Source organism: Actinoplanes sp. SE50/110, from assembly GCF_900119315.1.
Classification (GTDB): Bacteria; Actinomycetota; Actinomycetes; order Mycobacteriales; family Micromonosporaceae; genus Actinoplanes.
Genome location: NZ_LT827010.1, coordinates 160,001 through 567,500, shown reverse-complemented (window position 1 = coordinate 567,500; position 407,500 = coordinate 160,001). Strand labels below are relative to the sequence as shown.

Below are 407,500 nucleotides of genomic sequence, written 5' to 3'. Positions count from 1 at the left end.
AGGTCTGGTCCATGCGGCCGTTGCCGGTGACGACGGCTACCGTGTAGCCGATGCCACCTTCAGCCGAGCTTCCCGGGTTCCTCCACAGCGTCGCGCCAATTCTGGACCGCTGGGGATATCTGGCCCTCGCCGGCGTCATCGGGGTGGAGAGCTTCGGCGTGCCGGCCCCCGGTCAGACGATCATGGTGGCCGCCGCGATCTATGCCGGCGCCGGCCGGATGAACATCTACGTGGTCGCCCTGATCTGTTTCGTGGCCGCGGTGCTCGGCGACAACATCGGTTACTGGATCGGGTTGCGCGGCGGCCGTGCGGTGGTCAACCGGTTCGGGCGCTACATCTTCGTCACCCCGGAGCGGCTGGAGAAGGCGGAGCAGTTCTTCGCCCGGCGGGGCAACCGGATCATCGTGGTGGCCCGGTTCATCGACGGGCTGCGGCAGCTCAACGGCGTGATCGCCGGGATCACCCGGATGCCGTGGCGGACGTTCCTGCTGTACAACGCGATCGGCGCGGCGCTCTGGGTCGGCTGGTGGACCACGGTGTCGTACCTGCTGGGCCAGAACCTGGTGACCATCATCGACCAGGCGCACCGGTACAAGTGGCCGGCGATCGCGCTGGTGGTGCTGGCCGTGGCGACCTATGTGGCGCTGCACGTGCGGCACATCCGGCGCCGGCGCGCCCGGGCCGCGGCAGCGCAGCCGCCCGGCGAGAAACCCGTGTGAGGAAGGCGGAGGCGGGTGCGAAGGTTCAGCTTCGCGGGACGTACCTGCGTGATCACCGGCGCGGCCGGCGGCATCGGCGCGGCGCTCGCGCTCGAACTGGCCCGCCGCCGGTCGGTGCTGGTCCTGGTCGACAAGGATGCGGAGGGCCTGGAGCGGGTCGCCGGGCTGGCGCGTGACCTCGGCGTTTCGGGCGTCACGACGTACACCGTCGATCTGGGTGACGGCGAGGACCGCCTGGACCTCGCGGCCGAAGTCTCGTCGCGCCTCGGCGGCGCGGATCTTCTGATCAACAACGCCGGCGTCACCCTTTCCGGCACTTTCGAGCAGAACCGGCTGGCCGACGTCGAGTGGCTGCTGGAGATCAACCTGCACGCGGTGATCCGGATGACCAAGGCCTTCCTGCCGCAGCTGCTGGCCCGGCCGGGTTCGCACCTGGTCAACATCTCCAGCCTCTTCGGCCTGATCGCTCCGCCGGGCCAGGTGGCCTACGCGACGAGCAAATTCGCGGTACGCGGTTTCACCGAGTCGTTGCGCCACGAGCTCACGCCGCGCGGGGTCGGGGTGACCGTGGTGCACCCGGGCGGGGTGCGCACCGGCATCGCCCTGAACGCGCGGCTCAGTGGCCCCGACCCGGATGGTGAGCAGGCCGCGCAGAACAGGAACTTCCACGAACGGGCGCTGACCCTGCCCCCGGAGGAGGCGGCCCGGCAGATCGTCGCCGCGGTGCAGTCCCGCCGCCCGCGTCTGGTGATCACCCGGGAGGCGCGCGCCGCTGACCTGCTGGTCCGGCTGTTACCGGCCTCGTACTGGTCGCTCAGCCAGCGGGTCGCGCGTCGTTTCGACTGAGATGCCGGAGAGCGCCGGGGTGACCTGTTCGCGGAGCCCGAGCATGACCAGCCACTCGATGAGCTGACGGTGCACCGCGTCCGGCCCGTGCAGGTCCGCGGTGATCGGCCAGGCGGCCGGGTGGACCAGCATCGCGTCGGTCTGCCAGCCGCCGAGTCCACCGTGCGAGCCGACGAGCTCCTCGAACGCGGCCACCTCGTCGGTCTCCGGGTCGACCGAGCTGATCACCACGAGGTCGCCCAGGTGCGCCGACTCCTGGTGCCGCAGCAGGTCGGCGCGCGCGTGACGACCGTACGGCAATAATGGATCTTTGCCGTCGATCTTGCCGTCGCGCAGCCGGTGGCTGCCACCGGGACCGAAAGCGATCGGCCCGTGCTCGTCGCCCACGATCACCAGACCGACCCCGGGGTGTGCGGCCAGGCCGGCGATCAGCCGCGGATACCGCTGTTCGATCTCGGCCCGGAGCACCCGGTGCGGGAGCCGGGCCAGATAGACCAGCGACAGGTTCCCGGAGGAGAGCACCAGCAGCGGGGCGGCGATCGGCGCCGGATCGGACTCCCGGGGTGCGGCGGCCGGCTCGCTGGTGAGCCGTTCCACCACCTCGTCGAGGGTTTCGCCGTGCCGCTGCCGGAAGGTGGCGCCCTGGCTCTGCCCGTGGTCGGAGAGCACCACGAGGTGGTATCGCCGGGCCGCCTCGGGCGAGAGTCGTTCCAGCACGCCGAGCATCCGGTCCAGGCTCTCCAGCTGGCGCATCGACTCCGGCCGGGCCGGGCCGGCGTGGTGCGCCACCTCGTCGTAGTCGACCAGGTCGCAGTAGACGACCGGGACGCCGCGGGCCATCTGCTCGGCGACCAGCGAGATGTTCACGTCGCGCAGCAGCATGGCGGCCGGGCGCAGCGCGAGGTAGGCGCCGGAGCGGCTGACCCGCGGCTGCACGTTCCGGCGGCGCTGCAGGCGGGCCTGGTGCAGCTCGGTGAAGACCTCGGCGACGCCGAGGACCAGGGCCCGGGTGAAGCCGTACGGCGAGGCCATGAACGCCGCCCAGCCCCGTGCCGACCGCCCGGGCAGCGCCGCGTGACTGATCGTCAGCAGGTTGGTGACGGCGTCCCCGCCGAACGCGTTGCTGATGCTGACCCCGCCGTCGCGGAGCAGCCCGTGCCCGTCGCTGAGCCGGCGTTCGATCACCGCGGCATCCCGCGGCCGGTTGGAGACCATCACCTTGCCGGTCTCCTTCTCGAACCAGCGGAACGCCGGGATCTGCCGGGACGCGCCGTGCAGGATGCCGGCCTGCGACGCCGGGGTGGTCGACGGCAGCCCGGTGTGCCACGGCCGCAGGCTGTGGCTGCCACTGCGCAGCCAGTTCCCGAGCACCGGCAGGTTGCCGGCCCGGATCGCCCAGCGCAGCACCGGCTCGGCCACCCCGTCGAGCTGGACGACGAGCAGGCCGGGCTCGGTGCCGGGGCGGGGGCGGCGGGCGCTGAGGAGCGGGCCGCCGGCGCGGCGGGCCGCGCGGCGCCGGACCCCGCGCATCAGCCGGCGGGCCTCCCGGACGAAGGTGTCGTCGCTGCCGGCGTCGGCCATCCAGTCCAGCAGGGCCGCGAAGATGACCGCGAGGATGGCCGCGGTGACCAGGCTGGGCAGGCCGTTGATCCGGCTCGCCGGGTCCAGTTCGAGGGCGACCACCATCACCATGACCTGGGCGATCACGCCGGACAGCATGGCGCCCCAGCCGCCCAGCGCGGTGATCCCGAGCAGCAGCAGCGGGCGCAGCACCGCGCCCACCACGGCGACCAGCACCACCAGGCCGAGCGTGTCGACGATGTCGGCGCCGGCCACGCCGGGCATCAGCCACAGCGTCACGGTCACCACGACGAAGGTGGTGACCGCGCTGCGCAGCACGCCGCGGGCCCGGCCCAGCACTCGGCGCCAGGTGAACAGGGCACGCACCTCGGGGCTCAGTGGCACGCCCTCGACGATTTCACAGCCGGACACGGACCGCGTGTCCGCACCCTTTCGGAGGAGTTCGGCTAGCTTCGGGACGGTGCGTGTGCGCTCAGTACTGATGATCCCGTTCGTCCTGATCATGGCGGCTTGTCAAGCCCCCGAGAAGGCGGACCCCGCCCCGCCCGTGTCCCGGGTGGTGGCCGGCTATTTCACCGAATGGGGCGCCTACGGGCGCGGCTACCGGGTGAAGAATCTGGTGAGCAGTGGAGCCGCCGGGCGGCTCACCCATCTGCTGTACGCCTTCGGCAAGGTGGACGGTGGCCGGTGCGGGGTGGGCGACCCGTACGCGGCCTACGAGAAGCCGATCGCCGCGACGGACAGCGTCGACGGCGCAGCCGACGCGCCCACCGCCCCGTTGCGCGGCAACTTCGGGCAGCTCAAGAAGCTGAAGGCGACCCACCCGGGGCTGAAGATCCTGTGGTCGTTCGGCGGGTGGACGTGGTCGGCCGGGTTCACCCAGGCGGCCCGCGACCCGGCCGCGTTCGCCAAGTCCTGCCACGACCTGGTCACCGACCCGCGCTGGGCCGGCGTGTTCGACGGCATCGACATCGACTGGGAGTACCCGAACGCCTGCGGTCTGCAGTGCGACACCAGCGGGCGCGAGGCCCTGGCCAAGGTGCTGGCCGCGCTCCGCACGGCATTCGGCGCGGGTACGCCGGTGACCGCCGCCGTCCCCGGCGACCTGAAGAAGTTGCAGGCGGTCGACTACTCGGCGGCGGCCGCGCAGGCCACCTGGCTCAGTGCGATGACGTACGACTATTTCGGCGCCGGAACCGCCGACAAGCAGACCGCGCCGCATTCGCCGCTGACCGGCTACCCGGGCATCCCGCGCCCCGGCGCGACCACCGACGCGACCGTGACCCAGCTCCTCAACCAGGGGGTGCCGCCGGCGAAGCTGCTGTTCGGGGTCGGCTTCTACGGGCGGGGCTGGACCGGGGTGCGCAGTCCCGCGCCGGGTGGGCGGGCGACCGGCCCGGCGCCCGGCACCTACGAGAAGGGCATGGAGGACTACCGGGTGCTGGCCGGGCGATGCCCGCCGACCGGAACGGTGGGCGGCACCGCGTACGCCCGATGCGGGGTGCAGTGGTGGTCCTACGACACTCCGGACACCATTCGCGGGAAGGTCAACTATGCGCGCGAGCGGGGACTGGCCGGCGTCTTCGCCTGGGAGCTGTCCGGTGACACCCCGGACGGCCGGCTGCTCACCGCCCTGGCCGGCTGACGGTCGCTAGCCGATCCGGACCCAGACATTGTCGAGTACGCCGTTGAACTGGTCGTTGTCCCGGAAGGCACCCTTACCGCCGATGCTCAGCGGCCGGTCGTTGGCCACCTCCAGATCGGCCGGGATCCGGGTCCGGCCGCGCAGCACATCGTCCACATAGATCTCGAAGCGGCTGCCGGCCCGCTCACACCGGACGGCATGCCAGCGGCCGTCGGCGGCGGTCACCGAGCTGCGCACCATCCGGATCAGGCCGGGGCGCCGGACGTCGACCAGCACACAGCTGGGCGCCCCGGCCATGCCGTCCACCTGCAGTTTGTACTGGCTGCTGGTTTTCGAGTAGCCCTTCTGCACGACGTTCTCACCCTTGCTGGTCTGTCCGGGTGCGAGCAGGACGTCCGCGCCGTACGCCAGATTCCGCAATCCCGGGTTGAGATCCGCGGTGCCGGGGCTCTGCAGTGCCACGTGCGGGCAGGGGCCGGTGTCGCAGCGGGCCGGGAAGGCCAGGGCGGTGCCGGTGCCGTGGACCACGGTGCGGATCCGGCCGCCGCGGGCGGTGACGATCCGCAGCGTGTGGCCGAAGCCGGAGGTGTCCCGAGTGAGGCCCGGTGCGTCGAAGTCGTACCGGACGATCATGACCGGAACCGGCGGCGGAAGCATACCGTCAGCCCCGGTCAGCCGAAGAAGTTCTGTACCTGGGTGAGCGTCAGGTACCCCTCGTGCTCCAGTTCGCGGGGCACCGAGGTGAGCGGTCGTTCGGTCACCGGCAGGTCGCCGGAGCCGCTCGGCGGGTCCGCCGGCTCCGGGTCCGGGGGCAGCGCGGGCAGCGCCATGGCGGCCCGGATCACCTCGAACATGGTGCGCACCTCGGACACCGCGCGGCGCATCAGCTCCTGGTCGGTGCAGGTCGACGGGAGCGCGCAGGTGAAGTTGGCCCGCAGCTGGTCGTCGACGTGCCGGATGTCGGCGCTGGGCCGCAGGTGGTCGTGACCCTCGGTGACGATGCCGAGCTGGCATCCCCGGATCCCGCTCCGGTTCCACCACTGCCGCCAGCGCGGATCCGCGTCCAGGGTGTGCATGGCTTGCTGGAGAGCGAGCAGGTAGTGCCGTGGCGCCCGGCCGTCCCGAGTTGCCGTCCCCAGCCGTGGGTGGAGCCAGAACTCGTCCATGTCTCGCATGGTCCCAGGCTTCCCGGGCGCCTCGTGGGAATTCCGCCGTCGCGCGTCGGAGTGGAACTCGCCTGTTCCATAATAGGATGATATAAATTGACGGTGCGCATCCCGGACGAGGACGCGGCCATCGCGACCGCTTTCGAACATCTCTACGCGGGTCTCCGCCGGATCACCCCCCGGGAGGAGCTCAGCCTCACCGCCGCCTCCACCCTGGCCCGGCTGGAACGCTCCGGCCCGCACCGGCTCTGCGAGCTGCACGCGCCGGAGGGCGTCAGCCAACCGGCGATGACCCAGCTGGTCACCCGTCTGGAGCGGGAGGGCCTGGCCACCCGGCGCAGCGACCCGGCGGACGGCCGGGCGGTGGTGGTGACCATCACCGACGACGGCCGGGCGGCCGTCACCCGGCGCCGGGCCGGGCGCGCGGAGGCACTCTCCGACCTGCTGCGCCAGCTGACGGCCGAGGACCGGGCGGCGATCACCGCCGCGCTACCGGCCCTCGGCCGGCTGAATGACCTGCTCACGAAGGACTGAACGCATGCTCCCCGTCGACCATCCGCGCTACAAGTGGGTCGCGCTCTCCAACACCACCCTCGGCAACCTGCTCGCGACGATCAACTCGTCGATCGTGCTGATCTCGCTGCCCGCCATCTTCAAGGGCATCAAGATCAACCCGCTGGCTCCGGGCAACGTCAGCTACCTGCTGTGGATGCTGATGGGCTACATGCTGGTCACCGCGGTCCTGGTGGTCACCCTCGGCCGGCTCGGCGACATGTACGGCCGGGTGAAGATCTACAACGCCGGCTTCGCGATCTTCGCGGTCGTCTCGATCATCCTGTCGATCGACCCGTTCACCGGCAGCGGCGGCGCAATCTGGCTGATCGGCTGGCGGGTGCTGCAGGCGATCGGCGGCGCGATGCTGATGGCCAACTCGGCGGCGATCATCACCGACGCCTTCCCGCCCCGGCAGCGCGGCATGGCGCTCGGCGTCAACATCGTCTCGGCGCTGGCCGGCTCGTTCATCGGCCTGGTCGCCGGCGGCGTGCTCGCCGAATGGGACTGGCGCTCGGTCTTCTGGGTGAACATCCCGCTCGGCGTGATCGGCGCGATCTGGGCGTACCGGTCGCTGCACGACACCGGGGTCCGCCGGCACGCCACCATCGACTGGTGGGGCAACGCCACCTTCGCGATCGGCCTCACCGCGGTCCTGGTCGGCATCACCTACGGCATCCAGCCCTACGGCGGGCACACCCAGGGCTGGACCAACCCGTGGGTGCTCACCGGCCTGATCGGCGGCGCCGTCGTGCTGATCATCTTCGGGATCATCGAGACCCGGGTCGCCGAACCGATGTTCCCCCTCAAGCTGTTCCGCAACGCCGCCTTCACCGGCGGCAACGTCGCCAACCTGCTGGCCAGCGTCGCCCGCGGCGGCCTGCAGTTCATGCTGATCATCTGGCTGCAGGGCATCTGGCTGCCGCTGCACGGCTACGACTACGAGCGCACCCCGCTCTGGGCCGGCATCTTCCTGGTCCCGATGACCATCGGCTTCCTGGCCGCCGGCCCGCTCTCCGGTTTCCTCTCCGACCGGTACGGCGCCCGCCCGTTCGCCGCGGGCGGCCTGCTCGTGATGGCCGCGTCCTTCGCCGGTCTGCTGCTCATCCCCGGCGACTTCAGCTACCCGGTCTTCGCCCTGCTGATCTTCATCAACGGCCTGGGCGGCGGCCTGTTCTCCGCACCCAACACGTCGCTGCTGATGTCCACGGTCCCGGCCAACATGCGCGGCGCCGCCTCCGGGATGCGGGCCACCTTCATGAACGCCGGGCAGGTGCTCTCCATCGGCGTGTTCTTCTCGCTGATGGTGGCCGGGCTCGCCGACTCCCTGCCGGCCAGCCTGCACGCCGGGCTGACCGCCCAGGGCGTTCCGGCCGACGTCGCGACCCGGGCCGCCGGCCTGCCCCCGGTCGGCACCCTGTTCGCGGCGTTCCTCGGCTACAACCCGATCGCCGAACTCCTCGGCCCGCAGACCCTGGCCGCGCTCCCGGCCGGCAACGCGCAGAACCTGACCGGCCTGGAATTCTTCCCCCGGCTGATCGCCGACCCCTTCCACGACGGCCTGGTCGTCGTCTTCTGGATGGCGATCGGCATGGCCGTGCTCGGCGCGCTGGCCTCGCTGATCCGCCCTCAGCCCGAATCGAGCCTGCCCACCGACGGCGCCGCCGACGGCCCCGACCTGGTGGCGCACGAGGCCGAACTCAGCGCTGAACTCGCCGAAGCCCAGCCGCTCCAGCCGGCGACCCGGATGCCGGAACCGCGGGAAGACCCCGCGACCCGGGACTGACCTCCCCACGACGACGGCACCTCCCACCGGGAGGTGCCGTCGTCGCATGCCGGGTCAGGTGCGTTCCTCCGGGCGGATCGGCACGGAGTCGCCCTTGCGGCCGAAGAGTTTCCAGCCACGCTTCTTCTTCTCCACCACCGGGGCCGCGTCGCCGTTCAGGATGTCCAGGCGCTGGCGGGCCACCGGATTGTTCGGTTCCAGCCGCAGCGAGGTGGTCAACGCCTGCCGGGCCTGGTCCACGTGCCCCAACGCGGCCAGCGCCACCCCGTGCGTGAAGTAGTAGTGGGCTTCGTTCGGGTCCAGCCCGATCGCCGTACGCGCCGCCTGTTCCGCGTCGGCCAGCTGCCGGTCCGCGGCGAGCAGCGCCCACGCCACCCGGTCGTGCCAGAGGGGGTTCTTGGGTTCGACGATGACCGCGCGGTACGCCATCGACATCGCCTCGTCGTGCTTGCCCTGCAGGGTCAGGGCGCGGCTGGCGATGGCCAGCGGACGCGGATCCTCGGGCGCCTGCTCGATCGCCCGGTGCGCGGCGGCGAACGCCGGTTCCACCTGGTCGAGGGCCAGCCGGATGCGGGCCATCAGGATCCATCCGGCGGGTGACTCCGGATTGGCCGCGAGCACCGGTTCCAGCGCCGCGGCGGCCTCGGCCGGCTGCATGTTCTCGAACAGTGCGGCGGCCCGGGCGATCGCCGGGTCGGCCGGGTCGGCGAACGGACGCTCGGCGGCCCCGGGATACGGGGGTGGTGCGGTTGGTGCCAGGTCGGTCATCGGGCCGCTCCGGGTAGCCAGGGGACGGGGCTCACAAGGCTCACTTCGGCGGGCGGCGACGATTTCTTAAGTTAACGGTCAGGCTCAACAGCCGGACGATGAAACCGGCGAGGCAGGCGAGGCCGAGCAGGGCCGGCAGCCAGGCGGCCGGCGCGACGGTCGCGGTGAGCAGCAGGGCGAGGGTCACGGCCGCGGCGACGCTCGCGGCCCGATGCCGATTGACGACCTCCCGGAGGTACGTTTTCAGCACCCGGTCCAGCCGGGCGACGAAATAGCTCGCGTACGCCGCGGGCACCAGGAAAGCCGCGCCGGCGAGCACCCGGGCCCACGGGGCGGACTCCCCCGCCACGCGCCACCCGAGGTAGGCGAACACCCCCATCATGACCGCCGCGTACGTCAGGAACTGTCGCAGCGCGGCGTCCAGCAGATGCCGGCTCGCCTCCTGACGCGGATCCGCCCGCAGTGCCGCCACCAGCCCGGTCACCCCGCGGGCCAGCCGGCGCAGCGCGAACGGGTTGCGGTGCACCACGTCGAAAGCGGCCAGTTCGTGCCGGGCGATCGCATTGTCCGGCGCGATCCGCAACGCGTCCCGCAACGCCTCCCGCGCGCGCTCCGGCAGATTCAACTGCTTCATGACCATGGCGTACGTGATCCGGAAGTCCGCCTCGTCCGGGTCGAGCCGCACCGCCTCGCGGGCGGCGTGTTCCGCCTCGACCGGCCGCAGACCCTGTTCGAGCAGCGCCCAGGCGAGCCGGTTGTGCCGGTACGGGTTCTCCGGCTGCCGAGCCGTCGCCGCCTGCGCCGTCGCGATCGCCTCGTCGTGCCGCCCCAGCGCGGTCAGGGTGCGGCTGAGCGCGGTCAGCGCCTCCGCCGAACCGGGCGCGTACCGCACCGCCCGGGCCGCGACCTCGTGCGCCAGGTCCGGTTTCTCCAGCGCGAGCTGCGCGTGGGTCATCAGGACCAGCGCGGTCACGTGGTCGGGTTCGGCGGCCAGCACCGGCCCCAGCAGTTCGGCGGCCGCTTGCGCCTCGCCCCGCTGCAACTGCAGGCGGGCCATCGCGATCGGCTGGGCGGTGGTCACCCCTGCTCCCGCGGCCCGGGCACGATCGGGACGGTGGCGAACGCGCGGACCGGGAACGTGCCGAAGCCGGCCAGCCGGGGCGGCACCGCGGTGAACTGGGCGCCGTGCACCGGCAGGGCCGCCAGGTTGGTCAGGTGTTCGACGATCGGGATCCCGGCGGCCAGCAGCAGGCTGTGCGCCGGGCGTTCGCCGCGGGCCTCGGCGGAGATGTCGTCGATGTTGACCGCGTCGATGCCGACCAGCACCGCGCCGCCGTCGACCAGGGCCCGCGCGGCCTCCCCGGTCAGATAGGGCGCGTCGACCGCGTAGTCCCGGGTGGCCCAGTGCCGGTCGCCGCCGGTGTGCAGCAGCACCGCGTGACCGGCCACCGGCAGGCCGGCCACCTGGGCGGCGGTGATCCCGCGCGCCGGGCCGCCGGCCGCGCGCACCACGACCGTGGGCAGGCCGGCCAGCCGCTCCAGGGGCAGGCCGGCCAGGTCGGTGCCGTCGGCGTACCGGTGGAAGGGGCTGTCCAGATACGTCCCGGTGTTGCCGACCATGGTGATCCGGTCGATGGCGAACTCGGTGCCCGGCGCGTACCGGTCCCGGGACTCGACGCGACTCAGGTGCTCGGCGTACCGCGGGGCGGGCAGGCCCGGATAGGTGACCATGCCGTCCCGGATCACGTGGCTGAGCTCGACGAACCGAACCATCGGCCGCTCCCTCCCCTATGAAAGGCCGACGACACCCTCGACGATCAGCCAGATGCCGAAGATAGCGAACAGTGCCGCGGCGCCCCACTTGATGATGTGCTCCGGCAGGTGCCGGCCGAGCAGCCGGCCCACCAGGATCGCGAGCGCGTCCGCGGCCACCATGCCGATCGTCGAACCGACCCAGGTGCCGAACCAGCCGTGCTGGGTGGCCAGCGTGATCGTCGCCAGCATCGTCTTGTCGCCGAGCTCGGCGAGGAAGAACGCGCCACCGACGGCGAGGATCGCGGAACCGGTCGAGCGTTCCGCCTTCGACTTCTCCTCGTCGGTGAGCTTGTCGCCGCGCAGTGTCCAGGCGCCGAACGCGAGGAACGCGATACCCGCCACCAGCGAGATCCAGTGGGTGGGCAGGGCCGCGCCGAGACCGTAGCCGATGCCGACCGAGACCAGGTGGACCAGGGCGGTGGCCACGGTGATCCCGATCAGCACCGGCAACGGCCGGAAACGGGTGGCGAAGGTCATCGCCATGAGCTGTGACTTGTCGCCGAGCTCGGCGACGAAGATGACCGCGAAACTGAGACCCAGCGCGGCGGCGAAACCTGACATGAGAACTCCCGGTGAGCACACGACCGGGTGTTGGGCGCAGGACGACCTCGACCCGGCCGCCTGGTGATGGACAGCCTGGTCGAAGGTCTCGCTCGCCTCAGTGTCGCAAGGCCGCGCGGCCGGACGCCGGAACGTCAGTATGTCGACCGCGACATTGGGAGCTACTCCCCTTCGCGTGGCCCAGCATAGCTGACGCCCCGGCGGCGCCCTACCGCCTGTTGATCAGCTGCTGGAGCCGGAGGCGGTCCGACAGCTGCCCGGAGCGCTGCAACGGCGGCTTGCCCGGCGTCGGCGGCTGCAGCGGCTTGCACTGCTTGTCCGAGTGGTTGCCGGACACCCGGGCCGGCAGCGCCCCGGTGCCCAGATAGGCGGCGACCGTGTCGTCGACACACGAGTCACCGAACAGCGACCCGGCGTGCGTCGTCCCGTTCACGCCCTCGACCAGCACGGACCGGGGGAAGATCCGTCGAACCTCCAGACTTCCCGTGTACGGGGTGGCCGCGTCCAGCGTCTCGCTGAGCAGCAGAATCGGCGGGGCCTTGCTGCCGTCCACCCGCACCGGCCGGTCCGGTTTCGCCGCCCAGTGCCGGCACGGCGCGTTGTACCAGGCGTTGCCCCAGGTCTCGAACGGCGCCTGGTGGTACACCTTCCAGTTGTCCTGGGACCAGTCCGCCCACTTCGCCGGCCACGGCGCGTCGGTGCACTGCACGGCCAGGTAGACCGCGTAGTTGTTGTCGGCGCCCGCCGTCTGGGGGTTGTTGTCGTCGTAGAGCTTCTTCAGTCCGGCCGGATCCTTCTTGACGACCCAGTTGGAGAAGGCGCGTCCCACCGACTCCCAGCCGAAGATGTAGTAGCCCGGCTGCAGGAAGATGTCGGTCAGTTCGGCCGGCCCGATCACCCCGCCGGCCGGTTTCCTGGTCAGCTCGGCGAGCTGCCGGTAATACAGCGCCTCGACGTCCTTGGCGGTCCGCCCCAGGTGGTAGGACTTGTCGTTCTTCGCCAGCCACCCGAAGTAGATCTTGATGTTCCGGTCGAAGGCGATGTCCTGGTCGATGTTCGACTGGTACCAGACTCGGGTCGGGTTGACGTTCCCGTCCAGGACCATCCGGCGCACCCGGTCCGGGAACTGGGTGGCGTAAACCTGGCCCAGATAGGTCCCGTACGAGAAGCCGTAGAAGTTGATTTTGTCGGCGCCGAGCGCTTTACGGATGCTGTCCATGTCCCGCACCGAGTCCTCGGTGCGCATGTGATCCAGCAGCGGCCCGCCCGCCTTGGCGCAGTCCGCGGCATACTTCGTGGCCCGCCGATGCCAGGAGTCCTCCAGCGCCGCGGTCACCGGCACGTAGGCCGGCCGGCGATAGCCGGCATAGGCACTGTCACAGGTCAGCTTCGGCTTGCTGGCCCCCACGCCGCGCGGATCGAACCCGATCCAGTCGTAGGCGTCCCCGACGTCGTTGGGCACCTTCGCGCCGAGCGTCGCCATGCCCCGCCCCGCACCCCCCGGGCCGCCCGGGTTGACCAGCATCACCCCTTGATACTGAGCGGCCGGAACGGTGTGCTTGACCCGGGCCACCGCCAGCTCGATCTTGGTCCCGCCCGGATTGTCGTAATCCATCGGCACGCTGACCATGCCGCATTCGGCTCCTTGAGCCTTCAGCGACAACTCCGTACAGGCATTCCAGACAATCGCGGTCGGTGTGTAGTTCGGCGTCCCCCGCCGCAGACCCGCCACCCCACCACCCGCAGCGCCGCCTGGCTGCGCCGCAGTTCCATCGCCTACAGCGCCGCCCAGCGAAGCAGCCGACCCGCCGCTCGCAGCACCACCCGGCGAAGCAGCCGACCCGCCGCTCGCAGCACCACCCGGCGAAGCAGCCGACCCGCCGCTCGCAGCGCCGCCCGACGAAGCAGCCGACCCGCCGCTCGCAGCGCCGCCCGACGAGGTCACCTGCTTGTTTCCCGCCACGCCATCAGGCGAAGCCGCCTGCCCGCCATTCGGCGCGCCGTGCGGCAGAGCGGCCTGCGCAGAGGTGGTCGCGGTGCCGGCCGCACCGAGCGCGACCACAATGGCGGCCGCCCAGATTCTCTTCATTCCCTCGCCCCTCGATGTCCGTTTCGCCCCATATGCTGAGCCGTCGTAGGGGCACCCACACCCGTCCACGCCGAGACGGACACGAAAGGGTTGATCAGCCGACGCGGTCGGCAGCACCGGTCAGCAACCGGCCGCCCAACCCCGGAACCACCGAAACAGCGCAGACCCGGCCGCCCCCTGCGCGCCACCCGGGCAGCTCACAGCACCGGCTGAGCTGCCCGGTCAGCCCGGCGCCCACCCGGAACCCACCGCGACCGCAGAATCGACGGCAAACACACAGACCCATCGCGAGCACAGGTTCTTCCCGACGAGCCGCAGGACTGGACCGAGGCGCGAGCCCGAGCCGAGCCCACGCCGAACCGAGCCGATGCCCGTGGCCGAACCGACGCCCGGAGCCGAACCGACGCCCGGAGCCGAACCGACGCCCGGAGCCGAACCGACGCCCGGAGCCGAACCGACGCCCGGAGCCGAACCGACGCCCGGAGCCGAACCGACGCCCGGAGCCGAACCGACGCCCGGAGCCGAATCAGGGCCTGGGCCGAACCAAGGCCGGGGCCGCCGGACCCAGGCCGCACCAGACAGAAGCGAGGCCTGGGGCGCGGTGGGTCAGGCGCGACACTGGGCCGCGGGTGTGTCAGGGCGCAGCACCGGGCTGCTGGTGTGTCAAGGCGCAGCACCGGGCCGCGGTGTGTCAAGGCGCAGCACCGGGCCGCGGGTGTGTCAGGCGCGGGAGCGGGAGCGCAGGCGCTGGGCGACGAGGGCGAGTAGGGCCAGGGCGGCGACGATGGCGGCGTACCACAGGGCGGTGATGTGCAGGCCGATGTGGGTGGCGGTCTGGCCGGCGATGACCGCGGGGATGCTGAGGGCGGCGTAGGAGATCGTCAACGCCACGGCCAGGAGCTCGCCGCGCTCGTGGGGCTCGGCGATGCGGGCGAGCGTGCTGAACGAAGCCAGCGCGGCGGCGCCGAAGCCGGCGCCGGAGATGATCGAGCCGATCACGGCCAGGGGCAGGCTGCCGGTTTCGAGGCCGGCGAACCCCAGCGCGCCGCCGAGGAGCAAGCCGGACCCGGCGATCGTCAGGACTCGCGGTGTGGCCACCTGACGCAGCAGGAATGATGTGACCGCTCCGGTGCCGCAGACCAGTGCCACCACAAGGCCCCCGGCCAGGTGGTCGTGGATGCCGAACGAGTCGGACGCGACCGACGGACCGAGCGAGAGATAGAGCCCACCGAGCGCCCAGCTGGCCACGATGATCGGGATCAGCGCGAACAGGTCACCGCGCAGCCGGGCCGGGACGCCGAGCCGCGGGATCAGGGACGCGGCCGCGCCGGGGCGCCGGCCGGACGTCTCCGGCATCCAGGCCACCGCGAGGGCGGCGACGACCATGCCGGCCAGCAGCAACGCATAGACCAGGTGAGTGGGGAACGGCGCGAATTTCACCAGCACTCCGCAGCCGAACGCGCCGATGCCCAGCCCGGCGACCGGCGCGATGCCGCTGATCAGACCGGCCCGGCCGGGAGCGTGCGCCGGGTTGAGGTCGATCAGGGTGGCGCCCAGCGTGCTGAGCGCCGCGCCGGTGGCAACCCCCTGCACCACCCGGGCGGCCAGCAGGGTGCCGACGTCGCCGGCAGTCAGGAACAGGGTGAGCGCGACCGCCTCCAGCAGGATCGCGCCGGCCAGCACCGGGCGGCGGCCGATGTAGTCGGACAGCGCGCCGAGGGTGAGCAGGGTGGCGATCAGGGCGACCACGTAGACGGCGAAGACCACCGTGAGCATCGCCGGGGAGAAGCCCCAGAGATGCTGATAGACGACGTAGAGCGGGGACGGGACGGCGGACGCCGCCGCGAATGTCACCAGGATGGCGGCGATCGCGGTGAACGCGGCGGGCCGGCTCAGGCGGGCCGGGACGACCGTCGGGGCGGGCTGTCGTGCGGTTGCGGTGGTCATGGGTTTCCCCCAGTGATTGAACAGACAGGTCTGTCTGCTTGCTGGACCTGACACTAGACAGGTCTGTCTGTTACCGTCAATCGCATGTCAGTTGGGTCACCTCGCCGGTCACCGCGCCAGTCGGTGCGGGAGCGCCTGCTCGCCGCCGCTGACGAGCTGTTCTATGCCGAGGGCGTGCACACCGTCGGCATCGATCGGGTGATCGAGCAGGCCGGCGTCGCCAAGGCTTCGCTCTACACCGTGTTCGGGAACAAGGACGGCCTGGTCCGGGCCTATCTGCACGGCCGGCACGAGCAGCGCCGCGACCGGATCATGCGGCATGTCGATCAGCACACCGACACTCGCGGCCGCCTGCTCGCCGTCTTCGACTCGCTGGCCGAGGCGGCGGAGGTTCCCGGCTTCCGCGGCTGCGCCTTCTACAACGCCGGCGCCGAGGCCGATCCGAACGGGGTCGTCCGCGAGGAGGCCACCGCCAACCGCGCCTGGACCCGCCAGCTCCTCACCAGGCTCGCCGCCGAGGCGGACGCCCCCGATCCGGACGCTCTCGCCGCCCAGTTGGTCGTCCTCTACGACGGCGCCACCGTCGGCGCCCGCCAGGACGGTCCCGCCGCCGCCAAGACCGCTCGCACGCTCGCCGAAACCCTCCTGGAGGCAACCCTCCCCCATTGACTTCTTTCCGCGGTACGCGTGAGCCCACCCCGCCGCGAGCAGCATCCCGCCGAGCGTGGGCGCATTGGGGCGCACGAGCGCACGGATGCCCAGGTGCACGAGCGCGCGGGTGCGCGGGGCGCGCGGGGTGCATGAGCGCGCGGGGCGCGCGGGGCGCGCGGGGCGCGCGGGGCGCGCGGGGCGCGCGGGGCGAGGGGGGCGCGGGGGCTCGCGGGGCGCATGAGCGCACTGGGTGCGCGGGTGCGCAACAGGAGCGCTCAGATGCGCGGGGCACGGATCACTGAGTGAGCGCGGCCCCACGATGCGCGCTGCGCGACTCCGGGCGCGGCGAAGCGGCTATTCGGCCCTGGCCCGGCGCCGGAGCAGGAGCCAGACGAGCCATCCGGCGCCGATGATGAAGACGAAGCTGATGGCCCGGTAAAGGACCACCGCGGCGATGGCGCTCGCGCTGGTCAGCCCACCGGCCACGAGTCCCAGGATCAGGGCCGCGTCGACGACACCGAGCCCGCCGGGGATCACCGGCACGCTGGCCGCCGCCATCCCCGCGCAGTAGGCGATCAGCAGGTGCACCGGCGTGATCCGGTCCGCCCCGACCGCGATGCAGCAGACCCACAGGCAGAGCGCGTCGAAGAGCCAGTTGGCGCAGGCCAGCAGTACCGCGACGAGGAAGTGGACCGGGTGGACCCGGATCGCCCGCAGCTGGGTGACGAAGCCGAACAGCCGGTCCGCCCCGTGTTCCGGCGGCCGGCGCCGGACCTTGTTGACGCTGCCGAGCAGCGCGCGCACCGGCCGGTCGAGCCACAGCGGGTGTTTGGCGAGCAGCCGGACGGCGGCGGTGACCGCGATCGCGCCGAGGGCATATCCGGCGAGGCTGCGCCAGCTTCCGGTGTTCCGGGCGAGGAGGCCGCCGACCGAGCCGACCAGGATCAGCGCGCCGGTGGACAGGACACCGCTGAGGGCGATGCACCAGGACGCTTCGGCGGGGGTCACGCCGTACCGCCGCATTTGCCGGAAGTTAAAGCTTGTGGAGAAAACCGGGCCACCGGGGAGTGTCACGCTCAGTGAGTGGGCCGCATAGGCCATCGCGACGTGCCGACGGACGCTGACCTTCTTGCCGGCGCCGCGCAGCAGCGCCCGTTGCATCCGGGCGTAGGTGCCCATCGACACGATCTCGGCGGCCAGGGCCGCGCCGACCCACCCCCAGTGTGGTGCGCGGAGCTGGCCGATCGCGCCGCTCAGCGCGGGCCAGCCGATGATCAGCTCGGTGCCGAGAATGATCACCATCACGGCGGCCACCACCGGCCCCCGGCGCCAACGGCGTGGCGGGCCGGCAGCCGACGTGGCAGCCGCCGGGGCGCCGGTCGCGGTCATCTCTCCGATCGTCGCACCGGCGTGAGCACTTCGCGCATCTTTCCCGCAGACGGTTGGTGCCGGTGGCAGGCTGTTCGGCATGCCCCGCCCCCGGATTCTCATCGTCGGCGCCGGCTTCGCCGGTCACGCCGCGGCCCGCCGGCTGGCCCGGATCGCCGGCGGTCGCGCCGAGATCGTACTGCTCAATCCGACCGACTACTTCCTCTATCTGCCGCTGTTGCCGGAGGTCGCGACCGGCCTGCTGGAGCCGCGCCGGGTGTCGGTGCCGCTGGCCCGGGACGGGGTCCGGGTGGTCCTCGGGCATGCCGGCTCGTTCGATCTGGATGCCCGGACCGTGGAGTGGGCCGATCCGGAGGGCCGCCGTGGGGTGCTCGGCTACCACCGGCTGGTGCTGGCGCTGGGCAGTGTGAACAGGCTGTTGCCAATCCCGGGCGTGACCGAATACGCCCACGGCTTCCGGGGTCTGGCCGAGGCGCTCTACCTGCGCGACCACCTGATCCGGCAGATCGAGCTGGCCGCCCAGTCCAGCGATCCGGTGGAGCGGCGTGCCCGGTGCACGTTCGTGGTGGCCGGCGCCGGCTACACCGGGACCGAGGTGACGGCGCAGGGCGCGCTGTTCACGGCCGCGCTGGCGGCGTCCCGGCCCCTGATCCGCGACCTGCCGCGCTGGCTGATTCTGGACACCGCCGACCGGGTGTTGCCGACGCTGGATCCGCGGCTGTCGCACACCGCCGCGGACGTGCTGCGGCGGCGCGGGGTGCGGGTGCTGACCGGGGCCTCGGTCCAGGAGGCCGGCGCGGACGGCGTTCGGCTCAGCACCGGCGAGAAGATCCTCACCAGGACCCTGGTCTGGTGTGTCGGGGTGCGCCCGGAACCGCTGGTCACCGGCCTGGGCCTGGCCACCCGGGAGGGCCGGCTGGTCGTCGACGAGTTCCTCAACGTGCCGGGCCGCCCGGACGTGTTCGCCTGCGGGGACGCGGCCGCGGTGCCGGATGTGCTGCGGCCCGGCTCGCTGACCGGGATGACCGCGCAGCACGCGGTACGGCAGGGCCGGCTGGTGGCGGGCAACATCGCGGCGTCGTACGGGCAGGGGCGGCGACGCCCGTACCGCCATCGGGATCTCGGTTTCACCGTGGATCTCGGCGGCTGGGCGGCGGCCGCCAACCCGTTCGGAGTGCCGCTGAGCGGGGTGGTGGCCAAGGCGATGACCAGGGGTTATCACCTGGCGGCGATGCCCGGGAACCGGGTCCGGGTGACGGCCGACTGGGCGCTGGACGCGGCCCTGTCCCGCCAGCCGGTGCAGTTGGGCATGGTCCGCGGCAGCGCGGTTCCGCTCCGCGGTTGACGCCACCCGCGCTGGGGACGGCCTCAACGGTTGACGCGTTCCGGCCGGTGCGCGCCGGGGTCCCGCTGCTTCGGGATCTGCACGGCGGTCTGCGGGGTCACCACCAGTGCGGCGCCGCCCAGCCCGATGCCGGCGTACACCACCGGCCGCACCGACCGAAGCACCAGCGCATGACCGATGCCGATCGCGAGGCACACCGCCAGCCCGCCGAGCACCCACCCGGCCGCCGGCCCTCCCCCGACCAGCGCCGGCAGGTCGAGCACCGCGAGATGGACCAGCACCCCGAGGAACACGGTGGACAGAAGGGGCGCGAGGAAGCGGGCCCAGATCCCCTCGGTAGCCGGCTCCCGGTTCAGGTGCAGCAGCGCCGCCAGCGCGGTGAGCAGCAACAACACCAGGATGGCGAGCCCGCCGCCGACCGTCAGCCAGCGTGCGGTGCGGGCCGAGGTTTCCGCGCCGGCCAGGTAGGCGCCGGTCGAGGCCGCCCCCGCGACGAGGGTCTGGGTCAGCGAGGCGGCGCGCGGCGCGCCGGTCCGTGGCGAGAGATCGGCGAGTACGCCGGGCAGCACCCCCTCCCGGCCCAGGGCGAACAGGTATCGGGCGATCGCGTGGTGCACCGCCATGATCGCGGCAAGCAGGCCGGCCACCAGCGCCAGCCGGCCGAGCGTCACCGCCCACGGCGCCACCCGCTCGTCGGCCAGCGCGAACAGCAGCTCCGGGCCGCGCGCGGCGGCCCGGCCGGCGACCCCGCGCGGCCCGGCCGTAACGATCATGCTCCAGGTCACGCCGGCCAGCAGCACGGTGAGCAGCCCGATCGCCAGCCGGGCGGCGCGGCCGGCGGTGCGGTGCCGGTTGCGGGCCTCCTCGGCGTATCCGGCGGTGGATTCGAAGCCGGCGAAGGCGAGCACCGCGACGACGAGCAGCACGCCGAGCAGCGGCCGACCGACCCGGGACAGCTCGCCGGGCAGGTAGGTGCCGGTCTCGATCCGGCCGCCGGCCGGACGCAGCAGGTTGGCGGCGGCCAGCCCGGTCAGCACCGCGGCCTCGGTGACGGTGAGGACGGCGAGCACCGCGGCGGCGAACTCGATGCGCAGCATGCCGCACCACCCGACCAGCGCCCAGCCCGCGGCGGTCACCGCCCACCAGGGGGCGGTCAGTCCGAACCAGCTGTGCAGCACCGGGGCTGCGGCCTGCCCGAGCATCGCGTAGAGACCGAATTGGATCGCGTGGTACCCGGCCAGGGCCAGCCAGCCGCCGGTGACCGCGACGGGGCGGCCGAGACCGCGGGCGAGCTGCGGATACACCGCTCCGGCGCTGGGTCGGCGGCGAATCATGGTGGCGTACGGCGTACCCAAAATCAACAGGACGATCGCGACGGCGACGACGGCGAGTGCGGCGAGCGGACCGGCGCCGACGGCCAGGACCGGCGGGATCACCGTGACCACCGTGACGATCGGCGCGGCGGCGGCGACGCCGAAGAAGGCGGCGGAGCCGGCACCCAGGCGGCCGGCCGCCAGGTGCGCTGGTGCGGGATCGTCGGGGTCCGAGGGTTCGTCAGGGGTGCCCACGGACTCTATTCAGGCGCACCGAAGCGGACTTTGACAACCATACGTGACCAGACAATGACCGCTCGTGACCAGATTGGCACACCGCCTTGACCGGGTGGCAAATCCTCAACTGGGCGGGTTGCCGGCCGACAGCAATCATGTGCTCGCCACCCAGCAGCTGACGGAGTTTCTCGCCGTCGTCGCCGACCGGCCCGACGAGGCCGCCGCCCAGCATGCCGCCGTCGAATGCGCGATGCGTGCGCTCGACGCCGACCTCGCCGTGCTGATGGTCGACGGCGGCGTCGCGGCCGCGGTCGGCTTGCCCGTCGTCCCGGCGTACGCCTTGGCCGAGGCCGCCGCGGGCCGCCGGGCCAGCCTCGACATCGACGGCCGGGTGTACGCGGTAACCCTCGCCCACCTGGGCGGACTCGCCCCGGGCGTCCTGGTGCTCGGCCGTGAGACGCCGTTCAGCATCGAAGAGGTGTGCCTGCTCCGCGGCATGGCCCGGGTTCTGGAGCTGAGCCTGCAGGCGCTGCACCTCATCGAGGCGGAACGCCGGCAGGCGGCCGAGAACGATCGGCTGATCAACTCCTTGCAGCGGCGCCAGCGCCTGTTCGAGGAGCTCAGCTCGGTACAGCGGGCGATCGCCCGGCGCGAGCCGCTGCGCCGGATCCTCGACCAGATCGTGGCGAGCGCGGCCGACCTGCTCGACGTGGAAATGGCCGGGCTGACCGTGCTCGACCTCGACGATCCGAGCCGGACCAGCCTGATCGCCAGCCAGGGCGTGCCCGAGGAGGGCGTCCAGCGGATGCAGTCGGTGCCGGTCGCCGCGCTCGGCGCCGCCGGCCTCGCGATCATGGGTGATGAGCTGGTCGCGATCGACGACTACGCGAACTCACCGATCGCGGTGCCGGAGATCGTCCGGGCCCGGCTCAAGAGTGTGGCGGCTGTGCCGGTGCACGAGGACGGGGTGGTCGTCGGCGCGATGTTCGTCGGCTCGTTCACCGCCGTACGTCACTGGGATCGTGCTTCCCAGGAAATCTTGCAGGCCTTCGCCGAGCACATCAGCCTGGCCATCACCGACGCGCGCACGCTGCGCGAGATGAGCCACGCCTTCCACGATTCACTGACCGGGCTCGCCAACCGGACCCTGTTCACCACCCGGATGGAGAACGCGCTGGCCACCGTCGGCGCCGGCGGGGTGACCGCGCTGCTGGTCGATCTGGATCGGTTCAAGGTGGTCAACGACTCGCTCGGGCACGCGGCCGGCGACCGGCTGCTCGCCGGCGTCGCCGACCGGCTGCGCGACTGCCTGCGCACCGGCGACACCGCGGCCCGGCTCGGCGGTGACGAGTTCGCCGTGCTCATCCCCGGCGTGGTCGGCTCGGAAGCCGCGGTGCCGGTCGCCCGGCGGATCGTGGCCGCCCTGCGTGAACCGTTCGACCTCGACGGGCGCGAAGTCTTCGCCAGCTGCAGCGTCGGCGTGGCCTGGGCCGAGGTCGGTGAAACCGATGCCGACGACCTGCTGGTCCGCGCCGACCTGGCGATGTTCGAGGCGAAGAAGCTCGGCAAGGACCAGTACGCGATCTTCGAGCCGGCGATGCGCGAATCGTTCCAGAAGCACCTGCAGATGGAGGCGGACCTGCGCCGGGCGGTGCTGCGGCACGAGTTCGAGCTGCGGTTCCAGCCGATCGTGCGGCTGCGCACCGAGGAGATCTCCGGGCTGGAGGCGCTGGTCCGCTGGCAGCATCCGGACCGGGGCATGATTCCGCCGCTGGAGTTCATCCCGCTCGCCGAGGAGACCGGGCTGATCGTGCCGATCGGCGAATGGGTGCTGCGGGAGGCCTGCCGGCAGGCGGCCCGGTGGAATACGCAGCGCTCCGGGCAGGCGCCGCTGACGGTCAGCGTCAACCTGTCCGCAGTCCAGCTGGAACGCGCGGACCTGCCGCAACTGGTGGCGGCCGCGCTGGCCGACAGCGGGCTGCCGGCGAAATGCCTGATCATCGAGTTGACCGAATCCCTACTGGTGGACCACCGGCCGGAGACGCTGCGGCGGCTCGAGGAGATCAAGGAATTGGGGGTACGCCTGGCCATCGACGATTTCGGTACCGGCTACTCGTCTCTCGCCTACCTGCGTAAATTCCCGGTGGACATCATCAAGATCGACAAGTCGTTCGTGGACGACATCGGCGACATGCCGGCCGCGGCGGCCCTCACGCTGGGGATCATCCAGTTGGGGCAGGCGTTGCAGCTGTCCACGGTCGCCGAGGGGATCGAACACGTGGGTCAGCTCAGCGAGTTGGCCGGCGGGAACTGCGAGCTCGGCCAGGGTTACTACTTCGCCGAACCGCTGACCGCCGCGGCGATGGACGACCTCCTCTTCCCGGCGGAGGCACCGCCGGCGAGTGAGCAGACCACTGCTCACGGTGAGTAAGCATCCCGGGTTTCCACGCCGCAAGATCGTCGCCTACAGTGGACGCTGAAACCGCTGAGGCAGAGGTCAACGGGCATTTACATCGCCTGTTCCAGGACGTTTCACACGATCTGAGGATCTGCCCCAAGCGCCCGGATCCGGCCGGGGAGGACGCCGCCACGTCCCCCCGGCCGCCCGCGCTCCGCACCGCGACGCGATAGCGTTCCCGCTGTGGATCTCGACATCGACCGCCGAGCCGTCGCCGTCGTCTCCGCCGGCGGCATCATCGGCGCCCTGACCCGCTACGCGATCGGCACCGCCTGGCCGCACACCCCCAGCGACTTCCCCTGGTCCACCTGGGTGATCAACACCTCCGGCTGTTTCCTGATCGGCGTGCTCTTCACCCTGCTGGCCCGCTTCCGTCCAGGTCACCGCCTCACCCGCCTTTTCCTGGGCACGGGCGTCCTCGGCGGCTACACGACGTTCTCCACCGCCGAGGTGGACGTCCTGCGGACCACGCCGGCCATCGCCGTGCTCTACCTCGGCGCCACGATCACCGCGGCCCTGCTCGCTGTCTGGATCGGCAGTGCCCTCGCCTCCGTGCCCAAGGGCGCCGGCCGGTGACCGTGCTGCTGGTGGCGATCGGCGCGGCGATCGGTGCCCCCCTCCGCTACGTCACCGACCGCTACCTCCAGGTCCGCTACGGCACCGCTTTCCCGTGGGGCACCCTCACGGTCAACGTCACCGGCTCGCTGATCCTCGGCTTCGTGCTCGGCATGCCGCTGTCCCCCACCGCGACCGCCCTGCTCGGCACCGGTTTCTGCGGCGCACTCACCACCTATTCCACATTCTCGTGGGAGACCCTCACCCTCACCCGCCGCGGCGAACAGGCATCCGCCCTCGGCTACGTCCTGCTGAGCCTGCTGTCCGGCATGGGCGCCGCCACCCTCGGCACCCTCCTCGCCCGAGCACTCTGAACGAACCTCAGCACTTCCTGAACGAACCTCAGCACTTCCTCGCCTGAGCACTCTGAACGAACCCCAGCACTTCCTCTCCCGAGCACTCGGCAAGGAACGACGCAGCGGTCCGGACCCACCGCGGGCCCGGACCGCCTCATCGGAACCTCAGCCCACCGGCGCCAGCGCCCGCGGCTCGTCCTCCGTCTCCGCCACCGGCGGCACATCGTGCGCGATCTCCGGCAGCCACCCCAGCCACCGCGGCAGCCACCAGTTGGCCCGCCCCAGCAGCGCCATCACCGCCGGCAACAGCACCGCCCGGACGATCGTCGCGTCCAGCAGGACGGCCGCCGCCAGGCCCACCCCGAGCTCCTTGGTCGAGGTCAGCGGCAGGGTCGCGAAGAGCGCGAACACCGCCATCATCACCACCGCCGCGCTGGTGATCACCCCGGCCGTGCGCCCGACGCCCTCGCGGATCGCCTCCCGGGTCGGCAGCCCCCGATCGTGGCCCTCGCGGATCCGGCTGAGCACGAACACGTGGTAGTCCATCGAGAGCCCGAACAGGATCACGAACAGGAACAGCGGGATCCAGTTGATGATCCCGTCCGAGGGCAGGAAGCCGAGCTGCTTGTCGAAGTGCCCGTACTGGAAGACGAAGACCAGCATCCCGTACGCCGCGGCCACCGACAGCAGGTTCAGCACCACCCCGGTGATCGCCACGACGACCGAGCGGAACGACACCAGCAGGAGCACGAAGGCCAGTCCGAGCACGAACCCGAAGACCCACGGCAGGCTCTTCTGCATCTGGTGGTTGAAGTCGGCGTTGCCCGCCGCATCACCGCTGACCAGGACGGTCGCGCCGGTGAGCCCACCGAAGGCGGCCGGCACGACCTGGCCGCGGAGCAGTTTCAGCGCGTCGGTCGAGGCTTTGTTCTCCCCGTTGCCGACCAGTCCGACGGAGACGACCGCCACCGTGCCGGCCGGGTTGACCCGCACGTCGATCGGCTCGACGAGCCGGCCGCCGCTGCGGCCGACGGCCGTCTTGAAGTCGGCCACCGCCCTGTCGAACCGCTCCCCGCGAACGGTCGAGGCCTGCACCACCACCTGTGCCGGGCTGGTCTTGCTGGGGAACGCCTCGTTGATCGCCTGGAACGCCTGGACCACCGGCGCCTTGGGAGAGATGTCCAGAATGTTCTGTCCCCGGGTCCGCATGTCGACGACCGGCGCGGCCAGTGCGCCCAGCAGTCCCACCGCGACCAGCGTGGAGATCAGCGGGCGGGCGAGCACGACCCGCAGCATCGCGTTCCACATCCGGCCGTCGCTGCGCCGCCGGTACAGGCCGGGGATCTTGATGGCGTCGACCCGGTCGCCGAGCGCCGAGAGCAGCGCCGGCAGCACGGTGAGCGAGCCGAGCACCGCGGTCGCGACCACCAGGATGGTGCCGAGGCCGAAGCTGATGAACGTGGTGTCCCGGGTGAGGAACATGCCGGCCATCGCCACGATCACGGTGAGACCGGAGATCCAGATAGACCGGCCGGAGGTCTGCGCGGCGATCATCAGGGCCCGCTCGGGATCGGCTCCGGCACGGCGCTCGTCACGCTCGCGGCGGATGTAGAACAGGCAGTAGTCGACCCCGACCGCGAGCCCGACCAGCAGCATCACGTGCGTCGTCGCGTCGACCGTGTGGGCGAACCGGCTGCCGGCGGCCATCAGCCCGATCGCCGCGATCACCGCGGTCACGGCGAGCCCGACCGGCAGCAGCGCCGCCACCACCGCGCCGAAGGCGACCAGCAGGATGCCCAGGGTGACCGGGATCGACATCATCGAGAGCCGGGACAGCCCCGCGTCCAGCTCGTCGCCGATCAGCTTGTCGCCGCTGGCGTCACCGGCCTCGGCGACGTAGAGGTCGGGGTGCGCGGTCTGCACCTGGGCGACCGCGTCGAGCGCCGGCCCGACCCGCTCCTTGGCGGTCTCCGGGTCCCCGGTGATGCTGAAGCTGACCAGCGTCGACCGGCCGTCCGGCGACTGGATGGCCGGCTGCACGTCGGTCACGTCGTGCAACGACTTCAGCGTGCGGGTCACCTCGGCGGCGGCGGCCGCCCGGTCGCTGCCGGACCGGTTCTGGATCAGCACCATCTCGCCCGCCGGCTGGACCGGGAAGCCGGCCGCCTCGACGATCTTGTCGGCCCGGCCGGAATCGCCGCTGCCCTGCTCGGCGCCGGTGGCCTGGCGGGTGCCGAGCTGTCCGCTCAGGACGACCGTGGCGGCCACGAAGGCGATCCACCCGAGAATGGCGAGCACCCGGTGCCGGGCACTCCAGATCGCGGCGCGTGCCGCGATTCCCTTGACTTTCCCCCTGTGCTCCATGACGAGAACGCTATGGATCACGGAGATCGATCTCGACCAGGCTGGCCCCCGACCTGAGGGTAGGGCTAGCCCTACGTCTGCAGGTAGGCCAGCACCGCCAGGACCCGGCGGTGCTGCTCCTCGTCCTGGTGCAGATCGAGCTTGGTGAAGATGTTGCGCACGTGCTTCTCGACCGCGCCCTCGGTGACCACCATCTTGCGGGCGACCGCGGTGTTCGACATGCCCTCGGCCATCAGGCCCAGCACCTCACGCTCGCGCGGGGTGAGGCTGCGCAGCGGATCGTCACGCCGGCGCCGGACCAGCAGCTGGCCGACCACCTCGGGGTCGAGCACGGTGCCGCCCTCGGCGACCCGGCGCAGGCCGTCCAGGAAGTCGGCGACCAGCGACACCCGGTCCTTCAACAGATAGCCGACCGCGCCACGGCGGTCGGCCAGGAGGTCATCGGCGTAGGAGACCTCGACGTACTGCGAAAGCACCAGGATCGGCGTGCCCGGAACCCGGCTGCGGGCCTCGACCGCCGCCCGCAGGCCCTCGTCGGTGTGCGACGGCGGCATCCGGACGTCCACGATGGAGACGTCCGGACGGTGTTCCACCACGGCTTCGACGAGGGACGGCCCGTCGCCGACGGCCGCCACCACCGTGTGGCCGTTCTCCTCGACGAGCCGGATCAGTCCCTCGCGCAACAGCACCGCATCGTCGGCAATCACCACCCGCATGCGGTCACTCTGTCAGAGCGGCAGGGCGGCTGTCAGGCGGGTTCCCTCCCCGTCGGCGCTGTCGACGGCGAGCACGCCGCCGGCCGCGGTCACCCGGTCGTCGAGGCCGGCCAGGCCGTGACCCTTGGCCAGACTCGCGCCGCCCACCCCGTCGTCGGAAACGGTCACCAGCAGACCGGTGGCGATCCGCTGCACACTCACCTGCACCTCGGTGGCGTCGCTGTGCTTGGCCACGTTGGTCAGCGCCTCGGCGACCACGAAGTACGCCGTCGACTCGACCGCCGGGTCCAGCCGCTCGAAGACCGGCGCGTCCAGGTCCACCGGGACGGTGCAGCGACCGGCCAGCGCGGTCAGCGCGGCCTGCAGACCCCGGTCGACCAGGATCGGCGGGGCGATGCCGCGGGACAGCGCGCGCAGCTCGTCGAGGGTTTCCCGGGTCTGGCTGAGCGCCTCGGCGACGGTCGCCCGGGCGGCTTCCGGGTCGGTGGCGAACTGCTGCTCGGCCCGGCCCAGGTCCATGGCGAGCCGGACCAGCCGCTGCTGCGGGCCGTCGTGGATGTCCCGCTCCAGCCGGCGCAGCGCGGTCGCCTCGGCCGAGACGGCCGCGGCTTTCTGGTGCTGGGCGACGTCGCGGGCGGCGTTCGCATCGGCCACCTGCTGGCGCAGCTCGTCGACCCCGCTGAGCAGGCCCCGGGCGAACAGGGCCTCGAGCAGCGCCGCGCCGCGCACCACCGGGTACAGGGTGAGCGTGAAGAACGCGCCGAGGATCAGGTAGAAGATGATCCGGGTGGGCGCGTTGTCGGCGAAGCCCAGCAGCTCGGGCAGTTCGGTGTTGTCCGCGGTGTGCGGCACCGCCCAGTCGTACGCCGGGTAGGTGATGCTGGTCAGCGCCGCGCACCACCAGACCAGCACGAAGCTGAACGCGATCGTGCTCGGAATGAACCGGAACGCGCCGTGCACCAGATCGAGCCAGGACTGCCCGTCGGCCAGCGGGGCGAACATCCGCCGCACCCAGCCCCGCTCCCGGGACGACCGGTAATGCGGGTGCGGGATCCTGCGGCCCAGCACCGATCCGATCCGCAGCCGCTCCAGGTGGGCGAAGCCGCGGGACATGGCGAGCGACCCGGCCATGATCGGCAGACCGATCCAGATGATCGCGGTGCCGAGGCCGAGGAAGAAGCCGGTCAGGCACAGCACGAGAGTGATCAGGCCGAGGGGGAAACCGAGCAGTACGTACTGCGTGTCGATGCCCAGCTGGCGCAGGTGACGCCGGGTGCTTGTCATGTCCTTGACACTATGCACCGCAGCCCCCCGATCCGATCCTGCGGACCGCCCGACCGACAGTAGGGTTAACCCGACCGTCAGGGCTGCGTCACGTCGATCACCACCTTGCCGACCGCATGATTCTCGACGGCCTCGTGCGCCGCCGCCACCCCGTCCAGCGGAAAACGGATGATCGGCAGGCCGTGCTCCTCGCCGACCCGGAAGACGCCCGCGTTCGCCGCCTCGGCGACCGCCGCCACCGCGTTCGCCTTCTCCTCCGGCAGGGTGGTGTAGGTGAGCACGAAATCGAGGCTGGCATTCTTCAGGTTCGCCGTGAAGAACGGCACCCGCACCTCACCGGCGACATAGATCGCGATGTTCCCGCCCGGCGCGATCACATCCAGGTCGAGGGTCAGGTTGGCGGTGTCCACCTCGACGATCAGGTGCGGACCGGTCCCGCTCAGCTCGCGAATCCGGGCGGCCACGTCCTCCTCGCGGTAGTCGATCACCGCGTCGGCACCGGCGGCGGCCGCCAGCGCACCCTTCTCCTTGCTGCTCACCGTGGTCAGCACGGTCGCGCCGGACCACTTCGCCAGCTGGATCGCGGCGTTGCCCACCGCGCCCGCCCCGCCGGCCACCAGCACCGTGCGACCCTCCAGAGCGCCCGGTCCGAGGCGGGCCGGTCCGTCGCTGGCCACGGTCAGGCAGCGATGCGCGGTCAGCGCCGGAATGCCCAGGTCCGCGCCGACCTCGAACGGAATGTCATCGTTCATCCGGACCACCTGGCGGCGGGGCAGCACCACGTACTCCTGGGCGGTGCCGTCGGCCCGGCCGTAGCCCGCGTCCCAGACCCAGACGCGATCGCCGGGCTCCAGGTCGGTGACGCCCTCGCCGAGCGCGTCGACGACGCCGGCGCCGTCCTGGTTGGGCACCCGGGGCGGTCGCACACCGTCGGGCACACCGCGGCCGGCCCGGGTACCGACGTCGGTCGGGTTGACCGCCGACAGCACGATCCGGACCCGCACCTCATCGGCCCCGGCCAGCGGCAACTCCCGCTCGACCAGGTGCAGCACGGCGGAGGCGGGACCGGGCTCGGCGAAAACGGCAGCACGCATGTTCTCACCCTATGTCGCCGCGAAGCCCTCAGCCGATCGCGTGCTCCGCCGAAACAACAGCGAAAGCTCCGATTTTTGTACGCCGTCAGCATGACCTTTTCGATCAGCGCAGTACGCCTCAGTGGCCTCAGCGCCGTGCCGAACATGAGTAGGCACGTCGCTGCCCGACCTCTGGAGGTCCGCGTGTACACCGTTCTCATCGCCGACGACGAGATCGACCATCGGGACCTGCTGGCCCTCGCCCTGCGCCGGTTCGGCTACCACGTGGTGGCCGCCTCGGACGCGGCCGAAGCCCTGGAGGCCCTGACCCGGGGCGGCATCGACGCCGCCCTGATCGACGTCCGGATGCCCGGCCTGTCCGGCATCGACCTGTGCCGCCGGATCCGCTGCGATCCCGCGCTGGACGCGTTACCGATCATGGTGATCAGCGCGGACGTGCACCACCGCCAGGTCACCGCGGCCCTGCACGCCGGGGCGGACGACTACCTGACGAAACCCTTCGCCCGGGACGAGCTGGTGGCCCGGCTGGGCGACCTGCTGCGCCGGCCGGGCACCGGGACGTCCCGCTCGACGGCCGCGTCCCGGGTCGCGCTGGCCGCCGCCCGGCACGCGGTCCCGGTGGCGCCGGTCATCCGTCATCAGGAGGTCCACGTTCGACACAGCGCTTGACACCCGGCTGACACCCGGCTGACGCCCGCGGCGGCGTAGGGTCGGCGCCATGGAACCGGCCCCGCACGGCACCTCCGCCCAGCTCAGCAGTCCTGTCCGGTACGGGACGGCCGCCGCGCGCCGGGTGCTGCTGGCCACCGTGCTCGGCTCCAGCCTGGCGTTCATCGACGCCACCGTGGTCAACCTGGCCCTGCCCGAGCTCGGCCGCGGCCTGCACGCCTCGGCCGCCGGTCTGCAGTGGACGGTGAACGGCTACGCCCTCTCCCTGGCCTCGCTGATCCTGGTCGGTGGCTCGCTCGGGGACCGCTTCGGCCGCAAGCGGGTCTTCCTGGCCGGTGTCGCGTGGTTCGCGCTCGCCTCGCTGCTCTGCGGCCTCGCCCCGAGCATCGAGCTGCTGATCACCGCCCGGGTCCTGCAGGGCATCGGCGGCGCCCTGCTCACCCCGGGCGCGCTGGCCATCCTGGAGGCGTCGTTCGCGCCCGATGACCGCGCCCGGGCGATCGGCGCCTGGTCCGGGCTGGGCGGCATCGGCGGCGCGCTCGGCCCGTTCCTCGGCGGCTGGCTGCTCCAGATCGGCAGCTGGCGCCTCCTGTTCCTGATCAACGTGCCGGTCGCCGCGCTGGTCCTCTGGGTCGCGCACCGCCACGTGCCGGAGTCCCGGGATCCGGCCGCGGCCCGTGGCTTCGACATCGCCGGCCTGCTCACCGGTATCGTCGGCCTGGGTGGCCTGACCTACGGCTTCACCGCCTGGCCGGCGCACGGCGCGGGCTCCCCGGTCGTGCTGATCCCGCTGGCGCTCGGCGTGCTCGGGATGGCCGCGTTCGTCCTGGCCGAGCTTCGCGCACCGCACCCGATGGTCCCCCCGGAGATCTTCCGGCACCGCGCCTTCACCGGCGCCAACCTGGTCACCTTCCTGGTCTACGCGGCGAACGGCGGCGTCTTCTTCCTGGTCGTGGTCAACCTGCAGGTCGTCGCCGGCTATCCCGCACTCGCCGCCGGCCTGTCCATGCTCCCGATCACCGTGATCATGCTCCTGCTCTCGGCGCGCGGTGGCGCACTGGGCCAACGGATCGGCCCGCGCATCCCGATGACCGCCGGCCCCCTGGTCTGCGCCGCCGCCCTGCTGTTGATGTCCACCATCGGCCCGCACGCGCCCTACGCCACCCGCGTCCTGCCCGCGGTCATCCTGTTCGGCCTCGGCCTGGCCCTGCTGGTCGCCCCGCTCACCGCCACCGCTCTCGGCGCCCTCGACGACGCCCACGCCGGCATCGCCTCCGGCGTCAACAACGCCGTCGCCCGCGCCGCCGGTCTCCTCGCCGTCGCCGTCCTACCCCTGGCCGCCGGCCTGGGCTCCGGCTCCCTGACCGACGCCGCCGCACTCCACCCCGTGTACCACCACGCCATGCTGCTCTGCGCCGCCCTGATGCTGGCCGGCTCCCTGACCGCCTTCCTCACCGTCCCCACCCGGCCACCCACCACGTCCTCCACCCCCAGCCCGCACTCCCCCGACAGCGCCGACTCCACCCCGACCCCGGCCATCACCGCCGGCCGCACCCCCGCCATCCCGCACCGCTCCTTCTGCGACCCCGCCTCTCCCCCCATCCCTCCCCGCGACAGCCACCCCATCCCCTCATCACCCCGCTGACCTCTCCCGGCCAGCCGCACACCCGCGATCGCGCCCATGGCCCGGGCACCCATCACCTTCCGGCCGAACCCCAGCCAGCCGCCGTCCCACCCGCCAACACCCGCCGCGCTCCAGGCCGGACACGAGGGGCGGTGCGCTGGGACTGAACGCCTTCTCGACCACCTTCGGCGACCGGTTCCCGGCCTGCTCCGGCGACGGCTGCCGCCCGTCGTCAGCGTTCTTCTCCAGCGGACTCACAACGCCCGATGTCACTACTCACAGTGCCCATCCCGCCAGACCTAAGCCCGGCGCGCCGGGCCGGAAACACCGCTCCCGGCGCAGTCCCTACGGACCCGGCGGGACGGCCCGGGTCAGTAGTGGGCGGTGATGGTCCGGGCGGGGCCGTTGACGGTGAGGCGGCCGCCGTAGGGGAGGACCCACTGGGGGCTGGTGTGTCCGAAGTCCACGCCGAAGGTGAGCATCGCTGTGGGGTGATAGGTCGCGAAGGCTCGCAGGACGGCCTCGCGCTGGTCGTCTCGGTACTTCTGGCGCTCCGGGTGGGGGCGGGGGCTGGTGAAGACTGTCGCCTTCGCGGTGGCGAACAGGGCGGCGGGGAACTGGTGCAGAAGGCCTCGTTCGCCGAAGTTGCGGAGGATTCGGAAGACCTCCTCGGCGGGGGGCATCTCCTCCGAGGTCTCCAGCAGCAGGATGTGACCGGCGTAGTCGGCGACCGGGCGGATCCAGCGGTCGGCGGCCAGGTTCCAGTGGAGGATCTCCAGGTTGCCGCCCCAGGTCGGGGCGGTGAGCACCCGGGTCGGCTGGTGCCAGATCCAGCCGGGGCCGGGGGCGGTGGGCAGGGGGTCCGTCAGCGACCGGGGATCCGACCAGTCGATCTCCTCCTCGCTGAAGGTGTCGATCGGTGTGATCGGCAGGTCGCCGCCGGTGAACAGGGCGGCTCGCAGGGATGCCAGGTGGATCGGCGGGATGCCGTCGCCCTGGGCCAGGTGCATCATCGTGGAACCGCCGTGGTAGGCCGGGATGCCGTGCGACCACAGCCAGTTCAGCAGGTTGGTGTTGTCGGAGAAGCCGAAGAACGGTTTCGGGTCGGCCTGGAACACCGCCGGATCCAGGTGTGGCAGCACGGTGATCTGGTCGTCGCCCCCGATCGTGGCGAACACGGCCCGGATCGACGGGTCCGCGAAGGCGGCGGTCAGGTCCGCGGCGCGGTCGGCGGCTGAGGCGCCGAGGCGACGGGTGGTGGGGAACTCGACCGGCTCCAGACCGAGGTCGTCGCGGATGCGGCGGATCGCCTGCTCGTGGCGTTCCGGGAAGAGGCCTGGCGAGGCGAATGACGGCGACAACACCGCCACCCGATCGCCGGCGCGAAGCTTCGGCAGCTCCCGCGCCACCGACGATCCCACCGCCACCGCGGGCGCCGACCCGCCGGCCGAAGGCGCAAGTCCGGGCCCGGGCACCGGAGCGGGCCCGGAAGATGGCGCCGACGCGGGCTCGGCGGGGTGGGAGAACGGATCATCGGTGGCGGACGGGGGCATACCGGTCGATGGCATGCCCCCGATTCTGACTAGGTGACCGGCGCCGTGCCCAGCACTTTTCCGTCGCTGTCGGTGATGACGATCGCCCGGACGTCGGTGGCGGTCACCGAGCTGGCGCCATCGACCTTGGCGGTGTGTTCGGGGGTTTCACCCCAGGCGGCGGCCTGTTCCATGGTGCCGTCGGCTCGTTTGACCATGCAGAAGAACGGGGCTTTGCCCTGCATTCCGGTCATGTTCAGCGATACCGAAACGCCCCAGGCCTTCTTGACCAGGGTGGCCTGGCCGTGCAGGGCGCCGCCGGCGGTCGGTTCGAAGTTCGCCGTTATCGTGGCGGCCGCGAGCGGCGGGGACTGCTGGGTGGTGGCGTCGTTGTCGTGGACCAGCACGCCGTAGCCGATGGCGCCGGCGGCCAGGACGGCGACCGAGGCGGCGACCAGCCACCGCGTACGCACCATCCGGGTCTTGTGGGTTCTCTCGGCCCGCATCCGGCTGAGCAGATTCTCGATGTTCTGCGGACTCGGCCGCGCGGCCGGAGCGACCGTGAGCGGCGGGAGATCACCGCCCAGCTGCCGGACGTCCGGCAGGTGTTGCAGCATTTCCGGGACCGGTGCGAGCCGGTCCAGTTCGGCCCGGCATTCGGCGCAGTCGTGCAGGTGCGCGTCGAGCCGGTCGGTGTCGGCCTCGTCGAGACCGCCCAGCAGATAGCCACCGAGCAGACGATGCAGGCTGTCGTGCTCGTCAAGGTCACTCATGCCGCACCCCCGTCCCGGCGCCGGAATCGCGGCGGAGACGGCCGGTCCACGGGTTTCATGCCGCACCCCCGCTCCGCAGCATGCCCATCTCCTCGAAGACGGCGCGGAGTGCGCGCACCGCGTAGTAGGCGCGCGATTTCACCGTGCCTTCCGGCACCGACAGCCGGCGTGCCGCGTCGGCCACGCTCTGTCCCTCGTAATACATGGCCTGTATCACCGCCCGGTGTTCCGGGGAGAGCCGTTCCATCGCTTCCGCGACCAGCCAGCCCTCCACCATTTGATCCACATTGTCCGCCGACGGCACGGAGTTGACCGCGGTCTCGTCGGAGACCAACCGGGGCCGGCGTTGTTCCGCCCGCCATGCGTTGGTCACCACGTTACGGGCGATGGTCAGCAGGTATGACCTGGTTCGTCCCGGTTCGGGGTCGAGGTGGTCGATGTGCTTCCACGCCCGCAGCAACGTCTCCTGGACCAGGTCCTCGGCTTTGTGCCGGTCCGAGACGTATCGCGAGACGAAGTTGATCAGAATTGCGTAGTGCTCCGTGTAGAGCGCGGTCATCAGTTGCTCGTCGGGGCTGCTCACCCGTCGCTTCATCGGCGCCAGCTCCCCTCGGGTTCCGCCCGGCCACCCGGATGTACATCGTGGCACGCGGACAGGTTCACCGTGAGCCCGAAAAACATCGGCGCCCGATCCCTCGACGGGGACCGGGCGCCGAAAGCGGATAGATGAAGATCAACAGCTGCCGGGGCCGCCGTAGCGGAAGGTGCGGTTGCTCAACTGGTTGACCGTGTAAAAGTCGCTGGTGCTGCGGACCACCAGGTCGGCGGTCGGCCCGTTGACGTAGGCGATGCTGCCGATCCGGGCCGACGTGGTGTCGTCGGACTTCTTGCCGTTGCCCATCTCGGTGCACGGCTTGTCGGACGCGGCGGCCACCTCGCCGAAGACCTGGACCAGACCGCTCTTGGTGAACGAGACGTCGCCCCAGAGCTTGGCCGGGAAATAGCCGACCCACTCGGTGTCGTACGCCACCCACCAGCCGCCGTTGTAGAACTGGATGCCGAATTTCTTCTGCTGGTCGACGGCGAGCGTGTCGCCGGGCACCACGGCCTTGCTGTACTGCACGAAGCCGCAGCCGTTGTAGCAGGACGTCTGCCGGTTGACCCAGTGGTAGACGAACAGGTGCGGGTCGTCGTCGCCGTTGACCACCCGGTCGACGTTCCACCCGATCTCGACGATCTGGTTGCCGTCCGCGGACTGCACGGCCAGCTCGGCCAGGGTGTGGTAATCCTGCTTGGCCAGTTTCGGCTTGTTGATCGTCAGGTTGATGTAGGCGCCGTCCGAGACCGCGGCCTGTGCGCCGACGTTGTAGAGGAAGTTCACCGTCGGGCCGGTGCTCCCGGGGGTCGTCGACGGGTCGGCCGAGGCCGGTGCGGAGGCGGACGCGGACGCCGAGGCGGACGCCGGTGCGGACGGATCGGCGGACGGTTCGGGAGGCGGCACCACCGACGTCTTGGCGGTGCGCAGGAAGCTGGACCTGGAGCTGCGGCCCTTGGGCGCGTACTCCGGATCGGGGGTGCCGTTGTCACCCTCGGACGGGCCGGCGACGCTGAGCCCGGCGGCCTGCAGCGATCGGCTGTTCGCCCCGTCGCGGCCGCGCTTGACCCGGGTCGGGCGCTGCCCCCACGGCAGGTTGGCCGGCGGGATGAGGTCGGCGGGCGCGGCGGCGACACTCGCCGTGGGCGCCGCGTCCGGGATCTGCTCGGCCCCCGCGTTGAGTGTGGAGGCGACTCCGATCGCGCCGATCACCGCGACGCTGAGGCCGGCGGCGAGCAGACCGCGGCGTGACTTCAACACGTGTCCGTCCTCGTTCATCGGGGGGTCGCGCCGGCTCCCGGCGGCGCAGCTCACCATATAGCTTTCTCAATTGCCCAGGGACGTCCTGACCAGGAACTCTGCCGTAACGGCTGAAGCGGTCGGCCGATCCGGTGACAGCACGACCACTTTGTTCAACCGAGCGTGTCCACGCCATTGCGGATCGCAGTTTCACGCACATGGTCAAGAAAGAGGCAAATTCGGTGGAGCCTCTTTCGGGGTCACGCCGGATCCGGGAACCGGCCCCATCGCCCCGAGTTCTGTGGTAAAACATACCTTGCCGATAGGTAATAAAGGAACCGCGAGGAGATTCCGCATGCCCGCCACCGCCGTCCGCCTCGACCACCTCGCCATCGCCCGGCAATTCGCCAACGCGCCCGAGGGGTGGGTGGTGCCGCCCCGCTTCGACCCGGTCGAGCGGTGGTACCACCGGCTGGAGGTGGCCGACGACCACGAGGTGTGGCTGCTCACCTGGCTGCCCGGACAGCAGACCGAACTGCACGACCACGGCGGCTCGGCCGGAGCGTTCCAGGTGTTCAGCGGCGTGCTCACCGAGGACACGGTCAGCGGCCCGGCGGACGCGCCCCGGGTCACCACCCGCGACCTCGGCGAGGGCGCCGGCCGCCGGTTCGGCAGCCACCACGTGCACCGGATCGTGAACCGCGGGCCCGACCCGGCGATCAGCATCCACGTGTACGGCCCCGCCCTGACCAGCATGACGAAGTACCGGCTGAGCCCGGCCGGCCTGGAGACCCGCACCGTCGAACGGGCCGGTGCCCAGTGGTGACCGCGGCCCCGCCCGGCTCCCGCGGCATCGCCGAGATCCTCGACGAGGCCCGCACCCGGCTGACCCGGCTGGACCCGCTGGAGACCGCCGCCGCGGTCCGGGACGGCGCGGTGCTGATCGACATCCGGCCGGCCGCGCAGCGCGCCGAGCACGGTGAGATCCCCGGTGCCCTGATCATCGAGCGCAACGTGCTGGAGTGGCGGCTCGACCCGCGCAGCGACGCCCGCCTGCCGTTCGCCGACAGCTACGACCTTCCGGTGATCATCACCTGCCAGGAGGGTTACACCAGCAGCCTGGCCGCGGCCGCCTTGCAGGATCTCGGCCTGCATCGCGCCACCGACCTGGCCGGCGGTTTCCGGGCCTGGCAGGAGGCCGGCCTGCCGACGATCTGACCGGAGGGCTCGTCACCCCTTCCCGACCGATCGCGTCAGTCCGTCGATCAGCAGGTCGAGGCCGAACTCGAAGCGCTCCTGCGAGGTGCCCGAGGTCATCGCCGCCGCGTGCGTCCGCAGATACGGGAAGCGGTCGGCCGGCAGGTCCTCGAAGTGCTTCGCCATCTCGCCCTTGACCTGCTTCTCCACCTCGTCCTGCGGCAGCTCCAGGTGACGCAGCTGGGTGACCCAGATGGAGATCTCGTAAGCGTCCGTGGTGACGTAGAGGAAGATCCGGTCGAGTGCCCAGGCCGCGGTCCGCGGCGACACCCCGCCCTCGATCAGCAGCCCGATCATCCACTCCGAGCAGCGCAGCGCGTTGGGCCCGTTGGGGATCGAGGCCAGCGCGACCCGCGCCAGGTCGTTGTGCCCCAGCAGGACCTCGTGTACCTGGCACATCATCTGCCGGATCTGCTCCGCCCAGCGGGCCGGATCCGGCGTGGGCAGGTCGATCTCGCCGCACACCCGGTCGAACATCAGCCGCAACAGCTCGTCCTTGTTGGACACGTGCGCGTAGAGGCTGGACGGGCCGGTGCCGAACTCGGCGGCGACCCGGCGGGTGCTCACCGCCTCGACGCCCTCGGCATCCACGATCCGCAGGGCGGCGTCGATGATCTGCTCGCGGTCGAGTTGCACGCGAGCCGGGCGCTTGTCGGGAAGCGGACTCCAGGGCGAGGTCTTCATCGGCACCTAATTTACTTGACACCGAGCACCGTTCACAACTAGAACGGTGTCCGTGACAACGAACAGTGTTCAAACAGAAATCCAGGCGACCGACACGCCGTATCGATATCGTTGGATCGTCCTCTTCGTGATCCTCGCGGTCGAGGTGATGGACCTGCTGGACTCGCTGGTCACCACGATCGCCGGCCCGGTCATCCGATCCGAGCTCGGCGGGTCGTACAGCCTGATCCAGTGGCTCGGCGCCGCGTACACCCTGTCCATGGCCATCGGCCTGCTCACCGGCGGCCGGCTCGGCGACATCTACGGCCGCCGCCGGATGTTCCTGATCGGCGCGGCCGGCTTCACCCTCGCCTCGCTCGCCTGCGCGCTCGCCCCGATGCCCGGCTTCCTGCTCGGCGCCCGCGCGGTGCAGGGCCTGTTCGGCGCGCTGATGTTGCCGCAGGGCCTGGGCATGCTGCGCGAGATGTTCGCCCCGGCCGAGCGCGCCAAGGCGTTCGGCGCGTTCGGCCCGGTGATGGGCCTGTCCTCGGTCGGCGGTCCGATCCTGGCCGGCTGGCTGGTCGACGCCGACTACTTCGACTCCGGCTGGCGGATGATCTTCTTCATCAACCTGCCGCTCGGCATCTTCGCCGTTTTCGGCGCGCTGCGGTTCCTGCCCGAGTCGCGGCTCGACCGGGCGCCGCGGCTCGACTGGCTCGGCGTGCTGTTCGCCGCCGGTGGCGCGTTCCTGCTGCTCTACCCCCTGGTGCAGGGCCGCGAGCTGGGCTGGCCGGCGTGGACCTTCGCGATGCTGGCGGTCGGCGTGCTGGCCTTCGGCCTGTTCGCGGTCTACGAGGCGCGGCGCGACAAGCGCGGCCTCGACCCGCTGGTCACCCCGAGCCTGTTCCGCAAGCGCGCCTTCACCGGCGGTCTGGCCCTGGGCCTGATGTTCTTCGCCTCGCTGATCGGCACCAGCCTGGTCTTCACCTTCTACCTGCAGATCGGGCTGGGCTACACCCCGCTCAAGGCCGGCCTGACCACGCTGCCGCAGGCACTGGGCATGGTGGCCGGTTTCATCGTGGCCGGCGCCGGGCTGGCCGAGAAGCTCGGCCGCAAACTGCTGCAGCTCGGCACCATCGTGATGGTGATCGGCACGGGGGTCTTCGCCGCCACCATCCACTGGGCCGGCTCCGGCATCACGCCGTGGCACCTGATCCCGGCCCTGCTGCTGCTCGGCATCGGCATGGGCCTGGCGATGGCGCCGTTCTTCGGCATCGTGCTGGCCGGCGTCGACGACGAGGAGAGCGGCTCGGCCTCCGGGGCGATCACCTCGGTGCAGCAGCTCGGTGGGGCGTTCGGCATCGCGGTGCTCGGCACGATCTTCTTCGCCCTGTTGCCCGGCGCGGTCGGGCACCACGTGGACACCTCGGCGGACCGGCTGCGGGCCACGCTGAGCACCGCCGGCGTGCCGGCCGACGCTCAGCCGGCGGTGATCGCCGGGCTGCGGACCTGCCTCACCGACCGGGTGGCCGAGACCAATCCGGACGTGGTGCCGCCCTCCTGCCACTCGGACGCGGCCGGGCCGGATCTGTCGCAGTACGTCGGCGAGCAGGTGCGCGCCGGCTTCGAGGACACCACCGTACGTACCTCCGCCGTGACCTTGATCTTGTTGTTGGCGGCTTTCGGGCTCACCTTCCTGATGCCGTTGCAGGGCAGGCCGGAGGGCGAGGGCCACTAGATCACCGGGGGTAGACGACACCCGAGCGCCCGCTGTACAGGTGCCGGGTGCCGTCCCGCTCGTAGCCGGTGTTGGGCGCGTCCAGCCAGACGATGTAGGCCGCGCCCGGGACCAGCCCGGTGATCGTCGTGCTGACCGTGCAACCGGTGCCGGGCGGCACGTTCTTCCAGGAGGGCTCCGGCTGCGCACCGAGGACCAGTTTCTGCGGTACGGCGGTGACCCGGTAGTTGGAGCCGTACTGCCGGGGCCACTCCACCTTGAAGCCTCCGGCGATCGGCGTCACGTCCACCGGGATCAGCACCGCCTCGGTCGCGGTGAACGTCTTCGTGCAGCTGGGGAACGGTGACACCGACGCGCCCAGCCCGGGCGCCGACGGCCGCGCGGTCAGCCGCGACGGCGTGGGACTCGGTGTCGGGCTGCCCGTGGTCAGCAGATGCCAGGTCGCGCCCGGGCTCGGCGACGCCGCGGTCCGCACCGTCTCGCGGCCGCACCCACCGGCCGTGAGAGCGAGCGCCGCCAGGGCGAGCATGGCCTTGACGTGCCGCATCCCGACCTCCCCTCCCCCTACCCTTCGGCGGCCTGCCCGGCCGGGCTTAGCGGCGGTGCGAACCGCCAGCCGGCGGCCAGCAGCCGGTCCACCGCCCGGATCGCGGTCGTCAGCCGCTCCCGGTAGCCGCCGGTCAGCTCGATCCACGGCACGTCCCGCGCGGCCAGCTCGGCGCGGAACCGCCCGGTCATCCACCGCCGCAGATGCTCCCCGTCGCGCAGCCCGTCATCCTCGAACGGCACCCCGGCGTCATCGGTGAGCAGATAGAGGTCGGGATCGCGGACCAGCTCGCCGACCTTCGCCGAGGTGCTGCCGAGATAGCGCTCCTCCCAGATCGTGGTGGCGAACGCGTCGGTGTCGCCGAACACCACCGGCGAGCCCGCGGCGGCCACCGCGTCCTCGGCGGCGGCCTGCTCCACGGCCACGGTGATGAAGTCGTCGCGGTCCCAGGTGACGTCGAAGACGGTCGCCTCGGGCCGGACCCGGCGCAGGGCGGCGAGCTTGCGCCCGGTCAGTTCCCGGCCGAACTCCGGCACCCAGCCGGTCGACGCCCAGACCCCGCCCCGGGTCCGGTAGTGCCGGGCCAGGGCCCGGGCCGTCGTGGTGGTCCCGGTCGACTCGGCGCCGACCACGATCACCCGGCGGGCCAGCCAGGCCCGCGGACCCGGCCCGAGGTGCGCCCAGTGCGCGATCGGGTCGGCGCGGATCGCGCTGCCGGAGATCGGCACCCGGCGGCGGTCCGGGTCGACCGGCACGGCGACGGCACCGAACCGGCGGGCCAGCTCCGCTCCGTACGCCTCGGAGGAGAACACCGCGTCCACCGGCTCGGCGCCGACCGCGTCCCGGAAGACCACCATGTGCAGGTCCCAGACGGCCGGGTCGGCATAGTCGATCGGGTGATCGTCGTAGACCCCGGCGAACCGGACGTCCGGCCCGTGCGCCGCGCGCAGCCACTCCAGGCGCACCGCCAGCGGGATGCTCTCCCGCGACGACGGCGCGACCACCACGGTCACCCGGTCGCAGGCCGCGGCGGCCGCCTCGATCAGGGCGTGGTGCCCGGCGTGCGGCGGATAGAACTTGCCGACGATCAGTCCGTGCCGGAACCTCACGCGGTCACCGCCCGCCGCCAGGACCGCAGCCCGGCCACACAGAGGGCGAGGAACGCCACATAGAGGATCGCGGTCAGCCAGAGCTCCTTGTAGCAGTAGAGCGGGATGTAGATCAGATCCGCCGCGATCCACAGCCACCAGCTCTCCACCAGCTTGCGGGTCTGCCCATACGTCGCCAGCAGTGACAACGCGGTGGTCACCGCATCCGCCAGCGGCACCGTGGACCCGGTCAGCCGGTCCAGGAAGAGCCACAACCCACCGGTCAGCAGCACCCCGGCGACGGCCAGCGCCAGCCACTCCGCCCGGGTGGTGGGCCGCACCACCAGTGCGGTGTGGTCCGCACCGCCGCGAAGCCACGCCCACCAGCCGTACAGGCCGAGGATCACGTACACCACCTGCAGGCCCATGTCGGCGTACAACCCGGCCGTGCCGAAGACCAGCATCAGCAGCAGCACGTTGAGGATGCCGAGCGGCCAGTTCAGGACGTGCTGCCGGACCAGCAGCCAGACGTTCAGCAGGCCGGTGAGGAAACCGAGCACCTCGGCCCAGGTGGTGCCGACGCCGAAGGCGGTCAGCGCGACACTGTTCAACCCATCGATCACCGCGACAGCATGGCGGACCGGATCACTCCGGGAGAAGGCGGTGGCCGGCCATCTCCAGTTCGCCCTCGTGCCGGACGTGGACCGCGGTGTTCAGACCGGACGTGTCGTCGTGCAGGACGAGCGCGGCGCCCTCGACGCGGTAGGTGCCGCTCGGACGGTTGCGGCGGCCGGCGACCTCACCGTGGTACGTCCCGTCGGTCCGCAGCTGCAGTTTGACCGTGCCGTCCGGGCTGCGCCAGGCGCCGGCGACCGCGGCGCCGGTGACCACCCGGGGCGGGTGGGACCGGACGCCGAGACCGGTCTCGGAGGCGCGGCCCATGGCGATCGCGAGCAGCGCCGCGGCGTCCAGCACGGTGGTGTCGACTCGGGGGGCGGGGTGCATGGCCCCCACAGTCGGCGGGAACACCGCCGGCTTTAGGTTGCCGAACCACCGCGCAGGGAACCGAGGACCGCGGCCGCCAGCTTCTCCAGGTAGGCGTCGTCGATCGGCTGCCGGGAGACGGCGAGCCGCCAGTACAGCGGGCCGAGGATGAGGTCGACGGCGACGTCGGCGTCGGTGCCCTCGGGCAGTTCGCCGCGCGCGACGGCCTGGCCGACCAGCTTGTCCCCGACCGACTGCTGGTGCAGCCGGAGCACCCGTTGCAGGGTTTCGGCGATCTGCGGGTTCCGCGCCGCCTCGGCCATCAGGTCGGGGATGATCTGCGAAGCGACCCGATGCTGCAACGCCCGGCTGACGATCATCATCAGCAGGTCGAGATCGCTGGCGAAGCTGCCGGTGTCGGGCACCGGCACCTTCCGACCGGCGACATCGGTGATGATCTCAAGTACCATCTCCAGCTTGTTGGACCAGCGCCGGTAGATCGCCGTCTTACCCACGCCGGCCCGCCGGGCCACCGCCTCAATGGAGAGCCGGCCGTAACCGACCTCGGCCAGCTCACTCATGACCGCGTTTCGGATCGCCACGGTGATGTCATTCCGGAGCACCGCCGCTCCGGCCGGTGCGCGCTTCACTGTCGCCACGCGGTAACTATAGCGCTACGACGTAACGGTTGCGTTCCGCCGTTCGGTGAGTTACCGTTCCTCCCACGTCGATACGAACCCGTTCTATCGACGTCGGCGGGCGCCTGTCATGCTGCTACCTGTGTCTGAAGGCAAGTCACCGGAGTCCGCCGCCTCGTACCGGCCGACGAGATCGGAGCACCACTCCATGCCAGAGACAGCGGTTGCCGATGCCGCTACCGGGATTCCCCTCAAGGAACTCGCCCGGCGGCACGGCCTGAGCTCGTCCGGGCGCCTGCTCGGACCGCTGGAGTACGCCCGCCAGGTGTGGGGTTATCGGTACTTCATCACCGCGCACGCCAAGGCGAAGACGGTGTCCACGCTGGGCACCACGAACCTCGGCACGTTGTGGCAGGTGCTCACCCCCGCCATCAACGCCCTGGTGTACTACGTCATCTTCGGTGTCATCATCGGCACCGGCGCGAACAATCCGAACTTCATCCCGTACCTGTGCATCGGGGTGTTCGTCTTCGGTTTCACCCAGTCGACGGTGTCGCAGGGCGTCAACTCGATCACCGGCAACCTGGGCCTGATCCGGGCGCTGCACTTCCCGCGGGCCAGCCTGCCGCTGTCCGCCGCGCTCGTGGAGATCCGGAACTTCATCACCGCCACCGGCGTGCTGTTGATCATCGTGCTGCTCTGCCACGAGCCGATCACCGTCCAGTGGCTGCTGATCTTCCCGGTCATGCTGCTGCAGTCGCTGTTCAACTTCGGCCTGGCCATGGGCGGCGCCCGGCTCGGCTCCACGTTCCGCGACATCAAGCAGCTGGTCCCGTTCATCATGCGGTTCTGGATGTACGGCTCGGCCGTGCTCTACCCGGTCACCCGCTTCACCCATGCCCATGCCCTGCAGGGGTGGAAGCTGCACCTGATCGAGGCGAACCCGATGCTGGTCTTCGTCGAGCTGTACCGGCACTCGCTGATGGAGGGCCAGGAGCTCGTCGGCACCCCCAAGATGCTGTGGATCGAGGGCGTGATCTGGGCCGTGGTCGTGGGCACCGCCGGCTTCCTGTACTTCTGGCGTGGAGAGAAGGGTTACGGCCGTGGCTGACGAGCGGATCCCCACCGTCATCGCCGATGACGCCCACATCGTCTACAAGATCGTCGGGGCGATCGGCGCCAACCAGGTCAGCCCGGTCTCCGCGCTCAAGCGCCTGGTCACCAAGACCAACTCGGCGAACGTGCGCGAGGTGCACGCGGTCAAGGGCGTCAGCTTCGTCGCCTACAAGGGTGAAGCGGTCGGCCTGATCGGCAGCAACGGCTCGGGCAAGTCGACCCTGCTGCGTGCCGTCGCCGGTCTGCTGCCGGTGCACCGGGGCGCGATCTACGCGGCCGGCCAACCGTCGCTGCTGGGCGTCAACGCGGCCCTGATGAACGACCTGTCCGGCGAGCGCAACGTCGAGCTGGGCTGCCTGGCCATGGGCATGACCCCGGCCGAGGTCAAGGAGCGCAAGAAGGAGATCATCGACTTCTCCGGGATCAACGAGCGCGGCGACTTCGCCTCGCTGCCGATGCGGACGTACTCGTCCGGCATGGGCGCCCGGCTGCGCTTCTCGATCGCCGCCGCCAAGCAGCACGACGTGCTGCTCATCGACGAGGCGCTGGCCACCGGTGACGCCAAGTTCCGCCGCCGCAGCGAGGCCCGGGTCCGCGAGCTGCGCGCCCAGGCCGGCACGGTGTTCCTGGTCAGCCACAGCGAGCAGTCGATCCGGGACACCTGCGAGCGGGTCATCTGGCTGGAGTCGGGGCTGATCCGGGCGGACGGCCCGACCGAGGACGTACTCAAGGAGTACGAGACCTACATGAAGAAGTAGGTTCGCTCGTCCCCAGCAAGAAGCCCGGGCCATCGGCCCGGGCTTCTTGCGGTTTCTAGATGACCGACAGGTGTACGTGGTTGGTGTGGTCCGTCGAGGGCGTCCCCCCGACCCCGCTGTACGCCTTCCATCCGCTGCTCGGCAACCAGATCCGTTTGAACCAGATCACGTAGAGGACGCCGAGGGTGTCCGAGTTGTGGATGAAGTAGTTCGCCAGGTCGGTGCCGTAGGTCTTGCTGCTCCCGGTCGCCACCCCGCCGAAGCCGCCCTTGTCGGCGGCGAAGTCGCAGGCCCGCCCCTTCGGATGCTCCCCACTGTTCTGATGCCGGAAGCACGCGACGTAGTGGGTGAAGCCGGCCTTCTGCGCCTGCTTCATCGCGAACAGCAGGCGCGGCGTGATGCAGCCGGTGGTGGTCGGGTCGTCGACCGTGCAGCCGCCGGCCAGGCTGCCGCCGGGCTTGTCCGCGTTCGAGCTGCTGCCGCCGCCGGAGTTGTCACCACCGGAGTCGCCGCCCTGGTTGGCGTTCTTCAGCGCCTGCTCGGCCTGGGTCTTGCGGGCGGCCATCACCTTGGTCAGTTTCGCCTGGTCGGTGACCGCCTGGTCGATCGCGGCCTTGGCCTGCTGCCGACCGGCCCGGGTGGCCTTCAGCTCGTCGAGCGCCAGGGTCTGCTTGGCGGCCACGGTGCCGAGCATCTGGGCCCGGTCCAGGAACCCGGCCGAGGTGTTCGCGGTGAGCAGCGCGCTCAGCGGGCCCAACCGGCCCATCGTGTACGCCTGCGCGGCGTACCTGTTCAGCGCGGCCTGCCGCGGGCCCATGTCGGCGTCGAGCTGCTTGAGCTCGGCGGCCAGTTTCGTCTGCTCGGCCCGGGACTGCTTGAGCTTGGCACTGGCCGTGACGTAACCCTTGGAGGCCTCGTCGAGTTTGTCGAGCAGGGACTTGGAGCCGCCCTCACCGTCGTCACCGGACTCCCCCGGGGCGGCCAGGGGCCGGGGAGCGGCGGCGGCCGGCGTGGTCACGCCGGCGATCCCGCATGCGGCGACCAGCAGCGCGAGAACGGCTGCCCATCGTCGCCGTGCCGTCACATCCTGCACAGGGTCCATTTCCTTCCGTCGGCCGCCGGCCGGGTTAGCTGACGGGTTCGGGACGAAGGAAACCCCTACCGCTGGCGCGGATTCACCCCGGAAGAATGTGGATCCCCGGCTCGCTCAGAATTCTCAGGATCTGCGATTAGGCGGCGGTCCCCGGGTGGGAACCGCATCAGACCATACCCACTCGATCGAGGAATCGACAGTTCTCGCACCGATTGCTACGAGGCGGTCACCAATGGTGGTGGCGATTACGGAAAGTCGTTGGGCGGTAACAGCTTTGCCATTTCCCGGACCCTGATGTCCGGAGATATCTCAGGTAAACTGGCCGCCGGTCCTGCCAGGACGGCACCGCCCCCGAGTTGCCGGCAGGCCGCCGCCCAATCACCGAAAGGTGAGCCGGGGAACCAGGTAGTTGGGGTGAATCCGCGATAAGCGGTAGGGATAGCTTCCGTCCCGAACCCGTCAGCTAACTCGGTCGGCGGTGACTAGGAAGGATAGTTGATGACCGCACGTCCCCGCCGGTGGCTGATGCTTGCCCTGGCGCCGCTCGTGGCCACCACGATATTCGTGGCGCCCGTCACGCCGGCACACGCCGCGCCGAGCGGCAGTTCGTCGACGACACCCTCGGAGGGTGACGACGGCGACGACCTCTCCGATCAGATCGAGGCGACCAACCGGCGGTACGTGAACGCCAAGCTCGCGGTCGAGGCCTCGCAGAAGAAGCAGAAGGACCTCGCCACCCAGATCTCCGCCGCGGAGAAGCGCCGCGACGCGCTGATCCCGGAGGTCAACGCGATCGCCCGGCAGCAGTACCAGATCGGCCAGCTCACCACGGTCGGCTTCCTGCTGCGGGCCGACTCGTCGAGCGACTTCCTGCACAAGGCCATCGGTCTTGAGGAGATCAACAAGCTCAACGACGACAAGCTGAAGGATCTGAACACCACGCTCGCCACGATCACCAACAGCAAGTCGGCGCTCGACGCCGAGCTGAAGAACGAGCAGCAGCAGCTCTCCATCCAGCAGAAGCAGCACGACACTGCGGAGAGCCAGCTCGACCTGCTCGGTGGTGGCACCGGCATCAACAAGACCATCACCGCCGGTTTCGTCGACGCGACGTCCAAGGTCGCGGCCCCCGCGCCGCGCAACTCCAGCGGCGGATTCTCGCCCGAGTCCTGCACCGTGGACGACCCGACCACCAGCGGTTGCATCACCAAGCGCACCCTGCACCTCTACCAGGAGGTGAAGAAAGCCGGCTTCAACCGCTTCGTCGGGTGCCACCGCGACGGCGGCCCGTTCGAGCATCCGAAGGGTCGGGCCTGCGACTGGTCCCTGCAGAAGAGCGGCTTCTCGGTCGCGCACAACAGCGACATGATGCGGTACGGCAACGACCTCACCGCGTTCCTGGTACGCAACGCCGACCGGCTCGGGATCTACTACGTGATCTGGTACAAGCAGATCTGGTTCCCGGCGACCAACAACTGGCACGCGTACCACGGCCCGAGCGACCACACGGACCACGTCCACGTATCGCTGCTCTGACCGGTCGCAAAAAGGGCCTCCCGCCGTGCGGGAGGCCCTTTTTCCGCTCTACGTCAGTTCGGCGTGGCGCGCCGCACCGGCGCGCGGCCGGCCGGCTGGGTCGGCGCCGGGCCGGCCGGGCCGGGCGCCGGGATCGCCATGGTCACCGGGCGGACCTGGGTCACCTCGATCTCCTTGCCGTGGTGCAGCAGAGTGAGCCGGGCCGAGCCGCCGCCGTTGCGCAGCGAGTAGGTGACCTCGCTCGCGGTCACGTTGACCCGCAGCCGCAGACCCCGCCAGAGCAGCGAGAACTCCAGGTTGTTGATCCGGCTGGGCAGTCGCGGCGCGAACGACAGCTGCCCGTTGAAATCGCGCATCCCGCCGAGCCCGGCGACCAGCGCGATCCAGGAACCGGCCAGCGACGCCACGTGCACGCCGTCCCGCGCGTTCTGGTGCAGGTCGTGCAGGTCCATCAGGGCGGCCTCGCCCAGATAGTCGTGCGCCAGCTCCAGATGCCCGGTCTCGGCCGCCATCACCGCCTGGATGCAGGCGGACAGCGAGGAGTCCCGCACGGTGCGGGCGTCGTAGTACGCGAAGTTGCGCGCCTTCTCCTCCGGCGTGAAGGCGTCACCCCGGATGTACATCGCCATCACCAGGTCGGCCTGCTTCACCACCTGCTTGCGGTACAGGTCGAAATACGGGTAGTTGAGCAGCAGCGGGTAGCCCTCCGGCGGAGTGTTCTCGAAGTCCCACTCCTGCAGCCGGGTGAAGCCCTCGCACTGCTGATGCACACCCAGTTCGCGGTCGTACGGGATGTGCACCGCCGCCGCGGCATCCCGCCACGAGGCAGCCTCCTCGTCGTCCACCCCGAACCGGCGCGCCAGGTCCGGGTGCCGCTTGCAGGCGTCCACCGCGGCCATCAGGTTCTGCTGGGCCATCAGGTTGGTGTAGATGTTGTCGTTCACCACCGCGGTGTACTCGTCCGGACCGGTGACGCCGTCGATGTGGAACCGCCCGTGCCGGTCGTGGTGCCCCAACGACCGCCACAGCCGGGCCGTCTCGACCAGCAGCTCCAGGCCGACCTCCCGCTCGAAGTCGTAGTCGCCGGTGGCCTGCACGTACCGCCGGACCGCGTCGGCGATGTCCGCGCCGATGTGGAAGCCCGCGGTGCCGGCCGGCCAGTACCCCGAGCACTCCTGCCCGCGGATGGTCCGCCATGGGAAGGCCGCGCCCTGCAGCCCCAGCGTCTGCGCCCGCTCCCGGGCCAGGTCCAGCGTCGAATGCCGCCAGCGCAGCACGTCTGCCGCGGCGGACGGCTGGGTGTAGGTCAGCGCGGGCAGCACGAACGTCTCGGCGTCCCAGAACGTGTGGCCGTCGTAGCCGGGGCCGGTCAGGCCCTTCGACCCGATCGGGCGCTGCTCCGCCCGGGCGCCGGCCTGCAGCGTGTGGAACAGGCCGAACCGGACCGCCTGCTGCACCTCCGGGTCGCCCTCGACCCGTACGTCCGAATGGTCCCAGAAGCCGTCGAGGAACTCGCGCTGCTGCTGGACCAGCCCCTCCCAGCCGTCCAGGCGGGCGCTGGCCAGGGCGGCGCCGACCTGATCGCGCAGGGCGGGCAGCGAGCGCATCGAGGACCAGCCGTACGCGGCGAGCTTGACCACCCGCAGCTTCTGCCCCGGCTCCAGACGGCAGGCGACCGTGGTGCGCAGCCAGTCGTCGTGTCCCTCGGTGGTGATCGCGTGCCGGCCCGGCGTCTCCACCAGGTGCTCCATGGCGGCCGCCATGCGCAGGTCGCTGACCTTGGTGTGGTGCACCAGCAGGCCACCGGAGCGCTGCTCCAGCATCTCCTCGGCCTGCAACGGCTGCTCCAGCACCGCGGCCACCCGCGGGTCCTTGCTCTGCGGCGGCAGCTGCTCGTTGGCCACCAGCTCGGACTGCAGGATCAGCCGGGCGGCGCCGTCCAACGGCTCGACCTCGTAGAGGAAGGCGACGACCGCGCGCTGGGTGAACGAGACCAGCCGCACGGTGCGCACCCGCACGCCCTGGCCGGACGGGGAGACCCACTCCACCACCCGCTCCAGGGTGCCGGCGCGCATGTCCAGGACACGCTCGTGGGACCGCAGCTCGCCGTAGCGCACGTCGAACGGCTCGTCGTCGACCAGCAGCCGCATCAGCTTGGCGTTGGTGACGTTGACCATGGTCTGGCCGGACTCGGGGAAGCCGTACCCCGCCTCGGCGTGCGGCATCGGCCGCAGCTCGAAGAACGAATTCAGATACGTCCCGGGCAGGCCGTGCGGCTCACCCTCATCCAGATTCCCGCGTATCCCGATATGGCCGTTCGAGAGAGCGAAAACCGACTCGGACTGGGCCAGCAGGTCCAGGTCCAGCCGGGTCTCCCGGATGTGCCAGGGGTCGACGGGGTAGGCCCGTTCACGGATCACGGTCGTGCCTCTTCTTTATCGATCTTGGTTATCGATCTTCGTTTAATTACTGGTCGAGCAGGTCGGCCAGGTCATCGACCACGACGTCGGCGCCGTTCTCCCGCAGCGCTTCGGCCTGGCCCACCCGGTCGACGCCGATCACCAGACCGAACCGGCCGGCCCGGCCCGCGGCGACACCGGCCTGGGCGTCCTCGAAGACCGCGCAGGCGGCCGGATCGAGGCCGAGCAGTTTCGCGCCGTGCAGGAACGTGTCCGGCGCGGGCTTGCCCGGCAGGCCCAGTTCCCGGGCGACGACGCCGTCCACCCGGGCCTCCAGGAGGTCGGCGATACCGGCCGCCTCCAGGACGTCCTTGCAGTTGGCGCTGGCCGAGACGACGGCACGGCGCAGGCCGGCTGCCTTGGCCGCCTTCAGGTACTCCACCGATCCGGGGTAGACCTGAACGGCGCCCTCCTTGATCTTCTGCAGCACCAGGATGTTCTTCCGGTTGCCGACGCCGTTGACGGTCTCCTGGTCGGGATCGTCGTCCGGGGTGCCCTCGGGCAGGGTGATGCCACGGGAGGCGAGGAAGGTGCGGACGCCGTCAGCGCGCTGACGGCCGTCGACATATCGGTGATAGTCGGCGCCTGAATCGAACGGCACAAACTCTTGATCATGCTGCCGGGCCCACGATTCGAGGAACGTGTCGAACGTTTGTTTCCACGCGGCACTGTGCACAAGGGCGGTCTGCGTGAGCACCCCGTCAAGATCGAAAAGGCAGGCGGTCACCTGGGAAGGAAGTCCGAGCACGCGCCCAATGTAGTCGCACCCGCCGCACAACGAGAGGCGAAGGGCGCCTTCACATTTCCGCGGTGTTTCATAAGCCGGTCAAGCTGCTGTTTCAGCTTTCAGCTCGCCGTAACAAGATCCATTCGGAGGCCGATCGAGGTGCCGATCGGGCCCGTGGCCGTCGTCACCTCGTCACACAACTGGTGCGCCAGCCACAGCCCACGACCACCGATCTCATCCGTACCGGGGAGAAGATCGCCGTCCAGACAGCCCTCCGGGATGCCCGGCCCCGAATCGGTGACCACACACCAGACCGACCCCGCCTCCAGCCGCAGCACGATCCGGCCGTGCCCGCCGGCGTGCAGCACCACATTCGTGATCACCTCGTTGATGGCGAGCACGTAACCGGAGAGGCGGTCACCGGAGACCCCGACCGCGGGCAGCAGCCGGGTCACCTCGTGCCGCAGAAGGGTGATGTCGGCGTGGCCGAACGCCCGGTCCAGCAGCACCGGGGAAACGGGCCGTGGCCGGGCGGCATCGACCCTCGGCTCCCCACCCGGAGCCGAACGCACGGTCTGGCCGATCCTGTCCTCCACCGTGCTGCAGCCTACGCGCTGTGGCCGTTCGGTGGCAGGAGGCATCCGCGATCCCGCCCGGAAGTGGCGCTCCCCCTCGGTACCCGGCACCTCATCCCCCCGGGTCAGCGCCAGCCCACGTCGATGCGGTCGCCGCGCTCGTCAAAGAAGTGCACGGCGTCCATCTGCACCGCCACGGTCAATGGGTGGCCCGGAGTGACCGCCGGATACGGCGCCAGCCGCACCGACAGCTCGGCCGGCTTACGGTGATGCCGGCCCGGATCGTTCAGCACACTGACCGGCGCGACCGGGCTCTCCGACGCCTCCTCCGGCGCCGACCGGGTGAGCCGCTGCAGGGCTCCGCCGAGCCGCTTCAACGCGCCACCCCCGGTCGCCGGGCCGCGCACCGGCCCGCCGACCTCGTCGACCACGATCGCGGTCGCCCCGACATCCAGGTAGGCCAGCGATTCGTGCCCGTGGTGCTCCAGATACCGGATCCGGCCGTGCAACACCGTGCCGGGTGTGTCGGGGGTCACCGGGGTGAGCGCCTCGGCCCGCACCCCCACCACGATCCGCTCACCGTGGTAGCGGGCCACCGCCCGCGACCGCGGATCCGTCCAGCCGAGATAGAGCGTCTGCTCCCCGAAGTTCAACGCGACGAACCGGTCCAGGTGCACGTAGACCTGGGCCTCCAGCAGGTTCATCCGCGGCGACCCCAGGAAAGCCGCGACGTAGAGCGTCGCCGGCCGCCGGTACACCTCGGTCGGCGTGCCCAGGTCCTGCAGCACCCCGCGCCGCATGATCGCCACCCGGTCCGCCATGGTGAGCGCCTCGGCCTGATCATGCGTCACGTACATGGTGGTGACCCCGAGCTCCCGGGTCATGCTGGTGATCTCGGCCCGCAGTTCGGCGCGCAGACCGCTGTCCAGGTTGGAGAGTGGCTCGTCCATCAGGAAGATGCCCGGCCGCCGCACCATGGCCCGGCCCATCGCCACCCGCTGCCGCTGCCCGCCGGACAACTGACTCGGCCGCCGCCCCAGCACCTCGCCGATCCCGAGCGCGCCGGCCACCGTGCCCACCCGGTCGGACCGCGACCCCGGCTCGACGCCGGAAAGCTTCAACGGGAATCCGATGTTGTCGGCCACCGTCATGTGCGGATAGAGCGCGAAATCCTGAAACACCATGGCGATGCTGCGGTCGCGCGGAGGCACGTCGAGGACCGGCTCCCCGTTCAGCAGGATGTCGCCCTCGGTGGGATCCTCCAGGCCGGCGATCATGCGGAGCACGGTCGACTTGCCGCAGCCCGAAGGCCCCAGCAGCACCATGAACTCGCCGTCGCGCACATCGAGGGACACCCGATCCACAGCGAGCGTGCCATCCGGCCAAACCTTGCTGACATCCTTGAGCGCGACGGTGGACACCGCCAACCTCCCCGATCGACTGTGATCCCGATCCCACGACGGTCGGCGATCGGTTAATGACTTTGCGAGTGGCGTCGATGCTTTGCCATCGGGCGAACGTGCCATTCGCGGATAGTGATCAATCGATTACGGAGATCCGAACTCTCGGCCCCATTCTGTGCACGTTCCCAGCAAGAACCGACATTTCTCCCGGTCAGCAAAGCGACCAGCCCCGCCCGCTAAAACCGCGGCGCGTACCCCGGACGAACACCGCGAGCAGACGACCGCCGACGCCGACACCTGGAGCGGCGGACGGCGGAGGCGGCGCCGCGAGGACCGCGCCGAGGAAGGACCGCGCCGAGGAAGGACCCCGTGGAGCGAGAACCCCGTGGAGCGAGAACCCCGTGGAGCGAGAACCCCGTGGAGCGAGAACCCCGTGGAGCGAGGACCGCGTGGAGCAAGGGCGGCATGGCGCGTGGACCGCGTGGACCGCGGGAAGCGGCGGCGGCATGGAGCGAGGCCGGCATGGAGCGGGAAAAGTTAACGAAGGGCGACATTCGGGTACGGGTTTCCCCTACGGGAAGCGGGCCGGAACTCTCCATCTTCGGGATGAGGGACGGCCGTGGCCCGGTACCTAACGTCGAAGTGGTCCAGGGCAAAACCGCCCCGGCCACCACTGAAGGAGTGGATGACAGTGACCCGCCCCCTCGCGTCACACAGCCTGACCCGCCCGCGCGACAACCGCATGATCGGCGGCGTCTGCGCCGGCCTGGCCCGCCGCTTCGGCCTCTCCACCGGCGTCGTCCGCCTGGCCTTCGTCCTGTCCTGCCTGCTTCCGGGCCCGCAGTTCATCGCCTACCTGGTCCTCTGGGCCTTGATGCCCAGCGAGTGACCACCCACTGAAGCCACCGCCCAGCGCACCTGCCGACCGATAGCTGACCGCCGCTGACAGCGAGCACACCGTCGCCGGCAGCGAGCACACCGTCGCCGGCAGCGAGCACACCGTCGCCGGCAGATCGGCGGGGCGCCGTGGAAAGGCTCCCGGCCGGGTGGAAGCCGGGCTGGCATACCCGGCCGGGACCGAATCGCACCAACGCGGCATTCGCCGCTCACCTACAGAATCGCGGGCCCGGTCTCCACCTTCCCCCGATTCGGACGCCGTCGCCCTTGCCCCCAGGGCGGCGGCGTCACTCTTCGCGCTGGTCGTCCTCGACCCGTGCCCCGAGGAGAACAACCGGCGAAGCCCATCGCCACGGCGGCACGATCCCCAGCCCGCCGGCGAGAAGACAGCCGCTGACAGACGGAAGACCGCGACCACGCAGCCACAGGCCGCAGATGGAAGACCGCGACCACGCAGCCACCGGCCGCAGATGGAAGACCGCGAGCGGGAGGCCGCGACGCACCGGGCAAGAGACCGCAGGCGGAAGACCGCAGCGCGGCCAGGCGGAAGACCGCAGCGCGGCCAGGCGGAAGACCGCAGCCCACGCGGACAGACGACCACAGCCCGCCCAGAACACGGGCGAGGCACCCGGCTGAAGGGGGCCGCCGGGCGGACGACGCGAGGCCGCCCGCCCGCCGGTCAAGCCCGTCAGGGGTTGGTGAACGTGACCTTGACCGAGGTGTAGCCCAACCGTGTGAACAGACTCTCCAGCATGGCCTGCGTGTTCTGCTGGGCGCGCTGGTCCAGGCCGCTCGACTTGGCCGCCTCGGTGATCTTCTGTTGGGCCGCCGCGTACACCCGCTGCTGTTTGTCGGTGTCGCTGTGGAAGGCGTCGCCGATGCTGGTCAGCAGACCGCGATCCTCCTCGACGACGTAGCTCTTCTGCATGTCGAGCGCGGCCTGGGACTGCTGCGGCGGGGGCAGGGTGAGCTCGATCGTCTTCTTCTCGTTGTCGACCTTGAGGGCGTCACCGGAGAGGGCGCTGAAGTCGACATAGGTTTCGACGGTGCCGGAGCCGACGAACAGGATGCGCCGATTGACCAGGAAGTCGGGAATGTTGTCCTTGTTCTGCTGGAGGTCGACGATGACCTGGAAGGTGCCGTCGGCCGCGACGTAGCGGTGCAGGTCGCGCATGGACTGCAGCAGCACGGGCTGGCTGCGGTCGGTGGTCTTGTCGGCGAACGGGTTGTCGAACGAGGGCAGCACGTGCAGCGCGCGCAGGCCGAAGCAGGACGCGACGATCAGGGCGAAGACGACGCCGATGAAGATCAGCAGCCGTGCGAAGAAGCTCGGCCTGTGCTCCTGCGGGACGGCCGGAGCACCCGGCTCCGCCTCCTCGGGCACGGCCGGGTACTCCGTCGTCGGCTCTTCGACATCCGGTGAGTTGGCCATGTCCTAACGGTACGGAGTGGGTACGACATTTCGCGACCGGAGCGCGCCCCTTGACCCCCCTAATGTGAAAAAGCGTTCAGACCGGTCAATTTCTGGCCGATCGACAGTTGGTGGATCTCCGAGGTCCCCTCGTAGGTCAGCACGCTCTCCAGGTTCCCGGCGTGCCGCATGACCGGCATCTCTCCGCGGATCCCGTTGCCGCCCAGGATCGTCCGGCACTCCCGGGCGATCTTCAACGCCTCCCGCACGTTGTTGAGCTTCCCGATGCTCACCTGTTCCGGCCGCAGCGGTGCGCCCCCGGCGTCGCGCATCCGGCCCAGGTGCACCGCGAGCAGGAACCCCTTCTGCAGTTCCAGTGCCATGTCGGCGAGTTTCGCCTGGGTCAGCTGGAAGGCGCTGATCGGCCGGCCGAACTGTTCCCGCCCGGCGGCGTAGTCGAGGGTCACGTCGAGGCAGTCCCGGGCCGCGCCGAGCACCCCGAAGATGATGCTGAGCCGGGCCTCGGTGAGGCAGGACAGCGGCGCCATCAGGCTGCGGGCGGCGGGCAGCCGGGCGCTGTCCGGCAGCCGCACCCCGTCGAGGGCGAGTTCGCCGACGCTGGCCGCACGCAGCGACATGGTGTGCCGGAACGCCCGGGTGGTGAGCCCGGGCGTGTCGGTGGGCACCACGAACCCGGCGACGCCTTTCTCGGCGCGGGCCCAGATCACCGCCACATCGGCGATCGGCGCGTTGAGGATCCAGGTTTTCACCCCGTCGAGGATCCAGTCGTCGCCGTCGCGGCGGGCCCGGGTGGACATCCCGGTGGGGTCGGAGCCGTGGTCGGGCTCGGCGAGGCCGAAGCAGCCGATGGTCCGGCCGGCGGCGAGCGCGGGCAGCCACCGGTCCTTCTGGTCGTCGGAGCCGTACCGCCAGATCGCGTACATCACGAGCGAGCCCTGGACCGAGACCAGGGAGCGGATCCCGGAGTCGGCGGCTTCCAATTCCATGCAGGCCACGCCGTACGAGATGGTGGTGGCCCCGGGCAGGCCGTAACCGGTCAGATGCATGCCGAACAATCCGGCCTTGCCGAATTCCACGGCAAGATCGCGAATGGGTGGATCACCGTTCTCGTACCACTGCGCCACGCCGGGACGAATATGATCGTTCGCCACCTGGCGGGCCAGGGCGCGGGCCGCGCGGTCGTCGTCGGTGAGCAGGTCGTCAAGATCCAGCAGGTCAAGCGGTCGAGCAACCATGCACTTCAAAGTAACGGAGGCGTCAGCCTTCCACGACCAATACACGAGCGTGAATCTGATTGCGCTGTTGGAGCGCGGCGCGTAATGCGCGGTGCAGACCGTCCTCCAGATACAGCGCGCCCTGATACTCCACGACGTGCGGGAAAAGATCTCCGTAGAACGTCGAATCCTCGGCGAGCAGCTTGTCCAGCGCCAGCTCGCGTTTCGTGGTGATCAGATCGGCGAGCCGGATCGGCCGCGGCGGGATCTCCGCCCACGCTTTCAGCGTGGTGTGGTGATCAGGGTACGGGGCCCCGTCCCGGACCGCTTTGAAGATCACGGCGGCTGCCCCTCCCTGCTGAAAAAACGAGAAACACACGAATTGCTGGTACGAGCCTAGCCGCGTCCCGAACCGCCGCCCGCTGCCCACCGGCCATGATGCACTACCTCGTCCACCGGACGGTGACCGCGCCGGAGTGACGGTGACCTCTTGTCGTCCCCCGGATAGCCGACGGTGAGCGCCCCCACCGGGGTGAACTCGTCCGGCACCCCGAACGCCGCCCGGAAGTCGGCGACCTTCGCCGCCGGCAGCCCGATGAAGCAGGAGGCGAGTTCCTCGTTCACCGCGGTCAGGTGCATCAGCAGCGCGGCGAATCCGGTGTCGATGTCCCAGTACGGCACCGACCACCGGGACTCGTCCCGGTCGGCCCAGCCCTTGTCGCTTTCCGCATACCGGTCGAGATAAACGGACTTGTTCGACAGGGCGATGATGATCAGCGGGGCGGTCCGCATCCGGGCGAGCCAGGCGTCGGTGTGCTGCTCGACAGTGGTCGCCGACCAGAAGCGGTCACAGTCGTCCGGCGAGGACAGGACCAGGAAGCTCCACCCCTGGGCGAAGCCGGCCGACGGCGCCCGCAGCCCGTGCCGGACGATCTTGTCGATCAGTTCGGGCGGCACGGGGCGCGACACGTCGTACCCCCGGATCATCCGCCGCCGGCGGATCACCTCGTCGAACTCCATCAGGCGCGGATCCCCCACGCGGTGGTCCAGGTCTCCCCCGGCGCCAGCGTGACCAGGTCGCGGCCGGAGCGGAACGCGTCCGGCGGGCAGGTCATCGGCTCCACCGCGACGGACCGGCGGTGCCGCTCGCCGTGCAGCGTGTCACCGGAGAAGACCTGCCAGTACTTGAACTTCTCGTCGGCCCAGACCACGATCTTCGCGTCCGACGACGGGTCGGCCAGGACCACCTCGGTCAGCCCGTCCGGGCCGAAGTCGATGTCGCCGAACGTGGTGTCCAGGATCGCGGTGCCGATCCGGCGCGGCTCGGCGTAGTCGAACTCGGTGCCGGCCACCTTGACCGCGCCGAGCGGCAGCAGCCGGTTGTCGGCCAGGATCCTGGTCCGGGCCGGCACGGTGAGCACGGTGTCCTCGACGCTGACGCCGGGCAGGCGCAGGTACGGGTGCACGGAGTAGCCCCACGGCGCGGCGGCGTCGCCGGTGTTCACCACCTCCTGCGCGCAGCGCAGCCCCTCGGCCGACACCGACCAGCGGGTCCGCAGGGTGAGCGGCCACGGGTAGCCGACCTGGGCGGGCAGGTCGTATTCCAGGGTGACGGCCGAGGCGGTGTGCTCGGTGGCCCGCCAGCGCGCCCAGTTGACCAGGCCATGGATGGCGTTGTGCCGGGCCGGCTCGGTGAGCGCCAGCTGGTAGGTCTGCTCGCCGAAGGTGTAGCGCCCGTCCCGGATCCGGTTCGGCCAGGGCGCGAGGATCTGGCCGGCGGAACCCGGGGAGATCTCGTCGACGGAGAAGCCGTCCAGCAGCTCCACCCCGCCCGACGAGAAACTGCGCAGCGTGCCTCCGACCTCGGCCAGGACGGCGCGCCGGCCATCCGCCTCGATCGACCACTGGACCCCGGATTTCGCGGCTGTCTCTGTCATACCCGCGACACTATCGTTCGGGGTCGGCCACGGGATCCGGGACGGGCCGGTATCGCAGCAGCGCCGGGAAGGCCAGCGCCAGGCCCACGGCCAGCACCGCGGCGAGCACCCCGCCGGCCACCCAGGAGGTGGTCACCGAGGTGAACTGGGCGGTGGCACCGGCCCGCAGGTCACCCAGCCGGGGACCGCCGGCCACCACCACGGTGAACACGCCCTGCAGCCGGCCGCGCAGCCGGTCCGGCGCGAAGGTCTGCATGATCGTCTGCCGGTAGACCGCGCTGACCAGGTCGGCCGCGCCGGCCACGGCGAGCAGCAGAACCGCCAGCCAGAGCTGGTGGGCCAGGCCGGACAGGGCGATCGCGATGCCCCAGCCGACCACCGCGGCGGTCAGCGCGACACCCTGGCGGCGGACCCGGCTGATCCAGCCGGAGGTGAACCCGGCCAGCACCGAGCCGATCGCGATCGCGCTGAACAGCCAGCCGACCGCCGAGCTGTCGCCGAACCGGGTCTCGGCCACCGCCGGGAACAGCGCCCGCGGCATCGCGAAGACCATCGCGATCAGGTCGATGCCGAAGGACAGCAGCAGCACCGGCTGGGTGACCAGGAAGCGCAGGCCGGCCACGATGCCGCGGAGGCCGGCCGTGGGCTTCTCCCCGGCGTCGTCCGGCTCGATCGGCGGGATGGCCGGCAGCCGCCAGGTGGCCCAGAAGGTGACGGTGAAGAGCAGGGCGTCGACCGCGTACGCCACGGCCACCCCGGTGCCGGTCGACCAGATCCCCATGATCAGGCCCGCGGCCAGCGGGCCGAGCACCCCACCGGCCGTCGTGGTGGTGTAGTTCAGCGTGTTCGCCGCGGGCACCATCTCGGCGGGGACGATGCGCGGGATGATCGACTGCCGGGCCGGCGAGCTGATCGCGAACCCGATCGACTGCACCGCGGTGAGCGCCAGGAGCAGGTGCTCACTTCGTACCCCCGCGATCGCCTGCGCCAGCAGGCCCAGAGTGACCACCCAGGTGAGCGCGGAGCTGGTCAGCAGCAGGCGCCGCCGGTCGACCACGTCGGCGATGGCGCCGCCCCAGAGGCCGAAGATCAGCAGCGGGACCAGGCCGGCGACGCCGAGCAGGCCGACCCAGAACGACGAGTGCGTGATCGCGAACATCTGCACCGGCACGGCCACCGCGGTGAACTGGAAACCGAAGAACGACGCGCCGTTGCCGACCCACATCCGGCGGAACGACGTCACCCGCAGCGGTGTGGTGTCGATCATCCAGGAGCGTTTCGACTTCTCCTCGACCACGCTCACGGGGCCAGCCTCTCCACGATCCAGTCCCGCTCGACGGCGCTCCGGTTCTCGCCGACTGCGCGATACCGCAGCCGGTCGTGCAGGCGACTGCTGCGTCCCTGCCAGAACTCCACGGTCTCGGGCAGCACCCGCAGACCACCCCAGTGCGGCGGGGGCGGCACCGGACCGTCGCCGAACCGCTCGATCACCTCGGCCAGGCGCGCGTCGATCGCCTCCGGGCCGGGCAGCACCCGCGACTGCGGGCTGGCCCACGCGCCGAGCTGGGAGCCGCGCGGACGGGAGGCGAAATACTCCTCGGTCTCGGCGCGGGAGACGCGTTCCACCGCCCCGGTCACGATCACCTGGCGTTGCATCGCAAACCAGGGAAAAACGACGCTTGTGTACGGGTTGTGCCGCACGTCCGAGCCCTTGCGCGACTCATAGTTCGTGAAAAACACAAAACCGGTCGAGTCGTACCCCTTGAGCAGCACTGTCCGGGCCGACGGGCGCCCCTGGGCATCCGCCGTGGCCACGATCATCGCGTTCGGCTCGGGCAGCCCGGCCGCGGTCGCGTCGGCGAACCAGGCGGCGAACTGGTCGCTCCAGTGCCCGGCCAGGGAGCCCTCCAGCAGCGGCGGGTGCTCGGTGTAGTCACGGCGCATCCCCGCGGGGGACGGCGGATCGGCAGACATCGGGGGTACTTCCTTTCGGCTGCAACGACGGTAAGACGGCGACCGTCCGGTGTCAGGTGAACCAGGATGGGTGTCACCGAGAGCACAATCGCCACGGGTCGACCGGGCCGTTACCCGGGAGGCAGGATGAATCACTCACCGCAGCCACGTCTCCCAGGGAGCGCCGTGTCCGACTTCAAGCCGGGACTCGAGGGCGTCATCGCGTTCGAGACCGAGATCGCCGAGCCCGACCGGGACGGTGGCGCACTGCGGTATCGCGGCGTCGACATCGAGGATCTGATCGGCCAGGTCTCCTTCGGCAACGTCTGGGGTCTGCTGGTGGACGGCCGGTTCGGACCCGGGCTGCCGCCGGCCGAGCCGTTCCCGGTGCCGGTGCACTCCGGCGACATCCGGGTCGACGTGCAGTCCGCGGTCGCCATGCTGGCCCCGTACTGGGGGCTCGACCAGCTGCTCGACATCACCGACGAGCGGGCCCGCCGGGACCTGGCCCGGGTCTCGGTGACCGCGCTCTCGTTCGTCGCCCAGGCGGCCCGCGGGCTGGGGCTGCCGGCCGTCCCGCAGAAGGACATCGACAAGGCCGAGACCATCGTGGAGCGGTTCATGCGCCGGTGGCGCGGCGAGCCCGACCCGCGGCACGTCAAAGCCGTCGACGCGTACTTCATCTCGGCCGCCGAGCACGGGCTCAACGCCTCCACCTTCACCACCCGGATCGTCGCCTCCACCGGCGCCGACGTGGCCGCCTGCATCTCCTCCGGGATCGGCGCGCTCTCCGGCCCGCTGCACGGCGGGGCGCCCACCCGGGTGCTGCACATGCTGGAGGCGGTCGAGCGCAGCGGCGACGCCGAGGGCTATGTGAAGGATGTGCTGGACCGCGGCGACCGGCTGATGGGTTTCGGTCACCGGGTCTACCGCGCCGAGGACCCGCGGGCCCGGGTGCTGCGCCGGATCGCCAAGGAGCTCGGCGCGCCGCGCTTCGAGGTGGCCGCCGCGCTGGAGGCGGCCGCGCTGACCGAGCTGCGGGAACGCAAGCCGAAGTGCGAGCTGTGGACGAACGTGGACTTCTGGTCCGCCGTGGTGCTCGACTTCGCCGAGGTGCCGGTGCACATGTTCACCTCGATGTTCACCTGCGCCCGGGTGGCCGGCTGGAGCGCGCACATCCTGGAGCAGAAGAAGCTCGGCCGGATCCTGCGCCCCGGCCTGCGCTACGTCGGCCCGGAGCCGCGCCGGCCTTCCGAGGTCGAGGGCTGGTCCCAACTCACGCATAATGTGTGATCGTGGCTGACATCCGGATCCCCGACACGATCAAACCCGTCGACGGCCGCTTCGGCTCCGGGCCGAGCAAGGTCCGGCCGGAGGGTGTCGAGGCGCTCTCCGCGGTGTCCCGCACCTTCATGGGCACCTCCCACCGGCAGCGGACGGTCAAGGACCAGGTCGCCCGGCTGCGCCGCGGGCTCGCCGAGTTCTTCTCGATGCCCGAGGGGTACGAGGTGGTCCTGGCCAACGGCGGCACCAGCGCGTTCTGGGAGATCGCCACCTTCGGCCTGGTCCGGGACCGGGCGCAGTTCGCCGAGTTCGGCGAGTTCGGCGCCAAGTTCGTGCAGGCGGTCACCGACGCACCGTTCCTGGCTCAGCCCACCGTGCACCGGGCCCCGGGCGGGCAGGCCGCGTTCCTGACCGCCGAGGCCGGCGTCGACGTCTACGCCACCGTGCAGAACGAGACCTCCACCGGGGTTTCCGTGCCGGTCCGCCGGGTCGCGGGCGCCGACCCGGGCGCGCTGCTGCTCACCGACGCCACGTCCGGCGGCGGCAGCCTCGACGTCGACCTGCGCGAGACCGACGTCTACTACCTGGCCCCGCAGAAGGCGCTCGGCTCGGACGGCGGGCTCTGGCTGGCCCTGATGTCCCCGGCCGCGATCGAGCGGGCCTTCGAGATCAAGGCCTCGAAGCGGTACATCCCGCAGTTCCTCGACCTGGTCACCGCGATCGAGCAGTCCCGCCTGGACCAGACGTACAACACGCCCGCGCTGGCCACCGTCTTCCTGGCGGCCGAGCAGCTGGACTGGATGAACGCACAGGGCGGCCTGTCCTGGGCGGTCAAACGCAGCGCGGAGAGCGCCGCGGCGATCTACGGCTGGGCCGACCGGTCGTCGTACGCCGAGCCGTTCGTGACCGATCCGGCACTGCGCTCCGCGGCGGTCGCCACGATCGACTTCACCGACGGGGTGGACGCCGCCACGATCGCCAAGGTGCTGCGCGCCAACGACATCGTGGACACCGAGCCGTACCGCAAGCTGGGCCGCAACCAGCTGCGGATCGCCCTCTACCCGACCGTCGACCCGACCGACGTCACCGCCCTGACCAGCTGCATCGACTACGTGGTGGAACGGCTCTGACAGATACCCGCCCGGTGACTTGGCTCATTGCGATCAGCGAGGCATAGTCCGTACCAATGGGGGTAGCGAAGAATTTGAAGATCATCTTCGCTGGTCAGCCAGTTTGACGGCGTGGCTTACCCCCAAGGAGTGACCGGGGCGCGTACCGTGTTCCGAAACGCGCCCGGGTGACTGACTCTCGGGAGCACAGGCCAACGCGACGAGACGGAGGCAACGCATGCGGCCGGTACGCTTCGTCGCCCTCTCCGAGGATGGACAGGCCCTCGTGCTCGCCGACGAGGTGGGCCGCCTGCTGGCGCTGCCCCTCGACGACCGGGTTGCCGGGGTCCTCACCGACAGCCCCGCACCGCCGAGCACGGCGGTCGCGGTGCTCGCCCCGGACGTCCAGGCCTCACTGTCCCCGCGGGACATCCAGGCCCGGATCCGCTCCGGCGAGTCCGCCGAGGACGTCGCCCGGGTGGCCGGCGTCCCCGTCGACCGGGTCCTCCGCTACGCCGGCCCGGTGCTGCAGGAGCGCGCCATGCTGGCCCAGCACGCCCGGCGCACCCGGCTGAAGACGTCCGACTCCGGCCAGCCCCTGGCCGAGGTCGTCGACAGCCGGCTCGCCCAGCACGGCATCGACACCGAGAAGATCTCCTGGGACGCGTTCCGGCGCGAGGACGGCACCTGGCGGATCGTCGCCACCTGGCCGTCCGGCAAAGCCACCGCCCAGGCCATCTGGGACCTCGACAAGGGCCGCCAGGTCGTCTCCCCGCACGACGACATGGCGCAGTACCTGTGCGCCGAGCGCCCCACCCAGATCCTCGGCCAGGACCCGGTCCCCGAGCGCGGTGGCCACGGCCTGCCCGGCCCGGCCCGCAGCGCCGAGCCCACCCGCGGCGGCCACGGCCTGCCCGCCGCCGACGCACCGGCCCGCCCCGGCCGGGACACCACCCGCCCCACCCGCGACCCGATCCGCGCCGGCCGCGACGCGCTGCTCGCCTCCCTCGACCGCCCGCTGGAGGGCTCCTCCGGCCGCGGCCTGGAGCCGGTCTCCCCGGCCGCCCGCCGCCCGGTCGCCGGCGGCGCCGCCGCACTGCTCGGCGGCGGTTCCGGCTCCGCCTTCGACGACGACTCCGACCTCCCCAAAGAGGTCCCGGCGGTCCCGTCCCTGGCTGTCCTGCGCCCCCGGCGCACCGTCGGCCAGACCACCCAGCCCGGCACCGAAACCGAGGAGAACAAGCCCCGCAAGCGCCTCCCGAGCTGGGACGATGTCCTGTTCGGCGGCGGCCCCGCGGCCCGCGAGTCCTCCTGACCCCGTGGCCCGGCCGCGCCCCTCGGCGCGGCCGCCCGCACCCTCCCGCATCACTCCCCGCGGCCGCCCCGCAGCTTCCCGCATCACTCCGGCGGCCGCCCCGCACCTCCCGCATCACCTTCCCGCGGCCGCGTCGCCGAGCCTTCCGCTCTCCCCGGCCCCACATCGACCCACCCCCTGGCGCCGCCGGTCCACCGACTCGCCGGGGCGGCATCGCTCCATCGCGTTCCCGAACGCCGTCGCTCTGCTGTTCCTCCCCGCCGCCCTGCCGCTCCCCCTTGTCAGCGTTGCCCTGCTGTTCCTCCCCGCCGCTCCCCCTGTCACCGTCGCCCTGCTGTTCCTCCCGCCGCTCTGCCACGTTTCCCTGTGGCCGACGCCGCGTCGTCCTGATGTCACACGCCGCTCCGCTACCCGTTCGAGGTTCGCCCTGACCCGCCTTTTCGTAGCCGTCTTCCCGCCGCCGCCGGCCCGGGACGACCTGCTCCGCCGACTGCCGCCGGACGCCCGTTACACGCGGCCGTCAAAATGGCATGTGACGCTGGCCTTCCTCGGCGACGTCGAGGACCACCGGGTCCCGGACGTCGCCGCCGCCCTGACCACCGTGCCCCCACGCCCGGCGTTCTCGCTGCACGCTGCCGGGGGCGGCCGCTTCGGCCCGGTGATCTGGGCCGGCCTCGCCGGCGACGTGCGGCCGCTGGCTGACCTCCGCGAGTCGGTCCGGGACGCGCTCGCCGCCGCCGGTTTCGCCATCGACCCGCGGCCGTTCCGGCCGCACCTGACGATCTCCTACCGCTCAGCACCCGGCCTGCTCGCGGCGCTTACCGGGTACGCGGGTCCGGCCTGGCAGGTGAGCGAACTGGCCCTGGTGGAGAGCCGCCTCGGCAACTACCACTGCCTTCAGTGGTTCCCCGTCAGCGGCGACCAGCACGGCCCCGCCCCGACATGACGCCCGCCCAGGCGCCGTCGCTGCCACCGATGCCGGCGGCCGGCAACGGCTGAGCGCCGCAAGGACGGAAGCGTCGGCCGCCCGGGCAGGCCGGCAGGACCCGGCTGGTCAACCCATCCCGGCCCGGGCAAGCCTGCAAGACCGGCTGATCACCCCACAGGACCCGGCTGGTCAACCAGTCCCGACCCGGGCAGGCCCGCAGGACCGGCTGGTCACCCGCCCCGGCCGGCAGCACCGGCTGGTCACGTGCCCCGGCCATTCCGGACGACCTGCCAGGCCGCGCCCGGGGTGGTCCCGGAGGCTGGTCAGTTGTCCTGATGGTCGCGGAGGACCAGACCGGCGGCTTCGAGCCGGTCTTCGACCCGGAGGCGTTCGCACTCGCGGTCGACGCCCTGCAAGGGTTGCAGGTGTTCGGCGACGCCGAGGGCGCGGCAGGCCAGCAGGAGGCGGGCGTCGTAGGCGCGCAGGATGGCGGCCAGGCAGGCCTCCGAGGAGCGCAGGACGCCGCTGCGACGTTGCCGGTCCAGGCGGCGCAGGTCGTAGGCCAGCTGCTCGATCGGCACCGGGGGCAGTGACTCCAACCGGCCGGTCAGGTCGATGCCCGGCAGTTCGCGGTCGAGGCGGCGCAGGTCACGGGTCTGCGGGCCGGGGCGGCGGGCCCAGTAGGCCGGGGCGCCCTTGCGAGGGACCCGGCCCGGGGCGGGGACCCGGCGGAACGACGAGCGCCGCCGGGGCAGGTGGCCCGAGGTCTCGGGCCGGCGCTTTGCGGGGCGCCGGAGCAGGATCCGGGCACACGGCACGATCAGCAGCGTCATCCACGCCGCCGAGATCACGACCAGTTGCGCCATCGCCACACTCTGACGCTAGGCCGGGATCGGCCCGGCCGGAACACCCGTTCGGCGGAACTGATCTGCCAACTACCTAAATGCCAGCTTCCATACCGACATCGGGCATCCTTTCCGGCGTACGAGACGGGCAAAACCCCCGATCGGGTGACGCGGACGGTCAGACGTGACCGGCGGGTTCGGGGGCGCGACCGGGGCGGTGCCCGCGACGTACCGCCATCGGTGGCACCTCCGGAAGGTCCGCCTCCGCAAGCGGCGCGGCCTCCGCGGGCACCGCAGGGGGCGTAGCGGGAGCCGGGATCAGCCGCAACCGGGGCCGCGGCCGCAACCGCACCTCGATCCGCTCCCCACCGGCCCGCAACTGCCAGGCCAGCGCCACCCCGGAGGCCAGGAACGAGACGAGACCACCCACCCAGATGCTGGACGGCACCCCGAAGTGCGACCCCCACCATCCGGCCAGGGACGCCCCGATCGGTGTGGTGCCGAGGAAGACCAGCACGTACAGCGACATCACCCGGCCGCGGTATTCGGCGTCGACGCCCATTTGGACCCGGTGGTTGGCGGCCTGCGCCAGGTAGATGGAGAAGAAGCCGGTGGGGACCAGCAGCACCATCGCGACGAGGAAGGTGGGGGCGAACCCGACCGCGAACTCGAACACCCCGAAGGCGAGGGCGGCGCCGATCACCCGGTACATCCCGGGCCGGGTGCGGCGGCCGCTGCCGGCCAGTGCGCCGCCGAGCGCACCGACCGCCAGAGCGGTGGTGAGCAGCCCGAACGACGACGCCCCGGCATGGAAGTTGATCTTTGCGAGGGCGGCCAGGGTGACCGGGAAGTTGAAGCCGATCATGCCGATCACCGCCATCAGGCAGATGGTGAGCAGCAGGTCGGGGCGCTTGCCGACGTAGGTCAGGCCGTCCAGCACCCGGGCGCCGCCGCGTGCCTTGCGTTCGATGCCGAGCAGTTCGGCGCGGTTCATCCGGGTGTACGTGAAGATCGGGGCGATCACCAGGACGGTGGCGATCAGGAACACCACCCGGATGGACAACACCGACAGCAGCACGCCGGCCATCGCCGGGCCGCCGATCCGGGCCGAGTTGAAGGTGGCCGCGGAGAGGGCCAGCGCGTTCGGCAGCAGCGGCAGCTCGACGAGCTCGGAGACGAACGCCTGGCGCACCGGTGTCTCGACCGAGTTCGCGATGCCGAACAGCAGGGCGAACAGGAAGACATGCCAGAGCTGCACGATGCCGGAGGCGACGATGACCGCGAAGCTGACCGCGGTGACCGCGAACGCGGTGTTCGCCACGATCAGCAGCTTGCGTTTGTCGTACCGGTCGGCGAGCCGCCCGCTGTACAGGGTCAGCAGCATCACCGGGACGAACTGCAGGGCGGTGACCACCCCGAGCGCGCTCGGCGAGTTGTGGGAGAGGTCCAGGACCAGCCAGTCCTGGGCGGTGAACATGGTCCACACGCCGATCAGCTTGATCAGCTGACCGACGGCGAAGAGGCGATAGTTCCGGACTCGCAGGGATCGGAATGTCGTGTCCAGCACTGCCCGCATGCGGTCGCGCCCCTCACTTCGTCGTACGCGTCATCGTCGTGTGACGAAACGGACGACGGCGAGAGCCGGTCAGCCGCGGGCGACGCGCAGCATGATCTCCGCGGCGCGTGCCAGGGTGTCCCGTTCCTCGGGGGTCAGCCGGTCCAACTGGCCGGCCAGCCACTCGTTGCGGATGTCCTCGTTCTGCGTATAGACCGCGCGACCCTCGTCGGTGGCGGCCAGGATCACCTGGCGCCCGTCGGTGGGGTGCGGCGTGCGCGCCACGAGCCCGCGGTCCTCCAGCTTGCCGACGATCTTCGTCATCGTCGGCGGTTGGACCCGCTCGACGTCGGCGAGCTCACGGGGGGTGAGCGCGCCGTGCAGCTGGAGGCTGGTCAGCGCGGAGAGCTGACTGAAGGTCAGATCCCCGACCGGGCGGGCCTGACGGACCCGCCTGCTGAACCGGATGATCGCTTCCCGCAGCGTCTTGGCCAGCGATGCCGCTGTGCGCTCCGTCGTCATCACCCGCTCCGTCACGATACTTAGCCTAGCTAATGAGCTTGGCTAACGACATGGATTTACCCGTATGACCGCCGTCACCGGGCACGCTAGGGGACCCGGTGACGGCCCTGACAGCTCAGAGGATCCAGTTCTCCAGCGGACCCCGGGCGAAGTACAGCACGAAGAGCACGGCCACCCCGTACAGGATGGGGTGCACCTCCCTCGCCCTCCCGGTGGCGGCCTTGAGCACCACGTACGACAGGATGCCGGCGCCGATGCCGTTCGAGATCGAATACGTGAACGGCATGATGGTGATGGTCAGGAACGCCGGGACCGCGATGCTCCAGTCGGTCCAGTCGATCTGCCGCACCGCGGTCATCATCAGGAAGCCGACCACCACCAGCGCGGTCGACGCGGCCTCGAACGGGACCACCTGCACCAGCGGCGCGAAGAACATCGCCAGCAGGAACAGCCCACCGGTGACCAGGTTCGCCACACCGGTGCGGGCACCCTCGCCGACGCCGGACGCGCTCTCCACGAACGAGGTGTTGCTGGAGACGCTCGCCGCGCCACCGGCGGCCGCGGCGAGCGAGTCGACCAGCAGGATCTCCCGCGTCCTCGGCGGCATCCCTTCGTCGTCGAGCAGTTCACCCTCCTGGCCGACCGCGACCATCGTGCCCATCGTGTCGAAGAAGTCCGCCACCAGCAGCGTGAAGACGAACATCAGCGCGACCAGCCAGCCGCCGTGCCGCCACGAACCCAGCACGTTGAAGTGACCCAGCAGCGACAGGTCCGGCGTGCTGACCACCTGGGCCGGCATCTTCGGCACGTTCAGTGACCAGCCGTGCGGATTCTGCACCACCGAGCCGACGTGGGCGAGCGCCTCCACCACGATGGCCAGCACCGTGCTGCCCAGGATGCCGATCAGGATCGCGCCGCGGACCTTGCGGACGAACAGGATCAGCGTGAAGATCAGGCCGATCGCGAAGACGAGGGTCGGCCAGGTCAGCAGTTTGCCACCGAGACCCATCTCGACCGGCACGGTGGTGTTCGCGACGTCCGGCACGCGGTGCACGAAACCCGAGTCGACCAGTCCGATGATCATCAGGAACAGGCCGATGCCGACCCCGATCGCGGTCTTCAGCTGGGTCGGGACCGCGCGGAACACCATCGTCCGCAGGCCGGTGAGCACCAGCAGGCCGATCAGCAGACCCTCGATCACCACCAGGCCCATCGCGTCGGCCCAGGTCATCTGCGGGGCGATCTCGTAGGCGACCAGCGCGTTCACACCCAGACCCGCGGCCAGCGCCAGCGGGAAGCGGGCCACGACGCCCATCAGGATGGTCATCACACCGGCGACCAGGGCGGTGCCCGCGGCGAGCGCGGCCAGCGGCAGGTGCGCGCCGGCCTTGTCCGTGCCACCCGCCAGGATCAGCGGATTCAGAACGACGATGTACGCCATGGTGAAGAACGTGACGAATCCGCCACGGATCTCACGGCTCAGCGTCGAGCCGCGCTTGGTTATCTCGAAGAAGCGGTCGAACCCGCTCCGCGCAGTAGTTTCTGCGGTTGTGGACATGCTGGCCCTTCCGGGTGGCACAGTGACGTCGCGCGCATGCTTTCAGACAGCATGACCTCGGCAAAAGCCGAACGATGTTACAACTCTCACGTCCTGCGCCGAGAGGGTCGAAAATAGCCTTACCCTGACGGGGTGAGTGACCTGTCTCCCGGTCTGAGCGTCGTCACCGGCTCGAAACCACGACCCGAGCCGCTGGACCCGCCGATGGTCCCGTTCGCGCTCGCCGGCCTGGCCGCGTTCGCCGTCGCCGCGCTCATCTGCCTGCTGGCCGGCGCGCCCGACCGCTGGCTGCACACCAGCGTGGCCGGGTTCCTGGTCGGCATCCCGGGCCTGATCACGATGATCGTCCACGACCGGAACCGGAAGCGCCGCCGGGCGCTCTCCCACGCGGAGTTCCGCGAGATCTCCTAGACCGGCCGCCGCATCCCTACAACGTCGCGGCGAGGTCGTCGCCGAGCGGTGTGCGCTCGTAGTAGACGGCACGGCCGCTGCGCCGGCCCACCACCACCCCGGCGTCGCGCAGCGCCGCGAGATGCCCGGAGACCGTGCCGAGGGACACCCCGAGCAGCGCCGCCAGCTGCGACGGCGTGCTCGCGTCGGCCAACGCGCCGAGGACCCGGGCGCGGCCCCCACCGATCAGCCGGGCGACCCCGCCGGTCGCGGCCCGCACCTCCGCCAGGGCGCCCCGGGCCGGATACACCAGCGCCAGGCGCGGCGGCGCCTCGCACATCCACTGTCCGACGGTCCCGGTGTGCGGCACCAGCACCAGGCCGTGTTCGCCGACATTCAGATCGGCGTAGGTCTGCAGGGAGAAGAAGATCGCATCGGGCGCCGCCCAGCGGATCTTGCCCATCCCGCTGAGCGCGTCCCGCCAGCCGCGGGTCGCGAGCACCCCGGCCCGGTGCCGGATGTCGCGCTCCATCACGGCCCGCCGGCGCGGCCAGTCCGGCTCGACGAACCATTCCCAGATCCGGGCGAACACCGCTGCGGCCCGGGTGGTGACACCGTCGACGTCGGCCCACTGCAGATCGTTGGTCTTCCAGGCGTACCGGCCGGACTCGGCGATCGTCGCCCGGGCCGCCGCGTCCGGCAGCAGCGCGCGCATCTCCGCCAGCTCGTCCTCGATCCGGGTGGTCATCGACGTGGGTGGGATCGCCACGAAGTCCGGCAGGTACTTCGTCGCCGAGATCAGCCGGACCAGGCCCGCGGCGAACGGGTCGTCGGCGAGCCACCCGGCCAGCGCCCGCGCCTGGGCGCCCGGCCGCCCGCCGTCCTGCTCCCGCCGCAGGACGACCAGCCGGCTGAACGTCTCGGCGAGCGGCGAGAGCGCGAACCGGCTGGCCCGCAGCGCCTCCGGTCCGAGACGGATCTGCGTCATGGCACGACCTTGCGGCAATCGCCGCAGGAATGCAAACCCGCGGCCGTACGGGATGACGATGCTCGCCGTGACCAGCGACCTTTCCGCCGCCCCGGTGCGGCGACTGCTGAGCGGCCGGTTCGGATGGTTCCTCGCGGGTCGGGCCGTCGACATCTTCGGCACCTCGATGACGACGGTCGCGCTGTCCCTGGGCGTGCTCCAGGCCTCCGGCCGGGCCACCGACCTGGGCGTCGTGCTCGCCACCAGCATGGTCCCCACGCTGGTGCTGCTGCTCGCCGGCGGTGTCCTGGCCGACCGCACCAGCCGCCGTGGGCTGCTCATCGCCGCCAACGCGGTCAGCGCGGCGGCCGTCGGCGGGATCGCCGTCGTGCTGATCACCGGCCGCTACCACCTCGGGACGGTCGCCGGGCTGTCCCTGGTCAGCGGGGCTGCCACCGCGTTCGCGTCACCGGCCCTGCGCGGGATCGTCCCCGAGCTCGTCGACGACGCTGACCTGCAGCGGGCCAACGCGCTGCTGTCCGGCACCAGGAACGGCACCCGGATCATCGCCCCGGCCGTGGCCGGCCTGCTCACCGTCACCGCCGGCGGGGGTTGGGCGCTGGCCGCCGACGCGGCCAGCTGTCTCGTGGCGGCGGCGCTGTTCCTGCGCTTGCCGCCCGGGAGCCGGACCGCCGCCACCGCACCCGGGCTGGGCGCCGACTTCGCGACCGGCTGGCGGGTCTTCCGCTCGATGCGCTGGGTGATGCTGACCAGCTTCTCGTACGCACTGGTCAACGCGTTCGCCGTCGGCCCGTGGAACGTGCTCGGCCCGACGATCGTCGCCGCGCACGGGGGCGCGTTCGGCTGGGGCGCGGTGCTGTCGGTACGCGCGGCCGGGCTGTTGGCGACCAGCCTGGTCGCGGTCAAGCTGGTGTTCCGGCGACCGCTGCGGACCGGACTGCTGCTCGGCGTCACGTCCGCGTCCCCGTTGCTGGCCCTCGGGCTGTCCGGCGAGGCGTGGACCGTGGCCGGGGCGGCCTTCGTGGGTGGCATCGGGTTCACGATCGCGGGCGTCACCTGGGACACCGCGCTGCAGACCCGGGTACCGCGGGAGGCGCTGTCCCGGGTTTCGTCGTTCGACGACCTGTTCTCGTTCATCGCGATCCCGTTGTCACAGGTCGCGATGGGACCGCTCGCCGCGGCGGCGGGCGCGGGCCGGGTGGTCGTGGTGTGCGGCGTGGCCTACGTCGGCGCGTGCCTGCTCCCGTTCCTGAGCCCGGAGATCCGCCGCGGCTAGCGCGTCGGGCCACCAGCACGCCACGCCCCAGCCGTGGCCGGCACGCCACGCCCTAGCTGTGGCCGAAGTCCTCGGCGGGCTCGCCCGACTCGACCGAGCCGTGGCCGCGGCTGACCGCCACCGCCTCCACCTCGCTGTCGTCATAGATCGTCGGCAGCTCGTCGACCGGCTGCTCGGTGCCGGCCAGCAGCGCTTCCGAATGCGCGCCGCAACCGTGGTCGGCGCTGACCGCACGGCCGTCGTCCGGCGCGTACAGGTTGCCGCAGACACCGAACATCTGCCGCAGCGTGCCGGCCAGCGGCAGGTAGAAACCGCAGGTGCCGCAGCGCGCGTTCCGCGGGGCGGCGGTGGAGATCGGCGCCTCCGGACCGGCGTCGCCGTCATACCACCGCTGGGCGGTCTCCATCCGGCCGTCCTTGGACATCACCCGGGACCGGCCCAGGCCGAGCTCCCAGGAGACCTCCTCGACCGCGGCGTCGTCGCTGAGCACGTAGCCGGGGGTGAGCCGGTCGTCGTCCGGCGCGGTCGGCATCAGGTCGCCGACACCCAGGTCGCCGGGCTGGACCCGCTCGTTCCACGGGACCCAGCCGGGGGCCATCAACGCGTCCGGCCCGGGCAGCAGCACCGTCTCGCAGATCGTCACGTGCCGGCTGCGGGGCACCCGGGTCACCGTGACCGCCCAGCGCCAGCCGCGGTAACCGGCCAGGTGGGACTCGAAGAAGTGAGTCACGACACGATCGCCCTCGGCGATCGCCTCCAGGTGCTCACCGATGTCGGTCGGGTCCACATCGGTGATCGCGCCACGGGCCACCCCCACGGCATCGGCACAGACCTGGTCGAGTCGGGCGGCGCGGGCGACAGTCCTGGAGGTCACCCGCCCATTGTTGCCTACTCGGAGGGATAGCTCGCAACGAGTCCCCAGATGCGGGGTCGCCCGGATCAGTCAGGATGGTTGCCATGCCGTTGCTTCCCACTCTCGGACGCACCGTCGGCACCGGTGTGAAGGCGGTCCGCGTCGTCGTGCGCGGCTGCGTGCGCGGCACGGCCTGGGCCACCCGGCGGGTCGGCACGATCCGGGCCCGCGGCGCGGCCGGCGAGATCGGCATGATCCGACTCTTCGACCTGCACGCGGTCTCCTGCGCCGGCGACGCGCTGATCGCGATCGGGCTGGCCGGCACCATCTTCAGCGTTCCGCTCGGCGAGGCCCGCGGCAAGGTGGCGCTCTACCTGCTGATCACCATGGTGCCGTTCGCGCTGCTGGCGCCGGTCGTCGGCCCGCTGCTCGACCATTTCCGGCACGGCCGGCGGTACGCGCTGGCGGTCACCATGCTCGGCCGGGCGTTCCTGGCCTACGTGATGTCCGATCACCTGGCCGGCTGGGCGCTCTATCCGGCGGCGTTCGGGGTGCTCGCGCTGTCCCGGGCGTACGGGGTGGCCCGATCGGCGGCCGTGCCGCGCCTGCTGCCCGACGGGGTCGGACTGTCCCAGGTGGGCGCGCGGGCCAGCGTCTACGGCACGTTCGCCGGGGCGGTGGTCGCCCCGATCGGCCTGCTCGCCTTCCGGTTCGGCCCACAGTGGCCGATGCGGGTCGCCACCCTGATCTTCATCGTCGGCATGGTGATCGCGCTGCGGCTGCCGCCGCGCGCCGACTCCGACCCGCCGGAAGCCATGCCGCGCGCCTGGCGCACCCTGCTCGGCCTGGGCCGCGGCCCGGACCGCCCGCTCTCCGGCCGGCTCATCCTGGCCACCCTGGTCGGCAGCGCCGGCCTGCGCCTGCTCTACGGCTACCTGCTGCTCTTCCTGACCTTCGCGATCATGGCCGGGGACGTCGGCACCGGCATCCTCGGCCTGACCGTCGGCAACGGCACCGCGGTCGGCATCGTCGGCGGCGCCCTGGCCCTCGGCACGTTCCTGTCCACCGCGGCCGGCACCGGCCTGCACATCCGCCGCCCGCTCGCCCTGCAAGCCGGCGGCCTGATGGTCACCGCCGGCGCCGCGGTCCTCGCCGCCGTCGTCGCCAACCTGGCCACCATCACCCTGCTGGCGCTGCTCGCCGCCACCTTCAGCGGCATCGCGAAACTCGCCGTCGACGCCACCATCCAGGAACGCGTCCCGGAACGCCTGCGCGCCACCGCCTTCGCCCACTCGGAAACCGTCCTGATGCTCGCCTGGGTCACCGGCGGCGGCCTCGGCCTGATCCCGCTCACCGGCCGCCTCGGTATCGCCCTCGCCGCGCTGCTGGCGAGCCTGGCCGCGGCCCGCGCCGGCTGGTCCGCGGCCCGGCTCCGCGGCGAACGGTTGTCCGGCCGGTCCGGGTTCGCCGAGGACAACCCCGGCGATCCGGTCGCGGTCTCCGGAGACGGCCGATTCGCCGGTACGCCGGAAGCCCCCACCACCGCGCCCATCCCGCCCGCCCCGCGGCCGTCCGCCACCCACCCGGACCGGCCCGCCGGGCGGCTCGACGACGAGGCGGTGTTCGACGAGGCGGCCGACCCCTGGCCGGACGCCCCGACGGTGCCCGACCAGGCCGGCCACAACCCGCCGGTCCAGCGCCGCACCACCCGGCCCGGCCCGCCCGACGTCGATACCCGGCCGAGCGCCACGGGCCCCGGCACCCGCGACCACGACACCCGGCAGAGCACCACGGGGCCGGGCGCCCGTGACCACGACGTCCCCGCCGGCCCACGCGCGGAGCATCCGCTGGACACGACGCTCGTGGACGAGCCGGGCCACCGTCGCTGGTGGTCCCGCCGCAGGCCCGCGAAGAAGCCGACCACCCCGCCGCCCGCCTCCCCGGGCGTTCCGGAGCCGACGCAGCAGTTCCCGACCGAGGCCCCGCCCGGCCCGTCCCCGGCACCGCCCGGCTATCACGTCTACCGGCCCTCCTCGGCCGGCCCGTCCACCGGGAACGGCGACTCCGAAAGCAGCGACAACGCGTGAACCCGCTCCTGCTCGTCACCGCGGTGCCCGCCGAGGCCGACGCCCTCCGCGCCGCCCTCGGCCCGGCCGCCACCGCCGCGGGCCACACCACCACCGCCGCCGGCCCCGGGTCCACCGCCGCGGGCCACACCACCACCGCCGACCCCGGGTCCACCGACGCGGCCCACTCCACCGCGGATCCCCACGCGATGCCCGATCCGGCTGCCGTGCCGGGCCGGGGCGGGGGCGCGGATCCCCATTCGCTTGCGGTCGTCGTCGAGGCGGTCGGCGTCGGGCCCGCGGCGGCCGCGGCCGGTACCGCCCGGCTGCTCGCCCGGCGCCCCTACCGCGCGGTGATCAGCGTCGGCATCGCCGGTGGCTTCCCGGGCCGCGCCGCGGTCGGCGACACCGTCCTGGCCGCCCGCACGATCGCCGCCGACCTGGGCGCCGAATCGCCGAGCGGTTTCCTGCCGATCGAGGAGTTGGGCTTCGGCAGCAGCACCCTGACGATCGATGCTGAGCTGCTGCAATCGTTGCGGGCCGCACTTCCGCACGCGATCACCGGCGACATCCTCACGCTGAGCACGGTCACCGGCACCGCGGCGACCACCGCCCGGCTGGCGACCCGTTTCCCGCAGGCGGTCGCCGAAGCCATGGAGGGCTACGGCGTGGCGATCGCCGCCGCCGCGGCCGCCGTCCCGTTCGCCGAACTCCGCACGATCTCCAACCCGATCGGCCCCCGCGACCGCGCCGCCTGGCGCCTGGCCGACGCGTTCGCCGCCCTGCGAGCCGCCGCCCCCGCCCTGCTCACCCTCCCCTGACCGCCGCCCACCGGCAGCGTCGAACCGACGCGGAAACGGCACCGGCCTGCGGCGCGGACCGGCCTGAACCCGCCGCGCGAGGCCGCCGGTGCCGAGCCGAAGAACCCGGCAGCGCGGAACCGGCGGGCACCTGCGGCATAGAGCCGGCGAGACCGGGGACGCGGGACCCGCGGGACCACCTTGAGCCGGGAAAGGGGCGGACCACCTCGACCCGTCGACCCGTCCCGGATGCCGCCCAGCGATCTCGCGGCGGGCTCACCTCGCCGAATGAGAACGGGGCTCGCACCTTGCGGTTGTCGTGGGCAGGACACCGTACAAAGGCATCTGATATTTCGCGGCAGGAAACCGCGCCGCGCCCAGCGACCGCCCCCAGAATTTTCCCGCGATGACAACCGGTAATCAACGATCGGCCAGAAGTAACCGCACACCGTCCGCCTTGCCGCAAATGTCGGCCAACCGGGCACGAAAAGGTGAATTCTTTTACAGGAATCTGTTGCTGTTGATGATCGGGCCCGGCATGCTGCGCTGAACGGCCATGTGACCCACGTCGCTGTCATCACCGAGCGCTCCGGGTCGATCGGAAACGGGATGCTGAGCGAGGCACGATGGACGAGATGAGCGCCGCGGCGCGGGCCCGTTTGATCGGTGCCGGCTACGCCGCCCAGGGGCTGGGTTATGCGGCGATCGTCACCGCCCTGCCCGCGTTCAAGGACCGGCAGCACCTGACCGACGGCAAGGTTTCCGCGATCCTGCTGTTCGTCTGTGTGACCGCGGCGCTCGGCTCGGTGGTCGCCGATCAGTTGGCGGCCCGCTGGGGCAGCCGGCATGCGCTGGCCGGCGGTCTGTTCCTGGTCGGCGCCGGGTTGGCCGCGACCCTGGTCGGCACGCCGACCGTGCTCTTCGTGACGATCCTTCTGCTGTACGGGGTGGGTCTCGGCATCGTCGACGCCTCGCTGAGCATGCAGGGGGTGCTGGTTCAGGCCCGCCTGGGGCGCAGTGTGATGAGCCGGCTGTTCGCCGCGTACACCGCCGCCGCGATCGTCGCCGCCCTGCTCATGTCGTGGTCGCTGGACAGGCATCACGGGGCGACGGTGCCGCTGGGCGCCGCGGCCGGCTACGCCGTGCTGGTCGGCCTGGCCGGCTGGCGCGCTTTCGAACCCGGCCGCACCGAACGCTCCAGTGCCGTCCACGACACCGGCAGCCGCGCCGTCCGCCGGGTCGTGGTGGTCTGCGGCATGCTGATCTTCACGGCGTTCCTGGTGGATTCGGCGGTCAGCACGTGGAGTTCGGTCTACCTGAAGGACAGCCTGCATTCGCGGGCCGCCATGGTGCCGATCGGCTACGCCGCGTACCAGGCGACGGTCCTGGTCAGCCGGCTGGTCGCCGATCACCTGGTGCCCCGGGCCGGCCGGCTGACGATGGCGGTCGGTGCGCTGGCGGTCTCCGGGGTCGGCTGCGCCCTGGTCGTCCTGCTGCCGTCGACGGCCGCCGCGATCGCCGGGTTCACGGTCGCCGGGATCGGGGTGGGGGTGCTGGTCCCGCTGGCCTTCTCGGCGGCGGGTGAGGCGGCCGCGGAGAGCAGCGACGAGGTGATCGCGCGGGTCAACCTGTTCAACTACGGGGGCGCCCTGGTGGGGGCGGTCCTGCTGGGGGCGCTGTCGGAGCCGATCGGGCTGCGGATCGCGTTCCTCATCCCGGTCGCCGGGGTGATCTTCACGGTGCCGCTGGCCCGGCAGCTGCTGCACCTGACGCCGGCGCCGGCACCGCGCCCGGCTCCCTGAACGAGCGCCAGGCCCGCGGCTGGCACCGCACCGGCCGCCTCTCGCGGCCGGCTCGGCTTCCCCTGTTCGGCGCGTACGCCGTGAGCGGCCCCGCCCCGGGCGGTGGATAGGCTGGACGGGTGCCGAGGCTGGTCGACCATGAGGTGCGCAGGGCAGAGTTGTTCGCGGCGACCTGGCGGGTGGTGCGGGCGCGCGGGGTCGACGGGACGACGACCCGGGCGATCGCCGACGAGGCCGGGTGTTCGCTGAGCGTGCTGGCGCATTTCCTCGGCGGCAAGGACGACATTCTGGTGGCGGCTCAGCGGGCGGTCTACGACCGGATCGTGGAGCGGGCCTTCCGCATCGGCGGGGATCTCCTCGGGTTGGCGGCGTTGCGCACGGCGCTGGACGCGGTGCTGCCGATCGACGAGGAGCGGGCGGCCGACGCGCACGTGAATGTGGCTTTCGCCGGGGCGGCGTTGTCGCATCCGCTGCTGGCCGAGTCGCGGCGGGGGTCACACCGGGTGATCCGGATGCATCTGCGGACCTGCCTGCGGGAGGCCCGCGAGCTGCGGGAGCTGAGGGCCGGCGTCGAGGATGAGGCGGTCATCGACGACTTCATCATCCTGGTGGAGGGCAGCACGCTGCTCAGCCTGGTGGACGGCTGGGCCGAGGAGGGCCGGGCGGAACGCCTGACCCGCCTCGCCGACGCCTTCGTCAACCAGCTGCGGTCACCCGGCCGCGGCTGACCTGATCAGGTCGCGATACCAGTACCAGGAGTCCTTGCGGGTCCGGGCCTGCGTCTCCCGGTCGACGTAGACGAGCCCGAACCGCTCGTCGTAGCCGGCCGCCCATTCGAAATTGTCGAACGCCGACCACACGTAGTAGCCCTGCACCGGCGCCCCGGCCTCGATCGCCGCCGCCACCGCCTCCAGATGCGCCTGCAGGTAGGCGATCCGCCGCGGATCCCCCACCCGCCCGTCCTCGCCGGGCGGCCCGTCGTGGAACGACGCCCCGTTCTCGGTGACGATGACCGGGGGCAGCAATGGATACCGCTCTTTCAGCGTCACCAGGATTTCGGTCAACGCCGCCGGCACGATCGCCCAGCCGAAGTCGGTGCGCTCGTCGCTTTTCACCGGCACCGGCGAGAACGGCATTCCTTCCGGGATGTCGACTTCGAGAATGCCGGAATAGTCCTTGCCCTCCCGCGGCGCTTCGATCGCCGTCGGTTCGTAGAAGTTCACGCCGTAGAAGTCGAGCGGCGCCCCGATCAGCGCCAGGTCCCGGTCGAGTTGCGTCTCCTCGACGCCCACCCCGGCGCGGATCATCTCGTCCGGGTAGTCGCCGAGCAGGATCGGGTCGGAGAAGGTCCAGTTGGTCAGGTCGCGGAACATGTCGGCGGCGACGGCGTCGGCCGGATCGTCGGACGCCGCGTACACCGGGAAGTGCTGGTTGGCGATGCCGACCGCGCCGGCGTCGTGGGCGCGCAGCACCTGTACCGCGAGCCCGTGGGCGAGCAGCTGGTGATGCGCGACGGGCAGCGCTTCGAGCCCGAGTCCGCGGCCCGGGGCGTGCGAGGTCAACCCGTACCCGTAAAGGGTCTGGACGCTCATCTCGTTCATCGTGATCCAGTGCCGGACCCGGTCGCCGAGGCGCAGCGCGACCGTGCCGGCGTAGTCGGCGAGCCGATGGGCGGTGTCCCGGGTCAGCCAGCCGCCCCGGTCCTCGAGGTCCTGCGGCAGGTCCCAGTGGTACAGCGTGGGGACCGGCCGCACCCCGGCGGCGAGCAGTTCGTCGACCAGCCGGTCGTAGAAGCCGGGGTCGGCCAGCGCCCGCGTCCAGGAGATCGAGAAGCGGTAGTCGTGCACACCGGCGTCCGCGATGTGGCCGACGTCTTCGGCATACCGGTGATAGTGGTCGATGGCGACCCGGCCGTCCTCGCCGTGTCGCACCCGCCCCGGTTGCGCGGTGAACGTGTCCCAGATCGAGGGGGCTTTGCCGCCGGCGTCGGCAGCGCCCTCGATCTGGTAGGCCGAGGTGGCCATGCCGAACCGGAAGCCGGGTGGGAAACGCATGCTGGTTCCTTTCAGGACAGTGCTTCGAGCCGGGGCAGGCAGGCCAGTGCGAGCAGCGCGACGGCCGCGGTGAACAGGTACAGGGTGGGATATCCGCCGAGCCGGGTGACGATCGGCGCGGCGATCACCGGGGCGAGCAGCTGCGGCAGGGTGCCGGCGATGTTGGCGACGCCGAGCATGGTGGCCCGGGTCTCGGCGTCCGGCAACACGTGCGTGATCACCGCCATGTCGACCGCGACGTACGCCCCCCAGCCGGCCCCGACCAGCACCGACGCCAGGATCGCCACGGCGACCACGGGGATCAGGGCGAGCAGTACGGTGCCGGCGGCCAGGATCACCGCGGCCGCCGCGACGAAGATCCGGCGGCGTTCCCACCGGTCGGAGAGCACCCCGCCGGCGAAGCCGAAGATCCCGGCGAAGACCACGTTGACCACGGTGAGGATGAGCACCCAGGTGGCCGCGTCGCCGACCCCGACCCGGTCGGAGAGGTAGTAGAAGAGATAGACCAGCACCAGCGCGTTGACCAGGTTGAGCAGGAAGCGGATCAACCAGGCCCAGGCGAACGGGGCGCCCGGCCGCAGCAGCGCCGACCAGCGCACCGCGGTCCGGTCCGGGACCAGCACCGGCTCCCGGTGGATGAGCAGCAGGGCGGCGCCGAGGGCGGGCACCGCGACGGCCACCGCCAGGTATCCGCCGCTCGCGACGGCCAGGGCGGTGCCCAGCACGACCCCGACGATCTGGGCGACGCCGAACAGCGCGCCGACCGTGCCGCGCTGGCGTTCCGGCACGCGGTCGCCGATCATCGCGGCCAGCGCGGCGAGCGGTCCGTTCAGTCCCACCTGGACCAGCACCCAACCCACGATCATGGTGGTACGGGTGTCCGCCGCGGCCAGGACGAGAAGCCCCGCCACGCCGATCACCGTGCCGGCCACGAAGATCGGCCGGCGCGAGCCCATCCGGTCGGAGACCGCGCCCCAGATCGGGTTGGCGACCAGCGAGGCGGCCGCCCCGACCGCGGTGACCAGGGCGAGCAGCGCCTCCTTGCCGCCGCCGGTGGCCTCCGCGAGCCGAGCGGCCTGCTCGGGCAGCAGGATCTGGATCGGCCCGAACCAACCGGCCGCCACCCCGATCATGGCCAGCGCGTACGCGACCATCCAGCGCGTACGCACCGGCACTTCAGTGATCGTCATGGACGGGCTTTCTCCCACATCTCGACGTACGCCTCGGCGCCCTGCATCAGTTGCGCCCGCAGCTTGGCCCGATCCGGGCCGGCCTGCTGGACCAGGTCGGTGATCCAGTCGGCGTACAGCCCGTACTGCGCCACGCCGTCGGTGTTCAGGTCGAACGTGCGGGTCCCCCACACCTGGCGGTTGATGGTGGTGCCATTCAGCCCGGCGAACGGGTAGGTGAGCGGGCCGGCGCCGGCGGTCAGCCGCGGGGCGGCCTGGGTGCCGAGGCCGTTCACGTCGGTGCCCACCCCGTACCCGACGATCCGGTTGCCGTTGGGGAGTGCGTTGTTGGCCCGCCACTCGTCGAGGAACGTGCCGGTGCCCTGGCCGTCGTCGGTGGCCGCGAAGGCGTAACCGGCCACGAAGCCGCCGGCCTGCAGCACCCGGTCGACCAGGGCCCGGTCGGCCCAGCTGTGCACCGAGGTGACCCCCGGGTAACCGGCCTGCACGGCCATGTCGAGCACGTCGTTCGCGGTCTTCACGCTCATGTGGTCGATGTGGATGATCAGGCCGCGGTCGATCATCTTCTGGATCAGGTAACGGCCGATGGTGGTCAGCCCGCGGGTGTTGCAGATCTTGCCGCTGGGGTAGACGGGCAGGATCGTGCCGGCCGGCAGCCCGACGCCGAGGCTGAGCAGCTTGGCCAGGTCGTCACTGACCAGCGGCTGATCATTGTCGGACGGGCCGGTGCAGCTGGTCGCCTGCCACCAGTGCCCGCTGGAGAGCAACTGGCCGACGTTGATCGCGGCGCCGGTGAGCCCGGAGTCGAACCGGGTGCCGCCGAACGCGTTGTCGAACTTGTGCACCGGGTAGAAGCCGCTGACCCCCATGCCCTGCAGCTCGTCGAGACCCCGGTCGATGTCCGCGGTGGTGCACTGCGGCACGTCCCGGATCTCCCGGCAGCCGAAGATCTCCGAGTTCTCCACCCCGATGGTGACCGCGAGTCTGCCCTGCGCGGCGATCGCGCGGACCTCGGCCGGCGTGGTGGCCAGCCGGAACCAGCCCTTGCCCGGCCCGCCGCTGCGCGCGTCGATGTAGTCCTGCATCCGGCGCAGATAGGTGGACTGGGCCCGGATCTGGTCCATCTCGTCGCAGGAGGTGTGCACCGGGGTCAGCTCACAGATCACCCGGTTCGCCACCAGCAGCACGTTGAGCACCCGCTGGCCGGACTGCCAGGCACGTTCCAGGCTGCGGAAGTAGGACGCCTCGTGCAGCTCGGTGTCGTGCTGCGGCCAGTCGGTGAACGACGGCCAGCCCTGTTCGGAGGAGTTGATCGGATCGGTGCCCGCGATGATCGCCTCGAGCAGCGCGCCCCAGCCGAGGGTGGCGTGCGACGGGCAGCCGGCCAGCGCGACCGGGGCGCCGCCGGCCGCATAGGCGTCACCGCAGTGCAGGGATCCGCCGAACGCCTCGCCGGCGGTGATGTGCGCGTGCGCGTCGATCCAGCCGACGAGTTTGCCGTCGGCGCCGACGGAGGGTCCCGGGGTGCCGCCCACCCCGGTGGCGATGTCCGGGATCGCGGCGCAACCGGTGGCCGGGGTGAGCGCCATGGTGGCACTGCCGGCGCCGAGTCCGCCCAGGTAGCGGCCCATCTGCTGACCGGTCGCGGTGCTGACCAGCCGGTAGCGCCCGGTGGCGGAGCTGACCGTCCAGTCGGCCCGGTCGCCGTACGAGTCGCCGGCCCACACCCAGCCGAGCATGCTCTGGTACGGCGGCGCGCCGGTGTGGTCGCGCAGCACGTACCGGCCGAGCTGGGTGGCCTCGAACCGGAACGGCTCGGCCTTGGCGGCGGTGCCGGTGAAGCCGTAGCCGACCGAGTCCTTGAAGACGTAGCCGAGCGGAGTCGATCCGTTGAACGCCTGGAGGGTGACGCACGCGCCCTCCAGGTCGTTGGCGGGCGTCCAGGTCACCGCGGCTTCGGCGGGCGCGGACAGCCCACCGGTGAGGCCGAGCACCAGGACGCCCGCGAGCAGTCTGCGACGCACGGGGCACCCCCTTGGTAGATCAAATGATCCGACAAGGCGGAGTGTAGAAATTCACACCGTGTTAAAGCCAGAGGTGAATGTGAATATTTTTCCGGGGAGCCATATGCGGCGTCTCCGAGGCAGGGGCTAGCGTGAATGCCGTGGCGCTCTCGCTCGCGGTCTCCCCGTGCCCCAACGACACCTTCGTCTTCCACGCGCTGATCCACGGCCTGGTCCCCGGCGCGCCTGCGGTCGACCTGACCTTCGCCGACGTCGACGTCACCAACACGGCCGCCGAGCAGGGCGCATTCGACCTGGTCAAGGTGAGTTACGCGGCGCTGCCGTGGCTGCTCGGCGACTATGAGCTGCTGCCCTGCGGAGGCGCCCTGGGCCGGGGCTGCGGCCCGCTGGTGCTGACCCGCGACGGGCGCACCGACCTGACCGGCGCCACCGTGGCCGTGCCCGGCGACCGCACCACGGCCTACCTGTTGATGCGCCTCTGGTCCGCCGAGCACCCGCCGGCCCGGATCGAGGTCGTCCCGTTCCACCAGATCATGCCCGGGGTGGCCGCCGGCACGTGGGACGCCGGCCTGGTCATCCACGAGGCCCGGTTCACCTACCAGCGGTACGGGTTGACCGCGCTGGCCGATCTCGGCGAGTGGTGGGAATCGGACACCGGCCTGCCCATTCCGCTCGGTGCGATCCTCGCCAAGCGGGGCGTCGTCGACCCCGCCGCGGCCACCGGGTGGATCCGGGACTCACTGCGCCAGGGCTGGCTCGACCCGGCCGCCAGCCAGGACTTCATCCTGGCCAACGCGCAGGAGATGGAGCCGGCCGTGGTCCGCCAGCACATCGAGCTCTACGTCAACGAGTTCACCCTGGATCTGGGCAAGGACGGACTCGCCGCCGCCGACGCCCTGCTCGGACGCGCGGCGGCGGCGGGTCTCACGCCAGCGGTGCCGTCGTTTCTCTAGAGCTCGAACTCGCGGGCGACCGCGTGCATCAGCTGCGCGATCTTGGCCGCGGTCTTCTTGTCCGGGTAACGGCCACGCTGCAGCACGGGCTGCACGGTGTTCTCCAGGACCTTGATCATGTCCTCGATCATGCTGGCCGTCTCCTCGGCCGGGCGGCGGCGCGCCTCGGCGTCGCGCAGCGCCAGCGACGGCGGCGCGTCCAGCAGTTTCACGCCGAGCGCCTGGGCGCCCTTGCGGCTGTCCACGACGCCGAACTCGATCCGCTGTCCCGTTTTCAGGTCGGCGACCCCCGCCGGCAGCGCACCCTTGGGCAGGAACACGTCGCCGCCCTCATCACTGGTGACGAATCCGAATCCCTTCGTCGCGTCGTACCACTTCACTCGACCCGTGGGCACCGCTGACCTCAACTTCACTCAATGGACACAACTGCTCACGGGGAGCCTATCCAGCCGCGGCCCCGGACCCAACTGCAATCTCCTCCAGCCGGGCCGGGAAGCCGGGCAAGCCGGACAGAAAGTACGTGTTCGCCGCCTCGTGCCCAGGTCGGAGCCGACCGGGCCGGATCAGTGCGTCTGCGACTCCGGCAGGCTGCGCAGGCGCTCCAGCGGCAGCGGGAAGCTCTGGTCGTCGCCGAACGGCGACGGGGCGGCGGCCCGGTCCGAGACCAGCTCGGAAACCTGGAGGTGCCCCTTCAGAGCCGGGCTCTCCTGCTTCTTGGCCTTCGACGCCACGTTCCGTCCTCCTCCTGAAAGAGGTCCGGCCACGCCCGGACCCGTCACCATCGTCCCATGAACGTTAGCGTTGAAGACGATGGCCACCACATTTGCGGATCAACTCCGGTCGCTGCCCGACGAGGCGCTGGGCGCGCTCCTTCAGCTGCGCCCTGACCTGGTCGTTCCGGTGCCCGCCGACATCTCGGCGCTGGCCGTGCGCGCGCAGTCGCGCGGCTCGGTCGCCCGCTGCCTGGACGGGCTGGACGAGTTCACCCTGACCATCCTCGACGCCGCGCGGGTCACCCGATCCGCGGACACCGCCCTCACCTCGGTCGACGCCATCGTGGAGCTGGCCTCCGGGGTGGCCGCCGACGACGTGCGGGTGGCGGTCGACCGGCTGCGGGTCCGGTTCCTGCTGCACGGCCCGCCGGAGGCGCTGCAGGTGGTCGCCGCGGTCGACGAGGTCACCTCGCCGTATCCGGCCGGCCTGGGACGCCCGGCCGACTATCTGGACGCGCACGCCGCCGCGCTGGTCGCCGACCGGGCGAGAATGCGCCGCACCGTCCTCGCCGCGCCGCCCGGCGCCCGCGCGGTGCTGGACCGGCTGGCCGCCGGCCCGCCGGTCGGTTCGCTGGCCCGGGACGCCGTCGCCGAGCCGATCCGATGGCTGGTCGACCAGCACATCCTGGTGCCCATCTCGGAGGCCGGCCGCGCTCCCCGCCCGGATGGCGACCTGGTCGAGCTGCCCCGCGAGGTGGGCCTGCTGCTGCGCCGCGAGTCGGGCCCGCTGGGTCCGCTGCGGCCGTTCCCGCCGCTGCCGCAGGCACCGGTGCGCGACGCGAAGGCGGTCGACTCGGCCGGCGCCGGGCAGACCATGGAGGCGGTGCGCGCGGTCGAGGCGGTCCTGGAGGCGCTCGCCGCCGAGCCGGCCCCGGTGCTCAAGACCGGCGGGCTCGGCGTGCGCGACCTGAAACGGCTGGCCCGGGTGGCCGGGGTGGACGAGGCCGGCGCGGCGCTGCTCGTCGAGGTGGCCTACGCGGCCGGGCTGCTCGGCGAGTCGGAGACGTCGGCGCACCGGGTGCCCGGCGCGGTGCAGGACATCTTCCTGCCGACCGGGGCGTACGACCTGTGGCGCGCGGCCGGCATGGCGCACCGCTGGGCCACGCTGGCCCGCGCCTGGCTGCTGATGACCCGGCAGCCCGGCCTGGTCGGCCGGCGCGACGAGCGGGACCGGCCGATCAACGCGCTCGCCCCGGACGCCGAACGGGCCGGCGCCCCGCAGGCCCGGCGGGAGGCGCTGGACGCGCTGGCCGACCTGGAACCGGGCGCGGCGCCGGCGGTGGACGATCTGCTGGCGCTGCTGGCGTGGCAGGCGCCCCGCCGGGCCCGGGGACGCGAGCTGGGGCACCGCGACGGGTGTGCCGGGGCGGCTCTGCTCGGGGTGACCGGCCTGGGGGCGCTCACGTCGTACGGCCGGTTGCTGATCAGCGCCCCCGAGCTGACCGAGAGTGACCCGCTGGGTCTGCACCCCGAGGAGACGCCCGCGGACGCCGTCCGCGCCCTCGACGTGCTGCTGCCCGCACCGGTCGACCACGTGCTGGTGCAGGCGGACCTGACGGTGGTGGTGCCCGGCCCGCCGGAACCGGAGCTCGCCGCCGAGCTCGACGTGATCGCCGAGCCCGAGTCGGTCGGTGGGGCCAGCGTCTTCCGGGTCACCCCGGCCAGCGTGCGCCGGGCCCTGGACGTCGGTTACACCGCCGCCGATTTGCACGCGGTGTTCCGCCGCCGATCGCGCACCCCGGTCCCGCAGACCCTGGAGTATCTGATCGACGATGCCGCCCGCAGGCACGGCGGGCTGCGCAGCGGCTCCGCCGGATCCTATCTGCGCAGCGACGACGAGGCGCTGATCGCCGAGGTGCTCGCCGATCGCCGGGTGACCGGTCTGGACCTGCGCCGGATCGCGCCGACCGTGCTGGTCAGCCCTCGCCCGGTGGCCCGGCTGCTGGGTGCCCTGCGCGAGGCCGGGTTCGCCCCGGTCGCCGAGGACGCCGGCGGCGCGGCCGTGCTGACCCGGCCCAAAGCGCGGCGCGCGCCGAGCCGGACGCCGCGGATCGCCGAGCCGGCCGGCCCGCCGTCGCTGGCCGGCCCCCGGCTGGCCGGGGTGGTCGAGCAACTGCGGCGCGGGGACATCGCGACCCGGGCGGCCCGGCGGGCGCCGGTGACCGTGCGGGCCGCGCAGGGCCAGGCGGTGCCCGGGCTGACCGCGGTGCAGCAGCACAGCCAGGCGATGGCGGTGCTGCAGCAGGCGGTCCGGGACCGGGCGAAGGTCTGGGTGGGGTACGTCGACTCCCACGGCGCCACGCTGTCCCGCCTGGTCCGGCCGGTGTCGCTGAGCGCCGGCTACCTGCGCGCCGAGGACGAACGCGGCGAGAACACCCACACGTTCGCGCTGCACCGGATCACCGCGGCGGTCACCGAGGAGTAGGCGGGCGGTCGTGATCGCCCCCGTGGCAACACGACCTGCCCCCCATACACACGGCTGAACCCGCCGGAACGTTGCAGCCGGAATTCCGTGGCAGACTGGAGGGTCGCCTTTTTACCGGAGGTTGTGCGTGAACGGCGGACCGCTGATCGTTCAGTCGGACAAGACCCTGCTCCTTGAAGTCGATCACCCGGATGCCCAGGCCTGCCGGATGGCGATCGCGCCGTTCGCCGAGCTGGAGCGCTCCCCGGAGCACGTGCACACGTACCGGCTGACCCCGCTCGGCCTGTGGAACTCGCGGGCCGCCGGGCACGACGCCGAGAGCGTCGTCGACGCCCTGATCACATATTCGCGATACCCGGTGCCCCACGCCCTGCTCGTCGACGTCGCCGAGACGATGGACCGCTACGGCCGGCTGCAACTGCTCAACGACCCGGTGCACGGCCTGGTCCTGCGGGGGCTCGACAGGATCGTGCTGCTCGAGGTGTCGAAATCGAAGAAGCTGGCCGGCATGCTCGGCGCCCGGCTCGACGACGAGACCATCGCGGTGCACGCCTCCGAGCGTGGCCGGCTCAAGCAGGCGCTGCTCAAGCTCGGCTGGCCGGCCGAGGACCTGGCCGGTTACGTCGACGGCGAGGCGCACCCGATCGAGCTGAGACAGGACGGCTGGACCCTCCGGTCGTACCAGCAGGAGGCGGTCGACGGGTTCTGGGCCGGCGGCTCCGGCGTCGTGGTGCTGCCCTGCGGCGCGGGCAAGACCCTGGTCGGCGCGGCGGCGATGGCCACCGCCAAGGCGACCACGCTGATCCTGGTCACCAACACGGTGGCCGGCCGGCAGTGGAAACGCGAACTGATCGCCCGCACCACGCTCACCGAGGAGGAGATCGGCGAGTACAGCGGCGAACGCAAGGAGATCCGCCCGGTCACCATCGCCACCTACCAGGTGCTGACCGCCCGCCGGGGCGGCAACTTCACCCACCTCGACCTGTTCGGCGCCCGCGACTGGGGCCTGGTCGTCTACGACGAGGTGCACCTGCTGCCCGCGCCGATCTTCCGGTTCACCGCCGACCTGCAGGCCCGCCGCCGGCTGGGGCTGACCGCCACCCTGGTCCGCGAGGACGGCCGGGAGGGCGACGTGTTCTCGCTGATCGGCCCGAAACGCTACGACGCCCCGTGGAAGGACATCGAGGCGCAGGGCTGGATCGCCCCCGCCGAGTGCGTCGAGGTCCGCGTCACGCTCACCGAGCAGGAGCGGATGGCGTACGCGGTGACCGACGCCGAGGAGCGCTACAAGGCGGCCGCCACCGCCCGCACCAAGCTGCCCGTGGTCAAGGCCCTGGTCGCCCGGCACCCGCAGGAGCAGGTGCTGGTCATCGGCGGCTTCCTGGACCAGCTGCACACCCTCGGCGAGTACCTGGACGCCCCGATCGTCGAGGGCTCCACCAGCAACAAGGAGCGGGAGCGGCTGTTCGACGCGTTCCGCTCCGGTGAGCTGCGCACCCTGGTGCTGTCCAAGGTCGGCAACTTCTCCATCGACCTGCCCGAGGCGGCGGTGGCGATCCAGGTCTCCGGCACCTTCGGCTCCCGGCAGGAGGAGGCGCAGCGCCTCGGGCGGGTGCTGCGGCCCAAGGGCGACGGGCGGCAGGCGCACTTCTACTCGGTGGTGTCCCGCGACACCATCGACACCGAGTACGCCGCGCACCGGCAGCGCTTCCTGGCCGAGCAGGGCTACGCCTACACCATCGTCGACGCCGACGACGTTCTCCAGGTGGACTAGGCCGCCGTCACGGTGGCGGGCGCCGGCGTCCTCCCGACCGACGACTGGGGCGTCGGTCGGGGTCGCCGGTGCCGGCGTCGGCCGGACCAACGACTGGGGCGTCGGTCGGGGTCGCCGGCGCCGGCGTCGGCCGGACCGACGGCTAAGGCGTCGACGGGGTGGTCGGCGTCGCCGGGGTGGCCTGGACCGGGGTGGTCACCGCCGGCGGGCTGTCCTGCGTGCTCCGGCTCACCATCAGGGCGCCGGCCAGGCAGAGGACCAGCATCACGCCGACCGCGGCCAGCGCTCCGAAGAGCCACAGGAGCCGCGGCGGTCGAGCCGTCCGGGGCGCCGGCGGTGGGGCGGCGAACGACGGAGCGGCGAACGGCGGCGGCGCGACGAACGGCGGCGGGACGGATGCGGTGCGCGGCGTCCCCGCGCCGGCCTCCTCGTAGGCGGCGGCCGCCACCACCTCGGGGCTGCCCAGCCGCTCGAGGATCTCGATCAGCTCGGCCTCCGACCGCACGTCCCGGTCGGTCCGCTCGGTGGCGATGTGCGCGGCCAGATCGGCCAGCAACTCGCGGCGCTGCAGCAGGGGCAGGCCGCTCAACCGCAGGTCCACCTCGTGCAGGTATTCACCGACCAGGTCGGTCTGGTTGGGTTTCATGCGACTCCACCGGTCCCCACGAGACGGTCGACGGTCTGACGGAACGGCACCCACTCGGTGCGGAAATTCTCGAGCGCGGACTTCCCGGACGGGGTGAGGCTGTAGTAGCGCCGGGGCGGGCCGCTGGGCGACTCCGCCCACTTGCTGTCCAGCATGCCGCCGCGGCGAAGCCGGGACAGCAGCGGATAGATCGTCCCCTCGGTCGCGGCGAGGGACTGCTCCTCGGCGAGCCGCCGGACGATCTCGGTGCCGTACCGATCCTCGAACTCCACCATCGCGAGCACGCAAAATTCGAGCGTTCCGCGCTTGAGCCCGGACGCCAGCTGCGCTGCCTCTCCCATGCACGACAGAGTACCTTGCGCCGCAAGGTATCGAAATCCGCGCGCCGGCGATGTTCTCGATCACCGTGCTGGGGCGGGGGCGGCCCACCGGCCGCATCCGCGTCGTCGCAGGTCAAACGGCAGCGGGTCGACCTGCGGCCGATGGTCAGCCAGCCGCAGCCGGTCAGTCGGTCAGTCGGTCACAGTCAGCCAGACAGCCAGACAGTCGGTCAGCCGGCCGCAGTCAGTCAGCCGGCCGCGGTCAGTCAGCCGGTCACCGTCGGTCAGCCGGCCGCGGCCGCCGCGCGGCCTTCGGCGCCGGCCGCCCACTCCGCGTCGGCCGCCTCCTTGAGTGCCACCCCGTGCTCCCCGTCGTACCGGACGAACCTGGGCAGCGCCGCGGCCAGCGCCAGGCTGCCGGCCACGCAGAGCGCGCCGCCCACCCAGATCGACCCGCCCACCCCGAGCGAGGTGCGCGCCATCAGCCCGGAGCGGAGCTGGCCCAGCAGCGGCCCGGTGGTGTACGACAGCATCTCGATCCCGCCGAGCCGTCCGCGCAGGTGGTCGGGGATGGTCTGATTCCAGATGATCATCCGGAAGAGGCCGGAGACCATGTCCGCCGCCCCGGCGAAGGCCAGGCAGAACAGGGTCAGCCAGAGCATGTGGGACAGGCCCACGCCGACGATCCCGACGCCCCAGAGCGCGGCCGCGATGATCACCATGAGGCCGTGCCGGTGCACCCGGGCGGTCCAGCCGGAGCCGACCGTGGCGATCAGCGAGCCGACCGCCGGCGCGGCGTAGAGCAGGCCGAGCACCTGCGGGCCGCCGAGCCGTTCGGCCAGGAACGGGTAGAGCGCGGACGGCATGCCGAAGAACATCGCGTTGATGTCGACCAGGTAGGTGCCGAGCAGTTCGGGCCGCGACCCGGCGTAGCGCAGCCCGTCGGCCACGCTGCGCAGCGACGGGCGGTCCGCCTCGGCGGGCGGCGGGACGGCCTTGACCATGGTCAGACAGACCAGTGAGACGGCGAAGGTGAACAGGTCGAACAGGTAGACCCAGTGCAGGTCGAGGGCGGCGATCAGCAGCCCGGCCAGGGACGGACCGATCAGCTGGGCGAACTGCATGCTCAGTGACTGCAGGGCCATCGCGGCCGGCAGTTCGTCGGAGCGCACCAGCCGGGGCAGCATGGCGCTCATCGCCGGCCGTTGCAGCCCGGCCACCGCGGCGGTGAGGAACGCGCAGACGTAGAGCGGCCACAGCCGCGGCGTGTCGGACAGCGAGTTGACCAGCAGCAGGCCGCAGATCAGCGCGAGCGCGGCCTCACTGCCCCGGACCAGCAGCCGCCGGTCGAGGTAGTCGGCGAGCGCCCCGCCGACGAACGCCATGATCAGGATGGGGGCCAGCTCGCAGACCCCGATCAGGCCGACCATCAGCGGGTCGTTCGTCAGCTTCGCCACCTGGTACGGGATGGTGACGTAGCTGATGAACGAGCCGAAGCTGGTCACCGCGCCGCTGACGAAGACGAGCCGGAAGTCCCGGGAGGTGCGCAGCGGGGTCAGGTCCACGCTCAGCCGGCGTTTGCGGTCGGTCACAACCGGCCATCCTGCCCGCCGCGGCTATTTCATGACCAGCCGATTAGTGGTGGTGAAGGTCTCCAGGTCGGCCAGCGCCTCGTCGAGCACGAACGATTTGGGGCCGGGCAGCTCGTCCAGCGCGAACCATCCGGCGTCCACGCTCTCGTCGGTCTGCCGCAGCAGCTCGCCCTCCCAGCTGTGCACCACGAAGCTCATCAGCACCTGCTGGTAGGTGTGCCCGTAGTCGTTGGTGTACGTGTACGCCGTGTAGAACGCGTACGGCGTGAGCGAGGTGGCCCGCAGCCCGGTCTCCTCCCACAGCTCACGCACCGCGCAGTCCTCCATGCTCTCGCCGAGCTCCATCGCGCCGGCCGGAATGGCCCAGCGGTGGTTGTCCGAGCGCTGGATCAGCAGCAGCCGGCCCTGCTCGTCGAAGACCACGGTGCGCGCGCCGACGAAGAAGATCGTGTCGGTGTCGCCGATGCTCGCGCGCACCTTGCCCAGATAGGACTCTGCCCACGTCAATCCCACTGAGCCACCCCGCAGGGGAAAACCCGAACGAAAAACATGGGAGGAAGAATATCTAGGCGGACTTCTTGGCGGCTCTTCCCGAAGCCGCCGATTTTCGGGGAGCCGCCTTCTTGGCCGGAGCCGCCTTCTTGGCCGGAGCCGCCTTCTTGGCCGGAGCCGCCTTCTTCCCCGGTTTCTCCTCGGCGGCCTCACCCCGGGCCTTCTTGGCCCGCTCCACCGACGCCTTCAGCGCCGCCATCAGGTCGACCGCCGCCGGCGCCGCCTCCTCGGCCTCCTCCGGCTGGACCACCTCCCGGCCCTCCACCTTGGCGTCGATCACCTCCTGAAGCGCTGCCCGGTAGTTGTCGGTGAACTCGTCCGGCTGGAAGTCGGCGGCCATCGAGTCGATCAGCGAGCTGGCCATCGCCAGCTCGGCCGGCCGCGCCTTGACCTCGTCGTCGAGGAAGCCGAACTCCGGCACCCGCACCTCGTCCGGCCAGAGCATGGTGTTGAGCACCAGCACGCCCTCGCGGACCCGCAGGGTGGCGAGCTGTTCCCGCTGCCGGATCGCGATCTTGACGATGGCCACCCGGTCGGCATCCCGCAGCGCGTCGCGCAGCAGCACGTACGGCTTGGCCGCCTGACCTTCGGGCTCGAGGTAATACGACTTGGCGAACAGGATCGGGTCGATCTGCTCGGCCGGCACGAATTCCAGCACGTCAATGGCGCGGGACGTGCTCAACGGGAGGTCCGCGAAGTCCTCATCCGTCAAGATCACCATTTCTCCGCCGCCGATGTCGTACCCCTTGGCGATGTCGTCGTAACTGACCGCCTCGCCGTCCACGGAACACGTCCGCTGATACTTGATCCGTCCCCCGTCGGTGCGGTGTACCTGGTGGAAGCGGATGTCCTTCTCCTCGGTCGCCGAGTACAGCTTGACGGCGATCGACACCAGACCGAACGAGACCGCACCTTTCCAGATCGCGCGCATGAGGAATCTCCCAACGGTGTCACGGCACCTGATCAGAATGGCATCAGTGAGACGCCTGCGTAAGGTGAACGCTTTTGCCTATGGTGATCGGGTGCCGGAATCTCCGCTGTCCCCGATGCTCGCCACGGCGGGCGACCTGCCCGTGGGCACGGAGTGGAGCTACGAGTTCAAGTGGGACGGGGTGCGCGTTCTCGCACTGTTCAGCGGCGGCCCGCCGGAGCTGTACGCCCGGTCCGGGGCGGTGGTGACCGCGGCGTACCCGGAGATCGCCGATCTGCACCTGCCCGAGGGCACCCTGCTGGACGGGGAGATGGTCTGTTTCGACGCGGCCGGCCGCCCGTCGTTCACCGCGCTGGCCGAGCGGATGCACGTCCGGGACCGGCAGCGCGCCGCCCGCCTCGCGGTCACCCTGCCGGCCACCTACCTGATCTTCGACCTGCTCTACCTGGACGGCATGGACTACACCGGCCTGCCCTACCTGGCCCGCCGGGAGCGTCTGGAGGAGCTGGATCTGGCCGGGCAGCGCTGGATGGTGCCGCCGTCGTTCGGCGACGGCGCGGCCACCGCGGCGGCCGCCCGGGAGAACCAGCTGGAGGGGGTGATGGCCAAGCGTTCCGACTCGGTGTACCTGCCCGGCCAGCGATCCGCGGACTGGGTCAAGGTGAAGTTCGACCGCACCGGCGACTATGTGATCGGCGGCTGGCGCCCGGGCGCGCGCAAGCTCGGCGGCCTGCTGATCGGCGTGCCGACTCCGGCGGGCCTGGCGTTCCGGGGCCGGGTCGGCGGCGGTATCGGCGCCGTCGCCGAGCGGGATCTGCTCGACCGGCTGGCGCCGCTCGCCGCACCGGATTCGCCGTTCGCTCCCGGCGCGGTGCCGCGCGCGGATGCCAAAGGCGCCCACTGGGTACGCCCGGAGCTGGTCGCCGAGATCAAGTACGGCAACCAGACCCCCGACCGCCGGCTGCGGTTCCCCCGCTTCCTGCGGTTGCGCTCGGACAAGTCGCCCGCGGAGTGCACCGACGATGCCTGACCGGATCCCGATCCGCCTGGACGGCCATGACCTGGAGCTGTCCAACCTCGACAAGGTGCTGTTCCCGGCGACCGGCGTGACCAAGGCCGAGGTGATCGACTACTACACCCGGATCGCCCCGGTTCTGCTGCCGCATCTGCGCGACCGCCCGGTCACCCGGATCCGCTATCCGAACGGTGTCGAGGGCGCGCACTTCTTCGAGAAGAACAAGCCGGCCGGCACCCCGGACTGGGTGCGCCTGGTGACGCTGCCCGTCCCGGGGTCCACCAAGAGCCGGGAGACCGTCGAGTTCGTGGTCGTCGACGAACTGGCCACCCTGGTCTGGCTGGCCAATCTGGCCGCGATCGAGCTGCACACCCCGCAGTGGCGGGTCGGTGCCCACCCGGACATGCTGGTCGTCGATCTGGACCCGGGGGCGCCGGCCGGGCTGCGCGAGTGTTCCGCGGTGGCGGTGCTGATGCGCGACCGGCTGGCCGAGGACGGGATCGCCGCGTTCCCGAAGACGTCCGGCAAGAAGGGGATGCAGCTGTGCTGCCCGATCTCGGGTGCCCAGGACGCCGGGGTGGTCTCCGGGTACGCCAAACGGGTGGCCGAGGAGCTGGCGCGGCTGGTGCCGGGGTCGATCACCGCGAAGATGGCCAAGCAGCTGCGGCCGGGAAAGATCTTCATCGACTGGAGCCAGAACAACGCGGCCAAGACCACGGTCACCCCGTACTCCCTGCGGGCCGGCCCGGCGCCGACCGCGTCGACGCCGCTGACCTGGCCGGAAACCGAGGCGATGGCCATCGGGGACGCGGAGGCCCGCCAGTTCACCGCGGCGGAGGCGCTGGACCGCGCACAAACCCACGGTGACCTGCTGACCGGCCTGCTCGAGTCGGGTCCCGCCGTGCCGGTTTGAAATGGTCTGCAGTAGTGTGGACTCTTCGTCCCACTCGCCGGAAATCGAACTGCTGGCAGGCAGCCTGCATCATGGCACTCTGTCTGCTGGCGAACAGCCGGATGGCGTGCTTGACTGGATTTCCGGAGCTACGCGGGCGGATGCGTAGCGGGGAGCAGTTCGGCACCCGGCGGCAACCGGGTGCCGGTTCCTTTTCCGGGCCATTTGTCCGGCACGTCCGCACTGCACGTGCGGTTGTCACTACCGTGCGCTTGCGGCCGCTGTTCTGATAGGACAGTAATAGGGGGACGACCCTTGGCGGGCGCCCGTTCGCCGAGAACCGACGACCAGACATGAAGGACCTATGCCCGAGGGCGATTCACCCACCGTCGCACGCCGGCGCGTCCGGCTCGCGCTGCGCGAGGCGCGGGAAAAGGCCGATCTGACCCAGCTCCAGGTCGCCGACGAGATGGAATGGTCGCTCAGCAAGGTGATCCGGATCGAGAACGGTGACGTCTCGATCTCCCCCAACGATCTGCGCCCGCTGCTCGCCTTCCTCGGCATCCGGGACAGGCCGACGGTCGCCGCGCTGATCGGCGATGCCCGGATCGCCCGCACCCGGCAGCGGCAGGCCTGGTTCCAACTGCCCGAGTTCCGGGAGAATCTGACCGACGCCACCCGCAAACTCATCGAATACGAGCACGAGGCCGCCCAGATGCGGTCCTATTCGGTCTATTACATTCCCGGTCCGCTGCAGACCCCGGATTACGCGAGAGCGTTGATGACCCGGTTCGAGGACGAGCTCAGTGATGCTCAGATGAGCCGCCGGATCGAGGCGCGCAAACTGCGCCGGGAATCGCTGCTCACCCGCGCCCAGTCCGGCCAGGTGCGGATCGCGGTGATGCTCGACGAGTCGGTGCTGCGGCGCACCATCGGCGGCGCCACGGTCTTCGCCGCCCAGTTGCGCGAGCTGCGCCGGCTGATCGACGCCGGGACGATCACCATGCGGATGGTGCCGTTCTCGCTGGACGCCGCGGTCACCAACAACGCCAGCTTCGACCTGCTGGTGCTGGGTGAGGGCGAGGTGCTCTACCGGGAGACCGGGCTGAGCGACGAGATGATCGAGGATCGGGACGTGACGGCGAAACACCGCGCCCGCTGGAACAAGGTGTGGGACGAGGTGGCCGACGAGGCCGCCACGCTCGCCTTCATCGATCGACAGATCAAGATCCTGGAGAACCCGATCGAGGCGTACGGTCGTCAGCCCCCGTTGCCGGACTGATCACAACGGGGGGCGCCGGCTCCCGGCTCAGAAGTCGCGGGCGCCGGCCGCCGCGCGGGCGAACGCCGGGGTCCGCCCGTTGGCGAGCTCGCTGGTGAACCAGGCGCCGAAACCGGCCAGCCCGAGCGCGAGCAGCTCGATCATGAACAGTCCGCCGCCGGCCACCCGCTCCGGAGCGCGGACGCGGACCATCAGCACGACCGCGAAGACCACCAGCACCCCGATGTTGATCAGGGTGCGCAGCGCGCCCAGCCGGCGCGCCTGCGGGCGGCGCAGGAACATCACGTCGATCGCCCCGGCCAGCGCGGCCAGTACGCCGACGACCAGTCCGGCGGCGACGTTCCAGTACGCCAGTGCGCCAAGGATGTTAGGCCCCCCGAGCAAATCGGCGAGATCGAACAAAACGGCCATGGCGAACAGGCCCAGTGGGAACATCACCAGGACGGGCTGTACCGCCTGCCCGGCGATCCTCAATCGGCTCTCCATCCGGTTTCGCCCTCCTTTACCTGCGCAAATACAGGCTCGTCGCGGCATCCTCGGTTGGCCTACCCGGTGGTGGGAGCGATGAAACGCCGTCACGCGTGCCGGAAACCACACGCCGGGTCCGTCGCGGGGTTCTCCGTAATCTGCAACATGGCATTCTGACCGGTGGCGGTGCGATACGTGGCGTGCTTCACTGAGCGTAGAGCAACAAGGGCGGAGTCAGAGGGAGAGACACAACAACGGCACCCGGCGGCAAACGGGTGCCGTTGTCCACCTCTCCCTCGCTTCGTACTTGCGCGACGTTCCCATCGCGACCGTTCCGATTGCTGCACAGGCGAGGCGGGTCTGGTCCCTGAAAGCCCATCGTGGCCCCGGCCTTCTCCACCTCGCAAGGTTCCGCGAGAAGGAGTGCGCCATGAGCACACGCACCTACTACAGTGGGTCGGACGCCGAAGTCACCGACGCTCTCTTCACCTGGCACACCGCGCCGGAGTCATTGATCTTCGCCATTGCGGATCTGCGGCATGTCGGGTTGGTCCAGTCGCCCGCGCGCACCCGTCCGTACGCTCCGCATCTCGCCGCCGGCGCCCTGCTGGCCGTCGCCGCCGGGTGGACCCTGCTCGCCGACCCGACACTCTACGTAATCGGCTTCCTCGCGATCATCGGCCCGGTCCTCGCCTTCTCCTGGCGGGAGCGTCGCCGATGGGAGCTCCACGCGCAGTATCACGGCAGCGCCGTGGTCCTTTACTCCTCCGGCGACGTGCGGGTGTTCAATCAGGTCGGCCGGGCCCTGCGCCGAGCCATGGAAGATGGTCGCCGCACCCCCTGGGGCTACGGCCTGGCTGCCGCCTGACCAGCTTTTTCCTAACGGGTGACCCGGCGATCTGAACCAAAACCCCACCTGGCACGTCTCGTTCTGATAGGACAGTACTAGGATGTCCGCGACCTCGCTGATTGCCACTAATCAGTCAGCGAGGTAGCAACTTGGCGAGGGCAGACGCCAGGGCACCAAACAGGCTCAGTTCGACTACTTCAACGATGAAGGTCTCATGGCTGAGGGTGACTCACCCACTGTCGCGCGCCGGCGCGTACGGCTCGCCATCCGCGAAGCGCGGGAGCGAGCCGACCTCACCCAGTTGCATGTGGCTGAGGCGATGGAGTGGTCACTCAGTAAGGTAATCCGGATCGAGAACGGTGACGTCTCGATCTCCCCGAACGATCTCCGCCCGCTGCTGAGCCTGCTCGGCATCCGGGATCGGGCCGAGGTGACCGCGTTGCTCGCGGACACCCGGATCGCGCGAGCCAAGCAGCGCGCGGCGTGGTATCAGACCCCCGATTTCCGGGACGGCCTCACCGACGCGACCCGCAAGCTCGTGGAGTACGAGAACGAGTCCACCGAGATCCGTTCGTACTCCATCTATTACGTGCCCGGGCATCTGCAGACGCCCGGTTACGCCAGCGCCCTGATGACCCGCTTCGAGGACGAGTTGAGCGCCGAGCAGATCGGCCGCCGCATCGAGGCGCGCCGGCTGCGGCGGGACTCACTGCTTCCCCGGGCGGCGTCCGGGCAGCTGGAGATCCTGGTGATGGTGGACGAGTCGGTGCTGCGGCGCACCATCGGCGGCCCGGTCGTCTTCGCCGAGCAACTCGGTGAGCTGGCCGGTCTCGCCACCAACGGCGCGATCCGGATGCGGATGGTGCCGTTCCGGCTGGACGCCGCGGTCACCAACAACGCCAGTTTCGACCTTCTCGCCTTCGGCGAGGGGGAGGTGCTGTACCGGGAAACCGGTCTCGGTGACGAGATGATCGAGGATCGCGAGGCCACCGCGAAACATCGCGCACGCTTCGACAAGGTGTGGCACGAGGCCGCTGACGAAGACGACACGATCACCTTCATCCGGCAACAGATAACTGCCCTGGAAAATCGCGACCACAACCGCGGCGCCCGGGCGCACACATAACCACAACCCGATGGCCGCGTCCGGCATCGGGCGCGGGACGAATTCCTGTTGGAGAGTTCCCGAGATGGAAAACATGAACGCGCCCGCATGGCGTAAGAGCAGCCGCTGCGGCACGTCGACCTGCGTCGAGGTCGCCAAGGTCGACGACAACTACATGATCCGCGATTCGAAGAATCCCGACGCCGCCGCCCTGACCTTCACGAAGGCCGAATGGGACGCGTTCGTCGAGGGCGTCAACGCGGGCGAGTTCCATTTCTGAAGGCTTGCGAGCGGCCCGCTCCGGCATCGGGGCGGGCCGCCCCAAAATACTCGCAAAAAACATATTTCCGCCGTTACCAGCGCCGCATAACTCACAATTCGTGAGATAAGCGGCGTCTTTGTGTTTTCACTCATGTCGGTGACCGTCCATCTCCGCCGCCATCACTTACCGTGGGATTCGAACCACCACGGAGGTGCACAGAAATGATCAAAACGACCAGGGAGCCGCGCTGGCGGCGGAGCAAACGCTGCGCCCACGGATCGTGCGTCGAGGTCGCGAGAGTGGGCGAGCTGGTCCTCATCCGGGACTCGAAGGATCCCGGCGGCGCACCACTGGCCTTCGACCGGCAGGCCTGGGACGCCTTCCTCGCCGGAGTCAAGGACGACGAATTCGGCAGAGCGTGAAACCCCGCCCACCGGAGTTGCTGGGAGCCGCGGGCCGAGCGCGGCATACTGCACTGGTGGAGGGCAACCAGCGCGCCACCGATCCGGACCGCTTCACCGATCTCCACGAGGCGGCCGAGACCCTGCTGGACGAGCTCACCGAGCGCTATCAGGTGGAGCGCCGGGAGACGAAGGAGCCGCTCGGGCTCGACGAGGCGCTCGCGCGGACCGTCCGGCTCATCCCCCGCACCCCGTCCGCCGCGCCGCTGGCCATCCAGTTCACCGGCGCCGGCCTGCACCTGCGCTTCGGCCGGTGGTGGCGGGAGTCGCTACCGATCTGCGACTGTGACACCTGCGCCGACCGGCCCGGGCCGCTCACCGACCAGCTGCGTCGCCACGCCGCCGCGCTGGTCGAGGGCGGCCTCTGGGAGCGGGTCCGCCGCGGGCTGAGCGGCTCCTGGTTCGAGGCCCGCCTGATCGGCGCCGGCGTCAAGGCCGACCGCGAGGGCCCGCTCTCCGCCGCCGGCGCCCGCGAGGCCCGCCGCGACGGGTTCGCCGCCGCCGTCCAGTGGGGGCCCTGGCAGGTCCGTTCCTGAACTATCCACCGACCGGCTGCGGCCGGGGTGGGCGGCTGCCGAGCAGGCGCAGGGCGGTCTTCACGGTGGGGCGGCCGAGGGCGCCGGCCATCGAGAAGTCGCCGCGGCAGAAACCGCTGAAGGCGCGCCAGCCGAGGCCGGTGGACATCGCCGTGTGCACGATCGACGGGTGCCGGCTGAAGACGCCGAGCAGGCGACGCCCGGCCACGATCTCCGGCTGGAGCTCGGCGGCGATGATCCGGTCGTACGCGGCGAGATCGCGACTTCCGGCGGCGATCTCGCCGGCCCAGATCCCGGACCGGATGGCGTAGCTGATCCCCTCCCGGGTCCACGGTTCGAGCAGCCCGGCGGCGTCCCCGGCGACCAGCACCCGCCCGCGGCGCACCGGCGAGCTCACCGCCCGGCAGCGGGTCAGATGCCCGGAGTCGCGCAGCACCGGGCGACCCGACAGGCCGACCTGCTCGACGAACTCCCGCAGGTAGCGCTTGGTGTCCGCGCCGCGGCCCTTCTCCATGATCACACCGACGGTGAGCTCGTCGCCCTTCGGGAAGACCCAGCCGTACGACCCGGGCAGCGGACCCCAGTCGAGCAGCACCCGGCCGCGCCAGCGCTCCTGATCCTGCGGCGTGGCCGCGAGTTCCACCTCGAGACCGAGGTCCTGCTGCTCCAGCAGCACGCCGACGTGCCGGCCGGTGATCCCGGCCGAACCGTCCGCCCCCACGGCCACCCGCGCGGTGAGCGTTTCGCCGCCGGCCAGGGTCACGATGACGCCGTCGTCGTGCTGATCCAGCGTACGGACGATCGTGTGGGGAAAGATTTCTGCGCCGGCCTGCTCGGCGGCCCGACACCACGCCTGGTCGAACTCGTCGCGGCGGACCAGGGAGATCAGCGGCTCGGCCGAGACGCGGGTGAACTCACGGCGCCCGGCCAGCGTGAACGTGATGCTGGAGATCGTGTCCCGGACCGGCACCGAGGCCAGGCGTGCCGCGCTCAGCCGCAGCGAACTGCCGAGCAGGCCGCCGCCGCAGGTCTTGTACCGCGGATGCTCGGCGCGTTCCAGCACCGCCACCCGTGCACCTCGCGACGCGGCGGCATGCGCGGCCGCCAGCCCGGCGGGGCCCGCCCCGATGACCGCGACGTCCCACTCCGGTTCCCCCAGCACGGACAGAAGTCTAGACACGTGACCGGTAGCCTCCTGTCGGTGATCACCAGCACCGGCAGCGCGCTCCGCGGCACCACGAGAAGCGTCTATATCGCGTTCATCGCCCTGGGTTTCGTGGTGGCGACGTTCGCCGCCCGGATCCCGCAGATCCGGGACTCGCTGCGGCTCAGCCCGTCCGGGCTCGGTCTGGTGCTGCTGGCCACCGCGGTCGGTTCGATCACCTCGCTGCCGCTGGCCGGGCACCTGGTCGGCCGGTTCGGTTCGCGCCGGACGGTGACCGTGATGGCGGTGACGCTGGGCCTGGCGATGAGCGTGGTCGGCGTCGGCTACCGGTTCGGCGTGCTTCCGGTCGTCATCGGGCTCTACGTCTACGGGTTCGCCACCGGTGCCTGGGATGTGGCGATGAACGTGCAGGCCGCGGTCGTCGAGCGCCGCCTGGGCCGGGCGATCATGCCGCGTTTCCACGCCGGCTACAGCGTCGGCACGGTGGCCGGCGCGATCGCCGGCGCCGGCGCGGTGGCGGCCGGGATCTCGGTGACCGTGCACATGGTGGTTCTGATCATGATTGCCACACTGACGGTGGCCGTCGCCGTGCGCCGGTTCGGCCCGGACACGTCCTCGCCGGAGGCCGCGGAGACCGCCGGGTTCCGCGAGTCGCTGGCCTTCTGGCGGGAGCCGCGCACCCTGCTGATCGGCGTCGTCGTGCTGGCGTTCGCGTTCACCGAGGGCGCCGGCATCGACTGGATCAACGTCGCGATGATCGACGACTACGGCACCTCGGCCGAGATCGGCACGCTCACCTTCGCGGTCTTCCTCGCCGCGATGACCGTTGCCCGGTGGTACGGGCCGGGGCTGCTCGACCGGTACGGCCGGGTCCCGGTCCTGCGCGTCCTGGCCGTGATCGGCCTGGGCGGGCTGCTGCTGTTCGCGTTCGGCCCGCACCCGGCGTTCGCCTTCGCCGGCGCCCTGCTCTGGGGTGTCGGCGCGTCCCTCGGCTTCCCGGTCGGGATGAGCGCGGCCGCCGACGACCCGGCGAAGGCCGCGCCGCGGGTCGGGGTGGTCGCCTCGATCGGCTACGTCGCCTTTCTCGGCGGACCGCCGCTGATCGGCTTCCTCGGCGACCACCTGACCGTGGTGCACGGCCTGCTGGCCGTGGCGGCGCTGCTCGGGGTGGCGTTCGCGGTGTCCCGGGCCCTGCGGCCGATCGGCTGAGGAACACGCCGATCGGCCGCCGGGGTCGACTCAGTCGACCGGCTGCCCGTGCTGCATCCGGGTGAGAATCCGGGTCAGCTCCGGCCCCAGCTCGCCGACCAGGTCATGTCCGGGGTCGCCGCGGTTCGGCAGGTTCCACAGGAAGTGGAAGCCGACCGCCTTCCTCTCGTCCTGGCTGCCGGACCGGACGGCACTTTCCATGAAGTCGAGGGTGCTGCGCCAATCCGGCTCGTCCTGGTCACCCAGGTAGGACCGGACCGTCGCCTGGACCACCTCCCAGAAGAACAAACCCGGCGAGAACCGATCATAGGCTTCAATGTTGTTGGAATACACGTAGTCGAAGTCCGGGAGAGCGGCCAACAGCGCGTCGGCAACCCTTTCCACAGCCGGCCGGCCATCCATCAGCACCCCAGCAACGCCTTGTAATCACTGAAGTCGACGTAGCTGTTGGCCAGCGAGTCGTTGACGGCCTTGAGAAGGTCCGTGGCGACCGCGATGTCCTTCGACGTACGGGTGGTGAAGTCGATCCACACTTTCTTCTCGCCCTTTTTCGGCTTCTTCCAGTATCCCTCCGTGTTGAGGAACTTGGTGAGTCCGTTCTGCACGTCCCGGATCTTCGTCAAATGCTCGCTGCCGTTGGTCGCTTCGCCCGTCTTCCACTCGTTCATGAGCGCCGCCATGGTCGTGCCGTCACCGTAGATGGTGATGTTCAGCTCGGGCGCCAGATCGAGCGACTTGTACAGATAACGGACCATGGTCTTAAGGTAATCGTGGTCCACATCGGGCTTCGGCGCACGTGCCGTCTGTTCGTTGTGAACCAGGACCGCCGAGCGACCCGCCACCACCATGAACGAGTGGATGGCGGCGACCGTCAGGTCGTACATCGGTTGACTGCCGCCGAAGGTCTGGACGTCGACGACCGTCACCCGCTGGGCGTCCGCCGAGGCGAGCAGCGTGCCGGACGCCAACCGCGCAGCCTCGACCCAGCGCAGGTTCGACTGATCCCAGAACACGTGACCCGGCGTGGTGTGGATGACGCTGATCCGACCGGCCCGGTCCCGCACCTTCACGTCGGCCAGCGTGGTGTCGATGTCGCGGTGCAGTGCCGTGACCGGTTCGGCCCGGCGGACGTACGTGATCGGATCGACGGCGAGGACCCGGTCGCCGACCGCGATGTCCGCGATCCGCCTGGTGGAGCCGTCCGCGAGCACGACCCGGGTGTCGGCGGTGAAGCTGTGCGGGGTGAAGCACCGCTCGACGAGGTCCTTCAGACCCTGCAGGACGGGTGTGCTGCCCAGCTTCCGCAGGGTGTCCTCGATCGCGTCCATGCCCTTGGTGACCGCGGCCTTGGACAGCGCGGCCAGCTCCTCCGGAGAGAAGGTGAGCTTGGCGCCGATCTTCCCGGACAGTTCGAGCAGACGGGCGACGTCGACCGTGCCGAGCGCCTTGATCGCGTTGCTCAGGTTGTCGACCGTGAACTTGGCGGCGCCGGCGAGCAGATCCTTGGCGGACATCTTGGCGATGTCCTTGATCGCCGCTTTCGCGGTCTGGATCGCGCCGGACTCACCCAGCTTCGCGAAGATGCCGAGGCCGTCGGTGCCGCCGATGGTGACAACGTCGAAGATGACCTCACCGAGGGTGTACTGCCAGCCCTTCTCCTTCCAATCGCTCCAGTGCAGCAGTTCCCAGGGGTGGAGGATGAGATCCTTGATCCCCTTGACCAGGGCGTTGCAGGCCTTGTCCGATTTCGGCAGGTAGCTGACGTCCGGGACGCTCCACTCGTCACCGGCCGCGTTGTCGCTGCCCAGGAACGTGCCACCGACGCAACTACTGGTCACCAGCAGGCCCTTGGCCATCCCGGCCGCGCTGTCGGTGATGCCCTTGCCGATCTGGGAACCACCGAAGACGTGGTCGTTGAGCCAATTGGCCTTGTCGTCGATCCAGTCGTTGACCTTGGCCTCGGCGGCCGCCTGCTCCGCGTTGTACTTCGCCCAGGCGGCGTTCTTCAGATCCTTGGCGATCCCCGACATCGCCTGCGCGATGCCCCAGATGCTGTTCGACAGGTTGGTGATGTTCGTGCTGACGTCCGAGATCTTCCCGGACAACACGTTCGCGTTGGTCGCCGCCTGCTGCGCCTTGCTCGCGTAACCGCTGGCGTTGTTCGCCGCCTGCTGCGCCGTCCCCGAGTCGCTGCCGGCCTGCGCCGCCGCGATCGCGGCGTCCTGGGCCGAATTACCCGCGTCCCTGGCCGCCTCCGCTGCGTCCTTGGCCGCGTCGACGGCGCCCTGTGCCTCCTTGGCTGCGCTCTTCGCGGCCTGGATCGCGGTGTTGGCGGCCTGGACCGCGCGGTTGGCCGCCTCGGCCGCCTTCTGCGCCGCCACATACGCCGGCTTGACCTGTGCCACGGCCAGGTCCGCCATCTGCTGCGCGTGCGCGGCCGCCGCGGCGGCGTCGTCGGCGTGCTGCTGCGCGGCGGTGGCCTGCGAGTCGGCGATCTGCAGCGCATTGTTCGCGATGTCGACCGCCATCGCGGCGTCGCTGTCGGTCGCCGCGTAGCCCGAAGCCACATCGATCGCCGAAGCGGCCGGGTCGGCGATCCCGGCCGCGGTGATCCGCGCATCGATCGCCGCCCGGCCGGAGATCCGCGACCAGAACGACGCGACCGCCGACTGCCGGACCGCGTCCTGCGCCGCCTGCGCGGTCATGTCCGCGTCGGCGCGCGCGGCGGTCGCCTTGTTGATCGAGGTGCGGGCGGCCTGCACCGCCGCGCGGGCGTCGGCGTTGGCCGCGTTCGCGTCCTTGATCGCCTTGACCGCCGCGGTCTTGGCGTCCGCGGCGTCCTGCCGGGCCAGCGCGGCCTGGTGCTCGGCGGCACGCGCATCCGCGGCCGCGGCAGCGGCAGCCGCGGCGGCCTGGCGGGCGTCAGCGGCAGCGGCCGAGGACGCGTCCGACGCCGCGTTCGCGTCCCTCTTCGACTGGTCGGAGGCGTTCTTGGCGGCGTTGGCGATCGCCCTCAGGGACGCGGCGTCATTGCGCAGCCGCTGCATCTCCGCGGTGCCCGGGCAACCGTTCCCGGACGGGTTGTCCGGATACTTGCAGGCCATCTCCGCGGACAGCAGGTGTGCCTCGGCGGCCTGCGCCGCGAACTCCTTGGAGCTGGTGTTCTGATCGTCGGCCTTGGCCTTCTCGATCAGCGTCTTGGCCCGCTGCGCCTTGCCGGCGAACGCGGCGCCCGCGGCCAGCGCGTCCTCCTGCTTGGTCTTGGCCTCACCGGCCTTGCCGATCACGATGTTCTGCTGATCGATCGCCCGGCCGGCCGCCTGGTACGCGGTGATCGACTGGCTGATCGCCGCACTCGCCGCCGCCCGCGCCTTGGCCTGCTGCTGCTTGGCGGCCTGGTAGTCGGCGGCGGCGTTGTCGGCGTGCCCCTGCGCGCTGTCCGCGTCGTTCTCGGCCCGGACCCGCTGGTTGTGCGCGTCGGTGGCGGCGGCCTGCGCGGCCGCGGCCAGCTTCTCCGCCCGGTCGGCCAGCTTCTCCGCCGACGCCTGCTCCCGCTCCGCGGCCTGCCGATACTTGACCGCGTTGTTGGCATCCACGGTCGCGGCGTGATCCGCGTCCAGCGTGCGACTCGCGCCCTCGGTCGCGGTCGCCGCCTGGCAGGCGGTCATCGCGGCCCCCGCGGCCGAGGTGCCCGCATCGGCCTGCGCCTGGATCACGTCGGCCCACGCGATGTTGTGCGACAGACCGGTCTTGTCCAGTGTCTGCGCCGCGGTCGCCGCGACCCCGGACTGCCCGGTCACCTGGTCGGCGTATCCCTGGGCGGTGACGGCGTCCTGACACGCCTGCATCCGCAGGTTCATCACGTCCGTGGTGTGCGTCGCCTTGCCGGCGTTGCGCAGCGGGATGTCCGCGGCGTAGATCGAGTCGGCCTGCTTGGCCTCCTTGTTCGCCAGACCCATCGCGTTCGACGCCGAGGTCAATGCCTGCGTCGCGGCGACACTCGCCTGGATGATCTTCTTCTGCGCGTCCGCGGCCTGGGCGGCCCGCTGGGCCAGATCGGTCAGGTCGGCGACCGCCTTGGACCGGGCCGCGAGCGCGTCGGTGATCTGCTGCTGCGCGTCCGCGTCCTGCTTGCTGGCCGCCGCGTACCCGGTGTTGTAGAACTCGGCGATGACCACCGGGTCCTCACTGTCCAGCGCGGCCTGGCCGAGCTTCTGCACCTCGTAGCCACCGTTGGCGACCATTTGCTCGACCCGGCCCTGGATCAGCTTGGCCTGCTGCGCCGCGTTCAGCGCATCCTGCTTGTCCGCCAGATCGGCGGCGTCATGCCCGGTCGCCACGAACGCGGCGATCTTCGCGTTGTCGTTGGAGTCCAGAGCGGCCTGCGCCCGCTGCCGCACGGTCGGGCTGCCGGAGACGGCCCACTCCTGGACCTGGACCCGGTTGTGGTCCGCCTGGTCCTTCTGGCGCTGCTGATCGGCCTTGCGGTAGACCGGCAGCCCGTTGTCCAGAAAGTCCTTGATCTGCGCCGGATCGTTGGTGGCCAGCACCGCCGTGGCAGCGGCCCGCACCGCCGGATCCGCGTCGTAGTCGGCCAGATCCTGGGTCAGCATCCGATCCAGGTCGGCGTCGTCGATCGGTGTGTCGGCCGGCGCCTTGGTGTCCGCGCCGAGGAGTTGCTGCAGCGCCTCCTGGACGGTCAGCGCGTGCGGCTGCACCACCGGCGCCTGCACCCGCGGCGCCGCCACCGCGGCGCCACCCGGCACCGCCACGGCGACGGCCAAGCCGGCCGCCAGACCTACGATCCACCGCAGGCGGCGTCGTTGCATGGAAGATTTCACGAGACTCATTTCCCGATCGAGCCGAAGAGCAGGACAAAGAGCGCCGCCCGTCGGCGACGCGACGATGGTGGGATGGCGCCGGCTACCGGCCGTTCACGCCATGGGGACGGGCGATCGGCGAAAGCGCACGACGAAGCGTCCAGAAAGCCACGATGGAACCCCCGTACCATCATCACGACGACCTGACCGGCCGCCGCATATCGGTTGACCCGCCGTCCGCTGAGGGATGGCGGTGAGATCAATCGATGCAGTCTTACAGCAAGCCGCCGGTCGCCGACACCTCGGATAGGCGCTTACCGGTCATTTGCCGGGAAGGTCGAGTATGTCCCTATGCCATAGATCACCGTAACTGCCGACGAACCCGAGAGAAGTTCTTCAGGTTGCGGCCCGGTTGCCGATGGTCACCGGCGGGAAGGCCCGACCGGCCTTCGCGACGAGGAGGAAATGTGGTTGGGGCATTGAGGTCGCTGCGACGTGGTCTGGCGATCGGGCCGGTGGTTCTCGCCGCCGGAGCCGGCTGCCTGACCGGTGCCGCACCGGCCGCGGCGGCGACAACCCCCGCCGTCGCCGCGGAGCAGGTCATCGTCTCGCTCCAGGACGCCTCGCGCGTCGCCGGCGTCGAAGCACTGGTACGGCGATCCGGCGGAACGGTGCAACGGGAACTGCCGATCGTCGACGGGTTCACCGCGCAGGTCTCGCCGGCACTGGTGACGACCCTGCGGGCGACGGCCGGCGTACGGTCGGTGACCGCGAACAGCACCGGCCACCTGAAGGCGGTCGATCCGGCGCTCGGCTACGACGCGACCAAAGACGAGGGATCGCTGTCCTTCGTCCGGAACACCATGCACGTCAACGACGCCTGGAAGGCCGGCTACACCGGCAAGGGCGTGGACGTCGCGCTGATCGACTCCGGGGTGGCCACGGTTCCCGGCCTGACCTCCGGCAACGTGGTGAACGGACCGGACCTGTCGTTCGAGTCGCAGTACGCCGATGTCCGCTACCGTGACACCTTCGGGCACGGCACCCACATGGCCTCGATCATCGCCGGCCGGGACTCGGCCGGCACCCCGGCCCAGTACTCGGCGAGCACCGGGTTCACCGGCATGGCCCCCGACGCCCGGATCGTGAGCCTCAAGGTCGCCGCCTCGGACGGCTCGGCGGACGTGTCCCAGGTGATCGCGGCGATCGGCTGGGTCGCCCAGCACGCTCACGACAGCGGCCTGAACATCCGGGTCCTCAACCTCTCCTACGGGACCGACAGCACCCAGTCGTCCGTGCTGGACCCGCTGTCGTACGCGGTCGAGCAGGCGTGGCGGCGCGGCATCGTGGTGGTGGTGTCGGCCGGCAACGACGGAACCACCCGGGAGGAACTCGCCGACCCGGCGTCCAACCCCTATGTAATCGCCGTCGGTGCCGAGGACCCGAAGAACACCGCCGGCGCCGCCGACGATCTGATCCCGGCGTTCGCGCAGCGCGGTACCGGCACCCGGCACGTCGACGTCGTCGCGCCCGGCGTCCACATCCTCGGTCTCCGCGTGCCCAACAGCTACGTCGACCAGAACAACCCCGCGGGACGGGTCGGCACGCGGTTCATCCGCGGCAGCGGCACCTCCCAGGCCACCGCCGTCGTCTCCGGCGTCGCGGCCCTGCTCGCCCAGAAATACCCGGCGGCCACCCCCGACCAGATCAAGTGGCTGATCACCGCGAAGGCCAACCCGTTCCCGCTGGCCAAGAGCATCTGGCAGGGCACCGGCCTGGTCGACGTGCACATGTCCCTCGGTCTCAACCCGGCCAGCGCCCCGGTGCAGAACTTCACCGCCACGACCGGGCTGGGCACCCTCGAAGGCGCCCGCGGCAGCGGACACGTACTGATCGACGGCATCCCGCTCACCGGCGAGAAGGACATCTTCGGCCAGTCCTGGAACGTCGCCAGGACAGCCTGGTCCGGCGGCACCTTCAACGGCACCACCTGGACCGGCACCGGATGGGACCCGTCCACCGCCGGCTGGACCGCGCCGTCCTGGACCGGCTCCGACTGGACCGGGCGGAGCTGGGCCGGCCGGAGCTGGGCCGGACGCAGCTGGGCCGACAACGGATGGGACGGCCGCAGCTGGGCGAGCAACTGCTGGTACGGCCGGAGCTGGGCCTCGGACGGCTGGGCCGACGCTTCCTGGAGCTGATCGGACCGGGTCACGCCCAGAACAGAGAAGAAGAACGCGCCGGCCAACAGGACTGTTGGCCGGCGCGTCATCTGAGCCGCCTGACGGAATCGAACCGTCGACCTACGCATTACGAGTGCGTCGCTCTAGCCGACTGAGCTAAGGCGGCAACGGTTCCCAAGTGTACGACATCGCCGGCTCGGCTCGGCGGGAGGGCGGGAAGTCGGCGGGCAGCCGATGTCGTACCCCGGGGCTAATGTGCCTTCTGTGACGGACGATAAGTCGATGCCTGTCGTTCCCCCGCCGGCCGGTTGGTCCGGGGCCGAGCACACCGTGCCCACCCGGCCGACCAGCATGGATCCGCAGGAGCTGGGCTTCACGCCGAAGCAGCCGATCGGCTGGCTGGCGCCGCTGCTGCTGCTCAGCACCGGTCTGCGCGCGCTGCTGGCGATCCTCTTCGGGGCGTACATGGACAAGCGCGAGCTGCAGAACGCGCTGGACGCCGACTTCTTCGACCACTCCGCCACCGCTGACGGCGAGATCTGGCTGGATTACGTCGCCGACCTCGGTGACGGCTTCGACGCGACGTATTCGATCGCCTGGTTGCTGGCCCAGCCGCGGCTGACCGTGGACGGGGCCGCGCTGCCCCGGGGCCGGCTGCTGCTGATGGGCGGCGACCAGGTCTATCCGCTGGCCAGCGGCGACGGCTACGAGAGCCGGATGAAGGGGCCCTATCGGGCGGCGCTGCCGGAGGCGCCGGCCGGCGAGCCGCGGCCCACGCTGTTCGCCCTGCCCGGCAACCACGACTGGTATGACGGGCTGACCGCGTTCCTGCGCCTGTTCGCCCGCCGCAAAGACGGATTCATCGGCGGCTGGCGCACCGAGCAGCGCCGGTCCTATTTCGCGGTCAAGCTGCCGAACAACTGGTGGTTGTTCGCGGTCGACGAGCAGTTCGGGGCGTACATCGACGATCCACAGCTGCTCTATTTCGAGAAGGCCGCCCGTGAGGTCACCCCGGATGACCGGATCATCCTGATGACCCCGTCTCCCACCTGGGTGAAAGCGAGAAACGACCCGGAGGCGTACGACGCGGTCGACTACTTCCTGCGGACCATTCTCGCGCCGACCCGGGCGCAGGTCCGGGTGCTGGTCTCCGGCGATCTGCACCACTACGCGCGGTACACCGGCGAGCAACGCGAGCTGATCACCTGCGGTGGTGGCGGAGCCTATCTGCTGGGCACCCACAACCTGCCGGAGCAATTGGTCGTGCCGCCGCGCGAGACGCTGACCCGCAGCCGCAGCCTCAGCCGGGTCTACGACCTCGCGGCCCGCTTCCCGGCCCCGGCGGCCTCCCGCCGGCTGGGCTGGGGCGCTTTCCGCCGGGTGCCGCGGCGCAACGCCGGCTTCGCCACCATGCTGGGCATCATCCACACGCTGACCATGCTGGCGATGGCCGGCGCGGCCAGCCAGGGCGGCATCATCCAGCGGCTGTTCAGCATCCCGCTGCTGCTCATGCTGGTGCTGATCATGCTGGGCACGGTGTTGTTCGCGAAACCGCCGGGCGCCGCGTCGGCGAAACACGCCCGCCACTGGATCCTCGGCGTGCTGCACGGCCTGGCCCAGATCGGCCTGGCCGCCGCCGGTGCCTGGGTCTGGCTGCGGCTGCCCTTCCAGGAGTGGGCGTGGCCCGGCCCGTTCGCGGTGGCGGCGGTCCTCTACGGTCCGGTGATCGGCCTGGTGGCCACCCAGGTGCTCGCGCTCTACCTGGTGATTGCCAGCATGTTCGACGTCAATTTCAACGAGTTGTACGCGGGCCAGGGCATCGAGGACGCGAAGAGTTTCCTGCGGCTGCACATCGACGCGGCCGGCACGCTGACCATCCACCCGCTGGGCGTCGACCGGATCTGCCACCGGTGGTCCGCCGACCCGGACGGCGAGCCGCACGCGCCGTGGCTGCGCCCCGAGCAGCCGCTCGACGTCCAGCACATCGAGCCGCCGATCATCATCAGCTGAGGCCCGTCTCCGGGGAAAGGGGAGGTGTTGCGGAACAGGCCGCGCCGAGGCAGCGGACACCGCCGCCGACGACCGTCACCGGCGGTCGTCGCCGTCCGCGGGCCGCCTGCCGCCCGGCTTCGGGTCGGCCTGTGCGCGGGAGTCGCGTTCCAGATCTCCGGTCAGGGCGCCCGACCGGGTGAGCGCGTCCAGTCGTACGCCCAATTCCTTGATGTCCATCTTCTCGCCTCGCACCAGGGCGTCGCGGACGAACTCCCGGTAGGCCGAGCTCCGCAGCACTTCGCGCGGCTCGATCGCGCCGGTGAAGAGCTGCTCGCCGACCTCGCGGGTCATCGCGTCCTCGCTCTGCGCCAGGGCTTCGAAGACGAGCCGCCGGCGGCGCAGGTCATCGCCGAGCACGACGCCGTACGGGCTGGCGTCGAACGCCGCCAGCAGCTCGCGGGGATCTGCCGCGTCATCGTCGGGCATGTCGCTCCCCTAGCGCATCGGAAGGTCGGGCACGGTGGCCGTCGGCGGAAGATCGGCGATCGGGCCCAGACTCCCGATGAAGCCGAGATCTCCGGCCGCCGAGGCGACCGCGCTGCTGGCCGCATCCGCGCGCCCCATGAGATCCATGATCTCCTTGGTGATGTCCCACATCCTGTAGGCCTCGTAGAGGGACGCACCGCCCAGGACCAGGGGGCCGATACCGGCCTCCGGGGTCCCTCCGGCGCCGGTCATCGCGGCCGCGAAAACCATCGCGGCATCGCTGAGGTCCATGATCAGGGACCCTACTACCTTGCCGATCTCGAACATCGCTTCCGCGGAGGTCTGATATCGGTCCGCGGTCTCCTGCAACAAAGGCGTCCATTCGATCATCTTCTTGCCGTTGGTCCAGCAATTGACGATCAATGCGTCGGCCCCGTTGCCACCCCATACCGCGTCGACGCCGAGCGCGTGCCATCGCGAGTTCTCACCCATGTCCCGGACGGCCAGCGCGACATTGTTGAAGACGTCGGCGCATTGACGCACGCCAGTCCAGTCACCGGCGAGTGGCTTCGTCCACTCCTCGAAGACGTCGTACGGCCGGTCGAACACGCCGATCTTCGCGGCAAGCCAGGTCGCTCCCCAGATCGTGTCGCGGATCCCCGAGGTGGGACTCGCGGCGTCCCCTACGGCCGGCGCGTACCGATACTCGTCGGTGTTGTCGTAGTCGGGCAGCGCGGTCAGCCGGGCCTGCGGCTCGAACCGGTCGGTGAAGGCCTGCGCGCCGCCCGGGGTGTCGTAGGAGTACGGGCCGAGCTCGGTGCGATCGACGGTGGCGCCCGGCCAGGAGTCGTCGAGCTTTCCGGCGTTCTCCCGGTCGGTGTTGTCGTACCAGTTCAACGCCGAGGTGATCATGGCCGCGCCGCAGAAGGCGACGTCGTATTCGATCCGATGCAGATAGGTGTGCAGATGATCGACGATCGCCTGGTGACTGCCCCGAGCCTGAGCAAGGAGCCCATGGCCGTAATTCAACGCGGTGTTGGCCTTCACGTAGTCCTGGGCCGCCTTCGCGTCCTGCTCCATCCGCCGGAACGCGGACGGCAGGCCACGCGCCGCGGGGATGTCGACCCAGAACCTCACGCGTGCCCCCGATCACTGGTTACCGGCTTCGCTGATGGGTATAGCCCATGACCAATGCGTATGGCGTAGATCCGGATCGTACTGTCGCATATACGACCCAACCGCGGCTCGGATGCGTACAGTAACTTTCGTGCGGATGACCTTCGAAGTCGGCGTGACCGAACGGCACGTTGTCGAGTTCTATTTCAGCAAGTTCTGGGGCGGCGTCAAGATCACCGTCGACGGAGTCGTCGCCTTGCGCACCGTTCAGCTTCTGTCGTTCAGCGTGGTCAAGAGGTACAACCTCACGGTGGGCACCAGCGAACAGCATGCCGTCACCATCGAGAAACGCCGGGCTCTGCTCTTCTCCGCATTCCGGCAACAGCCGGTCCGCGCCTACGTCGACGGGACGTTGGTCGCTGAAGGCGCCGCATGACCTTCTACTGATTTCCGCCCGACTCATAGGCGCGGCGTGAACCACAGACGTCGGCGACCGGGCAGCGGCGCAGCTGGCCGTCCTCGATCCCGCGGACGGTGACCGACTCCGACGGCGGGTGGCGGGCCACGACACGCCCCTCGGCGCCGTCGGCCGTCTTCACCCGTTCGCCCGGGCGCGGATACGTGTCGCTGCTTCCCGAATACAGCGGGTGCTCATATTTCAGGCAGCACATCAGACGGCCGCACGCGCCCGAGATGCGCAGCGGATTCAGCGGCAGATCCTGATCCTTCGCCATCCGGATGGTGACCGGCTCGAAGTCGGTGAGGAACGTGGCGCAGCACAGATCCCGCCCGCACGAACCGATGCCGCCCTGCACCCGGGCCGAATCCCGCGCGGAGAGCTGGCGCAGCTCCACCCGGCAGTGCAGGGTGGCACCCAGGTCACGGACCAGCGACCGGAAATCCACGCGGTGCGGGGCGGTGAAATAGATCGTCGTCCGGTCCCCGTTCGCCCCGGCCGGATCCAGGACATGATCGACGGCGACCACCTTCATCGGCAGCTCGTGCGCCTTGATCAACTTTTTGGCGGCGACCTTGGCCTCCGCCTTGCGCTTGCGGAGCAGCTCGTCGCGGCGCAGATCGTCGTCCACCGCCAGGCCGAGGATCTTGGGAAAACCGTCGGTCTCCTCGCTGACCCATTGCGGCGGCCAGACGCACTCCGCCACCTCGGGACCGTCATCGGTCGGGACCAAGACCCGGTCGCCGACCGACGGGCTGAACTCACCCGGGTCGAGGTAGTAGAGGCGGCCATACCGGTTGAAGCTGACCGCGCACAGCATGCCCATGGGATCAACCCTACGACCCCGGGACCGGTGCCGACGACACTGCGGCTGCCGCGTACCAAATGCCGGTTTTGAACTACCCGGGCGGGTTGTCGCATAGATGCTGCGCAACCGCCCCAATCGACCCTCGTTGGCCAGTCCCGTAGACGCCGCACCGCCAGCACCATCCCGGCTTCACCCGCCCGCCTCCGCCCTGCCCTGACACCGCCCCGCCGCCGCCTTGCCCTGCCACGAGGCTTCGCCCCGTCTCGTCCCGCCCCGTCTCGTCCCGCCCCGTCTCGTCCCGCCCCGTCTCGTCCCGCCTTGCCTGCCCCGCCTTGCCTGCCCCCGCCTCGAAAGGACTTGCCATGACACCCGCCAGGTCGCTGGCCGCCAGCGTCGCTGCGCTCGGGTTCGCGAGCACGCTCACCGCGCCCCTGCCCGCGCATGCCGCATCGACACTCGCCCCCGCCCCGGCACCGTGCCAGCAAGCCCACCGCTATGCCGCCCAGTCCGAGGCCGAACTGCTCCGCATCGAACGACTCGACCTGCGCCCCACGCCGAACCGGGATCACGGCGCCGGCCTGCCACGCCACGACAGCGGCGAACGCCCGTCGATCGCCCCCACGGAAAGCGCCGGCGAGGTCCTGCAGCAGCTCACCCCCGACGATCCGGCCGCCACCGCCGGCAGCGGCAGCCCGGACAGCCCCGCCGCCGGAGAGGACGCGGACAGCGCGGACACATCCGACGCCACGGCCATGCCCGCACCGGGCGTCGTCCCCGCGGCCTACCACCCCGGCCACCGCGCCCGGTCCGGCCTTGACGCCGCCGGCAACCGCGACGTCCGCTGGAAGCGTGACGCCGCCGGCAACCGCGACGTCCGCTGGCAGCGTGACGCTGCCTACAACCGCGAGGTCCGCTGGAGGCTTGACGCCCTCGACAGCAGCCACGCCGACCGCGACGCCCGCATCGAGCTCGGCAAACCCGGCGCCACGGGCGGCGGCGACGCCAACGGCGACACGAGGCCGGCGACCGCCGGTGCCGGCGACACGACACAGGTGATCGGCGGCGTCGGGGTCGGCGACGCCCGAAGCGTCATGATCGCCGACGGTCCGGTGAAGTCCGCCGCCGCTGCCCAGACCCTGGACGGCCGGGTCGCCGGCGCTCCCGCCGCCGAGCAGGTGTTGCAGCAGACGCCGCCGACCCACTCCGGACCGGTCGAGCAGCACACCGCCGCCGAACGTCTCGGCCCGATCCAGACCGGCACGACGACGTTGTCCGCCCACGCCCGCTGGACCGACGCGATGGCCTGCGCCGCAACCGCCGGCGAAACCTCCCGCGCGGCGACCGCCCTCGACCGGGTCACGCTGACCGGGGCCACCGGCGAGCTGATCCGCGTCCCGGCGAAGTCCTCTACCATCAGCAACACCGCCCTGACCGGCCACGGCACCACCGCGAAGGCGGTCGCTTCGGCAACCGTCAGGGCCGCCGAGTTCACCCTGGCCGGCGGCGAGATCCACGTCCGGGTCCTCCGCGCCCCCTCGCTGCAGGTATCCATGTCAGCCGCCACCGGCGGCGAGGTCCGCTATCAACCCGCGGCCGTCGAGATCTCCGGCCCGCATTTCCCGCGTACGCGGTTGAGCACGGCCACCGACCACGCAGACATCACGGTCAGCGACGCAGCCCGGCCCACGGAGTCCGCCACCGTCCCGGTCCTCCCGTCCCGGGGTCCGGCACTGCCGTCGATCCCGAATCTCCCCGTTCCCTCCCCCACCACCGGCCCCGGTTCCAGTACCGGAACCTCGGCCCGGTCCTCCGACAAGACCTCCACCCGAGCCGGCAACGGACCTGACGCCGGCGGAACGGTTGCCCGCGGCCCGGTGTTGGAGAGCGCTCCGGCCGGACAAGCCCTCGTCCGTATCTCCCTGGGTGACGTCCGGCAGGCATCGAAGGGCCACGCCTTGGCCGCCCGAGCCACTGCCATCAAGATCGCCGTCCTGCGCTCCCAACACTCCTCGAAGGACCGCGGCAACCCCGGCTACGAATCATCCGCGGTGATCGCCAACCTGGGAGTCGGCATCCTGGAAGCCGCCGCCGTAGCCCCCGAACAAGGCAAACGCACCCTGGAATCCGGAGTCCAGGGCGGCACCCTTCCGGTAACCGGCCCCCGCTCGGCCCCACTGTTCATCACCGGCGCCGGCCTGCTCATCGGCGGCCTCTGCGCCTTTCTCCTCGGCACCCGTCGCCGCCGCCCGACCCCGTAACACCCACCACCGCCACCCACACCCGGGCACCCGCTGCACCACGACCCCGGGGTCGTGGTGCAGCGCCACAACCCCGGATCCCAAGCTGCACCACGACACCGAATCCCAAGCTGCACCACGACACCGGATTTCAAGCTGCACCACGACACCGGATCCCAAGCTGCACCACGACACCGGATTTCAAGCTGCACCACGACACCGGATCCCAAGCTGCACCACGACACCGGATTTCAAGCTGCGCCACGACCCCGGGGGTCGCAACCCTGCGCCGCGACCCCCGGGTCGCGAGCCGGTCAAGACCCGGGTCGCACCGGCTTTCCGGGGTCGGCGCGGCGCCAGATCTGGCGCGGGGCGTAGCCGTCACGGCGCAGCCAGTGTTCGGTGTAGACGATCCGGTCCGGGTCGAGGACGACGAGCGTCTCAGCCGGCGGTTCGCTGAGGAGACGCCCGCGTTCGGCGTGCTCGTTCTCCCAGCGGAAGGCCTCCCAGTAGGGCACCTGCCCGGGGTCGCCCGGCCCGAGCACCCGGGCTCGGCCGAAGAGCTGCGCCCCTCGGCTGCTGGCCAAGCCGACCAGCGGCGCGAAGATCCCGAAGGACACCCTTGGGTCATCAGCGATGTTCCGCATCTTCGGCGACCGGGGCGACGCCGTGAACATCACCGCCAGATCCAACGAGTAGTACCGCACCGGCGTGGCCACCGGCCCCTGCCCACCGGCAGTGGCGAGCACACCCATGTTCTGACTGGAGAACAGGTTGCGGATCCGCTCCTCAAGCCGGTCCTTCGGCAACCGCCGGTCCGGCACGTCCCCGGCCAGCCACGGATTGTTCAACGGCATCGACGAACCATAGCGACCCTTGGACTCCCGGCGGCGACGGGCAAGCATCTCAGCGCGGCGAATCCGGGAGTGTCAGCGGCCCCTGAGACCACATCGGGACGGCAACCATCCGTCCTGCAAGACGACCCCGGGATGGGGCGCCGGCGTGCGGACGGACGACTTCAGGTCGACTGTGGAGTTGTCAAAGATGAGGAGTCGTCGAGGAGATTCTCGGCGCGGTCGTAGCTGTCGGCGATGGTGCGGAGCACGTGGGTGGCAATGGCAGCGGCGGCGCGGGTTTCCGCGGGCTGCGGGAAACCGCTGCTCACGGTGACCGTCAAAGCCTCGGCGGAGTTCAGGCTGTCGGCCAGGGCGTAGGCCAGCGCGGCGCGGGTGTGCGTCATCCAGTCGTGCAGGGCGCCGGCCAGGTCGGCCGTGGCGGTCATCCGGCGGGACAGGCTGTCGGGGCCGACGTTGAGCTGCTCGGCGGTGCGGCGGCGGGTGGCCTCGTAAGCTTCGGCGGCGTGGCCCGTCCAGGTGGTGGCCAGCGGCAGGGCGTCAGCGGTGTCCGCGCAGACCCGGGCCTGTGCGCGGAGCTCGGGGACGGCGTCGGCCAGCGCGGCCGGATGCAGGGCGGCGACCGCGCGGACCGCGTCGCCGGGTAGCAACCGGACCCGGCGCAGCTCGGGCCAGACATCGTGGCCGGCCGGCGCACCGACCGACGTGAGCAGTTGATCGACCCGGCTGAGCAGCGGATCCGCAACGGTCAGAAGTTGATCGAGCCGGTCCATCAGAAACCTCGCCGCACAGGGTCGCGCCACCCCGTCGACGCCACCGCGGAGGCCCACCGAGCCGATCGCCGCACACGTGGCAGCGAACGCCGGGGAGGCAAAGCGCACGAAAGCGGGCGCGAACGAGGCAAAAGGCGCGGAAGCAAACACGGACCAGGCAAGACGCCCGGGCGCGGACGTGAGCCAGACAGGACGCCCAGGAGCGGGCGAGGCAAGACGCGCGGAAGCGAGCGTGGGCCGCGCATCAGAGACCTCGCAGCAGGCGGTGACGAACGGACTCGTCAGTCTGGCTGTAGTCCCGGGAGGTGCTGCGGACGGACTGGGCCAGATCGGTCAGGCGCCCGGACAGACCGGCCGCCTCGTCGGCGCGGGCCTGGAGCACCGCGGCCCACCTCTCGTGCAGGCGGTGGCCGAGCCGGCCGGGCCGGCCGACATCGTCGGCGCCGAACGCCCCGGGTCCGGGCAGCAGGTGGGGCGCCCGTCGGTCGATGGTGCTCAGTTCGGCGGCCGCCTGGTCGATCCGGTCGGCGATGCGGTCCATGTCAGTGGTCCTCCAGGGAGCGGAACGCGCCGAAGACCTCGGCGTGCAGCTTGTCACGAGCCCAGCGGGCGGCCTCGGTGGCGCTGGCGATGACGGCCCGCAGCTCACGGGAGAACTCGGCGGCGGTGCGCTTGACGAACTCGCCCTGCACCCGGACATCCACGATCTCGCCGGTCGCGGTGACCACCACCTCGATGGTCTGGTCGGGTGAGTGCACCGAGACCTGGTGCGTCGCCACGGCCTTGTCGAACTCGGCACGCAGGCCCTCGACGCGCCGGTAGCGATCGATCGCCTCATCGATCCACGTCTCGTCGATCTCTCGGGCCATGCACCTGGCTCCTCACCGCGCGTCACGTTGCCGTCGCGTTCCGGCCATGAATCTACCGGCCTTTCGCAGCTCGCGGAGTCCTCTGTGGATAACTTCCGGTGCGGCACCCGGCGTCACCCTGACACCGGTTGCTGAGCACGGTGCGTCAGTGCTGGCCGGACGCCTGGTGGAGGACCCGGGCCGAGGACCGGCCGGCGGAGGTGGGGCGGCACAGACACCCGGCGACGGCGTGGTGTCACCCGGCGGGGACGACCGGTCCGAGGAATGTCGGAGGGTGGCCATACCATCGGCGGGTGAGTTCGCATGACGTGTTCTCCGACCTGGTGGGCCAGGCGGAGCCGGTGGAGACGCTGCGCCGGGCAGCCGGGGCGGCGGCCCGGGTGGTCGCCGGGGAGCAGGTGGCCAGCGGCGCGATGACGCACGCGTGGATCTTCACCGGGCCGGCGGGCGCGGGGCGGTCGGTGGCGGCGCGGGCGTTCGCGGCGGCGCTGCAGTGTGAGCGCGGCGGCAGCGGGTGCGGGGAGTGTCACGGGTGCCACACCGTGCTGGGTCGGACTCATGCCGACGTGCGGTTCGTGGCGCCGGAGGGGTTGTCGATCGGGGTCAACGAGATGCGCGCCCTGGTGCTGCGCGCGGCGACCGCGCCGTCCGGTGGCCGATGGCAGGTGGTGGTGATCGAGGATGCCGACCGGCTCACCGAGGCGGCCGGCAACGCGCTGCTGAAGGCGATCGAGGAGCCGCCACCGCGGACGGTGTTCCTGCTGTGCACGCCGTCGACGCATCCGGACGACATCTCGGTGACGATCCGGTCCCGGTGCCGACTGGTGGCGCTGCGCCAGCCGCCGGCCGACACGGTGGCCGCGGCGCTGGTCGAGCGGGACGGGATGGCACCGGACACGGCGGCCTGGGCGGCCGCGGCGGCACAGGGGGACATCGTCCGGGCGCGGCTGCTGGCGGCCGATCCGGAGGCGCGGGCCCGGCGGGAGGCGGTGCTGGCGGTGCCGAAAAGGCTGACCGGGGTGGGCGCCGCGTTCGAGATCGCGGCGGGCCTGGTGGCCGCGGCCAAGGCGGAGGCCGCCGGGAGTGTGGCCGAGTCCGACGCGAGTGAGCGGTCGGCGCTGGAGCAGGCGCTCGGCGCGGGCGGCACCGGCCGCGGGGCGGCGGGCGCGATGCGGGGCGCGGCCGGTCAGATCAAGGACCTGGAGAAGAGGCAGAAGTCGCGGGCCACCCGGGCGCAGCGGGACGCGCTGGACCGGGCGCTGGTCGACCTGGCCGGGTTCTATCGGGATGTGCTGGTCACGGCGATGCGGGCGCCGGTTGCGGTGGTGCACGGCGATGTCGCGCAGCAGTCCGGGGCGGCCGCCCGGAAGTGGACCGCGGAGAGCACGCTGCGGCGGCTGGAGGCGGTCCTGGCCTGTCGCGATGCGATCAACGCGAACGTGAAGCCGGAAATCGCCGTCGAGGCCATGATGCTGACCCTCTGGAAAGGCTGACCACGCGAAAGGCCGGCAGCGGGCAGCAGCGGGATGCGGCCGGTAAAGGCAGGAGCGGGAAAAGGAGGCTGCGCCGGCGGACGGGGCCGGCGCAGCCTGGCACAGGGATGAGGGGACGGCAGTCAGCGCCGAGCGATCAGGAACGTCTCCCGCAGGGTGCGATAGGCCGGCTTCGGCTCGAAGGTCTCGGTCATCGGCGTCGCCGACCCCTGACCGTCGAAGACGCCCGGCACCCAGGAGTACTTGTCGCTGAAGCCCCACACCGTGTACGAGATGCAGTGTTCGGCCAGCAGGCAGGCCCGCAGCAGCAGCCCGAAGCCCTCGCTCTGCCCCGCCACCTCCGCGGTGTCCGCCGGCAGCTGCATCCGCACGTCGACCTCAGTGAACGCGGTTTTCACGCCGAGCCGGTCGAAGCGTCGTACGTTGTCCGCCGCGGTGATCGGCAGGTCGTACTGCAGGGCCAGATGTCCCTGGATGCCGAAGCCCTGCACCGGGACGCCCTGCCCGCGCAGCTTCTTGATCAGTGCGTAGTAGGCGTCGCTCTTGGCGTTGAGCCCTTCGACGTTGTAGTCGTTGAGGAACAGGATTGCTTTCGGGTCGGCTTGATGCGCCCACCGGAACGCGTCGGCGATGTAGTCGGGTCCGAGTGCCCGCAGCCACAGGGTGTCACGGAGGGTGCCGTCCTCGTTGAACACCTCGTTCGCGACGTCCCAGGCCCAGATCTTGCCTTTGAAGTGCCCGACCTCGGCGAAGATGTGCTGCCGCAGCAGCGTGCGCAGCTGCGCGGGGGTGTACGCACTTTCGGTCAGCCAGGACGGGTTCTGGTTGTGCCAGACGAGGGTGTGCCCGCGGACGAGCTGGCCGTGGTGACGGGCGAAGTCGACGAGCTGGTCGGCGGCCGCCCAGTCGTGGACGCCGGGTTGCGGTTCGACGGCCTCCCACTTCATCACGTTCTCCGGGGTGACCGTGTCGAATTCGCGCGCGACCGTCGCCTGGTAGGGCGCGTCGGCGGCGAGCGCCGTCATGTCGACGGCGGTGCCGATGCGCACTCCGGTGCCCCGGGCAGCGGCCCGCAACGAGCCGGGGTCAAGGGCGGAAAGGACGGATCGGGCGGACGTGGCGGAGGGTCGCGGGGAGGCCACCGCCCGCAGGGGTGCGGAGCCGGCCACCACCAGGCCCACCGCGAGGAGCACGGCGATACGAGTGGATCTCATCTGAAGTGCCTCCGAAACTTACGGTGACATGCCGAAACGTTATGCACGATGCATGTCCCGCGTCAACGATGTCCATTGATGAACATCGGAGCATTCGGATGGCGCGGCAGCCGATATTCCGCCCTTGACGCCATAGATCGACAGCTCTAGGTTACAGAGACCTGTCGCAACAGTTTCCGAAACTTTCGGACGACGGTAAAAGGCGACGGTAAAGAAACGATACGAGACGCGGCGACTAAGCGGAGGAGGAGGACGGGCTGGCGGCGGGCCGGCTCGCGAGCAGCCCCGACATCCGATCCACCACCATCTCCGCCAGATCTCCGGCCGGCCGCGCCGCATCCAGCACCAGATACCGCTTCGGGTCCGCCGCCGCCAGGTCGAGGAACGCATACCGCACCCGGTCGTGGAACGCCTGCGATTCGCTCTCCAGCCGGTCCACGCCCGCACCCCGCGCACTGGCCCGCTTCAGCCCGATCGCCGGGTCCACGTCGAGCAGCACCACCAGGTCCGGTTTCAGCCCGCCGGTCGCCCAGGAGGACAGCCAGGAGATCTCCTGCACCGGCAGCGTCCGCCCGGCCCCCTGATAGGCCAGTGACGAGTCCACGTACCGGTCGCTGATCACCACGGCGCCCCGGGCCAGCGCCGGCCGCACCACGGTCGCCACATGATGGGCCCGGTCCGCCGCGTAGAGCAGCGCTTCGGCCCGCGGCGACGGCCCGTCCTCGGAGTGGTCGAGCACCAGCCCGCGGATCCGGCCGCCGAGGTCGGTGGCTCCCGGTTCCCGGGTCACCACCACGTCGCGCCCTTCGGCGCGCAGCACGTCGGCCAGCCGGTCCACCTGGGTGGATTTCCCGGCCCCCTCGCCGCCCTCGAAGACCACGAACAGCCCGCTGCGCAGGAACTCCTCGGCCGGCGTGAGCGGCCGGCCGCGGACCGACCCGATCAGGTCGGCCAGGATCGGCACGCCCTTCTTGTCGTCCATCTGCCGGAACGACCCGATCCCGACCCAGATCCCGATCGCGCCGGCGACCAGCAGCAGCACCCGGGTGGACGAGATGTCGAAGTGCACCGGGCCCAGGTTGACCCGGCGGGAGCTGCCCAGGCCGACGAGCAGGCCGGCCAGGGTGATGGCGAGCAGCAGCACCATCCGGACGCCGATCTGCACGACGGCGAAGACCCGGCCGCGGACCGTGTCGTCGACCTCGCCGTAGAGCAGCGTGGTGCCCGCCAGGAACGCCATGCCGGCGCCGGCGCCGACGAGCAGCGCACCGACCAGGGCCATGGACAGGTGGAAGGCCAGGCCGAGGAACATCACCGAGCCGCTGGCCAGGACGATGTTCATGCCGAACCAGCGGCGCCGGGAGAGCTCCTTGACGATCATCGGACCGAGCCCGATACCGACCGCCAGGCCCAGGAAGATGGTGCCGAAGAGCAGGTAGAAGGCGGCTTCGCCGGCGCCCAGCGAGGTGGCGTAGGTGCGGGCCGCGCCGATCACCACGCCGCCGGCCGCAAACGCGCCGAAGATGCCCAGTACCAGGCCGCGGACCAGCGGGGTGCGACCGATGTATTTCCAGCCGTCCAGGAACTGGTGGAACATGCTCTGCTCGGCGGCCTGCTGGCGTTCGGCGCTCTTGCCGCCGATCTCCCGGATGCCGAAGAACACGGTGAGCGCGGTGGCCAGCCGGGACAGCGCGTTCATGTACAGCGCGAGCTGGACCGGCTGCGCCCAGGCGGGCAGCGAGACGCCGGAGTGCTGCACCCCGGCGGTCAACGCGGACAGGGTCAGGGCGCCCAGGATCGGCGTGATGCCGTACGTCGTGACCAGGGTCAGCTGGTTCGACACCTCGATCTGGGACTTGTGGTGGAGCAGGTTGGGGACCGCCGCCTCCTTGGCCGGGATCCAGATCAGGGTGATCGTCTCGCCGATGAAGGTGGCGATGGTGGCCCACGTGACGGTCAGCGCGGGTGAGCCGCCGAGCAGCGGCACCAGCGGGATCGACCCGTAGAACACGAACCGGATCAGGTCGGTGATCACCATCGTGTAGCGCCGGTCGAACCGGTCGGCGAACACCCCGGCGATCGGGCCGAGCAGCAGCGCCGGCAGCAGGCGGACGGCGATCGTGCCGCCGAACGCCGCGCCCTGCGCCGCCGAGTTGCTGAACTGGGCGGAGGCGAACAGGCCGGTGGCGAGCAGGCCGATCCAGTCGCCGAACGAGGCGGCGCCGAGCACCAGCCAGAGGCGGCGGAACGGCCGGATCCGGAGGACGGAGCGCAGCGCGGCCGCACCCGTGAGGTCGACCGGTGCGGTCTCCTGGCGGCTTTCCGTGTTGATGGCCCCTACCTCCCCGTGGTCACTGCTCGGGGAGCACTGTATCCGCCCGCCCTGGTCATCGGGGGTTCCCACCATCGGGTAAGCCAGAGATGAATGTCTTTCGCGTTGGTCGGGATCGAGATAGCGTGCCGGTGTGCTCACTGACCGCGATGCCCTGCGCCAGCGCCTGGAGCGCGCCACCGACCACCTGGAGACCCCGGTCGCCGCGGTGGACCTGGCTGCCTTCGACGACAACGCGGACCGGCTGACCGCCCGGGCGGCGGGCAAGCCGATCCGGGTGGCGAGCAAGTCGGTGCGCTGCCGGGCGCTGCTGGAGCGGGTGCTGGCCCGCCCCGGCTGGCACGGTGTGATGGCTTACACACTGCCGGAGGCGATCTGGCTGGTCCGGTCCGGAGTGACCGACGACGTGCTGGTCGCCTACCCGACCGCGCACCGGGCCGCGCTGCGCGAGCTGGCCGGCGACGAAAGCCTGGCCGCCGCCATCTCGATCATGGTGGATCACCCGGCCCAGCTGGACCTCGTCGACCAGGTGACCGGTCCCGGCGACCGCGCCACCGTCCGGCTCTGCATGGATCTGGACGCCTCCTGGAAACCGGCCGCGGCGCTGCACGTCGGCGTCCGCCGTTCCCCGGTGCACTCCGCGGTCCAGGCCGGCGAGCTGGCCCGCACGATCGCCGCCCGGCCCGGGTTCCGGCTGGTCGGGCTGATGTCCTACGAGGCGCACATCGCCGGGGTCGGTGACGATCCGCCGGGGCAGGCGCTCCGCGCCCGCGCCATCCGGCTGATGCAGAGCCGGGCCTTCCCCGAGCTGCTGCGGCGCCGGGCCGCGGCGGTGCGGGCCGTCCGGGAACATGCCGATCTGCGGTACGTCAACGGCGGCGGGACCGGCAGTGTCGCAGCGACCAGCGCCGACCCGTCGGTCACCGAGGTCACCGCCGGTTCGGGGCTGTACGGCCCGACCCTGTTCGACGCCTATCGCAACTGGCGGCCCACCCCGGCGGCGTTCTTCGCCCTGTCGGTGGTGCGCCGTCCAGCTCCGCGGATCGCCACCGTGCTGGGCGGTGGCTGGATCGCCTCCGGCCCGGCCGAAACCTCCCGGCTGCCCCAGCCGTACCTGCCGGCCGGCCTGGCGTTCAAGGCCGACGAGGGTCCGGGCGAGGTGCAGACCCCGCTGCTCGGCGAGGCCGCCGAGGTTCTGCGCCCGGGCGACCGGGTGTGGTTCCGGCACGCCAAGGCCGGCGAGATGTGCGAGCACGTCAACGAGGTGCACCTGATCGACGGCGACCGCAGCACGCCGGCCCCGACGTACCGGGGCGAGGGTCATGCTTTCCTGGGCTGACTCAGGCCTGCACGTGCCGGTGCAGGTACTCCCGGATCAGTGCCTTCACCTCGGTGAGCACCGCCTCGTCGCCGGACGGGTCGCGCCGGAAGGCCAGCTTGATCAGCGCGTCGGCCGCCTCCACCGAGATCTGCAGCGCGAACCGCACCCGGTTCCGGTCGACCAGGCGGAACTGGTCGGTCAGCAGCTCGGCCAGGCGCTCGGCGATCACCGCGTTGTTGTCCCGGTCGGAGTCGAGCAGGTGCAGGTCGACGACGTCGCCGAAGTGCAGCGTGCGGAAACCGGGAACGCTACGGTGCATGTGGATGTAACCGTCTATGGCCGCGTCCACCGCGTCCCACCAGTGGGCGAACGTCTCCGACGCGAACCGGTCGGAGAGGCTCTGCAGATACGCGTCCATGTTGCGCAGTGCCAGGGCCTGCACGATGGCCCGCTTGTCCGGGAAGAACTGGTAGACCGAGCCGATGGCGACCTCGGCCCGCTCGGCCAGCAGCGTCGTGGTCAGGCCCTCATAGCCCACCTCGTCCACCAGCTCGGCGCAGGCATCGAGCATGCGTTGAACTCGGGCAACGCTTCTGCCCTGCACCGGAACCCGCCGCAGCGGTCCGGTGCTGACGGTTGGTGTCGACACGCGTCGCCACTCCCTCTCAGCAGTGAGATTCGTTCACGACGACGGAATTCATACCTGGTCATGAATAAATCTCAGTGATAAATCGAACGTTACTCGGATCAACGAGCGAGGCGCATCGACGGGACGCCAGGTGCTGGTGTCCGCTCGGACGGAGGACAAGAGCCGGAATGACTACACCCGTGAACGCCCGCCGGTGGACGAACTGGGGACAGAATCAGGAGTCGGTCGCGGAGGTGCTCGCGCCGGCGGGTATCGACGAGGTGGCCGCCATGGTGACCGCCGCGGCGCAGGCCGGGCGCCGGATCAAGACGGTCGGCACCGGGCACTCGTTCACCGCGATCGCGGTCGCCGAGGACCAGCGGATGCTGCTGCACCGGATGACCGATCTGGTCGCGGTCGACGGGCCGCTGGTGACCGTGCAGGCCGGGATGCCGCTGTCGGTGCTCAACGCGGTGCTCGCCCAGCACGGGCTGGCCATGCCGAACCTGGGTGACATCGACGTGCAGACGGTGGCCGGGGCCATCTCCACGGCGACCCACGGGACCGGCATCGGGCACGGGACGCTCGCCTCCTGCGTGGAGGCGGTCACCCTGGTCACCGCGGCCGGCAAGGTCGAGCGGTACGACCCGGGCTCTCCGGAGTTCCCCGCGGTCCGCGCCGGGCTGGGCGCGCTCGGCGTGCTGGTCGAGGTGACACTGCGCTGCGTGCCGGCGTTCACCCTGCTGGCCGACGAGAAGCCGATGGCGCTTGCCGACGTGCTGGCCGGGGTCGAGGAGTGGGTGGACGGCAACGACCACGTGGAGTTCTTCTGGTATCCGTACACCGACCGGGCCAGCGTGAAGATCAACAATCGGGTGCCGGAGCACGATCGGCCGCTGTCGCGGTTCCGCGGCTGGCTCGACGACGACTTCCTGTCCAACACGGTGTTCCAGGGCGTCTGCAAGGTCGGGCAGCGGTTCCCAGGATCGGTGCGGACGATCAGCTCGCTGACCGCGCGCGCGTTGAGCGCCCGGAGTTACACCGACCGCTCGGATCGGGTGTTCTGCTCGCCGCGCCGGGTCACATTCACCGAGATGGAGTACGAGATCCCGCGCGCCGCCCTGCCCGAGGTGATCGACGCGCTGCCCCGGCTGATCGACGCGTTGCCGTTCAAGGTGCTGTTCCCGGTCGAGGTGCGGTTCACCGGGCCGGACGACGTCTGGCTGTCGCACGGCTACGGGCGGGAATCCGCCTACATCGCGGTGCACCAGTTCCGGGGCAGCCCGTACGAGCCGTATTTCAAGGCGCTAGAGGCGCTCTGCGAGCCGCTGGGCGGGCGGCCGCACTGGGGCAAGATGCATTATCGGTCCGCGGCGGATCTGCGACCCGCGTACCCCCGATTCGACGATTTCCTGGCCGTGCGGGACCGCCTCGACCCGGCCCGGGTCTTCACCAACGCGTACCTGGACCGGGTGCTCGGCGCCTGACTCACTCGGAGGAGGCCGCGGCCTTGCGGGGTGCGGCCTTCTTCGCCGGCGCGGCCTTCTTGGCCGTCGCCTTCTTGGCCGGCGTGGCGGCCTTGGCCGCGGCCTTCTTCGCGGGTGCGGCCTTCTTGGCGGGTGCCTTCTTCGGTGCCGGCCCCTTGGCCCGCTTCTCGGCGATCATCTCGATCGCCTCCTGCAGGGTCAGCTCCTCCGGCGTCTGCCCGCGCCGCAGCGTCACGTTCGTCTCGCCGTCGGTCACGTACGGCCCGAACCGGCCGTCCTTGACCAGCAACGGCTTCTCCGACACCGGGTCGACGCCCTCCAGGTCGCGCAGCGGCGGTTTGGGCGCCCCGCGCTGCCCGCGGACCTTCGGCGCGGCCAGCATCGCCAACGCCTCGTCCAGGGTGACGGTGAACAGCCGCTCCTCGCTCTCCAGCGAGCGGGAGTCCTTGAGCCGCTGGATGAACGGGCCGAACTTGCCGTTACGGGCGATGATCTCGTTGCCCTCGGGGTCCTTGCCGACCACCCGGGGCAGCGACAGCAGCTGCAGCGCCTGCTCCAGGGTGAGGGTCTGCGGCGACTGGCTCTGGAACAGCGACGACTTGCTCTCGCCGGACTGCACGTAGGGGCCGAAGCGGCCGGATTTGACCAGCACCGGCTCGCCGGTCGCCGGGTTGTCGCCGAGCGTCCGGTCGCCGTTGCCGGCCAGGAACAGCTCTTCGACCTTCTCCCGGGTCAGCTCGTCGGGGGCGACGCCCTCCGGGATCGAGGCGCGGTCCTCCGACGCCTCCTCCGCCCCGTCGGCCACCTGGGTGTTACTGCGCTGCAGGTACGGCCCGAACTTGCCGACCCGGACCACGACCTGCCGGTTCTGGTCGTCGGTGAAGAGCGGGATCGAGTTGACCTCGCGCGCGTCGATGGCGCTCAGATCCTCGGTCACCATCTTCTTCAGACCGCCGGCCTTGGCGATCTCCTCGTCCGCCCCGCCGGCCTGGCTGCCGAAGTAGAAAGAGGTGAGGAAGTCGACGGCGGTGTGGTCACCGGACGCGATGTCGTCGAGCTGCCCCTCCATGGCGGCGGTGAAGTTGTAGTCGACCAGCCGGCCGTAGTGGTTCTCCAGCAGGCCGACCACGGCGAAGGCCGGGAAGGTCGGGATCATCGCCTGGCCGCGCTTCTCCACATAGCCGCGGTCCTGGATGGTCTGCATGATCGAGGTGTACGTGGAGGGGCGGCCGATGCCGAGCTCCTCCAGCATCTTGACCAGCGAGGCCTCGGTATACCGCGGCGGCGGTGAGGTGTGGTGGCCCAGCGCGTTCAGCTCGTCGGCGGTCAGCGGCTGGTCCTTCACCAGGTTCGGCAGGCGGCGCTCGGCGTCCTCGGCCTCGGCGTTCTCGTCGTCGGACGACTCGACGTAGGCGCGCAGGAAGCCCGGGTCGGTGATCGTCTTGCCGGAGGCGGCGAAGTCGGCCTCCTCGTTCGCGGTGGAGACGGCGCGGATCCGGACGCTGATCGAGTTACCGATCGCGTCGGTCATCTGCGAGGCGATGGTCCGCCGCCAGATCAGCTCGTAGAGCTTGAACTCGGCGGTGTTCAGCTCCTTGGCCACCTCGCCCGGGGTGCGGAAGTTGTCCCCGGCGGGACGGATCGCCTCGTGCGCCTCCTGCGCGTTCTTCGACTTGGTGGTGTAGCGCCGGGGCTGCGGCGGCACGTTGTTCGCCCCGTACAGCTCGGCGATCTGCCGGCGGGCGGCGGCGATGGCGGTCTCGGAGAGGTTCACCGAGTCCGTCCGCATATAGGTGATGTAGCCCTTCTCGTACAGGCTCTGCGCGGTGCTCATCGTCTGTTTCGAGGAGGACCGCAGCTTGCGGGACGCCTCCTGCTGCAGCGTCGAGGTGGTGAACGGCGCGTACGGCCGGCGGCGGTACGGCTTCTCCTCGACCCGGCTGACCGTGAACGGGCGGTCCGCCAGCCGGGCGGCCAGCCCGCGGGCGCCGTCACCGTCCAGCTGGACCACGGCCGCGCCCGGCTTGAGCTGTCCGGTGGTCGGCTCGAAGTCCTTGCCGCTGGCGATCCGGTCGCCGTCCAGCGCGATCAGCGTGGCGGAGAAGTTGCGCGGGCCGTCGACCGGACCCTGCACGGCCAGCAGCGCCTGGATGTCCCAGTACTCCGCGGAGCGGAACGCCATCCGCTGCCGCTCACGCTCGACCACGATCCGGGTGGCGACCGACTGCACGCGACCCGCGGACAGGCCGCGCATCACCTTTTTCCACAGGACCGGGCTGACCTCGTAGCCGTACAGCCGGTCCAGGATGCGGCGGGCCTCCTGCGCGTCGACCAGCGAACGGTCGATGTCGCGCGGGTTGGCCACGGCCGCCTGGATGGCCGGCTTGGTGATCTCGTGGAAGACCATCCGCTTGACCGGCACCTTGGGTTTGATCGTTTCGATCAGGTGCCAGGCGATCGCCTCGCCCTCGCGGTCCTCATCGGTGGCGAGGAAGATCTCGTCGACCTCCTTGGCCAGCCGCTGCAGCTTGGCGACCTGCTCCCGACGGCCGGCGGAGACCACGTACAGCGCGTGGAAGCCGTTGTCGACGTCGACGCCGAGCCGGGCCCACGGCTGGCCCTTGTACTTGGCCGGGACCTCGTCGGCGTTCTTCGGCAGATCGCGGATGTGCCCGACGGAGGCCTCGACCAGATAGTCGGGCCCCAGATAACCGGCGATCGTCTTGGCCTTCGACGGAGACTCGACGATGACCAGACGGGTCGTCCTGGCGTCACTCGGCACGGCGCTCCCTGCTTTTCGTTCCTGTCGGGCCCTCGGTGTTCCCCGCCCGGCTTCAAGCACAGACGTTCAACGTAACGCGCCGGACGAGTCCTCATTCCCCGGGAACCCCGCAGTCGGATGGTAACGGTCCGGCCACCGCTTGCGTCCGACCGCGACACCGTACACCGGAAGGACACTGTTATGTCGGACACAATCCGGGAAGATCATGCACCCGCGCCGCCGGGCCACAATTCGGACGGGGCCGCCTCCGGCCGGATCCCGACCAGCTCGGTGAGCCGGGTCAGGCGGCGCCGGCCGGCGATCACGTAGGCCCGGCGGTCCTCGGTGACCCGGCCGGCCAGACCGGCCCGGACCAGCGCGGCGTCCACCTCGACGGGGTCCTTGCCCGGGTCCAGGCCCAAGCGGTAGCCGCCCGGGTGGGGGTGGCCCGCGGCGGCCACCCAGAGCCGCAGGCGCGGGCCGGACAGGAACAGCTGGGCGGCGGCCGCGGGCCAGGCCGTCGCGAGGGCGTTCAACCTTCGGGAGTACGCGGTGCGGACCTCGAAACGGGGCGGCGGCTCCTCCGGCGTGTCGGAAGTCTCCCCCTCGGCGGAGCGCTCGTCGCGTACCGCGTCAATCGGGTCTTGATCTTGATCTTCCACCGGGGCCCAGGTGGTCGCCAGACCGCGCGCGACCAGCTCGGCGACCAGCACGTGGACCCGCCAGGCGGCGTCCACGACCACCGACACCCGGGCGGTGCCGCCCATCCGCCCCAACTGCCCCGGACCGGCCAGCAGACCGGCCAGGTCGGCCGGCGACGCCTCGGTGGTCTCCGCGCCGAACATCGACAGCTGCCGCCCGGCCGGCCGCCCGGGCGCGCCACGCTGCGCGGACCGCCGCCCGGCCACCGGAATCGGCGGGGGCAGGGTCTCGCGCGGAATGAGCGGCCAGCCGGTCTCGGGCAGCGACGTCATTGGCACTCGGGCAGCGACTCGAAGGCCCGTCTCAGCTCGACCGAGTCGAGTTTCGAGGTGTCCAGGCCGCTCTGCTCGTACTCACTGTTGAGCCTGTCGACGACCTTGCCGACCTCGGTGTAGAAGCTGGCCGACGGCGCGGTGGCCAGCGCCTGGATGCCGTCGTGGGCCGAACCGTAGGCGTCGCGCATGCCGGCCAGCGAGCCGACGAACGCGTCAGCGATCTTCTTGCCGTCGGTGACATCGGGCACACCGGCGCGCTCCACCCCGGCCCGCGCCGTCTCGCTCGCCGACCGCGCGCCGTCGAAGAGCCGGGCCAGATTCTCCTTCGCCTGACCGGGCGTGGTGCGGGTGGTCATCTGCTGCTGGGTGCGGCTGGTCAGGCTGCTGATCTCGCTGCGCCACGGGCGCAGTGTGCCGCACACGGCAGCCGCCCAGGCCTCGGCGCCGTGCCCGGAGGAGCAGGCGGCCAGCGGCGGGCCCAGCACGAGGACGAGAGCGAGAGAGATCGTTCGGACCGCGCGCATGGGAGCAGCGTACGGCCTCGGTAGGACACTCCACACACCTCGATCAGGTCAATGCGAACGGGCACCCGGCGCGTGCCGGGTGCCCGTCGGGGTGCAGCGTGGACTCAGCCCACGTTGTCCTTGATCCGCGACTGCGCGGCCGCGTCGCTGTGCTGCGCGTCCTGCACCGCCTTGGCGGTGTCCGCGGCGCCGACCGCGGTCGCCCCGGCCGGCTCGTCGCCCATCGCGATCGACTTCCGCTTGCTCCACACCACCGCACCGGTGACCAGGGCCACCGCGATCAGCGCCACGATCACGCGCAGCGGGGTGTTCGCGTCGGCGCCGACGCTCCAGGTCACCACGGCCGGCGCGATCAGCAGCGAGACCAAGTTCATCACCTTGATCAGCGGGTTGATCGCCGGGCCGGCGGTGTCCTTGAACGGGTCACCGACCGTGTCACCGATCACCGTGGCGGCGTGCGCCTCGGAGCCCTTGCCGCCGTGCGCGCCGTCCTCGACCAGCTTCTTCGCGTTGTCCCAGGCGCCACCGGAGTTGGCCAGGAAGACCGCCATCAGCGTGCCGGTGCCGATCGCACCGGCCAGATAGGCGGCCAGCGCGCCGGCGCCCAGCCCGAAGCCCACCGCGATCGGCGCGGTGATCGCCAGCAGACCGGGGGTGAGCAGCTCGCGCTGCGCGTCCCGGGTGCAGATGTCCACCACCCGGCCGTACTCGGGCCGCTGGGTGCGGTCCATGATCCCGGGGAACTCGCGGAACTGCCGCCGCACTTCCATGACCACCGCGCCCGCCGAGCGGGACACCGCGTTGATCGCCAGGCCGGAGAAGAGGAACACCACCGCCGCGCCGATCAGCAGGCCGACCAGGCTGCGCGGGTTCGCGATGTTCAGCAGCTGGTAGATCTGCCCCTGCACGTCGGCGACCTTGGCATCGGTCAGCGAGCTGACCAGGCTGTTGGTGTACGAGCCGAACAGCGCCGTGGCGGCCAGCACCGCGGTCGCGATCGCGATGCCCTTGGTGATCGCCTTGGTGGTGTTGCCCACCGCGTCGAGCTCGGTCAGGATCTGCGCTCCGGTCTCGTCGACGTCACCGGACATCTCGGCGATCCCCTGCGCGTTGTCCGAGATCGGACCGAACGTGTCCATCGCCACGATCACGCCGACCGTGGTGAGCAGGCCGGTGCCGGCCAGCGCCACGGCGAACAGCGACAGGGTCAGCGACGAGCCGCCGAGCAGGAAGGCGCCGTACACGGCGGCGCCGATCAGCAGCGCCGAGTAGACCGCCGACTCCAGGCCGACGCTGATCCCGGCCAGCACCACGGTGGCCGCGCCGGTCTGCGACGACTTGCCGATGTCCTGCACCGGACGCTTGTTGGTCTCGGTGAAGTAGCCGGTCAGCGCCTGGATGGCGGCGGCCAGCACGATGCCGATCACGACCGCGCCGATCGCCACCCACTGCGGGTTGCGGCCGCTGTCCACGATGTCCTTCGCGATCCCGGCATCCCCGAACCCGGCGAACGAATCCGGCAGGTACAGGAAGGTGACCACCGCCACGGCGACCGCCGACACCACCGCGGACAGGTAGAACGCCCGGTTGATCGCGGTCAGGCCGTTGCGGTCGGACGGGCGCAGCCGGGTGATGAACACCCCCAGGATGGCGATCACCACACCGATCGTGGACACGATCAGCGGGAAGATCAGGCCGTCCTGACCGAACGCGGCCTGGCCCAGGATCAGCGCGGCGACCAGGGTCACCGCGTACGACTCGAACAGGTCGGCGGCCATGCCGGCGCAGTCACCGACGTTGTCGCCGACGTTGTCGGCGATCGTCGCGGCGTTGCGCGGGTCGTCCTCCGGAATGTTCTTCTCCACCTTGCCGACCAGGTCGGCGCCGACGTCCGCGGCCTTGGTGAAGATGCCGCCACCGACCCGCATGAACATCGCGAGCAGGGCGGCGCCGAAGCCGAAGCCCTCCAGCACGGTCGGGGCGTCGCTGCGGAAGATCAGCACCACCAGCGCGCCGCCGAACAGGCCCAGGCCCACGGTCAGGAAGCCGACCACACCACCGGTGCGGAAGGCGATGCCCATCGCCGTCTCCCGGCCGCCCGGCTCCCCGGCGGCCGCGGCCACCCGCAGGTTGGCCCGGGTCGCCAGAGCCATCCCGGCGCCGCCGATGAACGAGCTGAAGACCGCGCCCACCACGAAGAAGAGCGACCTGCCGATCTTCACCCAGGTCTCGTTGTCGGTGTCGTGCACCGGCAACAGGAACAGCAGCACGACCGCGATCACCACGAACACGGCGAGCGTCTTGAACTGCCGGAAGAGATAGGCCGAGGCGCCTTCCTGCACGGCGCCGGCGATCTCCTGCATGTTCTTGGTGCCCCGGCCGGTGCGCAGCACCGACTGGACGAACATCGCGGCGAAGCCCAGCGCGATCAGGGCGAACACCAGAGCGACGATGACGAATACGACGTTGGATCCGCTGAGGGACACTCCGCCGCCCCCGGCGGCGAGGTCTATCGAGGTCCCGGACATCAATGTCCTCCTACACACACCGACCGCACCCGGTGGTGGACGAGACCATCGGGTGCATTCCCCTTCAGAGAACGGGGGAACGAAACGACCGGCCCCGCGGGCGCGGGACCAGCGAGTAGCTGATGACTCGCGTACTGTATAGGTCACACGTGGCGATCGTCACACGGCGACCCGGCCGTGTCGCGGTGATGTTCACCGCTGTGTTAGGCCTCTGGTTCGCGGGTATCCGCTTCGGTTGATCTTTTGCCTGGCCAGCGGTCTGCGCTCGCCAGCAGTCAGATATAACCGAAATGTCAGAATTTAAGATAGCGAGAGGCCTGGAGATCGTTTAGCTCCCACGCCGAAGCTCGGTCAAAGATCGAATCGGCGGGCCGGACGGGTGGCAATCAAAGATCAACAGCGAGTTCAGATCTTGATGTCGTGCGCTGCGGCCGATAATTGATCGCCGCTCCCGCCGAGGCCGGGTCACGGCGATCAGGCCGCTGGCGCGGCCCGAACAATCGCCGCCACCCTTCATTGCCCGTGGGTGGTCACCGAGAAACCCGGCGTGCCGCCGCTTCCCTCACGTTGCCGCCTCGCTCGGCGACTTCGTTCAGCCGCCTCGCTCAGCGATCTCGTTCAACCGCCTCGCTCAGGGTTGTTCAGCCGCCTTGTTCAGCGTTCTTGTTCAACCGCCTCGCTCAGCGTTGTTCAGCCGCCTTGTCAGCCGCCTCGCCCAGCGGCTTCGTTCGGCGGCTTGTTCAGCGGCGGGTGACCGGCCAGACCATGCGGACCTCGGTGCCGGCGCCGTCCTCGACCGGGCGCACCTGCAGGTCGTCGACAAAACCGGCGAGCAGGGCGAAGCCCACCCCGGTCGTCAGGTCGTCCTCGGTGAGCGACTCGGCGGCCAGTTCGTCCGGCGGCAGTTTGGTGAGACCGATGCTGGCCTCGATCGGGGCGTGGTCGATGACCCGCACCGTGTACGACCCGGAGTCGGACATCTCCACCGTGACCAGGTCAGCCAGCCCGTATTGCCGGTGCAGCGCGACCGCACGGGTGCAGGCTTCGCCGATCGCCAGGCGCACCTCGTCGAGCAGTGCCTCGTCGACACCCGCCCGGCGGGCGACCGCCACGCCGACGAGCCGGGCGGTGCGAACGTGCACCGGCGCCGGCGAGAAGGACAGCCGAACCGTAGCCATCACGAAGCGGGACCGCTGCCGTTGCGTTCGGTCGCGGCCTCGACCGTCGAATAGATCGGGAAGACCTGGTCCAGCGCGGTGATCCGGAAAATCTTGAGAAGTGGCTCCTTGGCGCAGACCAGGCCGAAGGTGCCCTGCGCGGTCCGCAGCCTCTTCAACGCACCGACCAGCACGCCGAGTCCGGTGGAATCGAGGAACTCGACCCGTTCCAGATCGACCACCACGTCCCGGGCGCCGGCGTCGACCAGCTCGATCAGGCGCTCGCGCAGCCGTGGAGCGGTGTAAACGTCGACCTCACCACCGACCTCGAGCACCGTGTGCCCGGCAACGGTCCGGGTCGCCAGCGACAGCTCCATCGGTCCTCCTCCCTGATCTCCCCCGCGAATCTAACCACCGACCGGCATCGGGCGACGCGTGGCACCCACCGTCCTACCCGTTTGGGGCCGGGCGCATACCGACGTCCGCCACTCCCTTCGCAGCACCGGAACGGTTTGGGAACGGCGGGTCGATGGTGTCAGAGTGCTTGGCGTGACTGCCACCGCCTCCGGTCCCGCCGAGCTCCTGCACCGCCTCCGGGCCCGGGCCGGCAACGCCGGGCAGTCCCCGATCACCCACGTCGAGCGGGTCCCGGCCCGCACCGGCAGGCCCGCGCCGTGGCCGTCCTGGACCCACCCCGAGGTGCGTGAAGCCTTCGCGCGCCAGGGCATCACCGCGCCGTGGCAGCACCAGGCGGACGCCGCCGGCCTCGCCTTCGAGGGCACCCATGTGGTGCTGGCCACCGGCACCGCCTCCGGCAAGTCGCTGGCCTACCAGCTGCCGGCACTGACCGCTCTCACCACCGATCCGAAGGCGACCGTCCTCTACCTGGCCCCCACCAAGGCGCTCGCGGCCGACCAGCTCCGCAAACTGACCCGCCTCGGCCTGGCCGACATCCGCCCGGCCGCCCTGGACGGCGACGTGCCCCGCGAGGAGCGCGAGTGGATCCGCCAGCACGCCCGTTTCCTGCTCACCAACCCGGACATGCTGCACCACTCGCTGCTCCCCGGCCACTCCCGGTGGGCCACGTTCTTCCGCCGCCTGACCTACGTCGTCATCGACGAATGCCACGCCTACCGGGGCGTCTTCGGTTCGCATGTGGCCCACGTCCTGCGCCGCCTGCGCCGCACCACCGCCCGTTACGGCGGCTCCCCCACGTTCATCCTGGCCTCCGCCACGTCCGGCGACCCGGCCGGCAGCACCTCCCGCCTGCTCGGCACCCCGGTGACCGCGGTAACCGAAGACGCCTCCCCCCGCGGCGCGGTCACCTTCGCCCTGTGGGAGCCGCCGCTGCTCCCCCCGGAGCCCGCCACTCCCACCTTCGTGCCCCCGCCGACGATTCCCGTCCCGGCCCAGCCCACCGCCCCGGCCGTTGCCCCGGCCCGGCCCACCGCCGCGGCCCGGCACACCGACTCCTCCCGGCCCACCGCCGCGGCCCGGCCCACCGACTCCTCCCGGCTCGCCGCCGCGGCCCGGCCCACCGAGCCGCTCACCCCCGCGGCGCTGTCTCCGCTGGCCGTTCCGCCTCCCGAGGCCGATTTCGACGAACTGGATCTGCCGCCGGTGCGACGGTCGGCGCTGCGGGAGACCGCGGATCTGCTCACCGACGCCGTCATCGCCGGCACCCGGACGCTGGCTTTCGTCCGGTCCCGGCGCGGCGCCGAGGTGGTCGCCGCGGTGGCCCGTCGTTCCCTGGACGAGGTGGTTCCCGGCCTGGGTTCCCGGGTCGCCGCCTACCGCGGTGGCTACCTGCGGGAGGACCGCCGTGCCATCGAACGCGCCCTACTCGCCGGCGACCTGCTCGGTCTCGCCTCCACCAACGCCTTGGAGCTCGGCGTCGACCTGGCCGGCCTGGACGCGGTCCTGATCTGCGGCTGGCCCGGCACCCGGGCTTCGCTGTGGCAGCAGGCCGGGCGCGCGGGCCGGGCCGGCGGTGCGGCCCTGGCCGTCCTGATCGCCCGCGACGATCCGCTGGACACCTACCTGGTGCACCATCCGGAGGCCCTGTTCGGCCATCCGGTCGAAGCGACCGTCCTGGACCCGGCCAACCCGTACGTCCTGGGCCCGCAACTCTGCTGCGCCGCCTCCGAAGCCCCGCTGACCGAGAAGGACCTGCCCCTTTTCGGCCCCGCCACCCGCCCGGTGATCGATCAGCTGGTCGCCGAGGGCGCCCTCCGCCGCCGCCCGTCCGGCTGGTACTGGACCGAACGCGGCCGCCCCGACGTGGACCTGCGCGGCTCGGGCGGCGCCCCGGTCCAGGTGGTCGAAGCCGCCACCGGCCGCCTGCTCGGCACCGTCGACCAGGGCTCCTCCCACGTGATGCTCCACGAGGGCGCGGTCCACCTGCACCAGGGCACCACCTACGTGGTCGACGAGCTGGACCTGGAGGACGCGACCGCCCTGGTCCACCAGGAGGACCCGGACTGGAGCACGCACGCCCGCGACGTCACCGACGTGTCGGTGGTCCGGGTGTTCTCCTACGCCGACGCCGGCCCGGTCGGCCTGTTCCTCGGCGAGGTCGACGTGACCAGCCAGGTCGTCTCCTACCAGCGCCGCCGCCTGGGCAGTGGCGAGGTGATCGACATCCGCCCGCTGGATCTGCCGGTCCGCGAGCTGCGCACCGTCGCCGTCTGGTTCACCGTTTCCCCGCAGGCCCTGGCCGCCGCCGGCATCGAGCCGAACGACGTCCCCGGCGCGCTGCACGCCGCCGAGCACGCGGCTATCGGCCTGCTCCCGCTGATGGCCACCTGCGATCGCTGGGACATCGGTGGCCTGTCCACCGCCAACCACCCGGACACCGAGGCCCCCACCGTCTTCGTCTACGACGGCCACCCGGGCGGTGCCGGTTTCGCCGAACGCGCCCACGCCACCGCCGCCGCCTGGCTCACCGCCACCCGCGAAGCCATCGCCGCCTGTGCCTGTGACTCCGGCTGCCCGTCCTGCGTCCAGTCCCCGAAGTGCGGAAACGGCAACAACCCCCTTTCCAAGCCCGGCGCGCTCAAAGTCCTCGACACCGTCCTCGCCGCCCTCCCCGAAACCCCCTGACCGCCCCGCCCTCTCTCCGGGCCGGCCAGGATCCGTCGCTGTCACCGGCCCGTCAACCGGGCCGGCACGGGCCACGGCTGTGGCGGCCGCGCGCACCGAGGGAACCGGCACTTCCGTCCGGACCACCACCTCAAGCCCGGTCACCTCGCACGAGGTCAGCCGCGCACCGTTCGCCCCCGCGTATCGCGCCGCGGCCGCACAAGCCGCCCCCGCCCCCTCGACGGCATGACCGGCTCCGGCGAGCGCCGCGAAGTCCGCCGCATTGCGCGCGGCGTGCCGGGCCACCCTGGCCTCCGCCACTGCGGCGCCCGCCATCCCGGCCGCCACCAGAAACAGCCCCACCGCCAGCACGAAGATCGAAGCCGACCCCCGATCACGGCCACCGGCCGCCACCGGCCTCACCCGCCGAGCCATCGGCCTCATCCCCTTTCCCAGGCCCGCCGCGCTCCCCCTGCCTCGCGGTCACCTCAACGTCGACCTTCGATGGGCTGCGGGCCGGGTTCCCGGGCGGCGACCGCGGAGCCCACCACCCGGATCCCGGGCAGCCGGGCGCCGAGCACACGAACCCGCACGGTCACCGTCGCCGTGACGCTGTCCCGATCTCCGACCACCCGGATGTCAGCCCCGTCCGGAGCCGTCCGGGCCGCCGAAACCGAATGCTCGCCCCGCGCCTCGGCCAGAGCGGCCTCCCGGGCGGCATCCAGGCATTGCGCCTTGGTGACCACCGCGGTCACCGCCGTGATCCCGGCGAACATCAGCACCACCAGCGCCGGCAGCCCGGCCGCGAGCTCCACCGTGAACGCACCCCGATCCCGGCCGGGCCCGCGTCCTGCGCGCCGATGCCCGTCCCGTCCCCGGCCGGCCCGCCGGCGCCCGATCACTTCAGCGCCCGAAGAATCATGGTGTTCAGTGCGCTCTGGATCGACGTGCTGGTCAGCACCTTGCACAGGAGCAGTGCGAGGCCGGCCGCCCCGAGAACCCCCACCGCGTACTCCACGGTGCTGTATCCGGCGTCGACCGCCTCCATGCGCAGCCGCCGGAACGTCATGACGAATCGATGCAAAAGAATCCTCCTGAGTCGGGAGAAGCGGCCGGATGCCGCGCCTCGGGTCACGCTTCAACGCCTTCACAGCAACCGGCCGAGCACGGCGATCAGCACCGGCACCAGGCCGGCCAGCAGGAAGGCGGGCAGAAAACACAGTCCGAGCGGCAGGACGATGAACACCGCCGCGCGTTCCGCCGCCGCCTGCGTCGCCACCGCACGGTCGGCCCGCAGATCACCGGCGAGCCGTTCGAGCGCTGCGGCGAGCGCCCCGCCGCTGGCGCTGGACCGGATCGCCGTCGCGGTCAGCCGGTCCGCGCCGGGCAGGCCGGCCAGGTGCGCCCACGCTTCGGCCGGCCCGGCACCGAGTCGCAGCGACCGGGCGGTCCGTTGCATGCGCGCACCGAGCGGCCCGCCCACCGCGTCGGCGACCGCGGCTGCGGCCCGGTCCACCGGCGCGCCGGCCCGCAACGCCGCGGCCAACAGGTCCACGCCGAGTGGCAGGTCCGCACCCGCCTGGTGACGTTCCCGCCGGACGTCGGCCGGTTCCTGGTTCCGCAGCGCGCGTTCCACGCCGATCGCGGTCACCAACCCGACCGGCAGGCCCCACCAGCCGCCGACCAGACCGGCGGCCGAGGCACCGGCGAGCAACCCGAGCAAGGCATGCCGTCGCCGCGCCGGCACCGGGTCGGCAGCCACATCCGGCGACCTCGACCGGGCCGCATCGGAAAGCCCTGCCGATCGCAATCGCCCCAGCCGGCGTCCGGCCCGCCCCCACCGGCTCATGTGCCCACCTCCATCGGATGGCCCGCTGCCGACGGCGAAGCTCTCCACCGGACCATCCGAACCACCCGGAGAGTCCGGCCGGCCCGAACCGACCGGGCCCGCTGATCGCGCCGAGCGGCTCGGGTCCGCCGCGGAGCGGGCACGACCCGGCTCCCCCGGCGCACCGGGACAGCCGCTCGACAGGCGCTGCCTGAACCGCCCGCCCCGAGCAGCGCCGCGACGCAACACTCGCGCAGCGGCACCCGAACCGGCCCACCCGGCCGCAGCACCGCCGACGCCCCGCACACCGCCGGCTCTCCACATCCGGCCGCCGCTCCCGGCGACGCGGGCACCCCGCACGGCTCGGTCATCGGCGCGGCCCGTTCGCGATCCGCCGCGCCCACTGCAGTCCGGCGAGCTGCAACGCCAGCGCTCCGATCGCGCAGACCGCCCCCAACCGCGTACGCAGCAGGATGTGCAGCGAGTCGGCACCGATCGCGTACCCGAGGCCGAGGCCACCCACCGGAAGCACCGCCAGCAGCAGGGATGTCGCCTGCACCCCCGCCGCCTGGGCGGCGGCCGACGCGCGTGCCCGGTCCGCGGCCCGCGCGTCCGCCTCGATCCGCTCCAGCAGATCGGCCGCGGGCGCCCCGGTGCGCTCGGCGAGACGCCACACCGTGGCGCTGAGCCGCGCGATCCGCTCGTCGCCGTCCAGCCCGGTCGACGGCACGCCGAACCCCGGCGGCAACCCGGCCCGCAGATCCGCCACCAGGGACGACAGCGCGTCCAGCGCCGCCAGACGGCCGGCCGCGGCCCGCTTCTGCCGAGTCCGGCGCACCCATGCGGCCCCGCCGATCCCCGCGTAGACCGCCCCGCCGACGGCCGCGACCGGCCCGCCGGCCACCAGCGCGACCAGTGCCGTCGCTCCGGCGAGAGCGGCCGCCCCGCGCCGGTCGGGTTCCGGCAGCCGCGGCCGAGGCAGCCGGAGTCCGGGTGACCGCCCGGAGAGCCGGGCCAGCGTCCCGGCTCGTGGCCAGGCGATCACCACCGCGCAGCCGAGCAGGCAGGCCACCAGCACCGCGATCATGACGCCGCCGGCACCGGTGGAGCGGTGATCCCGCGGGCCCGCAGCATCCGCGCGAACGGACCGGGCCCGGGGCCGGTGGTCCGGTCCCAGGCGGTCACCACGGAGGTGAGCCGTTCGGTCCCGGCGGGCACCAGGATGCCGATCGATTCCAGCAGCCGTGCGCCACCGACCCGCCGGAGGTGCAACACCACCTGCAGGGCGGCCAGCACCTGCGCGTGCAGCGCGGCCCGGGGCAGCCCGCCGAGCAGCCCAAGCGCTTCCAGCCGGGCCGGTACGTCGCCCGGGGCGTTGGCGTGCAGTGTTCCCGCGCCGCCGTCGTGCCCGGTGTTCAGCGCCCCGAGCAGGTCGACGATCTCGGGGCCACGGCACTCCCCGATGACCAGCCGGTCGGGGCGCATCCGCAGCGCCTGCCGCACCAGGTCGGTCAGCCCGATCGCGCCGGCGCCCTCCACATTCGCCGTGCGGGCCTGCAACGCCACCACGTGCGGGTGCACCGGGCGCAGCTCGGCCGCGTCCTCGACCAGCACGATCCGCTCGGTCGGCGGGACCAGCCCGAGCAGGGTGGCGAGCAGAGTGGTCTTGCCGCTGCCGGTGCCGCCGGTGACCAGGTAGGCCAGCCCGGCGGCGACGACAGCTTCGAGCAGTGGCGCGGCCGCGGCCGGCACCGTCGCGTGGGTGACCAGGTCGCCGAGGCTGAACGGGCGCTGCCGGAAGGTCCGCAGCGAAAGGTACGGCCCGTGGGTGGCGACCGGGGGCAGCACGGCGTGCAGGCGGGTGCCGTCGGGCAGCCGCGCGTCCGCGTACGGCTGGCCGTCGTCGAGCCGCCGCCCGCAGGCCGCGACCAGCCGCTGGGCAAGCCGCCGCACGTCCTCCGGATCGCCGAGCCGCACCGCGGCCCGCTGCAACCCGGCGCCCCGGTCGACCCAGACCTGCACGCCGTTCACCAGCACGTCGGTGACCAGCGGGTCGCTGAGCAGCGGCGCGAGCGGACCGGCCCCGATCATCTGGTCGCGCACCCGGTCGGCGAGGCGCAGCACGGCGTGGTCACCGAGGACCTCACCGTCCCGGCGCACCGCGCTCACCACGGCCGCCGGGGTGGCTTCCACCCCGTCGTAGGCGAGCTGCCGCCGCACCCGGTCGACCACGCTCATGCCGCCACCGCCGGCGGCCGCATCAGTTCGTCGACCAGCCGCCGGCAGAGCTCGGCGAGCGGCCCTTTCCCGCTCGTGGCCGGCGCTGTCCCGCGTTCGAGGTCCTGGCACATCGCCGGGTCGGGCCGCAGCGCCCCGGCCAGGGGCAGACCGAGCGTCTGCGCGATGTCGCGGGGCCGCAGTCGCCCGGGGGCGGGCCCGCGCACCACGACCGAGACCTGCTCGCAGTGCGGCCGGATCTGGGCCAGGGTCCGTGCCGCGGCCGCTGTGGCCCGCAGCTCGGCGGGGACCACCAGCAGGGTCCGGTCGGCGGCCTGCAGGGCCAGCGCCGCGGCGTCGTCGAGTTGCCGGGGTAGGTCGGCGACGATCACGTCGCGACCGCGCCGGGCGGCGTCCAGGGTGGCGGCCATCGCCTCGGCCGGCACCCCGGTCATCTGGTCCCGGTCGAAGGAGAGCAGCACCAGGTCGCCGCGGTGTGGCAGTGCGTTGAGCAGGGCCGGCGGGTCGACCCGGCCGCCGGCCCCGGCGAGCCCGGGCCAGCGCAGGCCGCTGACCTGCTCCCAGCCGAGCACCAGGTCGAGGCCGCCGCCGAGTGGGTCGGCGTCGATCAGCAGGGTGCGGCGGCCCGCGGCGACCGCGGTCCCGGCGAGTCCGGCGGCGAGGATGCTGGCCCCGGCGCCGCCGCGGCCGCCGATCACGGCGAGGGTGCGGGAGACGGCGGGCGGCCGGGGCCGGGTGGCGAGTTGCTCGATCAGCCACGGCTCGGCCTCGGGCAGCGCCGCGACGTGCTCGGCGCCGAGGGATTCCGCTGTGGGCCACAGTCCCTCGGGTGGGCTGCCGCGCAGCACGACGATCACCCGGGATCGGCGGGGCAGCCGGGCCCGCGCGCAGGCCACGGCCAGGTCGGCGCCGATCAGCACGATCGGGGCGGACGGGAAGCGGAGTCGGGCGGCGGCCGGGTCGGCGGCCACGTCCGCCTCGCTGTCCGCGGCCGCGGCCAGCCGCAGCAGGTCGTCGAGGAGGTCGCCGTCGGCGGTGACCAGGAGTGGGCGGAGCGGCTGGGGCATCGCGGCCTCCGGTGGTGAGCGCGGGTTCGGGCCCGCCCAACCTCCCGGGCGGCGCCGGTCCCGGGCAATCACGATCTGCCGGCCTGTGGATAACTCGGAGCGCTGTGGACAACTCCCGCGGGTCGGTGGGATCTGCTATGCGGGCGGGCTCTCCACCTTCGGCGAATGGACCGGCCCGAGTTGGGTATGTTGTGCCGACACGGACCGATGGAGTGGGGTATGGAGAGCTCGATCCGGACCACGCTCGCGGACGACGGCACGGTCACGATCACAGTGTTCGGAGAGATCGACTTCTCCAATGCCGACGAGGTTGCCGACGGCATCCGGCACGCGGTCGCCGACTGGTCACCGCCGCTGGTCCAGATCGACCTGCGGGATGCGTCGTTCATCGACTCGACCGGCCTCGGCGCACTGATCGACGGCTACCGAACCGCCACGGAGAGCAACGTTCGATACCTGGTGATCAACGCCAGCCCCACTTTCCGGCGCGTTCTCACCGTGACCGGGCTCAGCGGTTTCTTCGGGGTCACGGACAGCTTCGAGGAGAGCGCCGGCCAGGCGCACGCGACCGGCGCCTGAGCCCCCATGAAGGGAACGACCCCCGCCGGGGGAGACGGGGGTCGTCCTGGGATTCGGCTCCGGGGGGGTCGAGCCGAATCAACTCGGCCACCGCGGGGGCGCGGCCGCCGAGAGCCATATCGGTGAGGCATACGGGACGCGACGGTAACAACACTCTTCCCCATCGCAAACACAAGTCTGCCTCAGACTGAGGCAGCCGTCGAGTACCGAATGTGACTCAATGAAGCGTCCCTGCCTGTCTGCCCGATTTCACTGCGCGTCACGGGAAACGGGTGCTCGCGGATCGACGGGTTGCGGCTACACTTTCGGCCCGTGGGCCCCAGCGCCGCGTTTTTCGACCTCGACAAGACCGTCATCGCCAAGTCCAGCGCACTGGCCTTCGGACGGCCGTTCTATCGGGATGGCCTGATCACCCGCCGTGACGTGGTGAAATCCGCCTATGCCCAGCTGATGTTCCGGCTCGGCGGCGGCACCGACGAGCAGGCGATGGCCCGCACCCGTGACTATCTGGCCACGCTCTGCAAGGGCTGGCGGATCGAGCAGGTGCAACAGATTGTCGCGGAGACCCTCAACGAGCTGATCAATCCGTACGTCTACGCCGAGGCCGCCGCGCTCATCGCCGAGCACCAGGCGGCCGGCCGTGACGTGGTGCTCGTCTCGGCGTCCGGCGACGAGATGGTCCGTCCGATCGGCGAGCTGCTCGGCATCTCCGACGTGATCGCCACCCGGATGGCCATCGTCGACGGGCGATACAGCGGCGACGTCGAGTTCTACGCGGCCGGCCCGGCCAAGGTCGTCGGCATCCGTGCGCTGGCCGCCACCCGCGGCTACGACCTCGGCCAGTGCTTCGCCTATTCGGATTCCAGCAGTGACCTGCCGATGCTCGAAGCGGTCGGCCACCCCAGCGTCGTGAACCCGGACCGCGCCCTGCGCCGCGTCGCCGCCGAACGCTCCTGGCCGGTGCTGGAGTTCCGCCACCCGATCGCCCTCGGCAAACGCCTCCGCGACCGCCCGGCCGTCCCGGTCGCCGCCGCCCTCGGCGTCGGCGTCGGCGTCGCCATCGGCTTCGCCCTCTACGGCCGCCACCGCCGCGCCCGAGCCGCCGCGGCCTGAGACGCCCCACCCGCCTGCGGCCGCGGCCCGAGACCGCTCCCCTTCAAAACCCGATTGCGGCGGTACGCCGTCAAGCTCCCCACCGCACCGAACCCACCGCCCCGCACAGTGGACGCCAACCCACCGCCCCGCGGTTCGGGCGCAGCGGCAGGCACAAAGCGCTCGCGATGCAGGCGCAGCGGGGCTGCAACGGGCGGTGGTTTTCGGTTCAGTGGGCACACGCGGATGTAGGACCGGAGGGCTGAGCGTTCTGGACGCGTAGCGGCCAGCTCGGCCCGCAGGGACCCTCGGCGGGAGCGGCGGTCGGTGATCAGCGCGGACATACGACATCATGAATTTGATCTTGAATGGGATCGTGTACCGGCACCGCCCCGGCGTCCCCCGGAAGCTGCTGCAATGCGATGACCAGCGCGGATGTCTTCGGTCTGAGTAATCGATGATCACCAGATTTGCTGGCCCGATACCTGGCGATCATGCCGGGAGCGGCGTAGAAAGGAGTCGCGGGGCCAACGAGAAATCGGCACCACCGGCAGTCGGAGTCACCGGCTTTCCGGGCGTCCAGGATCACTGGATGGCCGATCTGCTGGACGGTCGATGATCGGGTCTCGTGCACGGCCACCGGGAACCCACGCGCGATCAGCCACGGCAGGCACGTTGCGACGGGACCTCCGCCACAGGTGGTGCTTCCGCCTTCATGGGGATCATCGCCACCAGGCTGCTGGACCGTCGACAACGACCCAGGTGCACGCTTGATAACCCGGTCCGGACGCGCGAAGCCGGCGCCCCCGACAGGGACGCCGGCTCTTCACTTCCCGAGGATGAATCCGATCCCGGCGACGTCGGAAGCTTGCCGGTGAATCCGATCCCGGCGACTTCGGAAGCCTGCCGGGGACGGATCATAGGATCCGAGACCCGGGGACGGATCAGGGGATCCGAGACGTATGCAGTGCTGCCACGACCTGCGACCGACGCCCGGCCCGCAGCCATCGCGGCCTATCGCGCCGCCTGGTGACGGTGGCGGATCTCCTGGTAGACGGCGCGGAAGACCTTGGGCCGCGAGTGGAAGTCGACCCCCCGCTCCCACAACTCGGTGTTGATCGTCGCCCCGTCCAGCCGCTCCAGCAGGACCGTGTTGCCGCCCTCGATCTCCCACGGCCCGAGCCGATGGGTCGCGCGGTGCAACCGGACCCCGGCGATGTCCCGCCAGCGCAGCATCCGGGAGCGCAGCAGGCCGCGGACGAGCACGCCGTCCGGGCTGACGTAGACGCCGAGTTGCAGGATCCGCCAGGCGCCGATCACCCAGACCGCGGCGAGCAGGCAGGCGACCACCCGCACGCCGTGGCCCATCAGGTCGAACTGCCGGACGCTGGCCCAGGTCAGCATCGTCAGGGCGAACGCCTCCCAGGCGATGACCAGCCACCGGCCGGTGCCGGGGTCGTAGGGACGCACCCAGTTGTCAGCCACCCGGAAATTATGCGACGCCGATTCGATCTCAGGTCAGACGGATGCCAATACCGAGTCGCCGATGGCGGTGATCTCCTCGGCGCCGGCGGTGATCGCCGCGGCGTAGTGGCGCAGCCAGGAGCGGACGCCGTCCGGGGTGCCGGTGGCGTAGGCGCCGGCCGAGCCGACGTATTCGGGTTCGCGGGCGAGGTGGCCGGTTTCGACGCCGACCAGGCCGCGCGGGTCGAAGCCGCGGCCGATCAGGGTGAGCCGGGCGGCGGCGCGGGCGACGACGCCGGCCGGGCCGGCGAACGGGCGCAGGGTGATCAGCTCGGCGTGCACGATCGCGGCGAGCAGCAGCGGCGGGGTCTCCTCGTTGCCGGCGACCAGGCCGGCGAGGGCGTCGATGCGTTCGGCGCCGCCGGTGAGCCGGCCCAGCTCGTCGGCCGGGACGACGCCGCGGGCGGCGAGCACGTGAAGCTTGGCAAGGACCTGGCGGGGAGCACGGGGCCAGAGGTCGACCAGGCCGCCGAGGCCCTCGGCGACCCGCAGGGCGCCCTGCACGACCGGGTCGGTGATCGTGCCGGCCCGCACGTCGTCGAGGTCGTGGACGTTGCCTTCCAGGGCGGCGCTGGCGACCGCGGCGCGCAGGCTGGCCTCGGCGGCGACCTGGCCGCCGTGCCGCCGCAGGGCCCGGTGCCGCATGGCGGTGTCGACGCTGTCCCGGGCCGCGGCCAGGGCCGGAGCGACGTCAGCGAGATCGAGCAGGGGAGCTAGTGGATCCACCTGCACACGGTAACCGGTAAAACCGCGGAAACGCGGGGTGCACAAATACGAGTGGAACTGGCAAGATTCGCGCAGTACCAATCACCTACGCGTCATCCGGCGCGCACCCACTAGTGTGCAACGTAGAGACCCCGGTCATGGCAGAGGAGCCGCCCTCATGAGCGAGACACTGGAGAATTTGTACTCGGAGACGCGGCAGTTCCCGCCGCCCGCCGACCTCGCGGCCGGCGCCAACGTCAAGGCCGAGGCGTACGAGGAGGCGGCTGCCGACCGGCTCGCCTACTGGGAGCGCCAGGCCGAGCGTCTGACCTGGGCGAAGCCGTGGGATCAGGTGCTGGACTGGTCCCACCCGCCGTTCGCCAAGTGGTTCGTCGGCGGCGAGCTGAACGTGGCGTACAACTGCGTCGACCGGCACGTCGAGGCCGGCCACGGCGACAAGGTCGCCATCCACTGGGAGGGCGAGCCGGGCGATACCCGCACGGTGACGTACGCCGAGCTGCTGAAGCTGGTCTCGCAGGCGGCCAACACGCTGACCGAGCTGGGCGTGCGCGCCGGCGACCGGGTCGCCATCTACCTGCCGATGATCCCCGAGGCCGCGGTGGCGATGCTCGCCTGCGCCCGGATCGGCGCCACGCACAGCGTGGTCTTCGGCGGCTTCTCGGTGGAGGCGCTCGCCACCCGGATCCAGGACGCCGACGCCAAGGTCGTGATCACCGCCGACGGTGGCTACCGGCGCGGCAAGCCGTCCGCGCTGAAGCCGACCGTCGACGAGGCGGTGGCCCGCTGCGCGAGCATCGAGCACGTGCTGGTGGTCCGCCGCACCGGGCAGGAGGTCGCCTGGACGGCCAAGGACAAGTGGTGGCACGAAACGGTCGAGAATGCCGGCTCGGAGCACGTGGCGCAGCCGTTCGACGCCGAGCACCCGCTCTTCATCCTTTACACCTCGGGCACGACCGGTAAGCCGAAGGGCATCCTGCACACCACGGGCGGATACCTGACGCAGACGTCGTACACCCATGATGCGGTCTTCGACCTGAAGCCGGAGTCGGACGTCTACTGGTGCACCGCCGACATCGGCTGGGTCACCGGGCACTCCTACATCGTGTACGGGCCGCTCTCCAACGGTGCCACCCAGGTGATGTACGAGGGCACCCCGGACACCCCGGACCGCGGCCGGTTCTGGCAGATCGTCGACAAGTACAAGGTGTCCATCCTGTACACCGCGCCCACGCTGATCCGCACCATGATGAAGTGGGGCGACGACATCCCGGCGAAGTACGACCTGTCCTCGCTGCGCGTGCTGGGCAGCGTCGGCGAGCCGATCAACCCCGAGGCCTGGATGTGGTACCGGGAGCACGTCGGCCACGAGCGCACCCCGGTGGTCGACACCTGGTGGCAGACCGAGACCGGCGCCGTGATGATCTCCCCGCTGCCGGGGGTGACCGCGGCCAAGCCCGGTTCGGCGATGACCGCCCTGCCCGGGATCAGCGCCGACGTGGTCGACGACACCGCGACCCCGGTGCCGAACGGCGGCGGTGGCTTCCTGGTGCTGACCGAGCCGTGGCCGTCGATGCTGCGCACCATCTGGGGCGACGACCAGCGGTTCATCGACACGTACTGGTCCCGGTTCGGCGCGGGCGCCGGCAACGGCGACAAGTGGATCTACTTCGCCGGTGACGGGGCGAAGAAGGACGAGGACGGCGCGCTCTGGCTGCTCGGCCGGGTCGACGACGTGATGCTGGTGTCCGGGCACAACATCTCCACCACCGAGGTGGAGTCGGCGCTGGTCTCGCACCCGTCGGTGGCCGAGGCCGCGGTGGTCGGCGCCACCGACCCGACGACCGGCCAGGCGATCGTGGCGTTCGCCATCCCGCGCGGTCACGTGGCGACCGAGGGCGCCGCCGGCCAGGAGCTCATCCAGGAGCTGCGCAACCACGTGGCCAAGACGCTCGGGCCGATCGCCAAGCCCCGCCAGATCATGCTGGTCGCGGAGCTGCCGAAGACCCGGTCCGGCAAGATCATGCGCCGCCTGCTGCGCGACGTGGCGGAGAACCGCTCGCTCGGCGACGTCACCACCCTGCAGGACTCGACGGTGATGGACCTGATCAGCTCCGGCATGAAGTCGTCCACATCGGAGGACTGAAGCCCGCTGCGGGAGGGCCGGTGACGCCGCACGCGTCGCCGGCCTTCCGGCTTCCCGACGCCGATGTTATGGCGCCGGCATACCACGTAACCATCATCTATCAATCGCGATCTCCCACCCCGTACATCGACTGATTTACCTACGTTCAGAGGCAGTCCCGAACCACGGGATCGTTTACGCCTGGCCGTCGCTGCACCCAGCGTCCGGCCGCATAACGGAGGTAATCAGTGCGCAAGGTGGTCGCAGGACTGCTCGGCGCCGCGATGGTCACCAGTGTCGGGGCGTCTTTCCCGGCCACGGCCTTCGCGGCGCCCCCGGTTGACACCGCCCCGTCGACCTCGGCCGACACCGTGAACGTCGACGACCTGCCGCAGCCGCTCGAGGCCAAGCGCCGCGAGCTGCGCCAGCAGGCGGTCGCCGACGTGATCAGCGGCAAGGCCAAGATCGAGAACCGGCACGGCAGCCAGGTGGTCAACCTGGGCCGAGCGCCGAGTGGCCGGGGCCCGCTGGGCCACATCGGGCAGAACCAGTACGTCGAGCTGGGCAACGAGCGCACCGACCGGATCTTCGTGATCCTCGCCGAGTTCGGTGACCAGCGGGATCCGGCCTACCCGGACAAGGACACCGACCCGACCACGGCCGGCCCGACGACGTTCAGCGGCCCGCTGCACAACCAGATCCCACAGCCGGACCGCAAGGTCGACAACTCGACGATCTGGCAGTCGGACTACTCGGCGGACCACTTCCGCCAGATGTACTTCGGCACCGGCGCCGGCGCCGAGTCGCTCAAGACCTACTTCGAGACCCAGTCGTCCGGCCGGTACAGCGTCGGCGGCGAGGTCACCGACTGGGTGAAGGTGCCCTACAACGAGGCGCGGTACGGCCGCTCCAACGACCCGGTCAAGGACGAGGACACCACCAACCCGGCCAACGACCCGGCCGTCTGCCACTCCAGCACCTGCAACAACACCTGGGCACTCGTCCGGGACGCCGCGAACGCGTGGGTCGCCGACCAGAAGAAGGCCGGCCGCACGGACGCGCAGATCGCCGAGGACATGAAGTCGTTCGACCAGTACGACCGGTACGACTACGACGGTGACGGCAACTTCAACGAGCCGGACGGCTACATCGACCACTTCCAGATCGTGCACGCCGGCGGTGACCAGGCCGACGGTGACCCGCAGCAGGGTGAGGACGCGATCTGGAGCCACCGGTGGTACGCCTACGGCACCGACGTCGGCTCCACCGGCCCGGCCACCAACCGGCTCGGCGGCACCGAGATCGGCAACACCGGCATCTGGATCGGTGACTACACCATCCAGCCGGAGAACGGTGGCCTCAGCGTCTTCACGCACGAGTACACCCACGACCTCGGTCTGCCGGACGACTACAACACCGACGGCGACCACCCGGGCGACAACCCGAACGAGTACTGGACGCTGATGGCGCAGAGCCGCCTCAACGGCCGGCACGACCAGGGCATCGGCAACCGGCCGGGCGACCTCGGCGCCTGGAACAAGCTGCAGCTGGGCTGGCTGAACTACGAGAAGGTGGACGCCGGGCAGAAGAAGGTCGTCAACCTCGGCCCGGAGGAGTACAACACCAAGAAGAAGCAGGCTGTGGTGGTCAACCTGCCGGAGAAACCGGTCTCCTACGACATGGGTGCGCCGGCCGCCGGCACCAAGCAGTTCTACTCCGGCAACGCCGACAACCTGAACACCTCGATGACCACGACGGTGGACCTCACCGGGAAGACCACCGCCGCGCTCAGCCTCAAGGGCCGGTACAACATCGAGACCGGATACGACTACCAGTTCTTCGAGGCGTCCGCGGACGGCGGCACCACCTGGACCAAACTCGACGGCACCGTGGGTGACAAGCCGTTCCCCCGGGACGCCGGCGGCAACCCGGGCCTGACCGGCAACGGTGGAAAGAGCTGGTCGGACATCACGGTGCCGCTCACCGCGTACGCCGGGAAGAAGATCTCGCTGCGGCTGCGGTACGTCAGCGACAGCGGGACCAACAAGGGTGGTTTCTTCGGTGACGAGATCACCGTGTCGGCCGACGGCGCGACGCTGAGCACGGACGGCGCTGAGGGCAACGGCGTGTGGACCCTGGCCGGGTTCACCGTCATCGGGTCCACCGTCGTGCAGAACTACCCGAACTACTACATCGCCGGTTACCGCAGCTACACCTCGTACGACAAGTACCTGGCCACCGGCCCGTACAACTTCGGGTTCGCCGACAAGCCGGACTGGGTGGAGCACTACAACTACCAGACCGGCCTGCTCATCTCGTATTGGGACACCTCGCAGGCCGACAACAACACGCCGGCCCACCCGGGGTCGGGCCGCAACCTCTACATCGACGCGCACCCGAAGCCGTTCCTGGCTCCGGACGGCAAGCCGTGGCGCGTCCGCGTGCAGATCTACGACGCGCCGTTCGGGCTGTACCCGACCGACGGCATGCTGCTGCACCAGGCCGGCAAGCCCTCGCTGATCACGCCGCAGTGGGGCCGGACGGTCTTCAACGACAAGGACAAGTACTACTACGACGAGCTGCCCAACCAGGGCGTCAAGCTCCCCGCGGTCGGCGTCAAGATCAAGGTCTTGAGCCAGCTCGGTACGTCGATGACCGTGGCCGTCTCCTGACCCACCGCACCACCAGCGACGCCCGGGGCCCCTACGCTCCGGGCGTCGTCCCCTTTTCCACGGGAACCCGTGCGCGCCGGGACGCGTCCCACCGATGCGCTCGTCGCGCGGGAAGGATGGGCGGAATGCGCAGTCACCTGGTCCGGGCCGGGCTCGCCGTGATCACGGGGGCGCTGGTCGCCGGGTGCGGAGCCGCCCCGGCCGCCGTGCCAACGGCCGATCCGGCGCCGCTGCCCACCCTCACCCGCCCGGTCAAGCCGCCCCGGGACCCCACCGACACCAAGCCGAACACCGGCTGGCTGACCGGTGTGGTCAGCCGGGGCGGCAGCGGTCCCTGTTACGGCTTCACCTCCGACGACGGCGCCGCGTTCGCGCTGTACAACGGCGACGGCCTCACCCTCACCGAGGGCGCCCGGGTCCAGGTCAAACTGGAGTCGACGCTGCTGAAGATCTACTGCGGGCCCGGTGACCTGATGGCGGTGACCGCGGCCGCGCCGGTCGGATGATCACGCTCCGGTTCCTGAGTGCCGCGCGCCGGTCGTGACAGGGCAGCATAGGCTGGCCGCATGGACGAATCGGTGGTGATGGCGGAAGGGCCGTGGACCCACCGCTTCGTCGGCGCCAACGGCAGCCGGTTCCACGTCGCCGAGATGGGCTCCGGGCCGCTCGTCCTGTTCCTGCACGGCTTCCCGGAGTTCTGGTGGGCCTGGCACGACATCATGACCCGGGTCGCCGACGCCGGCTACCGGGCCGCGGCCATCGATCTGCGCGGATACGGTCACAGCGACAAGCCCCCGCGGGGATACGACGGGTACACGATGGCCGCCGACGTGACCGGCCTGATCCGGGCCCTGGGTGAGCGCTCCGCCACGATCGTCGGCGCCGGCGCCGGCGGGATGATCGGCTGGGCCGCCGCGGCCTTCCACCCCAAACTCGTCAACCGGCTGGTGGTGCTCGGCGCGGCCCACCCGCTGCGGTTGCGGGCCGCGCTGTTCGCCGACCCGCGCGGACAGTTCGCGGCTTCCGCCACGATTCTCAAATTCCAGGTTCCGCGGTACGAGCATGTCCTGACCCGTGACGACGCGGCGCTCATCGGCGAACTCATGCAGCACTGGAGCAGCCCGGAGTGGGCGGCCACCCCGGAGTTCGCCGACTACTCGTACCGCTGCCGGCAGGCCATGCAGATCCCGCAGGCGTCGTTCTGCGCCCTGGAGGCGTACCGGTGGGTGGCGCGCAGTGCCCTCCGGCTGCAGGGCTACCGCTTCGTGAAGCTGATGCAGCAGCCGCTCGGGATGCCCACCCTGCAGCTGCACGGTTCCCTGGACACGGCCATCCTGCCGCGCACGGCGCAGGGCTCCGGGCGGTATGTGACCGCGCCGTACGAGTGGCGGCTGCTGCCCGGTGCCGGGCACTTCATCCACCAGGAGGCGCCGGACTTCGTCACCGGCGAGATCCTCCGCTGGCTGAAGACGCCCTAGCCGCGCCCACCCGTCCGCCGGCCGCTCGTGGCTTTCCGGCGGCCGGTTCCGGTTCGCTCAGACCCGGTGCTCGTACCGGTCGCGAATCTCGTTCGCCGGGGCCCAGCCCTGGTAGACGCCGTAGTCGAACTCCTCCAGCCCGAGCCGGCGGGCCACCGGCGCACGCCCGCCGGTGTACTCCAGCCGCAGCCAGGTGTCCGCCTCGGCGAGCACGATGAACGGCTCTCCCCGCCAGGTGCACATGGTCCGGACGTACGCCACCTCGTCGTACTCGTCCGGCTCCAGCACCCGCACGTACCGCCCGGGCTTGACCTCGGCGAAACCCTCCGTCGCCTGGGCCGTGTAGATCCGCACCCTGTCGCCGTCGGGCACCGCGTCGTACTCCTGACCCTGCCAGGACACCACGTAACCGTCACGCATCACTGCTCACCCACCCGGCGCCAGAGCGGTCCGTCCGCGTCGAAGATCGCCACCATGCGTTCGTTGCCGTCCGCGTCCAGACGCCACAACTGGGCGCCGTGCGGCAGCCGCACACTGTCCACCTTGAACTCGGCGATCACGTCGCGGCCCTCACCCGGGGCGAAGCCGTTGCCCCGGAACGGCGGCCGCTCGATCACCCAGCCGTCCATGGCACGCAGCGCCTGCTCGTTCTGTCCGCCGTAGGGAATCCGGTACAGGCTGGGCCGGAATGCCGGCCAGCGCAGCACGAACGCCTCCTTGGCATCCGCCTGGAACGGCGAACCGTCGTAGCTGAGGCCCAGCGCACCGAACAGCTCCGCCGGGGTGCGCAGATGCTCGACCTCGGACGCGCGGTGCACGAAACCGGCCACCCGGTCGTAGCCCCGGTCCAGGTAGTAGTCGACCTGGCCGGCGGCGATCGTCTTCTGCATGACCGTGGCGTGCTGCGCCTCGTCGCTGGCCGGCTCCGGGGCCGGCACGACAGCGGCCGGCTCCTCGGCGGACGGCGACTCGATCGGCTCGGCGCCGAGACCGGCCTCGGTCGCCCAGTTCGCGAGCGCGATGATCTGGGTGCCCGGATACTTCGCGCCGACCGGGGTGCCCGGGTTGACGGCGAACGACCAGTTCGGGTCGGGCCAGTTGCGGATCAGCTCGTAGAACCGGACGCCCACCGTGCGGGTCGGCTCGCCGAAATGCTCGGACAGCCGGTCCTTGCTGGTGAAGACGACCAGGAACTTCTCGCCCTCGACCTCCTCCGGCTGGAACGCGAAGCCGGACTCGCCGGGCGCGCTGCCCGGGCGGGAGTGGTGGGCCACCGGGACCAGGACGTGCGCCAGCAGCAGCGTGGAGAGGAAGACGTCGGTGTTCCCGGCGTCCGCGGCGTCCTGCAGCTCCCGCTCGGTCTCGTTGGCCGGGACGAAGTCCTCCCGCGCCCGGCCGCCCTGCCCGGAGCTGCCACCGGTCGACGACCCCGCGATGCCCAGACCGGAGGCGCCGGAGGTCGGCGCGGCCGTGGTCTGCGGGGTCAGCGAGATGATCTGTGTGGCGTGGGCCTGACTGGCATACGCCGAGGCCGGGCTGCCCTGCGGCGGCATCCCGAAGGCCGGGCCGGGCGCCGTCGGAGCGCTGTAGGCGGCTGGCGCCGGCGCTGAGGTCCCGCCGTGACCGCCCGGACCGGACACCGGCGAAGCACCGTAGCCATCCGAGGCCGGAGCGCCGTAACCTCCCGGAGCGGGCACCGCGGGGGCGCTGTAACCGCCGGGAACGGGTGTGGAAGGACCGGTGTAGCCGGCTGGCGGGGAGCTGTAGCCGGCGGGGATGGACGGCGCGTAAGCCGGAGCAGGACCGGTCGGAATGGCATACGCCGAGGCAGGACTGCCGGGAGCGGCATACGCCGAGGCAGGACTGCCGGTGGCTGCGGGCAAGCCGTTGGCCACGCCCGGAGTGCCGGCACCCGAAAGGGGGACGCCGGGAGCAGCCGCACCGGAGATCGGCGCGCCGAGAGCAGCCGAAACCGGGACACCGGGAGCAGCCGGCCCCGAAACGGGGGCATCGGGAGCGGGCGGGGGTGAAACCGGAGCACCCGGAGCAGGCGGAGCCGAGATCGGGATGCCGGGAACAGCCGGAGCCGAAACCGGAGCAGCGGCAGCAGCCGGAGCCGGAGCGCCGGCAGCGGCCGGAGCGGGTCGCCCCTCGGGGAAGCCGGACGGACCGGAGCCGGACACGGGCGCCCCGGACGGGCCGAGGCCGGACCCCGGCGTGCCGGGACCGGAAGCGCCGCCGTAGCCACCGGGAATGCCGCCACGGTCCGCACCGGGAGCGCCGGGGATCACCGGCGGCAGCAGGCCGGGACGCCCGCCGGGCGCCGGTCGGTCACCGCCGCCCTGCCCGAGATCAGAACGCTGCGGCAGCGCCGGCGCGGGCCCGGACGGCCCGAATCGGTCCGCCGGTGGAACATCCCGCTGCGCGAGGCCGGGATCCGGAGCGGGCGTGTGCCCACCGGTGAGCGCCTGCGCGGCGGCCGCCATCGACGCCGGCCGCTCCGAAGGCGGAGTGACCTGACGGCGGGGCAGCCCACCGTTCGATCCACCGGGCGAAGCCGCACCGGGGGACGGCGCGCCCGAACCCGGGGCACCGAGAGCCGGCGAGCCCAGGCCTGGACCACCCGGGGCCGGTGCGCTCTGCGCGGCCGCGGCCTGCGGAGAGGCGGGCCCCTGCGGGAAGCCGGGCGGCGGGGCGGAGGCGGAGCCGGGCATCGTCCGTGCATTGGTGAACCCGGAGAACGACGTCGTCTGGCTGGGCCCGGCCGCCTGACCGGGCTGGCGCCGGGGCAGATCCGAACCGCCACGCGACGGCAGCGGAGCGGCAGCCGGCGCGCCGAGCCCGGACGATGCGCCGGGACCCGCCGGAGCACCGAGGCCGGACGGGGCTGGAGCCCCCGGGCTCGCCGGGTCACCGGCCCGGCCGCCGCCGATCGCCGCCCAGTTCGGGTCGACCTGGGCCTCGGCCGGGTCGTACGGCTTGACGTGCTCGGGGATCGGCGGGGTGTTGGCCATCGGAGTCCGCACCGGGAGCGGCGCGTTCAGGTCCTGCAACGGCCCGCGCGGATCGTTCTCCGGCCCGAACGGCATGGAGTCCGAATTCCACCCGGGCGTGGCCGAACCGCTGCCGGCCGGAGTACGGCCGGGCAGCCCGCCGGGCACACCGGGCACGCCCGGCGCCTGGTAGGCGGCCGGCGGCTGGTCAGCCGCGGGAGCGGCCGGCGACTCACCCGCGGCCGGAGTGCGCACCGGCAGCCCGGAGGGAGTGGTCGAACGGGTGGGCAGGCTCGGCGCACGCACCGGAAGCCCGCTCGGCGTGTTCATCGGCGCACCACCCGGCTGCCCGCCCGGAGCACCACCGAGTTCCCCGCCGGAACCGCCGGGGGCAGCGGCGAATTGCCCGCCGGAACCACCGGGACCGGCACCGAGCTGCCCGCCGGGACCGAACTGCGCGGCGCCGGCCGGAACAGGCGCGCCACGCTGGGGCAGAGAAGAGGGGACCGCCCCGGGCTGCGGCGGCCGAGAACCTACGCCGGACGCGCCGCCGGGACCGGCCGGATGACCCGGCCCCCCGGACGCGGCTGCTGCCGACGTCTCATGGGTCGGCCCGCCGGGGCCCTCACCGGCCCGCTTGGCCGCGAGCGCGGCCGCACCGAGCTCCTGGATCTTGGAGGTGCCGTGGACCTCCCGCCCCGGGCCGCGGGTGGGCAGCCGCAGGTCACCGCGGGCTAGCTGGGCGACGAACCAGGCGGGGAGGTAACCCTCGATCGGTAGACCGGGGTTGACCGCCAGCCACCACTCCAGGTTGGGCCAGGTGTTGGCGAGCTCCGCGTACGCCACCCGGCGGGACGCGCCGGTGTAGTCGGACAGGCAGGCACGCAACGCCTCCTGTGAGGTGAACGCCAGCACGTGCGTGCGTCCGCCGGTGCTCCAGGTGCCCCAGCCGAGCGGTGCCAGACCCGCGAGCGCGTCGGCCGAGACCGGCAGCAGGAGTTCGACACCAGCGAGGATGCGGAAATAGGACTCCTGGTCGTCGGTACGCAACGCGTCGCGCATCGCGACCTCAGCGTCGGTAACCGGCTCCCACTCGGACACGTCCACCTCTCCCCACGCGTACGACTGAGCCATCTCAACGCGTATAACCTACAAGGCCAGACCGCTATGACAATGGGCGGCAGTGCGCTGATGGCCGAGTTGTGTCCGGACATGTCCGGTTCCCGGCCGCACCGAGCAGGTACGCGCGCTCCAATCGCCCGGCGCAATGATCCAACAACCGATGGTAGCCGTGTCAACCGCCCGGACCAGTACGCGAACGGGCGACCTCAACCCACCCGGAACGGACCTTTGGGACCGCCCGAACGGGTACGCCACGGCGTCACTGGAACCGTTGGGTAGCCGCCCGTTCGGTGGTCAGGTAGTCGGTGGCCGACTCGTCCACCGCCAGCCTGATCCGGCTGAGGATGGCCTCCAGGTCAGCGGACGCGGCGCGCCAGGTGGCCTGCCGCTGCGCATAGGCATGCTGCGCCTCGCCGGCCCAGTTCGACACCAGCGGCGCGGCATCCTGCTCCAGTTGCGCGAGCTGATCGCGCAGGGTGCCGAGCGCCTTGTCGATGTTGGCGCCGGCCTGCTGCAGGGCGCCGAAGTTGACGAGCAGAAGTCCGTCGTTCACGAGAATCCTCCTGGAGTGAATCGGAGAGCGGGCCGGAGCGGGGTGGTGCTGAAAAGTCAGAGCGGCAGCGTGAAGGTGCCACCGGTGCGGGCGACCCGGCTGGCGGCCTCGGAGTCGGCGGCGTGATAGCCGGCCCCGGACGCCCGAATCGACTCGGCCGTCTCGGCGAGTGCGTTGTTGAGGCGCTGCAGATCCTCCGCGTACTGCCTCTTGACCTGCTCGAAGGCTGCCGCACCGAGGCCCTTCCACGTGCCGTTCAGGTCGGCGAGCTCGGTCATCAGCGTGCCCAGCATCACCTGCAGGACACCGTTGACCTGGTCGAATTTCCCGGCGGTGCGGGCCATCACCGTGGTCTCCGCTTGGGTGTAAGCCATTTCTGAGGTCACCCCCCGTTCTCTGCTGTGGACATCGGAATGACGGGCGAGACCAGGCATGGATCCTGAGCGTGATCACCTGGTCACCGCCCGGGCTTCGACGCTAGGCGATCGGCGGACGGCAGCGAAACCCCCGAATCCAGACCTGTGGATAACTCTCGCCTGTGGACAACGGACACGGGTGATCCGGATTTCGCTCTACCATGAGCCGCGCAAGTCGATCGATGCCTGCACGATCGGAAGGAGGCCCGCGTGACGACCGGCCCGGCCACCGCACCACGCTTCTCCGCTGTGCGCCTCCACCAGGTGATCGCCACCCAGGCGGCCGTGGTCCTGCTCCTGATCGGCGCCGCGGCGGGTGGCCTCGTCCTGATCTCGGCCGCTGCCGGCGCCGCCGCCCTGCTCACGATGACCTGGCTGCGCGTCCGCGGACGCTGGGCGTTCCAGTGGCTCGCCGCCGACTGGCGTTTCCGCGCCCGTCGCCGTGCCGGCGCCACGATGCTCGAGCTCGCCGCCCCCGGCGCCCAGGTCACCTCGATCGCCCTGCCGCGAGGCCCCGCCGCGGTGCTCGCCGACGAGTTCGGCCTGACCATGCTTCTCGAGCTCGGCGATCCGGCCGGCCCGCTGGCCGAGCCCCGCTCCGGCCTGGCCGCCCCCTGGGAGCTGCTGCGCGACGCCCAGCAGCGACCGCCGAGCCGGATTCAGCTGTTGCTCACCGCAGCGCCGGTGACCGCCGGGCCCGGGCCGGTCGCCAGCTCGTACCGGATGCTCACCGGCGGCGCCACCCTCGGATACACCCGGACGGTGCTCGCGGTCCGCGTGCTGCGCACCGACGGCTGGACCGAGGGCGAGCTGCGCCAGGCCCTGCGGGGCCAGGCACGCAAGCTCGCCAGCCGGCTCAGGGCCCGGCCGTTGCCCCAGGCCGCGGCGGTCCGGGCGCTTGCCGATCTGACGTACGCCGATCCCGCGGCCGAGGTCCAGGAGCAGTGGCCGGTGCTGCGGGCCGGCCCACTGTCCCAGGTGACCTTCCAGGCTCGCCCCCGGGCCGACGTGGCACCGTCCGCCGGGTTGCTCACCCGGCTGCTCCAGCTCCCGGTCACCGCCACCACCGTCACGGTCACCGCCGACCTGCCGGAGCCCGAGTCCTCCGAGCCGCCACGGATCTCCCTGTCGGTCCGCCTGACCGCACCCGACCGGGCCGCCCTGGAGTCCGCGGCGCAGACCCTGACCCGGCTGGCGCGCGCCGAGCGCATCGAGCTCCGCCGCCGCGACGGCGAGCACCTGCACGGCCTCACCGCCACCCTGCCCCTGGCCCTGCCCGGCGACTCCGCCGTCCTCACCGGCGATCCCCTCGATCTGGCCCTGCTCCCGGTCCGGCACAGCGACTCTCTCCACCCGGCGCCTGCCGCCCCGGGCACGACCCACCACGCCCCGGATCCGACATCAGCCGCCGCCCCGGGCACGACCCACCACGCCCCGGATACGGCATCGGCTGCACCGGGCACGACCCGTAGCGCCCTCGCCCCCGCACCGGTCTCACCGAGCACGACCGGCTTCCGCCGGGATCCCGGCCTCCGCGGCGAGAAACCGGCGCCTTCCGCCGACACGGTGCAGCCGGAGCCCTTCCGGTCCAGGTCGCCGAGACGACGGCGCGGCCTGGTCGATCCCCGCCTGAAACCGACCATGCGGCGAGGCGCGGTCACCCACCCCCGGCCCTCCGCGCCGCTCCACCCGCCCGCGCCCGAGCCATCCGACGGCGAATCCGAACCGCGGCCCTCGATCACCAGCGAGCAGTTCGGCAGGCTGACGCTGCCCACCGGAAGCTCCGGTGTCGCCGTCGGCCAGGATCGGCACGGCAAACCCGTGCTGATCCCGCTGTTCCGGCCGGCGCCGACCCGGGTGCTGGTCGTCGGCGGTTTCCGCTGTGCTCAGCTGCTGGCCTTCCGCGCGATGGCGGTCGGCGCCCAGGTACTGGTGCGCACCCTGCGGCCCGGCGACTGGACCGCGTTCGCTCGTGCCACCGCCTCGCCGGGCGTCGCAATCGGCATCGTGCCACCGGACAGGCCGGTCGACCTGCCGCTCGCTTCCCCGCTGCGCCCGATACTGACCATCCTGGACGTGGACCCGCTTCCCGCGCCCGGGCCACATCCCGGCGGCCACAGCCCCGGCCCCGGCCGCCCGTCTCCGAGTCCCAGTCCACGCCCTAGCCCTCGCCCGAGACCCCAGCCGGCCGTCACCCACCCCGTCGTCGCCACTTCCTCGGTCACCACCCCAGCCCCCACCACCCCAGCGACCCCGGGCACAGCAACCCCAGCCACAGCCGCCTCCGCCACAGCCACCTCGGTCACAGCCGGCGTATACGCGCTCGGCACAGGCGCCCCCGGCGACGGCGGCCACATCGCGACGACCGGTGACGACCCGCCGGGGCGCGACACCGCGGACCAGACCGACGACGACACCGACCGATGGCTCGAATGCATGCAGGACAGTGGCCCCTGGGAGGCCACCCTGATGCTCCGGCGGGAGTTCGCCGCCTCGGACGGCCGCACCGCGACCGACGCCGATCTGGTCCTGTTGCAGCCGTTGCGGGCCGACGAGGCCGAACGGGCCGGTGACGCGTTGCCGCTCGGGGACGCCGCGCGACTGCTCAGCCGGATGCGCTCCGGGATGATCGGGATCGCCGGTCCGCACGGCATCCGCTGGGCGATGCTGGCTCCCACGGCCATCGAAAAGGTGCTGATCGGAGACCTGACCCGGAGGAACATTTGAGCGATAGAGCTCAATATGTCGGAATATCCGGCGGCGGACGGATGAAGATCGCGGAGTGTCGTACCCACCGGTGGCACGGCCGTGGCACCATCCCGTGCCATGGGCATCATCATCCGGCTCGTGATCACGGCCGTCTCGCTGTGGATCTCGACCCTGGTCATCGACGGGATCGACCTCACCGCGAACACCGCGACGAGTAAGGCAGGCACCCTCCTCGCCGTCGCGGTGATCTTCGGCGTGGTGAACGCGATCCTCCGGCCGATCATCAAGACGATCGGCTGCGGGCTCTACGTCTTCACGCTCGGGCTGATCGCGGTGGTCGTCAACGGCCTGCTGTTCATGCTGACGAGCTGGATCGCCGGCCAGTTCGACCTGGGCTTCCACGTCGACCACTTCTGGCCCTCGGCGGTCCTCGGCGCGCTGCTCGTCGGCATCGTGAGCTGGGTTCTCAACATGCTCGTCCCCGACGGCGGCGACGACAACTGACCGCCGGCGGCCCCACCCCCCGGCGGCCGCGCACAGCAGGACCTCACGAGCGCGGGATGCCACACGGCGTCCCGCGCTCGCGCGCACCCACCCCGTTCCGCGAGCGCGGGCCAAAGCCCCCGGATTGGCCCTGTGAGGTGGAATATATGCAAGGAGCGCGGCACCGTTGCGGCCTTACGGTAAGGGCATGAGCGACGAGCGGCGCGGCTATCTGTACGGCATCACGGCGTACGTGCTGTGGGGCTTCTTCCCGATCTACTTCAAGCTGCTCAAGCCGTCCCCGCCCCTGGAGATCCTGGCGCACCGGATCATCTGGTCGGTCGTGTTCGTCGCGCTGCTGCTCACCGCGATGCGCAACTGGTCCTTCCTCGGTCGGATCCTGCGCACCCCACGCCTGCTCGGGGGCGTCACCGCCGCGGCTTTGCTGATCGGCGTGAACTGGGCGACCTACATCTACGGCGTCAACTCGTCCCGGGTCGTCGAGGCCGCGCTCGGCTACTTCATCACGCCGCTGGTCGTGGTCCTGCTCGGCGTCACCGTCCAGCGCGAACGCCTGCACCCCTGGCAGTGGATCGCGGTCGGCATCGGCGGCCTGGCGGTCGCCATCCTCACCGTCGACTACGGCCGCCTGCCGTACATCGCGCTGATCCTGGCCGCGTCGTTCGGCTCGTACAGCCTGATCAAGAAGCGCATGTCACTCCCGCCCGCCGAGGGCCTGTTCGTCGAGTCAGCCGTCCTCGCGCTGCCCGCGCTCGCCTACCTGACCTGGCTCAACCTCGGTCACGGCGCGAAGTTCGGCCACGTCTCCGGCGTACACACCGCCCTGATGCTCTTCTCCGGCATCGCCACCGCCGTCCCGCTGCTGCTCTTCGCCGGCGCCGCCAACCGCGTTCCCCTCGTCGGCCTCGGCATCCTGCAGTACATCGCCCCGATCCTCCAGCTGGCCTGCGGCATCCTGATCTACCACGAGCCGATGCCGCCCGCCCGCCTCGCCGGGTTCGCCCTGGTCTGGTTGGCCCTGATCATCTTCACCGCCCACGGCATCCACTCAGCCCGCACCACCGCCCGCCAGCGAGCCACCACCCGCGTCTGAAGCCCACCTATTTGGTACGCCGGAACCTCACCCCGCCGGGCACACTGCCCTGCCTTGCAGAACCGCCCCGTTCAGCACATCCCCGCGCGCTGCGCTGCCCCACCGCACCGCCTACGTCCGACCCGCCGCTCCGGAGACCTGGCAGTCAGCCATGGCCGCGGCCGCCGGTCAGCCGAGACTGCGGAGCCCGTAGTCAGGCGGGACTCGGCTGCGCCGGGATCAGCGGGGACGGTAGGTGAGCATGATCTTGCCGTCGAAGCGGACCAGGTCGATGCGGTCGAGACCTTCAATGGTGAAGTGGGTGTTGGCCAGCATCCGGAATTCCGCGCCCGGGTGGGCCGTCCACGAGCCGACCTGTTCGCTCTGGTCGTCGGGGCCGTAGGCGATCAGGCCGAACGTGTAAGGCTTCTCCGACTCCGCGTACCGGCACACCATCTCGATTTTGGTGCCGCCGGCCGTCCCGGTCAGACGGATGTTGGCGGAGATCGGCGAGGAATTGTTCACGGCGGCCATCGCGACCGCCGGCCCGGAGGCGGCGCTGCCCGGCTCGGCCCGGTTCATCAGCCACAGTGTCACGCCGACCCCGAGGATCATGACCAGGAGGACGGCCGCGGCGGTGCTCAGCAGGCGTACCGGAAAGGTTCTGGCCCTGGGCGGCGGAGTCGCCCGGTGTGACCGTTCGGCGGCCGGAGCGGCGAACGGCCGGGCGGGCGGCGATTGGTCGAGCAGTGACGGGTCGAGCAGCCGCGCGAACTCGTCCGCGTCGAGACGGTCCAGCATGTCCGGCACACGGGATAAATCGGCCACGGCCTCCCGGCAGAACGAGCACGTCGCCAGATGCTGCTCGTAGGCCGCCCGCTCTGCCGGCGACAGCGCGCCGAGGACGTACGCGGCGTCGTCGTGCCCGTCCTCACACCGCATCTGTCCCGCCTCCAGCCGGCTTTCAAGTCATCCGCACTCTGGTACGCGACAGGCGCCGGGGAGGTTCAAATATCTCTTAAACCCGCACCTCAAGCTGTAGCGATCCGGTCACCCGAAACTTCCTGGTGCAGGGAAAACGCGTGAAATAGCCACCTCGAAAATCCCACCGCAAAGATCGAAACCAACATACCGCCCGGCGGAAATTCACAAACCCGAACGACCCCCGAATCCGGCCCGGCACCGGCTGCCGAGGCGCCGGGACGTGACGGGCGTCAGGCGGTGGCGGATTCGCCTCCGGAGAGGGCTTCGGCGACGTTGCGGGCGGCGGCGGTGAGTTTGGCGCGGACCACGCGGGCCGAGGTGAGCATTTCGGCGGCGGGCATGGAGCAGGCGAGGACCAGACGGCGTTCCATGTCCCGGTCGGCGACCACGACCACGGCGGCGGAGGCGAGGCCCTGGCGGAACTGGCCCATCTCGATCTGCATGCCGCGGCGTTCGCCGGCCGCCAGGTCGGCCTCCAACGCCTCCGGGGTGGTCAGCGTGGTGGGGGTGAACGCCCGCATCCCGTAGTCGCGCAGGTATCGCCCGCGCTGATCGGGGGTGAGCGTGGCGAGCAGCGCCTTGCCCAGGGCGGTGGCGTGGCCGCCCTCGTCGAAGCCGGGGGCGACGTCGTCGAGGAACGGGGAGCGGGCGCCCTCGGCGGAGGCGGTGACCGCGATCCGCCCGCCGACGAAACGGCCCAGGTAGTGGCTGTAGCCGGTGTCGAGAGCGGCACGGCGCAGGGCGTCACCGACGGCCGGCGGGCCGCGGAAGGCCGACACGAGCTCCCGGTAGCGGTCGGCGATCTCCAAACCGACGATGTACGTGCCGTCCTCGCGGCGGATCACGTAGCCCTCGTAGGCGAGGGTGCGCACGAGGTGATACGTGGTGGCGACGGTCAGCTCGCAGCGACGGGCGATCTGTTTCACCGTGAGCCCGCGCGGAGCCCGGCCGACCGACTCCAGGACGCGCAGGGCACGCGACACGCTCCGGATGAGATCTGACGGCTCCGCTAGCGGGTCACGCACAGCTACCTCCGAGGCCAGGGACTTACACCATATGAAGAAACATCCGGCGACGGAATGCCAAAAGCATGTGGATCACGATCGATTTGCACAGCGGGTGTGATCAATAGAACGCGGCGTGTCCGAACGTGCCCGAATTGATCCGATAGCTTCTGCCCCAAATCGCCCACTAAAACCGGCATCCACCAGGCAAAACGCCTCCCCTCCCCACCGGCCGCCCATATCATGCACATTTCTGTTTCGACACCCGTCTTCCTGGCTGTCGGGTTGCCCGATCAGCCCGCCCCCAACCCTCCACCCAGGCCCCGCACCCCGCCGGGCCGTCTACCCGGCCTCCACACCTCAGCAGGCCGTCATCCCCATCCCAACCCGTCGCCGGGCCGGCGGTGGCCCTGGTGCCGCACGGCGGCGTGCAGGAGATGGCCCGGCCGCGAACAGGCGGCCGAGAGCCCTGTGGAGAGTCCGCCCCACCGCGGGAAGCATTGGCCCGCGCGGTTGAGCGTGTCAGGCAGCCGGTGTCCTGGACGGCGGCAGAGCGCCTTGACCGCAAGCGTCCCAGGCGACGGACGTCCTGGGCGGCAGGGCGCCTTGGGCAGCACCGTGGCCAGCCGCATCTCGGGCGGCAGGGCCTCGGAGCGGGATGCACGCCACTGATCGTTATCGGCCTAACCGCCGAACCCGAAAGCTGCCCGTCGAACCCTGCGAATGATCACCATCCCGAAATATGGACCAGACCGTCGGCCGACGTGCTAGACGCCACCCAGGACAGGAAGACCCACGGCATGGTTTCCGCGACCAACAGCGGATGTGGAAGGGCGCGGCGCTTGTCCTGGACGGGCCAGCGGCCCTGATCTCGCGTCAAACGGTGATTCAGTTGGTGCGGTCGGCCATGTAGTCGCAGAGCAGCTCCATCGCCCGCTTCGCCTCCCCCTCGGGCAGCGGCGCCAGCCGCTCGCGAGCCGCCTCCGCATACCCCCGCACCGTCTCCCGCGCCTGCTTCATCGCCGCCGACTCCCGCAGCAGCCCCAACGCCTCAGCGTGCAGCGCATCATCGGTGATCGGCCCCGCGGAGAGCAGCTCCCGCAGCCGCACCGCAGCCGGATCCGCGTCGTCCCCCGCCAGCGCGTAGAGCACCGGCAGGGTCGGCACCCCTTCCCGCAGATCGGTCCCCGGCGTTTTCCCGGACTGCACCGACTCGGAGGCGATGTCCAGCAGGTCATCGGAGAGCTGGAAGACCAGCCCGATCAGCTCCCCGTACCCGGCGAGCGCCTCGACCAGCTCGGGCCGCGCCCCGGAGAACAGCCCGCCGAAGCGCGCCGCAGTGGCGATCAGCGACCCGGTCTTGTCGGCGATGACCTGCAGATAGTGCTGAATCGGGTCGGTGCCCCGCGGGCCCACGGTTTCGGCGATCTGCCCGTGCACCAGCCGGGAGAAGGTCTGCGCCTGCAGGTGGACGGCCTCGGTGCCGAGTTTGGCGGCCAGCTCGGCGGCCTGGGCGAACAGGTAGTCGCCGACCAGGATGGCGACCGAGTTGCCCCAGCGCGCGTTGGCGCTGGGGGTGCCGCGGCGGACCGGGGCCTCGTCCATCACGTCGTCGTGGTACAGCGTGGCCAGGTGGGTCAGCTCGACCACGTTGGCCGCGTCGATCAGCTCGGGGCGGGCCGGGTCGCCGAATTGGGCGCCGAGCGCGACGAGGATCGGGCGGAGTCGTTTGCCGCCGGCGTCGGCGAGGTGGCGGGCCGCCTCGGTCACCAGGGGGTCGGCGCTGGCGACGCGGACCCGCAGCGCTTCCTCGACGGCGGTCAGCATCGCCGACACCGACGCGTCCATCGCGGGATCGACGTCGAGGCCCAGCGACGACAGCGTCAGCTCACCGGTGCTCACCACGGTCCCACGATGCCATACCGGCCCACCGGTTTCCGTCCCAGGGGTGCGTGCCACAAGATCAGGAATGAGTGCGGTTGAGATTTGCCCGGATCGCCCGGTAGGCGTCCCACGAAATGGATGGGCGGGCCAGGTTCCGGCGTTCCGGATGGTGGCGGGTGATGACCTGACATTCTCGGCCGCTCCGGATCCGCCGCGGGTGCGGCCGACGTCGATCACCGCGCCGGAATACTCACGGCGGCGATCCTGAAAGGACCGCATCGCCGAACGACCGCGGCCCCGGTGCTGGTGCACCGGGGCCGCGGGGCGGGAACGGTCAGCGAACAAACTGGGCGGCATCCCGCGTCAGGTCGATCAGCGCCCCCGGCACCACGCCGAGCGCCACGGTGACCAGCACCCCGAGGCCCAGTGCGGCCGAGGTGAGGAAGCCCGGGATGGAGACCGACGGGGTGTTCTCGCTCGGCTCGGACTGCCACATCAGCACGATCACCCGGACGTACGGGAAGGCGATCAGCATGCTGCTGATCACGCCGAAGATGACCAGCCAGGTCTGCCCGCCCGCGGTGGCCGCCGCGAAGACCGCGAACTTGGCGGTGAAGCCACTGGTCAGCGGGATGCCGGCGAAGGCGAGCAGGACCAGGGTGAAGACGCCGGCCAGCAGCGGACTCTTGCGGCCGATGCCGGCCCACCGGGACAGGTGGGTGGCCTCGCCGTCGGCGTCCCGGACCAGGCTGACGATCGCGAACGCGGCGATCACCGAGAAGCCGTAGGCCACCAGGTAGAACATCGTGCTGCTCAGCCCGTCCTCGTTGAGCGCCAGGACGCCGACCATCAGGTAGCCGGCGTTGGCGATCGACGAGTAGGCCAGCAGCCGCTTCATGTCGGTCTGGGTGACCGCCAGGATCGCGCCGATGAACATGGTGAGCACCGCGACCGCCCCGAGGACCGGCTGGAAGTCCCAGCGGACGCCCTCGAAGGCCACGTAGAACACCCGGAGCAGGGCCCCGAACGCGGCCACCTTGGTGCAGGCCGCCATGAACGCGGTGACCGGGGTCGGAGCGCCCTGGTAGACGTCCGGGGTCCAGACGTGGAACGGGGCCAGCGCGCTCTTGAAGAGCAGGCCGATCGCGACCAGTCCGAGACCGCCGTAGAGGAGCAGCTGGTCCCGCTGCGGGCTGACCACCGCCTGGTGGATGACGCTGAGCTGGACGCCGCCGGCGAAGCCGTACAGTAGCGCGACACCGAACAGGAAGAACGCCGAGGCGTACGACCCGAGCAGGAAGTACTTGAGGGCGGCCTCCTGGCTGAGCAGGCGCCGGCGGCGGGCCAGCGCGCACAGCAGGTACAGCGGCAGCGAGAAGACCTCCAGTGCCACGAACATGGTGAGCAGGTCGTTCGCGGCGACGAACAGCAGCATGCCGCCGAGCGCGAAGGTGGCCAGCGGGTACACCTCGGTGAGCCCGGGCTGCCCGGCCGACTGCCGGCTGTCCTTATCGGAGCCGACCACGACCGCCGCCTGGGCCACGAACGCACCGCCGGCCTCGACCGACCGCTCGCCGATCAGGAACAGCGAGACCGCGCCGAGCAACAGGATCGCGCCCTGCAGGAAGACGGTCGGCCCGTCGATCGCGACCGCGCCGCCGATCGTGACGAGCCGGTCGTTGCGGTGGATGACCAGGACGGTCAGCGCCGCCGCGACACCCAGCAGGGCCAGCGACAGCTGCACGACGTTGCGGGACCGCCGCGGCACCAGCACTTCGAGGAGCACCCCGAGGCAGGCGACCCCGAAGAGGATCAGCATGGGGGCCAGTGCGCCGTAGTCGATCGGTGGGAGTTTCATCGGCCAGCCTTTCCGTCCGCGACCACCGGGGCCGGGTCCTGCGTGCCGACGTCGTGCTGCAGTGTCATCTGCACCGCCGGGTTGATCACGTCGGTGACCGGCTTCGGGTAGAAGCCGAGCACCAGCAGGAGCACGATCAGCGGGGCGACCACGACCTTCTCCCGCAGGGTGAGGTCGATCCGCATGCCCGGCTTCTCCTCGAGGGCCGGGTTGAGCGTGCCCTGGGTGGTCCGCTGGATCATCCAGAGCACGTACGCCGCGGCCAGCACGATGCCGGCGGTGGCGACCACCGCGTACGCCTTGTGCGTGCTGAACGTGCCGAGCAGCACCAGGAATTCGCTGACGAACGGCGCCGTGCCGGGCAGGGCCAGTGAGGCCAGACCGGCGAAGAACAGCACCCCGGCCAGCACCGGGACCAGCTTGCCGGCCCCGCCGAAGTCGCTGACCAGCGACGATTCGCGGCGGGCCACGAACATGCCGACCACGATGAACAGCAGGCCGGTGGCCAGACCGTGGTTGACCATGTACAGCACCGAGCCGGTGCCACCCTGGGTGGTGAAGGCGAAGATGCCGATGCCGATGAATCCGAAGTGCGCGATCGAGGTGTATGACACGAGCCGCTTCAGGTCGTTCTGACCGACCGCGAGCAGGGCCGCGTAGATGATCCCGATCACCGCGATGACCAGGGCGGCCGGCGCGAACCAGCGGGACGCCTCGGGGAACAGCGGGAGGCAGTACCGCAGGATGCCGAACGTGCCGACCTTGTCCATCACGCCGACCAGCAGGGCGGCCGCACCGGCCGGGGCGGCCGCACCGGAGTCCGGCAGCCAGGTGTGGAACGGGAAGAACGGCGCCTTGATCGCGAACGCCACGAAGAAGCCGAGGAACAGCCAGCGGGCGGTGTCCGTGTTGATCGACTGCGCGGCCTTGACGAGCGCCTCGAAGTCGAAGGTGTGTCCGCCGTTGACCCACAGCCCGATCACCGCGGCCAGCATGAACAGACCGCCGACCAGGCTGTAGAGGAAGAACTTCACCGCGGCGTACTGCTTCTGGCCGGCGCCGAACGAGCCGATGATGAAGTACATCGGGACCAGCATGATCTCGAAGAACACGTAGAACAGGAAGATGTCCGCCGCGGCGAACACCCCGATCATGGTGAACTCGAAGGCCAGCAGCAGGGCGAAGTAGGTCGGCGCGGACCGCTTGCTCTGGTCCACGTCGTTCCAGGACGCCAGGATGACGATCGGGAACAGCACGGTCACCAGCATCAGCATCACCAGGGCGATGCCGTCCGCGGCGAAGGTGAAGCTGGCGTGCCAGGACGGGATCCAGGCGTACGACTCGTGGAACTGGAACCGGTCCTTGCTGTCGACCGTGTAACCCACCCACATGAAGATGCTGAGTGCGAGCACCACCAGCGAGGAGATCAGCGCGACCAGCTTGGCCAGCTCAGCCCTGGCCCGCGGAATGCAGGCCACCCCGATCGCCCCGACCAGCGGCAGCAACGTGAGGATTGACAGGAACGGGAAATCTTTCACGCCAGCCACCCCAACTGGATCGCGAGGAAGGCGCCCACCAGGAGCATGGCGCCGGTGAGCATGGACAGGGCGTACGAGCGGACGAAGCCGGTCTGCAGCCGCCGGAGCCGGCCGGAGCCGCCGCCCACCGCCGCCGCCAGCCCGTTGACCAGGCCGTCGATGCCCCTGCCGTCCAGGTAGACCAGCGCCCGGGTGAGGTAGATGCCGGGCCGTTCGAACACCGCCTCGTTGAACGCGTCGGTGTACAGGTTGCGTCGGGCCGCGGTGACCACCACCCCCGCCGGTTCCGGTGCCGGCTCGGTGCCGCGGCGGAACCGGGCCCAGGCCAGGCCGGCGCCGATCAGCGTCAGCAGGATGCTGAGCAGCGTGATCCACAGCTTCTCGGTGTGCTCGGGCTGCTCGCCGAAGACCGGGTTGAGCCAGTCGACCACGGTCGTCGACATCACCCAGCCGGCCACCACCGAACCGAGCGCCAGCAGGATCAGCGGGATCGTCATGATCGCCGGCGACTCGTGCGGGTGCGTGTTCTCCTCGGTGTAGCGCTGCGGTCCGTGGAAGGTGAGCACGAACAGCCGGGTCATGTAGAAGGCGGTCAGGCCCGCGCCGAGCATCGCCGCGCCACCGAACAGCCAGCCGGTCCAGCCGGGGCGGTCGAACGCCGCCGCGATGATCGGCTCCTTGGTGAAGAAGCCGGACAGCGGCGGGATGCCGATGATCGCCAGCCAGCCCATCATGAAGGTGAGCCAGGTGGTCTTCATGTATTTGCTGAGGCCGCCGAACCGCCGGATGTCGACCTGGTCGTGCATGCCGTGCATGACCGACCCGGCCCCGAGGAACATGTTCGCCTTGAAGAAGCCGTGCGCCAGCAGGTGGATGATGGCCAGCGCGTACGCCGCCCCGCCGAGCCCGACGCCGAGGAACATGTAGCCGATCTGGCTGACCGTCGACCAGGCCAGCACCCGCTTGATGTCGTCCTTGGCGGTGCCGATGATGCAGCCGATCAGCAGCGTCAGCGCACCCACGCTGACCACCACCAGCTGCAGCGTGTCGTTGGCCGAGAAGATCGGATTGGACCGGGCGATCAGGTAGACGCCCGCGGTGACCATGGTGGCCGCGTGGATCAGGGCCGACACCGGGGTCGGGCCCTCCATCGCGTCCGGCAGCCAGGCCTGCAGCGGGAACTGGCCGGACTTGCCGCAGGCGCCGAGGAGCAGGAGCAGACCCATGATGAGTACGGTCGTCGACCCCAGCGAGCCGATTCTGCCGAACACCGTGGAGTACTGCGTGCCGCCCACCGTGGTGAACATCAGGAACACGCCGATCGCCAGGCCGGCGTCACCGACCCGGTTCATCAGGAACGCCTTCTTGCCGGCGGTGGCCGCCGACGGGCGCGTGTACCAGAAGGAGATCAGCAGGTAGGACGCCACACCGACACCCTCCCAGCCGAAGTAGAGCATCACGTAGTTGTTGCCGAGGACGAGCAGCAGCATCGCCGCGACGAACAGGTTGAAGTAGCCGAAGAAGCGGCGCCGACCCGGGTCGTGCTCCATGTAGCCGACCGCGTACAGGTGGATCAGCGATCCGACCCCGGTGATCAGCAGCACGAACACGCCGGCCAGCGGGTCGAAGAGCAGACCGAAGTCGACCTTCAGGCTCCCGACGTCGATGAAGTCGAAGAGGCTGAGCTCCGCGGACCGCTGCTCGGCGGCGAGTCCGCCGAGCTTGATGAAGAAGATCAGGCCGAGTACGAAGGACGCGGCGACCGCGAGTACGCCGAGCCAGTGTCCCCACCGGTCGGCGCGTCGACCGAGCAGCAGCAGGATCGCCGAGCTGACCAGCGGGATGGCCACGAGCAGCCAGATCCCGCTCAGCACGCCCGTCGCGGGGGCGTAGGTGTGTTCCACGACAGACCCCTTCAGTACTTCAGGAGGTTCGCGTCGTCGACACTCGCCGAGCGTCGCGTACGGAAGATCGACATGATGATGGCGAGGCCGACCACGACCTCGGCGGCGGCGACGACCATCACGAAGAACGAGATGATCTGACCGTCCAGCCCGCCGTTGATCCGGCTGAAGGTGACCAGCGCCAGGTTCGCCGCGTTCAGCATCAGCTCGATGCACATGAACAGGACGATCGCGTTGCGCCGCACCAGCACGCCGGCGGCCCCGACGGTGAACAGGATGACCGCCAGGATCAGGTAGTAGTCGGGCGTCATTTCTCGGTTCCCTTCGGGGCGACCTCGGAAGCCGTCAGCTCCCGGACCGGCAGGATCGGCGAGATGCTGTTCTCCGTGCCGTTGCCGTCCGGCAGGCGGGCCGGCGCGGCCACCGACATGGTGTTCGCGTAGACGCCGGGGCCCGGCTTGGGCCCGGGGTAGTTGCCCGGCCGGAAGCGCTCCTTCATCCGGGTCACCTGGTCGGCCTTGTCGCCCTTGGCCACCTCGACGTGGGCCAGGATCATCGCCCCGACCGCCGCCGTGATCAGCAGCGCCGAGGTGACCTCGAAGGCGAACACGTACCTGGTGAACAGCAGCGCGGCCAGGCCCTGCACGTTCCCCTTCTGGTTGGCCTGGTCCAGACCCACGGTCGGGGTGTGGTTCAGCGCCCGGCCCAGCCCGGTGCCGACCAGCAGGGCGAAGCCCAGGCCGAGCAGGATGGCGGCGACGCGCTGCCCGCGCAGGGTCTCGATCAGCGAGTCCGAGGCGTCCCGGCCGACCAGCATCAGCACGAACAGGAACAGCATCATGATCGCGCCGGTGTAGACGATGATCTGCACGAAGCCCAGGAACGGGGCCTGGTTGACCACGTACAGGATGCCGAGGTTCAGCATCGTGACGACCAGGCACAGCGCCGAGTGGACCGCGTTGCGGGCCAGCACCATGCCGAGCGCCCCGAGCACGGCCAGCGGGCCGAGGATCCAGAAGGCGATCTGTTCCCCGGTGGAGACGTGTGTCATTGCTCGTCCCCCCGGTGGAGCGGGGCCTTCTCGGCACCGGCCGAGGTGCCCGGGTTGGTCAGCGCACCGACGTAGTAGTCCTTGTCGGTCTCGCCCAGGCGCATCGGGTGCGGCGGCTGCTCCATCCCGGGCAGCAGCGGGGCCAGGAGTTGTTCCTTGGTGAAGATCAGGTCCTGGCGGCTGTCCCGGGCCAGCTCGTACTCGTTGCTCATGGTCAGCGAACGGGTCGGACAGGCCTCGATGCAGAGCCCGCAGAAGATGCACCGGGTGTAGTTGATCTGGTAGATCTTCGCGAACCGCTCACCCGGCGAGAACCGCTGCTCGTCGGTGTTGTCGCCACCCTCGACGTAGATCGCGTCGGCCGGGCAGGCCCAGGCGCACAGCTCGCAGCCGATGCACTTCTCCAGCCCGTCCGGATGCCGGTTGAGGATGTGCCGGCCGTGGTACCGCGGAGCCGGCTTCGGTGGGGTGAACGGGTAGTCGGTGGTGACCACCTTGCGGAACATGTGCGCGAACGTGACACCGAAGCCCTTGAAGGAGCCGGTAAACGTGTTCACCTCACACCTCCTTCGACTCGGAGTCGCCGCCCACGGCTGCGGGGGCGCGTTCGGCGACCGCGCGGCGGGCACGCGGGCTCGGGGGAACCTGCAGGTCGATCGGCGGAACCGGGAAGCTGCCCGGTGGGCGGCGGGCCAGTTCCTCCTCCAGGGAGAGCTGCCGGGGTTTCTCCGCCGACGGCCAGGCGTAGGCGGCCACCAGGATGATCACGACCAGCACGCCGACGGTGCTGAACTTGACCGTGTCGGAGATCAGGCCGTGCCGGATGACCTTCCAGAACGCCAGCGCGAGGATCCACACCAGGTTGACCGGGATCAGGACCTTCCAGCCGAACCGCATGAACTGGTCGTAGCGCATCCGGGGCAGCGTGGCCCGCAGCCAGATGAAGCCGAACAGCAGCGTGAACACCTTCAGGAAGAACCAGAGCAGCGCCCAGTAGCCGGAGTTCGCCCCGTGCCAGACCGCGGTGATCGGCCACGGCGCCCGCCAGCCGCCCAGGAACAGCGTGGTGCAGAACGCCGAGACGGTGATCATGTTGATGTACTCGGCCAGGAAGAACAGCGCGAACTTGAACGACGAGTATTCCGTGTGGAACCCGCCGACCAGCTCGGACTCGGCCTCGGGCAGGTCGAACGGCGCCCGGTTGGTCTCGCCGACCGCCGAGATCATGTAGACCAGGAAGCTCGGCAGCAGCAGCACGCAGTACCAGCCGGGCGCGGTGACGTGCCAGCCGAACAGGACGACCGGCTGACCCGAGGCCTGCGCCGCGACGATCTGTGAGGTGCTCATCGTGCCCGCGGTCATGAACACCGCGACGATGGACAGACCCATCGCGACCTCGTACGAGATCATCTGCGCGCTTGATCGCAGACCACCCAGCAGGGGGTACGTCGATCCGGAGGCCCAGCCGGCCAGCACCACGCCGTACACGCTCATCGACGAGCAGGCCAGCAGCACCAGCACCGAGACCGGCACGTCGGTGAGCTGCAGCGCGGTCCGGTGCCCGAACATGGTCACCACGCCGCCGAACGGGATCACCGAGAACGCGGTGAACGCCGTGGTCGCCGAGATCACCGGGGCGATGAAGTAGACCACCTTGTCGGCGGTCCTGGGGATGATCTCCTCCTTGAACGGCAGCTTCAGGCCGTCGCTCAGGGAGGTCAGATAGCCGCGGAAACCGACCTGGTTGGGGCCGGGCCGGACAGCCATCCGGGCCACGACCTTGCGCTCGTAGTTGATCGTGAACAGGGTCAGGATCAGCAGCAGGGCGAACAGGCCGACCAGTTTGATCAGCGCGATCCACCAGACGTCCTGCCCGAACGACTCGGGGGCCGGGTCCGTCGCGTGGGCCGCGAGGAGCTCGATCATCGGTCAACTCCCTCGGCGAGAATCGGGCCGGGCAGGCCGGCCGACAGCCGGACCACCGCGCCGGCGGTGACACCCAGACTGCGGCGCACCGTGGAACCCGGCGAGTTGGTCGGCAGCCAGACCACCTGCCGGGGCAGGTCGGCGATCGCGGCGGGCAGGGTCACCGAGCCGCGGTCGGTGCGTACCGTGAGCAGGTCGCCGTCCGCGACACGCAGCTGCTCGGCCAGCTCCTTGCCGAGCCGCACGACCGGCGGCCGGGCGGTGCCGGCCAGCACGTCGTCGCCGTCCAGCAGCGTGCCCAGGTCGATCAGCTGGTGCCAGGTGGCCAGCACCGCGGACCGCTCACCGGGGTCGGCGACCGCCTCGGCGGCCACCGACGGCAGCGCGGGACGGGCCTGACCGGCCGGCATCGCGCCCAGCTCGCGGCGGACCGCCTGCACGTCCCCGGTGTTCAGGGTGACGTCGAGCAGGGCGGCGATGGCCTCCAGCACCCGGCCGTCGGTCATCGCCGTGCTGCCGCGCAGGACCGTGCCGAAGGACCGTAGCCGGCCCTCCCAGTCCATGTAGGTGCCGGACTTCTCCACCGCCGGCGCGACCGGCAGCACCACGTCGGCCCGCGCGGTCACCGCGCTGTGCCGCAGCTCCAGGCTGACCAGGAACGGCACCGCGTCCAGCGCCCGCTCGGCGAGGGCCGGGTCGGTCAGGTCGCCCGGGTCCACCGCGCCGACCAGCAGGCCGCCGAGCGTCCCGTCGGCCGCCGCCGCGATGATCGCGTCGACGTCCCGGCCGGGCCGGGACGGCAGCACACCGGCGTCCACCGACCAGGAGAGGGAGAGCTCGGCCCGGGACGACGTGTCCCCGACCGGGCGGCCGCCGGGCAGCAGGTTCGGCAGGCAGCCGGCGTCCACCGCACCCCGGTCACCGGCCCGGCGCGGCACCCACGCGAGGCGGGCGCCGGTTCGGGCGGCCAGCGCAGCGGCCGCCGAGAGCCCGCCCGGCACGGTGGCCAGACGCTCACCGACCAGCAGCAGGCTGCCCGGCGCGCTGAGCGCCGCGGCCACCGTGGGATCGGTGTTCAGCAGCCGGGCCTCGTCACCCGGGACCGCCGCGACGAGCGTGGCGCCGAGCTTCTCGAAACCCCGGGTCAGGTGCGGGGCCACCGCGGTCACCCGCAACTGCCTGCGGGACGCCTTGCGCAGGCGCAGGAAGAGGATCGGGCACTCCTCCTCCGGCTCCAGCCCGACGATCAGGATGCTCGGGGCGGCTTCGACATCGGCGTACGACAGATCGGAAACCCCGGCGACCGCGGCCGCGAGGAAGTCCGCCTCCTCGGTGATCTCGGCCGGCGAGCCGGAGGCTCGCACCGGCCGGGCCCGGAAGTCGATGTCGTTGGTACCCAGGACGATCCGGGCGAATTTCGCGTACGCGTACGCGTCCTCCACCGTGAGCCGGCCCCCGGTCAGCACCCCGACACCCCGCTCACGGGCCGCCTTGAGCCCCTCGGCGGCGGTGACCAGCGCCTCGCTCCAGGACGCCTCGCGCAGCTGCCCGGTGCGCGCGTCCCGGATCAGCGGCGTGGTGATCCGGTCGGTGGCCGTGGCGTAACGGAATCCCCACCGACCCTTGTCGCAGTTCCACTCCTCGTTGACCGCCGGGTCGTCACCGGCCAGCCGGCGCAGCACCTTCCCGCGCCGGTGGTCGGCCCGCATCGAGCAGCCGGCCGCGCAGTGCTCGCACGCGGTGGGCGAGGAGACCAGGTCGAACGGCCGGGCACGGAACCGGTACTGCTCGCCGGTCAGCGCGCCCACCGGGCAGATCTGGATGGTGTTGCCGGAGAAGTAGGAGTTGAACGCGACGTCCCCCGCCCCCTCGCCGACCTGGCCGTCACCGGTACCCGCGCCACCGAAGAAGTCGTCGCGGTACACGTTGATCTGCTCGCCGGAGGAGCGGTCCATCAGGTCGATGAACTTGTCGCCGGCGATCTCCTCGGAGAACCGGGTGCAGCGCTGGCAGAGCACGCAGCGTTCCCGGTCCAGCAGGACCTGGCTGGAGATGTGGATCGGCTTCTCGTACTCCCGCTTGTGCTCGTGGAACCGGGAGTCGGCGCGGCCGGTGCTCATCGCCTGGTTCTGCAGCGGGCACTCGCCACCCTTGTCGCAGGTGGGGCAGTCGAGCGGGTGGTTGATCAGCAGCAGCTCCATCACGCCGGCCTGGGCCTTGGCCGCGACCGGCGAGCTGAGCTGGGTCTTGACCACCATGCCGTCGGCCACCGTCTGGGTGCACGAGGCGATCGGCTTGCGCTGGCCCTCCACCTCGACCAGGCACTGGCGGCAGGCGCCGGCCGGGGCCAGCAGCGGGTGATCGCAGAACCGCGGGATCGCGATGCCCATCCGCTCGGCGACCCGGATCAGCAGCTCGCCCTTCTCGGCGACCACCTCGACGCCGTCGATGGTCAGCTTGACGGTGTCGGCTCTCTTGGCTACGTCGGTCATCAGTGCGCTCCTACGAGGGACTTCTCGGAGAGCCGCGGCGCGGTGCGGCCCTCGATGTAGCCGAGGTAGTCGTCCCGGAACCACTTCAGCGTCGAGACGACCGGCGTCGCGGCGCCGTCGCCGAGGCCGCAGAAGGACCGGCCGAAGATGTTGTCCGCGGTGTCCTGCAGCGTGTCCAGGTCGGCATAGGTGCCCTGACCGGCCAGGATCCGCCGGTAGGTGCGCACCATCCAGTAGTTGCCCTCCCGGCACGGGGTGCACTTGCCGCACGACTCGTGGTGGTAGAACTCCAGCCACCGCCACGTGTTGTAGACCGGGCAGTCCTGGTCGGAGAAGATCTGCATCGCCGTGGTGCCCAGGATCGAGCCGGCCGCCGCGACCCCCTCGAAGTCCATCGGGGTGTCGATGTGCTCGGCGGTCAGGATCGGCGTGGACGAGCCGCCCGGGGTCCAGAACTTCAGCTCGTGCCCCGGCTGCATGCCCCCGGCCAGCTCGATCAGCTCGCGCAGGGTGATGCCGAGGCCGCACTCGTACTGTCCGGGATTGACCACCCGGCCGGAGAGCGAGTAGATCATCGGGCCGGCCGACTTCTCGGTGCCCATGCTCTTCCACCAGTCGGCGCCGCCCAGCACGATGTACGGCACGCTCGCGATCGTCCCGACGTTGTTGACCACCGTGGGGCTGGCGTACAGGCCGGCGATCGCCGGGAACGGCGGGCGCAGCCGAGGCTGACCGCGGAAGCCCTCCAGCGAGTCGAGCAGCGCGGTCTCCTCGCCGCAGATGTACGCGCCGGCCCCGCTGTGCACCACCAGGTCCAGGTCGTACCCGGAACCGAGGATGTCGGTGCCCAGGTAGCCGGCGGCGTACGCCTCCCGGACCGCGTTGCGCAGCCGCCGCGCGGCGTGCACCGCCTCACCGCGGATGTAGATGAACGCCCGGTTCGCCCGGATGGCGTAGGACGCGATGATCGCGCCCTCCACCAGCGAGTGCGGGTCGTAGGTCATCAGTGGCAGGTCCTTGCAGGTGCCCGGCTCGCCCTCGTCCGCGTTGATCACGAGGTAGTGCGGCTTGCCGTCGCCCTGTGGGATGAAGCCCCACTTGAGGCCGGTGGGGAAGCCGGCCCCGCCGCGGCCGCGCAGGCCGGAGTCCTTGATCAGCTGGATCACGTCGTCCGGGTGCACGTCGAGCGCCTTGCGCACCGCCTGGTAGCCGTCGAGCCGCTCGTAGACGCCGATCTGCCAGGCGTCCGGCGAGAGCCAGCGCTTGGTGAGCACCGGGGTGAGCTTCTGGAGCACCTCCGGCCGGGGTTGCGTCACTTCTCCTCCTCGGTGCCACGGGTCGGGTCGGGCGTACGCGGGCTGTCCCCCGCCGGTTTGCCGTCACCGGCCGGCGCGTTGGCCGCGGCGCCGGCCGTCTCGGCGGCGTTCTCCGGCGGCGGGCCGCCGGCCGAGGCCGCGGCACCGGCCGGTTCGCTCGCGGTGGGATTGCGCAGTGCCGCGGTACGGACCTGTGGATCCTCGGTCGTGTGACCGGCGTGCCGGCGCTCCTCGACCTTTCCGGCGACCGCTTTCACCGCGGTCGTCGCCGCGTGCACCACCGAGGCGACCCGGCCGGGTTTTTCCGCCTTTCCGTCCGGCGCCGGCTTCGGCTGCGCGTCGCCCTCCCGGGCCGGTTTGGTCCGGGTGATCGGGGTCTCCGGGTCGAACCCGGCCACCGCGATCCCGTGCTCCTGCGCCAAGCGCACCCCGCGCAGCGTGGGCGCGCCGGCCACCCCGTCGCCGACCGCGCCGTCCCGGGGGTCGGCGAAGCCGGCGAGCTGGTACTGCATCTCGCGCAGCGAGCAGATCCGCGCGCCGCGGGACGGCGTGGGCCGCTCGCCGTTGCGCAGGCTGTCGACCAACTCCACCGCGGAGTCCGGGGTGGCCTGGTCGACGGTGAAGTCGTAGTTGACCGTCACCACCGGGGCGTAGTCGCAGGCCGCCAGGCATTCGGCGTGCTCCAGCGTGATCCGGCCGTCAGCGGTGGTCTCGTCGTGGCCGACCCCGAGGTGCTCGGTCAGCCGGTCGTAGACCGCCTGGCCGCCCAGCACGTTGCACAGGGTGTTGGTGCAGACGCTGACCAGGTATTCGCCGGTGGGGCGGCGCTTGTACATGGTGTAGAAGGTGGCGACCGCGCCGACCTGGGCCTTGTTGATGCCCAGCACCTCGGCGCAGAAGGCCACCCCGGCCGGGCTGACGTGGCCCTCCTCGGTCTGCACCAGGTGCAGCAGCGGCAGCAGCGCCGAGCGCTCCCGGCCGGCCGGATACCGCGCCAGGATCTCCTGCGCGGACCCGAGCAGCTTCTCCGCGAGCGGAGCCGCAGCCGGGGTGAATTCAACCTGCTTCTCACTTGCTTCTGTGTTGCGGCGAAGCCGCCCGGCAAGCTCGGTCATCAGCGATCACACCCACCCATCACGGGGTCCAGCGACGCGCCGCCGGCGATCACGTCGGCGAGCAGCGCGCCCTCGGCCATCGCCGGGATGGCCTGGAGGTTGACGAAGCTCGGCTCGCGGTAGTGCACCCGGTAGGGATGGGTGCCACCGTCGGAAACCGCGTGAACGCCGAGTTCGCCACGCGGATGCTCGACCGCCACGTAGACTTGGCCGGGCGGGACCCGGAAGCCTTCGGTCACGAGCTTGAAGTGGTGGATCAGCGACTCCATCGACTGGCCCATGATCTTGGCGACGTGTTCCAGGGAGTTGCCGAGACCGTCCACCCCCAGCGCGAGCTGGGACGGCCAGGCGATCTTCTTGTCCGCGACCCAGATGGGCCCGGGCTTGAGCCGGTCGAGCGCCTGCTCGACGATCTTGAGCGACTCCTTGATCTCGGCGAGTCGCACGAGGTATCGGCCCCAGACGTCGCCGGTGGTCGCGGTCGGCACGTCGAACTCGTACGTTTCGTAACCGCAGTAGGGCATCGTCTTGCGCAGGTCCCAGGGCAGGCCCGCGGAGCGCAGCACCGGCCCGGTGATGCCCAGCGCCAGGCAGCCGGTCACGTCCAGGACGGCGACCCCCTGCGTGCGCTTCTGCCAGATCACCTGGCCGGAGAGCATCGCCTCGTACTCCTTGAGCTTCTTCGGCAGGTACACGAGGAAGTCACGGATCTTCTTGACCGCCGAGTCGGGCAGGTCCTGGCTCAGGCCGCCGGGGCGGATGTAGCCGTTGTTCATCCGCAGGCCGGAGGTCTCCTCGAAGATGTCGAGGATGTACTCCCGCTCGCGGAAGCCGTACAGCATCATCGAGATCGCGCCCAGTTCCATGCCGGTGGTGGCCAGCCAGACCAGGTGCGAGGCGATCCGCTGCAGCTCCATGAAGAGCACCCGGATCGTGGTGGCCCGCTCGGTGATCTGGTCGGTGATGCCGAGCAGCTTCTCCACCGCGAGGCAGTACGCCGCCTCGTTCGACATGTTGGACAGGTAGTCCATCCGCGTGACGAACGTGACGCCCTGGGTCCAGGTCCGGTACTCCAGGTTCTTCTCGATCCCGGTGTGCAGGTAGCCGATCACCGGGCGGGCCTCGGTCACCGTCTCGCCCTCAAGCTCCAGCACCAGCCGGAGCACCCCGTGCGTGGACGGGTGCTGGGGGCCCATGTTGACGACGATCTTCTCGTTGCTGAGCGGGTCGATGCCGCTGGTCACGCTGTCCCAGTCGCCGCCGGTGACCGTGAAGACCCGGCCCTCGGTGGTCTCGCGCGCGCTCGCGTATTCCGACGTTGTCACTGGTAGACCCTCCGCTGGTCGGGCGGCGGGATCTCGGCGCCCTTGTATTCCACGGGCACCCCGCCGAGCGGGTAGTCCTTGCGCTGGGGGTGGCCCTCCCAGTCGTCCGGCATCAGGATCCGGGTGAGGTTGGGGTGGCCGGCGAAGACGACGCCGAACATGTCGTAGACCTCCCGCTCCTGCCAGTCCGCGGTCGGGTAGATGCCGGTGACGCTCGGGACCGGCACGCCGTCGGCGACGGACACCTCGAGACGGACCCTCCGGCGGTACGTCATCGAGGTCAGTTGATAGGCGATGTGGAATCGCCGCTCGTCGCTGCCCAGGTAGTCGACCGCATCGACCGAGGAGCACAGCTCGAACCGCAGGGAGTCGTCGTCCCGCATTACCTGACAGACATCCGTGATTCTCTCGGCCCTGATGTGAAGTGTGAGCTCCGCCCTATCCACGACCACTTTCTCGATGGCTTCGGAGAAGGCCGGATAAGCTTCCTCCAACGCGTCATAGACGTCGTCGAAATACCCGCCGTATGGCCGTGGGCTGTCAAAAACAGCAGGCCGGGGGCGGACCAGGCGGCCGAAACCGGAGACGTCGCCGGTGCCTTTGACGCCGAACATGCCCTTATCCGGGCTGGGCGGTGTCTGGGCGGGTGCGTCGAGATTCGCGCCGGTCGTTGCGGTGACGGGAACGTTACCGTCAGTTCCTGGTTGAATACTCATTTGCCCTCCCGCAAATGCGGCTGGAGTTTCATCCAGTTCTCGATCCGCAATTGCTCCTCGCGGCCTTCCTTGACGGCCTGCGTCCATTCCGCGCGACGCGCCTTGTCGACGCGGTACGACGACGGCATGGCGCCGGGCGCGACGAGCGGCAGCTTGCCCTCGGCACGACGTTGCTCCAGCATCTTCCGGCCGTTCGGGCCGAGAGGCTGGGCCATCACCTTCTCGCGCATCTTGAGGATCGCGTCGATCAGCATCTCCGGCCGCGGCGGGCAGCCCGGCAGGTAGATGTCGACCGGGACGATGTGGTCCACGCCCTGGACGATCGCGTAGTTGTTGAACATGCCGCCGGACGAGGCGCAGACGCCCATCGAGATCACCGAACGGGGTTCCGGCATCTGGTCGTAGATCTGGCGGACCACCGGGGCCATCTTCTGACTGACCCGACCCGCGACGATCATCAGGTCGGCCTGGCGAGGCGAGGCGCGGAACACCTCCATGCCCCAGCGACCCAGGTCGTAGTGCGGGCCGCCGGCCGCCATCATCTCGATGGCGCAACAGGCGAGTCCGAAGGTCGCGCCCCAGAACGACGACTTGCGGGCCCAGTTCGACAGCTTCTCGACCGAGGTGAGGAGGATGCCACTGGGCAGCTTCTCTTCGATTCCCATGGTTATCAGTCCCAGTTGAGGCCGCCGCGTCGCCACACGTACGTGTAGGCGATGAACACGGTGACGATGAACAGGACCATTTCCACGAATCCGAACAGGCCCAGCGCCTCGAACGAGACGGCCCACGGGTACAGGAAGATGGTCTCGATGTCGAAGACGATGAAGAGCATCGCCGTCAGATAGAACTTCACCGGGAATCGGCCGCCGCCGACCGGTTGTGGGGCCGGCTCGATGCCGCACTCGTAGGCGTCCATTTTTGCCCGGTTGTAGCGCTTCGGCCCGACGATCGGTGCCACAGACACCGAGAACAACGCGAAGAGCGCGCCGAGGATCAGCAACCCGACGATCGGGACGTATGGGTTGATCGTCATCTTCACTCCCGTACGACTGTTAGCCGCTTCACACTAGTTTTTCGCTTTTGTATCCCTCTGGTCGGGGTGCCCGATTCCGTCGTCAGACGGCGGGCGCCACCTTCGTCAAGCCGTTGATGATGCGGTCCATGGCGTCGCCACCGCGCGGATCGGTCAGATTCGCCAGGAGCTTGAGAACGAACCTCATCAACGTCGGGTGCGGCATGCCGTGCTTCGTGGCCAGCCGCATGACCTGCGGATTCCCGATGAGCTTCACGAACACACCGCCGAGCCGGTAGTAACCGCCGAAGCGCAGGCTCAACTCGGTCGGGTAGGCGCGCAGGGCGCGCTCGCGCTCCGGACCGGCCGGACGGGCCAACGCCTGCGCGGCCACCTCGGCGGCCAGCTCGCCGGACTCCATCGCGTACGCGATGCCCTCGCCGTTCATCGGGTTGACCATGCCACCCGAATCGCCGACGAGCAGTACCCCGCGGGTGTAATGCGGCACCCGGTTGAAGCCCATCGGGAGCGCGGCGCCCAGCGTCGGGCCCTCTGCGTTCTCCTCGCCGCGCAGCCCCCACTCCTGGGGAGTGGAGCCGAGCCAGTCGGTGAGCATGTTCTTGTAGTTGGTCCTGCCGAAGGCGCTCGACGAGTTGAGGATGCCCAGGCCGGCGTTGACCCGGCCGTCACCCAGGCCGAAGATCCAGCCGTAACCGGGGAGCAGCCGGCTCGGATCCTGCGCGCTGCGCAGCTCCAGCCAGGACTCCAGGTAGTTGTCGTCGGCCTTGACCGCGGAGCGGTAGTAGCGCCGGACAGCCACCCCCAGCGGGCGGTCGTCGCGCTTGGCCAGGCCCATGGCCAGCGGAAACTTGCCGGAGACGCCGTCCGCGGCGATCACCAGGGGAGCGCGGAACTGCACCGGCTCTTTCTCCGGACCGACCTTGGCCTGGACGCCGATCACGTAACCTTCGTCATTGAGGACCGGACCACCGACGTTCACGTTCGTGCGCAGCAGCGCGCCGGCTTCCACCGCGCGCTCGGCCAGCATGTCGTCGAAGTCCAGACGGGTGCGGACCAGGCCGTAACTGGGGAAACTGGCCAGCTCGGGCCAGTCCAGCTCCAGCCGGACCCCGCCGCCGATCACCCGCAGGCCGCGATTCTGCAGCCAGCCCGCCTTCTCCGAGGTGTCGATGCCCATCCGGACCAGCTGGCGGACGGCGCGCGGGGTCAGCCCGTCGCCACACACCTTCTCGCGCGGGAACTCGGTCTTCTCCAGCAGCAGCACCCGGTGCCCGTGCCGGGCCAGGTGGTAAGCCGCCGCGCTGCCACCGGGACCCGCACCGACCACGATCACGTCGGCTTCGCCGGCGACGGGCAGGGGTTCGTTCACGGTGCAGCCTCCGATCCGCAGTGCTCGTGAATTAGTTCACAAGCATGCCTCGGTCGGAGTCTAGGCCGACTATCGACGATCTTTACACCCAGGTCGACCTGATTGTTGTGGCGAGCTCACTGGATCGGGTCAGAATCACCCAAAACGCGCTCCGCGATCCCACGTGCCGGACCCTCGAGATGATCTCGAATGGTGCCGTCCATCGCCCGGTCCAGAGCGACGATCAATTCCTCTACCAGGTCTTGCGCCAACAGCGGATCCTGGGCGGCGACCATCCGGATGCGGTTCGCGAGCTCGCTGGCCCGGCGCTCGCCGGCCTCGCCCTCGTCGATCGCGATGTCGATGTCGGTGTCCTCTAGCTGCCCTAGTTTCGTCATGACATCGAGCTAAACAGTGGATACGGACCGTGTACGCGAAACGCCCGATTTGTCACCGACACGCGCGGGATGATCATTTCCGCCGCAGCGCGCGCTGCGTTCGCACCACGCGGCTGCCACCATCCCGCGGCCGCGACCCACCTCCGGGTCCCACTTCGCCCCGCGGCGCGCCCCACCTTGCGGCCCGTTCGGCGCGTCACGCGCCGCTTTCCCCCGGTCCGGCGAATCGGCGGTACGGCGTGGGTCAGCGCCGAATCGCCCGGTGCAGCGCCACGACCCCGCCGGTGAGATTCCGCCAGCCCACGCGATCCCACGGTCCCGCCTCGGCGATCCGCGTCGCCAACCCCGCCTGGTCGGGCCAGGCCCGGATCGACTCGGCCAGATAGACATAGGCGTCGGGGTTGCTGGACACCCCGCGCGCGACGACCGGCAGCGACCGCATCAGATACTGCATGTAAACCGTCCGGAATGCCGGATTCGTCGGGGTGCTGAACTCGCACACCACCAGCCGCCCGCCCGGCCGCGTCACCCGGCCGAACTCACGCAACGCAGCACCGGTGTCCACCACGTTGCGTAACGCGAAGGAGATCGTCACCGCGTCGAAGGTGGCATCGGCGAACGGCAGCTTCAGCGCATCCCCGGCCAGCAGCGGCACCACCGGCCGCACCGCCCGCCCGGCCTGCAGCATCCCCACCGACAGGTCGGCACCCACCGCGAACGCCCCGGACCGCCCCAGCTCGTCGGTGGAGATCCCGGTGCCGGCGCCCACGTCCAGCACCCGCTCACCCGGCCGCAGCCCGAGGGCCGCCCGGGTGGCCCGGCGCCAGCCCCGGTCCTGCCCGAAGGAGAGCACGGTGTTGGTGAGGTCATACCGTTTGGCCACGCCGTCGAACATCTCGGCGACCTCGTGCGGCTGCTTGTCCAGGTCTGCGCGCGTCACCCGGCCCACTCTGCCACTCTCTCCGCCACCCACCCCACGCGGGCCGACAGCCTGCCCCCGCCGCCCACAGCGCCCGAGCCCATCCACCGCCGCTTTCATCGCCGCATGCGTGCCCACCGCCGCTTTCATCGCCGCATGCGTGCCCACCGCCGCTTAAGCGGCTGCTTGCGTGCCCACCGCCGTTTTCACCGCCGGATGCGTGCCCACCGCCGTGATCCCGGGCGGACGCGCTCACCGCCCTCGCCGCGACCTGGGGGCTCTCGCCATGATCGCGAGCATGCAGGCCCACCGCTTCTGCCACGGCTTGGCGGCTCATCGCGTACGCCCGAGTCGGCTTTGACGGTCGGGACCGGCTGACCGCGCCGCGCTCAGCCGGCCGCCCGGACCCGCCGCGGGCCGGAAACAGAACAGGCGGGATGGTTTCCCATCCCGCCCGCACCTTGTGCGTTATATATACGACCGCCATCGGTCGGGTCCGACTGCTCGTCACCGACGCTTTCCGCCTGGCGACGCATGAGGTTTTGCCAATGCCTTACGCAGGCAACGTAACCAGCGGGAACGGCGCGGTACAGCCAACAGGCGGGCTCGTTACGAAGGAGCAATCCAGCCCTCACCGGTCCGACGACCCCCACCCTGGCCGAACGGTCAGGCGCGACCCACCGAAGGGGCCGGTCCGCGCTCGTCGGACAAGATCTTTCCGCAGGCCGGACGGTGTTTCCCGATAACGATCCGGTAGCGGTCGGCGGGCTAGTTGACCTCGACAAGCGGCAACGGGGTGCGCCCGGCGCCCCCGCCCGGCATCGCGATCGACGAGAAGTGCGACACCACCCGGTCGTCGGTCGGATCCTCGGCCGCCGTGTGGTGGACCGCGAGGTGCCGATACCACGTGTCGCGCCAGGCCGGAATGCGGTCGGCGGTGCGGATCATCGAGATCAGCTCCTGCAGGTTCGACCGATGCCGGGCGCCGGCCGAGGAGATCACGTTCTCCTCCAGCATGATCGAGCCCAGGTCGTCGACGCCCATGTGTAGCGACAGCTGGCCGATGTCCTTGCCGGTGGTCAGCCAGGAGGCCTGCAGGTGCGCCACGTTGTCGAAGAACAGCCGGGAGACCGCGATGAACCGCAGGTATTCCATCGTGGTGGCCTGGGTGCGGCCCTTGAGATGGTTGTTCTCCGGCTGGTAGGTCCACGGGATGAAGGCCCGGAAGCCACCGACGTCGTGCGACTCCTCGACCGGCACGTCCCGGTACCCGTTGGCCACGGCCAGATCCTGCACGTCGCGGATCATCCGGATGTGCTCGATCCGCTCGGCGTTGGTCTCGCCGGTGCCCATCATCATGGTCGCGGTGGAGGACAGCCCGTTACGGTGCGCCACCGCCATCACCTCGAGCCAGCGCGCTCCGCTCTCCTTCAGCGGGGCGATCGCCTGGCGCGGCCGGTCGGGCAGCATCTCGGCGCCGGCGCCGGCGATCGAGTCCAGCCCGGCCGCCTTGATCCGGACGATCGCGTCCTCGATCGAGACCTGCGAGACCTTGGCCATGTGCAGGATCTCACTCGGGCCGATCGAGTGGATCGCCAGCTGCGGGAACGCCTGCTTGACCGAGGAGAACAGCTCCTCGTAGTACTCCACGCCGTAGTCCGGGTGGTGGCCGCCCTGCAGCATCACCTGGGTGGCGCCGAGCTCCACCGCCTCACCGCACCGGCGCAGGATCTCCTCGGTCGGGTGCGACCAGCCCTCTTTGTGCTTGGGCGCCCGGAAGAACGCGCAGAACTTGCACGCCGTGACACAGACGTTGGTGTAGTTGATGTTGCGATCGATCAGGTACGTGACGATGCCGTCCGGGTAGCGCCGGCGGCGGACCGTGTCGGCCGCCTCGCCCAGCGCGTGGAACGGGGCCTCCGTGTAGAGCAGCAGGGCCTCCTCGGGGCTGATCCGCCCACCGTCGGCGCCGCGCTGCAGGATGCTGTCGATCTCCCGATTCGCCGTCACGAGAGGAAGCGTACGTCCCCCCTCCGACAATCGTCAGCGGCCCGGGTCACCGGCGGGCTCGCCGTCGATCAGCGCGGCCAGGCCGTCGAGGACCCGGCGCAGACCGAACTCGTACGCGTGATCCGGGTCGTAGGCCGCGCCCAGAGCCGCGCCGGCCGCGGCGCCCACCCGGGCCGCGGTGGGGTAGGTGTGCTCGTCGAGGACCACCTGCAGGGCCGGCCCGCGCTCCTGCCACCACTCCCAGTCGGTCTGGTGGGCGCGCTCGGCGGTGGCCCGCACCTCGGCGGCGGCCCTCGCCGCGGCCTGCACGAAGCCCAGCAGGAAGGTGAGCGCCGAGTCGACCGTCACGTCGTCCAGCCCACAGCCGTCGAAGGCGCGCAGCTCATGCTCGTACTTGGCCATCAGGCCGGGGCCCAGCGGCGGCCGGCTGGCCGGCATCGCGGCCACCCAGGGATGCGCGGCGACCAGCGCCCGGTTCTCCTCGGCGATCGCGGCCGCCCGGTCGCGCCACGACCGGCCGGGCAGCTCGGCGCGGGGCATCGCGAGATAGACCCGGTCCAGCATCAGCTCCAGCAGGGTCGCCTTGTCCGGGACGTAGGTGTACAGCGTCATCGGCACCACACCCAGCTCGGTGGCGACGCGGCGCATCGACACGCCCTCCAGGCCCTCGGCGTCGGCCAGCGCGATGCCGGTCTCGACCACCCGGGCCACGCTCAGCCCGGGGCGGCGGCCTCGCTTGCGCTCGACCGCCTCCGGAAACCAGAGCAGGTCCATGGTGCGGCGCGCTTCAGCCATCGGGGTGGCACTCCATTCTTGTACGGCGTATTGTGTACGGCGTACAGCTAAACGCCCTGGGGAGGCAGCCATGCGAGTCAGGTCCACCGCCATTGCGCTCACCGTCGACGATGTCCCCACCTCGACCAAGTTTCTCGCGGATCACTTCGGCTACACCGAACGGATGGCCGCCGACGGATTCGCCTCCCTCGGGCGCGACCACACCGGGCCCGACCTGATCTTCATGCGCCGCGGCCTGGAGGTGCTGCCGCCCACCCTGCGCGATGTGCACACGGCCGGCACGATCGTCGCGTTCGTGGTCGACGACCTGGACGCCGAGCAGGACAGGTTGCGCGCTGAGGGGGTGGAGCCTTTCCTGCCGATCCGGGAGGAGCCGTGGGGCGAGCGGCTGCTGTTGGTCAGCGACCCGAACGGGGTCGTTTACGAGCTGGTGGAGTGGGCCGATCCCGGGTCCGGCCGATAATCTCGACGGACTGCTCAGGGGGTTGATGTGCTCGTCGTTCACGGCGGCTGGGCGCCCGGGTCCGGGCGGCCCGGTCGGTTGCTGCTCTGGGCTGAGGAGCCGTCCCGTACGGAGTCCTCCTCAGCGTCCCGTGCCAAGGTGCGGCCCCACCCGTTCGCCGCCACGGCCACCGTCCTGACCACGGCCCTGGGCGACCTGCCGTCCGAGCCCACCGCCGGGATCGCCACGATCCAGCTGCCCGGCACGGCCCGCGGTCCGCTGCCCTCGCCGGACACCGGGGTGGAGACGACCTCGCCGCGGGGTGTCCGGCTGGCCGGGTGGACCGTGCCGGTGCTCGCCGTGCCCGGTGAGGCCGCCCTGGCCGTGCTGGCCACGATCGCCGAGCCGGACCCGGCCGCGCCGTGGGTTCCCGGCCCCTCCCTGCGCTATCTCGGCCTCCTCGCCGGCTGGGCCTGCGACCTGGCCCGGCACGGCCGGATGCTCCCGCAGCTCGTCCTGGAGGAGGGCGTGCCGGCCGCCCGGTGGCGCTCCGTGATCACCGGTGCCGACCTCGCGACGTACCGTGACTTCGCCGCCGGGATGCCGCCGGTGGCCCGCGCCGTGACGCCGGCCGGTCAGGCCGTGACGCCGGCCGGCCAGCAGGCCGGGCGGACGCTGCGGGACGCGCTGGAGACGATGCTCGACGCCGCCGCGCGGTCCGTCCTGCCGGAAAAGATCCTGGGCGGCCACCGGGCCGGGCTCCGGGCTCCGCTGGCCGACCGGTGGGTGACCGCGCTCACCGCGCCCGACCCCACACTCCCCGGTGCGGCCGCGGCCGAGCTGCGTGAGCTGCGCCGGGCGCTGGACGACTGGATGCGCGCGGCCCAGGCGGCGAATGAGCCGGTCCGGGTCAGTTTCCGACTGATCGAGCCCGAGCCGGGCGAGGACGACTGGGAGCTGGAATTCGCCCTGCAGTCCGCCGAGGACTCCGCGCTCTACCTGCCCGCCGAGGCGGTCTGGGCCGGCGAGCGGTTTCCCGGGCTGCCTCGCCGGCCGGATGAGACACTGCTGGCCGGGCTGGGTCGGGCGGTCCGGTTGTTCCCGGCGCTGCACGAGGCGCTGCGCACCCAGCAGCCGGCCGCCATGACGCTCGACACCGCCGAGGCATATGACTTCCTCCGCCAGGCCGCGCCGCTGCTGCAGGCCGCCGGCTTCGGGGTGCAGCTGCCGTCCTGGGCCGGCCGCAAGGGTGTCGGCCTCAAGCTGACCACCCGGTCGAAATCCAGAGCCGGTACCTCCCGGGCGGTGGCCGACTCCGGCTTCGGGCTCAGCGAGATCGTCGCCTTCCGGCTCGACCTGGTGATCGGGGACGGCGTGGTGAGCGCCGCGGAGCTGGCCGAGCTGGCCCGGCTCAAGGTGCCCCTGGTCCGGGTCCGCGGACAGTGGGTGGAGCTGGACGACCGGCAGCTCAAGGCGGCGCTCAAGGCGGTCGGCCGGCGACGCGAGGGCGAGCTGACCGCCGCCGAGATCCTGCAGCAGGTGGTTGAGGGCGGCGAGGAGGATCTGCCGCTCGTCGAGGTCGACGCCGACGGCACGCTCGGCGACCTGCTGTCCGGCCAGGCCTCGGAGCGGCTCGACCCGATGCCGACCCCGCCGGGTTTCCAGGGCGCGCTCCGACCGTATCAGGAGCGTGGCCTCTCCTGGCTGCACTTCCTGAGCCGGCTCGGGCTGGGCGGGATCCTCGCCGACGACATGGGCCTGGGCAAGACCGCGCAGACACTGTCGCTGCTGCTCACCGGCCAGGCGGACGAGACGCGCCCGGCAGAGAGGACGTTGCTGATCTGCCCCATGTCGCTGATCACCAACTGGCGCAAGGAGGCCGCTCGGTTCGCCCCGAGCCTGCGCGTCTACGTGCACCACGGCGCCACCCGGCAGCGCGGCGAGGACTTCCGGGCCGCGGTGGACGCGGCCGACCTGGTGCTCACCACCTACGGCACCGCGGCGCGCGACCTGGAGGCGCTCCGCGAGGTCGAGTGGAGCCGGGTGGCCTGCGACGAGGCTCAGGCGATCAAAAACCACGGCACCCGCCAGTCGCAGGCGGTCCGCGCCATCCCGGCGCGCACGCGGCTCGCCCTGACCGGCACCCCGGTGGAAAACCACCTGGCCGAGCTCTGGTCCATCATGGACTTCTGCAATCCGGGGCTGCTCGGTCCGGCGAAACGGTTCCGCCGCCGGTTCCAGGAGCCGATCGAAATCAACCAGAGCGAGGACGCGACCGCCGCACTGAAACGGGCCACCGGGCCGTTCGTGCTGCGCCGCCTCAAAACCGACAAGACGATCATCTCCGACCTCCCGGAGAAGAACGAGATGAAGGTCTGGTGCTCGCTCACCGCCGAGCAGGCCACCCTCTACCAGGCCGTGGTCGAGGACATGATGTCCGAGATCGAGGGCAGCGAGGGCATCCAGCGGCGGGGCAACGTGCTGGCCGCGATGATGAAGCTCAAGCAGGTCTGCAACCATCCGGCGCACCTGCTCAAGGACGGCTCCCGGTTGCCCGACCGGTCCGGCAAGCTGGCCCGACTGGAGGAGCTGGCCGAGGAGATCGTCGAGGACGGCGACAAGGCCCTGGTCTTCACGCAGTATGCGGAGTGGGGCTCGCTGCTGCAGCCCTACCTGGCGGCGCACCTGGACCGCCCGGTGCTGTGGCTGCACGGCGGGCTCAGCAAGTCCCGCCGGGACGAGCTGGTCGAGCGGTTCCAGACGTCGCCGGAGCCGATGCTCTTCCTGCTCTCGCTCAAGGCGGCCGGCACCGGTCTCAACCTGACCGCCGCCAACCACGTCGTCCACTTCGACCGGTGGTGGAACCCGGCCGTCGAGGATCAGGCCACCGACCGGGCGTTCCGCATCGGACAGTCGCGCGACGTGCAGGTGCGCAAGTTCATCTGCACCGGCACCCTGGAGGAGAAGATCGACGCGATGATCGAGCGGAAGAAGGCGCTGGCCTCGGCGGTCGTGGGCACCGGCGAGGAGTGGATCACCGACCTGAGCACCGACCAGTTGCGCGAGCTGTTCGCCCTCGACCCCGGGGTGGTGGGCTGAGGTGCGGCGGGTGGACGCGACCGGGTGCGATCGGCCGGGGTTCGACCGAGAGGCGGTGGGCTGACGTGCCGTTCGACAGATCCGGCAAGTTCTACGAGGCGGCGCGGCCGATCGAGGTCGACGGCGGGCTCGCGGTCCGGTCGAAACGCGGCGCGATCGGCGAGCAGTGGTGGTCGCGGCGGTTCGTCGACGTGCTGGAGGGGATCTGCGATCCGGGTCGGCTCGCCCGCGGTCGGGCGTACGCACGCAAGGGGCAGGTGATCGACTTCGCGCTGCAGCCGGGACAGCTGGTCGCGCGGGTGCAGGGATCCCGGCCCACGCCCTACCAGGTGACGATCCGGATCAGCGCGTTCGACGACGCCCAGTGGGCGGAGATCACCGAGGCGCTCGGCGCGCAGGCGCTGTACCGTGCCGCGCTGCTGGCCGGCGAGATGCCGCGGGAGATCGTCGAGCTCTTCACCGACCTGGGTTTCCCGCTCTTCCCGGAGTCGTTGGACATCGACTGCTCCTGCCCCGACTGGGGCGTTCCGTGCAAGCACGGCTCGGCCGCGCTGTACGTGCTGGCCGAGGCCTTCGACGACGATCCGTTCCTGGTCCTGGCCTGGCGCGGGCGGGCCCGGGAGCCGCTGCTCGACGCACTGCGCGGCACCGCCGACCCGGGTGAGGCGATCGACCCGCTGCAGGTCACCGAAACCCCGCTGGACGACCGGCTCGCCGACTTCTACTCCCCCGGGATCAGCCTGGGCCGGCTCCGGGAGCGGCCGGCCCGCGGTGGCGCCCCGCCGGAGCTGCTGCTTCGCGCCCTCGATCCGCCGCCGATCCGGGTCCGACACATTCCGCTGATCGACCTGCTGCGCCCGCTCTACCGCGAGTTGGGCACGCCGCATGAGGAGGAGGATTAGCCATCCTCGGCCGTCTCCGGCCGCGGAAGGGGCCTCGCCGCCTCCGGCCGCGGAAGGGGCCTCACCGCCTCCGGCCGCGGAAGGAGCGGACCGGTAGCGTCCGCGGACGCGGCATTGCCGGGCGGCGTCCGGTGTGAACCGGCCGCGGTCGGGGCTTCGAGGGCCGCGTCCAGCGTGGACCGATCGTGGGCGAGTCCACGATGGACGCGGCGGCTCGGAGACTACCCGATTGCCTGTCGGACAGTGCCCATAAGCATGCGAGGCGTGACAACCCGTGTCAATAGACAATGACCGATATATGGGTCTTCCTGGGACGTCACCACGCCGCGGGCTAGGGTCGGATCATGACTGAGATGAGCTACCGCCGCCTCGGCGAATCCGGCCTCGTCGTCTCCGTTGTCGGGATCGGCTGCAACAATTTCGGCCGCAAACTCGACGCGGACGGCACCCGGGAGGTCGTCGACGCGGCCTTCGACGCCGGCATCACGCTCTTCGACACGGCGGACATCTACGGCACCCCGCACGGTAGCTCGGAGGAACTGCTCGGCGCCGCCCTCAAGGGCCGCCGGGACGAAGTCGTGCTGGCCACCAAGTTCGGCATGGACATGGCGGGGCTGAACGGGCGGGACTTCGGCGCTCGCGGCTCCCGGCGCTACATCGTCCGCGCGGTCGAGGCGTCACTGCGCCGGCTGGAAACCGACTACATCGACCTCTACCAGCTGCACGAGCCCGACCCGGCCACCCCGATCGAGGAGACCCTGTCCGCTCTCGACGACCTGGTCCGCGCCGGCAAGGTGCGATACCTGGGCAATTCCAACTTCTCCGGCTGGCAGATCGCGGACGCCGACTGGACCGCCCGGGCCGCGGACCTGACCCCGTTCATCAGCGCACAGAACCGCTACAGCCTGCTGCACCGGGACGTGGAGATCGAGGTGGTCCCGGCGTGTGAGCGTTTCGGCCTGGGCCTGCTGCCGTTCTTCCCGCTCGACTCCGGCCTGCTCTCCGGCAAGTATCGGCGGGGCGAGAAGCCGGCCGCCGGCACCCGGCTCGCCCAGGACCGTTACGCGCCCTGGCTGGAGCACGCCGACTGGAACCGGATCGACGCGCTCACCGCCTTCGGCGCCGAGCGGGGCCACAGTCTGCTGGAGGTGGCGATCGCCGGCCTGGCCGCCCGCCCCGCGGTGACCAGCGTGATCGCCGGCGCGACCACCCCCGACCAGGTGCACGCGAACGCCGCGGCCGCCGCCTGGGACCTGACCGCGGCCGACGTGGCCACCCTCGACGAGATCCTCACCGACTGAGCCGCCGCCGAAGGACAACACAACGACGCGAAGCAGCGCCGGGCCGTCCTGGTCCGACACGGTCCGGCGCAGGCGGGCGGGTGTCCGGTCAGACGTCGGCGAAACGACGCGAAGCAGCGCCGGGCCGTCCTGGTCCGACACGGTCCGGCGCAGGCGGGCGGGTGTCCGGTCAGACGTCGGCGAAAAGCGGGCCCTCGGCCGGCAGCGCCGGCACGTCGCCGCGGTCGGCGGCGCGGCGGGCGAACTCGCGGACGCCCTGAATCTGCCGGTCACCCAGGGAGAAGTCGAGGGCCCGGAAGTAGTTGGCCAGGGTCGCCGCGTCGAACGGCTCCCAGCGCGCGGCCGCCTCGGCCACCGCGTCCAGCTCGCCGAGGCACAGCTCCTTGGACCGCTGGAACGCCTCGTGCACGCCCTTGACCTGGCCGGGGTGTGCGGCCGCGAAATCCTTCCGGACCGCCCACACGGCGAAGACCATCGGCAGCCCGGTCCATTCCTTCCACGCCTCGGCCAGGTCGATCACCTGCAGGCCCATGGCCGGCGCTTCGTACAGCGCGCGCAGGGCGGGGTCGCCGATCAGGGCCGCGGCGTCCGCTTCCCGCAACATCAGAGGCAGGTCGGGCGGGCAGCGGAAGTACGTGGGCTCCACCCCGTACCGCTCGGAAAGCAGCAATTGCGCCAGCAGGACGCCGGTCCGCGAGGTGGAACCGAGAGCGACCGGCCGTTTGTCGAGCTCGGCCGGAGGCCGGGTCGAGACCAGGTTGACCGAGAGCACCGGGCCGTCGCTGCCGACCGCGAGGTCGGGCAGCAGCAGCAGCTGATCGGCGTGCTTCAGGTATTCGACCAGCGTGATCGGGCCGATGTCGAGGTCGCCGGCGATCAGGGCGGCGCTGAGCCGGTCCGGCGTGTCCTTGTGCAGGTCGACGTCGAGCAGCGCGCCGGAGCGCATCAGACCCCAGTAGATCGGGAGGCAGTTGAGGAACTGGATGTGCCCGACCCGGGGCCGACGGACGCTGTCGCTCATGAGGTGACGGTATCCCCGACCACGACGGGTTCGCCCAGCGACGGGGCCTCTCGTGGCTGAAGTCGCACCAGCGGCCAGCAGCAGAGCGCGGCGAGCAGCCCGGCCCCGCCGGCCGCCCCGACCAGCAGCCGCGGGTCGAAGGCCTCCACCAGCGGCCCGGCGACCAGGAAGCCGAGCAGTCCGGCGCCCTGCACGACCGCGGCGACCCCGGCGAACGCGCGACCGTGCGCCGCGGCCGGCACCCGGTCCGCGATGATCACCGTCATACAGACGTTGAGCGCGCCGTTGCACACCCCGCCGACGATCCAGAGCGGCACCAGCCAGGCCCAGCTGCCGACGGCCGCCGCGGCGAGGATCGGCAGGCAGGAGCCGGCCAGTACGGCGAGCACCGTCCGGACGGTGAGCCGGTGTCGCGGCAGTCGGGCGCAGAGCGGGCCGCCGAGCAGCATCCCGACCGTCCAGGAGGCCGTGACCAGGCCGAAGACGGTGGTCGAGGCGTGCAGGGTGTCCCGGATGAAGAAGACTTCGAAGACGTTGATCGCACCGACGCCACCGACCACCGCGGCGATCGCCACGGTCATCACGGCCAGTGACCGGTCGGCCCGCAGCCGGAACTCGACCGGCCCGCCGGCCTCCTGCCGGGTGACCGCGCCGCGCCGGCGGGTGTGGATCAGCATCGCCATCACCACCAGAGCCAGGTAGCTCGCCGCGTCGATCAGCAACGGCACCCGCGGCCCGGTCGTCCCGACCAGGAATCCGGCCAGCGCCGGGGCGATCAGCGTCCCGACCTGGCCGGCGCTCATTACCAGGCCGCCGGCCTTGGCCAGGTCGTCGTCCCGCACCATCTGCGGCAGCAGCGCCTGCAGGGTCGGCTGGGTCACCGCGAGCCCGGCGGCGAGCAGGGCGACCAGCGCGATGACCAGCCGGGAGTCCGTGGTGAAGGCGAGCAGCCCGCAGATCAGCGCCTGCGCCAGCCCGACCGTGACCAGCAGTGTGCGGCTGTCCGCCCGGTCGACCAGCCGGCCGGTGAGCGGGGTGAGCACGGCCATCGGGACGGCGGAGGCGAGCAGCAGCCCGGCGACGGCGAGGCCGCCGTGCCCGGTCTGCTGCAGGACCAGGGCGAGGGTGGTCGCGGCGAGAAAGTCGCCGCAGAGGGAGATCGCCTTCCCGCCGGCCACGAGATGGACGTCCGACCAGCGCGACTCAGCAGATGTGAAGGACATACTTCGAAAGTAATCCTTCACATCTGCCGGACGCAACCCCGGATCGAGGTCAGTCCATCGGGAATGCCAGATACTGCACCGCCACCCGGCGCGCGCCGTCCGTCGGGTTCTCCTGCCGATCACGCACCCGGTACGGCTCGATCAGGGTCCTGACCTGCTCGTTCAGCTTGGCCAGCTCGGCCGCGCTGACCAGCAGCTGCTGGCCCATGATGACGCTGGCCTCCCGCCACTCGGTGGTCTCGGTGCCCTGCCGGTCCAGCCACTCGTAGATGCGCTCCCGGTCCCGGCTCAGATACATGTCGATCAGCGCGCGCTCGGCGGCCAGCGCTTCCGGCTGCTCCACCTCGGCCTCCAGCCACAGGTTCTTCCCGGTCGCCCGCCACCGGCGTTCCCGGCCGTCGCCCTGGCTCGGCGCCTGCTCCACCAGCCCGTACTTGGCCAGTTCACGCAGGTGGTAGCTGGTCGCGCTGGGCGACAGTCCGACGAGGCCGGCCATCTCGGTCGCGGTGACCGTCGCCCCGGAGACGTTCAGGTGATCCACGATCTCGATCCGCGCCGGATGCGCCAGCGCCCGCAGCGTCCGCGCATCCGACACCCGCACGTTCTCCCGCTCAGCCATGCCCCCATTGTCGTACCGCCGGAAATTCGGTGGACAGCGCTGCGGGGAGGCGTAGCGTGGAGGACCGCTTGACGGCCGTGGTGAGCATGCACCGCAGCGGGCGTCCCCGCGCCGGCGGCGGCCCATCCGCACGACCGGATACGCGAGCGCAGCCGCAGCAACGACCTGCCGAGGATGCCCGTGCCCGCGCCTGATCTCGATGTTCAACTCGACGCCGAACGCACCCACCTGACCGAGTCACGGGCCGCGCTGAAACGGATGCGGGGACGGGCCGAGGCCCTGTTCGCCACCGGCAATCAGGTGGCCGGCGACGCCTACACCGCCGAGCAGCTGGGCCGGCACATGGCCCGCCGGGTCAAGGAGCTCGCCGACGACCCGGACACCCCGCTCTTCTTCGGCCGCCTCGACATCGAGGAGAGCGCGTACCACGTGGGGCGCCGGCATGTCACCGACGACGCGGGCGAGCCGATGGTGCTGGACTGGCGGGCCCCACTGTCCCGCTCGTTCTACCGGGCGAGTGTCCGCGACCCGCAGGGTGTCTCGACCCGCCGCCGGTTCGGTTTCGTCAAGGGCGAGCTGACCAGCTTCGAGGACGAGCACCTGGATCGCGGCGAGGAGCTGGGCACCAGCAGCCGGATCCTGACCGCGGAGATCGAGCGCCCGCGGGTCGGCCCGATGCGGGACATTGTCGCCACCATCCAGCCGGAGCAGGACGAGCTGGTCCGGGCGGAGCTGTCCGAGTCGATCTGTGTGCAGGGCGCGCCGGGTACCGGGAAGACCGCGGTCGGGCTGCACCGCGCGGCGTTCCTGCTCTACCTGCACCGGGAGCGGCTGCGCCGGTCCGGGGTGCTGATCGTCGGGCCGAACACCGCTTTCCTCTCCTACATCTCGGCGGTGCTGCCCACCCTCGGTGAGGTCGAGGTGCAGCAGTCCACCGTGGACGAGCTGATCGGGCGGGCACCGGTCAGGACCGCCGATTCCGCCGCTGCGACGCTGGTCAAGAACGACGTGCGGATGGCCGAGGTGCTGAGCCGTACGCTGTGGGGCCGGGTCGCCAAGCCCACCGAGCCGATCATGGTGTCCGACGGGTCGTACCGTTGGCGGATCGACGTCGAGCCGCTGCGCCGGATCGTCGACGAGGCCCGCCGCGAGGGCTTGCCGTATGCGGTCGGCCGGGAGCGGGTCCGCGCCCGGGTGGTCGGCCTGCTGCAACGGCAGTCGGAATATCGCACCGGGAATTCGCCGGGCGAGACCTGGCTCCGCAAGATGGGCAGGATCGCCCCGGTCACCGGTTTCCTGGAGGCGTGCTGGCCGGCGGTCACCCCGGAGTCCCTGGTCGCGGACGTGCTGACCGATCCGTCGGTGGCCGGTGACCTGCTCACCGACGACGAGCAGGCGGCGATCCGCTGGGTGAAGCCACCGAAGACGCCGAAGTCGGCCCGCTGGACCGCCGGCGACCTGCTGCTGCTCGACGAGGCCGCCGGACTGCTGGAGCGGGAGAACAGCTTCGGTCACGTGGTGGTCGACGAGGCGCAGGATCTGTCGCCCATGCAGGCCCGCGCGATCGCCCGGCGCAGCGAGCACGGCTCAATCACGCTGCTCGGCGACCTGGCGCAGGGCACCGCGCCGTGGGCCGCCACGGACTGGCAGGACATCCTCGGCCACCTGGGCAAATCCGGCGCGCCGGTGGTGCCGCTGACCGTCGGTTTCCGGGTGCCGGAGGTCGTCGTGGCACTGGCCAACCGCCTGCTGCCGGCGTTGGGCGTGAACGTGCCGGAGGCGGTCTCGCTGCGCCGCGACGGCGATCTCGCCGTCCTCCCGGTCGCCGACCCGGCCGATCTGGACGCGCGCACGCTGGCCGAGGTGACCGCGGCGCTGACGCACGAGGGCTCGATCGCGATCATCGCGGCCGACGCCGCGGTGGACCGGCTCCGCGGCCACCTCACCGCGGCCGGCATCGAGCACGCGACGCCCGACGACCCGGAGGCCGAGGCGCGCGTCATGGTCGTGCCGGCCACGCTGGTCAAAGGATTGGAGTACGACCATGTCATCGTGCACGAGCCGGCCGACATCGTGGCCGCCGAGCCGCGCGGGCTGAACCGTCTCTACGTGGTCCTCACCCGGGCCGTCACGCGTCTGTCGGTCGTGCACGCCACACCGCTCCCTGAACCGCTTAACATCACCTGATGCCCCGCCTCGGAGTGATGTTCGACCGCGATCTGTCCCCCGAAGACCTGCCGGCCTTCGCCACCGCCGTGGAGGAGGCCGGCGCCGACGACCTCTGGGTGGTGGAGGACCTCGGCTGGGCCGGTTCGATCAGTGCGGCCGCACTGGCCCTGGCCGCCACCTCCCGGATCCGGGTCGGGATCGGCATCGCCCCGGCCCCGCTGCGCAGCCCGGCGCTGCTCGCGATGGAGCTGGCCATGCTGGCCCGGGTCCAGCCGGGCCGCCTGGTGGCCGGAATCGGTCACGGGGTGTCCGAGTGGATGCGTCAGGTCGGCGTCGAGCCGACGTCGAAACTGGCCATGCTGGAGGAGACGGTCCGGGCCGTCCGGGGTCTGCTGCGCGGCGAGACGGTGACGCTCGACGGGCGGGAGGTGCACATCGACGGCGTACGCCTGGTGCACCCGCCCGCGGTCGTCCCGCCGATCGTCACCGGTGTGGTCCGGCCACGTTCGCTGGAGCTGTCCGGCCGGGTCGCGGACGGCACGATCATCGCCGAGGGCAACGGCCCGGCGCAGTTGCGGGACGCGCTCACGCACATCCGGCGGGGTGGCGCCGACGACGGTCACGAGCTGATCGTCTTTACGTATCTGCACGTCAACGACGATCCGGCGGACGCCGCGAGGGTGACCGGGCAGATGGTCGAGGGCCAGGCCGGCTGGCTCGGCGTACCGCCGGAAGAGGTTTTCTCGCTGATCGGCCCGGTCACCGAGGTGCCCGGCAAGGTCGCCGCGCTGACCGGGGCGGGCGCCGCGACGATCGTCCTGCGACCGCTGGGTCCCGATCCGGTTCCGCAGGTCAGGGCCGCGCTGGCCGCTCTCGGTCGCTGACCAGCCGGATCATGGCGGCGACCGGCAGCGACGGGTTGCCGGCCGCCGATTCGGCCACCCGCGGGTCCGGGTCGGCGAGCAGTGCGGCGATCCGCCCGGGTGGCAGTGCCGGGTGCCCGGCCGCGATCGCCCGCGCCCGATAGTCCGACGGCTCCACTGTGGCGAGACAGAGCTCCAGGGTCGCGGCGTCCGCGTTCGGGTGGCGCGCGATCTCGCGCAGTGCCTTCGGCACGCGCGGAATCCCCCGGGCGAGCTGCCGCAACAGGTCCGCGGGCGCGTCCGGATTTCCGGCCACCTGACAATTGACGCGTACGCCGTGAACCGCCACCATCCTCCCGAGCACCGCCCCGGCCAACCCCGGATGTCCGGCCACCGCCGCGACCACCTTCGCGTCCGGATCCTCGGCGAGCGCGTCCCGCACGTCGTCCGGCAGGTCCCGCCGGACCGCCACCAGCATCCGCAGCTCCGGGTCGGCGCTCGCCGCGAGATCGCGCACCTCGGCCTCGGTCGCGGCCGCGACCCGGGGCAGCAGGACCGGCCCGATCCGGGTCGTGCCGGTCAGCCGGGCCAGCACCGCCAGCGGCAGCGCCGGATTCCTGGCCAGCCGCTGCCGGACCGGTGCCAGCGGGTCCCCGGCCAGGCGCTCGATCAGGTCGGGCGCCAGGCCCGGGTTCTCGGCCAGGGTGTGCCGGACGCCCGGTGCCGGGTCGGTGACCAGCCGCTCGGCCGCCCAGTGCGGCAGGTCGGGCCGTGCGGCCAGGGCATACCGCAGGGCGAGCGGCGGATCCACGGCCAGCCGCGCGACCGTCCCGGCCGGCGTGGACGGGTTGTCCACAGCCCGGTGCCGCAGGTTGTGGACAGCGGATTCGTGGCTGCCGGTGCAGCGGGCGCCGGGCGGCAGGGTGCAGTCGCCCCGCAGGCAGTCCGGGTCGTGCCGGAACGGGATCGGCTCCTGCTCGCAGACCCGGCACACCGCGGCCGGCGGGTCGTTCGCGACCAGGACGACGAGCGTCTCCGGCGGGGTGGCCGGGTTGCCCGCGACCATCGCGCGGACGTCGGCGTTCTTGCCGGCGGTCGCGGCGGCGGTCGCGGCGGCGTTCTCGGCGGCCAGCCCGATCAGGCGGTCGACCAGGGCGGGCGGCAGCGCGGGGTTGCCGCAGAGCGCCACCAGAAGGTCATCCACGAACGAGCATCCTGACCCCTGCGGCACCCGGGCGGAAGGCTCGCTCCATTGCGGATTCGTCTCACTGCGTGGAATCGCCGAGCGATTTCACCCAACGCGACCACTCGCGTTGACTCCGGTAGCCGTACGCGGCCCAGATGCCGTGCGCCCCGGTGTTGGCGTCCAACACCATCGCGTCCGCACGGGTACCGCCCAGCGCACGGAACCGCTGCTCGGCGGCGGCGATCAGGCGACCACCGAGCCCGGCGCGGCGGCGGTCCGGGGCGACCGCCAGCCGGTAGAGGTGGCACCGCCAGCCGTCCCAGCCCGCGATGATCGTGCCGACGATCTTGTCGCCGTCCACGGCCAGGATCAACGCCTCCGGATCCCGACCCACCAGCGCCTCGACCGCCGCCGGGGTATCCGCCGGCCGGCTGTCGTTCTCCGCCGCCGACGCCCAGAAATCCAGGATCCGGCTCCACTCGGAAGCCTGCGCCGCTCGCAAGATCACATCTCCCACGCAACCACCTTAGGACCCCGCGCCGCGCGTCCGGCTTGGCGGCGGGAAGTGACCGATTCCGTACGCGCCCATTCCCCGCTCGCGTCCGGCGACCGATCGTCGTCCTCATGCCGCCCGGCACTCGGCTGGTGGATGGGCGACAGTTTCGCCCGGGCGGCCGTGTCCGGATGCGACCATGCGGCTATGACCGCTCCATCGCCCAGCGGGCCCAACTGGGTGGATCTGGCCACGTCCGACCTCGACGCCGCGATCCGGTTCTACACGAGCCTGTTCGGCTGGACCGCCGACGTTTCCGGCGACGACTTCGGCGGATACACGACGTTCCTGCTCAACGGCCTGCCGGTGGCCGGTGCCGGCCCGCTCTACGGCGAGGGGCAGCCCACCGCCTGGAGCACCTACCTGGCCACCGCCGACGCCGATCGGAGCGCCGCCCTGGTCGAGGCCGCCGCCGGGAAAGTCCTGGTCGCCCCGTTCGACGTGATGGATCAGGGCCGGATGGCCGCGTTCCTGGACCCGTCCGGCGCTCCGTTCAGCGTCTGGGAGCCCCGCTCGATGCGCGGCGCCGAGGTCTTCGACGTCCCCGGCGCCCTCACCTGGAACGAGCTGAACACCCGCGACCTGGACACCGCGCGCACCTTCTACGGCGCGGTCTTCGGCTGGACGTTCCGCACGGCCGAGGTCGGCGGCCTGCCCTACCTGCTGTGCGACAACGGCCGCCGGCCGGTCGCCGGCATCCACCCGATGACCGGGGACGGCTGGTCCGACGACATCTCACCGTACTGGCTGACCTATTTCGCCACCGGCGACTGCGACGCCGCCGCCGAACACGCCTTCGCCCTGGGCGGCCGCATCATCAGCCCGCCGACGACGATCCCGATCGGCCGCTACGCCGTGCTCACCGACCCCCAGGGCGCCACCTTCGCGCTGCTCACCACCGCCCGCCGATAGCCCCCACCCGCGCGCCGCCGCACAATGAGAAGGCCGCCCCGGGGAGCGGCCTCTTGCGGTGTCCCGCGCTCAGTGCAGCAGGTCGGGGATCTTGTCAAAGAGCTGACCGGTGTACGTGATCATCTCGTGCAGCATCCAGTTGCCGGAGAACAGCAGCATCGCACCGATCGCCACCGCCTTCGGGACGAACGCCAACGTCGCCTCCTGGATCTGCGTCACCGACTGGAAGAGCGACACCGCGAAGCCGACCGCCAGCGCGGTCAGCAGCACCGGCGCCGCCACCTTCGCCGCGATCGTCATGGCCTGCAGTCCCAGCTCAACCACCATCGTGTCGGTCATGCCCGCACATTCGGGCGCTTCGGGCCACCTCGGAGTGCAGACCGGTCGCGCCCCGGTTGCGGTTCGGTTCGCACCCCGCACTTTCCTCAAGTCGGCCGCACCACTGCCGCGCGACCGGCAACGAGCCCGGCCGGCTCAGGAGCGGACCGCCACCACCAGCGGGCCGTGATCGCCGGCGATCACCCGGACCCTGACCCGGTAGTGCTCGGCCAGGTTGCTCTCGGTGAGCACCTCCGTCGGCGTCCCGGCCGCCACCACCCGGCCACCGGCGAGCATCACCATCCGGTCCGCGTACTCCCCGGCGGTGGACAGATCGTGCATGGTGGCCAGCACGGTCAGGGCACGCTCCGCCCGCAGCCGGTCCACCAGCTCCAGGACCTCCTGCTGGTGGCCGATGTCGAGGGCACTGGTCGGCTCGTCGAGCAGCAGGATCCGGGCGCCCTGGGCGAGGGCCCGGGCCAGGAAGACGCGCTGGCGTTCGCCGCCGGAAAGGGTGTCCAGCCGGCGGCCGGCGAACGGGACCAGGTCGAGCGCGGCCAGCTCCTCGTCGACGGCGGCCAGGTCGGCGGCGGATTCCCGGCCGAGCGCCGGGATGTACGGGGTGCGGCCCAGCAGTACGTAGTCGAAAACGGTCATCGCGGGTGGGACGACGGGGTTCTGCATGACCACCGCGATCGCCTTGGCCCGGTCCCGGCGGTGCAACCGGTCGACCGGGCTGCCGTACAACCGGACCGACCCGGTGAACGGGAGCAGGCCGGCCACCGCTCGCAGCGCCGTGGACTTGCCGGCGCCGTTCGGGCCGATCACCGTCACCCACTCGCCCTCGCCGACACTCAGGGTGATGTTGTCGACGATCAGCGCCCCGTCCCGGCGTACCGCCAGATCGGCGACCGCAATCGCCGCGGTCTCGCGACCGGGGCTGCTCATGTGGCGGCCGATCGTGTCGTGCGCAGCACGACGACGAAGAACGGCGCTCCCAGGAACGCGGTGACCACCCCGATCGGGATCTCCGCGGCGCCGCCGGCGACCCGGGCCAGCAGGTCGGTAAGGGTCAGGAAGGCGGCCCCGAACAGCACCGACAGTGGCAGCAGCGAGCGATAGCTGGGGCCGGCCAGCAGGCGCAGCGTGTGCGGGACGATGATGCCGACGAATCCGATCAGGCCGGAGACGGAGACCGCCGCGGCGGTGCCCAGCGACGCCGCGACGATCAGCAGGTAGCGACTACGCTGCGGATGCAGGCCGAGGCTGGTCGCCTCCTCGTCACCGACGGTCAGCACATCCAGTTCGCGGCCCTGGGTCAGCATGATCGCCGCGGTCAGCACCGTGTACGGCAGGACCACGAGCACGTCGTGCCAACCGGCGGTGGCGAGCCGGCCGAGCAGCCAGGAATACACCTCGCGCAGCGACTCGACGTGCCGCTGCAGCAGGTAGGTCTGCATCGCGGCGAGGAACGCGGAGACCGCCACCCCGGCCAGAATCAGCGCGGCCGGCGATCGGTCGCGGCCACCGACGGCGCCCAGCACCCAGGTGAGAGCGACCGCGATCAGCGCGCCGGCGAACGCGGCGGCCGGCACGCCGATCGGCAGACCGGCCTCGGCCGCACCGGCCGGGCGCAGCACCAGCACCGCGGTCACCCCCAGGCCGGCGCCGGCCGCGACCCCGAGCAGGTGCGGGTCGGCCAGCGGATTGCGGAACGCACCCTGGTAGGCGGCGCCGGCCAGCGACAGCATCGCCCCGACCAGCAGGCCGAGGACGACCCGGGGCAGCCGCAGCTCCATCAGGATCGCGACGTCGCGTTCGCTGAGCCCGCTGTGCAGGCGGACCCCCGGGATCAGGTTGAGCAGTTCGGCCGCGACGCCGCCGGGCGGCAGTGAGACCGAGCCGAACGCGAGGCCGGCGGTGACCGCGACCAGCACGGACAGCACGCCGGCCAGCAGCCAGGCCGGGCGGAGCCCGGCCGGTCTCATGACGCCGGAACCTTGCTCACCGCGTCGGCGGCGGCCGAACTCATGACGCGGGGACCTTGCTCACCGCGTCGGCGACGGCCTTGACCAGGTCGACGGTGCGGGGGCCCCAGCGGGACGCGATGTCGTCGTCGAGCGGGTAGATCCGGCCCTTCTGCACCGCGGTGATCGACGCCCAGCCCTTGCGCGCCTTGACGCTGTCCGCGGACTGCCGGCAGCACTTGGTGTCGGCCAGGAAGACGGTGTCCGGGTTCGCCTTGACCAGCGTCTCCGCGGACAGTTGCGGATAGCCGCCCTTACTGCCGTCGGCATCGGCGGAATCGGCCACGTTGGTCATCCCGAACAGGTGGAACACCCCGCCGATGAACGTCTTCGACGTCGCCGAGTACAGCTCCGGCCCCAGCTCGTAGAAGTAGGAGAGCGGCTTGGTGCGCGCCGGCACGCCCTTGACGATCTGATCGATCTCAGTCTTCATCGTCTGGCTGAGCTGGGTGGCCTCGCCGCTGTGCCCGGTCAACGAACCAAGTTCGTCGATTTCCCGGTACGTGTCGTCAAGCGACGCCGCGGCCGGCGACACGAACGTCGGGATCTTGAGCTTGCCCAGCTGAGCGACGATCTGGTCGGCGTCGCCGGAGAGCACGACCAGGTCCGGGTTCTTCGCCGCGATCGCCTCGGCGTTCGGTTTGAAGCCGGACAGGTCGGTCTTGGGCGCCTCGGCTGGATGGTTCGACTGGTCGTCGACCGCGGTGACCTGCGGCCCGGCGCCGATCGCGAAGAGCATCTCGGTGGCGGTCGGGCTCAGCGAGACGATCTTCTCCGGGCGGGCGCCGAGGGTGAGTGGGCCGACCGTGACCGGGAAGCCGGTGCCGGCCGAACTCGCCGCGGCGGCCGGCTCCTTCGTCGAGTCCGCCTTGTCACCACAACCGGTGAGCAGCAGCGCAGCCGCGGTAGCGGCGATGATCGCGCGTTTCATCAAGTCCTCCTGTCGGCCGGGCATGGTGCTTCGCCGACAGGGGCTTGTGGCCGCCGCCCGCGAGGCGCCCCTCCCCGGGAGCGCTGGTTCGCGACCGCGGCCAGAGGCGACCTGGCTAGACCTCGTGGTGAGGGATCACAGTTGCGGGACAGCTCCGGTTTCCCACCGGCTTCGCTGTGGCGCGGTCAGCTCAGACGCTATCTCACCTGCCGCCCGCCGGTGATCAGGCCTCACACATCCCCCCAGCCGCGCGCTCACCGGCCGCGCCGGGCTGCCCGCCCACACGCCCGGCCCTGCCAGGGATGCCGCGCCGCCTACTCGCCGGGCGTCACTAGCGCGCCCTCCGGCTGCCGACGCCGCTCTGCTCTTCCGGGACGGCTACTTGCCGGCTTCCGTTCTGCCCTCCGCCTTGGCGCCCTCGGTTTTGATCTCGCCGGCGGCGGCAGCCGTCTCGGTGTCCGCACTGCCGGCCGCAGCGGCGTCGGCGATCCGGTCGCCACCGCTGGTGGCGTCGGCGGCCGCTACCCGGTCGCCGGCCGCGGCGGCCTCGTCGTCGCCGGCCAGGGCGGAGCGCAGCCGCGCCTTCTCCGTGGCGCGGCGCTGGGCGGACGCGCCGAGCTGCTCGGCCATCTCGTCCCGCCACTTACGGAGCACGAAGAACGAGAACCCGGCCGAGGCGACGAACGCGATCATCGCCTTGACCAGGATGTTCAGCGGCAAGGGGAAGAGCGCGGCGAACACCACCAGGAACAGGCCGATGCGGCCCAGCGTGTATTTGACGGCGGGACTCATGATCTCTCTCCCTCAGCCGGAGCGCTGGCGCAGCCAGCGGAGGCCGTAGAACCAGACGAAGCAGTGGACGACCGCGGCGGTCACCGCACCGGCGCCGCCGCTCACCAGGGGAGGAGCATACGGTGCGACGACACCGGCGATCGTCATGCCGGCGGCCGCACCGAACCCGATGCCCAGCACCGCCGCCAGCACCCGGTCGGCACCGAAGCCGGCCGCCCGGAACTGCTCGACGAAGAGCCACACCGGCAGGATCAGGATCAGCCAGCCGTTGGTTTGACCGAACCGGGACACCCCGGTCAGCACCAGGATCCCCTCCAGCACCAGCACCACGGCGATGCCGACGACCAGCCCGGCGAAGGCCGCACCGAGCAGATCGCCCACCGTCGCCATCGGGCCGGAATCCCGCCGCAGGCCACCTGCGCTCCGCTGCTGAGTCATCAGAAAACCTTAGGCCCAGACCTTCTGCGGTTCGCTGCGCCGCTCGGCCAGGCCGACCGGCTTCTCATACTCCCGGACGACCTCGTACCGCGTGTTGCGCTCGACCGGCTGGAAGCCGGCGTCCCAGATCAGGTGCAGCAGGTCGTCGCGGTGCATGGTGCTGGGCGTGCCGTACGAGTCGGCATCGTGAGTGATCTTGTACTCGACCACCGAGCCGTCCAGGTCGTCGGCGCCGAAGTTGAGCGAGAGCTGGGCGACCGAGAGCCCGTGCATGACCCAGAAGCACTTCACGTGCGGCACGTTGTCGAACAGCAGCCGGGAGACCGCGAACGTCTTGAGCGACTCGGCCGGGGCGGCCATCGTGGTGCGCGCCTGGATCCGGTTGCGGACGATGCCGTCCGCCGAGTCGTGGAAGTCGTGCTGATAGCGCAGCGGGATGAAGACGGCGAAGCCGCCGGTCTCGTCCTGCAGCTCGCGCAGGCGCAGCACGTGGTCGACCCGGTGCCGGGGCTCCTCGATGTGGCCGTAGAGCATGGTGGCCGGGGTCCGCATCCCCTTCTGGTGGGCCAGCCGGTGGATCCGCGACCAGTCCTCCCAGTGGCAGGCGTGGTCGACGATGTGCTGCCGGACCTCCCAGTCGAAGATCTCGGCGCCGCCCCCGGTCAGCGACTCCAGCCCGGCGTCCATCAGCTCGTCGAGGATCTCACTGGCGGATAGGCCGCTGATCTTCTCGAACCACTGGACCTCGGTGGCGGTGAAGCACTTGAGCTTGACGTTCGGCAGCGCGGCTTTCAGCTCGCGCAGCACCTTGGGGTAATACCGCCAGGGCAGGGTGGGGTGCAGGCCGTTGACGATGTGCAGCTCGGTGAGCTGCTCGTCCTCCATCTCCTTGGCCTTGCGGACCGCCTCGTCGATGCGCATCGTGTACGCGTCCTTCTCCCCCGGCTTGCGCTGGAAAGAGCAGTACGCGCAGCTGGCGGAGCAGACGTTCGTCAGGTTCAGGTGGCGGTTGACGTTGAACATCACCCGGTCGCCGTTGAGCTCGGTGCGCCGGTGGTGCGCCAGCCGGCCGAGCCAGGCCAGATCGTCGCTGTCGTAGAGCGCGATGCCGTCCTCGCGGGTGAGCCGCTCACCGGCGTAGACCTTCGCCTCGAGGTCACGCTTCAAACCGGCGTCCATGCTCGCCCCTCCCATGTCCGCGCCTTTGCCGAATCTCGGGTCGAGAGTACGTGCCGGGTCTGACAACGAGCACGGGGCCGGGCCGCCCGGTGGCCGGCCACACTCCGGATTCGGCGCGTTGACCAGCCGCTTCAGAGCTCCACAGCGGCAAGTCGAGAAATTCTCAGGGTCCTTTCACCTTCTTTCGATCGACAGCGGTGCGCGGAGTGGGGTAAGAACCTTAAGGAACCAATTGCGGCGGCCGGCGGTCGCCCCGGACGGGGAGCTCATGTCGAAGGCACTGCGGTACGGACAGGATTCATCACGCTCCGTGCATGCGCGACTCCGACCCGTCACTCTGTCGGCGGCTGTCGCGGCAGCACTGGCTGCGCTGTTCCAGCCGATCCCGGCGATGGCCGCGCCCGGCGACGGCCAGCCGATCTCGGCCGGTGTGCCGGATTCCGGCTCTCGCCCCACCCAGGTCGGTTCCCTCGTGCTGCCCAACACGCCGATCAGCACCACGCCGGTCAGCACCATCCCCGGCTCGGCGACCAACAAGGTGCTCCACCAGATCGAGCAGGGCCGCATCCAGGTCGACCAGCTCGGTGACCAGCTGCTCCAGCTGAAAGCCGACCGCGACCTCGCCCAGGGCCAGGTGAGCACCGCCCAACTGAAGGTGAGCGAGGCGCAGACCGGCCTGCAGAGCGCCCAGACCGACGCGGTCACCGCGGCCGGTCAGGCGATGCAGCAGGCCGCCGCGGTCCCGCCCGGCGCGCTCGACTCCGGCCTGCTCGGCCTGGACCAGCTGGCCCGCCTGCAGCGCGGCGAGAAACCGACCGACGCCACGACCGCCCAGCACCTGGAGTCCGCCGAGATCGCCGCGCAGATCGCGATCGACGAGCAGACCCTCGCCACCGAGAAATACGACGGCGTCCTCAAGCAGTACGAGAAGCTGAACGCCACGCTCACCAAGAAGCAGGCCGCCCAGCAGAAACTGGAAGCCGCACACAAGGACGAGCTGGCCGCCGCCGAGAGCGTCGCGAACGCCGCCGACCAGGCCCTCGGCGCGCAGTATCTCGGCGGCGCCTCGGCCGGTCGCGGAGCCGACCCGCGGGCGATCCAGGCGCTGCAGTTCGCGCTCGCCCAGCGCGGCGATCCGTACGTGTGGTCCGAGGAGGGCCCCGACGCGTACGACTGCTCCGGTCTGATCTTCGCCTCGTACCACTCGGTGGGCTATCCCATGGTCCGCGTCTCCCGCGACCAGTACTGGCAGACCCGCAACAAGGTCGTCGACCGGTATTCGCTGGTCCCCGGCGACCTGCTGTTCTTCAGCTACACCAACAGCTGGACCGGCATCCACCACGTCGCGATGTACGCGGGCAACGGCATGATGGTCGAGGCCCCGCGCACCGGGCTGAACGTGCGGCTCGTGCCGGTCCGGTGGAGCCAGCTCTTCCAGGCCACCCGGGTCTTCGGCTCGGTCGAGGGCGGCACGACCGGCATCCCGCTGGGCACCGCCGATCCGGAGGAGCCGGCCACCGGCGGTGGCACCAACGGTGGTGGCCACACCGGCGGTGGCGGCGCGACCCCGAGCACCAAACCGACCACCAAGCCGAGCACCGGCGGCTCCAGCACGCCGACCAAGAAGCCGCGGCCGCCGGCGAGCTCCGCCCCGGCCAAGCCGTCCCCCACGCCGGGCCCGTCGAGCAGCAGCCCGAGCACCGGCACCTCGACGCCGGCCGGCGGTTCCAGCTCCGGCGGGACCAGCTCCGGCGGCACGAGCTCCGGTGGCACCAGCTCCGGTGGCACCAGCTCCGGTGGCACCAGCTCCGGCGGGACCAGCTCCGGCGGGACCAGCTCCGGCGGGACCAGCTCCGGCGGGACCAGCTCCGGCGGGACCAGCTCCGGCGGGACCAGCTCCGGCGGGACCAGCTCCGGCGGGACCAGCTCCGGCGGGACCAGCTCCGGCGGGACCAGCTCCGGCGGGACCAGCTCGAGCAGCGGCGGCACGTCCAGCGGGTCGACCTCCTCGACCGCCGCGACCGAGTCGACCAAGCAGCCCGAGTCGACCAAGTCGGCCACCGCCACCAGCTCCAAGTCGGCCACCGCCACCAGCTCCGGCTCGGCCGGCTAGGTGCGGCCGGCCGCGGACCGGCCGGCGACCGCCCGCGGTCGCCGATTCCCGGCTGCCGGTGACCGATCACGGTCACCGGGGCAGCGCCGCTGCGTCCGCCCGCGTATCGTCCGGGAAACGGGTGATAATCCGACCCGGTCATCGGGCAATCAAGCCTTCCGTCGTAGGACTGGTCGGCTCGACGCCGGGTGCGCTCACACCGACTGATGTGGCACGGTTAAGGTCAGCGACCGACGTCCTAAACCCGTCGGCAGCGGCGGTCGGGAGGACCCATGGACGAGCAGCAGGCGACCAGGGACGGCGCTGGCAGCACGCCGCCACCGGCCCGGCCTGTCGACGAGCCCGAGGGTTACGCGCCGCCGCCCCCGCCGGGGCCGGGAGCGCTCTGGGCGCCGTCCGCCGCCTCGTCCCGGCCGATCTCGGCGGTTCCCGGCTCGGGCGCGGGGCGCGTCAGTGTGCCCGGGGCCTCGCCGAACGGTGGTCGGCAGTCCGCGGTCTACGGTGTCGCCACCTCCGAGCCGACCCTCGTCGACTCCCCACCGGTGCCACCCGCCGACCGGCCGTCGCCGACGGTCCTCGACCCTTCCGCGAAGCCGGCCCCCGAGCCCGCCGACGTCAACCTGTCCGACCGGCAGCCGACGCCGAGCGAGACTGACCCCGCACGGTCTAAGCCGGCCGATCGCCAGCCAACGCCGAGCGAGCCAGACCCCGCACGGTCTGAGCAGGCCGACCGGCAGCCGACGCCGAGCGAGACTGACCCCGCCCAGCCCGAGCCGGCCGATCGCCAGCCAACGCCGAGCGAGCCAGACCCCGCACGGTCTGAGCAGGCCGACCGGCAGCCGACGCCGAGCGAGACTGACCCCGCCCAGCCCGAGCCGGCCGACCGCCAGCCGACGCCGAGCAAGCCTGATACCGCACGGTCTGAGCCGGCCGACCGGCAGCCGAGGGCGAATGAGCCGAAGCCCGCCGAACCCGAGCCGGCTGACCCCAAGCCGACAGAACCCGAGCCCGCCGAACCTGAGCCGGCTGACCCCAAGCCGACAGAGCCCGAGCCGGCCGATCCGAAGCCCGCGGATCCGGAGCCGGATGAGGCCGTGCCCGCCGATCCGGAGCCGGGTGAGCCCGCGCCCGCGGAGCCTGAGCCGGCCGAGCCGCGCCCGGGTGAGCCGCGCCCGATTCCGGTCCCGCCGAAACCCGCGGCTCCGAAGCCGGGCGAGCCCGAGCCGATCAAGCCGCAGCCCGGGCCGTTCCCCACGCCGGTCCCTCAGCCGGCTCCGGCGCCCACCCGGCCCGGCCCGCTGCTGCCGGATCCCTATCCCCCGAGCCCCGTTCCGCCCGGTCCCGGCCCCTCGCCGGTGCCGCCGGTGCCGGCTCCCGGCCCGGTGCCGCCGGGTCCCGGCCCCTCCCCGATCCCACCCGGACCGGGGCCGAGCCCGGTTCCCGGCCCGCCCGGGCCGAGTCCGGTGCCCGCGCCGCCCGGCCCGGCGCCGGTGTTCCCGCCGCCCCCGGTGATCGGGAACGGCCTGCCTTCCTACACGATGCCGCCGGAGGGCGGCGGCCCGACGGGAGTCCTTCCGCCCATGTCCCACGGCACCCCCGGTAATTCCGACATGACCATGCCGATCAACCTGGCCACGGCCGGCAGCGACATGACCATGCCGGTGAACCTCGCCGCCTCCGGCACCAGTGACATGACCATGCCGATCAACCTGGCCGCGGCGAACGCCGACCTCACCATGCCGGTCAACCTGGCCGGGGCGAACGCCGACCTCACCATGCCGGTCAACCTGGCCGGGGCGAACGCCGACCTGACGATGCCGGTGCACCTTGCCGGAGCGAACGGCGATCTGACCATGCCGGTGAATCTGGCGATGGCCACCAACATCGACTCCACCATGCCGGTGAATTACGTGCCGACCCAGCCGGGTCCGGCGCAGCGCGGCAGCGGTCAGATCTACAGCACCGGCGGCTACCCGTCGATCGACATGACGATGCCGGTCAGCGACCCGTCGGAGAATTCCGGTTCGCTGACCGGGCACATTCTCGCCCAGGGTTGGCACGACGCCCAGGTCGACCAGCGGCGCGGCAATTTCAAGGTCATCGTGGCCATGCTGATCGTGCTGGGGCTGCTGGTCACGGTCAGCCTGGTGTTCGTGCTGACCGTCGGCAGCAGCCTGAGCGGCATGTTCAAGAGCTTCGGCGGCTGACCCCTGCACCTACGGGTATTTGCCGTCCGGAGGCAGCTGCCCTAAGCTGGCGAGGTTGTGCTCTGAGGTGAGCCTGCCCACTACCCGACGGGAATGCGGTCGGGGCCGGGAGCGTTCACCCGTACACTTATGGCAGTTATTGACGCGGCGTGCCCACCCGGTGCGCGCCACGGGCGTTCTTGCGGGCAATTCAGCGGGCGGTTTCCACAGGCCACCGCGGCGGGCCATTCGCGAGCATGCGCCCCCGTAGAGAGGTTCTCTTGACCACTTTCGCTGATCCCAGCACGTTCCCGTCCGTTTTCGAGAGCAACAGCACCGAGACCACCGAAGCCGTCGACACCGCCACGGCCCCCGCCGCGGAGCAGGAGCAGTCCGCAGCCGCCGCGGAGCAGGAGCAGGCCGCAGCCGCCACGGAGCAGGAGCAGGCCACCGAGCCGGCCACTGCCGAGCAGGCCGCCGCCGAACCGGCCGCCATCGCCGAGGAGCAGGCAGCCGAGCAGGCCGAGGAGCCCGCCGCCGAGCAGGCGCCCGTCCTCACCTTCGCCGACCTGGGCCTTCCGGCCGAGATCGTGCGGGTGCTCACCCGTGAGGGCATCACCACCCCGTTCGAGATCCAGGCCGCCACCGTGCCGGACGCGCTCGCCGGCCGTGACGTGCTGGGCCGTGGCCAGACCGGCTCCGGCAAGACGCTGGCCTTCGGCCTTCCGGTGCTGGCCCGCACCGCGCAGGGTGGCAAGGCCCGCCCGCACCACCCGAAGGCGCTGATCCTGGTCCCGACCCGCGAGCTGGCGATGCAGGTCGCCGACTCGCTGATGCCGGTCGGCCGCGCGGTCGGTGTCTTCCTGAAGACCGCGGTCGGCGGCGTGCCGTACGACCGGCAGATGGACGCCCTGCGCCGCGGCGTCGAGGTGATCGTCGCCACCCCGGGCCGGCTCGCCGACCTGATCGAGCGCGGCGCCTGCAAGCTCGACGACGTCGAGATCACCGTTCTGGACGAGGCCGACCAGATGGCCGACATGGGCTTCCTGCCCGAGGTCACCGACCTGCTGTCGAAGACGCCGGAGAACGCGCAGCGCCTGCTCTTCTCGGCCACTCTGGACGGTGACGTGGACGCGCTGGTGCAGCGGTTCATGCACGACCCGGTGACCCACTCGACCGCGCCGGCCGAGGCCAGCGTGTCCACCATGGATCACCACCTGCTGCTGATCCCGCCGGCCGAGAAGTTCCCGATCACCTCGTGGATCGCGAACCGGGCCGGCAAGACCATCGTCTTCGCCCGCACCCAGATGGGCGTGGACCGGCTGGTCGAGCAGCTGCACGCGGTCGGCGTGCGGGCCGGCGCCCTGCACGGCGGCAAGACGCAGCGGGTGCGCACCCGGACCCTGGCCGAGTTCAAGGAGGGCCGGACGAACGTGCTGGTCGCCACGGACGTCGCGGCCCGGGGCATCCACGTCGACGGGGTTTCCCTGGTCGTGCACGTGGACCCGCCGAAGGACCCGAAGGACTACCTGCACCGGGCCGGTCGCACGGCGCGGGCCGGCGAGTCCGGCGCGGTGGTCACCCTGGTGCTGCCCAAGCAGCGCCGGACCACCCAGCAGATGATGGCCAAGGCAGGCGTGTCCCCGGCCGAGGTGCGGGTGCGGATCGGCGACGAGAAGCTGGCCGCCATCACCGGCGCTCAGGAGCCGAGTGGTGTCCCGGTGGTGGAGGAGCCGGAGCCGCGGCGTGAGCGGTCCGGTGGCGGCCGTCGCTTCGGCGGTGGCGACCGGGGTGACCGTCCGCGCTACGGCGACCGTCCGCAGCGGTCCTACGGCGACCGGAACGACCGCTTCGGCGACCGGCCGGCCGGCGGCGGCTACCGCGGCGACCGCCCGACCGGCGGCGGCTACCGGGGCGACCGTCCGGCTGACGGCGGCTACCGCGGCGACCGCCCGGCCGAGGGTGGCTACCGCGGCGACCGTCCGGCTGACGGCGGCTACCGCGGCGACCGTCCGAACCGTGAGCGTGGCGGTTTCGGCGACCGGACCGACCGGCCCGCCGCCGACCGCGGTGGCTTCAACGACCGGGACCGGCCGCGCGCCGACCGCCCGTTCGGGGAGCGCACCGACCGGCACTTCGCCGACCGTCCGGCCCGCACCGGTGACCGTCCGTCCGGCCAGCGCCGCGACGGGCAGCGCATCGACCGGCGCGAGGGTGGCCCGGGACGTTTCAACTCGTCCCGCCCGGCCCGCAGCCACTGATCGAATCCAGGTGAAGCCCCGGCGCGAGCCGGGGCTTTTCCACAGGGTCATCCACAGGGCTGGCTCACGCGTACCACCGCAATCGTTTCGAATGCCGGGTAACTTGCCGGTATGGGCGTTCTTTCCACAGGGTTGTTCTGGGAACGCCGGGATGTCCCCGGTAGCGAGCATGTGCGCCTCGACGCCCGGAACGGGTTGTATGCGCAGGGCACCGCGCTGGCCGCGGCGCCGATCGGTTACGCGTGCCACTACGAGATCCAGACCGATCCGGGCTGGGCGACCGCGCGGCTGGATGTGCGCGCCGAGGGTGCCGGCTGGGCCCGCGGGGTGCGTCTGGAGCTGGCCGCCGGGCGGTGGCGGGTGACCACCTCCGAGCAGGGCGATCTGGATGCGGCGCTGCTGGCCGCCGGGCACGCCCGGGCCGGTCTGCCCGGGATCGAGGACCCGGATCTGCTGTACGGCGCGTTCGACGCCGACCTGGGTGGTTCCCCGCTGACCAACACGCTGCCGATCCGCCGGCTGGGCCTGCTCAGCGGGGAAAGCGTCTCCCACCGGCTGAGTGTCGCGTGGGTGCTCGTGCCCAGCCTGGAAGTGGTGCAGGCGGACCAGATCTACACGCCGCTGGGCGAGGGCCGGATCCGGTTCGCGAGCGAGACGTTCAGCGCCGACCTGACCGTCGACGACGACGGTTTCGTCACCGACTATCCGGGACTGGCCCGGCGGGTCGTCACACCCGCTCGCGGATCCAGCTGAGGCAGGCCTTGTCCACCGCCGCGAACGGTTTGCCGTAGGTGGCCTGTGCAGCCTCGTCCGGCGCCTTCCCGTCGCGCAGCACCTGGCTGGTGAACTGCAGCAGCTTCGGCTCGCCGTACTGGGCGGCCATGCACGCGGTGGCATAGTGGCCCATCGCGTACAGGGTGTCGACGGTCAGGTCGTCGGCGTTGCGGGCCAGCGCCGGGTAGGCGATGCTCTTCGGCACCCCGCGCCGGGCGAACGAGTCCTTCAACACCAGGTGATTGATCGTGTCCTGGGGCTTCTTCGGCAGCGCGCCGATGTACTCGGCGATCCCCTCGACCAGCCACTGCTCGTCATGATCGCCGTGGTAGCCCTCCGCGACGGTCACCACGTGGGTGAGCTCGTGCTGGATGGTGACCGCGAGCGCGCTGAAGTCGCCGGAGACCTTGGCTCGCAGGATGACGTCGCCGCCGGTGGCGTTCAGCGGAATCTCGTAGCCCACCACCCACTTCTGGTTGCCGCCCCCGTACCAGGTCTTCCAGCCCTGCTCATCGGCGATGTAGATGCGGTAGCGCCGCTGCTCGGTGTGGATGTAGCCGGCGTACCTGTCGACGACCTTGGCGGCCTTCTCCGCCATCGGCAGCACCTGGCTGATCAGCTTGGCTTGATTGGCGGGGCCGGCCACGATCACCCGCGAGCCCTTCACCACGGTCAGCTCCCGTCCGTCCCACGGCGCCGGCTGCAGGTCGTTGTCCTCGGAGGCGATCTTCTCGGTCATCGCGACGATCTGGAACACCCCGGCGACCCTGGTGAAGGTCACCCGGTACGCGGCCTCGGGCGGCCCCTCGGTGAAGGAGAATTTGCGCCAGCTGGGGCAGGCGACGCCACTGAGACAATAGGCGAGCTGCACCTCGGCGACGATCGTCGAGTCGTTGCCCTGGTCCGGGACCCGGGTGGCGTGGAACTCCGCGTGGCTGAGCTCCAGAGCCCGCAGGTTGGTGAAGATGGTCCGGTAACGATCGACCATCCTGGTGTTCGCCGGGTTGAGCGGGGCGAGCCAGCCTTCCTGGTCGCCCCTCTCCAGGGCTGTCGCCTGCCCCTGCAGCAGCGCCAGCGCCTCCTCGAACGGCGTCGGGGGGCGGCTCGGTCTCGTGGTGGCGGTGGCTTTCGCCGGCTTGTCGGAGGACGGCCAGAGGAGCACGGCGCCCGCAGCGGCGACCGCGAGGACGACGGCGGTCACCGCGGCCAGAAAAGCCGTCCGGCGCTGCCTCGTGGGCGCGAGCGCCGGGCCCTCCCACGGCCCGAGCACGGGGCCGTCCAGCGACCCGAACGGCGCCACCGCCGGGCTTTCCAGCGGTGGCGCCACCGGATGCGAAGCTTCTTCCACGCGCGGATTCAATCACGGCGCGTCAATATTCACCGAACTGCGAGACTCAGCCTACGCCGGGCTGCGGCCGGTTCTCCCATTTCGTGGAAAGTGCGATGGCCGTACGGGTCGAGGCCACCCCTGGCGTCCGGTTGATCCGGACGATCAGCTGCTCCAGCTCGGCGATCGTGCCGACCCGGACGATCAGTTGATACGACTCCACACCGGCCATGAAATAGCAGCTCTCCACCTCGGGCATGGCGCGCACCGCGGCGAGCACGTCGTCGGTGTCGGCGCCGGAGTCCTCGACGATGCCGATCAGCGCGGTGACGCCGAGCCCGACCGCCTCGTGGTCGACGTCGGCGCGGTAGCCGCGGATGGTGCCGGCCGCCTCGAGCTTACCGACCCGCTCGTGCACCGCGGGGGCGGAGAGCCCGACCTTGCGGGCCAGCTCGGCGTACGACGAGCGAGCGTTCTCCCGTAGCAGGTCGATCAGCCGGAGGTCGATGGAGTCCATGCCTGAAACCCTAATCGGGTGGCCCGGCGGCACTCACGCCCGGTAGCGGCGAATGGGGGGCAGGATAATGATCGTTGTCGCAATCGGGGCTTTTTCCGCATTTCACGGACTTGGTTCAGGGGCGGTGCTCTAATGGCTTTACGTCCCGATCGAGCATGCCGACACTCAGTGTGACCACCGGCCGCTCCAGAAAACAGAACCGAGGAGGGGGTTGTGGACACTGGAGACCGTCTGCTGACACCGGGCGAGGTGGCCGCATTGTTTCGCGTCGATCCGAAAACGGTCACGCGCTGGGCCGCAGCCGGCCGTATCGGCAGCATCCGTACTCCGGGTGGACACCGCCGATTCCGCGAATCCGAAGTCAAGGCCCTTCTTGAGGGCGACGGCGTGATCGAGGAGATGCGCGAGGACGACGCGGCCAACAAGCCGCGGAACAGCGGCCCGGCCAACCCGGGTGCGGGTTACGGCCCGCCGAACGGCCTGCGCTGAGATCAGCGCTCGCCGAGTCGCCCGTTCCATCGCCGCATCAGGGTGTGTTCCACACCCAGCGAGTCCAGCACCTTACCCGCAATGAAGTCGATGAGTTGCTGTGCGGTGGCGTCTGCACCGGACCCGTAGAAACCGGGGCTGGCCGGCAGCACCACCGCACCGGCATCGTGCAGAGCGATCAGGTGCTCCAGGTGACTGCGCGTCACCGGGGTCTCCCGCGGCACGATGACTGTCCGTCGCCGTTCCTTGAGATTGACCTCGGCGGCGCGCTGCAACAGATCCTTGGAGAGACCGACGGCGATGCCGGCGCACGCTGCCGTGCTGGCCGGCACCACGGCCATCCCGCGCGCCGGATACGACCCGCTGCTCGGGCCGGCCGCCAGGTCACCGGCCGGCCAGTAGGTCAGGTCACCCAGGTCCCGGCCGAGCCACGCGGCGACGTCGTCCTTCCAGTGCGCATCCCGGATCGTCGCCCCGGTCTCGTCGAGCAGGGTGAGCCGGGCCGCCCGGGAGACGACCAGGTCGACCGCCTCGCCGGCGTCGAGCAGCGCGGTGAGCACCGCCCGCGCGTACGGGGTGCCTGAGGCTCCGGAGACACCGACGATCCAGGGTTGTCGCATCTTCCCAGTGTTACAGGACGGCCAGGTCGAGCACCGCGAAGACGAACAGTGCGATGCCGATGAACCCGTTCGCGGTGAAGAACGCCCGGTTGACCTTGGACAGGTCGGTCGGGGTCACCACCACGTGCTGGTAGATCAGGCCACCCGCGGTCAGCGCCAGCCCGATCCACCACAGCCAGCCCAGTCCGACGAGCTGGCCGAAGAGCACGAACAGCGCGAACGTGACCACGTGCGTGACCGTGGAGATGTGCAGCGCGACCGGCACCCCGAACCGGGCCGGCGTGGAGTGCACCCCGATCCGCCGGTCCACCTCGACGTCCTGGCAGGCGTAGATGATGTCGAAGCCGCCGATCCACAGGCCGACCGCGACCCCGAGCACCCAGGCCGGGCCGGAACCGTGGAAGGTGCCGGTGATCGCCAGCCAGGCACCGACCGGGGCCACCGCCTGGGCCAGCGCCAGCACGTAGTGCGGGAAGTCGGTGAACCGCTTGGCGTACGGGTAGATCACCAGAGGGATCACCGCGAGCGGCGACAGGACCAGGCACAGCGGGTTGAGCAGGCCCGCGGCCAGGATCAGGACGACCAGCGAGACGATCGCGCCGGTCCAGGCGGTCCGGACGCTCACCGCGCCGGTCACCAGCTCCCGATTCTGCGTACGCGGATTCAGCGCGTCGATCCTGCGGTCCAGGATCCGGTTGGCGGCCATCGCGAACGTCCGCCCGGACACCATGGCGACGGTGACCAGCACCAGGTCGAGCCAGTGCCGCCCGGTCCCGTCCCGGTCGATCGCGACCAGCGCCGACAGGTAGGCGAACGGCAGCGCGAACACCGAGTGCTCGATCATCACCAACCGCAGAAACGCCTTGACCTTGCCGGGTTTCTCCGGTGCGACGGCCGTCATATCCCGTATTCCTTCCAGCGCTTGTCCACCAGGCTGGTCACCTCGGGACTCATCACCATCTCCTCCGGCCAGCCGCGGCCGTAGCCCTCGGCCGGCAGCTTACGGGTGGCGTCAACGCCTGCCTTGCCACCCCAGAACTGCTGGTAGGACGCGTGGTCCAGGTGATCCACCGGCCCCTCGGTGAGCAGCAGGTCGCGCGCGTAGTCGACGTTGCCGAACGCCCGGAACGCCACCTCGGCGTAATCGTGCACGTCGCAGTCCTCGTCGACCACCACGATCAGCTTGGTCAGCGACATCAGGTGGGCGCCCCAGACGGCGTTCATCACCTTCTGTGCGTGCTTCGGGTAGCGCTTGCGGATCGACACGATCAGACAGTTGTGGAAGACGCCGGCGGCCGGCATGTCGTAGTCGACGATGTCCGGGATCAGCAGCTTGGTCAGCGGCAGGAAGATCCGCTCGGTGGCCTTGCCCAGCCCGTGGTCCTCCTGCGGCGGCTGGGAGGTGACGATCGAGTGGTAGATCGGCTTCCTGCGCATCGTCATGCACTCGATGTGCAGCACCGGGAACGGCTCGACCGGGGTGTAGTAGCCGGTGTGGTCGCCGAACGGGCCCTCCGGCAGCCGCTCCCCCGGCTCCAGGTACCCCTCCAGGATCACCTGCGCGTTCGCCGGGACCTGCAGCGGCACGGTGACGCAGTCGACCATCTCGACCCGCTCGCCGCGCAGGAAACCGGCGAACATGTACTCGTCGATGTCGCCGGGCAGCGGGGCGCTGGCCGCGTAGCAGACCACCGGGTCGGCGCCGATCGCCACGGCCACCGGCAGGCGCTGCCCGAGCCGCTCGGCGACCGCGTGGTGCGCGGTCGAATCCTTGTGGATCTGCCAGTGCATGCCGAGCGTGTTCTTCGAGTGCTGCTGCAGCCGGTACAGCCCCAGGTTGCGCTTGCCGGTCTCCGGGTGCTTGGTGTGGGTCAGCCCGAAGTTGTGGAAGATCCCGCCATCGCCGGGCCAGACCTGCAGGCCGGGCAGTTTCCCGAGGTCGACCTCGTCGCCCTTGAGCACCACCTCCTGGCACGGAGCGGTCTTGACCTTGCGCGGCGGCAGCGACTTGAGCTGCAGCACCTTGCCCATGCCCTCGCGGATCCCGGACCAGCCGACCGGCAGCTCCGGCTTGATCAGCGCGCCGATCCGGTCGCCGATCTCGTCGAGCGATTCGACGCCCAGCGCCATCGCCATCCGCTTCTCGGTGCCGAACAGGTTGATCGCGATCGGCATCTCGCCCCGGGTCGGCCGTTCGAACACAAGTGCCGGACCGTTCGACCGGACGGTGCGGGTCACCACCTCGCTGATCTCCAGTGTCGGGTCCACCGGGACGGTGACCCGCCGCAGCTCACCGGCCTTTTCCAGGGCGGCCAGGAAACTCTGCAGATCGGCATAGGGAAACCCACGAGACGCCATGCGCACCAGTCTGGCACCGCTTCGCGCCGCCGGCTCCCGGGGGCCGTCACTCGTGATCTGCGATTCGCGTTGAGGGGTCGTGACGCTCCGCAGGGTGGCGCGCTGGTGCGCGCTGGCCGGGCTGGTGGCCGCGCTCGCGGTGGCCAGCCCGGCGAATTCCGCGCGTCCGGGCCGGCTGCCGGTCTGCGGCGTGGCCGGTCCGCCCTCGACCCGGCCGCCTTCGGCGCCGGCCTCCCGCTCGGCACCGGGCGCCTGCCGGGCCAACGTTCTCGAATCGGCCGTACGCGTGAGCAAGCCGCCCGGGTTCACCCCGAGCGGCTACCACCACCTCGGTGCGGCGACCAGTGCCGAGTGGAGCGGCGTGTCCGGCCGCTTCGGTGTGGTGGACACGACGATCCGGCCCGGCACCTACGACTTCATCGCCTCCCGCTTCATGGTGAAACGGGACCTGGGCAAGGGGAACATCGCCTGGCTGGAGGCCGGGTGGTCGGAGACCGGGTGGGCGTCGGCGGGACGCCCGCACATCTACACCTACAACACCAACACCAAGGCGTGGCAGTTCTACGACCAGTATCCGGTGAAGCCCGGCGACACGGTCTGGCTGGACCTGCACACCGACTCGGACGGGGTCTGGCAGGCCTGGCTGTGGTGGAGCAACCGGTGGAACCTGCTGACCGCGCAGAAGCTGCCGATCGGCGGCAGTGCCTTCGTCGAGCAGTACGTCGAGGTCCACGTCGACGACACCAAGCCGGGCCGGGTCGACGTCCCCCCGGTGAAGGTGGACAACGTGCAGTTGCGCCCGGCCGGCGGCGGTCCGCCGCGGTTCTGGCGCGAGGACGTCGGCACCCTCACCGGTGTCGCCCCCGGCCTGCAGCAGACCAGCGGCGGTTACTGCCTGAACTGGGTGACCCGCTTCGACACCTGGGACGCCGGCGACTGCTAGCGCGCGTTGGCGTAGCTGTGCAGGCCCTCGAAGAACAGGTTGACGCCGAACAGGTTCATCAGCATCGTCACGAAGCCGAGGATCGCGATCCAGGTCGCCCAGGTCCGCTTGACGCTCGGGGTGGCCCGGGCGTGCAGGTAGGCCGCGTAGACCACCCAGGAGATGAACGCCCAGACCTCCTTCGGGTCCCACCCCCAGTACCGTCCCCAGGACGCCTCGGCCCACAGCGGGCCGGCGATCAGCGCGCCGAAGGTGAACAGCGGGAAGGCGAACGCGTGCAGCCGGAAGGTGAGCCGCTCCAGGGCGACCGCCGAGGTGGGGACGCGCTTGCCGAGCGTGTACGGGAAGCGCCGGCTGCCCTCGTCGTAACCGTTCTTGACCAGGAACATGGCGGCCGGGACGGCACCGATCAGGAAGATTCCCGAGGAGATGATGATCGTCGTGACGTGCACGAAGAACCAGTACGAGTGCAGGGCCGGGACCAGCGGCGCGGGCGGGGTGTAGGCCACCATGTCGGCCGCGCCGAGCAGCACCACCAGGGCCAGCGAGGCGAACAGGCCGAGGTGCCGCAGGGCCGGGCGGCGCAGCAGCACGCCGACCCAGACCGTCGACCCGACGAAGGTCGCGGAGAGGATGTACTCGTACATGTTGCCCCACGGCATGCGGTCGGCCGCGATGCCGCGGGCGACCAGCGTGGCCGCGTGCAGGACCAGGGCGAGCACGTTGACGGCCGCGCCGATCCGCCCGGAGAGCTCGCCGCGGTCACGCCGCACCGGCGTCGCGACGACCGGCGGCACATCGGCGGCGACCGGGGCCGCGGCGCCCGCGCCGACCAGCTGCCGGGCCGGTCGCGCGGCCGCCTTGCCGATCAGGCTGCGCCTGCCGAACGCGTACTCCCCGGCGTAGCAGACCATGGCGGTCAGGTAGGCCAGCACGGTCAGCGCCATCAGCTGGTTGGACAGCTGTCCCATCAGGGCGTTCCTTCCTCGGCGGGCCGGGTCAGCGCGGCGAATTCGGCCTCGAACCCCGGATAGTCGGTGCGCGGCAGGCCACCGGCTTCGACCACGCTACCGCCGGCTTCCTGATCGATAGCTGGGAGCACGCGGAACCAGACGCGGCGCCGGTGCACGAAGAGCGAGAGCATCAGTCCGATCAGCCCGAGCACCGCGCCGACCAGCAGCAGCGACTGGGTCGGGTCGTATCGGATGGCGAGCGTGGCGAACTGCCGGGTGCCGAGGAACTCCAGCCTGGTGCCGTCGTCCAGGGTCCAGGTCTCGCCCGGGTGCAGGGTGTGCGGGCGGTCGCCGCTGACCTTCTTCAGTTCGCCGTTGGTGATCTGGCCGCGGTCCAGGGCGTAGACCGAGCCGGGTTTGCCGACGTCGAGCCCCAGGTTGCCGCGGTAGGCCGCGAGGAACAGCACCGGGCTGTTCTCCGCCGGGTACTTCGAGACGGCGCTGCCGTCGGTGCCGCCGGTCGGCAGGTAGACGCCCTCGAACCCGACCTGCAGCTGCTCGTCGCGCTGGTTGGTCTTCGGGTCGATGTTGACGTCCGGGAACTGGGCGACGCCCTCGCTGGTCTGCATCGCGTCGGTCGGCAGGAACGGCACGACCTTGGTCTGGCTGACGCCGTACCGGTCGGTGTAGCGCAGCACCGGCGCGTACCCCTGACCGATCAGGTGCACGTTGGCGTGGTGCAGCCGGAGCGGGTCGTTGACCGTGAAGGTGGCCGGCCGGTACGCCCCCGAGCCCTCCTTGACCTCGACCGTGGCCAGGAACGACTTCGGCTGCCCGGTGCTCTGGTAGGTGGCGTTGAACCGGGTCATCCGCAGGCAGAACTGCGGCAGGTCGGCCGCGGTGACCCGGGGGCCGAGCGCCGAGTCGTCGTACTGCGTGATCGAGTCGCAGAAGCCCTGGTCCTCGCCGGCCACCAGCAGCCGGTTGCCGTGCCAGCCGTACCAGTGGCCGAAACCGACCCCGATCAGCACGGACAGCAGGGCGAAGTGGAACAGCAGGTTGCCGGTCTCCTTGAGGTAACCCTTCTCGCCGGAGACCGCGAACCCGCCGTCCGGCAGCTCGCGCACCCGGGTGCGGTACAGCTTGCGGCGCAGCGTCCGGGACAGCTCGGCGGCGGCCTCGGCCGGCGCCGCGGCGTGCGGCCGGGCCGGGGTGTGCTGCGGGAGCCGCTCCAGCCGGCGCGGGGCCTCCGGCGGCACGGTCCGCAGGGCGCGCGCGTGGTCGCGCAGCCGGGGCAGCACGCACCCGATCAGCGAGGTGAACAGCAGCAGGTAGATCGCCGCGAACCAGGCCGACGCGAACACGTCGAACCCGCCGAACCGGTCGATCCAGGGTGCCAGCTGCGGGTGCGCGGTGTAATACTGCGACACCCGCTCCCGGTTGACCGAGGTCTGCGGGAAGTACGACCCCGGGATCGCCGCGACGGCCAGCAGGAACAGCAGGACCAGCGCGGTACGCATGCTGGTCAGCTGCCGCCAGGAGTTGCGCAGCAGCGCCCACACCGGGTTCACCCGGCGCGGCGGCGGCACCTCACCGGCCTCCGGGCGTTCCTCCAGGACCGTCACAGCAGCGTCCCTCCGCCGAAGTCGAAGGTGGTCAGCAGCCAGATCAGGAAGTGGTTCCACTGACCGCTGACCAGGGTCACGCCGACCGCGATGAGCAGCACGCCGCCGATCCTGGTGACCCACCGGCTGTTCCGGCGGATCGCCTGGAAAACGCCGAGCAGTTTGCGGAAGAAGAGCCCGAACAGCACGAACGGCAGACCCAGCCCGAGGCTGTACGCGAGTGCCAGGATCACCGCGCGGTCGGTCTGCCCGCTCGTGGTGGCCAGCGCCAGCACCGCGCCCAGGGTCGGGCCGACGCAGGGCAGCCAGGAGAGGGCGAAGATGGCGCCGAAGATCGGGGCGCCGATCAGCCCGGCGGCCGGGAGCTTGCTGACCCGAGCCTCGCGCTGCAGGCCGGGGATCACCCCGAGATAGCCCAGCCCGAGCAGGATCACCAGCACGCCGAGCACGAGGTTGAGCGTCTGCTCGTGGGTCTTCAGGGCGATGCCGATGTTCGCCACCAGCGAGGCGAGCAGCGTGAAGACGGTGGCGAAACCGAGCACGAACAGACCGCTGCCGGCCAGCACCCGGCCCTTGAGCGCCACGGTCCGGGTCTTGGTGGCGGTGGCCGCGCCGGTGGCCACCTCGAGGTCCGAACCGGCCAGGCCGGTCACGTAGGAGAGATAACCCGGAACCAGCGGCAGCACGCACGGCGAGAGGATGCTGACCAGGCCGGCGACCGCGGCCGCACCGATCGCCAGCACCAGCGGGCCGCTGGCCGCCGCATCACTGAAGGCCGAGCCCATCAGCCGTTCCCCTCCGCCGCCACCCGCTCCACCAGCGGCTGCAGCTCGCCGGCGGTGGTGGAGCGCCGGATGGCCGCCGCGATCCGGCCCTGCCGGTCCAGAATCAGGGTGGCCGGGGTGCTGGTCTGGGTCACGTCGAACTTCAGCGCGACCGAGCCCTCGTAGTCGTAGATGCTCGGGTAGGTAACCCGGCCCTTCTCGAACGCCTTGGCCGAATCCCGGTCGTCCCGCGAGTTGATCCCGAGGAACGTGACGTTCCTGGCCTTCGTCGCCTGGTACGTTTTTTCCAGGTCAGCGGCCTCGGCCCGGCACGGCGCGCACCAGGAGCCCCAGAAGTTGACCACGACGACCTTGCCGCGGTCGTCGGCCACGTTGTAGGCACCGCCGTCGAGCAACTCGCCGGAGACATCACCGACCTGCGGCCGGTGCGCGGTGTCGCACTCCACCACACCGTTCGTGGTGGTGCAGTCCTGTGCCCAGTTCTTCCCGCTGCCGCAGCCGGCCAGGGCGCCGGCAGCGGCGGTGGCGGCCAGGGCGGCGGCGAGAAGGCGGCGCATCTCAGGCTCCCTTGGCGGTCTTGGCCGTGGCGGAGAGGGCGACCAGGTGCGCGGCCGGCTCGGTGTAGTCGATGCCGACCACCTTGGCCCCCTCGAAGCGGAACGAGGTCAGGCTCGCCAGGCCGCACTGCCGCTTGCGCGGGTCGTGCCACAGGCGCTTGCCCTCGACGTACCGCCGGAGGGTCCAGATCGGCAGCTGGTGGGAGACGCAGACGGCCTCGTGGCCCTCGGCGGCGACCCGGGCCGCCTGCAGCGCCTCGAACATCCGCTTGGCGATCTCCAGATACGGCTCGCCCCAGGACGGGGTGATCGGGTCGCGCAGCACCCACCAGTGGCGCGGGTTGCTGAACGCGCCGTCGCCGACCGAGACCCGCTTGCCCTCGAAGAAGTTGGCGCTCTCGATCAGCCGTACGTCGCTCGCCGTCTCCAGCTTGAACTCGGCGGAGATCGGCGCGGCGGTCTCCTGCGCGCGCTCCAGCGGGCTGGCCACCACGTGCGTCACATCGCGGCCGGAGAGTGCCTGGGCGGCCGCCTTCGCCATCTGATGGCCCAGCTCGGAGAGATGGAAGTCGGGCAGCCGGCCGTACAAGATCTTGGTGGGGTTGAAGACCTCGCCGTGCCGGAACACGTGCACGGTCGTCCTGGTCGACTCGCTCAACTCGGGCTCCCCGCTGCGGCGCGCGCGGCGTGCGGCAGCGCGGTCGCGATCTGCTCCAGTGCCGCGTCGTCGATCGCGGTCGAGACGAACCACGACTCGAAGGCGCTCGGCGGCAGGTAGACCCCGCGCGCCAGCATGGTGTGGAAGAACGCCTTGAACGCCGCGGCGTCCTGCGTCCGCGCCGTGTCGTAGTCGACGACCTCGGTCTCGGTGAAGAAGATCGAGAACATGTTTCCCGCGTACGACAACCGGTGCGCCACCCCGGCCGCGCTCAGCGCCGTGGACGCGAGCTGCCCGATCGTCGTGGCCAGCTCGTCGAGCCGCTTGTAGACGTCGGCGTCGGCCAGTCGCAGCGAGGCCAGGCCGGCCGCGCAGGCCAACGGGTTCCCGGAGAGCGTGCCGGCCTGGTAGACCGGGCCGGCCGGGGCGAGCCGGGACATGATCTCGCGCCGCCCGCCGAACGCCGCCGCGGGCAGCCCGCCACCCATCACCTTGCCGAAGGTGAACAGGTCGGCGTCGACCGGGTGCAGCCCGGTCCAGCCACCGGCGGAGACCCGGAAACCGGTCATCACCTCGTCGACGATCAGCAGCGCGCCGTTCGCGTGGGCGATCTCGGCCAGTTTCTGGTTGAAGCCGTCCCGCGGGACCACCACACCCATGTTGCCCGGGGCGGCCTCGGTGATGATCGCCGCGATCTCGCCGCCGTCCTGGGCGAAGGCCGCGGTGACCGCGTCGATGTCGTTGTACGGCAGGACGATGGTCTCGGCCGCGGCCGCGCCGGTCACCCCGGGCGAGTCGGGCAGGCCGAGCGTGGCCACCCCGGACCCGGCGGCGGCCAGCAGCGCGTCCACGTGGCCGTGGTAGCAACCGGCGAACTTCACCACTTTCGACCGGCCGGTGTAGCCGCGGGCCAGCCGGATCGCCGTCATGGTGGCCTCGGTGCCGGAGTTGACCAGCCGCACCTCGTCGATCGCGGTGCGCCGGACGATCTCCTCGGCCAGGTCGACCTCGCCCCCGGTGGGGGTGCCGAAGCTGGTGCCGAGCGCGGCCGCCCGCTGGACCGCCGCGACGATCTCGGGGTGGGCGTGGCCGTGGATCAGCGGGCCCCACGAGCAGACCAGGTCGACGTAGCGCCGGCCGTCGACGTCGGTCAGCCAGGGGCCGCTGCCCGAGGCCATGAATCGGGGCGTGCCGCCGACGGCGCGGAACGCACGCACAGGTGAATTGACCCCGCCGGGAATGATGGTCCGGGCGCGGTCGAACAGGGCCTGGGAGACCGGGGCGTCCTCCGGATACGGAAGATCCGCGGTGGGATATGTCGTGGTCACAGCGGTTCCCATTCTGTCAGCGGGCACGGACGCCGATGGTGAGAGGGTTGTTCACATCACCGGAGGATGTCCGGAAGAGCCCGGTTCGCCCGCGCCGGACGGGCCGATTCGCGTCTAAGAGGATAGGCTGACCGGCGTGGAGCGTCCCGAGCTGTCCATCACGGTTCATCGGGCCCCCGACGAGGTCTCGATCCAGCTCGCGGGGGAAATCGACGTGCTCACGGTCACCGAGCTGGCCGCTCTCGTCAACGAGGTGCTGGCCGCCGAGCCGCCCGGGCGCATCGTGCTGGACATGGCGGGCGTCACGTTCTGCGACTCACAGGGCCTCGGCACGCTGGTCGTGCTCAGCCGCAAGGCGCAGCACAACCAGACCGTGCTGGCGCTGGCCAACGTGGGCGATTTCCTGATGCGGGTGCTGGACATCACCGGCCTGCGGTCCGCCCTCATGATCAGCACCTCCTGACAGCCGGCCCGCCGGCGGCGGAGGGCCCATCAGCGATGCTGTCACACCCGGGAGATGCCCGGCGCGCCGATGGCGTCGCCTGTGGACAACCGTCAGCCGAAGGTGCCGCTGACCCTCACCGAGGTCCCTGATCCGCCGGTCGCGTCCGCGGAATAGGTGTCGGCGCCGGCGTCACGGCCACCCGCCGGAAAGGTGTACCGGGCGAAGAAGGTATAGGTCCCCGGCCCCAGCGTGTCCTTGGACGAGAGCGTGAAGTGGTAGACCACCGCACCCGCCTCCTCGGTGACGTCGCTGGTCACGCTCGCACCCGGCACCTGCTGGCTGCCGTCCCGGGCGACCAGGCCCGGGGTCTTCGCCACCCGGATGGTCACCCGCAGCGCGGTCAGCCGCCCGGTCGCCCGGATCGTCACCACACCGCTGGCCCGGGTCCTGCCGCCCACCTCGACGGTGCCGGCGGCCCGCAGGACCGGGGTCGCGGCCGGAGCCGCGGAGGCGGGCCGGCCGGGCTGGTGGGACGGTCGCGGCGGCGGGCTGCTCGGCGGCACCGTCGGGAAGCTGGAGGGCGGCGGTGGAGCGGGCCGGTCGGGTCCCGTTCCACCGGCCAGTGCCCACTGGGCGAATCCGCCGCCCCCGATGACGGCCGCCACCGCGGCGGTCGCCCCCGCGATCCGGACCCGGGGCGCCCGCCGCCGGGCCGCCCGGTCCCGCGTGGCCGTCCCGGTGACCCGGTCCAGGATCGCGGCCCGGTCCGGCCGATGGGCCCTCACCTGGGCGCGCAGGACCGCGCGCAGCTCATCCTCGGTGAGTGTCACCGCGCCGCCTCCCATCCGCCGATCCGGGCCAGACTTCCGCCGAGCATCTCGGCCAGTTGTTTCGCGCCCCGCGAGGTGGCGCTCTTCACCGTGCCCTCGGAGATCCCGAGGGTCGCGGCGACCTCACGCTCGGACATGTCGAACGCGTACCGCAGCACCACGCAGGCCCGCCGCCGGTGCGGGAGCCGGGCCAGCGCGCGGCGCACGTCGAGCACCGCCGGCACGTCCGACTCCGGCGCCCGCTTGAGCACCTCCAGCGAGAAGAGGCGCTCCCGGCTGCGTCGACGGATCCAGTTACGGGCCAGGTTCATCAGGATCCCGTGGGCGTACGCTGCCGGGTCGTCCGCCGCCTGCACGCGTTCCCAGTGCCGCCACACCTCGGTCAGCGTGTCCGCCGCCAGGTCGTCGGCGGCCGACGCGTCCCCGATCATCAGGTACGCCAGCCGGGACAACGAGTCGTAGTGGCGCTCGAAGAACGCGTGGTAGGCGGCGTCGCGCATCACTTGAAGGTGATGTCGGAATCCGAGAACTTGCAGTTGAGGCCGTCCGCGCCGGACCCGGCCTCGGTCGGCTCGGCGCCGGTGCTGTTGCCCTTGAACTTGTCGCAGACCTTCAGGCCGGGAAAGCCCACCACGGTGATGTTCGACAGCGTCGCGGTGTCACCGAAGTTCGAGTTGATGCCGACCAGCGCCTTGGCCTTGCCGGTGGCGATCACGTTCTGCACGATCACCGAGCGCTTGACCTGAGTCTTGCAGTTGCCGCACGAGCGGTACAGCTTGCCGTAGTCGCTGACCTGGAAGTTCTTGATGGTCAGCGTGCCGCCGCCGTTGTGCTGGAAGACCTTGTCGTCGGCGCCCCTGGCCCCGCCGCCGTTGACCGTGTAGACCGCCGAGGTGCCGCCCTTGAAGGTGGCCGCGTCCTCGCCGACGTTCTCCCACCAGACGTTGGTCAGCGTGCAGGAGCCGAGGCAGTGCACGCCGTCGGCGGCCGGGTCACCGAGGATCACGTTCGACAGGCTCGCGCCGTCGGCGAGCTCGAACAGCGGGCCCTGGTCCTCGGACTGCGAGTCGGTGCCCAGCGCGCCGCTGCCGAAGAAGCGGACGTTGCCGCCGTCGAGACTGCTGGTCACCTTGATGGTGCTGGTCACGGCCTTCTGCCCGGTCGGGGTCGGCCAGGTGGTCGACGCGGCCGGAGCGGTGGTCGCGCTCTTCGTCGGCGTCGCGCTCTTCGTCGGCGCCGCGGTCGCGGTCTTGGTGGGTGTCCCGGTCGCGGTCCTGGTGGGGGTGGCGCTGGTCGCCGGGGAACCGGTCGCGGCGCCGGCCGGGCCCACCGCCACGTCGTCGAAGTCCGCCGATCCCCTGCTGGTGACCAGGCCGATCCGCCCCTTGGCGGACAGCGTCCCGGTCCCGCCGCCGATCGCGGCGCCGTCCACGAAGCCCTTCACCGCGCTGCCCGAGGCGTCGATCCGCAGGGTGTGCCAGGTCGTCACGCCGCTGACCGCGGCCGACGCGAGCACCGACACCACGCTGCCCTTGGCGGCCTGCAGCTCGGCCCTGCCGGCACCGGTCAGCACCAGCCGGTACATCGTCGAGGAGCTGCTGACCCGGGCCGCGACTCCGGCGAGGCCGCCGCTGCCCAGGCTGATGCCCTTGACCTTGGCCGAGACCGAATAGTCGGTCCAGGTGGTCTCCCCGGCGAGGACCCGCGCCAACTGACTGTCCGCTTTGGATTGCCGGTACGCCTTGGATCCGTCCGTCACGACCGACCAGTCGCCGCCGGATTTGGACCAGGCGCTCACGCCGTTCTCGAAGTCGTCGCTGAACATCGTGCTGGCCGAGGCGTTGGGGACGAGGACCGCCACGAGCGCGGTGACCGCACCGGCGGCGCCGGCCGCGCCGACTCCGGTGATGATCCGGCGACGACGACGGCGCGCGGCCTGGGCGTCGTCGGGGTGTGCGTGCCGCATGTTGCTCCTAAGCTTCTGGGGGACGAGGCTTCGACCGCTTGTGGTGCGGGCGATCAACTTCGTTGCTCCCAGTGACCCAGGTCACATGAACATCAGCTTCCCCAGCGCGCCTTCTCCAGCAGAGCCAGCGCCTCGGTCGCGGCGTCGTCGCCGCCGGCCCGGAGCACGCGCGCCGCCTCGTCGACCGTCTCGGTCAGCCGCAGCCACTGCGCGTCCCGCTCCTTGGTCGCCTCGGCCTGCGCCTTGAGCTGCTGATTTTTCGTCCAGAGCTCGACGAAGACGGACACCTTGGCACGAAGCACCCACGGGTCGAACGGCTTGGTCAGGTAATCCACCGCACCCACCGCGTAACCACGCAGGGCGAGCTGGGCGTCCCGGTCGGCCGCGGTCAGGAAGAGGATCGGCACGTGCCGGGTCCGTTCCCGCCGCTTGATGTGGCTGGCCGTCTCGAAGCCGTCCATGTTGGGCATGTGCGCGTCCAGCAGGATCACCGCGAAGTCGTCGGTGAGCAGCTGCTTGAGGGCCGCCTCACCGCTCTCCACGGCGACAGCGGTCACCGGGAGGCCCTGCAGGATGGCCTCCAGGGCCAGCAGGTTGTCCTTCCGGTCGTCGACCAGCAGTGCTTTGGCGCGCTCACCCACGCGTGCTCACCTCGTCCCTCCCCACCGTCAGCCGTTCTCCGGCTCGGCGGACTCCTCGGCGTTCACCCAGCGAGCCATCAGGGCGATCAGCTCGTCCAGGTCGACCGGCTTGGTGATGTAGTCGCTGGCTCCCGCGGCGAGAGCCGACTCCCGGTCACCGGGCATCGCCTTCGCCGTCAGGAACACTACCGGTAGATCCCGGAAACGCTGATTGCGCCGGATTCCCCGAGTGGTCTCATACCCGTCCTGGTCGGGCATCATCGCGTCCATCAGCACGATGTCCACCTCCGGATGCTCGTTCAGGATCCGCACCCCGTCCACCCCGTTGTCCGAGTACAGGACGTGCAGCCCGTGCATCTCCAGGGCGCTGGTCAGGGCGAACACGTTGCGCACGTCGTCGTCGACGATCAGCACGGTGGCGCCGTCCAGCTGCCGGCCGGCCGGGTGCACCGCGGCCGGCTCCTCCTGCCGCGGCGCGCCCAGCGGCGCCATCTCCAGCGGCAGGTCGAGCGACGTGGCCGGCCGTGCCGCGACCGCCTTGGTCGTGGCCGCGGGCAGGGCCGGCATCGGGATCGTGTCCGGGGTCAGCGCCTCCGGCATGTAGAGCGTGAAGGTCGACCCCTCGCCCGGCACCGAACGGACCGCGATGGTGCCGCCGAGCAGCGCCGCGAACTCCCGGCTGATCGACAGGCCCAGGCCGGTGCCGCCGTACTTGCGGGTGGTGGTGCCGTCGGCCTGCTGGAACGGCTCGAAGATGATCGCCAGTTTCTCGTCCGAGATGCCGATCCCGGTGTCCCGCACCGCGAACGCGACCACCTGTCGCGCCGAGACCAGCGCCGGCACGTCGTCGCTCTCCGGGGACGGGGCGAAGATGCGCAGCGTCACCGAGCCGTTGTCGGTGAACTTCACCGCGTTGGAGAGCAGGTTGCGCAGGATCTGCTGGAGTCGCTGCGGGTCGGTGACGATCGAGTCGGGCAGGTCCGGTGCCAGCTCCACCTCCAGCCGCAGGCCCTTCTCCTCGGCCTGGGGCACGAACGCCTGCTCGACGTAGCTGCGGATGCCGTCGAAGTCGACCACGTCCGGTTCGACGTCCATCCGGCCGGCCTCGATCTTCGACAGGTCGAGGATGTCGTCGATCAGCGAGAGCAGGTCGGAGCCGGCGCTGTGGATGGTCCGGGCGAACTCGATCTGCTTGCCGGTCAGGTTCCGCTCGGTGTTGTCGGCCAGCAGGCGGGCCAGCAACAACAGCGAGTTCAGCGGCGTACGCAGCTCGTGGCTCATGTTGGCGAGGAACTCGGACTTGTACGTGTTGGCCCGGGACAGCTGCTGCGCCTTCTCCTCCAGGCCGAGCCGGGCCAGCTCGATCTCCCGGTTCTTCAGCTCGATGTTGGCCTTCTGGTCGCTCAGCAGCTTGGCCTTGTCCTCCAGCTCGGCGTTGGTGCGCTGCAGCTCGGCCGACTGGTCCTGCATCTCCCGGGCCAGACGCTGCGACTGGCTGAGCAACTCCTCGGTACGCCGGTTGGCCTGGATCGTGTTGAGCGCCACCCCGATCGTGGCGACCAGCCGCTCCAGGAAGGTCAGGTGGAGTCCGGAGAAGGCGGCCACCGAGGCGAACTCGATCACCCCGAGCATCTCGCCCTCGAACAGCACCGGCAGCACCACCAGGTCGTTCGGCGGCATGGCGAGCAGCCCGGAGCGCATGGTCAGGATGCCGTCGTGGGTGGCCCGGACCCGGATCGTGCGGCGCGAGACCGCGGCCTGCCCGACCAGGCCCTCACCGGGGCCGAAGGTCACTTCATGATCACGAGCGACATAGCCGTACGACGCGGCCAGCCGCAGCCGGATCACCGCCTCCTCGTTGTCGACCAGGAAGAATGCGCCGAGCTGCGCGTCCACCAGCGGCGTCACCTCGGTCATGATCATGCGACAGACCTCGCCGACGTCCCGCTGGCCCTGCAACAGGCCACCGATGCGGGCCAGGTTCGAGTCGAGCCAGCCCTGCTCCGCGTTCGTCTTCGTGGTGTCGCGGAGCGTCACGATCATCTGGTTGATGTTGTCCTTGAGCTCGGCGACCTCGCCCTGCGCCTCGACCGCCACGCTCTGCGTCAGGTCGCCCCGGGTCACCGCGGTGGACACCTCGGCGATCGCGCGCAGCTGGATGGTCAGGGTCGAGGCGAGCTGGTTGACGTTGTCGGTGAGGTCCCGCCACGTCCCGGAAACGCCCTTGACCTGGGCCTGTCCGCCGAGCTTGCCCTCCGAGCCGACCTCCCGGGCGACACGCGTGACCTCGTCGGCGAACGACGACAGCTGGTCGACCATGGTGTTGACGGTGTTCTTCAGCTCCAGGATCTCGCCGCGGGCGTCGACCGTGATCTTCTGCCCGAGGTCGCCCTTGGCCACGGCCGTGGTGACCGAGGCGATGTTGCGCACCTGGGCGGTCAGGTTCGACGCCATGTAGTTGACGTTGTCGGTCAGGTCGCGCCACGTGCCGGCCACCCCGCGCACCTGCGCCTGCCCACCCAGCTTGCCCTCCGAGCCGACCTCCCGGGCCACCCGGGTGACCTCGTCGGCGAACGACGACAGCTGGTCGACCATGGTGTTCACGGTGTTCTTCAGCTCCAGGATCTCGCCCTGGGCGTCGACCGTGATCTTCTGCGAGAGGTCGCCCTTGGCGACCGCGGTGGAGACCTGCGCGATGTTGCGGACCTGACTCGTCAGGTTCGACGCCATCGAGTTGACGTTGTCGGTCAGGTCGCGCCACGTGCCGGCCACCCCGCGCACCTGCGCCTGCCCACCCAGCTTGCCCTCGGTGCCCACCTCGCGGGCCACCCGGGTCACCTCGTCGGCGAACGACGACAGCTGGTCGACCATCGTGTTGACAGTGGACTTGAGCTCCAGGATCTCGCCGCGGGCGTCGACCGTGATCTTCTGCCCGAGGTCGCCCTTGGCCACGGCCGTGGTGACCGAGGCGATGTTGCGCACCTGGCTGGTCAGGTTCGACGCCATGTAGTTGACGTTGTCGGTGAGGTCCCGCCACGTCCCGGAAACGCCCTTGACCTGGGCCTGTCCGCCGAGCTTGCCCTCGGAACCGACCTCGCGGGCCACCCGGGTCACCTCGTCGGCGAACGACGACAGCTGGTCGACCATCGTGTTCACGGTGTTCTTCAGCTCCGCGATCTCGCCCCGGGCGTCGACCGTGATCTTCTGCGACAGGTCGCCCTTGGCGACCGCGGTGGAGACCTGGGAGATGTTGCGGACCTGGGCGGTCAGGTTCGCGGCGAGCTGGTTGACGTTCTCGGTGAGGTCCCGCCACGTCCCGGAAACGCCTCTGACCTGTGCCTGTCCGCCGAGACGACCCTCGGTACCGACCTCGCGGGCGACGCGCGTCACCTCGTCGGCGAACGACGAGAGCTGGTCGACCATGGTGTTGACGGTGTCCTTGAGCTCCAGGATCTCACCCTGAGCGGCCACCGTGATCTTCTGCGACAGGTCGCCCTTGGCGACCGCGGTGGAGACCTGCGCGATGTTGCGCACCTGACTCGTCAGGTTCGACGCCATCGAGTTCACCGAGTCGGTGAGGTCCTTCCAGGTGCCGGCCACGTTCGGCACCTCGGCCTGGCCGCCCAGCTTGCCCTCGGTGCCCACCTCGCGGGCCACCCGGGTGACCTGCTCGGCGAACAGCCGCAGCGTGTCGGTCAGCCCGTTCATCGTGTCGGCGAGTTCGGCGACCTCGCCGCGGGCCGACACGGTGATCTTCTGCGACAGGTCGCCGCGGGCCATCGCGGTGGCCACCTGGGAGATCGAGCGCACCTGGTGGGTCAGGTTGGAGGCCATCAGGTTCACCGAGTCGGTGAGGTCCTTCCAGGTGCCGGCCACCCCGCGGACGTCGGCCTGACCGCCCAGCTCACCCTCGGTGCCCACCTCGCGGGCCACCCGGGTCACCTCGTCGGCGAACGACGACAGCTGGTCGACCATCGTGTTCACCGTCCGGCCGATCCGCAGGAATTCACCGCGCAGCGGCCGGCCGTCCATTTCCAGCGCCATGTGCTGGGAGAGGTCACCCTCGGCCACCGCGCCGACCACCCGGGAGATCTCGGTGGTGGGCCGGCCCAGATCGTCGATCAGCGAGTTCACCGAGCGCACGCTGTCGGCCCAGGAGCCGTCCAGCCCCTCCTCGTCCAGGCGCTCGGTCAGCCGGCCGTCGCGGCCGACGATCCGGCTGATCCGCCGGAGGTCCAGATTCTGCCGTTCCTGCAGCGAGACGACCTCGTTGAAGGCCTCCGCCACGGCCCCGGCGGCACCACCGCGGCGGGGCAGGCGGACCTTGAGATCACCGCGCCGGACCCGTCGCAGGGCGTCCGCGAGCTCACCGAACAGAACGGTCTCGTCGGGCCCGCCGACGCTGGCTTCTTTGGCCGCAGTCATGCTGTCCTCACTCGCTGTCCACCTGCCGGGCTACCTATCCTCTCTCGCCCGACCGGGTCAATGCGAGAGACGACTTTGTGCATACACCCACCCTCGGGAGAGGATGCATGCTGTGCCAGCCGAGGTCGGAACCAGGACGAGCGTCCCGTCGGGAGCGCCGACCGGCACCCTCGTGCGCAAAGCCCGCCTGCCCAACGACCGGCGCACCCCCGCGGCGGCGCGCGCGCTGGTCCGCTCGGTGCTCGAGGAGGCCGGGCTGGACGGCCTGCTCAACGAGGCTCTGCTGCTGACCACCGAACTGTCCACCAACGCGGTCGTGCACGCCAACACCGACCTGGACATCGAGGTCACCGCCGATCCGGCCGGGCTGACCGTGACGGTCACCGACTTCGCCCCCGGCCCGGTCGAGCAGCTCGCCGTCGGCCCCAGGAACGAGAGCCCGGACATCGGCGAGGTCGCCGAGCGCGGCCGCGGCCTGCTGCTGGTCGACCACTTCGCCAGCCGCTGGGGCACCGTGCACGAGGGCGACGGCAAAGGCGTCTGGTTCCACCTCGACCATCACGCGCCGGACGGTGGCGACGGGTCCCGGATCCCGCCCCCGTCCGACGCGCCCAGCCTCGGCGCGCTCACCGCCCTGCTGCGCAGCGGCTCCGACCGGCAGACCGACGAGGGCCTCACCGAGCTCGCCGCCGACCTGCTCTCCCGGCTGGCCCGGCTGACCGGCGCGGCCGGCGGGGTGCTCCGGGTCGACCGCGGCGACGGGATGGGCCGGCAGCTGCTCGCCCGGTACGGCCGGGCCCCGCGGGACAACGCCGACACCATCCGCGTCCCGCTGACCGTCCACCGGCCCTACTCCGGCGAGCTGGAGCTCGACGCCGCCCCGGTCGGCTACGCGCAGACCCTCGCCGTGATGGTCGCCGAACGCTTCTCCCTGCACCTGGAGAACGACCGGCTGCGCCGCGCCGACGTCCGCCGGGCCACCTGGATCACCTTCCTCGCCGAGGCCAGCGAGCTGCTCGCCCAATCCCTCGACGTCAACCTCACGATGGCGCTGATCCCGCAGCTCGTGGTGCCCCGGCTCGGCCAGTGGTGCGCGGTGCACACCACGGACGCCTGGGGCCGGCTGCAACTGGCCGCGGCCACCCACGCCGAGGAGGCCACGCTGGCCCACCTGCACGCCTCGCTCGCCGAGTCCGGCCCGGAGTCGATCCTGGCCCGGCTGGAGGAGGCGTCCCGGCTCGGCACCCAGGTGATGTTCGGCGCCCCGCTGGAAGGCTTCGCGGTCCCGCTGGTCGCCCGCGGCTCGCGGCTCGGCACTCTCGCCGTCGGCCGGCACGTCAAGCACCGGCACGACGCCGACGAGGTGGCGGTGCTCGAGGACGTCGCCCGGCGGGCCGCCCTGGCCATCGACAACGCCCGGATCCACGACGAACGCCGCAAGGTCGCCCGCACCCTGCAGGCCTCCCTGCTGCCGCCGGCGCTGCCGCACGTCGAGGGCATCGGCTTCGCCGCCGAATACGTGCCGACCGGCTCCGAGGTCGGCGGCGACTTCTACGACGTGATGCCGTTCGGCACCGACCAGTGGCTGGTCGTCGTCGGCGACGTCTCCGGCAAGGGCGTCCAGGCGGCCACCGTGACCGGCCTGGTCCGCGACGTGATCCGGATCCTGGTCGACGACGGCAAGTCGCTCACCGAGATCCTCGACCGGGTCAATCGCACGCTGGTGCAGCGTGGCGGCGGCCGCTACTGCACCCTCGCGATGGCCTCGGTCACCCGCCGGCCCGACGGCGGCCTCGGCGTCTGCCTGCACCTGGCCGGGCACGACCGGGCGGTGCTGGTCCGATCCGAGGGCAAGGCGTCCTTCGTCGGTGCGGGCGGCACGGCCCTGGGCCTGCTGGAATCGATCACCTCGCCGAACGTGGAGGTCACCCTCGGGCCGGCCGACTCGCTGATCTTCTACACCGACGGCGTCACCGAACGCCGCCGCGGTCGCGAGCTCTTCGGCTCCGCCCGGCTCCGCGAGGCCGCCGCACCCCTGGCCGGCTATCCCGCGGATGCGATGGCAGCCCGCCTGCGCTCCACGACGATCAACTTCTCGGTCGAGGAGCCGCGCGACGACATCGCCATCCTGGTCCTCCGCAACGACGCCTGATTTCTGTCGTACCCCGGTGGCAGGGTCTCGGGCATGACGACGCAGTACTACACCGCGACCACGATCGACGGCTACATCGCCGACGAGCACCACTCCCTGGACTGGCTGTTCGAGGTCGACGACGGCGGCGACGCGAATCCGTTCGGCGCGTTCTTCGCCGATGTCGGCGCCTTCGCCATGGGCGCGACCACGTACGAGTGGGTCCTGGCCCACGAGAACGTCGTCGCCGAGCCGGAGAAATGGCTGTCGCCCTACGGCGACACCCCGGCATGGATCTTCACGCACCGCGATCTGCCCCGCGTCCCCGGCGCGAACCTTACTTTCGTACGCGGTGACGTCACCGCCGTGCACCGACAGATGGCCGCCGCCGCCGGCGACAAGAACATCTGGCTCGTCGGCGGTGGCGAGCTGGTCGCCTGCTTCGCCGACGCGGGCCTGCTCGACGAACTGATCCTCGGCGTCGCCCCGGCCACCCTCGGCGCCGGCGCCCCGCTGCTCCCCCGCCGCCTCACCGCGAAACGGCTGACCCTGACGTCGGTGAGCCGGCTCGGGCAGTTCGCCAATCTGCGCTACTCGGTCGGCCCACCGGCCTCCTGATCGATTCGCCGGTCACCGCGCGGCAGTGTGATCGATCCGCCGGTGGGCCCACCGATCTCCTGATCGATCTGCCCTTTTTGTCGCCGTCGGCGTGGCATGGTGTTGGCATGGCGAAGACGCAGTACTACACCGCCACCAGCATCGACGGCTACATCGCCGACGAGTCGAACTCGCTGGACTGGCTCTTCGAGGTGGACGAGGGCACCGAGAACCCGTTCGGCGAGTTCTTCGCCGGCGTCGGCGCGTTCGCCATGGGTGCGACCACCTACGAGTGGGTGCTGAAGAACGACAATCTGCTGGAGGAGCCGCAGAACTGGCACGACATGTACGGTGACGTGCCCTGCTGGGTCTTCACCCACCGTGACCTACCGCCGGTCCCGGACGCCAACGTCTTCATGATCAGCGGCGATGTCCGCCGGGTCCACGAGGCCATGCTGGTCGCCGCCCAGGGCAAGAACGTCTGGCTCGCCGGCGGCGGCAACCTGGTCGCCCAGTTCGCCCAGCAGCACCTGCTCGACGAGATCATCCTCGGCATCGCGCCGGCCGTCCTCGGCACCGGCACCCCGATGCTCCGCCACAAGATCGGCGTCGACGAGCTGATCCTCACCGGTGTCCGCGAGGTCGGCCAGTTCGCCTACCTCACCTACGCCGTCGGCGACGTCGCCCGCATGGGCCGCCATCTCGCCGCCGAAGCGGCCACCCTGCTCCCCGCCCGTTTCTGACCACCGTTTACGCCGCTGTCGGGTGGGAGCTGATCAGAACAGGTCGCGCGGTGTAGCCATCGGCAGAGCGACGGCGAGAGCCGGCGGGGCCGAAACCACCACGATCTTGCCACTGCGGGCCATCAGCACCTGGTCCACCCCGTCGACGATCTCGGCCAGCCGCCGCGCCGGCAGGCCCGCCGGGAGCACCGCGTGCACCGTGCCGAGGCCGGCCGAACCGCGCAGCGGCACCGGCACGCCGCAGGCGTCCCGCAACGCATACGTCACCGCCTGCAGGCCCTCCGGCGGCACCGAGATCCGCACCGCGACGTCGCCGGCCCCGAACGGATACCGCCCCCACCAGGGCGGCCCGTGCTCGACCACGGCCGCCTCGGGGCCCCAGACCTGGCCGAGTTTCGCCGCCCGCCCGGCCACCGACCCGGTGTCGCCCTCGATCAGCACGGCGACCGTGCCCTCGGCGGCGCCCGGCAGGTCCACCTCGATCGCGCTGGGCTCCAGGTCCTGCTCGACCGCCTGCTCGACCAGCTCCGCGACGCCGGCCGGGGTGGTGACCGAGCGGCCGACCCAGCGGCGCGTCTCGGGCAGCGGGTGCAGCCGCAGCACCGCCGCGGTGATCACCCCGCGGATGTTGGCGATGCCGGGCCGCCCGTTCTCCCCGTCGGTTTCGAGCTCGGCGCCGTCGGCCTCGGCGTACATCACGCTCAGGGTCTGATCCGCCGGGCTGCCGTAGCGGTGGGCGAGGGGACCGGCCTCGTTGACGGCGAGCATCCCGCCGACCGTGGCGCCGGGTGAGGGCGGGTCGACGGCCAGGCGCTTGCCCTGCAGGGCGAGGGCGACCCGGACCGCGGCCAGCGACGTGCCCGCCGCCACGGTGGCGGTGGCGCCGTGGTGGTCCCACATCCCGTTCAGCCGCCCGGTGTCGATGATCAGATCGAGTCCGGCCGGTGGCGTACCCCAGTCGATCTTGCTGCCGGAACCGCGCGCGCGGACGCTGAGCCCGCGTTCGGCGGCGAGGCGCAGAGCCGCGCCGGCGGCGCGGCCGGTGGCCGGGACCGCGACGTGGCCGGCGCGCTGCCCGCCCACCCGGTCCACCGAGCGCGCCGGGCGCGCGAACCCGGGGCCGCAGATGTCCACGAGCGCATCGAGAAGGGAATCAGTCACGTCCGAAGCCTCCCCAGACCGGAGCGTAGAGCTGAAGGAAGATCGTGGAGCTGAAGATCGTCCACTCTGGCACATCGTACACATGTTCGAATGACCGAGGTCCAGGTGTGTAACGAACTCATCCCGGACCGATCCACCGGTAACGTGGTGCGGGTGACGACCGAATCGCCCGCCGGCCCACCGACGGCCCGCCTGGCCCCCTCCGAGCGCACCCATCACGGCGACACGGTCACCGATGAGTACGCCTGGCTCATGGACAAAGAGGACCCGGCGACGATCGCCTATCTGGAGGCGGAGAACGCGTGGACCGAGACGGCCACCGCGCACCTCGCCGACCTGCGCGAAAAGGTATTCCAGGAGATCAAGGGCCGCACCCAGGAGACCGACCTGTCGGTGCCGAGCCGCAAGGGCGGGTTCTGGTATTACACCCGCACCGAGGAGGGCAAGCAGTACGGCATCCAGTGCCGTGTGCCGGTCCGCCCGGGCGAGACCGACCCGCCGATGGGCGACGACCGTCCCGGCGAGGAGGTGCTGCTCGACGGCAACCTGCTGGCCGAGGGGAAGGATTTCTTCGCGCTCGGCACGTTCGATGTCAGCCCGGACGGCAACTGGCTGGCCTTCTCGACCGATTTCGACGGCGCCGAGCGGTTCACCCTGCGGGTCAAGGACCTGCGCACCGGTGAGGTGCTGGCCGACGAGATCCCGGACACCTTCTACGGCAGCGCCTGGTCGGCCGACGGCAGCGTGCTCTTCTACATCACGGTCGACGAGGCGTGGCGCCCCGACCGGGTGCACCGGCACTTCGTCGGGCAGCCCGCCGACCGGGACGCGGTGGTCTATCACGAGACCGACGAGCGGTTCTGGGTCGGCGTCGACCTGACCCGCAGCGAGAAGTTCATCGTGATCGACGCCCAAAGCAAGATCACTTCAGAGGTACGCGTGATTCCGGCCGACACCCCGGACGCCGAACCCGTGGTGATCGCCGAGCGCCGGCAGGGTGTCGAGTATCAGATCGAGCACCACGGCCACCGGTTCCTGATCCTGCACAACCGGGACGCCGAGGACTTCGCGGTCGCCTACACCTCGGTCGACGCCCCCGGGGACTGGGTCGAGCTGATCCCGCACCAGCCGGGCACCCGCCTGGAGTCGGTCGACGCGTTCGCCCGGCACATCGTGATCTCGCTGCGCCGGGACGGGCTGACCGGCCTGCGGGTGATGGGCGACGGCAGCACCGACGCGTACGACATGGATTTCCCGGAGCCGCTCTACAGCGTCGGCCTCAGCGGCAACCCGGAGTACGACACCTCCGCGATCCGGATCACCTACACCTCGCTGGTGACCCCGGATTCGGTGTACGACGTCGACCTGGTCACCCGCTCGATGACGCTGCGCAAGCAGAAGCCGGTGCTCGGCGGTTACGACCCGGCCGGCTACGAGCAGTTCCGCGAGTGGGCCACCGCACCGGACGGCACCCGGGTCCCGATCTCGATCGTGGCCCGCCGGGGTGTCCCCCGGAACGGTTCCGCCCCGGCGGTCCTCTACGGCTACGGGTCGTACGAGCACAGCATCGACCCGTACTTCTCGATCGCCCGGCTCAGCATGCTCGACCGCGGTGTCGTCTTCGCGATCGCGCACGTCCGCGGCGGCGGTGAGATGGGCCGCCGGTGGTACGAGGACGGCAAGATGCTGGCCAAGCGGAACACCTTCACCGACTTCGTCGCCTGCGCCGAGGCCCTGATCCGCAACCGCTGGACCAGCGCCGACCGCCTGGTTGCGCGCGGCGGCTCGGCCGGCGGCCTGCTGATGGGCGCGGTCGCCAATCTGGCCCCGGAGTCGTTCGCCGGGATCGTCGCCGAGGTCCCGTTCGTCGACCCGCTGACCTCGATCCTCGACCCGTCCCTGCCACTCACCGTCACCGAGTGGGAGGAGTGGGGCAACCCGCTGGAGTCGGCCGAGGTCTATGCGTACATGAAGTCGTACAGCCCGTACGAGAACGTCGCGAAGCTGCCGTACTCGAAGATCCTCGCGGTGACCAGCCTGAACGACACCCGGGTGCTCTATCACGAGCCGGCCAAGTGGATCGCCCGGCTGCGCGCGGTGGTCCCGGACGGCGAGTTCCTGCTGAAGACCGAGATGGGCGCCGGTCACGCCGGCCCGAGCGGCCGCTACGACTCGTGGAAGGAAGAGGCCTTCGTCCTCGCCTGGATCCTCGACACCGTCGGCGCCTGAGGACGGTTCAGGATTCGGCGCTCAGGTCGGTGAGCATCGGCTCGGTTGAGGTCGGCCGCTCGGGAGCGGCCGGCCTCAGCAGGCCGAGGAGCAGGAACAGCGCGACCACGTCGGTGCCGAGGACGACGGCGATGCAGAGCATCGGGACGCTCGGCGCATGGTGCGCCTGGAGGGCGGCCAGTCCGGCGGCGAGCACCGCGACCACGGTGGCGGCGGTGAGGACCGAAACGGACATCCGGCCACGCGGATCGGGGCTGGTCACCTCCGGGACCGTAGTCGGCCGCGCCGAGTCGTAGGGGGTACCCGGACGGGGTAACCGGGTCGTGCGAAACCCGGCGGCGAACTGGCCAATGTCGCCACTAGGGTGTGTATTCGCTGGTCAGAGCGCCTGCGGCGTGCAAGTGTCGGTGAGGCGGAATGGGGCCGCCCGGGGATCGGAGTATTCACGTGACGGGGTGGGACGAGGGGCAGCTGGCGGCCGGGTTCCGGTCGATGGTCATGTTGTCCGCGCTGGTGGAGCGGGGTGGCCGGCCGGCTCCGGTGGCGCCGACCGTGCGGCTGCGGCCCGCCGAGCGGCAGTACGGCTGGTTCCCGGCCGACGTCGACGGGGACGGCCGCCGGGTCGTGGTGATCACCAGCCAGCGGCTCATCGTCGGTGACCGGGAGTGGTCCCTGCGGTCGATCACCGGGGTGGACAGCGAGCCGCGCGACTGCACCGTGTCGTTGCGGCTGCGCGGCCGGCCGGCGCCGCTGGTGCTCAGCGGGCCGTGGGTGCCCTGGCTGGGCGTCGTGATCTGCGCCGAGCTCTACCAGCCGGTGGCGCAGCACGGTGCGCAGGTGCCCCGGCAGCGCGGCCTAGTACACCCAGACCTTGGTCTTCAGCGGCAGCGCGTCGTTGTTCCACATCCAGTTCATCGCGGCGATCGACACCCGGGCGCAACCGTGTGACGCGGCGTAGGGCGGGACACTGTTCGCCCCGTGCACGGCGATCCCGCCGTTGAAGTATTTGGGCCGCCACAGCAGCCCGAGCGGCGCGTTCCGCCACCCGTCGATCTCCCGGCCCACGGTGAACCTCCCACGGGGGGTGTCGGCCAGGAACCGCCCACCCTTCTGCTCGTAGTACCGGTTCGATCCGGTCGAGGTGTTGAAGATCTGCGTGATCCGGCCGCCGTCGACGAGCAGGAGCAGTTGCCGGTTCAGGTCGATCTCGACGACCCGCCCCTTGGTCGACCGCGCCGCCGGGCGCACCCCGGCGTCCAGCGCCTTGAGCGTTTTCGGTCCGACGGTGCCGTCGCGGCCGATGCCCGCCGCTTTCTGCAGCGCATAGACGGCCTGCTGAGTGCTGTCGCCGAAGGTGCCGTCCGCCCCGCCGTTCCAATAGCCCAACTCGGTCAGCCGCCGCTGTACCGCCAGGACGTCACCGCCCTTGGCGCCGACCTTGAGTTTCCGCGGCGCCGCCGGCGCCGACACCGACGGGCCGGGCACGACCGAGGCGGACGGCTCGGCGGAGGCGCTGGGCGCGGTCGATTGCCGCGGGGGTACGCCGGTGGCAGTGCCCGGCACACCGGCGGTGCCCTGCGCGCCCGTCGGGCCGGTGCCGCGGCCGGAGTCGCAGCCGGCGATCAGGGTCAGCGCGGCCACCGTCCCCAGCGTGGCCGCCAACAGTCTGCGCACGCCGCGCCTCCCATCGATCGCCTTCCACCATTGTCCACCCGCCCAGGTGGGTGATCTCCAAGCCGGCGGGCCGAGCCGTGAAAAAGAGTCAAGTACTCTTCGGCTATGTCGTGGAAGGCGAGCGCCCGGCACGGCGTGCGGGAGGCGCCCGGAGGCTTCGCGCTCATCCAGGAGCTGCTGAACACTCGCGCGGCGATGTCGTACGGCCCTGACCTGCTCGGAGTCGTCGAGGACGCCCAGTGGTGGGTGACCGACGCGCTGGGCACCTGGTCCCGGACGTCCGGCCTGCCCGCCCCCACCCTGCTGCTGTCCGCCACCGACCTGCGGTCGCTGCGCCGGCTGCGGTCGGCCTTCGAGCAGGTGGTGCTCGCCGGGGCGAACCAGGAGCCGCCCGGCGCCCTGCCCCCCGCCGACGTCCCGGTCAGCCTGGCGCCGGACGCGGCCGGCTGGGTGCGGGTGGTGCCGACCGGCCGGGGCACCCGCTGGCTGGCGTCCGCGCTCTGGGCCGAGGCGCTGCTCGCCCAGCAGGCCGGCCTCTGGCCGCGGCTCAAGCTCTGCCACAACACGGTCTGCCGGGCCGCGTTCTTCGACACCTCGCGCAACAACAGCGGCGTCTGGCACGACGTCAGCACCTGCGGCAACACGGCGAACCTGCGCGCTTTCCGGGAGCGGCGCCGCCTGCTCGGGCACAGCGAGGAGCTGCAGGTCGACGACCACCACCACCGCTGACCCCGGACATCGCCGGGAACCATTCGCCGGTCCCGCGCGACTATGGATGCATGGCGTGTGAACGGTGGCGCGAGATGCTGTCCGCGCAGTTGGACGGCGAGGACGATCCGGCCCTGCGCCCGCTGGTCGACGAGCACGTGTCCGGCTGCGCGGGCTGCCGGGCGTGGCTGGATGCGGCCGCGGCGGTCAACCGGATGACGAGCACCGGGCGGATGCCCGACGTGCCGGATCTCAGCGCGTCGATCCTGGCCGCCCTGCCGCCCTCGGCCCCGGCCCGACCGGCCCCGGCCCGGTGGTGGCGGCGACTCCCGGTGGCGGCGCTGCTCTACGTGTCGCTCGCGCTGGTCGGCGCGGTCCAGATCATCCTGGGGCTGGCGCAGATCGGCGGTGACTCGGCCGCCGGGCACGTGCACCTGGGCCTGTCCGCGACCCCGGGCCACCTGTGGAACGAGTCGGCCGCCTGGAACGCCGCGATCGGCGCCGGATATCTCTTCATCGCGCTGCGGCGGACCCGCCCGGTCGGCCTGGTGCCGATGCTCACCGCGTTCGTCGCGATGCTGCTGCTGCTCTCGCTCAACGATCTGACCGGCGGCCGGGTGGACGTCGCCCGGCTGGTCGGGCACGGCTTCGTGATCGTCGGCTATCTGCTGGTGGTGGTGCTCTCCCGGGGTGCCGGCGACACCGCGCGGCCGCCCGGCGCACGGGCCGGTGCGGGCTGGCGCCTGACCGGCGCGGCCGAGGACGAGCCCGGGATCGCGGCGCCGCACCGCCCCGGCCTGCGGCTGGTCCCGCCGACCGGCCCGCTCACCGCCCACCACGACGATCAGCAGGCCGCGTGACAGGACCTCGCCGGAAACCGGAACGCCGACTTCGGTGGCCGGCCTCGCCCGACGGGTACACGGGCCGTCGCGCCGGCCTCACCGGGGCGGTCGCACGGACAGCTCCCGCCACTCGTCGGGCCCGTTGAGCAGGGCGCGCACCATGTCGAGGGCGGCGTCCTCCGAGTCGTACTCGAAGAAGTGGGACGTGCCGTCGGAGCCCCCGGCACGCTGCTCGACATACCACTGGTCCCCATTGGTACGGAGGTAGACGTCCTTCCGGGCGAGACGTCCCCATTTACCGTTCCACCAGTGCTTACGCTGCTCCATCCCGGCACTGTATCGAACATTTGTTCGAACCGTGCCGGGAGGGCCGATCTTTTCACCGACAGCGCAGTGGGGCGACCCCCGGCACCGACGCGGCGATCATCGAAGTCAGCGCGGCGGGTCCTGGCGACGCTGCAGCACCTCGTCCACCGCGCTTCCGTACACCTGTCCCTGGGTGTTGCCGCGCCCGGCGGCCGCCTGCGCCACCAGCGCGTCACGGATCTCGGTGAGCAGCTTGACCTCTTCGCTGGGGCTCTTCGGCGGCGGCTCCTCGCCCCGCCGGCGCCGCTCGGCGAGCACGTTGAGCGGGTAGACGACGAGGAAGTAGAGGACCGCGGCGGTCAGCAGGAACGTGATGGCCGAGTTGATGAAGGTCGCGTAGTCGAACTTGACGCCGCGGATCTTGAACGAACCCGCATCCATCCCGTTACCGCCACTGATCACCTGGATGAGCGGCTTCAGGAAGCCGTTCGTCAGGCTGGTCACCACGGCGGTGAAAGCGGAACCGATGACCACACCGACGGCAAGGTCGACGACGTTGCCGCGCATGATGAAGTCTTTGAAGCCTTGGAACATCTTCTTCACGGGCACTCCTGGGGGCCGAAGCTAATCCCGGCCACAGTTTCCCGTCACCGGTCGGCGACAAACTACGCCGACCGGCCCCGCGAAGGCGACGAGACTCGCGTCAGTCGAGCGCGGGTTCCTCAGCGGTGACCGCCTCGTCGACCGTCGGATAGGTGTGCAGCACCTCGACCAGCCCGCTGACCTCGAGGATGCGCAGCACCCCCCGCTGCGGCGCGGCCAGCCGCACCGTCCCGCCGGCGTCGTCGGTGCTGTTCTTCGCCCGGACGAAAACGGACAGCCCGGTGGAGTCACAGAACGAGACCTCGGCCAGGTCGAAGACCAGCCTGGTCCGGCCCTTCTCCAGCAGATCACTGATCTGGTCCTGCAACTGCGGCGCGGTGGCCATGTCGAGCTCACCGGCCACCGACACGACGACCATGTCACCGCGTTGTTCGGTCTGCACCGTCAAGGACATTCGGGACCCTCCTGTTATTGCTGAACGGTACTCCACGTACCGGGACGTCGCGCGCCGTGGGAGGCAGGCCTTGACCTTGTCCATTAGTTGGTCTACAGCAATTAACGGACACCCTGATGGTAAAGTCCGGCCGTTGCGCACGGATCGTGTGGTGGGGGAGGCAGCGGTGGCGCTGAGTCCGGATGAGTCGGGTCGCTTCGCTGACCTGCTCAAAGAGCACGCCGACGGGCTGGTCGCCCGCTGGGCGGTGCTGGTCGGGGTCAGCTTGCAGGGCCGCATGAGCCGGCCCGAGTTGGAGCGGCAGACCAGGGACTTGCATAAGGGTTTCCAGCAGGCGCTGGCCGCCGGCGCGCAGGACCTCGGCGACGAGGCGGCCGGCGAGCTGCGGGCCCAGCTGAGCGAGCTGTCCAGCAGCCGGGCCCGGCAGGGGTTCTCGGCGACCGAGACGGCGGTCAGCGTGTTCGCGCTCAAGGACGCGGTCCTCGAGGTGCTCGGTGATGCCGGTGACGACGCGCACACCCTGCGCGGCTACGTGGCGTTCTCGGCGTTCGTGGACCGGGCCGCCCTGTTCACCTTCGACGCCTATGTGCGGGTCCGCGAGTCGCTGATCGCCGATCAGGCCGAGCAGCTGCTGGAGCTGTCCACCCCGGTGGTCAAGCTGTGGGAGGGTGTGGTCGCCGTCCCGCTGGTCGGCACGCTGGACTCGGCCCGCGCCCAGGTGGTGATGGAGCGGCTGCTGCAGACTCTGGTCGACACCGGCTCGCCGTACGCGATCATCGACATCACCGGTGTCCCGGCGGTCGACACCCAGGTGGCCCAGCACATCCTGAAGACGGTGGTGGCCGCCCGGCTGATGGGCGCCGACTGCATCATCTCCGGCATCCGCCCGCAGATCGCGCAGACCATCGTGGCGCTCGGCATCGAGTTCGGTGACATCGCCACCAAGTCCTCGCTGGCCGACGCGCTGCGTTACGTGCTGGGCCGCAACAGCTACAAGGTCGTGACGGCCAAGCGGACGGAGCGCTGACGTGGAACGCGTCCCGGTCCTGAAGATCGGCGACATCCTCCTGGTCTCCATCCAGATCGACATGGAGGACCAGACCGCCCTGCAGCTGCAGGAGGATCTGGCCGAGAGGATCGTGGCCACCGGCTGCCACGGTGTGATCATCGACATCAGCGCGCTGGACATCGTCGACTCGTTCGTCGGCCGCACCCTGGCCACCATCGCCTCGGTCTCCCGGGTGCTGGACGCCGAGACGGTCGTGGTCGGCATGCGTCCGGCGGTCGCGATCACCCTGGTCGAGCTGGGCCTGTCACTGCCGGGGATCCGGACGGCGCTCAACGTCGAGCTGGCCATCGAGATGCTGGCCCAGAGCCGGGCCGTGACCATGGGCGAATTCGACGACGACGAGGACGAGGACGAAGCCGACCAGACGGCGGTAACCGCGCCGTGAACGAGGAGAGCCGGCGGATCCCGGTCACCACCGACCAGGACGTGGTGCGTGTCCGGCAGCTCGTGCGCACCGTCTCCGTCGAGGCCAAGCTCTCCCTGGTCGACCAGACCAAGCTGGTCACCGCGGCCAGCGAGCTGGCCCGCAACACCCTGGTCTACGGCGGTGGCGGCGAGGTCGAGGTGAGCCGGGTGCGCAACGATCTGCGGGCCGGCATCCGGATCGTTTTCTCCGACCAGGGGCCGGGTATCGCCGATCTCGACCTGGCCCTGACCGACGGCTACACCACCGGCGGCGGGCTCGGCCTCGGGCTGAGCGGCGCCCGCCGGCTGGTCGACGAGTTCAGCATCGAAACCGCAGTGGGCGAGGGTACGACCATCACCGTGACCAAGTGGTGCCGATGACTGGAGGAACGGTGGCTCTCGTACCCGAAGGACTTCTCGACGAGGGAGTCTGGTTCCGGGTGGAGGCCGCCGGGACTGCCGCCGCCGTCCGCCGCGCCGCGGAACGTCTCGCCGCCGAGCTGGCCATGCCGGAGCGCCGGATCGCGGATCTGTCGATCGTCGCCGCCGAGATGGCCGGAAATCTGGTCAAGCACGCCCACCAGGGCACCATTCTGGTCCGCACGGTCCGCACCGCGGAGCAGGCCGGCGTGGAGCTGATCGCGATCGACAGCGGCCCGGGGATGTCCGACGTGCCGCACGCGTTCGGCGACGGCCATTCCACCGCCGGCACGCTGGGCATCGGGCTGGGAGCGATCCAGCGGCAGGCCGGCCGCTGGGATCTGCATTCGGTCCCGGGCCGGGGCACGGTGCTGGCCGTGCAGGTCTGGCCGGGAGTGACGCCACCGCCGGCCTGGGCGTCCGGGCTGACCCGGCCGATCACCGGGGAGACGGTGTCCGGCGACGCGGTGGCGATCCGCGAGATGGACGGCCGCCGGCAGATGCTGGTCTGCGACGGACTGGGGCACGGCGGGCTGGCCGCGGCCGCCTCCCGCGAGGCGGTCCGGGTGTTCCGGGAGACGCCGGCGACGTCACCGGCCGCGATCGTCGAGGCCTTGCACCGGGCGATGGGACACACCCGCGGCGCGGCGCTGGCCGTCGCCGACCTGGATCCGGCGACCCGTCAGGCGCGGTATGCGGGGCTCGGCAACATCGCCGGCACCATCTTCAGCTTCGAGGGCACCCGGCGCGGCATGATCTCGATGCCCGGCATCGCCGGTCACCAGCGCCGGCAGATCCGGGAATACGAGTATCCGCTCCCGCCCGACGGGTTCGTGCTGATGCATTCGGACGGCGTGGTCGACCGCTGGAACCCGACGGACTATCCCGGTCTGCTCACCCGGTCGCCGGAGTTGATCGCGGCGACCGTGCTGCGTGACGCCGGAACCCGCCGCGACGACGCCGGCGTTCTCGTGGCCCGGCTGCCATGACCGCGAGCGAGCCGCTGATGCGCATGCGCCTGCGGGTCGAGCAGGACATCTTCGCGGTCCGGCAGTTCGGTCGGGAGGTGGCTCGCGCGGTCGGGATGGAGTCGCAGGACCAGACCCGGCTGGCGACGGCACTCAGCGAGGTGGGCCGGGTGTTGCTGGCCGCCGGCACCCACGCGGACGTGACGTTCACCGTGGAGCCGTACGGGGTACCAAGTCTCCAGGTGACAATGGCACATTCGGCTCCGGACTCGGTGTCCTGGCTGACTGGACAGTTGCAGCAGGTCGGCCGCCTGGTCGACACGATGGAGGTCGACGATGGCGGTCCCGGTACGACGATTCGGATGGCGCGGCGCCTGCCGGTCGGCGCGCCGTTCCTGACCCCCGACCGGATGGACGAGATCCGCGCCCGCCTGGCCCAGCATGTGCCGGGCACCCCGCTGGACGAGCTGGGTGTGCAGAACCAGCAGCTGATCACCGCCCTCAACGAGGTGCGGGCGCAGCGTGACGAGCTGGCCCGGCTGAACGCCGAGCTGGAGGAGACGAACCGCGGCGTGATGGCGCTCTACCACCAGCTCTCCGACGAGCTGGAGGAGACGAACCGCGGCGTGGTCGCGCTCTACGCCGAGCTGGACGAGAAATCCGTGCAGCTGCGGGCGGCGAGCGAGGCGAAGAGCCGGTTCCTGGCGAATGTCAGCCATGAGCTGCGCGCCCCGGTGACCGCGATCATCGGGCTGGGCCGGCTGATCACCGACTCCTCCTCGGACGACCTCACCGAGGAGCAGAGCCGTCAGATCGAGCTGATCCGCACCTCCGCCAGTGACCTGCTCACCCTGGTCAACGGCCTGCTCGACCTGGCCAAGGCGGAGGCCGGCCGGATCGAGCCTAACTGGTCCGCGGTCGATCTGAAGGCGGTGTTCGGTCAGCTCCGGGGCACCCTGCGACCGCTGGCCACCCGGCCCGAGGTGCGGTTCGTGGTGGACGAGCCGGCTGTGCCGACCATCCACTCCGACGAGGTGCTGCTCGCCCAGGTGCTGCGCAACCTGCTGACCAACGCGCTGAAGTTCACCGAGACCGGCACAGTGCGGCTGAGCGTGCGGCGCACCGGCGACGACGCGGAGTTCACCGTCTCGGACACCGGCACCGGTATCCCCCACGAGCTGCAGGAACGCATCTTCGAGGAGTTCTATCAGGTGCCCGGGAGCAAGCCGGTCAGCGGCCGCGGCACCGGTCTGGGCCTGCCGTACGCCCGGCGTCTGGCCGGGATCCTGGGTGGTGGCCTGCGGGTCGACTCCACCCCCGGCGAGGGCAGCGTCTTCACCCTGCAGCTGCCGATCGGGCCGGCATGACCGAGCTCGCCCGCGTCGAGAGACTCGTCCAGGGCCATGTGAAAGCCACCGTTCTCGTCGTCGACGACAGCGCCACCAAGCGTTACCTGCTGGTCAGCTGGCTGACCCGGGCCGGTTTCACGGTGATCGAGGCGGAGACCGGCGGCGAGGCGCTGCGCAAGCTCGGCGAGGACCTGGTCGAGGCCGACCTGGTGGTGCTGGACGTGAAGCTGCCCGACATGAGCGGTTTCGAGGTCTGCGAGCGGATCAAGACCGATCAGCGGTACGGCGTTCTCCCGGTCATCCACGTGTCCGCGCACGCCGTGGACGTCAACGACCGTACCCAGGGCCTGAACCGGGGCGCGGACGCCTACCTGGTCGAGCCGATCGAGCCGGACGAGCTGATCGCGACCGTGCAGGCGGTGCTCCGCTACTACCGGGCCCGGCAGCGGGCCGAGCTGCTCGCCGCGCGCCTGGTCCGGCTGGCCGAGACCACCCTCGCGATCAACTCGGCGTCGACCCTGCCGGCGCTGCTGGAGGCGGCCGCGGTGGGTGCGGCGGACATCTTCGGCGGGCCGGTGGTGGTGGTCGCCGAGACGTCGGAGGGGGAGAGCCTGGCCGCGGCGGGGCCGCCCCTGGGCGTACGAAAGTGGGCTGTTCCGCATCATCGGGTGGCGGTCGGTTCGCTGGTCCGCACCGATGAACCGGCCGACTGGGACGTCGTCGACTGGCCGGCGGGCGAATCCGTCGCGGTGGCCGCGGCCCGGCTGCGGATCGACCGCCCGCCGGTGTACCTGGCCGTCTCGGGCAGCACGCAGACGCCCGGTTTCCCGGTGTTGCGGCAGCTCTCCCAGGCGGTCGCGGCCGCCGTCGAGGCGCAGCGCTCGTTCGACGAGGAGCACCGGATCGCGGTCACCCTGCAGCGCAGCCTGCTGCAGTCGACGCTGCCCCGGGTGCCCGGCGTCGAGATGGCCGTGCGGTACGAGCCGGCCGGCGCGCAGACCGAGGTCGGCGGCGACTTCTACGAGCTCACCGTGCTGGACGGCAAGCTGCTGGTGGCGATCGGCGACGTGGCCGGCCACTCGTTGCACGCCGCCACGGTGATGGCCGAGGTCCGGCACGCGGTCCGGGCGTACGCGGTGGAGGGTCACTCCCCGGGCGCGGTGCTCGGCCTGACGAACCGTTTCATGCGCACCGTGCTGCCGGCCGACTCGGCCACGCTGTGCCTGTTCACCCTGGACCCGGCGACCGGCCGGATCCGGATGGCCTCGGCCGGTCACCTGCCCCCGTTGCTGCACGTCGACGGCGAGGTCCGCTTCCTGTCCCCGCGCGGCGCGCTGCTCGGTCTGGACGCCCCGGAACGCACCGAGCTGGAGCTGGAGCTACCCCCGGGCGGCACGCTGGTGCTCTACACCGACGGTCTGATCGAACGCCGCGACGCCGACATCGACGAGGGCCTGCGGGCCCTGGCCGCCTGCGCCGCCGATGTCGAGCCGGATCTGGACGCGTTCTGCAGCCGTCTCCTGACCCGCCTGGGCGGGTCAGGAGACCAGGCCGACGACATCGCGGTCGTCGCGCTGCGCCGCGCTTGATACCGGCTAGAACAGACCGGCGTACGTCTGGTAGCCGCTGCCGATCCGCTCCGCCGCCCCGAACGTGCCGGCGTCGGTCCCGAGGAAGCGGTACAACTTACCGCTCGCATCCCGGGCCAGCAGATCGTTGAGACCGTCCAGATTGAGGTCGCCGATGCCGAGCACGACGTTGTACGCCTTGAATCCCGACCCGATTCGGGTGCTCGCCCCGAAGGTGCCCGTGCCGGTCCCGTACTGCGCGTACAGCCCGCCCCTGCCGTCGATCAGCAGCAGGTCGGCGTGGCCGTCCCCGTCGACGTCTCCCGGGCCGATTAGACGGAAGCCCTGGTAGGAGCCGCTGAGCGGGACGCCGTTGGTGAAGCCGCCCGTGCCGTTGCCGGCATACCGCAGGACCTTGCCGGTCCTCGCGTCCCGGGCCAGCAGGTCGGTGATCCCGTCCCCGGTCACGTCGCCCGTGGTGATCAGCGTGTCGAACCGGTTCCAACCGGTGCCGATCTTGACCACCCTGTTCCGGTCGGAGCCGAAGTAGTCCTCGCCGAAGCCCAGGTGGGCCCAGAGCACCCCGTTGCCGGTGCGGGCCAGCACGTCGTTGTTCCGGTCGCCGTTGATGTCGCCGTACGGGACGAGCGCGGAGATCTGGCTGTTCCCGGTGCCGAGGTCCCAGAATTCGGAGATGTACTGGTAGACCAGCGAGCGGCGATCGGCGTACGCGTGCCACCACGCGCCGTTGCCCTGCGGGTCCACCGACAGCATGGAGGGCATGCCGTCCAGGCCGTAACTGTGGAGTCTCGGGCGCTCCCCGTCGAGGTAGACCGGCGATCCCGCGATGTCATGGCCGACGCCGTCGGGGGTGGTCACCACCAGGTTGACGCGGTACCGCCCGGCGGGCGCCGGCGTCTTGTCGGCCAGGTATCCGTCCCAGGCGAGCCGGACCTCGCCGGTGCTCGCCCCGCCGTTGAGCGTCATGACGACCTTGCCGGAGTGCAGTTCGGCGATCTCCGCGCGCCACGAGGCGACCGGGCGGCTCAACGTGTACTGCCGGACCCACGGGCGGTCGTGGTCGTGGTAGACGACGTCGGCCGAGGTGGTGCTCCGGATCACCGTCGGCGGCCGCTCGACCACCGCCGGGTCGATCACGTGGGCGGCACCGGCCGCGTCCACGTAGGCGACGTTCCCGCTGTACTTGTCGACGGCCCAGGTGATGTTCCGGTCGTCGGCCGGGGTGCCCCGGTCCAGGGTGCCGAGGATCGCGGTCTTCGGCGCGCCGCGCAGGGTCACGTCGTACGAGATGAGCCGGCCGGTCGCCGCGTCGTGCCGGACCGCGTAGCCGTCGCCGAGCAGATACCGTCCGGCCGGCAGCGGATGGTTGATCCGCTGCGGCACGTCGTAGACGCCGGCCGGGCCGGCGACGCCGCACGACCAGAAGACGAACCGGCCCGCGGCCTGCAGCTCGGACGGGGTGCAGGCGGCGCCGATCGAGATCGGGGCCGCGGTCTTCCCGGTGGTCAGGTCCTTGGACCGGATCTGGCCGGCGCCGGCGGTCCACAGCGTGGCGTAGTCGAGGGCCGCCGCGGTCACCGCCCGTTCGGTCCTGGCATCCGGGTTGGCGGTCGGAATCACGTACTGCTTCGCCGGCGAGGTGGTGTTCACGATCGCGTAGTCGTCGGAGACGTCGACCAGGCTGCCGCCGCCTCCGGCCAGTACGAGGCTGAACCCGCCGCTGGCGCCGTCGGCGAACCGGACCGTGGTGGTGGTCTCGGTGGAGCTGGTCCAGCCGGTGCCGTATCGGTTGCCGTCCATGGTGCGCACACAGGTCACGTCGGCCGCGCACGAGGTCACACCGGTCATCGTCGGGCCGGTCACCGGCAGCCCGGTGAGACCGGGGATGAGCTCATGGTTGCTGAAGTCGTAGACCGGGCTCTCGAACGGCCGGGCGCCGGCCCGGACGTGCCGCAGCTGCCCCCGGCTGATCGTGATCCCGGCGCTGAAGTTCGTCCGCACCTCGGACATGACCGGCTGCACCCCGTCCGCGGTGATCCGCTGCACCGCCCAGTCGGCAGCGCCGGAGCCGCCCACCAGGAGGGCGCCGCCCGGAGCCGTGGCCATCGCGTACGGGTTGCTCTGGCTCATCGGCAGAACGGTCCGCTCACTGCCGTCCGCGGAGATGAGCCGAGCCGGCGCCCGGTTGTCCGCGGCCGAAGCCCGGACCAGCATGTCGCCGCCGACCAGGGTCAGGTACGGCACGGAGGGCACCGTGATGACCGCCGGGTCGGTGGCCGTGCCGGCCGTGATCGCCGCGCGGGAGAACACCCGGACGGTGTTCCCGCCGCGGAAACCGAGGTGGGTGGCGGAGAGCAGGATCTGGTTGACCGTCCCGAAGGTGAACTGCGGGAGCAGCGAAACCTTGCCGCTGGTGAAGTCCAGCAGCCCGAGCCGCTGCCATTTCACGCCGTCGGTGGTACCGGAGAAGCTCACCAGGAAGGTGGTCGAGTCGAAGACCGTGCCCGACCCGCCGGAAACGGCGGTACCGTCCGGCACACCGGTGATCGGAATCGTCGTGTACGTACCGTCGGCGGCGAACTTCCGCAGCTCCAGTGGGCCTGCCGTGCCGAGCCGGACCAGCATCGTCCCGGCCGAGTAGGCGAGCTTGGTGCCGTCGGTCGGCAGGGTCGGGTTCGACCAGGTGCCGGCGGCCGCGTCGAAGATGGTCAGCGACCTGTCGTCGCTGTGCCCGGCGACGTCGGTCTTCACCCAGATCCTGTCGCCACCGGCCCAGGCCAGCGCTGGTGCCGTGAGGCCGGCCAGCTCGGTGACGACTCGGGTCGAGCCGTCCGCGTAACGGGTCCACAGCCAGGTCGACGTGGCCCAGGACGAGCCGCCGTACTGGTGCAGGAAGCCGGTCTCCCCGGCCAGGACGAGCGAGTCGACCGGGAAGTCGGTGCGCGTCGGGTAGGCCGGGACGACCGACACCTCGGACGGTTGCGGCAGCGCCACGGTGGCGTGCGCCGGGGTGACCGGGAGTGCCGTGAGGCCGGCGGCGGAAAGGGCGATGCAGCCGGCGGCAGCGAGGCCGCGTCGAGCCGCAGTGGACATGGGTTCATCCCCCGATATTGATCTTGAGACAAGCATGTGGACGAGGCCTCCGCCCGCGCGACTCACCTCGACGCGGCCGCGGAGACGTTCACCGTCGCGGTCGAGGGGGTACCGGACACACCGCCCGCGACGGCCGCGAAGGTGAGCTGGTACCTGCCGGCGGCCGCCGGCCTCCCGTCCGCCCGCAGGCCGTCCCAGGTGACCTGGGCGGTCCGGTCGGCCGGCCCGCCGGTGAGGGTGCGCACGACAACGCCGTTCTGGGTGATCGTCGCCGTCCAGACGTCGACCGGCCGGTTCAGCGTGAACGACCACGACGAGCTCTGACCGGCGGCCGGGTTCAGGTTGCCGGCGGGCCGGCCGACGACGGCCGGGGCGGACCGGGCGACGCCGGTGTCGATCACGTGGATGGTGTTCGCGGCGTCGACGTAGGCGACGTCGCCGCTGTACTTGTCGACGGCCCAGGTGATGTTCCGGTCGTCGGCGAGGGTGCCGCGGGGGATGGTGCCGAGGGTGGCGCTGCGGCCCAGGGTGCCGCGCAGACGCAGATCGATCCGGATCAGCTTTCCGGTCGCCGCGTCGTGCCGGACCAGATAACCGTCGCCGAGCAGGTACTGCGCGGGCGGGACCTGCCGGCTGGTCTTGGTGACCCCGTCGTAGACGCCGGCCGGGCCGGCGGTGCCGCAGCTCCAGTACACGTACCGGTCGGTGGCCTGCAGCTCGGACGGGGTGCAGGCGGCACCGATGGGGATCGCCGGCGAGCTGACCCGGGTGGTCACGTTCGTTGGCTGGATCTTGCCGGGGAGCCCGGTCCACAGGGTGTTGAACCAGAGTGCGGCGCCCGTGATCGGCCGCTGGACGACATCCGTGTCGCCGGCACCGGCGCGCAGGATCACCTGAACGTTCGCCCGCGGGAAATCGGAGACCACATATTCCAGCCCGGCGTCGACGACCGCGGCATCGTTGACGGTCAGTCCCGAGATGTCGGTGTCGACAGAGGGGCGAGCCACCGAATCCATCGTCAACACTGAATAACCGGCCGCGAACGACGTGCCGTACCGGTTGCCGTCCACGGTCCGGATGCAGAAGGCGGCCGGTTGGCACAGGAACGCGCCGACCCGGCCCCCGTCCACCGGCACCTGCCGGTCGATTCCCTCGCTCAGATGGTGATTGATCAGATGAAGGAAGGTGTATTGGTCGCCGGCCCAGGTCACCGTCTGCACCCGGCGCACCATCCCCTGCGAGATGGTCACCCCGGTGGTGCCGGCCTTGGCGCTGAGGTCCGCGAGCCGGGTGTCCCCGGCGGCGGTGATCCGGTGGATTCCCCAGTCACCGCTGTCGGCCCCGCCCACGACCACGGCCCCGTCCTCGGCCTGCGTCAGGCTGCCGCTGCCGGGCTGGGACTGCGCGAACAGCGTGCGGTGCGATCCGTCGGCGGAGTAGCGATAGACGGCCGGCGCCACGCCGCCGCCCCGGGGCTCGGGGCTGGCGAGCACGTCGTTGCCGGCCAGCGCCAGGCGGTACTGCTGGGTGAGGGGCAGGTGGATCGGCTCGGGGCTCGCGGGTGCGGTGCCGTTCAGCACCGCGGCACGGTCGAAGATCTCGGCAGTCCCGGTGTCCGCCCCTTCGTCGAGCAGCGCGACGCGGCCGGCCGAGAGCAGGACGGACGAGGCGACGGTGGCCCGGTTTCCGCCGAACGGCGAGACCTTCCCGGACGCCAGGTCCAGCAGGCCGAACTGCCAGCCGAAGGTGTTCGGCTTGCCCCCGAAGCGGATCACCATGCCGGTGCTGTCGCCGCGGACCGCAAGGATCGACGCGGTGCCGGCCGGTATTCCGGTCATCGGGACGTCGATCGACGAGCCGTCGACGGCGAAATGGCGCAGCGCCGGGGTGGCCGACGACGAGCGCACATACCAGGTGTCACCGTAGACGGCTCTGAAGTCGGCCGTCCTGGGCCGGTGCTGCCAGGTCATGGTGCCGAGGTCGAGGGTGCTCACCGTGTCGGCTTCGGAGTGCCCGTCGACATCCGCGTCCACGTACACCGTGTCACCACCGGCGGACACGAAGTCGCCGGGATACAGCCGGCCGAGGGTGGTCACCGTCGTGGTGGTGTGGTCGGCGTACGTCGTCCACTGCCACGTGCCGCCCCCGTTCGCGCGGGAGTGCAGATAGCCGGTGCGGCCGGCGAACGCCACGTGGTCTTCCCGGTACTCGAACGGCGGGTCGGCGGGAATCGTCGCGACCTCGTGCGGATTCGACAGCGGCACCGTCGCGGACGCCGGGGCGGCGACGGAGATTCCGGTGAGGGCGAGAAGAGAACAGCAGGTGGCAGCAAGGCCACGCCGCGTCATGGGCATGGTTCAGTCCCCCGTAGTAGTGCGCGCAGCTTAAAGATCGATGTCTGTCCGGCGCAAGAACGACTTGACCACAGCTATTCGCTCAGTGAATAGTTGCGTCATGTCCACCGCTCACGTGCTCCTGGGTCTGCTCGCCGACGGGCCACGGCACGGCTATGAGCTGAAGCGTGCGCACGACGACCGCCTCCCCCTGGCGAAACCGCTCGCCTTCGGCCAGGTCTACGCCACCCTGGGCCGCCTGGAGCGGGACGGCCTGGTCGTCCGCTCCGGGCAGGATCAGGAGTCCGGCCCGGAGCGCACCTCCTTCGAGCTGACCAGCCTCGGGCGGGACCGTCTCGCCGCCTGGCTCACCGAGGTCGAGCCGCCCGCGCCCCATGTGACCAGCACCCTCTTCAGCAAGGTGGTCGTCGCCCTACTGGCGGCCGGCGCCGACCGGGCGCGCGACTACCTGGTCGCCCAGCGCGCCGCCCACATGGCCCGGATGCGCGAGCTGACCAGCACGAAGACCATGCCCGGCGCCTCCGTCGGCGACATCGTCGCCGCCGATTACGCCATCGGGCATCTCGATGCCGACCTGCGCTGGCTGCAGACCACCCTGGCCCGGGTCGCCGACCTGCACAAGGAAGTGACAGCGTGAGCACACCACTGTTGACCGGCACCGGGATCGTCAAGAGTTACGGCGCCACACCGGCGCTGCGCGGCGTGGACGTCACCGTCGGCGCCGGGGAGATCGTCGCGATCACCGGGCCGAGCGGCTGCGGCAAGTCGACGCTGCTGCACTGCCTGGCCGGCATCATCCGGCCGGACGCGGGCTCGGTCGTCTACCGCGATCAGGATCTGACCCTCTGGTCGGAGGCGTCCCGGTCCCGGCTGCGGCGCACCGAGTTCGGCGTGCTGTTCCAGTTCGGCCAACTGGTACCGGAGCTGACCGCGGCCGAGAACGTCGCGCTCCCGCTGCTTCTCGCCGGTTCGGGGCGGCGAGAGGCGCGGGGCGCGGCGCTCGGCTGGCTGGACCGGTTCGGGGTGGCGGAGGTGGCCGACAAGCGGCCCGGCGCGATGTCCGGCGGCCAGCAGCAACGGTGCGCTGCGGCCCGGGCGCTGGTCACCGAGCCGGCGGTGATCTTCGCGGACGAGCCGACCGGTGCGCTCGACCAGCTCAGCGGGGAGCAGGTGATGGCGGCGATGGTGCAGGTGGTGCGGGAGCAGGGCAGCGCGGTCGTGCTGGTCACCCACGAGGCGCCGATCGCGGCGTACGCCGATCGGGAGATCGTCCTGCGCGACGGCGCCGTGGACGCCAGCGGCATCGGGATCTTCGGATGAGGGCCGGCACGCTGGTCCGGCTGAGTCTCGCCGGCAACCGCACCGACCGGCTGCGCACCGCGCTCACCGCGGGCAGTGGGGCGCTGGCCGCGCTGGCCCTGCTGGCCGCCGCCACGGTCGCCGCGATCCACGGCGGCGAGTGGGTATACGACCCGGCCGATCCGGCCCGCCGGTCCAACCTGTCGCCGGGCTCCAGCCAGTACTCGAGTGCCCTACTCGCCGAGCACGGCCTGCGTCCGGGCGTGATCTTCGCGCTGGTCATGCTGGCCCTGCCGGTGTTGGCCCTGGCCGGGCAGTGCATCCGGCTGGGCGCCCCGGCCCGGGATCGGCGGCTCGCCGCGCTCCGGCTGGCCGGCGCCACCCCGGGGGAGACGGCGCTGGTCGCCGGCGCCGAGACCGCGGCCGCCGGGCTGCTCGGCTCGCTCGCCGGCTACGGCCTCTTCCTGCTGCTGCGCGTCCTGCTGAACCGGCGCACCGCGGACGGCAAGCTGCTCCTGCCCACCGATGTGCTGCCCGGCCCGGTCGCGACCGTCCTGGTGCTGCTGCTGGTCCCGGTGCTGTCCGGGCTGATCGGCACGCTGCTGATGCGCCGCGTGGTGGTCACCCCGCTCGGCGTGGTCCGGCAGATCCGCGACGACGGCCCGCGGCCCTGGCCGGGCGTGCTGATCGCGGTGGGTCTCGTGCTGTTCGCGCCGCGCACCCTGCACCTGATCCCGCCGGGCTGGCATGTGCCGGACTGGACGCCGCTGGTGATGATGGGCGCCAGCGTGCTGCTGGTGGTGATCGGCGTGGTGCTCGGCACCGGCTGGATCTCGTACACCACCGGTCGCCTGCTCCGCCGGTTCGGTCGCGGCCCGGTGACCCTGCTGGCCGGAGCCCGCCTGATGGCCGACCCGTGGAACGGCAGCCGCACCCTCGGCGCCCTGCTCGCCGCGGTCGTCTTCGGCGCCGGCACGCTGGGTTACCGTGCCGACCTGGCCGCCGACTTCGCCGCGCGGGAGCGGTTCGACCAGCTCACCGATCCGCAGTACGGCCGGTACGGCCCGGCTTTCGACACCGGCTTCTACTTCGGGGCCATCCGCCTGATCCTGGTCGCGGTGGTGCTGGCCCTGGTGGTCGCCTCGGCCGGCATCCTGGTCACCTTCGCCGAGGGCATCACCGCCCGGCGCCGCACGTTCGCCGCGATGACCGCCGGCGGGGTGCCCCGCGGCAAGCTCGGCGCGATGCTGTTCTGGCACACGTTCGCTCCGCTGCTGCCGGCGCTGCTACTGGCCCTGACCGCGGGGGTGTCGCTGATCCGCACGATGCGCACCGAGGTCGACGTGTCGGAGCCCGGCCCGGCCGGCGATCTCGCGGTGGTGCACATGCCGATCCCGCTCCCCCTGGCCCAGCTGACCCTCCTGGGTGCCGCCACCCTGGCCACCATGCTCCTGGTGACCGGCGCCGGTCTGCTGGTGCTGCGCGCCGGCACCGATCTGGAGGAGTTGCGCGCGGGATGACGCCCCCGGATCCGGGTAGTCCACCGGTCATGAGACTGCTGACCGCCGCCGTCGTGATCGGACTCGGTGTCCGCGTCGTGCGCTCGCGCCACCGGCGATTCCTGCACCCCGCGGGTCGTTCGTTCGCCGGCACGCTGGAGATCTGGGGTGGCGCCGAGCCGCTCGGTGCCACCCTGCTCGACACCCCGGCCGTGCACGACGTGACGGTCCGCGTCTCCAAGGGCGCCGGCACGAGGGGCGCCCGCGTCGACATCCGTGGCGTCGCGGTCCGGGTCGGCCCGGCTGACCTGCTGCTCTCCTCGACCGGCCGGACCGCCCTGACGAAGCGGCTTCCGGTTCCCCGACTGAGTTTCGACACGGTGTACGGCGCGATCACCCCGTACCGGACTGGCACCCGCAAGCTCTATCTGGAGGCGGTCCCGGATCCGGACGCCCGCCCGCTGGGCCGGGCGCTCTCCTCGATCCCGGCGGGCGCCGCGCTGCTGCTGCGCGCCGACGACCGGACGGTCGGCCGGGTGGCGCTGCGGCACGCCCTGCCCGAAGCGACCGATGCGGCGCTGGCCTTCGATCCGATCCGCAACGCCACACCCGACCTGCACCCCACCGGCCTCATCCACGGTTCCCGGGCGCTGGCCTACCGCCTCAGCCAGCGCTGGCGCGGGGCCACCCCGCCGGCCACGGATCCCGCGGCGCTGGCCCGCACCGTCACCCACCACTGATCGGCGTCACTGCGGCAGGAACTCCCGGAGCTCGGATCAGCACCGGTCGCCGGGCTGGGGCACCGGCGCCGGCGCCGGCGCCGGCTGAGATCGTGTGTCTCTGCGATCGCCGTTCCGGTGCGCGGATAGCATGCGAAGCACACCGTTCGTACTTGATGAAGGAGATCCGCCGTGTCTGCACCCCTTACTCCCGTCGTGGCCGACCCCGTCGTCGTCCCGGCCGGGACGACGGCGGCCGACGCGGTGTCCGCGGCCGGCCTGCCGAGCAGCGGCCCGAAAGCGATCGTGGTGGTCCGCGAGGCTGACGGCCGGTTGCGGGACCTCGCCTGGATTCCGGAGGCCGACGCCGAGGTGACGCCGGTGGCGATGGATGAGCCGGACGGGTTGAACGTGTTGCGGCATTCGGCGGCGCATGTGCTGGCGCAGGCGGTGCAGGAGGTGTTCCCGGAGGCGAAGCTGGGGATCGGGCCGCCGATCCGGGACGGTTTCTACTACGACTTCGATGTCGAGAAGCCGTTCCAGCCCGATGATCTGGCGAAGCTCGAGAAGCGGATGCAGGAGATCGTCAAGGCCGGTCAGACGTTCCACCGGCGGGAGTACGCGTCGCTGGACGAGGCGAAGGCGGAGCTGGCCGCGGAGCCGTTCAAGCTGGAGCTGGTCGACATCAAGGGTGAGGTGGACCCGGAGGCCGCGGCGGTCGGGGCGGGTGAGTTGACCCATTACGACAACCTCGACCGGGACGGCAAGCGGGTCTGGGGCGACCTGTGCCGGGGGCCGCACCTGCCGTCGACCCGGTTGATCCCGGCGTTCAAGCTGATGCGCTCGGCCGCCGCCTACTGGCGCGGCTCGGAGAAGAACCCGCAGCTGCAGCGCATCTACGGTACGGCGTGGCCGTCCCGCGATGAGCTGAAGGCGTACCTCCACCGTCTTGCCGAAGCCGAGCGCCGGGATCACCGCAAGCTCGGCACGGAGCTGGACCTGTTCTCCTTCCCCGATGAGATCGGGTCGGGTCTGCCGGTCTTCCACCCGAAGGGTGGGGTGATCAAGCGGGAGATGGAGGACTACGTCCGGGCCCGGCACATCGAGGAGGGCTTCCAGTATGTGGGGACCCCGCACATCACCAAAGAGGGACTGTTCCACACCTCGGGACATCTGCCGTACTACAAGGACACGATGTTCCCGCCGCTGCAGATGGAGGGCGCGGACTACTACCTCAAGGCGATGAACTGCCCGATGCACAACCTGATCTTCAAGTCGCGCGGGCGGTCGTATCGTGAGCTGCCGCTGCGGCTGTTCGAGTTCGGCTCGGTCTACCGCTACGAGAAGTCCGGCGTGGTGCACGGCCTGACCCGGGTGCGCGGGTTCGCCCAGGACGACTCCCACTCCTATGTCACCGCCGAGGGCGCCGCCGACGAGGTCCGGCACCTGCTGAACTTCGTGCTGTCGCTGCTGCGCGACTTCGGGATGGACGACTTCTACCTGGAGCTGTCGACCCGCGACCCGAAGAGCGACAAGTTCATCGGCTCGGACGAGCAGTGGGCGGTGGCCACCAAGGTCCTGGAGGACGTCTGCATCGAGTCCGGGCTCGACCTGGTGCCCGACCCGGGCGGCGCGGCGTTCTACGGTCCGAAGGTGTCGGTGCAGGTCAAGGACGCGATCGGCCGGACCTGGCAGATGTCGACCATTCAGTACGACTTCAGCCAGCCGGCCGGCTTCGGCCTGGAGTACCAGGCGGCGGACGGCTCGCGTCAGGAGCCGGTGATGATCCACTCGGCGAAGTTCGGCTCGATCGAGCGGTTCTTCGGCGTGCTCACCGAGCACTACGCGGGTGCGTTCCCGGCCTGGCTGGCGCCGGTGCAGGTGGTCGGCATCCCGATCCGCGACGACCACGCCGACTACCTGTCGTCGTTCGTGGAGCGCCTGCGCCGGGAGGGCATCCGGGCCGAGGTCGACTACTCGTCGGACCGGATGCAGAAGAAGATCCGCACCGCCCAGCAGCAGAAGATCCCGTTCATGGCGATCGCCGGCGACGACGACGTGAACGGCGGCACCGTGTCGTTCCGCTACCGGGACGGCTCACAGCGCAACGGCGTGACGCTCGACGAGGCCGTGGCGCACGTGGCCGAGGTCGTCCGCTCCCGCGTGAACACCGGTCCGTCAGCAGCCTGACCTGCAATTTCCCACTAAGGGCGGCCGCTTCGGCGGGCGCCCTTTTCGGTATCCCCTAACGCCTGTCCGGAACCCCTTCGTCGGCCCCGCGGTCGATCATCGGCTGGTTTTCTTGTCACATCGAGTTAAACCGATTGCTACGAAAGGGGACTCCCATGATCCGCGAAGAGAGCCGTGACCTCGCCGACCTGACCTTCATGGTCTGCTGAGCGATCCCTCAGGTGTGGGGTGGGCCGGCCCGCGCGGCCGGTCCACCCACCGGACCCACGGAGTGGACGAACTGTGAACCTGCCCTACGCACGCGTGCCGGGGAACCCGCCGTTCGCCGCGGCCCGTGTCCTCGACGTCGCCGCCCTGCGGGACATGTGGCTCCCGTGGATCTCCATGGAGGCGGCCCCCACGACCCACGTCGTCGCCCGCAACTCGTACCTGACCTGGACGTACGTCTGCCGCACCGATTCCGCTGACATCTTCGCCCGGCCGTGGCTGTCGATGTACGCCTCCGGTGGCCTGCGCGCCTTCGTCCTGGACCAGGCCCGCGCCGTGGACCACCTCCAGCAGGAGGAATCCTGCCCGGCCGAGATGAAGGAACTGCGCGACACCTGGCTCGGCTGGTTGCACGGCGACGACGTGCTGCGCCGGCTGCAGGCCACCGCGCTGCTCGGCACGCTCACCACGACTCTGCCGCTGATCGGCACCGACGACCCGGATCCGGCCGTCGCCGACCCGGTGCACCAGCACTGGTGCTACGAGCGGGCCAAGGCGATCCGGGCACGCGACCTCGGGCACGCCCCGAGCGCCGCCACCATGGAGTACCTGGCCGAATCCGCGATCGAGCCGGCCATCCGGATGCTCGCGCTGGTCCACCTGATCACCTACGGGATCCGCTTCGGCATGGAGTCCGACCGGGTCGGCGGATGGGTCGAGCAGGCCGGCGCCGTCGTGCCGGCCCTGGCCGAGCACCCGCACTGGCTGGGCCTGACGGTGGAGAACCGCCTCCAGCGGGTGCTGGCCCTGCGGTACGCCCGGCAGAACGACGACGCGGCGGTCCGGCGGACCCTGGCGCGGGCCGTCGAGCTGGACCGAGCGCTGGCCGCCTACGCGGACGACTCGATCCTGCTCCGCAGCCTGTCCACCGAGATACACCGGCTCCTGCTGGACGTGCAGGTGCGCTACGAGACCAAGTGCGGCACCCTGGCCACCGCCGCGCCGATGATCGCCGAACTGGACCGTATCGAACCACACTATCCGGACAGCCGGTCCGCGATCGGCGCGCTGTACGCGGCCAACGACCTGCCGGACCGGGCCGCGGCACAGTTCGAGCAGGCCGCCGCGGGCGGCTCGGTCCTCGGTGCGATCGCCGCCTTCCGGGCCTTCGAGTGCCACCGGCTGGCCGGCGACCGGGACGGCGCCGAACGGTCACTGCTGCTGCTGGCCGACCTGGACCCCGCGGCCGACATCGGGCGGTACACATGATGACCGTCCTGACGAGTTGGTGGCGGGCCAACCTGCCCGCCGACCCGGCCGGGCGGCGCTTCGTCGCCGGCTCCCTGGTCGACAACCTGGGCAGCGGCGTCCGCGACGTCATCCTGCCGCTGTTCCTGGTGCAGATCGCCGGGCTGCCGGTCGCCGAGGTCGGCACCGGCCTGCTGGTCTCCGGACTGATCGGGCTGCTGGGCGCGCCGTTCGCCGGCCGCGCCGCCGATCGGGCCGGCGCCAAGACCGCCCTGACCCTCGGCTGCACGCTGAACGCGGTGGTCTCCTGCCTGCTGATCTCGATCCACTCGCTGGCGGCGATGTGCCTGCTCCTCGCGGTGTCGCGGGTGGCCACCCAGTTCTCCCGCGTCGGCCGGCTGACCATCCTGGCGCACGTGGCCGGCGAGCGGCGCAACACGCTGCGCGCCCAGATCAACATCTTCAACAACGTGGGTGTCGCGGTCGGCATGGGCGTCAGCGCGACCGCGCTCACCCTCGGCACCCGCTCGGCCTACCTGGCCGGCTTCCTGCTCGACGCGGTGACGTTCCTGATCGCGGTGGCGATCCAGCTGCCGATCCGGGTGGACGCGATCGCCGGCCCGGCCGTGACACCGCCGCGGGCGCCGGCGCCGTGGCGACATCTGTTCACCGATCACCGGTACGCCGTGGCGACCGCGTTGAACGGGCTGCTCTGCCTGCACCAGGCGATCCTGTTCCTGGGCATTCCCCTGTGGATCGCCGCCACCCACCTGGTGCCGCGGCCGGTCACCGCGGTGCTGTTCCTGCTCAACCTGACCCTGGTCATCGCCCTGCAGGTCCGGTTCTCCGCCCCGGTCCGCGGTCTCGCGCCGGCCGCGCGGTCGTGGCGCCGGTCGGCGACCGGTGTCGCCGGGGCCTGCGCGCTCATGGTGGCCGCCACCCGGGTGGACTCGACCGCGGTCCGGGTCGCCCTGGTGGTCGGGGCGGGCGCCCTGCTCACGCTGGGCGAGCTGTGCTACTCAGCCGCCGAGACGGAGATCTCCACCGTCCTGGCGCCGGCCGAGCACCGCGGCCTCTACCAGGGAGTCTTCGTCCTGGGCCGGGACGCCGCGCAGACCGCCGGGCCGCTCGTGGCCGCGCTGTTCTGCGTGTCGTTGCACGCCTGGGGGTGGGGGCTGTTGCTGGCCGGCTTCGCGCTCTTCGCCGTGCTGGCGCCGGCCGCGGTCCGGCACCCCGAGCCGGTCAGCGTCTAGGAGGACCCGATGATCCAGCAGCTGGCCCCCGGCACCGTCTCGTTCGCGCGGTTCGACGAGGCCGAGTACCGCCGCGTCCTCGACGAGCACGGCTTCGTCCGAGCCGTCGACGTGCCGGACGGCTTCGACCACGCCGCGTTCCTGAGCCGGTTCGGCCGGTTCCGTCCCGGGCCGTCCGGCAAGGTGATCGACGACATCGTCGCCGAACCCGGCATGGACGACGTCTACTACGGCTCCAACCGTCGGGCGCTGCTGCCGCACACCGAGGGGTACGAGTTCGCCGGCCTGCCGCCGCGCTACCTCGCCCTCTGGTGCCGGACCCCGGCCGCCGGCGACGGCGGCCAGACCACAATCTTCGACAGCCGTCCGGTCCTGGCCGGGCTGTCCGCGGCCGAGCGGGACTTCCTGCGGCGGACCACCTTCGACTTCGTCTCCAGCGAGGGCCTGCGCCGGCACGGGCTGGGCCAGACCAACCGGCATCCCATGCTGGAGACCGTGGACGGCATCGAGCTGCTCCGCTTCTCCTGCAACAACGTCCGGCTGGGCGAGCGGGACGGGCCGGCCCGGTCGCTGATCCGGCGGGTGCTGGACGCCTGGGACGACGGGCACGTCGCCGTGACGTACGCCCGCAACGATCTTCTGCACTTCGACAACTGGCGGGTGCTGCACTCGCGCAACGCGTACACCGATCCGCGGCGCCATCTGCGCCGGATACAGCTCGACCAAGTCTGAGGAGGGATGACGTGCCGGATCTCGCTGAGGCACTCGACGACATCGGCGAACTCAAGCGCCGGTACCGGGCCGAGGGGGCCGTCTTCGTCGACGGTTCGCGGCTGGCTCCGGTGCTGCGCGGCCTCGGGGCGACCCGGGCCGACCTCGACCGGCTCCGCCGCGTCGGTGACCGCCTGCCCGAGGACCCGACCCTGCCGTTCCGCAGGTCACGCAACGGGCGGTTCTGCTACGACGCCGAGGCCGGCCGCGCATACCGGCTCGAATTCCAGCCGTTCGTGCTCTCCCAGGAGGAGGACTTCGTCCGGCACGACTCCGGCATGGTCCGCAAGTTCGCCGAGATCGGGCCGGACCTGCAGGACAACACGGCCGCACAGGCCCTGATGACGTTCCAGTTCCTGATGATCGGCGACGTCGACATCCGCCCACGGCCGCATCTGGACTACTCCACCGCCCGGTGGATCCTCACCCTGTTCCACCTGCGGACCATCACCACGCCGCAGATGCTCGGGCAGCCGGCGCTCGAGGGTGTGCACAGCGACGGCGTCGACCACACCATGACCACGCTGATCGACAGCCGCAACATGACCCCGGACAGCGCGATCACCTACCTGCACGACCGGCGCGAGCGCAACGGCACGCCGTGGTACGCGGTCGACCCCGCCCACGTCGTCGGTCATCACCAGCACCGCGGCTTCCTGGACACCATGCTGGTGGCCGACCACGAGCGCAAGCACAGCGTCACCCCGGTGCGGGCCGAGGATCCGACGGACAACGCCACCCGGGACATGCTGATCTTCTTCACCCGCCGGCCCGCCACCGAGAACCACATCTCCTTCCCGTACGACTCGCAACGCCCGCACGCCGCGACGCCGATGGAGATCGACATTCCGGCGTACGCCATGACCGGCGCGGTTCGACGATGACCACCGCCGTCACCCCACCGCGTGCCGGCCTGGACCGGTCGGTGCTGATCGCGCTGGCCGGTGTGGTGCAGCGCCGGGTGCTGCTCACCATGACCGCGATGGCCGCCCTCTACGCCGGCGCGCTGACCCTCGCACTGCGCCTGGACGAGCCGGTCGTCACGGTCGCCGCGACGCTGGCGCTGACCATGGTCATGTCCGGTTTCATCCAGGCCGCCCACGACTGCGTGCACGGCTCGCACCTGCGGTCCCGGCGCGCCAACCGGGTCATGGGCGCCGCCTGGTGCACCCCGATCCTGATCAACTTCACCAACTACCGCTACCAGCACCTGGTCCACCACCGGTTCACCGGTGTCCCGGGCGACACCGAGCCGGAGAAGACCTTCACCGGCCTCGGCGCATACCTCTACTCGATGAGCGGCATCACGCTCTGGCGCTACAACGTCATCACCGCCACCCGCACCTGGCAGCACCGATTCCCGGCCAGTGTCACCGGCCACCCGGACCGGCGCCGCGCGTCGCGGCAGGACAACCTGGTCATCTGTCTCTGGGTCGCGGTCGCGCTGACGCTCACCGCGATTTTCCCGTACGCCGTTCTGCTCGGCTACTGGCTGCCCCTGCTGGCGTCCACCGTGGTCGCGCGGTTCACCGGGCTCACCGAGCACTACGGGCTGTGGGGTGTGCCGGACATCGAGCGCAACACCCGCACCGTGCGGTCGAACCCGGTGATGCGCTTCTTCATGTGGAACGCCAACTACCACGCCGAGCACCACCGGTTCCCGGCCGTGCCGACGCTGAACCTGCACCGGCTGCACCGGGCGCTGCCCGAACCGCATCCGCTGCAGGCCGCCTCGTACACCGCATTCCATCTGCGGCTGATCCGGCATCTCACCCCAGGAGAGACGTCATGAGCGACGCCCAGGAGCGGACCTGGCACGACGGGCGATGCCACTGCGGCAACGTGCGTTTCTCGGTCTCGCTCACCAGCCACCTGACCGTGACCCTGTGCAACTGCGGGATCTGCCACATGTCCGGCCATCAGGAGCTGATGCTGCCCGAGGACTTCTTCCGGCTGCACCAGGGACAGGAGTTCCTCAAGCCGTACCGGTTCGGCACGATGGTCGCCGACCACACGTTCTGCGCGGTCTGCGGCATCATGCCGTTCTACCGTCCCCGGTCCCACCCGACCGGCTACTTCAGCGTCAACGCGCGCTGCCTCGACCTCAGCTTCGCCGAGCACGTCGAGTACGCCGAGTTCGACGGGCAGAACTGGGAGGCCAGCATCGCCGCCGGCCGGCACAAACTGACAGCCTAGGCGGGACGACCGGCATGCGCAGAGTCATCATCGTCAACATCCGGGCCGACTACGCGGCCGACATCGTGCACCGGCTGCCCTCGGTCACCTCCTGCCTGCGGCTGATCTGGATGGCCCGGCCCGGCGACGTGGTGGTGGTTCCGGCCGCGGTCGCCCCCGGGTTCCTCGCCCACATCGAGGCGACGCTGGGCTGGCCGACCGGGTCGGTGCGGGTGCTGTCCTGGCCGGGCATCCTCAGCGACGAGGTGCTGACCTCCGACGAGTTCACCGCGGCGCTGCGCCCCCTGCTGGACGCGACCGGCTGGACGGTGGCGCCGTGCTTCGTCACCGAGGGCACCGCCGCCCTGGCCGACCGGCTCGGGCTGCCGCCGGCGCCGGGTGACACGTTCGCCGCCCAGCGCGGGTTCGAGCTGTTCAACCGCAAGTCGCACTTCCGCCAGATCGCGGCCGGCGCCGGCCTGCCGCTGGCCGCCGGGTCGATCGCGCGCTCCCCCGGCGCGCTGTCCCGGGCGATCGGACGCCTGCTGCCGGAGACCGGGCGGGTGATCGTCAAGACTGACAACGCCGGTGGCGGCAGCGGCAACATCGTGCTGACCAGCGACGACAGCGGCCCGCTGCCCGGCGCCCGGGAGACCCGGCGGATACGTGGTGACCTCACCGGGGTCGGCCGGCGCATCTGGGACGAACTGACCGACGACGGCAGCCGGGTCGTCGTCGCCGAGGCGTACCACCCGGCGGTACGGATGTTCTACTTCGAGTACCTGATCGACGAGGCCGGCCGGGCGCGGTTCCTGAACTCGGGAAGCATCCGCCTGGAGCCGGCCGGCGACCCGGACGCGCCCGCACTGTCCTGGATCGGCCTGCGGATCCCGGCCGACCTGCCGCCGTTCAGCCTGACCGAGGCGGCCACCTGGGCCGCGGCGTACGCCGGTCACGCCGCCCGGCTCGGCTACCGCGGCCACCTCAACATCGACGCCATGCTCACCCCGGACCAGCGGCTGATCTTCAACGAGTGCAACGGGCGCTGGGGTGGCGGGCTGGTCCTGCACGAGGTGGCAGAACGCCTGCTCGGGCCGCGATACGCCGACCGCTGGCTGCTGACCAACCTGCGCGACGTCCCGGCCGTCCCGCCCGGGTCGCTGCCCGGCCTCACCGGGGACGGCGTCATCGTGCTGGCCGCCGACCCGGACGGCGGGGAGCCGACCGAGTGCCTGCTGTTCGCCGAGACCCCGGAGCGGCTGGCGGCGATCGAGGACACGGTCCGGGACGCGGCTTCGCGGCTGACCGGAACACCGGTCTGACCGTGGATCGCGGCGGCGGACCCACGGTCGCGGCACTGCGTGCCGCCGGCCATCTCAAGTGGACCGGCGACGGTCCCGGCCTGCTCGGCGCCTCGGTCGCGGAGATGGATTTCGGCACCGCCCCCGCGGTGGCGACGGCACTGACCCGGGCGATCGACGACGGGCTGCTCGGCTACCTGCCCCCGGCCCTGGCCCGGGCCGCGGCCCGGGCCTGCGCCGACTGGCAGCGCACGGCATACGGGTGGGCGGTCGCGGACGACGACGTGCGCCTGGTCCCGGACGTGGTCCGGGCCCTGCACCTGGCGATCGCGCACTTCTCCCGGCCCGGCTCGCCGGTGATCGTGCCGGTGCCGGCGTACATGCCGTTCCTGACGGTGCCCGCGATGCTGGACCGGGAGATCATCGCGGTGCCGATGGCGCAGCACCACGACGGCGCGCCCCGCTTCGACCTGGACCGCCTGGACCGGGCCTTCGGGGCGGGCGGCGACCTGCTGCTGCTCTCCTCGCCGCAGAACCCGCTCGGGCACGTCCCGGACAGCGGCGAGCTACTGGCGTTGTCCCGGGTCGTCGACGCCCACGGCGGCCGGGTGTTCGCCGACGAGATCCACGCGCCGCTGGTCTACACCGGGCGGCGGCACATCCCGTACGCGTCGATCTCACCGGTCACCGCGGGGCACACGCTGACCGCCACCTCGGCCTCGAAGGCGTGGAACGTGGCCGGGCTCAAATGCGCGCAGGTGATCCTGAGTAACGACGCCGACCGGAAACGCTGGGACCGGCTCGACCGGCTGGCCACCGACGGCACCTCCACGCTGGGCGCGGTCGCGACCGCCGCCGCCTTCCACGACGGCCGGGGCTGGCTCGACTCGGTGCTCACCCGGCTGGACCACAACCGGTGGCGGCTGGCCGACCTGGTCCGCGACCGGCTGCCCGGCGTCCGGTACGTTCCGCCGGCCGGCACCTACCTCGCCTGGCTGGATCTGCGCGGCCTGCGCCGGCGGCCGGACGACCTGGCCGGCGTCGTCGCCCGTCACGCGCGGGTCAGTGTCGTCGACGGGGCCGACTGCGGCGCCCCCGGCTTCCTCCGCCTGAACTTCGCCACCACCGAACCGATCCTCGTCCGGATCGTCGACCAGCTGGCCGGGCCGTTAGGAGAGTGGACATGACCACCGTCGTCGTGCTTGAACCCCAGTCGTCCGGGCTGTCCCTGCTGCGCTACGGCAAGGCGGCCGGCCACCGGATCGTGGTGCTGTCCCGCGACGCCGGCGACCGGCGCGTGCCGGACGACCACCGCCGCTACATCGACGAACTCATCGAGGTCGAGACCAACGACCAGGCCGCGGTCGATGCCGCCCTGGACCGGCTGCCCCGGATCGACGCCGTCGTACCGGGCCTGGAGTTCCACGTCGGCGTCGCCGCCCGGGCCGCCGCCCGCCTCGGGCTGCCCGGCCTGCCGGTCACGACGGTCGACCTGGTCCGCGACAAGCACCTGATGCGGGCCGCTCTCGACCGGGCCGGACTGCCGGCGCCCCGCTGGGCGGCGGTGACGTCACCCCGGGAAGCCGTCCGGGCGGCCACCGCCATCGGCTACCCGCTGGTGCTCAAACCGGCCGACTTCTGCGGCAGCTTCCACGTCACCAAAGTCACCGACGAGGTGGAGCTGACCGCCGCGTACCGGCGGATGGCCGCCGACGAGACCCGCGACTTCGGCCGCACCGCCGGCGCCCGCGCGCTGGTCGAGGAGTATCTGACCGGGCCGGAGCTGAGCGTCGAGGGATACGTGCACGACGGCAGGGTCACGGTGGCGGCGATCGTCGAGAAGAGACTGTCGCCGGAGCCGTCGTTCGTCGAGATCGGACACGTCGTGCCGGCCGAGCTCGACGCCGGCGTCGCGGACCGGATCCGGCGGCACACCGGGGCGGTCGCCAGGGCGCTCGGCGTCACCATGGGGCCGTTCCACCACGAGATCCGGCTCACCGCGGACGGCCCGGTCACCATCGAACTGGCGGCCCGGCTGGCCGGCGGCCAGATCTACGAGCTGATCGAACTCACCACCGGCGTCTGCCTGCCGCGCGCGATGCTCGCCGGCTATCTGGGGCGGGCGCCCCGGGAGACCCGCACGAAGGACGCGGCCGGCGCGGCGGCAACGGTGTTCTTCATCCCGGCCGGGCCGGTGTCCGGCACCCGTGCGCTCGGCGCGGATCGGGTGGAATCGCTGCCGGGGTACGTGCGGCACCGGTTCACCGTCGTCCCGGGTGCCGCGGTCCCGGCGGGCACCGACCATCGGTGCCGGCTCGGCTACGCGATCCTGCGGGCGGGCAGCACCGCGGAGGCCCGCCGGCTCAGCACGACCGCCGCCGGACTGGTCACCTTCGAGTGAGGCGTCTCGCCGCCGCGGCGCACTCCGCCACCGCGCACCGTGTCGAGGGCGCGGGGCGTTTCGGCGAAGCCGGGTGTTTCGGCGACGCGGGGCGGGGAACGCGTCCGCGTCATCGCACCATCGCCCAGGGCGGATCGGACGTCACTCATGGCCGCGGCAACCTTCACCACCCTCCTGACACCCGCCAACGCCTGCGCGGCGCTGCCCGTCGTGGTCGAGGAGGAGCTGCTGCTGGCCGACCGGGACACCGGAACGGCCGTCCCGGCCGATGAGGCGCTCGCCGCGGCCCTGGCGCCGCACGGACGGGTCATCGGTGGGACGGTGACGCTGGTGTCGTCGCCGTCGACCGCTCTCACCACCCTCCGCGCGGATCTGCTGCGCGGCCGACGAGCGGCCGCCGCGGCCGCCGCGGAACACGGCGCGCACCTGCTGGCGGTCGGCATGACGCCCGAAGACCCGGCGGCGGCCCTCTGCGGCCTGACGATTCACGTCGGTGTTCCCGACGGCCGGGCGGCGGTGCGGGTATGCCGCCGGTTGCCGGCCTGGTTGCCGGTCGTCGAGGCGCTCACCGCCAACTCGCCGTTCGCCCGCGGCGCCGACACCGGCCACGCGAGCTGGCGTTTCGTGCAGGCCCAACGGCGCGCGCTCGGCGCGTTCGGGCCGGCCCTGCGGTCAGCCGGCGCGATCGCCATGACCCCCTCGGGCGCCGGGGCCTCGCGGTCCGACGAAGCTTTGCCATCCGGCGAGGCTTCGCTATCCGGCGAACCTTTGCGATCCGGCGGACCTTTGCGATCCGGCGAAGCTTCGCTATCCGCCGCAGCTTCGCTATCCGCCGGAGCTTTGCGATCCGCCGGAGCTTTGCGATCCGGCGAAGCGGCCATCGAAGCGGCCGCCGCGGTGTCCGCGGCCGTCCAGGCGGCGGAGGCCGGCCTGCCGGAGTCGCTGCGCTACTGGCGGGTGCGGCCGAGCCCCACGCCGGCGGTCCAGATCCGGGTCGGCGACGTGGGCCTGAGCGCCGACGACACGGTCGTGGCGGTCGGTCTGCTGCGAGCCGCCGTGCTCGCCGCGGTCCAGGACACCGGGCCCGGGCACCGACCGGTCCCGGTGGGTCCGGCGGTGCTCCGCGCTGCCCACTGGCGTGCGTCCCGGCAGGGTCTGCAGGCCCGGCTGTTCGACCCGGCGAGCGGCCGCCCCGCGCCGTCCTGGCACGTCATCGATCAGATCGCGGCGGCCATGTTCCTCCCGTCGGGCGATTTCGAGACGGTACGCGACGGGTTGGCGCGTCTGCGCGACGAGGGCAACGGCGCCGACCGGCAGCGCCGGATCGTGGCTCGGGCCGACGACGGCCGGGCCGTCCGCTCGGCGCTCGCCCGACTGACCATCCAGGGATGAGCCGATCTGCCGTCATCGACGAATGGCTTCGCGGATCCCGGGCATCCCGGACTCGACGGCGCACGTTCGTTGATGAACGCTGGGGGTTCTCTCATGCCTACGACAACTGGGGTGACGATCGAGGACGACCTCGATCTGATCGCCGAGGAGTACGCGCGTCTGCTGGCCACGGCCGACCAGGCCACCGATCGGCGCCTGCGCGCGGAGATGATCGATCGGATGGTGCCGTTCGCCCGGCGCCTGGCCCAGCGTTACCGGCACAGCGGCGAGCCGTTCGAGGACCTCGTGCAGGTCGCCTCCCTCGGCCTGGTCAAGGCCGTGTCCCGCTACCTGCCGGAGCGGGGGTCGTTCACCGCGTACGCCGTCGCCACGATCAGTGGAGAGTTGAAGCGGCACTTCCGGGACCACACCTGGTCGGTCCGCGCGCCGCGCCGCCTGCAGCACCTGGCCGCGCAGACCAGGGTGGCCGAGGTCGAGCTGGCGCACGAGCTGGGCCGGGCGCCGACCGAGGGGGAGGTGGCGCAGCGCTGCCACATCGACTCGGAGACGCTGGACGAGGCCCGGACGGCGGCGAGCGGATACCGTGCCGTGTCGCTGAGTCTGCCGCTCGGCGAGGGCGACGGCGAGCTCGCCGATCTGCTGGGCAGCGCCGACCCCGCGTTCAACCAGGTCGCCGACTATCTCGCGGTGGCCAAACTCGCCCGCCGGCTCCCGCCGCGGGTCCGCCGGATCCTGATCCTGCGCTTCTACCAGGACCGTACCCAGGCCCAGATCGCCGCCGAGATCGGCATCTCGCAGATGCACGTGTCCCGGGTGCTCACCCGGGCCCTGACCTGGTTGCGCGAGGCGCTGCTGCAGGACACGGTGCCGCCCTGGCCGGGCAACGACGCCGACCCGATGGACGGCCGGGTGGTCAGCCGCCTGCGGCCGGACGGCGCGACCGAGGCCCGGATCTGCGGCGAGATCGACGCGGACAGCGCCGTCCTGCTGCAGGAGACACTCATGGACACGCTGCGCCGGCTGGGCGGCGGCGCGCTGGTCCTCGACCTGGCCGGGGTGTCGCTGCTGAGCGCCGCCGGAGCGCGCGTGCTGCGCGGGGTGGCGGACGCCGGACGCGCCCACGGCGTGACGGTCCGGCTGACCGGTGTGCGGCCCACCGTCCGCCGGGTCGTCGCGGTCGCCGGCCTGACCCGCCTGCTGGCGCCCGCCTGATCTTCTTTCGGTACGCGGATGAGGTTTGATGGACCTCAGACAGCGCAGAACGGGGAGGCTTCGGTGCCCGACGCTCCGGACGAGCTCGACGTGCAGGTGGGCCGGGCGCGGGCGGTCCGTGCCGTCTTCGACTCGATGCCCGTGGCGCTCGCCGGGCTGACCGGCCCGCAGCACCGGGTCGATGCGGTCAACCACGCCTTCCGCGAGGTGTTCGGCGGCTTCGCCGTGGTCGGCCTGCCGCTGTCCGTGCCCGCCCTGTTGGACATCTGTGACCAGGTTTTCGTCTCCGGTGTGCCGCAGACGTTGGACGGCTGGCCGGCCGGGGACCGGGAGATCGACCTGACGGTCGCGCCGCGCCGCGACGCCGCCGGCTCGGTCGCCGGTGTCGAGCTGATCGGTGTCCCCCGGCGGGAGTCCGCGGCGGCCGGCGACGAGGTCGCCGCGGTGCAGCGCGAGCTGCTGCCCACCGGTCTGCCGCTGCTGCCGTCCGTGCGCCTCGATGGCGGCTACCTGCCGGCCGGGGACGCCGACGCGGCCGGTGGTGACTGGCTCGACGCGGTCGCGCTGGGCGAGGGCCGGGTCGCGCTGATCGTCGGGGACGTGGTCGGGCACGGCGTGGCCGCGGCCGCCGCGATGGGTCAGCTGCGGGCGGTGCTGCACGACCGGCTCGGCGCGACCGGCGACCTGCTCGACGCGGTCGGTGCCGCCGACCGACTGGCCCGCCGCGTGCCCGAGGCCTACGCCGCCACCGTGTGCATCGTCCAGCTCGATCCGGCCGACGGCCGGCTCACCTACTGCTCCGCCGGCCACCCGCCGCCCCTGCTCGCCGGTCCGCGCGCGGCCCGCTTCCTGCCCGCGTCCGGGCACGGGCCGCTCGGCACCGGCGCCACCTACCTGGCCCGGACCGCACGGCTGGAGCCGGACGAGATCGTGCTGCTCTACAGCGACGGTCTGATCGAGCGGCCCGGCGGCACCCCGGCCGCCGGGAACGACGCGCTGTGCCGGGCGGTGGCGGGCGCGCTGTCCGGCCCCGGCCCGCGGGACGTCCTCACCGCGCTGGACCTGCTGATCCAGCGGACCGGCCACACCGACGACATCACCGTGCTCGTGGCGGCCCGGCGCGACCCGCCGCCATCGCTGCGGCTGACCGCGCCCCCCGGGTCGGTCTCCGTACGCGGCCTGCGGGCCGGCGTCGAGGACTGGGCCGATGCCCTCGCCACCGGCGACCAGGATCGGGTCGCGTTCGCTCACGTGGTCACCGAGCTGGTCACCAACGCGCTGGAGCACGGCGCCGGCACGGTCACCCTGACCGCCGGGGTGAGCCCGGACGGCGAGGCCCGGATCACCGTCGCGGACCAGGGTCGCTGGCGGGAGCGGCCGCGGCCCGGCGACGACGACTTCCGCCGCGACCACGGCTTCGGGCTGGCCATGGTCGCGTCGTTCGCCGACCGGCTGGACATCGACACCGGCGCGGTCGGCACGACGGTCACGGTCCACCGCCGCCTGTCGCGGCCGCTCCGGCCGCTGACCGCCGGACAGTCCGGCAGTGTGCGGCCCGGCGCGGATCCGGAGCTGATGATGATCGTCGACCAGCCAAACGCGCCGAGCAGTCGGGTGGCGATCCACGGCCCGCTGGACGCCGGCAACGTCGACGACCTGAGCGCCGAGCTCGATCGGCTCACCCTGGGCGGCAGTCACGACCTCGTCGTCGACCTCAGCGCGGTCACCCTGCTGGCCAGCGCCGCGGTCAGCCAGCTGTACCGCAGCGACCCGCGGGCCACCGGCCGGCGCTGCCCGCTGCGGCTGTACGCCCCCGCCGGCAGCACCGCCGATCAGGTTCTCACCCTGGTCGACCTGCCACATGCCACCGTCGATCCGCACGCTCTGGCACGCTGAGCGGCCCGGCGAGCGGCCGGGCCGCCTGGCAGGTGGTCGGTTGGCGTGGTTTATCACTATATGCCAGGGGTAGGCAGGCCGCCCGCGCCGGAACGGCCCGGCGCACCGCAAGCCGAAGGACGATGCCCCATGAGCTCGATGACCGCGACCGCCACCACCACGACCGGACCGGACACACCGCCGGCACTCACCCTCGGGGTCGAGGAGGAGTTCCTGCTGCTCGACCCGGCCACCGGCGGCAACGTACCGCTCGCCGACCGGGTCACCGCCGCCCTGCCGGAGCCGGTCCGCAGCCGCAGCCGGCGGGAGATGCGACGCAGCATGGTGGAGGTGGTCACCGGGGTCTGCACCGGACTGCCCGACATGCGGGCGCAACTGGCGGAGCAGCGCCGGGCGGCGGCCGACGCGGCCGACGCGGCCGGCGCCCACTTGGTCGCCATCGGGGCCACGCCGGTGACCGAGCAGGACGTCACCGTGCCGCCGGACCCGCGATATCAGGATCTCGTGACCCGGTACGGCCCGGTGGCCCTCGACCCCGCGGCCTGCGGCCTGCACGTGCACGTCGGCGTGCCGGACCGGGAGATCGCCGTGCAGGTGTGCAACCACCTGCAGGTGTGGTTGCCGGTGATCCGCTCGCTCACCGGCAACTCACCGTTCTTCCAGGGTGTCGACACCGGACATGCCAGCTGGCGGTCGGTGCAGCTGCTGCGCTGGCCCAGCATGGGTCCGACCCCCTACTTCGCGTCCGCCCGCGAGTACGACCGCACGGTGGCCCAGCTGGTCGCCTCCGGGATGGTGCTCGACGAGGCCGCCATCTACTGGTACGCCCGTCTCTCCCCGACCTATCCGACCGTCGAGATCCGGGTGGGTGACGTCTGCACCGACATCGACGACACCATCCTGGTGGCCGCGCTCGTGCGGGCCGCCGTCGCCACCGCGATCGCCGACATCCGCGCCGGCCGGCCCGCACCCCGCCCGCGGGACTGCCTGCTGAACGCGGCGAACTGGCAGTCCGCGCACGACGGGCTCAGCGGGGACCTCATCGACCTGCGCCTGGGCCGCGCCCGGCCGGCCTGGGAATTCATCGACGAGTTCGTCGCCACGGTCAGCCCCGCGCTGCGGGCGGCCGGTGACCTGGAGACGGTGCTCGACGGGCTCACCCGGCTGCGGGCCGGCGGCGACGGCGCCACCCGGCAACGCGCGATCCACCACGGAACCGGCGACCTGCGCGCGGTGCTGGCCACCCTGGCCGCCTGGACCCGTGCCGGCTGAGCGGCCGGTCGATCAGCTCGGCGGGCAGCACCGTACAGGGGGAATTCCTCGAGATCCTTTTCCGCCGCCGGCGGCCTGCCATGCGGGTGGGCACGACGCGGCGAGGGTCACCAGACCCTGATCCCGGAAGGGGACACAAACCTCCGGACTCGCCAGTGGCGCTCGCGCGTCCCTTCGCGCCCACCCGGGCGGGCCGGCGAAACGGCGCCCGAGGTGCCCGGTATGAACGGTCCCGGCGGGGGTAAGCGACCGGCCTCCCACCGAAAGGACCTGCCATGACCGGCTACGGCGACGACGTCGGTACGACATCGGACCGGTACACCATCAACGCCGGCCGCTACTGGGCCAGCGCCGTCGCGGCCGCCCTGGTCGCGGCCCTGGTCGCGATCGCCGGCGTACTCATCGCCCGCGGCCTGTTCGACGTGCCCGTGCTGGCCCGTCGCAGCCACGGCGCCTGGGGCGACGCACACACCGCCACCTACGCCACCGGCGCCGCGCTGGCCACCCTCCTCGCCGCCGGCCTGCTGCACCTGCTCACCCTGGCCGTCGCCGAGCCGCGCCGCTTCTTCCGCTGGATCATGGCCCTGATCACCCTGATCGGCGTCATCACCCCGCTGACCCTCGCCGACAAACCCGGCCCGAGAATCGCCACCGCGCTGATCACCCTGGCCATCGGCGTCACCATCACCGCCATCCTGGACAGCGTCGCCTCCGCCACCAGCCACCCCCGCCCTGCCGAGCAGCGCGACGCCCTGGCCGCCACCCGCCGGTGGACGGCCGAGCCCCCAACGTACCGGCAAAGTTGATCATTAACGGGGACCAGCCGCTCAGCCTGCCGGGCATGGTGTGGCGACGGCGTCCAGGTTGCGATTCTTGTGCAGGGAGCTGAGGCGCAGGCGATGAGACTCGGCGCAGTATTCAGCCGGCGCCAGATCGTACTCGGCGTGCAGCACCGCCTTCCCGGCCCGGATGAAAGGCGTCAGGCGCGAGCACTCGGCGAAGGCGGCGCACTCCTCGTTGACCGTGAAGTCGAAGTCGCCGACCAGCTCGGCCGCCTGCTCGACGTCGTTCTTGAGCGCCACGGACAGGCCGCGATCGTGGGCGAGCCGCGCGACGAACCGATTGAACCGCAGCTGGTCGGCCGCCGAGGCCGGGAAACCCGTGTCGTTGGCGTACCCGTCCATCAGGTCCGGTTCGATCGCGTCGAAACCTTTCGCCCGGCACATGTCGAATTGGGCGGCCAGCACCGGCCTCAATCTCGCCGGGTCGCGGATGTCCAGCCACCGCTCCCCCGGCCAGCCGTTGGGCCTGCCGAGCAGTTCCCTGGGCCAGTCCAGGTAATCGGGGCGAAACTCCTCGGCCGAGCCGACCTCGACGTAGCAGACCACCCTGCGCCCCCGACGATGCAGGTCGGACACCAGATCCGCACCGTTGAGGAAACCGTCGATGTCGTAGACCGTGGCGTTCACGGTCGGGTCGACCGGCACGGTGAGCTGCCACTGCCACGTGACGCCGGGTGCGGGCACCCAACGTTGCGCGTCCGGCTGTGACGTGACCTCGGTCGCGCCGGGGCGCACGGTGGCCGCGGGCACGCCCGGCCGGCAGGCGGTCAGCAGCAACAGCGTGGTCAGCAGCAGCGTGGTCCGGACGGCGGCAAGGCGCCGGCCGGTCATCGGCACCAGGCTTCGGCCTCCGCCGCCAGGTAGGCGGGCAAGCCGTCCCACGGGTTCGCTCCCGCCCGGTCGGTCACGTAGACGCCGCCCGCCCCGGCCGCCGCGGCCCGGTCCAGGGCCAGGGGCAGCAACTCCTCCGGGGTGTCGTACACCAGATGCCAGAGCCGGTCGGGCGGCAGCTGCCGGGCCCAGTCCGGCGCCACGAGATTTTCATACGCGGCGTACGGCCCTTCGAAGGTCACCAGCACATCGGCGAGTACGGCGTAGCCGGGGTGCGGGTGGGCGCCGTGGTTGAACACCACCGTGCCCCGCGTCCGGCGCCGGATGCCCTCCACCAACTCGGTGTACCACGGCAACAGTTCCGGCTGGCTGCAGACACGGTCGAGGAACAGACCGGCGGTCGGATACCAACGGTGCCACCGGTCCACGTCGGCGTGCACCGCGGTCGGGCTGCGCCGGCCGTAGTCGGTGTCGACGTAGCCGAGCAGCGGACGACCGGTCGCCACCGCGGCGGCGGTCAACTCCCGTTCGGGCGCCGGCCCCGGGCCGTCGGCCGAGTTCAGCACCACTGCGCGCACCGAGCTGCCGTGTGCGGCGAGCGCCCGCCAGTCGTCGCCGGCGACGGCGGGGTGAAAATAGGCGGGTACGACCAGCGCGCTCACCGGGCGGGGGGAGGATCGGCGACACCCATGTCCCGCAGGGACGTCAGCAGCGGGTACGCCGGCTGGAACCCCAGCGTCGACGCGGCTGCGGTGATGTCCGCCTGCTGCCAGGTGACCGCGGCGGACCGCGGCGATCCGCTGCGCTCCTCGGCCGGCATCGCCACCCCGGCCATCTCCGCCGCCATGGCCGCCAGATCGCGCAGGGGGGTGGCGCGGCCACTGCCGATGTTGAGAATTTCGGGCAGTGGACCGGCCGCGGTGACCGCCGCCGCTACCGCCTCGGCCACGTCCCGGACGTCGACAAAGTCGCGGTGCCCGTCCAACGGGCCCAGTTGGGCTCGGTCGCCGGTGACCGCGGAGGTTCGTACCGCTGACACCAGGCGACCGGGAAGGAGCGTCTCCGGGGTGCCCGGTCCGATCGGGTTGAAGATCCGCAGCACGGTGGCGGCCAGGCCGTCGCGGCGGGCGGCGAGCACCAGCTCGGTCCCGGCCAGCTTGCTCATTCCGTACGCGGACACCGGCCGCGGCGGGCAGCTCTCCGGCACCGCCAGGCCCTCCGGCACCGGCCCGTATTCCGCCGCCGAGCCGAGATGGATCAGCTTGCCGTGGTGGGCGGACGACCGCAGCGCGGCGAGGAGCCGGGCCACCGCGACCACGTTGCCGGCGGCCAGGCCGGCCGGATCGCCGTCCGTCGTCCCGGCGCAGTTGATCACCACGTCGGGTTCGGTCTCGCGCAGCCGGGCGACCAGTTCGTCGTGGCTCGCACCGGCCAGGTCCAGCCGCAACGGGCCGGACCGGCCGGCCGGGATCACGGTCACCGCCGGGTCGGCCCCGAGGCGCTCACGTACCCGGCCACCGATGAACCCGGAAGCACCGATCAGCAGACAACGCATCAGGCCGCCTCGGCCCGCAGCTGCGGCAACAACAGCGGAGCGAGCACCCCGAACTCGGTGTTGGCCCGGTCGTAGTCGTCCGGCCGGCCGATGTCCAGCCAGTTGCCGTCGAATTCGTACTCGGCCGGACCCCGTCCCTGGGCCAGCATGTCCAGCACCAGCTCGTCGAAACCCAGGGGCAGGCCCGGGGTGTACCGGCGCAGTGCGCTCGCCGACATGCCGTACACCCCCATGCTCACCCGATAGTCCATGGTGGGTTTCTCGGTGAAGTCGACGATGCGACCGCCCACGGAGGTCAGCACCCCGAAATCGATCTTCACCTGCCGGGCGAAGGTGGCGACCGTCAGCTCGGACCCGCTGTTGCGGTGCCGGTCCAGCAGATCGGCGTAGTTCAGGTCGGTCAGGACATCACCGTTCATCACCACGAAGTGCTCCGGTAGCTGGTCGCGCAGACCCAGCAACGGCCCGATGGTGCCCAGCGGCGACTCCTCGGTGGTGAAGTCCACCCGCTCCAGGCCCCACTGCCGGCCATCGCCGACGTAGGCCCGGATCAGGTGTCCGAGGTGGCCGATCGCCAGGGTCGCGGAGCGGAAGCCGAACTGCGACAGCTGCCGCATGATGATTTCCAGGATCGAGTATTGGTCACCGATCGGCACCAGCGGCTTCGGCAGCACCGTCGTGTACGGCCGCAGCCGCACGCCTTTCCCGCCGGCCAGGATCACTGCGTGCATGGTCGGTTCTCCTCAACGCGCGTAGGTGCCGGGGCGGTACTTGGCGAGGTTCGCCGGGTCCAGGAACCAGTCGATGGTCAGCTTGAGCCCGGAGGCGAGGTCATGGGCCGGGGCCCAGCCGGTGGCCGCCCGCAGCTTGCTGCTGTCGCAGACCAGCCGCATCACCTCGGAGTTGGTCGGGCGCAACCGTTCGTTCTCCAGCCGCACCGGCACCGGCCGGCCCATCAGCGCGCAGATCATCTCGGCCAGCTTGCCGATGGAGATCTCGTCGCCGGTGCCGGCGTTGAAGGACTGGCCGACCACCTTCTCGGCCGGTGCGGTGCCGACGGTGGCGAACGCCTCGGCGGTGTCGTGCACGAAGAGGAAGTCACGGGTCGGGTCGAGCGCGCCCAGCCGGATCTCGTCGGCGCCGGCGGCGAGCTGGCTGATCACCGTCGGGATGACCGCCCGGGCGGACTGCCGCGGCCCGAACGTGTTGAACGGTCGCATGATCACCGTGGGGGTGTCGAAGCTGGCGTGGTAGCTGTCCACCAGCTTGTCGGCGCCGGCCTTGCTGGCCGCGTACGGCGACTGCGCCTGCACCGGGTGCGTCTCACTGATCGGCACGGTCATCGCGGTGCCGTACGTCTCGCTGGTGGAGGTGTGCACCAGCCGGTCGCAGCCCTGCTCCCGGACCGCCTCCAGCACATTGAGCGTGCCGATCACGTTGGTGTTCACATAGGAACGGGGCGCCCGGTAGGAGTACGGGATCGCGATCAGGGCGGCGAGGTGGTAAACCGTGCCGGCGCCGGTGATCAGGTCGCGCACCGTGTCGCTGTCCGTGACGTCGCCGGTGAGCACTTCCACGTTGGCCATCACGTCGGGACTGAGCGCATCCAGCCAGCCCCAGGTGCCGAGCGAATTGTACTGAGCCATGGCGCGCACGCGGTGACCGCGCTCGACCAGGTTCTCGACCAGGTGGGAGCCGATGAAGCCGTCGGCACCGGTTACTGCGACCGTCGTCATGAGCAGTCTCCTTCGGGGATCAATACACAGGCGGAGCGATACACCGGGATCGATGCACCGCGGGGATCGACCGTGGTATCAGAGGTGGAGCTGGGCCCGTCGTAAGGTCACGTGGGCGTAGGCGTACAGGCCGATCAGCAAGCCGGCAGCGGTGACGGCTTGAATGGTCTCGGGTGGCGCGAAGGGGGCCAGGAGCAGACTGGCGGCCAGCGCGGCCAGGCAGGCCAGCACGGCCGGCCCACGGAGGTGGAAGGACATCAGCAGCAGTGCCAGGAACAACGCCACCCCGGTCAACACCGCCGCGGCGACGGGCCAGGCAGCCGGCAGCACGCCGGTGAGCAGCGCCGTCAGACCGATTCCGGCCAGGAAGATGGTGACCAGGACGGCCAGGTATGCGGTTGTCACCCCGGACAGGGCCGTGGACGCCCGGCGGCCGAACGCCTGCAGGGTGCGGGCCTCGGCCATCGCGCGGCGGGCGGCCGAGCGATAGCGGAAGAGCAGCCACTCGGCGACTCCCATGCTGACCGACAGCGGCAGCACCATGGCCAGGGCCGTCCCGACACCGATCCGCGGGTCAGGGGTCGCATCCAGCGCCCGGGCCACCGGGGTGAAGATCAGCAATGCCCCGACCACGGCACCGAATGCCGCATTCGGTGACGCGGCGGCCACATCCACCCGGCTGGGCAGCTGCGGGCGGACACCCCGTAGGTGCTGCCAGCCCGCCACCACGATGGCGGCGGCCACACTGAGCGCGGCGGCCGCCGCGAGCAGACCGGAAGGACCCGCGTCCGGCCCGGCGACGAGTCTGCCGATCCCGGCGCCGACGCCCGGAACCAGCGCGGCCAGCAGCCACCACTCCCGGCCGAGCACCAGAGCGACCGTGGCGGCCAGGACATATGCCACCTGACCGGCGGCGATCAGCGTGACGGTCAGCGAAACGCCGAGGGCGATCCCCAGCGCTGCCACGACCGTCACCGCGGGCAACCCGACGATCAGGGCGGCGCCACCGAGTACGGCGGCGGCTCGCTGATCGGCCCGGCCGAGCCGGGCGTACCCCAGGTGAGCCAGGCCCTGCCCGACGGTCCAGGACAGCAGCACCGAAACGACCAGCAGGGCGGTGGGACGCGGCCCGGCGATCCGGTCCGCGACAGCCAGGTACGCCAGTGCGGGAAGCGCGAACAGCACGCCCCGCAGGACATGCGTCACCGGTGTGGCCTGCCACGGATCGGGGGCCGGTCGATCGGCCTGACGCACTCGGGGGCGCAGCCGGAACAACCGGTCGGCGAGGTCGAAGACGTCCCGGGCCGAATAGCGCTCCTGAGCCGCCACATCGGTGATCCCGTCGGCCTCCAACACCGCGGCCACCTCGTACGAGTCGACCGCCACGGCACAGACCGGCGACATCTTCTCGATCAGATCGGCGTACGGGCTGTCGACGGTCATCGGATACCCGCCGCCTCGGGACCGGCCGGGTCGGGTACGACGATGTTCAGTACGACGGTGTCGGCGACGGCGGTGTTCTCCAGCCTTCGCGACTGCCGAAAAGCCAGGTCGTGGTAGATGGCGTCGTAGCTGTCGACCGCCTTGTCCACGGTGAAGTTGGCCAGCGCCCGCTCCCGGGCCTGCCGGCCCAGTTCCCGCCGCCGGGTGTCGTCGCGCAGCAGCGCCAGGCAGGCGGCAGCCATCGCCTCAGGGTCACGCGGCGGCACCACCAGGCCGGTGCTGCCCACCGCCTCGCTGACACCGCCGACGTCGGTGGAGACCGTCGCCCGGCCCGAGGTCATCGCCTCGATCAGGGTGTACGGGAAACCCTCGGAGATGCTCGACAGCGCCACCACATGCCCGGCCGCGTAGGCGTCGCGGATCTCCGCCACCCGGCCCTCGAAGGTCGCCGCTCCGGCCAGTCCCAGTTTGACGACCAGAGCCTCGCACCGCTGCCGATACCCCTCGGCCCCGGCCGGGGTGCCGCCGAAGATGCGCAGCCGGGCCTCGGGCATTTCCGCGTGCACCAGTGCGAAGCTGCGGATCAGGGTTTCCAGATCCTTGATCGGATCGACCCGGCCGGCCCACGTGACGGTGGGTGCCTCCGGCTCCGCGCCGGCCGTCGGGAAGTCGTCGGGTTCCACGCCGTTGTAGACGGTCTCGATGAGCTCCGGGTGCGCGCCGAACTTCGTCTCCCAGCGGCGGTTGTACTTGTTGCCGGGGGCGACCAGATCCGCGCTGCGGTACACCGTGGTGCAGAGCAGCCGGAGGAACGCGGCGAGAGTCGCCTTGATCGGCCAGTTGTACTCGGCGGCGCGCAGCCCGAGGTATCGCTCACGGAGGTAGACGCCGTGCTCGGTGAGCAGCATCGGCGTGCCGTACCGCCACTTGGCGGCGAGGCCGGGCAGGGCGGCCAGCCCGTTGGTCACCGCATGGGTGACGTCCGCCCGCGGCGTCGGGTGCAGCAGGGGCCGCAGTGAACGCTCGATGACGTCCACCGCGGTCAACGCGTCCAGTACCGACGGCACGGCGACCTGGCTCAGCGCGGCGTTCGCCGCCCACGCCTTCAACAGCCGGCTGACCGCCATTTCGCCGTACGGGGACAGGTCCGTCCCCACCGTCTCGGATGCGGCGTGTTCGACGATCCCGCGCAGCGCCGCCGCGAAGGCGTCGGCGGCCGACTCGGACGGCAGCAGCAGCGCTTCGATCAGGTCCCCGTACGCCGAGGCGAGCCGCTCGGCGGTCCGGGGCGTGCGGGACCGGGGCCGGCCGGCGACCGGCGGCCACAGCGCGATGCCGTGGGCCGTGACGTTCGCCGGCAGTTCCCACACGGCCGGCTCGACGCCGGAGGCCACGATCGCGTACACGTCGAACTCGTGGTGTTTCAAGCCACGCAACAGCTGGTCACACCACACGCTGACCCCACCCATCGAGTGCGGGTAGGTCCCCTCCGTGAGTAGTGCGACCTTCACGGAAGCACCAGGTCGACGGTGCCGTTGACGGCGGGAATCGTCCAGGCCGAGCGGTTCCCGGCGTACGCCTCACCGAAGGTGGTCGTGCCGCGCCGGGTGCCGGTGATGGCGGTGATCGGCGCCGCGAGCGAGGCCGGCGCGTCGATGTGCACGGTCTTGTCCTGGAGGTAACCGCTGACCTTGCCGCCGGCGACGGCGGCGCGCCAGGCGTTCTGCCGCTGCAGTTCCAGACCGGCCGCGCTCATCCGCGGGTTGACGAACGGCGCGTTGTCGGCGATCAGCGACCGGTACCGGGTCAGGATGCTGTCCATCATGGTCAGCAGGATCCGGTCCTCGGCGAGGTTGGCCTGGTGCACGTAGTACGGGCGCGGGTCGTTGCCGAGGGTCCGGTTCAGCGCCAGCCGGGTCTCCAGCGGCACGATGTAGTCCTGGTAGCCGGTGGTGGTGTTCAGCGGCGTGATGCAGGTGGTGGTGGCCGGGTTGTCCTCGCAGATGCCACTGCCGCCGTCGGCCCGGGACGTGTAGATCCAGTTGTACTCGTCGACCATCTCGGCGCGCTTGCCGACGTTGTAGTACGCGGTCATCGGGTACCGCGGCACGGTCAGCGCCGAGCCGACCTGGATCTGCTCGGGCATCCGGGAGTTGTCCGCGGCCAGCCACTTGATGCCCTGGCTGGTCAGCGCCGGCGCCAGGTTCGGGTTGGTCTGCGGCTGTTGCGGCAGGTAGAAGAGACCGGAGTGCTCACCGGTGACCAGCTCGGTCCGGTCGATCGGCAGCTGACGCAGGAAGCTCGTCGCCCAGGTGACGTTCTTGCTGATCTCGGAGTTGATGAGGGACCGGGAGGCCCAGTCGGTGGTGCCCGCCGTGGTGGTCGAACATTTCCACGGGATGACCGTGACGTCCCGGACACAGCCCAGGTACTCGTGGTTCCAGGTGTGGTTGGTCCACCGGAAGCTTCCCCGGCGTGCCACGAGCGCAGCGGTCAGCGGGTCCACGCCGAGGAACGCGTCCGCGGCGGCCTCGGCGCTGCCGTTGCCGTTGAAAACCATGTCGAAGGTGAAGTTGCGGCTGGTCTGCCACGACGAGACGGCCGACACGTCGGCGCTGGTCATCCGGATGTCCGTGGTGGCGGTGCCGTCCGGGCAGTCCTCACCCGGGGTGCAGTTGCCGGTGGTGCTCCACCGGGCATCCGGCATGAACACATCGTCCACCTGCACCGACAGGAAGTTCCGGCTGAGGCCCAGGTGCACCCCGCCGGTCATCCAGTTGACGATGCCCGGGGCGAGCAGCCGGAACTGCTGCTGAGCCGCGTTGTAGACGAAGCTCAGCGAGAGTTGGCGCCGGTTGTCCGCCCGGTATTCGGTGATCAGGCTGTTGCCGGCGGTGCCGTTCGGTGCGGTGGCGGTCAGCAGCGGCGTGGCGATCGCGCCGGTGGCGACGTCGGCGGGCGACGGTTCCGCGAGAAACCCGTACGACTCGGTGACCGCCGGCGAGTTGTCCTCGAACGGCACCGAACCCTTCAGATAGCTGAAGACGCCCAGGCCGGCCGGGGTCAGGGTCGCGGTCACGCCGTCCAGCGACCCGGCGTATGTGGGCGTCTGCAAACCCATCCCGACGCCGGGGTAGACATAGGCGTTCACCTGCGGGATGTCGAACTTCTGCTCGTACGCGGTGAGCGCGGCCGACTCGGCGGCGTTGCCGAACGAGTCGGGCCCGGGCACCACCACTGCCTGGTAGTGCGCCCGGTCGACCAACCGCCCGCCGCTGGTGACCGTGTCGGCCAGGAACGCGGCGTCGACCGTGGGCCGCCCGCCGTCGCGCAGGTTGACCTCCTGGTAGGGCGTCCCCTCCGACTTGAGTTCGGCCGCGATCGCCGCGGTTGCCGGCCCGCCGTCGGTGACCACCAGGACCTTCAACTCGACCCGGCTACCGGCCGGTGCCGCCGCGAAGGCCGGCGTGACGGTCAGGACCGCCGTCGCGGCGGTCGCGCCCGCCGTGGTCAATGCGGAACGCCAGGAGCGCACCATGTTCCCCTCCCGTAGTGGTCTTTCGTGCGGGGTCGTGCCATCAATCTGTCGACCGGAGGCTTCTCGCTACTGCTGGGGACCAGAAATAGCAACGCTGTCCAGCCGTCGGCAGCACCGCGGAGGTATCTGATCTGCAGCTTCGACACGCGTAAGGAACAATTCACCTGGATGACACAAGACGACGACGTACGAATCGCACATGCGAGGAATCGGGCCAAACTCGGGTGCCCTACTTGGCCTCTTCCTGCGGAGACCATAGTTCGCGACGGCGGGGAAGTGAACGCCGTAGGATCCGTCGGCCGCCACCGTCAGTTACGTTGCGGTCAGCAGTAATCACTCATAGCTAGACCGCGGAAGATCTGGACCAGGGGCGCAGCGGTGATGCATCAGCCGTTGGTGCGGAATCGGTGACCCCATGGACCGGCAGCGGACAACGATGCGCGGATCGGGGCCGACTTTCGGCGTTCCGCACTGGAGCCAAGAAACGAAACCGGTCGCAACGAATTGTCGACCTCGTCAACCGGCTGCGTGGATTGCCGGGTTCCGACGGTCGCCGTATCGACAGGCCGCATCGAATCCTTTGGCAAACCGTCACCTTCGCTGCAAGTGCCCGACCGGCCGGCAAAGTTCGACCCGAGCGGCCGGGGCCGAAGCGATGGCCTGCTTGCCGCAAAGGCCCCAGACGGTGGCCGGATGGCGCGGCCGGCTGAGCCGAACGTCCCCCGCCACCTCCACCGGACGGCGCACTGCCCCTCCCCCGCACCCGATGGCGCGTCATCACGCCCGGGCCCACGCCGCAACCTCAGCGCGGACGCACACGCGGCGAAGGCATCACTCTCAGTAGCCACGGCCGCGCGGGTGCCCCCGGCTCCGAGTGGCATGGCTACGACTTCGGATAGACGGGGTACACCGGTCAGTCCGTACAAGGCTGGTGGCCTACTGCAGGTCGACTGCGTCGCCGGCCGTGGAGGCGGACGCTACGTCCAGGCGCTTACCGCCGTCTGGACCGGCTCCCGATTACGCCACCGAACACACCGTGACCAGTCAGCATCACGTGATGGGGGTGAAGCGGACTGTTCGGCGGGGGAAGTCTTTGGGGAAGATCTTCATGCGGATGCGACGAGATAGGACGGCCGCCAGCCACTCACCGAGGCCACCGTCGAATTCCTCCCACAGGTGGCCGCGCGTCTCTCCCAGGCCAATTCGCCACTGCTCCGGGTCATCGCTCCCCGCGGTGATCCAGTACGCCACGTCACCGTTGTCGGAGCGGCCGCAGGAGAGCAGGTCGGCGGAGGGGTGGGGCAGGGTGTGGCCACGCTCCGCCAGGTAGTCGAGCGCCCAGGTAGTGCGCTCATGCTGGTACTCGAGGTCGAGACCCCGCTTCGACCCGGCGTCAGGGCAGAAGACGTGGAAGAAGTTGCCGAACGAGCCGAGCCCGTACGTGTCCACCAGCGATTTGTAGTCCGACGGCAGGCCGGTACCCAGACGCGCCTCAACCGCGCTCCAGTCATTTGCCACCGGCGCGTTGTCCGGCGGGACGACCAGGTGCCGAAACAAATCAAGATCAAACATCACTCACCATGCCCGAAGAGGCCAGCAGGGTTGGAAGTGAGTTGGACGCCGCTGCCGACCGCCTCCGTCCTGATCCCGGTCGGGACGTCCGATGACCGCTTCGCTCCGCTGCGCAGGATCCGGCGCCACAAACAGTGGCCGCAACTGTCGGACCCGATCTCTGGACGCGGTCATCGACTGTTGGCAGCCGACCTACTACGGGATCAACCGTCGTTGCTGATCGGCGTCCGCCTGTTTCAGATAGCGGCCCCCTGCAGGCCGGTACAGCTAGTCCAGTAATGCCTCGCAAGCAGCCCGCGGAGGCTGCCGAGATTGACTGACAAGCGCCCGACGAAATCCTGCAGATTGCGGCGCACAAGCCAAGGTTCGAGCCATGCTCAACGCTCAGAGATGACACTGCAGCCCGGGAACAGCCTTCCATTTCGGCGATAGGACAGTAGAAACTACTATTTAAAGTCACTATTCACAGTGCAGTGGCAGCATAGTCGCCGACCGCCACATCCTCAAGAAAGGACGACCAATATCCATCTGGATCGGCGGTAGCCGCTCCGTCAATTTCCGTCAGAATCCGGCGCAGAGCCTCTTCCGCATCCTGCGCCATATCCAAGTCTCGGTCTTTTGGATAGAAAGGGTACCTGGCGTCGACCTGCACAAGCGACTCCCGGAATGCACTTAAAGAAGTATTCACGACAGCGCGGCCTTCCTCCTGCGGCCAGAGCAGGAGTACATTACCCGAACGGAATTCTAGATATAACTCGACGTTTTCCCTGGAATATCCTAAAAGAATTCCGTCCGCCTGCGTGCCCTCACTACCAGCGGATATCAAAACAGGTCGTTTCGCGGGCGTGAATATGTTGACACGCACGCTCGGCAGGCCGGTCCGGCACAGTTCGCTCCAAACGCCTTCGGGGCATCCGGGCGGCATTTCGCCGGAATAGGTTAGGAACTCCACTTTCACCTCCGAATTATTGTTACTCAAAGATACTATTGATCAGATCCTTAAGTGCCCCTCTTGCTGCAGATCGCGAAGCTGGATTCGCAAACGGAATGCTATAGGTAACGTCCGCGTCGGGCCTCAGTTGCGGCAAGATTGCCTCAATGCTCCCCTTCCCTCGCTGAACACCTTGACACCCTGGACACATTCCGTATTCAGAGTAAATTTCATCAATGTCTTCTAAGTCGAAATTAGCGTCGCGGATATCCGCGAGAAGCCACTGCTCCGCGTGCGCATCTTCGTTGGAATGTGCTACGAATATTCTGCCCTGAACCTTGGCAGCGGCGTACAAGTTCCCTTTGTTCTTGTCTATAACCCGTTGATCACGCGTGGCTCGACTGAGATCGGTGCTTCCGCTTTCGACTTGCCTGCCAGGATCGGTGATTGGGCAGGCACCGTTGTTGTTGTGTACCAGCAGCGGGGTGTTGCTTGCGAGCACATAGTACGTGTGAAGGCCGGCGATGGTGAGGTCGTAGGTGACTGCGGTCGTGTGGTACGTGCGCTTGGCGGCGACCGTGGCGACACCTGTCGGGGTCTGAAGCTCGTCGCCCTGCTGAAGATCTTTGGCCTCGACGAACGCCGCTTGTGTGCGGTCGTAGAACGGGTGATGGAAGGTCGTCGTCAGTGTGCCGGTCAGGGCCGCAACGCTTGCGGCGAGGGCTACTGCGCTGCGGGTCAGCTTGGATGGGCGTTTGGCGGAGACCTTCAGGTCCACGAAGTCGTGGTCGGTGGTGGTGACGATGACACGCTCGACCATCTGGGTCTCCGCGTGGAGTTTTCCTGGCTCCGCGTCTTTGACCTTGTCGCCCACCCGGACCTTGTCGATGGCCTTGGTGGTGCCATCGGCGAGCAGGACCTTGGTCGTGCCGGTGAAGCTGTGCGGCCGCGCCGCGCCCCCACAACTGCTCTCCTCCGATGCCTTCTCCGGTTCCGAGGCCTCCGACGGCTCTTCGCCTGGCCTGTCAGCCGCGCGGGAGGCGCTTGAGTCCTCGGCCGAGGAGGCCGCACTGTCGGCGGCGCTTTCGGCGCCTGCCGAGGCGGCACTCTCCCCAGCCCCCTCGGCCGTGGCCTCGGCGCTCCTGCCGAACAGACCGCCGACCGCCTCGAGGGCTCGGCCCCCGACCGCCTTCAGGAACTTGCCGCCGATCGCGCCGCCCAGGCCGGACAGCCCACCGATGACGCCGCCGACCAAGCCCGCACCGAGGAACGAGGATGCGCCGCACTGCGAGTGGTCCTTGGCGCATTTGAAGCCCTGATCGACCAGGCCGCCGATGGCACCGGAAACCGCGCCGCAGACACCGGCTCCGGCTACGGCGCCGACACCGCCGGTGACGGCGCCCAGGACTGCCTCACAGCCCATGAACGCCGCCGTCGAGACGACGAACGTGGCGATCGAGGCCGCGTGGTTCTTGACATACTTCAAGCCCTTCTGGGCTAGTTTGTCGACTTGGGCGTCGAGCGCCTTGAGCTGATTCTTGTACGCCTCCGCCTTCGCCTTGATTTCGGCATTGATGGCGGCGAATCTGGCCTGTTGTTGCTTGAGCCAGCCGTTGAAGGCTTTCTCCTCGGCCCGGAACTCGTCCTCGATCCTGTGGAGGGCCTCCTCGCTCTTGCGGACCAGCGCGTTCCAGGTGTTGCTGACGAACGAGGTGGTGGCGTGCCAGGCCTCGGACACCTTCGAGGTCGTCCAGTTCCATGCGGTCGAGACGGCGTGTGTGGTCGCGTGCCAGGCGGTCGACACGACATGAGTGGTGGCGTGCCAGGCGTCGGAGAGCCAACCGTGGCCGGACGGGTCGGTGCCGGTCATGGGGTCGTCGTCGACGAACGCGAAGGGGTTGGCCGCGGCCGACTTGGGCACCGGGTTCTGCGCCGCGGTGTCCTTGCTCAGGAACTGCCCGTTGGCCGGGTTGTACCAGCGCGCCGCCATGTTGACGTTTCCGCTGGCCGGGTCGGTCCAGCCCGACTGATAGCCGAGGTTGCCGATCGTCGCGTCGGAGGCGAGGACCTTGCCGAGGGGGTCGTACGCCGTGGATCCAGCCAGCACTGCCGACGACGCGCCGAACGTACCGACGACGTCGGTGTGCCGGTCGACGTATGCCAACCGCTTGTCGGATCCGGAGGCGATCCCGAGCAGGGAGCCGCCCGGGTCACGGCTGTACGTGCTGGTCCCGTCCGCTGCGACGTCGTTGCCGACGCCGCTGTAGGTGAAGGAGGAGGACCCCGACGTCAACGTCCGCCCGAGGGCATCGTAGGTGTAACGCTGAGTGCCCGAGGCGGTCATCTGCCCGTACGCGTCGAAGTTCGCCACGACGTCGCCCGACTGGCTCCGGGTTCCCCGGGCCGAATACGTGTACGAGGTCTTGCCGTCCGACGTCAGCTCGTCGCGGGCGTCGTAGGTGAACACGTCAGAGCCGACCCGCACCCGGTTGCCCGAGTCGTCGTAGTCGTACTGCGTCGTGGCGGGCCCGTTGTACCAGGTGGTGAGCCGGTCGGCCTGGTCATAGGCGTAGGTGTTGGCAGCCGATCCGGCGAAGCCCGTCGTGGTCTTCGACGTGACGTTGTTGTTCGCGTCGTACCCATATGCGATCGACGCGACCGCGTCACCGGCGGAGGTGGTGAGCCTGTCGGTGGTTATCCGGTGCAGCGCGTCGTACCCGAACGACCGGACGTCCGCAGCCCCGTACGTGATGGAGCTGACCTGCGACATCTTGTTGTAGGAGACGACCAGCCGGGCCCCGGTGGAGGCGTCGTCGACCGTGGTCAGGCGACCCGTGCCGTCGTACGCGTAACTCGCCGTGCCCGCCGCGTCGGTACGAGCCGTCATCTGCCCGTCGCCGTTGTACGCGAAGCTGCTGACACCGCCGTCGCCTGCCGTCGACGTCAGGTCACCACGGTCGTCGTACCCGAACGTCTCGGACGAGGAGACGGCACCGGCGGTCGACGCCGACGTCACCCGTTGGTCCTTGTCGTAGCCGAACGTCCGCGTTGCCGTGTCGGCTTCCGCACCCTTGCCGGAGGTGGTCGTCAGGTTGCCGACCGCGTCGTAGGTGTTGGACACCATGACTCCGCCGGGCAGCGTCTGGCTGACGGCCAGCCCGCGCTCGTCATAGGTGGTCGTCGTGGTCCGGTCGGCATCCGACGTGTAGGTGGCGGTGGGCGGCTCGACGGTCGACTCCGGCAGACCCCAGCCGTTGTACGTGTATGTCCAGCTGTTGCCTCGGCCGTCGGTGAACCTGGTGCGGTGGCCGGCGGGGTCATAGCCGAACGAGGTGGTGATCGCGTGGTCGTCGGCGACCGGCTGCACCTCCCTGGTCAGGTCGTTCGCCGTGTCGTAGGTGAAGGTCGTGGTGTGGCCCCGCGCGTCGGTCGCGCTCAGCTTGTTGCCGTTGCCGTCGTAGGCCGCCGACCGGGCCGTCAGCACCGTTCCGTCGGCGTCCAGCGATCGCAGCAGCACCGGGTTCGAGCCCTGATCGAACGCCACCGTGCTCGACGTACCGTCCGGGTTGGTCTGCGAACGTTCGCGGCCCAGCAGGTCGAAGCCGTATGTGGTGGTGTTGCCGGCGGTGTCGGTCTTGGCGACCGGCTCTCCCAAGTTGTCATAGCCCGTTGAGGTCGTCGCGCCGGCCGGCGACGTGACCGATGCGAGCCAGGCGCCGCCCGGGTTCGTCGCCGACGCCGCATACGAGTAGGTGGTGGTCAACGCGACCGGGCTGGGGTGCCGCTCGATGACGGTACTGGTGACCATGCGACCGAGGTGGTCGTAGGTCGCGTCCTTCTCGGCGCCGGTCGGATCGGTGACGCTGAGCGCGTGGCCCGCTTTGTCGTACGTTGTATGCGTGACGCCGCCGTCAGGAGTGGTCGTCTGTGTCTGGTCGCCGAGCTGGTCGTAGAGGTAGCTCGTCTCCCGCAGGTCGGGATCGTAGGAGTCGACCAGGTTGCCCACGGAGTCGTACTTCCGAGTGACTGTCGCCGTGATCGGCACGAACGAACCGGGCTGGAAGTAGTTGGGTGTGGTCTTGCTGACCGTGTGCCCGTCCCGGTCGTACGAGGTCTTGGTGACGTTCCCGTTCGCATCCTGGGACTCGACCGGCTCGCCGAACGTGTCGTATCCCTGCTTGGTCGTGGGCCGGACGCTGCGGGGTGCACCCCCGCCGGTCTCGGTGTCGACGGCCGGCGCCGTGACGGTCACGAGTCGCCCGGCTTCGTCGTACACGAAGCTCGTGATGTGCTGGTCAGGGTCGGTCTGCGACGTCGGAAGGCCGCGCTGGTCCAGCGTCCAGGATGTGGTCAGGTCGTCCGTGTAGCCGGGGCTGTTAGTACGGATCGACTTGGCGGTGAGGTGACCCGACTTGTCGTACGAGGCCGTGGTCGTGACCGTGTTGCCGGCTCCGTCGCTCGCGACGTTGGTAGCCACGGCGTCGTCGGGCGTGTAGGTCAGTGTCGTCGTGCGCCCGACGCCGTCGGGGTCGACGATGGTCGACGTCTGGCGCGACGCCGCGTCAACCTTGATCAGCGTGGTCGTCGCCCCGTTGTTCGTCACTTCCTTGACCAGGTGGCCAGCCGCGTCGTACGTGGCGGCCCTCTCCACGTACGGGTTCTTGCCCTGATAGTCGGTCCGCGTCGTCGTCACGGGCAGCCCGTCGTCGGTGTACCTGTACGACGTGGTCGTGCCCTGGGCATCGGTCAGGCTCGCGAGCCGCCCGGCCGGGTCGTACGCCCGGGACAGCTCGACCAGCCGCGTCGCCGGCTGCGGATTCGCCGGGTCCCCGGTGTAATTGGCCAGTACCTGGGTCTGCAGGCGCCCGTCGGGGTCGAACGCGTACTCCGTACGGGTGCCCTGCGCGTCGACCTCGGCCGTCCGCTCGCCGTACTGGTCGTATTCGAAGGTCGTGGTGTTGTTCTCCGGGTCGGTCGTCGACGACACCCGGTCGTAGGCGTCGAACACGGTGGTCGTCGTCCGCGAGATGTCGCCACCCGTCGCATCGGCCAACGTCTGCGAGGTGATGTCACCGTCAGCGTCGTACACCGTGCTTGTCACCGCGGTGTGCACCTTGCCGGTGATCCGGTCCGCGATCGGCGGCTGCGACTCGGTGACAAGATGGTCCTGGCCGTCGTAGGCGTACGTCGTGGTCAGCCCGGAGGGGTACGAGTCGGATACCGCCGTCTTGCCGATGACCCGCCCAAGGTTGTCGTAAGCGAGCCTGGTCACCAGCCCGTCCGGATCCGTGGTCGATGCCACATCGCCGTTCTTGAAGTACGTGACCAGGTTGATCGCGCCGCCCGGCGAGGTCGTCTTGTACGGCAGGCCCGCCGGCGCGAACCCACCGTCGGCCGCCGCGACTGTCGTGCCGTCGGTGTAGTCGACCTTCGTCGTCCGGCCGTTCGGATACCCGTCCACCGGTGGCGTGGTCACGCCCGTGACGTTGCCGAGCGCGTCGTGGTCGTAGGTCGTGAGGTAGGCGTTGTCGGTCGGCGACGCCGATCGCCCGTCGCGTGTGGTCAGCTGGATGCCGGCCGTGGGATCCGGGTTGTCGTTGAGCGCGGTCAGTTCGCCGAGGTCGATGCCGTACTTGCTCGCGGTCGGGCTCAGCCGCAGAGCGGTCGCGTTGAGCTTCACGTACCGAGCGGCAGTGGGGGCGAAGGTGAAGGTCGCCTGCTTGCCGGCGGCCGGCACGGCCAGATTGGTCTGCGTCGACACCGTCTTCCAGGCGGTGCCGTCGGCGGAAACCGCGAGCGTGAAGGTCAGCGGGAAACCGCCGGCCGCGTCGGTACGCGGGTACAGCGCGATCTGGTCGATCGTCTTGGTGGAGCCGAAGTCGGCCTGAACCCACTGGGTCACGTTCGCCGAGGTCTGCAGCGCGGTCTCGAAGCCGAGCGCGCCCGCCACCGACGTCGTGTTGCCGTCGACGAGGGCGGCGCTGGTGAGACCGGTCGTCCCCGAGATTCCGCTCGAGGTGATGGTCGCACCCTTCGCCGCGTCGAGACCCATGGTGTTGGGCGCGAACGTGGCATAGCTGGTCGAGCACGCGTCCGCCGACCGGTTCTGGCAGGTGGTGGTCGAGACGACATTGCCGTCGGCGTCGTGGCCGGTCGTCGTCACGTGACCGTCCGGATCGGTGACCGTGTGCTGGAAGCCGCCCGAGTCGTACCCGAAGCTCGTCTGGTAACCGAGTCCGTCTGTCGACGCGAGCTTCCGGTCGTTGTTCAATGTGTCGTACTGGTCTACCAGCGAATGGCCGCCAGGGTCGGTGACGGTCACCGTGGTCATCGGGGTGACACCGGCGGAGTTGCGCGCCGCCGCGTAGTGGCCGGCAACGTCCGCAGCGCTCAGCGCCGTCGAGTAGAACGCCGCTTCGGCGAAAGAGCCCTTGTAATACGCCGTGCTGTTCACGGTCAGGCCGGTCGCGTTCATCGCCGTATAGCCGCCGCCCAGGTAGGCGTAAGCGAGCTGGCTCGGCTGCAGCGTCTGGCTGCTCTTGCTCGAGTTCACCAACCGTCCGTCGACGTACAGGCTCTGCGTGGTGGCGTCGCTGGTCAGCACGGCGTGGTGCCACTGACCGTCGGCCGTGGAAGTCGGGTACGCCAGCGACTGCACCCACTTCTGCGCGCCGCTGCCGTTGCAGGTGTAGATCTGAAGCTGGGTCTTATTGGTGGTGCTGCTCTTGGGATCGTCGACGCAGAAACCGGTGCCGGGATTGCGCAGGCCTCCCGCGTACGCCTGCCACAGCTGACGGGCTGCCCCCGTGCACGTGGAGATGTCGAGCAGCGATCCGCTCGTCGTGGCTCCGCCTACGATGTCGAGGCACTTGCCCAGGACCCGGACCGTACCGTCGGGATACATTGTCCAGCTCTGGGCAGCGGAACCATTGCACGTGTAGATCTGCACCGTGTTGCCGTCGGTCGTCCCGCTGCTGGCGTCGTCGATGCACTTCCCCATCGGGCTGGAGAAAAACGGCCCGATCGGCGTCACCGACGGCGACTGCGCCCGCAGGATGCCGTCCGACGTCATCCACATGATCGGCGCGGACGTTCCGGTCGTTCCCCCGATTGCTGCGCCCTGGGTGGAGAGGAGTACGCCGCCCGTGGTCATGCCGTCGGTCTTGTACCAGACCTCCTGCGAGCTGGCTGCCGTCCCGAGGAGGCTCTTGGGCAGCGAGATGACCGACGACGTGCCGTTCATGGTGACCGCACTGCTGTCCTGGAACGGTCCGGACACCCCCAGCGTCGTGTTCGCGTAGGCGCCGGGTGGGTACGACTCGTCGCTGTAGGCCTGTGTCGCGCCCGCCGAGTCGTTCAGCCGGTAGTACGCCGTCGGTGCCGAGCCCAGCACGGCACCGCGGTAAACCTGACTCGACCCGGTCGTCACCGGAGCGGACAGGCCCCACGATCCGCCGTTCTCGTCGGTCACATGCGTGACCGCGGCCGAGACCGGGTCGTAAGTGACCGCCGCGTACGCCTTGCCCGAGGCTCGCGTCGCCGAGGTCATCAAAGTCTGCGGGTGCAGGCCGGCGTTGTAGATCGCGGTTTCGTCGGCGAGCGTGAGCACCTTGCCCTCGAAGAACGCCGCGTCGCTGAGCGATCCCTTGAAGTAACTGCCGTACTCGGTGGAGCTGTTCGCGTCGGTGTGCGGCTGGTCTGGCCAGACGCCGTTGCCGTCGACGGAGGGCCCCAGGTATCCGGTGCCGAGGTAGTTGTAAACCGACTCGGTCGCCGCGGTCTCGCCACGCCCGAGGGTGCCCCAACCGCCGATCGAGCCGACCTGCTTACCGTCCAGGAACATCGTCTGCGCGGTCTGGGAATCGGTGAGGACCACGTTGTGCCACTTGCTGTCCGCGACCGACGCGCTCGTGGTGATCGGGTTCGCGGCCAACGTGCTGCTGCTGATCCAGAACTCGCCGAGCAGCTTGCCATCGGTGCCGAGGTACAGCGTCGGCATGGTGTTACCACCGGAACGGGTGTTCGCGATCGGCACGTCGTTACGCGACCAGAGCACGCCCGCCGGCGTGCCGGAGGCGGCCTTGAACCACAGCGAGATCGAGTGCGAGTTCGACGAGGCCAGGTGCAGGTTCGGCAGGTTCACTCGCGACGACGTGCCGTTGAACGCGGCCGAGGTGGCGGCGCTGGTCGCCAGCGGACCGGCGCCGGCCGTCTGACCGAGCGTCACGCTGGTGTAGGTGGCGTTGTCCGTGCCCTCGTTCGCCGCGACAGCGCTGGCCGCCGTTGTTCCCGAGGCCTCCGCGAGCGGCCAGTACGACGTCGCACCGAGGTCGAGCACCTCGTTGCGCTGCGCTGACGCCGATTTGGAGTCGTATCCGTATTTGATGCACGCGGTCGTCGTCCCCGGCGCACACACCGAGGTCAGCTGGTCGCCGCTGTAGCCGTAGGTCCAGGTGTTCGCATCGGCCTGCCCGGCAGTGGCCGGATCGGTGGCGACCGACGTGACATGGGCCGCCGAAGCACCCGACGGCGTCGACCAGGTCAAGTGCAGCGACCGGCCCGAAGTGCCCGAGGTCAACGCGGTGACGTGCCCACTCGCCCAGGTCAGCGCTTCAGTACGACCGGCGACATCGGTGATGGAGGACAGGCCGTACACCCCGGCTGTGATCGCCTGCGTGAAGGTGTACGTCGTGACCGACTTGTCGATCAGTTCGTACCCGTTGGCGAGATGGATCAGCTTCGCGGCTCGCCCCGCCGGTGCCGCGAAGCTGCCGTCGGCCTTGCGCCCGTACGCCACGTCGGAGCCGTCCGGATACGTCACCACGACCGCCTCGACCGCGCTGTTCGGCCCGTACCGTTCGGTCAGCCGGGAATCGACGACGTTCGCCCATGCCGCACCGAACGCACCCGTGTAGCGCGGGTCGCGGGAGTTGTAGGAGCGCACGATCGACAGCGGCGGGCCGGCCGTTGCCACGTCCGCGTCCGTCACCGATGTCGTGTAGTTCCCGATCGACGCGTCGAAGCCGTGCCCCGGGTTCTGCGAGAGACTCGATGTCACCGCTGGTTGGGGCACCTGGACGGAGAGCTGGTAGTACTGCGGGTCGACCGAGTAATTGGTGCCGTCGTACGCCTGAACCGTCCAGGAGTAGGTCTGTCCCCAGTCCAATTTGCCGGCCGGCACCGTCCACGCACCGGCGACGACACCCGAGTCGGCGACCACCGTGCCGCCGCCGTTGGCGACCTGGAATCGGAACTTCGCCTCGGACGTGCCGGTCAGCGAGTCCACGGCACCGATCGCGGACAGCGTCGGGGTCAGCGTGCCGACCGACGCACCATTGGCCGGGCTCCGGCTCAGCACCGTCGGCAGCAGGTAGCCGCTGTAGGTGAGCTCGATCGTGGGCGTGTGCTCGGAAATCGCGGATGCGAACCACTTCTGGGTCGATGTCGTCGTGGCGAGCCGCAGGCCGAAGTAGTTGGCGGCGCCGGTCGCCCAGCTGTTCAGCGAGGCGACGGCCAGCGACACCGAGATGTTGTCACCGACGGTCTGGTTCTTCGAAGTGTTGGCGCAGGACTTCGGGACGGCCGGCGTGCTGTTGCCGATCGAGGCGGTGACCGGCGGCCCCGGATAGGTCATCGCGTCGGTGACGGAGAACGGTTCGGTGACGAGCGCGACGTCGAAGCGAGAGGCCGTGCAGGTGGACGACCACACGTCGAACAGATTGAGCGTCGCGGCCGACAGGGTCGTACCCGAATCGTGGATACCGAGCGACGGGAACGTCAGGAATGAGTAGTCACTGTGCGCCCCGGAGTCGGCGGTACCGACTTTCATCAACGTGTCGTCGGAGTGATCCGCCGGCGGGCTGTTCGACTCGACGTACGTCGTGTAAGGCCTTCCGTTGAACGTCGGGTCGACGGTCACCGGAAACACCCGGGTGGGGTCGTGCAGCCAGGCCGGATCCAGCGACATGTGCAGCGTGGACCCGCTCAGCCGATAGGTCACGGCGTGCGTGGTCGCACCACCCGGCGGCGCCGGAGCCGAGTCCCAGGCGTAGCCGGCGGGCACAGTCAGCAGATCCTTGCCGGCCGTGTTCCTCAGCACGATCTCACCCTGGGCGGTCATCGCGGCCGACAGTCCGTGCAGGTCGAGCGCGAAATCCCAGCTGGCGGCCGCGTTGGCGGTGCGCAGCACGAGTGATTCCTTGGCACCGGTGTTCGTCGCGGACAGCCGCAGGTCGGTGTCGGCCAGCGCCCCGACGTAGGTGACCGTTGACGCCGTACCCGTGCCGGCGGCGTGCGTCGCGCCGAGCAGCCGCTCACCGACGGAGTGGGCGGCGTCGACCGCAATCGAGGTCAGAGCGGGGTCATCGGCGTAGGGCGCGAACTCGACGTTCAGCGAGTTGGCATTCTCCTGCCATCGTCCGCCGCCGGCCTTACGCACCGACGTGTCGATCTTCTTCCAGCCCTTGCCGGCCTTGTAGTTCACCGGCCCGGCGCTGACGATCCGGCTGTGCGTCCCGTCCCGGTTGTCGTACCAGGTCGACGTCGCATCCGACTTCGCCGGCACCGCCACGCTGGTCACTTCGTCAAATCCGTGAACCGCCCCGCCGCTAGGCCCGGTTCTCACGCTCCGGTCCCATGGTTGAGCGGCGGCGAGCTCGCCCTTGCCTTTGCCGGGTTTGCGACCGCTCCCGCGGCCGGCGCTGGTGGCAGCCGCGGAGGCGGTGTGCGAATGTCCCTCAGCCGTGCCCGTCAATTCAGCCGGACCGTGTGGATGCGCCGGGCCGCGGGGCGATGCCCAGCCCACCGAGGCGGCCAAGCCCGACATCAGCCACGAGTAGATGCCCTCGAGGGAGACGTCCGGGCCGGATACCGCCAGCGCGGCATCGTCGGGTGGCGCCGTCTGCAGGACAAGACCGATGACCAGAGCCAGGGCGAGAACGAATACGCCCCGCCGGACGAACCTACGCAAGAACGAGCCGAGCCGTCCGTTACGCACAGCAACCCCCGCGCTATGCATCGACACAGAGCAATTTAGGGAGTCTGCACCACCATGATCTCCCGGCACAAGGAGGAATGATCGATCTCCTACGGCGACAATCCGGGCGTCAACCACACGGCGGCGAGCCAACATCTTCGTCGGAGGTCAGAAAGTCGGGACCGCAGCCTCGGGCGGACCGCAACCGGCCCACCCTCCGCGCCCACCGTAACGTGAGGCCTGGGGGTCGCCCCGAGGCAGATACGAGTGGGCCGGACGTTGCACTATGCGAACCGCCCTACGACCGTCTCCGGCCACCCGCTGCCAGGACGTTTGACCAGCTCACGGGGCAGAATATTGCGGCCGGGGGACGCCGACCAGTGATCACCGAACCGCGCTAGGGTGGCCACATGGCCGAATTTCGCACGATAACGGTGCCGGTCGTCGTGGAGCGCGACGAGGACGGCGTGTGGTGTGCCCACGCTCAGTTGCGCCCTGGCCTGGGAGCGCACGGGGAAGGCGACACCGAGGAAGCCGCACTCGAGGACCTCCGCGAGGCGCTGACCGGCCTCATCGAGGAGTTCGGCGTACCTCGCGAGCTCTCTATCACCGTCGCGGCCTGATGCCCCCGCTCCCATCTATCTCCGGCACCCGCATCGTCCGCGCATTGGAGCGGCATGGCTTCAAGGTCGCAAGAGTGGCCGGCAGCCACCACATCATGCGACACCCGGACGGACGTGGAACCACCGTGCCAGTGCACGGCAACCGCGACGTCGCCAAAGGAACGCTGCGTGGCATTCTCAACGATGTCGGCATGACGATCGACCAACTCACCCCCTGATATCGCCCTCTTCCCAGAAGGGATGCGCCGCGGCCGCGGCGCTCGCAGGCGGAGCCAATAAGAAGATCAAGAGGTCGACCGCTCGCGTACGTCCATCATCCTCCTGAGCACGGCTTACAAGGCTTTGCAAGGATGCGACGATCATGGGGATCACCCGCCCCAACCACGAATCATGGTCATCTCGGTAACGACGACGGTGCCTGCGCGGCCCACTGGCGACCCCGGACAGATTGCCGGGGCCACCATTCGGCCCTACGACTTGCGGAGTGCCGCGGCGATCCGGTCGGTATCTTTGGACGCGATCGCATCGTGGATCTCGGTGATCACAGCATCCTTCTCGGCCGCTTTGATGACCTTCGTCAAGTTGGCGCGGTCGGTGTAGAGGGAACGGGCAAGTTCGGCGATCGGCAGGTCGACGTTCGGCGCGCGCTCGGTGATCCGCGCGTATCCGGCGAGGCCGATTTTAAGAGAGAAGCGGGCCTGGTTGAGTTCTGCCTCGCCCGCCTCGCGCATCAGCCATGCAGCGACGACGTTACGCACCAGCCCAGGTGGTTGCGGCGTGTCCGAGGCCATGGCCTCGTCACCGCTTCCAAATTCCAGGGCAAGTTCGTTGAGCCACTTGGCGTAAGTGCCATACGCGTCGAGAACGTTGTAGGTGTGCGTCGTTTCGATCCCGCCGTTCGCCAAGGTTCGGATAATCGTCGACTCCTTCGGGCCGACTTCCTCCGGCACGATTGCCACAACCCGGTCCCGCCACCCACAGACCTGGCTGGCAGCCCCGGTACGCAGGCTTTGGGCAAGGAAGAGGCGAGCAACGTCGTCCCACATGTCCTCCCGGCGGGTTCCCGCCGGAACCTTCCACACCTCGGACGGCGGCCCAGGCTCCCAGCCACCATCGGCGTCCATCGCGATGTCGGTCTCGGCCAGCACGGTCTCGCCCGGCCCCACCGTCTCAGCGACGACGCGGCCAGCTTGGGAGATGAACCCGAGGAGGTGCTCGGATGTGTCGACATCGACCAGGTCGCCGAGGCGCTGCCGGTCGACTGGGTCATTCACCGCGATGGCGTGCCGCGGAGTGAGGGCCTCAGCGAGATACCGAAGATCAGCGTGTGTCATGGGTACACAGTACACACCCATTGAATGTCGTCAAGGTCCACTTCCGCGGCACCGTGAGGAACGACGGGCCGGTGGCGGCCTGCACGGCGAGGTCGCCGGGCTGCGCTGGGCAGACCTCGATCTCAACAACCGGCAGCTCACATCACCAACCAGCGCACCAATGCCGGCCACCAGATCATCGAAGGACCGCCCAAATCGGCGGCCAGTCGCTGCACCATTGCCCTGGACCGGCGCACCGTAGCCGTGCTCCGGAGCCATCTAAGCCACCAACGCGCCCACTACTTGCACACCTGACACACATGGCGAACCTCCGGCTACGTGTTCACCCGCCCCGACGGCCAGCCATTCCACCCGAACTACTTCACGAAACGCCTGGGATTCCGGACCGGCCTGTGCGGCCTGCCACCGGCGCGGCCAGCCTGGCGCACACCGCCGGCGCCGATCTCAAGACCGTTCAGGACCAGCTCGGGCACGCCAGCATCGTGGTCACCGCCGACACCTACACCAGCGTGCTACCCGCAGCACAGCACAAGGCCGCCGAGGCGACAGCCCGGCTCATCCTGACCACCGCCCGCAACGCCCGCGCCAAGATGACCGCCAAGATCAAGCGCCGTCGCGCCGGACCGCCACCACAGCCGACCCGAGCGTCCACCACACCGCCACGAGCCAGCACGTCAGCCATAGCCAAAACCGCAGGCCAGGAAGCCGCGACCGCGCGCCACGAAAGCCAGATCCGGCCAAAACGGTCCAAGCGACCAGCAAGGGTCCAGGTACCACAACGGACAGCTGCCTGCCGAAGAACCGCAGATCAAACGAGTGGGCCGCCCGGGACTCGAACCCGGAACCTAAGGATTAAAAGTCCGCAGCTTTTTCATTGATTAGCTCCAGTGCGAGTTACGGACTTTCTACGCGCACCGTCCGGCCCCGTCCAACTACATATCGCTCCGTCCGGGATGCTAAATGCAACCTCAAGAGCACCTGAGACCGCAAAATCTGGCTCCGTCCGGGTGCATCCGATGAGGGTGCGGAACATCCGAGCGACCACGGAGCAACCGGACGACCTACATGGCGGCGCGCGTCTGGGCTGCGCACGGGCCTGACATCGCCAGCAATCCCTCTCAAGTCCCGCCATTGTCGTTAGCGGCAAAGCGGCCGAAGCATTTGATCCGCAAGTCGCAGCAGACCATAAGACGCCTCAATAGGCACTCAGGGCGCCCTGGGAGACGATCGAAATCATGTCATCCCAGGGCGCTCTGATAGTGACGGTCGTCGCAGGATCCGGCGTCACAGTATCTGCGTACTCATTCCAGCGAAGATCTATCATGCAAGGAAGGGGTCATGCCTTCCGTCGTCGGTAACGAGCGGGAACCTTCGTCCCACAAAGTCGAAGGCTTCAACCCATCGGACGCTTTCGGGACGATCACCTGTACCCAGGCGGCAGAACTCCTCGACGGCCTGCCGTACCTGGTGGAGCGGAATGGTGCTTCTTGGATCGTGGCATTCTTCTACGTCCTGATCCATTATCACGCCGGTGTCGAACTCCGGCGGCTCTACATTATCCGTCACCCAGACGCTGGCATGTATGCCACCCTTCCGCGGAAATGAGACCTGGTCGACGCACCAGACGAGGGCACCGTATCCGGTCGAGTGATTGCAAGCAACACTTAGGAAGTTGCTAGGCAGGCCATTACGACCGGCTTCACTACTCTGAAGGTCGTGGCACCGGTCCGACCATGAGAGCTCGAATATTGCGTCCGTTGCCGTACCGTCATCTCCATGCGCAACATTCCCTGCAGACTTGCTGCTGCGGCCATCAAAAATCTCATTAACCACAGCAGACACCGCCTCTGCAGTCTCCGCGCATCGATGACGCCGTCCGTCTGAAAAGTTCAAAATCACGCGTCTATTCCTCATTCCCTATCGCGAAGCTACGCCTTGGACAGGGTATGGCTCCGCCCGCCCCGGCCAAAAGACACTTATCTTCTGGTCGCGATAGAGAATGTTCGCCATATCCTGAAGGCATCCAAGATCGTACTTTACTCCTCCGCAAGGACCGTTCTTGTTATTGATAATCATAATCCCGTTTTTCAACTCTTCGCTGGTGAATCCGCTATTTCGATATTCTAGACGCATCCACCAGGCCAGCTTCCCGTCGGCGTGCCATGAAGCCCTGAAGGTCGTCTTCGCGGGAACATTCGGGAAGATTTTATGGAGGTAGGCGTTAATATACTTGGATTCTTCCTCCGTGCGAGCCGACAACTCCGCGACGCGCCGCCCACCAACGTACAAGAAGCCCGTCGTGACTGGAAGTTTCCTGTCCGTCATCTCCCTAAGGGCGTCTGCCACCCAACCGGGAGGACAAGCCGTACTGTTATGTACCAGTACGGGAAGGCCGTTGTTGTCAACGAAATAGGTATGCAGGCCTTCGATTGTCAGGTCATAGGTGGCCATCGCGCCGGTATAATTCCGCACAGCGGCGACCGTGATCGTTCCCGAGCTGCCGGTCCTCAGCTGATCTCCGACGGCAAGATCGCCTGCGTTGACGAATTCGGCGCGAGTGACGTCGTAGAATGGGTGGTTCTGAGTGCCGACAATATTGACTCTTCTGTCGCCGGCCACGACGGTCAGTTCAGTGAATTCGGTGTCCGTAGTTGTCCGGTGCGTCTGCGTCACCTGATGCGTCTCGACGCCACCAGAAGGTGTGGCGTTACGGACTAAATCACCGACTCTGACTGCCTCAATTGGCTTGACTGTGCCGTCGGCCATAAGAACTCCGGTGCCCTCCGCGAAACTATGTCCACCGAGGCACTCGAGAATCCGCTTTTCGAGAGCTTCAGCACGGGCAGCAGCCGCGATCTTCTGAAGCTCTATCAGGGTCTGGTACTCAATCTTCAAAGCCTTGATCGCGTTGATCGCCCCGTCGATTCCTTCGACGTCGTAGGCGATCATGGCGATGCGAAGCGCGCGGAGTGCTGTCGATGCGGCTTTGATGATCTCCGCACCGAAAAGTTCACCGACGACCAGCCCGCAGTCGAACAGACTCCCACCGTCGTCGGCGGACGTCAGCTTGTGGTAGCAGCCGATGAATTCATGGAACAGCGTCTCAGGTAGATGTTTGACGTAGGTGTCATACAACGCCATCTGATCGATGTGATGCGTGATCTTGTACGGCGGCTGGTTGATCGGAATGGTCGCCAACGGGTACAGGTTGAGGACAGAGCCGCTCGCGGTTGTGAAACAGTGGTTCGGGTCCGCCGGGTCGGGGACGGCGCAGGCGGCATAGAAGTAGACGTTGTAGCCGGTGACGTGGGCTGTGCCGGTGACGTCGCAGCCGCCGACACCGACGCAGGGGCCGTCTGGGGTAAAGGTGACCTTCGCTTCAGGACGGACCCAGATACCGTCGCCGAGCGGCGACGCCTTGGCGTTCAGGTCAGTTAGCTGCTGCGGGTCGTTGACCGTAGCCGAGGCCAGGGCAGCGCCAGCTGCCTGAGCACCCTCGAGTGACGTGTTGGCATTCTCGGCGGCTTCTCGTGCTGCCTGCGCTGAAGCTTCCGCATCGTCGGCGTACTCGCTGGCCTCGTTTGCGGAGTCCTGCGCGCTGTAGTACGCGTGGTGCGCAGCGTCGGCGTCACGTTCGCTCTCGTCGGCGGCTGCTTCCGCCGCCGTCGCATGGGCGTCGGCGGCATCGGCGGAGCCTTGGGTCTTGGTGACGTCCTGCTGGGCTTTGGCATCCATCTCGTCGATGCGCGCGGATGCCTGCTTAGTTGCTTTCGCGTCGGCTGCTGCTTGGTTAGCAGACTTCGTGGCGGCCGCCGCCGAGGCGGCTGCCTGCGATGCCGAGACCGCGGCTGCGGCCGCTGCTTGGAGGGCAAGTTTCGCATCCCCGCTCGCCCGGTTCGCGGCGTCCTGGGCATCCACGGCTAGAGCCGCCGCCTGAGTCGCCTGCGCTGCGGCGATATTCGCCTGGGCGGCGGAAATGGTCTCGGCTGCTTGTGAGCTCAGGCCGGCCAGGCCGGCCGCTGAATCGGTGGCTGCCCATGGCGTTGCAAGATCGATCGCGGTGTCCGCGGGGGCCGCTACAGTCGCGGCTGCGACCGCGGTTTCTTGTGCGGCTTGGCCGGTGGCCACGGCTTGCCCGATCGCGACCGCACTGTCGGCCAGCGCATCCGCCGCTTCGGTCTGAGCCTGTTGCGCGGCTGCCTTGGCACTGTCCGCCTCCGCCTTGGCGTCGGCTGCCGCCTTTCGTGCCTGTGCTGCCTGAGAGGCCGCGTAGCGTGCGTTGCTGATCGCGTCGGCGGCCAGCGCGTGGCCCTCGACTGCATCCGCGTGGGTCTGCGACGCTGCTGCCTTCGCAGTCTCCAGATCTGCGGCCGCACGCTGTGCCGCGGCGCGCGCGGTGCCGGCAGCCGATCGTGCTCGGGATGCGGCGGCTTGAGCGGCGTCGGCTTCTGTCCCCGCTGTGTCGGCGGCGGCTGCGGCATCGTCGGCTGCCTTGCGGGCTTTGACGGCCTGAGCTTCGGCGTCGTCGGCAGCGTCTGTACCGGCGGCGGCGGCCGCCTTCGCGTCTGCTTCCGCGGCTGCCTGCGCTGTTGCGACCATCTCGGCCTGGGCCTTAGCCGCCCGGCGCCAAGCGTCCATCGCGAAGGTTTCCGCGAGTTTTGCTGCCGTCTCGTCCTGACCGGCCTTGGCGGCAGCGCTCGCCGCCTCGTTCTTCTTTGATTCGGCGATCGCGGCTTGATTCTGGGCCGCCGTCATCGCCGCGGCCGCGTTCTGCCGTTCCCGTTCGGCCGTCGCTTGGGCGTCTGCAGCAATCTTTTCCTGCTTGGCGGCGTCCGCTGCTGCAGCGTCCGCCCGGGCTAGAGCGCTTTTCGCGTCGGCTTCGACAGTGGCAATCTTGGTCTTGTCCGCAGCGGCCTTGGCGGCGGCGGTGGCGGCCTCCTTCTCCTCTTGCTTTGCCTGCGCGGCGAGCTGCGCGGCGTGAGCGGCGCTGTCCTCGGCCGACTGACGTAGGTAGAGGGCGCGGGCGGCGTGCGCTTGCGCGCTTGCGTTTGCCAGCAGGGTGGCCGAGTTAGCCAGCGTTGCGTTGACTGCAGCGACCACGGTTTGCATCGCGTTGGCCGTTGCCTGTGTGGCGGCGGCTGCTGCCTGCGCGACTTGTGCTGATTGCTGGGCGTAGGTCAGGCCGCGGCCCTGCGGTAGGCCAGCTGCGGTCGCTGTGGTGTACGCGGCGTCACGTGCGGCGACGGCTTTGTCGGCAGCGTCCTTGGCGACCGCGGCAGAGTTTTTCGCTGCGGCGGCCAGGGCGGCGACTTTAGCTTTGATCACGCCGAGGTCGTGCGGGGCGCGGGAGATGTCGACGCCGGTCCAGGCGGGTTTGCCGCTGTTGAATTTCTGGTCCTGGGCCCATTGGATGCCGCGAGCGGTCCAGGCGTAGCCGAGGCCGTCGTGCATGGTTTCGGAGCTGGCGCGCAGGGCGTCCAGGCTCTGCATTTCGGCGGCGAGGATGTCGGCGCGGGGCTGGGCCTGCGAGTTGAGTTCGGCCTGCCATTCCGCCCAGGCGGTTTCCTCGACGTCGAGCAGGACGTGGTCGGGGTCGAGGGGGTTGCTCGGGTCGCCCTGTGCCCAACGGGTTTTGAGGGCTTCGACCTCGATCCGGAATTCCGGGGTATTCGGCTGCGGTGCGACCCGGGGATAGCTGTCGAACTGGATGAACCGGCGAACGTCGTCGGCTGACCCTTCTACGACTTTTTTGATGTTGTCAGCGGTGAAGTAGCCGTTGCCTGGCTCGGACTTGAGGTGACGCTCATAGATCTCCCAGACCTTGTCCTGCTCGGCCTTCGACGCCTGCGTGATCAGAGGGTGGAAGTAGGCGGCTTCGACGGCCAGTTCTCTCGTCGAACCTTTGGACAAGAAGTTGGTGACGTCGGTGTCAAAGGACGGCCGGGATCCGTAGTCGCCCATCGGGTAGCCGGCCAGGAACGCGTCGCGGGCGGTCTCACGCTGCTGGCGTGCCTGATCGGCGGTGCCGGCTGCGACGATGTCCGCTCCTAGCGGGCCGGCTGGCGCTGTGTCGCTGGAGGCGTCGGCCCATTTCCAGCCGTTGACCCAGTCTTCGGCGATCCAGTTTTTGTCGACCCAGTCGCCCCATTCGACGTTCAGCGCCGTGTCGGGGCCGGCAAGCCACTGCGCGGCTATCTGGCGGACGTTGGGGCCTCCGGCGTGCATAAGCAGGGCCAGGTGGGCGCGGGTGTCGCGTACTCGTGCCGCGGTTTGCATCGCGACGAGTCGTTCGGTGCCGGTTCCTGCGGGGATCACCGTGGTGGTCGCGGTGATCGGTCCGGCGAAGGCGTGCCCGGTGTGCGGGATGCTCCACACCTGGGCGTCCCCGTTGTTACAGGTGGCGATCTGCAGTGGGGTGCCGGTGGTGAGGTTGGCGTTCGGGTCTTCCAGGCATCGCGCGGAGTTCGGGTTGATCAGTTGGGTGCGGCCGGTGGTGTCGAACCCGACGACCCACTGCTGGTCGAGGGTTCCGGCGCACTTGCTCATCGTGGTCTTGGTGCCGTTGGTGGTGGCGGTTTCGCCGCCGGTGAGGCTCAGGCACATGGTGCCGGCCGTCAGGGTGCCGTCCTTGTTGAGAGTCCATGGGAGGACGGGGCCGGTGGTGTAGCCGACGCCGCACGGGTTGATCACGACCGCGGCGCCTGTGTCCGGGGTGCTGGTCGTGGACGCCGGCACCGCGCATTTGTTCACCACCGGGTTGGTGATCGGGCCGGAAGGCGGGGGCGGTGTGGTGGGGTTGGTGAACTGCTGGCCGAGTGAGCCGGTGCAGGTGGCGATGGTCAGCGCGGTGCCGCTGGTGGTCGAGTCGTTCGGCGTGTTGAGGCACCGGTTCGATGCCGGGTTACGCAGCTGGATGCTGCCGGACTTGCTGTACTCAAACACCCAGCCTTGATTCGCCCAGTCGTGGCAGTCGTAAAGCTTGACTGGAACGCCGTCTGCAGAATCTGCCGTCGGATCCGATGCGGAGACGTAGCGGCCTCTCGATGCGGCCGTGCGTGCTGAGACGGTCCCGGTGTTCAGGATGATCAGCCGCCCGGACGAGCCGACCGCGATCGCGGTACGCCCCACTACATCGGTGCCCGTCAGGACAGGCCCGTTCTGGACTGTCCAAGTCGTGTCCGATGCCAGGCGGGCATACGCGTTGCCGTCGGAGCCTTGCATCATTTGCGTGCGGTCGCTGTCGACCGTGATCACCCTGCGCAGGGGCGACGCTGGGGCAGTGACCGCCGCGCCGCTGGCCGAGGTAACGGCCTCTTTGGTCCAGCCGTTGAGACTGATACCCGTCTTGACATAGACCTCGCTGCGGGCGTCGACCAGCATCTGGAGGCCGCCGTTGGTGGCGATCGCCTGCGCGCCCGGTCCGAGCTCCTTTACCCAGCCGCTCGCGTTGCCGATGGCGGAGCGGGCGTATACCGACCCGTCGGCGCCGATCATCATCTGAGTGCCGTCGGACCCCACAGCGATCGCCTTGGCACCGCCAGCGGCGGTCTCGGCTACCCAGCCGGTAGCGTCGCCGATGCCAGACCGGGCGTATACCGTCCCGTCGGAGGCCAAGTACAGCTGGGTGCCACCGTTCGTGGCGATCGCGGTCGCAGCCTGCGTGCCCTCGTTGGTCCAGCCGTCGGCACCGACATTATTGCGGGCATACACGTGCCAGTCCGCGCCGATGATCATCTGAGTGCCGTCGGAGCCGCCGGCGATATCTTGGACCTTGGCGTCGGTCTCCTTAACCCACGGACCCAGCTCGGCATTTAAGCCATTCTGGGTCCTCGCCCAGACTTGGCCATCGTCGGTCAAAAGCATCTGGGCAGCGCCGGCCGCCGCCACTTCGCGAGCCGGTCCGCCATTACGGCTCACCACGCTCAAGCAACTGGTGGGCACGCCAGCCGGAGTCAGATTCCCTTGCGTGCTGAACGTCGGAGGCTTGAAGGTCCACATCTGGCCGGACGCGCCGGTGCACGTCGACGAGGCGGCTACCGTGCCGTTGGCGGTGGCGCCGCTGACACGCTCCAAACAGGTCTTGAGTCCATCGTTCCGGACCACTCCCGTGGCGGGTGCCGTCAGGTCTGCAACCTGCGAGGCCGAAGTGTTGCCTAGGTTCCAGTCCGTCGTGGCTGCCCATGCCGCCGAGGCATCAGCCGTCGACAGAACCATTGCGGCCACGGTCGTTGCTACAGTGGCCCGCATCACATAACGGGCCCGGACAAAGTTGAACAGCCTTAAGCGCACGACGCGACGCGTCATGATCATTATCCCCCCGGGTAACCATGCCGCCGATGGCAGTCGTGGACTATCGCGAGCAATCGACGATCTTGCTTGCGCCGAGCGTAAGCATGCCGCCACGACGGTTGCAATAGACAGCGAAGATCATGGCTCTACTTCAAGACATTGGACCTCGACAAAGGCAATCTTAAGAACTTAATTGGACATAGCTATTGCCCCGCCATGCGGGCTTGAACGGGTAATCCGGGTGCCGTAACGCCGCAGCCCCGCCACAACTTCCAGGGTTTTGCGGGTGGCGATGGCTCGCTTGCCGCGGGGAACAACGCTCCTGACGCAGTCCCGCCAGCGGTACCCGCCCGGCTGACGGTGATCAAAACATCTGAGGCGGACAGTGAAGCCTGTGTGACCAGGCCGCATGGTGCGAGGTTGTCATGAAAACGCCGGGGCTGTTCAAGCAATGCGGGTGCCGCGATGCCGGCACCCGGCAGCGGCTACGTGCCCGCTGCCCGCGGATCGGCGAGCGCGGGCACGGCACCTGGTACTACCGCTGCTACATCCGCGACATGCTCGGCGAGTCGGTGCAGATCAGTCACGGCGGCTATCGCACCCTGACCGAGGCCCGGCAGGCCCGCACTGCCGTGCAGGCGGAGTCCCGCGAACAGTACGCCGGCCGCACCTGGACGATCGCCCGGTGGCTGACCTACTGGCTGACCACCCGAACCGCGATCCGGCCGACCACGCACGCGATCTACACCCGGCACGTCCATCAGTTCTTGATCCCGGCAATCGGCTACCTGCGGCTCACCGAACTCACCAGCCGGCATCTGACCGCGATGTTCGCCGAACTCGCCGCCGGCACCACCACGACCGGGCTACCCCGCTCCCCGGCCACCCTGCAACGCATCCGAGCAACCCTGCGCGCCGCCTACAACGCCGCGATCCGGGAAGGGATGATCACCGACAATCCGGCCCGCCGAGTCGAGATACCAGCCGGCCGCCGACCCCAGGCCGTCGTCTGGACCGAAGGACGAGTCGAAGACTGGCGAACCGACGGCGCCCGCCCCAGCGTCGCGGTCTGGACCCCAGCCCAGCTGACCGAGTTCCTCGAGTTCGTCGCCGACGACCCGCTGTACCCGCTGTGGTGGCTAATCGCCCTGCGCGGCCTACGCCGCGGCGAGGCCGCCGGCCTGCGCTGGGAAGACCTCGATCTCAACAACCGGCAGCTCACCACCACCAACCAGCGCACCACGGCCGGCTACCAGATCATCGAAGGACCGCCCAAATCGGCGGCCAGTCGCCGCACCATCGCCCTGGACCGGCGCACCGTAGCCGTTCTGCGAGACCACCTGCGCCACCAACGCGCCCACTACCTGCTCACCGGCCGCAGCTGGCGAACCTCCGGCTACGTGTTCACCCGCCCCGACGGCCAGCCATTCCACCCGAACTACTTCACGAAACGCCTGGGATTCCGGACCGGCCTGTGCGGCCTGCCACCGGCGCGGCCAGCCTGGCGCACACCGCCGGCGCCGATCTCAAGACCGTTCAGGACCAGCTCGGGCACGCCAGCATCGTGGTCACCGCCGACACCTACACCAGCGTGCTACCCGCAGCACAGCACAAGGCCGCCGAGGCGACAGCCCGGCTCATCCTGACCACCGCCCGCAACGCCCGCGCCAAGATGACCGCCAAGATCAAGCGCCGTCGCGCCGGACCGCCACCACAGCCGACCCGAGCGTCCACCACACCGCCACGAGCCAGCACGTCAGCCATAGCCAAAACCGCAGGCCAGGAAGCCGCGACCGCGCGCCACGAAAGCCAGATCCGGCCAAAACGGTCCAAGCGACCAGCAAGGGTCCAGGTACCACAACGGACAGCTGCCTGCCGAAGAACCGCAGATCAAACGAGTGGGCCGCCCGGGACTCGAACCCGGAACCTAAGGATTAAAAGTCCGCAGCCCTTGCATTGATTGCCTCCAATGCTGACTACGGACTTTCTACGCGCGCAGTCCGGCCCCGTCCGGCTACATAATGCTCCGTCCGGAATGCTGAATGCAACCCCAAGAGTGCCTGCGATTGCCAAAATCCGACTCGGTCCGGGTGCGTCCGGTCAGGCTGCGGAACATCCGAGCGACCACGGAGCGACCGGACGACCTACATGGAGGAGCCCGCATGTGGGCTGCCCAGGATCCTGATCTCGTTAGCAGAGGACGTCCGGCGGCTGCTTCGCTCCCCACCTTCGGGCCGGACTGGCATGTCGGTAGGACGAAAACAGCTCCTCAGCCTGATGCTTCTGCAACGGTCACTGGCTGCGCGTCCCATTCTGGTGGCAGCTGGGCGAACTCGGCTCCAACAAACGAATTCCTTCCCGGCTCGTTCGGCGAGATGGTGACTCATTACCGATCGAGATAGGAGGCGGTAATGAGTTGCAATGAGGTTGAGGGCGTCTTTCGCCGTTGCGGGTGCAAGGACACGGTGACCGGCCGGCGATTCGACGGTCGATGCCCGAGGCTGGCCGATCCCAAGCATGGCAGCTGGTACTTCAGCGTCCAGCTGCCCGATGAGCAGTCTCGGCCGACGCGGTTTCGCCGGGGCGGGTTCCGCACCGCTCGCCAGGCGCAGGCCGTCCGTAATCAGACGGTCGCGTCTGCCGCTGCTGGTGCCGGACTGCGGCGGGTCACGGTCGAGCAGTGGTTGCGCCGCTGGCTGCTGAGTCTGCCTGGGCAGGTACGCCGGTCAACGGCTGCCGGCTACAGCATCCACGTGCGCCGGTACCTGATCCCGCACCTGGGCCACCACACCCTGACAGGGCTACGAGCTGCGCATATCGAGGCGATGTTCACCACGATCACCGCACAACCGAGCCGCACCGGCGCGCCGCTGTCGGCGGCGACCTTGCAGAAGATCCGGGCCACCTTGCGCCGGGCGCTGAACATGGCGATCCGGGAGCAGCTGCTGGCAATCAACCCGGCCCGGCTGGTGCTGTTACCGCGGCCACGGCGGCACCGCCCACAACCGTGGTCGGCCTCGCGGGTCGCGGCCTGGCAGGACGACGGCCACAAGCCGGTGGTGGCGGTGTGGACGCCGCAGCAGCTGGCCGAGTTCCTGCTCTTCGTCCGGGACGACCCGCTGTTCGCGCTGTGGTGGCTGGCAGCCCTTCGCGGGCTGCGCCGCGGCGAAATCTGCGCGCTGCGCTGGACCGACGTCGACCTCGCCGAAGGCACGCTGACGGTCAGCCACACCATCGCCCACGCTAACGGCCGTCCCTATTGGGACACGCCGAAGACCGCTGCGGGGCAACGCACCGTGGCCCTTGATCGCATGACCGTTGCGGTCCTGCTACGGTCGCAACGTCAGCAGCGCCGCCGGCGGGCAGAGTGTGCCGGCGAGCGGTGGCAGCCGAACGGGCCCGTGTTCACCCGCCAGGGCCGGGCGATCCGGCCGGACTGGCTGACGCACCGCTTCGCCACCCTCGTGGACGCATCCAAGCTGCCACCGATCCGGCTGCACTGCCTACGCCACGGCGCGGCCACCCTCGCCCTGGCCGCGCACGTCGACCTGAAGACCGTGCAGGACATGCTCGGGCACACCAGCTACGCCTTCACCGCCGACACCTACGCCACCGTGCTCCCCGACCAGGCGAAACACGCGGCCGAATCGACAGCACGGCTCGTACTCGATGCGTTGAATGAGGCGCGCCCTGCCGTGGGCGCCAGGCTAGGGCCCGGGCTCGCGACGGCGTCCTCGTAGGGGCTGTGCTGCGGCCGGCCGAGCCGCTAAAGGGCGCCTGAAATGAGCCCGCGCTATCGTGGGCGCCGTGACCAGCGCAGCCGCGGCAACGATCGGGCGTACCGCCCGGATAGTGCTGCTGTTGTGCACCGTGTTCGGCGTGGCCATGATGCACACTTTGGGGCATTCCGGGGTCCGCCCCGAACACTCCAGTGCAGCGGCAATGACCACCATGTTGTCGACCGTGGCCATACCAGCGTTGGCTCCTTCCGCAGCGACGGATGAATGCCAGGACGATCACTGCACCGGGCATCATCACGATCAGATGACCGTCTGGAGTGTGTGCCTGGCCATCCTGGGCGGGCTCGCGGTTGTCGTCCTGCTGGTGATGGTTTTGGTGGCGGCCGCCCACCCTGGCTCGGTACCGCGAAGCCGTGAATGGTCGCGGCGACAAGCAACACGAGCGCCCCCTACCGCGGGTGCTGGATTGATCCTCGTTTTGACAGCGGTGCTGCGCGTATAGAAATTCTTCTCTCGGCTATGGCAACCCGCGGCCGAGAAATCACGTGCGCAGATATCCGTTTTCTGTTCGAAAGGTCATATCCGTAATGTTGCGTACCTCCATGCTGTCTTCTTCCACGTGGCGCCGTAGTCTGCTGGCCGGTGCCGCCGTGACCGCTAGCCTCATGTTGTCCGCCTGCGGCGGTGATGACACCTCGTCGGACTCCGGCATGAACCACGGCGGCATGACACCGACCGCGACCGCTTCCGCGCAGGCAGCGGCGACGTTCAACGATGCGGACGTCATGTTCGCCAGCATGATGATCCCGCACCACCAGCAGGCCGTGGAGATGGCCGCTCTGGCCGACGGTCGCGCCGCGAGCGCCGAGGTCAAAAACCTCGCCGCCAAAATCAAGTCCGCGCAGCAGCCCGAGATCGACACCATGAACCAGTGGCTGACCGCCTGGGGCCACCCGATGCCGGCTATGGCCGCCTCCGGCATGCCGGGCATGGACGCTTCCGCCATGCCAGGCATGAGCGCCTCCGCCATGCCGGGCATGGACCACGGTGCGATGCCCGGCGCCATGTCGCAGGCCGACATGGACAAGCTGGCCAAGGCCAAGGGCGCCGCGTTCGACAAGCAGTTCCTCGCCATGATGATCAGTCACCATGAAGGCGCGATCACGATGGCGCAGCAGGAGGTCGCCCAGGGCAGCAGTCCAGACGCCAAGGCCCTCGCCCAGAAGATCGTCACCGATCAGCAGGCGGAGATCGTCACGATGAAGGGCCTGCTCAGCAAGCCCTGACATCGTCATCCACGCCGACGAACCCGGACCGGGAATCCGACGCTACGCACATAGCTCGCTGGAAGCAGCGCCCGGTGCTGTGCGCAACCGCAGCACCGGGCGCGTTTCTGGCCGCATGAGCGACGGCGTGACAACCCTGGCCTCTGCCTATCTGAAAGGTTTGCCCCGAACATCATGATGCGTACCTTCGTGCTGCCCTCGATCGGCTGGCGCCGTGGCTTACTGGCCGGCGCTGCCGCCTGCGCCGTGCTGGCGGTGGCCGGCTGCGGTGACACCCCGACGGCCGGTCCCGGCCCGACGCATGCCGCCAGCCCGGCTGCGGCCGGCGCGGCATCAACTGCGGGGTTCAATCAAGCCGACGTGACGTTCGCGCAGCAGATGATCCCCCATCACCAGTCGGCCATCGCCATGGCGAAAATGGCCACCGGTCACGTCGGGGATGCTCGCGTAGCAAAGCTCGCCGGCCAGATCCAGGCGGCGCAGCAGCCCGAGATCACCACCATGAACCGGTGGCCGGCCCAGTGGGGAAAACCCATGCCCAGCGCTGGCGCTGATGCGATGGATGACCCGGACCACGGGGAGATGGCGGGCATCGACGAACTCGACATGACCGCCCTGATGAACGCCAAGGGCACCCCGTGGGACAAACAGTTCCTCGCGGTGATGGTCAAACACCACCAGGCTGCCGTCACGATGGCCCAGCAGGAACTCGCCCACGGCCTCAACACGGATGCCAAGGCCCTCGCCCAGAAGATTATCGACGATCAACAGGCGCAGATCACCGAGATGAAGCAGATCCGCGCCAGCCTGTAGGCCTTGTGTGTGATGCCGGTCCGGCGATGTTCGCTGAGGCCGCGGTGGCCGGGCGAGTGCCCGGCCACCGTGCTCTGACCGCCCCGGCACCGTCGCGACCACTGTTGCTGCTGGCTTCGGCGGCCGACGTATCCGCAGACCAACGTCCGGTGTCGCTGCGGGCTACATCGAGGTGACGTGGCAGTAGTCTTCACCGCCAGTCTTCCAAGTTGACCCGAAAGAGGAGATAAATCCGGTAAAAGCGTCTCGTGGCTTTCGCTACGATTAGGCCGACCTCTGTTCGGTGTGATCTCCCGGAAAGTTCGTGATGCTCCAGCTGGTCCTGCGGGTGGTGACGGTGGCGTTGATGCTGCTGTGCGCCACCTCAGTCGATCACTGTGGCTTGGACGCCGAGCACAGCCAGCTGACCTCGGGCGCCGCGAGCATGCAACAGGATGCTGCTACCGCGATAGCACTGCTGGACAGCTCTCACCCGTCCTGCAGCCTTGCCGAGCATCCCGCACACCGGTGCGAGATGGCCTCGAAGCTGCCGGACCTCGACGGACTGAATCCGCAGTTGTCGCCAGATCTGCTGACCCCGCCTCCGGGCCTGCGCCTGTCTGCCGGTGCGCCGGCCTGCGCGCCACCGGCGGGTGCTGCCTCGGTGTTGTCCAGAATTTGCGTCTGCCGGACGTGACCGTGCCCGCGCCGACGTCCCGCCCGCGCGAGCTCTCCTGAAGCTGCGCCCGGCATAGCCAGGGCCTCTCGAGCCGTGGGCCGTGACGCCGGCGCCTGCCATGACTTCGTCCCGCGCTGACCGACACCCCTCGACATCGGGTGCCGGGCGGCGACCCATGCGCAGGAAGCGACACCCGTCATGACCAACCAGACCATCACCCGGCCCACCGGGCTGCCCACGCCCAGCCAGCTCATCTCTCACTCCACCTGCCATCAACTTGCTCAACTCGTCGGCAATACCCCGGTGATGTGGATTCCGGACATCGCCACGCCGTCTGGTCACGGCTTCTGGGCCAAACTCGAAGGGAACAATCCGGGAGGGATCAAGGACCGGCCTGGGCTTCACCTGATCCAGCGGGCTCGGGAACGCGGCGACCTCGCCCCGGGTGCCCCGATCGTCGAATCGACCTCCGGCACCCTCGGCCTCGGACTGGCCCTGGCCGGGCAGATCTACCACCACCCGGTCACCCTGGTCACCGACCCCGGCATGGAACCCTCAGTGCGTAACCTGCTCACTGCCTACGGCGCCCAGGTCGACATCGTGACCGCGCCGCACCCCGATGGCGGCTGGCAACAGGCCCGCCGCGATCGCGTTACCCAGCTACTGGCCGATCGGCCCGGTAGCTACTGCCCAGACCAGTATCACAACCCGGACAACGTCGAGGCCTACCAGCATTTGGCCCTGGAGCTGGTGGCGCAGCTGGGCCGTATCGACGTGCTGGTGTGCAGCGTCGGCACCGGCGGCCACAGCGCCGGCACCGCCCGGGTGCTGCGCGAGTTCTTCCCGCACCTGCGCCTGGCCGGCGTGGACGCCACCGGGTCGACAATCTTCGGGCAGCCCGCCCGACCCCGGCTGATGCGCGGGCTGGGCAGCAGCATCCACCCGCGCAACGTCGACTACCCCGCCTTCGACGAGGTCCACTGGGTCGCACCGGCCGAGGCGGTGTGGGCGTGCCGGACACTGGCTGCCGACCGGTACGTCAGCGGCGGCTGGAGCGTCGGAGCGGTCGCCCTGGTCGCCTCCTGGCTGGCCCGCACGATGCCGGACGACGTCCGCATCGCGGCGGTCTTCCCGGACGGCCCGCACCGTTACGCCGAGACCGTCTACAGCGACGACTACTGCCGCCAGCACCACCTGCTCGGTCCGGCACCGGCCGCCGATCCCGACCACATCCGGCATCCCGCCGAGCGTGAGGTCACCCGGTGGACCCGCTGCACCCGCATCATCGACCCGGCCGGGCAGGATGCGGCATGAAGGCAACCATCACCGCGACCCGCTCGTTCTCCCGGCCGGTGCAGCTACTGCTGGTCAACCAGCTGACCATCAACATCGGCTTCTACATGCTCATGCCCTACCTGGCCGGCTACCTCTCCGGCAACCTGGCGCTGGCCGGCTGGGCGGTCGGCCTGGTGCTGGGCGTGCGTAACCTCAGCCAGCAGGGCATGTTCCTGCTCGGCGGCAGCCTCGCCGACCGGCTCGGCTACAAGCCGCTCATCCTGGCCGGACTCGGCTTGCGCGTCGTCGGGTTCGCGCTGCTCGGCTTCGTCGACACCCTGCCCGGGCTGATCGTCGCGTCGCTGCTGACCGGCCTGGCCGGGGCCCTGTTCAACCCGGCGGTGCGCGCCTACCTGGCCGCCGAATCGGGCGACCGCAAAACCGACGCGTTCGCCGTGTTCAACGTGTTCTACCAGGCCGGCATCCTCGCCGGACCGCTGATCGGCCTCGCCCTGCTCACCCTCGACTTCCGGTGGGTGTGCCTGGTCGCCGCCGGCCTGTTCCTGCTGCTGCTGATCGCCCAAACCCGCGCGCTACCGGCCCGCCGGGCGGTACCCGATCACAGCCGGCAAAGCATGCTGGCCGACTGGCGGCAGGTGTTCGGCAACGGCCCGTTCCTGCTGTTCTGCGGCGCGATGATCGGCTCCTACGTGCTGAACTTCCAGGTCTACCTCGGCCTGCCCCTTGAGGTCCGGCGCATCACCGGCCACGAGACCGGGGTGGCCGTGCTGTTCGCCGTGTCCGGGCTGCTCACCGTGGCCGGGCAGGTCAAGGTGACCGCCTGGGCGAAAGCACGCTGGAGCCCGCAGCAAGCGATCGTGCGGGGGCTGCTGGTCATGGCGGCGGCATTCGTGCCCCTCACGCTGTCCGCCGGAGCCGGGCCAGGCCGCGCTGGGGTGATAGGGGTCGCGGTGGCGCTGGCACCGGTGCTGCTGAGCACGGTGCTGCTGACGATCGCCACGATGATCGTGTACCCGTTCGAGATGGCCACCATCGTCGCCCTGGCCGGGCAACGCCTGGTCGGCACCTACTACGGCCTGTACAACACCATCGCCGGACTCGGCATCGCCGCCGGGAACCTGCTCACCGGCGCCGCCCTGGACACCGGCCGCCGCCACGGCTTTCCTGCCCTGCCCTGGCTGGCGCTCACCGGCCTCGGCGCAGCGTGCGCGGCAGCGGTATGGGCCTTGTCCCGGACCGGGCGGTTACACGCTCCGGAACCTGACCTCGATTCGGCCGCACCGCCGATGCCCGCGCGAAATGGTTCACGCTGAGCTGCGACGGAGCGAGTCAGCGGCAGGCATCCCGCCTGCCGCTGACTCGACCGACGCACCGCTCATCAGGCTTACGCGCCCGGATCGGCTTGGGTGCCTCGGCGTCACCGATGCCGGTACCGGTGCCCCCCGCGATGTCGTAACCTGGCCCGGTGACGCACCTCCGGCCGACGAGTCTTGCAGCGGTACCGCTGCGCTGGCTGCTGGTGGTGCTGACTCTCTGCGGTCTCGGGCTCTTGCAAGGCGCGCATTGCGCTGACACCGTCGCGACCCATACGCCACACCGCAGCGCAAGCACCGGTACCCAGCCGCACGCCGCGACGCGCGCGGCAGTCACCACCGTCGCTGACAAGGCGTCGACAGGCGGTCACACCCACCCTGGTCATGATCATGGAGTAGACGCCAGCGCTGACGGCTGCGATGACCAGACACGACCAGCCACAATCACGGTCGCGGCACCGGTAATACACCTGCCCGTCGCGGTGGCACGCATCGGTGCCAGCCAGACCCGCCCGGCAACACCACGGCCCCGCCACTACAGCACGGTGACACTGACCCATATCGGCGTCAGCCGCATTTAGGACACCGGCCAAGCCACCTTCCCCCGTTGGTGGCAGCTCACTCGGTCATCGCGGCACGGCTGCCGCTTGCAGCCGACGCCGCCGCACCGCGCGTACGTGGTGCAGTCCTGATACTCCTCGCGCTGAAAGCCGACCCACCATGACTTCCTCTGCCACCATGCCCGCCTGCGGCCTCATCCCCACCGCGGCAGGCAGCTACCGGCGAAACCGGTATGTACGCCTGTCGCACGGCCGCACTGATCCCACTACCGCAGCCCACCCGCACAACACCCCGCGCAGCGACAGCTCCGCCACCGGCCTAACAGCCGCCCGGCACCGCGGTTCGGTGGTGCAGCCGTGAGGGAACAAACGCTGCCACCGGTCCGGACCAGCCACCTCTGGCGGGGCCTGCAGGGCCGGTGGAACTACGACATGTGGGGCTGCAACGGACGGCCGGTGGTACTGCTGCCCGCGGTGCTGTTCGACCGGACCATGTGGTGGCCGCTGGCCGCCGAGTTGCGCCCATACGCGGCGGTGATCGCCATCGACCTGCCCGGTCACGGCAACAGCAGCGACACCCGGGCGCACTACGCGCCCAGCGACCTGGTCGACGATCTCGCCGACTTGATCTACAGCGTCGGCATCCGACGCGCCCCGATCATCGTCGGGCATGCCTCGTCTACCGGCCTGGCGACCTTGTTCGCCACCCGGTATGCCACCCATGCGGTCGTCACCGTCGACGCCGGCGACCAAGCCTCGCCAACACCCGTCGACCGTGAGCAATACCTGGCCACCATGCGCCTGCAGGACATACCCGCCGAGTTCCAGCCGTTGGTGCAGCCCAGCGACAATCCTGCACTGCTCGCGGCATACCAGCCGCTCCTTAGCGGCACCGCCGCGCAGGCACCGGGCGCCGTCACGGCAGCGCTAGCCGTGCACAGCACCAGCCCTTCGCCCGGATGCTTCGACACTGCACCGCATCGCTGGCAGCACCACGTGTACAACCGGCCCGGCCGGTTCGCGCAGCTGTCCGACATGCACCGCCTGAGTTCAGACATCCAGGCACTGCTGTAAGACGCAGAGCCATCAGCCGGGCGTGGTTACTCGTGCGCCGCGCCCGGCCGGTCCACCGTCGGGCACGTCCTCGTCATCTACGGTGACCTGAGCACGGGGCCACCCGTCTGTTCCCCCTCCGAGCTTGGTTGTCACGGGCCGGACGGCAGCGGTGGCGTATCGATTTCCTTCTTGTTCGCGGCGTACTTGTCGCGCAGCGCGATCACGTAGCTGATCTACGCCCGCCGCGAGCTGACCACCACGTCGAGACCGGCCCATTTGTCGGTCAGGTCGCGAGGGTTGCCAACCAGCAGCTACCTCAACCTAAGTTGATCGACCGCCGTCACGGGTCGACCTTAGCCTCGCTCGGGCAGCCGTTCTTGGCCTGCCAGGTGCTGATCTCGGCGGCCGCTGACCGTTGGCCGCCGGTGCGCCACGAGTCGAGGTATGGCCAGGGCCAGATCGCGCCGCGCTGGGTGTACCAGTCGGCGCCGCGTGCGCAGGGCGGGGAGATACCGAAGTGCACGTGGCAAGCGGTCGTGTCTCCCGTCTTGCCGGTCTTGCCGAGTGTCTGCCCGGCTTTGACTCGCGTCCCGGGGCTGATCCCTGGGCTGATCGCGGACAGGTGGGAGCCGTAGTAGCGCACGCCGTCGTCGCCGACGATCGCCACCGACAGGCCGCCTCGAGTGGGGCCGAGGTTGGCTTTGGCGGTCCACCGATCGACGGTGTTGGTGAAAATGACAACGCCGTTGGTCACGGCGACGAACGTGTTGCCGCACGCGGTCATCAGGTCGCTCGCCGGGTAGTCGTGGTGGCTGTGTGCATACGAATTGGTGCCAGCCACGGGGAACACGTATGGGCCGGACGGGGCTGCGGTCACCGACGAGGGGGTCGGGTGTGGGGACGTAGCCCGGCTGACAGACGCTGTGGTGCTCGGTGCCGTGCTAGGAGCAGCGTCGCCCCAGACTGGGTCGGGTGGGGAGGAGCATCCGCTTACGGCCAGCAGGAGGGCGGCGCTGCTGAGCCCTATGCGGGCATGACGGTGACTTTTGCGGCGCACGGATGTCGTTCCTCCTGGTGAGGGCCGGTCACGGGAGATGGGACGTCGATTGTCCCTGCGCTGGTCGAGCAGCCCGAGCCATGTTTCGTTGCCAGCCGAGCGGTGACGTGCGGTGACGCGGGATCCGCTACTGGCCGGGTGGTGAAGAACCCGCTGTGGCCGGCCCGATCGCAGTTGACCGGGCCGGCCACAGTATGCTCGTCGATCTACTCGGGTGTGGTCTCAGCTGGGTCGTCGGAACCCGGCGACGGGGCCGACGGCGTCGAGGCCGGCCATGCGCACGAAGTCGCCGGTGTGCGGGGCGTGCACGACCGTGTTGTTGCCGACGTACATGCCCATGTGGTGCAGATCGCTGTACCAGAAGACCAGGTCACCGGGCTTGAGGTCGGCGCGGCTGACCGGCTTGGTGTCTTCCCATTGCCATTTGGTGTAGTGGCGAAGGCTGACGCCGACGGTGGCCCACGCGGCCAGGGTCAGCCCGGAGCAGTCGTAGCCGTCGGGGCCGGCGTCGGCCCAGATGTAGGGCTTGCCGATCAAGCTGCACGCCTTGGCAGCGGCCTTGCCGCCTGGATCGTTGGTGTAGGTAGCCGGGCAGGCGCCGGTGCGCAGGTTGCCGCTGGCGCCGCCGCCGGCCCCGTACGCCTTGACCCGCAACTGCTGCAGGTCGTTGATCTTTTTCTGGATGGTGTTCTTCTTCGCCGCCAGGTCGGCGTCGCGTGCGGCCAGGCTGGCGGTGACGGTGTCGAGTTGCTTCTTGTCACTCGCGTATTTGTCGCGCAGCGTGATGACGCCAGCGACTTGCGAGCGCCGGGAGCTGGCCATCACGTCGAGGTAGGTGAGTTTGTCGGTCAGATCGGCGGGGTTCCCGCTGATCAGCAAGCTGCTCAGAGCTATGTCGCCGCCCTGCATGTAGGCGCGGCTGGCCAGCTGGCCGACGCCGGACATGGCGGCATCGACCCGGGCTTGCAGCGGCTGCAGCTGCTTGGTGAGTTTCTGCTGCTGGCTGCGGCTGGTCTGCAGCTGGGTGTGAACCTGGTTGTACTGCTCGATGGTCGGCTCCAGCTGGTTCCACTGCTGGTCGAGCTGTTTCTCGATCTGTTGCGGCGAGGGGTTGGCGCGGGCAGGCGCGGTCATGCCGAGACTGAGGACCGCGGCGAGCAGGGCGACGGTCCAGCCGCGCCGGCGTAGTGCCGCGGCATGTCGGGTGGCAAGCAAAAGGGGGGTCCTTTCGGGGTGCTGCCAGGTCGTCGTGTCACTGGACGCGGCTCTGTCGAGCGCGGGTCTTGATCAGCAATGTGCCGGGCATGATGGTCCGGCCCGTTGTTCGACGTGGGACAGCTTCGCGGGGGTGATGGCACAAGGTGCGCTGCGTTGGTGGGCCGCCGCGGGCGGCAGCCGGCAGGCTTGTTATGTGCGCAAGACCGCGGTGCTCGCGAGCGTGAGCCCGACCGGGGCTCGGGCCTGGCCGACAGGTGTGCGTTGGTGCGCACTTGGCCGGCGGGACCCGGCGATGGGAGTGGGCCGGGTGGCGGTGACCGCCACGGCGACCGCGACGGGGCTTAGGATCGCCTGGCAAACCTGCCAGCTGTGCCAGGCTTCGCGGCTGGTGCCGACCAGCGCGCTCTGCGTACAGCCGTCGCCGTCGCAGCCGCCGTCATCGTCGGCAGCGGCGATCTGGATACCGGGAAGAACTGCGACGGTGGTGGTTAGCGCTTGCCCGCCGCCGAGCGGGAACATCCGGTGTTCGTCGAGGCCAACGTCGGTGTGCCCAAGCGTGTGCAAAGTCGCGACGCCGAGGGCGGTGCCGGCGATCAGCAGCAGCCGCAGCAGCCGCCACACCGCGGCCACCCGGCCCCGCCGCCAAACGGCCACGCTGGCGCGGGGAGAGCGGATGGCACCACCGGCAGCCGCGTACCTACGCGACGCCGGCAGCGCGATGACCGGCATGGTCCACCGTTCTCCTTGCTGCCGGTGCGGCGTCGACGGATCGCATGGCTTTGCCTGAGGAGGGTACGGATTTCGAAAGCCAAGCGTTCAACGGGGGCGTAGATAGTGGCCGGTCACTTACCTGCGGTCCGGGTTGGTCGCTGCGCCGACGAAAAGGGGCAGGGCGAGCAGAAACCGATCGACTGCCGCACGATTACGTTGCTCCGCCAGCCAGGTGTCGGCCTGCGCGGGCGTGATCGCCGCGGCCTTGACCGCAGCATGGGCGAAGCCGGTGAGCATGGGCAGCATGAGCCCGCCGGTGAACACGCCCGTGCGCACCTGCAAAGACACCTGCTCGAAGCCTGCGTCGAGCAGCAGCGTCCGATAGGCGCGAGCCACCCGCGGCCAGCGAACGGCATCGGCGCGGGCCTGCACGATGCGCCGGGTCAGCGAGCCGTCATCAGCGTCGATCACGATCGTGTCCCAGTCCTGGCCAAGCAGCACGATGCGGCCACCCGGCCGCAGCACCCGCCGCGCCTCGGCCACGGCCGCCGCCGGGTCGCTCAGTTCATGGAACACCTTGTCGGCCCGGTACCCGGCGGCCTTACCGTCGCCCAGGGGTAGCTGCTCCGCGGCCCCGACCCGCAGATCGGCCCCCGGATACCGGCTCCGGCCAAGAGCCACCATGGCCTCGGACACGTCGACGCCGATCGCGGTGACACCCCGGCCAGCCAGCTCGGCCACGGCCCGGGCCGGTGCCGGCCCCGACGTCGATCACCGTGTCACCTGTTTCCAGGTGCAGCAGGTCGTAGGAGTGCTGCCGCAAGGTGACCGCGTCCGGTTGTTGCTCGGCAGCGTCGAGCAGGGCCACCATCGCGGCCGGGTCATCACGGGTCGTGGCGTGTTGCGTGGTATGTGTCATCCTGCGAGGGTGGAGTCTCAGGTCGACCTCAAGTCAACCTCTGATGATCCGGTCCTGGGCATCGGGCAGGCCGGGCAGCGCTTCGGTGTCGCCGCGCACGTGCTGCGGCACTGGGAGTCGATGGGGCTGCTGAGCCCCGAACGCACCCGCGACGGTCACCGCCGCTACCACCGGGCCGACCTCATCCGCATCGCGGTCATCCTGCGCGCCAAGGACGCCGGCCTGAGTCTCGACGCCATCCACCACATGATCACCTGCGACGATCCGGGCACCCGGCAGCAGGCATTGCAGCACCAGCGCGACGCTCTGGCCGAGCGCATCGCCCGCCAGCAAGCCGCGCTCGCCCTCTTGGACTGCGCCCTCACCTGCAGCCACCGGGACGTCGCCACCTGCCCGCACTTTCAGCAGATGATCGCCCAGCGCGCCGGCCTGGCCTGACACTGGAGCAGTCCGCCGGTGCTGTGCCGCGCTAAATAATCATCGGGCCGGCTCAGATGCGGTCGCGGCGGGTAACAGGACCGTGATGGTGGTGCCGTTGTCGGGGTGGTCGCAGCCGGTCGGGAAGTGGGTGCCGACGCGGTGGTGGGTGCCGTTGGCACACAGTCGCAGCTCGCCGTGCTGGGCGGTGATGATGGCTTCGACGACGGCCAGGCCCAGGCCGGTGCCCGGGGTGCTGCGGGCGGTGTCGGCGCGGGTGAAGCGGGCCGTGGCGTGGGCGAGGAAGCCGGGGTCCATACCCGGTCCGTGGTCGTGCACGCGCAGGTAGGCGGCGTCGCTGTGGCGGCCGGTGGTGATGGTGATCGGTGGTGTGCCGTGGCGGGTGGCGTTGTCGAGCAGGTTGGTGACCACCTGCTGGAGCCGGGTGGCGTCGCCGAACGCCACGGCCGGCGCGTGCTGCTCGGCGTGGGTGTTCGGGTAGCGGGCCGCAGCGTCAACAGCGAGTGCGCCGAGGTCGACGGTGTCGCCCGGCGCGGGTGGCGGCTGGACGCCGACGGTGAGCAGTGTGTCGGCGAGCTCGCGGAGCCGGTCGGCGTCACCGGCGACGTTGCGCAGGGTCTCCTCGAGTTCGGCGGTGCTGCGCGGGCGGCGCAGGGCCAGCTCGATCTCGGTGCTGATCAGCGTCAATGGCGTGCGTAGTTCGTGGCTGGCGTCGTGTACGAACTGCCGTTCGCGATCCAGCGCTGTTTCGAGGGCGGCGAGCATCTGGTTGAGGGTGTTTCCCAGGCGGGTGATCTCGTCGTCGGTGCGTTGCGGGACGGCCAGCCGCAGGCCGGTGGCGCCGCCGGCGATGCGGGTGGCCTCGGTGCGGTAACGCTCGACGGGGGCGAGCGCGGCGCGGGTGAGCCGGTAGCTGACCATCGAAGCGATAGCGAGGGCCGCGAGGTTGGCCAGGGCGAGCTGGCCGATCAGTTCGCGCAGGGCTTCATCGCGCTGGTCGCGGCGCAGGGCGACGACGGCGACCGTCGCCGACCCGCTGACGGGGTGCACGGGGATGGCGTACAGGCGCAGGGTGTCGGCGTGGATGGGAAACAGCGGGCCGCGGTCGGTGCGGACGGCGGTCGTGCGGGCGGTGGCGAGTTGGCCGCTGCTCAGCAGCGAAGTGCCGTTGAGGCCGGTGCTCGCGGCCACCACCTGGTTCGCGGCGTCCAGCAGCTGGTATTCGGTGCCGGTGGTGACGGCGGGCGGGCCGCCGGAATTCACCGAGCTGGTCAGTTGGCCGGCCTGGGCGATGAGATCCTCGTTGAGGCGCAGGTCGAGGGCATAGCGCACGCGCAGATAGACGAACCCGCCCGCGCCCGTGAGCACGATCAGCATGGCGATGGCGAACCCGGCGACCAGCCGGACCCGCAGCGGCAGGCGCCGCCACCGGTACGGGCGTTGCGGTTCGGCCATGGTCAGCCGCCGTCACGTTCGAGGCGGTAGCCGGCGCCGCGCACGGTGCTGATCGCCTGCCGGGCGAACGGTTTGTCGACCTTGCCGCGCAGGCTGGCGATGTAGACGTCGATGACGTTGGAGCGCAGGTCAGTCTCGCCGTCCCAGACCTCGTCGAGGATCTGATACCGGGTGACGCACTGCCCGGCCCGGCTCATCAGCAGAGCGAGGATGTCGAACTCCCGGGCGGACAGCTCGATGGCGGTGCTGCTGCGGTATACCGTGCGGGCGGCGGCGTCCAGCCGCAGGTCCCCGGCCGCCAGCTCGGCGATGGCCGGGTCGGCCGCGCGGCGGTGCAGGGCGCGGAGCCGGGCCAGCAGTTCGTCGAAGGAGAACGGCTTGCTCAGGTAGTCGTCGGCGCCGGCGTCCAGTCCGGCGATGCGGTCGGGGACCTCGCCGCGGGCGGTGAGCATGAGCACCGGCACCCGGATCCCACGCTCGCGCAGCTTGCGGCAGACCGCCAGCCCGTCGAGGCCCGGCAGCATCAGGTCGAGCACCACCGCGTCGTAGTCGCCGCCGGTCGCGGCGAGCAGCCCGTCACCGCCGGTGTGACGTACGTCCGCGTCGTGGCCGGCCTCGCGAAGGCCACGGGCCAGCAGGCTGGCCAGGCGCGGCTCGTCCTCGACCACCAACACCCGCACCGCCACGCTCCCCTCGCCTGTGCACGTTGTTGCCGGATCAGTGGACCATGCCCGCTGCGGGGGTTCATCTGCCTTTCATGGTGGCGTTCCTACGGTGATACCACGACCCGGTGAGCGCTCGTCCTGCGCCCGGGCTGGTAGCAGGGAGTGCGCGTGGACGTGTCGTGGTTTCTCGCGGTGAACCGGTTCGCCCGGGCGACGCCGTGGCTGCATCCGGTGCTGGCCGGCTACGCGGTGTACGGGGTGGGATTGTTCGCATTGCTGCTGCTGGCGGGCTGGTGGCGGGCCCGGCAGCGCGGCCGGGGCATGCCGGCGGCGCTCTGGGCGCCGCTGGGCGTGCTGCTCGCGGTGGCGGTGAACCAGCCGATCGTCGCCGCGTTCGCCGAGCCGCGCCCGTACACCCATCTGACCGGGGTGCTGGTTCTGGTGACCCGCAGCACCGACCCGTCGTTTCCGTCGGATCACGCCACCATGGCCGGGGCCGCGGTGGCCGGGTTGTGGCTGGTCGAACGCCGTCTGGGGCTGCTCGCCGGGGCGGCGGCACTGGTGATGTGCTTCGCCCGCGTGTACGTCGGCGCGCACTACCCGCGTGACGTGCTGGCCGGGCTGATCGTGGGCGCAGTGGTCGCCGTCGCCGGCTACTGGCTCGCGGCGCCCCTGCTGCGCCGGCTGCTGACCTGGGCCCGCAGCACCCCGCTACGCCCGCTGATCGAACGTCGCCAGCCGCACGTGCCTATCGGCTCGGCCTCCTGATCATGATCACCCTCGGGCTGTCGCTGTCCACGCTGGCGACCCGCTACGGCTACCCCGGGCTGGCGGTGACCGTGTTCGTCGAGGGTTTCGGCGTGCCCGCCCCGGGCCAGACCGCGATCATCGCCGGGGCCGGGGCGGCCGGGCACGGAAGACTCAACATCGTCGTGGTGGCAGTGGTGGCGTTCGCCGCCGCGGCATCGTCGCCGGCGCCACCGGCATGCCCTGGCCCCGATTCGTGCTGTTCAACGCGATCGGCGCGGCGCTGTGGGTCAGCCTGTGGTCAACCCTCGGCTACCTGGCCGGTGACCACTGGGAGGCGATCACCGCCGTCGCGCACCGCTATGAGCCGTACGTCCTGGCCGGGCTCGTGGTCGCCGCCCTGGCACTGCTGTGGTGGCGGCTGCGCCGCCAGCATCACGACGGCGGCACCGATCATCAGGCGCGCTAACCTCACTTTCTCCTGCTCGGCACCATTATTCGCATCCACCCCACCACGACGACCAGACAACCCGCCCGGCCGGGTGACGGCTTCATGTGGCTTTCATGCGCGATCTATACCGTCGCTGGTCATGAGCGACGTGCTGGCGGTCGACGCGGTCGACCTCACGAAAACCTACGGCGCGCTCACCGCGGTCGACCGGCTCAACCTTCAGGTCAGCCAAGGTGAGGTGTACGGGGTCCTCGGCCCTAACGGGGCCGGCAAGACCACCTTCCTGCGCATGCTGTTCGGCCTCATCCGCCCCGACTCGGGCACCCTGCGCGTCCTGGGCCGCACCTGGACGGCCGACGGCGTCCGCGCCCTCGACGGCGTCGCCGGATTCATCGAGAGCCCCAAGTTCTACCCCGGCCTGTCCGGCCGTAAAAACCTGCAACTGCTCGCCGGCCTCGACGGCGGCACCAGCCGCATGAAGATCGACGAGGTCCTGGAAACCGTCGACCTGCGCGACCGGCAACGTGACAAGGTCGCCGGCTACTCCTTCGGCATGCGCCAACGCCTCGGCGTCGCCGCCTCCTTGCTGCGGGAGCCGAAACTGCTGGTCCTCGACGAACCGGCCAACGGCCTCGACCCGGCCGGCATCCGCGACATGCGCGCCCTGGTCAAACGCCTCGCCGCCAGCGGCCTGACCGTGCTGCTGTCCAGCCACGACATGGGCGAGGTCGAAGAGATCTGCGACGACGTCACCATCATGCGCACCGGCACCGTCGTCTACCACGGCTCGATCGCCGCCCTGCGCCAGCGCGCTCCCGAACAGGCCCACACGATGCAGACCACCGACGACGACCGCGCCGCACAGCTGGCCACCGCCCGCGGCCTCGACGTCAGCCGCAACGCCGACGGCCTGGCCGTCCGCGGACCGCAACCCGAGATCGACGCCCTGGTCGCCGAGATCATCACCGACGGCATCGCGCTGCGCGAACTCGCCCGCCGCGAAACCCCCCTCGAAGCGCTGTTCTTCATGCTCACCGAACCCGACACCGACACGCCCGCCCCTGAGCTGGCCACCACCGGAGCCCGCCGATGACCGCCACCACCCTTCGGCCCGCCAGCGCGGCCGCCACCCCCACCAACAGCGGCCAGCCCGGCCTCGGTGCCGCCCTCCGCTGGGAAATCGTCAAACTCGCCGCGCAGATCCGCAGCAAAGCCCTGCTCGCCGGCGCCCTGATCATCCCGATCCCGGTCGTCGCCGTCCTCAACGGCCAGGAACAACCACCCTCGGACACCATCTACGGCAAACTCATCCACCTCAGCGGCTACGCCATGCCGCTGCTCATGCTCGCCTGGGCCGCCCAATGGGTACTCCCGCTACTGGCCGCGATCGTCGCCGGCGACATCTTCGCCAACGAGGACCAGCACGGCACCTGGAAGACCATCCTCACCCGCTCGGTCAGCCGCACCCACATCTTCTGGGCCAAAACACTGACCGCGCTCACCTACAACCTGGTCCTGCTGACCGCTTTCGCCGCCAGCACCATCATCTCCAGCCTGCTGATCGTCGGCCACCAGCCGCTCACCGGGCTCTCCGGGCAGACCATCGCCTCCGGCCACGCACTGCGACTGGTCATCGCCGCCTGGGCCACCGCCATCCCGCCCGTCATCGGATTCACCGCGCTGGCGCTCCTGCTGTCCGTACGTACGAAGAACCCGGCCTTCGGCATCGCCGCCCCCGTCGTGGCCGGCTTCGCCATGCAACTGCTGGGCAGCGTCACCGGGCTCGACCTGACCCGCAAACTGCTGCTCACCACCCCGTTCGACGCGTGGCACGGCCTGTTCGCCGAACACCCGTTCACCGGCCCACTGCTCACCGGGCTGGCCGTCAGCGCCGCCTGGACCCTCATCTGCCTGGCCAGCGCCTACCTGTCGCTGCGCCGCCGCGACATCACCGGAGGCTGACCATGCGCCCGATCGTCACCCGCACCGCCCTGGTGCTCGCCGTCGGCGCCGGCATCGCCGCCACCATCGCCGCCGGTCAGCCCGAGATCACCAAGGCCGGTCTGGAGAAGGCGCTGGTACCGACCTTCACCAACCTGTACATCCAGCAAGCCGGCATCCTCGGCATTCCCGGGATCACCTCGCAGAGCATCGGCGCGAGCACCAACTGCGACAAGGGCGGCCCGAAGATCGCCGACACCGGCGCCGGCCCGAACTGGGTCTGCATGATGAGCTGGATCGACAACCACGGCCAGCACCAGGACGGCAAATTTGAGGTCACCGTCCACACCGACGCCACCTACGTCGCCGGCGGCCCCTCCAAAATCGTTGGCCTGGCCACCATCACCGACAAGCAGGGCCGCGACGTCCGCAACCCCGTCTTCGAATTCGACGGCGTCATCACCACCAACAGCTGACCCCCACAACCCGCTGCGCCCCGCCCCGCCGTCAACGGAGCGGGGTGCAGGCTGACCGGCAACCGATGAGTCAGCGACACTCGGCCAGGCGCGGGCGGACGCCGACGCCCAGCAGGACCAGCACGGCCACGCCGAGGACTTTCTATGCTGCTCTCCGGGAATGCAGACGCACAGCGGTTACAAAAAATGGGACTGTGGGGGACTGTGGATCTTTCGGTGTTTCCGGTCTGACCCGCCGGGCGTAGCCCGGCGAGGAAGGTGCCGTGATGACAACGACACTGGACGATGTGACCCCTCGGAAGAAGAAGTCGGAGCCGTCGGCGGAGGCCGCTGCGGCGGCGGAGCTGGTGCGGCTGGCCAAGGAACAGGGCTTGTCGCTGACCGGTCCGGACGGGCTGCTCAAGCAGCTGACGAAGGCGGTGCTGGAGACCGCGCTCAACGAGGAGATGACTGGGCACCTCGGGTATGCCAAACACGATGCTGCCGGCGCCGGATCGGGCAACGTGCGTAACGGCAGCCGGTCGAAGAAGGTGCTGACCGACGCCACCGGCCATGTGGAAATCGAGGCTTCCGCGGATACTTCGACGGTGGCAAAGAAGAAGGAGCTGGTGGTGACGCCGGAGGGTGTGGAGGCCGAACTCGTCGGCCGGCTGGTGGAGTAGGCCCATGCCGCGCGACTGTTGGATTTACTTCAGTGTGGGCGTGTGGCTGGGTGTTGGCGTCGGGCGAGCAGGATCGCCACGATCGCGACGAGTAGTGCGGCGGAGGCGGCGTAGCGGTCGAGGTTGAGGCCGCCTTTGGCGATGGGTTTGTCGAGAAAGTCACCGACGACGGCGCCGAGCGGGCGGGTGAGGACGAAGGCGGCCCAGAACAGCAGGGTGCGCGACAGCCGGGTCCACCGGTAGGCGGCGGCGAGGATGGCCAGCAGAGCGGTGAACAGCAGGGCGCCGCCGGTGTATTCGAGGCCGATCGTGTCGGCGGTCCAGTCGCCCAGGGCGGTGCCGAGGGTTTGTGAGAACAGGATGGTCAGCCAGTAGAACGCTTCGGTGCGCGGGGTCTGGATGCTGGTCACGGCGATGGTGCCGGTGGCTTTGTACCAGAGGGCGAAGGAGCACGCCAAAGAGATGACCAGGATGGTGGTGCCGCCGGGGTAGCCGAGTCCCAGGGACCGGTCGACGTAGTCGGCGATGGTGGTGCCGAGGGTCGTGGTCGCGACGATGGTGAACCAGTACACCCATTGGTTGAACCGTGTCGCCCGGACTTGCAGGATGACGGCGGCCACGAATACCACCGCGAAGATCATGGTGCTGACCAGGTAGCCCAGGCCCATGGACATGGACAGCGAGTCGCCGCCTGTCTCGCCGAGAGTGGTGGCGAGCACCTTGACGACCCAGAAGCCGACGGTGACGGCCGGGACTTTGGCGACGAGATCGCGCAGCCGGTCTTCGGTCTGGTGATCTAGCAGGTTCGCTGTCAGTGGGTCCGCGGCGGCTCGGTTGGCGGGTGTTCCGGGCTGCGACATGGTGAACTCCGCTCGCTCGTTGTCGCGATCACGACTGGCCGGAGATACGCGTGAGGCTGCACGCGCAGTTCAAACAGGTTCCAGGCAGGTCGGAGAGCTGCATCATGCAAGGGTAAATGGGATCTTGGCCGAATTGCGGCTTTTACTCCTAAGGTATGACTTCAGTGTGATTCGAGCCCGCGATGCCGCCGGTTGGCGACGGCGCGGTATCGCCGCCGGGGAGTCGGCGGGGATCACCCGGCCGGGGCGGCGGGTCGGTGCGCCCCGGCGGTCAGGGCAGCTGGCCGTTGTAGTCGGGGAGTTTGAACGTGCGCTCGGCGTGGCCGCCTTGCAGGTCGCTGCCGCTGTTGCCGATGTTGGCGACGATGCGATAGCCGCGGCCTTCGATGGCGATGCGGGCGCCGCTTTTGAGTGTCGCGTCCGGGTCGAAGTCGAAGGTGGGCCGCAGGTAGATGTCGGTGATCGGGTATCCGGCGGACCGCAGGTTGAGTGCGGTCTGCCATTCGAGGAGCTCGGGGCGGGCGGTGACGAAGAAGACCGCGGCGCCGGCGGCCTGGGCCTGACGGGCGAGGGCGAGCACCGGTGCGGTTGCCGGCGAGGTCAGGCCCGGGTGATACGTGGTCTCGAGCGCGGTGTTGTCGATGTCGAGAACGATCGCCGCCTTGATCGAAGGATCGGGTAGGCGGGTCGTCAAGTACTGCTGCGCCGTATCGGTCACGGCGGTCACATCGGAAATCCAGGCGGCGTACGGGGGCAGGGCCCGCACCGCAACGGACGAGTGCGCACCGGAGCCGTGGGTGGCGGCAGCTTGGGCAGCGACGGGCAGGGCCAGGGTGCAGCACGCGGTGGCGAGCAGCGACACCAGCCGGAAACCAAGACCTCGTTTCATGGTGGTCAATCTAAACGATCGTTACATTGATGACCATAGATGTTTTTTCGCGTCAGCGCACCGAAGGCAACGCTAACAAGATCATCAGTATCGCAGTTAGATTCGAATCACCAGCTTGATCTGTTACCACCGTAGGTGCGCCAGCAGTCTTTCCTACAGCCCCACGCCGACCGCGACGCGTAGACCGATGTGCGCGGGTGGCGGCGCCGCCGGGGACTGCGGCGTCGACGACGATGCTGGCGTGGCGGACGGTGCGGGACGCTGCGCGAGCCGCCGTGGGTGCAGGCGGTGAGCGGGCCGGCGGTGCGCAGGGCGGCTGTCCGGCGCCATGCGCGCCGGCCCGGCGAGCCGGGGTGCGGAACACCTCGGGTGATCGTGCCGACCGGTCATCCGACCAGGTCTGAAACGGTGACCGGGTGCAGGCCGCGAGCCTTCAGGCCGGCGAGCAGCGGGGCGCTCGCCGCGATCGTCCCCTCGTGGCCGAAGTGCAGGCTCACGATCGATCGTCACTGCTCAGCGGCCAGCGTCGCCGCGACGATGGCATGCGTGCCGGGGTCGGCGAAGTCGCGGGAGTCGACGTCGTACGACAGGCCGGGAAGCTCGCTCACGGTGCTCAGTCACTAGTCGGCGGATACACGTGGCCCATCCGATGCATAGCGATGTTGGACACGACGAAGAGCACGACGGACGCTACGACGGTTGCACCGGCCGCAGCCGCCGATCGGCCTCGTAGCCAGGCGATCGCGGCAATGCTCGCCCCCCACGGCAGCAAGCAGGTCAGTGAAGTCGCCAAAACCGCTGAGATGAAGTTCGGAAGGGTCATGACTGCCGTGGCCAGCGGTGGCAGCATCACCACCGCCGCCCCGGCCGCCAGGTATCCGAGACGCTTCGGTGCCAGGCCGGAGCGGACGCCGACCGGTTCCCGCCACACCGCTGCAGCGGCCAAGACCGCCGCGGCGGCCGCAGCAGCCACTACGACGGCGGCCAGCATGACGAGAGCACCAGCAACGACGGCCTGCGCACCTTCCGCAACCATCTCGGCTGGCTCGCCGTCCTGACCGCCGCCATAGCCGTTTCCTATGTACGCGGCTACGCGAGCCCGGCATCGCTGCTATGGCCGCGCACCTCCCTGGCGGTGTGCCTACTTCCGCTCGCCCTGTGGCAAACCGGGCCGCGACTGACCCAAAAGCAGCGACCACCCCTGTCAGTCAGCAACCGCTTCTGGCTCCTGGACCGCACCATGCTGGAGACATCACCAAAGAGATTCCGAAAGCAGCCATCAAAGAATTGCTATCCGCAGGCTCGGCACTCGCACAACAGCGCGACTACCGCCTGCCGGCGCCAGCCCCAGCTGCGGTAGATGTGCCGTCGCAACGCACCGAATCGGCCGGTCAGACTCCGCAGCCCGCTACGGCACCTCGTTCGCACGGATGACCTCGATGCCGACGTGAGCGGCTGGTCCCTGTTCGCCGGCGGCAGCCGGGTGTATGCGGTTGCGGGCCACGCCGCAACGGGCGTGACCCGCGACCGGCGCCTCAGGTCAGTTCGCCGACCGGGACCGGGAGTGCAGCGGGAACACTGCTACGCGCCCGGAACCGTCCGGGTGGTCGCCGTCCCAGCCGCCGTGATCACGGTGCCAGCCACCATGATCCCAGCCGCCGTTGAAGTCACCGCCGTGCCAGCCGTCGTACCAGCCGTGGTACCAGTTGTCGTCGTCCCACTCGCCGTTCCAGTCGTCGGTGGCGACCTCCAGCACCCAGGCGCCGCGGTTGAACCCGGACCACACCCGTGAGCAGTCGTAGTCGTCCCAGCGACCGTGGAACTCGCCGAGCCGGCCCACCCGCTCACAGCCGAACCGGGTCCGGAAATACCCGACCACATCGGTGTCGTCCCAATGGCCGCCGGCCTGGGCCGACGCGCTGTGCCCGGCCGGCTGGGCCGTGACGATGGCAGCCTGCGCGGGCCCCGCAGCGATCGCCAATGCGGCGCCCAGGCCCAGACCGCTTATTGCGAGCACACGAGTAATCCTTTTCATTTTCCCTCCGATGAATACATCAGTTCTTTCAGCAACATGACGTCGCGGACAGATCGGATCACAGGCCGGCAATTCGGGCGGGAATTCGGATGACCTTACGCCATTCGGATGACGTAAGAAAATAGAATCACAATAGGAACCAGCCGCGCTGGCATAAACCCTTTCGGCGATGCCGCCACTGACCGAATGGCCGCCCCAGGGGTCCACCGAACGGTCAGAAAACCCGTCGGTCATCCGTGCGAGATCTACTTCAGGCGTGTTCCTAAAGCGGATCAGAGACGCTAATAGTACGTTACGGACATTGGAGCGATCTCTACCCTTTCCGCTCCACTGCATCGTCACCACGCAACCCGCAAGGGGAAGGAACAACCAGCATGCTGAAAGCACTGGCCACGGGAGCCACTCTGCTTGCCTCACTCGCCGCTACTGGCACGGCCGCGCACGCCGCACCGTCCACGATCGTCCCGGGCGAGGACATGGCGATCACCGTGGCCGCCGCGAACGGCAGCGGCTGCCCGGAGGGCAGCGCGGACGTCACCGTCTCGCCGGACAACAAGGCATTCACCGTCACCTACAGCAAGTTCACGGCCCAGACCGGCCCCGACGCGAAGCCGACCGACTTCCGCAAGAACTGCCAACTTGCCCTGAACGTGCACGTCCCACAGGGGTACACCTTCGCTATCGCCGGTGCCGACTACCGTGGTTACGCCCGCCTGGAGCGCGGTGCGACCGGTTCGGAGAGCGCGAACTACTACTTCCAGGGCGAGCCGCAGTCCACCCGCATCCGGCACGACTTCTCCGGTCCGGCCGACACCGACTGGCAGCGCAGCGACACCGTCGGTATCGGGTCACTGTCGTTCCTGCCCTGCGGCGAAGACCGCTACCTCAACGTCAACACCGAACTGCGTGTCAACCGTGGCTGGTCCAGCCGTAACGCCACCAGCTTCCTGACCATGGACTCCACCGACGGGCGCATCGACACCGTGTACCACGTCGCCTGGAAGCAGTGCTGACGGCATAGCGGCCACCGGCCCGGGGTGGTGGGCGATCGCGGTCTCGACGGCCTTTGGTCAGGTTCGCCCCTAGCTAGGGCAGCCAACCGGGTCCATCGGTGGGTCAACGCGGGCACCTGCTCGTTGCTTGCCAAAAAATTTGGTTTGGCTCCACCAGCCGAACTTCTTTTGGGACCACCGCATGATCGAGTAGAACCGCTCGACCTCCACTCGGGCAGTCATTGAGGACATCGACGGATCGCCGCTGGAGGCCGCAATTCCACATGTCATCGCCAAGGTCGACGAACTGATGAGTCTGATCGCTGGCGAACGAATCTCGGCTAGCGCCGAATCCCAGAAGGCCAGCCCTGGGGTGGCCGGAAACGTTCAACGCATCCTGAACGGACTCGGCTTTTGGCATCACGCGGAAGAACTGAAGGTGGTGGGGCGATACTGCGTCTCGCAGGTCCTCGTCTGTCGCCCCGGCCGTCGAAGGTGCCCCCACCGCAATGCACGATGCCGCAGTGCCCACGCCGCAGACGAGCAATCAGCGGGGGTGCAACCTCGGTTCGGCGAGGCGCCACGTCGCGGTGGCTCGGAAGGCGGATTTCGCTGCTGTCGGTAGCGCATGCTCACCCGGTTCGACGAAACGCGGCAGGGGCGAAGGCATGAGGGCGAATCCGGGGAGTCGCCAGTGCTCAGGTGAGCCGGGTGTCAGCCGATCAGCAGAGGTGCGGACACTATCTCGGACGGGACTGGTGGTGTGACCCAGAGCAACAGGCAGGTGTGTGACACCCGCAACGAGCCTGTCGCGCTCATCTCCCGCATAGTGGCCGAGCGTGCCGTTGAGCCGCTGTTCCAGCCCATCGTCGATCTCGATACCCGCCGGCTGGTGGGGGTGGAGGCGCTTGCGCGTGGGCCGGCAGGATCCCCGCTGGAGTTCCCGGACCAGTTGTTCGAGGCCGCTGCGCGGGTCGACTTGCTGCCGGAGCTGGACCAGTTGTGCGCCGCCCGGGCACATGAGATCGCTCAGGCCCCCGGAGCGGTGGTGCCACCGCTGGTGTTCATCAACAAGGAACCCGCCGGGGCGGATCGGCCGCTCAGCGACGACCTGCGATTACGGCTCGCCTCGATCTCGACCTACCGATACGTGCTGGAGTTCACCGAGCGTGCCCTGGCGGCACACCCCTCGGCGCTGCTCGAGGTCGCCGCCCGGGCGCACCGCACCGGCGGTGCGCTGGCGCTCGATGATGTTGGTGCGGACCGGCTGTCGCTGGCCTTCCTGCCGCTGCTGGAACCGGAGGTCGTCAAGCTCGACATGCACCTGCTGCGCGACCCGTACAGCGCACACACCATCGAGACGACCGCGCTGGTGTGCGGATACGCCCAGCGGACCGGTGCGATGGTGATCGCCGAGGGCATCGAGACGGAGCAGGATCTGCAGGTAGCACGCGCGCTAGGCGCCGGCTGGGGGCAGGGCTGGTTGTTCGCCCGGCCTGGGCCGCTGTCCGCCGTACGGGATTGGCCGGTCGACCCGTCGGCTCGGTTGCGTGCTCCCCGCCCTGAGTTGTACGTACCCGGTGCCAGCGCGTTCGATATGGCCTCGGCTCGACACTGTGCCCGGGCCGGGGACCGGCATCTGCTCGACGGGCTCACCGAGTACGTCTTGAGGCAATTGCCGTTCGCCGGTCCGTACGGCGTGGTCCTGGGCGCGTACCCGAACCTGGCGACGGGACACGGCTGGATTCCGCGGCTGGCCGCCGCGGCCTCGACCACGGCGCTGGTGGGTATTTCTGGTCCCGGCCCGGGCCTGCCAGTTCCTTCGCCGATTCGCACGTCGATCACTGATGGACTGAGCGGGGTGGAGTCGGAGTCCGCCCTGGTGATCGTCGACCCGCATGTCACCGTGGCTCTGTGCACCCGACGGCGCCACGACGATGCCATCGCCTTCGTGCTGACCTTCGATCCGGACGAGGTTCTTGCGGTGGCGCGAACGCTGCTGCACCGGCTCGGCCCGCAGGACCTACCCGGTTAGGGACGCCGAGCGCCGGACCTGTCCCCGGGTGGTCATAGCACTCGAAAATCCGCGGGTTCGGTGAGGAAGCCACGGCCGAGAAGGACTAGGCGCAGGTTTTCATGACGACCAGCAGCCCACGACCAGGCGGGCGGTGGCTCCGGCGCACCGCCACCACCACACTCGTCAGCAGCGAGTTGTCCAAGCTGTACGCGCTGCCAGATCTCGTCGATCCGCCCCTACTGAGCGAGATCGTCTGCGAGCTGGCCGCCGGCCACGACGCCTAGCACATGGCGTCTGCCGCCGCAGCTATGGGCGGCGAACAGTGGTGGTGGATCCGTTGGGTCGCCCGGCAACGACACGTGGCGCCCTCGGGCCCCTGCGATCACGCCGACAACCACGGTGAAGATGATTGCCTGCTACCCGCAACACACCCGGACCGGCACAGCTTCCAGCTCGCTTACTGACGCGGACATGCCGCCAGCGCAGAGAGGCCCAAGCCCGCAGGCCGATTGTGGCGTGGCGGCGCAGCTACCCGGGAAGCACGACGCCGCCATCAAGGGTCGCGTCCTGAGTGGCAAGCGACCGCGAGACGTGAGAGGGGTATGAGCTATGACTCAGGAAGGTTGCGGTATGTCCCTGCTCTACGGGCGGCGGGGCCGGCGGCATAGCCGGATGGATGGCGTCATCTCGCCGGCATCAGGAAGTCCAGTCGCGGGTCGGCCATGCCCGGCGTGATTTCCAGGATCTCGGCGTCGACGACCCGGTGGATGACGAACGGGTCGGCGTCGACCCGTTGCTGCAACTGCGGTAGGGACGTGTTGTGCGCCAGCACCGCGCCCCCGAGTTGTGGCTGGATGCCGCCCACGAGCAGGAATACCTGATCTTCCAGACCTTGCTTGATCCACTGCTGGTGGCCGGCCATGTGCTCGCCGGCGGCGGTTTTGTTTTCGGTGAACCGGAGCAAGACGATGAACATGCGGTTCCTTTACGGGTTGGGTCTTGGCGGATGTGATGATGCGGGCGGCGGGCAGGATTTCCCCGAATCGCGCCTCATGTTGCAGGAGATCTCGGCCGCCGAAGGCGTTGACGGGTGTCGCAAAACCCTGCTGGGAAGTCGGCGCATAGGCCGGCGGTTGTTAACGCGGAGATCGCGTCCGGGGGTTCGTCGCCGCATGTGACCTCGCCGACGACCTCGGGTTGGGGATCTGTTTCAGATGAGGTCAGGCGTCGTACGTGGGGTAGTCAATGTATCCGAGTGGGCCGCCTGTGTAGTAGGTGGACGGATCGGCGGTGTTGAGAGGGAGGCCGTCGCGGTAGCGGCGGATCAGATCGGGGTTGGCCAGGAACGGGACACCGAAGGCGATGAGGTCGGCGGCGCCGTCCCGGATCGCTGCCTGGGCGCGGGTGAGGTCATAGCCGTTGTTGGCGATGTAGGTGCCGGTGAACGCGTCACGAAGAGCGCGGTAGTCGAGGGCGCTGGTTTTCGTCGTCATGTCGCCTTCGAGCGTGTGGACATAGGCGAGGTCGCGGGTCCGGAGCTGTTCGAGGAAGTACCGGAAGTGCGCCTGTGGGTTGGTATCCGCCATCGAGTTGAAGCTGTTCTCGGGGGTGAACCGCACTCCCACCCGGTGTGCCGGCCACACTGCACACACCGCGTCGAGGATCTCGTTGAGCAGGCGCATCCGGTTGCGGGGACTGCCTCCGTACGCGTCGGTGCGGATGTTGCTCGCATCGCGCAGGAACTGGTCGACGAGGTAGCCGTTGCCTGCATGTACTTCGACGCCGTCGAATTCGGCATCGAGCGCCCGCTTGGCGGCATGCTCGAACTGGGCGACGATCTCCGGCACTTCATGGGCTTCGAGTTCGCGCGGCGTGACAAACTCCTGAAGCCCCGAAGGGGTGAGGGTCCGGCCCGACGGCCGTAGCGCCGATGGCGCCACCGGGGTGCTGCCGTCCGGCAGCAGGCTCGGGTGCGAGATCCGCCCACAGTGTTGCAGCTGGACGAAGACGCGACCTGATTCGGCGTGGACCGCCTCGGTGAGGCGGAGCCAGCCGGCCGCCTGGGCCTCGGTGTGAATGCCGGGGGTGTTGGGGTAGCCGACGCCCTCGGCCGAGACAGGAGTGGACTCGCTGATGATCAGGCCTGCGGTAGCACGCTGCCGGTAGTGGGTGACCATCATCGGTGTGACAACCCCGTCATGGTCGGCGCGATTGCGGGTCAGCGGGGCCATGACCATACGGTTGGCGAGGGTCAGATCTCCCAGAGGGAACAGCTCGAAAAGGCCGGTTGACAAGGTGACCTCCGCTTTTGTCTTTCCACTAGGACGGGCGTCCCAGATCGAGATATTAGGACGGGCGACCTAGAAGCGTCAAGTGCGGACGCTCTTGCTGACCCGCCTTGTAGGACGGGTGACCTAGCCGAGTGTTAGGATTGCTCCCTAAGGAAGGGGTGTGCGATGGGCGGCGCCAAGGCGACCCGAGAGCAGATCATCGAGGCGGCCGATCGGCTGTTCTATCAGCAGGGGTACGAGCACACCTCGTTCGCCGCGATCGCCGAGGCCGTCCAGATATCGCGAGGGAACTTTTACTACCACTTCAAGACGAAGGACGACATCCTGGCGGCCGTGATCGATGCCCGCCTCGCCGAGAGGCGGCGGATGCTCGATCGATGGGAGGCCGAGGAGCCCACGCCCGCCGGGCGGATCCGCAAGTACATCGAGATTCCGCTTGCCAATCGCGCTGACGTCCAAATGTACGGGTGCCCGGTAGGCACGCTGACCACCGAACTGGCGAAGTTGGATCATGCGTCGTTCGTGGAGGCCAACAGCGTGTTCACCCTGTTCCGCACCTGGTTGCGTGAACAGTTCGCGTTACTCGGGCACGAATCGGAGGCCGACGCACTCGCCATGCACGTCATAGCGTTCAGTCAGGGTGTGGCGACCTTGGCGAATGCCTTCCGTGACGAAGGGTTCATCTGGCGCGAGGTCAAGCAGATGTCTGACTGGTTGACCGCCTACGAGTAGGACCGAACCATCCGCCCACGCCTTGAGCGGCAGGAGGATTTGAATGGCCCGGCCTCGCGATCCCGGTTCTCAGGGCCTTCAGCCGACCGTCGGCGGTTGCCGATTATCGGATGCACTCTCATCGGCTAGATTCGCGCACCGGCCCAGGGAAAGGCAACTCCGCGATACCAGCCCAATATTGGCGCTAGCTGCGGAAATAGGTAGCGAGTTCGGCGGGGGCAATCTGGGCCGTACGCATCGGGGTAGGGCCAAGGAAGCGATGGGCCCTCAGCGGTGCCGATGCCCGGCGCGGTGAGAACTCCTGAGTTGGGCAACTGAGCCGGGCGCGGTGTTACCTGGCACCGGTCGGCTGCCGCGCAGCGCGGGTGAGCGGCACGGTGGCGTCGTCGCGTAGGACGTCCGCTGGAGGCTGCGGGAGGGGGCAGGCAAGGCGGCGAGTGGTAGCAGGCCGACCAGGGCTTTGGTCATGCAGTCGCAGAGCCGCTCGACGCCGAAAGGTTCCCGCCGCAGGTATGGGCGTCGGTGATCCCGTTGGTGGAGAGCAGCAGAACGTCACCGAGTTCGGGGACCCGCCGAAGCCGCGGCACGCCGGTTGACTTGCCAGACAGTGACCCACCAACAGTTTCAGAACGCTTCTTCCGAGGCTCCCGGTTCAGTCAAGTCTCGAGTGGAGGCCTCGAGGCGGGCGTCCGGACTGAGCAAGTCACCGCAGCCGGGCTGCCGCCCGCATGCCGCAGTAGCGAGGTGCCACTGCAGGCCGGCGACGCGCAGCATCCAGCAGACTGTCTCACTGGCTGCCACCAGCCGCAGCCGCTCGCCTAACGCCGTGGCGGCGCGATCCAGTGTTCGCAGTCCGGCGCAGTCGAGAAATGACACGTTCGCCAAATCTAGATCGACGTGGCCAGTACCGGTCCATGCGTCGGCTAGGGCTTCGCCGAGTATCCCGGCGGTTGCCAGGTCGATCTCGCCGACGACGCGCACGCGAACTCCGCGCCGGCTGGCGACGGTTTCTACCTGTAGCGCCGTGACTACCATCTGCATCACCTCGGGATCGACGCTAACTCTCGTCAATCGCTGACAGGATCGTCAAGACAGCCGTGTGCACCTCTACAACCGGATGAACCCGATAGTGCTCGCCGCCGACCGCTACCCGACCCGATGCCGTGAGCAGCATCAACACTAAGGGCGTCATCAGTATTGCCGCGACATGCAAGGAGGTGACTCGACCGCAGTTTTCGACCTCTTTCACTCACCCCCTTCATATATGCAAGTTGCATATATGAAGGGGGTGTCAAATATCGCCCCCGAAACGCCTCTACTAACACAAGCTCCGCTGCCACCGGAAGGGTCTTGCAGGAAATTTGACTTTCGGGTTTTCCGCGGTTACTGATCTTCGAGGAGGGGATTAGAGCCCCCGTTCGAGCAACACCCCCTACGGTTGAACGGAGATCCACTGATGCGTATCCGTACCGCTGTCGCCGCCCTCGCCATGACCGCCGGCGCCGCCGCGGGCAGCCTCGCGCTGACCGGCCCGGCCATGGCGACCCCGCAGAACGGCCTGGTCAACGTCTACGCCCAGGACATCGCCAGCGGCAACCAGGTCATCCTGTTGCAGAACGTGCCGGTCGATGTCGCCGCGAACGTGTGCGGGCTGACCGTCAACGTGCTCAGCACCGAACTGCTGTCGGGCAACCACGCCGTCTGCACCGCCAAGAACACCCCGACCACCAAGTCGTGGGTGTCCTACAGCTGAACCAGCAAGCCCGGTGACGCCCCTCGACACCCCCTACGCCGAGGACCGAAACAACCGGGCACCGTAATACCTGCGGCCAGATCAACCGAGTAATCAGCAACAGGCAGCCTCACGCCCCCTACGGCGTGAGGCTGCCCGCACATCCACCCTCCACCACCTGGCCCACTCTCGCTGAACACCACCGGTGGATAGTCCAAGATCTTCCAACCCGACTCTCGGCGTGAACCGGCAGACGCCGGACTGCGCCGCTGGCCGGTCGATCCGGCCGGTCCCTGGCACCGGATCCTGTCGACCTGCCTGCTCGGCACCGCGCACCGATTGGACAGGCCGACGCTCCGCTCCAAACCGAAGAAGCAACCAACTCGCGGAACCCCTCGCATCAGCACGATTCGCTTTATGGAAGGCACCTTCTGCCGATACGGGCAGCAAGGGCAATGCCCGGGGCCACATGCGATCACCCGAACCGGGGTTGCCGGGCTTTCGCAGGTGGCCGACAGTGGAAGCTGCCGCAGCATTCCCCGGCCAGAAAGGCAAACCGTCATCGAGACCAGCCAGTGGTGCCACGTCGCTCAGGACGCCGGCACCTGGACGGTGACCCTGTTTGGGGAACTCGACCTGCTACAGGCCGGTGAGCTGTCCGCGACACCGACCGAGGCAGCCGGTCATGACGACACAATCCGGGTGTGCGTCGATCTAGCCGCGGTGAAGTTCCTCGACTCCACCGTGATCGGCGCCTTGCTGCAGGTCTAGCACCAGCACATGATCGGCGTAGGCGAGCACGCCTGCCACGTCACCTTGCAGTTGCACCGTGCCCGCGACCAGATCGCTGTAGCCGCCGGTTCAGGTCTTTCAGCTGAAGTCGGTGGTCAGCGTGTTCAGGACACCCGCCACGGTCAGGACGCGCCGGACGTGGCCTGCGGCGTGAGTGACGGTGAACTGGCGGTTGCTGGAGGTCGCGGTGTTACGGGCGACGATCAGGGTGCTGATCACCGTGGAGTCGATGAAGGTCACCGCGGTCAGGTCGACGCGCACGGTGGTGATGCCACTGAGGGAGAGTTGTTCGGCGAACAGGTCGCTCAGGGTGGCGGTCGCGGCGAGGTCGAGTTCTCCTCGCAGGGCGATGGTGCTGGTGGCGGCGTCGCGGTGCACGCTGTGCTGCCAGGTGGGGTTCATGCCGGTGTGCTCCTGCCGGGGTTGCCATGAAGCGGTGGACCGGGCTTGATGGCCAGCTCCGACTGCTGTGGTGCGGGCACAGTACCGGAGCCTGCGGCCGGTGCCGCACCGGCCGGGATACCAGGGGCAGTCAGGCAGATAGTGATGGTGACGGTCACACCGTCGCGCCGGTCGGTAATCAGCAGGGTGTCGCTGAGCTGGGTGGCCAGCCACAGCCCGCGGCCGCCGGGTACGCCGGCCGGTGGCGGGCTGCCGGTGGCGGGGATGCCGTCGGGGAATCCGCTGCCATGGTCGCTGATTTCGCACGTCACGGTGTCGTCGTGCCGGCGTAGCAGCAGCCGGCCCCGGCCGCCGCCGTGCCGTACGGCGTTGGTGGTCAGCTCCTGTACGGCGACGATGAAGTCGTCCAGTCGTTCCCCGTGCAGCCCGGCGTCGGCTGTCGCGGTTCGAACCGCGTGGCGCAGGTCGGTCAGCACCGCCGCGGTGAAGCGGGAGTCCAGGGTCGGCGCCGGTCCGTCGACCGGCCTGGCGAGGGCGGGTGCCGGCGTGCGCATGACGGCACGGTGCCCGGGCGGCGATACCGCGAAACGCCCACCTCCTTACTTTTCATCGTCCGCGCCCACGGCTGCTGGTCGTGGTCGCGAAGCATCGTTCACCTGCATCGGCTGAGCGCCCGACCGCCCCTAGTCATCGGCGCACGATGGGGCTCGGCTTGCGTCAGAGTGTCGTTCCCGCTCCGGGGCTCGGGCGTTGGGGTTCGCATCGGTCGGTGGGCAGTCGCACGGTGACGCTGGTGGCCGCGCCGGTGTCGGGGTTCAGCTGGATGGTGCCGTGGTGGCGTTCGATGATGGCGCGGCTGAGGACTAGGCCGAGTCCGGCGCCGGGGATGCGGCGTTCCCGGGTGCGGCTGGAGCGGTAGAAGCGGGAGAACAGGCGGTGCCGCTCCTCGGCGGGGATGCCGATGCCGGTGTCGGTGACCGTGACTTCAGCGACCGTGGGCGCGGGCTGGGTCACCGTGACGCTCACCTGGTCGCCGGTCTGGCTATGCGCGATGGCGTTGGCGATCAGGTGTCCGATCACCTGTTGCAGGCGTCCGTGGTCGCCGATGACGACCGGTTCGGCGGCCAGCTGAAGGCCCATCTCCACACCGGCGCTCTCGGCCGCCGGGGCCGCCGTGGCGGCGGCCGAGCGTACGGCAGCCGCCAGGTCGACCGGTTCGCAGGCGATGATGGTGTGTCCGCTGTCGAGGCCGGTCAGGTCAAGTAGTTCGTCGACGATGTGCAGCACGGTCCGGCTGTTACGGGCGATGATCTCCAACAGCTCGGGGGCGTCGGCGAGCAGCACGGCGGGCTCGGCCGTGAGCAGGAAGTCGGCGCAGCCGGAGATCGAGGTCAGCGGGGTGCGCAGTTCGTGACCGACCAGGACGAGGTACTCGTCTTTGGTGCGGGCCAGGGCCAGGGCGAGTTCTTCGGCGCGGCGGCGTTCCAGGAATTCGCCGACGTGTGCGGCGGTCCCGGACAGCAGCGCGATCAGTGAGTCGGCTGGGTCCTCCACGACGTCGGCGAAGAATGACAGCACCGCCAGGACCCGGCCGCCGGAGGGCACGGGGATGGCCAGGCCGGTCCGCAGGTGCAGCCCCGGGGCGGCGCTGTTGCCGGGTGCGGCGTCGATGTCGCCTATCCAGATCGGTTTGCCGGTGCGCCAGGCGGCGCCCGTGAGCATGTCCCCCGGTTGCGGCTGGGGCGACAATTCGCCGGCCTCGACGTGGTCGGCGGCATAGTGAGCGCTCGGCATCAGCGCCTGGGCCTGCTCGTCGACAAGCCACAGTTCGGCGTAGGGCCAGTGCAGCGTGCTGCAGATCGCCTCCAGCACGCGGGAGCCGGCCTGCTGCACGCTGCTGGCGTGCGCGAGTGCCTCGGCCACCGCGAACTCGACGTCACGAAACCGTGCCGCCCGGCGCTGGTCGGTGACGTCCTGAGCGACCACGACCGCGCCGAGCCGTTCGCCGTCCGCGCCGGTGATCGGCTGTGCGTCGGTGCGCAGCACCGTCCGCCGCTGCCCCGGGTTGCGGACCGTGATCTCGACGTCGCGCAGCTGCTCACCCGCCAGCGCCCGCAGCAGCGGGACGGCATGCGCCGGCAATGGGCGGCCCTCGGCGTCAGCCAGATGCTGCCGGGCAGCCCATTGCTTCAGATCTGCTGGTGGCGACGACTCGCCGGCCCATTGCACGGCCAGGTCGTTGGCCAGCACCAGCCGGCCCTGGGCATCACAGGCAGTGACACCGGCCTGCAGGCTGGCCAGCAAGGCGTCCAGGAAGCGCCGCTGCTGGTCCGCTTGTTGGCGGGCCTGCTGTTCGGCGACGAACGCCGTACACGCCTGTGCGCCCTCGCGTACCCCGGCCAGTTCCTCGTCGGTCCACTGCCGGACCTGATAGTCCAGCACGGCGCACACCCCGACCAGCGTGCCCTGCGGGTCACGGATCGGGAACCCGGCATACGCGCGACCGGCGACGGCGCTGATCGGCGCACCGGCCGGCACCCGGACATCCGCGGCGGTGTCGGTTACGATCAGCGGCTCGCCGCTGCCGAGAATGATCCCGGCCAGCCCCGAGGACACCGGAACATGACCGATACGCTTCCACCCGTCCGGCAGTCCGGCACCACCGGCCAGCCGCAGATGATCACCATCGGTGAGATGGATCAGCGCGGTCGGCGCGCCGGCCGCCCGCGCCGTCACCGCCGCGAGCTTGTTCGCCGCTTCCCACGACATCGCCCCGGCAGTCAGCTCCATCTGCTGCACCGACGCGCCGGCATCACCGTCACCCTCGGCAGGATGTTCCTCGCCCATCACCGCAGCCAAACATGACACAAGGGCACATATCCCCGGAATAGGTCAGCGTTCATCCGAGGGAGCGGTGACTGCGGCGCCTCCAGCACCCGGTGACTCGCCTATCGCCCGCGAGTGAGCAGGCCCGTAGCGGGAATCGCAGCGGCCATGCGAGATCACCGCGAGGAAACTACTGGCTACGATGCCACAGACCGATGCGCTCGAACAGCAGCAGGAAGTGCCTGAGCCGGATACCGCAGCGCCCCGGGACACCGGCCTGGAAGCCGAGCCTGCCGACGTGGCCGAACAGCGTGCCGCCGCCCTCCCCGCCAAGCGGATCCGCCGGCAGTCGCCCTTCGGCGGACGCCGACCCCGCCGATGTGGTCGAGCAGGCCCGGACCGTACCGCCGGCCGACGACGATCGCTGATGATCCCCGCGGCCTGCGCAGTCACCGGCGCCGAGGGCTACCCGGGACGCCAGCGGCCTCAGCCACGCCGAGACCGCCGGCATCCTCGGCGGCGATGACGGCGTCGCGCGAGTGGATCAGCGCCTCGCTGCATGTCTCGCAGTTTGACGAGCTGCCGGGGCGACCGTGGTGGTTATGAGCAGACCAGCGTGATCTTCTCAGCGGTCGGCGCGCCGGTCACACTGTCGCCGCGGTCGTTTTCGTTGTCGTCGCTGTCCTCGTTGTCGTTGTCGTTGTCGTCGGTCTTTAGTTTGTGCACTGCTTGGCCGGGAGTGAGGTCGTCGATGGTGGCGGGGTCCGGGCAGGCCGCGGACCGGCGATACCAGCCGATCTCGGTGTGGTCGGTGACGGTGACCGTGACGGTCATACCCGCCGCGGTGGACAGGGTGAGCGCCGCGGTGGTGGAGTCGTAGCCGGCGATGGTGCCAGCGTTGTCCTCGCCGTCCCGGACGCCGTCGTGGTCACTGTCGCCGTCGCGGGGGTTGTCACCGCTGTCCAGTTCGTCGCCGTCGCTGACACCGTCGTCGTCGCTGTCCTCGTCACCATCGGACACACCGTCGCCGTCGCTGTCGGCCTTCTGCGGGTCGTCACCGAGTTGGAACTCGTCAACGTTGCTCAGCCCATCACCGTCCGCGTCCTCAGCGCCGTCGGCAACTCCATCGCCGTCACTGTCGGCCTTGAGTGGGTTATCACCGAGCTCGAAGTCCTGCACGTTGCTCAGGCCGTCGTTGTCGGGATCCTCGGTGCCGTCATCAGTGCCGTCGCGGTCGGTGTCGCCCGCGCGGGGGTTGTCGTGGACGAGGTATTCCTGGTGGTTGGTCAGCTTGTCGGCGTCCGCGTCGTCGCTGGCGTCGTTGCGCAGCGGGTCGAGACGGTTGCCGACCTCCCACCCGTCCGGCATGCCGTCACGGTCGGTGTCGGCGGCGCGGGCGCTGGTGCGCGCCTTGAACTCGGCCAAGTTCCTCAGGCCGTCATGGTCGGCGTCGCCGCTGGCGTCGTTGCGGCGCGGGTTCAACCCGTTGGCCTTCTCCCAGGTGTCGGGCATGCCGTCGTGGTCACTGTCACGCACCGCTGGCACGGCCGGTTTCGGCTTGTGGCCCTTGGCCGCCATGGCGGCGCCGGACATCGACAGGGTGGTCAAGGTGGCGGCGGCCGCGGCAGCGGCGACCCGCAAGTTCCGGCGGTGGTTCATGCAAGGGGTCCGTTCTTCTCGCGACTGCGGCGGGGAAACCGCAGGCTGCGCTACTAAACGCGATCACCATAAGACCATCGGTGACCAGCTAGATGATCTTGGGCTTGGGTGCTACCGAACCGCTCCCGCCCTGCACCGACGCGCCGCCAGCCGGAGGGCAAGAGCGCCGGCCTGCGCCTGGGTTCCAGTCGCGGCGGGCGTTGAGGACCATTTGCACGGCGCTGGCCAACAGCGTTGGTACGGTGCTGACCTGGATCAGGGTGCCACCGGTCTCGACGAGTTGGGTCTCGGGCAGGCCCCGTAGTGACCCGTACACCAGAACAGGGATGCCGGCCGTCGCAGCGTGCTCGTGCATGACTGTCAGGACGTGCGTCATCTCTGGCTCAGGCAGGTAGGCGTCCAGGACGACCACGTCGGGCAGACCGTCGACGATTTCGGTAGCGGCCGGTGTGGCGCGGCTGAACAGCATCGGAATGTGGCCCTCGGCGGTCAGTAGTTCCTGGATTCTGTCGCGGGTGTGCCGGTCGGTGATCGCGGCCACGATGAACGCCATGGCGGCAGTGTTACTCCTTCATCGGCTTAGCCCGGGGGCGGTAGGGCATCACCATGGCAACCACGGCTGTGGTCAGGCTGAAGATCCCCTGAAGGCGGCCCGGGGCGACCGCGACAGCTAGGATGCGTCGGCCCGCACGGTCCCGGTCGGCCACGCTCCCTGAGCAGAGCATGTGCTGGCCGGTGTGGCGGGTACCCAGGAAACAAAACGCGACCGTGCCCATGGGTCGCGGCGCACGCCACAGGCCACGGGGCAGGAAGGACCCGCATGAATGCTTCGGAGTCGCTGCGGCAGCTGCTGCGCCAGTCACACCATGCCCGGCCCGATGATTTGCCCCAGATGGCGATGCGTGCGGCGCCGCTGCTCAACGCCACCGCGATCATCCTGTACCTGGTGGATCACCAGCAGCGGCTGCTGATCCCGCTGCTGGGCGGCACCGCCCCGCAGCGGGACCCGTTCGCCGTCGACGGCACCCTGGCCGGCCGAGCCTTCACTCTAATCGCGCCCTGCGTCAGCGACACCGAACCCGGCGGCGTGCGGCTGTGGCTGCCACTGGTCGACGGCGCCGAACGTCTCGGCGTCGTCGAGTTCATCCTCGGCAGCCCGCCGGGCGACGACACCCTCGACGGCTGCGCCGCGGTGGCGTCCCTGCTGGCCGGACTGGTGGTCACCCGCAGCCTCTACAGCGACGCCATCGAACAGGTACGCCGCCGCGAACCCATGCAGCTGGCCGCGGAGATGCTACGCGCCCAACTGCCTCCGCTCACCTTCTCCACCGGCCACCTGGTCATCAGCGGCGTCCTGGAACCGGCGTACGACGTCGGCGGTGACGCGTTCGACTACGCCGTCAACGCCGACACCGCCCACCTGGCCCTGTTCGACGCCGTCGGGCACGGCTCCGCCGGCGGCCTGCGCCCAGTCATGCTCGCCTCCCTGGCCCTGGCCGCGTACCGCAACGCCCGCCGCGCCGGCCTCGACCTCACCGCCACCTATCACCACATCGACACCGCCGTGCACGGCTACGACCGCGGCGGGTTCATCACCGCCGTGCTCGCCGAATTCGACCAGCGCACCGGCACCCTGAAAGTCATCTCCGCCGGACACCCCAGCGGCATCGTCATCCGCGACGGCAAAGTCGTCAAAATCCTGCCCACCCCCACCGCGCTGCCCGTAGTCATGGGCCGCCACCGGCCGCCCCTGGTCGTCGAAGAAGTTCTGGAACCCGGCGACCGGCTACTGCTCTACACCGACGGCATCATCGAAGCCCGCGCCCTGGACGGCGCCGAGTTCGGCCTCGACCGGCTCATCGACTTCGCCGTCAAAGCCGCCGCCGATCAGCTATCCCTGCCCGAAACCGCTCGGCGCCTGGTCCACGCCATCCACGAGCACCAAGACGACCAGCTCCAAGACGACGCCACAGTCCTGCTCGCCGAATGGCGCACCCCGGCACCACCGGCCTCCGACACTGAACTACTCACCGCACCACCCGGCGCCCCGCTCGACCTACCCACCTAGAGACCGAATCGTGCACACCCCCAGAGGCACCGATCTACTGGGTCTGTCCGCAGACAGCGCGTCCGCATGTTCCAGGCCGCCAAGAACGACACGATGGCAAGCTTCGTGGCCAGGCATCCCACAGGGGTCGCGCAGAACTGACCGAATCGCAAGGAAACCGTGCCGTCACCGCAGGCCGCCGCAGCCGCAGGCGCGGGAAGACGCGTCTGCGGCATTGGTGACCGTACCGTGAGTCCGGGCATGCCACAGCGGTGCTCAGCGGCCGACAGGGCCCGCCCGGACCATGCCAGCAAGCAGGAGAAGGGTTCGACATGTTACGGCTGCTGCTGTTCGTCCTGCCGTTGGGCCTGGATTCCTTCGCGGTCGCGGCCGCGCTCGGCGCGCTGAGCCCCTCACGCCGCGAACGCTGGCGCATCACCGGCCTGTTCGTCGCCTTCGAGGCCGGCATGCCGCTGCTCGGCGTTGCGATCGGAGCACCCATCGCGCACGCTGTCGCCGGGATCGCGGACTACCTCGCCGCCGCCGCACTGGCCGGAGTAGGCGCATGGATGTTGCTGGGCGGCGACGAAGACGCCGAAGAGGAACGCGTCCGCCAGCTCAGCAAAGCCCACGGCATGGCCATCCTCGGCCTGGGCATCGCCATCAGCCTCGACGAACTCGCCATCGGCTTCAGCCTCGGACCCGGCTATCCATCACCGAAGTCCTGATCGCCATCGCAATCCAGGCCTTCATCGCCGTACAACTGGGCCTACGCCTCGGCGCGCGCGTCGGTAGAAGGGACGAATGTTCTCGCTGGGCCGTTGGACTTCAACGTCCGGTCGAAGCGGACGCCCTCGTCCCGGGCCCGCTGGCGGTGTCGTAAGGCTGCCGCGGCGCCGATGGCGGGCCGCCTTGCGCGCGAGAATTACGACCGTGCCACCGACGAATCCCGACACGGCAAGAACGTTGAGGTTCCGGCCCACCTTCTTGGGGTGCACTGCCCCGTCCATGCCGCCCCGGTTCATGCCGCCAGGATAAGACGAGGCTGGCCGTGCGACCGAGCGATCGGGTGCTAACCGCTGCGACCTCCCTCGGTGACGGGCGTTGCAGATCGACTCAGATTCGCTTTGGTGGAGGCGGCTCGGGGACGGGCTCTCAGTGTCTAACGACTACCAGCGCGGCGATGAGCAGTGCCGAAACGACGGCGGTGAGCGCCATCCCCAGCTGCCATGAACGCGCGGTGTTGTCGACCGATCAGGGAGGCGTGGCGTCGGTAGCTTGCCGGCTGCCGTCCCGAAATTTCCAGTGGCGGATCTTGGAGACCAGCAGGTACGAGGACATGGCGGCGTCGGCAGGTGCGAAGGCCGGATTCAGTATCCTCCGGCGAGGTCGGTCCGAGCCGGTCGGTGAGGGGCAGCAAGTCCCATACCCGGCGGACTGCCGGTTGTGGGAACACCAGGCGCAGGGTGATGCCTGCGTCGCCGGGCCTCGCCGTGGGCATGGTCGAGACTGCCATACCTGACGAGTCGCAGAAGCTGATCTGCGCGAAGTCGACCATGATCATGAGGACCTTAAGGGTGCCGGCGATCGCGTCGTGGACGGCTACCAAGGGCTGGTCAAGCTCTTGCCCGTAGCCCACATCCGCTCAGCGCCGAAGTGTGCCAACCGACGACACCGAGGGTGTCCTCCAACAACGAGATACACAAACACGGATACTTGACTGACCCCTGCCAATAGCCGTGACCGTGGCCGACCGTAAGCGGCGGCGGTATCCGCAGCCACATCGCGATTGACCGGCGCCGTGGCGATCCGGACTCCACCGGCACGATCCGGAGGCTATCCACGGGGAGGGGCAGCATGGTTCTAAAAGAAGGCAGGGGCGCACCCTTGCGCCATCGACGACAAGGCGCAGCGCTCAGTTTCGCATGGGCGCGCGGCCGGGGTTCGATGCAGGGGTTAGCGCTGGTCGGGCTGGCGGTGTGCGCCATGGCGGTAGTCCTGGGTGCGGCCGTGCCAGCTGCGGCCGGCACGGCCGCGCCATTGCTAGATGATCGGTGCCGTACCGATCTGACCGATGTCTCATCGGCGCACGCGCGGGTGTGGTTCTCGTCGGCCGCCGGAACACCGGAACGCGACCTGGCGATGGGTGTCGCACAGGCGATGGAGCAGGCTTACGGAAAGCTCGTCGCGGATCCCGCATTGAGTTTCCTGGCTCCGCTGTCGGATCTACGCCCCGCCCGGGCCAAATGCGCCGATGGTGTGACCTACCCTGATCGCGGCGACGGTCGGCTCGACGTGTTTGTGGTGCCCTTCGGTGACGCCGGGCATCCCGACGGTGATCCGAAGCTCGTTCGCGCAGCGCAAACAAACCCCTACCCTGCGGATTCGGGTGTCGCGGGCTGCGCCAGCTGGATCGAAATCAACGATGCAATTGGTGCCGCTGGGATGGGGTACAACGCGGTGCACGAATTCATGCATGCGGTAGAGAACTCGTACCGGTGCGGCGGGGACATCCCGGACAACGACGCCTGGTGGTACGAGGCGAGCGCGACGTGGGCGGAACAGTACGTCATCCCGACCGGCGACCATCCGCTGTCCATGGCGAAATCCTTTTTCATGCCGACACCGTCACAAGGCATGCCCGAGGAACCCAGCACGCGCTGGTACGGCGAATTCCTGTTCCCTTGGTATATCCAGCACGTCGTGGACAAGGACAAGCCGGCTCCGCAGACACTGCGCCGGATCTGGGAGCTGTTCGGTACGACGCCGTCTACCTCGGCCACCGAGGCCGTGGACGTCGCGGTCGGCGGGTTGGACCACCGCTGGCCCGAGTTCGCCCGGTACCACTGGAACGGGGACTACAACGCCGCGGTGCCTTCGGACAATTCCTACGCCGCCTGGGACGGGCGGTTCTTGGGAGTCCAGCCGGCCGTCACCGACCACCGGCTCGAGCTTGGCGGCGCACCGGACGTGCTGTACCCGCTGCAGATCGCCACACCCGGAACCGCCGGGAGCACACCGCTACGGCTGCCGCCCCTGTCCTCCGCCTACTTCCACGTGTCCGTCGACGACGACCACATCCGCTCTCTGGTATTCCACAACGGGTGGACGTACCGGCTGAGCCAGATCAACACCCACAGCGAGGATCCCGTGGTGGGCATGGACGGGCAGAGCCTCGTCGAACAGGACCTGCCGGGCGCCGCCCCGGCCGGTCTGCACGTGCAGGCGCTCGTCAAAATCCAAGGCTACTGGCATGACGAGGACCTGACCGAACAGCCCTGGCGGGCCTGGTGCCGCGACGTATACGAGCAGCACGTCGAGGACCTCGTGGTGATCGTCACCAACGCCCGCATTGATGCCACGGCGCAGGTCTCGCCGGCCGAGAAGGATCCGACGATCCAGGCGTCGAACATCGGCTGCGCAAAGGTCGACCCTGGCGGCGGCGTGCGCAACAGCTACGCCGATTCCGACAGCGACCTCGCCGTGTCGACCTCACTGACCTTCGGTGCCCCGGTACCCACCGGACTGTCCGGACAGACCAGCTCACACCTTGCCGGACAGCACGCCTTCCAGGGGTGGACGTTCCCGGTCACCGGCGGGACCAGCACCATCAACGAACAGATCCACGAAGTAGACGGAGACCACTGCGCAGGGCACGGAAACGCCACCAGCGCGCTGCCCAACCTCTCACCCCCATTCGAGATCGGCCTGCACCTGTTCGTCAACGTGCTACCGGGCGGACTCGAGTACCGGCACTACCGATTCGGCGGATTGCCCGCGGTCACGCACCACAAGTTCTCCTTCCCCATCGCCTGCGACGAGTACAGCGACACGACGACCGAGAAGGGCTGGCGGTGGGCACCCGCCACCATCGCGGACGGCGATCCGCCGGCTTACGTTCCCTACCTCATCGCCGCCGACGGGCTGAGCGTCACCGCCGACCATCTCGACGTGCCCGACGGCGGCGGCACCGACGGCGAATACTCCTACACCTACCGCTTCCATCTGAACTGACCACCCGCAGTGCCGGGTAGGCTCGCCCGCCCGGCACCGCACAAGCCGGTCTGCACCAAGGGGCACCGGGTCGCCCGGTGACCGGGCGACCCGGCCCACTAACACACAGGCGAGCTCATGGCGGCCGGCCCGAACCTGTCTACGTCCGGCCACCACTGGCCAATCACGCCTGCGACGCCGCTTCTAGCCGCAGCCGGAACCGAGCATGTGTCCGCAGCAATCCCGCCGTCACCGCCACCGCCTGGTGAGCCAGCTCCCGGAAGACCGTCCAATACGTGTCCGCCGTGGTCACCGCGCTGGAATGGCCGAGATCATGCTGAATCACCTTCAACTCGACACCAGCCGCACCCGCCAGACTCGCCGCACCATGCCGCAGATCATGCAACCGGACCAGTGGCAGCCCGAACCTGACGACCAGCACGTGAAAGCGGTGAGTGAGCCAGTCCGGGCGCACTGGACGACCATCCGCTCCTACAGGCTGAGCTGCAGTGGGCGTTGTTCGCTCGTCTTCAGGACAACATCCGTTGCCGTTGGACGCCGGCGGCAGTGCAAACCCTGGTAAACGGCTGCCGGACGCTCGACACGCTGACCGACGTCGACGTGGCCAGCCTGCCCAGCCGGTCGCAGAGCATCGCCCAGGCGATGCTGCAGTCCCTACGGGTGGTCTACGTGACGCCAGCGCAGACCCGAGAAGCCGGCTACCTCGAACTGGATCACTTCGGCACCAGCATTCGCGGCTTCTCCAGCCACTACGACCTGACCGGGGTGACCCAGCGATGGCTGCGCGATCTTCTGTGGGACTACGTCGCCGACCAGCTGCGCACCCCGGGCAGTCCGCGCACCAAGGGCCCTTACGACGACACGCGGCGTGCCTGCCTCGAACTGAGCGCCTATCTCGAGGTCGCCGCCGAGAGCGGCGGGCACGACCCGACACGCCTGCATGCCGATCATTTCCACCGGTTCCTGGCCGATCAGCGTCATCGAGCCCGCCACCAACTGCCCTCGCTGGTCGTGCGACTGAAGACGGGCAAAGCCAGCACCGTCACCGAGACGACACTGCACTTCATCTTCAGCCACGCTCGCAAAATCATGCGGTGGGCACTGGAACGCGGGGAGACCGACCGCATCGGCCTAAACCGCGACTTCGTCGTCGCCTTCCCGTCAATGGGCACCGGCACCCATCGGACCCGCAGCCCGTTCACTGACGACGTCGCCCAAGCTCTGGCAGCTGAGGACAACCTCCGGCGCTTCGCCGATGTGCACGATCCCGCAGACCGAGGCCTACGCGATATTTGGGAGATCATCATCGTGACCGGCCGCCGGGCCAGCGAAGTGATCAAGCTGAGCCTGGACTGCGTCGGCCGCTACAGCAAGCTGCCCATGCTATGGCACGACCAGACCAAGGTCGGCAACTACGACCAGGCCATCCGCATCCCGGAGTACACCTACCAGCGCATCCTTGAACGGCAACGCCAGACTTTGGCCCGTTTCGAGGGCCGATTCGGTCATCCCGCGACCCCACCGGAGCGGGCTCGGATGGCTCTGTTCCCCGCCCCGAAACACAACCCCGGCTTCGCGCGTTCGCTCAGCTACGGCTGGTACGGAGCCGCCTTCAAGGCCTGGGTATCCGAACTCGAGCTGGGCTCCTGTGTCACCCACCAGGCTCGGCACACTCTGGCGACCAAGTTACTGGCCAACGGGGCCGGCCTGCACCACATCAAACGGTTCCTCGGACACGTCTCGAACCGGATGACCGAGCACTACGCGAAAGTCGCCGTCTCGGAGATCGAGGACGTGCTGCAGCACGTCGGGGTCTCCGGCCCCGGAGCTGCCCGACCCGGCGAGATGCTGTCCACCGGCACCACCCCACTCGACCGGCACGAGGCCCAAGCCCTCGCTCTGGATCTCACCCGCCGCAGCATGCTGGCCGAGGGCGGCTTCTGCACCTTCCAGCCCGTGGTCGACGGCGGCGCCTGCCCCTGGAATCTGAACTGCCATACCTGCGACAAGTTCGTGCTCTCCGGTGCCGACCTGCTCTACTGGCGCCGCAAACGCGAGCAGTGGATGTCCATCGCGGAACGCGCCCCGGACGATGCCACCGCGGACTACCTGCACCAAGTCTTCGAGCCCACCGCCCGCGCTATCGACGGCCTGGAGAAGGCCCTCGCTGGGCTCGGCCTGCTGCAGGACGCTCTCGCACTCGATCTGCGCAGGCCGCAGGACTACTTCCACCGCATGTGGTCGACCGCCTTCCGCGCCACAGACCTGGCTGACGCGGTAGCCACCGAAGCGATGACATACGACGACGGCATCGCCGACGAGCGGGAGGAACCCTGCGCATGAACAACGCCGCCGTTCCCGATCTCCGCACGGCTGCGGCCTTAGCAGCCCGGCGCCGCAGCACCGAGGCCAACATCGCACGGGTGCACGACGCCCTCGCCCGCCTCCGCCGCGAAGGGCTGCCGATCAGCGTCGCCGCCGTCGCCCGCCGGGCAACCGTTTCCCGCACCTTCCTCTACGCCAACCCACAGGCCAAAGTCGCAGTCTCCGACGCCATGGCCGAAGCCGGCGAACGGCGCAGCCAGGTCCTCGACGACCAGGCCGTCGGACGTGAGGCGACCTGGCGCGAACGGGCGCTCAACGCCGAAGACGCTCTCAAAGCCGCGCGCACCGAAATCCTCACCCAGCGGGCCCGGATCGGCGAGCTCCTCGGCCAGATTCGCAGCATGGAAACCGAATGGGCCGAAGAGAGCATCCAGCGGATCACCACCGAGAACACCACCCTCAAGCAGCAGCTCCGCCAGCTCACCGCCGACACCCGGATTCTCGACGAACGGCTCAAAGCCGCTCGATCCAACATCCGCTTTCAAGACCGGCGTATCGCCGACCTGGAAGCCCGCCTCGCCGACCCGGCACCATCCACGTGATGCCGCTCCGCGGGATGTCCGTTCCAGAGGCGATCGCGAAAGGGGCGGATCGCCCACTGCGTCACCAGGTCGTCAGTCGTCGTTGCGCCGAGGCACTCGACGAAGAGCCCTGTTGCCAACCTGGCGATATCCAGGACGTCCGGCGAACACAGGTGCGTGGGGGTCACAGGCGTTGTCGATCAGGCTCAGCCAGAGTGGATCGGTCAGCAAACGGGGACGCCGGGGACCTCGTTGTCACCGGTGAAAGTGATCGGCCGATCGAGGGGAAGATCACGGGTAGTGGCGATGCCCAGCCAGCTAATCCTGAACCGGAGGGAATCAATGGTTATGAAGCTGCCTTCCGCCATGGTCGGCTGGCACGTCATGGTCAGCGACCACTGGACGGTCGCCTCCTCTTCGGGGGCCAGCGTCACCTGCTTCAGTGCGGTCGCCGACTTATCGAATCCGGGGACGCCCGCCACGAAGGTGACCTGCTGATGTGAGAGCCATTCGACCGTGTCGACGCGTCGAGGCCGTGCACGGTGAAGGGCAGGTGACCGTCGTTGCGGACGCTGAAGGTGGCGGTTACCGTCGCGGCGTGCCTGCCACGCACCACCATTCGGGTCTCCGTCACGCCGTCGTTGGCCCACGACATGCCCTCCCCAGGACTGATCACGCTGCCCTCGCCCATCCGAGGGTTGCCCCACCACACGAAGGAGGTGGCGCCCACTGCGGCAACAAGCACGACGGCGGCGATCACCAACCGGCGGCGGCGCTTTGGCCGCGGACGTGGATCAGTCACCGTAGTCGTGCTGCCTTCCGTCGTATCCATCCTGATCTTCCTGTGCCGGTGGGCCCCACCGTGGAAGATCGTGCCACACAGTGCCCCAGCCGGTTCGGTGATCACCGATCGTCTGTCGGCCAGGGCGGGCGCAATCGGACTCGCGGTGGACATTGGCCGACGGCTACTGGCCGGACCAGGCACCGAGGTTCCTGTGGCGGCGACGCCGCTTCCGCCGCAGGCCCCGGTTGCTGGGCCCGAGGATCGGGAGAGTCCGTGTTGTTGAGTGAGAGGTTGATGGACTCTGGCGCACTCTTGGTGGACTCATCACGGATGGTGACGATCTGCCGAGAGCCGAGCGCGCGTTGTCTGCGGCAAATCCGTGCACCTGCCTCTGGAAGTGAATCGTCAGCCAACACCCGTGACCCAATGAGATCGCTACTCCGCGCTCAGAGCCAGACGGACGGTGGGCGTGCGGCGGAGCTACGCGCAAGGACAGCGCCAGCGGATCCACCACGACGCCATGCTGATTAACGTACGCCATCCTCTGCTGCACGACTCGATGCCAACCACTACGAAGGATGAAAATCGCATTCGGTGGGCCACGCGACCCGGGCCGGCCGGGGCGCCGAGATGGTCGAACCCGCTCCGTGCGCCACACCGGACTGTCCGAGGTCGGCGCGGCGACTAAGGCCGCCCTCCGCGAGGCCGTGACCAGGCACCGGCCGAGCTGTGCGCGCTAATACTCGACGGACCTTCCAACCGGCGCCGAGCCGGAACCCATAGGCCGTCCGGCTTTTAAATGCCTCAATCGGGGAATTGACGTCGCCTAGGCGGCCCGGGAAACTGGCTGGACGACTGCGGCAGTCGGCCGTAACCCCGTGTTTACCTTTCGAGTGCTGAACCTTCCTCAGTGTCCGGCAGCACACTGGCCGGCGGTGCGAGTAACGGATGGGGGTGCTCGATGACGGTCGTTCTCCATGTGCACGGCACCGGAGTGCGCGAGCCCGATTACTCCACGGGCTTCGACAGCTTCCGCGTGAAACTGCAGGCAATCCGCCCAGAGCTGCGCGTGGAACCCTGCTACTGGGGCGGCGAGCACGGCGCCCGGCTGCGGGCCGAGGGTGTCTCGATTCCGGCCGGGCGTAGCGCGCGCGAGCCCCAGGAGCCGGCCGATCGCGACGTGGCACTCTGGAGCCTCCTCGCGGCCGACCCGCTATTCGAGCTGTCCACCCTGGCCGCGGCCGAGGCGGCGGCGGCCCGCGGCGGGGCCGGCAATTTCGACCCAATGGCGGTGCGCGGCGCGGCTAAGCTGATCGAGCAGGCGCCCGGCCTGGCGGCCGAGCTCCAGGCCGGCATTGCCGAGCTGGGCCTAGCCGACGTGTTCCCCGGGGCCGTCCGGGCGGTGCTGGCCAGCGAGGAGATCAGCTCGCTGGCGCACTCCGAGGTGCGGCCGGCCGACCTGCGCCGGCCGTTCGCCCGGGCGGTCGTCGCTCAGTCGCTGCTGCTGGCCGCGGAGGCGGCCCGCCCGCCGATCGACGGCACCCACCGGGATGCGCTGGTCGCCGAGATCGTGGCCGCCCTCGGGGGCACCGACCGCGGGCTCGGCGCCGACGCCGGCAAGCTGGGGCTGCGGCTGGCCCTGCGGATGGGCGCCGGCAAACCGGTCGAGCGCCGGCGCGCCGCGATCACCCGGTCGACCAGCGCGGTCGCCGGCGATGTGCTGCTCTACCTGGCCCGCGGCGCGGCGATCCGCGACCACCTGCGATCCCGCATCGAAGAGCTGGGCGACGACGTGGTCGTGGTGGCGCACAGCCTGGGCGGGGTGGCCGCCGTCGACCTGCTCGCGACGACCCCGCTGCCCGCGGTGACCGGTCTGGTCACGGTCGGCTCCCAGGCCCCGCTGCTGTACGAGCTGGGCGCGCTGCCCGGGCTGGAGTTCGGCACCCCGCTGCCGGTCGGCTTCCCCCGCTGGCTGAACATCTTCGACCGGCGGGACCTGCTCGGCTTCACCAGCGGCGGGCTCTTCCCCGGGCGGGTCACCGACGCCGAGGTGGACAACCGCTGGCCGTTCCCCTATGCGCACACCACCTATTTCGGCAACGACGCCCTCTACGAAGAGCTGGACTCGTTCCTCCGATGATCGATCCGCTCCGCACCCGGGCGGTCGTCGTCGGCATCGAGCGGTACGACCTGGGCGAGAGCTGGAATCTCGACGGGCCGGCCCTGGACGCGTGCCGCTTCGTGGAGTGGCTCCTCGCCGAGCGCGTTCCAGCCGGGAACATCCGCCTGCACGTAAGCCCGCTGGCCGACAATGCGGCCGAGGTCGAGAGCCACGTCGCCGGCCGGCTCGACGTGCGGCCGGCCGAGTTCGGCCCGATCCGTAACAGCCTGCTCGACGTCGGGGAGGAGTCGAGTGACCTGCTGATCCTGTTCTGGGGCGGACACGGGGTGCGGCCACCGACAGAGTTCACCCATCTGCTCTGCGCCGACGCCCGGGACCGGGACCGCAGCAATCACCGCCTCGACCTGCTGCTGCACATCATGCGCACCACCGCGTTCGCGCAGCACCCGCGGCAACTGGTCATCGTGGACGCCTGTCAGGCCGACGTCCCCCGGCACTGGCAGCTGCCGGTGCACCAATACCAGGATGCCGACCTGGTCCGCGCCTTCCGGCAGCAGGACACGTTGCTCGCGGCCAGCCCGGGCCAGTCGGCCGGCAATGACGACCGGAACCGGACCGGCCGCTTCTCCGACGCCGTCCTGGCCGAGCTCAGCTGGCCCGACGAGGGGCGGTTCGACGAGCTTTACCAGCGGGTGAAGGCACGCGTCGCATCGGCCGAGCAGCAGCCGGTCCGGCTCGCCTTCCTGCAGGACGGCGTGGAACAGGACGTCTGGGTGCCCCGGCCGGCCAGCCCGAAGGTCGTGCCGCTGACCGATCTCACCGCCTACCGGGCGTCAGCCGCCGCGTCGCCCGGCGACGGCCGGCCGCCGGTCGACGAGCGCTACCGGGTGCGGCTCGACGTGGCCTGCTGCCTCGACCGGGCGCCCGGTCTCGCAGTCCTGGCCGGGCCGGTCGAGCCGGATTACGCCGCGCAACTGGCGGCCGCGCTGACCGCGGCCGAGGACCATCTGGCCGCCGCCGGCGCGGTCGAGCCGGAAGCGGTTCGCCGCTGGCTGGTGCTGACCCCGTCGACCGGTCGGCCGCCGGCCACCGCCGAGGAGATCGGCGCCGAACCGGGATGGTTGCGAGCGCCGGTGCAGGGCGCGGTGGTCACCGGCCTGACCGACGTGCGCGTCGCCGGCGAATACCTGCGCGCGATCCGGAGACTCGTCCCTGGGCTGGCCGTGCTCGCGGTGGCCGGCCCGGAGCGGGCGGCCCGCCTGGCTCGCACGCTGGAACTGCCCGAGCTGCTGGTCGCGGCGTTCGCACCGGTCGAGACGGCCGGTCGTCCGGTGCCGTTCCCCTTCCCGGCCGGGGGCGCGCTGGTCGCGCTGGTCGCGCACCTGCGGGCGTACGGCGCCCAGCTGCCCGCCGTGGCCGGCGAGCCGCCGGCGATCCCCGATGAGGTGGACCCCGTCGCCTGGGCGGCCCAGGTGGTCGCTGAGCTGAACGACCCCGGGCACCCCGGCTACGACGAGGCCGCGCTGCTGACCTCGGCCCGCGACCGCCGGCCCGGCCTGTATCCGGCGCTGCTCGCGCAGTACGCCGAGCGGCGGGCCGCCCCGGGCCGGCTGACCTCGCTGACCGTGGCGGCCGGGACCGACGCCGAGCTCAGCTACTGGCTCACGCACGCGACCGAGCCGCCCGACCCGGCCCGCGAGATGCCCGCTCCCGAGGTCGTCGACGCGCTGGCCGTCGTGCTGCGGCGCCGCTCGCTCGAGGCGGCCGCCCCGTGGGCGCCGTACGCCGGCCGGCGGGTGTCCGATTTGGTGACGCTGCCCGCCGCGGCGGCGCCCGGGCTGTTCGCCACCGCCTCGGCCGAGGTGGCGCTGCTCGCCATCCGGTGCGGGCTCGGCGAGGGCGTCGAGCCCGCCGCCGTCGAACACGGTCCGGTGCGTCCCGGCGCGTGGGCGCTGCTGGTCCAGCAGGGCATCACCGCCGACACCGCGAAGTGGCTGTCCGGCCTGGACGACCACCTGCGCCGACTGGTCGGGCTGCGGCCCGAGGACCTGTCGGTCGCCGATCGGGAGGCGCTGGCCGCGATCCGGTCGGCGCTGCACCCGATGCTCCCGCTCCCGCACGCCGCCTAGGAGGACAACGTGCTCGCTGACTGGTATCTCTGCGCCACGCAGGGACTCTCGCTGTCGGGAACGGACGCCTACCTGGACGCGCTGCGCGCGCTCGACGAACCGGCCGAGCGGGTCGAGCTGGCCGAGGAGGCGATCAACCAGCTGCGCCGGGTCGAGCCCGGCCTGATGCTGTACGCCCTCCCGCGGGTGCTCGCCGCCTACCGCCGGCACGCCGACCGGTTGTCGCTGGCCGGCCGGACCGCGGCCTACCTGGCCGAGCTGGACGAGTTGGCCGGCGGGCACCCCGAGCTGCGGGCCGCGTTCGACGCCCTGGCCGATTCGCCGCGCCGGCTGCGGGCCCGCATCGTCGCGCTGGCCGAGGTGGTGGCGGCCGACCCGGCCGACGCCGAGACGGCCGAGACGGCCGACGCGCCGGGGCCGGCGGCCGTCCCCGATCCGTACGATGACCTGTTCAGCGCTCCGTTGGCGACCGCGGCAGTGGCTCTGGCGGCCGAGTTGGCGGCCCGGTCACCGCAGACCGCCCGGGAGTGGCTCGGCGACGGCGAGCCGGAGTTGCTGACGGCCGCCTTCGACGGCCGGTACGGGCGGCTCCCGTTCCTGCTCGCGGTGCGGTTCTCGGCGCTCATTGACGGGACCGCCGAGAACCGGCAGCGGTTGCTGGCGCGGCTGTGGGCGTTCGGAAGGGGAGCCGCCGACCTGGAACCGGACCTCGTGCAGGAGGCCGCCGGGTTGTCCCGCGCGCAAGCGTCCGACGTGACCGAAACCCTGACCGAGGCGGTCGCCGGCCTGGACCTGGCCGCCTGGCGCAAGAACGAACCCGGGCTCGACCCGCAGCGGCGGGAAATCGCGCAGGCTCGTTGGGGTGGCAGCGGTGCGCCCGGCGCCGCGGCCACCGCCGCCGTGCTCTGGCAGGTCGCGATGTGGCGGGTGGCCGCCGAGCGCGATCCGGCCGCGACCCTGGCGGGTTTGCGCACCTGGTGGGCCGCCCCGACCCTGGTCGAGCGCTCGCGGAAGACCGCCGACCTGATCGTGCCGTTCACCGTGCCGTACGGCGAGAAGGGCTACGAGGCGGCCTGGAACAACCTCAGCACCCTCGCCCGGGTGCGCAGCTGGGATCAGCGGCGGCAGCCGCCGCGGCTCCAACTGACCGACGGCCCGGTCAGCGCGACTCCGGCGGCCTCGGCTAGCCTGGTCGGCAGCCCGTGGCTGCTGCGGGCGGTGCAGCGCTGGCGGGCGAGCGCCGAACGCCGCGCCTATCCGGACTGGAACGATCCGCCCTCGTTGATCCGGCTCAGCGCGGCCGCCACGCTCGCCACCGACCTGCTGGCCGCGGTGCCGCCGGGCCCGGCGGAGGACGCCGACCACCTGCTCGCGCTCCTGCTGCTGATCCGCGACACCGCGGTCTGCAGCCCGCTGCGGGACGCCATCGACCCGCGCGCCGCCGTCGGCAGCCCGCTGCCGGGCGCCCTGGTCGCTCTCTACCACCACGCGCTGATGGTGGCCGACCGCTGCGGCAAGGGGGATGGCCCGCACGCGGTACCACGCCGGATCGTCCGGCTGCTGACCGCGGGGCGGGCCGCGCGGGCGCGATGCGACGCCGAGCCGACCCAGTGGGCCCGGCTCATGATCTTCGCCGCGCCGATGGCCGCGTTCTGGTGGCTGCGCGAGACGGTCAGCGGTGGCTGGCCCGAGGAGAGCGAGGACGAGGACGGCTGGCTCACCGGGACGGCGCCCACCCCGGCCGCCCGGCTGTTGCGGCTGCTGCTCGCCGAGCGCCTCGACCTCGACTCCGGGCAACGGGCCGCGCCCGCCCTGCTCGAGCGCGACCTGCGGCCGGACAGCCGGCACGCGGCGGGTTGGGACTGGCGGCCGCACGAGGAGCCCGACTGGGACTGGCTGCCCAATGCCGAGACCTACGGCCTCACCCCGCCCGGCGCTGACGCGGCCGAGCAGCCCCGCACCCGGCACGTCAACGCCAACGTGCTGTTGCTGGCGCCGCGGCATGGCCTCGACGAGTGGCGCTGGTGGTCGACCCGGCTCGTGAAGGCGCTGGGCGACGAGCCGGCCCCGATGGCGCTGCAGACCGTACGGCTGGAGGCGCTGATGCACAGCCCGGCCGAGGCCGACTGGGCCGACGACTGGGCCGACGACTGGGCCAAGAGCGTCCTGCGTCGGGTCGAGCCGTGGGAACTGGCGCGGATCGTCCGCCGGCGGATGATCGACCTGCTGCGGGCGCCGATCGACGGCGACGAGTCCGAGAAACTGGTGGGCCGGGTCGGCGAGATCGTGATCGACGCGATCCTGGACCTCAGCCGCGCCGCGCAGTGGTACCACCAGTTGCTGCTGCGTGAGCTGACCAGGGTCGCCGCTCCGCCGAGCCTGGCCACCCAGTGGCGCTACCGGGCGGTCGGCACTCTCTACCGGCTGGGCACCGAGGCGGCCGGGCACGGTGCCATCAGCCCGTACGAGGTTATCGGGCAGCGGGTCTCGGCCGGACTCACCGCGAACAACGTCCGCGAGCTGCTCTTCCAGCACGGCGGCGCCCCGATCGTCGGGCAGGCGGCCGCCCTTGGCGAGGCCGTCGAGCGGCTCTGGCGCGACCTGCGGACCGGCCCGCCGGTGCGCCGGGTGGAGACGCCGTTGAGCGACCTCGACCACGCCCGCGCCGACGATCTCACCACCGTCGCCGTGCAGCTCGACCGGTACCACGGCAAGCTGGTCAGCTACCACGACTCCCGGGACGGGGTCTTCGACGCGTTCACCCAGCGCGACAGGGTGGCCGCGGTGACCTCCGCCCTGCTGGCCGGCGCGGACGGCTACGGCATCGTCTGTGCGGTCGACCAGCCCGCCCGTACGGTGTGGGTGAACGCCGGCTTGGGCCACCCGGCGCGGCACAAGCTCGCCAACCGGGACCGGATGCCGGGCCTCGGCGACCTGGTGGTCGCCCATTTCGCCGGCACCCCGGGCGCGCCGGTGGTGGACCGGGCACTCGCGCCGATCGACCGCCCGCTGGACACCGCCGAGGTGCGCGAGGCCACCGTACGGCCGCTGGCCGGCGCGCCCTGGCTGGCCGTCGAGATCGGCGGGATGGACGTCTATCCGGGGCTCGGCGCGACTGACGAGCGGGACCGCGCGGCCCGCTGGCGGTGGGACCCCGACCTGGCCCGCCGCTACGGCGCTCCCGGCGAACCGGTCGAGACCGGCGCTTGCTGGGACGAGACGATCGAGCGCTGGGTGCCCCTCGACCGGGGCGGCCGGGAGCTCATCGCCGGCGAACGGGCCGCTTTCGCGGACGGCCTACGGCTGGTCCTCGCGGAGCAGGTGACCGAGGACGAGCAGACGCGGCTGCGCTTCGTGACCCGGCCTGGGCGCGCCTATCTGCTGGGCGCCGACGACTTCGCGCCCGACGACTGGGCCCGCCTGCTCGGCCTGGTCGGCGACGGCCGGCCGGGGCTGGCCGTCACCGTCCGGCCGGCCGACCCGGACGGGCTGCTCGTGCTGCTCGACGAGGTCGACGAGCGCAACCGCGACTGGCTGCGGATCTTCGACGAGCCGGAGGACAGCGAGGTCGCCGTGCATACGGCGGTCTGGTCCTCGGCCGGTTGGCACCTGAGGGTCGAGCCGCCGGCCGGCTTCCCGGCCGAGATCGCGGTGACCGGCCTCGACGGGTCGGCGGAGAACGCGCTCTGCGTAGTCCGCGAGTGGGGCGAGCCGCAGGCCCGGGCGGCGACGGTGGCCGCGGAGCGGATGGCGGACCGCGGCGTGCCCCGGCCCACCGAGGCCTCCGAAGTACGCTGGCACGCCCTGGCCCACCTGCCCAAGGACAGCCGGGTCCGGTTGCAGCGGATCGTCGCCGGCAACCTGCGCAAGGCCTCGCTGCTCGGCATCACGCAGGCGGGCATGGGCGTGTTCGTGGCGACCGAGTCGGTGTCGCTGGCCGCCGATCCGGCGACGATCCACCGGTTCGGCCGGGACCGCGAGGTGATCGTCGAGTCCGACCGGGCCAACGAGCCGGTGCCGCAGCGCGACCCGGTCGCCGTGCCGGACGACCAGTTGCTCCGGCTCAGCGCGGCGGCCGGCCTGGAGGCCGTGCTGGCCGGGGCGGACGCCCTCGACGGCATGGTCGTGCAACAGGTCCTCGACACCGAGAAGCGCATCATCCAGTACGGCCTGTGGCTGCGCAACGGAAACCGGGTCAGCCACGCCGTGGTGCCCGAGCCCACCCTGTCGGCCCTCAAGGCCGAGGTCGGCGACCATATCGACTTCCGCCGGGCCACCACCGGCTGGATCGGCCACATACGCCGCCGCCAGATCCGTGGCCGGGCCCTCTACACCGGCGTGGCCAAGGTCGGGCCGGGCTGGCTGCCGGTCGGCGAGGTCGAGCGCGACGGCCGGCCGTACACCGTCTATCAGGCGCCCGAGGCCCCGCAGCTGGCCACCGGGAAGGCGGCCGAACGGGTCACCGAGCGGCACACGGTCAGCCGGCTCGACAACCGGTCCTGGTCCTACAACGGTCAGGCCTACGTGCGGGTGCTGGTCGAGCGGGGCAACCGGGCGTACGTCGGGGAGGCCCGGGAATTCCCGACCGGCTCGCTGATGCGGGTCCGCAGCACCGACCTGCGCCTGACCCAGCACCCGGGCGACGACAACCCGCGGTACACGGTCCGGCGCACCTTCAGCCTGGAGGCGGTGATCAAGCAGCCGCCGCGACCGGCCGCCTCGGCCGAGATCGAGCTCGACCGCTGGGAGCGGGCGCTGCGCGACGGTCACCAGCACATGGTCGGCATCCGCGACGGTGACCGGCTTCTGCTGAGCGGCTATCGGGCCCCGCTACCCGACGGCACGCTGGCCCGCTGGCTCCCGCTGCGGCCGGACGAGTTGCCACTGGTCGACGGGCATGCGTACGACAACGGCTCGGTCCGGGCGCTGATCGAGGACGTCGACGCCGGGCACGTGGCGTCGTTCGCCCGCGCGACCCCGCTCGACGTCGCCGGCTTCGCGGCCGCGCTCTCGCTGCCGGTCGACGACACCCGGACCGATCTGCCGGATCCCCTTTACTACGTGGGCGCCGAGCCCGGCCACCACCGGTTCGAGTGGGGCTTCGGCTGGACGGTCGACGTCCCGGTGGAGGCGCTCACGATCGACGGCGAACCGGCCGGCAGCGGGCTTTTCCACGGCGACCGGGTGCGGGCCGTCCGGCTGGTCCACGACCCGGCGCCGCCCGGTGGAATCGGTCTGCGGCTGGAGGGCCGGGACGTGGCGACCGCGCTGAGCGGGCGGCTGATGCAGGAGTCGGCGGCCGGCATGATCCACCGCATCCAGGTCGAAATCGACCTGGTGCACGGCCGGGTCGCCGTGCTCGGCGTGCACACCCAGCGGCAGGGTGCGTCCGGCGACCGGATCGAGGTGGCCGCGCATCCGATCCGGGCCGAGCTGGCGGACGCGGAGGCAGTCGTGGCCCGCGAGCGCAAGGCCGGCAGATCCGGCAAGGTGACCCGGCAGCTCCATGCCCGCCTGGACACCTCGGAGGCGGCCCGGCAGGGTCGTCGCAAGGTGTTCACGCTCATCGACCCGGCCCGGCTGGCCGAGGGTGACCTGCTCTACGCCCGGGCCGACCGGATCGTCGACACCGGCAACGAGCTCTGCCTGGAGCTGCGCCCGCTCGGCTCGGCCGGCCAGAAGTGGACTTTCAGCGTGGCCCGCCGGCAGTTCTCCCCCCAGGTGGGCCTGCTGGCCCGGCAGCTGCGCAGCCCTGGAGGCGCGAACGCCTACCGCGGCCGGCAGTTCATGGTGCGCCTGGTGCGGAAGGCGCCGAACCGGCGGGACCGCTGGCACGGCTCGATCGTCGACACCCCGGCTCGCCCGGCGGCCACCCTGGCCAGCTGGGTGCGGCAGCAGGGCGCGGCCTGCTTCGCCGTCCTGGGCCGGGACGACGTGCTCGAGGTCGGCCCGGGCGTGTTCTACGACGCGGCCGGCGTGCCGGGCGCTCGCCGCCTCGAGCCCGGCACCCTGCTGCGCCTGCTCGCCGTGGGCGCCGGGAAACCGCTCCAGCTGGAGGTCGCCATCCCGGCCGATCTGCGCTACGTCCGGAACGGTCGCCCGGCGCTCGCCCTGCCGAAGAACTCGGTGCTCGGCCCGGGCGGGCTCGGTCAGGCCCGTAACGGCAACGCGTTCACGCTGGCCGACCTGCCCGCGATCGAGGCCCGGCCGGACCGGGGCCTGAACGTCCGGTCCCTGCTTCAAACCGCCCATCCCAAGATCGTGTACGCGGTGAGCCCGGCCCCCGACGATCACGCCCGGCTGCGTTCGATCGACCCGGGGACCGTGGTCGGCAGTCTCGAATTGGACCCGGCCGGCCCGGCCCGGCTGCACCCGGTCGGCGGCGCGGAGCCGCATACGCTGCCCTGGGCGCAGCTGTCGTTCGCCGAGGGCAGCCGGGCCGAGCTGGCCCGCCGGCTGCGCGACGGGACCTGGGAATACCACGACGCAACCACCGGCCACTGGGACGCCGACGGCCGCGAGTGCCGCCGCCAGGAACTGGGCCCGGGCAACGCCGAACGCTGGCCGGTGTTCTTCGCCGACCGCGGTGGCCCGACCGTGCGCTACCCCCGCAACCAGCTGCTGCGGCTCGGCCTGCCGACCGCCGAATTGCTCGACCGGCCGATCCGCGGCCGGGAGGAGGAGACCTATGTGGTCGCCGACGCGACCACCCTCGAAGGCATCCCGGCGCTTTGGCTGGAGCTGAGCCCGGGCCGGGTCGCCGAGATACCGGTCGCCCTGTTCGCCTCCCGCCGGCAATCGCTGGCCGACCTCGACTGGTCGCAGATGCGCGGCGGCGACCTAGTCACCGTGCGGCGGCGGCGCAACGAGCAGACCGGGCACGTCACCCTCGAGCTGCGCGACTGGACGCCGGGGCTGCGCGGCGCCTGGCCCGGGTCGCCGGGGATCGTGCTGCCGGTGGTCGCGACCGACCGCGCAGCGGGGGCGCTGCAGCTGGGCGCGGGCGGGCACACCCGGTGGTACCCGGCCGAGCCCGAGCTGCTCGACCGTCACCCGGTCGGCAGCCGGGTGCGGCTGACCTCGGCGAACCGGCTCGGCGCGGGCACGGTCCGGACCGATGACACCGTCCTGCTAATGCCCCGGGACGGCGGCTGGGGGCTGGCCGGCTTCGGCGACGTCGAGGTAACGCTGGCCGGGGACGGCCCGACCCCGTGGCCGGGCGCCGCCTGGTTGCGTGACCTGCTGGCCGGCCCGGCCGCCGCGTCCGGGCTGCTGACGGCCCTCGGCGGCGCCCTGCCGGTGACCGTGGACGAGCTGGGCCGGTCCGGCGAACGTCTGACGGTGACCGTCTCCCGCCGCAATCAGCCGTCCGGCCGGTGGCCACGCCGGCGGATCGTGCGGACCGAGGTGGTCACGTCGATCCGCGGTTCGCTGGTCCTGCGCGCCGGTCATGCCCTCTATCTGATCGCGGCCGACAAGGCAGTGCCCGGGCTGGACAGTAGCGCGGTCGCGGCCGCCGCGACCGCGCTGCGCGACCGGCGTGCCGTGCTGTGGTGGCATCACGAGGAGGATGAGCTGCGGCCCGGCACGTCGGCCGGCACCGGCCACGCCGAGCAGGCGGTCCTGATCGAGGCGCCGATCGAGGTCGACGGCCAGTTCCTCGGGCTGATCGGCCGGAACACCGAGACCGGTGCGCTGGGCTGGCTGCCGTCCCGGCTCGCGTCCTGGATCGGCGAGCCCGACCCGCGGCTGCCCGGCCTGCTCGCGGGGCCGGCGCCGGTCCCGATGGTCCGCGAGCGACAGCAGTTCTCGGTGGTCGACCGGCCGGCCGCGGCCCGGGAGCACCGCCTCACCGAGGTCGGCAGCGTGCTGTCGGTGGTCGTCGCCGCGTTGCCGGCCGCCGGCCAGCCGGGCTATCTGGTACGTACCGCCTACACCGGGGTCCTGCTGACCCTGACCGCGGCGAGCGGCCTGGCCCTCGGTCAGCGGCTGCGAGCCGAGGTCACCGCGGTCCGTGGTGGCCGTTTCCCGCAGATCGTGGCGGTGCCGGCGGGCGATCGCCGGGCCGAGCTCGACCTGCCTCGGACGATCGCCGAGCGCCTCGCCGCGATCCACGCGACGGCCGACGAGCCGCTCGCCGCGGTCCACGCCGGCTCGCCGGCCATCGACTGGGATCAGCCGTTCCGCGATTACCGGGCGGCGAACCTGGCGGCCGAGTGCCCGGTCGACCCGGCCGCAGCCGTGGTGTGGTCGGCTGCCCACCGGGCCGACCCCGGGGTGCTCGCCCGGTGGCTGGCCGCCGGCGGCCGGGAGGCCCTGGCCGGGCGTGCTGACCAGCATCTGGCCCCGCTGCTGGCGGCCTGCCAGGTGGCCGCCGAGCTGGGTGAGTCCGACGCCCGGGCGGCCGCCCTGGCAGTGCTCATCGCGCACCAGATCGGCCGCCGGGCGATCCGGTCCCTGCACGTCGAGCCGCTGGTCACCCACTGGCTGGCGCAGCCGGAACGGCAGACCGAACCCGGCCTGTGGGCGCAGATCAAGCGGCTCGAGCTGGCCCCCGAGATGCCGCCTGACCGGTTGACCGTCGTGGTCCAGCGCTGCCAGGCCATCCTGGCCCGGCCGGTGCTGCACGGCCGAGAGGATCTGCGGGCGCCGGTCGCGCACGCACTGCTGTTCGCTACCGGCTCACCGGCTCGGGTCGAGCGGTTCGGCGACCGGGCGAACTGGCAGCCGGACGCCCCGCTGCTCTCCGAACTGGCCGCCCTCGGCCGCGGCCTGACCCCGCCCGCCGGTCGGCCGGTCGCCCAGCCGGCGCTGCTACCGCCCCAGCGGCAAATTGTCAACCGGGCCGCCCGGGAGGTGATTGGGCAGGCCCTTCCGGTGATTCTTTTGCCTACTCTGAGCGCCCCACCGGCGCAATGGCAAACGTTGCTCGACACCGACGGGCGGTAATGGAGATTCATTATTCAGTGAGCACTTTCAACTCGGTAGATCGGGTTCTCGACATGGTGCAGGGTGCGGAAGACCTGCGTGGTCGCGATCGTCCGCGACGGGCTGCAGCGCAGTTTGGTCAGGAGCGTGCCTGTCTTCAAGGTCACGACGGTGCGCTCGCCTGAGCGTGGATTCGGGCGTGGGCCTGGTTCACGGGTTTCTGCCGGGCCGACAGCTCCGGCCGGCAACGGTGCCGCTTGAACGGTGTGCGCACGGTACCGCCGACGCCTTGGTAGGCCTTGTCCGCGAAGCTAATCACCTCGGCGCTGGGAGCAACCTCGAGAGACGGCGCCCTCCCGATCGTTCCGGCGTCCCGGATCTGCGAGGCCGGGTGCACTGTTCTCAAGCAGATCCGGATGTTGGCGGACCCGCCCACCGTCACGTCGCGTAGCCGACGAATCTCAGGTGCCAGCTGCCGACCGCCCTCGTCCTGAGGACCACCCAGACGGACTACAGCGGCTGTTCCCTTCGCGCCGTCGCGGACATGTAATTTATGTATCGCCGCAGGTCAGATTCAGTTCACCGGTCCCGGCGGTCGGTAAAGAGATCCAAAGCGTTGTCCCCCAACTTGAACTGGATGCGGCCGTGCTCACGCACCAAGTCCCGGGATTGCGCCACCAGCTCGTCATACCGCTGCTGTGTTACCTGCCCGATCGTCGTCGGCATAGCCCACCACCAGGGGTCGCCCGCAGCGCGGCGAAGAGGCCGCCGTCAGTAACTACGGTCGATACCAGTCAGGCTGAACCGCCGGTCAGCAAGGTCGCAGTCCCCCGCAGGAGGTCACTCACCCGAACGACCCGATGTGAGTGACCTGCTCCGCCACGCCCTCGTACGGCACCGCGGCGAACAGAACACCGCCGACAGCGGCCGATCCAGGCCAGCCACCCACTCGGCGCCGCACTGCGGACACGCCACCCGATGGTCCTGCTTCGCCGCGGCGAGCCGGGCCCGACTCCGCCGCACCGTGCGCCAATGCCGGGCCCGGCACGCCGTCGAGCAGAACAGCATCGACATCCGGGTCGTCGGCGGCAACCGATCACCACAGACCGGACATCGCCGCGGCGGCTCCTCTGCCGAGTCCCGAACCGCGCTGGACGGTTGCGGAACCAGCGACAGCCAGCCCCGAGCACCGCGCTTCGCACCGCTCATCCCGCAAGCGTAGAACCGGCTTTAACTTGATCTTGAAGTAGCGAGACAGGCACTAACTGGGCGTTTGGTTCTGATCTGTGAGTCTTGGTGACGAAAACGGGTCGGTCAGTCGTGCTAGCCGCAGCTATCCGCATGCCCGAAAGGTCGATTAGGCAACGATTGCTGCGTCTTCGGCTGCCGATTTGGTTTCTCGATCGTGTCTGGTTCACCTCTGTGGTGGTATCGCCACACTTGACGTCCGAGACGGCCTGACTGGCCCACGTATCCCGAGCCTATGACCCACCGCCGTGCATACCCGTCCGACCTGTCCGACGCCCGATGGGCGCTGATCGAGCCCCGACTCAGCGCCTGGCGCCAGAAGCGCACCGACGCCGGCGTCGGGGGCCGCACCGCCGAACACGATCTACGAGAGATCTTCAACGCGATCCTCTACGTCAACCGCACCGGCATCGCGTGGCGCTACCTGCCGCACGATCTCCCGCCGTGGCAGACCGTCTACTGGTACTTCAAAACCTGGACCGAGGACGGCATCTTCACCGACCTCAACTACGACCTGAACGGGTTGGTGCGTAACAAATCCGGCCGCAGCACCACACCCACGGCATCCATCATGGACAGCCAGAGCGTGAAGACGTCCACCAACGTCCCCACCGCCAGCCAAGGCATCGACGCCGGCAAGAGAATCGTCGGCCGTAAACGCGGCATCATCACCGACACTCTCGGCCTGCTCCTTGCCGTGATCGTCACCGCCGCCTCCGTCAGCGACAACACGATCGGCATCGACCTGCTTGACCGGGCCACCCGCATCTATCCCACTCTTACAAAGGCCTGGGTCGATGCCGGCTTCCGCACCAAGGTCGTCGAACATGGCGCCACGCTCGGCGTCGACGTCGAGATAGTCACCAAGGACCCGCAGGTCAAAGGCTTCTCAGTGATCAAACGGCGATGGGTCGTCGAACGCACCATCGGCTGGCTCATGCAACACCGGCGCCTGGCGCGTGACTACGAGACTCTCCCAGTCACCTCGGCCACGATGATCCGCATCGCCATGATCGACAACCTCACCAAGGAAGCCGTCGACGAAACCACCCCAACCTGGCGAGACACCTAAAACGGCATAAGACGCAAACTACGTGAATCAGACGCCCTCTAACCCTGTTCTTTAACCTCCGGCTTGCGGCGGGGCAGGGTGCCGAGACTTCTATCGAACGAGCTCGGCATCGAGGAGATCGGCGGCTTCGTCGAGGACGGTCGCGAACTCGTCCGCCGGGATCCTGGTAACGGAGACCTTGTCAGGGCCCCCTGCGGGGTGGTGCTCGGCTCGCCGATGGCTGAAGACGATCACGAGGTCGTCGGCATCTAGATACGCGTAGCTTGTCACGTTGTCGACGTTCTCTCCCCAGTGCATCAGCCAGAACTGCTCACGAAAGTCGGTCTCGTCGTCTGCATAGAGGAGCTGGAAAACTTCTTCGGGTGAATGTTCCGGGAACGGGCACGGACTGACCTGACGGCGCCGCACCTTGGCTGCCGTGGATCGGAGGAAGCCGATGAAGGTAGGAAGAAAGACGGTGTTGTCCTCGGTGGTCAGCCACTTGCCGGCGGCCCAAAGATCGACGGTGCGCAGCTCGCCGGTGGCCCGGGCGGGTGGCGGTGGCCAGGCCTCGCCCACCTCGACAGCGAATCTGGCTCGGTCACCGAATCGTCGCGTCATAGGACCGTCAAAGTAGCAGCTCACGGGGACCGTGATCTTACCTCGCCCACTGGGTGGGTGGTGTCGCTACGCGCTCGTATGCGGGGCCGGCGCTCGCTGCTGGAGCCGCTTGAGGTACCCACCCGCCCCGGCCCCGGACGACCGCGGGGATCGAAGAACCACAGCCGCGCGGCCCGCTACGACGTGGGCAAGACCGTCAAACGCGAAACCTCGCTGGGCGGCCCACCTCGCCGCAAGCCCAAAGCCCGAGGTTAAAGAATAGGCTAACTGGGCGTTTGGTTGTGTTCTGTAAGTCTTGGTGGCGAAAACGGGTGGGTCTGTCATGCTCGCCATAGCTATCCGCATGCCCGAAAGGTCTATTACGCAGCGATTGATGCGTCTTCGGTCGGCCGATTTGGTTCCTCGATCGTGTCTGATTCACCTCTGTGGTGGTATCGCCACACTTGACGTCCGAGACGGCCCGACTGTCCCACGTATCCCGGGCCTATGACCCACCGTCGTGCATACCCGTCCGACCTGTCCGACGCCCGACGGGCGCTGATCGAGCCCCGACTCAGCGCCTGGCGCCAGAAGCGCACCGACGCCGGCGTCGGGGGCCGCACCGCCGAACACGATCTACGAGAAATCTTCAACGCGATCCTCTACGTCAACCGCACCGGCATCGCGTGGCGCTACCTGCCGCACGATCTCCTATCAGTTACGTGGAATCACACGTCGCAGGAGCCATCTCGTATCCTGCGGCGTCTTCACGGGCTGAGGAGGCGTGTTGGGCAGCGCGGTGGTGTTGGAGGAGAAGTGGCCGGTCCTTGGCCGGCATGAGCGGGCGGCCGAGTGGCTCCGAGTATGGACGGACCTGGGAAGAGCGCCGCGGACGATCGACGCCTACGCGCGGGGCCTGGCCGAGTACCTGCTGATCTGAGAGCGGGACGACGTCGACCCAGTGACGGCTGGCCGGCTGCATGTGGCCGCGTTCGTGAAGGACCTGTCCACGCGGCCGAGCCGCCGAGGCGAGAACGTGGTCGCGCTGGACTCAGGCGCGGGTCTGGCGAACGCGACGCTGCAGCAGCGCCTGGTGCCGGTCCGCTTGTTCTACGACTACTTGATCGAAGAGGGATTACGCGAGTCGAACCCGGTCGGCCGCGGCCGCTACACGCCGGGCCGAAAATTCGGCAGCCATGAGCGCGGCCTGGTGCCGCGCCTGGTGAAACTGCCCTGGATACCCAGCGAGCAGCAGTGGCTCGACCTGCTGGACGTGGTTCGCCAGGAGCCGGTACGGAACCGGGTGATGCTCGCCCTGGCCTACGACGCTGCTCTGCGGCGCGAAGAGCTTTGTTCGCTGCGGACCGACGACGTCGATCCCGCCCACCGGACGCTTCGGATCAGAGCAGAGACGACGAAGACCCGGCGCGAACGCGTGGTCCCGTACTCCGCGCCGACCGGCGTGCTGCTGTCCGGCTACCTCGCGCATCGAGCCACGATCAGCAGAGCCCGCGGCCCGCTGTTCCTGTCGGAGTCACACCGCAACCACGGGCAGCCGCTGAGCCTGTGGACCTGGTCGAAGGTGATCCGCCGCGTCGCCCTGGCCGCGGACCTGCCGCGTTTCTCCACCCACACCACCCGTCACCTCTGCCTGACCGACCTGGCCCGGATGGGCTGGGAACTGCACGCCATCGCGACGTTCGCCGGTCACCGCCACACCGAGTCGACCATGACCTACATCCACCTGTCCGGACGGGACCTTGCGGAGAAGCTGAACCGCGGCATGCAGCAGATCCACTCCTGGCGCATCGACATGCTTACCCGAGTCGGCAACTCAGGCGGGATGAACAGCCGGTGACCGCGACGACCACCAAGGCCGCCGCCGGCAGCGCGCGACTGCCTGCCAGCTGGCCGTGGCCACTCGACCTGGACCGCTACGACCGGCGAGCCCTGGTGACCGGCGCCGAGGCGAAGGCGCTCGCTGTCTTGGAGATCGAACAGCTCAGACGCCTGGGCCTGACGCCGCAGGCGGCTCCGAGGCGGCTGGTCGAGCCGCTGGCCCATGCCCGGGACTGCCTCCAGTGGGCGCCGGGCACTGGTCACCAGCGACGGTTCGCCAGTGACGCGGCCGGCCTGATCTTGATCCGCTGCGGTGAACTCGGCCGCAGCTACTGGGGCTGGTCGGACGAGGACTGGACCGACCTGATCGACCGTTCCGGGGGCGAGTTCCGGCGTCGGTGGAGCGGCCAGATCGGCTCGAACGCGCGCCCATTCGTGATCGCCTACGCCTATCTCCTCGGCGGCTTCACTGCGTTCGAGCAGATCGGACGCTTCCAACGGCCCACGCTCGCTCACCGGGTCTTCGGCCAAGCCCTGGTCGACGGCGCGGTCGGGAAAATCCTCGCGGTCCTCGGTGACTGGGGCTATCAGCGTCGGCCCGAACGCCTCGTCTCCGCCGTCTGTCAAGCTCTTCTGCTGAACCGCAGCCCTCGGCTGGAGGATCTGTCCGGCCCTGCTCTGGCCGCGATCCGCGCGTCGGTGGCCATGCAGGAGAGCGAGTGGGCCAGCGACCTGCACGGGATCCACCGCGCCGTTGCCGCTCTCGGACATGCCGACCCGCCGCCGCGCCCCCGACACGGCCCCGGGCCCACAGCGATCGAGGGCACCTCAGGAGCCTGGGTGGACTGGGTCGAACGCTGGCACGCGACCTCGACGCTGACCCCGAAGGTCCGCAGCAGCTATCGCAGCGTGCTCGCCAAGATCGGACGCTGGCTGGCCACCGAACACCCCGACGTCACCGCGCCGGAGCACTGGACCCGCCAGACCTGCGCGTCCTGGGTCACGGCCGTTGACCGCATGGCGGTCGGCGACTACTCCCAATGGACTACGGGCATGCGCTCGCAGGGCCGCATAGGCAAGCCGCTGACGCCGCAGGCGAAGTCCGGATACATACAGGTGCCCCGCACATTCTTCCGTGACCTGCACGAATGGGAGTGGATCCCGCAGCGCTTCAACCCTGCCCACGCGCTGAGGACACCCAGAAGCGTTCAAGCCCTCATGGGTCCCGACCCGCGCGTGATCGCCGACGACATCTGGGCCAAACTGTTGTGGGCCGGGCTGAACGTCGAGTCCGGCGACCTACCGACCGCCGATGGCCGCACCTACCCCGCAGAGCTGATCAGGGGTATCACCCTGACCTGGCTCTTCGCCGGGCAACGCAGCGATGAAATCGCCCGGCTCCGCGTCGGCTGTATTCGCTGGCAGCACGACGGCATGCCCATCCCCGGCGACTCCGGCGAGGTCCTGGCCCGCGACGCGGTCTGCCTGCTCGACGTCCCCACCCACAAGACCGGTACCGCCTTCACCAAGCCGGTCGACCCGCTCCTGGGCCAGGCGATCGAGGCCTGGCAGGCAGTCCGACCCGACCAACCCGCCATCCTCGACCCGAAGACCAACGAACCCGTCGACTTCCTATTCGCTTTCCGCGCCCGCCGGGTCTCCAAGCATTACATCAACGGCACGATCATCCCGATGCTCTGCCGCAAGGCCGGCGTCCCCACCGCCGACGTCCGCGGCAACATCACCAGCCATCGAGGCCGCTCGACCATCGCCAGCCAGCTCTACAACGCCAAGGAGCCCATGACCCTGTTCGAGCTCCAAGAATGGCTCGGCCACCGAACGCCCGAAGCCACCGCCCACTACGCCAAAATCACCCCGAACACACTGGCCAGGGCCTACAACGACGCCGGCTACTTCGCCCGCAACGTCCGCACCATCGAGGTCCTCGTCGACCGCGATGCCGTCGCCAGCGGCGCGGCAGCAGCCGGCGAGCCCTGGCAGTACTACGACATGGGACACGGCTACTGCACCTACACGTTCTTCGAGCAATGCCAGCACCGCATGGCCTGCGCCCGCTGCGACTTCTACACACCGAAAGCGTCATCCAAGGGTCAGCTGCTCGAGGCCAAAGACAACCTTCAACGCATGCTGGCCAGCATCCCGCTCACCGACGACGAACGCGCCGCCGTCGACGACGGTCAGGCCGCTCTCGACCAGCTGCTCGAGCGGCTCGTCGACGTCCCCACCCCGGCCGGTTCCACCCCGCGACAGATCGGAGCGCCTGCCACGGCAACCTTGCTTCCGATCCTCGCCATCACGAAGCGCCCTCACGATGAGTAAGCACAATTGAAGATGACGCCATCTGCCCACTCGCTCTCTAGCTGTGATGTCCGGGGACGGCTGCCGCGCTCAGGGCAGAAGCGTTCTGACGAGCTCGCCTTCGACGTCATACAGCTCGATCTCATAGTCGACGTCGAGAGAACGGAAGACGTCAGCCAGATCGTCGACGCGTGTGGGCTCCACCACGCCGGCGAACTTGGGCATCCCGCCGGAGTTGAAGAGATTCAGTCGGCACCACGAACATGTGATTTCATACTCGTCCGATGCCGACCTGCGGGCAGCCCATCCCAGCTGCGCGAACGAGCCCGCGAGTGACTCCAGGTCGAAGGTGTTGTGCATGAATCCGTAGACGTTGTTGTCCAACGTGTCGAGCTCAGCGGCAAGGTGCGCGCTGCTGGGAACGCCACCCGACGTTATCGACATCCCTTGCACCTTCCTGCGCGGAGTGCGCCGCAGCACCGACCGTCTCTGCGCCGAGATTAGACGCGTCAACCTTACGGGACCGCGCTCAGCAGCCGTTCCGCGTGGGGGAAGACTGGTCGGTCATAGCAGGACAGACTTGACAAATCAGATTCCACAGAACGCCGTGGCAGACCGTTTACTGGTACTTCAAAACCTGGACCGAGGACGGCATCTTCACCGACCTCAACTACGACCTGAACGGGTTGGTGCGTAACAAATCCGGCCGCAGCACCACATCCACGGCATCCATCATGGACAGCCAGAGCGTGAAGACGTCCACCAACGTCCCCACCGCCAGCCAAGGCATCGACGCCGGCAAGAGAATCGTCGGCCGCAAACGCGGCATCATCACCGACACTCTCGGCCTGCTCCTCGCCGTGATCGTCACCGCCGCCTCCGTCAGCGACAACACGATCGGCATCGACCTGCTCAACCGGGCCACCCGCATCTACCCCACTCTCACGAAGGCCTGGGTCGATGCCGGCTTCCGCACCAAGGTCGTCGAACATGGCGCCACGCTCGGCGTCGACGTCGAGATAGTCACCAAGGACCCGCAGGTCAAAGGCTTCTCAGTGATCAAACGGCGATGGGTCGTCGAACGCACCATCGGCTGGCTCATGCAACACCGGCGCCTGGCGCGTGACTACGAAACTCTCCCGGCCACCTCAGCCACGATGATCCGCATCGCCATGATCGACAACCTCACCAAAAGAGCCGTTCAACTACCCGACGAGCAGTCTCGGCCGACGCGGTTTCGCCGGGGCGGGTTCCGCACCGCTCGCCAGGCACAGACCGCCCGTAACCAGACGGTCGCGTCCGCCGCCGCCGGTGCCGGACCGCGGCGGGTCACGGTCGAGCAGTGGTTGCGCCGCTGGCTGCTGAGTCTGCCTGGGCAGGTACGCCGGTCAACGGCTGCCGGCTACAGCATCCACGTGCGCCGGTACCTGATCCCGCACCTGGGCCACCACACCCTGACAGGGCTACGAGCTGCGCACATCGAGGCGATGTTCACCACGATCACCGCACAACCGAGCCGCACCGGCGCGCCGCTGTCGGCGGCGACCTTGCAGAAGATCCGGGCCACCTTGCGCCGGGCGCTGAACATGGCGATCAGGGAGCAACTGCTGGCAATCAACCCGGCCCGGCTCGTGCTGTTGCCGCGGCCACGGCGGCACCGCCCACAACCGTGGTCGGCATCGCGGGTCGCGGCCTGGCAGGCTAATGGCTGCAAGCCGGTGGTGGCGGTGTGGACGCCGCAGCAACTGGCCGAGTTCCTGCTCTTCGTCCGGGACGACCCGCTGTTCGCGCTGTGGTGGCTGGCAGCCCTTCGCGGGCTGCGCCGCGGCGAAATCTGCGCGCTGCGCTGGACCGACGTCGACCTCGCCGAAGGCACGCTGACGGTCAGCCACACCATCGCCCACGCTAACGGCCGTCCCTATTGGGACACGCCGAAGACCGCTGCGGGGCAACGCACCGTGGCCCTTGATCGCATGACCGTTGCGGTCCTGCTACGGTCGCAACGCCAGCAGCGTCGGCAGGCACAGTGCGCCGGCGAGCGGTGGCGCCCGGACGGGCCCGTGTTTACCCGCCAGGGCCGGGCGATCCGCCCGGACTGGCTGACGCACCGCTTCGCCACGCTCGTCGCCGCGTCCGGGCTGCCGCCGATCCGGTTGCACTGCCTGCGCCACGGCGCCGCGACGCTCGCCCTGGCCGCGCACGTCGACCTGAAGACCGTTCAGGACATGCTTGGACACACCAGTTATGCCTTCACCGCTGACACCTACGCCACCGTGCTCCCCGACCAGGCGAAACACGCGGCTGAGTCGACAGCACGGCTCGTACTCAACGCTTTGCACAAAGCGTGCACCGCTGCGGGTGCAGGGTCGCAGACGGGCTCATGATCGCGCCTCCGTAGAACCTTGCCGTGGCCGGCCGAACGGCTTCCAGATGCCTGAGCTCAGGACCGGTCCTTCTGAGTCTCGGCCCAGGCCAGTACCCCGAATAGGTAGCCTACGAAATCGAATGGCGTGAGTTGAAGTTCTTCCAGGTCAGCCCACAGTTTCGGATGGGTTGTACGAAGCACGGCGCAGCAGATGAAGGCAACCGTCGAGATGGATACGACCTTGCTGATCTTCTCGACGGTCGTTACGGTCGGCAGCGACTCGCGCAGTAGCAGCCAGAGCCAGGAAATGTGCCATGCGGCGGCGTCTCGCACACCAGCGTGGCCGGATTCCTCACCGGCTTCCTGGAGCACCGTCTTGACTTCGGTTTGAATGTCCCGCCAAAGGTCGGCGTATCCCGATGACGCCGTCACCTCGTCGGCGAGCTGATCCAGCGACTCTTCTCCGAGGCCGTCCGCGACGATCCGCTGGAGTACATCGACGGAGGCGCTCACTGTCCGGTGCGTCAGGTCGGGATTGATCTGCGTTATGACAGTGCTCAGCGACTCCGCCAGGTCGTCAAGATTCGGCCGACAGGCCCGGGCGAGGCCCTCGATTTGCCCGGGCTCCAAGACCGCCATGCGACCGAGCGGCGAGGTGAGCGACTCCGTGAGCCGAACGCCAACGGCTGGTGGCCCGATCGTTTGCGCCAGGCTGTCGTACCGCCCGGCCTGATCAGTGAAGACGCGGCCTGCGGTCGAGGTCAGCGATTCCGTGAACTGCGTTGCGCCGGCGAGGTCCGCGGCGATCTCCGAGAGGCGGGCGCGCTGCTGCGCCTGGTCGGCGGCGACCTGATGTGCCATGAACGACAGTGCGTCCTTGTCCATGGCCGCAGCTCCGGCAACCTCGCCGATCGTTTTTATAAGCTTGTCGCGCTGTCCGATCTGGTCAGCGGTGATATGGCCGGCGATCGAGGTCAGCGACTTCGTGAGCTGCGTTGTGCCAGTGAGGTTCGCGGCCATCTCCGTGAGGCGAGCATGCTGCTGCGCCTGGTCGGCGGCCACCGCTTCGGCCAGCGCCGATAGTGACTCTCGCGCCCGGGCAGTCCCCGTGATGTCTCCGATCAACTTCGCGAACCTGTCGCGCTGCTGTGCCTGGTCGGCGGCTATCCGACCGAACAATGAGGCAAGCGGTTCAGTGAGGCGGAAGATCTCTGGGTCACCGAAAAGCGAGGAAGCCGCGAACGCCTTTTTCAGCGGCTCGTCGCCGTGCTCGCTGCTGCCCAACAACGCCTCCGCGATCCTGACCTCCCGGGGCTCCGGGACTTCTCCAAGATAGCGCCGTCCGGCACTGCGATCGGGTGACCGGGTCCCGCAACATCACCCACGGCCCGCTGGCCGCTATCGCCGAGATCCCCCTCGACTACGCCGGCTACGGCATCGTCGCCCTGTTCTTCCTCGCCTGGATCATCGCGATCGCCGTCTGGCACTTCGGGCGCGTCGAGGAACGCTGGTCGGCCAACCTCGCCTCCAACACCAAATAGCAGGCGACGCCGCTCACGGTGCGCGGCCAGCAGTGATGACTTCGTCCTGCTGGCCGCGGGCGCACGCCAGTTGATCAATCTCGCGTCCTGGCAGGCGCTCGAATCCGCGACCACACCGCACCATCCCCGCCCATGGCCCAGCCGGAGACCGGCGGCCGGCCGCGGCATGCCGTCACCGGTGCGGATCAGCCGTCACCCTCACCCGGCGGCGGCGAGGGCGGCCCGCAGTCGGCGATCAACAAGGTCAGCTCCTGCACCAGCTCGTCCATACTTTGCCCGGTCTGCCTACGGACCAGGCTGAGCGCGAGCTCGGCAAGCAGGCAGAAGCCCCGGGCCTGCACCTGCGCGTCGCCCATCGCCACGAGCAGTTGCTCGGCACCGGCGAAATCGCCGCGGTGTTTGGCGGCGACGACGCCGGCCGCCTGCTGGGCGGCGAGAAAGGCGAGCCCGGGGCCTGCCGGAATCACGGCGCGACGATGATCGGGTTGCCGGCGGCGCGGGCCGCGTCGAACCGCTTCGTCACGTCCGCCCAGTTGACCAGGCTCCACAGCCGGTCGACGTAGTCCGGGCGCACGTTCTTGTACTGCAGGTAGTAGGCGTGTTCCCAGGCGTCGAAGACCAGGATCGGCGTCGAGCCCTGCCCGACGTTGCCGTGGTGGTCGTAGACCTGCTCCACGATCAAACGCTGCGACAGCGGCTCCCACGCCAGGACACCCCAGCCGGAGCCCTGCACGCCCTTGGTCGCGGTGGACAGCTGCGCGGAGAACGCCTCGAAGGAGCCGAAGTGCTCGACGATCGCGGCCTCCAGTTCCCCGTCGGGGCGATCGGCGCTGGCGCCCGGGCGCAGGTTGTTCCAGAAGATCGAGTGCAGGACGTGCCCGGAGAGGTTGAACGCCAGGGTCTTCTCCAGGCCGACCAGAGCGGTGTAGTCGCCCTTGTCGCGGGCCTCGGCGAGCTGGTCGAGGGTGTCGTTGCTGCCCTTGACGTACGCGGCGTGGTGCTTGCTGTGGTGCAGCTCCAGGATCTGGCCGGACATGGCCGGTTCGAGCGCTCCGTAGTCGTAGGGCATGTCAGGAAGTGTGTAGATCGCCATGATGCTCAGTATGTCTTATTGCCAACTACTGGCAACTACTAGATAGTTACATCAACGGACGGGATGTTACGTCGTCGCGACTGCCCGACCCGGGCGGTGCTTTGCGCCGTTTCGACACCGAGAGGCGCTCCGGCCCGCGATGATCCACGCCACCGGAGCGCCTTTCGATGAACCCCGACCTAGGCCGCGGCGGGCGACCGCAGGGAAGCCCCGCCCACCGCCATACGGGGGCGGTGGCGGCTGCCGACGGCCACACGCCGCCCAAGCCGGCCGGTCACATTAGGCCTGCGAAGCGGCGCCCAAATTCAGCCGGATCCGAGCGTGCGAGCGCAGCAGCCCTGCCGTCGCAGTCACCGCTCGATCGGCCAACTCCCGGAACACCGTCCAGTACGTGTCCGCCGTGGTCACCGCGCTGGAATGTCCGGCCTGACGGCGCAGGCCCGGCCTGACGGCGATGGCCTATGGCGTGCGCAGAAATCAAGGCAAACTAACTAGGGCTGCCGGGCTTGCTGGCAGAGGTATCGCCTGACGTGCCGGCGCGGGCCTGCCTTAAATAAGAGAAGGAGCGGATCGTCGTGCCGGCGATCTGCTTCGCTACTACCTCATGATGCGGTCCGGGCTGTAAGCGGTCCGGGGCGTGAATAGTGAAGCCGGATGCCCACGGGGGGAGGCATCCGGCTTGGTCACCACTATAGGCGCCATTGGTCAGGCGGTAACACCGACGCTGCGGTGCCCCATCGTGGCGTTGTCATAAGACAAAGGCCGTCAAGGTAGGGCGCGAGCGGGTTCATGCCGGTGTGGCCTAGCTCGTACTGCCGGTGAGGTCTTTGAGATACGTAGCGGTGATCTGCTGGCCGGGCGCGGGCCGGCTCTTGGCATGATCGGCTCTAGCTGTAGACGATCGGCGTCAGTTGCCGGTGATGGACCAGTGCCAGGCTTCGGCGGGCAGGTTGACGAAGCCGTACTGCTTGGCGTGGCGGGTCAGCCAGGTGTAGGCGGGGGTCTTCTTGGTGATGGTTTTGCCTCCGGAGGAGATGTCGACGGCCAGGCCGATCTCGTGCAGGGAGCGGCCTGGGATCGCGGTCGGCACTCGGCAGGATGACGGTGGGGCGGTCCAGACGTCGGGGCAGCCGTTGATGGTGCGTAGTTCGGCTTGGCGCTGGGTGGTACGGAAGCCGCCGCCGGACATCTGGACGCCGTCGGCTTTCGCGTCGTCGATCATGTGTTGGAAGGCGAATGCGATGGTTTTGTTGACGGTCACTCCGTACACCTGGGTGGTGTCCGTGATGGCGAACCCCGCTCGGATCTGGGTGACGACGTCCCGGCTGATGGCGGCGGCCTGGGCGGCGAGTGTTGCGGCGCTGGGCAGCGCGGTGATCGCATTTTCGGCGCGGTTGAGCCCTGCGGTGCCGTCGGTGACTGCGGTGCTGGCCTGACTGGTGCGGCTGGTCGCGGCGGTGACCGCGGCGTGGGCAGTGGTCAGGGCGGCGACGCCCTTGGCGGCCTCGCTGTTGCGGGTGGCCACGGTTTGGGTAGCGGTGGTGACCGCGTTGCGGGCGCGGGTGAGGGCGGCGGCGTTGCGGGGCTTGCGGTGAGAGACGGTACGCAACGTCCGCTGCGCGGTGGACAGCGCGGCGCGGGCTGCGGTCAGCTGCGCCTGGGCCTGGGTGTTGGCGGTGGTCGCGGTGGTCAGCGCGGATTGCGCGGTCCGCAGAGCGTCGGTGGCGGCGGCGAGTTCGGTGTCAGCGGCGCGCCTGATGGCCTGCTGGGCGGCGAGCGAGGTGCGCAGGGTGGCCAGCTGCTCGTCGTGGGTGAGGCTGCGGTACATCATGCTGGACCAGGTGGCTGCCGCTGTTGGAGCTGCGGCCGCGGCTGGTGTGGGCGGGCTGATGGCGGAGCCGGTGGCCGTCATGGCGATGATCGTCGCGGCGGCGTACTTGCGCAGAGTTCGCTGTCGTGTCGTCATCCTCCGACCGTGAGGTGCGGCGGGTTCTGTGGCCGGTCCGGTCGGGGATCGGGCCGGTTGCGAATGGTGGATGGGATCGAAGCCGGAGGCTGGCCGGCTATCCGGGGTACGGTTCGGCTGCCGCAGACGTCGCCGTCGCCGAGGAGCTGGTGTTCATGGCCGGTCATCACCACAGCCACGCCGCGCCGGGTGGGGTGTCGCTGCCGCACGCGCGTCGTTTGACGGTGGCGCTGCTGATCCCGGCGGTGTTGCTGACCGCTGTGGGCATGTTGTTGCTCTGGCCGCGGCATCCGCCGAAGGCCGAGACCGCTGCGGGCGGGCCGGCTCAGGCCCAGGGCGTGGTGCTGTCGACCGCGACGGCCGCGTGTGCGCCGGTGCCCGCGGGTGAGACACGGCCGGCCGGCTGCGGCACGGCTGTCGTGCGGTTACGCGACGGTGCGCAGGTCAGCACGGAATTGCCGTCCGGGCCGGGCGCCCCGGTGATCAGCTCCGGGGATCGGGTGACGTTGATCGGTTTGCAGGATGAGCGGGGTTCGGTGACCTGGTCGATCGCGGATCATCAGCGGTCGCGGGAGTTGTGGCTGCTCGGTGTGGCGTTCGTGCTGGCGGTGATCGCGTTCGGGCGGTGGCGCGGGTTGAGCGCCTTGGCCGGCCTCGGGGTGACCTTCGCGATCCTGCTGTATTTCATCGTCCCGGCGATCCTGGACGGCCGGTCGCCGATGGCGGTGGCGGTGGTCGGCTCGGCGGCGATCATGCTGACCGTGCTGTACCTGACGCACGGGCTGAATGTCACCACGACGATCGCCGTGGCCGGCACTCTGGCGAGTCTGATCATCACGACGGTGCTGGCCGAGATCAGTGTCGCCGCCGTGCACTTGACCGGTGTCTCCGATGACACGTCGAACTTCCTGTCGGTCAGTCAGGGCAGGGTCAACATGCAGGGACTGTTGCTGGCCAGCATCGTGATCGGTTCCCTGGGCGTGTTGGACGACATCACCGTCACGCAGTCGGCCACCGTGAGCGAGCTGGCCCTGGCGAATCCGGCGTACGGATTCCGCCAGCTCTACGGTGCGGCGTCCCGAATCGGGCGGGCGCACATCGCGTCGGTGATCAACACGATCGTGCTGGCCTACGCGGGAGCGTCCCTGCCCCTGATGCTGCTGTTCGCGACCGGTGGCACACCGGTCGGTGACCTGCTCACCGGGCAGTTGATCGCGCAGGAACTGGTGCGCAGCGCGGTCGGCACGGTCGGATTGATCACCGCGGTGCCCATCACGACGGCGCTCGCCGCGCTGGCCGCGCACCGGATGGCGGCGCCGTCGGCGAAGCCGGCAGAACCGGAGGCTGGGCGATCGGCGCGGCACCGCCTGCCCCCGGAGCGTCCGTGGGCTGCTTCCGAGAGGTGACAACCGGCGTTTCACTTCCGTGCCCCCTTGTTCGTGGAGCATCTGCATGCTGCCGGCCGCCGGGTCCTGGCCATCGACGCTGACGTGATAGGGACGACGGGCCCGTGGCGGGCATGCCGCGGACCCGTCCATGGTGCGGTGGATTCAGCTGCCGGCGCCGATCTCGACGGAGCCGTGACCGACGACGCTCTGGTCGGTGACCACTGTCATCGGACCGAACAGCTTGCGACCAGTCTGCGCGCGGCGGTGGCGGTGACCGTCCCGGTCACCATGGTCGACTGCCCGGGCGGCAAGCGTTACCGGGTCGCCAGCACGGTGAGTAAACCGGGCAACTTGCTGTAGTAGACGTCGCGGTAGTCGTAGGCCGTGCTGCCGCTGGACACGGCATAGCCATCGGCCACGACGGTATAGGTGTCGGCCGCCGGCGCGGTGATCGACACACAGCTTCCCCGGGCGGCAGGGCGCCGCCTTCGGTCGCTCATTGACGTGTTCGTTACCGAGCGCCCCACCGGCGGTGGCAAGCGTTAGGCGCTCGCCCGGGGACACCGTACCGGCCTGTTGCGTCACCTAAAGCAAATGAAAACCGTTACCGTTATCGGTGCTGGGGCGTCGCGGCCAATGTCTGCTTGCGGCGATGCGCATGCGGCACGCCTGCCCTGGCGCTTCATCAGTTGCTGACCACTGCGGTACGTGTTGGGAGAGTTGAGGATGTCAAGCCCGCGAGGCATGAGCCGGGTCGAGGCCCGAGAGGTGACCGTCGCCCTCGCCGGACCAGGGGATCTGGTCGAGGCGGAGGCCATGATGCGGGAGGTGTTGGAGGCGGACCTGGGCGGCTATCGGCCGCAGTGGCACCGCGACCTCGACGATCTCGAAGCGGCGTATCTGCGTAGTGCCGGGTGCGCACTGATCGTTGCCCGGGATCCGGACGGCATCGTGGGTACGGCCGGGGTCAAGCCGTGCGCGTTGGCGAGTCCGCCGAATCCGCAGTGGTTGGCGCACCGGTACAGCCAGCCCGACGTGTGTCAGTTGGTGCGGGTCTGGGTGGCCGCAGGCGGGCGACGCCGGGGCGTCGGTCGCGCCGTCGCCGAACGGGCCGTCGCGTGGAGCGTCGGCCCGGGCGGATATCGCCGCGTGTACTTGCACACCGATGCCAGCGTTCCCGGCGCGGAGGCGTTCTGGCGTTCGCTGCCGACTCGCGAGGTTTGCGACACCCGGCCTGATCCGTTCAACACGGTGCACTTCGAGATCGACGTCGCCGCGATGCTGCGGACGTCGGAATGTTGAGCGTGCCGGTTGCCCCGGCCCGCGACGTCGACGAGCGTGTGCTGGCTGGCCGCATTCTGCGGGTGTACGACGGGCTGCGCGCCCAGGACAGTCTTGCCCCGTCGCCCGAGGTCAACTCCCTGTTCGCCGACCTGGTCTCGATCTGCGCCCACGCTGATCCGGCCGATGCCTCCTCGGCACTGACCGACCCTCGGATCACCGAGGCACGCGACGGCCTGGTCCGATTGTGTGCCGAGGGAGAATCCCGGCTCGAACAATGGTGGGCACGCCGCACTCTTGCCGCCGCCGACCCGCACGCCGAGCTGGCCGCCTTCCCGTACCTGCGCAACTACCAGCAACTGGCGCACCTCGAACGGCATGCGCTGGCGGGAACCGGCCACCGGCCCGGAGAGTCCCGTCGGCTGTGTTTCCTCGGCGGCGGGCCGCTACCACTGAGTGCGATCATGCTCTCCCGCATGCTGGACACTCAGGTCACGGTGGTGGACCGGGATGCCGACGCGGTCGCGTTGTCACGCCGCCTTCTCGATCGGCTCGGCCTCGCGGAACAGATCAGCGTGCTCCTGGCCGATGCCAGCTCGGCATCCGACCTGGCGTACGCCACCGCCAGCTGCGACGTCGTGGTGGTCGCCGCGTTGGTAGGCACCACCCGGATTGAAAAACAGGCGGCGCTCCGTGCCGTCGGCACGGCCCTCGAGGCGGACACGCGCGTGCTGATCCGCAGCGCCCAGGGACTACGGTCGCTGCTCTACCCTGTCGTCGACGTCCGAGACGTGCACGATGCCGGCCTCGTACCCGAAGTTTTGCTGCATCCGTTCGGGGAGGTCATCAACTCGGTGTTCGTGGCCCGGTGTCGTTGACGATCTGCCGGCCACGCAGCACGACGTCCCGGACTCGGGTCAGGGCTAGAATGTCGCGCTCCACGTCACCGTCGACGATCAAAAGGTCGGCTGCCATGCCCGGCCGTAGCCGTCCGACGGTACCGGCCAGGCCGCACGCCGCGGCGGCACCCGATGTCGCGGCCGCCACCGCGGCGTGCACCGGCAGCCCGGACCGAACCAACTCCTCGACCGCGTAGGCGAGCACACCGTGCGGCTTGGCCGGGTGGATCCCGGCATCAGAACCGGCCAACAACGGCACCCCGGCCGCGTGCAGCCGGCCGACCTGCGCGAACCGGGCCTCCAACGTCATGCCGGTCCGGCGCATGACCTCGATCGCCTGCGGAGACGGCGGCAGCCCGGGCAACCGGCCGAACGTCGGGCACACCGTGACCCGACGTGCGGCCAGTGCGTCGATCACCGCGTCCGGCGTGGCGATTCCTGTGTCGGTCAGGCAGGTGCAGTGTTCGATGGCGTCGACGCCCGCGGCCAGGCACACCTGCACGGCGGACACTGGGTGGGCATGCGCTGTCACGGGCAGCCCTCGACGGTGCGCTTCGTCCACCACGTCGCGCACCTCAGCGACGTCGAACTGCAGCCGCAGCAGATCCGAGCCGGCGGTCATCGCACCACCGCTGACGATCACCTTGATGATCTGGGCACCTCGGTCATACCGCTGCGCGACCGCGGCCCGCAAGCCCGCCCGGTCGCGGGCCGCGCCGCCGAGCGCGGCGCAATGACCGCCGGTCGAGGTGATCGGCGGCCCCGAGCCCACGACCGACGGTTCGTCGTCTCGAACCGTGCGGTCCACGACCGCGAATCGGTTGTCTCCCAGGTCGCGCACCGTCGTCACACCGGCACCGACCTGCGCCAGCAGGGAACGACGCACGACCTGTTCCCGTTCAGCGGCGGACCGGCCCGCATCCCACCGCAAGGCGTCCGGCTCGCCGCCAGCCACCAGATGAACATGGGTATCGATCAGACCGGGCAGCACCGTGCATCCCGGACGGTCCACCACTGGCTGACCAGCCGGCAACGGCTCCGCATAGGCACGGACAGCGGCGATACGATTGGCGGCGACATGGACCTGCAACCCGCCAGGGATGAACTTCTCTCCGTCGAACGCGTGAGCTGCCCGGTAGACCACAGATCCTGCCATCCCTGGAAACTACCGTCCTTCATCGATCACTAGTGATCTCTCCCGCGCTATGACGCGAAGGAGCCGGAACCAAAACGGCTTCCGTCGTCGGTTAGCGCCGTCACTCGACTCTCGCGAGCGCGGCTGACGGCGCGCCGCAGCCTCACCGAAGGCGAGAAACCCGCTTCGGGCTGTCCCGGGAAGGTTCCGCGAACTGGCCGCACGGCAAGCTGCCCGGCGTACGAAAAGCCTCCTGGTAAGCGGGCTGCCGGCTTTCCCGGGTTGCCGACCGGGGAGGCCGCCCGCCAGCTATGGCCGCTGTCAGACGGTACGCAGGTCCAGGATGTGCCACATGACGGTGTCAGTGCTGCCGGTGGACCACCACAGCACCCCGGCCCGTGTGAACGCGGCGCTGACGGCGGGACTGATGTCGACGGTGGTGCCGGTGCTGATGTCGTACACCCGCAGGGCGGCGACGCCGGTGACATCTGATCCCGGAATGGTCTGCGACAAGATTTCGAAGCGGTCGAGGATCGCGACGTCGGTGACGGCGGCGGAGGCGTCGGCGCCGGCGATGCGACGGCGGGCGGAGCCGTCCGGGTGCATGAGGTCGATCCGGACCAGTCCCTCACTGCCGGAAATCATCACCCTGCACCAAACGGGGCTGCACTCGGCTGCGTCCTCAGCCGACGTGGCTACCTGCACGTCACGGCCGGTGTTGAAGTTCCGCATCCGCAACATTCTCGATGGGCCCCCAGTGGAATCGGTCAGCCACGGCCATGTGGTCAGGGCCCAGGTGCCGGATTCCCGGCGGGCGGTGACAGCTCCACCGGTCAGAGCGACCGATCGAATCTCGGTGTCTTGGCCCTGCTTCAGAGCGGCTGCCCAATACACCCGGCCTCCGGCAATGACGAGATCGTTCTGCGTGCCGTAGAAGACGGTGTCGCCGGTGTCGGCCGTCAGTCGATGCGCCGGTCGTCCGTCACGCGTATTGACCGACCAGATCTCGGTCGATCCTGCATCGGTTGACTCGGTCCACACGACGTCGTCGCCGGCCACCGCGAAATTGTCGAACTGCGGGGCCGCGTCGGCCGGCTGGCGGCGCAGCTCGCGCAGGCCGCCGGTGGAGCGCAGCAGCAGCCGCACCTGGCGACCGTCCCCGGTCGCCGCCGTTCCGATGACGGTGTCGGCGGCCAGGAACAGATCGGGATTGAACCGGGTGCCGTCGGCCAGCGTGCCGGGCAGGTCTGCCCGGCGTGCGTGCGGCCACGCCGCGGCGACGGTGACCGGACCGGCGGCAGGCGCGGAGTTGCTGCGGCGCGGGGTCGTTGACAGCAGTACACCGCCGGCCGCGAGAGCGGTCACCAGGACGACGGCGGTACGACGGCTGGGACGTGTCGGCCCGGTCCGGGGCGGGGCGCTGCTCATGCGTACGGCTGCTTGGGTTGTGCGATTTGCTGCCAGCTCTTCACCTCGACGTACGCGATGGGGGCCTTGTTCACCGGGTCCGTGCCGGTCTGCGTGCTGTAGACGCCGATAATCTCGACCCACGTGTCGGCGGGCGCGTCGATCGGGGTGCCGCCGGTGAGTCCCACCTTGATCGGCTGGCCGTCCGCGGCGCAGCAGATCAGCACGATGCGGGTCAGCATCGGCTTGCCTGCCGCGTCCGGGGTGATGAACCCGGTCATCCGCACGGTGCGCCCGGCCAGGCTCTTACCTTTGTCGAAGATCGCGCGGGAAGCGTAGTCGAGCAGATTGACCGTCACCGGCTCCCCCGCGGGCAGCGGCGGATAGTCCGATGTGGTGTCCGGTTGCACGCTGACGCTGCCCGCCTGCTTGGCGGTGTAGGAACCCAGCGCCGGAGGAGAGATCAGCAGTATGGCCAGGACCGGCAGAATCAGCAGCCAGCCGACGGCCGGCTCATGCTGCCCATGGCCGTGCCCGTCGTCATGGTGGCCGTCACCGCCAGGCCGCCACTCGTGCCACAGCGTCATGACCGCGGCCGCGACCAGCAAGATACCGGCGACCAGCAGGAATGGCCGCAAGCCCTCCTTGACGTAGCGCAGGAACACGTCGGTCAGGGTGGCCCTGGTGATCGCGCCGCCGAACAACAGCATGATCACCGCCTGGGACATGCGGTTCACAGCAACACCAATCCGAAGCCGGTACCGACCAGCATCGCCGCAACGAACGTGGCCGGCGCGAACCGGAACGCGAAGCGGCGGCCGAAAACCCCGGCCTGCATCGAGATCAACTTCAAGTCCACCATCGGCCCGACCACCAGGAACACCAGCCGCGAGGTCAGCGAGAACTGCGTCAGCGACGCCGCCACGAACGCGTCCGCCTCACTGCAAATCGACAACAACACCGCCAAAGTCGCCAAAGCAATCACCGAAACCACCGGATTACCGGCCAACGACTGCAACCACGAGGCCGGAACGACGACATTGATAGTGGCGGCCGCCGCCGCGCCCAGCACCAGGAACCCGCCGGCGTGCATGATGTCGTGCCGGCACGCCGCCCAGAACGCCCGCGACCTGGAGCTGTCGTCGAGGTCCGGCCGGTGCGGCAACTTGATCCACTCCGTCTTGCCCAGCCGCAGCCACAGCCAGCCCACCGCAACCGCCACGACAAGGCTGGCCACCCCGCGAGCCACGGCCATCTGCGGCCTCCCCGGGAACGCGATCACCGTCGCGGTCAACACGATCGGATTGATTGCCGGCGCCGCGAGCAGGAACGCCAGCGCGGCCGCCGGGGTGACCCCGCGCCGAATCAGCGACCCGGCGATCGGCACACTGCCACACTCACACCCCGGCAGAATCACACCGGCCACACCGGCCGCCGGCACTGCCAGCGCCGGATGACTCGGCAACGCCCGAGCCCAGAAACTTCGCGGCACGAACACCGCGATGACTGCAGACAGCACCACCCCGAACACCAGAAACGGGACAGCCTGCACCAGCACCGAGACGAACACCGTCGCCCAGGTCTGCAACCCCGGCCCGGTGAGCAGACCGGACAGCTTCCCGCGCACCAGCACCAACACGATTAGCAGGCCGGCGAGGACTTCCAGCGAGCCGATCCCTGCCTCCCTACGGCGGCCCGGCTGCGGGACCTCGCTTTGCCCGGCAGGCTCGGACATCGGTCGGGGGTGCTCGTGACTGTCAACGTCAGACGTGGTCACGGTGTGCTCCGACGAACTCAATGAATCGGCTCCCTGCGTACGCCGGAATCGGCCCGGAACGGCAATATAAAATACCTTCCTTTGCGGATTTGACAATGACCCCTGCACTCCAGAGAGGTCATCGGTAAATGATTCAACAATTGCTCATATGCCCAACAGTGCATATCTTTGTGGCTTCGTCGTCGCTGGGCAGGCGGGCAGCGTGAGCGTGCAACCTGACAGCGCTTCGGCTTATCCGCCGGTGCCCGCTCATTCGCGGGCGTAGCGCAGGACCTCGGCCACCAGGCGGTTGGTCGCCTCGTCGGGCAGCGAGTAGAGCACCCGCTGGCCCCGCCGCCGGCGTCGGACCAGACGCGCATCGGCGAGGTGACGCAGGTGATGCGCGACGACTGTGGTGTGCACCGCGAGGGCGGCCGCCAGCTGTGTCGGGGTCGCCTCGCCGTCGCGCAGTATGACCAGGATATGCAGGCGGTGCTCGTAAGCCATGCCGCGCATCGCCGCCGCCGCTCGGTGCAGGGCGGTCTCGCTGACCGCCGGCCGCGCGGTCATGCCCGCACCGGTTTCGTGGACCCGGCACGATGGGCGGTGGCTCGTTGCGCGGCCGGGCGCAGGCGGGTGGCCGTCCAGGAGATCAGCAGGATGGCGGTTGCGGTAAGCGAGATGCTCGCGCCGGCGGCGATGTCGAACCGGCCGGAGGCCCACAGTCCGGCCAGTCCGCTGCCGGCGGCGAACCCGACGGCGAGCACGGTCATCACCGGTAGGCGGTCGGTCCACAGCCGGGCCGCCGCGGCGGGCGCCACGATCAGCGACAAGGCCAGGATCGTGCCGGCCGCGGGTACCAGCGTCACCACGACGAGCTCGATGCTCAGCAGCAATACCAGGTCCCAGGTCCCGGTCGACAGGCCAGCCGCCTGAGCGCCGGTGCGGTCGAAGCCGACCAGCAGCAGCGGGCGGGCGAACACCGCCAGGACAAGCGCCACGACGACGAGCGCGACCAGTGTGGTGATCAGGTCCGCGGTGGTGACGGTGAGGATCGAGCCGACCAGGAACGCGGACAGGTCGCGGCTGAACCCGTTTTGGGTTGCGACCAGCGCGGCGCCAAGAGCGAAGCCGGCCGACAGTACGACCCCGGTGGCGGCCGCGGCGTCCTGGCCGCGGCGGCTGGTCAGCGCCGCCACGCCGAGCGCGACGGCTGCCCCGGCCACGGCACCGCCGGCCAGGATGTTGACTCCGATGATGGAGGCCGCGACCACGCCGGGGAACGTGGCGTGGGTCAGGGCCATGGTGAAGAACGACAGCCGGCGCAGCACCACCTGCACCCCGATCAGGCCGGCCAGCGCGCCGACCAGGATCACCTCTGCGGTCGCCCGGTGCAGGGCGTCAGCCCACCAGCTCATGCGCGGCACTCCTCTGCCTCGGAAGGGGCACGTGACGCCGACGGCGGCGATCACGGATCCAGCGGACGGGGATCAGCAGGCAGTACGCCGCGACCAGCAGCAGCACCACGGCCGAGGCGGCGGTCAGGGACACGCCGTAGTCCATGGAGGCGGTCCAGCTCAGCCACAGTCCGCCATAGCCGGCACCCAGGACCAGCACGGTGCCGAGGATGGCCATCGCGACCAGCCGGTCGGTGACCATGCGACCGGCCGCCGCCGGGACGATCAGCAGCGCGACCACGAGGATGGTGCCGACCGCCCGAACCGCCGCGACCACCACCAGCGCTACCAGGATGTTGAGCCCCAGGTCGAGCCAGCCGACCCGGAAACCCGCCGCGGCGGCTCCGGCCGGGTCGAAGGTGCGAAACAGCAGCGCCCGGGCGCCGATCAGCAGCGCCGCCAGCACGACGACGACCAAGACCGCGGTCTCGGCGATCTGCCGCGGCGAGACAGTCAGCAACCGGCCGAACAGAAACGAGGTCAGGTCCGCGGTGTACGACGCTCGGCGCGAAACCAGGGCCACCCCGATCGAGAACATCGCGGTGAGCACCACGGCCGTGGCCGCGTCATCGGAGATCCGCCCGCCGCGGGTCAGCAGGGTCAGCACGAGCGCGGTGACGACCCCGGCGACCAGCGCACCGGCGAACAGCCCCTCGATGCCGCCGGCCAGGAACCCGACGACCACACCGGGGAAGATCGTGTGGGTCAGGGCGTCGGAGACGAACGACAGCCGGCGGGCGAACACGAAGACACTGACCGGTCCGCAGATCAACGCCAGCAGCGCGATCTCCGTGAGAGCGCGGGCCATGAACGGTGCGGCGAACGGTTCGATCATGGTTCCACCAGCACCATCCGGCCGTCGGCCAGATCGATGGCGCTCCCGGCGTACGTACGTCGCAGGTTGTCGGCGGTCAGTGTCTTAGCGGGCGCCCCGGCGGCCCACTGCCGGCCGTTGATCAGACAGACCTGATCGGCGAGGTCGCGTGCCACCTGCAAGTCGTGGGTGCTGAACACCAGAGCGGCGCCGCCCGCAGACAACTCGCGCAGCACCCGCACGATCGCGTCCTGGCTGACCGCGTCGACGCCGTTGAAGGGCTCGTCGAGCAGCAGCAGCCGCGGCTCAGCCGCGATGGCGCGGGCGAGCAACACCCGCTGGCGCTGCCCACCGGAGAGCGTGCCGAAGCGGTGAGCGGCCCGGTCAGGCAGGCCTACCTGCTCGAGGGCGTCGGCCACCGCCTGCCGGTCGTATCTGCCGGCCGGGCGCCACCAGCCGATCCGACGGTAGCGGCCCATCATGACGACCTGCCGGACGCTGACCGGGAAGTCGGCGTCGAGGGTGTCGGTCTGCGGCACGTATCCGGCCCGGCCCCGGGCCGCGGCCGGGCTGTCGCCGAGCACGGTGACGGCACCGCCCAGCACGGGGACCAGGCCGAGCATCGACTTGATCAGGGTGGATTTGCCGGCCCCGTTCGGGCCGACCAGCGCGAGGCGCTGGCCGGGCGCGAGGGTCAGGTCGACGTGGGTGAGCACCGGGGTGCCCTGGTAGCCGATGCTCACCTGGGAGTACGTGAATGCCGCGGTCATGTCAGCCGGCCAGCGCGGAGACGATGACCTGGGTGTTGTGCTGCTCGGCACCGAGGTAGGTGCCTTGCGGGGTGCCGTCGGCGCCGAGGCTGTCGCCGTACAGGGCATCCTGTCCGGCGACGATCTTCACGCCGGTCTGCGTGGCGATGGCCTCGGCGGTCTTGGGCGGCAGCGAGCTCTCCGTGAAGATCGCCTTGGTGCCGGTCGCTTTGATCTTGGCGACCAGGTCGGTGAGCTGCTGCGCCGACAGTTCGGCGGAGGTGTCCATGCTGGGGATGACCGAGCCGACGAACTGCAGCTGGTAGCGGTCGACGTAGTAGCCGAACGCGTCGTGGTTGGTGACCAGTTTGCGGTCGGCGGGGGGCAGCGTGGCGAAGGCGGCCTGGTTGTCGGCGTCAAGCTTGTCCAGCTTGGCGCAGTAGCCGGCGAGGTTCTCGGCGAACGTCTCGGCGCGGGCGGGGTCGGCCGCAGCGAGGGCCTTCTCGATGTTGGTCACCATGATCTTGGCGTTTTGCGGGTTGTGCCAAATGTGCGGGTCACCGTCGGCCATCTCTGCGTCGCCCGGGTCCCCCTTGCGCAGCGCGACGCCGTGGCTGGAGTCGACCACGGCCCCGGTGAAGCCGGCCGACGCGATGGTCTGGTCCAGCCACCGCTCGAGGCCGACGCCGTTCTTGACCACTACCTTCGCGGCACTGATGGCCTGGATGTCGGCGGGCGTGGGCTCGTACTCGTGGGGGTCGACGCCGACCTTGATGATCTGGGTGACGGTGACGTCGCTGCCGCCGATGGCGCGGACGAAGTCGGTGACCTCCGGCGTGGTGGCGACGACCGGCAGCGGCTTGCCGCCGGAGCCGGCCGGGGCAGCTGCGGCGTCGCCGCCGGAGCCGCAGCCGGCCAGGACGGTCGCCGCGGCGGTCAGGGACGCGAGCCAAAGCAAGGGGTGCCTGAATGTCATTGATTCCACTCCTCTCACTGAGGAGCAGAACGATAATCGTTTTCAATAACTATCGTCTAATAGCGACATGACTATCAGTTCATCCGCCGGCGAGCGGTCACCCAATCCCGGCCAGTAGGTCCAGCAGCCGGTCGATCTACTCGACGATGTTGCAGATGTGGCCAACTCGCCCGAACGGGATGCGGTTGCCTCACCACCGTCGGCCCGACGGCGCTCATCAACGCGGGCGGTGCGGCGCTGCCGGTTCAACAACAGTGACCTCGGCCAAGATGACGGCCAGAACCCGTTGGGCGGTGCTCTCGGCAGCCGGCCCACGCGGGCGGCGATCCCCGCTGCTCGCCGAACTTGCCGTGGCGATCGCCGGCAGTGAGACCGGTCGCGACCCGCAGGTGGTGATGCGTGGCATCTCCCTGCGGATCGCGGTCGCGGACAGGAAGAGCAGGCCGATGGAGATCCACAGGCCGGTGGCGGCGTGCCAGCCACGGGTGCGGCGCACGCTCTGGCATCAAAGGGCGGGGAGTTACGTATCAGTGACCACCGACCTGGGCGGTGCTTGCACCGTGTCGACACCGGAAGGCGCTCCGGACCGCGATGATCCACGCCACCGGAGCGCCTTTCGATGAACCCCGAGCTAGGCCACGGCGGGCGACCGCCGGGGAGCCTCGCACGCCGCCGTTCAGTGGCGGCTGCCACCCAATCCGGCCCGGCACATCAGGCCTGCGAAGCGGCGCCTAGATTCAGCCGGATCCGAGCGTGCGTGCGCAGTAGCCCTGCCGTCGCAGCCACCGCCCGATCGGCCAACTCCCGGAACACTGTCCAGTACGTGTCCGCCGTGGTCACCGCGCTGGAATGCCCGAGATCATGCTGAATCACCTTCAGCTCGACACCCGCCGCACCCGCCAAACTCGCGGCGCCGTGCCGCAGATCATGGAACCGGACCGGCGGCAACCCGAACTCGGCAACCAGTGCGTGAAAGCGGTGGGTGAGCCAGTCCGGCCGGACCGGCCGCCCGTCCGCGTGTGTGAATAAGTATCTGCGCGGATTCCGGTCAGTGCCGGCGAACCGAGCTTGCTGCCGGTCACGGTGCTGGCGCAGCAACTGGTTGGTGAACTCGTCCAACGCCAAAACCCGCACCCCGGCCGCCGACTTCGGCGGCCCCAAGCGCACCTTGCCATCCACGATCAGCAGCTGCCGCTCGACGCTCAGCTCCCGAAACTCGGCGTTCAGGTCCATGGCCCGCAGCGCAGCCACCTCACCGCGGCGCAGCCCGCGCAGCGCGACCAGCCACCACAGCGGGAACAGCGGATCACCCTCGACCGCTTCCAGGAACTTCGCGACGTTCTCCACGTCCCACACCGCGACCCTCGGCCGGGCCCCGGTAGCCCGCCACAACGCCTCCCTCTCCCGCGTCCACGCCACCGCCTGCGGCCGGGCACCGGTCGGCAGCCGCAATCGCCACGCCGCGTTCGACGACACCAGGCCTTGGCGACGCGCCTCGCTCAACGCACTGCGCAGCACCGCGACAACGCGGTGCACCGTGCTCGCCGCCACCAGGTCACCGTCGCGCTTCTCCTGCCGGCCGATCCCATCGACCGCCCGCTGAACCAACTTCGCACCGCGGCGCCCGTCCAGCTCCGCCACCCGATACCGGCCCAACCACGGGACCAGATGCCGGTACGTCACCGACCGATACGCCCGCACCGTCGACGGCCGCACCCGGTCCTCGATCTGCGACAGCCAGAACTCCAGCCACCGCTTCACCGTCCACGTCTCCGCCATCGCCTCCGGCCCCGGCAACTCCAGAACCTCGGCCAGCCCCCGCTCAGCTTCAGCCCTCGACGAGAATCCGCCCCGGCGCAGCCGCTTCTGCCGGCCATCAGCGCCAGGCACGTGCGCGTCGATATACCAGCGGCCGTGCCCCACCTGACCAAGGCGCGGACACCGGGCGCCCAACTGCTTGCCCGTCTCTGCCGACCGGCACGCACACCGCGCAAACACCGTCCCGTTGCTGGTAGCAGCCATTATGACGACCCACCACGCAGGCAGGAAAGATCACGGGTCGAGCGTCGACCCGCAACGCACCACGCTCCACGACACCTTGGATTGAACACGTTCTAACTCCTTGACGAGTAAGAACTTCCAACCTCAAGATCCGGCCCGAGCCCCAGCGGCCACCACCAAGCAGAGCCAGGTGAGGCACGACCGTGCCCCACACCGCCCCACACCGCCCACCAGCGGACTATGACGCCCGGACGTTCGTGCTGGTGGAACCTGGTGGGCCGCCCGGGACTCGAACCCGGAACCTAAGGATTAAAAGTCCTCAGCTCTGCCATTGAGCTAGCAGCCCGCAGGGTGACAGAGTACCTGGCAAAGCGAACGAAGCCTACGCGATACCCACCTCAACGCCTTTCGGCCCCTTCATGGTGTACGCCCACCCGCTCAGAGGCCGGCCAGCAGAAACCCCCGCACGTCGCTGCGGGCCTGGTGGATCCGGGATTTCACGGTTCCTTCCGGAATACCCAGGTGTTCCGCGATCTCCCGGTAGTCGAGCTGGCAGATGTCCCGCAGCACCATCGGCGCGACGAGTTCGGCGCGGCGGTTCTCCAGGCGTTCCAGGGCGTCCAGCAGGTCGAGCCGGGAGCCGGCGATCACGCTGGTGGTGCGCGGGTCGGCGACGTCGATCGGGGTCTCGTCGTGGGACTGTTCGGCGGCCCGCCGCTTGAGCATCCGGTAGGTCTGCCGGGAGCTGTTTGCGATGATCACGTGCAGCCAGGTGCTGAATTTGGAGCGGCCCTCGAAACCGGCGATGTTGCGCGCGACCTGCATCAGCACGTCCTGGCAGGCTTCCTCGGCGTCCTGGTAGCAGGGCAGGAACCGGGCGCAGCGCCGCAGCACCGACGGCTGGATCAGGCCGAGCAGCGATTCGAGTGCCGCCCGGTCGCCGGCGGCCGCGCGCCGGGAGAGGTCTTCCTGTTCCTCTTCACGCACCGCTGATTCCCCCCGTGACTTCGATGCTCATAATACGATCGTGCCCGCACCTATCATGATCGGTCGATATCGAGTGACGCGCCGTCTCGGCTCGGGCGCGTTCGCCACCGTATGGCTGGCCGAGGACGACGTGCTCGAGTCGTACGTCGCGATCAAGGTGCTGGCGGAGAACTGGGCGCACCATCCGGATGTGCGGGCCCGTTTCGAGCAGGAGGCGCAGGTACTGCGCCGGGCCGATTCGGAGCGGCTGGTCCGGGTGCACGATTTCGGTGAGCTTGCGGACGGCCGGCCGTATCAGGTGATGACCTATGCCGGTGGTGGCACGCTCGCCGACCGGCTGGAGGCGGGCCCGATGCCGCTGGGCGCCGCGCTGCGGACCGCGGTGGCGATCGCCGACGCGGTGACCGTCCTGCACCATTCGGGCGTCCTGCATCGCGACCTGAAGCCGTCCAATGTGCTCTTCGACACGGTCCGGGGTCACGAGCGGGTGCTGGTCGCCGACCTGGGCCTGGCCAAGGAGATCGCCCAGGCTTCGGGTTTCACCGTGGTGGCCGGCACTCCCGGTTACATGGCGCCGGAGCAGAGCCGGCCCGGTGGCGGCCTGGACGTGCGCGCCGACGTCCACGCGATCGGCGCGTTGACGTATCAGATGCTGACCGGCAGGACGCCGTTGGAGGGCCGCGGCGCCGCTCCGTCCCGGCTGCGGCCGGGGATCCCGCGGCAGGTCGATCGGGCGGTGCTGCGCGCGCTCAGCACCGACCGCGACCGCCGGTTCCCGTCGGCCGAGGCCTTCGCCTCGGCGTTGGATCTTTCCGGGCGGCGCCGTCCGCTGCGGTCCTTCGCCCGATTCGCCGGTACGTCGTTGGCCCTGGCCGCCCTCGCCTGCACCACCGCCGCGACTCTCCCGGACGCCACCCCGCCCGGTTGGACCCGGGTGGGTGACGCCGCCCGTGCGATCTCCGTCGCGGTGCCGTCGTCGTGGGCCCACCAGATGCGCGACAGCGGCTGGGATCCGGCGTCGCTGGGCCTGCCCGCCGCGCACTGGCCCGGTCTGCAGGTCGGCGCCGACCTGCGGGACCCGGCCGCCATCACTCCCGCGGTGCTGGCCGGCGCCGGTGACTGGACAGGCCGGTTGGTCGCCACCACCCTGCCCCGGCACCGGGCCTGCACGGAGCAGCCGCCCCGCCCGGTGTCGGTCGACGGCTTGACCGGCCAGGTGCGCCGCTGGACGAGCTGCTCCGGCACCGCGGTGTCATTCAGCGAGGTGTTGCTGACCGCCCCCGGCGGCCGCGGCGCCTACCTGCAGATCCGTCAGGACGGCCCCCGCGACCGCACCGACGAGTTGCTCCGCACGCTGCGCGCCGCTCACTCGTAACAGTCCTGGTGCGCGTGCTCCACCTCCAGTTCGACGACCTTGTCCTTCTTGACGAAGAAGCGGTAGTTGACCAGGTCGGTGGAGGTTGCCCAGGCGCGTCCCGTCCGGCTCTGCACGGTGCCGTCGACTTCGCTGGGCTTGAAGCGTTTGCCGTACGCCTTCATCACCTCTTCCAGTGTGCTGCCGAGGTGGATGCCCTCCGGAGTACGGATGTCGCCGTACGCGGAGATCGCGATGATCCCTTTCCCGGGCGAGTGCTGGACGACGGCGTCGTCGTGGCCTTTGAGGTGGGACGTGGTGCACGCCGTACTCGCGTGATATCCGACGATCATCCCGGTGGCCAGGGCGTCCTGCGCCGTCATGCCGATCTTCAGGGCGCTCAGGCCGTCGGGACCGAGGATGAGCCGCTTGGCCGGCGCCGGATCGGTGTTGCCGGTCGAGACGACGCGGACGGCCGGCTTGGTGGTGGGCGTAGTGGTGGTGGGGCTCCCGGCGGCGGCCGGAGGCGGCGTCGTGGTCGCCGAGACGATTCCGCCGATCGGCGCCGCTTCCCCGCTGACGACGTCCGGCTTCCGGGTGCACCCGGTCAGGGCCAGGGACAGCCCGGCGACCGCGGTCAGCGTGGCGATGGTGCGTCGCATCCGTGTTCCTCTTCCTCAGAGCTCTCTGTGTCGCTGTCATAGGGTGCGATGCGCCGTTTCCGGCCCCGGTTCTGGGATTTATGTAACGACTGGATAACGACTCGGTGCCCTGTTCAATCTCCGGCCACCCGATGGACGGGTAGATCGGGAATCCTTCCTGCTCATGCAACGTACTTCCGGAATCGCCGCGCTCGTGGCCCTGACCACGCTGGCCGCCGGCACCCCGGCGTTCGCTTCGGAGCGGCGCCCGGCTCGCGAGATCACCGCCGAGGCGGAGACCGCGGCGCTGCACGACGACGACCCCGGGGGCAACGGCGACACCGACGACGCGGCTGTCTGGGTCGATCCGGCGAACCGGACCGGCAGCCTGGTCATCGGCACCGCCAGGAACGGCGGTCTACGGGTGTCCGACCTGACCGGGCGCGAGGTGCAGTCGATCGCCACGCCGGACGGCGGCCGGTTCAGCAACGTCGACATCGTCTCCGGCTTCCGCCTAGCCGGGCAGAAGGTGGACCTGGCCGTCGTCACCGACCGCGGACTGGACCGGCTGCGCGTCTACCGGATCGGCGCGAGCGGCCTCACCGATGTCACGTCGGCTGACGCCCCACTGCTGTTCTCCCGAGACCAGGCCGAGGTCCGGGCGCAGGCAACCGGCTACGGCCTGGCCACCTACGGCCGGTACGCGGTGGTCAGCCGCCGGCGCACCACCCGCCTCGGCCTCTTCCGCCTGGAAGAGCGGCAAGGCCGGGTCACCTACCGCACCTCAGACACCCTGGACCTGCCGAGCTCGTTCCGCCTCCCGGACGGCGGCACCTGGTCACCGTGCGCGGAACCGGGCCAGGGCCCGCAGATCGAGGGCCTGGTCGTCGACGCCGAGGCGGGCGTCCTCTATGCCGCTCAGGAAGATGTCGCCCTCTGGCGGATCCCCCTGACCGGCGGCACGTTCAGCAGCATTCCGCGGATCGTCCCCTCCAGCAGCCTGCCGCGAACCGTCGCCTTCAGGAGCCTCCCCCGAACCGGCCCGTCCAGGAGCCTCCCCTGGGCCCTCGACGCCGGGAAACCATGCGACACCACCGCGTCGGTATCCCTGCCGGGTTACCCGAAGGGTCTCCTGGTCCTCCCCCACGGCGAGAACATCACGACCAACGACCGCGCCAGCACCGACTTCAAGTTCCTCGACTGGCGCAACCTGCAGATCACCACGTTCTAAAACCCGATTACCCGGTACGTCGAAAAGCGCCTCCGCCTCGGCCGCAAGCCGACGTGGGGGCGCTTTTCCGCCTGTCCGTGGATACAAAAAAGAAGAGGCCCACCCCGTCAGGGGTGGGCCTCTTCTGAAGTTGAGTCCGGCGGCGTCCTACTCTCCCACACCCTCCCGAGTGCAGTACCATCGGCGCTGGAGGGCTTAGCTACCGGGTTCGGAATGTAACCGGGCGTTTCCCCTCCGCTATGACCACCGAAACAGCCATCAGCAGAACAAACCAGCAACCCGGCAGTCTTGAACCGGGGTGGTTGTTCGTTTGCTGTGAATCACACAGTGGACGCATATCGAGCATAAAGTTTGGTGTGGTTAAGCCCTCGGCCTATTAGTACCGGTCAACTCAACACGTTACCGTGCTTACATCTCCGGCCTATCAACCCAGTAGTCTAGCTGGGAGCCTTACCCACTCAAGGTGGTGGGATACCTCATCTCGAAGCGAGCTTCCCGCTTAGATGCTTTCAGCGGTTATCCCTTCCGAACGTAGCCAACCAGCCGTGCTCTTGGCAGAACAACTGGCACACCAGAGGTTCGTCCGTCCCGGTCCTCTCGTACTAGGGACAGCCCTTCTCAAGTATCCAACGCGCACGGCGGATAGGGACCGAACTGTCTCACGACGTTCTAAACCCAGCTCGCGTACCGCTTTAATGGGCGAACAGCCCAACCCTTGGGACCTGCTACAGCCCCAGGATGCGACGAGCCGACATCGAGGTGCCAAACCATCCCGTCGATATGGACTCTTGGGGAAGATCAGCCTGTTATCCCCGGGGTACCTTTTATCCGTTGAGCGACACCGCTTCCACACGCAAGTGCCGGATCACTAGTCCCGACTTTCGTCCCTGCTCGACCCGTCAGTCTCACAGTCAAGCTCCCTTATGCACTTACACTCAACAC

The 407,500-nt window shown here is 70.3% G+C and carries 344 protein-coding genes, 3 tRNA genes, 2 rRNA genes, 4 pseudogenes and 2 riboswitches (1 of these 355 only partly in view); of the genes and pseudogenes, 150 read left to right on the top strand and 203 right to left on the bottom strand.

Translation table 11 applies throughout. The annotated features are described in order from the left end of the window. Positions 1 to 50 precede the first annotated feature (50 nt). Both ACSP50_RS02505 and ACSP50_RS02500 read left to right on the top strand, forming a co-directional pair. On the top strand, positions 51 to 719 hold the full coding sequence (locus ACSP50_RS02505; RefSeq protein WP_014687582.1) for a DedA family protein: 669 nt from the start codon (positions 51 to 53) through the stop codon (positions 717 to 719). A gap of 15 nt (positions 720 to 734) precedes the next feature. Continuing rightward, on the top strand, positions 735 to 1,565 hold the full coding sequence (locus ACSP50_RS02500) for an SDR family oxidoreductase (RefSeq protein ID WP_014687581.1): 831 nt from the start codon (positions 735 to 737) through the stop codon (positions 1,563 to 1,565). Here ACSP50_RS02500 and ACSP50_RS02495 read toward each other — a convergent pair. Continuing rightward, complete coding sequence (locus ACSP50_RS02495) at positions 1,512 to 3,530, bottom strand: alkaline phosphatase family protein (protein WP_231956845.1); 2,019 nt, start codon at positions 3,528 to 3,530, stop codon at positions 1,512 to 1,514. The two genes, ACSP50_RS02500 and ACSP50_RS02495, sit on opposite strands and share 54 nt — an antisense overlap. Positions 3,531 to 3,606: 76 nt before the next feature. Between ACSP50_RS02495 and ACSP50_RS02490 the strand changes: the two genes are divergently transcribed. Further along, positions 3,607 to 4,791, top strand: coding sequence for a glycoside hydrolase family 18 protein (locus ACSP50_RS02490; RefSeq protein ID WP_231956844.1), 1,185 nt, complete (start codon positions 3,607 to 3,609; stop codon positions 4,789 to 4,791). A 6-nt stretch (positions 4,792 to 4,797) separates the two neighbouring features. On the opposite strand, the gene ACSP50_RS02485 is transcribed toward ACSP50_RS02490, so the two are convergent. Next, complete coding sequence (locus ACSP50_RS02485; RefSeq protein WP_014687578.1) at positions 4,798 to 5,424, bottom strand: LamG-like jellyroll fold domain-containing protein; 627 nt, start codon at positions 5,422 to 5,424, stop codon at positions 4,798 to 4,800. A 38-nt stretch (positions 5,425 to 5,462) separates the two neighbouring features. Beyond that, complete coding sequence (locus tag ACSP50_RS02480; RefSeq protein WP_014687577.1) at positions 5,463 to 5,957, bottom strand: hypothetical protein; 495 nt, start codon at positions 5,955 to 5,957, stop codon at positions 5,463 to 5,465. A 102-nt stretch (positions 5,958 to 6,059) separates the two neighbouring features. Here ACSP50_RS02480 and ACSP50_RS02475 point away from each other — a divergent pair, with 102 nt between their 5' ends. Both ACSP50_RS02475 and ACSP50_RS02470 read left to right on the top strand, forming a co-directional pair. Beyond that, positions 6,060 to 6,491 carry a MarR family winged helix-turn-helix transcriptional regulator gene (locus ACSP50_RS02475; RefSeq protein WP_172898843.1) on the top strand — a complete coding sequence of 144 codons (432 nt, stop codon included), beginning with the start codon at positions 6,060 to 6,062 and terminating at the stop codon, positions 6,489 to 6,491. A 4-nt stretch (positions 6,492 to 6,495) separates the two neighbouring features. Continuing rightward, the gene (locus tag ACSP50_RS02470) at positions 6,496 to 8,295 is read left to right on the top strand and encodes an MFS transporter (protein ID WP_014687575.1); all 1,800 of its coding nucleotides are present in this window, start codon (positions 6,496 to 6,498) and stop codon (positions 8,293 to 8,295) included. A gap of 54 nt (positions 8,296 to 8,349) precedes the next feature. On the opposite strand, the gene ACSP50_RS02465 is transcribed toward ACSP50_RS02470, so the two are convergent. From ACSP50_RS02465 to ACSP50_RS02440, 6 genes are all read right to left on the bottom strand, one after another. Then, on the bottom strand, positions 8,350 to 9,063 hold the full coding sequence (locus tag ACSP50_RS02465; RefSeq protein WP_014687574.1) for a tetratricopeptide repeat protein: 714 nt from the start codon (positions 9,061 to 9,063) through the stop codon (positions 8,350 to 8,352). 40 nt (positions 9,064 to 9,103) lie between these two features. Continuing rightward, positions 9,104 to 10,144: a tetratricopeptide repeat protein gene (locus ACSP50_RS02460; protein WP_014687573.1), complete on the bottom strand. Its 1,041-nt coding sequence runs from the start codon at positions 10,142 to 10,144 to the stop codon at positions 9,104 to 9,106. Next, entirely contained in the window at positions 10,141 to 10,836 is a 696-nt protein-coding gene (locus ACSP50_RS02455) for a cyclase family protein (protein WP_014687572.1), read from the bottom strand. The genes ACSP50_RS02460 and ACSP50_RS02455 overlap by 4 nt, the downstream gene beginning before the upstream one ends. Before the next feature lie 15 nt (positions 10,837 to 10,851). Continuing rightward, complete coding sequence (locus ACSP50_RS02450) at positions 10,852 to 11,439, bottom strand: TMEM165/GDT1 family protein (RefSeq protein ID WP_014687571.1); 588 nt, start codon at positions 11,437 to 11,439, stop codon at positions 10,852 to 10,854. A gap of 208 nt (positions 11,440 to 11,647) precedes the next feature. Beyond that, positions 11,648 to 13,069 carry an alpha/beta hydrolase gene (locus ACSP50_RS02445; protein WP_014687570.1) on the bottom strand — a complete coding sequence of 474 codons (1,422 nt, stop codon included), beginning with the start codon at positions 13,067 to 13,069 and terminating at the stop codon, positions 11,648 to 11,650. A gap of 1,179 nt (positions 13,070 to 14,248) precedes the next feature. Then, positions 14,249 to 15,475, bottom strand: coding sequence for an MFS transporter (locus tag ACSP50_RS02440; RefSeq protein WP_014687568.1), 1,227 nt, complete (start codon positions 15,473 to 15,475; stop codon positions 14,249 to 14,251). Between the two features lie 84 nt (positions 15,476 to 15,559). Between ACSP50_RS02440 and ACSP50_RS02435 the strand changes: the two genes are divergently transcribed. Further along, positions 15,560 to 16,144, top strand: a complete 585-nt coding sequence (locus ACSP50_RS02435) for a TetR/AcrR family transcriptional regulator (RefSeq protein ID WP_043510733.1) — start codon at positions 15,560 to 15,562, stop codon at positions 16,142 to 16,144. A 336-nt stretch (positions 16,145 to 16,480) separates the two neighbouring features. On the opposite strand, the gene ACSP50_RS02430 is transcribed toward ACSP50_RS02435, so the two are convergent. Then, the gene (locus tag ACSP50_RS02430; protein WP_014687566.1) at positions 16,481 to 17,515 is read right to left on the bottom strand and encodes a YbhN family protein; all 1,035 of its coding nucleotides are present in this window, start codon (positions 17,513 to 17,515) and stop codon (positions 16,481 to 16,483) included. Positions 17,516 to 17,594: 79 nt separating this feature from the next. Between ACSP50_RS02430 and ACSP50_RS02425 the strand changes: the two genes are divergently transcribed. After that, positions 17,595 to 18,860 carry an NAD(P)/FAD-dependent oxidoreductase gene (locus ACSP50_RS02425; RefSeq protein ID WP_014687565.1) on the top strand — a complete coding sequence of 422 codons (1,266 nt, stop codon included), beginning with the start codon at positions 17,595 to 17,597 and terminating at the stop codon, positions 18,858 to 18,860. A 23-nt stretch (positions 18,861 to 18,883) separates the two neighbouring features. Here ACSP50_RS02425 and ACSP50_RS02420 read toward each other — a convergent pair whose 3' ends face one another. Further along, complete coding sequence (locus ACSP50_RS02420; RefSeq protein WP_014687564.1) at positions 18,884 to 20,428, bottom strand: APC family permease; 1,545 nt, start codon at positions 20,426 to 20,428, stop codon at positions 18,884 to 18,886. 94 nt (positions 20,429 to 20,522) lie between these two features. On the opposite strand from ACSP50_RS02420, the gene ACSP50_RS02415 reads away from it, so the two are divergent. The 3 genes from ACSP50_RS02415 (at position 20,523) to crcB (ending at position 23,797) form a co-directional block, all read left to right on the top strand. Continuing rightward, positions 20,523 to 22,841, top strand: a complete 2,319-nt coding sequence (locus ACSP50_RS02415; protein ID WP_043510731.1) for a bifunctional diguanylate cyclase/phosphodiesterase — start codon at positions 20,523 to 20,525, stop codon at positions 22,839 to 22,841. A gap of 210 nt (positions 22,842 to 23,051) precedes the next feature. After that, positions 23,052 to 23,444, top strand: a complete 393-nt coding sequence (locus ACSP50_RS02410) for a CrcB family protein (protein ID WP_014687562.1) — start codon at positions 23,052 to 23,054, stop codon at positions 23,442 to 23,444. Continuing rightward, entirely contained in the window at positions 23,441 to 23,797 is a 357-nt protein-coding gene (crcB, locus tag ACSP50_RS02405; RefSeq protein ID WP_014687561.1) for a fluoride efflux transporter CrcB, read from the top strand. Before ACSP50_RS02410 ends, crcB begins: the two co-directional genes overlap by 4 nt. 147 nt (positions 23,798 to 23,944) lie before the next feature. Here the strand turns inward: crcB and ACSP50_RS02400 are convergent, their stop codons facing one another. The 4 genes from ACSP50_RS02400 to ACSP50_RS02385 form a co-directional block, all read right to left on the bottom strand. Further along, positions 23,945 to 26,143 (bottom strand): MMPL family transporter, encoded by a 2,199-nt coding sequence (locus ACSP50_RS02400; protein ID WP_043510729.1) that lies wholly within the window; start codon positions 26,141 to 26,143, stop codon positions 23,945 to 23,947. A 71-nt stretch (positions 26,144 to 26,214) separates the two neighbouring features. Then, on the bottom strand, positions 26,215 to 26,859 hold the full coding sequence (locus ACSP50_RS02395; protein ID WP_014687559.1) for a response regulator transcription factor: 645 nt from the start codon (positions 26,857 to 26,859) through the stop codon (positions 26,215 to 26,217). Between the two features lie 12 nt (positions 26,860 to 26,871). Then, on the bottom strand, positions 26,872 to 28,143 hold the full coding sequence (locus ACSP50_RS02390; RefSeq protein WP_052311484.1) for a sensor histidine kinase: 1,272 nt from the start codon (positions 28,141 to 28,143) through the stop codon (positions 26,872 to 26,874). Positions 28,144 to 28,220: 77 nt separating this feature from the next. After that, positions 28,221 to 29,237, bottom strand: coding sequence for an NADPH:quinone reductase (locus ACSP50_RS02385; RefSeq protein WP_014687557.1), 1,017 nt, complete (start codon positions 29,235 to 29,237; stop codon positions 28,221 to 28,223). Positions 29,238 to 29,420: 183 nt separating this feature from the next. Between ACSP50_RS02385 and ACSP50_RS02380 the strand changes: the two genes are divergently transcribed. Next, positions 29,421 to 29,906: a response regulator transcription factor gene (locus ACSP50_RS02380; RefSeq protein ID WP_014687556.1), complete on the top strand. Its 486-nt coding sequence runs from the start codon at positions 29,421 to 29,423 to the stop codon at positions 29,904 to 29,906. A 49-nt stretch (positions 29,907 to 29,955) separates the two neighbouring features. Continuing rightward, positions 29,956 to 31,551 carry a DHA2 family efflux MFS transporter permease subunit gene (locus ACSP50_RS02375; protein WP_014687555.1) on the top strand — a complete coding sequence of 532 codons (1,596 nt, stop codon included), beginning with the start codon at positions 29,956 to 29,958 and terminating at the stop codon, positions 31,549 to 31,551. 350 nt (positions 31,552 to 31,901) lie between these two features. On the opposite strand, the gene ACSP50_RS02370 is transcribed toward ACSP50_RS02375, so the two are convergent. From ACSP50_RS02370 to ACSP50_RS02355, 4 genes are all read right to left on the bottom strand, one after another. Then, complete coding sequence (locus ACSP50_RS02370; RefSeq protein WP_014687554.1) at positions 31,902 to 32,939, bottom strand: S66 peptidase family protein; 1,038 nt, start codon at positions 32,937 to 32,939, stop codon at positions 31,902 to 31,904. A 173-nt stretch (positions 32,940 to 33,112) separates the two neighbouring features. Continuing rightward, on the bottom strand, positions 33,113 to 33,835 hold the full coding sequence (locus ACSP50_RS02365; protein ID WP_014687553.1) for a zf-HC2 domain-containing protein: 723 nt from the start codon (positions 33,833 to 33,835) through the stop codon (positions 33,113 to 33,115). Positions 33,836 to 33,890: 55 nt separating this feature from the next. Next, on the bottom strand, positions 33,891 to 34,430 hold the full coding sequence (locus tag ACSP50_RS02360; RefSeq protein ID WP_014687552.1) for a sigma-70 family RNA polymerase sigma factor: 540 nt from the start codon (positions 34,428 to 34,430) through the stop codon (positions 33,891 to 33,893). A 138-nt stretch (positions 34,431 to 34,568) separates the two neighbouring features. After that, the gene (locus tag ACSP50_RS02355; RefSeq protein ID WP_231956843.1) at positions 34,569 to 35,690 is read right to left on the bottom strand and encodes a neprosin family prolyl endopeptidase; all 1,122 of its coding nucleotides are present in this window, start codon (positions 35,688 to 35,690) and stop codon (positions 34,569 to 34,571) included. 334 nt (positions 35,691 to 36,024) lie between these two features. Here ACSP50_RS02355 and ACSP50_RS02350 point away from each other — a divergent pair, with 334 nt between their 5' ends. After that, the gene (locus tag ACSP50_RS02350; protein WP_014687550.1) at positions 36,025 to 36,495 is read left to right on the top strand and encodes a cysteine dioxygenase family protein; all 471 of its coding nucleotides are present in this window, start codon (positions 36,025 to 36,027) and stop codon (positions 36,493 to 36,495) included. Beyond that, positions 36,492 to 36,887: a rhodanese-like domain-containing protein gene (locus ACSP50_RS02345; RefSeq protein WP_014687549.1), complete on the top strand. Its 396-nt coding sequence runs from the start codon at positions 36,492 to 36,494 to the stop codon at positions 36,885 to 36,887. Before ACSP50_RS02350 ends, ACSP50_RS02345 begins: the two co-directional genes overlap by 4 nt. 12 nt (positions 36,888 to 36,899) lie before the next feature. Here the strand turns inward: ACSP50_RS02345 and ACSP50_RS02340 are convergent, their stop codons facing one another. Then, positions 36,900 to 37,610, bottom strand: a complete 711-nt coding sequence (locus tag ACSP50_RS02340; protein ID WP_014687548.1) for a TetR/AcrR family transcriptional regulator — start codon at positions 37,608 to 37,610, stop codon at positions 36,900 to 36,902. A gap of 52 nt (positions 37,611 to 37,662) precedes the next feature. Here ACSP50_RS02340 and ACSP50_RS02335 point away from each other — a divergent pair, with 52 nt between their 5' ends. Continuing rightward, positions 37,663 to 39,327 carry an MFS transporter gene (locus tag ACSP50_RS02335; RefSeq protein ID WP_014687547.1) on the top strand — a complete coding sequence of 555 codons (1,665 nt, stop codon included), beginning with the start codon at positions 37,663 to 37,665 and terminating at the stop codon, positions 39,325 to 39,327. A gap of 1 nt (position 39,328) precedes the next feature. Here the strand turns inward: ACSP50_RS02335 and ACSP50_RS02330 are convergent, their stop codons facing one another. From ACSP50_RS02330 to ACSP50_RS02310, 5 genes are read right to left on the bottom strand one after another with little or no spacing between them, the layout of a single operon-like run. Next, positions 39,329 to 39,874: a hypothetical protein gene (locus ACSP50_RS02330; protein WP_014687546.1), complete on the bottom strand. Its 546-nt coding sequence runs from the start codon at positions 39,872 to 39,874 to the stop codon at positions 39,329 to 39,331. A gap of 17 nt (positions 39,875 to 39,891) precedes the next feature. Next, a complete protein-coding gene (locus ACSP50_RS02325; RefSeq protein ID WP_014687545.1) occupies positions 39,892 to 40,983 on the bottom strand; it encodes an AAA family ATPase in 1,092 nt (363 codons plus the stop codon). After that, a complete protein-coding gene (gene pnuC, locus ACSP50_RS02320) occupies positions 40,980 to 41,585 on the bottom strand; it encodes a nicotinamide riboside transporter PnuC (RefSeq protein ID WP_014687544.1) in 606 nt (201 codons plus the stop codon). The genes ACSP50_RS02325 and pnuC overlap by 4 nt, the downstream gene beginning before the upstream one ends. A gap of 22 nt (positions 41,586 to 41,607) precedes the next feature. Further along, positions 41,608 to 41,967, bottom strand: a complete 360-nt coding sequence (locus ACSP50_RS02315) for a hypothetical protein (protein ID WP_014687543.1) — start codon at positions 41,965 to 41,967, stop codon at positions 41,608 to 41,610. A 32-nt stretch (positions 41,968 to 41,999) separates the two neighbouring features. Further along, positions 42,000 to 42,605: a TetR/AcrR family transcriptional regulator gene (locus ACSP50_RS02310; RefSeq protein WP_052311483.1), complete on the bottom strand. Its 606-nt coding sequence runs from the start codon at positions 42,603 to 42,605 to the stop codon at positions 42,000 to 42,002. Positions 42,606 to 42,792: 187 nt separating this feature from the next. On the opposite strand from ACSP50_RS02310, the gene ACSP50_RS02305 reads away from it, so the two are divergent. Further along, on the top strand, positions 42,793 to 43,695 hold the full coding sequence (locus tag ACSP50_RS02305) for an ABC transporter permease (protein ID WP_014687541.1): 903 nt from the start codon (positions 42,793 to 42,795) through the stop codon (positions 43,693 to 43,695). Beyond that, positions 43,688 to 44,458, top strand: coding sequence for an ABC transporter ATP-binding protein (locus ACSP50_RS02300; RefSeq protein WP_014687540.1), 771 nt, complete (start codon positions 43,688 to 43,690; stop codon positions 44,456 to 44,458). Before ACSP50_RS02305 ends, ACSP50_RS02300 begins: the two co-directional genes overlap by 8 nt. 55 nt (positions 44,459 to 44,513) lie before the next feature. Here the strand turns inward: ACSP50_RS02300 and ACSP50_RS02295 are convergent, their stop codons facing one another. Then, positions 44,514 to 45,560: a hypothetical protein gene (locus ACSP50_RS02295; protein ID WP_014687539.1), complete on the bottom strand. Its 1,047-nt coding sequence runs from the start codon at positions 45,558 to 45,560 to the stop codon at positions 44,514 to 44,516. Continuing rightward, a riboswitch (cyclic di-AMP (ydaO/yuaA leader) is annotated at positions 45,559 to 45,704 on the bottom strand. Its footprint overlaps the gene before it by 2 nt. 208 nt (positions 45,705 to 45,912) lie before the next feature. Continuing rightward, positions 45,913 to 46,046: riboswitch (cyclic di-AMP (ydaO/yuaA leader) on the top strand. Positions 46,047 to 46,049: 3 nt separating this feature from the next. Here ACSP50_RS02295 and ACSP50_RS02290 point away from each other — a divergent pair. Continuing rightward, complete coding sequence (locus ACSP50_RS02290) at positions 46,050 to 47,087, top strand: hypothetical protein (protein ID WP_014687538.1); 1,038 nt, start codon at positions 46,050 to 46,052, stop codon at positions 47,085 to 47,087. Positions 47,088 to 47,140: 53 nt separating this feature from the next. Here ACSP50_RS02290 and ACSP50_RS02285 read toward each other — a convergent pair whose 3' ends face one another. From ACSP50_RS02285 to ACSP50_RS02270, 4 genes are all read right to left on the bottom strand, one after another. Then, on the bottom strand, positions 47,141 to 49,507 hold the full coding sequence (locus ACSP50_RS02285) for a glycoside hydrolase family 65 protein (RefSeq protein WP_014687537.1): 2,367 nt from the start codon (positions 49,505 to 49,507) through the stop codon (positions 47,141 to 47,143). A gap of 46 nt (positions 49,508 to 49,553) precedes the next feature. Continuing rightward, complete coding sequence (locus ACSP50_RS02280) at positions 49,554 to 50,294, bottom strand: HAD family phosphatase (RefSeq protein WP_043510721.1); 741 nt, start codon at positions 50,292 to 50,294, stop codon at positions 49,554 to 49,556. A 98-nt stretch (positions 50,295 to 50,392) separates the two neighbouring features. Then, positions 50,393 to 50,869: an ATP-binding protein gene (locus tag ACSP50_RS02275; RefSeq protein WP_014687535.1), complete on the bottom strand. Its 477-nt coding sequence runs from the start codon at positions 50,867 to 50,869 to the stop codon at positions 50,393 to 50,395. Between the two features lie 104 nt (positions 50,870 to 50,973). Further along, positions 50,974 to 52,269 carry an ABC transporter ATP-binding protein gene (locus tag ACSP50_RS02270; protein ID WP_014687534.1) on the bottom strand — a complete coding sequence of 432 codons (1,296 nt, stop codon included), beginning with the start codon at positions 52,267 to 52,269 and terminating at the stop codon, positions 50,974 to 50,976. Positions 52,270 to 52,936: 667 nt separating this feature from the next. Between ACSP50_RS02270 and ACSP50_RS02265 the strand changes: the two genes are divergently transcribed. Next, on the top strand, positions 52,937 to 53,140 hold the full coding sequence (locus tag ACSP50_RS02265; protein ID WP_043510719.1) for a PspC domain-containing protein: 204 nt from the start codon (positions 52,937 to 52,939) through the stop codon (positions 53,138 to 53,140). A gap of 696 nt (positions 53,141 to 53,836) precedes the next feature. On the opposite strand, the gene ACSP50_RS02260 is transcribed toward ACSP50_RS02265, so the two are convergent. From ACSP50_RS02260 to pdxH, 7 genes are read right to left on the bottom strand one after another with little or no spacing between them, the layout of a single operon-like run. Next, on the bottom strand, positions 53,837 to 54,580 hold the full coding sequence (locus tag ACSP50_RS02260; RefSeq protein WP_014687532.1) for a DUF4230 domain-containing protein: 744 nt from the start codon (positions 54,578 to 54,580) through the stop codon (positions 53,837 to 53,839). Positions 54,581 to 54,639: 59 nt separating this feature from the next. Beyond that, the gene (locus tag ACSP50_RS02255) at positions 54,640 to 55,815 is read right to left on the bottom strand and encodes an acyl-CoA dehydrogenase family protein (protein ID WP_014687531.1); all 1,176 of its coding nucleotides are present in this window, start codon (positions 55,813 to 55,815) and stop codon (positions 54,640 to 54,642) included. A gap of 22 nt (positions 55,816 to 55,837) precedes the next feature. Further along, complete coding sequence (locus ACSP50_RS02250; protein WP_014687530.1) at positions 55,838 to 56,134, bottom strand: type II toxin-antitoxin system VapB family antitoxin; 297 nt, start codon at positions 56,132 to 56,134, stop codon at positions 55,838 to 55,840. Between the two features lie 56 nt (positions 56,135 to 56,190). Further along, positions 56,191 to 56,814, bottom strand: a complete 624-nt coding sequence (locus ACSP50_RS02245; protein ID WP_014687529.1) for a nitroreductase family protein — start codon at positions 56,812 to 56,814, stop codon at positions 56,191 to 56,193. After that, on the bottom strand, positions 56,814 to 57,731 hold the full coding sequence (locus tag ACSP50_RS02240; protein ID WP_014687528.1) for an aldose 1-epimerase family protein: 918 nt from the start codon (positions 57,729 to 57,731) through the stop codon (positions 56,814 to 56,816). Before ACSP50_RS02240 ends, ACSP50_RS02245 begins: the two co-directional genes overlap by 1 nt. A 10-nt stretch (positions 57,732 to 57,741) precedes the next feature. Then, on the bottom strand, positions 57,742 to 59,034 hold the full coding sequence (locus ACSP50_RS02235) for an MFS transporter (protein WP_014687527.1): 1,293 nt from the start codon (positions 59,032 to 59,034) through the stop codon (positions 57,742 to 57,744). Next, positions 59,031 to 59,705 carry a pyridoxamine 5'-phosphate oxidase gene (pdxH, locus tag ACSP50_RS02230; RefSeq protein WP_014687526.1) on the bottom strand — a complete coding sequence of 225 codons (675 nt, stop codon included), beginning with the start codon at positions 59,703 to 59,705 and terminating at the stop codon, positions 59,031 to 59,033. The genes ACSP50_RS02235 and pdxH overlap by 4 nt, the downstream gene beginning before the upstream one ends. 165 nt (positions 59,706 to 59,870) lie before the next feature. On the opposite strand from pdxH, the gene ACSP50_RS02225 reads away from it, so the two are divergent. The 4 genes from ACSP50_RS02225 to thpR all read left to right on the top strand — a co-directional run bounded on the left by ACSP50_RS02225 (position 59,871) and on the right by thpR (position 64,338). After that, entirely contained in the window at positions 59,871 to 60,977 is a 1,107-nt protein-coding gene (locus tag ACSP50_RS02225; protein ID WP_043510717.1) for a citrate synthase 2, read from the top strand. A gap of 2 nt (positions 60,978 to 60,979) precedes the next feature. Next, positions 60,980 to 62,098: a phosphoserine transaminase gene (gene serC, locus ACSP50_RS02220; RefSeq protein WP_043510714.1), complete on the top strand. Its 1,119-nt coding sequence runs from the start codon at positions 60,980 to 60,982 to the stop codon at positions 62,096 to 62,098. A gap of 217 nt (positions 62,099 to 62,315) precedes the next feature. Continuing rightward, entirely contained in the window at positions 62,316 to 63,392 is a 1,077-nt protein-coding gene (gene sepH, locus ACSP50_RS02215; RefSeq protein WP_014687523.1) for a septation protein SepH, read from the top strand. Next, complete coding sequence (gene thpR / locus ACSP50_RS02210; protein WP_014687522.1) at positions 63,349 to 64,338, top strand: RNA 2',3'-cyclic phosphodiesterase; 990 nt, start codon at positions 63,349 to 63,351, stop codon at positions 64,336 to 64,338. The genes sepH and thpR overlap by 44 nt, the downstream gene beginning before the upstream one ends. Positions 64,339 to 64,643: 305 nt before the next feature. On the opposite strand, the gene ACSP50_RS41495 is transcribed toward thpR, so the two are convergent. From ACSP50_RS41495 to ACSP50_RS02190, 4 genes are all read right to left on the bottom strand, one after another. Continuing rightward, positions 64,644 to 65,186 (bottom strand): hypothetical protein, encoded by a 543-nt coding sequence (locus tag ACSP50_RS41495; RefSeq protein ID WP_014687521.1) that lies wholly within the window; start codon positions 65,184 to 65,186, stop codon positions 64,644 to 64,646. 157 nt (positions 65,187 to 65,343) lie between these two features. Further along, on the bottom strand, positions 65,344 to 66,741 hold the full coding sequence (locus ACSP50_RS02200) for an MFS transporter (protein ID WP_014687520.1): 1,398 nt from the start codon (positions 66,739 to 66,741) through the stop codon (positions 65,344 to 65,346). A gap of 69 nt (positions 66,742 to 66,810) precedes the next feature. Next, positions 66,811 to 67,257, bottom strand: coding sequence for a MarR family winged helix-turn-helix transcriptional regulator (locus ACSP50_RS02195; RefSeq protein ID WP_231956842.1), 447 nt, complete (start codon positions 67,255 to 67,257; stop codon positions 66,811 to 66,813). Positions 67,258 to 67,357: 100 nt separating this feature from the next. Further along, complete coding sequence (locus tag ACSP50_RS02190; RefSeq protein ID WP_014687518.1) at positions 67,358 to 68,800, bottom strand: NCS2 family permease; 1,443 nt, start codon at positions 68,798 to 68,800, stop codon at positions 67,358 to 67,360. Between the two features lie 204 nt (positions 68,801 to 69,004). Between ACSP50_RS02190 and ACSP50_RS02185 the strand changes: the two genes are divergently transcribed. Beyond that, positions 69,005 to 69,211, top strand: a complete 207-nt coding sequence (locus ACSP50_RS02185) for a DUF2530 domain-containing protein (protein ID WP_014687517.1) — start codon at positions 69,005 to 69,007, stop codon at positions 69,209 to 69,211. A gap of 16 nt (positions 69,212 to 69,227) precedes the next feature. Here ACSP50_RS02185 and ACSP50_RS42905 read toward each other — a convergent pair whose 3' ends face one another. Continuing rightward, positions 69,228 to 70,178 carry a helix-turn-helix transcriptional regulator gene (locus ACSP50_RS42905; RefSeq protein WP_014687516.1) on the bottom strand — a complete coding sequence of 317 codons (951 nt, stop codon included), beginning with the start codon at positions 70,176 to 70,178 and terminating at the stop codon, positions 69,228 to 69,230. A 67-nt stretch (positions 70,179 to 70,245) separates the two neighbouring features. Between ACSP50_RS42905 and ACSP50_RS02175 the strand changes: the two genes are divergently transcribed. Beyond that, a complete protein-coding gene (locus tag ACSP50_RS02175; RefSeq protein WP_157432758.1) occupies positions 70,246 to 71,454 on the top strand; it encodes an MFS transporter in 1,209 nt (402 codons plus the stop codon). Between the two features lie 52 nt (positions 71,455 to 71,506). Here ACSP50_RS02175 and ACSP50_RS02170 read toward each other — a convergent pair whose 3' ends face one another. Beyond that, entirely contained in the window at positions 71,507 to 72,328 is an 822-nt protein-coding gene (locus ACSP50_RS02170) for a DUF3027 domain-containing protein (RefSeq protein WP_014687514.1), read from the bottom strand. 83 nt (positions 72,329 to 72,411) lie between these two features. On the opposite strand from ACSP50_RS02170, the gene ACSP50_RS02165 reads away from it, so the two are divergent. The 4 genes from ACSP50_RS02165 (at position 72,412) to ACSP50_RS02150 (ending at position 77,703) form a co-directional block, all read left to right on the top strand. Next, the gene (locus tag ACSP50_RS02165) at positions 72,412 to 74,394 is read left to right on the top strand and encodes an MFS transporter (protein ID WP_014687513.1); all 1,983 of its coding nucleotides are present in this window, start codon (positions 72,412 to 72,414) and stop codon (positions 74,392 to 74,394) included. Beyond that, complete coding sequence (locus ACSP50_RS02160; protein ID WP_014687512.1) at positions 74,391 to 75,194, top strand: futalosine hydrolase; 804 nt, start codon at positions 74,391 to 74,393, stop codon at positions 75,192 to 75,194. Before ACSP50_RS02165 ends, ACSP50_RS02160 begins: the two co-directional genes overlap by 4 nt. 605 nt (positions 75,195 to 75,799) lie before the next feature. Next, entirely contained in the window at positions 75,800 to 76,975 is a 1,176-nt protein-coding gene (locus tag ACSP50_RS02155; protein WP_014687511.1) for an MFS transporter, read from the top strand. A gap of 119 nt (positions 76,976 to 77,094) precedes the next feature. Beyond that, positions 77,095 to 77,703: a TetR/AcrR family transcriptional regulator gene (locus ACSP50_RS02150; RefSeq protein WP_014687510.1), complete on the top strand. Its 609-nt coding sequence runs from the start codon at positions 77,095 to 77,097 to the stop codon at positions 77,701 to 77,703. Here the strand turns inward: ACSP50_RS02150 and ACSP50_RS02145 are convergent. From ACSP50_RS02145 to ACSP50_RS02135, 3 genes are read right to left on the bottom strand one after another with little or no spacing between them, the layout of a single operon-like run. Further along, positions 77,686 to 79,029 (bottom strand): GH1 family beta-glucosidase, encoded by a 1,344-nt coding sequence (locus ACSP50_RS02145; protein ID WP_014687509.1) that lies wholly within the window; start codon positions 79,027 to 79,029, stop codon positions 77,686 to 77,688. The two genes, ACSP50_RS02150 and ACSP50_RS02145, sit on opposite strands and share 18 nt — an antisense overlap. An 11-nt stretch (positions 79,030 to 79,040) precedes the next feature. Next, positions 79,041 to 80,219 carry an MFS transporter gene (locus ACSP50_RS02140; RefSeq protein WP_014687508.1) on the bottom strand — a complete coding sequence of 393 codons (1,179 nt, stop codon included), beginning with the start codon at positions 80,217 to 80,219 and terminating at the stop codon, positions 79,041 to 79,043. Beyond that, positions 80,216 to 82,243, bottom strand: coding sequence for a hypothetical protein (locus ACSP50_RS02135; protein ID WP_014687507.1), 2,028 nt, complete (start codon positions 82,241 to 82,243; stop codon positions 80,216 to 80,218). Before ACSP50_RS02135 ends, ACSP50_RS02140 begins: the two co-directional genes overlap by 4 nt. A 140-nt stretch (positions 82,244 to 82,383) precedes the next feature. Between ACSP50_RS02135 and ACSP50_RS02130 the strand changes: the two genes are divergently transcribed. Beyond that, complete coding sequence (locus ACSP50_RS02130; protein WP_043510702.1) at positions 82,384 to 83,196, top strand: 1,4-dihydroxy-6-naphthoate synthase; 813 nt, start codon at positions 82,384 to 82,386, stop codon at positions 83,194 to 83,196. On the opposite strand, the gene ACSP50_RS02125 is transcribed toward ACSP50_RS02130, so the two are convergent. Continuing rightward, the gene (locus ACSP50_RS02125) at positions 83,193 to 83,591 is read right to left on the bottom strand and encodes a cold-shock protein (protein ID WP_014687505.1); all 399 of its coding nucleotides are present in this window, start codon (positions 83,589 to 83,591) and stop codon (positions 83,193 to 83,195) included. The two genes, ACSP50_RS02130 and ACSP50_RS02125, sit on opposite strands and share 4 nt — an antisense overlap. Before the next feature lie 168 nt (positions 83,592 to 83,759). After that, a complete protein-coding gene (locus ACSP50_RS41485; protein ID WP_014687504.1) occupies positions 83,760 to 83,927 on the bottom strand; it encodes a hypothetical protein in 168 nt (55 codons plus the stop codon). 79 nt (positions 83,928 to 84,006) lie between these two features. Here ACSP50_RS41485 and ACSP50_RS02120 point away from each other — a divergent pair, with 79 nt between their 5' ends. Further along, on the top strand, positions 84,007 to 86,394 hold the full coding sequence (locus ACSP50_RS02120; RefSeq protein ID WP_014687503.1) for a helicase-associated domain-containing protein: 2,388 nt from the start codon (positions 84,007 to 84,009) through the stop codon (positions 86,392 to 86,394). A gap of 127 nt (positions 86,395 to 86,521) precedes the next feature. Further along, the gene (locus ACSP50_RS02115; protein ID WP_014687502.1) at positions 86,522 to 88,168 is read left to right on the top strand and encodes a DNA repair helicase XPB; all 1,647 of its coding nucleotides are present in this window, start codon (positions 86,522 to 86,524) and stop codon (positions 88,166 to 88,168) included. A 142-nt stretch (positions 88,169 to 88,310) separates the two neighbouring features. Here ACSP50_RS02115 and ACSP50_RS02110 read toward each other — a convergent pair whose 3' ends face one another. The 5 genes from ACSP50_RS02110 to ACSP50_RS02090 all read right to left on the bottom strand — a co-directional run bounded on the left by ACSP50_RS02110 (position 88,311) and on the right by ACSP50_RS02090 (position 92,209). Beyond that, positions 88,311 to 88,814 (bottom strand): hypothetical protein, encoded by a 504-nt coding sequence (locus ACSP50_RS02110; protein WP_014687501.1) that lies wholly within the window; start codon positions 88,812 to 88,814, stop codon positions 88,311 to 88,313. Further along, positions 88,811 to 89,155, bottom strand: coding sequence for a PadR family transcriptional regulator (locus ACSP50_RS02105; protein WP_014687500.1), 345 nt, complete (start codon positions 89,153 to 89,155; stop codon positions 88,811 to 88,813). The genes ACSP50_RS02110 and ACSP50_RS02105 overlap by 4 nt, the downstream gene beginning before the upstream one ends. Before the next feature lie 263 nt (positions 89,156 to 89,418). After that, complete coding sequence (locus tag ACSP50_RS02100) at positions 89,419 to 90,726, bottom strand: MFS transporter (protein ID WP_014687499.1); 1,308 nt, start codon at positions 90,724 to 90,726, stop codon at positions 89,419 to 89,421. 24 nt (positions 90,727 to 90,750) lie between these two features. After that, positions 90,751 to 91,239, bottom strand: coding sequence for an NUDIX domain-containing protein (locus ACSP50_RS02095; RefSeq protein WP_014687498.1), 489 nt, complete (start codon positions 91,237 to 91,239; stop codon positions 90,751 to 90,753). A 52-nt stretch (positions 91,240 to 91,291) separates the two neighbouring features. Further along, on the bottom strand, positions 91,292 to 92,209 hold the full coding sequence (locus ACSP50_RS02090; RefSeq protein ID WP_014687497.1) for a Ku protein: 918 nt from the start codon (positions 92,207 to 92,209) through the stop codon (positions 91,292 to 91,294). A 91-nt stretch (positions 92,210 to 92,300) separates the two neighbouring features. Between ACSP50_RS02090 and ligD (ACSP50_RS02085) the strand changes: the two genes are divergently transcribed. The 3 genes from ligD (ACSP50_RS02085) (at position 92,301) to ACSP50_RS02075 (ending at position 95,398) form a co-directional block, all read left to right on the top strand. Continuing rightward, the gene (ligD, locus tag ACSP50_RS02085) at positions 92,301 to 93,239 is read left to right on the top strand and encodes a non-homologous end-joining DNA ligase (RefSeq protein ID WP_043510699.1); all 939 of its coding nucleotides are present in this window, start codon (positions 92,301 to 92,303) and stop codon (positions 93,237 to 93,239) included. Continuing rightward, a complete protein-coding gene (gene ligD, locus ACSP50_RS02080; RefSeq protein ID WP_014687495.1) occupies positions 93,232 to 94,137 on the top strand; it encodes a non-homologous end-joining DNA ligase in 906 nt (301 codons plus the stop codon). The genes ligD (ACSP50_RS02085) and ligD (ACSP50_RS02080) overlap by 8 nt, the downstream gene beginning before the upstream one ends. A gap of 343 nt (positions 94,138 to 94,480) precedes the next feature. Further along, entirely contained in the window at positions 94,481 to 95,398 is a 918-nt protein-coding gene (locus ACSP50_RS02075; protein ID WP_014687494.1) for a helix-turn-helix transcriptional regulator, read from the top strand. Between the two features lie 27 nt (positions 95,399 to 95,425). Here ACSP50_RS02075 and ACSP50_RS02070 read toward each other — a convergent pair whose 3' ends face one another. Next, positions 95,426 to 95,884 carry a DUF2231 domain-containing protein gene (locus ACSP50_RS02070; RefSeq protein WP_014687493.1) on the bottom strand — a complete coding sequence of 153 codons (459 nt, stop codon included), beginning with the start codon at positions 95,882 to 95,884 and terminating at the stop codon, positions 95,426 to 95,428. Positions 95,885 to 96,296: 412 nt separating this feature from the next. On the opposite strand from ACSP50_RS02070, the gene ACSP50_RS02065 reads away from it, so the two are divergent. The 5 genes from ACSP50_RS02065 to ACSP50_RS02045 all read left to right on the top strand — a co-directional run bounded on the left by ACSP50_RS02065 (position 96,297) and on the right by ACSP50_RS02045 (position 99,080). Further along, positions 96,297 to 96,734, top strand: a complete 438-nt coding sequence (locus ACSP50_RS02065; RefSeq protein WP_014687492.1) for a DUF6232 family protein — start codon at positions 96,297 to 96,299, stop codon at positions 96,732 to 96,734. A gap of 196 nt (positions 96,735 to 96,930) precedes the next feature. After that, positions 96,931 to 97,842, top strand: coding sequence for a helix-turn-helix transcriptional regulator (locus ACSP50_RS02060; protein ID WP_014687491.1), 912 nt, complete (start codon positions 96,931 to 96,933; stop codon positions 97,840 to 97,842). 64 nt (positions 97,843 to 97,906) lie between these two features. Next, positions 97,907 to 98,101 carry a DUF397 domain-containing protein gene (locus ACSP50_RS02055; protein ID WP_014687490.1) on the top strand — a complete coding sequence of 65 codons (195 nt, stop codon included), beginning with the start codon at positions 97,907 to 97,909 and terminating at the stop codon, positions 98,099 to 98,101. Positions 98,102 to 98,304: 203 nt separating this feature from the next. Next, positions 98,305 to 98,505 (top strand): DUF397 domain-containing protein, encoded by a 201-nt coding sequence (locus ACSP50_RS02050; RefSeq protein ID WP_014687489.1) that lies wholly within the window; start codon positions 98,305 to 98,307, stop codon positions 98,503 to 98,505. Between the two features lie 56 nt (positions 98,506 to 98,561). After that, entirely contained in the window at positions 98,562 to 99,080 is a 519-nt protein-coding gene (locus ACSP50_RS02045; RefSeq protein WP_043510697.1) for a DUF6226 family protein, read from the top strand. A 1-nt stretch (position 99,081) separates the two neighbouring features. Here the strand turns inward: ACSP50_RS02045 and ACSP50_RS02040 are convergent, their stop codons facing one another. Then, positions 99,082 to 100,242, bottom strand: a complete 1,161-nt coding sequence (locus ACSP50_RS02040; protein WP_231956841.1) for a geranylgeranyl reductase family protein — start codon at positions 100,240 to 100,242, stop codon at positions 99,082 to 99,084. 18 nt (positions 100,243 to 100,260) lie between these two features. Between ACSP50_RS02040 and ACSP50_RS02035 the strand changes: the two genes are divergently transcribed. Continuing rightward, entirely contained in the window at positions 100,261 to 101,454 is a 1,194-nt protein-coding gene (locus ACSP50_RS02035) for an MFS transporter (RefSeq protein WP_014687486.1), read from the top strand. 30 nt (positions 101,455 to 101,484) lie between these two features. Here ACSP50_RS02035 and ACSP50_RS02030 read toward each other — a convergent pair whose 3' ends face one another. Both ACSP50_RS02030 and ACSP50_RS02025 read right to left on the bottom strand, forming a co-directional pair. After that, the gene (locus ACSP50_RS02030; RefSeq protein WP_155123424.1) at positions 101,485 to 101,838 is read right to left on the bottom strand and encodes a hypothetical protein; all 354 of its coding nucleotides are present in this window, start codon (positions 101,836 to 101,838) and stop codon (positions 101,485 to 101,487) included. Between the two features lie 17 nt (positions 101,839 to 101,855). Continuing rightward, positions 101,856 to 106,283, bottom strand: a complete 4,428-nt coding sequence (locus ACSP50_RS02025) for a polymorphic toxin-type HINT domain-containing protein (RefSeq protein ID WP_014687484.1) — start codon at positions 106,281 to 106,283, stop codon at positions 101,856 to 101,858. A 458-nt stretch (positions 106,284 to 106,741) separates the two neighbouring features. Here ACSP50_RS02025 and ACSP50_RS02020 point away from each other — a divergent pair, with 458 nt between their 5' ends. After that, positions 106,742 to 108,475: a S8 family serine peptidase gene (locus ACSP50_RS02020; RefSeq protein ID WP_014687483.1), complete on the top strand. Its 1,734-nt coding sequence runs from the start codon at positions 106,742 to 106,744 to the stop codon at positions 108,473 to 108,475. A gap of 74 nt (positions 108,476 to 108,549) precedes the next feature. Here the strand turns inward: ACSP50_RS02020 and ACSP50_RS02015 are convergent. Further along, positions 108,550 to 108,623: transfer RNA gene (locus tag ACSP50_RS02015), tRNA-Thr, on the bottom strand. Positions 108,624 to 108,739: 116 nt separating this feature from the next. Here ACSP50_RS02015 and ACSP50_RS02010 point away from each other — a divergent pair. Further along, positions 108,740 to 110,467, top strand: coding sequence for a metallophosphoesterase (locus ACSP50_RS02010; RefSeq protein ID WP_014687482.1), 1,728 nt, complete (start codon positions 108,740 to 108,742; stop codon positions 110,465 to 110,467). A 75-nt stretch (positions 110,468 to 110,542) separates the two neighbouring features. Here ACSP50_RS02010 and ACSP50_RS02005 read toward each other — a convergent pair whose 3' ends face one another. Together ACSP50_RS02005 and ACSP50_RS02000 are read right to left on the bottom strand one after the other, a co-directional pair. Then, entirely contained in the window at positions 110,543 to 110,935 is a 393-nt protein-coding gene (locus tag ACSP50_RS02005) for a hypothetical protein (RefSeq protein WP_014687481.1), read from the bottom strand. A 9-nt stretch (positions 110,936 to 110,944) separates the two neighbouring features. Further along, positions 110,945 to 112,072, bottom strand: a complete 1,128-nt coding sequence (locus ACSP50_RS02000; RefSeq protein WP_014687480.1) for a hypothetical protein — start codon at positions 112,070 to 112,072, stop codon at positions 110,945 to 110,947. 136 nt (positions 112,073 to 112,208) lie between these two features. Here ACSP50_RS02000 and ACSP50_RS01995 point away from each other — a divergent pair, with 136 nt between their 5' ends. Next, positions 112,209 to 112,487: a hypothetical protein gene (locus ACSP50_RS01995; RefSeq protein WP_369793939.1), complete on the top strand. Its 279-nt coding sequence runs from the start codon at positions 112,209 to 112,211 to the stop codon at positions 112,485 to 112,487. A gap of 4 nt (positions 112,488 to 112,491) precedes the next feature. Here ACSP50_RS01995 and ACSP50_RS01990 read toward each other — a convergent pair whose 3' ends face one another. After that, positions 112,492 to 113,334, bottom strand: coding sequence for a regulatory iron-sulfur-containing complex subunit RicT (locus ACSP50_RS01990; protein ID WP_014687478.1), 843 nt, complete (start codon positions 113,332 to 113,334; stop codon positions 112,492 to 112,494). Positions 113,335 to 113,678: 344 nt separating this feature from the next. Between ACSP50_RS01990 and ACSP50_RS01985 the strand changes: the two genes are divergently transcribed. Then, positions 113,679 to 115,574: a hypothetical protein gene (locus tag ACSP50_RS01985; protein ID WP_014687477.1), complete on the top strand. Its 1,896-nt coding sequence runs from the start codon at positions 113,679 to 113,681 to the stop codon at positions 115,572 to 115,574. Positions 115,575 to 115,867: 293 nt separating this feature from the next. Here the strand turns inward: ACSP50_RS01985 and ACSP50_RS01980 are convergent, their stop codons facing one another. The 4 genes from ACSP50_RS01980 to ACSP50_RS01965 all read right to left on the bottom strand — a co-directional run bounded on the left by ACSP50_RS01980 (position 115,868) and on the right by ACSP50_RS01965 (position 118,049). Beyond that, positions 115,868 to 116,410, bottom strand: coding sequence for a pyridoxamine 5'-phosphate oxidase family protein (locus tag ACSP50_RS01980; protein ID WP_043510692.1), 543 nt, complete (start codon positions 116,408 to 116,410; stop codon positions 115,868 to 115,870). A 161-nt stretch (positions 116,411 to 116,571) separates the two neighbouring features. Then, positions 116,572 to 117,180: a hypothetical protein gene (locus ACSP50_RS01975; RefSeq protein ID WP_014687475.1), complete on the bottom strand. Its 609-nt coding sequence runs from the start codon at positions 117,178 to 117,180 to the stop codon at positions 116,572 to 116,574. Between the two features lie 244 nt (positions 117,181 to 117,424). Then, positions 117,425 to 117,721 (bottom strand): hypothetical protein, encoded by a 297-nt coding sequence (locus ACSP50_RS01970; RefSeq protein WP_014687474.1) that lies wholly within the window; start codon positions 117,719 to 117,721, stop codon positions 117,425 to 117,427. A gap of 1 nt (position 117,722) precedes the next feature. Next, on the bottom strand, positions 117,723 to 118,049 hold the full coding sequence (locus ACSP50_RS01965; RefSeq protein ID WP_014687473.1) for a YbaB/EbfC family nucleoid-associated protein: 327 nt from the start codon (positions 118,047 to 118,049) through the stop codon (positions 117,723 to 117,725). A 293-nt stretch (positions 118,050 to 118,342) separates the two neighbouring features. Here ACSP50_RS01965 and ACSP50_RS01960 point away from each other — a divergent pair, with 293 nt between their 5' ends. Continuing rightward, positions 118,343 to 119,542 carry a DNA polymerase III subunit delta' gene (locus ACSP50_RS01960; protein ID WP_043510689.1) on the top strand — a complete coding sequence of 400 codons (1,200 nt, stop codon included), beginning with the start codon at positions 118,343 to 118,345 and terminating at the stop codon, positions 119,540 to 119,542. Between the two features lie 122 nt (positions 119,543 to 119,664). Here ACSP50_RS01960 and ACSP50_RS01955 read toward each other — a convergent pair whose 3' ends face one another. Then, entirely contained in the window at positions 119,665 to 120,756 is a 1,092-nt protein-coding gene (locus ACSP50_RS01955) for an endo-1,4-beta-xylanase (RefSeq protein ID WP_014687471.1), read from the bottom strand. Positions 120,757 to 120,991: 235 nt separating this feature from the next. Further along, a complete protein-coding gene (gene tmk, locus ACSP50_RS01950; RefSeq protein ID WP_014687470.1) occupies positions 120,992 to 123,163 on the bottom strand; it encodes a dTMP kinase in 2,172 nt (723 codons plus the stop codon). A 58-nt stretch (positions 123,164 to 123,221) separates the two neighbouring features. On the opposite strand from tmk, the gene ACSP50_RS01945 reads away from it, so the two are divergent. Beyond that, on the top strand, positions 123,222 to 124,427 hold the full coding sequence (locus tag ACSP50_RS01945; protein ID WP_014687469.1) for an amino acid deaminase/aldolase: 1,206 nt from the start codon (positions 123,222 to 123,224) through the stop codon (positions 124,425 to 124,427). Position 124,428: 1 nt separating this feature from the next. Here ACSP50_RS01945 and ACSP50_RS01940 read toward each other — a convergent pair whose 3' ends face one another. Further along, positions 124,429 to 125,058, bottom strand: coding sequence for a TetR family transcriptional regulator (locus ACSP50_RS01940; RefSeq protein WP_043510687.1), 630 nt, complete (start codon positions 125,056 to 125,058; stop codon positions 124,429 to 124,431). Positions 125,059 to 125,225: 167 nt separating this feature from the next. Here ACSP50_RS01940 and ACSP50_RS01935 point away from each other — a divergent pair, with 167 nt between their 5' ends. Continuing rightward, positions 125,226 to 126,524, top strand: coding sequence for a D-arabinono-1,4-lactone oxidase (locus ACSP50_RS01935; protein WP_014687467.1), 1,299 nt, complete (start codon positions 125,226 to 125,228; stop codon positions 126,522 to 126,524). 1 nt (position 126,525) lies between these two features. Here the strand turns inward: ACSP50_RS01935 and topA are convergent, their stop codons facing one another. From topA to ACSP50_RS01905, 6 genes are all read right to left on the bottom strand, one after another. Next, the gene (gene topA / locus ACSP50_RS01930; RefSeq protein WP_014687466.1) at positions 126,526 to 129,306 is read right to left on the bottom strand and encodes a type I DNA topoisomerase; all 2,781 of its coding nucleotides are present in this window, start codon (positions 129,304 to 129,306) and stop codon (positions 126,526 to 126,528) included. 203 nt (positions 129,307 to 129,509) lie between these two features. Then, positions 129,510 to 130,259: a hypothetical protein gene (locus ACSP50_RS01925; RefSeq protein ID WP_014687465.1), complete on the bottom strand. Its 750-nt coding sequence runs from the start codon at positions 130,257 to 130,259 to the stop codon at positions 129,510 to 129,512. Further along, entirely contained in the window at positions 130,256 to 130,786 is a 531-nt protein-coding gene (locus ACSP50_RS01920; protein ID WP_014687464.1) for a hypothetical protein, read from the bottom strand. Before ACSP50_RS01920 ends, ACSP50_RS01925 begins: the two co-directional genes overlap by 4 nt. A 104-nt stretch (positions 130,787 to 130,890) precedes the next feature. Beyond that, the gene (locus ACSP50_RS01915; RefSeq protein ID WP_014687463.1) at positions 130,891 to 133,314 is read right to left on the bottom strand and encodes a sodium-translocating pyrophosphatase; all 2,424 of its coding nucleotides are present in this window, start codon (positions 133,312 to 133,314) and stop codon (positions 130,891 to 130,893) included. A 740-nt stretch (positions 133,315 to 134,054) separates the two neighbouring features. Further along, positions 134,055 to 134,495, bottom strand: a complete 441-nt coding sequence (locus ACSP50_RS01910; RefSeq protein ID WP_043510685.1) for an ATP-binding protein — start codon at positions 134,493 to 134,495, stop codon at positions 134,055 to 134,057. After that, positions 134,492 to 134,848: an STAS domain-containing protein gene (locus ACSP50_RS01905; protein ID WP_014687461.1), complete on the bottom strand. Its 357-nt coding sequence runs from the start codon at positions 134,846 to 134,848 to the stop codon at positions 134,492 to 134,494. The genes ACSP50_RS01910 and ACSP50_RS01905 overlap by 4 nt, the downstream gene beginning before the upstream one ends. A gap of 172 nt (positions 134,849 to 135,020) precedes the next feature. Between ACSP50_RS01905 and ACSP50_RS01900 the strand changes: the two genes are divergently transcribed. Beyond that, positions 135,021 to 137,573: a DEAD/DEAH box helicase gene (locus ACSP50_RS01900; protein WP_014687460.1), complete on the top strand. Its 2,553-nt coding sequence runs from the start codon at positions 135,021 to 135,023 to the stop codon at positions 137,571 to 137,573. A gap of 117 nt (positions 137,574 to 137,690) precedes the next feature. Here ACSP50_RS01900 and ACSP50_RS43670 read toward each other — a convergent pair. The 7 genes and pseudogenes from ACSP50_RS43670 to ssd form a co-directional block, all read right to left on the bottom strand. Next, a pseudogene (locus ACSP50_RS43670) lies at positions 137,691 to 137,888 on the bottom strand (Rv3654c family TadE-like protein); the annotation flags it as partial. Positions 137,889 to 138,040: 152 nt separating this feature from the next. Further along, entirely contained in the window at positions 138,041 to 138,367 is a 327-nt protein-coding gene (locus ACSP50_RS01890) for a TadE family type IV pilus minor pilin (protein WP_014687459.1), read from the bottom strand. Between the two features lie 83 nt (positions 138,368 to 138,450). Next, positions 138,451 to 138,621 carry a DUF4244 domain-containing protein gene (locus tag ACSP50_RS01885; RefSeq protein ID WP_080127698.1) on the bottom strand — a complete coding sequence of 57 codons (171 nt, stop codon included), beginning with the start codon at positions 138,619 to 138,621 and terminating at the stop codon, positions 138,451 to 138,453. Positions 138,622 to 138,699: 78 nt separating this feature from the next. Next, positions 138,700 to 139,314 (bottom strand): type II secretion system F family protein, encoded by a 615-nt coding sequence (locus ACSP50_RS01880; RefSeq protein WP_231956840.1) that lies wholly within the window; start codon positions 139,312 to 139,314, stop codon positions 138,700 to 138,702. Between the two features lie 433 nt (positions 139,315 to 139,747). After that, positions 139,748 to 140,467 carry a type II secretion system F family protein gene (locus ACSP50_RS01875; RefSeq protein WP_014687456.1) on the bottom strand — a complete coding sequence of 240 codons (720 nt, stop codon included), beginning with the start codon at positions 140,465 to 140,467 and terminating at the stop codon, positions 139,748 to 139,750. Beyond that, positions 140,464 to 141,618 carry a TadA family conjugal transfer-associated ATPase gene (locus ACSP50_RS01870; RefSeq protein ID WP_014687455.1) on the bottom strand — a complete coding sequence of 385 codons (1,155 nt, stop codon included), beginning with the start codon at positions 141,616 to 141,618 and terminating at the stop codon, positions 140,464 to 140,466. Before ACSP50_RS01870 ends, ACSP50_RS01875 begins: the two co-directional genes overlap by 4 nt. Next, positions 141,615 to 142,685 (bottom strand): septum site-determining protein Ssd, encoded by a 1,071-nt coding sequence (gene ssd, locus ACSP50_RS01865; protein WP_014687454.1) that lies wholly within the window; start codon positions 142,683 to 142,685, stop codon positions 141,615 to 141,617. Before ssd ends, ACSP50_RS01870 begins: the two co-directional genes overlap by 4 nt. Positions 142,686 to 142,904: 219 nt before the next feature. On the opposite strand from ssd, the gene ACSP50_RS01860 reads away from it, so the two are divergent. Together ACSP50_RS01860 and ACSP50_RS01855 are read left to right on the top strand one after the other, a co-directional pair. Next, complete coding sequence (locus ACSP50_RS01860) at positions 142,905 to 143,264, top strand: STAS domain-containing protein (RefSeq protein WP_014687453.1); 360 nt, start codon at positions 142,905 to 142,907, stop codon at positions 143,262 to 143,264. Positions 143,265 to 143,576: 312 nt separating this feature from the next. Continuing rightward, positions 143,577 to 144,377: an HAD family phosphatase gene (locus ACSP50_RS01855; protein ID WP_014687452.1), complete on the top strand. Its 801-nt coding sequence runs from the start codon at positions 143,577 to 143,579 to the stop codon at positions 144,375 to 144,377. Between the two features lie 993 nt (positions 144,378 to 145,370). Here ACSP50_RS01855 and ACSP50_RS01850 read toward each other — a convergent pair. Both ACSP50_RS01850 and ACSP50_RS01845 read right to left on the bottom strand, forming a co-directional pair. Next, positions 145,371 to 145,841, bottom strand: coding sequence for a PH domain-containing protein (locus ACSP50_RS01850; protein WP_014687451.1), 471 nt, complete (start codon positions 145,839 to 145,841; stop codon positions 145,371 to 145,373). A 33-nt stretch (positions 145,842 to 145,874) separates the two neighbouring features. Beyond that, positions 145,875 to 146,612: a hypothetical protein gene (locus ACSP50_RS01845; RefSeq protein WP_014687450.1), complete on the bottom strand. Its 738-nt coding sequence runs from the start codon at positions 146,610 to 146,612 to the stop codon at positions 145,875 to 145,877. Positions 146,613 to 146,763: 151 nt separating this feature from the next. On the opposite strand from ACSP50_RS01845, the gene acs reads away from it, so the two are divergent. The 4 genes from acs to ACSP50_RS01825 all read left to right on the top strand — a co-directional run bounded on the left by acs (position 146,764) and on the right by ACSP50_RS01825 (position 152,878). Beyond that, the gene (gene acs, locus ACSP50_RS01840) at positions 146,764 to 148,749 is read left to right on the top strand and encodes an acetate--CoA ligase (RefSeq protein WP_014687449.1); all 1,986 of its coding nucleotides are present in this window, start codon (positions 146,764 to 146,766) and stop codon (positions 148,747 to 148,749) included. Between the two features lie 263 nt (positions 148,750 to 149,012). After that, positions 149,013 to 151,400, top strand: coding sequence for an immune inhibitor A domain-containing protein (locus ACSP50_RS01835; RefSeq protein ID WP_043513363.1), 2,388 nt, complete (start codon positions 149,013 to 149,015; stop codon positions 151,398 to 151,400). A gap of 125 nt (positions 151,401 to 151,525) precedes the next feature. Then, positions 151,526 to 151,906 carry a hypothetical protein gene (locus ACSP50_RS01830; protein ID WP_014687447.1) on the top strand — a complete coding sequence of 127 codons (381 nt, stop codon included), beginning with the start codon at positions 151,526 to 151,528 and terminating at the stop codon, positions 151,904 to 151,906. Positions 151,907 to 151,966: 60 nt separating this feature from the next. Then, positions 151,967 to 152,878 (top strand): alpha/beta fold hydrolase, encoded by a 912-nt coding sequence (locus tag ACSP50_RS01825; RefSeq protein WP_014687446.1) that lies wholly within the window; start codon positions 151,967 to 151,969, stop codon positions 152,876 to 152,878. Positions 152,879 to 152,935: 57 nt separating this feature from the next. Here the strand turns inward: ACSP50_RS01825 and ACSP50_RS01820 are convergent, their stop codons facing one another. The 4 genes from ACSP50_RS01820 to ACSP50_RS01800 form a co-directional block, all read right to left on the bottom strand. Beyond that, a complete protein-coding gene (locus ACSP50_RS01820) occupies positions 152,936 to 153,301 on the bottom strand; it encodes a hypothetical protein (protein WP_043510683.1) in 366 nt (121 codons plus the stop codon). Then, positions 153,298 to 157,005: an SseB family protein gene (locus tag ACSP50_RS43665; RefSeq protein ID WP_231956839.1), complete on the bottom strand. Its 3,708-nt coding sequence runs from the start codon at positions 157,003 to 157,005 to the stop codon at positions 153,298 to 153,300. The genes ACSP50_RS01820 and ACSP50_RS43665 overlap by 4 nt, the downstream gene beginning before the upstream one ends. A gap of 247 nt (positions 157,006 to 157,252) precedes the next feature. Further along, entirely contained in the window at positions 157,253 to 157,546 is a 294-nt protein-coding gene (locus ACSP50_RS01805; protein WP_014687442.1) for a WXG100 family type VII secretion target, read from the bottom strand. A gap of 56 nt (positions 157,547 to 157,602) precedes the next feature. Continuing rightward, positions 157,603 to 157,920, bottom strand: a complete 318-nt coding sequence (locus tag ACSP50_RS01800) for a WXG100 family type VII secretion target (protein WP_014687441.1) — start codon at positions 157,918 to 157,920, stop codon at positions 157,603 to 157,605. Between the two features lie 252 nt (positions 157,921 to 158,172). Here ACSP50_RS01800 and ACSP50_RS01795 point away from each other — a divergent pair, with 252 nt between their 5' ends. From ACSP50_RS01795 to rarD, 3 genes are all read left to right on the top strand, one after another. After that, positions 158,173 to 160,689 carry a Cortactin-binding protein 2 gene (locus tag ACSP50_RS01795; protein ID WP_014687440.1) on the top strand — a complete coding sequence of 839 codons (2,517 nt, stop codon included), beginning with the start codon at positions 158,173 to 158,175 and terminating at the stop codon, positions 160,687 to 160,689. A 99-nt stretch (positions 160,690 to 160,788) separates the two neighbouring features. Continuing rightward, a complete protein-coding gene (locus ACSP50_RS01790; RefSeq protein WP_014687439.1) occupies positions 160,789 to 161,175 on the top strand; it encodes a phage holin family protein in 387 nt (128 codons plus the stop codon). Between the two features lie 187 nt (positions 161,176 to 161,362). Beyond that, positions 161,363 to 162,268, top strand: a complete 906-nt coding sequence (gene rarD / locus ACSP50_RS01785; RefSeq protein ID WP_043510680.1) for an EamA family transporter RarD — start codon at positions 161,363 to 161,365, stop codon at positions 162,266 to 162,268. A gap of 219 nt (positions 162,269 to 162,487) precedes the next feature. Here rarD and ACSP50_RS01780 read toward each other — a convergent pair whose 3' ends face one another. The 22 genes from ACSP50_RS01780 to ACSP50_RS01675 form a co-directional block, all read right to left on the bottom strand. Beyond that, positions 162,488 to 163,189 carry a zf-HC2 domain-containing protein gene (locus ACSP50_RS01780; protein WP_014687437.1) on the bottom strand — a complete coding sequence of 234 codons (702 nt, stop codon included), beginning with the start codon at positions 163,187 to 163,189 and terminating at the stop codon, positions 162,488 to 162,490. 272 nt (positions 163,190 to 163,461) lie between these two features. Beyond that, on the bottom strand, positions 163,462 to 164,256 hold the full coding sequence (locus tag ACSP50_RS01775) for an IclR family transcriptional regulator (RefSeq protein ID WP_014687436.1): 795 nt from the start codon (positions 164,254 to 164,256) through the stop codon (positions 163,462 to 163,464). 867 nt (positions 164,257 to 165,123) lie between these two features. After that, positions 165,124 to 166,083, bottom strand: a complete 960-nt coding sequence (locus tag ACSP50_RS01770; RefSeq protein WP_080128181.1) for a polyprenyl synthetase family protein — start codon at positions 166,081 to 166,083, stop codon at positions 165,124 to 165,126. Between the two features lie 370 nt (positions 166,084 to 166,453). Further along, on the bottom strand, positions 166,454 to 167,977 hold the full coding sequence (gene nuoN / locus ACSP50_RS01765; protein ID WP_014687434.1) for an NADH-quinone oxidoreductase subunit NuoN: 1,524 nt from the start codon (positions 167,975 to 167,977) through the stop codon (positions 166,454 to 166,456). Then, the gene (locus tag ACSP50_RS01760; RefSeq protein ID WP_014687433.1) at positions 167,974 to 169,515 is read right to left on the bottom strand and encodes an NADH-quinone oxidoreductase subunit M; all 1,542 of its coding nucleotides are present in this window, start codon (positions 169,513 to 169,515) and stop codon (positions 167,974 to 167,976) included. The genes nuoN and ACSP50_RS01760 overlap by 4 nt, the downstream gene beginning before the upstream one ends. After that, positions 169,512 to 171,419, bottom strand: coding sequence for an NADH-quinone oxidoreductase subunit L (gene nuoL / locus ACSP50_RS01755; RefSeq protein ID WP_014687432.1), 1,908 nt, complete (start codon positions 171,417 to 171,419; stop codon positions 169,512 to 169,514). The genes ACSP50_RS01760 and nuoL overlap by 4 nt, the downstream gene beginning before the upstream one ends. Before the next feature lie 11 nt (positions 171,420 to 171,430). Further along, on the bottom strand, positions 171,431 to 171,730 hold the full coding sequence (nuoK, locus tag ACSP50_RS01750) for an NADH-quinone oxidoreductase subunit NuoK (protein ID WP_014687431.1): 300 nt from the start codon (positions 171,728 to 171,730) through the stop codon (positions 171,431 to 171,433). After that, the gene (locus ACSP50_RS01745) at positions 171,727 to 172,470 is read right to left on the bottom strand and encodes an NADH-quinone oxidoreductase subunit J (protein WP_014687430.1); all 744 of its coding nucleotides are present in this window, start codon (positions 172,468 to 172,470) and stop codon (positions 171,727 to 171,729) included. The genes nuoK and ACSP50_RS01745 overlap by 4 nt, the downstream gene beginning before the upstream one ends. Further along, positions 172,467 to 173,027 carry an NADH-quinone oxidoreductase subunit NuoI gene (nuoI, locus tag ACSP50_RS01740; protein ID WP_014687429.1) on the bottom strand — a complete coding sequence of 187 codons (561 nt, stop codon included), beginning with the start codon at positions 173,025 to 173,027 and terminating at the stop codon, positions 172,467 to 172,469. Before nuoI ends, ACSP50_RS01745 begins: the two co-directional genes overlap by 4 nt. A gap of 1 nt (position 173,028) precedes the next feature. Next, a complete protein-coding gene (nuoH, locus tag ACSP50_RS01735; RefSeq protein WP_014687428.1) occupies positions 173,029 to 174,396 on the bottom strand; it encodes an NADH-quinone oxidoreductase subunit NuoH in 1,368 nt (455 codons plus the stop codon). Beyond that, entirely contained in the window at positions 174,393 to 176,888 is a 2,496-nt protein-coding gene (locus ACSP50_RS01730) for an NADH-quinone oxidoreductase subunit G (RefSeq protein ID WP_014687427.1), read from the bottom strand. Before ACSP50_RS01730 ends, nuoH begins: the two co-directional genes overlap by 4 nt. Further along, positions 176,888 to 178,204, bottom strand: a complete 1,317-nt coding sequence (gene nuoF / locus ACSP50_RS01725; protein WP_014687426.1) for an NADH-quinone oxidoreductase subunit NuoF — start codon at positions 178,202 to 178,204, stop codon at positions 176,888 to 176,890. The genes ACSP50_RS01730 and nuoF overlap by 1 nt, the downstream gene beginning before the upstream one ends. Further along, positions 178,201 to 179,319 (bottom strand): NADH-quinone oxidoreductase subunit NuoE, encoded by a 1,119-nt coding sequence (gene nuoE / locus ACSP50_RS01720; RefSeq protein WP_014687425.1) that lies wholly within the window; start codon positions 179,317 to 179,319, stop codon positions 178,201 to 178,203. The genes nuoF and nuoE overlap by 4 nt, the downstream gene beginning before the upstream one ends. Next, a complete protein-coding gene (locus ACSP50_RS01715) occupies positions 179,319 to 180,644 on the bottom strand; it encodes an NADH-quinone oxidoreductase subunit D (RefSeq protein ID WP_014687424.1) in 1,326 nt (441 codons plus the stop codon). Before ACSP50_RS01715 ends, nuoE begins: the two co-directional genes overlap by 1 nt. After that, the gene (locus ACSP50_RS01710) at positions 180,641 to 181,360 is read right to left on the bottom strand and encodes an NADH-quinone oxidoreductase subunit C (RefSeq protein WP_014687423.1); all 720 of its coding nucleotides are present in this window, start codon (positions 181,358 to 181,360) and stop codon (positions 180,641 to 180,643) included. Before ACSP50_RS01710 ends, ACSP50_RS01715 begins: the two co-directional genes overlap by 4 nt. After that, complete coding sequence (locus tag ACSP50_RS01705; protein WP_014687422.1) at positions 181,357 to 182,025, bottom strand: NADH-quinone oxidoreductase subunit B family protein; 669 nt, start codon at positions 182,023 to 182,025, stop codon at positions 181,357 to 181,359. Before ACSP50_RS01705 ends, ACSP50_RS01710 begins: the two co-directional genes overlap by 4 nt. A gap of 5 nt (positions 182,026 to 182,030) precedes the next feature. Next, positions 182,031 to 182,396, bottom strand: coding sequence for an NADH-quinone oxidoreductase subunit A (locus ACSP50_RS01700; protein WP_014687421.1), 366 nt, complete (start codon positions 182,394 to 182,396; stop codon positions 182,031 to 182,033). An 82-nt stretch (positions 182,397 to 182,478) separates the two neighbouring features. Continuing rightward, on the bottom strand, positions 182,479 to 183,765 hold the full coding sequence (locus ACSP50_RS01695) for a geranylgeranyl reductase family protein (protein WP_014687420.1): 1,287 nt from the start codon (positions 183,763 to 183,765) through the stop codon (positions 182,479 to 182,481). A 116-nt stretch (positions 183,766 to 183,881) separates the two neighbouring features. After that, positions 183,882 to 184,142 (bottom strand): hypothetical protein, encoded by a 261-nt coding sequence (locus ACSP50_RS01690; protein WP_014687419.1) that lies wholly within the window; start codon positions 184,140 to 184,142, stop codon positions 183,882 to 183,884. Positions 184,143 to 184,386: 244 nt separating this feature from the next. Further along, a complete protein-coding gene (locus tag ACSP50_RS01685) occupies positions 184,387 to 185,037 on the bottom strand; it encodes a demethylmenaquinone methyltransferase (RefSeq protein ID WP_231956992.1) in 651 nt (216 codons plus the stop codon). Positions 185,038 to 185,829: 792 nt separating this feature from the next. Further along, positions 185,830 to 187,071: a cyclic dehypoxanthinyl futalosine synthase gene (gene mqnC / locus ACSP50_RS01680; protein ID WP_014687417.1), complete on the bottom strand. Its 1,242-nt coding sequence runs from the start codon at positions 187,069 to 187,071 to the stop codon at positions 185,830 to 185,832. 33 nt (positions 187,072 to 187,104) lie between these two features. Then, positions 187,105 to 187,866, bottom strand: coding sequence for a TetR/AcrR family transcriptional regulator (locus tag ACSP50_RS01675; protein WP_014687416.1), 762 nt, complete (start codon positions 187,864 to 187,866; stop codon positions 187,105 to 187,107). 70 nt (positions 187,867 to 187,936) lie between these two features. Here ACSP50_RS01675 and ACSP50_RS01670 point away from each other — a divergent pair, with 70 nt between their 5' ends. From ACSP50_RS01670 to ACSP50_RS01655, 4 genes are all read left to right on the top strand, one after another. Next, complete coding sequence (locus tag ACSP50_RS01670) at positions 187,937 to 188,329, top strand: VOC family protein (RefSeq protein ID WP_014687415.1); 393 nt, start codon at positions 187,937 to 187,939, stop codon at positions 188,327 to 188,329. A gap of 27 nt (positions 188,330 to 188,356) precedes the next feature. Then, on the top strand, positions 188,357 to 191,407 hold the full coding sequence (locus ACSP50_RS01665; protein WP_014687414.1) for a DEAD/DEAH box helicase: 3,051 nt from the start codon (positions 188,357 to 188,359) through the stop codon (positions 191,405 to 191,407). A gap of 65 nt (positions 191,408 to 191,472) precedes the next feature. Continuing rightward, positions 191,473 to 192,309, top strand: a complete 837-nt coding sequence (locus ACSP50_RS01660) for an SWIM zinc finger family protein (RefSeq protein WP_014687413.1) — start codon at positions 191,473 to 191,475, stop codon at positions 192,307 to 192,309. Positions 192,310 to 192,653: 344 nt separating this feature from the next. After that, complete coding sequence (locus tag ACSP50_RS01655; RefSeq protein WP_014687412.1) at positions 192,654 to 193,610, top strand: aldo/keto reductase; 957 nt, start codon at positions 192,654 to 192,656, stop codon at positions 193,608 to 193,610. 169 nt (positions 193,611 to 193,779) lie between these two features. On the opposite strand, the gene ACSP50_RS01650 is transcribed toward ACSP50_RS01655, so the two are convergent. The 3 genes from ACSP50_RS01650 to ACSP50_RS01640 are packed head-to-tail and all read right to left on the bottom strand — an operon-like array spanning position 193,780 to position 196,473. After that, the gene (locus ACSP50_RS01650; protein WP_014687411.1) at positions 193,780 to 194,631 is read right to left on the bottom strand and encodes a menaquinone biosynthetic enzyme MqnA/MqnD family protein; all 852 of its coding nucleotides are present in this window, start codon (positions 194,629 to 194,631) and stop codon (positions 193,780 to 193,782) included. Then, positions 194,628 to 195,854, bottom strand: a complete 1,227-nt coding sequence (locus ACSP50_RS01645; protein WP_052311478.1) for an MFS transporter — start codon at positions 195,852 to 195,854, stop codon at positions 194,628 to 194,630. The genes ACSP50_RS01650 and ACSP50_RS01645 overlap by 4 nt, the downstream gene beginning before the upstream one ends. Positions 195,855 to 195,903: 49 nt before the next feature. Continuing rightward, a complete protein-coding gene (locus ACSP50_RS01640; protein ID WP_014687409.1) occupies positions 195,904 to 196,473 on the bottom strand; it encodes a helix-turn-helix transcriptional regulator in 570 nt (189 codons plus the stop codon). A gap of 174 nt (positions 196,474 to 196,647) precedes the next feature. Here ACSP50_RS01640 and ACSP50_RS01635 point away from each other — a divergent pair, with 174 nt between their 5' ends. Beyond that, positions 196,648 to 198,660 carry an AAA family ATPase gene (locus ACSP50_RS01635; protein WP_172898727.1) on the top strand — a complete coding sequence of 671 codons (2,013 nt, stop codon included), beginning with the start codon at positions 196,648 to 196,650 and terminating at the stop codon, positions 198,658 to 198,660. Beyond that, on the top strand, positions 198,660 to 199,526 hold the full coding sequence (locus ACSP50_RS01630; RefSeq protein WP_014687407.1) for an LLM class flavin-dependent oxidoreductase: 867 nt from the start codon (positions 198,660 to 198,662) through the stop codon (positions 199,524 to 199,526). The genes ACSP50_RS01635 and ACSP50_RS01630 overlap by 1 nt, the downstream gene beginning before the upstream one ends. On the opposite strand, the gene ACSP50_RS01625 is transcribed toward ACSP50_RS01630, so the two are convergent. Together ACSP50_RS01625 and ACSP50_RS01620 are read right to left on the bottom strand one after the other, a co-directional pair. Beyond that, the gene (locus tag ACSP50_RS01625; protein WP_014687406.1) at positions 199,495 to 200,709 is read right to left on the bottom strand and encodes a leucine rich repeat variant; all 1,215 of its coding nucleotides are present in this window, start codon (positions 200,707 to 200,709) and stop codon (positions 199,495 to 199,497) included. The genes ACSP50_RS01630 and ACSP50_RS01625 overlap by 32 nt on opposite strands. A gap of 61 nt (positions 200,710 to 200,770) precedes the next feature. Beyond that, positions 200,771 to 201,208, bottom strand: coding sequence for a GNAT family N-acetyltransferase (locus tag ACSP50_RS01620; RefSeq protein ID WP_014687405.1), 438 nt, complete (start codon positions 201,206 to 201,208; stop codon positions 200,771 to 200,773). Positions 201,209 to 201,391: 183 nt separating this feature from the next. On the opposite strand from ACSP50_RS01620, the gene ACSP50_RS01615 reads away from it, so the two are divergent. Further along, on the top strand, positions 201,392 to 202,156 hold the full coding sequence (locus ACSP50_RS01615) for a VOC family protein (protein WP_043513343.1): 765 nt from the start codon (positions 201,392 to 201,394) through the stop codon (positions 202,154 to 202,156). A gap of 69 nt (positions 202,157 to 202,225) precedes the next feature. Here ACSP50_RS01615 and fliQ read toward each other — a convergent pair whose 3' ends face one another. The 7 genes from fliQ to mqnE all read right to left on the bottom strand — a co-directional run bounded on the left by fliQ (position 202,226) and on the right by mqnE (position 207,841). After that, entirely contained in the window at positions 202,226 to 202,495 is a 270-nt protein-coding gene (gene fliQ / locus ACSP50_RS01610; protein WP_014687403.1) for a flagellar biosynthesis protein FliQ, read from the bottom strand. Between the two features lie 135 nt (positions 202,496 to 202,630). Then, positions 202,631 to 203,422 carry an ABC transporter ATP-binding protein gene (locus ACSP50_RS01605; RefSeq protein ID WP_014687402.1) on the bottom strand — a complete coding sequence of 264 codons (792 nt, stop codon included), beginning with the start codon at positions 203,420 to 203,422 and terminating at the stop codon, positions 202,631 to 202,633. Beyond that, positions 203,419 to 204,462 carry an iron ABC transporter permease gene (locus tag ACSP50_RS01600; protein ID WP_014687401.1) on the bottom strand — a complete coding sequence of 348 codons (1,044 nt, stop codon included), beginning with the start codon at positions 204,460 to 204,462 and terminating at the stop codon, positions 203,419 to 203,421. The genes ACSP50_RS01605 and ACSP50_RS01600 overlap by 4 nt, the downstream gene beginning before the upstream one ends. Before the next feature lie 40 nt (positions 204,463 to 204,502). Beyond that, complete coding sequence (locus ACSP50_RS01595; RefSeq protein WP_014687400.1) at positions 204,503 to 205,432, bottom strand: ABC transporter substrate-binding protein; 930 nt, start codon at positions 205,430 to 205,432, stop codon at positions 204,503 to 204,505. Between the two features lie 378 nt (positions 205,433 to 205,810). Beyond that, on the bottom strand, positions 205,811 to 206,224 hold the full coding sequence (locus ACSP50_RS01590) for a DUF4229 domain-containing protein (RefSeq protein ID WP_014687399.1): 414 nt from the start codon (positions 206,222 to 206,224) through the stop codon (positions 205,811 to 205,813). 12 nt (positions 206,225 to 206,236) lie between these two features. Further along, on the bottom strand, positions 206,237 to 206,662 hold the full coding sequence (locus ACSP50_RS01585; RefSeq protein ID WP_043510666.1) for a hypothetical protein: 426 nt from the start codon (positions 206,660 to 206,662) through the stop codon (positions 206,237 to 206,239). 9 nt (positions 206,663 to 206,671) lie between these two features. Beyond that, entirely contained in the window at positions 206,672 to 207,841 is a 1,170-nt protein-coding gene (gene mqnE / locus ACSP50_RS01580) for an aminofutalosine synthase MqnE (protein ID WP_014687397.1), read from the bottom strand. 310 nt (positions 207,842 to 208,151) lie between these two features. Here mqnE and ACSP50_RS43660 point away from each other — a divergent pair, with 310 nt between their 5' ends. From ACSP50_RS43660 to ACSP50_RS01560, 4 genes are all read left to right on the top strand, one after another. After that, entirely contained in the window at positions 208,152 to 209,954 is a 1,803-nt protein-coding gene (locus tag ACSP50_RS43660; protein WP_231956838.1) for a C40 family peptidase, read from the top strand. A gap of 1,610 nt (positions 209,955 to 211,564) precedes the next feature. Beyond that, positions 211,565 to 212,161 carry a hypothetical protein gene (locus ACSP50_RS01570; RefSeq protein ID WP_080127697.1) on the top strand — a complete coding sequence of 199 codons (597 nt, stop codon included), beginning with the start codon at positions 211,565 to 211,567 and terminating at the stop codon, positions 212,159 to 212,161. Between the two features lie 260 nt (positions 212,162 to 212,421). After that, on the top strand, positions 212,422 to 214,401 hold the full coding sequence (locus tag ACSP50_RS01565; protein ID WP_014687394.1) for a DEAD/DEAH box helicase: 1,980 nt from the start codon (positions 212,422 to 212,424) through the stop codon (positions 214,399 to 214,401). 111 nt (positions 214,402 to 214,512) lie between these two features. Next, complete coding sequence (locus tag ACSP50_RS01560; RefSeq protein ID WP_014687393.1) at positions 214,513 to 215,154, top strand: putative glycolipid-binding domain-containing protein; 642 nt, start codon at positions 214,513 to 214,515, stop codon at positions 215,152 to 215,154. Here the strand turns inward: ACSP50_RS01560 and ACSP50_RS01555 are convergent. Together ACSP50_RS01555 and ACSP50_RS01550 are read right to left on the bottom strand one after the other, a co-directional pair. Beyond that, positions 215,129 to 216,523 carry a hypothetical protein gene (locus ACSP50_RS01555; RefSeq protein ID WP_155123423.1) on the bottom strand — a complete coding sequence of 465 codons (1,395 nt, stop codon included), beginning with the start codon at positions 216,521 to 216,523 and terminating at the stop codon, positions 215,129 to 215,131. The two genes, ACSP50_RS01560 and ACSP50_RS01555, sit on opposite strands and share 26 nt — an antisense overlap. 46 nt (positions 216,524 to 216,569) lie before the next feature. Beyond that, positions 216,570 to 217,019: an Lrp/AsnC family transcriptional regulator gene (locus ACSP50_RS01550; protein WP_014687391.1), complete on the bottom strand. Its 450-nt coding sequence runs from the start codon at positions 217,017 to 217,019 to the stop codon at positions 216,570 to 216,572. Between the two features lie 213 nt (positions 217,020 to 217,232). On the opposite strand from ACSP50_RS01550, the gene ACSP50_RS01545 reads away from it, so the two are divergent. Beyond that, positions 217,233 to 217,508: a BldC family transcriptional regulator gene (locus ACSP50_RS01545; protein ID WP_014687390.1), complete on the top strand. Its 276-nt coding sequence runs from the start codon at positions 217,233 to 217,235 to the stop codon at positions 217,506 to 217,508. A gap of 2 nt (positions 217,509 to 217,510) precedes the next feature. On the opposite strand, the gene ACSP50_RS01540 is transcribed toward ACSP50_RS01545, so the two are convergent. The 3 genes from ACSP50_RS01540 to ACSP50_RS01530 are packed head-to-tail and all read right to left on the bottom strand — an operon-like array spanning position 217,511 to position 220,486. Continuing rightward, on the bottom strand, positions 217,511 to 218,128 hold the full coding sequence (locus ACSP50_RS01540; RefSeq protein WP_014687389.1) for a UbiX family flavin prenyltransferase: 618 nt from the start codon (positions 218,126 to 218,128) through the stop codon (positions 217,511 to 217,513). Positions 218,129 to 218,138: 10 nt separating this feature from the next. Further along, the gene (gene mqnP / locus ACSP50_RS01535) at positions 218,139 to 219,029 is read right to left on the bottom strand and encodes a menaquinone biosynthesis prenyltransferase MqnP (RefSeq protein ID WP_014687388.1); all 891 of its coding nucleotides are present in this window, start codon (positions 219,027 to 219,029) and stop codon (positions 218,139 to 218,141) included. Continuing rightward, on the bottom strand, positions 219,026 to 220,486 hold the full coding sequence (locus tag ACSP50_RS01530; RefSeq protein ID WP_043513337.1) for a menaquinone biosynthesis decarboxylase: 1,461 nt from the start codon (positions 220,484 to 220,486) through the stop codon (positions 219,026 to 219,028). The genes mqnP and ACSP50_RS01530 overlap by 4 nt, the downstream gene beginning before the upstream one ends. A gap of 79 nt (positions 220,487 to 220,565) precedes the next feature. Here ACSP50_RS01530 and ACSP50_RS01525 point away from each other — a divergent pair, with 79 nt between their 5' ends. Then, positions 220,566 to 221,429: a hypothetical protein gene (locus ACSP50_RS01525; RefSeq protein ID WP_231956837.1), complete on the top strand. Its 864-nt coding sequence runs from the start codon at positions 220,566 to 220,568 to the stop codon at positions 221,427 to 221,429. Here the strand turns inward: ACSP50_RS01525 and ccsB are convergent. From ccsB to hemL, 6 genes are read right to left on the bottom strand one after another with little or no spacing between them, the layout of a single operon-like run. Continuing rightward, on the bottom strand, positions 221,426 to 222,400 hold the full coding sequence (gene ccsB / locus ACSP50_RS01520) for a c-type cytochrome biogenesis protein CcsB (protein WP_014687385.1): 975 nt from the start codon (positions 222,398 to 222,400) through the stop codon (positions 221,426 to 221,428). The two genes, ACSP50_RS01525 and ccsB, sit on opposite strands and share 4 nt — an antisense overlap. Beyond that, positions 222,400 to 224,007, bottom strand: a complete 1,608-nt coding sequence (locus tag ACSP50_RS01515) for a cytochrome c biogenesis protein ResB (RefSeq protein WP_014687384.1) — start codon at positions 224,005 to 224,007, stop codon at positions 222,400 to 222,402. Before ACSP50_RS01515 ends, ccsB begins: the two co-directional genes overlap by 1 nt. Continuing rightward, on the bottom strand, positions 224,004 to 224,792 hold the full coding sequence (locus ACSP50_RS01510) for a cytochrome c biogenesis CcdA family protein (RefSeq protein ID WP_014687383.1): 789 nt from the start codon (positions 224,790 to 224,792) through the stop codon (positions 224,004 to 224,006). Before ACSP50_RS01510 ends, ACSP50_RS01515 begins: the two co-directional genes overlap by 4 nt. Then, positions 224,792 to 225,349, bottom strand: a complete 558-nt coding sequence (locus ACSP50_RS01505; protein WP_014687382.1) for a TlpA disulfide reductase family protein — start codon at positions 225,347 to 225,349, stop codon at positions 224,792 to 224,794. Before ACSP50_RS01505 ends, ACSP50_RS01510 begins: the two co-directional genes overlap by 1 nt. A 1-nt stretch (position 225,350) precedes the next feature. Next, the gene (locus ACSP50_RS01500) at positions 225,351 to 226,007 is read right to left on the bottom strand and encodes a histidine phosphatase family protein (RefSeq protein WP_043510659.1); all 657 of its coding nucleotides are present in this window, start codon (positions 226,005 to 226,007) and stop codon (positions 225,351 to 225,353) included. Next, a complete protein-coding gene (gene hemL, locus ACSP50_RS01495; RefSeq protein WP_014687380.1) occupies positions 226,004 to 227,347 on the bottom strand; it encodes a glutamate-1-semialdehyde 2,1-aminomutase in 1,344 nt (447 codons plus the stop codon). Before hemL ends, ACSP50_RS01500 begins: the two co-directional genes overlap by 4 nt. Before the next feature lie 124 nt (positions 227,348 to 227,471). On the opposite strand from hemL, the gene ACSP50_RS01490 reads away from it, so the two are divergent. Then, complete coding sequence (locus tag ACSP50_RS01490) at positions 227,472 to 227,798, top strand: STAS domain-containing protein (protein ID WP_014687379.1); 327 nt, start codon at positions 227,472 to 227,474, stop codon at positions 227,796 to 227,798. 92 nt (positions 227,799 to 227,890) lie between these two features. Here ACSP50_RS01490 and ACSP50_RS01485 read toward each other — a convergent pair whose 3' ends face one another. From ACSP50_RS01485 to ACSP50_RS01465, 5 genes are all read right to left on the bottom strand, one after another. Next, a complete protein-coding gene (locus ACSP50_RS01485) occupies positions 227,891 to 228,610 on the bottom strand; it encodes a hypothetical protein (RefSeq protein WP_014687378.1) in 720 nt (239 codons plus the stop codon). Then, positions 228,607 to 229,110: a SigE family RNA polymerase sigma factor gene (locus tag ACSP50_RS01480; protein WP_014687377.1), complete on the bottom strand. Its 504-nt coding sequence runs from the start codon at positions 229,108 to 229,110 to the stop codon at positions 228,607 to 228,609. Before ACSP50_RS01480 ends, ACSP50_RS01485 begins: the two co-directional genes overlap by 4 nt. Then, complete coding sequence (locus ACSP50_RS01475; RefSeq protein WP_014687376.1) at positions 229,110 to 230,576, bottom strand: pectate lyase; 1,467 nt, start codon at positions 230,574 to 230,576, stop codon at positions 229,110 to 229,112. Before ACSP50_RS01475 ends, ACSP50_RS01480 begins: the two co-directional genes overlap by 1 nt. Before the next feature lie 92 nt (positions 230,577 to 230,668). Further along, complete coding sequence (locus ACSP50_RS01470; protein WP_014687375.1) at positions 230,669 to 231,217, bottom strand: two-component system response regulator; 549 nt, start codon at positions 231,215 to 231,217, stop codon at positions 230,669 to 230,671. 27 nt (positions 231,218 to 231,244) lie between these two features. After that, on the bottom strand, positions 231,245 to 235,642 hold the full coding sequence (locus tag ACSP50_RS01465; protein ID WP_014687374.1) for a HAMP domain-containing protein: 4,398 nt from the start codon (positions 235,640 to 235,642) through the stop codon (positions 231,245 to 231,247). A 112-nt stretch (positions 235,643 to 235,754) separates the two neighbouring features. Here ACSP50_RS01465 and ACSP50_RS01460 point away from each other — a divergent pair, with 112 nt between their 5' ends. From ACSP50_RS01460 to ACSP50_RS01450, 3 genes are all read left to right on the top strand, one after another. Then, the gene (locus tag ACSP50_RS01460) at positions 235,755 to 237,794 is read left to right on the top strand and encodes a SpoIIE family protein phosphatase (protein ID WP_014687373.1); all 2,040 of its coding nucleotides are present in this window, start codon (positions 235,755 to 235,757) and stop codon (positions 237,792 to 237,794) included. Between the two features lie 33 nt (positions 237,795 to 237,827). After that, complete coding sequence (locus tag ACSP50_RS01455) at positions 237,828 to 238,391, top strand: dihydrofolate reductase family protein (protein ID WP_014687372.1); 564 nt, start codon at positions 237,828 to 237,830, stop codon at positions 238,389 to 238,391. A 107-nt stretch (positions 238,392 to 238,498) separates the two neighbouring features. After that, the gene (locus tag ACSP50_RS01450) at positions 238,499 to 239,113 is read left to right on the top strand and encodes a dihydrofolate reductase family protein (RefSeq protein WP_014687371.1); all 615 of its coding nucleotides are present in this window, start codon (positions 238,499 to 238,501) and stop codon (positions 239,111 to 239,113) included. A 33-nt stretch (positions 239,114 to 239,146) separates the two neighbouring features. Here ACSP50_RS01450 and ACSP50_RS01445 read toward each other — a convergent pair whose 3' ends face one another. Beyond that, positions 239,147 to 240,274, bottom strand: coding sequence for an FAD-binding oxidoreductase (locus ACSP50_RS01445; RefSeq protein WP_014687370.1), 1,128 nt, complete (start codon positions 240,272 to 240,274; stop codon positions 239,147 to 239,149). A 153-nt stretch (positions 240,275 to 240,427) separates the two neighbouring features. Here ACSP50_RS01445 and ACSP50_RS01440 point away from each other — a divergent pair, with 153 nt between their 5' ends. Beyond that, entirely contained in the window at positions 240,428 to 242,503 is a 2,076-nt protein-coding gene (locus ACSP50_RS01440) for a S9 family peptidase (protein ID WP_043513336.1), read from the top strand. Positions 242,504 to 242,510: 7 nt separating this feature from the next. Here ACSP50_RS01440 and ACSP50_RS01435 read toward each other — a convergent pair whose 3' ends face one another. After that, positions 242,511 to 242,765, bottom strand: a complete 255-nt coding sequence (locus ACSP50_RS01435; RefSeq protein WP_080127695.1) for a hypothetical protein — start codon at positions 242,763 to 242,765, stop codon at positions 242,511 to 242,513. A gap of 185 nt (positions 242,766 to 242,950) precedes the next feature. On the opposite strand from ACSP50_RS01435, the gene ACSP50_RS01430 reads away from it, so the two are divergent. Next, complete coding sequence (locus tag ACSP50_RS01430) at positions 242,951 to 243,451, top strand: hypothetical protein (protein WP_014687367.1); 501 nt, start codon at positions 242,951 to 242,953, stop codon at positions 243,449 to 243,451. On the opposite strand, the gene ACSP50_RS01425 is transcribed toward ACSP50_RS01430, so the two are convergent. Next, positions 243,359 to 244,177, bottom strand: a complete 819-nt coding sequence (locus ACSP50_RS01425; RefSeq protein WP_014687366.1) for a L,D-transpeptidase family protein — start codon at positions 244,175 to 244,177, stop codon at positions 243,359 to 243,361. The two genes, ACSP50_RS01430 and ACSP50_RS01425, sit on opposite strands and share 93 nt — an antisense overlap. Positions 244,178 to 244,282: 105 nt before the next feature. Here ACSP50_RS01425 and ACSP50_RS01420 point away from each other — a divergent pair, with 105 nt between their 5' ends. Together ACSP50_RS01420 and ACSP50_RS01415 are read left to right on the top strand one after the other, a co-directional pair. Then, positions 244,283 to 244,906: a CGNR zinc finger domain-containing protein gene (locus tag ACSP50_RS01420; RefSeq protein WP_014687365.1), complete on the top strand. Its 624-nt coding sequence runs from the start codon at positions 244,283 to 244,285 to the stop codon at positions 244,904 to 244,906. Between the two features lie 50 nt (positions 244,907 to 244,956). Further along, the gene (locus tag ACSP50_RS01415) at positions 244,957 to 245,745 is read left to right on the top strand and encodes a zf-HC2 domain-containing protein (protein ID WP_043510650.1); all 789 of its coding nucleotides are present in this window, start codon (positions 244,957 to 244,959) and stop codon (positions 245,743 to 245,745) included. 78 nt (positions 245,746 to 245,823) lie between these two features. Here ACSP50_RS01415 and ACSP50_RS01410 read toward each other — a convergent pair whose 3' ends face one another. From ACSP50_RS01410 to ACSP50_RS01400, 3 genes are all read right to left on the bottom strand, one after another. Next, on the bottom strand, positions 245,824 to 246,054 hold the full coding sequence (locus ACSP50_RS01410) for a hypothetical protein (RefSeq protein ID WP_014687363.1): 231 nt from the start codon (positions 246,052 to 246,054) through the stop codon (positions 245,824 to 245,826). Between the two features lie 105 nt (positions 246,055 to 246,159). Next, complete coding sequence (gene mscL, locus ACSP50_RS01405) at positions 246,160 to 246,627, bottom strand: large conductance mechanosensitive channel protein MscL (protein ID WP_043513332.1); 468 nt, start codon at positions 246,625 to 246,627, stop codon at positions 246,160 to 246,162. 109 nt (positions 246,628 to 246,736) lie between these two features. Then, a complete protein-coding gene (locus tag ACSP50_RS01400) occupies positions 246,737 to 247,090 on the bottom strand; it encodes an STAS domain-containing protein (RefSeq protein ID WP_014687361.1) in 354 nt (117 codons plus the stop codon). A 166-nt stretch (positions 247,091 to 247,256) separates the two neighbouring features. Between ACSP50_RS01400 and ACSP50_RS01395 the strand changes: the two genes are divergently transcribed. From ACSP50_RS01395 to ACSP50_RS01370, 6 genes are read left to right on the top strand one after another with little or no spacing between them, the layout of a single operon-like run. Further along, positions 247,257 to 248,117 (top strand): STAS domain-containing protein, encoded by an 861-nt coding sequence (locus tag ACSP50_RS01395; protein ID WP_014687360.1) that lies wholly within the window; start codon positions 247,257 to 247,259, stop codon positions 248,115 to 248,117. A 1-nt stretch (position 248,118) separates the two neighbouring features. Then, positions 248,119 to 248,544, top strand: a complete 426-nt coding sequence (locus tag ACSP50_RS01390) for an STAS domain-containing protein (protein WP_014687359.1) — start codon at positions 248,119 to 248,121, stop codon at positions 248,542 to 248,544. Beyond that, positions 248,541 to 248,945, top strand: coding sequence for an anti-sigma regulatory factor (locus tag ACSP50_RS01385; RefSeq protein ID WP_014687358.1), 405 nt, complete (start codon positions 248,541 to 248,543; stop codon positions 248,943 to 248,945). Before ACSP50_RS01390 ends, ACSP50_RS01385 begins: the two co-directional genes overlap by 4 nt. Further along, positions 248,942 to 249,973 (top strand): SpoIIE family protein phosphatase, encoded by a 1,032-nt coding sequence (locus ACSP50_RS01380; protein ID WP_043513331.1) that lies wholly within the window; start codon positions 248,942 to 248,944, stop codon positions 249,971 to 249,973. Before ACSP50_RS01385 ends, ACSP50_RS01380 begins: the two co-directional genes overlap by 4 nt. Further along, positions 249,970 to 251,319 (top strand): sensor histidine kinase, encoded by a 1,350-nt coding sequence (locus ACSP50_RS01375; RefSeq protein ID WP_014687356.1) that lies wholly within the window; start codon positions 249,970 to 249,972, stop codon positions 251,317 to 251,319. Before ACSP50_RS01380 ends, ACSP50_RS01375 begins: the two co-directional genes overlap by 4 nt. After that, positions 251,316 to 252,890: a SpoIIE family protein phosphatase gene (locus ACSP50_RS01370; RefSeq protein ID WP_014687355.1), complete on the top strand. Its 1,575-nt coding sequence runs from the start codon at positions 251,316 to 251,318 to the stop codon at positions 252,888 to 252,890. Before ACSP50_RS01375 ends, ACSP50_RS01370 begins: the two co-directional genes overlap by 4 nt. 6 nt (positions 252,891 to 252,896) lie before the next feature. Here ACSP50_RS01370 and ACSP50_RS01365 read toward each other — a convergent pair whose 3' ends face one another. Together ACSP50_RS01365 and ACSP50_RS01360 are read right to left on the bottom strand one after the other, a co-directional pair. Then, complete coding sequence (locus ACSP50_RS01365; protein ID WP_014687354.1) at positions 252,897 to 255,983, bottom strand: FG-GAP-like repeat-containing protein; 3,087 nt, start codon at positions 255,981 to 255,983, stop codon at positions 252,897 to 252,899. Between the two features lie 62 nt (positions 255,984 to 256,045). Next, complete coding sequence (locus tag ACSP50_RS01360) at positions 256,046 to 258,337, bottom strand: FlgD immunoglobulin-like domain containing protein (RefSeq protein ID WP_014687353.1); 2,292 nt, start codon at positions 258,335 to 258,337, stop codon at positions 256,046 to 256,048. Positions 258,338 to 258,437: 100 nt separating this feature from the next. On the opposite strand from ACSP50_RS01360, the gene ACSP50_RS01355 reads away from it, so the two are divergent. The 19 genes from ACSP50_RS01355 to ACSP50_RS01265 all read left to right on the top strand — a co-directional run bounded on the left by ACSP50_RS01355 (position 258,438) and on the right by ACSP50_RS01265 (position 279,978). Further along, complete coding sequence (locus ACSP50_RS01355; RefSeq protein WP_014687352.1) at positions 258,438 to 258,974, top strand: PadR family transcriptional regulator; 537 nt, start codon at positions 258,438 to 258,440, stop codon at positions 258,972 to 258,974. Continuing rightward, on the top strand, positions 258,971 to 259,657 hold the full coding sequence (locus ACSP50_RS01350) for an ABC transporter ATP-binding protein (protein ID WP_014687351.1): 687 nt from the start codon (positions 258,971 to 258,973) through the stop codon (positions 259,655 to 259,657). Before ACSP50_RS01355 ends, ACSP50_RS01350 begins: the two co-directional genes overlap by 4 nt. Then, positions 259,654 to 261,156 (top strand): FtsX-like permease family protein, encoded by a 1,503-nt coding sequence (locus ACSP50_RS01345; RefSeq protein ID WP_014687350.1) that lies wholly within the window; start codon positions 259,654 to 259,656, stop codon positions 261,154 to 261,156. The genes ACSP50_RS01350 and ACSP50_RS01345 overlap by 4 nt, the downstream gene beginning before the upstream one ends. A gap of 29 nt (positions 261,157 to 261,185) precedes the next feature. Beyond that, a complete protein-coding gene (locus ACSP50_RS01340; protein WP_063713987.1) occupies positions 261,186 to 261,875 on the top strand; it encodes a hypothetical protein in 690 nt (229 codons plus the stop codon). Between the two features lie 171 nt (positions 261,876 to 262,046). Next, the gene (thrS, locus tag ACSP50_RS01335) at positions 262,047 to 264,044 is read left to right on the top strand and encodes a threonine--tRNA ligase (RefSeq protein ID WP_014687348.1); all 1,998 of its coding nucleotides are present in this window, start codon (positions 262,047 to 262,049) and stop codon (positions 264,042 to 264,044) included. A 282-nt stretch (positions 264,045 to 264,326) separates the two neighbouring features. Next, complete coding sequence (locus ACSP50_RS42900; RefSeq protein WP_014687347.1) at positions 264,327 to 265,520, top strand: hypothetical protein; 1,194 nt, start codon at positions 264,327 to 264,329, stop codon at positions 265,518 to 265,520. Further along, on the top strand, positions 265,520 to 266,752 hold the full coding sequence (locus ACSP50_RS01325; protein ID WP_043510641.1) for an MFS transporter: 1,233 nt from the start codon (positions 265,520 to 265,522) through the stop codon (positions 266,750 to 266,752). The genes ACSP50_RS42900 and ACSP50_RS01325 overlap by 1 nt, the downstream gene beginning before the upstream one ends. Positions 266,753 to 266,761: 9 nt before the next feature. Then, the gene (locus ACSP50_RS01320) at positions 266,762 to 267,484 is read left to right on the top strand and encodes a TauD/TfdA family dioxygenase (protein ID WP_014687345.1); all 723 of its coding nucleotides are present in this window, start codon (positions 266,762 to 266,764) and stop codon (positions 267,482 to 267,484) included. An 11-nt stretch (positions 267,485 to 267,495) separates the two neighbouring features. Then, on the top strand, positions 267,496 to 268,407 hold the full coding sequence (locus ACSP50_RS01315) for a 2OG-Fe dioxygenase family protein (protein WP_014687344.1): 912 nt from the start codon (positions 267,496 to 267,498) through the stop codon (positions 268,405 to 268,407). Beyond that, complete coding sequence (locus ACSP50_RS01310; RefSeq protein ID WP_014687343.1) at positions 268,404 to 269,315, top strand: fatty acid desaturase; 912 nt, start codon at positions 268,404 to 268,406, stop codon at positions 269,313 to 269,315. The genes ACSP50_RS01315 and ACSP50_RS01310 overlap by 4 nt, the downstream gene beginning before the upstream one ends. Next, entirely contained in the window at positions 269,312 to 269,719 is a 408-nt protein-coding gene (locus ACSP50_RS01305; RefSeq protein WP_014687342.1) for a GFA family protein, read from the top strand. The genes ACSP50_RS01310 and ACSP50_RS01305 overlap by 4 nt, the downstream gene beginning before the upstream one ends. Positions 269,720 to 269,733: 14 nt before the next feature. Further along, a complete protein-coding gene (locus tag ACSP50_RS01300; RefSeq protein WP_014687341.1) occupies positions 269,734 to 271,020 on the top strand; it encodes a hypothetical protein in 1,287 nt (428 codons plus the stop codon). 2 nt (positions 271,021 to 271,022) lie between these two features. Then, positions 271,023 to 272,186, top strand: a complete 1,164-nt coding sequence (locus ACSP50_RS01295; protein ID WP_014687340.1) for a MalY/PatB family protein — start codon at positions 271,023 to 271,025, stop codon at positions 272,184 to 272,186. Then, the gene (locus ACSP50_RS01290) at positions 272,183 to 273,400 is read left to right on the top strand and encodes an ATP-grasp domain-containing protein (protein WP_014687339.1); all 1,218 of its coding nucleotides are present in this window, start codon (positions 272,183 to 272,185) and stop codon (positions 273,398 to 273,400) included. The genes ACSP50_RS01295 and ACSP50_RS01290 overlap by 4 nt, the downstream gene beginning before the upstream one ends. 147 nt (positions 273,401 to 273,547) lie before the next feature. Next, the gene (locus ACSP50_RS01285) at positions 273,548 to 274,792 is read left to right on the top strand and encodes a glutamate-cysteine ligase family protein (protein WP_014687338.1); all 1,245 of its coding nucleotides are present in this window, start codon (positions 273,548 to 273,550) and stop codon (positions 274,790 to 274,792) included. 93 nt (positions 274,793 to 274,885) lie between these two features. After that, entirely contained in the window at positions 274,886 to 276,004 is a 1,119-nt protein-coding gene (locus tag ACSP50_RS01280; protein ID WP_014687337.1) for a sigma-70 family RNA polymerase sigma factor, read from the top strand. Positions 276,005 to 276,067: 63 nt separating this feature from the next. Beyond that, positions 276,068 to 277,900, top strand: a complete 1,833-nt coding sequence (locus ACSP50_RS01275; RefSeq protein ID WP_014687336.1) for a SpoIIE family protein phosphatase — start codon at positions 276,068 to 276,070, stop codon at positions 277,898 to 277,900. A gap of 129 nt (positions 277,901 to 278,029) precedes the next feature. Then, on the top strand, positions 278,030 to 279,172 hold the full coding sequence (locus ACSP50_RS01270) for a glutamate--cysteine ligase (RefSeq protein WP_014687335.1): 1,143 nt from the start codon (positions 278,030 to 278,032) through the stop codon (positions 279,170 to 279,172). 275 nt (positions 279,173 to 279,447) lie between these two features. Further along, on the top strand, positions 279,448 to 279,978 hold the full coding sequence (locus tag ACSP50_RS01265; protein WP_014687334.1) for a DUF6069 family protein: 531 nt from the start codon (positions 279,448 to 279,450) through the stop codon (positions 279,976 to 279,978). A 21-nt stretch (positions 279,979 to 279,999) separates the two neighbouring features. Here ACSP50_RS01265 and ACSP50_RS01260 read toward each other — a convergent pair whose 3' ends face one another. The 11 genes from ACSP50_RS01260 to ACSP50_RS01210 all read right to left on the bottom strand — a co-directional run bounded on the left by ACSP50_RS01260 (position 280,000) and on the right by ACSP50_RS01210 (position 302,616). Then, positions 280,000 to 280,845 carry an endo alpha-1,4 polygalactosaminidase gene (locus ACSP50_RS01260; protein ID WP_080128179.1) on the bottom strand — a complete coding sequence of 282 codons (846 nt, stop codon included), beginning with the start codon at positions 280,843 to 280,845 and terminating at the stop codon, positions 280,000 to 280,002. Continuing rightward, positions 280,842 to 281,507 (bottom strand): Spherulin-4, encoded by a 666-nt coding sequence (locus tag ACSP50_RS01255; RefSeq protein ID WP_014687332.1) that lies wholly within the window; start codon positions 281,505 to 281,507, stop codon positions 280,842 to 280,844. Before ACSP50_RS01255 ends, ACSP50_RS01260 begins: the two co-directional genes overlap by 4 nt. Next, on the bottom strand, positions 281,504 to 282,400 hold the full coding sequence (locus ACSP50_RS01250) for an NAD(P)-dependent oxidoreductase (RefSeq protein ID WP_014687331.1): 897 nt from the start codon (positions 282,398 to 282,400) through the stop codon (positions 281,504 to 281,506). Before ACSP50_RS01250 ends, ACSP50_RS01255 begins: the two co-directional genes overlap by 4 nt. Further along, entirely contained in the window at positions 282,400 to 283,131 is a 732-nt protein-coding gene (locus tag ACSP50_RS01245; RefSeq protein WP_014687330.1) for a sugar phosphate nucleotidyltransferase, read from the bottom strand. The genes ACSP50_RS01250 and ACSP50_RS01245 overlap by 1 nt, the downstream gene beginning before the upstream one ends. Positions 283,132 to 283,143: 12 nt before the next feature. Then, positions 283,144 to 284,136: an SDR family NAD(P)-dependent oxidoreductase gene (locus ACSP50_RS01240; protein WP_014687329.1), complete on the bottom strand. Its 993-nt coding sequence runs from the start codon at positions 284,134 to 284,136 to the stop codon at positions 283,144 to 283,146. 78 nt (positions 284,137 to 284,214) lie between these two features. Then, complete coding sequence (locus ACSP50_RS01235; RefSeq protein WP_014687328.1) at positions 284,215 to 285,579, bottom strand: hypothetical protein; 1,365 nt, start codon at positions 285,577 to 285,579, stop codon at positions 284,215 to 284,217. Further along, positions 285,576 to 287,090, bottom strand: a complete 1,515-nt coding sequence (gene pelF / locus ACSP50_RS01230) for a GT4 family glycosyltransferase PelF (protein ID WP_014687327.1) — start codon at positions 287,088 to 287,090, stop codon at positions 285,576 to 285,578. Before pelF ends, ACSP50_RS01235 begins: the two co-directional genes overlap by 4 nt. Next, positions 287,087 to 289,117: a hypothetical protein gene (locus tag ACSP50_RS01225; protein WP_014687326.1), complete on the bottom strand. Its 2,031-nt coding sequence runs from the start codon at positions 289,115 to 289,117 to the stop codon at positions 287,087 to 287,089. Before ACSP50_RS01225 ends, pelF begins: the two co-directional genes overlap by 4 nt. A gap of 1,050 nt (positions 289,118 to 290,167) precedes the next feature. Then, the gene (locus ACSP50_RS01220) at positions 290,168 to 290,689 is read right to left on the bottom strand and encodes an SMI1/KNR4 family protein (protein ID WP_014687325.1); all 522 of its coding nucleotides are present in this window, start codon (positions 290,687 to 290,689) and stop codon (positions 290,168 to 290,170) included. A gap of 463 nt (positions 290,690 to 291,152) precedes the next feature. Next, on the bottom strand, positions 291,153 to 291,647 hold the full coding sequence (locus tag ACSP50_RS01215) for an SUKH-4 family immunity protein (protein WP_080127692.1): 495 nt from the start codon (positions 291,645 to 291,647) through the stop codon (positions 291,153 to 291,155). Between the two features lie 13 nt (positions 291,648 to 291,660). Then, positions 291,661 to 302,616 carry a ricin-type beta-trefoil lectin domain protein gene (locus tag ACSP50_RS01210; RefSeq protein ID WP_099343683.1) on the bottom strand — a complete coding sequence of 3,652 codons (10,956 nt, stop codon included), beginning with the start codon at positions 302,614 to 302,616 and terminating at the stop codon, positions 291,661 to 291,663. Between the two features lie 389 nt (positions 302,617 to 303,005). Between ACSP50_RS01210 and ACSP50_RS01205 the strand changes: the two genes are divergently transcribed. Both ACSP50_RS01205 and ACSP50_RS01200 read left to right on the top strand, forming a co-directional pair. Further along, entirely contained in the window at positions 303,006 to 303,218 is a 213-nt protein-coding gene (locus tag ACSP50_RS01205) for a type II toxin-antitoxin system HicB family antitoxin (RefSeq protein ID WP_014687323.1), read from the top strand. Positions 303,219 to 303,292: 74 nt separating this feature from the next. After that, positions 303,293 to 303,436: a type II toxin-antitoxin system HicA family toxin gene (locus tag ACSP50_RS01200; protein WP_231956836.1), complete on the top strand. Its 144-nt coding sequence runs from the start codon at positions 303,293 to 303,295 to the stop codon at positions 303,434 to 303,436. A gap of 252 nt (positions 303,437 to 303,688) precedes the next feature. Here the strand turns inward: ACSP50_RS01200 and ACSP50_RS01195 are convergent, their stop codons facing one another. The 4 genes from ACSP50_RS01195 to ACSP50_RS01185 all read right to left on the bottom strand — a co-directional run bounded on the left by ACSP50_RS01195 (position 303,689) and on the right by ACSP50_RS01185 (position 312,856). Continuing rightward, positions 303,689 to 304,552 carry a hypothetical protein gene (locus ACSP50_RS01195; protein ID WP_014687321.1) on the bottom strand — a complete coding sequence of 288 codons (864 nt, stop codon included), beginning with the start codon at positions 304,550 to 304,552 and terminating at the stop codon, positions 303,689 to 303,691. A gap of 817 nt (positions 304,553 to 305,369) precedes the next feature. Beyond that, positions 305,370 to 305,438, bottom strand: a tRNA-Lys gene (locus tag ACSP50_RS41465). 434 nt (positions 305,439 to 305,872) lie between these two features. Beyond that, the gene (locus ACSP50_RS44970; RefSeq protein WP_080127690.1) at positions 305,873 to 306,466 is read right to left on the bottom strand and encodes an Imm1 family immunity protein; all 594 of its coding nucleotides are present in this window, start codon (positions 306,464 to 306,466) and stop codon (positions 305,873 to 305,875) included. Between the two features lie 3 nt (positions 306,467 to 306,469). Next, a complete protein-coding gene (locus ACSP50_RS01185) occupies positions 306,470 to 312,856 on the bottom strand; it encodes a ricin-type beta-trefoil lectin domain protein (RefSeq protein ID WP_014687318.1) in 6,387 nt (2,128 codons plus the stop codon). Between the two features lie 410 nt (positions 312,857 to 313,266). Between ACSP50_RS01185 and xerC the strand changes: the two genes are divergently transcribed. From xerC to ACSP50_RS01145, 10 genes are all read left to right on the top strand, one after another. Beyond that, on the top strand, positions 313,267 to 314,487 hold the full coding sequence (xerC, locus tag ACSP50_RS01180; protein ID WP_014687317.1) for a tyrosine recombinase XerC: 1,221 nt from the start codon (positions 313,267 to 313,269) through the stop codon (positions 314,485 to 314,487). Positions 314,488 to 315,252: 765 nt separating this feature from the next. Beyond that, positions 315,253 to 316,581 carry a site-specific integrase gene (locus ACSP50_RS01175; protein WP_014687316.1) on the top strand — a complete coding sequence of 443 codons (1,329 nt, stop codon included), beginning with the start codon at positions 315,253 to 315,255 and terminating at the stop codon, positions 316,579 to 316,581. 67 nt (positions 316,582 to 316,648) lie between these two features. Further along, the gene (locus ACSP50_RS41460; RefSeq protein ID WP_155123421.1) at positions 316,649 to 317,083 is read left to right on the top strand and encodes a DUF6153 family protein; all 435 of its coding nucleotides are present in this window, start codon (positions 316,649 to 316,651) and stop codon (positions 317,081 to 317,083) included. Between the two features lie 85 nt (positions 317,084 to 317,168). Continuing rightward, positions 317,169 to 317,867, top strand: a complete 699-nt coding sequence (locus ACSP50_RS01170; protein ID WP_014687315.1) for a DUF305 domain-containing protein — start codon at positions 317,169 to 317,171, stop codon at positions 317,865 to 317,867. Between the two features lie 174 nt (positions 317,868 to 318,041). Next, positions 318,042 to 318,680 (top strand): DUF305 domain-containing protein, encoded by a 639-nt coding sequence (locus ACSP50_RS01165; RefSeq protein ID WP_014687314.1) that lies wholly within the window; start codon positions 318,042 to 318,044, stop codon positions 318,678 to 318,680. A gap of 307 nt (positions 318,681 to 318,987) precedes the next feature. Continuing rightward, positions 318,988 to 319,356, top strand: a complete 369-nt coding sequence (locus tag ACSP50_RS01160) for a hypothetical protein (RefSeq protein ID WP_014687313.1) — start codon at positions 318,988 to 318,990, stop codon at positions 319,354 to 319,356. 180 nt (positions 319,357 to 319,536) lie between these two features. Next, entirely contained in the window at positions 319,537 to 320,652 is a 1,116-nt protein-coding gene (locus ACSP50_RS01155; protein ID WP_014687312.1) for a PLP-dependent cysteine synthase family protein, read from the top strand. After that, complete coding sequence (locus ACSP50_RS01150; protein WP_014687311.1) at positions 320,649 to 321,947, top strand: MFS transporter; 1,299 nt, start codon at positions 320,649 to 320,651, stop codon at positions 321,945 to 321,947. Before ACSP50_RS01155 ends, ACSP50_RS01150 begins: the two co-directional genes overlap by 4 nt. Positions 321,948 to 322,099: 152 nt before the next feature. After that, positions 322,100 to 322,528: a hypothetical protein gene (locus ACSP50_RS41455; protein WP_155123420.1), complete on the top strand. Its 429-nt coding sequence runs from the start codon at positions 322,100 to 322,102 to the stop codon at positions 322,526 to 322,528. A gap of 336 nt (positions 322,529 to 322,864) precedes the next feature. Then, positions 322,865 to 323,581 (top strand): alpha/beta fold hydrolase, encoded by a 717-nt coding sequence (locus ACSP50_RS01145; protein ID WP_014687310.1) that lies wholly within the window; start codon positions 322,865 to 322,867, stop codon positions 323,579 to 323,581. A 322-nt stretch (positions 323,582 to 323,903) separates the two neighbouring features. Here ACSP50_RS01145 and ACSP50_RS01140 read toward each other — a convergent pair whose 3' ends face one another. The 4 genes from ACSP50_RS01140 to ACSP50_RS01125 form a co-directional block, all read right to left on the bottom strand. Continuing rightward, on the bottom strand, positions 323,904 to 324,404 hold the full coding sequence (locus ACSP50_RS01140) for a M23 family metallopeptidase (RefSeq protein WP_231956834.1): 501 nt from the start codon (positions 324,402 to 324,404) through the stop codon (positions 323,904 to 323,906). A gap of 438 nt (positions 324,405 to 324,842) precedes the next feature. Then, the gene (locus ACSP50_RS01135) at positions 324,843 to 325,835 is read right to left on the bottom strand and encodes a C40 family peptidase (RefSeq protein ID WP_014687308.1); all 993 of its coding nucleotides are present in this window, start codon (positions 325,833 to 325,835) and stop codon (positions 324,843 to 324,845) included. A 192-nt stretch (positions 325,836 to 326,027) separates the two neighbouring features. After that, a complete protein-coding gene (locus tag ACSP50_RS01130) occupies positions 326,028 to 326,567 on the bottom strand; it encodes a hypothetical protein (protein ID WP_014687307.1) in 540 nt (179 codons plus the stop codon). Positions 326,568 to 326,684: 117 nt separating this feature from the next. Then, the gene (locus ACSP50_RS01125; RefSeq protein WP_014687306.1) at positions 326,685 to 327,290 is read right to left on the bottom strand and encodes a methyltransferase domain-containing protein; all 606 of its coding nucleotides are present in this window, start codon (positions 327,288 to 327,290) and stop codon (positions 326,685 to 326,687) included. A gap of 187 nt (positions 327,291 to 327,477) precedes the next feature. Here ACSP50_RS01125 and ACSP50_RS01120 point away from each other — a divergent pair, with 187 nt between their 5' ends. After that, positions 327,478 to 327,906: a MerR family transcriptional regulator gene (locus ACSP50_RS01120; protein ID WP_197688114.1), complete on the top strand. Its 429-nt coding sequence runs from the start codon at positions 327,478 to 327,480 to the stop codon at positions 327,904 to 327,906. A 39-nt stretch (positions 327,907 to 327,945) separates the two neighbouring features. Here the strand turns inward: ACSP50_RS01120 and ACSP50_RS01115 are convergent, their stop codons facing one another. After that, entirely contained in the window at positions 327,946 to 329,361 is a 1,416-nt protein-coding gene (locus tag ACSP50_RS01115; protein ID WP_014687304.1) for a HAMP domain-containing sensor histidine kinase, read from the bottom strand. A gap of 2 nt (positions 329,362 to 329,363) precedes the next feature. Further along, positions 329,364 to 330,041 carry a response regulator transcription factor gene (locus tag ACSP50_RS01110; protein ID WP_043513303.1) on the bottom strand — a complete coding sequence of 226 codons (678 nt, stop codon included), beginning with the start codon at positions 330,039 to 330,041 and terminating at the stop codon, positions 329,364 to 329,366. A 153-nt stretch (positions 330,042 to 330,194) separates the two neighbouring features. On the opposite strand from ACSP50_RS01110, the gene ACSP50_RS01105 reads away from it, so the two are divergent. From ACSP50_RS01105 to ACSP50_RS01080, 6 genes and pseudogenes are all read left to right on the top strand, one after another. Beyond that, complete coding sequence (locus ACSP50_RS01105; protein ID WP_014687302.1) at positions 330,195 to 330,794, top strand: phosphatase PAP2 family protein; 600 nt, start codon at positions 330,195 to 330,197, stop codon at positions 330,792 to 330,794. A 217-nt stretch (positions 330,795 to 331,011) separates the two neighbouring features. Then, the gene (locus ACSP50_RS43280; RefSeq protein WP_014687301.1) at positions 331,012 to 331,242 is read left to right on the top strand and encodes a DedA family protein; all 231 of its coding nucleotides are present in this window, start codon (positions 331,012 to 331,014) and stop codon (positions 331,240 to 331,242) included. 121 nt (positions 331,243 to 331,363) lie between these two features. Then, a complete protein-coding gene (locus tag ACSP50_RS01095) occupies positions 331,364 to 332,317 on the top strand; it encodes an ABC transporter ATP-binding protein (RefSeq protein WP_014687300.1) in 954 nt (317 codons plus the stop codon). Then, the gene (locus ACSP50_RS01090) at positions 332,314 to 333,186 is read left to right on the top strand and encodes an ABC transporter permease (protein WP_014687299.1); all 873 of its coding nucleotides are present in this window, start codon (positions 332,314 to 332,316) and stop codon (positions 333,184 to 333,186) included. The genes ACSP50_RS01095 and ACSP50_RS01090 overlap by 4 nt, the downstream gene beginning before the upstream one ends. 2 nt (positions 333,187 to 333,188) lie before the next feature. Then, a complete protein-coding gene (locus tag ACSP50_RS01085; RefSeq protein WP_014687298.1) occupies positions 333,189 to 333,641 on the top strand; it encodes a hypothetical protein in 453 nt (150 codons plus the stop codon). Between the two features lie 266 nt (positions 333,642 to 333,907). After that, positions 333,908 to 334,258, top strand: a pseudogene (locus ACSP50_RS01080) (transposase); the annotation flags it as partial. Between the two features lie 74 nt (positions 334,259 to 334,332). Here the strand turns inward: ACSP50_RS01080 and ACSP50_RS01075 are convergent. The 4 genes from ACSP50_RS01075 to ACSP50_RS01060 form a co-directional block, all read right to left on the bottom strand. Further along, positions 334,333 to 335,163: a membrane protein gene (locus tag ACSP50_RS01075; RefSeq protein ID WP_014687296.1), complete on the bottom strand. Its 831-nt coding sequence runs from the start codon at positions 335,161 to 335,163 to the stop codon at positions 334,333 to 334,335. A gap of 271 nt (positions 335,164 to 335,434) precedes the next feature. Next, a complete protein-coding gene (locus tag ACSP50_RS01070; RefSeq protein WP_014687295.1) occupies positions 335,435 to 336,052 on the bottom strand; it encodes an HAD family acid phosphatase in 618 nt (205 codons plus the stop codon). Positions 336,053 to 336,665: 613 nt separating this feature from the next. Next, complete coding sequence (locus ACSP50_RS01065) at positions 336,666 to 337,043, bottom strand: hypothetical protein (protein ID WP_014687294.1); 378 nt, start codon at positions 337,041 to 337,043, stop codon at positions 336,666 to 336,668. A 549-nt stretch (positions 337,044 to 337,592) separates the two neighbouring features. Then, a complete protein-coding gene (locus tag ACSP50_RS01060; RefSeq protein WP_231956833.1) occupies positions 337,593 to 338,069 on the bottom strand; it encodes a hypothetical protein in 477 nt (158 codons plus the stop codon). 392 nt (positions 338,070 to 338,461) lie between these two features. Between ACSP50_RS01060 and ACSP50_RS01055 the strand changes: the two genes are divergently transcribed. The 3 genes from ACSP50_RS01055 to ACSP50_RS41445 all read left to right on the top strand — a co-directional run bounded on the left by ACSP50_RS01055 (position 338,462) and on the right by ACSP50_RS41445 (position 341,380). Then, positions 338,462 to 339,100, top strand: a complete 639-nt coding sequence (locus ACSP50_RS01055) for a DUF4360 domain-containing protein (RefSeq protein ID WP_014687292.1) — start codon at positions 338,462 to 338,464, stop codon at positions 339,098 to 339,100. Between the two features lie 742 nt (positions 339,101 to 339,842). After that, positions 339,843 to 341,114 (top strand): EAL domain-containing protein, encoded by a 1,272-nt coding sequence (locus ACSP50_RS01050; RefSeq protein ID WP_014687291.1) that lies wholly within the window; start codon positions 339,843 to 339,845, stop codon positions 341,112 to 341,114. A 101-nt stretch (positions 341,115 to 341,215) separates the two neighbouring features. After that, the gene (locus tag ACSP50_RS41445; protein ID WP_014687290.1) at positions 341,216 to 341,380 is read left to right on the top strand and encodes a hypothetical protein; all 165 of its coding nucleotides are present in this window, start codon (positions 341,216 to 341,218) and stop codon (positions 341,378 to 341,380) included. Positions 341,381 to 341,778: 398 nt separating this feature from the next. Here the strand turns inward: ACSP50_RS41445 and ACSP50_RS01045 are convergent, their stop codons facing one another. After that, positions 341,779 to 342,072, bottom strand: a complete 294-nt coding sequence (locus ACSP50_RS01045; protein WP_014687289.1) for a YciI family protein — start codon at positions 342,070 to 342,072, stop codon at positions 341,779 to 341,781. A gap of 244 nt (positions 342,073 to 342,316) precedes the next feature. Next, positions 342,317 to 343,333 (bottom strand): alkene reductase, encoded by a 1,017-nt coding sequence (locus ACSP50_RS01040; protein WP_231956988.1) that lies wholly within the window; start codon positions 343,331 to 343,333, stop codon positions 342,317 to 342,319. Between the two features lie 219 nt (positions 343,334 to 343,552). Here ACSP50_RS01040 and ACSP50_RS01035 point away from each other — a divergent pair, with 219 nt between their 5' ends. Further along, complete coding sequence (locus ACSP50_RS01035; protein ID WP_014687287.1) at positions 343,553 to 344,119, top strand: TetR/AcrR family transcriptional regulator; 567 nt, start codon at positions 343,553 to 343,555, stop codon at positions 344,117 to 344,119. A 624-nt stretch (positions 344,120 to 344,743) separates the two neighbouring features. On the opposite strand, the gene ACSP50_RS01030 is transcribed toward ACSP50_RS01035, so the two are convergent. Continuing rightward, positions 344,744 to 345,160, bottom strand: a complete 417-nt coding sequence (locus ACSP50_RS01030) for an STAS domain-containing protein (RefSeq protein WP_085945620.1) — start codon at positions 345,158 to 345,160, stop codon at positions 344,744 to 344,746. 415 nt (positions 345,161 to 345,575) lie between these two features. Between ACSP50_RS01030 and ACSP50_RS01025 the strand changes: the two genes are divergently transcribed. Together ACSP50_RS01025 and ACSP50_RS01020 are read left to right on the top strand one after the other, a co-directional pair. After that, entirely contained in the window at positions 345,576 to 345,872 is a 297-nt protein-coding gene (locus ACSP50_RS01025) for a hypothetical protein (protein WP_014687286.1), read from the top strand. Positions 345,873 to 346,268: 396 nt separating this feature from the next. Next, positions 346,269 to 346,622 (top strand): STAS domain-containing protein, encoded by a 354-nt coding sequence (locus tag ACSP50_RS01020; RefSeq protein ID WP_014687285.1) that lies wholly within the window; start codon positions 346,269 to 346,271, stop codon positions 346,620 to 346,622. 99 nt (positions 346,623 to 346,721) lie between these two features. Here the strand turns inward: ACSP50_RS01020 and ACSP50_RS01015 are convergent, their stop codons facing one another. From ACSP50_RS01015 to ACSP50_RS00990, 5 genes are all read right to left on the bottom strand, one after another. Further along, entirely contained in the window at positions 346,722 to 347,045 is a 324-nt protein-coding gene (locus ACSP50_RS01015) for an STAS domain-containing protein (RefSeq protein WP_014687284.1), read from the bottom strand. Next, entirely contained in the window at positions 347,042 to 347,599 is a 558-nt protein-coding gene (locus ACSP50_RS01010) for an ATP-binding protein (protein WP_014687283.1), read from the bottom strand. The genes ACSP50_RS01015 and ACSP50_RS01010 overlap by 4 nt, the downstream gene beginning before the upstream one ends. A 163-nt stretch (positions 347,600 to 347,762) precedes the next feature. Further along, positions 347,763 to 349,892 carry an ATP-binding protein gene (locus ACSP50_RS01005; RefSeq protein WP_014687282.1) on the bottom strand — a complete coding sequence of 710 codons (2,130 nt, stop codon included), beginning with the start codon at positions 349,890 to 349,892 and terminating at the stop codon, positions 347,763 to 347,765. A 579-nt stretch (positions 349,893 to 350,471) separates the two neighbouring features. Next, the gene (locus tag ACSP50_RS00995; RefSeq protein WP_014687281.1) at positions 350,472 to 351,530 is read right to left on the bottom strand and encodes a hypothetical protein; all 1,059 of its coding nucleotides are present in this window, start codon (positions 351,528 to 351,530) and stop codon (positions 350,472 to 350,474) included. Between the two features lie 88 nt (positions 351,531 to 351,618). Beyond that, entirely contained in the window at positions 351,619 to 352,083 is a 465-nt protein-coding gene (locus tag ACSP50_RS00990) for a hypothetical protein (RefSeq protein WP_014687280.1), read from the bottom strand. Between the two features lie 267 nt (positions 352,084 to 352,350). Here ACSP50_RS00990 and ACSP50_RS00980 point away from each other — a divergent pair, with 267 nt between their 5' ends. From ACSP50_RS00980 to ACSP50_RS00970, 3 genes are all read left to right on the top strand, one after another. Next, positions 352,351 to 353,598, top strand: a complete 1,248-nt coding sequence (locus tag ACSP50_RS00980) for a PP2C family protein-serine/threonine phosphatase (RefSeq protein WP_014687278.1) — start codon at positions 352,351 to 352,353, stop codon at positions 353,596 to 353,598. Positions 353,599 to 353,909: 311 nt separating this feature from the next. Further along, entirely contained in the window at positions 353,910 to 354,305 is a 396-nt protein-coding gene (locus tag ACSP50_RS00975) for a manganese efflux pump (protein WP_014687277.1), read from the top strand. A 1,129-nt stretch (positions 354,306 to 355,434) separates the two neighbouring features. Then, complete coding sequence (locus ACSP50_RS00970) at positions 355,435 to 357,591, top strand: hypothetical protein (protein ID WP_155123419.1); 2,157 nt, start codon at positions 355,435 to 355,437, stop codon at positions 357,589 to 357,591. Between the two features lie 163 nt (positions 357,592 to 357,754). Here ACSP50_RS00970 and ACSP50_RS00965 read toward each other — a convergent pair whose 3' ends face one another. Beyond that, a complete protein-coding gene (locus ACSP50_RS00965) occupies positions 357,755 to 358,045 on the bottom strand; it encodes a tyrosine-type recombinase/integrase (protein ID WP_014687275.1) in 291 nt (96 codons plus the stop codon). A gap of 92 nt (positions 358,046 to 358,137) precedes the next feature. Here ACSP50_RS00965 and ACSP50_RS00960 point away from each other — a divergent pair, with 92 nt between their 5' ends. Then, on the top strand, positions 358,138 to 359,934 hold the full coding sequence (locus ACSP50_RS00960; protein ID WP_014687274.1) for a site-specific integrase: 1,797 nt from the start codon (positions 358,138 to 358,140) through the stop codon (positions 359,932 to 359,934). After that, on the top strand, positions 359,931 to 360,518 hold the full coding sequence (locus ACSP50_RS00955; protein WP_014687273.1) for a DUF6262 family protein: 588 nt from the start codon (positions 359,931 to 359,933) through the stop codon (positions 360,516 to 360,518). Before ACSP50_RS00960 ends, ACSP50_RS00955 begins: the two co-directional genes overlap by 4 nt. Positions 360,519 to 360,721: 203 nt before the next feature. Here ACSP50_RS00955 and ACSP50_RS00950 read toward each other — a convergent pair whose 3' ends face one another. Beyond that, positions 360,722 to 360,979, bottom strand: a complete 258-nt coding sequence (locus tag ACSP50_RS00950) for a hypothetical protein (RefSeq protein WP_014687272.1) — start codon at positions 360,977 to 360,979, stop codon at positions 360,722 to 360,724. A 1,263-nt stretch (positions 360,980 to 362,242) separates the two neighbouring features. Between ACSP50_RS00950 and ACSP50_RS00940 the strand changes: the two genes are divergently transcribed. The 3 genes from ACSP50_RS00940 to ACSP50_RS00930 are packed head-to-tail and all read left to right on the top strand — an operon-like array spanning position 362,243 to position 374,481. Continuing rightward, the gene (locus tag ACSP50_RS00940; protein ID WP_014687270.1) at positions 362,243 to 363,421 is read left to right on the top strand and encodes an alpha/beta fold hydrolase; all 1,179 of its coding nucleotides are present in this window, start codon (positions 362,243 to 362,245) and stop codon (positions 363,419 to 363,421) included. Beyond that, positions 363,418 to 365,532: a caspase family protein gene (locus ACSP50_RS00935; protein ID WP_014687269.1), complete on the top strand. Its 2,115-nt coding sequence runs from the start codon at positions 363,418 to 363,420 to the stop codon at positions 365,530 to 365,532. The genes ACSP50_RS00940 and ACSP50_RS00935 overlap by 4 nt, the downstream gene beginning before the upstream one ends. Before the next feature lie 9 nt (positions 365,533 to 365,541). Next, entirely contained in the window at positions 365,542 to 374,481 is an 8,940-nt protein-coding gene (locus ACSP50_RS00930; RefSeq protein WP_014687268.1) for a hypothetical protein, read from the top strand. 558 nt (positions 374,482 to 375,039) lie between these two features. On the opposite strand, the gene ACSP50_RS41440 is transcribed toward ACSP50_RS00930, so the two are convergent. Then, complete coding sequence (locus tag ACSP50_RS41440; RefSeq protein WP_014687266.1) at positions 375,040 to 375,186, bottom strand: hypothetical protein; 147 nt, start codon at positions 375,184 to 375,186, stop codon at positions 375,040 to 375,042. 757 nt (positions 375,187 to 375,943) lie between these two features. On the opposite strand from ACSP50_RS41440, the gene ACSP50_RS00915 reads away from it, so the two are divergent. Then, positions 375,944 to 376,780, top strand: a complete 837-nt coding sequence (locus ACSP50_RS00915) for an IS5 family transposase (protein ID WP_014687265.1) — start codon at positions 375,944 to 375,946, stop codon at positions 376,778 to 376,780. Between the two features lie 90 nt (positions 376,781 to 376,870). Here the strand turns inward: ACSP50_RS00915 and ACSP50_RS00910 are convergent, their stop codons facing one another. After that, positions 376,871 to 377,380 carry a hypothetical protein gene (locus tag ACSP50_RS00910; RefSeq protein WP_014687264.1) on the bottom strand — a complete coding sequence of 170 codons (510 nt, stop codon included), beginning with the start codon at positions 377,378 to 377,380 and terminating at the stop codon, positions 376,871 to 376,873. 486 nt (positions 377,381 to 377,866) lie between these two features. On the opposite strand from ACSP50_RS00910, the pseudogene ACSP50_RS00905 reads away from it, so the two are divergent. From ACSP50_RS00905 to ACSP50_RS00895, 4 genes and pseudogenes are all read left to right on the top strand, one after another. Further along, positions 377,867 to 378,067 (top strand): annotated as a pseudogene (locus ACSP50_RS00905) (transposase); the annotation flags it as partial. Positions 378,068 to 378,143: 76 nt separating this feature from the next. Then, a complete protein-coding gene (locus tag ACSP50_RS43275; RefSeq protein WP_197688258.1) occupies positions 378,144 to 378,299 on the top strand; it encodes a hypothetical protein in 156 nt (51 codons plus the stop codon). Positions 378,300 to 378,320: 21 nt separating this feature from the next. Continuing rightward, entirely contained in the window at positions 378,321 to 379,217 is an 897-nt protein-coding gene (locus tag ACSP50_RS00900) for a site-specific integrase (protein ID WP_197688113.1), read from the top strand. After that, a complete protein-coding gene (locus ACSP50_RS00895) occupies positions 379,214 to 381,538 on the top strand; it encodes a tyrosine-type recombinase/integrase (protein ID WP_014687263.1) in 2,325 nt (774 codons plus the stop codon). Before ACSP50_RS00900 ends, ACSP50_RS00895 begins: the two co-directional genes overlap by 4 nt. Positions 381,539 to 381,607: 69 nt before the next feature. Here the strand turns inward: ACSP50_RS00895 and ACSP50_RS00890 are convergent, their stop codons facing one another. Beyond that, positions 381,608 to 381,961 (bottom strand): hypothetical protein, encoded by a 354-nt coding sequence (locus ACSP50_RS00890; protein WP_014687262.1) that lies wholly within the window; start codon positions 381,959 to 381,961, stop codon positions 381,608 to 381,610. Between the two features lie 170 nt (positions 381,962 to 382,131). On the opposite strand from ACSP50_RS00890, the pseudogene ACSP50_RS00885 reads away from it, so the two are divergent. Beyond that, positions 382,132 to 382,713: pseudogene (locus ACSP50_RS00885) on the top strand (IS5 family transposase); the annotation flags it as partial. Continuing rightward, positions 382,690 to 383,901 (top strand): tyrosine-type recombinase/integrase, encoded by a 1,212-nt coding sequence (locus ACSP50_RS00880; RefSeq protein WP_369793938.1) that lies wholly within the window; start codon positions 382,690 to 382,692, stop codon positions 383,899 to 383,901. The pseudogene ACSP50_RS00885 and the gene ACSP50_RS00880, both read left to right, overlap by 24 nt. Before the next feature lie 56 nt (positions 383,902 to 383,957). Here the strand turns inward: ACSP50_RS00880 and ACSP50_RS00875 are convergent, their stop codons facing one another. Further along, the gene (locus ACSP50_RS00875; RefSeq protein WP_014687260.1) at positions 383,958 to 385,166 is read right to left on the bottom strand and encodes a hypothetical protein; all 1,209 of its coding nucleotides are present in this window, start codon (positions 385,164 to 385,166) and stop codon (positions 383,958 to 383,960) included. A 74-nt stretch (positions 385,167 to 385,240) separates the two neighbouring features. Between ACSP50_RS00875 and ACSP50_RS00870 the strand changes: the two genes are divergently transcribed. Next, a complete protein-coding gene (locus tag ACSP50_RS00870; RefSeq protein WP_014687259.1) occupies positions 385,241 to 385,423 on the top strand; it encodes a nickel transporter in 183 nt (60 codons plus the stop codon). A 185-nt stretch (positions 385,424 to 385,608) separates the two neighbouring features. Here ACSP50_RS00870 and ACSP50_RS00865 read toward each other — a convergent pair whose 3' ends face one another. The 3 genes from ACSP50_RS00865 to ACSP50_RS00855 form a co-directional block, all read right to left on the bottom strand. Next, complete coding sequence (locus tag ACSP50_RS00865; protein ID WP_014687258.1) at positions 385,609 to 385,890, bottom strand: hypothetical protein; 282 nt, start codon at positions 385,888 to 385,890, stop codon at positions 385,609 to 385,611. Continuing rightward, entirely contained in the window at positions 385,887 to 386,516 is a 630-nt protein-coding gene (locus ACSP50_RS00860; RefSeq protein WP_014687257.1) for a superoxide dismutase, read from the bottom strand. Before ACSP50_RS00860 ends, ACSP50_RS00865 begins: the two co-directional genes overlap by 4 nt. A 907-nt stretch (positions 386,517 to 387,423) precedes the next feature. Then, positions 387,424 to 388,482 carry a M15 family metallopeptidase gene (locus ACSP50_RS00855; protein ID WP_043510610.1) on the bottom strand — a complete coding sequence of 353 codons (1,059 nt, stop codon included), beginning with the start codon at positions 388,480 to 388,482 and terminating at the stop codon, positions 387,424 to 387,426. 155 nt (positions 388,483 to 388,637) lie between these two features. On the opposite strand from ACSP50_RS00855, the gene ACSP50_RS00850 reads away from it, so the two are divergent. Continuing rightward, on the top strand, positions 388,638 to 389,888 hold the full coding sequence (locus ACSP50_RS00850; RefSeq protein ID WP_014687255.1) for a YibE/F family protein: 1,251 nt from the start codon (positions 388,638 to 388,640) through the stop codon (positions 389,886 to 389,888). A 296-nt stretch (positions 389,889 to 390,184) separates the two neighbouring features. Here ACSP50_RS00850 and ACSP50_RS41435 read toward each other — a convergent pair whose 3' ends face one another. Then, a complete protein-coding gene (locus ACSP50_RS41435) occupies positions 390,185 to 390,328 on the bottom strand; it encodes a hypothetical protein (protein WP_014687253.1) in 144 nt (47 codons plus the stop codon). Between the two features lie 310 nt (positions 390,329 to 390,638). Between ACSP50_RS41435 and ACSP50_RS00845 the strand changes: the two genes are divergently transcribed. After that, entirely contained in the window at positions 390,639 to 391,172 is a 534-nt protein-coding gene (locus ACSP50_RS00845; RefSeq protein WP_157432755.1) for a GNAT family N-acetyltransferase, read from the top strand. A gap of 2 nt (positions 391,173 to 391,174) precedes the next feature. After that, positions 391,175 to 392,029, top strand: a complete 855-nt coding sequence (locus ACSP50_RS00840; protein WP_157432754.1) for a nicotianamine synthase family protein — start codon at positions 391,175 to 391,177, stop codon at positions 392,027 to 392,029. Here ACSP50_RS00840 and ACSP50_RS00835 read toward each other — a convergent pair. The 12 genes from ACSP50_RS00835 to ACSP50_RS00775 all read right to left on the bottom strand — a co-directional run bounded on the left by ACSP50_RS00835 (position 391,998) and on the right by ACSP50_RS00775 (position 403,332). Continuing rightward, on the bottom strand, positions 391,998 to 393,206 hold the full coding sequence (locus tag ACSP50_RS00835; protein ID WP_043510606.1) for an amidohydrolase family protein: 1,209 nt from the start codon (positions 393,204 to 393,206) through the stop codon (positions 391,998 to 392,000). The two genes, ACSP50_RS00840 and ACSP50_RS00835, sit on opposite strands and share 32 nt — an antisense overlap. 300 nt (positions 393,207 to 393,506) lie before the next feature. After that, entirely contained in the window at positions 393,507 to 394,331 is an 825-nt protein-coding gene (locus ACSP50_RS00830; protein WP_231956831.1) for a hypothetical protein, read from the bottom strand. A 278-nt stretch (positions 394,332 to 394,609) separates the two neighbouring features. Beyond that, entirely contained in the window at positions 394,610 to 395,329 is a 720-nt protein-coding gene (locus ACSP50_RS00825) for a TIGR03943 family protein (protein WP_043510604.1), read from the bottom strand. Next, positions 395,326 to 396,327, bottom strand: a complete 1,002-nt coding sequence (locus tag ACSP50_RS00820) for a permease (protein ID WP_014687247.1) — start codon at positions 396,325 to 396,327, stop codon at positions 395,326 to 395,328. The genes ACSP50_RS00825 and ACSP50_RS00820 overlap by 4 nt, the downstream gene beginning before the upstream one ends. Positions 396,328 to 396,618: 291 nt before the next feature. Then, complete coding sequence (locus tag ACSP50_RS00815) at positions 396,619 to 396,918, bottom strand: metalloregulator ArsR/SmtB family transcription factor (protein WP_014687246.1); 300 nt, start codon at positions 396,916 to 396,918, stop codon at positions 396,619 to 396,621. Beyond that, positions 396,915 to 397,766, bottom strand: a complete 852-nt coding sequence (locus tag ACSP50_RS00810) for a metal ABC transporter permease (protein WP_014687245.1) — start codon at positions 397,764 to 397,766, stop codon at positions 396,915 to 396,917. The genes ACSP50_RS00815 and ACSP50_RS00810 overlap by 4 nt, the downstream gene beginning before the upstream one ends. Further along, positions 397,750 to 398,640 (bottom strand): metal ABC transporter permease, encoded by an 891-nt coding sequence (locus ACSP50_RS00805; RefSeq protein WP_014687244.1) that lies wholly within the window; start codon positions 398,638 to 398,640, stop codon positions 397,750 to 397,752. Before ACSP50_RS00805 ends, ACSP50_RS00810 begins: the two co-directional genes overlap by 17 nt. Beyond that, positions 398,637 to 399,389 (bottom strand): metal ABC transporter ATP-binding protein, encoded by a 753-nt coding sequence (locus ACSP50_RS00800; protein ID WP_014687243.1) that lies wholly within the window; start codon positions 399,387 to 399,389, stop codon positions 398,637 to 398,639. The genes ACSP50_RS00805 and ACSP50_RS00800 overlap by 4 nt, the downstream gene beginning before the upstream one ends. A gap of 1 nt (position 399,390) precedes the next feature. Continuing rightward, positions 399,391 to 400,344, bottom strand: a complete 954-nt coding sequence (locus ACSP50_RS00795) for a metal ABC transporter substrate-binding protein (RefSeq protein WP_014687242.1) — start codon at positions 400,342 to 400,344, stop codon at positions 399,391 to 399,393. A 711-nt stretch (positions 400,345 to 401,055) separates the two neighbouring features. Next, positions 401,056 to 402,234 (bottom strand): site-specific integrase, encoded by a 1,179-nt coding sequence (locus ACSP50_RS00785; protein WP_231956830.1) that lies wholly within the window; start codon positions 402,232 to 402,234, stop codon positions 401,056 to 401,058. Between the two features lie 382 nt (positions 402,235 to 402,616). Then, positions 402,617 to 402,691 (bottom strand) — tRNA-Lys (locus ACSP50_RS00780). 92 nt (positions 402,692 to 402,783) lie between these two features. Beyond that, the gene (locus ACSP50_RS00775; RefSeq protein WP_014687240.1) at positions 402,784 to 403,332 is read right to left on the bottom strand and encodes an RNA polymerase sigma factor; all 549 of its coding nucleotides are present in this window, start codon (positions 403,330 to 403,332) and stop codon (positions 402,784 to 402,786) included. Positions 403,333 to 403,372: 40 nt separating this feature from the next. Between ACSP50_RS00775 and ACSP50_RS00770 the strand changes: the two genes are divergently transcribed. Next, a complete protein-coding gene (locus ACSP50_RS00770) occupies positions 403,373 to 404,707 on the top strand; it encodes a serine/threonine-protein kinase (RefSeq protein ID WP_197688112.1) in 1,335 nt (444 codons plus the stop codon). Here ACSP50_RS00770 and ACSP50_RS00765 read toward each other — a convergent pair. Further along, positions 404,698 to 405,348, bottom strand: coding sequence for a hypothetical protein (locus ACSP50_RS00765; protein WP_014687238.1), 651 nt, complete (start codon positions 405,346 to 405,348; stop codon positions 404,698 to 404,700). The two genes, ACSP50_RS00770 and ACSP50_RS00765, sit on opposite strands and share 10 nt — an antisense overlap. Before the next feature lie 163 nt (positions 405,349 to 405,511). Here ACSP50_RS00765 and ACSP50_RS00760 point away from each other — a divergent pair, with 163 nt between their 5' ends. Next, positions 405,512 to 406,558 carry a phytase gene (locus ACSP50_RS00760; RefSeq protein WP_043510599.1) on the top strand — a complete coding sequence of 349 codons (1,047 nt, stop codon included), beginning with the start codon at positions 405,512 to 405,514 and terminating at the stop codon, positions 406,556 to 406,558. A gap of 134 nt (positions 406,559 to 406,692) precedes the next feature. On the opposite strand, the gene rrf is transcribed toward ACSP50_RS00760, so the two are convergent. Continuing rightward, positions 406,693 to 406,809: ribosomal RNA gene (gene rrf / locus ACSP50_RS00755) — 5S ribosomal RNA — on the bottom strand. A gap of 105 nt (positions 406,810 to 406,914) precedes the next feature. Then, positions 406,915 to 407,500: ribosomal RNA gene (locus ACSP50_RS00750) — 23S ribosomal RNA — on the bottom strand (it continues 2,488 nt past the right edge of the window).

Bases quoted from the DNA above. Each gene is read 5' to 3' on its own strand.
- ACSP50_RS02505 (WP_014687582.1), top strand. From the start codon at position 51: ATGCCACCTTCAGCCGAGCTTCCCGGGTTCCTCCACAGCGTCGCGCCA.
- ACSP50_RS02485 (WP_014687578.1), bottom strand. From the start codon at position 5,424: ATGATCGTCCGGTACGACTTCGACGCACCGGGCCTCACTCGGGACACC.
- ACSP50_RS02480 (WP_014687577.1), bottom strand. From the start codon at position 5,957: ATGGACGAGTTCTGGCTCCACCCACGGCTGGGGACGGCAACTCGGGAC.
- ACSP50_RS02470 (WP_014687575.1), top strand. From the start codon at position 6,496: ATGCTCCCCGTCGACCATCCGCGCTACAAGTGGGTCGCGCTCTCCAAC.
- ACSP50_RS02465 (WP_014687574.1), bottom strand. From the start codon at position 9,063: ATGACCGACCTGGCACCAACCGCACCACCCCCGTATCCCGGGGCCGCC.
- ACSP50_RS02455 (WP_014687572.1), bottom strand. From the start codon at position 10,836: ATGGTTCGGTTCGTCGAGCTCAGCCACGTGATCCGGGACGGCATGGTC.
- ACSP50_RS02450 (WP_014687571.1), bottom strand. From the start codon at position 11,439: ATGTCAGGTTTCGCCGCCGCGCTGGGTCTCAGTTTCGCGGTCATCTTC.
- ACSP50_RS02445 (WP_014687570.1), bottom strand. From the start codon at position 13,069: ATGGTCAGCGTGCCGATGGATTACGACAATCCGGGCGGGACCAAGATC.
- ACSP50_RS02440 (WP_014687568.1), bottom strand. From the start codon at position 15,475: ATGACCACCGCAACCGCACGACAGCCCGCCCCGACGGTCGTCCCGGCC.
- ACSP50_RS02435 (WP_043510733.1), top strand. From the start codon at position 15,560: ATGTCAGTTGGGTCACCTCGCCGGTCACCGCGCCAGTCGGTGCGGGAG.
- ACSP50_RS02430 (WP_014687566.1), bottom strand. From the start codon at position 17,515: ATGACCGCGACCGGCGCCCCGGCGGCTGCCACGTCGGCTGCCGGCCCG.
- ACSP50_RS02425 (WP_014687565.1), top strand. From the start codon at position 17,595: ATGCCCCGCCCCCGGATTCTCATCGTCGGCGCCGGCTTCGCCGGTCAC.
- ACSP50_RS02400 (WP_043510729.1), bottom strand. From the start codon at position 26,143: ATGGAGCACAGGGGGAAAGTCAAGGGAATCGCGGCACGCGCCGCGATC.
- ACSP50_RS02395 (WP_014687559.1), bottom strand. From the start codon at position 26,859: ATGCGGGTGGTGATTGCCGACGATGCGGTGCTGTTGCGCGAGGGACTG.
- ACSP50_RS02390 (WP_052311484.1), bottom strand. From the start codon at position 28,143: ATGACAAGCACCCGGCGTCACCTGCGCCAGCTGGGCATCGACACGCAG.
- ACSP50_RS02385 (WP_014687557.1), bottom strand. From the start codon at position 29,237: ATGCGTGCTGCCGTTTTCGCCGAGCCCGGTCCCGCCTCCGCCGTGCTG.
- ACSP50_RS02375 (WP_014687555.1), top strand. From the start codon at position 29,956: ATGGAACCGGCCCCGCACGGCACCTCCGCCCAGCTCAGCAGTCCTGTC.
- ACSP50_RS02365 (WP_014687553.1), bottom strand. From the start codon at position 33,835: ATGAGTGACCTTGACGAGCACGACAGCCTGCATCGTCTGCTCGGTGGC.
- ACSP50_RS02360 (WP_014687552.1), bottom strand. From the start codon at position 34,430: ATGAAGCGACGGGTGAGCAGCCCCGACGAGCAACTGATGACCGCGCTC.
- ACSP50_RS02350 (WP_014687550.1), top strand. From the start codon at position 36,025: ATGCCCGCCACCGCCGTCCGCCTCGACCACCTCGCCATCGCCCGGCAA.
- ACSP50_RS02340 (WP_014687548.1), bottom strand. From the start codon at position 37,610: ATGAAGACCTCGCCCTGGAGTCCGCTTCCCGACAAGCGCCCGGCTCGC.
- ACSP50_RS02330 (WP_014687546.1), bottom strand. From the start codon at position 39,874: ATGCGGCACGTCAAGGCCATGCTCGCCCTGGCGGCGCTCGCTCTCACG.
- ACSP50_RS02315 (WP_014687543.1), bottom strand. From the start codon at position 41,967: ATGCACCCCGCCCCCCGAGTCGACACCACCGTGCTGGACGCCGCGGCG.
- ACSP50_RS02305 (WP_014687541.1), top strand. From the start codon at position 42,793: ATGCCAGAGACAGCGGTTGCCGATGCCGCTACCGGGATTCCCCTCAAG.
- ACSP50_RS02295 (WP_014687539.1), bottom strand. From the start codon at position 45,560: ATGGACCCTGTGCAGGATGTGACGGCACGGCGACGATGGGCAGCCGTT.
- ACSP50_RS02290 (WP_014687538.1), top strand. From the start codon at position 46,050: ATGACCGCACGTCCCCGCCGGTGGCTGATGCTTGCCCTGGCGCCGCTC.
- ACSP50_RS02265 (WP_043510719.1), top strand. From the start codon at position 52,937: ATGACAGTGACCCGCCCCCTCGCGTCACACAGCCTGACCCGCCCGCGC.
- ACSP50_RS02260 (WP_014687532.1), bottom strand. From the start codon at position 54,580: ATGGCCAACTCACCGGATGTCGAAGAGCCGACGACGGAGTACCCGGCC.
- ACSP50_RS02255 (WP_014687531.1), bottom strand. From the start codon at position 55,815: ATGGTTGCTCGACCGCTTGACCTGCTGGATCTTGACGACCTGCTCACC.
- ACSP50_RS02245 (WP_014687529.1), bottom strand. From the start codon at position 56,814: ATGGAGTTCGACGAGGTGATCCGCCGGCGGCGGATGATCCGGGGGTAC.
- ACSP50_RS02240 (WP_014687528.1), bottom strand. From the start codon at position 57,731: ATGACAGAGACAGCCGCGAAATCCGGGGTCCAGTGGTCGATCGAGGCG.
- pdxH (WP_014687526.1), bottom strand. From the start codon at position 59,705: ATGTCTGCCGATCCGCCGTCCCCCGCGGGGATGCGCCGTGACTACACC.
- sepH (WP_014687523.1), top strand. From the start codon at position 62,316: ATGCGGCCGGTACGCTTCGTCGCCCTCTCCGAGGATGGACAGGCCCTC.
- thpR (WP_014687522.1), top strand. From the start codon at position 63,349: ATGTCCTGTTCGGCGGCGGCCCCGCGGCCCGCGAGTCCTCCTGACCCC.
- ACSP50_RS41495 (WP_014687521.1), bottom strand. From the start codon at position 65,186: ATGGCGCAACTGGTCGTGATCTCGGCGGCGTGGATGACGCTGCTGATC.
- ACSP50_RS02200 (WP_014687520.1), bottom strand. From the start codon at position 66,741: ATGCGGGCAGTGCTGGACACGACATTCCGATCCCTGCGAGTCCGGAAC.
- ACSP50_RS02190 (WP_014687518.1), bottom strand. From the start codon at position 68,800: ATGTCCACAACCGCAGAAACTACTGCGCGGAGCGGGTTCGACCGCTTC.
- ACSP50_RS02185 (WP_014687517.1), top strand. From the start codon at position 69,005: ATGGTCCCGTTCGCGCTCGCCGGCCTGGCCGCGTTCGCCGTCGCCGCG.
- ACSP50_RS42905 (WP_014687516.1), bottom strand. From the start codon at position 70,178: ATGACGCAGATCCGTCTCGGACCGGAGGCGCTGCGGGCCAGCCGGTTC.
- ACSP50_RS02165 (WP_014687513.1), top strand. From the start codon at position 72,412: ATGCCGTTGCTTCCCACTCTCGGACGCACCGTCGGCACCGGTGTGAAG.
- ACSP50_RS02155 (WP_014687511.1), top strand. From the start codon at position 75,800: ATGGACGAGATGAGCGCCGCGGCGCGGGCCCGTTTGATCGGTGCCGGC.
- ACSP50_RS02145 (WP_014687509.1), bottom strand. From the start codon at position 79,029: ATGCGTTTCCCACCCGGCTTCCGGTTCGGCATGGCCACCTCGGCCTAC.
- ACSP50_RS02140 (WP_014687508.1), bottom strand. From the start codon at position 80,219: ATGACGATCACTGAAGTGCCGGTGCGTACGCGCTGGATGGTCGCGTAC.
- ACSP50_RS02120 (WP_014687503.1), top strand. From the start codon at position 84,007: ATGGCCACCACATTTGCGGATCAACTCCGGTCGCTGCCCGACGAGGCG.
- ACSP50_RS02110 (WP_014687501.1), bottom strand. From the start codon at position 88,814: ATGAAACCCAACCAGACCGACCTGGTCGGTGAATACCTGCACGAGGTG.
- ACSP50_RS02105 (WP_014687500.1), bottom strand. From the start codon at position 89,155: ATGGGAGAGGCAGCGCAGCTGGCGTCCGGGCTCAAGCGCGGAACGCTC.
- ACSP50_RS02090 (WP_014687497.1), bottom strand. From the start codon at position 92,209: ATGCGCGCGATCTGGAAAGGTGCGGTCTCGTTCGGTCTGGTGTCGATC.
- ligD (WP_014687495.1), top strand. From the start codon at position 93,232: ATGCCTGACCGGATCCCGATCCGCCTGGACGGCCATGACCTGGAGCTG.
- ACSP50_RS02075 (WP_014687494.1), top strand. From the start codon at position 94,481: ATGCCCGAGGGCGATTCACCCACCGTCGCACGCCGGCGCGTCCGGCTC.
- ACSP50_RS02070 (WP_014687493.1), bottom strand. From the start codon at position 95,884: ATGGAGAGCCGATTGAGGATCGCCGGGCAGGCGGTACAGCCCGTCCTG.
- ACSP50_RS02065 (WP_014687492.1), top strand. From the start codon at position 96,297: ATGAGCACACGCACCTACTACAGTGGGTCGGACGCCGAAGTCACCGAC.
- ACSP50_RS02060 (WP_014687491.1), top strand. From the start codon at position 96,931: ATGGCTGAGGGTGACTCACCCACTGTCGCGCGCCGGCGCGTACGGCTC.
- ACSP50_RS02055 (WP_014687490.1), top strand. From the start codon at position 97,907: ATGGAAAACATGAACGCGCCCGCATGGCGTAAGAGCAGCCGCTGCGGC.
- ACSP50_RS02050 (WP_014687489.1), top strand. From the start codon at position 98,305: ATGATCAAAACGACCAGGGAGCCGCGCTGGCGGCGGAGCAAACGCTGC.
- ACSP50_RS02025 (WP_014687484.1), bottom strand. From the start codon at position 106,283: ATGCAACGACGCCGCCTGCGGTGGATCGTAGGTCTGGCGGCCGGCTTG.
- ACSP50_RS02010 (WP_014687482.1), top strand. From the start codon at position 108,740: ATGCCTGTCGTTCCCCCGCCGGCCGGTTGGTCCGGGGCCGAGCACACC.
- ACSP50_RS02005 (WP_014687481.1), bottom strand. From the start codon at position 110,935: ATGCCCGACGATGACGCGGCAGATCCCCGCGAGCTGCTGGCGGCGTTC.
- ACSP50_RS01995 (WP_369793939.1), top strand. From the start codon at position 112,209: ATGACCTTCGAAGTCGGCGTGACCGAACGGCACGTTGTCGAGTTCTAT.
- ACSP50_RS01990 (WP_014687478.1), bottom strand. From the start codon at position 113,334: ATGGGCATGCTGTGCGCGGTCAGCTTCAACCGGTATGGCCGCCTCTAC.
- ACSP50_RS01985 (WP_014687477.1), top strand. From the start codon at position 113,679: ATGACACCCGCCAGGTCGCTGGCCGCCAGCGTCGCTGCGCTCGGGTTC.
- ACSP50_RS01980 (WP_043510692.1), bottom strand. From the start codon at position 116,410: ATGCCGTTGAACAATCCGTGGCTGGCCGGGGACGTGCCGGACCGGCGG.
- ACSP50_RS01975 (WP_014687475.1), bottom strand. From the start codon at position 117,180: ATGGACCGGCTCGATCAACTTCTGACCGTTGCGGATCCGCTGCTCAGC.
- ACSP50_RS01970 (WP_014687474.1), bottom strand. From the start codon at position 117,721: ATGGACCGCATCGCCGACCGGATCGACCAGGCGGCCGCCGAACTGAGC.
- ACSP50_RS01965 (WP_014687473.1), bottom strand. From the start codon at position 118,049: ATGGCCCGAGAGATCGACGAGACGTGGATCGATGAGGCGATCGATCGC.
- ACSP50_RS01955 (WP_014687471.1), bottom strand. From the start codon at position 120,756: ATGAGATCCACTCGTATCGCCGTGCTCCTCGCGGTGGGCCTGGTGGTG.
- tmk (WP_014687470.1), bottom strand. From the start codon at position 123,163: ATGGTGGGAACCCCCGATGACCAGGGCGGGCGGATACAGTGCTCCCCG.
- ACSP50_RS01935 (WP_014687467.1), top strand. From the start codon at position 125,226: ATGACTACACCCGTGAACGCCCGCCGGTGGACGAACTGGGGACAGAAT.
- ACSP50_RS01925 (WP_014687465.1), bottom strand. From the start codon at position 130,259: ATGACGTCGCTGCCCGAGACCGGCTGGCCGCTCATTCCGCGCGAGACC.
- ACSP50_RS01920 (WP_014687464.1), bottom strand. From the start codon at position 130,786: ATGCGCGCGGTCCGAACGATCTCTCTCGCTCTCGTCCTCGTGCTGGGC.
- ACSP50_RS01915 (WP_014687463.1), bottom strand. From the start codon at position 133,314: ATGTCCGGGACCTCGATAGACCTCGCCGCCGGGGGCGGCGGAGTGTCC.
- ACSP50_RS01905 (WP_014687461.1), bottom strand. From the start codon at position 134,848: ATGGAGCTGTCGCTGGCGACCCGGACCGTTGCCGGGCACACGGTGCTC.
- ACSP50_RS01885 (WP_080127698.1), bottom strand. From the start codon at position 138,621: ATGACGTTCCGGCGGCTGCGCATGGAGGCGGTCGACGCCGGATACAGC.
- ACSP50_RS01875 (WP_014687456.1), bottom strand. From the start codon at position 140,467: ATGATCGCGGTGCTGGTGGCCTGCCTGCTCGGCTGCGCGGTGGTGATC.
- ACSP50_RS01870 (WP_014687455.1), bottom strand. From the start codon at position 141,618: ATGAGCGTGGTCGACCGGGTGCGGCGGCAGCTCGCCTACGACGGGGTG.
- ssd (WP_014687454.1), bottom strand. From the start codon at position 142,685: ATGCCCCAGCCGCTCCGCCCACTCCTGGTCACCGCCGACGGCGACCTC.
- ACSP50_RS01860 (WP_014687453.1), top strand. From the start codon at position 142,905: ATGGAGAGCTCGATCCGGACCACGCTCGCGGACGACGGCACGGTCACG.
- acs (WP_014687449.1), top strand. From the start codon at position 146,764: ATGAGCGAGACACTGGAGAATTTGTACTCGGAGACGCGGCAGTTCCCG.
- ACSP50_RS01835 (WP_043513363.1), top strand. From the start codon at position 149,013: ATGGTCACCAGTGTCGGGGCGTCTTTCCCGGCCACGGCCTTCGCGGCG.
- ACSP50_RS01830 (WP_014687447.1), top strand. From the start codon at position 151,526: ATGCGCAGTCACCTGGTCCGGGCCGGGCTCGCCGTGATCACGGGGGCG.
- ACSP50_RS01825 (WP_014687446.1), top strand. From the start codon at position 151,967: ATGGACGAATCGGTGGTGATGGCGGAAGGGCCGTGGACCCACCGCTTC.
- ACSP50_RS43665 (WP_231956839.1), bottom strand. From the start codon at position 157,005: ATGGCTCAGTCGTACGCGTGGGGAGAGGTGGACGTGTCCGAGTGGGAG.
- ACSP50_RS01800 (WP_014687441.1), bottom strand. From the start codon at position 157,920: ATGGCTTACACCCAAGCGGAGACCACGGTGATGGCCCGCACCGCCGGG.
- ACSP50_RS01790 (WP_014687439.1), top strand. From the start codon at position 160,789: ATGGGCATCATCATCCGGCTCGTGATCACGGCCGTCTCGCTGTGGATC.
- rarD (WP_043510680.1), top strand. From the start codon at position 161,363: ATGAGCGACGAGCGGCGCGGCTATCTGTACGGCATCACGGCGTACGTG.
- ACSP50_RS01780 (WP_014687437.1), bottom strand. From the start codon at position 163,189: ATGCGGTGTGAGGACGGGCACGACGACGCCGCGTACGTCCTCGGCGCG.
- ACSP50_RS01770 (WP_080128181.1), bottom strand. From the start codon at position 166,083: ATGGACGCGTCGGTGTCGGCGATGCTGACCGCCGTCGAGGAAGCGCTG.
- nuoN (WP_014687434.1), bottom strand. From the start codon at position 167,977: ATGAAACTCCCACCGATCGACTACGGCGCACTGGCCCCCATGCTGATC.
- nuoK (WP_014687431.1), bottom strand. From the start codon at position 171,730: ATGACGCCCGACTACTACCTGATCCTGGCGGTCATCCTGTTCACCGTC.
- ACSP50_RS01745 (WP_014687430.1), bottom strand. From the start codon at position 172,470: ATGACACACGTCTCCACCGGGGAACAGATCGCCTTCTGGATCCTCGGC.
- nuoH (WP_014687428.1), bottom strand. From the start codon at position 174,396: ATGATCGAGCTCCTCGCGGCCCACGCGACGGACCCGGCCCCCGAGTCG.
- ACSP50_RS01730 (WP_014687427.1), bottom strand. From the start codon at position 176,888: ATGACCGACGTAGCCAAGAGAGCCGACACCGTCAAGCTGACCATCGAC.
- nuoE (WP_014687425.1), bottom strand. From the start codon at position 179,319: ATGACCGAGCTTGCCGGGCGGCTTCGCCGCAACACAGAAGCAAGTGAG.
- ACSP50_RS01710 (WP_014687423.1), bottom strand. From the start codon at position 181,360: ATGAGTATTCAACCAGGAACTGACGGTAACGTTCCCGTCACCGCAACG.
- ACSP50_RS01705 (WP_014687422.1), bottom strand. From the start codon at position 182,025: ATGGGAATCGAAGAGAAGCTGCCCAGTGGCATCCTCCTCACCTCGGTC.
- ACSP50_RS01700 (WP_014687421.1), bottom strand. From the start codon at position 182,396: ATGACGATCAACCCATACGTCCCGATCGTCGGGTTGCTGATCCTCGGC.
- ACSP50_RS01690 (WP_014687419.1), bottom strand. From the start codon at position 184,142: ATGACGAAACTAGGGCAGCTAGAGGACACCGACATCGACATCGCGATC.
- ACSP50_RS01685 (WP_231956992.1), bottom strand. From the start codon at position 185,037: ATGTTCGACGGCGTGGCCAAACGGTATGACCTCACCAACACCGTGCTC.
- ACSP50_RS01675 (WP_014687416.1), bottom strand. From the start codon at position 187,866: ATGGCTGAAGCGCGCCGCACCATGGACCTGCTCTGGTTTCCGGAGGCG.
- ACSP50_RS01670 (WP_014687415.1), top strand. From the start codon at position 187,937: ATGCGAGTCAGGTCCACCGCCATTGCGCTCACCGTCGACGATGTCCCC.
- ACSP50_RS01655 (WP_014687412.1), top strand. From the start codon at position 192,654: ATGACTGAGATGAGCTACCGCCGCCTCGGCGAATCCGGCCTCGTCGTC.
- ACSP50_RS01650 (WP_014687411.1), bottom strand. From the start codon at position 194,631: ATGAGCGACAGCGTCCGTCGGCCCCGGGTCGGGCACATCCAGTTCCTC.
- ACSP50_RS01645 (WP_052311478.1), bottom strand. From the start codon at position 195,854: ATGTCCTTCACATCTGCTGAGTCGCGCTGGTCGGACGTCCATCTCGTG.
- ACSP50_RS01640 (WP_014687409.1), bottom strand. From the start codon at position 196,473: ATGGCTGAGCGGGAGAACGTGCGGGTGTCGGATGCGCGGACGCTGCGG.
- ACSP50_RS01635 (WP_172898727.1), top strand. From the start codon at position 196,648: ATGCCCGTGCCCGCGCCTGATCTCGATGTTCAACTCGACGCCGAACGC.
- ACSP50_RS01630 (WP_014687407.1), top strand. From the start codon at position 198,660: ATGCCCCGCCTCGGAGTGATGTTCGACCGCGATCTGTCCCCCGAAGAC.
- ACSP50_RS01615 (WP_043513343.1), top strand. From the start codon at position 201,392: ATGACCGCTCCATCGCCCAGCGGGCCCAACTGGGTGGATCTGGCCACG.
- fliQ (WP_014687403.1), bottom strand. From the start codon at position 202,495: ATGACCGACACGATGGTGGTTGAGCTGGGACTGCAGGCCATGACGATC.
- ACSP50_RS01605 (WP_014687402.1), bottom strand. From the start codon at position 203,422: ATGAGCAGCCCCGGTCGCGAGACCGCGGCGATTGCGGTCGCCGATCTG.
- ACSP50_RS01600 (WP_014687401.1), bottom strand. From the start codon at position 204,462: ATGAGACCGGCCGGGCTCCGCCCGGCCTGGCTGCTGGCCGGCGTGCTG.
- ACSP50_RS01595 (WP_014687400.1), bottom strand. From the start codon at position 205,432: ATGAAACGCGCGATCATCGCCGCTACCGCGGCTGCGCTGCTGCTCACC.
- ACSP50_RS01590 (WP_014687399.1), bottom strand. From the start codon at position 206,224: ATGAGTCCCGCCGTCAAATACACGCTGGGCCGCATCGGCCTGTTCCTG.
- ACSP50_RS01585 (WP_043510666.1), bottom strand. From the start codon at position 206,662: ATGACTCAGCAGCGGAGCGCAGGTGGCCTGCGGCGGGATTCCGGCCCG.
- mqnE (WP_014687397.1), bottom strand. From the start codon at position 207,841: ATGGACGCCGGTTTGAAGCGTGACCTCGAGGCGAAGGTCTACGCCGGT.
- ACSP50_RS01570 (WP_080127697.1), top strand. From the start codon at position 211,565: ATGACCATGCCGATCAACCTGGCCACGGCCGGCAGCGACATGACCATG.
- ACSP50_RS01560 (WP_014687393.1), top strand. From the start codon at position 214,513: ATGGGCGTTCTTTCCACAGGGTTGTTCTGGGAACGCCGGGATGTCCCC.
- ACSP50_RS01550 (WP_014687391.1), bottom strand. From the start codon at position 217,019: ATGGACTCCATCGACCTCCGGCTGATCGACCTGCTACGGGAGAACGCT.
- ACSP50_RS01540 (WP_014687389.1), bottom strand. From the start codon at position 218,128: ATGCGACAACCCTGGATCGTCGGTGTCTCCGGAGCCTCAGGCACCCCG.
- mqnP (WP_014687388.1), bottom strand. From the start codon at position 219,029: ATGACGGCCGTCGCACCGGAGAAACCCGGCAAGGTCAAGGCGTTTCTG.
- ACSP50_RS01530 (WP_043513337.1), bottom strand. From the start codon at position 220,486: ATGGCGTCTCGTGGGTTTCCCTATGCCGATCTGCAGAGTTTCCTGGCC.
- ccsB (WP_014687385.1), bottom strand. From the start codon at position 222,400: ATGGGACAGCTGTCCAACCAGCTGATGGCGCTGACCGTGCTGGCCTAC.
- ACSP50_RS01510 (WP_014687383.1), bottom strand. From the start codon at position 224,792: ATGGGCTCGGCCTTCAGTGATGCGGCGGCCAGCGGCCCGCTGGTGCTG.
- ACSP50_RS01505 (WP_014687382.1), bottom strand. From the start codon at position 225,349: ATGCGCCGCCTTCTCGCCGCCGCCCTGGCCGCCACCGCCGCTGCCGGC.
- hemL (WP_014687380.1), bottom strand. From the start codon at position 227,347: ATGGGAACCGCTGTGACCACGACATATCCCACCGCGGATCTTCCGTAT.
- ACSP50_RS01480 (WP_014687377.1), bottom strand. From the start codon at position 229,110: ATGCGCGACGCCGCCTACCACGCGTTCTTCGAGCGCCACTACGACTCG.
- ACSP50_RS01475 (WP_014687376.1), bottom strand. From the start codon at position 230,576: ATGCGGCACGCACACCCCGACGACGCCCAGGCCGCGCGCCGTCGTCGT.
- ACSP50_RS01465 (WP_014687374.1), bottom strand. From the start codon at position 235,642: ATGACTGCGGCCAAAGAAGCCAGCGTCGGCGGGCCCGACGAGACCGTT.
- ACSP50_RS01455 (WP_014687372.1), top strand. From the start codon at position 237,828: ATGACGACGCAGTACTACACCGCGACCACGATCGACGGCTACATCGCC.
- ACSP50_RS01450 (WP_014687371.1), top strand. From the start codon at position 238,499: ATGGCGAAGACGCAGTACTACACCGCCACCAGCATCGACGGCTACATC.
- ACSP50_RS01420 (WP_014687365.1), top strand. From the start codon at position 244,283: ATGTCGTGGAAGGCGAGCGCCCGGCACGGCGTGCGGGAGGCGCCCGGA.
- ACSP50_RS01415 (WP_043510650.1), top strand. From the start codon at position 244,957: ATGGCGTGTGAACGGTGGCGCGAGATGCTGTCCGCGCAGTTGGACGGC.
- ACSP50_RS01410 (WP_014687363.1), bottom strand. From the start codon at position 246,054: ATGGAGCAGCGTAAGCACTGGTGGAACGGTAAATGGGGACGTCTCGCC.
- mscL (WP_043513332.1), bottom strand. From the start codon at position 246,627: ATGTTCCAAGGCTTCAAAGACTTCATCATGCGCGGCAACGTCGTCGAC.
- ACSP50_RS01400 (WP_014687361.1), bottom strand. From the start codon at position 247,090: ATGTCCTTGACGGTGCAGACCGAACAACGCGGTGACATGGTCGTCGTG.
- ACSP50_RS01380 (WP_043513331.1), top strand. From the start codon at position 248,942: ATGACTGGAGGAACGGTGGCTCTCGTACCCGAAGGACTTCTCGACGAG.
- ACSP50_RS01375 (WP_014687356.1), top strand. From the start codon at position 249,970: ATGACCGCGAGCGAGCCGCTGATGCGCATGCGCCTGCGGGTCGAGCAG.
- ACSP50_RS01370 (WP_014687355.1), top strand. From the start codon at position 251,316: ATGACCGAGCTCGCCCGCGTCGAGAGACTCGTCCAGGGCCATGTGAAA.
- ACSP50_RS01365 (WP_014687354.1), bottom strand. From the start codon at position 255,983: ATGTCCACTGCGGCTCGACGCGGCCTCGCTGCCGCCGGCTGCATCGCC.
- ACSP50_RS01360 (WP_014687353.1), bottom strand. From the start codon at position 258,337: ATGCCCATGACGCGGCGTGGCCTTGCTGCCACCTGCTGTTCTCTTCTC.
- ACSP50_RS01355 (WP_014687352.1), top strand. From the start codon at position 258,438: ATGTCCACCGCTCACGTGCTCCTGGGTCTGCTCGCCGACGGGCCACGG.
- ACSP50_RS01345 (WP_014687350.1), top strand. From the start codon at position 259,654: ATGAGGGCCGGCACGCTGGTCCGGCTGAGTCTCGCCGGCAACCGCACC.
- ACSP50_RS01340 (WP_063713987.1), top strand. From the start codon at position 261,186: ATGAGACTGCTGACCGCCGCCGTCGTGATCGGACTCGGTGTCCGCGTC.
- ACSP50_RS01325 (WP_043510641.1), top strand. From the start codon at position 265,520: ATGACCGTCCTGACGAGTTGGTGGCGGGCCAACCTGCCCGCCGACCCG.
- ACSP50_RS01320 (WP_014687345.1), top strand. From the start codon at position 266,762: ATGATCCAGCAGCTGGCCCCCGGCACCGTCTCGTTCGCGCGGTTCGAC.
- ACSP50_RS01310 (WP_014687343.1), top strand. From the start codon at position 268,404: ATGACCACCGCCGTCACCCCACCGCGTGCCGGCCTGGACCGGTCGGTG.
- ACSP50_RS01305 (WP_014687342.1), top strand. From the start codon at position 269,312: ATGAGCGACGCCCAGGAGCGGACCTGGCACGACGGGCGATGCCACTGC.
- ACSP50_RS01300 (WP_014687341.1), top strand. From the start codon at position 269,734: ATGCGCAGAGTCATCATCGTCAACATCCGGGCCGACTACGCGGCCGAC.
- ACSP50_RS01290 (WP_014687339.1), top strand. From the start codon at position 272,183: ATGACCACCGTCGTCGTGCTTGAACCCCAGTCGTCCGGGCTGTCCCTG.
- ACSP50_RS01285 (WP_014687338.1), top strand. From the start codon at position 273,548: ATGGCCGCGGCAACCTTCACCACCCTCCTGACACCCGCCAACGCCTGC.
- ACSP50_RS01280 (WP_014687337.1), top strand. From the start codon at position 274,886: ATGCCTACGACAACTGGGGTGACGATCGAGGACGACCTCGATCTGATC.
- ACSP50_RS01270 (WP_014687335.1), top strand. From the start codon at position 278,030: ATGAGCTCGATGACCGCGACCGCCACCACCACGACCGGACCGGACACA.
- ACSP50_RS01265 (WP_014687334.1), top strand. From the start codon at position 279,448: ATGACCGGCTACGGCGACGACGTCGGTACGACATCGGACCGGTACACC.
- ACSP50_RS01260 (WP_080128179.1), bottom strand. From the start codon at position 280,845: ATGACCGGCCGGCGCCTTGCCGCCGTCCGGACCACGCTGCTGCTGACC.
- ACSP50_RS01250 (WP_014687331.1), bottom strand. From the start codon at position 282,400: ATGCGTTGTCTGCTGATCGGTGCTTCCGGGTTCATCGGTGGCCGGGTA.
- ACSP50_RS01245 (WP_014687330.1), bottom strand. From the start codon at position 283,131: ATGCACGCAGTGATCCTGGCCGGCGGGAAAGGCGTGCGGCTGCGGCCG.
- ACSP50_RS01240 (WP_014687329.1), bottom strand. From the start codon at position 284,136: ATGACGACGGTCGCAGTAACCGGTGCCGACGGCTTCATCGGCTCCCAC.
- ACSP50_RS01235 (WP_014687328.1), bottom strand. From the start codon at position 285,579: ATGACCGTCGACAGCCCGTACGCCGATCTGATCGAGAAGATGTCGCCG.
- ACSP50_RS01225 (WP_014687326.1), bottom strand. From the start codon at position 289,117: ATGGTGCGCTCCTGGCGTTCCGCATTGACCACGGCGGGCGCGACCGCC.
- ACSP50_RS01220 (WP_014687325.1), bottom strand. From the start codon at position 290,689: ATGTTTGATCTTGATTTGTTTCGGCACCTGGTCGTCCCGCCGGACAAC.
- ACSP50_RS01205 (WP_014687323.1), top strand. From the start codon at position 303,006: ATGGCCGAATTTCGCACGATAACGGTGCCGGTCGTCGTGGAGCGCGAC.
- ACSP50_RS01195 (WP_014687321.1), bottom strand. From the start codon at position 304,552: ATGACACACGCTGATCTTCGGTATCTCGCTGAGGCCCTCACTCCGCGG.
- ACSP50_RS44970 (WP_080127690.1), bottom strand. From the start codon at position 306,466: ATGAGGAATAGACGCGTGATTTTGAACTTTTCAGACGGACGGCGTCAT.
- ACSP50_RS01185 (WP_014687318.1), bottom strand. From the start codon at position 312,856: ATGACGCGTCGCGTCGTGCGCTTAAGGCTGTTCAACTTTGTCCGGGCC.
- xerC (WP_014687317.1), top strand. From the start codon at position 313,267: ATGAAAACGCCGGGGCTGTTCAAGCAATGCGGGTGCCGCGATGCCGGC.
- ACSP50_RS01175 (WP_014687316.1), top strand. From the start codon at position 315,253: ATGAGTTGCAATGAGGTTGAGGGCGTCTTTCGCCGTTGCGGGTGCAAG.
- ACSP50_RS01170 (WP_014687315.1), top strand. From the start codon at position 317,169: ATGTTGCGTACCTCCATGCTGTCTTCTTCCACGTGGCGCCGTAGTCTG.
- ACSP50_RS01165 (WP_014687314.1), top strand. From the start codon at position 318,042: ATGATGCGTACCTTCGTGCTGCCCTCGATCGGCTGGCGCCGTGGCTTA.
- ACSP50_RS01160 (WP_014687313.1), top strand. From the start codon at position 318,988: ATGCTCCAGCTGGTCCTGCGGGTGGTGACGGTGGCGTTGATGCTGCTG.
- ACSP50_RS01155 (WP_014687312.1), top strand. From the start codon at position 319,537: ATGACCAACCAGACCATCACCCGGCCCACCGGGCTGCCCACGCCCAGC.
- ACSP50_RS01150 (WP_014687311.1), top strand. From the start codon at position 320,649: ATGAAGGCAACCATCACCGCGACCCGCTCGTTCTCCCGGCCGGTGCAG.
- ACSP50_RS01130 (WP_014687307.1), bottom strand. From the start codon at position 326,567: ATGCCGGTCATCGCGCTGCCGGCGTCGCGTAGGTACGCGGCTGCCGGT.
- ACSP50_RS01115 (WP_014687304.1), bottom strand. From the start codon at position 329,361: ATGGCCGAACCGCAACGCCCGTACCGGTGGCGGCGCCTGCCGCTGCGG.
- ACSP50_RS43280 (WP_014687301.1), top strand. From the start codon at position 331,012: ATGCCCTGGCCCCGATTCGTGCTGTTCAACGCGATCGGCGCGGCGCTG.
- ACSP50_RS01095 (WP_014687300.1), top strand. From the start codon at position 331,364: ATGAGCGACGTGCTGGCGGTCGACGCGGTCGACCTCACGAAAACCTAC.
- ACSP50_RS01090 (WP_014687299.1), top strand. From the start codon at position 332,314: ATGACCGCCACCACCCTTCGGCCCGCCAGCGCGGCCGCCACCCCCACC.
- ACSP50_RS01085 (WP_014687298.1), top strand. From the start codon at position 333,189: ATGCGCCCGATCGTCACCCGCACCGCCCTGGTGCTCGCCGTCGGCGCC.
- ACSP50_RS01075 (WP_014687296.1), bottom strand. From the start codon at position 335,163: ATGTCGCAGCCCGGAACACCCGCCAACCGAGCCGCCGCGGACCCACTG.
- ACSP50_RS01070 (WP_014687295.1), bottom strand. From the start codon at position 336,052: ATGAAACGAGGTCTTGGTTTCCGGCTGGTGTCGCTGCTCGCCACCGCG.
- ACSP50_RS01065 (WP_014687294.1), bottom strand. From the start codon at position 337,043: ATGCTGGCCGCCGTCGTAGTGGCTGCTGCGGCCGCCGCGGCGGTCTTG.
- ACSP50_RS01055 (WP_014687292.1), top strand. From the start codon at position 338,462: ATGCTGAAAGCACTGGCCACGGGAGCCACTCTGCTTGCCTCACTCGCC.
- ACSP50_RS41445 (WP_014687290.1), top strand. From the start codon at position 341,216: ATGACGACCAGCAGCCCACGACCAGGCGGGCGGTGGCTCCGGCGCACC.
- ACSP50_RS01045 (WP_014687289.1), bottom strand. From the start codon at position 342,072: ATGTTCATCGTCTTGCTCCGGTTCACCGAAAACAAAACCGCCGCCGGC.
- ACSP50_RS01040 (WP_231956988.1), bottom strand. From the start codon at position 343,333: ATGGTCATGGCCCCGCTGACCCGCAATCGCGCCGACCATGACGGGGTT.
- ACSP50_RS01035 (WP_014687287.1), top strand. From the start codon at position 343,553: ATGGGCGGCGCCAAGGCGACCCGAGAGCAGATCATCGAGGCGGCCGAT.
- ACSP50_RS01030 (WP_085945620.1), bottom strand. From the start codon at position 345,160: ATGCAGATGGTAGTCACGGCGCTACAGGTAGAAACCGTCGCCAGCCGG.
- ACSP50_RS01025 (WP_014687286.1), top strand. From the start codon at position 345,576: ATGCGTATCCGTACCGCTGTCGCCGCCCTCGCCATGACCGCCGGCGCC.
- ACSP50_RS01020 (WP_014687285.1), top strand. From the start codon at position 346,269: ATGGAAGGCACCTTCTGCCGATACGGGCAGCAAGGGCAATGCCCGGGG.
- ACSP50_RS01015 (WP_014687284.1), bottom strand. From the start codon at position 347,045: ATGAACCCCACCTGGCAGCACAGCGTGCACCGCGACGCCGCCACCAGC.
- ACSP50_RS01010 (WP_014687283.1), bottom strand. From the start codon at position 347,599: ATGCGCACGCCGGCACCCGCCCTCGCCAGGCCGGTCGACGGACCGGCG.
- ACSP50_RS01005 (WP_014687282.1), bottom strand. From the start codon at position 349,892: ATGGGCGAGGAACATCCTGCCGAGGGTGACGGTGATGCCGGCGCGTCG.
- ACSP50_RS00995 (WP_014687281.1), bottom strand. From the start codon at position 351,530: ATGAACCACCGCCGGAACTTGCGGGTCGCCGCTGCCGCGGCCGCCGCC.
- ACSP50_RS00990 (WP_014687280.1), bottom strand. From the start codon at position 352,083: ATGGCGTTCATCGTGGCCGCGATCACCGACCGGCACACCCGCGACAGA.
- ACSP50_RS00980 (WP_014687278.1), top strand. From the start codon at position 352,351: ATGAATGCTTCGGAGTCGCTGCGGCAGCTGCTGCGCCAGTCACACCAT.
- ACSP50_RS00975 (WP_014687277.1), top strand. From the start codon at position 353,910: ATGTTACGGCTGCTGCTGTTCGTCCTGCCGTTGGGCCTGGATTCCTTC.
- ACSP50_RS00970 (WP_155123419.1), top strand. From the start codon at position 355,435: ATGGTTCTAAAAGAAGGCAGGGGCGCACCCTTGCGCCATCGACGACAA.
- ACSP50_RS00955 (WP_014687273.1), top strand. From the start codon at position 359,931: ATGAACAACGCCGCCGTTCCCGATCTCCGCACGGCTGCGGCCTTAGCA.
- ACSP50_RS00940 (WP_014687270.1), top strand. From the start codon at position 362,243: ATGACGGTCGTTCTCCATGTGCACGGCACCGGAGTGCGCGAGCCCGAT.
- ACSP50_RS00935 (WP_014687269.1), top strand. From the start codon at position 363,418: ATGATCGATCCGCTCCGCACCCGGGCGGTCGTCGTCGGCATCGAGCGG.
- ACSP50_RS41440 (WP_014687266.1), bottom strand. From the start codon at position 375,186: ATGCCGACGACGATCGGGCAGGTAACACAGCAGCGGTATGACGAGCTG.
- ACSP50_RS00915 (WP_014687265.1), top strand. From the start codon at position 375,944: ATGACCCACCGCCGTGCATACCCGTCCGACCTGTCCGACGCCCGATGG.
- ACSP50_RS00910 (WP_014687264.1), bottom strand. From the start codon at position 377,380: ATGACGCGACGATTCGGTGACCGAGCCAGATTCGCTGTCGAGGTGGGC.
- ACSP50_RS00890 (WP_014687262.1), bottom strand. From the start codon at position 381,961: ATGTCGATAACGTCGGGTGGCGTTCCCAGCAGCGCGCACCTTGCCGCT.
- ACSP50_RS00880 (WP_369793938.1), top strand. From the start codon at position 382,690: ATGATCGACAACCTCACCAAAAGAGCCGTTCAACTACCCGACGAGCAG.
- ACSP50_RS00860 (WP_014687257.1), bottom strand. From the start codon at position 386,516: ATGGCGATCTACACACTTCCTGACATGCCCTACGACTACGGAGCGCTC.
- ACSP50_RS00855 (WP_043510610.1), bottom strand. From the start codon at position 388,482: ATGACGACACGACAGCGAACTCTGCGCAAGTACGCCGCCGCGACGATC.
- ACSP50_RS00850 (WP_014687255.1), top strand. From the start codon at position 388,638: ATGGCCGGTCATCACCACAGCCACGCCGCGCCGGGTGGGGTGTCGCTG.
- ACSP50_RS00835 (WP_043510606.1), bottom strand. From the start codon at position 393,206: ATGGCAGGATCTGTGGTCTACCGGGCAGCTCACGCGTTCGACGGAGAG.
- ACSP50_RS00820 (WP_014687247.1), bottom strand. From the start codon at position 396,327: ATGTCCGAGCCTGCCGGGCAAAGCGAGGTCCCGCAGCCGGGCCGCCGT.
- ACSP50_RS00815 (WP_014687246.1), bottom strand. From the start codon at position 396,918: ATGACCGCGCGGCCGGCGGTCAGCGAGACCGCCCTGCACCGAGCGGCG.
- ACSP50_RS00810 (WP_014687245.1), bottom strand. From the start codon at position 397,766: ATGAGCTGGTGGGCTGACGCCCTGCACCGGGCGACCGCAGAGGTGATC.
- ACSP50_RS00805 (WP_014687244.1), bottom strand. From the start codon at position 398,640: ATGATCGAACCGTTCGCCGCACCGTTCATGGCCCGCGCTCTCACGGAG.
- ACSP50_RS00800 (WP_014687243.1), bottom strand. From the start codon at position 399,389: ATGACCGCGGCATTCACGTACTCCCAGGTGAGCATCGGCTACCAGGGC.
- ACSP50_RS00795 (WP_014687242.1), bottom strand. From the start codon at position 400,344: ATGACATTCAGGCACCCCTTGCTTTGGCTCGCGTCCCTGACCGCCGCG.
- ACSP50_RS00765 (WP_014687238.1), bottom strand. From the start codon at position 405,348: ATGCGACGCACCATCGCCACGCTGACCGCGGTCGCCGGGCTGTCCCTG.
- ACSP50_RS00760 (WP_043510599.1), top strand. From the start codon at position 405,512: ATGCAACGTACTTCCGGAATCGCCGCGCTCGTGGCCCTGACCACGCTG.